The 456,074-nt window shown below is 70.6% G+C and carries 414 protein-coding genes, 4 tRNA genes, 4 pseudogenes and 3 riboswitches (2 of these 425 only partly in view); of the genes and pseudogenes, 267 read left to right on the top strand and 155 right to left on the bottom strand.

Annotated features, from left to right (window positions below; all coding sequences use genetic code 11):
- A protein-coding gene (locus CRP49_RS09735) for a MaoC/PaaZ C-terminal domain-containing protein (protein WP_097253017.1) crosses the window boundary here: on the bottom strand, positions 1-801 show its 5' portion. The gene continues 93 nt to the left of window position 1, outside the view; only the first 801 of its 894 coding nucleotides appear in the window; the start codon lies at positions 799-801; its stop codon lies off the left edge, out of view.
- Positions 802-1,072: 271 nt separating this feature from the next.
- Between CRP49_RS09735 and CRP49_RS09730 the strand changes: the two genes are divergently transcribed.
- From CRP49_RS09730 to CRP49_RS09710, 5 genes are all read left to right on the top strand, one after another.
- Entirely contained in the window at positions 1,073-3,031 is a 1,959-nt protein-coding gene (locus CRP49_RS09730) for a long-chain fatty acid--CoA ligase (protein ID WP_097253016.1), read from the top strand.
- 169 nt (positions 3,032-3,200) lie between these two features.
- On the top strand, positions 3,201-4,121 hold the full coding sequence (locus CRP49_RS09725) for a LysR family transcriptional regulator (RefSeq protein WP_179851559.1): 921 nt from the start codon (positions 3,201-3,203) through the stop codon (positions 4,119-4,121).
- A gap of 231 nt (positions 4,122-4,352) precedes the next feature.
- Positions 4,353-5,171, top strand: coding sequence for a hypothetical protein (locus CRP49_RS09720; protein ID WP_097253015.1), 819 nt, complete (start codon positions 4,353-4,355; stop codon positions 5,169-5,171).
- A 112-nt stretch (positions 5,172-5,283) separates the two neighbouring features.
- Complete coding sequence (locus tag CRP49_RS09715; protein ID WP_097253014.1) at positions 5,284-6,078, top strand: AfsR/SARP family transcriptional regulator; 795 nt, start codon at positions 5,284-5,286, stop codon at positions 6,076-6,078.
- Positions 6,079-6,250: 172 nt separating this feature from the next.
- Positions 6,251-9,268 (top strand): BTAD domain-containing putative transcriptional regulator, encoded by a 3,018-nt coding sequence (locus CRP49_RS09710; RefSeq protein ID WP_097253013.1) that lies wholly within the window; start codon positions 6,251-6,253, stop codon positions 9,266-9,268.
- 116 nt (positions 9,269-9,384) lie between these two features.
- Here CRP49_RS09710 and CRP49_RS09705 read toward each other — a convergent pair whose 3' ends face one another.
- The 4 genes from CRP49_RS09705 to CRP49_RS09690 all read right to left on the bottom strand — a co-directional run bounded on the left by CRP49_RS09705 (position 9,385) and on the right by CRP49_RS09690 (position 11,487).
- A complete protein-coding gene (locus CRP49_RS09705) occupies positions 9,385-9,588 on the bottom strand; it encodes a hypothetical protein (RefSeq protein WP_143669975.1) in 204 nt (67 codons plus the stop codon).
- A 175-nt stretch (positions 9,589-9,763) separates the two neighbouring features.
- Positions 9,764-10,414 carry a class I SAM-dependent methyltransferase gene (locus CRP49_RS09700; protein ID WP_097253011.1) on the bottom strand — a complete coding sequence of 217 codons (651 nt, stop codon included), beginning with the start codon at positions 10,412-10,414 and terminating at the stop codon, positions 9,764-9,766.
- A 39-nt stretch (positions 10,415-10,453) separates the two neighbouring features.
- Positions 10,454-10,768 (bottom strand): AzlD domain-containing protein, encoded by a 315-nt coding sequence (locus CRP49_RS09695; protein ID WP_094215610.1) that lies wholly within the window; start codon positions 10,766-10,768, stop codon positions 10,454-10,456.
- A complete protein-coding gene (locus tag CRP49_RS09690) occupies positions 10,765-11,487 on the bottom strand; it encodes an AzlC family ABC transporter permease (protein ID WP_097253010.1) in 723 nt (240 codons plus the stop codon). The genes CRP49_RS09695 and CRP49_RS09690 overlap by 4 nt, the downstream gene beginning before the upstream one ends.
- Positions 11,488-11,555: 68 nt before the next feature.
- Here CRP49_RS09690 and CRP49_RS09685 point away from each other — a divergent pair, with 68 nt between their 5' ends.
- Positions 11,556-12,131 carry a helix-turn-helix domain-containing protein gene (locus CRP49_RS09685; protein ID WP_097253009.1) on the top strand — a complete coding sequence of 192 codons (576 nt, stop codon included), beginning with the start codon at positions 11,556-11,558 and terminating at the stop codon, positions 12,129-12,131.
- 92 nt (positions 12,132-12,223) lie between these two features.
- On the opposite strand, the gene CRP49_RS09680 is transcribed toward CRP49_RS09685, so the two are convergent.
- Entirely contained in the window at positions 12,224-12,427 is a 204-nt protein-coding gene (locus CRP49_RS09680) for a cold-shock protein (protein WP_003974443.1), read from the bottom strand.
- A 287-nt stretch (positions 12,428-12,714) separates the two neighbouring features.
- On the opposite strand from CRP49_RS09680, the gene CRP49_RS09675 reads away from it, so the two are divergent.
- The 6 genes from CRP49_RS09675 to CRP49_RS09650 all read left to right on the top strand — a co-directional run bounded on the left by CRP49_RS09675 (position 12,715) and on the right by CRP49_RS09650 (position 18,713).
- Entirely contained in the window at positions 12,715-13,563 is an 849-nt protein-coding gene (locus CRP49_RS09675) for a menaquinone biosynthetic enzyme MqnA/MqnD family protein (protein ID WP_094215607.1), read from the top strand.
- 165 nt (positions 13,564-13,728) lie between these two features.
- Positions 13,729-14,337: an SUKH-4 family immunity protein gene (locus tag CRP49_RS09670; RefSeq protein ID WP_097253008.1), complete on the top strand. Its 609-nt coding sequence runs from the start codon at positions 13,729-13,731 to the stop codon at positions 14,335-14,337.
- A gap of 70 nt (positions 14,338-14,407) precedes the next feature.
- A complete protein-coding gene (locus CRP49_RS09665) occupies positions 14,408-16,096 on the top strand; it encodes a serine/threonine-protein kinase (protein WP_097253007.1) in 1,689 nt (562 codons plus the stop codon).
- A 13-nt stretch (positions 16,097-16,109) separates the two neighbouring features.
- Positions 16,110-16,835: an A24 family peptidase gene (locus CRP49_RS09660; RefSeq protein WP_097253006.1), complete on the top strand. Its 726-nt coding sequence runs from the start codon at positions 16,110-16,112 to the stop codon at positions 16,833-16,835.
- Positions 16,836-16,906: 71 nt separating this feature from the next.
- Positions 16,907-18,106 (top strand): cyclic dehypoxanthinyl futalosine synthase, encoded by a 1,200-nt coding sequence (gene mqnC / locus CRP49_RS09655; protein WP_094215604.1) that lies wholly within the window; start codon positions 16,907-16,909, stop codon positions 18,104-18,106.
- 7 nt (positions 18,107-18,113) lie between these two features.
- The gene (locus CRP49_RS09650; RefSeq protein WP_097253005.1) at positions 18,114-18,713 is read left to right on the top strand and encodes a hypothetical protein; all 600 of its coding nucleotides are present in this window, start codon (positions 18,114-18,116) and stop codon (positions 18,711-18,713) included.
- 6 nt (positions 18,714-18,719) lie between these two features.
- Here CRP49_RS09650 and CRP49_RS09645 read toward each other — a convergent pair whose 3' ends face one another.
- Complete coding sequence (locus CRP49_RS09645) at positions 18,720-19,703, bottom strand: chitinase (protein ID WP_097253004.1); 984 nt, start codon at positions 19,701-19,703, stop codon at positions 18,720-18,722.
- A 277-nt stretch (positions 19,704-19,980) separates the two neighbouring features.
- Between CRP49_RS09645 and CRP49_RS09640 the strand changes: the two genes are divergently transcribed.
- From CRP49_RS09640 to CRP49_RS09625, 4 genes are read left to right on the top strand one after another with little or no spacing between them, the layout of a single operon-like run.
- Positions 19,981-20,295 (top strand): hypothetical protein, encoded by a 315-nt coding sequence (locus tag CRP49_RS09640; RefSeq protein ID WP_097253003.1) that lies wholly within the window; start codon positions 19,981-19,983, stop codon positions 20,293-20,295.
- A gap of 19 nt (positions 20,296-20,314) precedes the next feature.
- Positions 20,315-22,633: a bifunctional polysaccharide deacetylase/glycosyltransferase family 2 protein gene (locus CRP49_RS09635; RefSeq protein WP_097253002.1), complete on the top strand. Its 2,319-nt coding sequence runs from the start codon at positions 20,315-20,317 to the stop codon at positions 22,631-22,633.
- A 58-nt stretch (positions 22,634-22,691) separates the two neighbouring features.
- Positions 22,692-23,879: an acyltransferase gene (locus CRP49_RS09630; protein WP_097257271.1), complete on the top strand. Its 1,188-nt coding sequence runs from the start codon at positions 22,692-22,694 to the stop codon at positions 23,877-23,879.
- Entirely contained in the window at positions 23,876-24,571 is a 696-nt protein-coding gene (locus tag CRP49_RS09625) for a demethylmenaquinone methyltransferase (RefSeq protein WP_094215598.1), read from the top strand. The genes CRP49_RS09630 and CRP49_RS09625 overlap by 4 nt, the downstream gene beginning before the upstream one ends.
- 25 nt (positions 24,572-24,596) lie before the next feature.
- Here the strand turns inward: CRP49_RS09625 and CRP49_RS09620 are convergent, their stop codons facing one another.
- The gene (locus tag CRP49_RS09620) at positions 24,597-24,905 is read right to left on the bottom strand and encodes a PASTA domain-containing protein (protein ID WP_097253001.1); all 309 of its coding nucleotides are present in this window, start codon (positions 24,903-24,905) and stop codon (positions 24,597-24,599) included.
- Positions 24,906-25,024: 119 nt separating this feature from the next.
- Complete coding sequence (locus tag CRP49_RS09615) at positions 25,025-25,531, bottom strand: GNAT family N-acetyltransferase (RefSeq protein WP_257033347.1); 507 nt, start codon at positions 25,529-25,531, stop codon at positions 25,025-25,027.
- A 47-nt stretch (positions 25,532-25,578) separates the two neighbouring features.
- Between CRP49_RS09615 and CRP49_RS09610 the strand changes: the two genes are divergently transcribed.
- On the top strand, positions 25,579-26,913 hold the full coding sequence (locus tag CRP49_RS09610; RefSeq protein WP_097252999.1) for a geranylgeranyl reductase family protein: 1,335 nt from the start codon (positions 25,579-25,581) through the stop codon (positions 26,911-26,913).
- Positions 26,914-26,941: 28 nt separating this feature from the next.
- Here the strand turns inward: CRP49_RS09610 and def are convergent, their stop codons facing one another.
- Entirely contained in the window at positions 26,942-27,565 is a 624-nt protein-coding gene (gene def / locus CRP49_RS09605) for a peptide deformylase (RefSeq protein WP_097252998.1), read from the bottom strand.
- Between the two features lie 90 nt (positions 27,566-27,655).
- Between def and CRP49_RS09600 the strand changes: the two genes are divergently transcribed.
- The gene (locus CRP49_RS09600) at positions 27,656-29,491 is read left to right on the top strand and encodes an FAD-dependent oxidoreductase (RefSeq protein WP_097252997.1); all 1,836 of its coding nucleotides are present in this window, start codon (positions 27,656-27,658) and stop codon (positions 29,489-29,491) included.
- A 145-nt stretch (positions 29,492-29,636) separates the two neighbouring features.
- On the opposite strand, the gene CRP49_RS09595 is transcribed toward CRP49_RS09600, so the two are convergent.
- Positions 29,637-30,440 (bottom strand): C40 family peptidase, encoded by an 804-nt coding sequence (locus tag CRP49_RS09595; protein ID WP_097252996.1) that lies wholly within the window; start codon positions 30,438-30,440, stop codon positions 29,637-29,639.
- A 745-nt stretch (positions 30,441-31,185) separates the two neighbouring features.
- Here CRP49_RS09595 and CRP49_RS09590 point away from each other — a divergent pair.
- The 14 genes from CRP49_RS09590 to nuoN are packed head-to-tail and all read left to right on the top strand — an operon-like array spanning position 31,186 to position 47,088.
- Entirely contained in the window at positions 31,186-31,545 is a 360-nt protein-coding gene (locus tag CRP49_RS09590) for an NADH-quinone oxidoreductase subunit A (RefSeq protein ID WP_007383963.1), read from the top strand.
- Between the two features lie 15 nt (positions 31,546-31,560).
- The gene (locus CRP49_RS09585; RefSeq protein ID WP_023547484.1) at positions 31,561-32,115 is read left to right on the top strand and encodes an NADH-quinone oxidoreductase subunit B family protein; all 555 of its coding nucleotides are present in this window, start codon (positions 31,561-31,563) and stop codon (positions 32,113-32,115) included.
- A complete protein-coding gene (locus CRP49_RS09580) occupies positions 32,112-32,876 on the top strand; it encodes an NADH-quinone oxidoreductase subunit C (protein WP_097252995.1) in 765 nt (254 codons plus the stop codon). Before CRP49_RS09585 ends, CRP49_RS09580 begins: the two co-directional genes overlap by 4 nt.
- Positions 32,873-34,213, top strand: a complete 1,341-nt coding sequence (locus CRP49_RS09575; RefSeq protein ID WP_097252994.1) for an NADH-quinone oxidoreductase subunit D — start codon at positions 32,873-32,875, stop codon at positions 34,211-34,213. Before CRP49_RS09580 ends, CRP49_RS09575 begins: the two co-directional genes overlap by 4 nt.
- Positions 34,210-34,992 carry an NADH-quinone oxidoreductase subunit NuoE gene (gene nuoE, locus CRP49_RS09570; protein WP_097252993.1) on the top strand — a complete coding sequence of 261 codons (783 nt, stop codon included), beginning with the start codon at positions 34,210-34,212 and terminating at the stop codon, positions 34,990-34,992. The genes CRP49_RS09575 and nuoE overlap by 4 nt, the downstream gene beginning before the upstream one ends.
- Positions 34,992-36,335: an NADH-quinone oxidoreductase subunit NuoF gene (nuoF, locus tag CRP49_RS09565; protein WP_094215587.1), complete on the top strand. Its 1,344-nt coding sequence runs from the start codon at positions 34,992-34,994 to the stop codon at positions 36,333-36,335. The genes nuoE and nuoF overlap by 1 nt, the downstream gene beginning before the upstream one ends.
- Positions 36,332-38,836: an NADH-quinone oxidoreductase subunit G gene (locus CRP49_RS09560; protein WP_097252992.1), complete on the top strand. Its 2,505-nt coding sequence runs from the start codon at positions 36,332-36,334 to the stop codon at positions 38,834-38,836. The genes nuoF and CRP49_RS09560 overlap by 4 nt, the downstream gene beginning before the upstream one ends.
- The gene (nuoH, locus tag CRP49_RS09555) at positions 38,833-40,197 is read left to right on the top strand and encodes an NADH-quinone oxidoreductase subunit NuoH (protein ID WP_097252991.1); all 1,365 of its coding nucleotides are present in this window, start codon (positions 38,833-38,835) and stop codon (positions 40,195-40,197) included. Before CRP49_RS09560 ends, nuoH begins: the two co-directional genes overlap by 4 nt.
- Positions 40,190-40,819: an NADH-quinone oxidoreductase subunit NuoI gene (gene nuoI / locus CRP49_RS09550; RefSeq protein ID WP_097252990.1), complete on the top strand. Its 630-nt coding sequence runs from the start codon at positions 40,190-40,192 to the stop codon at positions 40,817-40,819. The genes nuoH and nuoI overlap by 8 nt, the downstream gene beginning before the upstream one ends.
- Positions 40,816-41,658 carry an NADH-quinone oxidoreductase subunit J gene (locus CRP49_RS09545; RefSeq protein ID WP_097252989.1) on the top strand — a complete coding sequence of 281 codons (843 nt, stop codon included), beginning with the start codon at positions 40,816-40,818 and terminating at the stop codon, positions 41,656-41,658. Before nuoI ends, CRP49_RS09545 begins: the two co-directional genes overlap by 4 nt.
- The gene (gene nuoK / locus CRP49_RS09540) at positions 41,655-41,954 is read left to right on the top strand and encodes an NADH-quinone oxidoreductase subunit NuoK (protein WP_073901863.1); all 300 of its coding nucleotides are present in this window, start codon (positions 41,655-41,657) and stop codon (positions 41,952-41,954) included. The genes CRP49_RS09545 and nuoK (CRP49_RS09540) overlap by 4 nt, the downstream gene beginning before the upstream one ends.
- A 15-nt stretch (positions 41,955-41,969) precedes the next feature.
- Positions 41,970-43,865, top strand: a complete 1,896-nt coding sequence (gene nuoL, locus CRP49_RS09535; protein WP_094215582.1) for an NADH-quinone oxidoreductase subunit L — start codon at positions 41,970-41,972, stop codon at positions 43,863-43,865.
- Between the two features lie 5 nt (positions 43,866-43,870).
- Positions 43,871-45,442, top strand: coding sequence for an NADH-quinone oxidoreductase subunit M (locus tag CRP49_RS09530; RefSeq protein WP_097252988.1), 1,572 nt, complete (start codon positions 43,871-43,873; stop codon positions 45,440-45,442).
- Positions 45,439-47,088 carry an NADH-quinone oxidoreductase subunit NuoN gene (nuoN, locus tag CRP49_RS09525; RefSeq protein WP_097252987.1) on the top strand — a complete coding sequence of 550 codons (1,650 nt, stop codon included), beginning with the start codon at positions 45,439-45,441 and terminating at the stop codon, positions 47,086-47,088. The genes CRP49_RS09530 and nuoN overlap by 4 nt, the downstream gene beginning before the upstream one ends.
- Positions 47,089-47,149: 61 nt before the next feature.
- Here nuoN and CRP49_RS09520 read toward each other — a convergent pair whose 3' ends face one another.
- Positions 47,150-47,704, bottom strand: coding sequence for a hypothetical protein (locus tag CRP49_RS09520; RefSeq protein ID WP_097252986.1), 555 nt, complete (start codon positions 47,702-47,704; stop codon positions 47,150-47,152).
- A 388-nt stretch (positions 47,705-48,092) separates the two neighbouring features.
- Here CRP49_RS09520 and recQ point away from each other — a divergent pair, with 388 nt between their 5' ends.
- Positions 48,093-50,114, top strand: a complete 2,022-nt coding sequence (gene recQ, locus CRP49_RS09515) for a DNA helicase RecQ (protein WP_097252985.1) — start codon at positions 48,093-48,095, stop codon at positions 50,112-50,114.
- 87 nt (positions 50,115-50,201) lie between these two features.
- Here recQ and CRP49_RS09510 read toward each other — a convergent pair whose 3' ends face one another.
- The 10 genes from CRP49_RS09510 to fahA all read right to left on the bottom strand — a co-directional run bounded on the left by CRP49_RS09510 (position 50,202) and on the right by fahA (position 60,958).
- Entirely contained in the window at positions 50,202-52,985 is a 2,784-nt protein-coding gene (locus CRP49_RS09510; RefSeq protein ID WP_097252984.1) for a fumarate reductase/succinate dehydrogenase flavoprotein subunit, read from the bottom strand.
- Between the two features lie 11 nt (positions 52,986-52,996).
- Positions 52,997-53,794 carry an ABC transporter ATP-binding protein gene (locus CRP49_RS09505; protein WP_097252983.1) on the bottom strand — a complete coding sequence of 266 codons (798 nt, stop codon included), beginning with the start codon at positions 53,792-53,794 and terminating at the stop codon, positions 52,997-52,999.
- Positions 53,778-54,704 carry an ABC transporter permease gene (locus CRP49_RS09500; RefSeq protein WP_257033345.1) on the bottom strand — a complete coding sequence of 309 codons (927 nt, stop codon included), beginning with the start codon at positions 54,702-54,704 and terminating at the stop codon, positions 53,778-53,780. The genes CRP49_RS09505 and CRP49_RS09500 overlap by 17 nt, the downstream gene beginning before the upstream one ends.
- On the bottom strand, positions 54,701-56,044 hold the full coding sequence (locus CRP49_RS09495; RefSeq protein WP_097252982.1) for an ABC transporter substrate-binding protein: 1,344 nt from the start codon (positions 56,042-56,044) through the stop codon (positions 54,701-54,703). Before CRP49_RS09495 ends, CRP49_RS09500 begins: the two co-directional genes overlap by 4 nt.
- 36 nt (positions 56,045-56,080) lie before the next feature.
- Positions 56,081-56,308, bottom strand: a complete 228-nt coding sequence (locus CRP49_RS09490; RefSeq protein ID WP_030347217.1) for a ferredoxin family protein — start codon at positions 56,306-56,308, stop codon at positions 56,081-56,083.
- A gap of 33 nt (positions 56,309-56,341) precedes the next feature.
- Positions 56,342-57,133: a GntR family transcriptional regulator gene (locus CRP49_RS09485; RefSeq protein ID WP_097252981.1), complete on the bottom strand. Its 792-nt coding sequence runs from the start codon at positions 57,131-57,133 to the stop codon at positions 56,342-56,344.
- Between the two features lie 167 nt (positions 57,134-57,300).
- Positions 57,301-58,239 carry a M56 family metallopeptidase gene (locus tag CRP49_RS09480; RefSeq protein ID WP_097252980.1) on the bottom strand — a complete coding sequence of 313 codons (939 nt, stop codon included), beginning with the start codon at positions 58,237-58,239 and terminating at the stop codon, positions 57,301-57,303.
- 194 nt (positions 58,240-58,433) lie between these two features.
- On the bottom strand, positions 58,434-58,811 hold the full coding sequence (locus tag CRP49_RS09475; RefSeq protein WP_097252979.1) for a GntR family transcriptional regulator: 378 nt from the start codon (positions 58,809-58,811) through the stop codon (positions 58,434-58,436).
- Entirely contained in the window at positions 58,808-59,632 is an 825-nt protein-coding gene (locus tag CRP49_RS09470) for a hypothetical protein (protein ID WP_179851556.1), read from the bottom strand. Before CRP49_RS09470 ends, CRP49_RS09475 begins: the two co-directional genes overlap by 4 nt.
- 108 nt (positions 59,633-59,740) lie before the next feature.
- A complete protein-coding gene (gene fahA, locus CRP49_RS09465; protein WP_097252978.1) occupies positions 59,741-60,958 on the bottom strand; it encodes a fumarylacetoacetase in 1,218 nt (405 codons plus the stop codon).
- A gap of 295 nt (positions 60,959-61,253) precedes the next feature.
- Here fahA and CRP49_RS09460 point away from each other — a divergent pair, with 295 nt between their 5' ends.
- The 3 genes from CRP49_RS09460 (at position 61,254) to CRP49_RS09445 (ending at position 65,075) form a co-directional block, all read left to right on the top strand.
- On the top strand, positions 61,254-62,504 hold the full coding sequence (locus CRP49_RS09460; protein ID WP_097252977.1) for an ATP-grasp domain-containing protein: 1,251 nt from the start codon (positions 61,254-61,256) through the stop codon (positions 62,502-62,504).
- A gap of 44 nt (positions 62,505-62,548) precedes the next feature.
- Complete coding sequence (locus CRP49_RS09455) at positions 62,549-63,751, top strand: FAD-dependent oxidoreductase (RefSeq protein ID WP_097257270.1); 1,203 nt, start codon at positions 62,549-62,551, stop codon at positions 63,749-63,751.
- A 511-nt stretch (positions 63,752-64,262) separates the two neighbouring features.
- Positions 64,263-65,075 (top strand): HAD family hydrolase, encoded by an 813-nt coding sequence (locus CRP49_RS09445; RefSeq protein ID WP_097252976.1) that lies wholly within the window; start codon positions 64,263-64,265, stop codon positions 65,073-65,075.
- 34 nt (positions 65,076-65,109) lie between these two features.
- Here the strand turns inward: CRP49_RS09445 and CRP49_RS09440 are convergent, their stop codons facing one another.
- A complete protein-coding gene (locus CRP49_RS09440) occupies positions 65,110-65,598 on the bottom strand; it encodes a transglycosylase SLT domain-containing protein (protein ID WP_097252975.1) in 489 nt (162 codons plus the stop codon).
- 5 nt (positions 65,599-65,603) lie between these two features.
- A riboswitch (cyclic di-AMP (ydaO/yuaA leader) is annotated at positions 65,604-65,817 on the bottom strand.
- A gap of 498 nt (positions 65,818-66,315) precedes the next feature.
- On the opposite strand from CRP49_RS09440, the gene CRP49_RS09435 reads away from it, so the two are divergent.
- From CRP49_RS09435 to CRP49_RS09420, 4 genes are all read left to right on the top strand, one after another.
- Positions 66,316-67,326, top strand: coding sequence for a polyprenyl synthetase family protein (locus CRP49_RS09435; RefSeq protein WP_097252974.1), 1,011 nt, complete (start codon positions 66,316-66,318; stop codon positions 67,324-67,326).
- A gap of 247 nt (positions 67,327-67,573) precedes the next feature.
- Complete coding sequence (locus CRP49_RS09430; protein WP_097252973.1) at positions 67,574-68,770, top strand: outer membrane lipoprotein carrier protein LolA; 1,197 nt, start codon at positions 67,574-67,576, stop codon at positions 68,768-68,770.
- A gap of 75 nt (positions 68,771-68,845) precedes the next feature.
- The gene (locus tag CRP49_RS09425; protein ID WP_097252972.1) at positions 68,846-69,820 is read left to right on the top strand and encodes an ABC transporter ATP-binding protein; all 975 of its coding nucleotides are present in this window, start codon (positions 68,846-68,848) and stop codon (positions 69,818-69,820) included.
- A complete protein-coding gene (locus CRP49_RS09420; RefSeq protein ID WP_097252971.1) occupies positions 69,807-70,721 on the top strand; it encodes an ABC transporter permease in 915 nt (304 codons plus the stop codon). The genes CRP49_RS09425 and CRP49_RS09420 overlap by 14 nt, the downstream gene beginning before the upstream one ends.
- A gap of 9 nt (positions 70,722-70,730) precedes the next feature.
- Here the strand turns inward: CRP49_RS09420 and CRP49_RS09415 are convergent, their stop codons facing one another.
- Complete coding sequence (locus tag CRP49_RS09415) at positions 70,731-71,324, bottom strand: flavodoxin family protein (protein WP_097252970.1); 594 nt, start codon at positions 71,322-71,324, stop codon at positions 70,731-70,733.
- 224 nt (positions 71,325-71,548) lie between these two features.
- On the opposite strand from CRP49_RS09415, the gene CRP49_RS09410 reads away from it, so the two are divergent.
- Positions 71,549-72,673 (top strand): hypothetical protein, encoded by a 1,125-nt coding sequence (locus CRP49_RS09410; protein WP_257033344.1) that lies wholly within the window; start codon positions 71,549-71,551, stop codon positions 72,671-72,673.
- Between the two features lie 23 nt (positions 72,674-72,696).
- Here the strand turns inward: CRP49_RS09410 and CRP49_RS09405 are convergent, their stop codons facing one another.
- From CRP49_RS09405 to CRP49_RS09395, 3 genes are all read right to left on the bottom strand, one after another.
- Positions 72,697-73,164 carry a VOC family protein gene (locus tag CRP49_RS09405; RefSeq protein ID WP_097252969.1) on the bottom strand — a complete coding sequence of 156 codons (468 nt, stop codon included), beginning with the start codon at positions 73,162-73,164 and terminating at the stop codon, positions 72,697-72,699.
- Positions 73,165-73,289: 125 nt separating this feature from the next.
- Positions 73,290-74,240 (bottom strand): EamA family transporter RarD, encoded by a 951-nt coding sequence (gene rarD / locus CRP49_RS09400; RefSeq protein ID WP_097252968.1) that lies wholly within the window; start codon positions 74,238-74,240, stop codon positions 73,290-73,292.
- A 156-nt stretch (positions 74,241-74,396) separates the two neighbouring features.
- Positions 74,397-75,251, bottom strand: a complete 855-nt coding sequence (locus CRP49_RS09395) for an SDR family oxidoreductase (RefSeq protein ID WP_097252967.1) — start codon at positions 75,249-75,251, stop codon at positions 74,397-74,399.
- A 91-nt stretch (positions 75,252-75,342) separates the two neighbouring features.
- On the opposite strand from CRP49_RS09395, the gene CRP49_RS09390 reads away from it, so the two are divergent.
- Positions 75,343-75,753, top strand: a complete 411-nt coding sequence (locus tag CRP49_RS09390) for a helix-turn-helix domain-containing protein (protein WP_094215559.1) — start codon at positions 75,343-75,345, stop codon at positions 75,751-75,753.
- 16 nt (positions 75,754-75,769) lie between these two features.
- Here the strand turns inward: CRP49_RS09390 and CRP49_RS09385 are convergent, their stop codons facing one another.
- From CRP49_RS09385 to CRP49_RS09365, 5 genes are all read right to left on the bottom strand, one after another.
- On the bottom strand, positions 75,770-76,831 hold the full coding sequence (locus tag CRP49_RS09385; RefSeq protein WP_094215558.1) for a 2-oxoacid:ferredoxin oxidoreductase subunit beta: 1,062 nt from the start codon (positions 76,829-76,831) through the stop codon (positions 75,770-75,772).
- The gene (locus tag CRP49_RS09380; RefSeq protein WP_097252966.1) at positions 76,824-78,752 is read right to left on the bottom strand and encodes a 2-oxoacid:acceptor oxidoreductase subunit alpha; all 1,929 of its coding nucleotides are present in this window, start codon (positions 78,750-78,752) and stop codon (positions 76,824-76,826) included. The genes CRP49_RS09385 and CRP49_RS09380 overlap by 8 nt, the downstream gene beginning before the upstream one ends.
- A 291-nt stretch (positions 78,753-79,043) precedes the next feature.
- Positions 79,044-79,703 (bottom strand): response regulator transcription factor, encoded by a 660-nt coding sequence (locus tag CRP49_RS09375; RefSeq protein WP_306459773.1) that lies wholly within the window; start codon positions 79,701-79,703, stop codon positions 79,044-79,046.
- 153 nt (positions 79,704-79,856) lie between these two features.
- A complete protein-coding gene (locus CRP49_RS09370; protein ID WP_097252965.1) occupies positions 79,857-81,185 on the bottom strand; it encodes a sensor histidine kinase in 1,329 nt (442 codons plus the stop codon).
- A gap of 160 nt (positions 81,186-81,345) precedes the next feature.
- The gene (locus tag CRP49_RS09365; protein WP_179851555.1) at positions 81,346-82,533 is read right to left on the bottom strand and encodes a sensor histidine kinase; all 1,188 of its coding nucleotides are present in this window, start codon (positions 82,531-82,533) and stop codon (positions 81,346-81,348) included.
- A 220-nt stretch (positions 82,534-82,753) separates the two neighbouring features.
- Here CRP49_RS09365 and CRP49_RS09360 point away from each other — a divergent pair, with 220 nt between their 5' ends.
- From CRP49_RS09360 to CRP49_RS09305, 12 genes are all read left to right on the top strand, one after another.
- Positions 82,754-83,170 (top strand): NADH-quinone oxidoreductase subunit A, encoded by a 417-nt coding sequence (locus CRP49_RS09360; protein ID WP_097252963.1) that lies wholly within the window; start codon positions 82,754-82,756, stop codon positions 83,168-83,170.
- On the top strand, positions 83,161-83,784 hold the full coding sequence (locus tag CRP49_RS09355; protein WP_097252962.1) for an NADH-quinone oxidoreductase subunit B: 624 nt from the start codon (positions 83,161-83,163) through the stop codon (positions 83,782-83,784). The genes CRP49_RS09360 and CRP49_RS09355 overlap by 10 nt, the downstream gene beginning before the upstream one ends.
- Complete coding sequence (locus CRP49_RS09350; RefSeq protein WP_097252961.1) at positions 83,781-84,875, top strand: NADH-quinone oxidoreductase subunit C; 1,095 nt, start codon at positions 83,781-83,783, stop codon at positions 84,873-84,875. The genes CRP49_RS09355 and CRP49_RS09350 overlap by 4 nt, the downstream gene beginning before the upstream one ends.
- Positions 84,872-85,840 (top strand): complex I subunit 1 family protein, encoded by a 969-nt coding sequence (locus CRP49_RS09345; protein ID WP_097252960.1) that lies wholly within the window; start codon positions 84,872-84,874, stop codon positions 85,838-85,840. Before CRP49_RS09350 ends, CRP49_RS09345 begins: the two co-directional genes overlap by 4 nt.
- Positions 85,840-86,391, top strand: coding sequence for an NADH-quinone oxidoreductase subunit I (locus tag CRP49_RS09340; protein ID WP_097252959.1), 552 nt, complete (start codon positions 85,840-85,842; stop codon positions 86,389-86,391). The genes CRP49_RS09345 and CRP49_RS09340 overlap by 1 nt, the downstream gene beginning before the upstream one ends.
- Positions 86,388-87,011, top strand: coding sequence for an NADH-quinone oxidoreductase subunit J (locus CRP49_RS09335; RefSeq protein WP_097252958.1), 624 nt, complete (start codon positions 86,388-86,390; stop codon positions 87,009-87,011). Before CRP49_RS09340 ends, CRP49_RS09335 begins: the two co-directional genes overlap by 4 nt.
- On the top strand, positions 87,011-87,385 hold the full coding sequence (gene nuoK / locus CRP49_RS09330) for an NADH-quinone oxidoreductase subunit NuoK (protein ID WP_097252957.1): 375 nt from the start codon (positions 87,011-87,013) through the stop codon (positions 87,383-87,385). Before CRP49_RS09335 ends, nuoK (CRP49_RS09330) begins: the two co-directional genes overlap by 1 nt.
- Positions 87,382-89,403 carry an NADH-quinone oxidoreductase subunit L gene (locus CRP49_RS09325; protein ID WP_097252956.1) on the top strand — a complete coding sequence of 674 codons (2,022 nt, stop codon included), beginning with the start codon at positions 87,382-87,384 and terminating at the stop codon, positions 89,401-89,403. The genes nuoK (CRP49_RS09330) and CRP49_RS09325 overlap by 4 nt, the downstream gene beginning before the upstream one ends.
- A gap of 6 nt (positions 89,404-89,409) precedes the next feature.
- Complete coding sequence (locus CRP49_RS09320) at positions 89,410-90,984, top strand: NADH-quinone oxidoreductase subunit M (RefSeq protein ID WP_097252955.1); 1,575 nt, start codon at positions 89,410-89,412, stop codon at positions 90,982-90,984.
- On the top strand, positions 90,981-92,507 hold the full coding sequence (locus CRP49_RS09315; protein ID WP_097252954.1) for an NADH-quinone oxidoreductase subunit N: 1,527 nt from the start codon (positions 90,981-90,983) through the stop codon (positions 92,505-92,507). The genes CRP49_RS09320 and CRP49_RS09315 overlap by 4 nt, the downstream gene beginning before the upstream one ends.
- Positions 92,508-92,721: 214 nt before the next feature.
- Complete coding sequence (gene htpX, locus CRP49_RS09310; RefSeq protein WP_097252953.1) at positions 92,722-93,585, top strand: zinc metalloprotease HtpX; 864 nt, start codon at positions 92,722-92,724, stop codon at positions 93,583-93,585.
- The gene (locus tag CRP49_RS09305) at positions 93,582-93,974 is read left to right on the top strand and encodes a YccF domain-containing protein (RefSeq protein ID WP_097252952.1); all 393 of its coding nucleotides are present in this window, start codon (positions 93,582-93,584) and stop codon (positions 93,972-93,974) included. The genes htpX and CRP49_RS09305 overlap by 4 nt, the downstream gene beginning before the upstream one ends.
- Before the next feature lie 32 nt (positions 93,975-94,006).
- Here the strand turns inward: CRP49_RS09305 and CRP49_RS09300 are convergent, their stop codons facing one another.
- Positions 94,007-95,251: an APC family permease gene (locus CRP49_RS09300; protein ID WP_097252951.1), complete on the bottom strand. Its 1,245-nt coding sequence runs from the start codon at positions 95,249-95,251 to the stop codon at positions 94,007-94,009.
- 155 nt (positions 95,252-95,406) lie between these two features.
- Here CRP49_RS09300 and CRP49_RS09295 point away from each other — a divergent pair, with 155 nt between their 5' ends.
- Entirely contained in the window at positions 95,407-95,673 is a 267-nt protein-coding gene (locus CRP49_RS09295) for a GlsB/YeaQ/YmgE family stress response membrane protein (RefSeq protein WP_094215541.1), read from the top strand.
- 83 nt (positions 95,674-95,756) lie between these two features.
- Here the strand turns inward: CRP49_RS09295 and CRP49_RS09290 are convergent, their stop codons facing one another.
- The gene (locus tag CRP49_RS09290) at positions 95,757-96,245 is read right to left on the bottom strand and encodes a YajQ family cyclic di-GMP-binding protein (protein WP_097252950.1); all 489 of its coding nucleotides are present in this window, start codon (positions 96,243-96,245) and stop codon (positions 95,757-95,759) included.
- 213 nt (positions 96,246-96,458) lie between these two features.
- Here CRP49_RS09290 and CRP49_RS09285 point away from each other — a divergent pair.
- Positions 96,459-96,540 (top strand) — tRNA-Tyr (locus CRP49_RS09285).
- A 78-nt stretch (positions 96,541-96,618) separates the two neighbouring features.
- Entirely contained in the window at positions 96,619-96,831 is a 213-nt protein-coding gene (locus CRP49_RS09280; protein WP_097252949.1) for a hypothetical protein, read from the top strand.
- Positions 96,832-96,855: 24 nt separating this feature from the next.
- Here CRP49_RS09280 and CRP49_RS09275 read toward each other — a convergent pair whose 3' ends face one another.
- Positions 96,856-97,512, bottom strand: coding sequence for an SDR family oxidoreductase (locus CRP49_RS09275; protein WP_097257267.1), 657 nt, complete (start codon positions 97,510-97,512; stop codon positions 96,856-96,858).
- A gap of 350 nt (positions 97,513-97,862) precedes the next feature.
- Positions 97,863-99,131 (bottom strand): amidohydrolase family protein, encoded by a 1,269-nt coding sequence (locus CRP49_RS09270; protein WP_097252948.1) that lies wholly within the window; start codon positions 99,129-99,131, stop codon positions 97,863-97,865.
- Between the two features lie 292 nt (positions 99,132-99,423).
- Between CRP49_RS09270 and CRP49_RS09265 the strand changes: the two genes are divergently transcribed.
- From CRP49_RS09265 to CRP49_RS09240, 6 genes are all read left to right on the top strand, one after another.
- Positions 99,424-99,496 (top strand) — tRNA-Thr (locus CRP49_RS09265).
- Between the two features lie 46 nt (positions 99,497-99,542).
- Positions 99,543-99,615 (top strand) — tRNA-Met (locus tag CRP49_RS09260).
- 90 nt (positions 99,616-99,705) lie between these two features.
- A complete protein-coding gene (gene rpmG, locus CRP49_RS09255; protein WP_003948671.1) occupies positions 99,706-99,870 on the top strand; it encodes a 50S ribosomal protein L33 in 165 nt (54 codons plus the stop codon).
- A gap of 88 nt (positions 99,871-99,958) precedes the next feature.
- The gene (locus CRP49_RS09250) at positions 99,959-100,411 is read left to right on the top strand and encodes a MaoC family dehydratase N-terminal domain-containing protein (RefSeq protein WP_097252947.1); all 453 of its coding nucleotides are present in this window, start codon (positions 99,959-99,961) and stop codon (positions 100,409-100,411) included.
- A gap of 7 nt (positions 100,412-100,418) precedes the next feature.
- Positions 100,419-100,847 (top strand): MaoC family dehydratase, encoded by a 429-nt coding sequence (locus CRP49_RS09245; RefSeq protein WP_094215535.1) that lies wholly within the window; start codon positions 100,419-100,421, stop codon positions 100,845-100,847.
- 152 nt (positions 100,848-100,999) lie between these two features.
- Complete coding sequence (locus CRP49_RS09240; protein ID WP_097252946.1) at positions 101,000-102,055, top strand: UDP-N-acetylmuramate dehydrogenase; 1,056 nt, start codon at positions 101,000-101,002, stop codon at positions 102,053-102,055.
- Between the two features lie 46 nt (positions 102,056-102,101).
- Here CRP49_RS09240 and CRP49_RS09235 read toward each other — a convergent pair whose 3' ends face one another.
- Positions 102,102-102,734 (bottom strand): NAD(P)-dependent oxidoreductase, encoded by a 633-nt coding sequence (locus tag CRP49_RS09235; RefSeq protein ID WP_097252945.1) that lies wholly within the window; start codon positions 102,732-102,734, stop codon positions 102,102-102,104.
- A gap of 103 nt (positions 102,735-102,837) precedes the next feature.
- Here CRP49_RS09235 and CRP49_RS09230 point away from each other — a divergent pair, with 103 nt between their 5' ends.
- Together CRP49_RS09230 and CRP49_RS09225 are read left to right on the top strand one after the other, a co-directional pair.
- Positions 102,838-103,473, top strand: coding sequence for a TetR/AcrR family transcriptional regulator (locus CRP49_RS09230; protein WP_097252944.1), 636 nt, complete (start codon positions 102,838-102,840; stop codon positions 103,471-103,473).
- Between the two features lie 66 nt (positions 103,474-103,539).
- Positions 103,540-104,118 (top strand): hypothetical protein, encoded by a 579-nt coding sequence (locus CRP49_RS09225; protein ID WP_143669974.1) that lies wholly within the window; start codon positions 103,540-103,542, stop codon positions 104,116-104,118.
- Here CRP49_RS09225 and CRP49_RS09220 read toward each other — a convergent pair.
- Together CRP49_RS09220 and CRP49_RS09215 are read right to left on the bottom strand one after the other, a co-directional pair.
- The gene (locus CRP49_RS09220) at positions 104,063-105,103 is read right to left on the bottom strand and encodes an adenosine deaminase (protein WP_097252942.1); all 1,041 of its coding nucleotides are present in this window, start codon (positions 105,101-105,103) and stop codon (positions 104,063-104,065) included. The genes CRP49_RS09225 and CRP49_RS09220 overlap by 56 nt on opposite strands.
- Positions 105,104-105,233: 130 nt before the next feature.
- Complete coding sequence (locus CRP49_RS09215) at positions 105,234-106,460, bottom strand: pyridoxal phosphate-dependent aminotransferase (protein ID WP_094215529.1); 1,227 nt, start codon at positions 106,458-106,460, stop codon at positions 105,234-105,236.
- Between the two features lie 261 nt (positions 106,461-106,721).
- Between CRP49_RS09215 and CRP49_RS09210 the strand changes: the two genes are divergently transcribed.
- The 19 genes from CRP49_RS09210 to CRP49_RS09120 all read left to right on the top strand — a co-directional run bounded on the left by CRP49_RS09210 (position 106,722) and on the right by CRP49_RS09120 (position 131,558).
- Positions 106,722-106,794, top strand: a tRNA-Trp gene (locus tag CRP49_RS09210).
- Between the two features lie 105 nt (positions 106,795-106,899).
- The gene (secE, locus tag CRP49_RS09205; RefSeq protein WP_097252941.1) at positions 106,900-107,187 is read left to right on the top strand and encodes a preprotein translocase subunit SecE; all 288 of its coding nucleotides are present in this window, start codon (positions 106,900-106,902) and stop codon (positions 107,185-107,187) included.
- An 80-nt stretch (positions 107,188-107,267) separates the two neighbouring features.
- Entirely contained in the window at positions 107,268-108,110 is an 843-nt protein-coding gene (gene nusG / locus CRP49_RS09200; RefSeq protein ID WP_097252940.1) for a transcription termination/antitermination protein NusG, read from the top strand.
- 199 nt (positions 108,111-108,309) lie between these two features.
- Positions 108,310-108,744 (top strand): 50S ribosomal protein L11, encoded by a 435-nt coding sequence (gene rplK / locus CRP49_RS09195; RefSeq protein ID WP_031167035.1) that lies wholly within the window; start codon positions 108,310-108,312, stop codon positions 108,742-108,744.
- Between the two features lie 81 nt (positions 108,745-108,825).
- Positions 108,826-109,551, top strand: a complete 726-nt coding sequence (gene rplA / locus CRP49_RS09190; protein ID WP_097252939.1) for a 50S ribosomal protein L1 — start codon at positions 108,826-108,828, stop codon at positions 109,549-109,551.
- Positions 109,552-109,715: 164 nt separating this feature from the next.
- Positions 109,716-110,633 carry a hypothetical protein gene (locus CRP49_RS09185; protein ID WP_097252938.1) on the top strand — a complete coding sequence of 306 codons (918 nt, stop codon included), beginning with the start codon at positions 109,716-109,718 and terminating at the stop codon, positions 110,631-110,633.
- Between the two features lie 314 nt (positions 110,634-110,947).
- Entirely contained in the window at positions 110,948-111,478 is a 531-nt protein-coding gene (gene rplJ / locus CRP49_RS09180) for a 50S ribosomal protein L10 (protein ID WP_097252937.1), read from the top strand.
- A 116-nt stretch (positions 111,479-111,594) separates the two neighbouring features.
- A complete protein-coding gene (gene rplL / locus CRP49_RS09175; RefSeq protein ID WP_097252936.1) occupies positions 111,595-111,978 on the top strand; it encodes a 50S ribosomal protein L7/L12 in 384 nt (127 codons plus the stop codon).
- 570 nt (positions 111,979-112,548) lie between these two features.
- Positions 112,549-116,034 carry a DNA-directed RNA polymerase subunit beta gene (rpoB, locus tag CRP49_RS09165; protein WP_097252935.1) on the top strand — a complete coding sequence of 1,162 codons (3,486 nt, stop codon included), beginning with the start codon at positions 112,549-112,551 and terminating at the stop codon, positions 116,032-116,034.
- Between the two features lie 97 nt (positions 116,035-116,131).
- The gene (locus CRP49_RS09160; protein ID WP_097252934.1) at positions 116,132-120,031 is read left to right on the top strand and encodes a DNA-directed RNA polymerase subunit beta'; all 3,900 of its coding nucleotides are present in this window, start codon (positions 116,132-116,134) and stop codon (positions 120,029-120,031) included.
- 464 nt (positions 120,032-120,495) lie between these two features.
- Entirely contained in the window at positions 120,496-120,867 is a 372-nt protein-coding gene (rpsL, locus tag CRP49_RS09155) for a 30S ribosomal protein S12 (RefSeq protein ID WP_003948652.1), read from the top strand.
- Between the two features lie 2 nt (positions 120,868-120,869).
- Complete coding sequence (rpsG, locus tag CRP49_RS09150) at positions 120,870-121,340, top strand: 30S ribosomal protein S7 (protein ID WP_003992340.1); 471 nt, start codon at positions 120,870-120,872, stop codon at positions 121,338-121,340.
- A 39-nt stretch (positions 121,341-121,379) separates the two neighbouring features.
- Positions 121,380-123,506: an elongation factor G gene (gene fusA, locus CRP49_RS09145; protein WP_094215520.1), complete on the top strand. Its 2,127-nt coding sequence runs from the start codon at positions 121,380-121,382 to the stop codon at positions 123,504-123,506.
- Positions 123,507-123,662: 156 nt separating this feature from the next.
- A complete protein-coding gene (gene tuf, locus CRP49_RS09140) occupies positions 123,663-124,856 on the top strand; it encodes an elongation factor Tu (RefSeq protein ID WP_094215519.1) in 1,194 nt (397 codons plus the stop codon).
- Positions 124,857-125,037: 181 nt separating this feature from the next.
- The gene (locus CRP49_RS09135; protein ID WP_097252933.1) at positions 125,038-128,067 is read left to right on the top strand and encodes a glycosyl hydrolase 115 family protein; all 3,030 of its coding nucleotides are present in this window, start codon (positions 125,038-125,040) and stop codon (positions 128,065-128,067) included.
- 25 nt (positions 128,068-128,092) lie between these two features.
- Positions 128,093-128,452 carry a hypothetical protein gene (locus CRP49_RS09130; RefSeq protein ID WP_097252932.1) on the top strand — a complete coding sequence of 120 codons (360 nt, stop codon included), beginning with the start codon at positions 128,093-128,095 and terminating at the stop codon, positions 128,450-128,452.
- 37 nt (positions 128,453-128,489) lie between these two features.
- The gene (locus CRP49_RS09125; RefSeq protein ID WP_257033343.1) at positions 128,490-130,505 is read left to right on the top strand and encodes a hypothetical protein; all 2,016 of its coding nucleotides are present in this window, start codon (positions 128,490-128,492) and stop codon (positions 130,503-130,505) included.
- 76 nt (positions 130,506-130,581) lie between these two features.
- Positions 130,582-131,034: a hypothetical protein gene (locus CRP49_RS46430; RefSeq protein ID WP_143669973.1), complete on the top strand. Its 453-nt coding sequence runs from the start codon at positions 130,582-130,584 to the stop codon at positions 131,032-131,034.
- Entirely contained in the window at positions 131,034-131,558 is a 525-nt protein-coding gene (locus CRP49_RS09120; RefSeq protein ID WP_097252931.1) for a hypothetical protein, read from the top strand. Before CRP49_RS46430 ends, CRP49_RS09120 begins: the two co-directional genes overlap by 1 nt.
- Here CRP49_RS09120 and CRP49_RS09115 read toward each other — a convergent pair.
- The 3 genes from CRP49_RS09115 to CRP49_RS09105 are packed head-to-tail and all read right to left on the bottom strand — an operon-like array spanning position 131,544 to position 136,784.
- On the bottom strand, positions 131,544-133,661 hold the full coding sequence (locus CRP49_RS09115) for a serine/threonine-protein kinase (protein ID WP_097252930.1): 2,118 nt from the start codon (positions 133,659-133,661) through the stop codon (positions 131,544-131,546). The genes CRP49_RS09120 and CRP49_RS09115 overlap by 15 nt on opposite strands.
- A 34-nt stretch (positions 133,662-133,695) precedes the next feature.
- Entirely contained in the window at positions 133,696-135,888 is a 2,193-nt protein-coding gene (locus tag CRP49_RS09110) for a protein kinase (RefSeq protein WP_097252929.1), read from the bottom strand.
- Positions 135,888-136,784, bottom strand: coding sequence for a serine/threonine protein kinase (locus tag CRP49_RS09105; RefSeq protein ID WP_097252928.1), 897 nt, complete (start codon positions 136,782-136,784; stop codon positions 135,888-135,890). The genes CRP49_RS09110 and CRP49_RS09105 overlap by 1 nt, the downstream gene beginning before the upstream one ends.
- A gap of 515 nt (positions 136,785-137,299) precedes the next feature.
- Here CRP49_RS09105 and rpsJ point away from each other — a divergent pair.
- The 31 genes from rpsJ to truA all read left to right on the top strand — a co-directional run bounded on the left by rpsJ (position 137,300) and on the right by truA (position 154,486).
- On the top strand, positions 137,300-137,608 hold the full coding sequence (gene rpsJ, locus CRP49_RS09100) for a 30S ribosomal protein S10 (RefSeq protein WP_003948644.1): 309 nt from the start codon (positions 137,300-137,302) through the stop codon (positions 137,606-137,608).
- A gap of 17 nt (positions 137,609-137,625) precedes the next feature.
- Entirely contained in the window at positions 137,626-138,270 is a 645-nt protein-coding gene (gene rplC / locus CRP49_RS09095) for a 50S ribosomal protein L3 (protein WP_020135811.1), read from the top strand.
- Positions 138,271-138,278: 8 nt separating this feature from the next.
- Positions 138,279-138,935 (top strand): 50S ribosomal protein L4, encoded by a 657-nt coding sequence (rplD, locus tag CRP49_RS09090; protein ID WP_094215515.1) that lies wholly within the window; start codon positions 138,279-138,281, stop codon positions 138,933-138,935.
- Positions 138,935-139,354 (top strand): 50S ribosomal protein L23, encoded by a 420-nt coding sequence (gene rplW / locus CRP49_RS09085; RefSeq protein WP_097252927.1) that lies wholly within the window; start codon positions 138,935-138,937, stop codon positions 139,352-139,354. The genes rplD and rplW overlap by 1 nt, the downstream gene beginning before the upstream one ends.
- 40 nt (positions 139,355-139,394) lie before the next feature.
- Complete coding sequence (rplB, locus tag CRP49_RS09080; RefSeq protein WP_094215513.1) at positions 139,395-140,231, top strand: 50S ribosomal protein L2; 837 nt, start codon at positions 139,395-139,397, stop codon at positions 140,229-140,231.
- A 12-nt stretch (positions 140,232-140,243) separates the two neighbouring features.
- Positions 140,244-140,525 carry a 30S ribosomal protein S19 gene (gene rpsS, locus CRP49_RS09075; protein ID WP_023547380.1) on the top strand — a complete coding sequence of 94 codons (282 nt, stop codon included), beginning with the start codon at positions 140,244-140,246 and terminating at the stop codon, positions 140,523-140,525.
- A 45-nt stretch (positions 140,526-140,570) separates the two neighbouring features.
- A complete protein-coding gene (gene rplV / locus CRP49_RS09070; RefSeq protein WP_009327087.1) occupies positions 140,571-140,918 on the top strand; it encodes a 50S ribosomal protein L22 in 348 nt (115 codons plus the stop codon).
- The gene (gene rpsC / locus CRP49_RS09065) at positions 140,918-141,739 is read left to right on the top strand and encodes a 30S ribosomal protein S3 (protein ID WP_003998826.1); all 822 of its coding nucleotides are present in this window, start codon (positions 140,918-140,920) and stop codon (positions 141,737-141,739) included. The genes rplV and rpsC overlap by 1 nt, the downstream gene beginning before the upstream one ends.
- Before the next feature lie 5 nt (positions 141,740-141,744).
- The gene (gene rplP, locus CRP49_RS09060; RefSeq protein ID WP_030967307.1) at positions 141,745-142,164 is read left to right on the top strand and encodes a 50S ribosomal protein L16; all 420 of its coding nucleotides are present in this window, start codon (positions 141,745-141,747) and stop codon (positions 142,162-142,164) included.
- On the top strand, positions 142,164-142,388 hold the full coding sequence (rpmC, locus tag CRP49_RS09055) for a 50S ribosomal protein L29 (RefSeq protein WP_018564811.1): 225 nt from the start codon (positions 142,164-142,166) through the stop codon (positions 142,386-142,388). The genes rplP and rpmC overlap by 1 nt, the downstream gene beginning before the upstream one ends.
- The gene (rpsQ, locus tag CRP49_RS09050) at positions 142,388-142,672 is read left to right on the top strand and encodes a 30S ribosomal protein S17 (RefSeq protein WP_018543912.1); all 285 of its coding nucleotides are present in this window, start codon (positions 142,388-142,390) and stop codon (positions 142,670-142,672) included. The genes rpmC and rpsQ overlap by 1 nt, the downstream gene beginning before the upstream one ends.
- Before the next feature lie 98 nt (positions 142,673-142,770).
- Positions 142,771-143,139 carry a 50S ribosomal protein L14 gene (gene rplN / locus CRP49_RS09045; RefSeq protein ID WP_003998823.1) on the top strand — a complete coding sequence of 123 codons (369 nt, stop codon included), beginning with the start codon at positions 142,771-142,773 and terminating at the stop codon, positions 143,137-143,139.
- Positions 143,140-143,141: 2 nt separating this feature from the next.
- Positions 143,142-143,465 (top strand): 50S ribosomal protein L24, encoded by a 324-nt coding sequence (gene rplX / locus CRP49_RS09040; protein ID WP_030930498.1) that lies wholly within the window; start codon positions 143,142-143,144, stop codon positions 143,463-143,465.
- Positions 143,465-144,022 carry a 50S ribosomal protein L5 gene (gene rplE / locus CRP49_RS09035; RefSeq protein ID WP_097252926.1) on the top strand — a complete coding sequence of 186 codons (558 nt, stop codon included), beginning with the start codon at positions 143,465-143,467 and terminating at the stop codon, positions 144,020-144,022. The genes rplX and rplE overlap by 1 nt, the downstream gene beginning before the upstream one ends.
- A gap of 5 nt (positions 144,023-144,027) precedes the next feature.
- Entirely contained in the window at positions 144,028-144,213 is a 186-nt protein-coding gene (locus tag CRP49_RS09030) for a type Z 30S ribosomal protein S14 (RefSeq protein WP_003948630.1), read from the top strand.
- Positions 144,214-144,426: 213 nt separating this feature from the next.
- Positions 144,427-144,825 carry a 30S ribosomal protein S8 gene (gene rpsH / locus CRP49_RS09020; RefSeq protein ID WP_030046382.1) on the top strand — a complete coding sequence of 133 codons (399 nt, stop codon included), beginning with the start codon at positions 144,427-144,429 and terminating at the stop codon, positions 144,823-144,825.
- 24 nt (positions 144,826-144,849) lie between these two features.
- Positions 144,850-145,389 (top strand): 50S ribosomal protein L6, encoded by a 540-nt coding sequence (gene rplF / locus CRP49_RS09015; protein ID WP_097252925.1) that lies wholly within the window; start codon positions 144,850-144,852, stop codon positions 145,387-145,389.
- A 3-nt stretch (positions 145,390-145,392) separates the two neighbouring features.
- Positions 145,393-145,776, top strand: a complete 384-nt coding sequence (gene rplR, locus CRP49_RS09010; protein ID WP_071373345.1) for a 50S ribosomal protein L18 — start codon at positions 145,393-145,395, stop codon at positions 145,774-145,776.
- A 39-nt stretch (positions 145,777-145,815) separates the two neighbouring features.
- A complete protein-coding gene (gene rpsE / locus CRP49_RS09005) occupies positions 145,816-146,421 on the top strand; it encodes a 30S ribosomal protein S5 (RefSeq protein WP_015658456.1) in 606 nt (201 codons plus the stop codon).
- Positions 146,421-146,603 carry a 50S ribosomal protein L30 gene (gene rpmD, locus CRP49_RS09000; protein WP_003974250.1) on the top strand — a complete coding sequence of 61 codons (183 nt, stop codon included), beginning with the start codon at positions 146,421-146,423 and terminating at the stop codon, positions 146,601-146,603. Before rpsE ends, rpmD begins: the two co-directional genes overlap by 1 nt.
- 2 nt (positions 146,604-146,605) lie before the next feature.
- Complete coding sequence (rplO, locus tag CRP49_RS08995) at positions 146,606-147,061, top strand: 50S ribosomal protein L15 (protein ID WP_094215509.1); 456 nt, start codon at positions 146,606-146,608, stop codon at positions 147,059-147,061.
- 177 nt (positions 147,062-147,238) lie between these two features.
- Positions 147,239-148,552, top strand: a complete 1,314-nt coding sequence (secY, locus tag CRP49_RS08990; RefSeq protein WP_097252924.1) for a preprotein translocase subunit SecY — start codon at positions 147,239-147,241, stop codon at positions 148,550-148,552.
- Positions 148,552-149,217, top strand: coding sequence for an adenylate kinase (locus CRP49_RS08985; protein ID WP_094215507.1), 666 nt, complete (start codon positions 148,552-148,554; stop codon positions 149,215-149,217). The genes secY and CRP49_RS08985 overlap by 1 nt, the downstream gene beginning before the upstream one ends.
- A gap of 100 nt (positions 149,218-149,317) precedes the next feature.
- Entirely contained in the window at positions 149,318-150,154 is an 837-nt protein-coding gene (gene map, locus CRP49_RS08980; protein WP_097252923.1) for a type I methionyl aminopeptidase, read from the top strand.
- A 163-nt stretch (positions 150,155-150,317) separates the two neighbouring features.
- On the top strand, positions 150,318-150,539 hold the full coding sequence (infA, locus tag CRP49_RS08975; RefSeq protein ID WP_003948620.1) for a translation initiation factor IF-1: 222 nt from the start codon (positions 150,318-150,320) through the stop codon (positions 150,537-150,539).
- Positions 150,540-150,598: 59 nt separating this feature from the next.
- Positions 150,599-150,712, top strand: a complete 114-nt coding sequence (rpmJ, locus tag CRP49_RS08970; protein ID WP_003998809.1) for a 50S ribosomal protein L36 — start codon at positions 150,599-150,601, stop codon at positions 150,710-150,712.
- 190 nt (positions 150,713-150,902) lie between these two features.
- On the top strand, positions 150,903-151,283 hold the full coding sequence (gene rpsM, locus CRP49_RS08965; protein ID WP_031167100.1) for a 30S ribosomal protein S13: 381 nt from the start codon (positions 150,903-150,905) through the stop codon (positions 151,281-151,283).
- Between the two features lie 65 nt (positions 151,284-151,348).
- Entirely contained in the window at positions 151,349-151,753 is a 405-nt protein-coding gene (gene rpsK, locus CRP49_RS08960) for a 30S ribosomal protein S11 (protein WP_003956432.1), read from the top strand.
- Between the two features lie 154 nt (positions 151,754-151,907).
- Positions 151,908-152,930 (top strand): DNA-directed RNA polymerase subunit alpha, encoded by a 1,023-nt coding sequence (locus CRP49_RS08955; protein ID WP_003966937.1) that lies wholly within the window; start codon positions 151,908-151,910, stop codon positions 152,928-152,930.
- Positions 152,931-153,047: 117 nt separating this feature from the next.
- The gene (gene rplQ, locus CRP49_RS08950) at positions 153,048-153,542 is read left to right on the top strand and encodes a 50S ribosomal protein L17 (RefSeq protein ID WP_097252922.1); all 495 of its coding nucleotides are present in this window, start codon (positions 153,048-153,050) and stop codon (positions 153,540-153,542) included.
- Between the two features lie 89 nt (positions 153,543-153,631).
- Entirely contained in the window at positions 153,632-154,486 is an 855-nt protein-coding gene (gene truA / locus CRP49_RS08945; RefSeq protein WP_097252921.1) for a tRNA pseudouridine(38-40) synthase TruA, read from the top strand.
- 3 nt (positions 154,487-154,489) lie between these two features.
- On the opposite strand, the gene CRP49_RS08940 is transcribed toward truA, so the two are convergent.
- Positions 154,490-155,368: a hypothetical protein gene (locus CRP49_RS08940; protein ID WP_097252920.1), complete on the bottom strand. Its 879-nt coding sequence runs from the start codon at positions 155,366-155,368 to the stop codon at positions 154,490-154,492.
- Positions 155,369-155,666: 298 nt separating this feature from the next.
- On the opposite strand from CRP49_RS08940, the gene rplM reads away from it, so the two are divergent.
- From rplM to glmM, 3 genes are all read left to right on the top strand, one after another.
- Positions 155,667-156,110 (top strand): 50S ribosomal protein L13, encoded by a 444-nt coding sequence (rplM, locus tag CRP49_RS08935; RefSeq protein ID WP_037680366.1) that lies wholly within the window; start codon positions 155,667-155,669, stop codon positions 156,108-156,110.
- A 42-nt stretch (positions 156,111-156,152) separates the two neighbouring features.
- Positions 156,153-156,674 carry a 30S ribosomal protein S9 gene (rpsI, locus tag CRP49_RS08930; RefSeq protein WP_066995736.1) on the top strand — a complete coding sequence of 174 codons (522 nt, stop codon included), beginning with the start codon at positions 156,153-156,155 and terminating at the stop codon, positions 156,672-156,674.
- Between the two features lie 179 nt (positions 156,675-156,853).
- Positions 156,854-158,212 carry a phosphoglucosamine mutase gene (gene glmM, locus CRP49_RS08925; protein ID WP_097252919.1) on the top strand — a complete coding sequence of 453 codons (1,359 nt, stop codon included), beginning with the start codon at positions 156,854-156,856 and terminating at the stop codon, positions 158,210-158,212.
- Here glmM and CRP49_RS08920 read toward each other — a convergent pair.
- From CRP49_RS08920 to CRP49_RS49080, 5 genes are all read right to left on the bottom strand, one after another.
- The gene (locus tag CRP49_RS08920) at positions 158,209-159,147 is read right to left on the bottom strand and encodes a DUF389 domain-containing protein (RefSeq protein ID WP_097252918.1); all 939 of its coding nucleotides are present in this window, start codon (positions 159,145-159,147) and stop codon (positions 158,209-158,211) included. The two genes, glmM and CRP49_RS08920, sit on opposite strands and share 4 nt — an antisense overlap.
- Before the next feature lie 22 nt (positions 159,148-159,169).
- On the bottom strand, positions 159,170-160,138 hold the full coding sequence (gene coaA, locus CRP49_RS08915; protein ID WP_179851883.1) for a type I pantothenate kinase: 969 nt from the start codon (positions 160,136-160,138) through the stop codon (positions 159,170-159,172).
- Between the two features lie 181 nt (positions 160,139-160,319).
- The gene (locus CRP49_RS08910) at positions 160,320-160,586 is read right to left on the bottom strand and encodes a hypothetical protein (RefSeq protein WP_097252916.1); all 267 of its coding nucleotides are present in this window, start codon (positions 160,584-160,586) and stop codon (positions 160,320-160,322) included.
- Positions 160,587-160,696: 110 nt separating this feature from the next.
- A complete protein-coding gene (locus CRP49_RS08905) occupies positions 160,697-162,079 on the bottom strand; it encodes a polymorphic toxin-type HINT domain-containing protein (protein ID WP_097252915.1) in 1,383 nt (460 codons plus the stop codon).
- Positions 162,080-162,516: 437 nt separating this feature from the next.
- The gene (locus tag CRP49_RS49080; RefSeq protein ID WP_373560336.1) at positions 162,517-162,828 is read right to left on the bottom strand and encodes a hypothetical protein; all 312 of its coding nucleotides are present in this window, start codon (positions 162,826-162,828) and stop codon (positions 162,517-162,519) included.
- Between CRP49_RS49080 and CRP49_RS08890 the strand changes: the two are divergent.
- A pseudogene (locus tag CRP49_RS08890) lies at positions 162,799-163,205 on the top strand (glycine betaine ABC transporter substrate-binding protein); the annotation flags it as partial. The gene CRP49_RS49080 and the pseudogene CRP49_RS08890 sit on opposite strands and share 30 nt — an antisense overlap.
- 76 nt (positions 163,206-163,281) lie before the next feature.
- On the opposite strand, the gene CRP49_RS08885 reads toward CRP49_RS08890, so the two are convergent.
- From CRP49_RS08885 to CRP49_RS08875, 3 genes are all read right to left on the bottom strand, one after another.
- Complete coding sequence (locus CRP49_RS08885) at positions 163,282-163,524, bottom strand: hypothetical protein (RefSeq protein WP_097252913.1); 243 nt, start codon at positions 163,522-163,524, stop codon at positions 163,282-163,284.
- A gap of 14 nt (positions 163,525-163,538) precedes the next feature.
- A complete protein-coding gene (locus CRP49_RS08880; RefSeq protein WP_257033342.1) occupies positions 163,539-168,341 on the bottom strand; it encodes an RICIN domain-containing protein in 4,803 nt (1,600 codons plus the stop codon).
- A 372-nt stretch (positions 168,342-168,713) separates the two neighbouring features.
- Complete coding sequence (locus CRP49_RS08875; RefSeq protein WP_097252911.1) at positions 168,714-169,088, bottom strand: DoxX family protein; 375 nt, start codon at positions 169,086-169,088, stop codon at positions 168,714-168,716.
- Positions 169,089-169,237: 149 nt separating this feature from the next.
- On the opposite strand from CRP49_RS08875, the gene sigJ reads away from it, so the two are divergent.
- Complete coding sequence (gene sigJ, locus CRP49_RS08870; RefSeq protein WP_097252910.1) at positions 169,238-170,191, top strand: RNA polymerase sigma factor SigJ; 954 nt, start codon at positions 169,238-169,240, stop codon at positions 170,189-170,191.
- Here the strand turns inward: sigJ and CRP49_RS08865 are convergent.
- Both CRP49_RS08865 and CRP49_RS08860 read right to left on the bottom strand, forming a co-directional pair.
- Complete coding sequence (locus CRP49_RS08865; RefSeq protein ID WP_097252909.1) at positions 170,181-171,047, bottom strand: RNA polymerase sigma-70 factor; 867 nt, start codon at positions 171,045-171,047, stop codon at positions 170,181-170,183. The genes sigJ and CRP49_RS08865 overlap by 11 nt on opposite strands.
- Positions 171,044-171,622 carry a carboxymuconolactone decarboxylase family protein gene (locus CRP49_RS08860; protein ID WP_097252908.1) on the bottom strand — a complete coding sequence of 193 codons (579 nt, stop codon included), beginning with the start codon at positions 171,620-171,622 and terminating at the stop codon, positions 171,044-171,046. The genes CRP49_RS08865 and CRP49_RS08860 overlap by 4 nt, the downstream gene beginning before the upstream one ends.
- 184 nt (positions 171,623-171,806) lie before the next feature.
- Here CRP49_RS08860 and glmS point away from each other — a divergent pair, with 184 nt between their 5' ends.
- Positions 171,807-173,654, top strand: a complete 1,848-nt coding sequence (glmS, locus tag CRP49_RS08855; RefSeq protein ID WP_097252907.1) for a glutamine--fructose-6-phosphate transaminase (isomerizing) — start codon at positions 171,807-171,809, stop codon at positions 173,652-173,654.
- On the opposite strand, the gene CRP49_RS08850 is transcribed toward glmS, so the two are convergent.
- Together CRP49_RS08850 and CRP49_RS08845 are read right to left on the bottom strand one after the other, a co-directional pair.
- Positions 173,615-173,824 carry a DUF397 domain-containing protein gene (locus tag CRP49_RS08850; protein ID WP_097252906.1) on the bottom strand — a complete coding sequence of 70 codons (210 nt, stop codon included), beginning with the start codon at positions 173,822-173,824 and terminating at the stop codon, positions 173,615-173,617. The two genes, glmS and CRP49_RS08850, sit on opposite strands and share 40 nt — an antisense overlap.
- An 8-nt stretch (positions 173,825-173,832) precedes the next feature.
- Positions 173,833-174,465 (bottom strand): annotated as a pseudogene (locus CRP49_RS08845) (Scr1 family TA system antitoxin-like transcriptional regulator); the annotation flags it as partial.
- On the opposite strand from CRP49_RS08845, the gene CRP49_RS08840 reads away from it, so the two are divergent.
- The 3 genes from CRP49_RS08840 to CRP49_RS08830 are packed head-to-tail and all read left to right on the top strand — an operon-like array spanning position 174,409 to position 176,731.
- Positions 174,409-174,837 carry an ATP-binding protein gene (locus CRP49_RS08840; RefSeq protein ID WP_373560388.1) on the top strand — a complete coding sequence of 143 codons (429 nt, stop codon included), beginning with the start codon at positions 174,409-174,411 and terminating at the stop codon, positions 174,835-174,837. The pseudogene CRP49_RS08845 and the gene CRP49_RS08840 sit on opposite strands and share 57 nt — an antisense overlap.
- 43 nt (positions 174,838-174,880) lie before the next feature.
- Complete coding sequence (locus tag CRP49_RS08835; protein WP_094215750.1) at positions 174,881-175,252, top strand: holo-ACP synthase; 372 nt, start codon at positions 174,881-174,883, stop codon at positions 175,250-175,252.
- Positions 175,253-175,297: 45 nt separating this feature from the next.
- On the top strand, positions 175,298-176,731 hold the full coding sequence (locus CRP49_RS08830; RefSeq protein ID WP_179851554.1) for an NAD(P)H-hydrate dehydratase: 1,434 nt from the start codon (positions 175,298-175,300) through the stop codon (positions 176,729-176,731).
- 180 nt (positions 176,732-176,911) lie between these two features.
- Here the strand turns inward: CRP49_RS08830 and CRP49_RS08825 are convergent, their stop codons facing one another.
- Genes CRP49_RS08825 through CRP49_RS08815 form a run of 3 tightly spaced genes read right to left on the bottom strand, consistent with a single transcriptional unit; the run spans position 176,912 to position 179,554 of the window.
- Positions 176,912-177,556 carry a response regulator transcription factor gene (locus CRP49_RS08825; protein WP_097252905.1) on the bottom strand — a complete coding sequence of 215 codons (645 nt, stop codon included), beginning with the start codon at positions 177,554-177,556 and terminating at the stop codon, positions 176,912-176,914.
- Positions 177,508-178,731 (bottom strand): sensor histidine kinase, encoded by a 1,224-nt coding sequence (locus CRP49_RS08820; RefSeq protein ID WP_097252904.1) that lies wholly within the window; start codon positions 178,729-178,731, stop codon positions 177,508-177,510. Before CRP49_RS08820 ends, CRP49_RS08825 begins: the two co-directional genes overlap by 49 nt.
- A gap of 58 nt (positions 178,732-178,789) precedes the next feature.
- A complete protein-coding gene (locus CRP49_RS08815; protein WP_097252903.1) occupies positions 178,790-179,554 on the bottom strand; it encodes a CPBP family intramembrane glutamic endopeptidase in 765 nt (254 codons plus the stop codon).
- A gap of 183 nt (positions 179,555-179,737) precedes the next feature.
- Here CRP49_RS08815 and alr point away from each other — a divergent pair, with 183 nt between their 5' ends.
- The 4 genes from alr (at position 179,738) to CRP49_RS08795 (ending at position 183,089) form a co-directional block, all read left to right on the top strand.
- The gene (gene alr, locus CRP49_RS08810) at positions 179,738-180,904 is read left to right on the top strand and encodes an alanine racemase (protein ID WP_097252902.1); all 1,167 of its coding nucleotides are present in this window, start codon (positions 179,738-179,740) and stop codon (positions 180,902-180,904) included.
- Between the two features lie 140 nt (positions 180,905-181,044).
- On the top strand, positions 181,045-182,304 hold the full coding sequence (locus CRP49_RS08805) for an alpha/beta fold hydrolase (RefSeq protein ID WP_097252901.1): 1,260 nt from the start codon (positions 181,045-181,047) through the stop codon (positions 182,302-182,304).
- Positions 182,270-182,782: a tRNA (adenosine(37)-N6)-threonylcarbamoyltransferase complex ATPase subunit type 1 TsaE gene (tsaE, locus tag CRP49_RS08800; RefSeq protein ID WP_097252900.1), complete on the top strand. Its 513-nt coding sequence runs from the start codon at positions 182,270-182,272 to the stop codon at positions 182,780-182,782. The genes CRP49_RS08805 and tsaE overlap by 35 nt, the downstream gene beginning before the upstream one ends.
- 127 nt (positions 182,783-182,909) lie before the next feature.
- Positions 182,910-183,089 (top strand): hypothetical protein, encoded by a 180-nt coding sequence (locus CRP49_RS08795; protein ID WP_097252899.1) that lies wholly within the window; start codon positions 182,910-182,912, stop codon positions 183,087-183,089.
- A gap of 6 nt (positions 183,090-183,095) precedes the next feature.
- Here CRP49_RS08795 and CRP49_RS08790 read toward each other — a convergent pair whose 3' ends face one another.
- Positions 183,096-183,653 (bottom strand): hypothetical protein, encoded by a 558-nt coding sequence (locus tag CRP49_RS08790; protein ID WP_097252898.1) that lies wholly within the window; start codon positions 183,651-183,653, stop codon positions 183,096-183,098.
- A gap of 113 nt (positions 183,654-183,766) precedes the next feature.
- On the opposite strand from CRP49_RS08790, the gene tsaB reads away from it, so the two are divergent.
- From tsaB to CRP49_RS08770, 4 genes are read left to right on the top strand one after another with little or no spacing between them, the layout of a single operon-like run.
- Positions 183,767-184,423, top strand: coding sequence for a tRNA (adenosine(37)-N6)-threonylcarbamoyltransferase complex dimerization subunit type 1 TsaB (gene tsaB, locus CRP49_RS08785; RefSeq protein ID WP_094215481.1), 657 nt, complete (start codon positions 183,767-183,769; stop codon positions 184,421-184,423).
- A 17-nt stretch (positions 184,424-184,440) separates the two neighbouring features.
- Positions 184,441-184,938 (top strand): ribosomal protein S18-alanine N-acetyltransferase, encoded by a 498-nt coding sequence (gene rimI / locus CRP49_RS08780; protein WP_097257262.1) that lies wholly within the window; start codon positions 184,441-184,443, stop codon positions 184,936-184,938.
- Positions 184,931-186,016 carry a tRNA (adenosine(37)-N6)-threonylcarbamoyltransferase complex transferase subunit TsaD gene (gene tsaD / locus CRP49_RS08775; RefSeq protein WP_097252897.1) on the top strand — a complete coding sequence of 362 codons (1,086 nt, stop codon included), beginning with the start codon at positions 184,931-184,933 and terminating at the stop codon, positions 186,014-186,016. Before rimI ends, tsaD begins: the two co-directional genes overlap by 8 nt.
- Positions 186,013-186,264, top strand: coding sequence for a hypothetical protein (locus CRP49_RS08770; protein ID WP_094215479.1), 252 nt, complete (start codon positions 186,013-186,015; stop codon positions 186,262-186,264). The genes tsaD and CRP49_RS08770 overlap by 4 nt, the downstream gene beginning before the upstream one ends.
- A gap of 184 nt (positions 186,265-186,448) precedes the next feature.
- Here CRP49_RS08770 and CRP49_RS08765 read toward each other — a convergent pair whose 3' ends face one another.
- Both CRP49_RS08765 and CRP49_RS08760 read right to left on the bottom strand, forming a co-directional pair.
- Complete coding sequence (locus CRP49_RS08765; protein WP_218892956.1) at positions 186,449-187,318, bottom strand: hypothetical protein; 870 nt, start codon at positions 187,316-187,318, stop codon at positions 186,449-186,451.
- Between the two features lie 154 nt (positions 187,319-187,472).
- Complete coding sequence (locus tag CRP49_RS08760) at positions 187,473-189,785, bottom strand: glycoside hydrolase family 3 N-terminal domain-containing protein (RefSeq protein WP_097252895.1); 2,313 nt, start codon at positions 189,783-189,785, stop codon at positions 187,473-187,475.
- A gap of 144 nt (positions 189,786-189,929) precedes the next feature.
- Here CRP49_RS08760 and CRP49_RS08755 point away from each other — a divergent pair, with 144 nt between their 5' ends.
- The 6 genes from CRP49_RS08755 (at position 189,930) to CRP49_RS08730 (ending at position 196,779) form a co-directional block, all read left to right on the top strand.
- On the top strand, positions 189,930-190,961 hold the full coding sequence (locus CRP49_RS08755) for a LacI family DNA-binding transcriptional regulator (protein ID WP_097252894.1): 1,032 nt from the start codon (positions 189,930-189,932) through the stop codon (positions 190,959-190,961).
- An 89-nt stretch (positions 190,962-191,050) separates the two neighbouring features.
- On the top strand, positions 191,051-192,397 hold the full coding sequence (locus CRP49_RS08750; RefSeq protein ID WP_097252893.1) for an endo-1,4-beta-xylanase: 1,347 nt from the start codon (positions 191,051-191,053) through the stop codon (positions 192,395-192,397).
- Between the two features lie 74 nt (positions 192,398-192,471).
- Positions 192,472-193,527, top strand: a complete 1,056-nt coding sequence (locus CRP49_RS08745) for an LCP family protein (RefSeq protein WP_179851553.1) — start codon at positions 192,472-192,474, stop codon at positions 193,525-193,527.
- 84 nt (positions 193,528-193,611) lie between these two features.
- Positions 193,612-194,973, top strand: coding sequence for an FG-GAP-like repeat-containing protein (locus tag CRP49_RS08740; RefSeq protein WP_097252892.1), 1,362 nt, complete (start codon positions 193,612-193,614; stop codon positions 194,971-194,973).
- Positions 194,974-195,102: 129 nt separating this feature from the next.
- Positions 195,103-195,459 carry a YciI family protein gene (locus CRP49_RS08735; protein WP_097252891.1) on the top strand — a complete coding sequence of 119 codons (357 nt, stop codon included), beginning with the start codon at positions 195,103-195,105 and terminating at the stop codon, positions 195,457-195,459.
- Positions 195,460-195,504: 45 nt separating this feature from the next.
- Positions 195,505-196,779, top strand: a complete 1,275-nt coding sequence (locus CRP49_RS08730; protein WP_097252890.1) for an RNA polymerase sigma factor — start codon at positions 195,505-195,507, stop codon at positions 196,777-196,779.
- 4 nt (positions 196,780-196,783) lie between these two features.
- On the opposite strand, the gene CRP49_RS08725 is transcribed toward CRP49_RS08730, so the two are convergent.
- Complete coding sequence (locus tag CRP49_RS08725; RefSeq protein WP_097252889.1) at positions 196,784-197,956, bottom strand: methyltransferase domain-containing protein; 1,173 nt, start codon at positions 197,954-197,956, stop codon at positions 196,784-196,786.
- A gap of 91 nt (positions 197,957-198,047) precedes the next feature.
- Between CRP49_RS08725 and CRP49_RS08720 the strand changes: the two genes are divergently transcribed.
- From CRP49_RS08720 to groL, 4 genes are all read left to right on the top strand, one after another.
- Complete coding sequence (locus CRP49_RS08720) at positions 198,048-198,977, top strand: polysaccharide deacetylase family protein (protein ID WP_179851552.1); 930 nt, start codon at positions 198,048-198,050, stop codon at positions 198,975-198,977.
- The gene (locus tag CRP49_RS08715; protein ID WP_373560335.1) at positions 198,974-199,819 is read left to right on the top strand and encodes a polysaccharide deacetylase family protein; all 846 of its coding nucleotides are present in this window, start codon (positions 198,974-198,976) and stop codon (positions 199,817-199,819) included. The genes CRP49_RS08720 and CRP49_RS08715 overlap by 4 nt, the downstream gene beginning before the upstream one ends.
- A gap of 268 nt (positions 199,820-200,087) precedes the next feature.
- Entirely contained in the window at positions 200,088-200,396 is a 309-nt protein-coding gene (gene groES / locus CRP49_RS08710) for a co-chaperone GroES (RefSeq protein ID WP_055493212.1), read from the top strand.
- A 120-nt stretch (positions 200,397-200,516) separates the two neighbouring features.
- Positions 200,517-202,145, top strand: a complete 1,629-nt coding sequence (groL, locus tag CRP49_RS08705) for a chaperonin GroEL (RefSeq protein WP_097252888.1) — start codon at positions 200,517-200,519, stop codon at positions 202,143-202,145.
- A 58-nt stretch (positions 202,146-202,203) separates the two neighbouring features.
- Here groL and CRP49_RS08700 read toward each other — a convergent pair whose 3' ends face one another.
- The 3 genes from CRP49_RS08700 to CRP49_RS08690 form a co-directional block, all read right to left on the bottom strand.
- Positions 202,204-202,911, bottom strand: a complete 708-nt coding sequence (locus CRP49_RS08700; protein ID WP_094215469.1) for an ester cyclase — start codon at positions 202,909-202,911, stop codon at positions 202,204-202,206.
- A 74-nt stretch (positions 202,912-202,985) separates the two neighbouring features.
- Positions 202,986-203,759, bottom strand: a complete 774-nt coding sequence (locus tag CRP49_RS08695; RefSeq protein ID WP_097252887.1) for an SDR family oxidoreductase — start codon at positions 203,757-203,759, stop codon at positions 202,986-202,988.
- Positions 203,760-203,811: 52 nt separating this feature from the next.
- Complete coding sequence (locus CRP49_RS08690; protein WP_097252886.1) at positions 203,812-204,480, bottom strand: MOSC domain-containing protein; 669 nt, start codon at positions 204,478-204,480, stop codon at positions 203,812-203,814.
- An 80-nt stretch (positions 204,481-204,560) separates the two neighbouring features.
- Between CRP49_RS08690 and CRP49_RS08685 the strand changes: the two genes are divergently transcribed.
- Entirely contained in the window at positions 204,561-205,460 is a 900-nt protein-coding gene (locus tag CRP49_RS08685) for a LysR family transcriptional regulator (RefSeq protein ID WP_094215466.1), read from the top strand.
- 103 nt (positions 205,461-205,563) lie between these two features.
- Here CRP49_RS08685 and CRP49_RS08680 read toward each other — a convergent pair whose 3' ends face one another.
- The gene (locus CRP49_RS08680; RefSeq protein WP_094215465.1) at positions 205,564-205,893 is read right to left on the bottom strand and encodes a WhiB family transcriptional regulator; all 330 of its coding nucleotides are present in this window, start codon (positions 205,891-205,893) and stop codon (positions 205,564-205,566) included.
- A gap of 381 nt (positions 205,894-206,274) precedes the next feature.
- Here CRP49_RS08680 and CRP49_RS08675 point away from each other — a divergent pair, with 381 nt between their 5' ends.
- The 4 genes from CRP49_RS08675 to CRP49_RS08660 all read left to right on the top strand — a co-directional run bounded on the left by CRP49_RS08675 (position 206,275) and on the right by CRP49_RS08660 (position 210,781).
- A complete protein-coding gene (locus tag CRP49_RS08675) occupies positions 206,275-206,886 on the top strand; it encodes a response regulator transcription factor (RefSeq protein ID WP_003948568.1) in 612 nt (203 codons plus the stop codon).
- Positions 206,887-207,273: 387 nt separating this feature from the next.
- On the top strand, positions 207,274-207,861 hold the full coding sequence (locus CRP49_RS08670) for a sigma-70 family RNA polymerase sigma factor (protein WP_094215743.1): 588 nt from the start codon (positions 207,274-207,276) through the stop codon (positions 207,859-207,861).
- 164 nt (positions 207,862-208,025) lie between these two features.
- Entirely contained in the window at positions 208,026-209,531 is a 1,506-nt protein-coding gene (gene guaB / locus CRP49_RS08665) for an IMP dehydrogenase (RefSeq protein ID WP_097252885.1), read from the top strand.
- Between the two features lie 125 nt (positions 209,532-209,656).
- Positions 209,657-210,781: a GuaB3 family IMP dehydrogenase-related protein gene (locus tag CRP49_RS08660; protein ID WP_094215463.1), complete on the top strand. Its 1,125-nt coding sequence runs from the start codon at positions 209,657-209,659 to the stop codon at positions 210,779-210,781.
- A gap of 158 nt (positions 210,782-210,939) precedes the next feature.
- Here CRP49_RS08660 and CRP49_RS08655 read toward each other — a convergent pair whose 3' ends face one another.
- Complete coding sequence (locus tag CRP49_RS08655; RefSeq protein ID WP_097252884.1) at positions 210,940-212,148, bottom strand: nucleotide sugar dehydrogenase; 1,209 nt, start codon at positions 212,146-212,148, stop codon at positions 210,940-210,942.
- A 282-nt stretch (positions 212,149-212,430) separates the two neighbouring features.
- Between CRP49_RS08655 and CRP49_RS08650 the strand changes: the two genes are divergently transcribed.
- Positions 212,431-214,140: a glycerol-3-phosphate dehydrogenase/oxidase gene (locus CRP49_RS08650; protein ID WP_097252883.1), complete on the top strand. Its 1,710-nt coding sequence runs from the start codon at positions 212,431-212,433 to the stop codon at positions 214,138-214,140.
- A 71-nt stretch (positions 214,141-214,211) separates the two neighbouring features.
- Here CRP49_RS08650 and CRP49_RS08645 read toward each other — a convergent pair.
- Positions 214,212-214,478 (bottom strand): annotated as a pseudogene (locus tag CRP49_RS08645) (serine hydrolase); the annotation flags it as partial.
- Between the two features lie 271 nt (positions 214,479-214,749).
- Between CRP49_RS08645 and CRP49_RS08640 the strand changes: the two are divergent.
- The 5 genes from CRP49_RS08640 (at position 214,750) to CRP49_RS08620 (ending at position 225,096) form a co-directional block, all read left to right on the top strand.
- The gene (locus CRP49_RS08640; protein ID WP_097252882.1) at positions 214,750-216,756 is read left to right on the top strand and encodes a serine/threonine-protein kinase; all 2,007 of its coding nucleotides are present in this window, start codon (positions 214,750-214,752) and stop codon (positions 216,754-216,756) included.
- A gap of 165 nt (positions 216,757-216,921) precedes the next feature.
- Positions 216,922-219,726, top strand: coding sequence for a protein kinase (locus CRP49_RS08635; RefSeq protein WP_097257258.1), 2,805 nt, complete (start codon positions 216,922-216,924; stop codon positions 219,724-219,726).
- Between the two features lie 162 nt (positions 219,727-219,888).
- On the top strand, positions 219,889-221,706 hold the full coding sequence (locus tag CRP49_RS08630; protein WP_097252881.1) for a protein kinase: 1,818 nt from the start codon (positions 219,889-219,891) through the stop codon (positions 221,704-221,706).
- Between the two features lie 64 nt (positions 221,707-221,770).
- Entirely contained in the window at positions 221,771-223,450 is a 1,680-nt protein-coding gene (locus CRP49_RS08625) for a serine/threonine-protein kinase (protein WP_097252880.1), read from the top strand.
- 53 nt (positions 223,451-223,503) lie between these two features.
- A complete protein-coding gene (locus CRP49_RS08620; RefSeq protein WP_097252879.1) occupies positions 223,504-225,096 on the top strand; it encodes a serine/threonine-protein kinase in 1,593 nt (530 codons plus the stop codon).
- Here the strand turns inward: CRP49_RS08620 and CRP49_RS08615 are convergent.
- Positions 225,083-226,018: an AraC family transcriptional regulator gene (locus CRP49_RS08615; RefSeq protein WP_097252878.1), complete on the bottom strand. Its 936-nt coding sequence runs from the start codon at positions 226,016-226,018 to the stop codon at positions 225,083-225,085. The genes CRP49_RS08620 and CRP49_RS08615 overlap by 14 nt on opposite strands.
- Positions 226,019-226,089: 71 nt before the next feature.
- Between CRP49_RS08615 and CRP49_RS08610 the strand changes: the two genes are divergently transcribed.
- From CRP49_RS08610 to CRP49_RS08595, 4 genes are all read left to right on the top strand, one after another.
- Positions 226,090-226,992, top strand: a complete 903-nt coding sequence (locus CRP49_RS08610; RefSeq protein ID WP_097252877.1) for an MBL fold metallo-hydrolase — start codon at positions 226,090-226,092, stop codon at positions 226,990-226,992.
- Between the two features lie 45 nt (positions 226,993-227,037).
- Positions 227,038-227,961: a serine/threonine-protein kinase gene (locus CRP49_RS08605; RefSeq protein ID WP_097252876.1), complete on the top strand. Its 924-nt coding sequence runs from the start codon at positions 227,038-227,040 to the stop codon at positions 227,959-227,961.
- A 126-nt stretch (positions 227,962-228,087) separates the two neighbouring features.
- Entirely contained in the window at positions 228,088-229,701 is a 1,614-nt protein-coding gene (locus CRP49_RS08600) for a succinic semialdehyde dehydrogenase (RefSeq protein ID WP_097252875.1), read from the top strand.
- A 28-nt stretch (positions 229,702-229,729) separates the two neighbouring features.
- Entirely contained in the window at positions 229,730-231,535 is a 1,806-nt protein-coding gene (locus tag CRP49_RS08595; RefSeq protein WP_097252874.1) for a GMC family oxidoreductase N-terminal domain-containing protein, read from the top strand.
- Between the two features lie 681 nt (positions 231,536-232,216).
- On the opposite strand, the gene CRP49_RS08590 is transcribed toward CRP49_RS08595, so the two are convergent.
- Positions 232,217-232,474 (bottom strand): chorismate mutase, encoded by a 258-nt coding sequence (locus CRP49_RS08590; RefSeq protein ID WP_097252873.1) that lies wholly within the window; start codon positions 232,472-232,474, stop codon positions 232,217-232,219.
- A 284-nt stretch (positions 232,475-232,758) separates the two neighbouring features.
- On the opposite strand from CRP49_RS08590, the gene guaA reads away from it, so the two are divergent.
- Positions 232,759-234,339 carry a glutamine-hydrolyzing GMP synthase gene (gene guaA, locus CRP49_RS08585; RefSeq protein WP_097252872.1) on the top strand — a complete coding sequence of 527 codons (1,581 nt, stop codon included), beginning with the start codon at positions 232,759-232,761 and terminating at the stop codon, positions 234,337-234,339.
- 3 nt (positions 234,340-234,342) lie between these two features.
- Here guaA and CRP49_RS08580 read toward each other — a convergent pair whose 3' ends face one another.
- Positions 234,343-234,804, bottom strand: a complete 462-nt coding sequence (locus CRP49_RS08580) for a pyridoxamine 5'-phosphate oxidase family protein (protein WP_097252871.1) — start codon at positions 234,802-234,804, stop codon at positions 234,343-234,345.
- A gap of 155 nt (positions 234,805-234,959) precedes the next feature.
- Here CRP49_RS08580 and CRP49_RS08575 point away from each other — a divergent pair, with 155 nt between their 5' ends.
- On the top strand, positions 234,960-235,754 hold the full coding sequence (locus CRP49_RS08575; protein WP_097252870.1) for a class II aldolase/adducin family protein: 795 nt from the start codon (positions 234,960-234,962) through the stop codon (positions 235,752-235,754).
- Here CRP49_RS08575 and CRP49_RS08570 read toward each other — a convergent pair.
- Positions 235,747-236,661 carry a DUF4429 domain-containing protein gene (locus CRP49_RS08570; RefSeq protein WP_097252869.1) on the bottom strand — a complete coding sequence of 305 codons (915 nt, stop codon included), beginning with the start codon at positions 236,659-236,661 and terminating at the stop codon, positions 235,747-235,749. The two genes, CRP49_RS08575 and CRP49_RS08570, sit on opposite strands and share 8 nt — an antisense overlap.
- A gap of 190 nt (positions 236,662-236,851) precedes the next feature.
- On the opposite strand from CRP49_RS08570, the gene CRP49_RS08565 reads away from it, so the two are divergent.
- Together CRP49_RS08565 and CRP49_RS08560 are read left to right on the top strand one after the other, a co-directional pair.
- The gene (locus CRP49_RS08565) at positions 236,852-238,138 is read left to right on the top strand and encodes a hypothetical protein (protein ID WP_097252868.1); all 1,287 of its coding nucleotides are present in this window, start codon (positions 236,852-236,854) and stop codon (positions 238,136-238,138) included.
- 155 nt (positions 238,139-238,293) lie between these two features.
- Positions 238,294-238,824 carry a TQO small subunit DoxD gene (locus CRP49_RS08560; RefSeq protein ID WP_097252867.1) on the top strand — a complete coding sequence of 177 codons (531 nt, stop codon included), beginning with the start codon at positions 238,294-238,296 and terminating at the stop codon, positions 238,822-238,824.
- 44 nt (positions 238,825-238,868) lie between these two features.
- On the opposite strand, the gene CRP49_RS08555 is transcribed toward CRP49_RS08560, so the two are convergent.
- Positions 238,869-239,078, bottom strand: coding sequence for a hypothetical protein (locus CRP49_RS08555; protein WP_097252866.1), 210 nt, complete (start codon positions 239,076-239,078; stop codon positions 238,869-238,871).
- The gene (locus CRP49_RS08550; protein WP_097252865.1) at positions 239,065-240,519 is read right to left on the bottom strand and encodes a PspC domain-containing protein; all 1,455 of its coding nucleotides are present in this window, start codon (positions 240,517-240,519) and stop codon (positions 239,065-239,067) included. Before CRP49_RS08550 ends, CRP49_RS08555 begins: the two co-directional genes overlap by 14 nt.
- A 207-nt stretch (positions 240,520-240,726) precedes the next feature.
- On the opposite strand from CRP49_RS08550, the gene CRP49_RS08545 reads away from it, so the two are divergent.
- Complete coding sequence (locus CRP49_RS08545) at positions 240,727-242,019, top strand: ATP-binding protein (protein WP_097257257.1); 1,293 nt, start codon at positions 240,727-240,729, stop codon at positions 242,017-242,019.
- Complete coding sequence (locus tag CRP49_RS08540; RefSeq protein WP_097252864.1) at positions 242,016-242,747, top strand: response regulator transcription factor; 732 nt, start codon at positions 242,016-242,018, stop codon at positions 242,745-242,747. The genes CRP49_RS08545 and CRP49_RS08540 overlap by 4 nt, the downstream gene beginning before the upstream one ends.
- 20 nt (positions 242,748-242,767) lie before the next feature.
- Here CRP49_RS08540 and CRP49_RS08535 read toward each other — a convergent pair whose 3' ends face one another.
- Complete coding sequence (locus CRP49_RS08535) at positions 242,768-243,832, bottom strand: C40 family peptidase (protein ID WP_179851551.1); 1,065 nt, start codon at positions 243,830-243,832, stop codon at positions 242,768-242,770.
- A gap of 417 nt (positions 243,833-244,249) precedes the next feature.
- Between CRP49_RS08535 and CRP49_RS08530 the strand changes: the two genes are divergently transcribed.
- On the top strand, positions 244,250-244,603 hold the full coding sequence (locus tag CRP49_RS08530; RefSeq protein WP_097252862.1) for a hypothetical protein: 354 nt from the start codon (positions 244,250-244,252) through the stop codon (positions 244,601-244,603).
- A 3-nt stretch (positions 244,604-244,606) separates the two neighbouring features.
- Here CRP49_RS08530 and CRP49_RS08525 read toward each other — a convergent pair whose 3' ends face one another.
- Positions 244,607-245,575, bottom strand: a complete 969-nt coding sequence (locus CRP49_RS08525) for a tellurite resistance/C4-dicarboxylate transporter family protein (RefSeq protein WP_097252861.1) — start codon at positions 245,573-245,575, stop codon at positions 244,607-244,609.
- Positions 245,576-245,702: 127 nt separating this feature from the next.
- Positions 245,703-246,854 carry a C40 family peptidase gene (locus tag CRP49_RS08520; RefSeq protein ID WP_097252860.1) on the bottom strand — a complete coding sequence of 384 codons (1,152 nt, stop codon included), beginning with the start codon at positions 246,852-246,854 and terminating at the stop codon, positions 245,703-245,705.
- A gap of 8 nt (positions 246,855-246,862) precedes the next feature.
- Positions 246,863-247,031, bottom strand: a riboswitch (cyclic di-AMP (ydaO/yuaA leader).
- A 263-nt stretch (positions 247,032-247,294) separates the two neighbouring features.
- Here CRP49_RS08520 and pcrA point away from each other — a divergent pair.
- Complete coding sequence (pcrA, locus tag CRP49_RS08515; RefSeq protein ID WP_097252859.1) at positions 247,295-249,784, top strand: DNA helicase PcrA; 2,490 nt, start codon at positions 247,295-247,297, stop codon at positions 249,782-249,784.
- A gap of 48 nt (positions 249,785-249,832) precedes the next feature.
- On the opposite strand, the gene CRP49_RS08510 is transcribed toward pcrA, so the two are convergent.
- Positions 249,833-251,365, bottom strand: coding sequence for a M23 family metallopeptidase (locus CRP49_RS08510; protein ID WP_097252858.1), 1,533 nt, complete (start codon positions 251,363-251,365; stop codon positions 249,833-249,835).
- Between the two features lie 220 nt (positions 251,366-251,585).
- On the bottom strand, positions 251,586-252,446 hold the full coding sequence (locus tag CRP49_RS08505; protein WP_097252857.1) for a triacylglycerol lipase: 861 nt from the start codon (positions 252,444-252,446) through the stop codon (positions 251,586-251,588).
- A gap of 225 nt (positions 252,447-252,671) precedes the next feature.
- Here CRP49_RS08505 and CRP49_RS08500 point away from each other — a divergent pair, with 225 nt between their 5' ends.
- Positions 252,672-253,094: a cobalamin B12-binding domain-containing protein gene (locus CRP49_RS08500; RefSeq protein WP_097252856.1), complete on the top strand. Its 423-nt coding sequence runs from the start codon at positions 252,672-252,674 to the stop codon at positions 253,092-253,094.
- Here the strand turns inward: CRP49_RS08500 and CRP49_RS08495 are convergent.
- Entirely contained in the window at positions 253,070-254,746 is a 1,677-nt protein-coding gene (locus CRP49_RS08495) for a DUF5691 domain-containing protein (protein ID WP_097252855.1), read from the bottom strand. The two genes, CRP49_RS08500 and CRP49_RS08495, sit on opposite strands and share 25 nt — an antisense overlap.
- 40 nt (positions 254,747-254,786) lie before the next feature.
- On the bottom strand, positions 254,787-256,148 hold the full coding sequence (locus CRP49_RS08490; protein WP_097252854.1) for an SWIM zinc finger domain-containing protein: 1,362 nt from the start codon (positions 256,146-256,148) through the stop codon (positions 254,787-254,789).
- A gap of 131 nt (positions 256,149-256,279) precedes the next feature.
- Between CRP49_RS08490 and CRP49_RS08485 the strand changes: the two genes are divergently transcribed.
- The 7 genes from CRP49_RS08485 to sucD all read left to right on the top strand — a co-directional run bounded on the left by CRP49_RS08485 (position 256,280) and on the right by sucD (position 266,858).
- Positions 256,280-257,410: an AAA family ATPase gene (locus tag CRP49_RS08485; protein ID WP_097252853.1), complete on the top strand. Its 1,131-nt coding sequence runs from the start codon at positions 256,280-256,282 to the stop codon at positions 257,408-257,410.
- Positions 257,407-259,821 carry a DUF5682 family protein gene (locus tag CRP49_RS08480; RefSeq protein WP_097252852.1) on the top strand — a complete coding sequence of 805 codons (2,415 nt, stop codon included), beginning with the start codon at positions 257,407-257,409 and terminating at the stop codon, positions 259,819-259,821. The genes CRP49_RS08485 and CRP49_RS08480 overlap by 4 nt, the downstream gene beginning before the upstream one ends.
- Positions 259,818-260,996, top strand: coding sequence for a VWA domain-containing protein (locus CRP49_RS08475; RefSeq protein WP_097252851.1), 1,179 nt, complete (start codon positions 259,818-259,820; stop codon positions 260,994-260,996). Before CRP49_RS08480 ends, CRP49_RS08475 begins: the two co-directional genes overlap by 4 nt.
- 161 nt (positions 260,997-261,157) lie before the next feature.
- On the top strand, positions 261,158-261,949 hold the full coding sequence (locus tag CRP49_RS08470; protein WP_179851550.1) for a hypothetical protein: 792 nt from the start codon (positions 261,158-261,160) through the stop codon (positions 261,947-261,949).
- A 135-nt stretch (positions 261,950-262,084) separates the two neighbouring features.
- Positions 262,085-264,343: a hypothetical protein gene (locus tag CRP49_RS46765; RefSeq protein WP_179851549.1), complete on the top strand. Its 2,259-nt coding sequence runs from the start codon at positions 262,085-262,087 to the stop codon at positions 264,341-264,343.
- A gap of 425 nt (positions 264,344-264,768) precedes the next feature.
- Entirely contained in the window at positions 264,769-265,947 is a 1,179-nt protein-coding gene (gene sucC / locus CRP49_RS08460) for an ADP-forming succinate--CoA ligase subunit beta (protein WP_094215426.1), read from the top strand.
- 26 nt (positions 265,948-265,973) lie between these two features.
- The gene (gene sucD / locus CRP49_RS08455) at positions 265,974-266,858 is read left to right on the top strand and encodes a succinate--CoA ligase subunit alpha (protein ID WP_097252849.1); all 885 of its coding nucleotides are present in this window, start codon (positions 265,974-265,976) and stop codon (positions 266,856-266,858) included.
- A 91-nt stretch (positions 266,859-266,949) separates the two neighbouring features.
- Here sucD and CRP49_RS08450 read toward each other — a convergent pair whose 3' ends face one another.
- Entirely contained in the window at positions 266,950-267,831 is an 882-nt protein-coding gene (locus tag CRP49_RS08450) for a sigma factor-like helix-turn-helix DNA-binding protein (protein WP_097252848.1), read from the bottom strand.
- 45 nt (positions 267,832-267,876) lie between these two features.
- On the opposite strand from CRP49_RS08450, the gene CRP49_RS08445 reads away from it, so the two are divergent.
- Positions 267,877-269,826 (top strand): DUF6350 family protein, encoded by a 1,950-nt coding sequence (locus CRP49_RS08445; RefSeq protein WP_257033340.1) that lies wholly within the window; start codon positions 267,877-267,879, stop codon positions 269,824-269,826.
- 13 nt (positions 269,827-269,839) lie between these two features.
- Here CRP49_RS08445 and CRP49_RS08440 read toward each other — a convergent pair whose 3' ends face one another.
- Entirely contained in the window at positions 269,840-270,604 is a 765-nt protein-coding gene (locus CRP49_RS08440; RefSeq protein WP_097252847.1) for a hypothetical protein, read from the bottom strand.
- A gap of 282 nt (positions 270,605-270,886) precedes the next feature.
- On the opposite strand from CRP49_RS08440, the gene purN reads away from it, so the two are divergent.
- Together purN and purH are read left to right on the top strand one after the other, a co-directional pair.
- Positions 270,887-271,525: a phosphoribosylglycinamide formyltransferase gene (gene purN / locus CRP49_RS08435; protein WP_097252846.1), complete on the top strand. Its 639-nt coding sequence runs from the start codon at positions 270,887-270,889 to the stop codon at positions 271,523-271,525.
- On the top strand, positions 271,522-273,093 hold the full coding sequence (gene purH / locus CRP49_RS08430; RefSeq protein WP_097252845.1) for a bifunctional phosphoribosylaminoimidazolecarboxamide formyltransferase/IMP cyclohydrolase: 1,572 nt from the start codon (positions 271,522-271,524) through the stop codon (positions 273,091-273,093). Before purN ends, purH begins: the two co-directional genes overlap by 4 nt.
- A gap of 85 nt (positions 273,094-273,178) precedes the next feature.
- Here the strand turns inward: purH and CRP49_RS08425 are convergent, their stop codons facing one another.
- Positions 273,179-273,757 carry an RDD family protein gene (locus tag CRP49_RS08425; RefSeq protein ID WP_094215420.1) on the bottom strand — a complete coding sequence of 193 codons (579 nt, stop codon included), beginning with the start codon at positions 273,755-273,757 and terminating at the stop codon, positions 273,179-273,181.
- A 253-nt stretch (positions 273,758-274,010) separates the two neighbouring features.
- Here CRP49_RS08425 and CRP49_RS08420 point away from each other — a divergent pair, with 253 nt between their 5' ends.
- The 5 genes from CRP49_RS08420 (at position 274,011) to CRP49_RS08400 (ending at position 279,592) form a co-directional block, all read left to right on the top strand.
- On the top strand, positions 274,011-274,865 hold the full coding sequence (locus tag CRP49_RS08420; RefSeq protein ID WP_094215419.1) for a bifunctional methylenetetrahydrofolate dehydrogenase/methenyltetrahydrofolate cyclohydrolase: 855 nt from the start codon (positions 274,011-274,013) through the stop codon (positions 274,863-274,865).
- Positions 274,855-275,313 carry a DUF3017 domain-containing protein gene (locus CRP49_RS08415; protein ID WP_097252844.1) on the top strand — a complete coding sequence of 153 codons (459 nt, stop codon included), beginning with the start codon at positions 274,855-274,857 and terminating at the stop codon, positions 275,311-275,313. The genes CRP49_RS08420 and CRP49_RS08415 overlap by 11 nt, the downstream gene beginning before the upstream one ends.
- Positions 275,314-275,829: 516 nt before the next feature.
- Positions 275,830-277,077: an XRE family transcriptional regulator gene (locus CRP49_RS08410; protein ID WP_097252843.1), complete on the top strand. Its 1,248-nt coding sequence runs from the start codon at positions 275,830-275,832 to the stop codon at positions 277,075-277,077.
- A 345-nt stretch (positions 277,078-277,422) separates the two neighbouring features.
- Positions 277,423-278,412 (top strand): malate dehydrogenase, encoded by a 990-nt coding sequence (locus CRP49_RS08405; protein WP_094215416.1) that lies wholly within the window; start codon positions 277,423-277,425, stop codon positions 278,410-278,412.
- Between the two features lie 139 nt (positions 278,413-278,551).
- On the top strand, positions 278,552-279,592 hold the full coding sequence (locus CRP49_RS08400) for a hypothetical protein (RefSeq protein ID WP_179851548.1): 1,041 nt from the start codon (positions 278,552-278,554) through the stop codon (positions 279,590-279,592).
- 24 nt (positions 279,593-279,616) lie between these two features.
- On the opposite strand, the gene CRP49_RS08395 is transcribed toward CRP49_RS08400, so the two are convergent.
- Positions 279,617-280,306 (bottom strand): siderophore-interacting protein, encoded by a 690-nt coding sequence (locus CRP49_RS08395; protein WP_097252842.1) that lies wholly within the window; start codon positions 280,304-280,306, stop codon positions 279,617-279,619.
- 68 nt (positions 280,307-280,374) lie between these two features.
- A complete protein-coding gene (locus CRP49_RS08390; RefSeq protein ID WP_097252841.1) occupies positions 280,375-281,778 on the bottom strand; it encodes an MFS transporter in 1,404 nt (467 codons plus the stop codon).
- A 101-nt stretch (positions 281,779-281,879) separates the two neighbouring features.
- Here CRP49_RS08390 and CRP49_RS08385 point away from each other — a divergent pair, with 101 nt between their 5' ends.
- Positions 281,880-282,926: a LysR family transcriptional regulator gene (locus CRP49_RS08385; protein WP_097252840.1), complete on the top strand. Its 1,047-nt coding sequence runs from the start codon at positions 281,880-281,882 to the stop codon at positions 282,924-282,926.
- On the opposite strand, the gene CRP49_RS08380 is transcribed toward CRP49_RS08385, so the two are convergent.
- Positions 282,842-283,594, bottom strand: a complete 753-nt coding sequence (locus CRP49_RS08380; protein ID WP_097252839.1) for a hypothetical protein — start codon at positions 283,592-283,594, stop codon at positions 282,842-282,844. The genes CRP49_RS08385 and CRP49_RS08380 overlap by 85 nt on opposite strands.
- Positions 283,595-283,794: 200 nt before the next feature.
- Between CRP49_RS08380 and CRP49_RS08375 the strand changes: the two genes are divergently transcribed.
- Genes CRP49_RS08375 through CRP49_RS08355 form a run of 5 tightly spaced genes read left to right on the top strand, consistent with a single transcriptional unit; the run spans position 283,795 to position 290,946 of the window.
- Complete coding sequence (locus tag CRP49_RS08375; RefSeq protein WP_097252838.1) at positions 283,795-285,315, top strand: aldehyde dehydrogenase family protein; 1,521 nt, start codon at positions 283,795-283,797, stop codon at positions 285,313-285,315.
- Positions 285,316-285,361: 46 nt separating this feature from the next.
- Entirely contained in the window at positions 285,362-286,891 is a 1,530-nt protein-coding gene (locus tag CRP49_RS08370) for a GMC family oxidoreductase (RefSeq protein WP_097252837.1), read from the top strand.
- The gene (locus CRP49_RS08365) at positions 286,891-288,048 is read left to right on the top strand and encodes a glycine betaine/L-proline ABC transporter ATP-binding protein (protein WP_097252836.1); all 1,158 of its coding nucleotides are present in this window, start codon (positions 286,891-286,893) and stop codon (positions 288,046-288,048) included. Before CRP49_RS08370 ends, CRP49_RS08365 begins: the two co-directional genes overlap by 1 nt.
- The gene (locus CRP49_RS08360) at positions 288,048-289,985 is read left to right on the top strand and encodes a proline/glycine betaine ABC transporter permease (protein ID WP_179851547.1); all 1,938 of its coding nucleotides are present in this window, start codon (positions 288,048-288,050) and stop codon (positions 289,983-289,985) included. The genes CRP49_RS08365 and CRP49_RS08360 overlap by 1 nt, the downstream gene beginning before the upstream one ends.
- A gap of 1 nt (position 289,986) precedes the next feature.
- Complete coding sequence (locus CRP49_RS08355; RefSeq protein WP_097252835.1) at positions 289,987-290,946, top strand: ABC transporter substrate-binding protein; 960 nt, start codon at positions 289,987-289,989, stop codon at positions 290,944-290,946.
- A gap of 6 nt (positions 290,947-290,952) precedes the next feature.
- Here the strand turns inward: CRP49_RS08355 and CRP49_RS08350 are convergent, their stop codons facing one another.
- Complete coding sequence (locus tag CRP49_RS08350; protein WP_097257255.1) at positions 290,953-291,675, bottom strand: isocitrate lyase/phosphoenolpyruvate mutase family protein; 723 nt, start codon at positions 291,673-291,675, stop codon at positions 290,953-290,955.
- 8 nt (positions 291,676-291,683) lie between these two features.
- The gene (locus CRP49_RS08345) at positions 291,684-292,184 is read right to left on the bottom strand and encodes a carboxymuconolactone decarboxylase family protein (RefSeq protein ID WP_097252834.1); all 501 of its coding nucleotides are present in this window, start codon (positions 292,182-292,184) and stop codon (positions 291,684-291,686) included.
- A 47-nt stretch (positions 292,185-292,231) separates the two neighbouring features.
- Between CRP49_RS08345 and CRP49_RS08340 the strand changes: the two genes are divergently transcribed.
- Entirely contained in the window at positions 292,232-293,656 is a 1,425-nt protein-coding gene (locus CRP49_RS08340) for a PLP-dependent aminotransferase family protein (RefSeq protein ID WP_097252833.1), read from the top strand.
- An 11-nt stretch (positions 293,657-293,667) separates the two neighbouring features.
- Here the strand turns inward: CRP49_RS08340 and CRP49_RS08335 are convergent, their stop codons facing one another.
- Positions 293,668-294,492 carry a DMT family transporter gene (locus tag CRP49_RS08335; protein WP_097252832.1) on the bottom strand — a complete coding sequence of 275 codons (825 nt, stop codon included), beginning with the start codon at positions 294,490-294,492 and terminating at the stop codon, positions 293,668-293,670.
- A 124-nt stretch (positions 294,493-294,616) separates the two neighbouring features.
- Here CRP49_RS08335 and CRP49_RS08330 point away from each other — a divergent pair, with 124 nt between their 5' ends.
- Both CRP49_RS08330 and CRP49_RS08325 read left to right on the top strand, forming a co-directional pair.
- Positions 294,617-294,961 carry a hypothetical protein gene (locus tag CRP49_RS08330; protein ID WP_094215400.1) on the top strand — a complete coding sequence of 115 codons (345 nt, stop codon included), beginning with the start codon at positions 294,617-294,619 and terminating at the stop codon, positions 294,959-294,961.
- 47 nt (positions 294,962-295,008) lie between these two features.
- Entirely contained in the window at positions 295,009-296,193 is a 1,185-nt protein-coding gene (locus tag CRP49_RS08325; protein ID WP_097252831.1) for a glutathionylspermidine synthase family protein, read from the top strand.
- On the opposite strand, the gene rocD is transcribed toward CRP49_RS08325, so the two are convergent.
- Positions 296,190-297,395 (bottom strand): ornithine--oxo-acid transaminase, encoded by a 1,206-nt coding sequence (gene rocD, locus CRP49_RS08320; protein ID WP_097252830.1) that lies wholly within the window; start codon positions 297,393-297,395, stop codon positions 296,190-296,192. The genes CRP49_RS08325 and rocD overlap by 4 nt on opposite strands.
- Positions 297,396-297,497: 102 nt before the next feature.
- Positions 297,498-297,589, top strand: a riboswitch (ZMP/ZTP riboswitch).
- 32 nt (positions 297,590-297,621) lie between these two features.
- On the opposite strand from rocD, the gene CRP49_RS08315 reads away from it, so the two are divergent.
- The 3 genes from CRP49_RS08315 to CRP49_RS08305 all read left to right on the top strand — a co-directional run bounded on the left by CRP49_RS08315 (position 297,622) and on the right by CRP49_RS08305 (position 300,982).
- Positions 297,622-299,070 (top strand): glycine hydroxymethyltransferase, encoded by a 1,449-nt coding sequence (locus CRP49_RS08315; RefSeq protein WP_097252829.1) that lies wholly within the window; start codon positions 297,622-297,624, stop codon positions 299,068-299,070.
- 140 nt (positions 299,071-299,210) lie between these two features.
- Entirely contained in the window at positions 299,211-300,227 is a 1,017-nt protein-coding gene (gene trpS / locus CRP49_RS08310) for a tryptophan--tRNA ligase (RefSeq protein WP_097257254.1), read from the top strand.
- Between the two features lie 170 nt (positions 300,228-300,397).
- A complete protein-coding gene (locus tag CRP49_RS08305) occupies positions 300,398-300,982 on the top strand; it encodes a 2'-5' RNA ligase family protein (RefSeq protein ID WP_097252828.1) in 585 nt (194 codons plus the stop codon).
- A 20-nt stretch (positions 300,983-301,002) separates the two neighbouring features.
- Here the strand turns inward: CRP49_RS08305 and CRP49_RS08300 are convergent, their stop codons facing one another.
- Positions 301,003-301,758, bottom strand: coding sequence for a decaprenylphospho-beta-D-erythro-pentofuranosid-2-ulose 2-reductase (locus tag CRP49_RS08300; RefSeq protein WP_097252827.1), 756 nt, complete (start codon positions 301,756-301,758; stop codon positions 301,003-301,005).
- An 85-nt stretch (positions 301,759-301,843) separates the two neighbouring features.
- Here CRP49_RS08300 and CRP49_RS08295 point away from each other — a divergent pair, with 85 nt between their 5' ends.
- Positions 301,844-302,764: a YihY/virulence factor BrkB family protein gene (locus tag CRP49_RS08295; protein WP_097252826.1), complete on the top strand. Its 921-nt coding sequence runs from the start codon at positions 301,844-301,846 to the stop codon at positions 302,762-302,764.
- Here the strand turns inward: CRP49_RS08295 and CRP49_RS08290 are convergent.
- Positions 302,712-303,947, bottom strand: a complete 1,236-nt coding sequence (locus tag CRP49_RS08290) for a D-alanyl-D-alanine carboxypeptidase family protein (RefSeq protein ID WP_097252825.1) — start codon at positions 303,945-303,947, stop codon at positions 302,712-302,714. The two genes, CRP49_RS08295 and CRP49_RS08290, sit on opposite strands and share 53 nt — an antisense overlap.
- Positions 303,948-304,038: 91 nt before the next feature.
- Between CRP49_RS08290 and CRP49_RS08285 the strand changes: the two genes are divergently transcribed.
- From CRP49_RS08285 to CRP49_RS08275, 3 genes are all read left to right on the top strand, one after another.
- A complete protein-coding gene (locus tag CRP49_RS08285) occupies positions 304,039-304,278 on the top strand; it encodes an SCO4848 family membrane protein (protein WP_094215392.1) in 240 nt (79 codons plus the stop codon).
- A gap of 16 nt (positions 304,279-304,294) precedes the next feature.
- The gene (locus CRP49_RS08280; RefSeq protein ID WP_097252824.1) at positions 304,295-305,554 is read left to right on the top strand and encodes a metallophosphoesterase; all 1,260 of its coding nucleotides are present in this window, start codon (positions 304,295-304,297) and stop codon (positions 305,552-305,554) included.
- 212 nt (positions 305,555-305,766) lie between these two features.
- A complete protein-coding gene (locus CRP49_RS08275) occupies positions 305,767-307,311 on the top strand; it encodes an ABC transporter substrate-binding protein (RefSeq protein ID WP_097252823.1) in 1,545 nt (514 codons plus the stop codon).
- On the opposite strand, the gene CRP49_RS08270 is transcribed toward CRP49_RS08275, so the two are convergent.
- The 10 genes from CRP49_RS08270 to CRP49_RS08225 all read right to left on the bottom strand — a co-directional run bounded on the left by CRP49_RS08270 (position 307,312) and on the right by CRP49_RS08225 (position 314,474).
- Positions 307,312-308,058, bottom strand: coding sequence for a TetR/AcrR family transcriptional regulator (locus CRP49_RS08270; RefSeq protein WP_097252822.1), 747 nt, complete (start codon positions 308,056-308,058; stop codon positions 307,312-307,314). It abuts the gene before it with no gap.
- A 9-nt stretch (positions 308,059-308,067) separates the two neighbouring features.
- Positions 308,068-308,562 (bottom strand): thiol-disulfide oxidoreductase DCC family protein, encoded by a 495-nt coding sequence (locus CRP49_RS08265; RefSeq protein WP_097252821.1) that lies wholly within the window; start codon positions 308,560-308,562, stop codon positions 308,068-308,070.
- The gene (locus CRP49_RS08260) at positions 308,559-308,966 is read right to left on the bottom strand and encodes a hypothetical protein (RefSeq protein ID WP_097252820.1); all 408 of its coding nucleotides are present in this window, start codon (positions 308,964-308,966) and stop codon (positions 308,559-308,561) included. The genes CRP49_RS08265 and CRP49_RS08260 overlap by 4 nt, the downstream gene beginning before the upstream one ends.
- Positions 308,967-309,060: 94 nt before the next feature.
- Positions 309,061-309,471 (bottom strand): VOC family protein, encoded by a 411-nt coding sequence (locus tag CRP49_RS08255; protein ID WP_097252819.1) that lies wholly within the window; start codon positions 309,469-309,471, stop codon positions 309,061-309,063.
- 93 nt (positions 309,472-309,564) lie between these two features.
- Positions 309,565-310,164: a Uma2 family endonuclease gene (locus CRP49_RS08250; protein WP_097252818.1), complete on the bottom strand. Its 600-nt coding sequence runs from the start codon at positions 310,162-310,164 to the stop codon at positions 309,565-309,567.
- A gap of 165 nt (positions 310,165-310,329) precedes the next feature.
- Positions 310,330-311,091 (bottom strand): succinate dehydrogenase iron-sulfur subunit, encoded by a 762-nt coding sequence (locus CRP49_RS08245; RefSeq protein WP_097252817.1) that lies wholly within the window; start codon positions 311,089-311,091, stop codon positions 310,330-310,332.
- Complete coding sequence (gene sdhA / locus CRP49_RS08240) at positions 311,091-312,845, bottom strand: succinate dehydrogenase flavoprotein subunit (RefSeq protein ID WP_097252816.1); 1,755 nt, start codon at positions 312,843-312,845, stop codon at positions 311,091-311,093. Before sdhA ends, CRP49_RS08245 begins: the two co-directional genes overlap by 1 nt.
- Positions 312,846-312,864: 19 nt before the next feature.
- On the bottom strand, positions 312,865-313,347 hold the full coding sequence (locus CRP49_RS08235) for a succinate dehydrogenase hydrophobic membrane anchor subunit (protein ID WP_097252815.1): 483 nt from the start codon (positions 313,345-313,347) through the stop codon (positions 312,865-312,867).
- 5 nt (positions 313,348-313,352) lie between these two features.
- A complete protein-coding gene (gene sdhC, locus CRP49_RS08230) occupies positions 313,353-313,733 on the bottom strand; it encodes a succinate dehydrogenase, cytochrome b556 subunit (RefSeq protein WP_094215381.1) in 381 nt (126 codons plus the stop codon).
- Between the two features lie 192 nt (positions 313,734-313,925).
- Positions 313,926-314,474 carry a 2-oxo-4-hydroxy-4-carboxy-5-ureidoimidazoline decarboxylase gene (locus tag CRP49_RS08225; RefSeq protein ID WP_097252814.1) on the bottom strand — a complete coding sequence of 183 codons (549 nt, stop codon included), beginning with the start codon at positions 314,472-314,474 and terminating at the stop codon, positions 313,926-313,928.
- 154 nt (positions 314,475-314,628) lie between these two features.
- Here CRP49_RS08225 and CRP49_RS08220 point away from each other — a divergent pair, with 154 nt between their 5' ends.
- From CRP49_RS08220 to CRP49_RS08205, 4 genes are all read left to right on the top strand, one after another.
- A complete protein-coding gene (locus CRP49_RS08220; RefSeq protein ID WP_097252813.1) occupies positions 314,629-316,287 on the top strand; it encodes a glycoside hydrolase family 20 protein in 1,659 nt (552 codons plus the stop codon).
- A gap of 84 nt (positions 316,288-316,371) precedes the next feature.
- Complete coding sequence (locus tag CRP49_RS08215; RefSeq protein ID WP_097252812.1) at positions 316,372-317,046, top strand: DUF4328 domain-containing protein; 675 nt, start codon at positions 316,372-316,374, stop codon at positions 317,044-317,046.
- A 91-nt stretch (positions 317,047-317,137) separates the two neighbouring features.
- Positions 317,138-317,698 carry a hypothetical protein gene (locus tag CRP49_RS08210; protein WP_097252811.1) on the top strand — a complete coding sequence of 187 codons (561 nt, stop codon included), beginning with the start codon at positions 317,138-317,140 and terminating at the stop codon, positions 317,696-317,698.
- A gap of 146 nt (positions 317,699-317,844) precedes the next feature.
- A complete protein-coding gene (locus tag CRP49_RS08205) occupies positions 317,845-318,228 on the top strand; it encodes a hypothetical protein (RefSeq protein ID WP_179851545.1) in 384 nt (127 codons plus the stop codon).
- A gap of 58 nt (positions 318,229-318,286) precedes the next feature.
- Here the strand turns inward: CRP49_RS08205 and CRP49_RS08200 are convergent, their stop codons facing one another.
- Together CRP49_RS08200 and CRP49_RS08195 are read right to left on the bottom strand one after the other, a co-directional pair.
- Positions 318,287-320,890 carry an FG-GAP-like repeat-containing protein gene (locus CRP49_RS08200; RefSeq protein ID WP_257033339.1) on the bottom strand — a complete coding sequence of 868 codons (2,604 nt, stop codon included), beginning with the start codon at positions 320,888-320,890 and terminating at the stop codon, positions 318,287-318,289.
- 205 nt (positions 320,891-321,095) lie between these two features.
- Positions 321,096-321,617, bottom strand: coding sequence for a hypothetical protein (locus CRP49_RS08195; protein ID WP_257033338.1), 522 nt, complete (start codon positions 321,615-321,617; stop codon positions 321,096-321,098).
- 1,288 nt (positions 321,618-322,905) lie between these two features.
- Here CRP49_RS08195 and CRP49_RS08190 point away from each other — a divergent pair.
- The 12 genes from CRP49_RS08190 (at position 322,906) to CRP49_RS08140 (ending at position 339,075) form a co-directional block, all read left to right on the top strand.
- Positions 322,906-330,561 carry a DNRLRE domain-containing protein gene (locus CRP49_RS08190; protein WP_257033654.1) on the top strand — a complete coding sequence of 2,552 codons (7,656 nt, stop codon included), beginning with the start codon at positions 322,906-322,908 and terminating at the stop codon, positions 330,559-330,561.
- 128 nt (positions 330,562-330,689) lie between these two features.
- Positions 330,690-331,187, top strand: a complete 498-nt coding sequence (locus CRP49_RS47770) for a hypothetical protein (protein WP_257033337.1) — start codon at positions 330,690-330,692, stop codon at positions 331,185-331,187.
- Positions 331,188-331,282: 95 nt separating this feature from the next.
- Positions 331,283-331,573, top strand: coding sequence for a hypothetical protein (locus tag CRP49_RS46425; protein WP_101374354.1), 291 nt, complete (start codon positions 331,283-331,285; stop codon positions 331,571-331,573).
- Positions 331,574-332,061: 488 nt separating this feature from the next.
- Positions 332,062-332,244, top strand: coding sequence for a hypothetical protein (locus tag CRP49_RS08180; RefSeq protein WP_097252806.1), 183 nt, complete (start codon positions 332,062-332,064; stop codon positions 332,242-332,244).
- A 186-nt stretch (positions 332,245-332,430) separates the two neighbouring features.
- The gene (locus CRP49_RS47765; protein WP_257033336.1) at positions 332,431-332,973 is read left to right on the top strand and encodes an SMI1/KNR4 family protein; all 543 of its coding nucleotides are present in this window, start codon (positions 332,431-332,433) and stop codon (positions 332,971-332,973) included.
- A 423-nt stretch (positions 332,974-333,396) separates the two neighbouring features.
- A complete protein-coding gene (locus tag CRP49_RS08170; RefSeq protein ID WP_116129182.1) occupies positions 333,397-333,648 on the top strand; it encodes a hypothetical protein in 252 nt (83 codons plus the stop codon).
- A gap of 164 nt (positions 333,649-333,812) precedes the next feature.
- The gene (locus CRP49_RS08165) at positions 333,813-334,256 is read left to right on the top strand and encodes a hypothetical protein (RefSeq protein ID WP_097252804.1); all 444 of its coding nucleotides are present in this window, start codon (positions 333,813-333,815) and stop codon (positions 334,254-334,256) included.
- 138 nt (positions 334,257-334,394) lie between these two features.
- Positions 334,395-335,348, top strand: coding sequence for a L,D-transpeptidase (locus CRP49_RS08160; RefSeq protein WP_373560334.1), 954 nt, complete (start codon positions 334,395-334,397; stop codon positions 335,346-335,348).
- A 185-nt stretch (positions 335,349-335,533) separates the two neighbouring features.
- Positions 335,534-336,166 carry an RNA polymerase sigma factor gene (locus tag CRP49_RS08155; protein ID WP_097252803.1) on the top strand — a complete coding sequence of 211 codons (633 nt, stop codon included), beginning with the start codon at positions 335,534-335,536 and terminating at the stop codon, positions 336,164-336,166.
- A 108-nt stretch (positions 336,167-336,274) separates the two neighbouring features.
- Complete coding sequence (locus CRP49_RS08150) at positions 336,275-337,069, top strand: hypothetical protein (protein ID WP_097252802.1); 795 nt, start codon at positions 336,275-336,277, stop codon at positions 337,067-337,069.
- 246 nt (positions 337,070-337,315) lie between these two features.
- Entirely contained in the window at positions 337,316-337,978 is a 663-nt protein-coding gene (locus CRP49_RS08145) for an RNA polymerase sigma factor (protein ID WP_094215366.1), read from the top strand.
- Complete coding sequence (locus CRP49_RS08140) at positions 337,978-339,075, top strand: hypothetical protein (protein WP_097252801.1); 1,098 nt, start codon at positions 337,978-337,980, stop codon at positions 339,073-339,075. Before CRP49_RS08145 ends, CRP49_RS08140 begins: the two co-directional genes overlap by 1 nt.
- A gap of 227 nt (positions 339,076-339,302) precedes the next feature.
- Here CRP49_RS08140 and CRP49_RS08135 read toward each other — a convergent pair whose 3' ends face one another.
- The gene (locus CRP49_RS08135; RefSeq protein WP_097252800.1) at positions 339,303-340,133 is read right to left on the bottom strand and encodes a L,D-transpeptidase family protein; all 831 of its coding nucleotides are present in this window, start codon (positions 340,131-340,133) and stop codon (positions 339,303-339,305) included.
- Positions 340,134-340,235: 102 nt separating this feature from the next.
- Between CRP49_RS08135 and CRP49_RS08130 the strand changes: the two genes are divergently transcribed.
- Complete coding sequence (locus tag CRP49_RS08130; RefSeq protein ID WP_097252799.1) at positions 340,236-341,816, top strand: methylmalonyl-CoA mutase; 1,581 nt, start codon at positions 340,236-340,238, stop codon at positions 341,814-341,816.
- A gap of 86 nt (positions 341,817-341,902) precedes the next feature.
- Positions 341,903-342,553, top strand: coding sequence for a leucine efflux protein LeuE (gene leuE / locus CRP49_RS08125; protein ID WP_097257250.1), 651 nt, complete (start codon positions 341,903-341,905; stop codon positions 342,551-342,553).
- Positions 342,554-342,556: 3 nt separating this feature from the next.
- On the opposite strand, the gene CRP49_RS08120 is transcribed toward leuE, so the two are convergent.
- The gene (locus tag CRP49_RS08120; protein WP_097252798.1) at positions 342,557-343,930 is read right to left on the bottom strand and encodes an FAD-dependent monooxygenase; all 1,374 of its coding nucleotides are present in this window, start codon (positions 343,928-343,930) and stop codon (positions 342,557-342,559) included.
- Positions 343,931-344,001: 71 nt separating this feature from the next.
- Here CRP49_RS08120 and CRP49_RS08115 point away from each other — a divergent pair, with 71 nt between their 5' ends.
- Positions 344,002-344,652 (top strand): TetR/AcrR family transcriptional regulator C-terminal domain-containing protein, encoded by a 651-nt coding sequence (locus CRP49_RS08115; protein WP_097252797.1) that lies wholly within the window; start codon positions 344,002-344,004, stop codon positions 344,650-344,652.
- A gap of 8 nt (positions 344,653-344,660) precedes the next feature.
- Here CRP49_RS08115 and CRP49_RS08110 read toward each other — a convergent pair whose 3' ends face one another.
- Both CRP49_RS08110 and CRP49_RS08105 read right to left on the bottom strand, forming a co-directional pair.
- Complete coding sequence (locus CRP49_RS08110) at positions 344,661-345,623, bottom strand: class I SAM-dependent methyltransferase (RefSeq protein ID WP_097252796.1); 963 nt, start codon at positions 345,621-345,623, stop codon at positions 344,661-344,663.
- Positions 345,624-345,723: 100 nt separating this feature from the next.
- Complete coding sequence (locus tag CRP49_RS08105) at positions 345,724-346,884, bottom strand: acyltransferase (RefSeq protein ID WP_179851544.1); 1,161 nt, start codon at positions 346,882-346,884, stop codon at positions 345,724-345,726.
- Between the two features lie 262 nt (positions 346,885-347,146).
- Between CRP49_RS08105 and CRP49_RS08100 the strand changes: the two genes are divergently transcribed.
- Positions 347,147-348,610, top strand: a complete 1,464-nt coding sequence (locus CRP49_RS08100) for a glycosyltransferase family 29 protein (RefSeq protein WP_097252795.1) — start codon at positions 347,147-347,149, stop codon at positions 348,608-348,610.
- Positions 348,607-350,919, top strand: a complete 2,313-nt coding sequence (locus CRP49_RS08095; protein WP_097252794.1) for a glycosyltransferase — start codon at positions 348,607-348,609, stop codon at positions 350,917-350,919. The genes CRP49_RS08100 and CRP49_RS08095 overlap by 4 nt, the downstream gene beginning before the upstream one ends.
- A gap of 64 nt (positions 350,920-350,983) precedes the next feature.
- Here CRP49_RS08095 and CRP49_RS08090 read toward each other — a convergent pair whose 3' ends face one another.
- Positions 350,984-352,318, bottom strand: a complete 1,335-nt coding sequence (locus CRP49_RS08090; RefSeq protein WP_097252793.1) for an alpha-2,8-polysialyltransferase family protein — start codon at positions 352,316-352,318, stop codon at positions 350,984-350,986.
- Complete coding sequence (locus tag CRP49_RS08085) at positions 352,315-353,292, bottom strand: glycosyltransferase family 2 protein (RefSeq protein WP_097252792.1); 978 nt, start codon at positions 353,290-353,292, stop codon at positions 352,315-352,317. The genes CRP49_RS08090 and CRP49_RS08085 overlap by 4 nt, the downstream gene beginning before the upstream one ends.
- Positions 353,293-353,490: 198 nt before the next feature.
- Here CRP49_RS08085 and CRP49_RS08080 point away from each other — a divergent pair, with 198 nt between their 5' ends.
- The 4 genes from CRP49_RS08080 to CRP49_RS08065 all read left to right on the top strand — a co-directional run bounded on the left by CRP49_RS08080 (position 353,491) and on the right by CRP49_RS08065 (position 358,205).
- On the top strand, positions 353,491-354,801 hold the full coding sequence (locus CRP49_RS08080; protein ID WP_097252791.1) for a DUF6716 putative glycosyltransferase: 1,311 nt from the start codon (positions 353,491-353,493) through the stop codon (positions 354,799-354,801).
- 20 nt (positions 354,802-354,821) lie between these two features.
- The gene (locus tag CRP49_RS08075) at positions 354,822-356,039 is read left to right on the top strand and encodes an N-acylneuraminate cytidylyltransferase (protein WP_097252790.1); all 1,218 of its coding nucleotides are present in this window, start codon (positions 354,822-354,824) and stop codon (positions 356,037-356,039) included.
- A gap of 14 nt (positions 356,040-356,053) precedes the next feature.
- Entirely contained in the window at positions 356,054-356,992 is a 939-nt protein-coding gene (locus CRP49_RS08070; protein WP_097252789.1) for an N-acetylneuraminate synthase family protein, read from the top strand.
- Between the two features lie 64 nt (positions 356,993-357,056).
- Positions 357,057-358,205 (top strand): hypothetical protein, encoded by a 1,149-nt coding sequence (locus CRP49_RS08065; protein WP_097252788.1) that lies wholly within the window; start codon positions 357,057-357,059, stop codon positions 358,203-358,205.
- Here the strand turns inward: CRP49_RS08065 and CRP49_RS08060 are convergent.
- Both CRP49_RS08060 and CRP49_RS08055 read right to left on the bottom strand, forming a co-directional pair.
- Positions 358,202-358,399 carry a DUF397 domain-containing protein gene (locus tag CRP49_RS08060; protein ID WP_257033335.1) on the bottom strand — a complete coding sequence of 66 codons (198 nt, stop codon included), beginning with the start codon at positions 358,397-358,399 and terminating at the stop codon, positions 358,202-358,204. The genes CRP49_RS08065 and CRP49_RS08060 overlap by 4 nt on opposite strands.
- Positions 358,396-359,262: a helix-turn-helix transcriptional regulator gene (locus CRP49_RS08055; protein ID WP_097252787.1), complete on the bottom strand. Its 867-nt coding sequence runs from the start codon at positions 359,260-359,262 to the stop codon at positions 358,396-358,398. The genes CRP49_RS08060 and CRP49_RS08055 overlap by 4 nt, the downstream gene beginning before the upstream one ends.
- 200 nt (positions 359,263-359,462) lie before the next feature.
- Here CRP49_RS08055 and CRP49_RS08050 point away from each other — a divergent pair, with 200 nt between their 5' ends.
- Positions 359,463-359,867: an ATP-binding protein gene (locus CRP49_RS08050; protein WP_097252786.1), complete on the top strand. Its 405-nt coding sequence runs from the start codon at positions 359,463-359,465 to the stop codon at positions 359,865-359,867.
- A gap of 102 nt (positions 359,868-359,969) precedes the next feature.
- On the opposite strand, the gene CRP49_RS48825 is transcribed toward CRP49_RS08050, so the two are convergent.
- The gene (locus CRP49_RS48825) at positions 359,970-363,176 is read right to left on the bottom strand and encodes an FG-GAP-like repeat-containing protein (protein WP_097252785.1); all 3,207 of its coding nucleotides are present in this window, start codon (positions 363,174-363,176) and stop codon (positions 359,970-359,972) included.
- A 592-nt stretch (positions 363,177-363,768) separates the two neighbouring features.
- Here CRP49_RS48825 and CRP49_RS08040 point away from each other — a divergent pair.
- From CRP49_RS08040 to CRP49_RS47755, 4 genes are all read left to right on the top strand, one after another.
- Positions 363,769-370,713 carry an RHS repeat-associated core domain-containing protein gene (locus CRP49_RS08040; RefSeq protein WP_143669971.1) on the top strand — a complete coding sequence of 2,315 codons (6,945 nt, stop codon included), beginning with the start codon at positions 363,769-363,771 and terminating at the stop codon, positions 370,711-370,713.
- Positions 370,710-370,976: a hypothetical protein gene (locus CRP49_RS46420; protein WP_143669970.1), complete on the top strand. Its 267-nt coding sequence runs from the start codon at positions 370,710-370,712 to the stop codon at positions 370,974-370,976. The genes CRP49_RS08040 and CRP49_RS46420 overlap by 4 nt, the downstream gene beginning before the upstream one ends.
- 76 nt (positions 370,977-371,052) lie before the next feature.
- Positions 371,053-371,421: a hypothetical protein gene (locus tag CRP49_RS08035; protein WP_097252783.1), complete on the top strand. Its 369-nt coding sequence runs from the start codon at positions 371,053-371,055 to the stop codon at positions 371,419-371,421.
- A 168-nt stretch (positions 371,422-371,589) separates the two neighbouring features.
- Positions 371,590-371,718, top strand: coding sequence for a hypothetical protein (locus tag CRP49_RS47755; RefSeq protein WP_257033334.1), 129 nt, complete (start codon positions 371,590-371,592; stop codon positions 371,716-371,718).
- On the opposite strand, the gene CRP49_RS08030 is transcribed toward CRP49_RS47755, so the two are convergent.
- Positions 371,715-372,368, bottom strand: a complete 654-nt coding sequence (locus CRP49_RS08030) for a class I SAM-dependent methyltransferase (protein ID WP_097252782.1) — start codon at positions 372,366-372,368, stop codon at positions 371,715-371,717. The genes CRP49_RS47755 and CRP49_RS08030 overlap by 4 nt on opposite strands.
- Before the next feature lie 226 nt (positions 372,369-372,594).
- On the opposite strand from CRP49_RS08030, the gene CRP49_RS08025 reads away from it, so the two are divergent.
- From CRP49_RS08025 to CRP49_RS07985, 9 genes are all read left to right on the top strand, one after another.
- Positions 372,595-373,836: an amidohydrolase gene (locus tag CRP49_RS08025; RefSeq protein WP_097252781.1), complete on the top strand. Its 1,242-nt coding sequence runs from the start codon at positions 372,595-372,597 to the stop codon at positions 373,834-373,836.
- 290 nt (positions 373,837-374,126) lie between these two features.
- Positions 374,127-375,155: a BMP family protein gene (locus tag CRP49_RS08020; protein WP_097252780.1), complete on the top strand. Its 1,029-nt coding sequence runs from the start codon at positions 374,127-374,129 to the stop codon at positions 375,153-375,155.
- Positions 375,156-375,370: 215 nt separating this feature from the next.
- Entirely contained in the window at positions 375,371-376,423 is a 1,053-nt protein-coding gene (locus CRP49_RS08015; protein WP_097252779.1) for a BMP family protein, read from the top strand.
- 231 nt (positions 376,424-376,654) lie between these two features.
- On the top strand, positions 376,655-378,328 hold the full coding sequence (locus tag CRP49_RS08010) for an ABC transporter ATP-binding protein (RefSeq protein WP_097252778.1): 1,674 nt from the start codon (positions 376,655-376,657) through the stop codon (positions 378,326-378,328).
- Complete coding sequence (locus CRP49_RS08005) at positions 378,325-379,446, top strand: ABC transporter permease (RefSeq protein WP_094215343.1); 1,122 nt, start codon at positions 378,325-378,327, stop codon at positions 379,444-379,446. The genes CRP49_RS08010 and CRP49_RS08005 overlap by 4 nt, the downstream gene beginning before the upstream one ends.
- Positions 379,446-380,708 (top strand): ABC transporter permease, encoded by a 1,263-nt coding sequence (locus tag CRP49_RS08000; RefSeq protein ID WP_097252777.1) that lies wholly within the window; start codon positions 379,446-379,448, stop codon positions 380,706-380,708. Before CRP49_RS08005 ends, CRP49_RS08000 begins: the two co-directional genes overlap by 1 nt.
- Positions 380,705-381,109 (top strand): cytidine deaminase, encoded by a 405-nt coding sequence (locus CRP49_RS07995; protein WP_094215341.1) that lies wholly within the window; start codon positions 380,705-380,707, stop codon positions 381,107-381,109. The genes CRP49_RS08000 and CRP49_RS07995 overlap by 4 nt, the downstream gene beginning before the upstream one ends.
- A gap of 65 nt (positions 381,110-381,174) precedes the next feature.
- The gene (locus tag CRP49_RS07990) at positions 381,175-382,458 is read left to right on the top strand and encodes a thymidine phosphorylase (protein ID WP_097252776.1); all 1,284 of its coding nucleotides are present in this window, start codon (positions 381,175-381,177) and stop codon (positions 382,456-382,458) included.
- Positions 382,459-382,553: 95 nt separating this feature from the next.
- Positions 382,554-383,138 (top strand): Uma2 family endonuclease, encoded by a 585-nt coding sequence (locus CRP49_RS07985; protein WP_097252775.1) that lies wholly within the window; start codon positions 382,554-382,556, stop codon positions 383,136-383,138.
- 3 nt (positions 383,139-383,141) lie between these two features.
- On the opposite strand, the gene CRP49_RS07980 is transcribed toward CRP49_RS07985, so the two are convergent.
- Positions 383,142-384,062 carry an AEC family transporter gene (locus CRP49_RS07980; protein WP_097257247.1) on the bottom strand — a complete coding sequence of 307 codons (921 nt, stop codon included), beginning with the start codon at positions 384,060-384,062 and terminating at the stop codon, positions 383,142-383,144.
- A 69-nt stretch (positions 384,063-384,131) separates the two neighbouring features.
- Between CRP49_RS07980 and CRP49_RS07975 the strand changes: the two genes are divergently transcribed.
- The gene (locus CRP49_RS07975) at positions 384,132-384,518 is read left to right on the top strand and encodes an STAS domain-containing protein (RefSeq protein WP_116130572.1); all 387 of its coding nucleotides are present in this window, start codon (positions 384,132-384,134) and stop codon (positions 384,516-384,518) included.
- Here the strand turns inward: CRP49_RS07975 and CRP49_RS07970 are convergent.
- The 3 genes from CRP49_RS07970 to CRP49_RS07960 all read right to left on the bottom strand — a co-directional run bounded on the left by CRP49_RS07970 (position 384,402) and on the right by CRP49_RS07960 (position 388,030).
- On the bottom strand, positions 384,402-385,415 hold the full coding sequence (locus CRP49_RS07970) for a sigma-70 family RNA polymerase sigma factor (protein WP_097252774.1): 1,014 nt from the start codon (positions 385,413-385,415) through the stop codon (positions 384,402-384,404). The two genes, CRP49_RS07975 and CRP49_RS07970, sit on opposite strands and share 117 nt — an antisense overlap.
- 106 nt (positions 385,416-385,521) lie before the next feature.
- Complete coding sequence (gene dnaN / locus CRP49_RS07965) at positions 385,522-386,640, bottom strand: DNA polymerase III subunit beta (RefSeq protein WP_097252773.1); 1,119 nt, start codon at positions 386,638-386,640, stop codon at positions 385,522-385,524.
- Positions 386,641-386,737: 97 nt separating this feature from the next.
- Complete coding sequence (locus tag CRP49_RS07960; protein ID WP_097252772.1) at positions 386,738-388,030, bottom strand: MFS transporter; 1,293 nt, start codon at positions 388,028-388,030, stop codon at positions 386,738-386,740.
- A 63-nt stretch (positions 388,031-388,093) separates the two neighbouring features.
- On the opposite strand from CRP49_RS07960, the gene CRP49_RS07955 reads away from it, so the two are divergent.
- The gene (locus CRP49_RS07955; protein WP_097252771.1) at positions 388,094-389,047 is read left to right on the top strand and encodes a LysR family transcriptional regulator; all 954 of its coding nucleotides are present in this window, start codon (positions 388,094-388,096) and stop codon (positions 389,045-389,047) included.
- Positions 389,048-389,117: 70 nt separating this feature from the next.
- Here the strand turns inward: CRP49_RS07955 and CRP49_RS07950 are convergent, their stop codons facing one another.
- The gene (locus CRP49_RS07950) at positions 389,118-389,879 is read right to left on the bottom strand and encodes an alpha/beta hydrolase (protein ID WP_097252770.1); all 762 of its coding nucleotides are present in this window, start codon (positions 389,877-389,879) and stop codon (positions 389,118-389,120) included.
- Positions 389,880-390,000: 121 nt separating this feature from the next.
- On the opposite strand from CRP49_RS07950, the gene CRP49_RS07945 reads away from it, so the two are divergent.
- Both CRP49_RS07945 and CRP49_RS07940 read left to right on the top strand, forming a co-directional pair.
- Positions 390,001-391,176 carry an adenosine deaminase gene (locus CRP49_RS07945; RefSeq protein ID WP_097252769.1) on the top strand — a complete coding sequence of 392 codons (1,176 nt, stop codon included), beginning with the start codon at positions 390,001-390,003 and terminating at the stop codon, positions 391,174-391,176.
- A gap of 151 nt (positions 391,177-391,327) precedes the next feature.
- A complete protein-coding gene (locus CRP49_RS07940; protein WP_097252768.1) occupies positions 391,328-391,681 on the top strand; it encodes an ATP-binding protein in 354 nt (117 codons plus the stop codon).
- A gap of 76 nt (positions 391,682-391,757) precedes the next feature.
- Here CRP49_RS07940 and CRP49_RS07935 read toward each other — a convergent pair whose 3' ends face one another.
- The 5 genes from CRP49_RS07935 to afsQ1 form a co-directional block, all read right to left on the bottom strand.
- The gene (locus CRP49_RS07935) at positions 391,758-391,961 is read right to left on the bottom strand and encodes a PspC domain-containing protein (RefSeq protein ID WP_094215332.1); all 204 of its coding nucleotides are present in this window, start codon (positions 391,959-391,961) and stop codon (positions 391,758-391,760) included.
- A gap of 93 nt (positions 391,962-392,054) precedes the next feature.
- Entirely contained in the window at positions 392,055-392,612 is a 558-nt protein-coding gene (locus CRP49_RS07930; protein ID WP_097252767.1) for a VanZ family protein, read from the bottom strand.
- A gap of 93 nt (positions 392,613-392,705) precedes the next feature.
- Entirely contained in the window at positions 392,706-393,317 is a 612-nt protein-coding gene (locus CRP49_RS07925) for a hypothetical protein (RefSeq protein WP_097252766.1), read from the bottom strand.
- Positions 393,314-394,897: a HAMP domain-containing sensor histidine kinase gene (locus CRP49_RS07920; RefSeq protein ID WP_097252765.1), complete on the bottom strand. Its 1,584-nt coding sequence runs from the start codon at positions 394,895-394,897 to the stop codon at positions 393,314-393,316. The genes CRP49_RS07925 and CRP49_RS07920 overlap by 4 nt, the downstream gene beginning before the upstream one ends.
- Positions 394,894-395,571, bottom strand: a complete 678-nt coding sequence (afsQ1, locus tag CRP49_RS07915; RefSeq protein ID WP_179851543.1) for a two-component system response regulator AfsQ1 — start codon at positions 395,569-395,571, stop codon at positions 394,894-394,896. Before afsQ1 ends, CRP49_RS07920 begins: the two co-directional genes overlap by 4 nt.
- A 229-nt stretch (positions 395,572-395,800) precedes the next feature.
- Here afsQ1 and CRP49_RS07910 point away from each other — a divergent pair, with 229 nt between their 5' ends.
- Positions 395,801-396,538 (top strand): SigE family RNA polymerase sigma factor, encoded by a 738-nt coding sequence (locus CRP49_RS07910; protein WP_097252763.1) that lies wholly within the window; start codon positions 395,801-395,803, stop codon positions 396,536-396,538.
- 148 nt (positions 396,539-396,686) lie between these two features.
- Here CRP49_RS07910 and CRP49_RS07905 read toward each other — a convergent pair whose 3' ends face one another.
- Positions 396,687-397,322 carry a uridine kinase gene (locus CRP49_RS07905; protein ID WP_257033333.1) on the bottom strand — a complete coding sequence of 212 codons (636 nt, stop codon included), beginning with the start codon at positions 397,320-397,322 and terminating at the stop codon, positions 396,687-396,689.
- A gap of 127 nt (positions 397,323-397,449) precedes the next feature.
- Here CRP49_RS07905 and CRP49_RS07900 point away from each other — a divergent pair, with 127 nt between their 5' ends.
- Entirely contained in the window at positions 397,450-397,872 is a 423-nt protein-coding gene (locus CRP49_RS07900; protein WP_097252761.1) for a hypothetical protein, read from the top strand.
- A gap of 91 nt (positions 397,873-397,963) precedes the next feature.
- Here the strand turns inward: CRP49_RS07900 and CRP49_RS07895 are convergent, their stop codons facing one another.
- Genes CRP49_RS07895 through deoC form a run of 3 tightly spaced genes read right to left on the bottom strand, consistent with a single transcriptional unit; the run spans position 397,964 to position 401,278 of the window.
- A complete protein-coding gene (locus CRP49_RS07895) occupies positions 397,964-398,884 on the bottom strand; it encodes an aldehyde dehydrogenase family protein (RefSeq protein WP_097252760.1) in 921 nt (306 codons plus the stop codon).
- A complete protein-coding gene (locus tag CRP49_RS07890) occupies positions 398,877-400,313 on the bottom strand; it encodes an aldehyde dehydrogenase family protein (protein ID WP_097252759.1) in 1,437 nt (478 codons plus the stop codon). Before CRP49_RS07890 ends, CRP49_RS07895 begins: the two co-directional genes overlap by 8 nt.
- 5 nt (positions 400,314-400,318) lie before the next feature.
- Positions 400,319-401,278 (bottom strand): deoxyribose-phosphate aldolase, encoded by a 960-nt coding sequence (gene deoC, locus CRP49_RS07885; protein ID WP_097252758.1) that lies wholly within the window; start codon positions 401,276-401,278, stop codon positions 400,319-400,321.
- A gap of 136 nt (positions 401,279-401,414) precedes the next feature.
- Here deoC and CRP49_RS07880 point away from each other — a divergent pair, with 136 nt between their 5' ends.
- Positions 401,415-402,077: a PH domain-containing protein gene (locus tag CRP49_RS07880; protein ID WP_097252757.1), complete on the top strand. Its 663-nt coding sequence runs from the start codon at positions 401,415-401,417 to the stop codon at positions 402,075-402,077.
- A 408-nt stretch (positions 402,078-402,485) separates the two neighbouring features.
- Here CRP49_RS07880 and CRP49_RS07870 read toward each other — a convergent pair whose 3' ends face one another.
- The 4 genes from CRP49_RS07870 to CRP49_RS07855 form a co-directional block, all read right to left on the bottom strand.
- Positions 402,486-404,117 carry a phospho-sugar mutase gene (locus tag CRP49_RS07870; RefSeq protein WP_097252756.1) on the bottom strand — a complete coding sequence of 544 codons (1,632 nt, stop codon included), beginning with the start codon at positions 404,115-404,117 and terminating at the stop codon, positions 402,486-402,488.
- A gap of 138 nt (positions 404,118-404,255) precedes the next feature.
- Positions 404,256-405,080: a purine-nucleoside phosphorylase gene (locus tag CRP49_RS07865; RefSeq protein ID WP_097252755.1), complete on the bottom strand. Its 825-nt coding sequence runs from the start codon at positions 405,078-405,080 to the stop codon at positions 404,256-404,258.
- Between the two features lie 110 nt (positions 405,081-405,190).
- The gene (locus CRP49_RS07860; protein WP_097252754.1) at positions 405,191-405,469 is read right to left on the bottom strand and encodes a type II toxin-antitoxin system RelE/ParE family toxin; all 279 of its coding nucleotides are present in this window, start codon (positions 405,467-405,469) and stop codon (positions 405,191-405,193) included.
- A 51-nt stretch (positions 405,470-405,520) separates the two neighbouring features.
- The gene (locus tag CRP49_RS07855) at positions 405,521-405,958 is read right to left on the bottom strand and encodes a gamma-glutamylcyclotransferase (RefSeq protein WP_097252753.1); all 438 of its coding nucleotides are present in this window, start codon (positions 405,956-405,958) and stop codon (positions 405,521-405,523) included.
- A 97-nt stretch (positions 405,959-406,055) separates the two neighbouring features.
- On the opposite strand from CRP49_RS07855, the gene CRP49_RS07850 reads away from it, so the two are divergent.
- Positions 406,056-407,504, top strand: a complete 1,449-nt coding sequence (locus CRP49_RS07850) for an NAD(P)H-quinone dehydrogenase (RefSeq protein WP_094215315.1) — start codon at positions 406,056-406,058, stop codon at positions 407,502-407,504.
- 167 nt (positions 407,505-407,671) lie between these two features.
- Positions 407,672-408,610 (top strand): DeoR/GlpR family DNA-binding transcription regulator, encoded by a 939-nt coding sequence (locus CRP49_RS07845; RefSeq protein ID WP_097252752.1) that lies wholly within the window; start codon positions 407,672-407,674, stop codon positions 408,608-408,610.
- An 84-nt stretch (positions 408,611-408,694) separates the two neighbouring features.
- Here CRP49_RS07845 and CRP49_RS07840 read toward each other — a convergent pair whose 3' ends face one another.
- On the bottom strand, positions 408,695-410,467 hold the full coding sequence (locus tag CRP49_RS07840; RefSeq protein ID WP_097252751.1) for a biotin carboxylase N-terminal domain-containing protein: 1,773 nt from the start codon (positions 410,465-410,467) through the stop codon (positions 408,695-408,697).
- A 402-nt stretch (positions 410,468-410,869) separates the two neighbouring features.
- On the opposite strand from CRP49_RS07840, the gene CRP49_RS07835 reads away from it, so the two are divergent.
- Positions 410,870-411,427 (top strand): hypothetical protein, encoded by a 558-nt coding sequence (locus CRP49_RS07835; protein ID WP_097257246.1) that lies wholly within the window; start codon positions 410,870-410,872, stop codon positions 411,425-411,427.
- On the opposite strand, the gene CRP49_RS07830 is transcribed toward CRP49_RS07835, so the two are convergent.
- From CRP49_RS07830 to CRP49_RS07815, 4 genes are all read right to left on the bottom strand, one after another.
- On the bottom strand, positions 411,399-412,016 hold the full coding sequence (locus tag CRP49_RS07830; RefSeq protein ID WP_094215312.1) for a nucleoside triphosphate pyrophosphatase: 618 nt from the start codon (positions 412,014-412,016) through the stop codon (positions 411,399-411,401). The two genes, CRP49_RS07835 and CRP49_RS07830, sit on opposite strands and share 29 nt — an antisense overlap.
- Positions 412,017-412,042: 26 nt before the next feature.
- Complete coding sequence (gene mmpB, locus CRP49_RS47745; protein ID WP_094215311.1) at positions 412,043-412,171, bottom strand: morphogenic membrane protein MmpB; 129 nt, start codon at positions 412,169-412,171, stop codon at positions 412,043-412,045.
- A 111-nt stretch (positions 412,172-412,282) separates the two neighbouring features.
- A complete protein-coding gene (locus CRP49_RS07820) occupies positions 412,283-412,492 on the bottom strand; it encodes an acyl-CoA carboxylase epsilon subunit (RefSeq protein ID WP_097252750.1) in 210 nt (69 codons plus the stop codon).
- Between the two features lie 24 nt (positions 412,493-412,516).
- Positions 412,517-414,112, bottom strand: coding sequence for an acyl-CoA carboxylase subunit beta (locus CRP49_RS07815; protein WP_094215309.1), 1,596 nt, complete (start codon positions 414,110-414,112; stop codon positions 412,517-412,519).
- A gap of 111 nt (positions 414,113-414,223) precedes the next feature.
- On the opposite strand from CRP49_RS07815, the gene CRP49_RS07810 reads away from it, so the two are divergent.
- Positions 414,224-415,084, top strand: coding sequence for a biotin--[acetyl-CoA-carboxylase] ligase (locus tag CRP49_RS07810; protein WP_097252749.1), 861 nt, complete (start codon positions 414,224-414,226; stop codon positions 415,082-415,084).
- Positions 415,085-415,625: 541 nt separating this feature from the next.
- A pseudogene (locus CRP49_RS07805) lies at positions 415,626-416,731 on the top strand (adenylate/guanylate cyclase domain-containing protein).
- On the opposite strand, the gene CRP49_RS07800 reads toward CRP49_RS07805, so the two are convergent.
- A complete protein-coding gene (locus CRP49_RS07800) occupies positions 416,722-417,375 on the bottom strand; it encodes a hypothetical protein (RefSeq protein WP_257033331.1) in 654 nt (217 codons plus the stop codon). The pseudogene CRP49_RS07805 and the gene CRP49_RS07800 sit on opposite strands and share 10 nt — an antisense overlap.
- A 202-nt stretch (positions 417,376-417,577) precedes the next feature.
- Between CRP49_RS07800 and CRP49_RS07795 the strand changes: the two genes are divergently transcribed.
- The 3 genes from CRP49_RS07795 (at position 417,578) to hutH (ending at position 421,326) form a co-directional block, all read left to right on the top strand.
- Positions 417,578-418,372: an enoyl-CoA hydratase/isomerase family protein gene (locus CRP49_RS07795; RefSeq protein ID WP_097252748.1), complete on the top strand. Its 795-nt coding sequence runs from the start codon at positions 417,578-417,580 to the stop codon at positions 418,370-418,372.
- A 163-nt stretch (positions 418,373-418,535) separates the two neighbouring features.
- Entirely contained in the window at positions 418,536-419,723 is a 1,188-nt protein-coding gene (locus tag CRP49_RS07790; RefSeq protein ID WP_097252747.1) for a GGDEF domain-containing protein, read from the top strand.
- Between the two features lie 64 nt (positions 419,724-419,787).
- Positions 419,788-421,326 carry a histidine ammonia-lyase gene (gene hutH, locus CRP49_RS07785; RefSeq protein WP_094215304.1) on the top strand — a complete coding sequence of 513 codons (1,539 nt, stop codon included), beginning with the start codon at positions 419,788-419,790 and terminating at the stop codon, positions 421,324-421,326.
- 57 nt (positions 421,327-421,383) lie between these two features.
- On the opposite strand, the gene CRP49_RS07780 is transcribed toward hutH, so the two are convergent.
- Positions 421,384-422,157, bottom strand: coding sequence for a hypothetical protein (locus CRP49_RS07780; RefSeq protein ID WP_257033330.1), 774 nt, complete (start codon positions 422,155-422,157; stop codon positions 421,384-421,386).
- Between the two features lie 42 nt (positions 422,158-422,199).
- Positions 422,200-422,526 carry an LAETG motif-containing sortase-dependent surface protein gene (locus CRP49_RS07775; protein ID WP_097252745.1) on the bottom strand — a complete coding sequence of 109 codons (327 nt, stop codon included), beginning with the start codon at positions 422,524-422,526 and terminating at the stop codon, positions 422,200-422,202.
- 111 nt (positions 422,527-422,637) lie between these two features.
- Between CRP49_RS07775 and CRP49_RS07770 the strand changes: the two genes are divergently transcribed.
- The 6 genes from CRP49_RS07770 (at position 422,638) to CRP49_RS07740 (ending at position 431,281) form a co-directional block, all read left to right on the top strand.
- Positions 422,638-422,982: a hypothetical protein gene (locus CRP49_RS07770; protein WP_097252744.1), complete on the top strand. Its 345-nt coding sequence runs from the start codon at positions 422,638-422,640 to the stop codon at positions 422,980-422,982.
- A 219-nt stretch (positions 422,983-423,201) separates the two neighbouring features.
- Entirely contained in the window at positions 423,202-424,449 is a 1,248-nt protein-coding gene (locus CRP49_RS07765; RefSeq protein WP_257033329.1) for an Ig-like domain-containing protein, read from the top strand.
- 165 nt (positions 424,450-424,614) lie between these two features.
- Positions 424,615-426,072 (top strand): ABC transporter permease, encoded by a 1,458-nt coding sequence (locus CRP49_RS07760; RefSeq protein ID WP_097252743.1) that lies wholly within the window; start codon positions 424,615-424,617, stop codon positions 426,070-426,072.
- Between the two features lie 125 nt (positions 426,073-426,197).
- On the top strand, positions 426,198-426,881 hold the full coding sequence (locus CRP49_RS07755; protein ID WP_097252742.1) for an ABC transporter ATP-binding protein: 684 nt from the start codon (positions 426,198-426,200) through the stop codon (positions 426,879-426,881).
- 244 nt (positions 426,882-427,125) lie between these two features.
- The gene (locus CRP49_RS07745; RefSeq protein WP_179851881.1) at positions 427,126-430,428 is read left to right on the top strand and encodes a S8 family peptidase; all 3,303 of its coding nucleotides are present in this window, start codon (positions 427,126-427,128) and stop codon (positions 430,426-430,428) included.
- A gap of 82 nt (positions 430,429-430,510) precedes the next feature.
- The gene (locus CRP49_RS07740; protein ID WP_097252740.1) at positions 430,511-431,281 is read left to right on the top strand and encodes a group II truncated hemoglobin; all 771 of its coding nucleotides are present in this window, start codon (positions 430,511-430,513) and stop codon (positions 431,279-431,281) included.
- 50 nt (positions 431,282-431,331) lie between these two features.
- Here the strand turns inward: CRP49_RS07740 and CRP49_RS07735 are convergent, their stop codons facing one another.
- Positions 431,332-432,228, bottom strand: a complete 897-nt coding sequence (locus CRP49_RS07735) for a helix-turn-helix domain-containing protein (protein ID WP_097252739.1) — start codon at positions 432,226-432,228, stop codon at positions 431,332-431,334.
- A gap of 179 nt (positions 432,229-432,407) precedes the next feature.
- Between CRP49_RS07735 and CRP49_RS07730 the strand changes: the two genes are divergently transcribed.
- Positions 432,408-433,448 (top strand): NAD(P)-dependent alcohol dehydrogenase, encoded by a 1,041-nt coding sequence (locus CRP49_RS07730; RefSeq protein WP_097252738.1) that lies wholly within the window; start codon positions 432,408-432,410, stop codon positions 433,446-433,448.
- Between the two features lie 139 nt (positions 433,449-433,587).
- Here CRP49_RS07730 and CRP49_RS07725 read toward each other — a convergent pair whose 3' ends face one another.
- Positions 433,588-434,322, bottom strand: coding sequence for a Type 1 glutamine amidotransferase-like domain-containing protein (locus tag CRP49_RS07725; protein WP_097252737.1), 735 nt, complete (start codon positions 434,320-434,322; stop codon positions 433,588-433,590).
- Between the two features lie 179 nt (positions 434,323-434,501).
- On the opposite strand from CRP49_RS07725, the gene CRP49_RS07720 reads away from it, so the two are divergent.
- From CRP49_RS07720 to CRP49_RS07710, 3 genes are all read left to right on the top strand, one after another.
- The gene (locus tag CRP49_RS07720; protein ID WP_143669969.1) at positions 434,502-435,782 is read left to right on the top strand and encodes a hypothetical protein; all 1,281 of its coding nucleotides are present in this window, start codon (positions 434,502-434,504) and stop codon (positions 435,780-435,782) included.
- Positions 435,692-436,582, top strand: a complete 891-nt coding sequence (locus tag CRP49_RS07715) for an endonuclease/exonuclease/phosphatase family protein (RefSeq protein ID WP_097252735.1) — start codon at positions 435,692-435,694, stop codon at positions 436,580-436,582. The genes CRP49_RS07720 and CRP49_RS07715 overlap by 91 nt, the downstream gene beginning before the upstream one ends.
- Before the next feature lie 113 nt (positions 436,583-436,695).
- Complete coding sequence (locus CRP49_RS07710) at positions 436,696-437,343, top strand: hypothetical protein (protein ID WP_306459716.1); 648 nt, start codon at positions 436,696-436,698, stop codon at positions 437,341-437,343.
- Between the two features lie 39 nt (positions 437,344-437,382).
- Here the strand turns inward: CRP49_RS07710 and CRP49_RS07705 are convergent, their stop codons facing one another.
- The 5 genes from CRP49_RS07705 to CRP49_RS07685 all read right to left on the bottom strand — a co-directional run bounded on the left by CRP49_RS07705 (position 437,383) and on the right by CRP49_RS07685 (position 444,723).
- Positions 437,383-439,803, bottom strand: a complete 2,421-nt coding sequence (locus tag CRP49_RS07705) for a SpoIIE family protein phosphatase (RefSeq protein ID WP_257033328.1) — start codon at positions 439,801-439,803, stop codon at positions 437,383-437,385.
- A gap of 72 nt (positions 439,804-439,875) precedes the next feature.
- Positions 439,876-440,541 (bottom strand): peptide-methionine (S)-S-oxide reductase MsrA, encoded by a 666-nt coding sequence (msrA, locus tag CRP49_RS07700; protein WP_097252732.1) that lies wholly within the window; start codon positions 440,539-440,541, stop codon positions 439,876-439,878.
- A 78-nt stretch (positions 440,542-440,619) separates the two neighbouring features.
- On the bottom strand, positions 440,620-441,711 hold the full coding sequence (locus tag CRP49_RS07695) for a hypothetical protein (RefSeq protein ID WP_097252731.1): 1,092 nt from the start codon (positions 441,709-441,711) through the stop codon (positions 440,620-440,622).
- Between the two features lie 58 nt (positions 441,712-441,769).
- Complete coding sequence (locus tag CRP49_RS07690) at positions 441,770-443,410, bottom strand: M48 family metallopeptidase (protein WP_097252730.1); 1,641 nt, start codon at positions 443,408-443,410, stop codon at positions 441,770-441,772.
- Positions 443,411-443,604: 194 nt separating this feature from the next.
- On the bottom strand, positions 443,605-444,723 hold the full coding sequence (locus CRP49_RS07685) for a hypothetical protein (protein WP_097252729.1): 1,119 nt from the start codon (positions 444,721-444,723) through the stop codon (positions 443,605-443,607).
- Positions 444,724-444,843: 120 nt separating this feature from the next.
- Between CRP49_RS07685 and CRP49_RS07680 the strand changes: the two genes are divergently transcribed.
- Entirely contained in the window at positions 444,844-445,998 is a 1,155-nt protein-coding gene (locus CRP49_RS07680) for a cystathionine gamma-synthase (RefSeq protein ID WP_143669968.1), read from the top strand.
- Between the two features lie 7 nt (positions 445,999-446,005).
- Here the strand turns inward: CRP49_RS07680 and CRP49_RS07675 are convergent, their stop codons facing one another.
- The 3 genes from CRP49_RS07675 to CRP49_RS07665 all read right to left on the bottom strand — a co-directional run bounded on the left by CRP49_RS07675 (position 446,006) and on the right by CRP49_RS07665 (position 447,429).
- Positions 446,006-446,254: a hypothetical protein gene (locus tag CRP49_RS07675; protein ID WP_097252727.1), complete on the bottom strand. Its 249-nt coding sequence runs from the start codon at positions 446,252-446,254 to the stop codon at positions 446,006-446,008.
- Entirely contained in the window at positions 446,251-446,784 is a 534-nt protein-coding gene (locus CRP49_RS07670) for a sigma factor-like helix-turn-helix DNA-binding protein (protein WP_094215284.1), read from the bottom strand. Before CRP49_RS07670 ends, CRP49_RS07675 begins: the two co-directional genes overlap by 4 nt.
- 141 nt (positions 446,785-446,925) lie before the next feature.
- Positions 446,926-447,429 (bottom strand): MarR family winged helix-turn-helix transcriptional regulator, encoded by a 504-nt coding sequence (locus CRP49_RS07665; protein ID WP_179851880.1) that lies wholly within the window; start codon positions 447,427-447,429, stop codon positions 446,926-446,928.
- Between the two features lie 162 nt (positions 447,430-447,591).
- On the opposite strand from CRP49_RS07665, the gene ilvA reads away from it, so the two are divergent.
- The 3 genes from ilvA (at position 447,592) to CRP49_RS07650 (ending at position 450,898) form a co-directional block, all read left to right on the top strand.
- Entirely contained in the window at positions 447,592-448,821 is a 1,230-nt protein-coding gene (ilvA, locus tag CRP49_RS07660) for a threonine ammonia-lyase (protein WP_097252726.1), read from the top strand.
- A gap of 242 nt (positions 448,822-449,063) precedes the next feature.
- Positions 449,064-450,050, top strand: a complete 987-nt coding sequence (locus tag CRP49_RS07655) for an ATP-binding cassette domain-containing protein (RefSeq protein ID WP_097252725.1) — start codon at positions 449,064-449,066, stop codon at positions 450,048-450,050.
- Positions 450,047-450,898, top strand: a complete 852-nt coding sequence (locus CRP49_RS07650; protein WP_097252724.1) for an ABC transporter permease — start codon at positions 450,047-450,049, stop codon at positions 450,896-450,898. Before CRP49_RS07655 ends, CRP49_RS07650 begins: the two co-directional genes overlap by 4 nt.
- Before the next feature lie 44 nt (positions 450,899-450,942).
- Here CRP49_RS07650 and CRP49_RS07645 read toward each other — a convergent pair whose 3' ends face one another.
- The 3 genes from CRP49_RS07645 to CRP49_RS07635 form a co-directional block, all read right to left on the bottom strand.
- Positions 450,943-452,106: a serine hydrolase gene (locus CRP49_RS07645; RefSeq protein WP_257033327.1), complete on the bottom strand. Its 1,164-nt coding sequence runs from the start codon at positions 452,104-452,106 to the stop codon at positions 450,943-450,945.
- 189 nt (positions 452,107-452,295) lie between these two features.
- On the bottom strand, positions 452,296-452,796 hold the full coding sequence (gene greA / locus CRP49_RS07640; protein WP_094215280.1) for a transcription elongation factor GreA: 501 nt from the start codon (positions 452,794-452,796) through the stop codon (positions 452,296-452,298).
- Positions 452,797-452,966: 170 nt separating this feature from the next.
- On the bottom strand, positions 452,967-453,365 hold the full coding sequence (locus CRP49_RS07635; RefSeq protein WP_097252723.1) for a DUF4307 domain-containing protein: 399 nt from the start codon (positions 453,363-453,365) through the stop codon (positions 452,967-452,969).
- A 104-nt stretch (positions 453,366-453,469) separates the two neighbouring features.
- Between CRP49_RS07635 and mca the strand changes: the two genes are divergently transcribed.
- Together mca and CRP49_RS07625 are read left to right on the top strand one after the other, a co-directional pair.
- Positions 453,470-454,351 (top strand): mycothiol conjugate amidase Mca, encoded by an 882-nt coding sequence (mca, locus tag CRP49_RS07630; protein ID WP_094215278.1) that lies wholly within the window; start codon positions 453,470-453,472, stop codon positions 454,349-454,351.
- Entirely contained in the window at positions 454,344-454,577 is a 234-nt protein-coding gene (locus CRP49_RS07625) for a hypothetical protein (protein ID WP_179851540.1), read from the top strand. Before mca ends, CRP49_RS07625 begins: the two co-directional genes overlap by 8 nt.
- Before the next feature lie 4 nt (positions 454,578-454,581).
- Here CRP49_RS07625 and CRP49_RS07620 read toward each other — a convergent pair whose 3' ends face one another.
- On the bottom strand, positions 454,582-456,074 hold the 3' end of the coding sequence (locus CRP49_RS07620; protein WP_097252721.1) for a tetratricopeptide repeat protein. It continues 1,711 nt past the right edge of the window; the window shows 1,493 of its 3,204 coding nt (coding positions 1,712-3,204); its start codon lies off the right edge, out of view — the gene reads right to left on this strand; its stop codon occupies positions 454,582-454,584.

Below are 456,074 nucleotides of genomic sequence, written 5' to 3'. Positions count from 1 at the left end.
CACCGTCCCCGGCAGCAGTACCGGCGCCCTGAACCGCGCCCGGACCACAGTCGCCTCAGGAACGCCGTGGGCGGCCAGACAGCGGGCCACCGTCCACATGCCGTGTGCGATGGCGCGCGGGAAGCCGAAGAGGCGGGCGGCGAAAGGGTGCAGGTGGATGGGGTTGCGGTCGCCGGAGGCGGCGCCGTAGCGGCGGCCGACGTTCTCGGCGAGCCGCCACTCGGCCAGCACGGGCAGCGGCTGCGAAGGCTCCTCCCGGGGCTCACCGGTCCCGTCGGTCCGGTGCCGGGCGAGGTAGGTGCTCCGCGACTCCCATACGCCATCCCCGCCGGCCCGTAGCTCGGTGACCACCGTGGCCTCGGTGCCGCGCCGGTGCGGGGCCAATCCCTCGATGTGGACGGCGAGTTCGTACTCCCCGGTGGCCGGCAGGCCGGTGCGGCGGACGATCTCGATCGAGGTGTGGACCAGGCCGAGCAGCGGCAGCGGGAAGTCCCGGCCGCTCATCAGGCGCATGGCCAGCGGGAAGCCGAGGACGTGCGGGTAGGTGACGGGCAGTGCGTCCGTGCCGTCGGCCGAGCCGGTGGCGAAGCCGCACACCCGCTCGTAGGCGGCCAGCCGGGCCAGGTCGACGCGCAGGCCGGGCAGCACCAGGCGGGTGCGCGGGAAGTCCGCTTCCGGGGACGGGCGCTTGAAGGGGGAGCGCAGGGCACCCCGGGCCAGCAGCGGGGCCAGCGCGAGGGCGGCGGCCAGGGTGAAGCGGCCCGGTGTCGTGCCGGTGAAGCTCAGGTGGCGGTCGGCCATGTCCAACTCCCGCGCGACTCGGTACGAAGTTCTTACTCTGGAGTAAGGTTACCGGAGGTAAGGCCTTGTCGTGGCGCAACCGATCAGGCGGGTGGGCCAGGAAGTTGAAACCCCCTCACATAACCCCCGAGGCTGCACACCCCCGGCTCCGTACCACCCCCGAACCCGCACAAGCCCCCCACAGCGGCCTCGTACGATCACCTGCCTAACCGGCGGTAACCCGTGCTTAAGGCCCGCCGGTGAACACCTCGCCGCACGAGGTACGTACGTCATGCAGCAAGCAGTTCGCCGCTGCACGCCCCAGGAGCCGCCCGTGTCAACTGATCACGTAGTCCAAGCCACCGACTACGACGGCCTCCCGGTCCTCGTGGAGCCCGAGACCCGCCGGCTCGACGGTGCCGTGCGGGAGGCGTACGTCCCCCCGTTCGCGCCGCCGGTCAAGCACGGCTCGCTCGCGGACCTGCCGTTCGACAACGCCGAGACGGCTCCCGCCGCGGTCGTGCTCAGCCGCAGGCTCGCCGACGGCCGCTGGACGGACGTGACCGCGGTGGACTTCGCCGGGCAGGTGCTCGCGGTGGCGAAGGGGCTGATCGCGGAGGGGCTGGTGCCGGGCGACCGTATCGCCGTGATGGCCCGGACCGCGTACGAGTGGACGCTGCTCGACTTCGCCGCCTGGGCGGCCGGCCTGGTCACCGTCCCGATCTACCCCACCTCCTCCGTCTTCCAGACCCGCTGGATCCTGCACGACTCCGGCGCGGTGGCCCTGGTCACGGAGACCCCGGGTCAGGCCGCGGCCATCGGTCCCGAGCTGGAGCGCATGCCGGACCTCAGGCACCTGTGGGTGATGGAGAAGGGGCATGTGGAGCGGTTGGCGGAGCTGGGCGCCCAGGTGCCGGACGGGGAGGTCGGTGTCCGCAGGGGCATGCTGGGGCCCGACACCCTCGCCACGCTCATCTACACGTCCGGCACCACCGGCCGGCCCAAGGGCTGCGCCCTCTCGCACGGCAACTTCTTCGCCGAGGTCGACAACGCGATCGAACTCCTCTACCCGATCTTCAAGGCGAATTCGGGGGAGGACGTGTCGGTGCTCCTGTTCCTGCCGATGTCCCATGTCTTCGGGCGGATGGTGGCGATCGCCTGCGTCCGGGCCCGGGTACGGCTCGGGCACGCGCCCAGCCTGAAGGCGGAGGACCTGCTGCCGGACCTGGCCGCCTTCCGGCCGACCTGTCTGCTGACCATCCCGTACATGCTGGAGAAGGTCTACAACTCCGCGCGGGCCAAGGCGGAGACGGGCGGCCGGGTGGCCGTCTTCGACCGCGCGTCCGCGGTGGCCGTGCGCTACGGAGAGGCGCTGGAGGCCCGCCAGACCGGCACCGGAGGCGGCCCCAACCGGGCCCTGAAGACGGCCCGTTCCTTCTACGACCCGCTGGTCTACCGGCGGATCCGCAACGCCATGGGCGGCAAGGTCAAGTACGCCATCTGCGGCGGCTCACCGCTGGGCCGCCGCCTGGCCGCCTTCTACGCCGGCGCCGGCATCGAGATCTTCGAGGGCTACGGCCTCACGGAGACCACCGGTGCCTCGACGGTGACCCCGCCGCTCAAGCCCCGCCTGGGCACGGTCGGCTGGCCGCTGCCCGGCACCCGGGTGCGGATCGCGGCGGACGGCGAGATCCTGATCGCGGGCGACCACGTCCTGCGCGGCTACTGGGACCCGCAGGCCGGCGGAGTCGTCCCCGCGACCCGGGACGGCTGGCTGCCCACCGGCGACCTGGGCGAGCTGGACGACGAGGGCTATCTGACCATCACCGGCCGCAAGAAGGAGCTGCTGATCACGGCCGGCGGCAAGTCGGTGGCACCGGCGCCGCTGGAGAACTGGCTGCGCCAGCACCCGCTGATCTCCCAGTGCATGCTCGTCGGCGACGGGCGCCCCTACGTCGCCGCCCTCATCACCCTCGACCCGGACGGCATCACCCACTGGCGCCAGATGAACGGCAAGCACCCGGTGCCACCGGAACTCCTGGTCGGCGACCCGGAGTTGGATGCGGTCCTGCAGCGGGCGCTGGACGAGGCCAACAAGCTGGTGTCCCGGCCGGAGTCGATCCGCCGGTTCGCCGTGCTGCCCGTGGACTTCACCGAGACGGCGGGCCATCTGACCCCTTCGATGAAGCTGCGGCGGCAGCACATCATGCAGGACTTCGCGGCCGAGGTGGAGAGCCTCTACACACGCTGAAACGGTCGGCACCCGCTCCCGCCGGCCCCGCCTCGGTCCGGACTCGGCGAGGAGCGTGGAGCGGGTTGCCGCCTGGGTCGGTCGCGGCCCGCCCTCGATCCTCGTACGGCCGCCGGAGCCAGTCAATCCTAAGGTTTCCTCCGTAAACCCCAGTGATAGCTTGGGTGTTGTGACCCTCGACGACCTCCGTGTGTTCGTGGCCGTGTGCCGGGCAGGGAGCCTCAGTTCCGTCGCGCGGGAGCTGGGCTGCACCCAGTCCGCCGTCAGCCAGCACGTCAGGCGGCTGGAGCGGGAGACCGGCGTGGCCCTGCTGGAGCGGCAGCCGCGCGGGGTCGTGCCCACCCGGGCCGGCCGGATCCTCGAAGCCGCGGCGGCCGAGGGGATCTCGGGCCTCGATCTGGCCGTACGGCAGTTGCGCGATCTCCTCGACGGGCACAGCGGACACGTCCGCGTGGCCACCGGTGCCACCACCGTCCGGCACTTCATGTCCGACGCCGTCGTCACCTTCCGGCGCCGCCACCCGCGGGTCAACCTCGAGTTCCGGACGGTCAGTTCCGGCCGTGGCAGTTTCGACGCGCTCACCGACGGCACCCTGGACCTCGCCTGGATCACCCTCGGTCCTCCGGTGCGCGGCATCGAGCAGCGCGCCGTGGTCGAGCTGCCCTGGGTGCTCGCCGTCCCCGCCGACGACCCGCTGGCCACGCGCACCCGACTGGATCCGGCCGATCTCGCCGACGTACGGCTCATCCGGCTGCCGCCGAACTCCGCCTCCGCCGCCCAGCTCGACGCCGCCTGCGCCGAGTGGGGCGTCCGGCTCGGTCACGACACCAGCGTCGCCGACTGGGACACCGCGCTGCTGCTGGCCGAGCTGGGGGTGGGGCGGGCCGTCGTCCCCGCCGTTCCGGGGCTGCCCGTGCCCCGTGAGGGCGCGCTCCGGCTCGTACCGCTGCCGGAGCTGCGGCCCCTGCCGGTCGGCTGGGCGGTCCGCCGCTGGGACGCGCTCAGCCCGCCCGCGAGGGCCTTCGCGGACACGGTCGCCGAACGCTGCGGCCCGCCACCGGTGCGCCGAAACGCCCGCACAGCGCGGTAAACCGGATGTTCTGTTTTTGCCGTGAATCCGCCCCCGGCAAGTGCCGAGGAACGGGTAGCGTAGGAGGGATGCACCCGTATCCATGGTGTGTCGTCAACTGGTCAACCACACAGAAGAAGTGAGCGTCTTGGGCCCACGCACCACCTCGGGAACCGGCCGGGATCGGATCGGTAACGCCCGCTCGTAGCCTGCCTTTCCACCCTCGCCGACTCCGTCACCACGAGCAGAGGCATGAAAGAAGACAACGACGTCCGCCGGATCTTCCTGCTGAACCCTGACCAGCGCCTCGTCCGCGAGGCCGCGCACGCCGGTGTCCAGGTGCGCTCGATCCGGGTCGACGCAACGGACGAGGCGGCCCTGCGCGCGCCGCTCGCGGAGGCCGCCGAGGCCGGGCTGTTCGTCAACCCGGCCCGCGCCCTCAGGGTGCTCTCGGACCCGGCTGCCGTACAGCGCCTGGTCCGCGACAACCGGCTCTCGCCCGGCGGCACCGAGGTCGCGCCCGGCGATCTGCGGCTGACCGTGGAGACGCTGAGCGTGCACGGTATGCACCAGGCCGTCGGGATCACCGCCCGCACCCCCTACGGCCTGCTCCACCCCGCCCCGCTCACCGACGACACCGCCGCCGAGGTGCGCGCGGTGGTGACCGCGCTGCTGGATCTGACCGGATACCAGTACGGGCCGGCCCACATCAGTGTCGCCCTAACCGCGCGCGGGCCGGTGATCACCGGCTGCCGGGCGGGACTCGGGGACGACCCGGTGCCCGAACTGGTCAAGGTGGCCGGCGGGTTCGACCTGGCGGCCGGGGCCATCGAGGTGCTGGCCGGGCGGCTGGTCGACGCGGTGCGGCCGAACCGGTTCGCGGCCGCGGCCCTGCTGAGCCCGCCGTGGCGGCTGGAGACCACCGAGGTGGGGATACTGCCGCACGTCCGGCATGTCTCGCCGCCCGAGGCGCTGCGCCCCGGACACCTCGTCGTGCACGCCGACTCGCCCGAGCTGGCGGCCCGGCGGGTGGCCTCCCTCGCCGCCCTGGTCGTCGGCGACGGCGGCTGACCGGAGACCGGGAACGGATCGGGAACGATCCGGTACAGGGGCACCGCACTGTTGATACGTCGCCGGAAGAAGGACGACGACGCCAGCGACATCAACGGGAGGCGGAGTCAGGATGCTGAAGTTCTCGATCCTCGGGGCGCTGCAGATCCGTACCGTGTCCGGCCCGGCGGAGATCTCCGGCGACCTGCAGCGGACCCTGGTGCAGACCCTGCTGATCAGCGAGGGCCAGCCGGTGTCCGGGGAGAGCCTGGTCGAGGAGATGTGGGGGGACGCCGTCCCCGACAACCAGGCCAACGCGCTCCAGGCCCATGTCAGCCGGCTGCGCCGCAAGCTGCGCGGCCTCGAACCGGGCCGGGCCGGGTCCCGGGTGACCATGCACCCCTCCGGCTACCGGCTCCTGGTGACCGAGGGCGAGCTGGACGCCGCCGAGTTCGTGCGGGCCGTACGGCAGGCCGAGTCGGCCTCCCCGCAGGACGCGGAGCGCACCGCTCGGCTGCTCGGTGGCGCCCTGGCGCAGTGGCGCGGCCCCGTCTTCGGCGGCTTCACCGGCGGGACGCTGTGCCAGCTGGCCGGCGCCCGCTACGAGGAGTACCGGATGCGGGCCATGGAGCTGCGCTTCGACGCCGAGCTGCGGCTCGGCCGGCACGCGGCGGTCCTCGCGGAGCTGACCGAGGCGCACACCAACCACCCGCTGCGGGAGCGCTTCTGCGAGCAGTTGATGATCGCCCTGTACGGCTCGGGACGGCAGGCCGACGCCCTGGACGTCTTCCGCCGGATGCGCCGCCACCTCGACGACGAGCTCGGCATCCAGCCATCCCCGGCCCTGCGTCAGGTGGAGAGCGCGATTCTCTGCCATGACCCGGCTTTGGCCGGTGATGTTCGATCCTCTCTCCTTCAACTTGCGTAAAGGGTTAGCTTTTGACTGGGGCCAAGACGCGCCGCACGGTAACGTGAAGTCGCCTTCCAGCGTGGCCTGTTCGGGTACAACCTAGGATTGTCCCGAACATCTGGGGCTGGTGCGTACGCGATGGGGCGGGGGGGACGGGTTCGTGGAGTCGGCGGCATCCGCTCGGCCTGTCGTGCGTTTCAACATCCTCGGCTCGTTGGAAGGCTGGCACGGCCAGCGCCGGCTGAGACTCGGCAGCCCCACCCAGGAGCGGGTTCTCGTCACTCTCTTACTTGAGCCGGGGCGCATGGTGCCGGTGCCCCGGCTGGTGGCCGCCGCCTGGGACGACGAGCCGCCGCAGACCGCCGGCCACCAGATCCGCAAGGCCGTCGCGGCGCTGCGCACCCGCATCCCCGGCGGCGCCGGGCTGATCGTCACCGACGGCGCCGGATACCGGGCCGTCCTCGGTGAGGACCAGCTCGACCTGCACGAGTTCGGCCGGCGTTCGGCCGAGGCCCGGCAGGCGGTGGCCGCCGGGCAGCCCGCCGAGGCCGTCGGGCATCTGCGGGCCTGTCTGGACCTGTGGCGCGGCCCGGTCATGGCCGGAGCGGGCGGTTCGGTGATCTCCGCGGCCTCCGCCGCCCTCGAGGAACGGCACATGGCCGTCGCCGAGCAGTACTTCGAGCTACAGCTGGAACTCGGCCAGTCCACCGAACTCGTCGGACCTCTACGCGAGTTGGTCACCGCGCACCCGCTGCGGGAGACCCTGCGCGGGCGGCTGATGCTCGCCCTGTACCGAGGGGGCCGGCAGGCGGAGGCGCTGGAGGAGTTCGGCCGGGTGCGCGAGCTGCTCGTCGAGGAGCTGGGCATCGACCCGGGCGCCGAACTGACCCGGCTGTACGAGGCCATCCTGCGCGACAGCCCCGAGGTGGCGCCCCGGGTACCGCAGTCCGTGGCCGACCGTGCCGCCCTCCTGGTCCCGGCCCCCCTCGACCGGCCGTCCGAGACCGACCCGGCGCCCTGCACCCTGCCCTACGACCTGCCGGACTTCACCGGCCGGGACGAGGAGCTGGCCCGGCTGCTGGAGGTGGGCCGGGCCCCGGCCTGCGGATGCGGCCGGATCGTCGGCGTGGACGGCATGGGCGGCAGCGGCAAGACCACCCTGGCCGTGCACGCCGCCCACCTGCTCGCGCCGGACTACCCCGACGGGCAGCTCTTCGTCGACCTGCGCGGATTCAGCCCCGGCGAGAAGGCGCAGGAGCCGGGTGCGGTCCTGCACTCCCTGCTGCGCACCGTCGGCATCCCGGACGACCGGATACCGGACGACCTGGAGCGGCGCACCACCCTGTGGCGAACCGTTTCCGCCCAGCGGAAGCTCCTGCTCCTCCTCGACAACGCCGCCGACGCCGCCCAGGTACGGCCGCTGCTGCCCACCTCCGAGGACTGCCTGGCCATCCTCACCGGCCGGGTACGCATGCTCGAACTCGACGGCGCCGAGTGGCTTCCCCTCGGCCTGCTCTCGGCCGACGACAGCACCACCCTGCTCACCCGGATGCTCGGCGCCGACCGCACCGCCGCCGAACCCCAGGCCGTCGACGACCTCGCCCGGCTGTGCTGCGGCCTGCCCCTCGCCCTGCGCATCACCACCGCCCGGCTGCGCAACCGCCCCCGCTGGACCATCCAGTACCTGGTCGACCGGCTCGCCGACGAGACCCGGCGGCTGCGGGAGATGAGCGCCGGGGAACGCAGCGTCGAGGCCACGCTCCGGCTGTCGTACCAGGGGATGGAGGAGGACCGGCGCGTCGCGTTCCGGCTGCTCGGCCTCCACCCCGGCAGCGCCATCGACGTCCACTCGGCCGCCGCGCTGCTCGGCACCGACGTCCATGACGCCGAGGACGTCCTGGAGCACCTGCTCGACGCGCATCTGCTGGAGCAGCATGAGGCGGGGCTCTACGGGTTCCACGATCTGGTGCGGACGTATGCGATGAGTGTGCGGGAGGCGGAGGACGACGAGGGGAGCGCGGTCGAGCGGCTGGTGTCGTACTACACGCTGGCCACGGACCGGGCCTGCGAGGTGCTCTTCCCCGGCCGCGAGCGCTTCGTCGAGCCGCCCGAGCGGGACCCGTCCGAACTGCCCCGGCTGGACGGGGACGAGCGGGCGCTGCGCTGGTTCGACAGGGAACACGAGGCGCTGCTCGCGCTCGTCGCGCAGGCCGGCGCCCAGGGCCTGCACCGCTCCGCCGCGCTGCTCGCCCGCAACGTGCTCTTCTACCTGGACCTGCGGGGCCACTACGAGGAGTTCCGGGTGGTCGGTCGCATCGGCGTCGATGCCTGCCGACAGCTCGGTGACCCGACGCTGCTCGGCGTCTGCCTGGGCAATCTGGCCGTGGCCCACTGGTGGTTCGGCGACTTTCAGGATGGGATCACCACCGCCCAGGAGGCCCTGGAGTTGGCCGCCATCGACGATCGCCGAGGCGAGGCGATGTGCATCGACGTGCTCGGCATGCTGCACGGTGCGATAGGCAACTTCGACGATGCGCGCATGTACCTGATCCAAGGCATTGCTCTGCACCGGGAGTTGGGCTCGCCTCGGGCCGAGGCCGTGGCGCTGGCCAACCTCAGCACCGTGGAGACCTGGGCGGGCCGGTATGCCGAGGCGGCCCGGTGCGCGGCCCAGGCCACCGAGCTGAACCGGCGCCTCGGCGAGCGCAGCAACGAGATCTCCTCACTGACCTGGCTGGCGCTGGCCCACCTGGGCACCGGCGAGGACGAGCGGGCGAGGGCCTGCCTCGCCCAGGCTCTCGAACTGTGCGACGAGTCCCGGAAACCCGCGAACGTAGCCGTCGTCCTCGCCCAGTGGGCGCGGGTCTGTCAGCGCCTCGGCGACATGCGCTCGGCCGCTGAACACGCCGAGCGCGCCCTGGACCTGGTCTCCGCCGAGGGCACGGCCCTGCGCCAGGCGACCGTGGCGAACGTGGTGGGCCTGGTCCACCTGCGCAGCGGCGCACCCGAGCAGGCGATGGAACTGCATCGTCACGCCCACGATCTGGCCTCCCGTCTGGGCTACCGTTTCGAAACCGCCCGCGCCCTGCACGGCATGGCGGAGGCGGCGCAGGCGCTGGGCGACGAACCGATGGCACGTCGGTATCGGGTCGCGGCGGAGGAGCTGTACGACGCGATGCGAGTGACGGAGGAGGGGCGGCGTCTCTAGGCAACGGCCTTGTGGACGGCGGAACTCACCGGGGCGGCTCGCACGAAGAACGGCACCGACGGGGCGTGAGCCCGGCCGGTGCCGTCGATGCTGCAGTGCGCGGATCGTCAACGCCGTCAGTAGTGGACGAGGCCGGGCGGGCGCTCGTCCGCCAGGGCCGGCGCGGACTGCGCCTGGTGCCCCGAAAGGTCGGAGACGACATGCGCCAGGGCGTCCTGCACACCAGTCGCCGGAACGGCCGCCGCAATGCCGAGCGTCAGTACCCCTGCGCCGGTGAGCGCGGTCAGAACCGTCTTCGTACGCAGTGCGATGGAGCGCATAGGTCTATCCCCCAGGAAGAGACGGATCGTCATCCGGTCGCCGGGCCTCTCCCCGACGCCGCAACCGATGCTCGTGGCGAGCGATCCTGATGCCGTCCCCGCCGGTTCCCGGCACGGGGCGGGCTCCCGGTACTCCCGCTTTCAACGGCCCTCGGGGCTCCTGGGGCCAGGGGCTCTACGCGGGCTTCCGGGCGAACAGGAAGGCCTGCGGGACCGATTCGCCGAGGTCGGTGTCGGGTTCGCGCACCGTGCGGGAGCCGAGCGCGAAACCGGCGGCCGTGAGCAGCTCCGCCAGGTGCTCGGGGCGGCGCCGGTGGAAGTCCAGCGCCACCGGGTGGCCCCAGGGGCGGTCGAGGCGGAGGGGTTGCTCCCCGGCCTGGAAGGCGAGCAGGAGGTGGCCGCCGGGGGACAGGACCCGGTGGAACTCGGCGAACAGCGCGGGCAGTTCGTCCACCGGGGTGTGGATGGTCGAGTACCAGGCGACGACACCGGCCAGCGCGCCGTCCGCGACGGGGAGGTCCAGCATGGAGCCCTGCTCGAAGCGCAGCCCGGGGTTCTCGCGGCGGGCGATCGTGAGCATGGACTCGGACAGGTCGAGCCCGAAGACGTCCAGGCCGAGGGCGGCGAGGTGCGCGGTGATCGGCCCGGGTCCGCAGCCGAGGTCGGCCACCGGCCCGCCGACGCCCACGAGTTCGACGTACGTGGCGAGCAGGGCCCGCTCCAGGGGCTTGGCCGTGTGCATGCCCCGGAAGTGCTCGGCGTAGTCGTCGGCGATGGTGTCGTAGAAGGTGCGGGTGACGGCGAGGAAGTCGCGGCTGTCGGTCATGGGGAGGCACCGTAGCCGGGGCCACTGACAGCCTTCGGGCTACGCCACCCCCGCCAGCCGCAGCACCGCCGTGGTCGCCGCCGCGCCGAGGACCACCACCGCGAACGGCGCCCGGCGCCAGGCCAGGACGCCGCCGACCAGCACCCCGGCCGGGCGGGCCCAGCCCGCGAAGCCGCCGCCCTCGGTCAGGGCGCCCGTGGCCAGCAGGGCGACGAGCAGGACGATCGCGCCCGCCGACGCCAGCTCCTGCACCCGGGCCGGGACCGTCACCCGGCCGTGCAGCAGCGGGCCCACCAGACGGAAGGCGTACGTGCCGACGGCCAGGGCCAGGATCATGGCGACCGTGGCGTTCATACGGCGGCCCCGGCGGGGCGGCGGTGCAGGAACAGCCCGGCCGGCGCGAGCAGCACCGGCACCCCGGCGGGTACGGCGGGCGTCACGGCCAGGGCCAGGGCGGCGCCGAGCAGGGCGCAGCGCCGTACCGCCGCGTCGGCGCGCAGGGTCGGCAGGACCAGGGCCACCAGGACGGCGGGGAAGGCCGCGTCCAGGCCGTAGCGGGCGGTGTCGCCCAGGGCGCGGCCGGCGAGGGCCCCGGCCAGCACGCCGATGTTCCACACGAGGAACAGGCCGATCCCGGAGATCCAGAACGCCCTGCGCCGCCGCCGCGGATCGGGCTGGGCGAGGGCGAAGGCCACCGTCTCGTCGGTGACCAGATGCGCACCGAGGAAACGGGTCGCGCGACCGGTACCGATGGTCTCGGCCACGGCCAGACCGAAGGCCGCCGTACGCGTGTTGAGCAGCAGACCGGTGGCCGCCGCGGCCAGCGGGCCGCCCCCGGCGAGGAGCACCGCGACCGCGCTGAACTGGGCCGATCCCGCGTACACCACCAGCGACATCAGCACCGGCACCCACACCGGCAGCCCGCCCGCGACGGAGATCGCGCCGAAGGAGACACCGACGATGCCGCTGGCCAGCCAGACGAGGGAGCTGTCCCGGACCAGCGAACCGGCCTCGGGCCCACGGAGGAGCCCGCTGCCTCGGAGAGGTGAGCTTGTTCGGAGTAGCGAACGCATGTTTTCTACAATGAACAGCGAACGCCCAGTCCGTCAAGGCGAACGATCGTACCGATGGAGCGAACGACATGTCCGAGGCACCGTCCGGGCCGCCCGCCCGGCTCCCGCTGGAGTGGATCGCCGCGTCCCTCAGGCGTGAGCGCACCCGCACCGGGCTGTCCCTGTCCGAGCTGGCCAAGCGGGCCGGGATCGCGAAGTCCACGCTGTCCCAACTGGAGGCGGCGAGCGGGAATCCGAGCATGGAGACGATCTGGGCCCTGGCGGTGGCCCTCGGGGTGCCCTTCAGCGCCCTCGTGGAGCCGCCCACACCCGCGATCCAGGTGATCCGGGCCGGCGCGGGGCCCACCGTGCACTCGGAGCGGTCCAGCTATCTGGCGACGCTGCTGTCGGCGAGTCCGCCGGGCGCGCGCAGGGATATCTATTACGTCTGGCTGGAACCCGGGACCGTACGGGATTCCGATTCGCACATTCCGGGGACCACGGAGCACATCGTGGTCAGCGAGGGGAGAGTCAAGGCCGGGCCGCGCGGAGAAGCGGTCGAACTGGCGCCCGGGGACTACATGTCGTACCGCGGGGACGTGCCGCACTCCTACGAAGCGCTCGCGGCCCGAACCAAGTTCGTACTGATCATGCAGCACATGTGAACCGGAAATGAACGGGAAAAGGCAGGAGCCCCGTCGCCGGAAGGCGCGGGGCTCCTTGGGTACTGCACTCAGGTTCTGCGGTCAGGCAGAGCTCAGACGGGGGTGACGTTCTCCGCCTGCGGACCCTTCGGGCCCTGGGTCACGTCGAAGGAGACCTGCTGGTTCTCCTCCAGGGAACGGAAACCCTGGGCGTTGATCGCGGAGTAGTGGACGAAGACGTCCGGGCCGCCGCCCTCCTGGGCGATGAAGCCAAAGCCCTTTTCGGCGTTGAACCACTTGACGGTTCCGGTAGCCATAAGCCCTCCTTGGGCTCAAAAGGGTTGCCCTGCTCCAGAACCTGCACGTGCGAAACGGTGCTGCACAACTGCATTCGTCTGAAAACGACGAGAGCCCGCGGTTACATGCTCCGCAGGCTCTGTACTGCAAGGGAAACCAAACTGCAACTTGCGGCGAGCCTAGCACGCGGGCAGCCGAAAGCAATAGAGGTCAAGATCACGTCACCCGAATGTTTGAACCGCCGGACGGGTGTGTTGACGGTGGGGCCGGTCTCAGCACGGTACAGCACGGGGTCTAGTCTCGCGATGTGGACAATTCTCGCACCCGGCCGCGCGTCGGCCACATCCAGTTCCTGAACTGCCTGCCCCTCTACTGGGGGCTCGCGAGAACCGGCACGCTCCTCGACTTCGAGCTGACCAAGGACACCCCGGAGAAGCTCAGCGAGCAGCTCGTGCGCGGCGACCTCGACATCGGGCCCGTCACCCTGGTCGAGTTCCTGCGCAACGCCGACGATCTGGTCGCCTTCCCGGACATCGCCGTCGGCTGCGACGGCCCGGTGATGTCCTGCGTGATCGTCTCGCAGGTTCCGCTCGACCGGCTGGACGGCGCCCGGGTCGCCCTCGGCTCGACCTCCCGCACCTCGGTCCGCCTCGCCCAGCTCCTGCTGGCCGAGCGGTACGGCGTGCGGCCCGACTACTACACCTGCCCGCCCGACCTCGGCCTGATGATGCAGGAGGCGGACGCCGCCGTCCTCATCGGCGACGCGGCCCTGCGCGCCAACCTGCACTACGGGCCCAAGCTCGGCCTGGACGTGTACGACCTCGGGGCGATGTGGAAGGAGTGGACCGGCCTGCCGTTCGTCTTCGCGGTCTGGGCGGCCCGGCGCGACTACCTGGAGCGGGAGCCTGCCCTCACCCGCCAGGTCCACGAGGCCTTCCTCGCCTCCCGCAACCTCTCCCTGGAGGAGGTCGGCAAGGTCGCCGAACAGGCCTCGCGCTGGGAGGCCTTCGACGAGGCGACCCTGGAGCAGTACTTCACCACCCTCGACTTCAGCTTCGGCGAGTCGCAGCTGGCGGCGGTCGCCGAGTTCGCCCGCCGGGTGGGCCCGACGACCGGCTTCCCGGCGGACGTGAAGGTGGACCTGCTGCAGCCGTGATCGCCACGGCACCAAGCCCTTTGTTCCGTAGGAGGGCGGGTGAGCGGGCGGGGCGGAACCGGAGTCGCCGGAAGCGCCTCGATCCGCAACGCTGTTGTTGAGACCGCTTCCGTCCACTGAGAGTCCCACGGCGCCCGAGCCGCCGCGGAGTTCGGAGTTCCGGCAGTGCTTTTCGACGTCACGCGCGGCGAACTCGGCGACATCTTCGGCGAGGACCGGCTCGCGACCCTGCCCGCCACCGCCTTCCCGCCCTCCACCGCAGACACCGAGGGCGCCCGCCTTCTGCAGACCGTCGGCGTCCCCACCGGGACGCTCTGGCTGCGTGAGCCCGACGAGGACACCGGTCGGCTGCACCTCGTCCAGGACGTCGTCGACGCCGAGGACGCCCCGGAGGGCGCGGGCGAATGGCCCGTCATCGGCTGGTTGCTCAACGCCCACCTCGCCCTCGACCCCGGATCCGGCAAGGTGCACGCCTTCGACGCCGACGAGGAGACCGTGCAGGAACTCCACACGGACGTCTCCTCCCTCGTCCAGGTCACCCTCCGGTTCCAGCGCCTGCTCGAGGAGTTCACCTTCAGCGGCGACGACGGCGACGAGGAAGCCGACTTCGAGCGCCTGGACCGCGAGGTCGAGCGCATCTGTCAGGAGACGAGCAGGATTGACCCGCTTCCCTTCCAGGACGACGAGACCGTCTGGTCGGTGGTCGGATGGGAGATAGCCGCGGGCCAGCGCTTCAAGGGCAACAGCCCGGGAGCCCGCTCGCTCTACGGGTGAGACGCTGCTCCACTGGACGACAGGGCCTAGGCTGCGGGCAGTGAGGCGTTGCGGGGGAGAGGTGGACGCCATGGAGCCGCTCGGAGCCGACGAACCGGCCGCCGTCGGGCCCTACCGGCTGCTCGGCCGGCTCGGCTCCGGCGGCATGGGCCGGGTCTACCTGGGCCGCAGCGCGGGCGGCCGTACGGTCGCCGTGAAGATCGTGCATCCGCACTTCGCGCTGGACGAGGAGTTCCGGGCCCGCTTCCGGCGCGAGGTGGAGGCCGCCCGCCGGGTCGGCGGCGCCTGGACCGCGCCCGTCCTCGACGCGGACCCGGAGGCCGCCGTGCCCTGGGTCGCCACCGCCTACGCGGCCGGCCCCTCCCTCGCCGCGGCCGTCCGGGACGGCGGCGCGCTGCCCCCGCACACCGTACGGGCCCTGGGCGCGGGCCTCGCCGAGGCGCTGACGGCGGTGCACGAACTGGGCCTCGTCCACCGGGACGTGAAGCCCTCCAACGTCCTGCTGACCCTGGACGGCCCGCTGCTGATCGACTTCGGCATCGCGCGCGCCACGGACGGTACGGCGTCCCTGACGTCGACCGGCGTCTCCGTCGGCTCGCCCGGCTACATGTCCCCCGAGCAGATCCTCGGCAAGGGGGTCACGGGCGCGGCGGACGTCTTCTCCCTCGGCGCGGTACTGGCGTACGCGGCGACCGGTGAGCCGCCCTTCCCCGGCGACTCCTCGGCCGCGCTGCTCTACAAGGTCGTCCACGAGGAACCGGAACTCGGGGACCTCACCGGTGAGTTGCGGGAGGCCGCCGCCGCCTGCCTGGCGAAGGACCCGACCGCCCGCCCGACCCCGGCCGAACTGGCCCGCAGGCTCGCCCCCGAGGGCGCCGCCCGCCTGGTCACCGGAGGCTGGCTGCCGGGCACGCTGGTGGAACAGGTCAGCCGCAGCGCCGTACACCTCCTGAACCTGGAGACGACAGAGTCGGCGCCGTCGGGTCCGGTGCGGTTCAGCAGCCCCTCGGTGGGCGGGGAATCCGGGGTGGTCGCGGGCGAGCCGGCGTCGGCCGCGGGGGAGTTCGGTCCGGCTCCGGTGATGACTCCTCCGGTGCCGTCCGAGGCTCCGGCCGTGCCCTCGCCGACTCCACCGCAGGACGCGGTGCCGGCTCCCGGGAAGGTCAGCGTCAGCGTGGCGGCGGACTCCGGGCCGGGAGAGAGCGGGCGCGGGCGGCGGGTGAGCTGCACCGTCGCGCTGGCCGTGGCGGGGGCGCTGGCCGCGACGGCCGTCGGGCTCGGGGCGCTGCTGCGGCCGTGGGCCGGCGGGGACAACGACACGGCGGGCAGTGCACCCGCCACCTCCGACTCCTCCTCAACGTCGGCCCCCGCCAACGGCTACTCACAGGAGCCGAGCGCAGCCCCGGGCGCGATCCCGGCCCGCTACCTCGGCACCTGGGAGGGCCGGGCCACCGGACTCGGCGGCAGCCTGGACATGGGCACCTTCCGGATCACCGTCCACCAGGCGGCCGTCGGCAAGGAGTTGGGGCGGCTCAAGCAGACCGACGCGATCGGCGCCGTCTGTACCGACATCCTCACCCTGAAGCAGGTCACGAAGACCCGGATCGTGGCGACCTCGGTGGGCGCCACGGGCAACCACGTCGGCTGCGATCCGGCACCGCACCCGGTGGAGTTGATGCCGGTCGGCGACGACCTCCAGTACTCCGCGGACAGCGCGGCCGAGGGCGACCCGGTGTCCCGGATGTCGAAGGTCGGCTAGGAGGTTCTCCCCCATGAGCATGGGCGCCTTGGTCCTTGCCGCCGCGCTGTGGGGCGTGGTGGCGGGCGCGCTGCTGCCCCGGGCCGCCTACCGCTTCGCCGTCCCGGACGAGGAGCCGTGGCGGGAGCGGTGTCCGGGCGGGCATCCGATCCGCGGGTGGCTCGGACGGGCGCGGTGCGGGGAGTGCGCGCAGCCGTCGTACCAGGCGTCCGCCGCCCTCACCACCGCCACCGCTCTCACCTGCGCCGCCCTCGCCGCCGCCACCGGCACCCGGCCCGAGCTGGCCGTCTGGCTGCTGCTGGCGCCGGTGTGGGTGCTGCTGGCCGCCGTCGACCTGCGGGTGCGGCGGCTGCCCGACCCGCTGACCCTGCCGCTCGCGGCCGCCGGGCTCGCCCTGCTCGGCCTCGTCGCGCTGCTGCCCGAGCACGCCGGCCACTGGCTCACCGCGCTGTACGGCGCCCTCGCGCTCGGCGGCGGCTACTACGCGCTGTGGCTCATCAACCCGGCCGGCATGGGCTTCGGCGACGTCAAACTGGCCCTCGGCATGGGCGCCGTACTCGGCTGGTACGGCTGGCCGACGGTCCTGCTCGGCGCCTTCGCCGGCTTCCTGCTCGGGGCGCTCTACGGCGGCGCACTCGTCGTCGCGCGCCGAGCGGGCCGCAAGACGGCGATCCCGTTCGGGCCCTTCCTCATCGCCGGAGCCTGCGCCGGGCTGCTGATCGGCGCGTACGCAGCCTGAACGCGGGCTGCGCAAACGCCTGGCGTAGGCTGGTTCGGTCCGTCCGCAACCCTTGACGAAAGGGACTTCTGGTGACCGAGAAGGCCGACCTCCAGTCTGTCCTCGACCGTGCCGCTGCCGGTGGGCGGATCACCCCGGAAGAGGCGCTCGTCCTCTACCGCGACGCCCCGCTGCACGCGCTGGGCGCCGCCGCCGACGCCGTACGCCGCCGCAAGTACGCGGGCATCGAGCACATCGCGACGTACATCATCGAGCGCAACATCAACTACACGAACGTGTGTGTCACGGCGTGCAAGTTCTGCGCCTTCTACGCGGCCCCCAAGGACACCGCCAAGGGCTGGACCCGCGACCTCGACGACATCCTGCGCCGGTGCGCGGAGACCGTGGAGCTGGGCGGCACCCAGATCATGTTCCAGGGCGGCCACCACCCGGACTACGGCGTCGAGTACTACGAGAAGCACTTCAAGGCCATCAAGGACGCCTTCCCGCAGCTGGTGATCCACTCGCTGGGCGCCTCCGAGGTCGAGCACATGGCCCGGATCTCGGGTGTGTCGGTGGAAGAGGCCATCACCCGCATCCACGAGGCGGGTCTGGACTCCTTCGCGGGCGCCGGCGCCGAACTCCTCCCCGAGCGCCCCCGCAAGGCCATCGCGCCCCTCAAGGAGAGCGGCGAGCGCTGGCTGGAGATCATGGAGACCGCGCACAAGCTGGGCGTGGAGTCCACCTCCACCATGCTCATGGGCACGGGCGAGACGAACGCCGAGCGCATCGAGCACCTGCGCATGATCCGGGACGTGCAGGACCGCACGGGCGGCTTCCGCGCCTTCATCCCGTACACCTACCAGCCCGAGAACAACCACCTGAAGGGCCGTACGCAGGCGACCCTGTTCGAGTACCTGCGGATGATCGCGATCGCCCGCCTGTTCATGGACAACATCCAGCACATCCAGGGGTCCTGGCTCACGACCGGCAAGGAGGTCGGTCAGCTGTCCCTGCACTACGGCGCGGACGACCTCGGCTCGATCATGCTGGAGGAGAACGTGGTCTCCTCGGCCGGCGCCAAGCACCGCTCCAACCGGCTCGAGATCATCGACCTCATCCGCAAGGCGGGCCGCGTCCCGGCCCAGCGCGCCACGACCTACGAGCACCTCGTCGTGCACGACGACCCGGCGAACGACCCCGTCGACGAGCGGGTGATGTCGCACATCTCGTCGACGGCGATCGAGGGCGGCACGGCGCACCCCGAGCTGAAGCTGCTGGCGTCCAACTGACCCTGCTGTGCTGACACTCCACCTCGCCGAGCGGTCTCCGGAGGCCGCTGTGCTGGTCGACGGGGCGTCCATCGCCGCCGTCGGCCCGTACGAGGAACTGGCCGCCGCCGAGCCCCGGGCGCGGGTCCGGCGCTGGCCCGGCATCCTCACCCCGGGACTGCTGAACCCGTACGGCCCGGAGCTGCTGGAGGCCACCTACCACCCCGACCCGCGCGAGGCCGATGTGCTCGGCACCGAGCCCATCGGCGGGGCGAGGGCGCGGGAGATCTTCCGCGCCGACCCCGCACGCCTCGGCGCGAGCGCGCGGCGCGGGGTGCAGCGGATGCTGGCGCACGGCACGGTGGCGGTCGCCGGGGAGCTGCGGTCGCGGGCCGCGGTCGACGCGGTGCGCAGGGCCGGGCTCGCGATGGGACAGCGGCCGGACCGACTGCCGGGCCCGGCGGCCCTGTCCCCGACCCCGCTGATCCTGCTGCCGAGGCTGGTGCCGGACGGTCCCGCCCGGTTCGCCGTGTTCGACGTCGCGGACCGGGCCGAACTGGTCCGACGCGGCGCCGGGACCTGCGTGGCGACCGTGATCGGCGGGCGGCTGGTGTACCGCGGCCGCTGACCGGGCTCAACCGGAGAACCGCTTCCCGAACGCCCCCGAACTCTGGCTCACCCCACTGCAGTCGGTCGCCGCGTCGTCCTGATCCGAATCTCCGTCCGCGCACTGCCGGTCGCGGAAGCTCGACCACATCGACACCCAGGCGATCTCCTTCTCCTCGGCGAACTTCCGCACCTGCGCGGCGTCGGAGAGCGTGAACGTCTCCCCGTCCACGTCGTTGACGCCGATCATCGAGGTGAGCGCCATGCCCCGCCAGGCCCCCGCGTCGGAGAGCCCGAACACCTTCTTCAGCTGCGCATGCGCGGCCTTGGCCGAGGTGAGGGCGTAGTCGCCCATGTCGCCGGTGTACGACTCGCCGTAGTTCATCGTCATGAGGTTGACGGTGGAGACCTGGACGTCGTACGTGTTCGCGGACTCCAGCAGCGCGAGGCCGTCCGCGTCGAGCCCGGAGGGCATCACCGGGAGGGTGAAGGAGACCTCCACGTCGGGCCGCTCCCGCTGCAGTCGGGCTATCGCCTTCGAGCGCAGGGCGACCGAGCCGGAGTCGGTCAGCTCGTCGCCCTCGATGTCGAAGTCGGCCTGCGTGGAGCCGGCCGCGTCCAGCGCCTTTGCGTAGGCGGCGGCCAGTGCGGAGGCGCTGTCGCAGGTGGCGGCCAGTTCCTTGCCGGAGGCACCGCCGAAGGAGACGCGGACCGTGGCGCCGTCCCGCTTCAGCCGTGAGATCCGGGACTTCACGGCGGAGTCGCCGATCGCCTCGGTGCCGTTCCACTTCGGTGTGCAGGCGCTGCCGCCCGAGATCACGAAGGCGAGGTTGTACGTCGCCGGGGATCCGGCGGAGTCGGTGGCAGAGGTCTCGGTGGCACTGACGTAGGGGGCGTAGTCGGGGGCATAGGAGGCGTGGGCGGACGTGCTTGCGGTCTGAGCCGAGCACCCGGTCACAGCGACTGCAAACATGCAGGTGAACCCGGTGATCCACGTCAGAGAACTCCTCATCGCACACATACCCGCTCTCGTGATTTCTGTCTCAAGATGGAAACAGAATTGGTTTCCCGGAGGAGAATGTCTCACATCTCTATGCGGTCCACCTGGGCATTCTCAGGAAAAATACAGCTTGGCAGGTCTTTCATGGCTGGCTCACAAGAATCCACGAGAAAGACCCACATAAAGGCCTCCTAATATCCGGGGAATGCATTCCGAACCCGCCATCGAAAGTCGCGCCGCCAGGCGTGGTCGCCGTCGCAAACATGGCAACGGGTCCGTCGAGGGGCCCGTGTTCGTTGACTCCAGTGGACGCCGCTCGAAGGTGCTGCGCCGGATCGGCCTGCTCATCGGCGTCGTCTGCCTCACGTACGCGGGCGTGCTCGGCGCCGCCTTCATGGGCTGGGGCACCTCCCTCAGCCCGTCCTCGCTGCTTCCCTTCGGTGACGCCCAGGGCGGCCAGGGGCCGGGCGGCATCCGCCCGCGGGGCGGGATCGGCCGCCAGGCGGGCCTCCCGTCCCCCTCTGCATCCGTATCCGTGTCCCCGCCGGTATCTGTGTCCCCGTCCGTATCCGTATCCGCGTCCGTGTCCGCGGCCGGCAACTGACGGGGCGCAGGCGGCAGTCATGACCACTCCCACTCCCACGCCCTCACCCCGCGGCCGCAGGCGCGCCCCGACCCGTATCGAGCGGGCGGCAGGAAAGGCGGCGGCGCTGCAGCGCCCGCGCGTCATCCTCGCCCTGCTGCTCCTGCTGGCACTGACCTGCGTGATGCTGCTCGACGGCTATCTGCGCGCCGAGGTCGGCGGCGACCAGCGTGTGCGCACCGGCGCGAGCTCCAGCAAGGTCCCCGACAAGGTCCTGAACGGCGGCCCGATCCTGACCTTCCGGGGCGGCCAGGCCACCACGGTCTCCGTCCCGTCCAAGACCATCGCGCTCACCTTCGACGACGGCCCGAACCCGACCTGGACCCCGCAGGTCCTCGCGATCCTGCGCAAGTACGACGTCCCCGGCACGTTCTTCCTGGTCGGCTCGATGGTGTCGCGCTACCCGGGCATCGTGAAGACGATGGTCCAGCAGGGCAACGAGGTCGGCATCCACACCTTCACGCACGTCGACCTGTCGTACCAGAGTGATGCCCGCGTCAGCCGCGAGATGGAGCAGACACAGCTCGCCCTCGCCGGGGCGGCGGGCATCACCACGACCCTGTTCCGCGCGCCCTACTCCTCAGAGACGGACGCCATCGACAACTACAGCTGGCCCGTCTACAAGAAGCTCGGACAGGACGGCTACACCAGCGTGTTCGTCGACACCGACAGCGACGACTGGAAGAAGCCGGGCGTCTCGAAGATCGTCAAGTGGGCCACGCCCAAGGGCACCAAGGGCGCCTCCGTCCTCTTCCACGACGCGGGCGGCGAACGCTCGCAGACGATCAAGGCACTTCCGCAGTACATCGAGATGATGAAGGCGAAGGGCTACACCTTCACCACCGTCAGCGGGGTCATCGAGAAGCAGCGGGCGACGGAGCGGAAACAGACCGAACGGGAACAGGCCCAGCAGGAACAGGCCCAGCGGGAACAGACCGGGAACGCGGCCGCCGGCCTCCGGGGCACCACCGACGGCAACGGCATCGACCGGCTCCAGGCCGCCCACCGCAAGGCCACCGGCATGACCCTGTACGAGGGCAAGGCCCTCATCGCGGCCGTCGCCGTCGCCGAGTGGACCGTACCCGCGCTCTCGGTCGGGCTGGTCGTCGTGGGCGTGGCCGTCATGGGCCGCTTCGGGATGATGCTGATCCTGGCCCGCCGCCACTTCCGGCAGCGCAACAGGCGCAGGTTCGCCTGGGGGCCGCCGGTCACCGGGCCGGTGAGCGTGATCGTCCCGGCGTACAACGAGAAGGAGTGCATCGCCAACACCCTCGAGTCGCTGGCACGGAGCACCCATCCGATCGAGATCATCGTGGTCGACGACGGCTCGACGGACGGTACGTCCGAGATCGCGCGCAGTGCGGCCGAGTCGCTCGGCATGTCGAACGTCCGGGTCATCCGCCAGGAGAACGCGGGCAAGCCGGCCGCCCTCAACAACGGCGTCCGCAGCGCCAGTCACGACATCGTCGTGATGATGGACGGCGACACGGTTTTCGAGCCGGACACCGTACGGCAGCTCGTGCAGCCCTTCGCCGACCCCGAGGTCGGCGCGGTCGCCGGCAACGCCAAGGTCGGCAACAAGGACACGCTCATCGGCGCCTGGCAGCACATCGAGTACGTGATGGGCTTCAATCTCGACCGGCGCATGTACGACCTGCTGCGCTGCATGCCGACGATCCCGGGCGCGATCGGCGCGTTCCGCCGCGAAGCCGTCCTCCAGGTCGGCGGCATGAGCGAGGACACCCTCGCCGAGGACACCGACATCACCATCGCCCTGCACCGCGCGGGCTGGCGGGTCGTCTACCAGGAGCACGCGCGCGCGTGGACCGAGGCGCCGGGCTCCCTGAAGCAGCTCTGGTCCCAGCGCTACCGCTGGTCGTACGGCACGATGCAGGCCCTGTGGAAACACCGCAAGTCGCTGACCGACAGGGGCCCTTCGGGCCGCTTCGGCCGGGTCGGCATGCCCCTGGTGGTGATCTTCCAGATCGTCACACCGCTCTTCGCCCCGCTCATCGACGTCTTCACCGCTTACTCGATGATCTTCGTCGACTTCCGGGCGGCCCTGTACGCCTGGCTCGCGGTGCTGGGCATCCAGCTCCTCTGCGCGGCCTACGCCTTCCACCTCGACCGCGAGAAGTACCGCTACCTGCTGATGATGCCCCTGCAACAACTCGCCTACCGCCAGATGATGTACCTCGTCCTCATCCACTCCTGCATCACAGCCCTCACCGGGGGCCGCCTGCGCTGGCAGAAACTGAAGCGGACCGGCGAGGTCGGGACACCGGCGGGGGTGAGCTGAGGTGGGCTCCCATCGCAGGGCCACCGCGGCGTGCAGCCGATCCGCCACCGCCACCGCTGTGGGCGGTCGTTCCGCAGGGCGATGGGGGTCCCCCAGCTCGAGCGAAGCCGAGAGTGGGGGAGGGTGGGCACAGCCCTCGACGCCGGACGCCGTCCCGGACACCGCCCAGCCGTCCCAAGCCGATGCACCTCGACGCGACCGCTACTTCGACACCCTCCGAGCAGCGGCCCTCATCCGCGTGGTCACGTACCACACCTTCGGCTGGCCCTGGTGCGGCATGGTCTTCCCCTCGATGGGCATCATGTTCGCCCTCGCCGGCACCCTCATGGCGAAGTCCCTGGAACGCCCAGCTGCCAAGGTCCTGAAGAGCCGCCTGCGCCGCCTCCTGCCCCCCTTCTGGTTCTGGGGCTTCTTCGTAGTCCTCGCCATGCTGATCCACGGCTGGATGCCCGGCTGGCAGATCGTCTACTGGATCGTGCCGCTCGGCGACCCCCCGGGCAACGCATGGGGCGAGCAGGCCTGGGACATCCTCTGGTACCTGCGCACCTACCTCTGGTTCGTCCTGCTCTCCCCCCTGCTGCTGCGGATCTTCCGGCTCGCCCCGCTCCCGGTCCTGCTGCTGTCCCTCACCCCGATCCTGGTGCTGAACTTCCTCTGGTCGGGCCCGGACAACCGCTTCGGCAGCGCCCTGTGGGACCTGTCGACGTACCTCTTCTGCTGGATCCTCGGCTTCGCCCACCGCGACGGCGTGCTCCAGCGGATGAAGCCGGCTCTCGTGGCCGTCCTCGCGCCCGCCGCGCTCGGGTACGGCGGCTGGTACGCCTTCTCGCACCAGGCGGACTTCGGCACGTACGACCTCGACGAGAACCCGCTCGCGCAGGCCTTCTGGTCGGCCGGCTTCGTGCTGCTGCTGATGTGGGCCAAGGCGTACTTCCGGATCGACTTCACCTGGCTCACCCGCTTCCGCCGCCTCGACCGGACGGTCACCGTCTTCAACGCGCGCGCGGTGACGATCTACCTCTGGCACGAGATCGCGCTGATCCTGGCCGTGCCCCTGATCGACCAGTTCTGGAACGTGCCCGCCTTCGAGAAGTACCTGCCTCTCGACAGCCAGTGGTTCATGTTCGGCATCGGCTGGGTCCTGATCGCCGTCTTCGTCCTGGCGTGCGGCTGGGTGGAGGACGTGGCCGCGAAGCAGAAGCCGCGACTGATCCCGGGAGGCCGTGCTGCAAGAATGGGCGGGTGACCCGCGCTTCCCTGAACAAGCAGCCGCACGAAGTCGCCTCGATGTTCGACGACGTGGCGGAACGGTACGACCTGACGAACGACGTGCTGTCGCTCGGCCAGGACCGGCGCTGGCGCAAGGAGGTGGCGAAGGCGGTCGACGCGCGCCCCGCGCAGAAGATCCTCGACCTCGCGGCCGGTACGGCGACCTCCTCGCTGCCCTTCGCGCAGGCGGGCGCGTACGTGGTCCCCTGCGACTTCTCCCTGGGGATGCTCCAGGTCGGCAAGAAGAAGCACACCTGGCTGCCGTTCACGGCGGGCGACGCGACGCGGCTGCCGTTCAAGGACGACACCTTCGACGCCGTCACGATCTCCTTCGGGCTGCGCAACGTGCAGGACTTCGACGCGGCCCTGCGCGAGATGTACCGGGTGACCCGGCCCGGCGGCCGGGTGGTGATCTGCGAGTTCTCGCACCCGACGTGGGCGCCGTTCCGGACCGTCTACACCGAGTACCTGATGCGGGCCCTGCCGCCGGTCGCGCGCGCGGTGTCCTCGAACCCGGACGCGTACGTCTACCTCGCCGAGTCCATCCGCGCCTGGCCCGACCAGCCCGCCCTCGCCGAGCGGCTGCGCAAGGCGGGCTGGTCGAAGGTGGCCTGGCGCAACCTGACCGGAGGCGTGGTCGCGCTGCACCGCGGCTTCAAGGAGAGCTGAGTTCCTCAAGGCCGGGGCCGGCGTCTCACCGGTTGATCACCTCGAAGGCGTCACCGGGCTCGCCCAGTTCCCGTTGCATTCCGCCCCTGGGCGGTCGTGGGATGCGTGGCTCGCGCACGCCCCCGCCGCCCTCACCCTCACCGAAGTCGAACCACACGTACACCATGGAGTCCGGCGGCACCTCGGCACCGGGCTGCGGATACTGGCGTACGACGTACTCGACGACGGTGTGGTGGAAGTCCGGGCGGTCCGGCGCATTGAGAAACAGACCCCGCGCCCGGGCCGTTTCGCGCGCGTCCATGGCCATGAGGCCGACCAGACGAGGAACGCGCACTTCGGGTGTTTTGGGTGTTATAGGCACAGATGTCACCCCCAGCGGTACTGGCAGGGTAACCCGGTCGCGTGCCGCCCGGAAGCGTCATGTGGCTTTCTGTAACACTTGGTTACTTTGAGTCACAGATCAAGGCGGTAGCAGCGGCCCTCGCGCTCCGAGGACGGGGTCACGAACGTCTCCGCGAGCCGCATGCCGAGCCGCCGGGTGACCGCGATGGAGCGTTCGTTGCGCGCGTCGACCATCGCGACCACATGCGGCACCCCCACCGCCCGCAGGCGCTCCAGGGTGGCCTCGGCGGCCGCTGTGGCGTATCCCCGGCCCCAGTGCGCCCGGCCCAGCCGCCAGCCGATCTCGATCTCGCCCGACGGCCCCCACTCGTGTGGCCACGGCTGGGCCCCGGTGAAACCGACGACGTCACCGGAGTCGTCCAGCACCGACCACAGGCAGAATCCCCGCTCCGCGTCGTGCCGGCGCTGGCGTGCGGTCAGCTCCTCGTAGACCGAGAGTTCGGCGGACCTGCCGCCGTGGAACTCCATGACCTCGGGGTCGGCGAAGACCCGGTGCCAGGCGAACGCGTCCTCGTCGGTGGGCACGCGCAGACTTACTGCGGGGAGAGCCTTGTTCACAGGGCAGCCCTTCAGCCGGGTGATCAATTCTGCTGAATAGACTGCCCATGTCCAGTGCCGGTCGGCACGCAGATTTCGAACTCTGGGGAGATCCCGCCGTGACCGAGCCCCTCTCCGACAACACCGCCGATGTGATCGTCGTGGGCGCGGGGCCAGCCGGCTCCACCACCGCGTACCACCTCGCCAAGGCCGGACTCGACGTCCTCCTGCTGGAGAAGACCGAGTTCCCCCGGGAGAAGGTCTGCGGCGACGGCCTCACCCCGCGCGCGGTCAAGCAGCTCGTGGCGATGGGCGTCGACATCTCCGAAGAGGCGGGCTGGCTGCGCAACAAGGGCCTGCGCATCATCGGCGGCGGCTCCCGCCTCCAGCTCGACTGGCCCGATCTCGCCTCCTTCCCCGACTACGGCCTCGTCCGCAAGCGCGACGACTTCGACGAGCAACTCGCCCGCCAGGCCCAGAAGGCGGGAGCGCGGCTGTACGAGCACTGCAACGTCAGCGGCCCCGTCATCGACGACCGCACCGGCCGCATCACGGGCGTGACCGCCAAGCTCGGCGAGGAGAAGCGCGAGGTCACCTTCCACGCCCCGCTCGTCGTCGCCGCCGACGGCAACTCCACCCGCCTGTCCCTGGCGATGGGCCTGCACCGCCGCGAGGACCGCCCGATGGGCGTCGCGGTGCGCACGTACTTCACCTCGCCCCGCCACGAGGACGACTACCTGGAGTCCTGGCTGGAGCTGTGGGACCGGCGCGGCCCCCAGGACCGCCTGCTGCCCGGCTACGGCTGGATCTTCGGTATGGGCGACGGCACCTCCAACGTGGGCCTCGGCGTGCTCAACACCTCGGCCGCCTTCAAGGAGCTGGACTGGCGCGAGATCCTCAAGGCCTGGTGCGCCTCCATGCCCGAGGACTGGGGCTACACCCCCGAGAACATGACCGGCCCGATCCGCGGCGCCGCCCTCCCCATGGCCTTCAACCGCCAGCCGCACTACACCAAGGGCCTGCTGCTCGTCGGCGACGCCGGCGGCCTGGTGAACCCCTTCAACGGCGAGGGCATCGCCTACGCCATGGAGTCCGGCCAGATCGCCGCCGACGTCATCGTCCAGGCCCACGCGCGGGCCACGCCCGCCCAGCGCGAGATCGCCCTGCGGCGCTACCCGCAGGTCCTCAAGGACACCTACGGCGGCTACTACACCCTCGGCCGCGCCTTCGTGAAGCTCATCGGCAACCCGAAAGTCATGCAGATCGCCGCCCAGCGCGGCCTCACCCACCCGGTGCTGATGAAGTTCACCCTCAAGCTCCTCGCGAACCTCACCGACCCCACGGGCGGCGACGCGATGGACCGCATCATCAACGGCCTGAGCAAGGTGGCCCCGAAGGCGTGATCACGCGCGCGTGATGAGCCGCGCCTGATCAGGCGCCGAGAGCCGCAGCATTGGCGGACCGGCGGGCGAACACCTCGTCCCGCCGGTCCGCCATCTGCCGCAGCGCGTCCTTCTTCTCCCGCTTGGAGAGCCGGTCCAGGTAGATGTACCCGTTGGTGTGGTCCGTCTCGTGGGCGAGGCAGCGCGCGAAGTACCCCGTGCCCTCGACGACCAGGGGATGGCCGTCCTTGTCCTGCCCGCGCACGACGGCACGCTCGGGCCGCGCTACGGCCATCACGGCACCCGGCACCGACAGGCACCCCTCGCCCTCGTCGATCAGCCGCCGTCCGACCGGGGCGGACTCCAGCACCGGATTGACGATGTGCCCGACATGGCGGACTCCGTCGTCATCGGGGCAGTCGTACACGAACAGGCGCAGATCGACCCCGACCTGATTCGCCGCCAGCCCCGCCCCCTCGGCGACATACATCGTGAGGAACATGTCGTCGATGAGCGCGGCGAGATCGGGCCCGAACTCCGTGACATCCCGGCACGGCTTGTGCAGGACCTCCTCGCCCACCTCGGTGATACGGCGCACCGCACCGCGCCCGGCCTCGGGGGCGAAACGCGGGTAGTGGTCGGCGGGACTGCCCTGGACGAACACACGTGGCATCGCTGTGTCTCCCTGTGTTTGTGAGGATGCTGTGGGTGACAGGGCCGCGGGCTTCCGGCTTCCGGAGCCCCTCCCTACCCTCCGGTACTCATGACAACAGAACACGCGCAGCAGTCACAGGGGCACGCCACGCCCTCCCGGAGGCGCTTCCTGACGGCGGCGGGAGGGGCGGTCGCCGGGAGTGTCACCGGTGCCGCCGGCTTAGCGGCGGCCCCGACGGCGGCCGCGGCGCCCCGGGCGGCCGGAAAGCGCGTCGCCGTCCTCGGCGGCGGGGTCTCCGGCCTCAGCGCCGCCCACGAACTCGCCGAACGCGGCTACGCCGTCACCGTCTACGAGTACTACGACCACCTCGGCGGCAAGGCCCGCTCGATGGACGTCCCCGGTACCGGCATCGCAGGCCGCAAACCGCTCCCCGGCGAACACGGCTTCCGGTTCTTCCCCGGCTTCTACCGGAACCTGCCGGACACGATGCGCCGCATCCCCGTCCCCGGCAACGCGAACGGCGTCCACGACAACCTCCGCAGCGGCACGGAGGCGCTGTTCGCCCGCGACTCCGGCCGCCCCGACCTGCACTTCCCCCTGCGGCGGGCCACCACCCCGCCCGCACCCGGGGACATCACCCCGACCTGGCTCCGCGACCAGATCCTGTCCGTACTGGACCTCGGCACCCGCCTGCCGGCCCACGAGGCCGCCTACTTCGCCGACCGCCTCCTGGTCCACCTCACCAGCTGCGACGCCCGCCGCGAGGACCAGTGGGAGAAGACGGCCTGGTGGGACTTCATCCGGGCCGGCGAGATGAGCAGGGAGTACCAGGTCGTCCTCGGTATCGGCCAGACCCGCAACCTGGTGGCCACCCGCGCCGAGATCGCCTCCACCCGCACCGTCGGCCGGGTCATCATCGAGGCCCTGCTCCTGTGGGGTCTGCTCGGCCGCGGCATGGACGGCGACGCCGACATCGACCGTGTCCTCAACGCCCCCACCAGCGAGGCCTGGATCGACCCCTGGGAGAGGCACCTGCGCTCCCTCGGCGTCGAGTTCGTGCTCGGCACCCAGGTGCGTGAGGTGGTCCACGAGGGCGGCCGGGTGACCGGCGTCCGCGTCTCGGACCGGGACGGCGGACAGGAGCGCACGGTCACCGCCGACCACTACGTCTCCGCCCTGCCCGTCGAACACGCCCGCGCGACCTGGGGCCGGTCCCTGCGCGCCGCCGACCCGCAGCTCGGCCGCTGCGACGCGCTGAAGACCGACTGGATGACCGGCGTCCAGTTCTATCTGCGCACGCCCATACCCGTCGTCCACGGGCACATCAACTGCCTCGACTCGCCCTGGGCGGTGACGGGCATCGGCCAGGCCCAGTTCTGGGACGTACGGGACTTCTCGCGCGACTACGGGGACGGACAGGCCCACGACTGCCTGTCGGCGATCATCTCCGAGTGGGACAAGCCAGGCATTCTGTACGGCAAGACGGCCCGTGCCTGCACCAAGGAGGAGATCGTCGCCGAGCTGTGGGCCCAGCTGAAGGACGGGGTGAACGACTCCGGCAAGACGACGCTCAGGGACGAGGACCGGCTCGGCTGGTTCATGGACCCCGCGGTGACCGGCCTGGGCGGCCCCGACCCGCAGAACCGGGAACAGCTCCTGATCCACCCCACGGGCACGCTCTACAACCGTCCGTCGGCCAGGACGGCGGTGCCCAACTTCTTCCTCGCCGGCGACTACGTCCGCACGGATGTCGACCTCGCGACGATGGAGGGCGCCAACGAGTCCGCGCGACGGGCCGTCAACGCGCTCCTGGACGCGGACGACTCGGGCAGCGAGCGCTGCCGGATCTGGGAGCTGTTCAGCCCGCCCGAGATGGAGCCCCTCAAACGCGTCGACGAGCTGCGCTACCGGCTGGGGCTGCCCAACACCTTCGACCTGGGATGAGCCCAATGAGCCCAATAGGGCTAACTTGCCCGGATCGACCCGGAAATGAGGTCGAGATGAACTCGGGATGAGTTCGGGATGAGCCCGAAGGGCCGCTGCCCCCGAGCGGCTGCGGCCCTGCGCGCGTGTGTGGCGTGCTGAGTGCTCAGAGCACCCGCACGGCGCCGGTCGGCGGGTCGTACGACAGCGGGTGCTCCCCGACTCCGCTGGACGGGTTCTGCGCGCCGACGAACATGCCGTCGCCCACGTACACCGCGACGTGGTACGCGCTGCCCGCGCTGCCCCAGTACAGGATGTCGCCCGGCTGCAGGTTGCTCAGCGACACCTGGGTGCCGGCCGTCGACTGGTCCTGGGAGACGCGCGGCAGGCTGATGCCCACCTGCTTGAAGGCCGTCTGCACCAGACCGGAGCAGTCGTAGGCGGACGGGCCGGTGGCGCCGGAGACGTACGCCTTGCCGATCTGCGCCTTCACGAAGGCGACGACGGCCGCGGCCGAACCGGTGGCCGTGCCGGTGGAGGTGTCGGTGCTCGCCGTGGTGGAGAGCGTCGTCCGCTCCGCGTTGCGCGAGGCACGCTCGGCGGCGGCCTTGCGGGCGGCCTCCTGAGCCTTCTTCTTGGCCTCCGCGGCCTTCTGCTTGGCGTCCGCGAGGTCCGCCTTGGCCTGCTTCGCGGCGTTTGCGGCGGCCTGGTCACGCTCTGCCTGCAGCTGGTAGTTCGCGGCGGTCTGCTGCGTGGCGTCCGCGGACTGGGCGACCTGAGCGGCCAGGTCGGCCGTCAGGGTGGGCAGTTCGAGGGTCTGCGTCACCGGCTCGGCAGCGTTCGCCGAACCGGACGCCCCGGCGACTGCCAGGGTGCTGAGGACGCCACCGGCAACTCCGGCCCGCACGGCGATGGTCGACGCGCTGCGGCGGGGCTTCCGGTGGCTGCGTATGTGAGCGGTGTGGGGCATGGGAATAACGGGTACCAGGGGCTCCTTCATATCTTCAAGAAACGTGTGCTGCGCCACAGTTGTTCAATCGAGACCTCGAAGCCCGGGCGTGTCGCTCTTTATTGACGCCGTAACGGACATTGCGGACGTCCGTGATCAAGCCCTTGATCACGGTCTTTGATCATTACGTCCGAATTGCCCCGCACCTACCACTGGTTCGGGTGGATGGCCAAGCCCGGTTCTCAGACCGCTCTCATGGATGTGGCGGAGGTCACGGAACGGTTACCGGAAGGGCGGCGTCACGCGCGGGCGGGACTTCGTGAACGTGTGCACGCATTCGCCGCGCGTCCACATCTCGCCTCGACGCTCCCTCTGATGTGTGAACGCGGTCCTCTATCAGGACGCCTCGTCCAGCACCAATTTGCATGCAGCGGAACTCTCTTGATATGGAGACGCCCTTCGTGGCCTGCGGTGACGAGCGAAAATGTCACTTCTGGTGATCACCTGAACGCTTCGCGTACGAAGATCACCCATCATCCGACTTCATGATCCTTCGTCAGGTGGTGGAGATCACAAAGCTTGTGTAATACCCCGTGTCGCAGATCACAGAGTGGCGGGCATAAGATGCGAGGCAGTTGGGCTTGTGACCTGCTTCACATGTTCTCGATCTTCGCCCGGGACGAGCGGGGCTCGTGGGACCGGTGAGGCGGGTGTGAGCCCAGTGCAACCGCCACCAGTCAGTGCCGACTGAGAGGAGCGAGGAGCGGTGAACGCGTATGCGCCCATCCTCGTACTGGGAGCCCTCGGGGCAGGCTTTGCGATCTTCTCCGTGGTCATGGCCACGCTGATCGGTCCGAAGCGGTACAACCGCGCCAAGCTCGAGGCCTACGAGTGCGGTATCGAGCCGACCCCCACGCCGGCCGGCGGCGGGCGCTTCCCCATCAAGTACTACCTGACGGCGATGCTCTTCATCGTCTTCGACATCGAGATCGTCTTCCTCTACCCCTGGGCCGTCACCTTCGACGCCCTGGGTGTTTTCGGGCTCGTGGAGATGCTGCTCTTCGTGCTCACCGTCTTCGTCGCGTACGCGTACGTATGGCGGCGCGGCGGCCTGGAATGGGACTGAGGGGCCTTTAGAGACATGGGACTCGAAGAAAAGCTGCCGAGCGGCTTCCTGCTGACCACCGTCGAGCAGGCCGCGGGCTGGGTGCGCAAGGCGTCCGTCTTCCCGGCCACCTTCGGCCTGGCCTGCTGCGCCATCGAGATGATGACCACCGGCGCCGGCCGCTACGACCTCGCGCGCTTCGGCATGGAGGTCTTCCGCGGCTCGCCACGCCAGGCGGACCTGATGATCGTCGCCGGCCGGGTCAGCCAGAAGATGGCGCCGGTGCTCAGGCAGGTCTACGACCAGATGCCCAACCCGAAGTGGGTGATCTCCATGGGTGTCTGCGCCTCCTCGGGCGGCATGTTCAACAACTACGCGATCGTCCAGGGCGTCGACCACATCGTCCCCGTCGACATCTATCTCCCCGGCTGCCCGCCCCGGCCGGAGATGCTGATGGACGCGATCCTCAAGCTCCACCACAAGATCCAGACCTCCAAGCTCGGCGTGAACGCCGAGGAGGCGGCCCGCGAGGCGGAGGAGGCGGCGCTCAAGGCCCTGCCCACGATCGAGATGAAGGGGCTGCTGCGGTGAGTGACGCGAACGGCACCCACGGCGCGAACGGGTCCGCGAACGGGGTGAACCCCGAGAAGGACCTCGCCGCCTCCAACCTCCCCGGCCAGCGCGGCCAGGGTGGCGAGGAGATCCGCGTCCAGCGCGGCATGTTCGGCGCCACCAACGGCGGCGACACCTCCGGCTACGGCGGCCTGGTCCGCTCGGTCCGACTCCCGGGGCCGGCGAACCGGCCCTACGGCGGCTGGTTCGACGAGGTCGCCGACGAGCTGGAGGGCGCCCTGGAGGAACAGGGACTCCTCCCCGAGAACGCCATCGAGAAGACCGTCGTCGACCGGGGCGAGCTGACCTTCCACATCGAGCGCGAGCACCTGGTCCGCGTCGCCCGCACGCTGCGCGACGACCCGGCCCTGCGCTTCGAGCTGTGCACCGGCGTCAGCGGTGTCCACTACCCGAACGACCAGGGCCGCGAGCTGCACGCCGTCTACCACCTGCGTTCGATCACCCACAACCGGCTCGTCCGCCTCGAGGTCAGCGCCCCCGACAGCGACCGGCACATCCCGTCCCTGGTCTCCGTCTATCCGACCAACGACTGGCACGAGCGCGAGACCTACGACTTCTTCGGGATCGTCTTCGACGGTCACCCGGCCCTGACGCGGATCATGATGCCGGACGACTGGCAGGGCCATCCGCAGCGCAAGGACTACCCCCTCGGCGGCATCCCCGTCGAGTACAAGGGCGCCCAGATCCCGGCTCCGGACCAGCGGAGGTCGTACTCGTGAGCACGCAGTCAGCATCCGCGGACTCCGCCGCTTCGGCGCGCGAGACCACTGAGGGCACCGTATATACGGTCACCGGTGGCGACTGGGACGAGGTCGTCCAGTCCGCGGCCCGTGCCGACGACGAGCGCATCGTCGTCAACATGGGCCCCCAGCACCCCTCCACCCACGGGGTGCTCCGCCTGATCCTGGAGATCGAGGGCGAGACGGTCACCGAGGCCCGCTGCGGCATCGGCTACCTCCACACGGGCATCGAGAAGAACCTCGAATACCGCACGTGGACGCAGGGCACCACGTTCGTGACGCGCATGGACTACCTGACGTCCTTCTTCAACGAGACCGCCTACTGCCTGGCCGTCGAGAAGCTCCTCGGCATCGAGGACCAGATCACCGAGCGCGCCAAGATCATCCGGGTGCTCCTGATGGAGCTGAACCGGATGTCCTCCCACCTGGTGTGCATCGCCACCGGCGGCATGGAGCTGGGCGCCACCACGATCATGATCTACGGATTCCGTGATCGTGAAATGATTCTCGACATCTACGAGCTCATCACGGGCCTGCGCATGAACCACGCGTACATCCGGCCCGGCGGACTCGCCCAGGACCTGCCGCCCGGCGCGGTGGACCAGATCCGCGAGTTCGTGAAGAAGATGAAGAAGAACCTCCCGGAGTACGACAAGCTCGCCACCGGGAACCCCATCTTCAAGGCCCGTATGCAGGACATCGGCTACCTCGACCTGGCGGGCTGCATGTCCCTCGGCGCCACCGGTCCGATCCTGCGCTCCGCCGGCCTGCCGCACGACCTGCGCAAGGCGCAGCCGTACTGCGACTACGAGACGTACGACTTCGACGTCCCGACCGCCGACAGCTGCGACGCCTACGGCCGCTTCCTGGTCCGCCTGGAGGAGATGCGCCAGTCGCTCAGGATCGTCGAGCAGTGCCTGGACCGGCTCCAGCCCGGCCCGGTCATGGTCGCCGACAAGAAGATCGCCTGGCCCGCTCAGCTCGCCCTGGGACCGGACGGACTGGGCAACTCCCTCGACCACATCAAGAAGATCATGGGCACCTCCATGGAGGCCCTGATCCACCACTTCAAGCTGGTCACCGAGGGTTTCCGCGTTCCGCCGGGACAGGCGTACGCGGCCGTCGAGTCGCCCAAGGGCGAACTCGGGGTGCACGCCGTCTCCGACGGCGGCACCCGCCCCTACCGGGTCCACTTCCGGGACCCGTCCTTCACCAACCTGCAGGCCATGGCGGCGATGTGCGAGGGCGGCCAGGTCGCCGACGTCATCGTCGCCGTCGCGTCCATCGACCCCGTGATGGGAGGCGTCGACCGGTGACCACAAGTTCCTCGGAGCGGGGCGTCAGCCTGGGCATGCCCGAACTGCCCGCACCCGCGTACCCGGACGACGTCCGGGCCCGGCTGGAGGCGGACGCGCGTGAGCTGATCGCGCGCTACCCGGACTCCCGGTCGGCCCTGCTGCCGCTGCTCCACCTCGTGCAGTCGGAGGAGGGCCATGTCACGCGCACCGGGATGCAGTTCTGCGCGGACATGCTGGACCTGACCACGGCCGAGGTCACCGCCGTCGCCACCTTCTACACCATGTACCGGCGCAAGCCGTCCGGTGACTACCAGGTGGGCGTGTGCACCAACACGCTGTGCGCGGTGATGGGCGGCGACGCGATCTTCGAGACCCTCCAGGAGCACCTGGGCGTCGGCAACGGTGAGACCACCGACGACGGCAAGGTCACCCTGGAGCACATCGAGTGCAACGCGGCCTGCGACTTCGCGCCGGTCGTGATGGTCAACTGGGAGTTCTTCGACAACCAGACCCCCGGCAGCGCCAAGCGTCTGGTCGACGACCTGCGTGCGGGACGGCCCGTGCAGCCCACGCGCGGGGCGCGGCTGTGCACCTTCAAGGAGACGGCCCGGATCCTGGCGGGCTTCCCCGACGAGCGGCCAGGGGCCGTCGAGGAGAGCGGCAGCGCGGGACCCGCTTCGCTGGTGGGCCTTCGCCTGGCAAGGGGAGAGGCCGCACCCGCGCGCGTGGTCCATCCGCGTGCCCAGGAGTCCCAGGGCGCTCCGTCCGCGAGCCAGGCCGAGGAGGAGGGGGAGTGATGACCGTGACCGAACTCAAGGACACCAGCCCCGAGAAGCTGCTCGCACCCGTGCTGTCGGCCTTCTGGGACGAGGACCGGTCCTGGACTCTGGACGTCTACCGGAGGCACGAGGGGTACGAGGGGCTTCGCAAGGCGCTCGCCATGTCGCCGGACGACCTGATCGCGTACGTCAAGGACTCAGGTCTGCGCGGGCGTGGCGGCGCGGGATTCCCGACCGGAATGAAGTGGCAGTTCATTCCCCAGGGTGATGGAAAACCGCACTATCTAGTTGTCAACGCCGACGAATCGGAGCCCGGGACCTGCAAGGACATCCCGCTCCTCTTCGCGAACCCACATAGCCTCATCGAGGGCATTGTGATCGCGTGCTATGCCATCAGGTCGTCGCATGCCTTCATCTATCTGCGTGGTGAAGTCGTCCCCGTTCTGCGGCGGCTGCACGAGGCCGTGCGCGAGGCCTACGCGGCGGGCTACCTCGGCGAGAACATCCTGGGCAGCGGACTCGACCTCGAACTCACCGTGCACGCCGGCGCCGGCGCGTACATCTGCGGTGAGGAGACCGCACTGCTCGACTCGCTCGAAGGCCGCCGTGGTCAACCGCGGCTCCGTCCCCCCTTCCCTGCGGTGGAAGGCCTTTACGCCTGTCCGACTGTGGTGAATAACGTCGAATCGATCGCGTCAGTTCCCGCCATCCTGAAAAATGGAAAAGACTGGTTCAGGTCGATGGGCAGCGAGAAGTCGCCCGGCTTCACGCTCTACTCGCTCAGCGGCCACGTCGCGAGCCCCGGCCAGTACGAGGCGCCGCTCGGCATCACGCTCCGCCAGCTCCTCGACATGAGCGGCGGCATGCGGCCGGGGCATCGCCTCAAGTTCTGGACGCCGGGCGGATCCTCGACGCCGATGTTCACCGACGAGCACCTCGACGTCCCTCTCGACTACGAAGGGGTGGGCGCCGCGGGTTCCATGCTCGGCACGAAGGCCCTGCAGTGCTTCGACGAGACGACCTGCGTGGTGCGGGCGGTGACCCGCTGGACCGAGTTCTACGCCCACGAGTCCTGCGGCAAGTGCACACCGTGCCGTGAAGGGACCTACTGGCTGGTCCAGTTGCTGCGGGACATCGAGGCCGGCAAGGGCGTCATGTCCGACCTCGACAAGCTGAACGACATCGCCGACAACATCAACGGCAAGTCCTTCTGCGCTCTCGGCGACGGCGCGGCCTCACCGATCTTCTCCTCGCTGAAGTACTTCCGCGAGGAGTACGAGCAGCACATCACGGGCCGGGGCTGCCCCTTCGACCCGGCCAAGTCGACGGCCTGGGCGGACCGCCCGGAGGTGAACGCATGACCGTGACCACCAGTGCTCCCTCCGGAGGGGGGCAGGCGGCGGTCCCGCCGGAGGACCTCGTCACGCTGACGATCGACGGCGTGGAGATCAGCGTGCCCAAGGGCACCCTGGTCATCCGCGCCGCCGAGCAGCTCGGCATCGAGATCCCCCGCTTCTGCGACCACCCCCTCCTGGACCCGGCCGGCGCCTGCCGCCAGTGCATCGTCGAGGTCGAGGGCCAGCGCAAGCCGATGGCGTCCTGCACGATCACGTGCACGGACGGGATGGTGGTGAAGACGCACCTCACGTCCCCGGTCGCCGAGAAGGCCCAGCACGGTGTGATGGAGCTGCTGCTCATCAACCATCCGCTGGACTGCCCGGTCTGCGACAAGGGCGGCGAGTGCCCGCTGCAGAACCAGGCCATGTCGCACGGCAACGCGGAGTCCCGCTTCGAAGGCCGCAAGCGGACGTACGAGAAGCCCGTCCCGATCTCCACCCAGGTGCTGCTCGACCGCGAGCGGTGCGTGCTGTGCGCCCGCTGCACCCGCTTCTCCAACCAGATCGCGGGCGATCCCATGATCGAGCTGCTGGAGCGGGGCGCGCTCCAGCAGGTCGGCACCGGCGAGGGCGACCCCTTCGAGTCGTACTTCTCCGGCAACACCATCCAGATCTGCCCGGTCGGCGCGCTCACCTCCGCGGCCTATCGTTTCCGCTCCCGCCCCTTCGACCTCGTCTCCTCGCCGTCGGTGTGCGAGCACTGCTCCGGCGGCTGCGCCACCCGCACCGACCACCGGCGCGGCAAGGTCATGCGGCGGCTCGCCGCCAACGACCCCGAGGTCAACGAGGAGTGGATCTGCGACAAGGGACGCTTCGCGTTCCGGTACGCGCAGCTCAAGGACCGCCTCGACACCCCGCTCGTGCGCAACGCCGAGGGCGTCCTGGAGCCCGCCTCCTGGCCGGAGGCACTGGAAGCGGCCGCGCGCGGGCTGGCCGCCGCCCGCTCCCGGGCCGGTGTCCTCACCGGCGGCCGACTGACCGTCGAGGACGCCTACGCGTACAGCAAGTTCGCGCGTGTGGCGCTCGACACGAACGACATCGACTTCCGCGCGCGCGTGCACAGCGGCGAGGAGGCCGACTTCCTGGCGGCCCAGGTGGCCGGCCGCGGCCGTGACCTCGACGGTACGGGCGTCACGTACAGCTCCCTGGAGAAGGCGCAGGCCGTTCTCCTCGTCGGGTTCGAGTCCGAGGAGGAGGCGCCCGGCGTCTTCCTGCGGCTCCGCAAGGCCTGGCGGCAGCACAAGCAGCAGGTGTTCGCGCTGGCCACACACGCCACCCGCGGCCTGGAGAAGGCGGGCGGCACGCTGTTGCCGGCCGCTCCCGGCACCGAGACCGAGTGGCTGGACGCCCTCGCGAGCGGTGTCGGCCTGGAGGAGCCCGGCACGAAGGCCGCCGAGGCCCTGCGCACCGAGGGCGCGGTGATCGTCGTAGGAGAGCGGCTCGCCGCGGTGGCCGGCGGACTCACCGCCGCCGTACGCGCGTCCGCCGCCACCGGCGCCCAGCTGGTGTGGATCCCGCGCCGCGCGGGCGAGCGCGGCGCCGTCGAGGCGGGCGCGCTGCCGTCGCTGCTGCCGGGCGGCCGCCCGGCGACCGACCCGCGCGCGCGGGAGGAGGTAGCCGCCGCCTGGGGGCTCGCCGAACTGCCCCTGCGCTACGGCCGCGACACCCACCAGATCATCGAGGCCGCCGCCACCGGCGAACTGTCGGCCCTGGTGGTCGCCGGAGTCGAGGCCGCCGACCTGCCCGACCCGGCACGCGCGCGCGAGGCACTCGACAGCGTCGGCTTCCTGGTGTCGCTGGAGCTGCGGCCCAGCGAGGTCACCGAGCGCGCCGACGTCGTCCTGCCGGTCGCCGCGGTCGCGGAGAAGGCGGGCACCTTCCTCAACTGGGAAGGCAGGGTCCGCTTCTTCGAGGCGGCCCTCAAGCCCGACCAGATGACCCGCCGCCTCGCCCCGACCGACGCGCGCGTGCTGCAGATGCTGGCCGACGCCATGGACGTCCACCTGGGCCTGCCGGACCTGCGCACCGCGCGCGCGGAGATCGACCGGCTCGGCGCATGGGACGGCCCGCGCGCCTCCGCGCCCATGGAGACCGCGGGCGCGCTGCCCCGCCCTGCCGTGGGCGAGGCCGTGCTCGCCGGACACCGGCTGCTGCTCGACCATGGTGTCCTGCAGGAGGGCGACGAGGCGCTCGCCGGCACCCGGCACGCCGCACGCGCGCGCGTGTCGGCCGCGACGGCCGCCGAGGCCGGCGTCAAGAACGGCGAACTCCTCGCCGTCACCGGGTCGGCCGGCACGGTCGAACTGCCCCTCCAGGTCACCGAGATGCCCGACCGGGTGGTCTGGCTCCCGCTGAACTCCGTCGGCTCGGGCGTCGCCTCCGACACCGGCGCGCAGCCCGGCTCCCTCGTCCGCATCGGCCCGACGGCACTCGCCGACAAGGCCCCCAAGGAGGTGGAGGCATGAGCCCGTACCTCGCCGCTGAAGACCTCTCGATGTTCGGCCGCGACCCCTGGTGGCTGGTCGTCATCAAGGCGGTGTTCTGCTTCGCCTTCCTGATGGTGACCGTGCTGTTCTCCATCGTCTGGGAGCGCAAGGTCGTCGCCTGGATGCAGCTGCGCATCGGCCCCAACCGGCACGGCCCCTGGGGCATGCTCCAGTCGCTCGCCGACGGCATCAAGCTGATGCTCAAGGAAGACGTCATCGTCAAGCGCGCGGACAAGGTGGTCTACGTCCTCGCGCCGATCGTCGCGGCCATCCCGGCGTTCATGGCGATCGCGGTGATCCCCTTCGGCCCGGCCGACGACGAGATCTCGATCTTCGGTACGCGCACCACGATGCAGCTCACCGACCTGCCGATCGCGATGCTCTACATCCTCGCGGTCGCCTCCGTCGGCATCTACGGCATCGTCCTCGCGGGTTGGAGTTCCGGATCCACCTACCCACTCCTCGGCGGCCTGCGCTCCTGCGCGCAGATGATCTCCTACGAGATCGCCATGGGCGCCGCGTTCGCCTCCGTGTTCCTCTACTCGGGGTCGATGTCGACGTCGACGATCGTCGAGCAGCAGCACGACCGCTGGTACATCCTGCTGCTGCCGGTCTCCTTCATCCTCTACATCGTCACGATGGTCGGCGAGACCAACCGCGCCCCCTTCGACATGCCGGAGTCCGAGGGCGACCTGGTCGGCGGCTTCAACACCGAGTACTCCTCGATCAAGTTCGCGATGTTCATGCTCGCCGAGTACGTGAACATGGTGACGGTCTCGGCCGTGTCGGCCACCCTGTTCCTCGGCGGCTGGCGCGCCCCGTGGCCGATCAGCGGCTTCTGGGAGGGCGCGAACCACGGCTGGTGGCCGCTGCTCTGGTTCGTCATCAAGGTCCAGCTGCTGCTGTTCTTCTTCATCTGGCTGCGCGGCACGCTCCCGCGCGTCCGCTACGACCAGCTGATGAAGCTCGGCTGGAAGGTCCTCATCCCGGTCTCGGTGACCTGGCTGATGCTCGTCGCGACCGTGCGGGCCCTGCGCAACGAGAACTACGACTTCGCCGACATCGCCCTCTACGTCGGCGGCGGGGTCCTCGCCCTGCTGCTGATCTCCTTCGTCGCCGACATGTTCCGCGAGAAGGCGAAGACGGCCGAGCAGCCCGCTGCCCAGCAGCCCGGATTCGACCCGATGGCGGGCGGATTCCCCGTACCGCCGCTGCCCGGTCAGGAGCTGCCGCCGGTGCCGAGGCGCCGCCCGCGCCGCGACCGGGAGCTGATTGTCAGTGGCGGGTCGGACACTCTCAGTGACGGATCTTCGGATGGAAAGGAGGCGTCCGATGGCTGAGGAGCCCAAGGAGACCAAGCCCGGTTTCCAGAACCCCGTGGCCGGCTTCGGCGTGACCTTCAAGGCCATGTTCAAGAAGCGGCTGACGGAGCAGTACCCGGAGCAGAAGAAGACCACGGCTCCGCGGTTCCACGGACGGCACCAGCTCAACCGCCATCCGGACGGCCTGGAGAAGTGCATCGGCTGCGAGCTGTGCGCCTGGGCCTGCCCCGCCGACGCCATCTACGTGGAGGGCGCCGACAACACCGACGAGGAGCGCTACTCCCCGGGCGAGCGCTACGGCCGCGTCTACCAGATCAACTACGCCCGCTGCATCCTGTGCGGGCTGTGCATCGAAGCGTGCCCCACGCGCGCGTTGACGATGACCAACGAGTTCGAACTGGCCGACTCCAGCCGCGCCAACCTCATCTACACCAAGGAGCAGCTGCTCGCCGGCCTCGAAGAGGGCATGGTCGACACGCCCCACTCGATCTTCCCCGGGACCGACGAGCAGGACTACTACCGGGGCCTGGTGACGGAGGCCGCGCCGGGGACCGTACGGCAGGTGGCCGTCTCCAAGGGTGAACAGCCTCAATCGGCAGGCCCTTCGGGCGCGGCCGAGGATCAGGAGGTGGACGCATGAGCCCGCAGCTCGCGGCCTACACGACCTCCACCGGTGAGGCCTTCCAGTTCTGGGTCCTCGGCACCGTCGCGGTGATCGGCGCCCTGTGCACCGTCTTCATGAAGAAGGCCGTGCACAGCGCGCTCTGCCTCGCCGGGACCATGATCATCCTGGCGATCTTCTACCTCGCCAACGGCGCCTACTTCCTCGGGATCGTGCAGATCGTCGTCTACACCGGCGCGATCATGATGCTGTTCCTCTTCGTGGTGATGCTCGTCGGCGTCACGGCCGCGGACTCGCTGAAGGAGACCATCAAGGGCCAGCGCTGGCTGGCCCTTCTGTGCGGGGTCGGCTTCGGCGTCCTGCTGTTCGCCGGCATCGGGAACGCCTCCCTGAAGGAGTTCGACGGCACCGGCCAGGCGAACGCGAACGGCAACGTGGAGGGCCTCGCCTCCCTCATCTTCACCAAGTACGTCTTCGCCTTCGAAATCACCGGCGCTCTGCTGATCACGGCCGCCGTCGGCGCCATGGTGCTCACCCACCGCGAGCGCACCGAGCGCGCCAGGACCCAGCGCGAGCTGGCCGAGCAGCGCGTCCGCGAGGGCAAGCACGTACCGCCGCTGCCGGCCCCCGGTGTCTACGCCCGGCACAACGCCGTGGACATCGCGGGCCTGCTGCCCGACGGCACCCCGTCCGAGCTGACCGTCAACAAGACGCTGCGCGAGCGCGGCCAGATCCGTGACGTGTCGGCCGAGGCGCTGGGTGACCTGCGGGCGCTGGAACAGCGCTCCGAGGAGCGCCTGGAGCGGACCGAGATCGAGCCGACGACGTTCAAGCGGTCCGAGGAGGCGTCGAAGTGAACCCCGTCAACTACCTCTACCTCGCTGCCCTGTTGTTCACCATCGGCGCGACCGGGGTGCTGATCCGGCGCAACGCGATCGTCGTGTTCATGTGCATCGAGCTGATGCTCAACGCCTGCAACCTCGCGTTCGTCGTCTTCTCCCGGATGCACGGCAACCTCGACGGCCAGATCATCGCCTTCTTCACGATGGTCGTCGCCGCCGCGGAGGTCGTGGTGGGCCTCGCGATCATCGTGTCGCTGTTCCGTACCCGCCACTCGGCCTCGGTCGACGACGCCAGCCTGATGAAGCTGTAAGGGGTCGGAAGAATCGTGGAGAACCTGATCGCGCTGCTCATCGCGGCGCCCCTGCTCGGAGCGGCCGTCCTCCTGGTCGGCGGCCGGCGCCTCGACGCCGTCGGCCAATGGATCGGCACGCTCCTGTCGGCCGCCTCCTTCGTGTTCGGCCTGATCCTCTTCGCCGACCTGCTCGGCAAGAACGCCGAGCACCGCACCCTGACCCAGCACCTGTGGACGTGGATCTCGGTCGGCAGCTTCCAGGCGGACGTCACCTTCCGCCTCGACCAGCTGTCCATGACGTTCGTGCTGTTGATCACGGGCGTCGGCTCGCTGATCCACCTGTACTCGGTCGGGTACATGGAGCACGACGAGCGTCGCCGCCGCTTCTTCGGCTACCTGAACCTGTTCCTCGCGGCGATGCTGCTGCTCGTCCTCGCCGACAACTACCTGCTGCTGTACGTCGGCTGGGAGGGCGTCGGCCTCGCGTCCTACCTGCTGATCGGCTTCTGGCAGCACAAGCCCAGCGCGGCCACGGCGGCGAAGAAGGCCTTCCTGGTCAACCGTGTCGGCGACATGGGCCTGTCGATCGCGATCATGCTGATGTTCACCACCTTCGGCAGCTTCGCCTTCGGCCCGGTCTTCAGCCACGCCGGTGACGCCTCCGAGGGCAAACTCACGGCGATCGGCCTGATGCTGCTGCTCGCCGCCTGCGGCAAGTCGGCCCAGGTGCCGCTGCAGTCCTGGCTCGGGGACGCCATGGAGGGCCCGACCCCGGTGTCGGCCCTGATCCACGCCGCGACGATGGTGACCGCGGGTGTGTACCTGATCGTCCGCTCCGCGGCCATCTTCAACCTGGCTCCGGACGCCCAGCTGGCCGTCACCGTCGTCGGCGCGGTCACGCTCCTCTTCGGTGCGATCGTCGGTTGCGCGAAGGACGACATCAAGAAGGCGCTGGCCGGCTCGACCATGTCGCAGATCGGCTACATGATCCTCGCCGCCGGCCTCGGCCCCATCGGCTACGTCTTCGCGATCATGCACCTGGTGACCCACGGCTTCTTCAAGGCCGGGCTCTTCCTCGGCGCCGGTTCCGTCATGCACGGCATGAACGACGAGGTCGACATGCGCAGGTACGGCGGCCTCAGGAAGTACATGCCGGTCACCTTCATCACCTTCGGTCTCGGCTACCTCGCCATCATCGGCTTCCCGTTCCTGTCGGGCTTCTTCTCCAAGGACGCGATCATCGAGGCGGCCTTCGCCAAGGGTGGCACCCAGGGCTGGATCCTCGGCGGCGCAGCCCTGCTGGGCGCAGCCATCACCGCCTTCTACATGACGCGCGTGATGCTGATGACGTTCTTCGGCGAGAAGCGCTGGCAGCCGGACGAGAACGGCAACGAGCCGCACCCGCACGAGTCGCCCAAGGTCATGACGATCCCGATGGTCCTGCTCGCGTTCGGGTCGGTCTTCGCCGGTGGGCTGTTCAGCATCGGTGACCGCTTCCTGAACTGGCTGGAGCCGGTCACCGGCCACAGCGAGGGCCACTCGCCGATCAGCGCGGCCACGGTCACCGGCGCGACCATGGTGTGCCTGGTCATCGGCGTCGGCATCGCCTGGGCCCAGTACGGCCGCAAGCCCGTCCCGGCCGTCGCCCCGCGCGGATCGCTGCTCACCCGGGCCGCCCGGCGCGACCTGCTCCAGGACGACTTCAACCACGTCGTCCTGGTGCGCGGCGGAGAGCACCTCACGCGCTCCCTGGTGTACGTCGACCACACCCTGGTCGACGGCGTCGTCAACGGCACGGCGGCCGGCTTCGGCGGCCTGTCGGGCCGGCTGCGGCGGGTCCAGAACGGCTTCGCCCGCTCCTACGCGGTCTCGATGTTCGGCGGTGCGGCACTCCTGGTCGCCGCGACCCTGCTGATGAGGGCGGTCTGATACCGATGTCCTTTCCTCTACTGACAGCGACGGCGGCGCTCCCGGCCATCGGGGCCGTCGCCACGGCCGCCGTACCGGCCGCGCGCCGCACCGCCGCCAAGTGGCTGGCGCTGGGCGTCTCGCTCGCCACGCTCGCCCTGGCGATCACCGTCCTGGTCCGCTTCGACCCGGACGGCGCCCGCTACCAGCTCACCGAATCGCACGCCTGGATCAAGGACTTCGGCGTCCGCTACGAACTGGGCGTCGACGGCATCGCGGTGGCGCTCCTCGCGCTGACCGCCGTACTGATCCCGTTCGTGATCCTCGCCGGCTGGCACGACGCCGACCCGCTGGAGACCGGCAGCCGCCGCTGGCGGCCCACCCAGGGCTTCTTCGCGCTGATCCTGGCGGTCGAGGCGATGGTGATCATCTCCTTCGAGGCCACCGACGTCTTCCTCTTCTACATCTTCTTCGAAGCCATGCTCATCCCGATGTACTTCCTCATCGGCGGCTTCGGGGACCGTGCCCACGAGCACGGCGAGGAGGCGGCCTCCACGCAGCGGTCGTACGCGGCGGTGAAGTTCCTGCTCTACAACCTGGTCGGCGGCCTGATCATGCTGGCCGCCGTGATCGGCGTCTACGTGGTCGCGGGGAACTTCTCGCTCACGGAGATCGCGCAGGCGCGCGCGAACGGCTCGCTGCACATGGCGACGAACACCGAACGCTGGCTGTTCCTCGGCTTCTTCTTCGCCTTCGCGGTGAAGGCGCCGCTGTGGCCGCTGCACACCTGGCTGCCCAACGCCATGCAGGAGGCCACCGCTCCGGTCGCCGTCCTCATCACCGCGGTCGTCGACAAGGTGGGCACGTTCGCGATGCTCCGCTTCTGCCTCCAGCTGTTCCCGGAGGCCAGCAAGTGGGCGACGCCGGTCATCCTCGTACTGGCACTCATCAGCATCGTCTACGGCGCCCTGCTCGCCGTCGGCCAGCGGGACATCAAGCGGCTGGTCGCCTACGCGTCGATCTCGCACTTCGGCTTCATCATCATGGGCATCTTCGCGATGACCAGCCAGGGCCAGTCCGGCGCCACGCTCTACATGGTCAACCACGGCATCTCCACGGCCGCGCTGATGCTGGTCGCCGGCTTCCTGATCTCCCGGCGCGGCTCGCGCCTCATCGCCGACTACGGCGGTGTGCAGAAGGTCGCCCCGGTGCTCGCCGGCACCTTCCTGATCGGCGGCCTCGCCACCCTCTCGCTCCCCGGACTCGCGCCGTTCGTGAGTGAGTTCCTGGTCCTGGTCGGCACGTTCGCGCGCTACCCGGCGATCGGCATCATCGCCACCTTCGGCATCGTGCTCGCCGCGCTCTACACCCTCGTGCTGTACCAGCGCACGATGACGGGCCCGGTCAAGCCCGAGGTCTCGGCGATGCCCGACCTCCGCGCGCGCGAGCTGGTGGTGGTCGCCCCGCTGATCGTGCTGCTGATCGTCCTGGGCGTCTACCCGAAGCCCGTCACGGACATCGTCAACCCGGCGGTCAAGCAGACCATGTCCGACGTACACAAGACCGATCCCAAGCCCTCGGTGGAGGCGGCCAAGTGAGCGCAACAGCCGTCCACAGCCTGTGGACAACCGCAGCCGAGCCGATCTCGAAGATCCCCGCTCCGAAGATCGAGTACGGGCAATTGTCGCCGACCTTGATCGTCGTCGGCGCGGCGTTGGTCGGGGTGCTGGTCGAGGCGTTCGTCCCGCGCCGGTCCCGCTACTACGCGCAGGTGTTCGTGTCCGTCGTAGCCCTCTGCGCCGCGTTCGCCGCGGTGGTCGCGCTGGCGGCCGACGGGTACGGCACCACGAAGGCGCACATCGCGGCCATGGGAGCGATCGCGGTCGACGGGCCGTCCCTGTTCCTGCAGGGCACGATCCTGCTGGCCGGTCTGGTCGGCCTGTTCACCTTCGCCGAACGGCGCCTGGACCCCGCGGCGCACGGCAACCGGGTCGACTCGTTCGCGGCGCAGGCCGCGTCCGTGCCGGGCAGCGACAGCGAGAAGGCCGCCGTGAAGGCGGGGTTCACCACCACCGAGGTCTTCCCGCTGCTGCTCTTCGCGATCGCCGGCATGCTGATCTTCCCCTCGGCCAACGACCTGCTGACGCTGTTCGTGGCCCTGGAGGTCTTCTCCCTGCCGCTGTACCTGCTGTGCGCGCTGGCCCGCCGCAAGCGGCTGATGTCGCAGGAGGCCGCGGTCAAGTACTTCCTGCTCGGCGCGTTCGCCTCCGCGTTCACGCTGTTCGGCATCGCCCTGCTGTACGGCTACGCGGGCTCGGTGTCGTACGCGCGCATCGCGCAGGTCGTCGACGGCACGGTCACCAACGTCGACCCGGCGCTGGCCAACACCATGGGCAACGACGCGCTGCTGCTGCTCGGCAGCGCCCTGATCGTGATGGGCCTGCTCTTCAAGGTGGGCGCGGTGCCGTTCCACATGTGGACGCCCGACGTCTACCAGGGCGCGCCGACCCCGGTGACCGGCTTCATGGCGTCGGCGACGAAGGTGGCGGCGTTCGGCGCGCTGCTGCGTCTGCTGTACGTCGTCCTCCCCGGCATGCGCTGGGACTGGAGGCCGGTCATGTGGGCGGTGGCGATCGTCACCATGCTGGGCGGTGCGATCGTCGCGATCACGCAGACCGACATCAAGCGGCTGCTGGCGTACTCGTCCATCGCGCACGCCGGATTCATCCTCGCGGGTGTCATCGCGACCTCGAAGGACGGCGTGTCGTCCGTCCTGTTCTACCTGGCCGGGTACTCGTTCGTGACGATCGGTGCCTTCGCGGTGGTCACGCTGGTGCGCGACGCGGGCGGTGAGGCGACTCATCTGTCCAAGTGGGCCGGGCTCGGCCGCCGGTCGCCGCTGGTGGCGGCCGTGTTCGCGGTGTTCCTGCTGGCCTTCGCCGGTATCCCGCTGACCTCCGGTTTCGCCGGGAAGTTCGCCGTGTTCAAGGCGGCGGCGGACGGCGGTGCGGCCCCTCTGGTCGTGGTCGGTGTGATCTCCTCGGCGATCGCCGCGTTCTTCTACATCCGTGTGATCGTGCTGATGTTCTTCAGTGAGCCGAGGCCCGAGGGCCCGACCGTGGCCGTGCCGTCGCCGCTGACCATGGCGGCGATCGGGGTGGGCGTGGCGGTCACGCTGGTGCTCGGTGTGGCGCCGCAGTACTTCCTGAACCTGGCGAGCCAGGCGGGAGTGTTCGTGCGCTGAGGCCTGCGCCACGGCCCTGCGGCCCCGGTTCCTCCGAGCGAGGAGCCGGGGCCGTCGCATGTCAATGGCCCGACATGCCTGACATGCCCTGCGTGGCGGGCTTGGTCGAGGCGGGGCACTTCACGTTCGGGTTCCACTGGAAGAAGAGGCCGCGGGGGTTCTTCTTGTAGAGCCACACATGTAGGTCGTAGTGGGTGGGCATGCCCGGGTAGTGGCCGGCCATCGGGCCCTGGAAGTCCTGCCCGAACAGGCGGGGCCGCTTCATGTTCTTGCCGGTGACCGGCACCACCCACTCCACGCCGACAAGCCGGCGCCCGCCGTTGCCGGAGTTCTCGTAGAGCAGGCCGCCCGGCTTCTTCGGGTCGAGGGAGCCGAAACGGGACTCGTTGAAGTAGTGGAAGCCCATGGCGCCCTGGGCGCGGGCCAGACACAGGTGCGGCTCGTAGCCGTCGGCGGTCGCGAGCGGCTCATAGCGGTACTGCGCCGTTGCCACGTACGCCGCGGTCAGCTGTGGGTCGGTGAAAAAGTCCTGGTCGGTGGCGTGGGCGGGCGCGGATGCGGGCACGGCGAGAGCCGAGACGAGGGCGAGGGCGGCTCCGGCGAGACGAGCGATCATGAGGCGGGGCTCCTAGGGGCAGACGCGGATGGATCGGGGTGCGAAGCGTGATCCGGCGGCGTGCGGGCCTCCTCCCGGCCCGCTCCAGCAGCCTGGCCCCGAGCGAGGGAGTCGGCCATCCAGAGGCGCCCAATGGGTTGAGCGGCGGCCCTTCGACAGCACCCGATGGGTTGAGCGCGGGCCATTCGGCCGTACCCGATGGGTTGAGCGGTGACCTTCCGGCAGCACCCGATGGGGTGCGGAGCGGCTGTCCGGAAACAGTCGATGGGTTGATATGACAAGTCACCCGCACCTGTGGACAACTTCCGGCACTGTCGGCGCGGGGACCTATCGTGGACGCAGTGGTCGAGGGACGACGCACGGGGGACCGGACACGGGGGACAGGACGATGGGCGCGACGGGCGGGATCAGCGAGATGCCACAGATGACCGAGGGGCCGGGCGCGGCCGCGAGCGAGGCGCTGGCCACGCTGCACCGGGTCTTTGGCTACGAGGCCTTCCGAGGTGAGCAGGAAGAGATCATCGAGCATGTGGTGGCGGGCGGAGACGCCCTCGTCCTCATGCCGACCGGTGGCGGCAAGTCGCTGTGCTACCAGATCCCGGCCCTGGTCAGACCCGGTACGGGCGTGGTGATCTCGCCGCTGATCGCGCTGATGCAGGACCAGGTGGACGCCCTGCGCGCCCTCGGCGTGCGGGCCGGCTTCATCAACTCCACGCAGGACTTCGACGAGCGGCGCGTGGTCGAGGCCGAGTTCCTCGCCGGCGAGCTGGACCTGCTGTACCTGGCCCCGGAGCGGCTGCGGGTCGAGGCCACGCTCGACCTGCTCTCTCGTGGCAAGATCTCCGTCTTCGCGATCGACGAGGCGCACTGCGTGTCCCAGTGGGGCCACGACTTCCGCCCCGACTACCTGGCCCTCTCCCTGCTCGGCGAACGCTGGCCGGACGTCCCGCGGATCGCCCTCACGGCCACGGCCACGCACGCCACCCACCAGGAGATCACCCAGCGGCTGGACCTGCCGAGGGCCCGCCACTTCGTCGCCAGCTTCGACCGGCCCAACATCCAGTACCGGATCGTGCCCAAGGCCGACCCCAGGAAGCAGCTCCTCGCCTTCCTCCGGGAGGAACACGCGGGTGACGCCGGCATCGTGTACTGCCTCTCCCGAAACTCGGTGGAGCGGACGGCCGAGTTCCTGAGCAGCAACGGCATCGAGGCGGTGCCCTACCACGCGGGCCTGGACGCGGGCACGCGCGCGGCCCACCAGTCCCGGTTCCTGCGCGAGGACGGCCTGGTCGTGGTCGCGACCATCGCCTTCGGCATGGGCATCGACAAGCCGGACGTGCGCTTCGTCGCCCACCTGGACCTGCCCAAGTCGATCGAGGGCTACTACCAGGAGACGGGCCGTGCGGGCCGCGACGGCGTCTCCTCCACCGCCTGGATGGCCTACGGCCTCAACGACGTCATACAGCAGCGCAAGCTGATCCAGTCCGGCGAGGGCGACGAGGCGTTCCGCCGCCGGGCCTCCGCCCACCTCGACGCCATGCTCGCCCTGTGCGAGACCGCCCAGTGCCGGCGCGGCCAGCTGCTGGCGTACTTCGGCCAGGATCCCTCCGCCGCGGGGTGCGGCAACTGCGACACCTGCCTGGCCCCGCCGGAGACCTGGGACGGCACCGTTGCCGCGCAGAAGGTGCTGTCCACGGTGGTACGGCTGCAGCGGGAGCGCGGGCAGAAGTTCGGCGCCGTGCAGATCGTCGACATCCTGCTCGGCAAGCGCACCGGCAAGGTGATCCAGTTCGACCACGACCAGCTGTCCGTGTTCGGCATCGGCCAGGATCTCGTCGAGGCCGAGTGGCGGGGCGTCATCCGGCAGCTGCTGGCCCAGGGGCTGCTCGCGGTCGAGGGGGAGTACGGCACGCTGGTACTCACCGAGGCGAGCGGCTCGGTGCTGCGGCGGGAGCGGGAGGTGCCGCTGCGCAAGGAGCCGAAGAAGCCGGCCGCCTCCCGGTCCGGTGCGGGTTCCTCCTCCGGCCGGGGCGACCGCAAGGCCAAGGCCGCTGCGACCGAGCTGCCCGACACGCTGCTCCCCGCCTTCGAGGCCCTGCGTGCCTGGCGCGCCGAACAGGCCCGGGAGCAGGGCGTCCCGGCGTACGTCATCTTCCACGACGCCACCCTGCGGGAGATCGTCACCCGTTGGCCCGGCTCGGTGCGGGAGCTGGGCACGGTGAGCGGGGTCGGCGAGAAGAAGCTGGCCACGTACGGGGAGGGCGTGCTCGAGGTACTCAACTCCCTGGACGTCCCCGGCGCGGTGGCCACTGCCGCACCGGCAGGCGGTGCCGTGCCCACGCCCGGTGAGTCCCCCGAGGACCTGTGGCCCGAGCCGGGGGACGAGCCGGAGCCGGACGACTGGATATAGGGCGCCACAGGCCCTTGGAGACGCTTCTTCTCCTCGGGCGCTGAGCCTTCTCCTCAGGCACTGTGCCTGAGGAGAAGCGGGGGAGCGTCACAGCCCTCGCGCCGCGTACGCCCTGACGTCCGCGTCCGAGTCGGTCGTGGCCGTGGCCAGGGCCACGCGGGCCTCCTCGGCGGCGTTGTGCCGGGTCAGGGCCAGAACCGCCGCCTTGCGCACGTCCGCGTTCGGGTCGGCCAGGGCCTTGGCGAGTGCGGGGACGGCGGAGTCGGCGGGCGCGACCGACAGCGCGGTGGCGGCCCCGGAGCGGACTTGCCAGGCCGGGTCGGCCAGTGCGGCCACGGCACGGGCGGCGAGCGGCGCCGGGCAGCCGGCGGTGGCCAGCGCACCCAGCGCGGCACCGCGCACCAGCGGGTCGGTGTCCTCGGTGAGCCGGTCCAGGGTGCCGGTGAGCAGCTCCCGGGCCTGCGGGTCCAGGGGCGCCGGGCTGACGGCGGCCAGCGCCTTGGCCACGGTGACGCGGACCTCCCGGGAGGGATCGTTCGCGGCGCCCGCCAGCGGTTCGGCCGCATCGACGGAGACGAGGGCGCGCACGGCCTCGATGCGGACGGAGATGTCGGGGTCGTCCAGTGCGGCGGCGAACACGGCGGCTTCGCCCAGTCTCAGGGCGCGCAGGACGTCGAGGGCGGCGGCGCGGACCAGGGGGTCGGCCTCGGCGAGCGCGCCGGTGAGCGCGGTGGCCAGGGCGGGTTCGGACGGCAGGGTCTCGACGAGTTCGCGCAGTGAGGCCGCGGCGGCCGCGCGGACCTCGGCGTCAGGGTCGGCGAGGGCACCGGCCAGGGCCTGCCCGGTGCCGGGCGGCACGGTCTCGGTGAGGACCGAGACGGCCGTACGGCGGACCGCGGGATCGGGGTCGGACAAGTAGGGCCTCAGGGAAGCGAGTTCGGGTTCCTCCTCGGCCAGCTCCAGCAGCTCCAGGAGCCGGGGCGAGGCGGTACCCGGGGCGCCGCTCGGGTCCACGGGCCCAGCGGCGCGGGTGGACGCCGGTCCGGTGGCGACCGGTGCCACATCGCGCGGGCCGGCCGTGGCGACGTCCTCGGGCCGGACCTCGCCCAGCTGCCGGGACGGACCGCCGGCCGGGGCGAAGCCCTCGACCGGGACCAGATAGGGGGCCACGGGACGGGCCGTGAACTCCATCGCACCAGAGGGGGACTTGTGCAGATCGAGGTGGTGGAACCAGGAGGCGTCGTCGCGCCGGGGGTGGTCGATGCGGTCGTGATAGAGCCCCCAGCGGGACTCGGTACGGGCGAGGGAAGCGCGGGCGGCCATCTCCGCGCAGTCGCGGATGAAGGTGACCTCGGCGCAGCGCATCAGCTCGTGCGGGGTTCGGGCGCCCATCGCGGCGACGTCGGCGCGCATCCGCTCGAAGGCATCCAGGGCGAGGGAGAGACGGGCGCCGGACTTGGGCGGTGCCACGTAGTCGTTCACGAAGCGGCGCAGCTTGTACTCGACCTGGGACTGCGGCGGGCCGTCCGGGTTGCGCAGCGGGCGGTAGATCAGCTCGTGCGCCTCGCGCACCTGGTCCGCGGGCAGCTCTCCCTTGTACGCCGAGTACTGGGCGGCGTCCGCACCCGCGAGGTCACCGAAGACGAAGGCGCCGATCATGTAGTTGTGCGGGACGCAGGCGAGGTCGCCGGCGGCGTACAGGCGGGGGACGGTCGTACGGGCGTGGTCGTCGACGCGGACGCCGGAGGCGGAGTGGCCGCCGCACAGGCCGATCTCGGAGATGTGCATTTCGACGTCGTGGGTGCGGTAGTCGTGCCCGCGGCCGGCGTGGAAGGTGCCGCGGGTGGGCCGCTCGGTGGAGTGCAGGATGGACTCAAGGGCGGAGATCGACTCCTCGGGAAGATGGCTCAGCTTCAGGTAGACCGGGCCGCGGTCGCTGGCGACCTCCGCCGCGAACTCCGCCATCATCTGCCCGGACCAGTAGTCGGAGTCGACGAACCGTTCGCCGTGCCGGTTGACCTGGTAGCCGCCGAAGGGGTTGGCGACGTAGGCGCAGGCCGGACCGTTGTAATCCTTGATCAGCGGGTTGATCTGGAAGCACTCGATACCGGTCAGCTCGGCGCCCGCGTGGTAGGCCATGGCGTAGCCGTCGCCGGCGTTGGTGGGGTTCTCGTAGGTGCCGTAGAGGTAGCCGGAGGCGGGCAGGCCGAGACGGCCGCAGGCGCCGGTGGCGAGGATCACCGCGCCCGCGCGGACGGTGACGAAGGCGCCGGTGCGGGTGTGGAAGCCGACGGCGCCCACGGCCCGCCCGTCGTCCGGCGCGGTCAGCACGCGGACCGGCATCAACCGGTTCTCGATGCGGATCCGCTCCCGCATCTCCCGCCGCCGCAACTGCCGGTACAGGACCTTCTTGACGTCCTTGCCCTCCGGCATCGGCAGCACGTACGAGCCGGAGCGGTGGACCTGACGGACCGCGTAGTCCCCGTGCTCGTCCTTCTCGAACTTGACGCCGTACGACTCCAGCCGCTGGACCATCGCGAAGCCACGGGTGGCGGTCTGGCGGACGGTGGACTGGTCGACGATGCCGTCGTTGGCGCGGGTGATCTCGGCGACGTAGTCGTCGGGCTCGGCGCGCCCGGGGACGACCGCGTTGTTGACGCCGTCCATGCCCATGGCGAGTGCGCCGGAGTGGCGGACGTGGGCCTTCTCCAGGAGCAGGACGTCCGCGCCGCGCTCGGCGGCGGTCAGGGCGGCCATGGTGCCGGCGGTGCCACCGCCGATGACGAGGACGTCGCAGGTCAGCTCCTCGGCGTCGGTGACGGCGGGGATCTCCAGAGGGGTCTGCGCGGGGGCGTTGGCGGGGGTGGTCACCGGGGTGCCTTTCAGGTGCCGAGCGAGGAGAGGACGGCGCGGCGCAGGGCCGCTCGGGCCGGGTCGTCGAGGGCGCCGCGGTCACGCGGACGCGGTACGTCGCGTACGGAGGCCACGCGGCCGGCCCCGAGGAGGGCGACGCGGTCGCCGAGGAAGAGCGCCTCGTCCACGTCGTGCGTGACGAAGACGACAGTCGCGCCCGAGCCGCGCAACACCTCCACCAGCAGGTCCTGCATGCCGGAGCGGGTCTGGGCGTCGAGGGCACCGAAAGGCTCGTCCATGAGGACCGCGCGCGGGCTGTCGGCCAACGCGCGGGCCAACTGGGCGCGCTGGCGCTGCCCGCCGGAGACGCGGTGCGGCAACTGCCCTGCCTGTGCACTGAGTCCGACGCGCCCGAGCCAGGACTCGGCCCGGGAACGCCGTTCGGCGCGCGGTGCGCCACCGATGGCCAGGGGGAGTTCGACGTTTCCGCGCAGGGTGCGCCAGGGCAGCAGCGCGTCCTCCTGGAAGACCAGCGCACGGTCGGCGGACGGCCCGGTCAGCGGGCTGCCGTCCTGCTCCACCGCCCCGGCCAGCGGTGACAGCAGCCCGGCGAGCGTGCGCAGCAGTGTCGACTTGCCGCAGCCGGAGGGGCCGACGACGGTGAGGATCTCGCCGGGCGCGACGTCCAGGTCGACGTCGTGCAGGACCGGGGCGTCCGGCCGGCCCAGGACGGCGGCACGGAAGGTGAGCCGGGTGCCGCGTACGTCCTCCCGTGACGTCGCGGCCGGTGCGGCGACGGTGTCGACCGTCTCAGACGAGGTGCTCATCCCGCGCCTCCTGCTCGGTTTCGTCGTGGCCCTGGTGCTGGGCCTCGGGCTGGTTCTCGGCGTTGCTCTCGGTCTTCACGGCGACCGGGGCGGCGAGTCGGGGCACCGCAGTGCGGGGCCGGCCGCCGGGCACGTACGAGGTGCGGGGCAGCCAGCGGGTCAGACGGCGACCGAGGAGTTCCACGGCTGTGGAGGTGACCCAGCCGAGGACGCCGATCGTGACCATGCCGACGAAGACGCCCGGGTAGTTCACGACCGTGTAGTCCTGCCAGGTGCGGTAACCGACGCCGTACTGACCGGAGATCATCTCGGCGGAGATCACGCAGATCCACGAGACGCCGATGCCGACCGACAGTCCGCCGAAGATGCCGGGCAGCGCGCCCGGCAGCACGACCGAGCCGAGGATCCGCAGCCGGCCGCCGCCCAGGGTGCGCACCGCCTCCTCCCAGACGGGGGTGAGCGCCCGGACCGCGTGCCGGGTGGAGACCAGCACGGGGAAGAAGGCGGCGGTGCAGGTGATGAAGACGATGCCCTGTTCGTTCGAGGGGAAAAGGAGGATGGCGACGGGGACGAGAGCGATGGCCGGGATCGGGCGGACGACTTCCAGGACCGGACCGAGCAGGTCCTCGGCGAGGCGCGAGCGGGCCACGAGCACGCCCGTCGCGACGCCGAGGACGGCCGCCAGCGCGAAGCCGGTGAGGATCCGGGTGAGGCTGTCGGTGAGGTCGGTCCAGTAGTCGGCCCCGGAGAGCCGGTCGGCGAAGGCCCGGGCCACGTCGGTGACCGTCGGGAACTGCGAGAAGCGCAGCCACAGGTCGACGTCCAGGCTGGTCAGCACCTGCCAGAGCCCGAGGGCGGTGGCCAGGGACGCCGCTCGCAGCGCATACTGGGCGAGCGGCCGCTGGGTCATGAGGACCGTCCGAGCGCGTCGGTGTACGAGACGGTACGGGCGCCGCCGTGTGCCGCGATGTACGCATGCGCGGTCGCCGGGGCCACGAAGGGCAGCAGTTGGTCGCCGTCGCTCACCCAGACCGCCTTGTCGGCGAACCAGAGGGTGCCGGTGGTGGCATCGGGGACGTAGGCAGCACGGACGCCGTTCCGGTGCCCGGCCACGTAGGCCAGCAGCTCCTTCGGCGACTTGAACGAGACTGTCTTCTCGCTGCCCTTGGGCCATACCTCGCTCGCGGCCGGTGCCGGCGTGGCGGCGAGCCGCTCGGCGTAGGAGGCGCCGAGCGCCTTCTTCACGTACCGGTCGTCGATGAAGGAGTCCACGTCTATGTCTCCGGTGAGCTTGGCGGCCTTGAGGACGGAGACGTCCTGCTTCAGCGCGGAGACGAGCTGGGGTTTGACGGCCGGGTCGAAGGTGGCGATGCCGTGGGCGCCGTTGTAGAGGTAGACGACCTCGGCGGGCAGACCGGTGGCCTCGGCGACCTTCTCCGCGGCGGTCACCGGGTGGTCGTCGAGATAGTCCGTGGCCTGCGCCTGGGCCTTCAGGAAGGCCTCCAGAACGGCCGGGTGCCGCTTGGCGAAGTCCTCGCGGGCGGTGACGCCGTGGAAGGTGGGGAGGTTCAGTTGCGCGCCGTCGTACAAGGCCTTCGCCTTGCCCTGGTGGGCGAGCAGGCCTGGCCAGGCGACGAACTGCGACAGCGCGTCCACGCTGCCCGCGGAGAGGGCCGAAGCGCCCACGGCAGGCTGCTGGTTGAGCTTCGAGACACCGGTGTTCGGGTCGATACCGGCCCGCTGGAGGGCCCGTACGAGGGTGCCGTCGGCGGCGGAGCCGACGCTCGTGGAGACCTTCTTGCCCTTGAGGTCCTGCAGTGAGGCGAGCTTGGAGTCCGGGGCGGTTACGACGGTGTTGAGGCCGCCGCGCAGGTTGTAGCCGGTGACCGACACCAGGTGGGTGGGACGGCCGAGTTGTTTGCCGCGGGCCGCGTTCAGCAGCAGCGGGAAGTCGCCCATCGACCCGATGTCGATCTTCCCGGCGGTCATCTGGGCGGTGATCGGGGCACCGGTGGCGTAGTCCTGCCAGTCGACCTTGTAGGTGTGGCCGTCGTGCAGGGAGTTCAGCTGCTTCTCGAAGTAGCCCAGGGAGCGGAGCAGGGTTCCTGCGGTGACCGTGTTGATGGTCTTGGACTGGTAGCCGACGGTCACGGTGACCGTGGAGCCGCTGCCCGCCTCGGCGCTGCCGCCGCAGGCGGACAGGGGGAGGAGGAGCGCGGCGGCGGACAGGGCAACTGCCTTGCGGTTCATGGTGGTTCGGCCTCTCGCCGGAGCGGGTCGGAAAGGTCAGCGGAGCAGGTAGGGCATGTTGACCGTGACGGCTCCGGTGGGACAGCGCGCCGCGCACGGGCCGCAGTACCAGCACTCGTCGACATGCATGTACGCCTTGCCGCTGCTCTCGTCGATGGCGAGGGAGTCCAGCGGGCACATGTCCACGCAGAGCGTGCAGCCGTCGATGCATTTCGACTCGTCGATGGTCACGGGCACGTCGGCCCGCTGGGGCGCCAAAGGCATGGCTGTCTCCAGGAAACGGGTCAGGCAGGGTGATTACAGGGACCGGTGGAGCAGGCCGCTCATGGTGATGCGGTCGCCGCGGAAGCGGATGAACTCCAGGTCGATGGGGCGGCCGTCGGCGAGGTGCGTGAGGCGTTCCAGCATCAGTACGGCGGCACCTCGCGGGGCCTGGAGCACGGCGGCGGAGTGGGCGTCCGCGTTCACCGCCTCCAGGGTGATCTCGGCGTGGCCGAGCCGCTGGCCGGTGATGGCTTCCAGCAGGCGGAAGACATCGGTGTTCTCCAGGTCTGCGCCGAGCAGGGCGGTGCCGACGTCGAGCGGGATGTAGGTGAGGTCGAGGGAGAGCGGGAGGCCGTTCAGGCGGCGTAGGCGTTCGATGTAAAGGACGTCGGCGCCGGCCGGGACGTGGAGGCGTTCGGCCACCGGGGCGGGTGCGGGGGCGGGGCCCATGGTGCGGACCTCGTTGGTGACGCGGCCGTGTTCGCGGAGGGTTTCCGCGAGGCCCATCAGACGGTCGAGCCCGTGCGGGTACTTCTGGGCGACGACGACGGTGCCGACACCCGGCAGCCGATCCACCAGGCCTTCCGCCCGGAGCAGGTCCAGGGCCTGGCGGACGGTGTTGCGGGAGGCTCGGTAGTCGGTGGCGAGAGTGGACTCGTGGGGGAGGGTGCCGTCCTCGAAGGCGCCGGTGAGGAGCTGGTGGCGCAGGAGGTCGGCGAGCTGCCGGGCCCGGTCCGCGCGCAGCCGGCGACGCATGCGGTGGGCGGCGACGGTGGTCGCGGCGCCCTGACCGGCGTGGTCTCGGAGGCGGTCGGTGGGTGGCATGGCTGGAACCATACCGACGGGGTAGGGAATGGGGTGTTTCTGGAGTGTTGCGCCAGGTGAGGGGGCGTCGGGTAGGTCGCTGAGCTGGGGTTTTGCTCGAAGGCAGGGAAGATCTGCCACTCGGGTCGGCTGCTCGGTCCACGTAGGGACGTCAGCCCCCAGTGAGATCAGGACAGTGCCGTCAGCCCCGGAGCGAACGTGATCAGCAATGGCAGCAGCGGGACCAGTGCCGCCACCGTCGTCGTCAGTGCCCGGTGCCGGCGGAGCAGGCGCGGTGGGGGCGCCAGGAGGCGGTCCACGCGTTCGCCCAGGAGGCGGCGGCTGGAGGCGCAGGACAGGACGCCGCGGTGCTGGTTCAGTTCGATCAGGGCCAGGGCGGTGGTGAGGTGGCCGCAGCGGCGGGACGCCGTGTCGTCGGCGGCCAGTTCGACCAGCCGGTGCGTCTGGTCGCAGAAGTGGGCGAAGAGCGGGATGCGCGGGAAGCCCGTGGCGAGCGCGGTGGACAGGTGGAGCAGCCAGTCGTGGTGGGCGCGCGCGTGGCCGCGCTCGTGGGTCAGGACCGCGTCCAGCTGGTGGTCGGTGAGGCGGTGCAGCGCCCCGGTGGTCACGACCAGCTGGGACGGGTGGCCCGGCATCCACCAGGCGTCCGGGTACTCGTCCTCCAGCACCAGCATCGGTCCGCGCGCCTCAGGAAGGCCCCCGGGCAGGTCGGGTGCGCGTTCGCGCAGGTGCGCCCGGGTTTGGCCACGGCGGCGGCGGGCCTCGGCGATCTCCCGGGCGAGCATCGCCGTCGTCCAGGCGGCCCCGCAGGCCAGCAGCAGGGTGAGGGCGACGGCCCAGACCGGGGCGGTGGAGAGGTCGTACGCGGCGGTGACGGCTGGCGGCGCGGGGGCGAAGACATGGTCGCGGACGGTGTGGAAGACGGCTGCCGCGCCCAGCACGAGTGCGGTCAGACAGCACAGCAGGACCGTGGCGACCAGGCACTGCCACACCCACAACGCGACCACGGGATCCCGCTCGGGCCAGGCGGCCCGGGTCAGCGCGCGCGGCGCCGGTACGGCGGCCGTCAGGGCGACGACGCTCAGCAGGAGCAGGCAGACGGTCATGCCGGGGCTCCGGTTCCTGGTCGGAGAGGTGTACGGGTGCGGGTGGTGCGGGGCGATACGCCGGGGCGCATCGCGTGCGTATCCCCGCCAGTATGACGGTGAGACGCCGCACGAGGCAGATGTCGACCGCGATCCGGCCGCCCTCCTTCGAGTCCGGCTCCGCTGGGCTCCGGGCTCGGTGGTCCTCCCTCTCTCTACGCCCGCAGTGCCCGCCGCACCGCCTCCAGCACCTCTTCCTCCCCGAACCCCAGAGCCCGCGTCCACGCAACGAAATCCTTGGTCACCTCGGCGAGTTCCGCCGTTTCTCGGCGGCGCGCCCCCGGTGGCAGCGGAGCCACCCGTGTCCCCGCGCCACGCCGGGTCAGGATCAGGGAAGCGGCCTCCAGCTCGCGGTAGGCGCGGGCGACCGTGCCGGCTGCCAGGCCCAGGTCGGCCGCCAGCTGCCGTACGGTCGGCAGGCGTTCGCCCTCCGGCAGGCGGCCGGTCGTGATCAAGGCGGCGAGTTGGGCGCGGATCTGTTCGTACGGCGGGACGGGGCTCGTCGTGTCGACCCGTACGGCCGCCCCGCTCACCCGCGCACCCCCGGCGTCGTCCGGATCGCCGCGGCTGCCTGCACCTGGCGATCCTGCCGGTTCGCCGGGTGCTGCCACACCGCCCGGGGCGAGCAGATGGTGAAGAGCATCCATGGCCCGGTCACCAGCGAGACCAGGGCCAGTGGCAACAGCACCACGGCCCCCGCAGTCCCCACGGTCCCGTCGCACGACAAGCTCAGCAGCGAGGCCGACGCAGTCGTGGCCGCGCCCAGCAGGGAGATCGAGACGACGAGCCCCCATGCCGCGACGATCGCCAGGGTGCGGTCGCGGCGGGACTGTTCGTCGCCGGGCCGGGTGGCGATCCGCCGTAGTGACCAGCCGCAGGCGATCGTGGCGACAGCGACGGAGGCCAGCATCGGCAGGCCGTAGTACAGCCCCGGCCAGGGGCCGTGCGACTGGGTCATGCCGTGGCAGCTCAGGGTGAGCGAGCGGCCCGCCCGGCCCAGGTCGTCCGGTGAGGCCACCGCGCCCGCGACCGTCAGCACCACCACCAGCGCGCCTGCGAGGACGAGCAGCAGCCGGGTCATCCGGGGCGGTACGTAGTCGCGGACCCGGCGCGGCGCGAGCCCGGCCGTGCGGACGGCACCCCGGGCCGGCGGGGTCAGCGCGTCGCCCACCAGGACGCCGGCCACCGCGCACAGGCCGAACGCCGGGATGGCGTACAGCACCCCTTCCCCGTGGCCGAGCGTGGACAGCGGCCACGCCGCGAGCACGCCCGCTGCCAGCCCCGTCCAGCGGGCACAGCGGTCGACCGGCGCCCGGGACGCGGTGGCTGCTGTGGTCGTGTCGACATCAGTCATGGAAGTCCCCCGTGACAGCGTGACTTGTACTCACCGCTTGTATCAAGCGGTGAGTACAAGATGCTGCCCGCGAGGGACTTGTGTCAACTCCTTGCTACAAGAGGTATCTCACCCCGACACGACGCGCCCGCTGACCTCTCCCAGCCCGACCCGGCCCCCGTCCGCCCCCGGAGCCCACGCCGACAGCGTCACGACGTCGCCGTCCTCCAGGAACGTCCGCTTGCCGTCCGGGAGTTCGAGCGGGTCGCGGCCGTTCCAGGTCAGCTCCAGCAGCGAGCCGCGCTGGTTCTCCGCGGGGCCGCTCACCGTGCCCGAGCCGTACAGGTCGCCGGTGCGCAGGGAAGCCCCGTTCACCGTCATGTGGGCGAGTTGCTGGGCCGCGGTCCAGTACATGCTGGAGAACGGCGGCTCGGACACCACATGGCCGTTGATCGCGACGGAGATCCGCAGGTCGTAGCCGCCGGGCTCGATCTCCGGCGCCGAGTCGTCCAGGTACGGCAGCAGCGGGTGCGTGCGCTCCGGCGGCGCCACGCGCGCGTGCTCCAGCGCCTCCAGTGGGGTGATCCACGCCGACACCGAGGTCGCGAAGGACTTGCCGAGGAACGGGCCGAGCGGGACGTACTCCCAGGCCTGGATGTCCCGCGCCGACCAGTCGTTCAGCAGGCACAGCCCGAAGACGTGCTCCCGGAAGTCGCCGAGCGCGACCGGTGTGCCCTGCTCGGAGGGCGCGCCCACCACGAAGCCGACCTCGGCCTCGATGTCCAGCCGGATCGAGGGGCCGAAGACCGGTGCCGGGTCGCCGGGGCCCTTGCGCTGCCCGGACGGCCGTACGACCTCCGTGCCCGACACCACCACCGTGCCGGAGCGGCCGTGGTACCCGATCGGCAGGTGCTTCCAGTTGGGGGTCAGGGAGTCCTCGGCGTCCGGGCGGAAGATCTGGCCGACGTTCCCGGCGTGGTTCTCGGAGGCGTAGAAGTCGACGTAGTCCGCGACCTCGAAGGGCAGATGGAGGGTCACCGACGACAGGGGGTGGAACAGCGGTTCGATCGCCGTCCGGTGCGAGGGCACCGTCACCCACGCCGTCAGCGCGCGCCGCACGTCCGACCAGGCCGTGCGCCCGGCGGCCAGCAGGGGGGTGAGGGTGGGCTGCGCGAGCAGGGAGACGTACGGCGAGCCGAGGGCGGCGGCCGCGGCGCCCGCGTCGAGGACGTGGTCACCGAGCCGGACGCCGACCCTCCGCTCCGTGCTGCCGGAGGGCGAGAACACGCCATAGGGAAGGTTGTGCGGACCGAAGGGGTCGCCCTCGGGGACGTCGAAGGGGGGCATGGGGTACTGCCTCGCTCTCATCCGGGCCGTGCATGGCGGTGTGTTCCATGTGGTCGCGGCACACGTTACGGCCGAGTTGCGTGTCTTGGGCAGGGCACCCAAGGGGTGCCCGGAAGGTTGCTTGAAAGGTCGCTCGAAAGGTTGCTCGGACAGTGTCTAAAGAGTTCGCAATGTCCGAATAGCCCTTGTGGGAGGCGGCAATTCCGGCTTAGCGTCCTTTGGGGGACACGGACGGGGTGGGTCCGGTCCGTAGGGGGGACACGTGGGGGGACCCGTGGCCGGAGACGCCGTCAGCATGCCCGTCGAGGCGGACTGTGACGTGCCGGGCCTGATCGTCAAGTTCGGCGACTATCCGCTGCACCACGGCGGTGTCGGCGCGATCCGCAGTCTGGGCCGCCTCGGCGTCCCCATGTATGCGATCACGGAGGATCCCTACACACCCGCGGCCGCCTCCCGTTATCTCAAACGGGCGTTCGTGTGGCCGACGACCGGCGCCGAGGAGCCGGGCCATCTGGTCGAGGGCCTGCTGCGCATCGGCCGCCGGATCGGCCGTCCGACCGTCCTGATCCCCACGGACGAGGAAGCCGCCGTCCTGATCGCCGAGCACCAGGACGACCTGGCCGGTCCCTTTCTCTTCCCGCGCGTCGATCCGGCGCTGCCGCGCCGGCTGGCCAGCAAGCAGGGCCTGCACGAGCTGTGCGTGGAACACGGCGTCGCGAGCCCGTCGGCCGCGTTCCCGGAGTCGTACGACGAGATCGTCGCCTTCGCCGACACGGCCCGCTTCCCGGTGGTGGCCAAGAACCGCGAGGCGTTCGTACGGCGCAGCCGGCCCGCCGTCAACGGCACCACGAGGATCGCCACCCGCGAGGGCCTGCTCACCCTCGCCCGGGACTGGGGCGAGCAACCCGGAGTGATCCTCCAGGAGTACCTGCCGAGGGAGGAGGCCGAGGACTGGATCGTGCACGCCTGCTTCGACGCCGACTCCCACCCGCTCGCGCTCTTCACGGGCGTCAAGGTCCGCTCCTGGCCACCGCACGCGGGCATGACCGCGAACGCGTACGTCGTCGACAACCCGGAACTCGCCGACCTCGCCGCACGTTTCATCAAACAGCTCGGCTTCACCGGCATCATCGACCTCGACCTGCGCTTCGACCGGCGCGACGGACAGTACAAACTCCTCGACTTCAACCCGCGCATGGGCGCCCAGTTCCGGCTCTTCGAGAACGAGTCGGGCGTGGACGTCGTACGTGCGATGCACCTGAATCTGACCGGCCGTGCCGTACCGGAGGGGGAACAGCGCGCCGGTCACCGTTTCATCGTGGAGAACATCGACCTGCCCGCCCTCCTCGCCTACCGCCGCAGCGGCTATACGACGCCGCACGCGCCGGTGAAGGCGAGCGGGACGGAGCTGGCCTGGCTCGCGGGTGACGACCCGATGCCGTTCCTCACGATGCTCGCCCGCTTCGTGCGCCCGGGCGCGAAGCACCTCTATCAGCTGTGGCGCACCAACCGCCGCGGCAGCATCACCACTCCCGCCACGAAGTAGGCAAGGCCACGAAGGTGGCGTACCGCGTCCTGGGGAGGGACTTCGTGATTCGACCGGTTGCAGTCATCGGGGCCGGGCCGTACGGCCTGTCCACCGCCGCCCATCTGCGGGCGCGCGGCATCCCCGTCCGCGTCTTCGGCGACCCCATGGTCAGCTGGCGCGACCACATGCCCGAGGGCATGCTCCTCAAGTCGACCCCCGCCGCCTCCAACCTCGACTGCCCGCAGCCCGGCCACACCCTCGCCGACTACTGCGACGCCGCAGGCATCCGCCGGCTGGTGACCGACGAGGACATCATCCCGGTGGAGACCTTCATCGCCTACGGGGAGTGGTTCCAGGAGAGGCTGCTGCCCGACCTGGAGCAGGTCCGGGTCGTCTCCGTGGACCGCGACAAGAGCGGCGGGTTCGAGCTCAAGCTGGACTCGGGTGAGTTGTTCACCGCGCGCGCGGTCGTGGTCGCCACCGGCCTGTCCGGGCTCGCGCACCTCCCGGCCGAGCTGGCGGCAGAGGCGGCCGACGGTCCGACGCCCGCGGGTCCGGTCTCCCACAGCTCCCAGCACCACGACCTCGCCCGCTTCGCCGGCAAGGAGCTGATCGTCGTCGGCGCCGGCCAGTCCGCGCTGGAGACGGCCGCCCTCGCGGCCGAGGCCGGCGCCCAGGTGCGCGTGGTCTCGCGCGGCCGCGGCCGGGTCGCCTTCGGCGCCCCGCCCTGGGACCAGCCGAGGCTGCGCCCCGAGTCCCCCTTCGGCCGTGCCTGGTCCCTGTGGGCGCTCAGCTACTACCCCCAGCCGTACCGCTTCCTGCCCGCCCGGACCCGCCACTACCTGGTCCGCCGGGTTCTCGGCCCGCTCGGCGCCTGGTGGCTGCGCGACCGCTTCGAGGGCAAGGTCCAGGTCCACGAGGTCGAGCGGGTGGTGGGCGCCGAGGCCCCGGACGGCAGCCCGGTCCTCACCGTCAGCACCCACGGCGCACGCACCGAGCGGCTCCTGGCCGACCACGTCATCGCGGCCACCGGCTACCGCGTGAACATCGCCGCGATGGACTTCCTCGGCCATGAACTGCGCACCCGGCTGGCGGTGAGCCGGGGCACGCCCAGGCTCGGACCCGGGTACGTCTCCTCCGTCCCCGGCCTGTACTTCACCGGCCTTCCGGCGGCGTCCTCGTACGGCCCGGTGATGCGCTTCGTCTGCGGCACGGAGTTCGCCTCGCCGCGCCTGGCCAGGCACCTGGCGGCGGCACACGGCTGAGCTGCCCGGACGCTCCTTGCGCCTCCTCGGCTGCCCCCCTGCCTGAAGGAACTCCTCGGACGGGTCGGCGGCCGCGCGTGTGTGCATGCAGCCGGCGGGCCGGCCCCACGCACACACGCGCGGAGTGCTCCCACAGCAGCGGACGCGCCGAAAAATCCAGCGCCCGTGCGCACACCCACACGGTGAATCTGCGCAAGGCGGGCGCGAGAGAGGAGCGGATCGCCGCCGTCGGCACCTGGCGTGACGCGCCCTTCTGCGGCGACGCCGAGCGCATGACGAGGCTCGCCGACCGCTCCGAGGAGTCCGTGCCGGACGCGCTGCGGGACGGTGGCCGACCACTTCGACGGGAAGCAGCTCTCCGCACTGCTCCTCAGCATCTCGCGCACCAACATGTTCAACCGCGTGAACACCACCATCAGGGAGTCCGTAGGCACCACTTGGGGCTGAGGAGCACACAAGTCCAGGAACATCAGGGTGAGTCGGCGGGGCGCGCTGTCCGTATTCTCTGATCATGGCCGCACCCCCCGCATATTCACTGATCGCCACCGACCTGGACGGGACGTTGCTGCGCGACGACGACACCGTCTCCGACCGGTCGCGCGCCGCACTCGAGCGGGCGGCGCGGGCCGGCGCCCGGCACCTGGTGGTGACGGGCCGCCCGGCCCCCCGGGTACGGCCGCTCCTGGAGGGCCTCGGCAGCACGGGGCTCGCGGTGTGCGGGCAGGGCGCGCAGGTCTACGACGCCGGCGCCGACCGTCTGCTGTGGTCGGTCCGGCTGGACCGGGAACTGGCCGAGACCGCGCTCGGCAAGATCGAGGCCGAGGTGGGGCAGGTCTACGCGGCCGTCGACCAGGACGGCGTCGACGGGCTCACCCTGATCGAGCCGGGGTATCTGATGCCGCACCCGACCCTGCCCGCGGTGCGGGTCGGGCGGCGCGACGATCTGTGGTGCGAGCCCATCAGCAAGGTGCTGCTGCGCCACCACGCGCTGTCCGACGACGAGTTGGCCGCGATCGCGCGCTCGGTGGTGGGCTCGCTTGCGACGGTCACGATGTCGGGGCCGGGGACCGTGGAGCTGCAGCCGTGCGGCATCACCAAGGCGACGGGGCTGGCGCTGGCCGCCGAGCACCTGGGGATCGCCGCCGACCGGGCCCTCGCGTTCGGCGACATGCCCAACGACATCCCCATGTTCGACTGGGCCGCGCGCGGTGTCGCCATGGCCAACGCCCACCCCGAACTCAAGGCCGTCGCAGATGAGATCACCACGTCGAACGAGGACGACGGCATCGCCGTCGTCCTCGAAAGACTGTTCCCGACCGACTGACCGGGATATCAGTAGGGCCTGCCGCCGGCGCCGGTCAGTAGGCGCCGAAGACGTTGTCGATCGACCCGTAGCGCGCGGCCGCGTAGTTGCAGGCGGCCGTGATGTTCGCGACCGGGTCGTAGATGTCGTAGGACGTTCCGGCCACGTGGTACGCGTTGAACGTCGGGTCGATGACCTGGAGGAGGCCCTTGGACGGGATGCCCTTGGCCGCGTTGGAGTCCCAGAGGTTGATGGCCGCCGGGTTGCCCGAAGACTCGCGGATGACGTTGCGGTAGATGCCGTTGTACGTCCCCGGGATGCCCTTCTGGGCCATGATCGCGAGCGACTCGCGGATCCAGCCGTCGAGGGTGTTCGGGTACCCGGCGAGCGTGGTGGACGGCGTGGCGGCCGTGGGCGTGGCCGCGGAGGCGCTGGCCGCGCCGATGAGCGGGAGGGCGAGCACGGCGGCGCCGGTGCCGATGACGGCGAGCTTGCGGACGAGGCGGTTGGTGCGGGTGCGGCGGGGCTGAGCGGCAGCAAGCATGGGGACGTTCCTCTCCGTCGCCTGCGAGGTGAGCTGTCGGGTTCGGGCGGGGAGGTGCCCGGCCGTACCTCTGGGGGGAGGCACGACTTCACCCCTAGCCGTCCCGGCGCGACATGTGTCGTCCGGTCCGGCGGCTTACCTGGGTCCCCCGCTCCTGCCGTACGAATGAGTTCGTCGATGGGTGGTGTCAGACGCGGCAGGATTCGGCGTTCGTCTGACTGGCCCGGAAGCTATGCGACCGCACATGTCAGGAACAAGTACTGGATTCACCCAAAGAGGCAGTTGACCTTGATCTGTTCCGAATGGGGTACTTGATCCTTTGCGGTTGCCAACGCTCAACTGGCCGATGGGGCAAGGGGAGAACGGGGGTGGCGCCGATTGGCCGATTCGCGGCCCGCGTGACCCAATTCACGAAATGGCAAAGAGTACCAAATCAGACATGGGGGATTCGGGAGATTCGCCGGGCGTGGTGCAAAAGGAGTACTCCGCCCGCCGTGCGGTTCGCGACAAATCGGGCGAGATCCTGTTAAGTCATTGTGTACCCACACTTATCAGATGATCAAAAACATACCGGCCGTGATCCGATACCGCCCGGGCTGGACCGGTGGGCGCTATCGGTGATCGAAACAGGACCGGATACGCTGACTTGAGTGATGGCAACGACCTATCGACAAACCGTGTAATCGCCAGCAGACACCAGCAGACAGGAGACCCCTCGTGACCGTCGTCGGGCCGTTCGGGCTGAGCGTGCGGGACCAGGCTCTGGAAGCCGATGTCCAGGCCGGATTGGCGGCTGTCGAGGAAGGCTTGCTCGAAGCCACCAAGAGCGAGGTCCCGTTCATCACGGAGGCCGCGCAGCACCTCGTACGGGCCGGTGGGAAGCGGTTCAGGCCGCTGCTCGTGATGCTCGCGGCGCAGTTCGGCGACCCGTACGCGCCGGGCGTCGTGCCGTCGGCCGTCGTCGTGGAGCTGACCCACCTGGCCACGCTGTACCACGACGACGTCATGGACGAGGCGTCCGTGCGGCGTGGTGTGGACAGCGCCAACACCCGCTGGGGCAACTCGGTCGCGGTCCTCACCGGCGACTTCCTCTTCGCCCGCGCCTCCCAGATCCTCGCCGACCTCGGCCCCGAGGCGGTCCGGGTGCAGGCCCTCGCGTTCGAGCGGCTGGTCACCGGGCAGATCCTGGAGACCGCGGGCCCCTCGGACGGCCGCGACCCGGTCGACCACTACCTGGACGTGCTCGGCGGCAAGACGGGCTCCCTGGTGGCCGTGTCGTGCCGGTTCGGCGCGATGATGTCCGGCGCCGACGAGACGGTCGTCGACGTGCTCACCCAGTACGGCGAACGGCTCGGGGTCGCCTTCCAGCTCGCGGACGACGTCCTGGACATCGCCTCCGACTCGCACGAGTCCGGGAAGACCCCCGGGACCGACCTGCGCGAGGGCATCCCGACGCTGCCCGTGCTCCGGCTGCGCGAGCGGGCCGCCCGCCTCGGTCTGGCCGAGGACGTCGCGCTGTGCGAGCTGCTGGACACCGACCTCAGCGACGACGCCCGACACGCCGAGGCGCTGACCGCGCTGCGCGCGCACCCCGCGCTGGAGCAGGCCCGCCGGGACACCGTCCGGTACGCGGAGGAGGCGCGGGCGGCGCTGGCCCCGCTGCCGGAGTGCGACGCCAAGGCGGCGCTGCTCGAGCTGTGCGACGCGGTGGTGCACCGGGCCGGCTAGTCGCCCGCACACCTGCCTCGAGGGCGGTGTCACCCGCACGACCCCTACGGGTCGGGGGAGGCGCCGCCCTCGCGTGTCATACCCCAGGCGTACACGGAGTTGGCTCCGTGGTCTGACGCTTCCTCACGGCCGATTTGGTCAGATGGAAACCACGGAAATCACCACTCCTCACCGATTCGGGTGAGAATGGCGGCTCAGGTGGACCAGTGTGGGGACAGCCGCCGCCGACGACGGAGGTAAGGCACAGATGGCACCGTACGAATCCGACGAGGCAACGGGCGCCGGGCAGGACGAGGACCTGCACTCCGGACGCCGCAAGGCCGCCCGGTACGTGGTCCCGGTCGCGGTGGTGGGGGTGGCGGCGGCCACGATCGGGCTGGTCCCGGCGCTCGCCGATTCCGGTTCCCCCGATCTGCCGAAGATCAGCGCACAGCAGCTCATCGAGAAGATCGCCAAGTCGGACGTGCAGCAGCTGTCCGGCACGGTGAAGGTCAGCACCGACCTCGGCCTGCCGGACCTCGGCGGCCTGGAGAGCAGCCTGGCGTCCGGGGCGGCCCAGGGCGGCGACGGCTCCTCCGCCGACCCGACGTCCAAGCTCACCGAGCTGGTCTCCGGCACGCACACCCTGCGCGTGGCGACCGACGGCCCGGACCGGCAGAAGCTGTCGTTGCTGGAGAGCGGCGCCGAGTACAGCCTCATCCACGACGGCAAGAACGTCTGGGGCTACGACAGCAAGAGCAACGAGGTCTTCCACGGCACCGCCGCCGACTCCGGCAAGAAGCACCGGGCCGAGCCGCCGGCCACGCCCAAGGACTTCGCCGACGAGGCCCTGAAGTCGGTCGACGACACCACGTCCGTGACCGTAGACGGCACCGCCCAGGTCGCCGGACGCGACGCCTACAAACTGCTGATCAAGCCCAAGCAGTCCGGTACCACGGTCGGCGCCATCAGCATCGCCGTGGACGCGAAGACCGGCATGCCGCTCAAGTTCACGCTCACTCCGAAGAGCGGCGGCGCCGCCGTGCTCGACGCGGGCTTCACCCAGGTCTCCTTCGCCAAGCCGGCCGCCTCCACCTTCGACTTCACCCCGCCCAAGGGCGCGAAGGTCACCGAGGAGAAGGACGGGTCCCGGGCGCGCGAGCACGCCCCGAAGTCCGGTGAGGACTTCGCCCAGGGCCTGGAAGGGGCCAATGTGCTCGGCAAGGGCTGGACGTCCATCGCCACCTTCGACACCGGCGCCAAGGGCGGCCTGCCGTCCGGCTCCGAGGGCGGCGCCTTCAGCGGCTTCCTCGGCTCGCTCGGCGACCACGTCTCCGGGAAGTTCGGCAAGGGCACGGTCTTCTCCACCCGCCTGGTCAACGCCCTCATCACCGACGACGGCAAGGTGTACGCCGGAGCGGTCACCAAGGACACGCTGGTGAAGGCGGCGAACGAAGGGAAGTAACCCTTCCTGGGCCCGGGACGCTTCCTGGGCCCGGGTCGCTTCCTGGGCCCGGGACACGACGAATCGAGGGAGCCGATGGACGAACCGTCCGCCACGGAGCAGGACTCCGGGGACGCGCCGGCGCACGTCATCGCCACGCGCGGCCTCACCAAGCGCTACCGCGGCGGACAGCTCGCCGTCGACGGTCTCGACCTGACCGTCCCGGCGGGCAGCGTCTTCGGCTTCCTCGGCCCGAACGGCTCGGGCAAGACCACCACCATCCGCATGCTGATGGGCCTGATCGAGCCGACCTCGGGCACGGCCCGCGTCCTGGGCCGCCCCATGCCCCGGGCCACCCGCGCCGTCCTCCCACAGGTCGGCGCGCTGATCGAGGGCCCCGCCCTGTACGGCTTCCTCTCCGGCCGGGACAACCTGCTGCGCTACGACGCCGCCGACCCGACCGCCGACCCGCGCACCCGGCGTGCCCGCGTCGCGGCCGCCCTGGACCGGGTGGGCCTCACGGCCGCCGCCGGCAAGAAGGCCAGGGCGTACTCGCTCGGCATGAAGCAGCGCCTGGGCCTGGCCGCGGCCCTGCTCCAGCCGCGCAGACTGCTCGTGCTGGACGAGCCCACCAACGGCCTCGACCCGCAGGGCATGCGGGAAATCCGCTCCCTGATCCGGGAGTTGGCCTCCGACGGCACGACCGTCTTCCTCTCCTCCCACCTCCTCGACGAGATCGAGCAGGTGTGCACACACGCGGCGGTGATGGCGCAGGGCCGCCTGATCACCCAGGGCGCGGTGGCCGACCTGGCGGCCGGTGCGCGCGGCCGGCTGGTGGTGACCACCCCGGATGCGGGCGAGGCGGCCCGGGTGCTGAAGGAACAGGGCGTCGGGGACGTCACGGTGGACGGCGACCGGGTGACCGGCGAGCCGCCCGCCCAGGACCTCGCCGAGGTGAACGCGGCATTGGTCACCGCCGGCGTCCGGGTCCGGGGCTTCACGCTCGAACGGGCCTCCCTGGAGGACGCGTTCGTGGCACTGACGGGGGAGGGATTCGATGTCGCGGGCTGAGGCACTCCAGGCACCGGCCGCACCGGCCGCACCGAACGCAGCGGCCGGCTCCGGCCGTCCGAACCCCCTGTGGACCTTCGGGCTGCTGCGCAGCGAGCTGGTCACCACCGTCCGCCGCTGGCGCACGCTCGCGCTGCTCGGGGTGCTGGCGGCGGTGCCGGTGCTGGTCGGGATCGCGGTGAAGATCGAGACGCGGGGCGGTTCGACGGCGGGCCCGAGCGGCGGCGACGGGCCGGCGTTCATCGCGCAGATCACCAACAACGGCCTGTTCCTGGTGTTCACGGCACTGGCGGCGACCCTGCCGTTCTTCCTGCCGATGGCGGTCGGCGTGGTCGCGGGCGACGCGATCGCCGGCGAGGCGGGCGCCGGCACCCTGCGCTATCTGCTGGTCGCCCCGGCCGGCCGCACCCGCCTGCTGCTCACCAAGTACACGACGGTCATGGCCTTCTGCGTGCTGGCCACCCTGGTCGTGGCCGTCTCCGCACTGATCGTCGGCGCGCTGCTGTTCCCGCTCGGCGACCTCACCACCATCTCCGGCACCCGGATCAGCTTCGCCGAGGGCCTGGGCCGGGCGCTGCTGATCGCGCTGGTCGTCGCCGCCTCACTGGTCGGCATCGCGGCCCTCGGCCTGTTCGTGTCGACGCTGACCAACAGCGGCATCGCGGCGATGGCGACCACCGTGGGCCTGCTCATCACCGTCCAGATCCTCGACCAGATACCCCAGCTGCACGCGCTGCAGCCGTACTTCTTCTCCCACTACTGGCTGTCCTTCGCCGACCTGATGCGCGCCCCCGTCTACTGGGACGACCTGGTCAGGAACCTCGGCCTCCAGGCGCTGTACGCGGCCGTGTTCGGCTCGGCGGCCTGGGCGCGGTTCACGACGAAGGACATCAGCGCGTAGCGGACGCCGTCAGCCGGCCTCGACCTCGTGCGGGAAGCGGGCGAGCGGCGCCTCCTGCGCGAAGAACGTCTTGGCGCGCGCGAGCGCCTCGGTGTCCTTCCGTACGTCCCCGGGCGCGCTGCCGTTGCCCAGCAGCACCCCGCCGAAGCGCATCCCCATGTAGGCGGCCGAGTTGTTGAGGGTGCCGACGAGCGGGTCGGCGACCGACGGCTCCCGGTCCGCGTGCGCCGCGACACCCCACAGCGTGCGTCCGGCCAGGGTGGCCTTGAAGTCGAGGCCGGGGGTGCGCAGCCAGCCCGACCAGTAGTCCAGGTAGCGCTTGGTGAGGCCGGACACCGAGTACCAGTACAGCGGCGAGGCGATCACGATGTCCGTGGCCGCGAGCGTGGCGTCCAGCAGCAGGCCGGTCTCGGTGTCCGAGGGCGCCCGTACGTGGTCGCTGTCGTGCCGCAGGTCCACGAAGTCGGGCAGCGGATGTTCGGCGAGGCGGATCCACTGCTGCTCGACGTCACCGGACAGCTGCGCGGCGGCCTCGCGGGCCAGCAGTTCGGTGTTGCCGTCGAGGCGGGCACTGCCCAGGACGAACAGGAAGCGGCGGCTCATGGGTCCCCCAGAGTGAGCGATGTCATTCACGCCATTTCGTGAATACCGGCGTCTGCATTTTATGCACACGCAAGCAGTGTGTTTCAAGGGGTCGCAAGTCGCCTCCAGGGTGCGGCTGGTGCGAGGCTGTGACGTCGTGGTGACGCGGGAGCCTTGCTGAGCCGACAGACTGGTTTGTAGGACGCGTACGACCGGATCGTGACGCCGGGGGAGTGAGGGAACCGATGTCTCGACTCAGCTTCGAGAAGAAGCGGGTGCAGCAGTCCGTGGCACACCCTGCGGTGGTGCAGGTGCGGGTGTCCGGCGCGGGCAGTGCCTCGGTGGGCGGGGCGGCGGTCGTCGCGGCACCGGGCGAGGAGATCCAGCAGGCTGTGCTGAACCACCTCCAGCGCCTGGCCATCAGCCTGGGCGCCCCCATACGGGCGACGATCCACGACGACCGTGCCGGCTGCGTGGTCCCTCTCGAAGTCTCCGCGGACGGTTCCAGCAGGGTGGCGGGAGACCCTGTACGGGTCGCTCCACGGGGCGCGCGGCCGGTTTCCCCGGTCACGCCAGGCATGGTGCAGGCGCCCACCGGGCAGTTCGGCCCGCCACCCGTCATGGACGCGCCCCCGGCTCGGACTGCCGTACCGGAGGCCGCGGACATGCGCCCGGCTCAGGCTGCCGTACCGGAGGCCGTGGACGAGCGCCCCGCCTCCGCCGCCGTACCCGAGCCCGAGCCCGCCCCGAAGCCCGACCCCGCACCCGCACTCGCCCCCGAGCCCGCCCCCCTGTTCGACCCCGAGCCCGCCCCGGCCTCGTCCCCCACTCCCACCCCCGCGCGCGGTTTCGACGCCGTGGCCGAAGAGGTGCTCGGGGACGAGCCCGTGACCGAGACGGCGGAGGGGGCCGAGTTGCTGACCGAGCCGATGGCGCGGATCAACGAGGCTGTCCGGGACGGTCGTATCGACGCCGCGGCGGAACTCGCCGAACGCACGGTCGTCGAGGCCACCGGGGTGCTGGGCCCCCACCATGCCGAGGTGCTGCACCTGCGCGAACTGACTTCCTACATCGCCTACCTGGCGGGTGACCCGGTCCGCTCCTTCCACCTCTCCCTGGACCTCGCCCGGCTGCGCCGGCAGGCCGCGGACGCGGAGGCTGCCTACGGCAACGTACGGAGCGCGGCCACCGCCTGGCGGGCGGTGCGCGATCCGGAGGAGGGCCTGCGCATGGGCCGCGACCTGATCGACCTGTGGACGGACCTCATGGCGGAGCCGGGACCCGCGGCCGAGGACCCGCAGCCCCTGGAGTCGGCCCGCGCCCGCATGGTCCGCCTGACCGACCGCGCGGCCAAGGCAGCTCAGGCGTAACCGGCCCGCACGCCCCCGCCGGGCTACTGCACGCAGAACTCGTTGCCCTCCGGGTCCGCCATCACCGTCCACTCGCCGGCGGGCTCCTTCACCTCGCGCAGGACCCGCGCGCCGAGGGCCTCCAGTCGCGCCACCTCGTCCGCGCGCCGTCCGGCGCCGGGGTGCAGGTCGAGGTGGAGCCGGTTCTTGACGGTCTTCGCCTCCGGGACGCGCTGGAACAGCAGCCGCCGCCCCAGCCCGGTGCCGGAGTCCGGGTCGTAGGGGTCGTCGGGGTGCCGTACGGCGATCAGGTCACGGAAGGCGGGGCGGCCGTGGTGCTCGAGGGTGGCCTCTTCGGGCAGCGCGCCGAGCGACAGCAGCCGTTCGACGAGCGCGCTGTTGTCCTCGGCCGTGTAGTGCAGCGCGGCGGCCCAGAAGTCGGCCTGTGCGTGCGGGTCGGCCGCGTCGATGACGAGCTTCCAGTGCAGTGGTGCGGGCGTCTGTGTCGACATGGGTACCACTTATAGCGCCCGCCACTGACATCCGGCCCTCGGTCATGCGGCCCGCCACTGACACCCGACCCTCCGTCAGGCGGCCCACCTCGTCAGGCGTCCATTCCGTCAGGCGTCCAGCCCCGTCAGGCGTCCACCGGAGCGGAGCTGGCCGTCTCGGCGCGGGGCGGTACGACCATCGCCCTCGGCCTCCGCGCGGCGCGCAGCGCGTCCGAGGTGAGCAGGACCAGCGCCAGCCAGACCAGCCCGAAGCCGGCCCAGCGCGCGGCGGGCATGGCCTCGTGGAAGTAGAGGACGCCGAGCAGGAACTGGAAGACGGGGGCCAGGTACTGCAGCAGTCCCAGCGTGGACAGGGGCACGCGGATCGCGGCCGCGCCGAAGCAGACCAGTGGCAGCGCGGTGACGATGCCGGTCGAGGCGAGCAGGGCCGTGTGCCCCGCTCCCTCGCTCGCGAAGGTGGAGCCGCCGTGAGCGGTGAGCCAGAGCAGGTAGCCGAGCGCGGGCAGGAACTGGATCGCGGTCTCGGCGGCCAGCGACTCGATGCCGCCGAGGGCGACCTTCTTCTTCACCAGCCCGTAGGTGGCGAACGAGAAGGCGAGACAGAGAGAGATCCACGGCGGACGGCCGTAACCGACGGCCAGCACGACCACGGCGGCGACGCCGACCCCGACCGCCGCCCACTGCACGGGCCGCAGCCGTTCCTTCAGGATCAGCACACCCATCGCGATGGTCACCAGCGGGTTGATGAAGTACCCGAGGGACGTCTCGACCACGTGACCGGCGTTCACGGCCCAGATGTAGACGCCCCAGTTCACGGTGATGAAGGCCGCCGCGAGCGCTATGAGGCCGAGCCGCCGCGGCTGCCGCAGCAGTTCCCCGGCCCAGGCCCAGCGCCGTAGGACGAGCAGGGCGACGGCCACGAAGAGGAGGGACCACACCATGCGGTGGGCCAGGATCTCCAGGGCTTCGGCGGGCTTCAGCAGCGGCCAGAACAGGGGGACCAGCCCCCACATGCCGTACGCGGCGAAGCCGTTCAGCAGGCCTGCCCGGTGCTCTCCCTTGGTCGTCCCGGCCACGGGCCCCTCCTTCTCGCCTCACTCACGCACGCGAGAACGAAGGTAGCGCCGAGCACCCCCGCCTGTCATGCCCGTATCGGCATACGGTCATGACATGCGGGGGTGGGGGGTCAAGCGCTTGAGTTGCCGGCCCTTGAACTGCCGGCCCTCGAACTGTCAGCCCTTGAGCGCGGCGGCGACGGCCTCGGCCAGCGGCGTGGTCGGCCGGCCGGCCAGGCGGGACAGGTCGCCGGAGGTGACGACCAGCTCGCCCTTCTCGATCGACGCGTCCACGCCGACGAAGATCTCGACGAGGGGCGCGGGCAGCCCGGCGCCCGCCAGAATGCCCTTCAGGATCTCGTCGGTGACGGCGTTGTAGGCGATCTCCTTGCCGGTCTGCCGGCTCAGCTCGGCCGCGTACTCGGCGAAGCTCCACGCCACGTCGCCGCCCAGCTCGTACGTGGTGTTCTCGTGGCCCTCGCCGGTCAGCACGGCGACCGCGGCGGCCGCGTAGTCGGCGCGGGAGGCCGAGGAGACCCGGCCCTCGCCGGCCGCCGCGACGACCGCGTCGTGCTCCAGCACCGGGGCCAGGTTCTCGGTGTAGTTCTCGTGGTACCAGCCGTTGCGCAGCAGGCTGTAGGGCAGACCGGAGGCGAGCAGCGCCTCCTCGGTGGCCCGGTGGTCGTCGGCGAGCGCGGCCTTGAGGCTGCCCGGGGCGCTGGTGTACGCGAGCAGCGCCACGCCGGCCGCCTTGGCGGCGTCGATGACGACCTGGTGCTGCTGCACCCGGCCCTTGTCGAACTCGTTGCCGGAGATCAGCAGGACCTTGTCACCGGCCGCGAACAGGCCGTCGAAGGTCTCGGGCGTGTTGTAGTCGGCGACCGCGAGCTTCACCCCGCGGGCCGCGAAGTCGGCGGCCTTCGCCTCGTCGCGCACGACGGCGGTGATCTGTTCGGCCGGAACCTTCTCCAGCAGCTGCTCCACGACGTGACGGCCGAGGTGTCCGGTGGCTCCGGTGACGACGATGCTCATGGTTCAGAACTCCTTGTGGGGTGCCTATGGCACTCACCCTAGGAGGTGCACTAACCAAGCGAAAGTACCCACTTTGAAGTAAGGTACTGGCATGGCAGTAAGTAATGCGCGTGCGCGCACCGGAGCCGAAGCCGAGGCCATGTGCCCCTACCGGCTCGTCCTGGAGCACGTCACCAGCCGCTGGGGCGTGCTCGTCCTGATCGAGCTGATGGAGGGCTCGCGGCGGTTCAGCGAACTGCGGCGTGCGATCGACCAGGTGGGCCGTATCAGCGAGAAGATGCTCACCCAGACCCTCCAGACACTGGAGCGCGACGGCCTGGTCCACCGGGACGCCAAGCCGGTCATCCCGCCCCGCGTCGACTACTCGCTCACCGACCTCGGCCGTGAGGCGGCGCAGCAGGTGCGGTCCCTGGCGCAGTGGACGCACGACCGCATGGGCGAGGTGGAGAAGGCCCGCCAGGCCTACGACGAGGCCCGGGAACTCCGCTCCCGGGCCTCGTGATCGAAAAGCGGCTGAATCAGCCGACGACCGTCCAGGTGTCCCCGCCGGCCAGCAGCGTGGCCAGGTCGCCCTTGCCGTGCTGCTCGATGGCCGTGTCCATCTGCTCGGACATCTGCACGTCGTAGACCGGCCGCTCGACCGAGCGGAACACACCGATGGGGGTGTGGTGCAGCGTGTCGGGGTCGGCCAGCCGGGAGAGGGCGAAGGCGGTGGTGGGGGACGCGGACTTCGCGTCGTGCACCAGGATGTCCGCCTCGTTCTCCGGGGTCACCGTCACCACCTTCAGATCGCCGGTCTGCCGGTCCCGTACGACACCGTGCGCGCCGTCGGCGCCGAACCGGATCGGCTGCCCGTGCTCCAGGCGGATCAACGCCTCCTCGGCCTGCTGCTTGTCCTTGAGGGCGTCGAAGGCGCCGTCGTTGAAGATGTTGCAGTTCTGGTAGATCTCGATCAGCGCCGTGCCCGGGTGGTCGGCGGCCGCGCGCAGCACCTCGGTCAGGTGCTTGCGGTCGGAGTCGATCGTGCGCGCGACGAAGGACGCCTCCGCGCCGATCGCCAGCGACACCGGGTTGAACGGCGCGTCCAGCGAGCCCATCGGCGTCGACTTGGTGATCTTGCCGACCTCGGAGGTCGGGCTGTACTGGCCCTTGGTCAGGCCGTAGATCCGGTTGTTGAACAGCAGGATCTTGAGGTTGACGTTGCGGCGCAGGGCGTGGATCAGGTGGTTGCCGCCGATGGACAGGGCGTCGCCGTCGCCGGTGACCACCCACACGCTCAGGTCCCGGCGGGAGGACGCCAGGCCGGTGGCGATCGCGGGGGCGCGGCCGTGGATGGAGTGCATCCCGTAGGTGTTCATGTAGTACGGGAAACGGGAGGAGCAGCCGATGCCCGAGACGAAGACGATGTTCTCCTTCGCCAGGCCCAGTTCCGGCATGAAGCCCTGGACGGCGGCCAGGATCGCGTAGTCACCGCAGCCCGGGCACCAGCGCACCTCCTGGTCGGACTTGAAGTCCTTCATCGACTGCTTGGCCTCGGCCTTGGGGACCAGCTGCAGCAGCCCGTTGCTGGCGTCAGTCATCGATGGCCTCCTTCAGCGCGGCGGCGAGCTGTTCCGCCTTGAACGGCATGCCGTTGACCTGGTTGTACGAGTGGGCGTCGACCAGGTACCTCGACCGGATCAGGGTGGCGAGCTGCCCGAGGTTCATCTCGGGGATCACCACCTTGTCGTACGACGTGACCACCGCTTCGAGATTGCGCGGGAACGGGTTGAGGTGGCGCAGATGGGCCTGCGCGATCGACTCGCCGGCCTTGCGCAGCCGCCGTACCGCGGCCGTGATCGGCCCGTACGTCGAGCCCCAGCCCAGCACCAGCGTCTTCGCCCCGTGCGGGTCGTCGACCTCGATGTCCGGGACGTCGATGCCGTCGATCTTGGCCTGGCGGGTGCGGACCATGAACTCGTGGTTGGCCGGGTCGTAGGAGATGTTGCCCGTGCCGTCCTGCTTCTCGATGCCGCCGATGCGGTGCTCCAGGCCCGGCGTGCCCGGAACGGCCCACGGGCGGGCCAGCGTCTGCGGGTCCCGCTTGTACGGCCAGAAGACCTCGGTGCCGTCCTCCAGCGTGTGGTTCGGGCCGGACGCGAACTGCACGCCCAGGTCCGGCAGCTCGTCCAGGTCCGGGATCCGCCACGGCTCGGAGCCGTTGGCCAGATAACCGTCGGAGAGCAGGAAGACCGGGGTGCGGTAGGCCAGCGCGATCCGGGCGGCCTCCAGGGCCGCGTCGAAGCAGTCGCCCGGCGTCCTCGGGGCGATGATCGGGACCGGGGCCTCGCCGTTGCGGCCGAACATCGCCTGCAGCAGGTCCGCCTGCTCGGTCTTGGTCGGCAGACCGGTCGAGGGGCCGCCGCGCTGGATGTCCACGATCAGCAGCGGCAGCTCCAGGGAGACCGCCAGACCGATCGTCTCGCTCTTGAGCGACACACCCGGCCCCGACGTCGTCGTCACCGCGAGCGAACCGCCGAAGGCCGCCCCCAGCGCCGCCCCGATCCCCGCGATCTCGTCCTCCGCCTGGAAGGTGCGCACACCGAAGTTCTTGTGCCGGCTCAGCTCGTGCAGGATGTCCGAGGCCGGCGTGATCGGGTACGAGCCCAAAAACAGCGGCAGATCCGCCTGCCTGGACGCCGTGATCAGCCCGTAGGCGAGGGCGAGGTTGCCGGTGATGTTGCGGTAGGTCCCCACCGGGAAGGTCTCGGTCGCCGGGGCGACCTCGTAGGAGACCGCGAAGTCCTCGGTCGTCTCACCGAAGTTCACCCCCGCCCGGAACGCGGCGATGTTGGCGGCCGCGATCTCGGGCTTCTTCGCGAACTTGGTCCGCAGGAACTTCTCGGTGCCCTCCGTGGGCCGGTGATACATCCAGCTCAGCAGGCCGAGGGCGAACATGTTCTTACTGCGCTCGGCCTCCTTGCGGGAGAGATCGAACTCCTTCAGCGCCTCGACGGTGAGCGTGGTCAGCGGCACCGGATGCAGGTTGTAGCCGTCCAGCGAGCCGTCCTCCAGCGGGGAGGCGGTGTAGCCGACCTTCTGCAGGGCACGCTTGGTGAACTCGTCCGTGTTCACGATGATCTCGGCGCCGCGCGGCAGGTCGCCGATGTTGGCCTTCAACGCGGCCGGGTTCATCGCCACCAGCACGTTCGGCGCATCGCCCGGGGTGAGGATGTCGTGATCGGCGAAATGCAACTGGAACGAGGAGACGCCGGGCAGGGTGCCGGCGGGCGCACGGATCTCCGCGGGAAAGTTCGGCAGGGTCGAAAGGTCGTTACCGAAAGACGCGGTCTCCGAGGTGAAACGGTCACCGGTGAGCTGCATACCGTCACCCGAGTCCCCCGCGAACCGGATGATCACCCGATCCAGGCGCCGCACGTCCTTGGCTCCGCCCGGTTTGCGCTGCTCTCCCACGACGGTTCCGTCGGTCTGCTCCGCTGGGCTGCTGACCTGGCTGGTCACTGAACTGGACCTCCTTCGAGGCGGCTGTCCGGGGATGGTCGTCCCAGGGACCATCCCGGTATCAACCCTACGTCGGTTAGGGTCGCCTTCCCGTGGCCATCCGCGGACGGGTGGCTTTTCGAGACGGCTGGTCGCGCTGACTTCTCATGCTTTCCCGCATCGCTGGAGCATCGATCAAGACGCTTCCCGCGCGTTCCTCGGTTCTCTCCCGCTCTCTCCTGCGGCCTCCCGGATGTCCGGCATCCACAGAAGCCGGACGGACTGACACGCTGCTGACACAGTGTCGGCCCGTTACGAGTTCAGGTAGGTCAGAACGGCCAGAACACGCCGGTGGTCGCCGTCGCTCTGGGACAGCCCGAGCTTCAGGAAGATGTTGCTGACGTGCTTCTCCACGGCCCCGTCGCTGACCACCAGCTGCCGGGCGATGGCCGAGTTCGTCCGCCCCTCCGCCATCAGCCCCAGCACCTCGCGCTCACGAGGGGTGAGCCCGGCCAGCACGTCCTGCTTGCGGCTGCGCCCGAGCAGCTGCGCGACCACCTCCGGGTCCAGCGCCGTACCGCCGTCGGCCACCCGCACCACCGCGTCCACGAACTCCCGCACCTCGGCGACCCGGTCCTTGAGCAGATAGCCCACGCCCCGGCTGGAACCGGCCAGCAGTTCGGTGGCGTAGCGCTCCTCCACGTACTGCGACAGCACCAGCACCCCGAGCCCCGGGTGCGCCTTGCGCAGCCGTACGGCCGCCCGCACGCCCTCGTCGGTGTGCGTCGGCGGCATCCGTACGTCCGCCACCACCACGTCCGGCAGTGTGCCCTGCGCGTCCAGGTCGGCGATGGTCTTGATCAGCGCCTCAGCGTTCCCGACGCCTGCCACGACATCGTGCCCGCGGTCGGTCAGCAACCGGGTCAGGCCCTCCCGAAGCAGCACCGAGTCCTCGGCGATGACCACCCGCACCCTGTCCTCCACGATCTCCCGGCCCCCCACAGCCCGACCTTCCGACGACGTCCTTTGCGGAGGTCCAGCATTCCAGCATTCGGGCCGTCGTGCGCGGGAGCTGGGGAATCACAGGGGTGGCGTAGGGGGCCGTACCTCGGTGGACGTGTGCCCTCAGGACCGCCAGGGCAGCTCGGCGATCACCCGGGTGGGGCCGCCCGTCGGCGAGTCCACCACCAGGACTCCGTCCACCGCGCCCAGGCGGCCGGCCAGGCCCGCCAGGCCCGAGCCCCGGGAGGCGTCCGCGCCGCCGACCCCGTCGTCCATGACCTGGAGCATCAGCCGGTCCTCCGCCTGCCACACGTCGACCGAGGCGGAGCGCGCCCGGCTGTGCTTGCTGATGTTCTGCAGCAGCTCGGAGACGGTGAAGTAGGCGATGCCCTCGATGGCCGCGGCCGGCCGGGCCGGCAGGTCGACCTCCACCCGCACCGGGACCGTGCAGCGGGAGGCGACCGAGGAGAGGGCCGCGTCCAGGCCGCGGTCGGTCAGCACGGCCGGATGGATCCCGCGCGCGAGGTCGCGCAGCTCCTGCAGGGCGGTCTTCACCTCGCCGTGGGCCTCGTCCACCATCCGGGCCGCCGCCTGCGGATCCTCCCGCAGCTTCTCCTTGGCCAGGCCCAGGTCCATGGCCAGGCTCACCAGCCGGGCCTGCGCCCCGTCGTGCAGGTCCCGCTCGATACGGCGCAGATCGGCGGCCGCCGTGTCCACCACGATCCCGCGGTCCGACTCCAGCTCCACGACCCGCGCCGACAGCCGCGACGGCCCGAGCAGCCCTCGCACCAGCATCCCGTCCACTGTGGTCAGCCCCCGTACGATCCACGGCGTGGCCAGCGTGAACAGCAGACCGACCAGCGCGGTCACGGTGATCTCGAACGGGTTGTCGAGGTACACGCTGTGGTGCTCGTCGCCGTACAGCTGAAGGCCCCCCTGGCCGGCGTACATCGGGAACACCCAGAACCACAGCGGGTACGTCAGCAGCGCCCAGCCGTACGCCCAGAAGTTCACCGACACGACGAACGAGAACAGCGCCCAGGGGAACTGCAGCAGCGCGTACAGCAGATGCCGCCACGACGTGCCGCTCTTCAGCACCGCGCCCATCCACGCGAACCCGCCCGGCCGGCGCATCCGCAGCGGTTCCGGGTCGGCCACCTCCAGGCGCAGCAGCGCACGCGCGCGCGTGCGCTCCAGCGCGCCGAAGCCCCGGCAGCTCGCGAGCGCCGCCGCCAGCACCGGGATGCCGAGGAAGGTCACCAGCAGGCCCGCGCCGAGCGCCACCATGGTGACCGTCCAGCTGAACAGCACGACCGCGATCGGCAGGCTCAGCAGCACGTAGCCGAACTCGCGCCAGCTGCGCGCCTCGAACGGTGCCCGCAGCGCGGCGGGCAGCCGGTGGCGCCGCTCGCTGTGCGAGACGTACCCCTGTCGTCCGTACTCCGTGGCCATCGGTGTCGTCCCGTTCTCCTCGTCCTGGCGGCGTGCTGCCGTGTCTCCCAGCCTGGTGCGCCGCGACTTCGCGGGCCATGGAGGCCGTCGGCCTCTTGGGGCGGGGGTTTTCCCCACCCCCGTGGGTGTGCAAAGGGTCCGGAGGGCGTGTGGGGCCCGGCTACTCCTGGCGGTCACGCCAGGGCAGCTCCGCCGTGACCACCGTCGGGCCACCGGCCGGTGAGTCGACCACGAACAGGCCGTCCACCGCGCCCAGCCGCTCCGCCAGGCCCCGCATCCCGCTGCCGCCCTCCAGGCTGGCGCCGCCGCGGCCGTCGTCCCGGACCTGGATGAGCAGCCGGTCGTCCGAGCGCCACACGTCCACCGAGGCCGAGCGCGCCCCGCTGTGCTTGCTGATGTTCTGCAGCAGCTCGGAGACGGTGAAGTAGGCGATGCCCTCGATGGCCGCCGCCGGCCGGGCCGGCAGGTCCGCCGTCACCTTCACCGGGACCGTGCAGCGGGAGGCGACCGAGGAGAGGGCCGCGTCCAGGCCCCGGTCGGTCAGCACGGCCGGATGGATCCCGCGCGCGAGGTCACGCAGCTCCTGCAGCGCGAGCTTCACCTCGCCGTGCGCCTCCGCGACCATCGCGGCGACGTATTCGTCGGCCTGGCCCTCCCGCAGCTTCTCCTTGGCCAGGCCGAGCCCCATGGCCAGGTTCACCAGCCGGGCCTGCGCCCCGTCGTGCAGGTCCCGCTCGATACGGCGCAGGTCGGCGGCCGCCGTGTCGACCACGATCCCGCGGTCCGACTCCAGCTCGGCGATACGGCGTTCCAACTCGTCGGAGGGCGACAGCAGCCCGCGCACCATCGCCCGGTCCACGTTGGCCAGGCCCCGCGTGATGAACGGCAGCACGGGCCACAGCACGAACAGCGAGGTCAGCACCAGGGCGAAGGTGAGGATCCCCCAGGGCAGCCGGACGAGGTCGTACAGCAGCGTCCGCCAGCCCACCGGGTCCTTCAGCGTCAGCCACAGCCGCTGCATCGGCCCGCCGCCCCTGGCGATCGGCAGCGGCGTCGGCTCCTCGACCCGCACCCCGAGCAGCGCCCGGGACCGGATCCGCTCCAGCTTGCCCAGTTGCCGGGCGCCCAGCAGGCAGACGGCCAGCAGCGGAAGCCCGATCACCGTGAGGGTGAGGACCCCGCTGACGAACACCACGGTGAACACGTAGGCGAAGCCGAGCAGCGACACCGGCAGGTTCAGCAGGAGATGCGCGATCTCCTTCCAGGTGTGCGCGTCGAGGGCGAACCGGGCCGGAGGCAGACGGTCGGGGCCGTCGGCACGGTCGGCGGCGGTGGTGGGAGCGGTCATACCGGTCAGCCTGCCGTGCCCGGCACCCCTTGCGCCATGCGGTCCACCGCCCCTGTGCCCGGGGGAAAACCCCACCCTCCGCACCCTCCCCATGTCTCATGGTGTGACGGGCTGCTTACCCTGTCTTTATCAGGGCCTAGACTCCCGTGCGTACAGATCCTCGAATCACGATGCATCACAGGGTTCACCAAGTCACGAGGTCAGGGAGCGAGGGCGGACGGTGCGGGAGACGTTGGGGAACTCGACGATCGCCGCGGCGGACGTCGCGGCAAGCTACTTCCAGTCCTACTCGGTCGTGGGACTGCTCGCCCTCATCGGCGTGCTCTTCGTCGCGGTCGCGTTCGGCGCCGGCCGGCTGCTGCGCCCGGTCGTGCCCACCCCCGAGAAACTCCTGACCTACGAGTGCGGCGTCGACCCGGTGGGCGAGGGCTGGGCCCACACCCAGGTCCGGTACTACGTCTACGCCTTCCTCTACGTGATCTTCGCGGTCGACTCGATCTTCCTGTTCCCGTGGGCGACGGTCTTCGCCGCCCCCGGCTACGGCGCGACAACCCTGGTGGAGATGTTCATCTTCCTCGGCTTCCTCGCCGTGGGCCTGCTGTACGCCTACAAGAAGGGGGTTCTGACATGGGCGTGAACCCGTCCGGTGACGTGAACCCGTCCGGTGCGGAGCCTCTCCCGCTTCCCGAGCCGAAGCGGCTGGGCGCGCTCGCCCGGCTCGCCCCCGAGCCCATGAAGGTGGTCCTGAACTGGGGCCGCCGCTACTCGCTGTGGGTCTTCAACTTCGGCCTCGCCTGCTGCGCGATCGAGTTCATCGCCGCGTCGATGGCCCGGCACGACTTCATCCGGCTGGGCGTGATCCCGTTCGCGCCCGGGCCGCGCCAGGCCGACCTGATGGTGGTGTCGGGCACGGTCACGGACAAGATGGCCCCGGCCGTGAAGCGCCTGTACGAGCAGATGCCGGAGCCCAAGTACGTCATCTCCTTCGGCGCCTGCTCCAACTGCGGCGGCCCGTACTGGGACTCCTACTCCGTCACCAAGGGCGTCGACCAGATCATCCCGGTCGACGTGTACGTGCCCGGCTGCCCGCCGCGCCCCGAGGCGCTGCTCCAGGGCATCCTCAAGCTCCAGGAGAAGATCGCCCGCGAGTCGCTGGAGGAGCGGTACGGGACTGCCCGGCCGTCCGCCGCCGCCCTGCAGAGCGGTCTGGTGAAGCCCCCGGCGCCCGCCCTGGAAGGGGACGCGCGATGAGCACGGCCGGCTGGCTGCCCGCCCCCGCCGAGGAACTCTTCGGTACGGAGGCCACGGCCGAGGAGTCGTACGAGGTCCTGACGGTGGACGTCCCGCCGTCCTCCTGGCTCACCGCCCTGGAGACGGCCCGTACGACCCTGTCCTGCACCTACTTCGACTGGCTGAGCGCCGTCGACGAACCGGGCACGGGCTTCCGCGTCTGTGCCCACGTCGTCGCCCTCGCGCCGGTCCGCCGCCTGATCCTGCGAACGACGGTCCCGCACGAGGCGCCGTCCCTGCCGTCCGCCGTCGGCGTCTACGCGGGCTCGGCCTGGCACGAGCGCGAGACCCACGAGATGTTCGGGGTCGACTTCGAGGGCCACCCGGGCCTGGAGCACCTCCTCCTCCCGGAGACCTTCGAGGGCCACCCCCTGCGCAAGGACTTCGTCCTCGCCGCCCGCGTGGCCAAGGCCTGGCCCGGCGCCAAGGAGCCGGGCGAGTCCGAGCACGGCGGCCCCAAGCGCCGCCAGATGCTGCCACCGGGCGTCCCGGACCCGAACGAATGGGGCCCGCTGAAGGGCCAGCTGCCGCCTGCCCCGGCACGTCCGGCCCGCGCGGCGGGGGAGCGGCCGGTACGTGCTGCCGGTGATCGCGCCGCGGCCGGCGAGCGTCCGGTACGACGGACTCGTACGGCGGCGGAGGGCTCGGCGAGCCAGGCCGCCGGGCAGGCTGCCGGGGAGGCCGCCGCCGAGGCTGCTGCCCGGCCGCCGCGTCGGACGCGGAGCGCGAGCGAGGGTTCGGTGAGCCAGGCGGCGGCGGAGACCGCTGCCGAAGCCCCGTCGGCACCCGAGCCCGGCTCGGCACCGGCAGGTACGCGCCGCGCCCGCAGCGCCTCGGAGGGTTCGGCCTCGCAGCGCCCTCCGCGCGGCTCGGACGCCCCGTGGCACCACGCCCGCCCGGCGTTCGACGAGCAGCAGACACCGGAGCAGGCACGGGAGCCCGAGCAGGCACCGGAGGAGACCCAAGCTGCCGAGCCGCAGTTGGAAGCCCCCGAGGCAACCGAAGGCAAGGACAACACCATCCCCGACGACTCCACAGGAGGCCCGCAGTGAACGACGCGCTGGACGTCGCCCTGCGGCTCGTGGCCGTGTTCGTCGTCTTCCTCACCTTCCCCCTCATCGTGGGTCAGACCGAGCACAAGGTGATGGCCCACATGCAGGGCCGGCTCGGCCCGATGTACGCGGGCGGGTTCCACGGCTGGGCCCAGCTCATCGCCGACGGCGTGAAGTTCGCGCAGAAGGAGGACGTGGTCCCGGCGGGAGCCGACCGCCGTGTCTTCCAGCTGGCCCCCGCCGTGGCCCTGCTGCCGTACCTGCTCGTGCTGGTCGCCATCCCGATCGGGCCGAGCGAGGGAGCCGTCGGCCAGGTCCTGGACGCGGGCGTCTTCTTCGTGCTCGCGGTGATGGGCGTGGGCGTCCTCGGCTCGCTCATGGCCGGCTGGGCCAGCGCGAACAAGTTCTCCCTGCTCGGCGGCCTGCGCACGGCCGCCCAGCTGCTCGCCTACGAACTCCCGATGCTGCTCGCCGCGGCCTCTGTCGCCATGGCGGCCGGAACCGTCTCCCTGCCGGGCATCCTGCACGCCTTCCACTGGTGGTGGCTGCCCTGGCAGATCGTGGGCGCGGTCGTGTTCTTCGTGGCCGGCCTCGCCGAACTGCAGCGCCCGCCCTTCGACATGCCCGTCGCCGACTCGGAGATCATCTTCGGCGCGTACACCGAGTACACCGGCCTGCGCTTCGCGCTGTTCCTGCTCGCCGAGTACGCCGGAATCATCGTCCTGTGCGGTCTGACCACCGTCCTCTTCCTGGGCGGCTGGCACGGCCCCTGGGGCGCCGACGGCCTGGGCTGGCTGTGGACCCTGCTGAAGACCGCGATCCTCGCCTTCGTCGTCATCTGGCTCCGCGTGACCTACCCCCGCCTGCGCGAGGACCAGCTCCAGAAGCTCTCCTGGACCCTCCTCGTCCCCCTCTCCCTCGCCCAGATCGCCCTCACCGGCATCGTCAAGGTGGTGATCTCGTAATGGCCCCCATTCCTGGCTCCGGCCTAGCCAAGGGCCTGGCCGTCACCCTCCGCACGATGACGCGGAAGCACGTCACCGAGCAGTACCCGGACACCCAGCCCGAGCTGCCGCCCCGCACCCGCGGTGTGATCGGTCTGTTCGAGGAGAACTGCACGGTCTGCATGCTGTGCGCCCGCGAGTGCCCCGACTGGTGCATCTACATCGACTCCCACAAGGAGACGGTCCCGCCGGCCGCCCCCGGCGGGCGGGAGCGCAGCCGCAACGTCCTCGACCGGTTCGCCATCGACTTCTCCCTGTGCATGTACTGCGGTATCTGCATCGAGGTCTGTCCTTTCGACGCCCTGTTCTGGTCCCCGGAGTTCGAGTACGCCGAGACCGACATCCGCGAACTCACCCACGAGCGCGACAAGCTCCGCGAGTGGATGTGGACCGTCCCGGCCCCGCCCGCCCTGGACGCCGGCGCGGAGGAGCCGAAGGAGCTGGCGGCCGCCCGCAAGACCGCCGAGAAACTGGCCGCCGCACAGGCCGAACCTCAGGAGGGGGAGTCGTGAGCCTCGCCGCAGCCCCGCACGGCTTCCTGTCCCCGACCGGTGTCGAGATCGCCTTCCTGCTCGTCGGCCTGGTCACCTTCGGCGCGGCCCTGGTCACCGTCACCACCCGGCAGCTGGTGCACGCCGCCCTATGGCTGGTGGTCACGCTCGGCGGCCTCGCCGTCGAGTACCTCCTGCTCACCGCCGAGTTCATCGCCTGGGTGCAGGTCCTCATCTACGTCGGTTCCGTCGTCGTCCTCCTCCTGTTCGGTCTGATGCTCACCAGGGCCCCCATCGGCCGCTCCCCGGACGCCGACTCCGGCAACCGCTGGGTCGCCCTCGGCGTGGCCCTGGCCGCCGCCGTCGCCCTGGTGTGGGTGGTCGTCGACGCGTTCCGCACGACCTGGATCGACCTGAGCGGCCCGGCCGCCGGCAGCACCCGCGTCACCGGCGAGAGCCTCTTCCAGAACTGGGTGCTGCCCTTCGAGGCCCTCTCCGTCCTCCTCCTCGCGGCCCTGGTCGGTGCGATCGTCCTGTCCCGCAGGGCGAAGGCGGAGGAGGCCTCCGGCACCCTGGGCACGGCCTCGGGCACCCCGGCCACCCCCGTGGCCGCCACCGGCGAGAAGGAAGGCGCCCGCTGATGCACCTCGCCTATCCCGCCGTCCTCTCCGCCCTCCTCTTCTGCACGGGCCTGTACGGCGTCCTCGCCCGCCGCAACGCGATCCTGGTCCTGATGTCGGTCGAGCTGATGCTCAACGCCGTCAACCTCAACCTGGTCGCCTTCGACGTCTGGCTCAGCCGCGCCGCCGAGGAGACCCTGCATTCCGGGCAGGCGCTGACCCTGTTCACCATCGCCATCGCCGCCGCCGAGATCGGCATCGGCCTGGCGATCGTGCTCGCCGTGTACCGCAACCGCGGCACCTCCGACATCGACAAGCTCCGCGACACCGCCGAGGGCCCCGCGACCGAAGGCCCTGACACCTCCGCGGCCGAGAAGGCTGAGGCCACCGCGTGACCACCACCTCCCTCGCCGTCCTCGTCCCCCTCCTGCCGTTCCTGGGCGCCGCGGCCGGCCTGCTGCTGGGCCGCACCGCCCCCGGTTTCGTCCGCCCGCTCGCCGTACTGCCGGCCCTGGCCGCGCTGGTGCTGGCCGCGCTGGTCGCCGTACGACAGGGCGGCGGCCCGCCCATCGTGGCCCACACCGAGCTGACCCCGACCGGTTCGGTGCCGATCGAGCTGGCCCTGGACATCGACGGCTTCGCCGCGCTCGTCGCCGTCCTGGTCGCCTTCGTCGCCGGCTGCGTGCAGATCTACTCGACGGGCTACCTGCGCGACGACCCGCGCTACCCCTCCTACGCGGCTCTCGTCTCCCTGTTCACCTCCGCGATGCTCCTGGTCGTCTACTCCGGCGACCTGATCGTGCTGCTGGTCGGCTGGGAAGTCATGGGCATCTGCTCCTACTTCCTGGTCGGCCACTACTGGGAGACCCCCGAGGCCCGCGCCGCCTCCCTGAAGGCCTTCCTGGTCACCAAGCTCGGTGACGTGCCGTTCCTCATCGGCCTGTTCGCCCTGGGCACGGATGCCGGCTCGTTCCAGATCACCCGCGTCCTGGGTGCCGCGGCGAGCGGCGGCATCGACCACCCGACCCTGATCGCCCTGCTGCTGCTCGCGGGCGTGGCCGGCAAGTCGGCGCAGTTCCCGCTGCACACCTGGCTCCCCGACGCGATGGCGGGCCCGACGCCCGTCTCGGCGCTGATCCACGCCGCGACGATGGTCGCCGCCGGTGTCTACTTCATCGCCCGTCTCCTTCCGGTGTTCGAGGCGTCCCAGGCCGCGATGGTGGTCCTCGCCGTGATGGCCGCCGTCACGATGACCGGCTCCGGCCTCGCCGCGCTCGCCCAGGACGACATCAAGCGCGTCCTCGCCTACTCGACGATCGGCCAGCTCGGCTACATGACCGGCGCCCTCGCCGTCGGCGACCGCGGTGCCGCCGTCTTCCACCTCCTGTCCCACGGCGCCTTCAAAGCGCTGCTGTTCCTCGCGGCCGGCGTGATCATCCACGCCGCCGGCACCAACTCGCTGGCCGCCATGTCCCGCATGAGCCACCTGCGCGACCGCGTCCCGGACGCCTACTGGACGATGACCGTGGCACTCCTCGCGCTCGCCGCGATCCCTCCCTTCAGCGGCTTCTTCTCCAAGGAGTCCGTCCTCGGCGCCGCCGAGCATGTGGCCACCGGCCACACCGACCACGCCCCCGGCGCGGCGGGCTGGATCGTCCTCGTCGCCGGTCTGCTGGCGGCCTTGCTGACCGCCGTCTACGCCACCCGCCTGTGGCTGCTGGTCTTCCGCGGCAAGGGCGCCGAAGCCCCCGACCACGGCCGCCAGCCGCTCACGATGACCGTCGTGCTGTGGGTCCTCGCCGTGCCGTCCCTCGCCTTCGGCGGGCTCGCCTACCGCTCGCTGCCCGCCTGGTTCGACGGCCGAGACCTGACCCCGACGCTCCTCACCTCCGTCCTCGGCACCGGCCTCGCCCTGGTCGGCGGGCTTCTCACCTACGGCGCCTGGCAGCGCACCAGCGCCCTCGCCGCCCGCGTCCCGGCAGCGCCCGCACCCTCCTTCGAGTGGGAACACCTCCAGGGCGAGGCAGCCGCGCACCCGGAGGGCGACGCGAGCCTGGTCGAGGCCCACGCTCTCGCCGACCACGAGCCCGCCTACCGCGACCTCGCCCACGCGCCCGACCCCGGACGGCTGCTGCTCGGCCCGCTGTACCGGCACGCGGCCGTCGGCTTCCACCTGGACGCCGTGTACTACGCGCTGTTCGTCCGCCCGGTCCAGGCCGGAGCGAGCCTCGTGCGGTTCCTCGACCGCGAGGTCGTCGAGACCTACGTGGCCGGCGCGGCCGCGCTGCCCCGGCTGCTCGGGGCCGCCGTGCGGCGCGCGCAGACCGGCAATGTGCAGACCTATGTGAGCGCGCTGCTCGCCGGTGCCGTCGTCCTGACGGTGACCGTCCTCCTCGTCGCCACGGGAGCGTGAGCAGGCGTGATCGATATCAACGAGTCCGTGATGCAGTTCCTTCTGGCATTCGTCGTCGTCGGCCCGCTCCTAGGTGCCGTCGCCGCTCTGCTGCCGGCCCCGCCCGGGTTGAAGGGGAAGTCGCCCGAGCAGGCCGTGCTGCGGCACGGCGTGACCGTGACCGGCGCGATCCTCATCGCCGCGATCGTCCTCGCGCTCGGCTTCGACCACGACCAACCGTCGAAGATGCAGGCCACGACCGACATCAGCTGGATCCCCGCACTCGACGTGCGGATCCACCTCGGCATCGACGGCATCTCCCTCCCCCTTCTGGTCCTGACCGCGCTGCTGACCTTCCTCTGCGCGCTCTACTCGTACTTCAAGATGCCCTCGGGCCCGTCCCCGAAGGCGTTCGTCGCGCTGCTGCTCCTCCTCGAGTCCGGCACCCTCGCGACCTTCGCCGTCCTCGACCTGCTGCTGTTCTTCCTCGCGTTCGAGATGGTGCTCATCCCGATGTACTTCCTCATCGCCCGCTGGGGCGGCGAGGGCCGGACCCGGGCCGCGTGGAAGTTCATCCTGTTCACGCTGCTCGGCTCCGTCGTCATGCTGCTCGGCCTGCTCCTGATCGGAATCAAGGCGGGCACGTTCGACATGGTGGCACTCGCCACTGACAACGGCCGGTCGCTCACCACATCCGTGCAGGTCATCGCCGTTCTGGCGATCGGGATCGGGCTCGCGGTCAAGACGCCGATGTGGCCGCTGCACAGCTGGCTGCCCGACGCCCACACCTCCGCCCCGACCGTCGGCTCGGTCCTGCTGGCCGGCGTCCTGCTGAAGATGGGTACGTACGGGTTCGTCCGGATCCTGCTGCCGATCGCACCGGACGGCTTCCGCACCTTCGCGCCCTACCTCGCCGCGTTCGCCGTGGTCGGGATCATCTACGGGTCCCTGGCCTGCCTGGCCCTCGCCAAGCAGGGCGCGAAGGGCGACCTGAAGCGACTGATCGCCTACTCCTCCGTCGGCCACATGGGCTTCGTCCTGCTGGGCATCGCCACCATGACCCCGACCGGCGTGAACGGCGCCCTCTTCGCCAACATCGCCCACGGCCTCATCACCGGCCTGCTGTTCTTCCTGGTCGGCGCGCTGAAGGACCGCACCGGCAGCACCGACCTCGACACCCTCGCCGAGGAGACCGGCGCAGCCCTGTACGGCAAGGCCCCGCGCCTCGGCGGACTGCTCGCCTTCGGCGCCGTGGCCTCGCTCGGCCTGCCCGGACTAGCCGGGTTCTGGGGCGAGATGCTGGCTCTGTTCGGAGCGTTCAATCCGGCCGCCGACCTGAGCCGGCCCGCGTTCCTCACCTTCATGGCGATCGGCGCGTTCGGCACCCTGCTGACGGCCGCGTACATGCTGATCGTGGTCCGCCGGGTCTGCATGGGCGCCACACCGCAGGACATGCCGAAGCTCGCGGACGTCCACGGCTACGAGTTCGCGGCCTGGACCCCGCTCGTCGCCCTCACCGTCGTCGCCGGACTGTGGCCGAGGGCCCTGCTCGGCCTGACCGACCCGGCCGTGCAGCAGCTCCTGGCAGGAGGCACCCGATGAGCGCCCTGGCCATCCAGCCGCTGGCCCAGTCCGCGGTCCAGTCCGTCGACTGGCTCGCGATCGCGCCGCCCACCATCGCCGCGGTGGTCGGGCTCGCCGTCCTCGTCGCCGACCTGTTCGTCCCCGAGACGCGCAAGCCCCTCCTCGGCTGGGCCTCCGTCGCGGGCCTCGGCGCCGCCACGCTGATGCTGCTGCCGCTGCTGGACGGCGACCGCAGCACCTTCTGCCTGACCGGCCACGCGCGCGTGTGCAGCTACACCGCGGACCACTTCACCCTCGTCATCCAGTTCCTCGCCCTCGGCGGCGCCCTGCTGGCCGCCCTGATGTCGGTGACGAACCTCAAGGACGAGCAGCGGCGCATCCCGGCGGGGGAGTTCTGGTTCCTCCTGCTGTCCTCCGCGGCCGGCGCCGCCCTGCTGCCCGCCTCCCGTGACCTGGCCACGCTGATCGTCGCCCTGGAGGTCGCCTCCCTGCCCGCCTTCGCCCTCGTCGGCATCCGGCACGGCGACAAGCGGTCCTCCGAGGCGGCCCTGAAGTTCTTCCTGTCCTCGGTCACCGCCACCGCGGTCAGCCTGATGGGCATCAGCTTCGTCTACGCCTCCACCGGCACCCTCTACCTCACCCAGATCGCCCAGCGGATCCAGCACGTCGACGGGCAGCTCCACACCCTCGCCCAGACCGGCGTCGTCCTCACCCTCGTCGGCTTCGCCTTCAAGACGGCCGCCGTCCCGTTCCACTTCTGGGTGCCCGACACCTATGTGGGCGCGCCGCTGCCCGTCGCCGCCTATCTGTCGGTCGTCGGCAAGGCGGTCGGCTTCTCCGGCCTGATCCTCGTCACCGTCGTCGCCCTCCCGTCGTACGCCGACGTCTGGGGGCCCGCGCTCGCCGCGCTGGCCGCCCTCACCATGACCGTCGGCAACGTCGGCGCCCTGCGCCAGCAGGCCACGCGCGCGTACAGCGCCGTACGACTGCTCGCCTGGTCCTCGGTCGGCCAGGCCGGCTACCTCCTGGTGCCGATCGCCGCCGCCGGGTACGTCAAGGACGGCCAGAAGGCGATCGGCTCCACCGTCGCGTACGCCCTGATGTACGCCGCCGTGAACCTCGGCGCCTTCGCGGTGGCCGCACTGGTGGGCCGTACGAAGTCCCTGAACCGGATCAGCGACTACCGGGGCCTGTACGCGTCCAACCCGGCCGCCGCCCTTCTCCTGGCGTTCTTCCTGCTGTGCCTCGCCGGGCTGCCGCCGGGCGTCATCGGCCTGTTCGCCAAGGTCACCGTGTTCTCGGCGGCCGTCGACGCGGGTCTGGGCTGGCTGGCCGTGGTCATGGCCGTCAACGTGGTGATTGCCCTCTTCTACTACCTCCAGTGGACGGCCCTGCTGTTCCGCGCCCCCGAGGGCGCCCCCGCCCGGCACCGGGTCCCGGCCCCCCTCACCGCCGCGCTCGCCCTCACCGGAGTCCTCGGCGTGGTCCTCTCCGGCGCACCCCAGCTGGTCCTGCGCTTCGCGGCCACCGGACTGTTCTGAGGACGCGCGCCACGCGGGTGTGGGGCACCAGTGCTCCCACGCGCGCGGAGGAGCGCAAGAGGCGTGCGGAGGTACGTAAGAGCACGTCACCCGTACGGCCGAGGCGCGCCGACGCACGCACAAGGGAACTCGGGGGCGCCGCCTGGCGTTGACCAGAGCGGGAGGGTCCACTGGACCAAAGGGTTCCCCTGCTGCACGACTTGGAGGGCGTACCGTGCACCGCCGGCACAACGGGCTAAGGACGGCAGTACTCCTCGGGGGACTGTCCGCACTCATCATCGTCATCGGCAGCTTCTTCGGCCGTACGGGCCTGATCGTGGCGGTCCTGGTCGCGCTGGGCACCAACGCCTACGCGTACTGGAACAGCGACAAGCTGGCGCTCCGCGCGATGCGCGCCCGCCCGGTGAGCGAGTTCGAGGCCCCCGCGCTGTACCGGATGGTCCGCGAGCTGTCCACGCAGGCCCGCCAGCCCATGCCCCGCCTGTACATCTCCCCGACGGAGGCACCCAACGCCTTCGCGACGGGCCGCAACCCGCGCAACGCGGCCGTGTGCTGCACCGAGGGCATCCTGCGCCTGCTCGACGAGCGCGAGCTGCGCGGCGTCATCGGCCACGAGCTGAGCCACGTCTACAACCGCGACATCCTGATCTCCTCCGTGGCCGGCGCCCTCGCCTCGGTGATCATGTTCCTGGTCAACTTCGCCTGGCTGATCCCGGTCGGCCGCTCGGACGACGACGACGGCCCGGGCCTGCTCGGCCTGCTGCTGATCATGATCCTGGGCCCCATCGCCGCCAGCATCATCCAGCTCGCCATCAGCCGCTCCAGGGAGTACGAGGCGGACGCCTCGGGCGCCCAGCTCACCGGCGACCCGCTGGCCCTCGCCAGCGCCCTGCGCAAGCTGGAGACCGGCACCCAGCAGCTTCCGCTGCCCCCCGAGCCCCGGATCGAGACCGCGAGCCACATGATGATCGCGAACCCCTTCCGCGCGGGACAGGGACTGTCCAAGATGTTCTCCACGCACCCGCCGATGGCGGAGCGCATCGCCCGGCTCGAGAAGATGGCAGGTCGCAACCGGTGAAGACCATCCTGAACGTCATTTGGCTCGTCCTGAGCGGCTTCTGGCTGTTCCTCGGCTACCTGCTCGCAGGTGTGATCCTCTGCATCACGATCATCGGCATCCCGTTCGGTATCGCCGCCTTCCGCATCGGCGTCTACGCCCTGTGGCCCTTCGGGTACACCACGGTCGAGCGCCGGGACGCGGGCGCGCCCTCGTGCATCGGCAACGTGCTGTGGCTGATCCTGGCCGGCTGGTGGCTGACCCTCGCCCACATCACCACCGGCATCGCCCTGTGCCTGACGATCATCGGCATCCCGTTCGGCATCGCCAACTTCAAGATGATCCCGGTTTCCCTGCTGCCGCTGGGCCGTGAGATCGTCCGCACGGACCAGCCGTTCGCGGCCCGCTGACCCAGGGCCTGCCGGAGCCTGCCGGAAAGGCCCTACCGCCCCGCCCCCCACCGTCGTACGCCGTAGGCCACCACGCCCACGGCCAGCACACCTGCCCCTACGGCGACCGAGACCGCCGGGAGTGCGAACGCCAGCGTCGCGCAGCCCAGCAGCCCCACGGCCGGTACGACCCGTGCCGGCAGGGCCGGGCTCAGCGTCCAGGCGGAGGCGTTGGCCACGGCGTAGTACGCCAGCACGCCGAACGAGGAGAAGCCGATCGCGCCGCGCACGTCCACCGTCGCGGCCAGCACGGCGACCACCGCACCCACGGCCAGCTCCGCCCGGTGCGGGACCTGGAACCGCGGATGCACGGCGGCCAGCGCGCCGGGCAGATGGTGGTCGCGGGCCATGGCGAGCGTCGTGCGGGACACCCCGAGGATCAGCGCGAGCAGCGACCCCAGCGCGGCCACGGCGGCCCCCACCCGCACCACGGGCGCCAGACCGGGCACCCCGGCCACCCGCACCGCTTCGGCCAGCGGAGCCGCCGCGTGCCCCAGCCGGTCCGCACCGAGGACGGTGAGCACGGCCACCGCCACGCCCACGTACACGACCAGCGCGATCCCGAGCGCCAGCGGGATGGCGCGCGGAATGGTGCGCGCGGGATCCCGCACCTCCTCGCCCAGGGTCGCGATCCGCGCGTACCCGGCGAACGCGAAGAACAGCAGACCGGCCGCCTGCAGCACCCCGCCCACACCCGACGACACCCCGATGCCGAGGCGCCCGGCGTCAGCCTCCTCGGAGGTCAGGCACACGACCACCACACACACAAGGACCGCCAGCACCACGGCCACGATCACCCGCGTCAGCCACGCCGACTTCTGTATGCCCCCGTAGGTCACCGCGGTCAGGGCCACCACGGCCGCCACTGCCACCGCGTGTGCCTGCCCCGGCCACACATACGACCCCACGGTGAGCGCCATGGCCGCGCAGGAGGCCGTCTTGCCGACCACGAACGCCCAGCCGGCGAGATACCCCCAGAACGGGCCCAGCCGCTCCCTGCCGTACACGTACGTCCCGCCCGACGCCGGATAGCGGGCGGCCAGGCGGGCCGAGGACATGGCGTTGCAGTAGGCCACCACGGCCGCCACGGCCAGCCCGAGCAGCAGCCCCGGTCCGGCGGCGCGCGCGGCCGGGCCCAGGGCGGAGAAGACGCCGGCCCCGACCATCGAGCCGAGGCCGACGACCACGGCGTCCCGCACGCCCAGGGTGCGGCGCAGGCCGGTGCCGGAAGGTGTCATGCGCCGCACCCTACTGATCGCCGCAACCGGGTGGTGGACCCGTGACGTCCTCTTCATCGACACGGCACGAACACGCGCGCGACGCACAGCCGATCCTCACCGGATTCTCAAGGACCGGACAGTGCGGGCACAGCGCGGAAGGGCAGGTTCACGGCATGAGCATCATCGGTTGGATCATCCTGGGGCTTCTGGCCGGAGCCATCGCCAAGTTCCTGCTGCCGGGCCGCGACCCGGGCGGCTTCATCGGTACGACCCTCATCGGCATCGCGGGCGCCTTCATCGGCGGCTGGATCTCGGCCCGCTGGCTGGACCACCCGATCAGCAAGCACTTCTACGACGGCGCGACCTGGGCCGCCGCGATAGGCGGCTCGCTCGTCCTGCTGATCCTCTACCGCGTCCTGTTCGGCAACTCGCGCGACTGACGCGACCGAGGGGCGTGCACCGCACGCGCAGGAAGGGGGGCACCGGCCGGTGCCCCCCTTCCTGCTGATCTCCTGCCCGCGTCCTACCGGTAGTTCACGAACTGCAGCGCGAAGTCGAAGTCCTTGCCCTTCAGCAGCGCGATCACGGTCTGCAGGTCGTCGCGGCTCTTGGAGGTGACCCGCAGCTCCTCGCCCTGGACCTGGGCCTTCACGCCCTTCGGGCCCTCGTCGCGGATGATCTTCGCCACCTTCTTCGCGTTCTCCTGGGAGATGCCCTCCTGGATCGACGCGAAGATCTTGTACTCCTTGCCGGAGAGCTGGGGCTCGCCCGCGTCCAGCGCCTTGAGCGAGATGCCGCGCTTGATCAGCTTGGACTGGAAGACGTCGAGGACAGCGTTGACCCGGTCCTCGGAGTTCGCCTCCATGAGGATCTTGTCACCGGACCACGAGATCGAGGCACCCACGCCCTTGAAGTCGTAGCGCTGCGAGATCTCCTTGGCGGCCTGGTTGAGGGCGTTGTCGACCTCCTGCCGCTCGACCTTCGAGACGATGTCGAAACTGGAGTCGGCCATGTCCTGTGGCTCCTTGTATCGGGGTGCGTATCGGGTGCGTGGCGGCGGCCGCCGAGCCCGGTGCGGCACCGGGCCGCATCCGCACCAGCCTAGCCACCCCGCGACCTGAGGGACGCAGATCAACTGGGTGGCGAAGCACCCCTCTGCATCGGGTATTGTTTACGTCGTTGCCAGGGAGCACCGCCGAAAAGCGGTTCGAACGGCAGCAACCCCGGCGGTGTGCCCGAGCGGCCAAAGGGAGCAGACTGTAAATCTGCCGGCTCAGCCTTCCCAGGTTCGAATCCTGGCGCCGCCACACTGGGGATGACCCCCTCCAACTGCGGAAACGCAGAGTGGAGGGGGTCTCTTCGTTTGCAACGGGCACACTGGCGGCATGGCCTCCCGTCGCAGAACCTGTCCTGTGTGCCGTCGCGAGATCGCCGTCGTCGCGGGGCGCTTCGCGCGGCACGATCCGCCCGGGGCGCGGGAGGGCGGGGAACTCGTCTCGTGCTCCGGGTCCCGGCAGCAGGCCCAACTCGGGGCGGTCCAGCAGGCGTTGGACGGGTACGCCGTGCCGGACTTTCCCGGGCAGCTGCCTCTCTTCTGACGGGTGAACGGCCGACGGCCGGCCTCAGTTCCCCGCGACCGACTTCACCGCCACCGACACCGGCGTCGACCCACCGATCAGCTCCAGCGTCAGGCCGGCCGTCGCCGAGGTGTCCACCAACTCCGCCAGCACGGCAGCCACGTCGTCCCGGGGGATCGCGCCGCGCCCGGTCTGGGCCTCCAGGCGGACCAGTCCGGTGCCCGCGTCGTTCGTCAGCGCGCCAGGGCGCAGGATCGTCCAGTCGAGGGCGTCCTGACGCGTGACGTACGCGTCGGCCGCGCCCTTGGCGCGCAGGTACACGTCGAAGACGTCGTCGCCCTCGTGCGCGGGGTCCGCGCCCATCGAGGAGACCACCACGAAACGGCGTACGCCCGCACGTACGGCCGCGTCCGCGAACAGCACCGCGGCACCCTTGTCCACCGTGTCCTTGCGGGCCGTACCGCTGCCCGGGCCCGCGCCCGCCGCGAAGACCGCCGCGTCCGCGCCCTGCAGATGGGCCGCGACCTCCTCGACCGAGGCTGACTCCAGGTCGAGCAGGACCGGTTCGGCGCCGGCCGCCCGCAGATCGTCGCCCTGCTCCGCGTTGCGGATGATCCCCGCGACCTCGTCCCCGCGCGCGGAGAGCAGTTGCTCCAGCCGCAGCGCGATCTGACCATGACCACCAGCGATGACAATGCGCATGACTCCGACCGTACGCCCGAAGAGGCGCGTCCGCCGCACGGGTTCATGCCGGGGCGCGCCGTGGCTCAGGGGCGCCTCGGCGCATGGTCAGAGGCGCGCAGCGGCTGGAGGGCGCCTGGGCGCACGGTCCCGGCGTGAAGCCCGGAACGCCCGCCCCCCGACGCGAACGCCAGCCGCCAAACGCGAAGGCCGGCTCCTGGCGGGAAGGCCGGCCCCTGACGCGAACGCGAGCCCCTTAGGGCGAACGCCGGCCCCTGACGCGGCGAGCCCGTTAAGGCGAACGACAGGCCCCTGAACGCGAACACGCGCCCCGAACGCGAACGAGCGCGCCGGAAGCGACAAGCACCCCCTCACGACAACTCCGTCCGCCCCTGCCGCGGCAGCCCCAGTTCCGCCGCTGCCGCCGAGGAGTTGCAGTACTCGCGCACCGCGCTCGTGCGTGCCACCACCCGCCCCCGGTGCACCACGATCCGGCTGTAGGCGAGGGAGAGGACGCCGGAGAGGCGGTCGCCGCGTACCGCGAGGAGTTCGGCGGGGAAGCCGGCCTCGACGCGGACCTCGGGCAGGCCCAGGACCGCGCGAGCCGAGGCGCTCACCGCGTCGTAGGCGTCCTCGGGGCGCAGGCCGTGGGCGGAGGCGAGGAGGTAGGCGGCCTCCAGGGGGTCGCCGCGGCCGACGGGGTTCGAGACGTCCCGCAGGGCGCCGCTGCCGGCCGCCACCCGCACCCCGGCCGCGCGCAGCAGCCGTACCGGGGCCGTGCCCCGCCGGTCCGCGCCCCCGCAGCCACCCTGGGGCAGGCACACCACCGTCACACCGGCCGCCGCGAGCTGGTCCGCGAGCCGGGAGGCGGCCTCGGTGTTCAGGCGCGCGAGACCGGCGCACGGGCCGATCGTCACGCCGGGGCGCAGACCACCCGCCATGGCCGCGAGCCGGGACAGCCGGGCCGGGTCGGCCGCGTCCGTGTGCAGATCCACCGGGCAGCCGTGCTCCGAGGCCACCTCCAGCACGGCCTCCACGTAACCCGTGGGATCCGGGTCCAGGTCCGGGCAGCCGCCCACCACCGAGGCGCCCATCTTCAGCGCGTCCCGCAGCATCGCGAGCCCGTCGGCCCCTCCCACCCCGGTCAGCAGACGCGGCATCGCCACCGTGGTCAGTTCCGCGAGCCCCCGCAGCGAGCGCCGTGCCTGCAGTACGGCGCCGAGTGAGCCCAGGCCCTGGACGTCGCCCACGCGCACGTGCGCGCGTACCGCCGTCGCCCCGTGGCCGAGTTGGAGCAGTGCCGCCTCCGTGGCCCGGCGCTGGACGTCCTCGGGGGCGTACGAGACCGGGCCCGGCTGCTCGGCGGAGAGCGCGGTGTCGCTGTGGGCGTGCGGTTCGGCCGGGGCCGCGAGGAGCAGGTAGCCGCCGAGGTCCACGCGCGCGGCGCCCTTCCGGCCCGGCCCCGGCGTCAGGCTGCCGGCCGTGCCGACCGCCTCGATGCGCCCGCCGCCCAGCCGTACGTCCACGGTCCGGCCGTCGGTGAGCCGCGCCCCGCACAGCAACAGGGCGGCCGGGTCGGGCTGTCCGGAGGACCCGGACGGGTTCGACGACGAGGGCGGCTGCGGCTGACTGTCGGGCATCGGACTCCAGGGGTGGACCGGGGGCTCGGGGCAGGGCCGCGTGAGGGCTCAAGGCCGCGACGGACCCCGGGGACCCAAGATCACGCAGAGTGAGTCGAGCCTAGGGTGGCGAGCGGTGCGGGGCGCGGAGGAGCGCAATAGTCGTACCGGTGTGGCCCGCCTCTCAGGGTCGTCGCAAGGGGACTTGTGAGGCTTCCGGGGCTCCGGGAACGGCCCGCGTACGGGCCTGTGGCGGGCGGCCGGATACGGATTTGGGTGAACGGCGGCGGACCGTGTAATGTCTTCATCGCTCGCCCCAATAGCTCAGTCGGCAGAGCGTCTCCATGGTAAGGAGAAGGTCAACGGTTCGATTCCGTTTTGGGGCTCTGGTGTGAGAGGTTCCTGCCGCGAGGCGGGGGCCGATCTCATCAAAGCGGTGTAGCTCAGTCGGTAGAGCAAGCGGCTCATAATCGCTGTGTCACCGGTTCAAGTCCGGTCACCGCTACTGACAGTAGCCGATTGTGGGGTCGGTCCTTCGATCGGCTACTCTTTCTTGCGTTAATTCATTCCCATCCGTTCGTCAAGGAGCACTCACGTGGCTGCCACCGACGTCCGCCCGAAGATCACGCTGGCCTGCGTGGAGTGCAAGGAGCGGAACTACATCACCAAGAAGAACCGGCGTAACAACCCGGACCGTCTTGAGATGAAGAAGCACTGCCCGCGTTGCAACGCGCACACCGCGCACCGCGAGACGCGATAAATCAGGCTCGTACGTAAGGCCGCCCCCACTAGCAGGGGGGCGGCCTTACGTCGTTTCACACGCTGCCGAGACCAGGAGGTGCCGGGCCATGGCGCTCGACCAGTCCTTCGTGGGGCGGACCTATCCGCCCACCAAGCCCTACGAGGTGGGCCGGGAGAAGATCCGTGAGTTCGCCGAGGCGGTCGGGGAGGCCAACCCCGTGTACACGGACCCGGAGGCCGCCAAGGCGTTCGGTCACCCCGATGTGATCGCCCCGCCGACCTTCGTGTTCGCGATCACCTACCGGGCCGCCGGGGAGGTCGTCGAGGACCCGCAGCTCGGTCTCGACTTCAGCCGCGTGGTGCACGGCAGCCAGAAGTTCGCCTACACCCGCCCGGTGCGCGTCGGTGACCGGCTCTCGGTCACCTCCACCATCGAGGGGATCAAGTCCCTCGCGGGCAACGACGTGCTGGACATCCGTGGCGAGGTGCACGACGAGGCGGGCGAGCACGTGGTGACCGCCTGGACCAAGCTCGTGGCCCGTGCGGCCGAGGAGGCGTGAGGCAGCGATGACGGCGAAGATCGCGTACGACGACGTCGAGGTCGGCACCGAACTGCCGGCGCAGACCTTCTCTGTGGACCGCGCCACACTGGTGCGGTACGCGGGTGCCTCCGGGGACTTCAACCCGATCCACTGGAACGAGAAGTTCGCCAAGGAGGTGGGCCTGCCGGACGTCATCGCGCACGGCATGTTCACCATGGCCGAGGCGATCCGCGTGGTCACCGACTGGACCGGCGACCCGGGCGCGGTCGTGGAGTACGGCGTCCGCTTCACCAAGCCGGTCGTCGTGCCGAACGACGACAAGGGCGCGGTGATCGAGGTCAGCGGCAAGGTCGCGGCCAAGCTCGACGACAACACGGTGCGCGTGGACCTGACCGCGACGAGCGAGGGCGAGAAGGTGCTGGGCATGTCCCGGGCGGTCGTACGACTGGCCTGACGGCCCGCACGAAATGCTGAGCCGAGAAGTGCTGAGGTAAGGGGCGTCCGCCACTGCGGGGCGCCCCTTACTCGTGCCTCCGCTTCGGAACTCGTGCCTCCGCTCGGAAGACCCTCGCAGTGCTGTCCGTGCCGTCTCGTACTCTTGGGCGCGTGCAGGAACTCCACGACGCCCCCCTCGCCCCGCTGACCACCTTCCGGCTGGGCGGCCCCGCCACCCGACTGGTCACCGCGACGACCGACGCCGAGGTGATCGCCGCCGTCCGTGACGCCGACGACACCGGGACACCGCTGCTGGTCATCGGCGGCGGATCCAACCTGGTCATCGGCGACAAGGGCTTCGACGGCACCGCCCTGCGCATCGCCACGACCGGTGTCGAACTGCGTGGCACCACGCTGGAGCTGGCGGCCGGCGAGATCTGGACCGACGCCGTCGCCCGCACCGTCGAGGCCGGGCTCGCCGGGATCGAGTGCCTGGCCGGGATCCCGGGCTCCGCGGGCGCCACCCCGATCCAGAACGTGGGCGCCTACGGCCAGGAGGTGTCCTCGACGATCACCGAGGTGATCGCGTACGACCGCCGGGCGGGCCAGACCGTCACGCTGACGAACGAGGAGTGCGCCTTCTCGTACCGGCACAGCCGCTTCAAGGCCGACCCCGAGCGCTATGTGGTGCTGCGCGTCCGCTTCGAGCTGGAGGACGCGGACGGGCTGTCGGCGCCGGTCAAGTACGCCGAGGCGGCCCGGGCGCTCGGTGTGGAGCCGGGGGAGAGGGTGCCGCTCGCCGCGGCCCGCGAGACCGTGCTGAAACTGCGTGCCGGCAAGGGCATGGTCCTCGACCCCGAGGACCACGACACCTGGTCCGCCGGGTCCTTCTTCACCAACCCGATCCTCACCGAGGCGCAGTTCGCCGCGTTCCACGCGCGCGTGCGGGAGCGGCTGGGCGAGGGTGTCGAGCCGCCCGCCTACCCGTCCGGGGAGGGTCGTACCAAGACCTCGGCCGCCTGGCTGATCGACAAGGCGGGCTTCACCAAGGGCTACGGCAGCGGACCCGCCCGTATCTCCACCAAGCACACGCTCGCCCTCACCAACCGGGGCGGCGCCACCACCGAGGACCTGCTGGCCCTGGCCCGCGAGGTCGTCACCGGGGTCCGCGAGGCCTTCGGGATCACGCTGGTCAACGAGCCGGTGACCGTCGGCGTGAGCCTCTAGGCAGAGAAGCCGAAGAAGCCGAAGAGGCGGAAGCAGCCGGAGAGGCTCAGTACGCCACCCCCACCCCCTGCTTCACCGTCCCCATGTCGTCGATCATCGACAGCATCGCGTGGGCGACGTCCGCGCGCGCGATGAAGCGGCCCTTGGGCGGGAAGCCGCCGACGACGGTGCGGTAGCGGCCGGTGAGCGGCTTGTCCTGCAGGCGCGGCGGCCGTACCGACGTCCAGTCCGTGCCGCTGCGCGCCAGTTCGGCCTCCATCTCGCGCAGGTCGGCGTAGACGTCATTCAGGACCGCCGAGACCAGCCCCCGCATCCCGCGGTCCAGGAAGCCGTCGTTCTCCGGCTCCGGTCCGACCGGGCCGGCGCTGACCACCAGCAGCCGCCGTACCCCCTCGGCCTCCATGGCCCCGAGCACCGCACGGGTGAGCCGGGCTGCCACCCCCGCGTCCCTGCGGCTGCGTGCGCCGAGGCCCGACAGGACCGCGTCCCGGCCGGCGACGGCGGCGCCCAGCTCCTGCGGGTCGGTGAGGTCCGCGCGGAACACCTCCAGGGCGTTCCCCGTGATGTCCAGCCGGGTCGGGTCGCGGACGACGGCGGTCACCTGGTGGCCTGCGCCGAGCGCCTGGCGGACGATCTCGCGGCCGATCCCGCCGGTGGCGCCGAAAACGGTGAGCTTCATGGGGACTCCCGTACTCCCGTGAGGTGGGTGAGCGTTCACTCACCCAGGTTTCTTCTAGAGTGAGTAAGCACTCACCCATCCGTCAAGCCCGATTGGACGTCCCATGGAGACGAAGCCGGCGCGCGTCCGCATCCTCGACGCCGCTCACGAGCTGATGCTCACCGTCGGACTCGCCCGCGCCACCACCAAGGAGATCGCCAGGGCGGCCGGCTGCTCCGAGGCGGCGCTCTACAAGTACTTCGACACCAAGGAAGAGCTGTTCGTCCGCGTGCTGGCCGAGCGCCTGCCCCGGCTCACCCCGCTGCTGAGCGGCCTCGTGGCCGAACCGGGCCAGGGCGCCCTGGAGGAGAACCTCACCGAGATCGCCCGCCAGGCGGCCCTCTTCTACGAGCAGAGCTTCCCGATCGCCGCCTCCCTGTACGCCGAGACGCAGCTCAAGCAGCGGCACTACGAGGCGCTGCGGAAGATCGGCTCCGGGCCGCACACGCCGATCGAGAGCCTGGACGCCTATCTGCGCGCCGAGCAGGCCGCCGGCCGCGTCCGCGCCGAGGCCGACACCTTCGCGGCCGCATCGCTCCTCCTCGGCGCCTGCGCCCAGCGTGCCTTCGCCTACGACGCCACGGAGAGCGGCGAACCACCGTCCGTGGACGCGTTCGCCACCCGGATCGCCCGGACCCTGCTGGGCGGCGTGGCCGCGGAAAACCCCGTTGCGGAGGACGGCAGCCGGCCGCGACCCTGATGCCATTTCAGCCGCATGTGCGATGCGTCATACCGTCGGGTTCGCTCATGCCGTCGGGTTCGGTCAGTGGCGCAGGGGCTGCCAAGGGCTGGACCACGCGGTGTTCGTGCGGCCCCGCACACCGTCGTCCACGTCCCGCTGCGCGACACCGTCACCGCGCACCACGGAGGCTGCGGCGACCTGGTCGACATGGTCCTGGTCCACCACACCTACGGGCTGCGGCCCAGCCAGTGGCCCGAGCTGCGCCGCAGCCTGGGCGGAGGCCCCCCGCTCACCGTACGCACCGACGAGGCGCGCACCGCGCGGGACGCGGCCGCCTGGGAGCGACGCCGCCACGACACCGGCTTCCGGGACGAGCTGCGTCACACCACACGCGCGCGGACGTTCTTCCTCATCGGCAGCCGTGACGTCTTCGCCGACACGGCCATGTCATGCGCGTCCGCGGCCGGCTGGGGCCCGCGCCAGAAGCGGATCGTGAAGGGCGGCTCCGCCCTCATGGGCTGCGTCCGCGGCCTGGAGTCCGAGGCGGACCCGTGGCGGAGCCCCGAGGTGATGATCTGCTTCCAGGCGTATCCGCCCTACGCCCACTTCAGACGGCCGGGCGAGCCAGCCAGTCGTCCACGCCGGCCAGCAGCCGTGCTTTGACGTCCTCCGGCGCCGCGGAGCCCCGCACCGACTGCCGGGCCAGCTCCGCCAGCTCCGCGTCCGTGAAACCATGGTGCTGGCGGGCGATCTCGTACTGGGCGGCCAGCCGGGAGCCGAAGAGCAGCGGGTCGTCGGCGCCGAGGGCCATCGGGACGCCCGCCTCGAAGAGCGTGCGCAGCGGCACGTCCTCCGGTTTCTCGTAGACACCGAGCGCCACGTTCGAGGCCGGGCACACCTCGCAGGTCACCTCCCGGTCGGCCAGCCGCTTCAGCAGCCGCGGGTCCTCCGCCGCGCGCACGCCGTGCCCGATCCGCGAGGCATGCAGGTCGTCCAGGCAGTCGCGCACCGACGCCGGGCCGGTCAGCTCGCCGCCGTGCGGAGCCGACAGCAGGCCGCCCTCGCGTGCGATGGCGAACGCGCGGTCGAAGTCCCGCGCCATGCCCCGCCGCTCGTCGTTCGACAGCCCGAAGCCGACCACACCCCGGTCGGCGTACCGCACCGCGAGCCGGGCCAGCGTGCGGGCGTCCAGGGGGTGCTTCATACGGTTCGCGGCCACCAGGACCCGCATCCCGAGCCCGGTCTCCCGCACCGTCGTGTCCACCGCGTCCAGGATGACTTCCAGGGCCGGGAGCAGACCGCCCAGCCGGGGCGCGTACGACGTCGGGTCCACCTGGATCTCCAGCCAGCCCGAGCCGTCCCTCAGGTCCTCCTCGGCGGCCTCCCGGACCAGCCGCTGGATGTCCTCCGGTTCCCGGAGGCAGGAGCGCGCCGCGTCGTACAGCCGCTGGAAGCGGAACCATCCGCGCTCGTCCGTGGCGCGCAGCTTCGGCGGCTCGCCGCTGGTCAGTGCCTCGGTCAGCGTCTCGGGCAGGCGCACACCGTACTTGTCGGCCAGCTCCAGGACGGTCCCCGGCCGCATCGAGCCGGTGAAGTGCAGGTGCAGATGGGCTTTCGGCAGCTCAGAGAGATCACGTACACGCTCCATCCCAGGATCCTGCCGTACGTCCCGGTCGCGCCGGTAGCTCTTTCCCCGAACGTGGTCTTGCTCGCACATGCGAACGGGCCGCCTCCCCGAAGGGAAACGGCCCGCACGCGCGCGTGAGGCGCAGAGGACCTCAGTCCCGCGCCTCCGCCAGCAGCTTCTGCATCCGGCTCACGCCCTCGACGAGGTCCTCGTCACCGAGCGCGTACGACAGCCGCAGGTAGCCCGGCGTGCCGAAGGCCTCGCCCGGGACGACCGCGACCTCGGCCTCCTCCAGGATCAGCGCGGCCAGCTCGACGCTGTCCTGCGGGCGCTTGCCGCGGATCTCCTTGCCGAGCAGGCCCTTGACCGACGGGTAGGCGTAGAACGCGCCCTCGGGCTCGGGGCAGAGCACGCCGTCGATCTCGTTGAGCATCCGCACGATGGTCTTGCGGCGCCGGTCGAAGGCCTCGCGCATCTTCGCCACGGCCTCCAGGTCACCGGAGACGGCGGCCAGGGCGGCCACCTGGGCCACGTTGGAGACGTTCGAGGTGGCGTGCGACTGCAGGTTCGTCGCGGCCTTGACGACGTCCTTCGGGCCGATGACCCAGCCCACCCGCCAGCCGGTCATGGCGTACGTCTTGGCCACACCGTTGACCACGATGCACTTGTCGCGCAGCTCGGGCAGGAGCGCCGGCAGCGAGGTGAACTTCGCGTCGCCGTAGACGAGGTGCTCGTAGATCTCGTCGGTGAGGACCCACAGGCCGTGCTCGACGGCCCAGCGGCCGATCGCCTCGGCCTCCTCCTGGCTGTAGACCGCGCCGGTCGGGTTCGACGGGGAGACGAAGAGCACCACCTTCGTCTTCTCCGTGCGGGCCGCCTCCAGCTGCTCCACGCTCACCCGGTAACCGGTGGTCTCGTCGGCGACGACCTCCACCGGGACACCGCCGGCCAGGCGGATCGACTCCGGGTACGTCGTCCAGTACGGCGCCGGGACGATGACCTCGTCGCCCGGGTCGAGGATCGCGGCGAAGGCCTCGTAGATGGCCTGCTTGCCGCCGTTGGTGACCAGGATCTGGGCCGGGTCGACCTCGTAGCCCGAGTCGCGCAGCGTCTTCGCGGCGATCGCGGCCTTCAGCTCGGGCAGGCCGCCGGCCGGGGTGTAGCGGTGGTACTTCGGGTTCTTGCAGGCCTCGATCGCGGCTTCGACGATGTAGTCCGGGGTCGGGAAGTCGGGCTCACCGGCGCCGAAGCCGATCACCGGACGCCCGGCGGCCTTCAGGGCCTTGGCCTTGGCGTCCACGGCGAGGGTGGCGGACTCGGAGATCGCGCCGACTCGGGCGGAGACCCGGCGCTCGGTGGGAGGGATTGCAGCGCTCATGGGGCCCATCGTTTCAGACCGGAAACACCCCCGGCACGCGGGTTTCACGGACTGAACAGCAAGGGGTCGAGACGTGAACAGGGATCCGAATCCGGCCCCCGGCCAGGACGATCTTCGGTCCCGTGACTCCGGACAGGCACTTTCTGTTCGACGCCGGGCCGCGGACCACGTACACTCTCACCTCGTTGGCCTTCAGCAGCCGCTCCACAACCGGTGCACACCGAGCACACGGCCGGATGCGGTACGTTGGGGGACACGCAAAGGGTCGTAGCTCAATTGGTAGAGCACCGGTCTCCAAAACCGGCGGTTGGGGGTTCAAGTCCCTCCGGCCCTGCTACACACACCGCCAGGATGTGTGCACATGTACGTACAGCGATGCACCGCCGTGCGGCTCAGACCGGGCGCGGCACGGCCACGACCCGGAATCAGGTGAGGACGAATGACGGACGCCGTGGGCTCCATCGACACGCCTGATGCTCAGGACGAAGCGCTGGAGACCAAGAAGAAGGCCCGCAAGGGCGGCAAGCGCGCCAAGAAGGGCCCGCTGAAGCGCCTCGCCATCTTCTACCGCCAGGTCGTCGCGGAGCTCCGCAAGGTCGTCTGGCCGACGCGCAACCAGCTGACGTCGTACACCACCGTGGTGATCTTCTTCGTCGCAATCATGATCGCCCTGGTGACCGTGATTGACTATGGGCTCAACCACGCGGCCAAGTACGTCTTCGGCTGAGCCAAGAGCGAAGGGCGCCGTGGTACCGGCGCCCGTTTTCGCATGTTCCACCCCTATGTATCCAGGAAGAAGCAGCCATCGTGTCTGACCCGAACCTGAACGACGCCATCGAGCCGGACGAGACGGTGGACGACGAGCTCGACATCGTCGAGGGCGCGGACGAGCAGGACGAGTTCGAGGCTGCCGAGGCCGAGGCCGGCGAGCCGGCCGAGGAGGCCGCGCTGCACGTCGAGGACGAGGCCGAGGAAGCGGCCGAGACCGAAGAAGAGATCGAGGAAGAGGTCGAGGCGGAGGCCGCCGCCCCGGTCGACCCCGTCGAGGCTCTGCGCGAGGAGCTGCGGTCCCTGCCCGGCGAGTGGTACGTCATCCACACGTACGCCGGCTACGAGAACCGCGTGAAGACGAACCTGGAGCAGCGTGCCGTCTCGCTGAACGTCGAGGACTACATCTTCCAGGCCGAGGTGCCGCAGGAAGAGGTCGTCCAGATCAAGAACGGCGACCGCAAGACGATCAAGCAGAACAAGCTGCCGGGTTACGTCCTGGTCCGCATGGACCTGACCAACGAGTCCTGGGGCGTCGTCCGCAACACCCCCGGCGTCACCGGCTTCGTGGGCAACGCCTACGACCCCTACCCGCTGACCCTGGACGAGATCGTCAAGATGCTCGCCCCGGAGGCGGAGGAGAAGGCCGCCCGTGAGGCCGCCGAGGCCGAGGGCAAGCCCGCCCCGCAGCGCAAGGTCGAGGTCCAGGTGCTGGACTTCGAGGTCGGCGACTCGGTCACCGTCACCGACGGTCCGTTCGCCACGCTCCAGGCGACCATCAACGAGATCAACCCCGACTCGAAGAAGGTCAAGGGCCTGGTGGAGATCTTCGGCCGCGAGACGCCGGTCGAGCTCTCCTTCGACCAGATCCAGAAGAACTAGTTCATCAGGAAGCGGGTTCCCAAGAACCAGCTCCTTCTGGACGAACCGCTTCCGCGCAGGTCAGGCGGGCTGCCACAGCCGGTCTGACCTGCTCGGTTTTTGGCCGCGCATCCATACCCGTTATCGTTGTGCGGTATGCCTACGTCCGGGTGGTCCCCGCGCGCGGGCATGGACCCGAATTGAAAGGACCCGGAGAGCTATGCCTCCCAAGAAGAAGAAGGTCACGGGGCTCATCAAGCTCCAGATCAACGCCGGTGCGGCGAACCCGGCCCCGCCGGTCGGCCCCGCGCTCGGCCAGCACGGCGTCAACATCATGGAGTTCTGCAAGGCCTACAACGCCGCGACCGAGTCGCAGCGTGGCTGGGTCATCCCGGTGGAGATCACGGTCTACGAGGACCGTTCCTTCACCTTCGTCACCAAGACGCCGCCGGCCGCGAAGATGATCCTCAAGGCCGCGGGTGTCGAGAAGGGCTCCGGCGAGCCGCACAAGACCAAGGTCGCCAAGATCACCGAGGCGCAGGTCCGCGAGATCGCCCAGACCAAGATGCCCGACCTCAACGCCAACGACCTGGACGCCGCGTCGAAGATCATCGCCGGCACCGCCCGTTCCATGGGCATCACGGTCGAGGGCTGACCCCCACCTTCGTAGAACCACCGTGGTAGGGCCTGCTCGGCCCGTACACCACGACTCCTCTCAGAACACACAGGAGCAGTTGTGAGCAAGCGCAGCAAGGCTCTCCGCGCTGCGGACGCCAAGATCGACCGGGAGAAGCTGTACGCCCCGCTCGAGGCCGTCCGTCTCGCCAAGGAGACCTCCACGACCAAGTTCGACGGCACCGTCGAGGTCGCCTTCCGTCTGGGTGTCGACCCGCGCAAGGCCGACCAGATGGTCCGTGGCACCGTGAACCTTCCGCACGGCACCGGTAAGACCGCCCGGGTCCTGGTCTTCGCGACCGGTGACCGTGCCGAGGCCGCGCGTGCCGCGGGCGCCGACATCGTCGGCGCCGACGAGCTGATCGACGAGGTGTCGAAGGGTCGTCTGGACTTCGACGCCGTCGTCGCCACCCCGGACCTCATGGGCAAGGTCGGCCGCCTCGGCCGCGTGCTCGGTCCGCGTGGTCTGATGCCGAACCCGAAGACCGGCACCGTCACCCCCGACGTGGTCAAGGCCGTCAACGACATCAAGGGCGGCAAGATCGAGTTCCGCGTCGACAAGCACTCGAACCTGCACTTCATCATCGGCAAGGCGTCCTTCGACGACGCCAAGCTGGTGGAGAACTACGGCGCCGCGCTGGAGGAGATCCTCCGTCTGAAGCCGTCCGCCGCCAAGGGTCGTTACATCAAGAAGGCCGCCATCACCACCACGATGGGCCCCGGCATCCCGGTCGACCCGAACCGCACCCGCAACCTCCTCGTCGAGGAGGACCCGGCCGCCGTCTGAGCCCCGCGCTCACCTAGGTAGCCGCGTCAGGTACGCGTAAGCAGAGGGCGGGCCCTGGAACCTACGAGGTTCGGGGCCCGTCCTTTCTTTGTGCGACTTTTCGTACGACTGTCAGTGGCCTGGGTTACGTTGCAGGCACAGGACTCGCATAGGGGTGGGACTACATGAAGAGCACGACCGTACGCTGGGTGACCCTTTCCGTCGCGGTGGTGACCGCGCTGGCCGGTGTGGCCGCCTGCGGCTCCGAATCCGGGAAGGGCGACAAGTCGGTCGGCAAGAGCGTGACGCATGTCAGCCCCCTCGCCGCCCTGCGCTCCGCCGAGAAGTCCACGGACAAGGCCGAGTCGGCCAAGGTGCGCTCCAGCACGACCCTCGGCGACACCATGTCGATGACCGCCAACGGCGCCCTCACCTGGGGCGACGGCCTCAAGGGCAACCTCACCATCACGTACACCGGCGGCAAGATGGCCGACGCGATGCGCAAGGCCGGCACCACGTCGATGGAGGCCCGCTATCTGCCGGACGCCTACTACGCGAAGATGAGCGAGAAGTTCGCCGCGCAGTTCGGCGGCAAGCACTGGATCAAGTACGCGTACGACGACCTCGCCAAGCTCGGCGGCAGCTCCGGCGCGTACCTCAAGGACCAGATGCAGAACACCACGCCGAACCAGTCGGTGAAGCTGCTGCTGGCCTCCGGTGACGTGAAGAAGGTCGGCCAGGAGAAGGTCTCCGGCGTCGACGCCACGCACTACTCGGGCACGGTCAACGTCGCCGACCTCGCCGACAAGAACAGCAACCTCACCGCCGACCAGCTGGCCGGCCTGAAGAAGCAGCTCAGCCAGGCGGGCGTCACCACGGAGACCATCGACATCTGGGTCGACGGCCAGGACCTGCTGGTCAAGAAGGTCGAGAAGGCGAACATGGCGACCGGCACCATGACCAGCACGGCCTACTACAGCGACTACGGCGTGAAGGTCGCCGCCGAGGCGCCCCCGGCCTCCGACACCAAGGACTTCACGGAGCTGATGAAGGCCGGCGGGCCCGGGACCGTCTCGGGCAGCAGCACCACCAGCGCCTCCTGAGTCCAGTACGCAGAGGGACCGGGGCGGCCCTGTAGAGCCCGATTTGCTCGACAGCGCCCCGGTCCCGTACTCTCCTACAGAAGCCAAAGACCGCTGGTCGTTGCCGCGCGCTCGAACGAGGGTGCGGTGGCCGAAGGATCCGCTGCAAAGTGGACGACCCGCGCAGGTGACTGTGGAAGTACTCCCGGGGCACGCGTTCACTCGTGTGCGGCCGGTCGAGTCCGCCCCGAGCGCCTGCGCCGGGGCGTTTCGTTTTCCCCAGTCCTCCTTCGGGTCCGCGCGGTCAGAATCACCCGGAAGGAGGCCGAGGCTCTATGGCGAGGCCCGACAAGGCTGCCGCGGTTGCCGAGCTGACGGACAAGTTCCGCAGCTCCAACGCCGCTGTGCTGACCGAGTACCGCGGTCTCACCGTGGCGCAGCTCAAGACGCTGCGCCGGTCGCTCGGTGAGAACGCCCAGTACGCCGTGGTGAAGAACACGCTGACCAAGATTGCGGCCAACGAGGCCGGGATCACGCTGGACGACCAGCTCTTCGCTGGTCCGACGGCCGTCGCCTTCGTCACCGGTGACCCGGTGGAGTCGGCGAAGGGTCTCCGTGACTTCGCCAAGGACAACCCGAATCTCGTCATCAAGGGCGGTGTCCTTGACGGCAAGGCGCTGTCCGCCGACGAGATCAAGAAGCTTGCGGACCTCGAGTCCCGCGAGGTTCTGCTCTCCAAGCTGGCGGGTGCCTTCAAGGGCAAGCAGTCCCAGACTGCTCAGCTCTTCCAGGCGCTTCCCTCGAAGCTCGTCCGCACCGTGGACGCTCTTCGCGCCAAGCGGGACGAGCAGGGCGGTGCCGAGTAATTCGGCTCGCTTTCTGACCTTGGCCGCCTAGGCGGCACGGGTCGCAGCGGGCCGACGTACGCCCGCCTTACCCAGTACACCCGGCACCAGCCGAATTAGTGGAAGGATCGCCCATCATGGCGAAGCTCAGCCAGGAAGACCTGCTCGCGCAGTTCGAGGAGATGACCCTCATCGAGCTCTCCGAGTTCGTGAAGGCCTTCGAGGAGAAGTTCGACGTCACCGCCGCCGCCGCGGTCGCCGTTGCCGGCCCCGCCGTCCCCGGCGCCCCGGTCGAGGCTGCTGAGGAGAAGGACGAGTTCGACGTCATCCTCACCGGCGCCGGCGAGAAGAAGATCCAGGTCATCAAGGTCGTGCGCGAGCTCACCTCCCTGGGCCTCAAGGAGGCCAAGGACCTGGTCGACGGCACCCCGAAGCCGGTCCTCGAGAAGGTCAACAAGGAGGCCGCGGACAAGGCTGCCGAGTCCCTCAAGGCCGCCGGCGCCTCCGTCGAGGTCAAGTAAGACCTCTCGGAGTCTCCGCGACTCTCTCCGCGCGCTGAGTACGGCCTCCTAGGGCTGTAACGCGAACGCACCGAAGAGCGATCATCCATCCGGGTGGTCGCTCTTCGGCGTATCCGGAGGTGCGACCGCGGTTGCCTTGCACTCGTGACGGCGAGGGGTATGGTGATCTTCGTCGTGTCTCCGGACGGTCCCGTTTGGGCTGGGGGGCCTTGACGAACCGCACGCAGCGCGCAATTCTCAGGACGCGTCGTCACAAGGATCCGAATCCGAGGCATGGATCGACGACGAAGAGGGCAGTATCAACGTGCGTTGAGGGCAGACATGCCGAGGGCGTTGACGAGGGTGTTGAGAACAACGAGGGTCTCGCAGAACCCGCACTGGACATCAGTGTGCCAAGTGGCTACACTGACCCTTTGCGCTGCCTGTTAGCTGTCCCCTGCCCGTCACCAGGGGTCTGACCTCACTCGAACGCCGATGACCGAAGCCCCCCGACCTGGGGTTTCCGTCTCTGTGTGTGGGAGAGGGGCCGGCACGCGCGTAGTGAGTCCGAGCCCTCGGAAGGACCCCCTCTTGGCCGCCTCGCGCAACGCCTCGACCGCGAATACGAACAACGGCGCCAGCACCGCCCCGCTGCGCATCTCTTTTGCAAAGATCAAGGAGCCTCTCGAGGTTCCGAACCTGCTCGCGCTGCAGACCGAGAGCTTCGACTGGCTGCTCGGCAACACCGCCTGGCAGAGTCGGGTCGAGGAGGCTCTTGAGAACGGTCAGGACGTCCCCACCAAGTCCGGTCTGGAGGAGATCTTCGAGGAGATCTCCCCGATCGAGGACTTCTCCGGGTCGATGTCCCTGACGTTCCGGGACCACCGCTTCGAGCCGCCGAAGAACTCCATCGACGAGTGCAAGGAGCGCGACTTCACGTACGCGGCTCCGCTCTTCGTCACCGCGGAGTTCACCAACAACGAGACCGGTGAGATCAAGTCCCAGACCGTCTTCATGGGCGACTTCCCGCTCATGACGAACAAGGGCACTTTCGTCATCAACGGCACCGAGCGTGTCGTAGTGTCGCAGCTGGTCCGTTCCCCCGGTGTCTACTTCGACTCCTCCATCGACAAGACGTCCGACAAGGACATCTTCTCGGCCAAGATCATCCCGTCCCGGGGTGCCTGGCTGGAGATGGAGATCGACAAGCGCGACATGGTCGGTGTCCGTATCGACCGCAAGCGCAAGCAGTCCGTGACCGTCCTCCTGAAGGCGCTCGGCTGGACCACCGAGCAGATCCTCGAGGAGTTCGGCGAGTACGAGTCCATGCGCGCCACCCTGGAGAAGGACCACACCCAGGGCCAGGACGACGCGCTGCTCGACATCTACCGCAAGCTGCGTCCGGGCGAGCCCCCCACGCGTGAGGCCGCGCAGACGCTTCTGGAGAACCTGTACTTCAACCCGAAGCGCTACGACCTGGCCAAGGTCGGCCGCTACAAGGTCAACAAGAAGCTGGGTGCGGACGCTCCGCTCGACGCGGGTGTCCTGACCGTCGAGGACGTCATCTCGACGATCAAGTACCTGGTGCAGCTGCACGCCGGCGAGACCGAGACGACTCTCGAGAACGGCCAGACGATCGTTGTCGAGACGGACGACATCGACCACTTCGGCAACCGTCGCCTGCGCAGCGTCGGCGAGCTGATCCAGAACCAGGTCCGTACGGGTCTCGCCCGTATGGAGCGTGTCGTGCGCGAGCGCATGACCACCCAGGACGTCGAGGCGATCACGCCGCAGACCCTGATCAACATCCGGCCGGTCGTCGCCTCCATCAAGGAGTTCTTCGGCACCAGCCAGCTGTCCCAGTTCATGGACCAGAACAACCCGCTGTCGGGTCTCACCCACAAGCGCCGTCTGTCGGCTCTTGGCCCGGGTGGTCTCTCCCGTGAGCGGGCCGGCTTCGAGGTCCGTGACGTGCACCCGTCGCACTACGGCCGCATGTGCCCGATCGAGACCCCTGAAGGCCCGAACATCGGTCTGATCGGCTCGCTCGCCTCCTACGGCCGGGTCAACGCGTTCGGTTTCGTCGAGACCCCGTACCGCAAGGTGAACGACGGCCAGGTCACCGACGAGGTCGACTACCTGACCGCCGACGAGGAGGACCGCTTCGTCATCGCGCAGGCCAACGCCACGCTCAACGACGAACTCCGGTTCGCCGAGGCGCGTGTCCTGGTCCGCCGTCGTGGCGGTGAGGTCGACTACGTCAGCCCCGAGGACGTCGACTACATGGACGTCTCGCCGCGCCAGATGGTGTCGGTCGCGACGGCCATGATCCCCTTCCTCGAGCACGACGACGCCAACCGTGCCCTCATGGGCGCGAACATGATGCGTCAGGCCGTTCCGCTGATTAAGTCGGAGGCCCCGCTCGTCGGCACCGGCATGGAGTACCGCTCCGCCGTCGACGCCGGCGACGTGGTCAAGGCCGAGAAGGCGGGTGTGGTCCAGGAGGTCTCCGCGGACTACATCACCACGGCCAACGACGACGGCACGTACATCACGTACCGCCTGGCCAAGTTCGCCCGGTCCAACCAGGGCACCTCGGTCAACCAGAAGGTCGTCGTCAACGAGGGCGACCGGATCATCGAGGGCCAGGTCCTCGCCGACGGTCCGGCCACCGAGAACGGTGAGATGGCCCTCGGCAAGAACCTGCTCGTGGCGTTCATGCCGTGGGAGGGTCACAACTACGAGGACGCGATCATCCTGTCGCAGCGCCTCGTGCAGGACGACGTCCTCTCCTCGATCCACATCGAGGAGCACGAGGTCGACGCCCGTGACACCAAGCTCGGCCCCGAGGAGATCACCCGGGACATCCCGAACGTCTCCGAGGAGGTCCTCGCCGACCTCGACGAGCGCGGCATCATCCGCATCGGTGCCGAGGTCATCGCCGGCGACATCCTCGTCGGCAAGGTGACCCCGAAGGGTGAGACCGAGCTGACCCCCGAGGAGCGCCTGCTGCGCGCGATCTTCGGTGAGAAGGCCCGTGAGGTCCGTGACACCTCGCTGAAGGTGCCGCACGGCGAGACCGGCAAGGTCATCGGCGTGCGCGTCTTCGACCGCGAGGAGGGCGACGAGCTTCCCCCCGGTGTGAACCAGCTGGTGCGCGTGTACGTGGCGCAGAAGCGCAAGATCACCGACGGTGACAAGCTCGCCGGCCGTCACGGCAACAAGGGTGTCATCTCGAAGATCCTGCCCATCGAGGACATGCCGTTCCTCGAGGACGGAACTCCGGTCGACATCATCCTCAACCCGCTCGGTGTCCCGTCCCGAATGAACCCGGGACAGGTCCTGGAGATCCACCTCGGCTGGCTCGCCAGCCGCGGCTGGGACGTCTCCGGCCTCGCGGACGAGTGGGCCCAGCGCCTGCAGGCCATCGGCGCCGACCAGGTCGCCCCCGGCACCAACGTCGCCACCCCGGTGTTCGACGGTGCGCGCGAGGACGAGCTGGCGGGTCTGCTGCAGCACACCATCCCGAACCGCGACGGCGAGCGCATGGTGCTCCCGACCGGTAAGGCGCGGCTGTTCGACGGCCGTAGCGGTGAGCCGTTCCCGGACCCGATCTCGGTCGGCTACATGTACATCCTGAAGCTGCACCACCTGGTCGACGACAAGCTGCACGCCCGCTCGACCGGTCCGTACTCGATGATCACCCAGCAGCCGCTGGGTGGTAAGGCGCAGTTCGGTGGCCAGCGCTTCGGTGAGATGGAGGTGTGGGCCCTCGAGGCCTACGGCGCCGCGTACGCCCTCCAGGAGCTGCTGACCATCAAGTCCGACGACGTCACCGGCCGCGTGAAGGTCTACGAGGCCATCGTCAAGGGCGAGAACATCCCCGAGCCCGGCATCCCCGAGTCCTTCAAGGTGCTCATCAAGGAGATGCAGTCGCTCTGCCTGAACGTGGAGGTGCTGTCCAGCGACGGTATGTCCATCGAGATGCGTGACACCGACGAGGATGTCTTCCGCGCTGCGGAGGAGCTCGGTATCGACCTGTCCCGGCGCGAGCCGAGCAGCGTCGAAGAGGTCTGACGGGAGTCCGGCGGGGCCCTCACCCACAGGGCCCCGCCGACCCCCAGGCCCCCGTTTCAGACCACAGACTTACGACCCTGAGAGGGATTGACGCATAGTGCTCGACGTCAACTTCTTCGACGAGCTCCGGATCGGCCTGGCCACCGCTGACGACATCCGTCAGTGGAGCCACGGTGAGGTCAAGAAGCCCGAGACCATCAACTACCGCACCCTCAAGCCCGAGAAGGACGGACTCTTCTGCGAGAAGATCTTCGGTCCGACCCGGGACTGGGAGTGCTACTGCGGCAAGTACAAGCGCGTCCGCTTCAAGGGCATCATCTGTGAGCGCTGTGGCGTCGAGGTCACGCGCGCCAAGGTGCGCCGTGAGCGGATGGGCCACATCGAGCTGGCCGCGCCCGTCACGCACATCTGGTACTTCAAGGGTGTTCCCTCGCGCCTCGGCTACCTGCTGGACCTGGCGCCGAAGGACCTCGAGAAGGTCATCTACTTCGCGGCGTACATGATCACGTACGTCGACGAGGAGCGTCGTACCCGTGACCTGCCCTCCCTGGAGGCGCACGTCTCGGTCGAGCGCCAGCAGATCGAGAACCGTCGCGACGCCGACCTGGAGGCCCGCGCCAAGAAGCTCGAGGCCGACCTGGGCGAGCTGGAGGCCGAGGGTGCCAAGGCCGACGTGCGCCGCAAGGTGCGCGAGGGTGCCGAGCGTGAGATGAAGCAGCTGCGCGACCGTGCGCAGCGCGAGATCGACCGCCTCGACGAGGTGTGGAACCGGTTCAAGAACCTCAAGGTCCAGGACCTCGAGGGCGACGAGCTGCTCTACCGCGAGCTGCGTGACCGCTTCGGCACGTACTTCGACGGCTCGATGGGTGCCGCGGCGCTGCAGAAGCGCCTGGAGTCCTTCGACCTCGAGGAGGAGGCCGAGCGTCTCCGCGAGATCATCCGCACCGGCAAGGGCCAGAAGAAGACCCGTGCCCTCAAGCGGCTGAAGGTCGTCTCCGCGTTCCTGCAGACGTCCAACAGCCCCAAGGGCATGGTCCTGGACTGCGTCCCGGTCATCCCGCCGGACCTGCGTCCGATGGTGCAGCTGGACGGTGGCCGCTTCGCGACCTCCGACCTGAACGACCTGTACCGCCGTGTCATCAACCGCAACAACCGCCTGAAGCGCCTTCTCGACCTCGGTGCGCCCGAGATCATCGTGAACAACGAGAAGCGCATGCTCCAGGAGGCCGTCGACGCGCTCTTCGACAACGGCCGTCGTGGTCGCCCGGTCACGGGCCCCGGCAACCGTCCGCTGAAGTCGCTGTCCGACATGCTCAAGGGCAAGCAGGGTCGCTTCCGTCAGAACCTGCTCGGCAAGCGAGTCGACTACTCGGCGCGTTCCGTCATCGTCGTCGGCCCGCAGCTGAAGCTGCACCAGTGCGGTCTGCCCAAGGCCATGGCGCTGGAGCTCTTCAAGCCGTTCGTGATGAAGCGCCTGGTCGACCTGAACCACGCGCAGAACATCAAGAGCGCCAAGCGCATGGTGGAGCGCGGCCGCACCGTCGTGTACGACGTCCTCGAAGAGGTCATCGCCGAGCACCCGGTGCTGCTGAACCGTGCTCCCACCCTGCACCGCCTCGGCATCCAGGCCTTCGAGCCGCAGCTGGTCGAGGGCAAGGCCATCCAGATCCACCCGCTCGTCTGCACCGCGTTCAACGCGGACTTCGACGGTGACCAGATGGCCGTGCACCTGCCGCTGTCCGCGGAGGCGCAGGCCGAGGCCCGCATCCTGATGCTGTCCTCGAACAACATCCTCAAGCCGGCCGACGGCCGTCCGGTGACGATGCCGACCCAGGACATGGTCCTCGGTCTGTTCTTCCTCACCACCGACGGCGAGCTGCGTGACACCAAGGGCGAGGGCCGGTCCTTCGGCTCCACGGCCGAGGCGATCATGGCGTTCGACGCCGGCGAGCTGGCGCTGCAGTCGGCCGTGGACATCCGCTTCCCGGTGGGCACCATCCCGCCGCGCGGCTGGACCCCGCCGGCGCGCGAGGAGGGCGAGCCCGAGTGGCAGCAGGGTGACACCTTCCGCCTGCGGACGACCCTGGGCCGTGCGCTCTTCAACGAGCTGCTGCCCGAGGACTACCCGTTCGTCGACTACTCGGTGGGCAAGAAGCAGCTCTCCGAGATCGTCAACGACCTCGCCGAGCGCTACCCCAAGGTCATCGTGGCGGCGACGCTCGACAACCTGAAGGCGGCCGGCTTCTACTGGGCGACCCGTTCCGGTGTCACCGTGGCCATCTCCGACGTCGTCGTTCCCGAGGCGAAGAAGGAGATCGTCCGCGGCTACGAGGCGCAGGACGAGAAGGTCCAGAAGCAGTACGAGCGCGGTCTGATCACCAAGGAAGAGCGCACTCAGGAGCTCATCGCGATCTGGACCAAGGCGACCAACGAGGTCGCCGAGGCGATGAACGAGAACTTCCCCAAGACGAACCCCATCTTCATGATGGTTGACTCGGGTGCCCGAGGAAACATGATGCAGATGCGGCAGATCGCCGGTATGCGTGGTCTGGTGTCGAACGCGAAGAACGAGACCATCCCGCGTCCGATCAAGGCGTCGTTCCGTGAGGGTCTGTCCGTGCTGGAGTACTTCATCTCCACGCACGGTGCCCGTAAGGGTCTGGCGGACACCGCCCTGCGTACCGCCGACTCGGGTTACCTGACCCGTCGTCTGGTGGACGTCTCGCAGGACGTCATCATCCGCGAGGAGGACTGCGGCACCGAGCGCGGTCTGAAGCTGCGGATCGCCTCGCGCGGCGCCGACGGCGTGCTGCGCAAGGCGGACGACGTCGAGACCAGCGTCTACGCCCGCATGCTCGCCGAGGACGTCGTCATCGACGGCAAGGTGATCGCGCCGGCCAACGTGGACCTGGGCGACGTGCTCATCGACCAGCTGGTGCACCACGGCATCGAGGAGGTCAAGACCCGCTCGATCCTGACCTGCGAGTCGCACGTCGGCACCTGCGCGATGTGCTACGGCCGTTCGCTTGCCACCGGCAAGCTGGTCGACATCGGTGAGGCGGTCGGCATCATCGCCGCCCAGTCCATCGGTGAGCCCGGTACCCAGCTGACGATGCGTACCTTCCACACCGGTGGTGTGGCCGGTGACGACATCACCCAGGGTCTGCCCCGTGTCGTCGAGCTCTTCGAGGCCCGTACCCCGAAGGGTGTCGCCCCGATCTCCGAGGCCAACGGCCGCATCCGGATCGAGGAGACCGAGAAGACCAAGAAGATCGTCGTCACCCCGGACGACGGCAGCGACGAGACGGCGTTCCCGATCTCGAAGCGTGCCAAGGTCCTGGTCCGCGAGGGCGACCACGTCGAGGTGGGCCAGCAGCTCACCGTGGGTGCCACCAACCCGCACGACGTGCTGCGCATCCTGGGTCAGCGTGCCGTCCAGGTCCACCTGGTCGGCGAGGTCCAGAAGGTGTACAACTCGCAGGGTGTGTCGATCCACGACAAGCACATCGAGATCATCATCCGGCAGATGCTCCGCCGCGTGACGATCATCGAGTCCGGCGACGCCGAGCTGCTGCCCGGCGAGCTGGTCGAGCGCTCGAAGTTCGAGACCGAGAACCGTCGTGTGGTCCAGGAGGGCGGTCACCCGGCCTCCGGTCGTCCGCAGCTGATGGGTATCACCAAGGCCTCGCTGGCGACGGAGTCCTGGCTGTCGGCCGCCTCCTTCCAGGAGACGACCCGAGTCCTGACGGACGCGGCGATCAACGCCAAGTCCGACAGCCTCATCGGCCTCAAGGAGAACGTCATCATCGGTAAGCTCATCCCGGCCGGTACGGGTCTGTCCCGCTACCGCAACATCCGGGTCGAGCCGACCGAGGAGGCCAAGGCCGCGATGTACTCGGCCGTCGGCTACGACGACATCGACTACTCGCCGTTCGGCACCGGCTCCGGCCAGGCCGTTCCGCTGGAGGACTACGACTACGGTCCGTACAACCAGTAAGCGAGCAGCATGAAGGGCGGCCACTCCGTTTCGGGGTGGCCGCCCTTCGGCGTTGCGGCAGGCGAGAAGCGGGTCGAGGGGGGCTACGGCGCGCGTACAGCGGGGGAACGCAGTCCTGGAGGCGCCGGCCGTTCCGGGGCCCGTGCGGCCGTTGTGGGCATCCCGGTCGTCGATTCGAAGATCACGTAGCGTACAGCGGCTTGACATCTTCCGCAGCGCGAGGCCGTCGGGTTCCATTTGTTTTGACCGCAGCGAATGAGGTAGGTACGCTCAGACCTTGTGCCTGGGGTGTGCCCTGGCTCTCGTGCGTGCCTTCAACCGCATGGCGAGCCGACACCGGCCACCGTAATCTGCGCCCTTTTCGCCTTGCGGCAAAGGTCCGCGAGATTCGACACACCCGACCGCGTGGGTCGGCGATGTTCCAGGTTAGCTGTACCTATCGGCACACAGAAACCGGAGAAGTAGTGCCTACGATCCAGCAGCTGGTCCGCAAGGGCCGGCAGGACAAGGTCGAGAAGAACAAGACGCCCGCACTCGAGGGTTCCCCTCAGCGTCGTGGCGTCTGCACGCGTGTGTTCACGACCACCCCGAAGAAGCCGAACTCGGCCCTGCGTAAGGTCGCGCGTGTGCGTCTGACCAGCGGCATCGAGGTCACCGCTTACATTCCGGGTGAGGGACACAACCTGCAGGAGCACTCCATCGTGCTCGTGCGCGGCGGCCGTGTGAAGGACCTGCCGGGTGTTCGCTACAAGATCATCCGTGGCTCCCTCGACACCCAGGGTGTCAAGAACCGCAAGCAGGCCCGTTCCCGCTACGGCGCCAAGAAGGAGAAGTAAGAATGCCTCGTAAGGGCCCCGCCCCGAAGCGCCCGGTCATCATCGACCCGGTCTACGGTTCTCCTCTGGTCACGTCGCTCATCAACAAGGTGCTGCTGAACGGCAAGCGCTCCACCGCCGAGCGCATCGTCTACGGCGCCATGGAGGGCCTGCGTGAGAAGACGGGCAACGACCCGATCATCACGCTGAAGCGCGCGCTGGAGAACATCAAGCCGACCCTCGAGGTCAAGTCCCGCCGCGTCGGTGGTGCGACGTACCAGGTTCCGATCGAGGTCAAGCCCGGTCGTGCCAACACGCTCGCGCTGCGCTGGCTGGTCGGTTACTCCCGCGCCCGTCGCGAGAAGACCATGACCGAGCGTCTGCTCAACGAGCTTCTCGACGCTTCGAACGGCCTCGGTGCGGCCGTCAAGAAGCGCGAGGACACGCACAAGATGGCCGAGTCCAACAAGGCCTTCGCGCACTACCGCTGGTAGTCGCTACCCACATCGAGACCGAGAGAAGACTGAAGCCTTATGGCTACCACTTCACTTGACCTGGCCAAGGTCCGCAACATCGGGATCATGGCCCACATCGACGCGGGCAAGACGACCACCACCGAGCGGATCCTGTTCTACACCGGTGTGTCTTACAAGATCGGTGAGGTCCACGACGGCGCTGCCACCATGGACTGGATGGAGCAGGAGCAGGAGCGTGGCATCACGATCACCTCTGCTGCCACCACCTGCCACTGGCCGCTGGAAGACGTCGACCACACCATCAACATCATCGACACCCCGGGCCACGTCGACTTCACCGTCGAGGTGGAGCGCTCCCTGCGCGTGCTCGACGGTGCCGTGACGGTGTTCGACGGCGTCGCCGGCGTTGAGCCCCAGTCCGAGACGGTGTGGCGTCAGGCGGACCGCTACGGCGTTCCGCGTATCTGCTTCGTCAACAAGCTCGACCGCACGGGCGCCGAGTTCCACCGCTGCGTGGACATGATCTCGGACCGCCTGGGCGCTCAGCCGATCGTCATGCAGCTCCCGATCGGTGCCGAGGCCGACTTCAAGGGCGTCGTCGACCTCGTGACGATGAAGGCCCTGGTCTGGTCCGCCGAGGCCACCAAGGGTGAGATGTACGACGTCGTCGACATCCCGGCCACGCACACCGAGGCTGCCGAGGAGTACCGCGGCAAGCTGATCGAGGCCGTCGCCGAGAACGACGAAGAGATCATGGAGCTGTACCTGGAGGGCGAAGAGCCTTCCGTGGAGCAGCTGTACGCCGCGATCCGTCGTATCACCATCGCGTCCGGCAAGTCCAAGGACACCACGGTCACCCCGGTGTTCTGCGGTACCGCGTTCAAGAACAAGGGCGTTCAGCCCCTGCTCGACGCGGTCGTGCGCTACCTGCCTTCCCCGGTTGACATCGAGGCCATCGAGGGTCACGACGTCAAGGACCCGGAGACGGTCGTCAAGCGCAAGCCGTCCGACGACGAGCCGCTGTCGGCGCTGGCGTTCAAGATCATGAGCGACCCGCACCTCGGCAAGCTCACCTTCGTCCGGGTTTACTCGGGCCGCCTGGAGTCCGGCTCTTCGGTGCTGAACTCCGTCAAGGGCAAGAAGGAGCGCATCGGCAAGATCTACCGCATGCACGCCAACAAGCGTGAGGAGATCGAGTCGGTGGGCGCCGGCGACATCGTCGCCGTCATGGGCCTGAAGCAGACCACCACCGGTGAGACGCTGTCCGACGACAAGAACCCGGTCATCCTGGAGTCCATGGACTTCCCGGCGCCGGTCATCCAGGTCGCCATCGAGCCCAAGTCGAAGGGCGACCAGGAGAAGCTGGGCGTCGCGATCCAGCGCCTGGCCGAGGAGGACCCGTCCTTCCAGGTCCACTCGGACGAGGAGACCGGCCAGACCATCATCGGTGGTATGGGCGAGCTGCACCTCGAGGTGCTGGTCGACCGTATGCGCCGTGAGTTCAAGGTCGAGGCCAACGTCGGCAAGCCGCAGGTCGCGTACCGCGAGACGATCCGCAAGGCCGTCGAGCGCGTCGACTACACCCACAAGAAGCAGACCGGTGGTACCGGTCAGTTCGCCAAGGTGCAGATCGCGATCGAGCCGATCGAGGGCGGCGACGCCTCGTACGAGTTCGTGAACAAGGTGACCGGTGGCCGTATCCCGAAGGAGTACATCCCTTCGGTGGACGCCGGTGCGCAGGAGGCCATGCAGTTCGGCATCCTCGCCGGTTACGAGATGACCGGCGTGCGCGTCATCCTCATCGACGGTGGCTACCACGAGGTGGACTCCTCCGAGCTCGCCTTCAAGATCGCCGGTTCGCAGGCCTTCAAGGAGGCCGCGCGCAAGGCCAGCCCCGTGCTGCTCGAGCCGATGATGGCCGTCGAGGTCACCACGCCCGAGGACTACATGGGTGAGGTCATCGGCGACATCAACTCCCGCCGTGGCCAGATCCAGGCCATGGAGGAGCGGGCCGGTGCCCGCGTCGTGAAGGGTCTCGTGCCCCTCTCGGAGATGTTCGGTTACGTCGGCGACCTGCGCAGCAAGACGTCCGGCCGTGCGAGCTACTCCATGCAGTTCGACTCCTACGCCGAGGTTCCGCGGAACGTCGCCGAGGAGATCATCGCGAAGGCCAAGGGCGAGTAACGCTCAGCGTTCCCACGCCTTAGGCTTGACTCCGGAGCCTCACGGGGCAAACAGCCGTAAACACGGATGTTTGCCCCGGGTTCCGGGCCTTTACAGCAAAGATCACCTGGCGCCGATGAAGTAAGGCGTACAGAACCACTCCACAGGAGGACCCCAGTGGCGAAGGCGAAGTTCGAGCGGACTAAGCCGCACGTCAACATCGGCACCATCGGTCACATCGACCACGGTAAGACGACCCTCACGGCCGCCATTACCAAGGTGCTGCACGACGCGTACCCGGACCTGAACGAGGCCACCCCGTTCGACAACATCGACAAGGCGCCCGAAGAGCGTCAGCGCGGTATCACCATCTCCATCGCGCACGTCGAGTACCAGACCGAGGCGCGTCACTACGCCCACGTCGACTGCCCGGGTCACGCGGACTACATCAAGAACATGATCACCGGTGCCGCGCAGATGGACGGCGCGATCCTCGTGGTCGCCGCCACCGACGGCCCGATGCCGCAGACCAAGGAGCACGTGCTCCTGGCCCGCCAGGTCGGCGTTCCGTACATCGTCGTCGCCCTGAACAAGGCCGACATGGTGGACGACGAGGAGATCCTGGAGCTCGTCGAGCTCGAGGTTCGTGAGCTCCTCTCCGAGTACGAGTTCCCGGGCGACGACCTGCCGGTCGTCAAGGTCTCGGCGCTCAAGGCCCTCGAGGGTGACCCGGAGTACGTCCAGACCGTCCTCGACCTGATGAAGGCCGTCGACGAGTCCATCCCGGAGCCCGAGCGTGACGTCGACAAGCCGTTCCTGATGCCGATCGAGGACGTCTTCACGATCACCGGTCGTGGCACCGTCGTCACCGGTCGTATCGAGCGCGGTATCCTCAAGGTCAACGAGACCGTCGACATCATCGGCATCAAGACCGAGAAGACCACCACCACGGTCACCGGTATCGAGATGTTCCGCAAGCTGCTCGACGAGGGCCAGGCCGGTGAGAACGTCGGTCTGCTGCTCCGCGGCATCAAGCGCGAGGACGTCGAGCGCGGCCAGGTCATCATCAAGCCGGGCTCGGTCACCCCGCACACCGAGTTCGAGGCGCAGGCCTACATCCTCTCCAAGGACGAGGGTGGCCGCCACACGCCGTTCTTCAACAACTACCGTCCGCAGTTCTACTTCCGTACGACGGACGTGACCGGCGTGGTGACCCTCCCCGAGGGCACCGAGATGGTCATGCCGGGTGACAACACCGAGATGTCGGTGCAGCTCATCCAGCCCATCGCCATGGAAGAGGGCCTGAAGTTCGCCATCCGTGAGGGTGGCCGGACCGTGGGCGCCGGCCAGGTCACCAAGATCACCAAGTGATCTGAACTGACCAGGACCGGGTCTTCGACCTGGTAGCTGTCGGAGGGGCCCGTACGACTTCGGTCGTACGGGCCCTTCTGCTGTTCGAAACTATTCGGCGCCGACGACCGGTTCCGCACGTGCGTCGACCCCCTCCAGTATTTGTCATGCCGCTGATCAAATTCGGGTGGAGGGGTGGGGCATGTCTGTCCGTCGCAGGACTGTGCTGGGTGCAGGGCTCACCGTCGTACCGGCGCTGACGTCGGGAGTCGCATGGGCCGGGGGCGAGGGCGACGACCTGCGGGTGACGGACCCGGGGGCGTACGTCTCCTTCACGGGCGGCGCGTTCTCGCTGGTGGGCGCCCCCGTGGTCGTGAGCGCCGGGGATCACCCCGGAGTCGTACGGGTGGCAGGGGACCTCAGGGACGACATCGAGCGGGTGACGGGCGTACGGCCCGGCTCGGCCGTCGCCCGCTTCCCGGTGCTCGTCGGCACGATCGGCCGCAGTCCGCTGATCGACGGGTTGATCGACAGCGGCAAGCTGGACGTGACCGGGGTGCGGGGCCGCTGGGAGACCTCGCTGCAGACGGTCGTGGACCACCCGATGCCCGGGGTGGAGCGGGCCTTCGTCATCGCGGGCAGCGACCCGCGGGGCACGATCTTCGGGGCGTACGACGTCTCGTACGGCATCGGTGTCTCGCCCTGGTACTGGTGGGACGACGTACCGCCGGTGCACCGCGACGAGGTGTGGGTGCGCGCGGGCCGGTTCACCCAGGGCACCCCGGCGGTGAGGTACCGGGGCATCTTCATCAACGACGAGAACCCGGCGCTGGGGACGTGGGCGCCGGCGCACTTCGGGCCAGGGAAGGCGGCGGGATACCCGGGCGGCTTCAACGCGGACTTCTACGCACGGGTCTTCGAGGTCCTGCTGCGTCTGAAGGGGAACTACCTGTGGCCGGCGGTGTGGGGCCGGGCCTTCGCGGAGGACGATCCGGAGAACCACCGGCGCGCCTCCGAGTACGGCGTTGTCATGGGCACGTCTCATGAGGCGCCGATGATGAGGGGGATCGAGGAGTGGAACCGGCATGCGACGGCCGGTCGCGACCCCTACGGGGGCACGGGGGAGTGGTCGTACCGCCGTAACGCGCAGGCGATCCGCGCGTACTGGCGGGCCGGGATCCAGCGGATGGTGGACCAGGGCTTCGAGGGCGTGGTGACCCTCGGCATGCGGGGGAACGGCGACACCAGCCTCCCCGACGGCGACGGCATCGAGCTGATGCAGGAGATCATCGCGGCGCAGCGGCAGATCATCGAGGAGGTCACGGGGAAGCCGGCCGCCGCGACCCCGCAGGTGTGGACGCTGTACAAGGAGGTGCAGCGGTACTGGGACCGGGGGCTGAGAGCGCCGGACGACGTGACGGTGGTCCTGACGGACGACAACTGGGGGAACATCCGCAAACACCCGGCCGAGGCCCGGCCCGGCGGTTACGGCCTGTACTACCACTTCGACTACGTGGGCGTCGGCCGCAACTACAAGTGGGTCGACACGGCCAACCTGCGCAACGTCTGGGACCAGCTCCACCAGGCGCACGCGTACGGCAACCACGGGCTGTGGGTGGCGAACGTGGGGGACCTGAAGGGGAACGAGGCCCCCACGGAGTTCTTCCTGAACTACGCCTGGAACCCGTCGGGTTGGCCGCTGGAGCGCCTGAAGGAGTGGGAGCGGAGATACGCGCGCCAGAACTTCGGACCGGAACCGGGACAGGCGGCGGAGATCGCCTCGATCCTGGCGGCCTACGGGAGTCTGCAGGCCCGCCGCAAGCCGGAGCTGCTGAACCGCCGGATCACACTGGCCGACGGCAAGGTGGTGTACGACGACCAGCAGTCCCCGTACTACTTCGGGCACCGGGAACTGGAGCGGGTGACGCGGGAGTGGCAGGAGCTGGGCCGGCGGGCGGACCGCCTCGCGCGGCGGCTGCCGGCCCCGGTGCGGGACGCGTGGTTCGAACTCGTCGGCTACGAGGTGACGGCGACCGCGAACCTGTACGCCCTCCGCGAGGCGGAGTTCACGAACCTCCTCTACGCGAGGCAGGGCAGAGCCGCGACGAACGACCGCGCGGCCGAGGCCGAGGCCGCTCTCGCGAAGGACTTCGCACTCGCGGACCGCTTCAACTCCACGGTGGCGAACGGCAAATGGCGGGGCTTCCAGACGCAGCCGCACATCGACTACGGGGATGTGGACAGGTACGGCCCCAACGCGGGCTGGCAGCAGCCGGAGCAGGACAACGTGGCACTGCCGGACGTGCTCTTCCCGGCGGTGCGGCGCATCGAGGTGCCGGAGGCGGCGGAGCTGGGGGTGTCCGTCGACGGCTCGGAGGACGCGGGGGAGTGGTGGCCCGGGGATGGTGCGGTTCGTGAGGCATCGCTCGCTGAGTTCAGCCCGTACCAGACGCGCCCGCAGCAGTACGTGGAGATCTTCAACCGGGGCCGTACGCCCTTCGAGTACCGGGTGGAGTGCTCGGTGCCCTGGCTGCTGGTGGACCGTCCGCGGGGCCGGGTGGAACAGCAGGTCCGGCTGGAGGTCCGGGTGGACTGGTCGCGGGCACCGGCCGGCCGCTCGGAAGGGGCGCTGACGGTGAGCGGGGCGGGGACGTCGGTGCGGGTGGGATGCACGGCGGTGAACCCGCCCCGGCGGGGCCTGCGGGGGTTCGTGGAGGCGGGCGGGTATGTGGCGATCGACGCGGAGCACCCTGACCGGGCGGTGGGGGAGTGGCGCCGGATCGACGGGATCGGGCGTACGGGGGCGGGGATGACGCCGTGGCCGGTGACGGGGCCGCGTCGGACGCCTGGGGGCTCGTCGTCGCCTCGGCTGGAGTATGAGGTGAGTCTGCTGACGGGGCCCGGTGAGGTGACGGTGTGGGCGTATGTCTCCCCACGGAACCCGGCACTGCCGACGGGGGGCCTGCGCTACGCGGTGTCGTTCGACGAGGCCGCTCCCCAGGCGGTGGACATCAACGTGGGTGCTGACGACGGGCTGATGAACACGGCCTGGGCGCGGAACACGTCGGACAACGTCAACGCGACGGCCACGAAACACTCCGTGACGAAGATCGGCGTCCACCGGTTGAAGTTCTGGATGGTGGATCCCACGGTGGTGCTGCAGCGACTCGTGATCGACACGGGAGGGCTGCCGGCGTTGTACCTGGGTCCGCTGGAGAGTCGACGGCTGTAGCGGACGTTGTGGCGAAGGGTGGACGGTGGGCGGGCTGTTCGTTGGCCATGGGCCGAGGGGGCTGGCGTCCTCGCCCGCCGAGAAGCGGGCGGCGGGCAAGGCGATCGGGGACCACATCGAGTCGCAGACCCGTCAGGCCGGGGCCTGGGCGGACGAGGAGACCGCTGCGGCGGTCAAGGCGCTCGGTGCGCGGGACGGGGACGGCTGGCTGACCTCGGCGGCGCTGCGCAAGGCCCACGAGACCTGGGGCGACCAGGTGAAGAACCTGCTGGACCGGTTGGGCTCGGAGAAGGAGTCCCTGGCCGGTGCGAACACGGTGCTGACGGCCGCGGACCTGACGGTCGGGTCGCGGGTTCGGCAGCTGTCCCCGCTGGACCGGTACTGACGGGACGCGACCGGGGATGCCGACGTACCACGAGATCATGAGCACCGACCTCTGCGCGCTCACCTCCGCGGCGGAGCGCTGGGAGGGCATGGCGGGCGAGTTCGCCCAGCAGGAGAGGGCGTACCACCGAGACGTGTACGGCATCACGGTGGGGCCCGCCTGGACGGGCATGAGCGCGGAGGCAGCGCACGGACGCTTCGACGTCACGCTCAAGGAGTTCCAGTACGCGCAGACGGAGGCGAAGGCGATCGCCTCCCTGCTGCGGGACGCGCATGCCCAGTTCGTGGAGCTGAAGGGGCGGTTGGTGGCGGCGCGGGGGGAGGCGGTGGCGGCGGGGATGCGGGTCTCGGAGCGGGGCCTGGTCAGCGCGGACGCGGACGGGGAGCACGACGAGTCGGCCGTACGGTCCTGGCAGGACCGCATCGACAAGGCCGTACGTGACGTGACCGACGCGGACGCCGGCGTCCAGCTCGCCCTGACGGCGGCGGTCGTCGACTCGGACCCGCTGGTCGGGGGCCGGGGCTTCAACGGCAGGGCGATGGGGGACGTCGAGAAGTACGAGGCGCTGGAGGCGGAGGGGGCACTGGAGAAACTGACCGCCGGCCGGCCTCTCTCGCCTCGCGAACTGACGGAACTGCAACGGCTGCTCCGCGACAACTCCGACGACGAGGTGTTCTCCCGCACTCTGCTGGACGACCTGGGCGCGGGGGGCACGATCAGGTTGACGAACGAGCTGAACGACCTGATCCATGTGCGGGGCGGGGCGGCAGCCTACTCGACAATCGAGACGGGGCTGGCGGATGCGTTGGCGACGGCGACGCGGGATACGGACTCGTCCTGGTACCAGCACTGGCGCGCGGCGATGCGGCACGCCGGCGTCGAGCACTACGGCACGGACGCGCAGGGGGAGCGGCTGGACAAGGCGGTGGGGTATCAGTCGTTGGTGACGCTGATGGAGCGGGGGCACGGGTATGCGCCGGAGATGCTTGAGGATCTGACCGACGACATGATCGCGGCGGAGCGGAAAGAGCCTGGGATCTGGCGGTTGAAGGCGGAGTACGGCGGTCAGCGTGGCGGCTGGTTCGCCAATGATCCGGTGGACGGGATGCTCGGCATCATGAGCCACGATCCGAAGACGGCGGCGCACTATCTGGGCTCGGACGCGCACATGAAGTACCTCATGAAGGAACGGGACTGGAACGTCGTCCTCCACGAGCACGAGGGTGCCAAGGCCAGCACGTATGCGGCGGGCCTTGACGGAGACGATCGTGCGGGCTTCGGGGCGGCTCTGCAGGCGGCGGCGACGGGGATCGACCCGTCCGATGGGCACGGGCACTATGTCGCGCATACCAAGCAGAATGATGCGATCTTCAGGTCGGCGGTGGGGTACCTGGCCGACAGCGGCGACGAGTTCCCACCGTCCCTGCGACAGCCGATGGCCCACATCCTGGTCAACCATGGCGGCACTGTGCATGCCTCGATGAGCGAGGTCGATATCTCGAGGTCGCCGCTGAAGCAGGACCAACTTTTCGAGGTCGTGAAGCAGGTGTCGAAGGACAGGGACGCTTACGGAACGCTGAACGGCGGCCTGAATCAGGCGATGGTCTCAAGCATCCACGCCGACCACTCCAGGTCGACCGAGTCGTTGAGTCGCGCCGGTCGAACAGTTGGCTTCTTGGAAGAAGCCCGTATCCAGGCTGAGGGCGCCCCGAAGGCAGCAGAATTCGGGGCGAAACCTGTTTTCGACAAGGCGATCAGCTATATCCCTGTGGTGAGCGGTGACGTGCAGGAGGGCTTCGACTATGTCACGGGCAAGTGGTTGGAGGATGAGCAGAAGAGGCTGGATGACAAGCAGGCGGACGAGAACTTCCAGGCTTACTCCAGGAGGAATGGCCAACTGATGGCCCTTGCCGATGAATGGGAAAAGACGCATCGGGCGAGCATACTCCGAATTTTCGCCCGAAGGAGGAGATTAGCGACTTTGCGGAAGATGGAATTAACCATGCCCGTGGTGTGTCCGGAGAGCGGCCGACATGAGTCCAGTTTCTCGTAATACGCTCATGGGGGTGTTGGTGCTAGTGCAGTGCGCCTTCGTAGCCTCCTGTGAAAGATCTGTCGAGATTCCCAGAGTGATCTGTGGTACGCAGGTTGACCCGCAGCTCACCCGTCCGTTCCTAACGTCCACTGATGACCTGTACGAGTTCAGTCGCGTTGATCGGTCCGAGGCGGTAACCGCCCCATGTCTGCTTCTTTCGGAGAATGAAACTGTGCTTGGTTTCCGATTCTCGTGGGATGATGATCCGGCGGACCTCATGTATCTGGCCACGGGCACTGGCGCGGTCTCAGGTGTCAGCAGCCCGCGTCCTATCGATTACCGTTACAAGACAATCGTCGGCACCGACGGAGCAATCTCACAGGCCCCCTGCAAAACCAAAGGCGGCAACTACTTCACCCTCACCCTCCAGCTCCCCCAGATCAAACTAACGGACCAAACCCACCGCAAGGACATCGAGAAGTTCATGCGTGCCTACTTTCCGGCCACTATCAGAACTCTTGGGTGTGCGGGAAGCGGTACCCGTTGATGATGCGCGGTTATCGGTATGTGGGGCCTGCCGAGCTGCGGGTCGCTGTGCGGGTGGGGAGTGGCGCGTGTGCCATCGGGTCGGCCGGTGACTTCGATGTCTGGGTGGCGCAGCAAGCGGCGGCTGAGCTGGCGGAGCCCTTCACCTTCGTGATCGGCATGGATGGCTTGCTGCGCCTCGCCCCCCGACGGAGTGAGCACGTGGCCTGCGCCGCAGGCGAGCCGGTGCTGAGCGCCGGTGAGATCGGGTTCGGCAGGGACGCGGGGCGCTGGGTCGTCCGTGAGGTCAGTAATCAGTCGACCGGATACTGCCCGGACGGCTGCTCCTGGCCTGCCGTTGCCCGGGCCCTCGATCGCATCGGAATCGCGCACCAGGATGAGTTCACCCACGAAGTGGTGTTCCGGCGTTGCCCTGGCTGCCAGGAGCACAACATCGTGCGCGAGGGTGAGTTCGTCTGTGTCTTCTGCGGTGCTGCTCTGCCCCAGGCCTGGAATGTCGACCCCGTTGGTTCAGAAGACGGGTAGTGCCGTGAGCGAAGCCCCGTCCACGATGAACACGCGGTTGGCGTCCGCTGTCATCCAGTAGCGGGTGGGGTTCTTGATGATGCGGAAGGTCCAGGTCGTGTTGCGGGCGGGGGAGTCGACGTCGGTGGTGTAGTCCTCGGCGAGGTAGAGGGCGTTCACGCCGCCCTCCGTGGCGTTTACGGAGATGGACCAGAAGCTTTTGCCCTGGATGACCAGAGGGCTGGGCGGGTCGCAGGTGAAGAGGTTGTGGTAGACCCAGTCGGTCGTCTTTCCGGTGCCGATGTCCAGGCGTACCGGGGCGCCGGAGGCGGCGGCGTAGAGGTACTTTCCGTGGATCACGGACGGGCCCCAGCCGATTTTCCGGCCGTCCAGGGGGGCCGGGCCGCGCCACTGCTCCTTGCCGGTCGCCGCGTTGCGGGCCGTGAGGCGTTCGCCGCTGAGGAAGACGTACCGGCCCGCCGCGCTGACCTTGACTCTGCCGTCGGCCTGGGCGGACAGGGACCAGGCCGTACGGCCGTCGTTCGTGTGCACGGCGAGGACGTCACCGTCCTCGGTGGTGACGAGCAGGACGCCCTGGGCCACCAGGCCGCGCGTTCCGGTCGGTGTGCCGAGGGCGGGGCCTTTCGCCCTGGTCCAGCGGACTCTGCCGTCGGATCGGCCGATGGCGCGCAGCCGGCCGTCGTCGGTCACCACGTACACCGCCTCGTCGTCCGCGGCGAGGACGGAGGCGGCGTCGGCGCGGGCCGTCCACTTCGGTTCACCGGTCGACGCCACGAAGGTCAGCAGGGTGCCGTCGTCGGCCACGGCCGCGATCAGGCGGTCGGAGAGGGAGACGTAGTGGCTGGTGGCCACGGCTTCGGGGGCCGACCAACGGGGCTTGCCGTCGACCACGTTCAGGGCCGAGACGCCTCCCTTCGGGTTGCCGACGATCAGGACGTCGCGTACCGGGAGGGGTGCCGGGGTCTCGGTGCTGAGGGCTGAAGCGCGGTGCCAGATCGGGTCCGGGGTCTGGCCCACCACGTAGTCGCCTTTGGACGCCGAGAGAGGGCGCGCCTGAGGGGTTGGTGCTGCCGGCGGGATGTCGAAGGGGGCGTTGCGGTTGCGGCGCCAGAGCCACCACGTCGTGCCGCCCGCGCCGGCCACCGCGACCGGGGCGCCGATTGTGAGGGCCTTCAGCAGGCGGCGGCGGGGGAGGCCGCCCGGTGCGCTGGTGCCGGGCAGCGTGGTCAGCTCGTGCAGGGCGCGTTCGCGTCGTTGGATGTCCTCGGCGATGGGGCCCTGGCGCCATACGCGGTCCGTGCCGCGCGGCGGGGCGAACGCCTGCGCGATCGCGGTCGGAGTGGGGCGGTGCGCGGGATCCTTGGTCAGGCAGGGGGCGATCAAGGTCTGGAGGACGGGCGGGACGCCGTCCATGCGGGGCGTGCCGTGGACGACCTCGTACTGCACGGCGGCGACGTGCGAACCGTCGTAGGGGCGCCGGCCGCTCGCCGCGTACACCAGCAGGGCGCCCAGAGAGAAGACGTCGGCGGGTGGGCCGACTCGGTGGCCGAGGGCCTGTTCCGGCGCGCCGAACCCCGGAGTGACCGGCACCTGCCCGGTGGTGGTGAGGGTGAGCCCGTGTTCGGGACGGGCGATGCCGAAGTCGATGATGCGTGGGCCCGTCGAGGTGAGCACCACGTTCGCCGGCTTCAGGTCGCGGTGCACCAGGCCCGCCGCGTGGATGTCCCGCAGCGCCCGCGCCAGGGCGGTTGCGAGGGCCCGCACGGCGTTGTCGTCCAGGGGGCCGCGCGCGGTGACGGCTTCCTCCAGGGTCGGGCCGGTGAGGAACTCGGTCGCGATCCAGGGGCGGCCGCCCTCGGTCTCGGTGTCCAGGACGCGGGCCACGCCCGGGCCGGTGACCGCCTGCGCCATCCGGGCCTCGCGGACGAAGCGCTGGACCAGGTGGGGGTCGTCCGCCAGGTGGCGGTGCAGCACCTTCACGGCGGCCATGCGTCCGGCGCGGTCCTGGCCGAAGTAGACCCTGCCCATGCCGCCCTCGCCGAGCACGCCGAGGAGTCGGTAGGGCCCGAGCCGGATCGGGTCCCCGGTGTCCAGTGGCTTCATGTCCGGTACTGCTTTCCGTGGGTCTCGGGGGGGCTCAGAGAAGGGGGTAGCCCGCCGCGTACTGCTCGCCCACGGCGATCAGGCGGCGGGAGGGCTCGTGGGCGAAGTAGCGCGCCGACGCGGACGCTCTGACCAGGTGGGTCGTGGCGCCGTCGGCCAGGTCCACGGCCGCCAGCCGCGACGACGCCGTGCGGTACACGTAGGCGATGCCCACGACCGGAGGAGCCGCGAGGTCGGCAGTGGTGGCACCGCCCGTCTTCTCGGCCCAGCGCGGCTCGCCGCTGCGGGCGTCGACGGCGAGGACTCCGTGGCCCGCCTGCACCGCGTACACCACCCCGTCCCTCACGGCCGGAGGGCTGTACTCGGCTCCGGCGCCGCCCTTGTCGTACTGCCAGGCGACCTTGCCGTCGTCCAGGCCGAGGGCCAGCAGCCGGCCCGCCGACGGATACACGTGCAGGTCGTCGACGGCCAGGTGGGCCCGGCTGAAGGCGGGCTGCCGGCTGTCGAGCGGGCGGCTCCACAGCAGCCGGCCGGTGCGGGTGCTGCGCACGACCAGCTCCGTCGCGCCGTCGGCCGACTGCTGGACGAGGACGAGGCGCTCGCCGGACACCTGGGCCGACAGGAAGTGCAGCCGCTCGGAGCCGTCGGGCCGTGCGGGGAGCGGGACGTCCCACAGTGTGCGCCGGGCGCGGATGTCGAGGGCGAGCAGATGCCAGGCCTGGTCCTTGCGGAAGGCGGTGTTCGCCTCGCGCCACTGGGGGCCCTTGCCGCCGACCGCGTAGACGACGGTGTCCGTGGCGCACAGCAGATGGGTGCCGTAGAGGTCGCCGTTGAGGTCCTCCCGTTCGAGGAGCGGGTCTCCGACCTTTCCGTCGGCCAGGCCGACCGGGCAGACCGTCAGCGGAGCGGCCGCGTCCGCGGCGTAGTCGAGCGTGTGGATCCGCTTGCCGTCGGTGGCCGTACGACGCCCGAACCAGGGTCCGGAGTCGGGCCACAGCGTCTTGCCGTTCCTCGGGTCCAGGCCCTTGACGTCGTACGCGCCGACGGCCACCAGCCCGTCGAGCAGCAGCGGGGTCGGCGGAAGCAGCGGGGGGTCGCCGTAGTCCGCGACCACCTGCCAGCGCAGGTCCCACGCGGGCTTCGCGGAGCGGGTCGGCCCGGGCCGCGCCGAAGTGCCGCCGTCGTCGTGGCCGAGCCAGGCCCAGGCGCCCGCTCCGGCCGCGGCGACGCCGAGGGCCGTGCCTGCGCCGATGCTCAGCAGCCTGCGGCGGGACGGCCGCGCCGGGGTGCTGTCGGGCACGGTCCCGGGAAGGCCCCGGCCGGGCGGGGGCGGGAGTCGGCGTGGCTCGACCCGCCAGACCGCGGTGGCGCGCCGGGCGATGTCGGTGAGGACGGGCTCCGGCAGGCAGCGCGCGAAGTCGCCCTCGCCGTCGTCGAGTTGCGACCGCAGCCAGGCGGTCGTGGGACGCTGCCGCGGGTCCTTGTCGAAGCACGGCCGCAGGACCTGGACGAGGCCGGCCGGGACCCCGGTCAGGTCCGGCTCCGCGTACCGCACCCGGTACAGCAGATCCGCGGCCTGCCCCGCGCCGAAGGGGCCCCTGCCCGTCGAGGCGAAGACCAGCACCCCCGCCAGCGCGAACACGTCCCCGGCCGACGTGTGCTCTCCGCCCGTCGCCTGCTCGGGCGACATGAAGGCGGGCGTGCCCGCGGCGGCTCCGGCGCGGGTCAGGCGGTCGTCCCCGATCGCCCGGGCGATACCGAAGTCGATGACCTTGGGGCCGTCGGCCGTCAGCATGATGTTGGACGGCTTCAGATCGCGGTGGACGACTTCCGACTCGTGCAGTCGGCCCAGCGCCTCGCACAGGCGGGAGCCGAGGGCGCGTACCGCTCGTTCCGGCAGCGGTCCGCCCAGCCGGACGGCGTCGTCGAGGGGCGGCCCGATGACGTACTCGGTGGCCAGCCAGGGCGTCTCGTGGACCGCGTCGGCGTCGAATACCCGCGCGCCGTGGTGACCGCCGATGACCCGGGCGGCGTCGGTCTCCAACCGGAAGCGGGTGTGCAGGACCGGGTCGGCGGCCGTACGGGCGTGCATGGTCTTGACGGCGGCGACGCGGCCGGTGTCCGAGCGGCCGAGGTAGACGGTGCCCATGCCGCCGCTGCCGAGACGGGCGACGAGGTGGTAGGCGCCGAGCTGCTCGGGGTCGTCGTGCGCGAGGGGGGAGAACATCAGGGGAGCCGCACCTCCGCCACGGGCTCGGGCAGTTGTGCCGCGAGGACGTCAGCCGACTGGCGGGCGAGGGCGGCGACGACCGGCGCCGGCAGCGGGAAGAGCGGCCCGCCGTCGAGGACCGTGGGCACCGGTGAGGTCGCGGGCGGCAGCAGCGCGGCCGAGAGGTCGGCCGCCGAGGGCCGTCGGGCCGCGTCCCGGGACAGACAGGCCGTGATGGGGGCGCGCAGTGTCTCCGGGAGTTCGTCCCGCTCGGGGACGGTGTGCCCGGTGCTCGCGTACGACAGCACGGCACCGAGGGCGTGGACATCGCCCAGCGGGCGCGGCCGGCCGCCCTGTGCCTGCTCCGGGGGCAGGCACCCCGGGTCCAGCCCCGGCGCTCCATGGCGCTGCGCACCGTCCGGGCCCACGGCTCGCACCGCCCCGAAGCAGGCCAGCTGCGGCCCGTCGGTGCCGAGCAGTACGGCGGCCGGTGACAGACCGGCGTGGGTCACGTCCTGAGCGTGGGCCACGGCCAGCGCCGAAGCCAGGGCCGCCCCCAGCGCTCGTACGACCGCCTCCGGCAGGGGACCGCCGTGGGCGGCGAGTGCGGCGGGCAGCGGGAGCACGGGGACGTACGGGATCGCGTACCAGGGAGGCGTCGTGGACCCGTCGACCTCCGTCACGGGCGCGAAGCCGGGGAGCGACAGCCGGCGGGCGCTCTCCGCCTCGGCCGCCCAGTGGGCGGGATCCGCGCCGGGCTGCGGGACGCAGGCGATGACCGTGCGCCGGCCGTCGGCGCTGCGGGCTAGGTAGCGGCGGTCGGGCGTCCGCTGCTGCTCGCTTCGGGAGTCGACCCCCGCCAGGACCACGTAGGGCCCGATCCGCGTCGGGTCGTCATGACGCAGGTGCTCCATGCGCGCCAGTCCCCCTGAATGTCGGCACAGGGGTTCGATCTTAGTGGGGGCCATGCCAAGCCCCGTCGGCGCGCCGGGTTTCTGCACCGAACCCGCACGCCGGTTTGACCTGCGTCACTCCCGGGGTATTGTCTCCGGCTCGATTGGCCAGGCCCCCGCCGCATATGGCAGACTGTCCGAGTTGCTCGGTCGAGTGTTGATGCTGCGCGCCTCCCGCCGGGAGGACCGAAAGCGAGTCCCACAGTACTCGTCGCCCTAACTGCCTGCGGGCAGCGCTGGGGCGGACGTACGGGAATCTTTCGGGAAGTGTCAGTGCAGCACCGGCCAGGCGCCCGGTGGGCCTTCCGCCCCTGGCTTGCGGTTCCGGAAGGGCCGTGTGCATTCCCCGCAGGGATGTTCGAACAAGGGGCATCTGTGTCAGCGGGAGCGCGACACGCCCGACCGCGTGGGTCGGAGGACGGGAAGACGGAACACCGGGTTCCAGAGCGTTAGAGAGACAGGACTACGGAGTAGCCATGGCGGGACAGAAGATCCGCATCCGGCTCAAGGCCTACGACCACGAGGTCATCGACTCCTCGGCGAAGAAGATCGTCGAGACGGTGACCCGCACTGGTGCGTCGGTCGCGGGCCCGGTGCCGCTGCCCACTGAGAAGAACGTGTACTGCGTCATCAAGTCGCCGCACAAGTACAAGGACTCGCGCGAGCACTTCGAGATGCGCACGCACAAGCGCCTGATCGACATTCTCGACCCCACCCCCAAGACCGTTGACTCTCTGATGCGACTCGACCTCCCGGCCGGTGTCGACATCGAGATCAAGCTCTGAGGGTCGGTGAGCTGAGAATGGCTAAGCAGATCAAGGGCATCCTGGGCGAGAAGCTCGGCATGACGCAGGTGTGGGACGAGAACAACCGCGTTGTTCCGGTCACCGTCGTCAAGGCCGGCCCCAACGTCGTCACCCAGGTCCGTACGAACGATGTCGACGGCTACGAGTCCGTCCAGATCGCTTTCGGCGAGATCGACCCGCGCAAGGTGAACAAGCCCCTCAAGGGCCACTTCGCCAAGGCCGACGTCACCCCGCGTCGTCACCTCGTCGAGATCCGCACCGCGGACGCCTCCGAGTACACGCTCGGCCAGGAGATCACCGCTGAGGTGTTCGAGGCCGGTATCAAGGTCGACGTCACCGGCAAGAGCAAGGGCAAGGGCTTCGCCGGTGTCATGAAGCGTCACAACTTCAAGGGCCTCGGCGCCGGACACGGCACCCAGCGCAAGCACCGCTCGCCCGGTTCCATCGGTGGCTGCGCCACCCCGGGCCGCGTGTTCAAGGGCCTCCGCATGGCGGGTCGCATGGGCAACGAGCGGGTCACCACCCAGAACCTGACCGTCCACGCCGTTGACGCGGAGAAGGGTCTGCTGCTCATCAAGGGCGCGGTTCCCGGTCCGAACGGCGGCCTCGTCCTGGTCCGCACCGCGGCCAAGGGGGCCTGAGGTAACCGATGAGCACTGTTGACATCCTTTCGCCGGCGGGCGAGAAGGCCGGTTCCGTCGAGCTCCCCGCGGAGATCTTCGACGTGGAGAAGATCAGCATTCCGCTGATCCACCAGGTCGTCGTCGCGCAGCTGGCCGCTGCCCGTCAGGGCACGCACAAGACCAAGACCCGTGGCGAAGTCCGTGGTGGTGGCAAGAAGCCGTACCGCCAGAAGGGCACCGGCCGCGCCCGTCAGGGCTCGACCCGCGCGCCGCAGTTCGCCGGTGGTGGCGTCGTGCACGGTCCCGTGCCGCGTGACTACTCGCAGCGCACCCCGAAGAAGATGAAGGCCGCGGCCCTGCGCCACGCCCTCACCGACCGGGCGCGTCACAACCGCATCCACGTCGTCTCCGGCGTGGTCGAGGGTGCGAACCCGTCCACCAAGGCCGCGAAGAGCCTGTTCGGCAAGATCTCGGAGCGCAAGAACCTGCTCCTGATCGTCGAGCGCGCCGACGAGGCCGCGTGGCTGTCCGCCCGCAACCTGCCCCAGGTCCACATCCTGGAGCCGGGCCAGCTGAACACGTACGACGTTCTCGTCTCGGACGACGTGGTCTTCACCCAGGCCGCTTTCGAGTCCTTCGTGTCTGGCCCCAAGGCCGCTGACACCGAAGGGAGCGAGGCCTGATGGCTACGCGTCACCCGAGCATTGCCTCCAAGGCTGCGAAGGCCGCCAAGGCCGCGCGCGTCGCCAAGGCGCGTCGCCACGCCGCCGAGGGCAAGAACACCGTCGAGACCCCGCTGAGCAAGTCCTTCACGGACCCCCGTGACGTGCTGCTCAAGCCGGTCGTCTCGGAGAAGAGCTACGCGCTCCTCGACGAGAACAAGTACACGTTCGTCGTCGCCCCGGGCGCTAACAAGACCCAGATCAAGCAGGCCGTCCAGGCGGTCTTCGACGTCAAGGTCACCGGGGTCAACACGATCAACCGTCAGGGCAAGCGCAAGCGCACGAAGACCGGCTTCGGTCAGCGTGCGGGCAGCAAGCGCGCGATCGTGACCCTCGCCGAGGGCGACCGTATCGACATCTTCGGCGGTCCGACCGCCTAAGGGCGGTCCGGATCGTCCGATATCGGACGAGGACTGAGAAATGGGAATCCGCAAGTACAAGCCGACTACGCCGGGCCGTCGTGGCGCCAGCGTCGCCGACTTCGTCGAGGTCACGCGGTCCACGCCGGAGAAGTCGCTGGTCCGCCCCCTGCACAGCAAGGGCGGCCGTAACAACGCCGGTCGTGTGACCGTTCGCCACCAGGGTGGCGGACACAAGCGCGCCTACCGAGTGATCGACTTCCGTCGTCACGACAAGGACGGCGTGCCGGCGAAGGTCGCGCACATCGAGTACGACCCCAACCGCACCGCGCGCATCGCGCTGCTGCACTACGCCGACGGCGAGAAGCGCTACATCCTCGCCCCGCGCAACCTGCAGCAGGGTGACCGCATCGAGAACGGTCCCGGGGCCGACATCAAGCCGGGCAACAACCTGGCCCTCCGCAACATCCCGGTCGGTACCACGATCCACGCGATCGAGCTCCGTCCCGGTGGCGGTGCCAAGTTCGCCCGCTCCGCCGGTGCCTCCGTGCAGCTGCTCGCGAAGGAGGGCACCTACGCCCACCTGCGCATGCCGTCCGGCGAGGTCCGCCTGGTCGACGTCCGCTGCCGCGCCACCATCGGTGAGGTCGGCAACGCCGAGCAGAGCAACATCAACTGGGGTAAGGCCGGCCGTAAGCGGTGGCTGGGCGTTCGCCCGACCGTCCGTGGTGTCGTGATGAACCCGGTTGACCACCCGCACGGTGGTGGTGAGGGCCGGACCTCCGGTGGTCGCCACCCTGTGTCCCCGTGGGGCAAGAAGGAAGGCCGTACTCGTTCGCCCAAGAAGGCGTCGAACAAGTACATCGTCCGCCGCCGCAAGACGAACAAGAAGCGCTAAGGACGGGTTGAGATGCCTCGTAGCCTGAAGAAGGGGCCCTTCGTCGACGACCACCTCATCAAGAAGGTGGACGCCCAGAACGAAGCCGGCACCAAGAACGTCATCAAGACCTGGTCCCGCCGCTCGATGATCGTCCCGGCCATGCTCGGCCACACGCTGGCGGTGCACAACGGCAAGACCCACATCCCGGTGTTCGTCACCGAGTCGATGGTCGGCCACAAGCTCGGCGAGTTCTCGCCGACCCGCACCTTCCGGGGCCACGTCAAGGAAGACCGGAAGTCGAAGCGCCGCTAGTAGCGGATCGCATTCAGACACGTAAGTAACTCTGAAGGGACAACCATGGAAGCCAGGGCCCAGGCGCGGTACATCCGCGTCACGCCCATGAAGGCCCGCCGTGTGGTGGACCTCATCCGTGGCATGGACGCCACGGAGGCCCAGGCTGTTCTGCGATTCGCTCCGCAGGCAGCCTCCGTGCCGGTCGGCAAGGTGCTCGACAGCGCCATCGCCAACGCCGCGCACAACTACGACCACACGGACGCCTCCTCGCTGTTCATCAGCGAGGCGTACGTCGACGAGGGCCCGACCCTGAAGCGGTTCCGTCCGCGTGCCCAGGGCCGTGCCTACCGGATCCGCAAGCGGACCAGCCACATCACCGTGGTCGTCAGCAGCAAGGAAGGAACCCGGTAATGGGCCAGAAGGTAAACCCGCACGGGTTCCGGCTCGGTGTCACGACCGACTTCAAGTCGCGTTGGTACGCCGACAAGCTGTACAAGGACTACGTCAAGGAAGACGTCGCCATCCGTCGGATGATGACGTCCGGCATGGAGCGCGCCGGTATCTCGAAGGTTGAGATCGAGCGCACCCGTGACCGCGTGCGGGTGGACATCCACACCGCTCGTCCGGGCATCGTCATCGGCCGCCGTGGCGCCGAGGCCGACCGCATCCGCGGCGACCTCGAGAAGCTCACGGGCAAGCAGGTCCAGCTGAACATCCTCGAGGTCAAGAACCCCGAGACGGACGCTCAGCTGGTTGCTCAGGCCGTTGCCGAGCAGCTCTCCTCCCGCGTCTCCTTCCGCCGCGCCATGCGTAAGAGCATGCAGTCGGCGATGAAGGCCGGCGCCAAGGGCATCAAGATCCAGTGCGGTGGCCGCCTCGGCGGCGCCGAGATGTCCCGCTCGGAGTTCTACCGCGAGGGCCGCGTGCCCCTGCACACGCTCCGTGCGAACGTGGACTACGGCTTCTTCGAGGCCAAGACGACCTTCGGCCGTATCGGTGTGAAGGTCTGGATCTACAAGGGCGACGTCAAGAACATCGCCGAGGTCCGCGCCGAGAACGCTGCGGCCCGTGCGGGTAACCGCCCGGCCCGTGGTGGTGCCGACCGCCCGGCCCGTGGTGGCCGTGGTGGCGAGCGGCGCGGTCGCAAGCCGCAGCAGGCTGCCGGCGCCGAGGCCCCCAAGGCCGAGGCTCCCGCGTCCGCTCCGGCTGAGAGCACCGGAACGGAGGCCTGACCGACATGCTGATCCCCCGTAGGGTCAAGCACCGCAAGCAGCACCACCCGAAGCGCAGCGGCGCTGCCAAGGGTGGCACGACGGTTGCGTTCGGCGAGTACGGCATCCAGGCGCTCACCCCGGCGTACGTGACGAACCGTCAGATCGAGGCCGCTCGTATCGCCATGACGCGTCACATCAAGCGTGGTGGCAAGGTCTGGATCAACATCTACCCGGACCGTCCCCTCACCAAGAAGCCTGCCGAGACCCGCATGGGTTCCGGTAAGGGTTCCCCGGAGTGGTGGATCGCCAACGTCAAGCCCGGACGCGTCATGTTCGAGCTGTCGTACCCCAACGAGAAGATCGCCCGTGAGGCGCTGACCCGTGCGGCCCACAAGCTGCCGATGAAGTGCCGGATCGTCAAGCGCGAGGCAGGTGAAGCGTGATGTCGGCCGGTACCAAGGCGTCCGAGCTGCGCGAGCTGGGCAACGAGGAGCTTCTGGGCAAGCTCCGCGAGGCCAAGGAAGAGCTGTTCAACCTCCGCTTCCAGGCGGCGACGGGTCAGCTCGAGAACCATGGCCGTCTGAAGGCGGTCCGCAAGGACATCGCGCGGATCTACACCCTGATGCGCGAGCGTGAGCTGGGCATCGAAACGGTGGAGAACGCCTGATGAGCGAGAAGAACGTGACTGAGAACGCAGAGGCGCGCGGTTTCCGCAAGACCCGTGAGGGTCTCGTCGTCAGCGACAAGATGGACAAGACCGTCGTCGTCGCTGTCGAGGACCGCGTCAAGCACGCGCTGTACGGCAAGGTCATCCGCCGTACCAACAAGCTCAAGGCGCACGACGAGCAGAACGCTGCGGGTGTCGGCGACCGCGTCCTCCTCATGGAGACCCGGCCGCTGTCCGCGACGAAGCGCTGGCGCGTCGTCGAGATCCTCGAGAAGGCCAAGTAATTTCCTGCGGGCAAACCCGCAGGACAGTTCCGCCAGGCTCCGCAGGGGCTCTCGTATGAGGCCCCTGCGGGGAACCGGCAGACAAACAGGAGATAGACGTGATCCAGCAGGAGTCGCGACTGCGCGTCGCCGACAACACTGGTGCGAAGGAAATCCTTTGCATCCGTGTGCTCGGTGGCTCCGGTCGCCGCTACGCGGGCATCGGTGACGTCATCGTCGCCACCGTCAAGGACGCGATCCCCGGTGGCAACGTGAAGAAGGGTGACGTCGTCAAGGCGGTCATCGTTCGCACCGTCAAGGAGCGCCGCCGTCCGGACGGCTCGTACATCCGCTTCGACGAGAACGCCGCCGTCATTCTGAAGAACGACGGCGACCCTCGCGGCACCCGCATCTTCGGCCCGGTCGGGCGTGAGCTGCGCGAGAAGAAGTTCATGAAGATCATCTCGCTGGCTCCGGAGGTGCTGTAAGCATGAAGATCAAGAAGGGCGACCTGGTCCAGGTCATCACCGGCAAGGACAAGGGCAAGCAGGGCAAGGTCATTGCCGCTTACCCGCGCGAGGAGCGTGTCCTGGTCGAGGGTGTCAACCGGGTCAAGAAGCACACCAAGGCCGGCCCGACCGCCAGCGGTTCGCAGGCCGGCGGCATCGTGACCACCGAGGCCCCCATCCACGTGTCCAACGTTCAGCTGGTCGTGGAGAAGGACGGCAACAAGGTCGTCACGCGTGTCGGTTACCGCTTCGACGACGAGGGCAACAAGATCCGCGTTGCCAAGCGGACGGGTGAGGACATCTGATGGCTACCACCACCACTCCGCGTCTGAAGCAGAAGTACCGCGAGGAGATCGCGGGCAAGCTGCGTGACGAGTTCAAGTACGAGAACGTCATGCAGATCCCCGGCCTCGTCAAGATCGTGGTCAACATGGGTGTGGGCGACGCCGCCCGCGACTCCAAGCTGATCGAGGGCGCCATCCGCGACCTCACCACGATCACCGGCCAGAAGCCGCAGGTCACCAAGGCCCGCAAGTCCATCGCGCAGTTCAAGCTGCGTGAGGGCCAGCCGATCGGTGCCCACGTCACGCTTCGTGGCGACCGCATGTGGGAGTTCCTGGACCGCACCCTGTCGCTCGCGCTCCCGCGCATCCGCGACTTCCGCGGCCTGTCCCCCAAGCAGTTCGACGGCCGTGGCAACTACACCTTCGGTCTCACGGAGCAGGTCATGTTCCACGAGATCGACCAGGACAAGATCGACCGCGTCCGGGGTATGGACATCACCGTGGTCACCACGGCGACCAACGACGCTGAGGGCCGCGCGCTCCTTCGTCACCTCGGCTTCCCGTTCAAGGAGGCGTGAGCGAGATGGCGAAGAAGGCTCTGATCGCTAAGGCTGCTCGCAAGCCCAAGTTCGGTGTGCGTGGCTACACGCGCTGCCAGCGCTGCGGCCGTCCGCACTCCGTGTACCGCAAGTTCGGCCTCTGCCGCGTGTGCCTTCGTGAGATGGCTCACCGTGGCGAGCTGCCGGGCGTGACCAAGAGCTCCTGGTAATCCCCGCTTTTTAGGGATTCCTGAAGCTCTCGGTAAGCATCTGGGTCGGCAGGGGCCCTTCTCCGCATGCCGTAGGCTTGCGGGGTTGGGCGTCTGCCGCGCCCGTACGACTTACTACGCCGTAGGTCCACCGCGCCGCACCCGTCCCGTCTCGGATCGGGGAGAGGGATGGCGCACCAGGAAACCCCGGCGAGAGAGGCCGAAGGCCAATTCATGACCATGACTGATCCGATCGCAGACATGCTTACGCGTCTGCGGAACGCGAACTCGGCATACCACGACTCCGTGACGATGCCGGCATCGAAGATCAAGTCGCACATCGCGGAGATCCTCCAGCAGGAGGGCTTCATCACGGGCTGGCGCGTCGAGGATGCCGAGGTCGGCAAGAACCTCGTCCTCGAGCTGAAGTTCGGCCCGAACCGTGAGCGCTCCATCGCGGGCATCAAGCGGATCTCCAAGCCCGGTCTCCGGGTGTACGCGAAGTCCACCAACCTGCCGAAGGTGCTCGGCGGCCTGGGCGTGGCCATCATCTCCACGTCCCACGGGCTCCTCACCGACAAGCAGGCCGGCAAGAAGGGCGTGGGTGGGGAAGTCCTCGCCTACGTCTGGTAGCGGAAGGGAACGGAGGAAACAGCTATGTCGCGTATTGGCAAGCTCCCCATCACGGTTCCCGCCGGCGTGGACGTCACCATCGACGGCAGCACGGTCGCGGTCAAGGGCCCCAAGGGCGAGCTGACCCACACCATCGTTGCGCCGATCGAGATCGTCAAGAACGAGGACGGCACCCTCCAGGTGACCCGTCCCAACGACGAGCGTCAGAACAAGGCCCTGCACGGCCTGTCCCGCACGCTGGTGGCGAACATGATCACCGGCGTGACCCAGGGTTACGTGAAGAAGCTCGAGATCAGTGGTGTCGGTTACCGCGTGACCGCCAAGGGTTCGAACCTGGAGTTCGCTCTGGGCTACAGCCACCCGATCACCGTCGAGGCCCCCGAGGGCATCACCTTCAAGGTGGAGGCCCCCACCCGGTTCTCGGTCGAGGGCATCGACAAGCAGAAGGTCGGCGAGGTTGCGGCCAACATCCGCAAGCTGCGCAAGCCCGACCCGTACAAGGCCAAGGGCGTCAAGTACGAGGGCGAAGTCATCCGCCGCAAGGTCGGAAAGGCGGGTAAGTAAGCCATGGCATACGGGCAGAAGATCCTGAAGGGCGACGCCTACAAGCGCGCCGCGATCAAGCGCCGTCACATCCGGATCCGCAAGAACCTTTCCGGTACGGCGGAGCGTCCCCGTCTGGTCGTGACCCGCTCCAACCGCCACATCGTGGCGCAGGTGATCGACGACCTGAAGGGCCACACCCTGGCGTCGGCGTCCACGCTGGACACGTCGATCCGCGGTGGCGAGGGCGACAAGTCCGCGCAGGCCAAGCAGGTCGGCGCCCTGGTCGCCGAGCGTGCCAAGGCCGCCGGTGTCGAGGCTGTCGTGTTCGACCGTGGTGGCAACCAGTACGCCGGGCGCATTGCCGCCCTGGCGGACGCCGCCCGCGAAGCCGGGCTCAAGTTCTGAGCCTGCCGTAGCTAGCGGAAACAGAGAGAGGTAATTCCAATGGCTGGACCCCAGCGCCGCGGTGGCGGTGCCGGTGGCGGCGAGCGGCGGGACCGGAAGGGCCGTGACGGCGGCGCTGCTGCCGCCGAGAAGACCGCGTACGTTGAGCGCGTTGTCGCGATCAACCGCGTCGCCAAGGTTGTGAAGGGTGGTCGTCGCTTCAGCTTCACCGCGCTGGTCGTGGTGGGCGACGGTGACGGCACCGTGGGTGTCGGTTACGGCAAGGCCAAGGAGGTGCCGGCCGCCATCGCCAAGGGTGTTGAGGAGGCCAAGAAGCACTTCTTCAAGGTCCCCCGTATCCAGGGCACCATCCCCCACCCCATCCAGGGTGAGAAGGCTGCCGGCGTCGTGCTGCTCAAGCCCGCGTCCCCGGGTACCGGTGTTATCGCCGGTGGTCCGGTGCGTGCCGTGCTCGAGTGCGCCGGTATCCACGACATCCTGTCGAAGTCGCTCGGCTCCGACAACGCGATCAACATCGTGCACGCGACCGTGGAGGCCCTGAAGGGCCTGCAGCGTCCCGAGGAGGTCGCGGCCCGCCGTGGTCTGCCGCTCGAGGACGTCGCTCCCGCGGCTCTGCTGCGTGCGCGTGCCGGGGCGGGTGCGTGATGGCTCAGCTCAAGATCACGCAGGTCAAGTCCTACATCGGCAGCAAGCAGAACCACCGCGACACCCTGCGCTCCCTTGGTCTCAAGGGCATCAACACGCAGGTCGTCAAGGAGGACCGCCCCGAGTTCCGCGGCATGGTGCACACCGTCCGCCACCTCGTGACGGTCGAGGAGGTCGACTGATCATGGCGGAGCAGAACCCGCTCAAGATCCACAACCTCCGTCCCGCCCCGGGCGCCAAGACCGCCAAGACCCGTGTCGGTCGTGGTGAGGCGTCGAAGGGTAAGACGGCCGGTCGTGGTACCAAGGGTACGAAGGCCCGTTACCAGGTTCCGGAGCGCTTCGAGGGTGGCCAGATGCCGCTCCACATGCGCCTCCCGAAGCTGAAGGGCTTCAAGAACCCGTTCAAGACCGAGTACCAGGTCGTGAACCTCGACAAGCTGGCCGCGCTCTACCCTGAGGGTGGAGAGGTCACCGTCGAGGGCCTCGTGGCCAAGGGTGCCGTTCGCAAGAACAGCCTCGTCAAGGTCCTCGGCCAGGGCGAGGTCTCCGTGGCGCTGCAGGTGACGGTCGACGCCGTCTCCGGCTCCGCCAAGGAGAAGATCACCGCCGCAGGCGGTACGGTCACCGAGCTCATCTGAGCTTGAGGACGTAAAGCGATCCCGACCGGGGGTACCTCACACCGAGGTATCCCCGGTCGGTCGTTCCAAGGGGGGCAGTGTCGCCGGTAAGGTGGCCTGCACTGTTCTTTTTCCGTATCCGTCGAACCTCAAGACCGTCACCCTTGACGCAGTTGCGCGGGGGTCGCAGGAGGCACCGTGCTCACCGCGTTCGCCCGGGCGTTCAGGACGCCCGACCTGCGCAAGAAGCTGCTGTTCACGCTGGCCATCATCGTGGTCTATCGGGTCGGTACCCACATCCCGATCCCGGGCGTCAACTACAAGGCCGTCCAGCAGTGCATGGACGAGGCGTCCGCCAACCAGGGCCTCTTCGGACTGGTCAACATGTTCAGCGGTGGCGCACTGCTGCAGATCACGATCTTCGCGCTCGGGATCATGCCGTACATCACGGCGAGCATCATCCTTCAGCTGCTGACCGTGGTCATCCCGCGTCTGGAAGCCCTGAAGAAGGAGGGCCAGGCGGGTACGGCGAAGATCACCCAGTACACCCGGTACCTGACGGTGGCGCTGGCCATCCTGCAGGGCACGGGTCTGGTGGCCACCGCCCGCAGTGGTGCGCTGTTCAACGGCTGCCAGGTCGCCAACTCGATCGTCCCGGACCAGGCGATCTTCACCACCATCACCATGGTCATCTGCATGACCGCCGGTACGGCCGTCGTGATGTGGCTCGGTGAGCTGATCACCGACCGCGGCATCGGCAACGGCATGTCGATCCTGATGTTCATCTCGATCGCCGCCACCTTCCCGTCCGCGCTGTGGGCCATCAAGAAGCAGGGCTCCCTGGCCGGCGGCTGGATCGAGTTCGGCACGGTCATCCTGGTCGGCCTGGTCATGGTGGCGCTCGTCGTCTTCGTGGAGCAGGCCCAGCGCCGCATCCCGGTGCAGTACGCGAAGCGCATGATCGGACGTCGTTCCTACGGTGGTACGTCCACGTACATCCCGCTCAAGGTGAACCAGGCGGGTGTGATTCCCGTCATCTTCGCCTCGTCGCTGCTCTACATCCCGGCGCTGGTCGCGCAGTTCTCGGGGAGCAACTCGAGCTGGAAGCAGTGGATCCAGAACAACCTGACCAAGGGTGACCACCCGATTTACATCACTCTGTACTTCTTGCTCATCGTTTTCTTCGCGTTCTTCTACGTGGCGATCTCCTTCAACCCCGAGGAAGTCGCCGACAACATGAAGAAGTATGGTGGCTTCATCCCGGGCATCCGGGCTGGCCGACCGACCGCTGAGTACCTGAGCTACGTGCTCAACCGGATCACCTGGCCGGGTTCGCTGTATCTGGGTCTGATCGCTCTCGTGCCAACAATGGCGTTGGTCGGGTTCAATGCCTCGAACAACTTCCCCTTCGGCGGTACCAGCATCCTGATCATCGTGGGTGTCGGTCTCGAGACGGTGAAGCAGATCGAGAGCCAGCTCCAGCAGCGCAATTACGAAGGGTTCCTCCGCTGATGCGTATCGTCCTCGTCGGGCCGCCCGGTGCCGGTAAGGGAACGCAAGCCGTCCGGCTCGCAGAGAAGCTGGCCATCCCGCACATCTCCACCGGCGACCTGTTCCGGGCCAACATCAGCCAGCAGACCGAGTTGGGCAAGCTCGCGAAGTCCTACATGGACGCCGGCAACCTCGTACCCGACGAGGTCACCATCGCGATGGCCAAGGACCGGATGGAGCAGCCCGACGCGGAGAACGGCTTCCTGCTGGACGGCTTCCCGCGCAACGTCTCGCAGGCCGAGGCGCTGGACCGGCTGCTGGACGAAGAGAGCATCAAGCTGGACGCCGTCCTGGACCTGGAGGTCCCGGAGGAGGAGGTCGTCAAGCGGATCGCCGGCCGGCGCATCTGCCGCAACGACTCGTCCCACGTCTTCCACGTGACGTACAGCCCGCCGAAGCAGGCCGGCGTGTGCGACGTCTGCGGCGGTGAGCTGTACCAGCGCGACGACGACTCCGAGGAGACCGTCCGCACGCGGCTGGAGGTCTACCACACGCAGACCGAGCCGATCATCGACTACTACAAGGCGCAGGGCCTGGTCGTGACGATCTCCTCCCTGGGTCCGGTGGACGAGATCACGCAGCGGGCGCTGGAGGCGCTCAAGCGCGAGAAGGCCGAGAACAAGTAGATCGCGGTCCTTCCGGCCGCGGTGCCCAGCCCGGGCGCCGCGGCCGTAGTGTTGTGTAGGTAACCCAGTCGACCTGAGTGACGGAGAGCGCAGGCCCCCCATGGTGCAGATCAAGACGCCCGAGCAGATCGCCAAGATGCGTGCGGCGGGCCTGGTCGTCGCCGCGATCCACGCGGCCACCCGGGAGGCGGCGGTGCCGGGCGCGAGCACCAAGGACCTGGACGAGGTCGCCCGCAAGGTGCTCGCCGAGCACGGCGCCAAGTCGAACTTCCTCGGCTACGGCGGCTTCCCCGCGACGATCTGCACCTCGGTCAACGACGTCGTGGTCCACGGCATCCCCTCCGACGAGGTCGTCCTGAAGGACGGCGACGTCATCTCCATCGACTGCGGCGCGATCGTCGACGGCTGGCACGGCGACGCCGCGTACACCGCCTTCGTGGGCTCCGGTCACGCTCCGGAGCTGATCGAACTCTCCCGGGTGACCGAGGAGTCGATGTGGGCCGGCATCGCGGCCATGAAGCAGGGCAACCGCCTGGTCGACGTCTCCCGGGCCATCGAGACGTACATCCGCCGCCAGCCGAAGCCCGGCGGCGGCCGCTACGGCATCATCGAGGACTACGGCGGCCACGGCATCGGCACCGAGATGCACATGGACCCGCACCTGCTGAACTACGTGGACCGCCGCCGCGGCAAGGGCCCCAAGCTGGTGCCCGGCTTCTGCCTCGCGATCGAGCCGATGGTCTCCCTCGGCACCCCGCGCACCGAGGTCCTCGAGGACGACTGGACGGTCATCACCACGGACGGCACGTGGTCGTCCCACTGGGAACACTCGGTCGCACTGACCGCGGAGGGGCCGCTGGTCCTGACCGCTCCCGACGGCGGCAGGGCGAAGCTGGCGGAGTACGGCATCACGGCCGCACCGGACCCCCTTGCATGACGATCTTCCGTGTGGGGCAGGTTCCCTCGATTCGTGTTTCCGGGTGCGCTGACGTAGACTGACTCGTCGGCTCTCGTGCACCCGCATGTCCGCATGCGCTCGCAACTTGTCCCACCGGGCAAGCGAGAGAGTCGATCAAGGTAGTCGATTCGAAGGGCGAAGCGTGGCCAAGAAGCAAGGTGCCATCGAGATCGAGGGCACTGTCGTCGAGTCTCTGCCGAACGCCATGTTCAAGGTCGAGCTCCAGAACGGCCACCAGGTCCTGGCACACATCAGCGGCAAGATGCGTATGCACTACATCCGCATCCTCCCTGACGACCGGGTCGTGGTGGAGCTGTCTCCGTACGACCTGACGCGTGGCCGGATCGTCTACCGCTACAAGTAGATCTTGCCCGCATCCCGTTCCGGCGGGGTGGTGGCACTGACCCGGAGAACCTCAATCCCATGAAGGTCAAGCCGAGCGTCAAGAAGATCTGCGACAAGTGCAGGGTGATCCGCCGTCACGGTCGGGTCATGGTCATCTGCGAGAACCCGCGCCACAAGCAGCGCCAGGGCTGACGCACGACCGATCCCTCTGCATCCATCGCAGAGATTCGCGCGACGCAAGCTGAATATGTTCATACGCAGGTCCCGAGCCCACTGTGGCTCGACACCCCCGGTTCGGAGGCCGGGGACCCAGTTCGTACCTCGTACGGCGGCTGGGAGTCGGTCCTGCGGAAGACCTCCGAAGATCAACTGGAGCCATTGAATGGCACGCGTTTCCGGTGTTGACATCCCGCGCGAAAAGCGCGTGGAGGTCGCCCTCACCTACGTGTTCGGCATTGGCCGGACCCTTTCGCAGCAGACGCTGGCGGAGACGGGCATCGACCCGAACACCCGTGTTCGTGACCTGACCGAAGAGCAGCTCGTCGCGATCCGCGAGTACGTCGACAACAACATCAAGACCGAGGGTGACCTCCGTCGCGAGATCCAGGCCGACATCCGCCGCAAGGTCGAGATCGGCTGCTACCAGGGTCTGCGGCACCGCCGCGGCCTGCCCGTCCGCGGTCAGCGCACCAGCACCAACGCCCGCACCCGCAAGGGCCCGCGTCGCGCCATCGCCGGCAAGAAGAAGCCGGGCAAGAAGTAGTCCGCAGCGGACCTCAGTCCACGGTCTTCGCTGTAGGACCGACCACCTCCCGTAGGAGTTAGTAGATGCCCCCCAAGGGACGTCAGGGCGCTGCCAAGAAGGTGCGCCGCAAGGAAAAGAAGAACGTCGCTCACGGCCACGCGCACATCAAGAGCACGTTCAACAACACGATCGTGTCGATCACGGACCCGTCGGGCAACGTGATCTCCTGGGCCTCCGCCGGCCACGTCGGCTTCAAGGGCTCCCGGAAGTCCACGCCGTTCGCCGCGCAGATGGCCGCCGAGTCGGCTGCCCGCCGCGCCCAGGAGCACGGCATGCGCAAGGTCGACGTGTTCGTCAAGGGCCCGGGCTCCGGTCGTGAGACCGCGATCCGCTCCCTGCAGGCCACGGGCCTCGAGGTCGGCTCCATCCAGGACGTCACCCCGACCCCGCACAACGGCTGCCGCCCGCCGAAGCGCCGCCGCGTCTGACGCACGGCTGCTTCCAGCAGGCTTTGGTTCCGGGCGGTACGGCTCCTTCGGGTCGTACCGCCCGTACCCTTGCAGTACCCGCGCTTTTTCATGGGTGCGGTTTCCGTCGGGCGTCAAATAGCGGGCGTCCACGAAAGAAGGATCTGATCCACACATGCTGATCGCTCAGCGTCCCTCGTTGACCGAAGAGGTCGTCGACGAGTTCCGCTCCCGGTTCGTGATCGAGCCGCTGGAGCCGGGCTTCGGCTACACCCTCGGCAACTCCCTCCGCCGTACCCTCCTGTCGTCGATCCCCGGCGCTGCTGTCACCAGCATCCGCATCGACGGCGTCCTGCACGAGTTCACCACCGTGCCGGGCGTCAAGGAGGACGTCACCGACCTGATCCTCAACATCAAGCAGCTGGTCGTCTCCTCGGAGCACGACGAGCCGGTCGTGATGTACCTGCGCAAGCAGGGTCCGGGTCTGGTCACCGCCGCCGACATCGCGCCCCCGGCCGGTGTCGAGGTGCACAACCCCGACCTCGTCCTCGCCACGCTCAACGGCAAGGGCAAGCTGGAGATGGAGCTGACCGTCGAGCGCGGTCGCGGTTACGTCTCCGCCGTGCAGAACAAGCAGGTGGGCCAGGAGATCGGCCGTATCCCGGTCGACTCCATCTACTCGCCGGTTCTCAAGGTCACGTACAAGGTCGAGGCCACGCGTGTCGAGCAGCGCACCGACTTCGACAAGCTGATCGTCGACGTCGAGACCAAGCAGGCGATGCGTCCCCGTGACGCCATGGCCTCCGCGGGTAAGACCCTGGTCGAGCTGTTCGGTCTCGCCCGCGAGCTGAACATCGACGCCGAGGGCATCGACATGGGCCCGTCCCCCACGGACGCCGCCCTTGCCGCCGACCTGGCGCTGCCGATCGAGGAGCTCGAGCTCACCGTTCGGTCCTACAACTGCCTCAAGCGTGAGGGCATCCACTCCGTGGGTGAGCTGGTCGCGCGCTCCGAGGCCGACCTCCTGGACATCCGCAACTTCGGTGCGAAGTCCATCGACGAGGTCAAGGCGAAGCTGGCCGGCATGGGCCTGGCCCTCAAGGACAGCCCGCCCGGATTCGACCCCACGGCCGCTGCCGACGCCTTCGGCGCCGACGACGACGCGGACGCGGGCTTCGTGGAGACCGAGCAGTACTGATCTCCACCACCTCCGGGGTTCGCGCAAGCGGACCCCGGATCTCCGACAGGCAACCGCCTGCTCGGATACTGACCCCGGTACCTGACACGGCCGGGGCAGACACACAGGAGAAGAACAATGCCGAAGCCCACCAAGGGTGCCCGTCTGGGCGGCAGCGCCGCGCACGAGAAGCTGCTCCTCGCGAACCTGGCGAAGAGCCTCTTCGAGCACGGCCGTATCACCACCACCGAGGCGAAGGCCCGCCGCCTGCGCCCGTACGCCGAGCGTCTGGTCACCAAGGCGAAGAAGGGCGACCTTCACAACCGCCGTCAGGTGCTCCAGGTCATCACGGACAAGAGCGTCGTCCACACGCTCTTCACCGAGATCGCCCCGCGCTACGAGAACCGTCCGGGTGGTTACACCCGCATCACCAAGATCGGTAACCGCCGTGGCGACAACGCGCCCATGGCCGTCATCGAGCTGGTCGAGGCGCTGACGGTTGCGCAGCAGGCGACCGGTGAGGCCGAGGCCGCCACCAAGCGTGCGGTCAAGGAGGCCGAGGAGGCCAAGGCTGCCGAGACCACCGAGGCTCCGGCCGAGGAGGCCGCTGCCGAGGAGTCCAAGGACGCCTGAGGCTCTGCCTGACGTGAAGCGGGCTCGCCCTTCGGGGCGAGCCCGCTTTCACGTTTTTTGAATGGGTGCTGCCTTGAGAGGATTCCTACGTGAGTGACGAAGTACAGCCCGGGTACGTCCGTGTCCGCCTCGACATCTCCTACGACGGCACCGACTTCCACGGCTGGGCCAAGCAGGCCGGCGGCAAGCGGACCGTGCAGGGGGAGATCGAGGACGCCCTGCGGACGGTGACGCGGTCGCGGGAGACGTACGAGTTGACCGTGGCCGGGCGGACCGATGCCGGGGTGCACGCGCGCGGGCAGGTGGCGCACGTGGACCTGCCCGAGGAGGTCTGGCGGGAGCACAACCAGAAGCTGCTCAAGCGGCTCGCCGGGCGGTTGCCGAAGGACGTGCGGGTGTGGGCCCTCAGGCCGGCGCCGAGCGGCTTCAACGCCCGTTTCTCCGCCGTCTGGCGCCGGTACGCCTACCGGGTCACCGACAACCCCGGTGGTGTCGACCCCATCCTCCGCAACCACGTCCTCTGGCACGACTGGCCGCTCGACGTGGACGCCATGAACGAGGCCGCGCGGGCACTGCTCGGCGAGCACGACTTCGCCGCGTACTGCAAGCGGCGTGAGGGTGCGACCACGATCCGTACGCTCCAGGAGCTGAGCCTGGCCAAGGGGGCGGACGGGATCATCACCGCGACCGTGCGGGCCGACGCGTTCTGCCACAACATGGTGCGCTCGCTGATCGGCGCGCTGCTGTTCGTCGGGGACGGCCACCGCGGCCCGGAGTGGCCCGGGAAGGTGCTGGCCGCGGGTGTCAGGGACTCCGCCGTGCACGTCGTACGACCGCACGGGCTGACCCTGGAGGAGGTCGGTTACCCCGCCGACGAGCTGCTGGCCGCGCGGAACAAGGAGGCCAGGAACAAGCGCTCGCTTCCGTCGGCGGGGTGCTGCTGAGACCTACCGGTTCGCTGCGGCGGAGGCCTGGGCCTCGCCGCGGCGGTAGATCTGCCGGAAGGTGAACTCCTGCAGGTCGTCGCTGACGGAGAAGGCCTGGGTGTCCTTCTTGGTGACGTTCTTGCCGTTGGTGAAGCCGGTGATCGTGAAGTAGGCGTAGCGGCCGACGGTGTTGCGGGTCGAGAAGCAGACCGCGCCGTCGCAGAAGGGCTTGACGCCCTTGCCGGCCAGCGAGCGCACGATGCTCCGGTCGTCGGTCTGGGCCTTGGCCTTCGCGGCCTGGGCCTGGGTGTCGAAGACGGCGACGCCGACGGTGATCGCGATGCCCGGCTTGGTGTAGCTGGTGCGTATCAGGCGGGTGCAGCCGTTCGCGGTGAGGATCTTGGGCAGGGTCGCGTCGGCGGCGGAGGCGCAGTTCGTCGTGTCGGCGGTCGCGCCCTTCTTGTACACCGTGCTGCCCATGGTCAGCTGCGTCCCCGGGAACAGCGTCTCGGGGCTCAGCGGCGCGGTGTCCTTCTTCACACTGGATATGAAGTCCTTCGGGTCCAGCGGCGGCGGGGCGCTGGTGGGGGCGAAGGACGGCGCCGTCGCCGAGCCGCTGGGCAGGGAGGCGCTGGCGGGCAGGTTGGTGGGGTTGCCCGAGGCGTCGTTGTCCCCGTTCGCGGACACGACGGCCATCGCGACGGCGGTGCCGACCGCGATCGTCGCGAGCGCGCCGCCGCCGATGAACAGCACTCTGCGGCGCTTGTTCCGCGTCTCCGAGGCCTCGGCGAGCGCGGCCCAGTCCGGAGTCCCGTCGTCACCGCCGCTGCTCCAGGGCTGCTGGGAATTCGGTTTCCAGGGATCCCACTGAGACTGGGGTCCCCCCTGCCCGTAACTCATGGGGCGCATCTTAGACGGGGGCCGGGGGGTGCTGGAGCGCGTCGGTCGGCATGCCTCGTTTGTCCGTCGACATGAGGGGGAAGAGCCTCGTTTTGACCCTGCCGGGGGCGCCCAGGTATTCTGCTTCTTCGTTGTGTATTGGCTTGCTCATTCTCACGGGACGGGCCCTTACACCGGTCCACCGGGCCGATGACCAGCGATCAGCACGCGGTTTGCGTCACCGCGGTGCGGTCAGGGCTGTCGTGATCGTTTCGGTGACCTGTTCAGGACCATTCACTCGAAGCGAAGGCTACGAACCGTGCGTACGTACAGCCCCAAGCCCGGCGATGTGACGCGCCAGTGGCACGTCATCGACGCTCAGGACGTTGTCCTGGGCCGTCTCGCCAGCACCGCCGCCTCCATCCTGCGGGGCAAGCACAAGCCGATCTACGCGCCCCACGTCGACACCGGTGACTTCGTCATCATCATCAACGCCGACAAGGTGCACCTGTCCGGCAACAAGCGGACCCAGAAGATGGCGTACCGCCACTCCGGCTACCCGGGTGGTCTGCGCTCCGTCCGCTACGACGAGCTGCTCGACAAGAACCCCGAGAAGGCCATCGAGAAGGCCGTCAAGGGCATGCTCCCCAAGAACACGCTGGGCCGTCAGATGCTCTCGAAGCTGAAGGTCTACAAGGGTGACCAGCACCCGCACGCTGCCCAGCAGCCGGTGCCGTTCGAGATCACCCAGGTCGCGCAGTAAGTCCGGCCACCCCCTAAGACTGAAGAGAATCTGAGGAGAATCGTGGCCGAGACCACTGCCGAGCAGCCGCTCGAAGAGACCGAGCTCGTCGACATCGACAGCTACACCACCGAGTCCGAGGTCCCCGTCGAGGGTGAGTACACCTCGGAGTCCCTTGCCTCCCGCTTCGGCGAGCCCCAGCCGGCCGCCGGCCTGGGCCGTCGCAAGAACGCCATCGCCCGCGTCCGGATCGTTCCGGGCACCGGCAAGTGGAAGATCAACGGTCGCACCCTCGAGGACTACTTCCCGAACAAGGTGCACCAGCAGGAAGTCAACGAGCCCTTCAAGGTGCTCGAGCTCGACGGCCGTTACGACGTCATCGCCCGCATCGCGGGTGGCGGTGTCTCCGGTCAGGCCGGTGCGCTCCGTCTCGGTGTCGCCCGTGCGCTGAACGAGGCCGACGTCGACAACAACCGCGGCCCGCTCAAGAAGGCCGGCTTCCTCAAGCGCGACGACCGTGCGGTCGAGCGCAAGAAGGCCGGTCTGAAGAAGGCCCGCAAGGCCCCGCAGTACAGCAAGCGCTAATCAGCAGCTGCCTGCTCGTACTCCGAACGCCCCGGCGGCACGCCACATGTGCCGTCGGGGCGTTCGTTTATCCCAGCCCAGGGCGTATAACGACACAAGACGCTCAAAGGCTGGTGTGATCGGATGTTCAGCCGCCTGCCATCATTCCCGGCAGCAATGACGCTTCCTCTGGAGGACAAGTGGGACGACTCTTCGGCACGGACGGCGTGCGCGGTGTCGCCAACGCGGACCTGACGGCCGAGATGGCGCTCGGCCTGTCCGTGGCGGCGGCGCATGTGCTGGCCGAGGCGGGCACCTTCGAGGGCCACAGGCCGACGGCGGTGGTCGGACGGGACCCGCGTGCGTCCGGGGAGTTCCTGCAGGCGGCCGTGGTCGCGGGCCTGGCCAGCGCGGGCGTGGACGTGCTGACCGTGGGCGTCCTGCCGACGCCGGCGGTGGCGTACCTGACCGGCGCGCTCGGCGCCGACCTGGGCGTGATGCTCTCCGCCAGCCACAACGCCATGCCGGACAACGGCATCAAGTTCTTCGCCCGCGGCGGCCACAAACTCGCCGACGAGCTCGAGGACAAGATCGAGGCCGTGTACGAGTCCCACCGGCACGGCGAGCCCTGGGAGCGGCCCACCGGTGCCGGGGTCGGGCGCGTGCGGTCGTACGACGAGGGCTTCGAGCGGTACATCGCCCATCTGCTGGCGGCGCTGCCGAACCGTCTCGACGGGCTGAAGATCGTCCTGGACGAGGCGCACGGCGCGGCCGCGGGGGTCTCGCCGGAGGTGTTCGCGCGGGCCGGCGCCCAGGTCGTCACGATCGGTGCCGAGCCGGACGGGCTCAACATCAACGACGGCTGCGGCTCCACCCACCTGGACAAGCTGAAGGCCGCCGTGATCGAGCACGGTGCGGCCTTCGGCATCGCGCACGACGGCGACGCCGACCGCTGCCTGGCCGTGGACCACACCGGCGAGGAGGTGGACGGCGACCAGATCCTGTCCGTGCTCGCGCTGGCACTGCGGGAGCGCTCCGAGCTGCGCTCCGACACCGTGGTCGCGACCGTGATGTCCAACCTGGGCTTCAAGCTGGCGATGGAGCGGGCGGGGATCCGGCTGGTGCAGACCGCCGTGGGCGACCGGTACGTGCTGGAGGAGATGAAGCAGCACGGGTACGCCCTGGGCGGTGAGCAGTCCGGGCACGTGATCATCCTCGACCACGCGACCACCGGTGACGGCACGCTGACCGGGCTGCTGCTGGCGGCGCGGGTGGCGGAGACGGGTCGTTCGCTGCGGGAGCTGGCCGCGGTCATGGAGCGGCTGCCGCAGGTCCTCGTCAACGTGCCGGACGTGGACAAGTCCCGGGTGAAGACGTCCGCCGACCTGGCCGCCGCCGTCACCGAGGCGGAGCGGGAGCTGGGGTCGACCGGGCGGGTGCTGTTGCGTCCCTCGGGGACGGAGCCGCTGGTCCGCGTGATGGTTGAGGCGGCGGACATCGACCAGGCCCGGTCGGTGGCCGGGAGGCTGGCCGACGCTGTGAAGTCCGCCCTCGGTTAGAGCACCGCCTTCTGTTCCCTGTGTCTGGCCCAGAACCACTTCTGGGCCAGCAGGGTGAGGGTGCCCGCGAGGACGATGCCCAGCAGGTTCAGCAGGAGCTGGACCGTCGAGCCGGCCGTCTGTTCCGTGTCGCCGTAGGCGAGGGCGACGGCCGCGTTGGCGGCGGCCGGGACCGTCGTCACCGAGATGGCCACGCCCACCAGCGCGCCCGACTTGGCGGAGGTCAGGGACAGGGTGCCGGCGATGCCGGCCAGGACCGCGACGATGAACGAGAAGGCGTCGGGGGCGTACACGAACGCCGTGTTGGGGCGCTTGCCCTCCAGGTCGGACCGGTGGAACAGCCCGAGGGCGTCCATGAACAGGCTGAAGCCGACCGTCACCGCCATCGCCACCGCGAAGCCCACGAGCAGCGCGGTCAGGGAGCGCAGCGCGAGGCGTGGGTGGCGCTGCACCAGGGCCGTGGAGACGCCGGCCAGCGGACCGAACTCCGGCCCCACCGCCATCGCGCCCACGATCAGGATCGCGTTGTCCAGCACCACACCGCAGGCGGCGATCATCGTGGCCAGCGTGATGAAGGCGACGTAGGTGTACGACAGGGTCGACTCCTCGTGGGTCGCGTCGGCCAGCCCCTCCCACAGGACCGCGTCCGCGCCCTCGCCCGGCGCCTCGTCCTCCGCCTTGTCGGCCCGCCGGGACAGCGAGAGGTCGATGTTCTCCACGGCGATCGAACCCGTCTCGTCCAGGCCCAGCCGCCGCAGCCCGGCGATGAGTTCGTCCCCCGCCTCGCGTGCGACGTCGCACATCACGACGTCCCCGGCGGGGTTGCGGGCAGCGCCCGGGACCACGACGAGGTGTGCGGTGCCGACCGTCTTCTCGATCAGCCGCACCACCTCGTCGGTCGTCCCGGCCGGGGTGATCAGGCGCAGATGCAGCATGGCGCCTTTTTAACAGGCCTCCCTACAGCTTGCGGAGGCGGAGGCGTTGCACCTTGTGGTCCGGGCCCTTGCGCACCACCAGGGTGGCGCGGCCGCGGGTGGGGGCGATGTTCTCCACCAGGTTGGGCTTGTTGATCGTCCGCCACTGGGTGCGCGCGTAGTCGAGGGCCTCCTCCTCGGAGACCTGGGTGTACTTGCGGAAGTACGAGGACGGGTCCTGGAAGGCCGTCTGGCGCAGCTTCTTGAAGCGGTTGAGGTACCAGCTCTCGACGTCGTCGGCGTTCGCGTCGACGTACACGCTGAAGTCGAAGTAGTCGGCGAGGCCGACGCGGGTGCGGCCGTCCTTGCCGGGGAGGGCGGGCTGCAGGACGTTCAGGCCCTCGACGATCAGGATGTCGGGCCGGCGTACGACGAGCTTCTCGCCCGGGACGATGTCGTAGATGAGGTGGGAGTAGACGGGGGCGGTGACCTCGTCCTTGCCCGCCTTGATGTCGGCGACGAACCGGGTCAGCGCCCGGCGGTCGTACGACTCGGGGAATCCCTTCCGCGACATCAGACCGCGGGCCCGGAGCTCCTCGGTCGGCAGCAGGAAGCCGTCGGTCGTGACCCGCTCCACGCGCGGGTGCTCGGGCCAGCGGGACAGGAGGGCCTGGAGCAGACGGGCCACGGTCGACTTGCCGCACGCCACGGATCCGGCGATCCCTATCACGAAGGGCGTGCCGGACTGGGAGCCCCCCTCGCCCAGGAACGTGTTCAGGGCGCTTCTGAGCCCGTCCGTGGCGCCGACGTAGAGGTTGAGGAGGCGGGAGAGCGGGAGGTAGATGTCCCGCACCTCGTCGAGGTCGATGACATCGCCGAGGCCGCGCAGTCTCTCGACCTCTTCAGCGGTGAGCGGCAGCGGAGTCTTGTCGCGCAGCGCGCTCCACTCGGAACGGGTGAGGTCGACGTAGGGAGTCGCCTCCGGCTTGGGCCGGTGGGCGCTCCGGGGCATCGAGGAGACCGGTGAGATCACAGTCCATTGTTAACGGAGTTTGAACGGGGGTGCGGGGTGGGGTGCGTCACGTGTGGGCGCGGCCCGGGACATGCCGCAGGGGCGGGCGGCTTCCCCGCCCGCCCCTGCGGCACGACGTCAGTCGGTCCGGTCGATGCGTCCTTCGGGTCCCGAGGGCTCCTCACGCATGGTTGAGCCATGGTGAGAGGAGGCTCGTGAACTCCTCGTCGGAAATGTGGACGCTCCCGAAGCCGAACCTCTCCCATGCCTGCGCCCGCTGCAGAACGGGAAGCGGTATGTCAAAAGCGAGACGGAAGGAGGCGATGAAAGGGACGGCGCGGAACCCTGCACCCAGCTTGTCCCTGGCGAGCAATGCGAGTTCTATCGCGTCCTTTCCATCGGCGTGTGCCGCCTTCAGCTCGCCGACAAGAATCTCCATCTCATTCATCTCGTGCCCGACTTTCCGATCTTTCGCGCGACGGCGTTGGGGCGGGGATGCGGCTCGCGATACCCGCCCCAACACGTGTCCTTCAGCTGTGGATGCCGTGGACAGGTGACCTAACGGAAGATCGCGCCCACGTTTGTATAGTGCCCCGGCATGCCTCTGAGTTCAGTTATCTCCACCTTCGAGAAACCTGCTCGCGCGGCCATTTTTCCCGTGAACGTTTTTGTCAGTGCAGCTTCCTCGAGCGATGCACCGGCCCGTACGGCCTCGTTGAAGGAGTTCAGATTATCGCTGAGCGAACCTCCGTCCTGCCAGTACCCCTTGATACCCTTCACTGCGTCGCCGAAATGCGCGAGTGCGGCGTTGAACATCTCGCAGCCTCTGGGCTCTTCGTTCTTGACCGCCTCGATGGCGAGCCCGAAGAGACCGTCCTTGTCGACGTCTGCGACGATCGAGGCCCCACTGGGGTATGCCGCAAAGTAGACGGGGCAGTCGACGTTGTGGACCAGTACGGGAGTCCGGCCCGCGAGCACGTAGAAGGTGTGGAGGTCGGCGATGCTCAGGTCCCACACCTGCTGTGGTGCGGCCACGGGGCGGATACCGGCCACCGTGTGCAGGGCACCGGTCGGAGTCCGGAGCGAGTCTGCCCTGTGCAGGCTGGAGGCGTGCACCCAGCCACGGCCCGGAACATACATCCGGTGCCCCGGCGTGGTCAGTATCCGTCCGCCGTCGGCGAAGGAGATCTGCAGGAGCCGGTCTGCTGAGTGAGAGAACGTCGACGTGACCGGTTCGGGGCCGGTCGTACCGGCGTCCGGGTCAGTGGCGAGCAGTCGATCGCCGACCTTGACCGCGTCGATGCGCTTGACCGAGCCATCGGCGAGCAGTACGGGTGTCGCAGCGGGGAAGCTGTCCTTCAGGCAGAGTCCACGCAATCTCTGGCCGAGTTTCCTGAAGATGCCGACGATGGCATCTTCCGGCAGTTTGAGGGCGCGCAGTGCCTTCCACGCGTCCGTGAAACCGACCCCGGTCCGGGCGGCCGCGTCTGCTGCTTTGACCGCGTTGCTGATCTCGCTGAGTGCGCCTTCCACCGGGACGTAGGTCGCGTAGGCCCAGGCGCAGCCGCTGGCGCTGCCGTGGAGGCAGTCCATCATGTCTTCGGCGAAGAAGGAGAACAGGATCGATCCGGCCACGTCGCCGAAGAGGCTCTGCCATCCGGCGCGGACGATGTCCTTGCCGGAGAAGTGGTGCTGCCAGTTCTCGATCTTGACGTTCTTCAGCGTCGTCCGCTGAAGGAACTGCCACGCCGACTTCGGGCAGCCGTCCGCGGTGGCCTGCGCATTCTGATCCGTGCACAGGTAGAAGTCGGCCTCGTAGGTGACGACCAGGTCGTATGCAGCGTCGCAGCCCTTGATGGCTGCTTCCGGCATTCCAGGGCATGTGCCGATCTGCTTGGAGCTGACGATCTGGACGGTGGACTCGTCCGGGACGGCGAACACACCGGGAATGCCCGTACCGGACCCCTTGGAGGCCTCCTTGTTGGCCTCCGCCCTTTCGGCCCTGTCGGCGGCGTCCTGGGCTTCCTTGGCGTACTTGGCGGCGTCCTTGGCGGCCTGTTCGGCCTGGTCGGCGGCGGAGCGGGCGGTGGAGGCATTGAGTTCGGCGGCGTCGGCGCTGTCGCGGGCGTCCTTGGCGTAGCCCTCGGCGTTGCCGGCGGCCTTGTCGGCGGCTGCGGCGTCGTCGGCGGCCTGGTTGTCGTAGTCGATGGTGCGGGCCAGTGATGCCTGGGCCGCTGCCGCTCGTCCTCGCCGCCGGCTCCCTGGATGCCGTGGTACGGGCGGTCCTCGTACGCCATGCCGTGTCCCCTCCCGTTGATCGTCTTGGTAGACGTTCCCACCCTGCCGGAGTCGGGCGCTGGCCGACAGGGCGTGGCCGGTCAGCCCTTGGGCGTGAACCGTTCGAGAAGGCGTTCGCGCTGCTGGATACCCAGGCCACGCACCCGGCGGCTGTCGGAGATCTCCTTCTCGGCGAGGAGCTTCTGTGCCTTCGGGCCGTTGAACAGCAGGTTTACGGGGCTTACACGGTCTCCTCCGTGGTGAGGACGCGGGCCGGGCGGGGGCCGGGGATGTCGTCGGCCTGGAGGGCCGCGAAGTCGGCGTGCGCGGCCTCGACGGCGTCGGGGTACGCCTGCCGTTTGGCGTGCTCGGCGAGCGCCCGGTACGTGCCGACGTACCTCGCCGAGCAGCACCCCGACATCACGGACTGGCAGAACCTGAACAAGTACGCCTCGCTCTTCCGCACCGCGGAGAGCGGCGGCAAGGGCCAGCTGATGGACGGCTCCCCGTCCTACGTCACCAACGACAAGGCGCTGGTGACCAACCTCAAGCTGGACTACCAGGTGGTGTTCGCCAGCTCCGAGGGGGCCCAGATCACCCAGATCCGCCAGTTCGCCAAGGAGAAGAAGCCCTTCTTCACCTACTGGTACGCCCCCCAGTGGCTGTTCAAGAAGGTCCCGATGACCGAGGTGAAGCTGCCCCCGTACAAGGACGGATGATCGCCGACCAGAAGATGAGTCCGCAGGAGGCGGCGAAGAAGTGGGTGGACAGCCACCCGTCGGAAGGAAAAAGGCCCTCGCCCGCCGGACCCCTGTGGGGCCGGCGGGCGAGGGCCTTTTCGCATTCGGTGGAGCCTCGCTGTTACGTCAGGCGACTTCCTCCAGCCATCCCCAGTCGCCGGGGCGGCTTCGCAGACGACTGACCGCCTGCTCAAGGCAATCGTCAAGGCTGGAGGACTCGGCCCGGATGAAGCCCTGGTCTCCGAGGACCTTTCCGGACATGACTACCGTCCACGGCTCCCCGCCATCCGCCATCCTCTCGTCGTCCACTTTGAGGATCACGGTGACACCCGAGCGGCCGAGGCTCTCCATGAGTTGACTGATGTTCATTTCCCGAGCTCCTGTCAGAAGCCCCTCAGGGCTGCCGCGATGTCGTCAACGTCGTGCAGCTCGCCCTTTCCGACCCTGTCGATGACGCTGCGTAGGTCCTGGGACGTGGGCCCGCTGATCACCCCGTTGCGCTCCATCAGCTGTTCCACGACCGCTTGCGCGGTCCGCTTGTTCCCGTTATTGAACATGTGGCTTCCCGCGATGTCGCGGATCACGACCGCGGACTTCTCCCAGAAGCTGTTGTAGCGACTCGCGTTGACCAGCATGTTCTCGGGGGACCCGCTCAAAAGCGTTTCGCCGCCGAACCAACGGTTGATCTCGGCGATCTCATCGGCGGTAACGCCGACCTTGAAGCCGCCCAGACCACAGGCAGGGCCGGTGTTGTGCACAAGCACCGGCGTGGAACCAGCGAGTACATAGTACGTGTGGAGCTGGTCGACGGTGAGGTTGTAAGCCGAGTGAAGCCGGTGGTAGCGGTGGACGCCGACCACGGTGACGGCCTTGCCGCTGCTGGTGCGCAGGGTCTGGCCGGGCTTGAGGTCGCCTGCGTCGATCCAGCGGTGGGCGCTGGGCGACCAGAAGGGGTGGTGCTGGGTGGCGGTGATCAGTGCGTCGCCGGCGTCGATCGTGATGTCGGCGAACTCGGTGTCGTCCGGTGTGTAGATGGTGCGGGCGACGGTGTGGCCTTCGGTGCGGCCGCTTTCGGGATCGGTGGCGAGAACGGCGTCGTAGACCCGGACGTCCTCGATCTGCTTGGTCGTTCCGTCGGCCATCAGCACGCGTGTGGTGCCGGGGAAGCTGTTGCGCTCGCACGCCTTGGTAAGCGCCTTGCTGACTTTTGCCGTGATCCCGGCCATGGCCTCCTCGGACAGGGGGAGGGCGTGCAGCGCCTTCCAGGCGTCCAGGTAACCGATTCCGGTCCTGGCGGAGGCGTCGAGTGCCTTGACGGCACGCGCGATCGGGCCGAGCACGCCTTCGACCGGGACGTACGTGGCGATGCTCCAGGCGCAGGCCTTCTTGTCGCCGTGCCAGCAGTCCATCAGGTCTGCGGCGAAGACGTGGAACAGGATCGCTCCGGCTGTATCACCGAAGAGGCTCTGCCATCCGGCTTGGACGATGTCCTTGCCGGAGAACTTGTGGGTCCAGCCGTCGATCTTGACGTTCTTCAGCGTCGACCGCTGAAGGAACTGCCACGCCGACTTCGGGCAGCCGTCCGCGGTGGCCTGGGCCTGGTCGTCGGTGCAGAGGTAGAAGTCGGCCTCGTAGGTGACGACCAGGTCGTACTCCGCGTCGCAGCCGCTGAAGGCCGCTTGCGGCATCGGCGGGCAGGTGCCGATCTGCTTGGAGCTGACGATCTCGACGGTGGACTCGTCCGGGACGGCGAACACACCGGGAATGCCCGTACCGGATCCCTTGGATGCCTCCTTGTTGGCCTCCGCCCTTTCCGCCCTGTCGGCGGCGTCCTGGGCTTCCTTGGCGTACTTGGCGGCGTCCTTGGCCGCCTGTTCGGCTTCGGTGGCGGCTGCGTCGGCGCGGTCGGCTGCCGCTCGGGCGTCCTTGGCGTCCTGTTCGGCCTGGGAGGCTGCCGAGCGGGCCGCGGCCGCGTCGAGTTCCGCCGCGTCCGCCGAGTCGCGGGCGTCCTTGGCGTAGCCCTCGGCGTTCCCGGCCGCCTTGTCGGCGGCTGCCGCGTCCTCGGTGGCCTGCTGGTCGTAGTCGATGGTGCGGGCCAGGGACGCTGAGGCTGCCGCTGCGGCCTTGGCGGCGTCGGCGGCGTAGCCGAGGGCGTCCTTGGAGTAGGCGCGGGCGTCGGCGGCGTACTGGGCGGCGTTGGCCGCGTGCTGGTAGGCCTCCTTGGCGTCGCCCTTGGCCTGGTCGGCGAGGTTCTTCGCCGCGTCGGCCTCGGCGGCGGCGTTCTTGGCGTGCGCGTCGGCGACGGCCTGCTGCTGTTCGGCGATCGTCTTGGAGTTCTGCCCGGTCAGGACGACGAGGCCGGCGGCCGAGTCGGTGTCGACATACGGGGAGCCGAGCTGGATCGCGTCGTTGGCAGGGTTGGCGACCTGCTTGGCCGCTTCACCGGCGTCCACGGCCGCCTGGGCGGTGACGTGGGCGTAGCCGGCGGCCTTCGCGGCGGCCGTGAGGGCGTTGCCGGCTTCCTTGTTCGCGGCGTCGGCCTGGGTCTTGGCGTCCTTGGCGTGCGCTTCGGCCTCGTCGGCGAGCTTGACCGCCGTCTTGGCCTCGGCGGAGGCGTCCTGGGAGGCCTTGATGGCGTCGGCGACGGCGCTGGTCGCGGTCTTCACCGCGGCGTCGGCCTTGAGCTTGTCGGCCTGGGCTGCGTCGGCGTCGGAGCGGGCACGTTTGGCGGCGGCCTCGGCGCGGGTGGCGGCGGCGTCCGCGTCGGCGGCCGCCTGGGTGGCGGCGTCGGCCTCGGAGCGGGCCCGGCCGGCCGCGGCCTCGGCGTCGTCGGCGTGCTTGTCGGCGTCGTTGGCGGCGGCGCGAGCGGCGTCGGCGGCGTCCCCGGAGTCCAGGGAGTCGGCGTAGGCGTCCTTGGCGTCGGCCTTGGCGCGTGCGGCGTCGGCCTTCTGCTCGGCGTCCCACGCGTCGTCACGCATGTCCTTGGCGTGGTCCTTGGCCGCGACGGCGTCGTCGCGCCGGTCCTCGGCGGTCTTCTCGGCCGCCTCGGCCTTGTCCTTGGCGTCCTTCGCCTTCGTCGCCTCGGACTCGGCGTTCCTGCGGTGCTCGGCGGCCTCGGCCCGGCTGGCGGCGGCGTTCTCCTTCTCCGCCTTGGCCGTCTTCTCCTCGGCCTCCGCCGCGAGCCGCTTGGCGTGCGCGTCGGCGGCGGCCGCCTTCGCGTCGCCCTCGGCCTTCAGCGCGTCGGCGAGCTTCGCCTCCGCGGTCTCCTTGTCCTTCTTGGCGTTGTCCCGGTGCACCTTGGCCGCGTCCGCCGCGGCCTTGGCCTGCAACTCCGCTGCCTCGGCAGCCTTCTTGCGGAACTCCGCCTTCGACTGGGCGGCCTGGGCGAGGGCGCGCTGCGCGATCGTCGCGCTGTCCCCGGCCGCGGCACGGGTCGCGGCCTCGGCGGTCTCACCGGCCTTCTCCAGGGCCTGAAGTGCGGCAGCCGCACCCTTGGTGACCTGGTCCTTCTGCAGACCGACCAGCAGACCACGACCCCGCGGCGCACCGGCCGCGTCGGCGATGCCATAGGCGGCCTGGAGCGCGGTGTCCGACGTGGTCGCGGCCTTCTGCCCGGCCGCCAGCTGCGCCTTGAGTACGGTCAGCTGGCTCTTCGCGGCGCTCTGGGCGGCCGTGAGACCGGACTTGGCCTTGGTGAACTGGGCCTTGTCCGGGTAGTTCGTGCTGTCGTCGCCGGTGTGCCCCTCGGGGACGAGGCGGAACTTCTGCGCGGCGGAGCCGTTGCAGGTCGACAGCACGGCGTCTTTGCTGTTGTCGAACGTCGGCAGGTGCAGGCACTTGCCGGTGGCCGCATTGCGCAGCTCCCCCGCCGAGCGGACGTCGAACTTCCACTGCTGGGCCTTGGCGTTGCCACAGTCCCGGATCTGGATCTTCGTGCCGTCGGCGCTGTTGCCGTTCAGCACCTCCAGACACTTGCCCGAGTTGATGTTGCGCAGGGTGTAGCCGCCGTCGTAGAAGCCCCACAGCTGCCACTTCTGGGCATTGCCGCCGTTGCAGGTGTAGACCTGGACCGGGGTGCCGTTGGTCTTGCCGGCGCCCTGGACGTCGAGGCACTTGCCGGCAGCGCCCGGCACCTGGATGACCAGCGGAGCGTCACCGATGTAACCGATGCCGCCGGCGGACCAGTAGTCCTGCCAGCGGGTGATGTGGTCGGCGACCCAGGACTGCCCCAGCATGTCGGAGAGGGCCTTCGCACCCTTGGCCAGGGCGTCGGTTGCGTCCTTGTTCGCGTTGACGATTTGGTTGCGCTGCGTGGCCTGCGAGGAGATCTCCTGCTGCCACTCGCCGGCCGCGGTCGCCGTGACGTCGTCGAGAACCCGGTCCGGGTCGAGCGGGTCACGCCACGCACACGAGGCGAAGCGGGTCTTCAGGTCCTCGACCGCGATGCGGTACTCCGGCGTGCCCGGCTGCGGGGCGGTGCGCGGGAAGCCACCCGAGGACAGGAAGATACGGGCGTCGTCGGCGCCCATGTTGGCGTTGCTGAAGCCGTGCATCCACTCGAAGGCGTCGTGCTCGTCGAGCGCCCGGTTCCAGTCGGGCTGTTGCGGGTCCGGGTGCTGTGCGTACAGCGGGTTGCCGAGATCGTCGACGGCCTTGACGGTCTTGGCGTCGGCCTTGGGGGTGGAGTCCTTGTAGAAGTCGTCGTCGTTCTTCCAGAACCGGTCCGCGACCCAGGTGGACAGACCCGTCTGCTCGTAGAAGGTCTGTTTGCCGTCGCCCGGCGACCCGGGCGGCCAGTGGAAGTCCGCGTCCGTGAAGCCGACCGGGGTGTTCAGGCCCGACAGGGGCTTCTGCCATCCGTCCCGGGCGGCGGCGAGGTCGTCCAACTGCTTGCCTGCGGCGTCGCGGTCGCTCTTGTAGGCGTTGGCCAGCGGCGTCTGCTCCCAGTGGTTGCGGTTGGCGAGGACGTGGAGTTTGTCCGCCGGCTGGTTCAGTCCGTCCTGCGCGGTTGCGGCCATCGACGGGCCGCCCAGTCGCAGGACGTCGCTCATCAGGCACTGGTCCTGCCGCAGTTGCTCGGCGGCCGTGTCCTCGTACCACGGGTCCGAGTCGCTCACGGGCTCGGCGTTCAGCCGGATCGAGCCGGGCTGGACGGCCAGACCGGCCAGCACGGAGAGCACGGCCACCGAGGTGACGGCGGATGCCAGTTTTCGTGGCTTTCGGGTTCCGCGCAGGCGGAACCAGGGTCTGGGGTGCAAGGAGGCATCCCTTTCTGCGTTCAGTCGGGGGTGCGGGCCGGAAGGCAGGCCGAGGAGCAGGCAGCAGGGATGTGGTCCTGAGGTGCGCTCAGGAATTCACGGTCCCAAGAGACTTGCGGGTGCGTACGGCCGGTATGGCGGCATGGCGATGCGACCCCTCCCCGTGAGCGACGGCGTTCCCCCGGTCGCTGGTTGGTGTGCGTGAAGGCGGAATGGTCAGGTTCCGTCTCTGCGCGGCGACAGCATAGGCATGTACACGCCGAATCGCACAAGATTTCGCTCCGGTCGTACCGAACCGGGTCAGAAGGAATGGGGGCCGAAGCGGCCCCACGCCACGAAGGCGGCCAGGGCGAGCAGGACCAGGTTCACCGCGATGGCCTGGGCCTCCTGGCGGCGGAGGTGCGTGATCATCGCGCCGATCATCAGCAGCCCCCAGCCGACGGCGGCCAGCGGCACCAGAACCGGCGCGACGTGGAGCAATGCGGGCAGGATCAGGCCCACCGCGGCCATGACCTTGAGGCCGCCGATGGCCTTGACGGTGCCGGCGCCGAAGTCCTCGACCCACGCCCAGCCGGAGCTGGCCAGCCTTTCCTTGGGCTGGATCAGCAGCATGGCGCCGCCGGCCAGGGAGCCCACGGCCAGCAGCCCCGCAGTGATCCACAGGGCGATGTTCATGAGGGTTCTCCTTTTGGAGTGGATGTGATCGTCTCAGCGGTACGACGACACGGCCCCTCGGGATGTGAGGTGCCGCGCCGACATCACAGTCCGGTGCGCTGTCCCGTCGTACTGATGAGTGCGGATACGACCAAGGGAGTCGGCGACACATGACCACGCAGTCCGGGCCTGCAGACGGCCCGCTCGATCCGGGCCTGAGCGCGATCACCAGCGAGCGGCGGCAGCTGATCAATCTCGGGTACCGACTCCTCGGCTCCCTGGCCGACGCCGAGGATGTCGTGCAGGAGACGTACGCCCGCTGGTACGCCATGTCCCCGGCGCAGCGGGACGCCATCGACTCCCCGGGCGCCTGGCTGACGAAGGTCGCCGGTCGCATCTGCCTGGACCTGCTGCGCTCGGCACGGGTCCGGCGGGAGCGCTATGTGGGCGCGTGGATCCCGGAGCCGCTGCCCGACCGGACGGAGTGGATCAGCGGGCGGTCGGGTGGCACCGCCGTCGACCCGGCCGACCGCGTCACCCTCGACGAGTCGGTCAACATGGCCTTCCTCGTCGTGCTCGAAGCGATGACCCCGGCCGAGCGCGTCGCGTTCATCCTGCACGACGTCTTCCGCTATCCCTTCGCCGAAGTGGCTGAGATCGTCGGCCGTACCCCGGCGGCATGTCGCCAGCTGGCCACGTCGGCCCGCCGTCGCATGCGTGCCTCGCACGCTCCCGCGACTCCCGCGGCCCGGCGCGCCGACGTCGTCAGGGACTTCAAGCGGGCCTGGGAAGCCCAGGACATCGACACGCTCATCGGCCTCCTCGACCCCGACGCCACGGCGATCGCCGACGGCGGCGGCCTCGCCCAGGCTGCGCTGCGCCCCGTCGACGGCGGCGAGCAGGTCGCGCGCTACCTCGTCGATCTCTCCGCCCGGGCAGTCGGCATGACGCTCCTGGAGCGCATGGTCAACGGCCAGCCCGGAGTGGTCGTCCAGCAGGACGGTGTCACCGCGGCGGTGCTGGCCCTCGACGTCGTGGGCGACCGGATCCACCGCATCTGGGCCGTACGGAACCCTGAGAAGCTCCGGCCCTGGACGGCGCGCGGCAGCGGGCCTACCTGGTGAGCTGGGACGGTTCGTCCAGCCGGGTCAGCTTCCGCGGGTTGCGCACCACGTAGATCCGGGTGATCCGCCCGTTCTCCACCGTGAGGCTCACCGTGGACGGCTCGCCGTCGAACTCGAGCCGGCCCGCGGGAGCGCCGTTGAGCCACACGGCCGTCGTCTCGAACGCGGCCACCTTCCGGTGCGCGCCCGCGAGCACCTGCGCCACGAGTTCGACCCCGTGGAGCGGGGTCAGCGCGGCGGCCACCAGCCCGCCCCCATCGGCGATCATGACCACGTCCGGCGCCATGACCTCCATCAGCTCCTGGAGCTGTCCGGTGCGCAGCGCGGCCAGGAACCGCTCCACCACCGCCTGCTGTTCCGACCGGCTCACCTCCACCCGCGGCCGCCGGGCCGCCACGTGCTCGCGGGCCCGGCGCGCGATCTGCCGCACCGCGGCCGCGGACTTCCCGACGGCCGCGGCGATCTCGCCGTACGACAGCTCGAAGACCTCGCGGAGCACGAAGACCGCCCGCTCGGTCGGCGCGAGCGTCTCCAGCACGGTGAGCATCGCGATCGAGACGCTCTCCGCGAGTTCGACGTCCTCGGCGACATCGGGGCTGGTCAGCAGCGGTTCCGGCAGCCACTCGCCGACGTAGTCCTCGCGGCTGCGCGACAACGTGCGCAGCCGGTTGAGCGCCTGCCGGGTGACGGTCCGGACGAGGTACGACCGCGGGTCACGCACCTGCGTGTGGTCGATGTCGGCCCACCGTAGCCAGGACTCCTGCAGCACGTCCTCCGCGTCGGCGGCCGACCCGAGCATCTCGTAGGCGACGGTGAACAGCAGGCCGCGATGGGCGACGAACGGGTCCTCGGTCATGCGCCGGACGCCGCGCCGGAGTTCGCGGAGCGCGCGGCCAGGGGAATCTCGCACGCGTCGGAGTAGCCCTGCGAGGTGATCCCGTGCGCCGTGTTGGTCCTGGTCGCCAGGTTGGCGAAGGCGATGAACACGGTCAGCTCGACCAGCGCCGCCGGGCCCAGCCGGTCGAGCAGGCTCGCCGCCAGCTCGTCGGTGACGGTCGTCGGCGTGTTCGTCATGGCCTCGGCGTACTCCATCACGTCCCGCTCCAGCGGCGTGAACACCTCCGACTCCCGCCAGCGCGGCACCTGGCTCGCCTTGGCCAGGTCCAGGTGCTGGTTCTGCGCCTGGAAGTAGCCGATGTCGAGGCACCAGCTGCAGCCGACCTGCGCCGCGACCGCCATGTGCGCGAACGACTTGAGGCTCGCGTCGGCCGCGTCCCACTCGGCCACCCTGGCCCCGAACTCCAGGTTGGCCAGGGCGACGGCGGGGTTGTTGAACCCGACCTCGACGGGCTCGGGGACGGTACCGAGCTGCTTGATCATGTTCTCCTTCAGCTCGGCGGGAAGCTCGGCCTTCGGAATACGCGGTGTCATGGGGTTCTCCTTGTCCGGTGGCCTGTCGGCCTGTCTGGCATGAAGACACCGCCGGGCCCGCGTGTGTGACACCCGCCGAGTTGATGATCCGGATCGCCGTAGAGCTTCGTACCCCGGTGGGAAATTCCGAATTCGGGCAAGCTGAGGGCGGTTTCGGAGGGCGTTGGATCGTAGGCTGCCGCTCATGTGCGGAATCGTGGGATACGTGGGGTCGCAGTCGGCGCTCGAGGTCGTGATGGCCGGGCTGAAGCGGCTGGAGTACCGGGGTTACGACTCGGCGGGCGTCGCCGTGCTGGCGGACGGCGGGCTGGCCGCGGCGAAGAAGGCCGGGAAACTGGTCAACCTGGAGAAGGAACTGGTCGAACGGCCGCTGCCGGCGGGCTCGACCGGTATCGGCCACACGCGCTGGGCCACCCACGGCGGCCCGACGGACGCGAACGCGCATCCGCACCTCGACAACGCCGGCCGGGTGGCGGTCGTCCACAACGGCATCATCGAGAACTTCGCGGTGCTGCGGGCGGAACTGGCCGAGCGCGGTCACGAGTTGTCGTCCGAGACGGACACCGAGGTGGTCGCGCACCTGCTGGCGGAGGAGTTCTCGTCCTGCGCCGATCTCGCCGAGTCCATGCGGCTGGTCTGCCGCCGCCTGGAGGGCGCGTTCACCCTGGTCGCGGTGCACGCGGACGAGCCCGACGTGGTCGTGGGCGCGCGCCGGAACTCCCCGCTCGTGGTGGGCGTCGGCGAGGGCGAGGCGTTCCTCGCCTCCGACGTCGCCGCGTTCATCGCCCACACCCGCTCGGCGATCGAGCTGGGCCAGGACCAGGTGGTCGAGCTGCGCCGGGACGGCGTGACGGTGACCGGCTTCGACGGCCGCGAGGCGGACGTGCGCTCCTACCACGTCGACTGGGACGCCTCGGCCGCCGAGAAGGGCGGCTACGACTACTTCATGCTCAAGGAGATCGCCGAGCAGCCCAAGGCTGTCGCCGACACGCTTCTCGGCCGCATCGACGCAGCCGGCTCCCTGACCCTGGACGAGGTCCGGATCTCGCCGTCCGAGCTGCGCGAGGTGGACAAGGTCGTCATCGTCGCCTGCGGTACGGCCTTCCACGCCGGCCTGATCGCCAAGTACGCCATCGAGCACTGGACGCGGATCCCGTGCGAGGTGGAGTTGGCGAGCGAGTTCCGCTACCGCGACCCGATCCTCGACGGCCGCTCCCTGGTGATCGCCATCTCCCAGTCCGGCGAGACCATGGACACCCTCATGGCGCTACGGCACGCGCGCGAACAGGGCTCGAAGGTCCTGGCCATCTGCAACACCAACGGCTCGACGATTCCGCGCGAGTCGGATGCGGTGCTGTACACGCATGCGGGGCCTGAGGTGGCGGTTGCCTCCACGAAGGCCTTCCTGACGCAGCTGGTGGCGTGTTACCTGGTGGCTCTGTACCTGGGTCAGGTGCGGGGCACCAAGTGGGGTGACGAGATCCGTGCGGTGATCCGGGACCTGTCGCAGATCTCGGGTGAGGTCGAGCGGGTCCTGGACACGATGGAGCCGGTACGGGCGCTCGCCCGGTCCCTGGCCGACAAGAACACGGTGCTGTTCCTGGGGCGGCACGTGGGGTATCCGGTCGCGCTGGAAGGAGCCCTCAAGCTCAAGGAACTCGCCTACATGCACGCCGAGGGCTTCGCGGCCGGCGAGCTGAAGCACGGTCCCATCGCGCTGATCGAGGAGGACGTGCCGGTGGTCGTGGTCGTGCCGTCGCCCCGCGGCCGGTCCGTCCTCCACGACAAGATCGTCTCCAACATCCAGGAGATCCGGGCACGGGGGGCGCGGACGATCGTGATCGCGGAGGAGGGGGATGAGGCGGTGGTTCCTTACGCGGATCACCTGATCTGGATCCCGGCCACTCCGACGTTGCTGCAGCCGATGGTGGCGACGGTGCCGTTGCAGGTCTTTGCGTGTGAGTTGGCTACCGCCCGGGGCAACGAGGTGGATCAGCCGCGGAATCTGGCGAAGTCGGTGACGGTGGAGTAGTTCTTCAGGCCGTCGAGGAAGGTGGAGAAGGCCCCGGTGGGGAAGGTGAGGGTTGCCCTGGCCGGGGCCTTTGTGTCGCGGACGGCTGTGTGGGTGGGGGAGTTGGCTATCTCGACGCAGGCGTTGCCGTCGTCGGGGCCTGAGTAGGACGACTTCCGCCAGTTGTCCATGGGGTGCCTCACAGCTCTTTCGCCAGCCGGTTGATGAAGTCACGCGACCGTTCGGGGGCGAGCGATACGGCTTCCACTTTACGGAAGCGCGTTCGAAAGACGCTGAGCTGCGCTTGGTGTTGGCCGCTCTGCCGAAGTCATCCAGGTCGAACGGGATGACGCGCACGGTGATGTTGTCGGATTCGGAGAGTTCCACGAGTTTGGTGAGTTGAGCCCGGGAGGCGGTGCGGTCTGATCTGCTGGCGTCTCATTCTGTGACGCAAGCGCAACTCGAGTTCCTCTTTGGTGAGTTCGGGCACTCTGGCGGAGAAGACGCCGCGGGCGTAGTCCTCCGTCTGCAGCAGGCCCGGTACGTAGAGGATCGCTACCTCGCGCTGGAACGTGGCGTGGTGCTCCAGCTCGGCCAGGTCCAGGAATGACGTGGGCAGTTGGCCCCGGTACTCCTCCCACCAGCCGCGCGTCCGATCCGTGGCCATCGCGACCAGGGCGTCGATGAACTCCTCGTCCGTGCAGGCATAGTGCGATGCGAGGCGGCGGAGTCGCTTCTCGCTTACGCCCGCGAGAGCGGACTCGATGTGAGTGATCTGGGCGGGGCTCACTCCGAGCAGTGCTGCCGCCTGGCGGGCGTTGAGGCCTGCCGCTACATCCCCAACGACCTCAGAGCCGTCACCGTCAGCCGCACCCTGCGCCTGATCCTCACCCTCCACGGCCTGATCGGACTCGTGGACACAGCGGAGCTGCTCGCCACCGAGCTGGTCTCCAACGCCGTACGCCACACCAAGGGGCCCGCTGCCCTCAGGGTCCGCCGCTCCCCGGAGGGGGTGGTCTGGATCGGGGCCTGGGACACGGATCCCGCGCCGCCGGAACCGCCACGGCCGTTGACGCAGGTGGGTGAGGTGGAGGAGGGGCGAGGGTTGGGCCTGGTCAGGGCCTGTGCGGACTACCGGGGCTGGCAGCCGTCGGCGCGCTTCGGGAACCGGGGCAAGTACGTGTGGTGTGAGCTGGGAGCGTGAGCCGTTCTACGCCGGACACGGTGACCCTCGTAGGGTGCTCACCATGAGCATCATCGGGGTCGGTATCGACGTCGCCGAGATCGATCGGTTCCGGGCGTCGCTGGATCGCACGCCTGGGCTGGCCGATCGGCTGTTCGTCGAGCGTGAGTTGTTGCTGCCCAGCGGGGAACGCAGGGGAATCGCGTCGCTCGCGGCGCGGTTCGCGGCCAAGGAGGCGCTGGCCAAGGCGCTGGGTGCGCCGCCCGGGCTGCACTGGACCGATGCCGAGGTGTTCGTCGAGGACAGCGGGCAGCCTCGGCTGCGGGTGAAGGGGACCGTGGCCGCGCGGGCGGCGGAACTCGGGGTGCGGTCCTGGCATGTGTCGCTCAGCCATGACGCGGGGATCGCGTCGGCGGTGGTGGTCGCCGAGGGGTGACGCCCCGGGTGTGGCAGCCGGGGTTTCCGGGGGAGACTCGATGCCATGCGTACTGCGTACAGCGTGGAGACGGTGAGGGCGGCCGAGCGGGAGTTGATGGCGCGGCTTCCGGAGGGTGCGCTGATGCAGCGGGCCGCCGCGGGGCTGGCCGCTGCCTGCGCGGACCTGCTCGGGCGGGTGTACGGCAGCCGGGTGGTGCTGCTCGTCGGGAGCGGGGACAACGGCGGCGACGCCCTGTACGCGGGGGCGCGGCTGGCGCGACGCGGGGCCGGGGTCACGGCCGTACTGCTGGCGAAGCCCGAGCGGACCCATTCCGAGGGGCTCGCGGCGCTGCTCCGGGCGGGTGGGCGCGTCGCGGCCGACGGTGCGGCTGAAGAGGCCGTCGAGCGGGCCGACCTCGTCGTGGACGGCATCGTCGGGATCGGGGGCACGGGCGGGCTGCGGCCGGACGCGGAGGCGCTGGCCGGTGTCGTCGAGCGGTCGCGGGCGGCCGTGGTCGCTGTGGATCTGCCGAGTGGGGTCGAGGCGGACACGGGGGAAGTGCGGGGTGCGGCGCTGCGGGCCGACCTCACCGTCACCTTCGGGACGCACAAGCCGGGGTTGTTGATCGACCCCGCGCGCGAGTACGCCGGGTCGGTGCGGCTGGTCGACATCGGGCTCGACCTGCCGCCGGACGCCGAGCTGGAGGCGTTGCAGCACGCGGATGTGGCGCGGCTGTTGCCGGTGCCCGCGGCGGAGAGCGACAAGTACCGGCGGGGGGTGGTCGGGATCGCCGCGGGGTCCGCGCGGTATCCGGGGGCCGCGGTGCTCGCCGTTTCCGGGGCGCTGCGGGGTGGGGCGGGGGCCGTACGGTACGTCGGTCCTGCGGCGGAGGCGGTCATCGCTCGCTTCCCGGAGACGCTCGTGTCCGACCAGGGGCCTGCCAAGGCCGGGCGGGTGCAGGCCTGGGTGGCCGGGCCGGGGGCCGGGGACGATGCGGCGACCGTGGGGGAGGTGCTGACCGCCGATGTGCCGGTGCTGCTCGACGCGGACGGGCTGCGGCTGGCCGAGCGGCACACCGTGGCTGGGCGTACGGCGCCGACGCTGATGACTCCGCATGCCGGGGAGGCGGCGGCGTTGCTCGGGGTGCCGCGGGAGGAGGTCGAGGGGGCTCGGCTGGCTGCGGTGCGGGAGTTGGCGGCGGTGTATCGGGCGACCGTGCTTTTGAAGGGGTCGACGACGTTGGTGGCGGACTCCGGGGGTGGGGCTGTGCGGGTGAATGCCACGGGGACGGGGTGGCTGGCTACGGCCGGGAGCGGGGACGTGTTGTCGGGGCTGGCCGGGTCGTTGCTGGCGGCGGGGTTGTCCGCGTTGGACGCGGGGAGTGTGGCGGCGTATCTGCATGGGCTGGCGGGGCGGTTTGCGGCTGACGGGGCGCCGGTCGGGGCGCATGATGTCGCGGCGCGCATCCCGGAGGCATGGCGGGACGTACGGGGTTGACCCGTTGCCCGGAGCGCGGGCTGAGCGGGGGTGGGTCGCGCAGCCCGGCGCTTGCGGGGTGCCGCTGCGCCCACCCGTGCCGCCCCAAGCGGCACGACTGCCCGCAGTTACGAGCGCTCCAAAGAGGCGCGGGGAACTGCGCGACCAGCCCCCACTCACCCGCAGCTATCCACGGCAGCCTCAGCCCTTCAGGTAGGCCAACACCGCCAACACCCGCCGATTGGCCTCAGGCGACTGCTCTATCCCCAGCTTGGTGAAGATCGACGCGATGTGTTTCGCCACCGCGCTCTCGCTGATGTGGAGGGCGTCGGCGATGGCCGTGTTGGAGCGGCCCTCGGCCATGCGGGTGAGGACCTCGTGCTCGCGGGGGGTCAGCGAGTCCGTGCGGCCCCGCTTCTCGCTGCGGGTCAGGAGCTTGGCGATGACCTGGGGGTCCATCACCGTGCCGCCGGCGGCGACCGTGTGCAGGGCGTCGATGAACTGGGCGGTGTGGGTGACGCGGTCCTTGAGGAGGTAGCCGACCGCGCCCTCTCCGGAGGCGAGGAGTTCATGGGCGTAGAGCTGGTCGACGTACTGGGAGAGGATCAGGACCGGCAGCCGGGGGCGGGTGCGGCGGGCCTCCAGGGCCGCCTGCAGGCCCTCGTCCGTGTGCGTCGGCGGCAGGCGGATGTCGATCACCGCGACGTCGAGGTCCGTCTCGCGCAGGGCCCGTACCAGCGCGGGGCCGTTGTCCACCGAGGCCACGACCTCGCAGCCGTGCTCGCGCAGGGTGCGGGTCAGGCCGTCGCGGAGGAGGAAGAGGTCTTCGGCGAGGACGACGCGCACGGGATCTCCAGGGTCGCGGTGGTCGGTCCGCCCGGCGGGCTGTGCAGGGCGAGGCTGCCGTCGAAGGTATCCAACCGGCGTCGTATGCCCGGCAGTCCGGTCCCGGAGGACGGGTCTGCTCCGCCGTGGCCGTCGTCTGTCACGCTCACCCGTAGGTGCGTGGCGTTGTGGGTGAGGGTGATGTCGACCCGGGTCGCCCGCGCGTGCTTCGTCGCGTTCGTGAGGAGTTCGGACACCGCGAAGTAGGCCGCCGATTCGACGGGTGCGGGGAGGCGGGCCGGGGGAAGGTCCACGGTCACCTCGACGTCCAGGTGGCTGTCCAGGGCCAGGGAGCGGACCGCGTCGGCGAGGCCCCGGTCCGTCAGGATCGGCGGGTGGATGCCGTGGACCAGGTCGCGCAGGTCCTGCAACGCCCGTGCGGAGGTGGCGCGGACGTCCAGGAGGAGGGTGCGGGCGGCCTCGGGGTCGGTGTCCAGCAGGCGGGTCGCCTCGTCCAGGGTGAGGCCCAGGGCCACCAGCCGTGCCTGGGCGCCGTCGTGCAGGTCCCGTTCGATACGGGTCAGTTCGGCCGCGTGCACGTCCAGCGCGGTGGCCCGAGTGTCCGCCAGCCGGGCCACGCGGCGGGCCAGTTCGGTGGTGCGCGGGGCGGAGAGCAGGCGGTGGGTGAGGCGGGCGTGCAGGGTCGCCATGACCGGCGCCAGGCGCAGGCCCGCGGCGATGAGGACCAGGCCGAGGAGCAGGGCCGTGACCATGCCGGCCGTGGAGGTGACCGGTACGAACGCGTACCAGTTGCCGTCGCCCAGCCGGCGCCAGACGAAGGGCTGGACCAGCGCGCCGAACGTCCCGTACTCGACCAGCGCGAGCGGAACCGCCGCCAGCACCCCGCCCGTCCACGGCTCCAGCCAGGCCCAGCGCAGGTCGTGCCAGAAGCCGTCGTCCCCGAGGATCGCGGCACTGCTGCGGCGGGCCGACGTACCGCGGGGGAGCGGGTCGGGCGGGCTGAGGGGGCGGCCGGTCCAGCGGGCCGCGCGGGCCCGGTACCGGTCGGACACCCGGCGCAGCAGCCCGGCGGCCGCGGGCAGCACTCTGAAGCCGATCCCGAGCGGCAGCAGCGTCAACGCCCCGCCGGCCAACAGCCCGGCCCCGACCACCAGAAACCCGGCCAGCCCGACCAGCTGACACCGCCCGAGCGCGACCCAGTCCGCGCGCCGGAAACCCCCACTCCATGCCCCCTCACCCCACGGCCGCCGGGATCGTAACCCCGCGCCTGAGCCCCACCCACGCCACCGCCGTCACCGCGCAGGCCAGCCCGAACAGGACCATCGGCACCGCCCTGCCCGTCTCCTCGTCCATGAACAGCAGCATTCCGAGGTTGACCAGGGCGTGGAAGCCGCCCGCGAGCAGCAGGCGCAGGCGTCCCCCGACCTCCTCCAGGGCCAGGCCCAGGACGACGGACATCGCGATCGTGGCGAGCAGGAAGCCCGCCGCGTAGGCCGGGCTCTGGGCCAGCACCTGGACGTGCCACAGGCCCCACACCGCCCCGACCGCCGCCGACGCGGTGAGCGGTCCGAACCGGGTGCGCAGCAGGGGCTGCAGGAAGCAGCGCCAGCCGATCTCCTCGCCGCAGGCGCCGACCAGTTGGGCGAGGGCGATGAGGAGGAAGGGGTGGTGCAGGCCGCGGGGGTCGGTGGCGTGGGCGGTGTGGGTGAGGAGGGCGTACGGGCCTGCGGAGAGGAGGATGATCAACGGGGGTGTGGCGAGCAGTCGCCGCCAGGGGGCGGGCCGGTGCCCCGGGGAACCGGCGAGCAGCCCGCGCGTCCGGGACGGCCACAGCAGCGCCGCCACGGCCACGCCCAACGCCGGTCCGAACTGGGTCAGTTGGACGACCTCCGTGGGTATCCCGGTGGCCGGCTGCACGGCTCCCAGCGCTCCGGCGGCCAGGAAGGCGACCACCAGATAGACCCCTGCCTGTGCTTTCCACCACTGTCTCGTCCGCATGGCCTCGACGATGCCGGGGCGGCGGCGCGCGCGGACTGCACCTGCCTGCCGAATCGGGCTGTACCCAGGTCCACCCCCCGGGTGACCCGTCCGCGCGGCATCCGGGTGGCCTTCCGTCGTGGCGGCCCGGGACCTGGCACTGCACCTGGGGCCCGCGCGGTCCTCTGAGACACTGGGGGCGCCATGAGTGAGACTGCAGCTGTGCCGACCGCGCCCCTGCGCGCCCGGGCCGAGATCGATCTGGCCGCCCTGCGCGCCAATGTGCGGGCCCTGCGTGCCCGGGCGAAGGGCGCCGCCCTGATGGCCGTCGTCAAGTCCGACGCCTACGGCCACGGAGCCGTGCCGTGCGCCCGCGCGGCCGTCGAGGCGGGGGCCACCTGGCTCGGCACGGCCACGCCCGAGGAGGCCCTCGCGCTGCGCGCCGCCGGTCTGGACACCCGCGTCCTGTGCTGGCTGTGGGTGCCGGGCGGGCCCTGGCGCGAGGCCATCGAGGCGGACATCGACGTGGCGCTCAGCGGGATGTGGGCGCTGCGCGAGGTGACGGAGGCCGCCCGGCAGGCGGGGCGGCCCGCACGGGTGCAGCTGAAGGCCGACACCGGGCTCGGCCGCAACGGCTGCCAGCCCGCCGACTGGCCCGAGCTGGTCGCCGAGTCCCTGCGCGCCGAGCGCGAGGGGCTGGTCCGGGTCACCGGTCTGTGGTCCCACTTCGCGTGCGCCGACGAACCCGGGCACCCGTCCATCGCCGCCCAGCTCACCCGGTTCCGGGAGATGGTGGCGTACGCCGAGGAACAGGGCGTACGCCCCGAGGTGCGGCACCTCGCCAACTCCCCGGCCACGCTGACCCTCCCCGAGACCCACTTCGACCTGGTCCGTCCGGGTATCGCCATGTACGGCGTCTCGCCCAGCCCGGAGATCGGCACCCCGGCCGACTTCGGCCTGCGGCCGGTGATGACGCTGAGCGCGTCGCTGGCGCTGGTCAAGCACGTGCCCGGCGGACACGGCGTCAGTTACGGCCACCACTACGTCACTCCCGGCGAGACCACCCTCGGCCTCGTCCCCGTCGGCTACGCGGACGGCATCCCCCGGCACGCCTCCGGCACCGGCCCGGTGCTGGTCGACGGCAAGTGGCGGACCGTCGCCGGACGGGTCGCGATGGACCAGTTCGTGGTCGACCTCGGCGGGGACGAGCCCCCGGTGGGCGCGGAGGCCGTGCTGTTCGGGCCCGGCGACCGGGGCGAGCCGACCGCCGAGGACTGGGCGCAGGCCTGCGGCACGATCGCGTACGAAATCGTCACCCGGATCGGAACGCGCGTTCCACGCGTCTATGTGAACGGGGAAGAAGAGGGGTAACCCCTTCGGAGACGGGCGCACACGCCCGGTTACCCCCGTCTTGCCCCGCACCACGCACCACCCGTGCACCACTCCAGCCCCACCGGCACCACCTGTTTCATCCACCCAGCGAACTGCAGTACGGCGAAGAGGAGCGGTACGTGAGCGAGAGCAGTGCGGAGGCCGTGGCGGACGTCGTCGCCGCGGCGGCCGCCGCCTCCGCCGCGGAGGCGGCCGGCAGCTGGCGCAGGGCGACCGGCATCGCCGGTGCCGCGATAGGCGTGCTCGCCGCGGGCGCGGCCGCCGGTGTGGCCATCGAGCGGATGACCGTCGGCCGCGGGATGCGCCGCAAGGCCCGGCTCGCGCTGGACTCGGCGGGCCCCTACGGCACCCTGCGCGGCACCCCCGGCAAGGCGCACGCCGACGACGGCACCGAGCTGTACTACGAGGTCGACGACGTCGAACCCGACCCCGGCCCGAACGTCTCCCCGCGCCGCCGCCGGCTCTTCGGCCGCAAGGCACCCGCCCCGGTCACCGTCGTCTTCAGCCACGGCTACTGCCTCAACCAGGACTCCTGGCACTTCCAGCGCGCCGCCCTGCGCGGGGTCGTCCGGACCGTCCACTGGGACCAGCGCAGCCACGGGCGGTCCGGGCGGGGCGTGGCCCAGACCCAGGACGGCGTGCCCGTCACCATCGACCAGCTCGGCCGTGATCTGAAGGCGGTCCTCGACGCGGCCGTACCGGACGGGCCGATCGTGCTGGTCGGCCACTCCATGGGCGGGATGACGATGATGGCGCTGGCCGCCCAGTACCCGGAGCTGATCCGGGACCGGGTGGTCGCCACCGCCTTCGTCGGCACGTCGTCCGGACGGCTCGGCGAGGTCAACTTCGGGCTGCCGCTCGCCGGCGTCAACGCGGTGCGCCGGATCCTCCCCGGAGTGCTGAAGGCGCTCGGGCAGCAGGCGGAACTGGTCGAGAAGGGCCGGCGGGCCACCGCCGATCTGTTCGCCGGGATCATCAAGCGGTACTCGTTCGCGACCCGGGACGTCGACCCGGCCGTCGAGCGGTTCGCCGAGCGGATGATCGAGTCCACGCCGATCGACGTGGTCGCCGAGTTCTACCCGGCCTTCACCGACCACGACAAGACCGAGGCACTCGCCTGCTTCCGGGACTTCCCGGTGCTCGTGCTGGCCGGGGTGCAGGACCTGGTCACGCCCAGCGAGCACAGCGAGGTCATCGCCGACCTGCTCCCGGACGCCGAGCTGGTGCTGGTGCCGGACGCGGGGCACCTGGTCATGCTGGAACACCCGGAAGTGGTCACCGACCGGCTCGCCGACCTGCTCACCCGCGCGGGTGCCGTGCCCGCAGGGGCTACCGTAAGTGGCTATGGAAGCACCAGCAGCACCGCACAACCCCGCTGAGACCCGGCTGACCGTCACCTCTCCCGAGCAGATGCGGGAGCTGGGCCGCCGACTGGCCAAGCTGCTGCGCGCGGGCGACCTGGTGATGCTCACCGGGGAGCTGGGCGCGGGCAAGACGACGCTGACCCGCGGGCTCGGCGAGGGCATGGGCGTCCGTGGCGCGGTCACTTCGCCGACCTTCGTGATCGCCCGGGTGCACCCCTCCCTCGGCGACGGCCCCCCGCTCGTCCATGTCGACGCCTACCGGCTCGGCGGCGGCCTCGACGAGATGGAGGACCTGGACCTCGACGTCTCCCTGACCGACTCGGTGATCGTCGTGGAGTGGGGCGAGGGCAAGGTCGAGGAGCTGACCGAGGACCGGTTGCAGGTCGTCATCCACCGCGCCGTCGGCGACACCACGGACGAGGTACGGCACGTCACGGTGACCGGGCTCGGAGAGCGGTGGGCCGAGGCCGGCCTGGACACGCTGGGCGCCTGATCCGCCGTACTTTCCGACAAGCCGTCGGCAACATGTTGCGCCGGGCGTCCCGGGCGTGGTCACATGGTATCCAGCCAGTGGTTAGGTGTGCCTAACTACGCCCGCCCCCGCACGTCAGGAGGCGTCCATGCCCGCTTCTCGACCCACGGCGCAACCGGCCGGGCCGCTCGTGGTCTCCGGGGTGTCCATGCATGACCTGCTGGCGTCGTGCGCGGCCGCGGCCACCATCTCCCGACCACCACGGCAGCCGGAGCCCGAGAAGACCGAGCAGGCCGGGCGGGAGCAGGGGCACCGCCGGGCCGCGTAGCCGCGGCTAGCGGATGACGACGACCGGTACGCCGATCGTCGCGAACTTCCACATCGCGTCGCCGTCCTCGCGCCGCTCCCGGATGCCGCCCGTCTTCACGCCCTCGGTGGTCATGCCCGCGCCGCTGCCCACCGCCGCGCTGAAGCCGATCACCACCCCGTCCACGCTGGTGAAGCGCACCACGTGCTCGATGGGAACGCCGTCCGTCCCGGTGACCGCGTTGGAGCGGGACGTGACCCAGTACCGGCCCACGGGCGGGTCGAGCGCGCCGGGGCGCACCCCGAAGCTGCGCTGCACCAGGTTCCTCTCGTCGACCAGCCAGACCCGGTCGTCGTCCACCGAGTACACGACCCGTTCACCCGTACCGGAGTCGCCCGGCAGGGCGCCCGGGTTGCGCAGATCGCGCGGCGCCTTGCTGGCGCTCGCCGAGGGCGACGCCCCCGCGCCGGCCCCGCCGACCAGGCTCGCCGGTACGGTCGCCTGTGCCTGGTAGGCGAGGAAGCCGACGGCTCCGAGGGCCGCCGCGGTGAGGCCGGCCACGATCCCCGAGCTGGTCCCTGCCACGTCCGTCCACCTCTGCCTCGCGCCATATGTCGTACTTCGTACAGACCGTAGCAGTCAGTCACCGTCTGCCCCGGACGGCGATGCGGGCGGCGCGGGCGCCGTAGGCTGTTCGCGTGCTCTTGCTCGCTCTGGATACCGCCACCCCCGCCGTCACCGTCGCACTGCACGACGGGACGGACGTCATCGCCTCGTCGAGTCAGGTGGACGCGCGCCGGCACGGGGAGCTGCTGCTGCCGGCCGTCGACCGTGTGCTCGCCGAGGCGGGGCTCAAGCTGGAGGCCGTCACCGGGGTCGTCGTCGGCACCGGCCCCGGCCCCTACACCGGCCTGCGCGTCGGCCTGATGACCGCCGACACCTTCGGCCTCGCGCTCGGCGTCCCCGTGTACGGCCTGTGCACGCTGGACGGGCTCGCCTACGCAGCCGACATCGAGAAGGGCCCCTTCGTCGTGGCGACCGACGCCCGGCGCAAGGAGGTCTACTGGGCGACGTACGCCGACTCCCGCACCCGCCTGACCGGCCCGGCCGTCGACCGCCCCGCCGACATCGCCGAGCAGGTCGCCGGGCTCCCCGCGGTCGGCGCGGGCGCGCTGCTCTACCCGGACACGTTCCCGAGCGCCCACGAGCCCGAGCACGTGTCCGCCGCCGCCCTCGCCGCGCTGGCCGCCGAGAAGCTGGCCGCGGGCGAGGAGCTTCCGGCCCCGCGTCCGCTGTACCTGCGCCGTCCCGACGCCCAGGTCCCCAAGAACTACAAGGTGGTCACCCCCAAGTGACCGGACAGTTGCGCGAGATGCGCTGGTGGGACATCGACCCCGTCCTCGAGCTGGAGAAGGACCTCTTCCCCGAGGACGCGTGGTCCCGCGGCATGTTCTGGTCCGAGCTGGCCCACTCCCGGGGCTCCGAGGCGACCCGGCGCTACCTCGTGGCCGAGGACGCCGGCCGCATCGTCGGCTACGCGGGCCTGGCCTCCTCCGGCGAGCTGGCCGACGTCCAGACCATCGCCGTGGCCCGGGACCAGCAGGGCACCGGCCTCGGCGCCCTGCTGCTCGCCGAGCTGCTGAAGGCCGCCACCGCCTTCGAGTGCTCCGAGGTCATGCTGGAGTGCCGGGTCGACAACGTCCGCGCCCAGAAGCTCTACGAGCGCTTCGGCTTCGAGCCCATCGGCTTCAGACGCGGCTACTACCAGCCGGGCAACGTGGACGCCCTGGTGATGCGCCTGACCACGGAACCCAACAGCGGCTCCGCCGCGGGTTCATCCTCCGTACAAGGAACCGAGACCAATGACTGACGAACCTCTCGTCCTCGGCATCGAGACCTCCTGCGACGAGACCGGCGTCGGCATCGTCCGCGGCACCACCCTGCTGGCCGACGCGGTCGCCTCCAGCGTCGACGAGCACGCCCGCTTCGGCGGTGTCGTACCCGAGGTGGCGTCCCGGGCCCACCTGGAGGCGATGGTCCCGACCATCGACCGCGCGCTCAAGGAGGCGGGCGTCTCCGCGAAGGACCTGGACGGCATCGCGGTCACCGCGGGCCCCGGCCTCGCCGGCGCCCTGCTGGTCGGCGTCTCGGCCGCGAAGGCGTACGCCTACGCGCTCGGCAAGCCCCTCTACGGCGTCAACCACCTCGCCTCCCACATCTGCGTGGACCAGCTGGAGCACGGCCCGCTGCCCGAGCCGACCATGGCCCTGCTGGTGTCCGGCGGCCACTCCTCCCTGCTGCTGTCCGAGGACATCACCTCCGACGTCCGCCCGATGGGCTCCACCATCGACGACGCGGCCGGCGAGGCCTTCGACAAGATCGCCCGCGTGCTGAACCTGGGCTTCCCCGGCGGCCCGGTCATCGACCGCTACGCCCGCGAGGGCGACCCGGAGGCGATCACCTTCCCGCGCGGCCTGACCGGCCCGCGCGACGCGGCGTACGACTTCTCCTTCTCCGGTCTGAAGACGGCCGTGGCCCGCTGGATCGAGGCCAAGCGCGCCGCCGGCGAGGAGGTCCCGGTCCGTGACGTGGCCGCCTCCTTCCAGGAGGCCGTGGTGGACGTCCTCACCCGCAAGGCCGTCCGCGCCTGCAAGGACGAGGGCGTCGACCATCTGATGATCGGCGGCGGCGTCGCCGCCAACTCCCGTCTGCGCGCCCTCGCCCTGGAGCGCTGCGAGGCCGCCGGCATCCGGCTGCGCGTCCCGCGCCCCAAGCTGTGCACGGACAACGGCGCGATGGTCGCGGCGCTCGGCGCCGAGATGGTCTCCCGCAACCGGGCCGCCTCCAGCTGGGACCTGTCCGCCGACTCCTCCCTGCCGGTGACGGACCCGCACGTCCCGGGCCACGACCATGTGCACGAGGTCAGCAAGGAGAACCTGTACTCGTGACGGTCGCCCTGATGTGGGAGGCCCGGGCCGCCGAGGGCCGGGGCGGGGAACTCCTCGCCTGGGTGCGGGCACAGGGGCTCGCCCGGGAGCCGGTGCGGCGGGAGACCTTCCGCGCCCCGCAGGACCGGGTGCTCGTCATCACCTGGTGGGACGCGCCGTACGACGCCTCGCTGCCCGAACTTCCCGAGCCGGACGCCGAGTTGGTGACCCGGGCCGTGCACCGCTGGCGGTTCGAGCAGCTGAGTTGACGTACCGGCCCGCACATCGGCTATGATCATCACACAGCGAACGGCCGGAACTTCGGTACGAACGCAGTGCGTTGGTGGTCCAAGGAAAGACGCCCCGCTTCCTGCGGGGAAATGCAGGTGCAAGGCCTGCCCGGCGCTCCATGAACACCCCGCCCCCGGTTCTCCGGGGGCGGGGTGTTTTCCGTTACCGGCGGCCGGCCTTCTCGAGGCTGACCGCGCCCGCCTCCGGGCCTTCGAGCGCGGCCGTCCCGGCCTTCCGCTCCTGCAGATGCGCGTACGCCATCAGGCCGAACAGGACCGCGAGCAGCACCGCCGACGAACCGGCCGTACCGAGGTCCAGGCCGCCCTTGGCGACCGGCTTGGTGAGGAGGTCGCCCGCCGTGGCGCCCAGCGGGCGGGTCAGGACGAAGGCGATCCAGAAGAGCAGGACGTTCGGGACGGCCGGCACCTTCATCAGCGCGAGCAGCACGAGCAGCAGGCCGGTCACCAGGGCCGCGCCGCCCAGGTAGCCGAGGCCCGAGCTGTCGGAGAGGAAGTCGCCCATCGAGGTGCCGAGCGTGTTGGAGACCAGGATGGCCGACCAGAACAGGGCCTCGCCCTTGAAGGAGACGATCTCGGTGATCTGGAAGGTCATCCCGCTCAGCTTCCAGCCGAGGAAGATCAGCAGCAGGATCGAGACCAGGATCGCCGCGCCCTCCGGGTAGCCGAGGCCGAGGCCCTGCGGGCCCCAGCCCAGCTTCGTGGCGCCGCCCGAGAGGTACTTGGCGCTGGCGTCCCGGTTCATGAAGTCGGACATCGTGGTGCCGGCCATGGAGGTCGACAGGATCACGGTCCAGTAGAAGAACGGGTTGTAGTGGGACGAGCGCAGCTGGATCACCAGCGTCACCACGAAGACCAGGAACAGGGCGATGGTGGTGAGGAAATAGCCGAGCTTGAGCGTCTGCGCGAACAGATCGCCCGCCGTCTCGCCCAGGGTCGTCGCGGCGATCTTCATGATCCAGAACGCCAGCGTGACCTCGGGCAGCTTCTTCATGACGGACTTCGTCGTAGTCAAAGGTGCTCCTGTCGGGGTGGGGGGTGATCAACTTCGGCCCGACCCTGCCAGGCGCAACCGGAACCCATCCTGAACGCCCGTGTCAGAGGTCTTGCGGAACCGGTTTCCTTGTGATCCCGCTGTGGCTCACATACGTCCCCTCGGCCCCTTCTGCTCAATCAGTTCCCTCGGACACCTCCACCTCGCAGCGCAGCCGCCGATCCGCCCCGACCACCCGTACCGGCCCCGTCAGCCGCAGCCGCGCCGTGTGCCGTACCTCGGCGCTCGACGGGCCCAGGCGCAGCTCCAGCGCCCCCGGCTCCACCACCCGCGCGCCCGTGCGGCCAGTGAAGGACGACAGGTCCGGGTGGAAGCGGAAGGTCACCCGGCGGGCCTCGCCCGGGGCCAGTTCCACCCGCTGGTAGCCGATGAGCCGGACGTCCGGGCGGGTCACCGACGCCACCGGATCGTGCAGGTACAGCTGGACGACCTCCGCGCCCGCGCGCTCGCCCGTGTTGCGGACGGTCAGCGAGAGGTCGTACGAGCCGTCCGTGCCGATCTCGGTGACATCGTTGCCCGTGTGGTCCTGCCAGGTGAACGACGTGTACGAGCGGCCGTGGCCGAAGGGGTACAGCGGGGTCGGGTCCAGGCTGCTGACCTCGCCGGCCAGGCCCAGCGGGGGCTGGAGATAGGTCCAGGGCTGTCCGCCGGGCACGCGCGGGACGCTCACCGGGAGGCGGCCGGAGGGGTTCACGCGGCCGGACAGGACCCCGGCGAGCGCCGGGCCGCCCTCCTCGCCGGGGAAGAAGGCCTGCACGACCGCGCCGAGCCGGCCGTGCCAGCGGCCCAGGGCGTAGGGGCGGCCGGTCAGGAGGACCAGGATCACCGGGACGCCCGTGGTGAGCAGTGCGTCCAGCAGCTCCGCCTGTACGCCTGGCAGTCGGAGGTCCGCCACGTCGCAGCCCTCGCCCGAGGTGCCCCGGCCGAACAGGCCCGCGCGGTCGCCGAGGACCGCCACGCACACGTCCGCCTCGGCCGCCCGGGCGACCGCCTCCGCGAAGCCGGCGGTGTCCGGGTCCGAGACCCCGCAGCCCTCGGCGAACGTGACCTTGGCGTCCGGGAGTTCGGCGCGCAGGGAGTCCAGGACGGTCGGGATGGAGAGGCCGAGGGGGACCTCGGGGTGGTGGGTGAGGACGTGGGACGGGAAGGAGTAGCAGCCGAGCATCGCGAGCGCGTCCGCCGCGCGGGGGCCCACGACCGCGACCCGGGTGTCGGGGGCCAGGGGGAGCAGCCCGTCGGGGTTGTCCAGCAGGACCACCGACTCCTCCGCCAGCCGGCGGGCCAGCGCCCGGTTGTCCGCCGAGTCGAGGTCGACGGGGCCCTCCGGCTCCGGCCGCCAGTCCTCGTCCAGCAGGCCCAGTTCGCACTTCTGGAGCAGGACGCGGCGGGCCGCCCGGTCCACCAGGGACTCCGGGACACGGCCCGCTCGTACGGCGGTCACCAGCGGGGTGCCGTAGCACTTGAGGGTCGGCAGCTCGACGTCGATGCCCGCCGCGAGGGCCAGGTGCGCCGCGCCCGCCTCGTCCCCGGCGACCCGGTGCTGGGTCTGCAGGAAGCCGATGCCGAAGTAGTCGGCGACCACCGTGCCGGTGAAGCCCCACTCCTCGCGCAACAGGTGGCTCAGCAGGCCCGGGTCGGCGGAGACCGGCACGCCGTCGGTCTCGGTGTACGCGGCCATCACCGAGCGCGCCCCGCCCTCGCGCAGCGCCATCTCGAACGGCGGCAGGGTCACGTCCGCGAACTCGCGCACCCCCGCCCGGACGGGGGCGAGGTTGCGGGCGCCGGCCGAGGACGCGTACCCGGCGAAGTGCTTGAGCGTGGCGACGATCCCGGCCGACTCCAGGCCGCGCACATAGGCCGCGCCGACCGTGCCGACCAGGTACGGGTCCTCGCCGATCGTCTCCTCCACCCGGCCCCAGCGCGGGTCGCGGACCACGTCCAGGACGGGGGCGAGGCCCTGGTGGACACCGACCGAGCGCAGATCGCGCCCGATGTGCCGGCCCAGCTGCTCGACGAGTGCCGGGTCGAAGGACGCGCCCCAGGCCAGCGGCACCGGGTAGGCCGTCGCGCCCCAGGCCGTGAAGCCCGCCAGGCACTCCTCGTGGGCGAGGGCCGGAATGCCGAAGCGGCCCGCCGCCGCGATCCGCCGCTGGGCGCGGGCCAGGGCCCGGGCGCCGAGCGCCGGGTCCACGGGGGCGGTGCCGAAGGAGCGGGTCAGCTGGCCGAGCCCCCGGGTGATCAGCTCGTCCCAGTCGTACTCGGCGGTCATCTCGCGCTGCAGCGGGGCGACTCCGTCGCCGTCCGTGGCGGCGCCCACCCACACGCCGTACAGCTGGGCGGTCTTCTCCTCCAGGGTCATCCGGGAGAGCAGGTCGTCGACGCGGTCGGCGGCGGGCAGGGCGGGGTCGCGCCAAGGAGCGGTGGTCATGGAACTCCCGTCGGATGGGTCGGGATGCTCGTCAGAGGGGCTCGTCGATGCTGCGAATGTTTCGGACAATACATCGAATGTTCCGGGAACCTATGGCGCGCGAAGGCCTTCGTCAAGAGGGTCCGCAGGGATACGATCGCGGGCATGAAGCCTTCGAAGCCCGTAGAAACGCAGACGGCGACCCTCGCCGAAATCGCCCGGGAAGCGGGGGTGTCCGCTCCGACTGTTTCGAAGGTCCTCAACGGCCGCGCCGACGTCGCCCCGGCGACCCGCACCCGGGTCGAGGAGCTGCTGCGCGCCTACGGCTACCGGCGCCGCCGCGCCGAGGCCTCCCGTTCGCCCCTGATCGACCTGGTCTTCCACGAGCTGGAGAGCGCCTGGGCGATGGAGGTCATCCGGGGCGTGGAGAACGTGGCCCGGGACGCGGGCCTGAGTGTCGTGCTGTCCGAGTCCGCCGGGCGGCTCACCCCGGGCCGGACCTGGGCCGACCAGGTCGCCGCCCGCCGCCCGCACGGGGTGATCCTCGTGCTGTCCGGCCTGGACGAGTCCCAGCGGGCGCTGCTGACCAGCCGTTCCATCCCGTTCGTGGTGATGGACCCGGCCGGCGACCCCGGCCCGGACGTCCCCTCCATCGGCGCCACCAACTGGCAGGGCGGCCTCGCCGCCACCCGGCATCTGGTGGAGCTGGGCCACACCCGGATCGGCGCGATCAGCGGCCCCTCCCGGATGATGTGCAGCCGCGCCCGCCTCGACGGCTACCGCGCCGCCCTGGAGACCGCCGGGCTCCCGGTCGACCCGCGCCTGGTCCGGACCGGCGACTTCCACCACGACTCCGGCTACCGCCTGGGCCTGGAGCTGCTGCGCGGCCCCGACCGGCCCACCGCCGTCTTCGCAGGCAACGACCTGCAGGCGCTGGGGCTGTACGAGGCCGCGCGCGAACTGGGGCTGCGCATCCCGGAGGACCTGAGCGTGGTCGGCTTCGACGATCTGCCGGTGGCCCGCTGGGTGGGCCCGCCGCTGACGACCGTACGGCAGCCGCTGACGGAGATGGCCGAGGCCGCCGCCCGGCTGGTGCTGGACCTGGGCCGCGCGGAGGACGAGCGGGCGGCGACCCGGGTGGAGCTGGCGACCAGCCTGGTGGTGCGGTCCAGCACGGGAGTGCCTCCGGCGGTTTAGCGGTTCGTGTATTGACGGGTGTCGAGGGCCACTCCACACTGCTCCGAAGCCAGTCGGTTATTCAGCCGAAACTTTCGGAGGCACCCGCGATGAGATCTCTGAGAACAGGCTTATCCCTCGCGTCCCTCGTGACCGGTGTCATGCTCGCGCTCACGGCGCCCGCGGCGCACGCCGCCGACACCCCCTTGCGCGACCTCGCGGCCGCGAAGGGCAAGGTCATCGGCACGGCGGTCACCGGCTCCAAGCTCACCGGGACGTACGGCGACGTCGCCGGGGCCCAGTTCAACTCGCTGACCCCGGGCAACGCCATGAAGTGGGGCACGGTCGAGCCCACCCAGGGCAGCTTCAACTGGAGCGAGGCCGACCAGATCGTGGCCTTCGCCCAGGCCCATGACCAGCAGGTGCGCGGCCACACCCTGGTCTGGCACAGCCAGAACCCGAGCTGGCTCACCAATGGCAGCTGGACCTCCGCCCAGCTCAGCAGCCTGCTGCAGAACCACATCAGCACCGAGGTCGGCCGCTACAAGGGCAAGATCGCCGCCTGGGACGTGGTCAACGAGCCGTTCAACGAGGACGGCAGCTACCGCTCCACCCTCTGGTACAACGGCCTCGGCTCCGGCTATGTCGCCAGCGCCCTGACCTGGGCCCACGCGGCCGACCCGGACGCCAAGCTGTACATCAACGACTACAACGTCGAGGGCGTGAACGCGAAGTCCATCGCCCTGTACAACCTGGTCAAGTCCCTCAAGCAGCAGGGCGTCCCGATCGACGGCGTCGGCCTGCAGGCCCATCTGATCCTCGGCCAGGTGCCGGCCACGCTCCAGCAGAACATCCAGCGCTTCGCCGACCTCGGCGTGGACGTGGCCATCACCGAGCTGGACGTACGGATGGCGCTGCCCGTCGACAGCACGAAACTCGCCCAGCAGGCGGCCGACTTCAAGTCCGTGGTGGCCGCCTGCGCGGCCGTGACCCGCTGCGTCAACGTCACCGTGTGGGGCTTCACCGACTCCGACTCCTGGGTGCCGAGCACGTTCCCCGGGTACGGGGCGGCGACGCCGTACGACGAGAACTACGCGCCGAAACCGGCCTACCACGGCATCGCCGAGGCCCTCGGCGGCTCCACCACCACCCCGCCCCCGGCCGGCGCCTGCACCGCGGCCTACAGCGTGACCAGCCAGTGGAACACCGGCTTCACCGGCCAGGTCACGATCTCCTGCTCCGGGGCCTCGCTGTCCTCGTGGAAGGCGAACTGGACGTTCGGCGCGGGCCAGCAGATCACGCAGGCCTGGAACGCCACGTGCACCCGGTCGGGCGCGGCGGTGTCCTGCGCGAACGCCTCGTACAACGGGTCCGTGCCGGACGGCGGTTCGGTGACGTTCGGTTTCAACGCGTCGTGGAGCGGGAGCAACCCGCTGCCCACGGTGACGTTGGGATGAGAATTTCCCAAGAAAACGGGTTCTCACGGCTTCCGCTAACAGTCCCCTAATAATTCGGACTTACGTTCCTGCCCGTGACGCGACAAGAGGAGCAGGGCGACGCGGGCAGACGGGCGGGCCGGCGGTCGAGAGCGCTGAAGGCCGCCGGCCTCACCCTGGCGGGATTCCTGGTGCTGGGCGTGGCCACGGCCGGCTACGCGTACTGGCACCTCAACAACAACATCAAGAGTGTCGACATCAACAGCGCGCTCGGCGACAACCGCCCGGCGAAGGCGGTGACCACCCCGGCCGCGACCGCCTCGGCCGACGCCTCCCCGCTGCCCACCGGCGCCCTGAACATCCTGGTCCTCGGCTCCGACTCGCGCAGCGGCAAGGCCAACCAGGAGCTGGGCGGCGGCGACAGCTCCGGCGCCCGCTCCGACACCGCGATGGTGGTGCACATCGACGCCGGCCGGACGAAGGCGACCGTCGTCAGCATCCCGCGCGACACCCTCGTCACCCGCCCGTCCTGCCCGCTGTCCTCCGGCGGCTCCACGGCGGTGGCGTACGGCGCGATGTTCAACAGCGCCTACTCGGTGGGCGGTCCGGTGTGCGCGGTCAAGACCGTCGAGTCGATCACCGGCGTCCGCATGGACCACTACCTGGAGATCGACTTCGCCGGCTTCGCCAAGCTGGTCGACGCGCTCGGCGGGGTCACGGTCACCACCGACCAGGACATCGACGACGACCGGAGCCATCTGCACCTCAAGGCCGGCACCCACCACCTGGACGGCACCCAGGCCCTGGCCCTCGCCCGCACCCGGCACGGCATAGGCGACGGCAGCGACCTCGGCCGCATAGGCCTCCAGCAGAAGCTGGTGAAGGCCCTGCTGGAGCAGATGGCCGACACCGACCTCCTCACCGACCCGACCAAGCTCTACCAGGTCGCCGACGCGGTGACCGCCAGCCTCACCACCGACACCGGCCTGGACTCCCTCGGCGAGCTGATGAAGCTCGGCCAGAGCCTGAAGGGCCTCACGGCCGACCGGGTGAAGACGGTGATGATGCCGGTCGTCACGGCACCCTCCGACGCCAATCGGGTGGTGGCGAAGGAACCGGCGGCGAGCGAACTGTGGGCGTCGCTGCGCTGAGCGGCACAACCGGCAGTACAACCATAGGGGTGACCGGTGAGTCTCCTGCGGTGACCAAGTCGCCGTACATCTGGGGGTTTTCCGGTGTTCTCGTTGCGTTCGCACGCCCGTTGGGCGCTTCCGCTGGCCCTGGGCCTCACCGCCCTCGGGGCCGCCGTACCGCAGGCGTCCGCGACGAAGGCGGCCGCGCCCGTCCGCGACGACTTCAACGGCGACGGCTACCCCGACCTCGCCGTCGGCGCCCCGCAGGCCACGATCGGGGGCAAGGCCAGGGCGGGCTACGTGACCGTGATGTACGGCGGCCCGCGCGGCCTGTCCACCAGCCACCGCACGATCATCAGCCGCGCCACGTCCGGCATCCCCGGCAGCCCGGCCAAGGGCGGGGTCTTCGGCTTCCAGCTGTCCAAGGGCGACCTGGACGGCGACGGGTACGCGGACCTGGTCGTCGGCTCCACGTCCGGTGACGCGGTCGTGGTGTGGGGCGGGCCGCGCGGACTGTCCGGCGGTACGTCGGTCCCCGCCGCCGACACCCAGACCGGCGACTTCGACGGCGACGGGCGGCTGGACCTGGCCCTGTTCCGCACGGCCTTCTCCGGCGGCGACGACCCGGCCGGCACCACCGCCACCCTCTGGAAGGGCCCGCTCAAGCGCACCGGCACCCCGGCCACCAAGACCCCCCTGGACCCCGACCACCTCCAGTACATCGACATCCAGGACGGCGCCACCGGCGACCTCAACGGCGACGGCCGCGACGACCTCGCGCTCACCGCGTACTGCGGCGACGGAAGCCACTGCACCGACGTGTACCTCAGCACCCCCTCGGGCTTCGCCCCGTCCGTCGCCTTCCCCGGGGACCGCGCGGCGGCCATCGGGGACGTCAACGGCGACGGCGTCGACGACCTCGTCACCGGCCGCGCCGAGGACGAGGAGATCTGGGTGGCGTACGGCTCGGCCGCGGGCCTGGGCGCCCCGGACACCTGGAAGTCGTACACGCAGAACACCCCCGGCGTCCCGGGCGCCCTGGAGGAGAACGACATGTTCGGCCGCTCGGTCGCCGTCGGCGACATCACCGGCGACGGCATCGACGACGTGGCGGTCGGCGTGCCCGGCGAGAACCAGTACGAGGGCGTGGTCGACGTGCTGCGCGGCAGCCGCTCCGGCCTGACCGGCACCGGCGCGCAGGCCTTCACCCAGAACACCAAGGGCGTCCCCGGCACCGCCGAGGTCAACGACGCCTTCGGCTACACGGTCGGCCTGGTCGACATCAACGGCAACGGACACGCCGACCTGGCCGCCTCCGCGCCGAACGAGGACGCGGGCAACGGCGCGGTCTGGGTCCTGCGCGGCCGCCCCACGGGCGTGGTCACGGACGCGGCCCTCGCCTTCGGCGGCAAGGCGGTCGGAGCGCCGTACACGAAGGCGGGATTCGGGTCCGAGCTGAAGTAGCGGCGCCGCACGGTCCCGGAAAAAATTTCTTCGAGGAAATCCCGGGACCGTGTCGATCCGGGTGTCTCCCGATCGACGCATGGGTGAGCGGCGGGGACGGACCCCGCCGCACCGACCGAAGGAGTCACCATGCCCCGCTATCTGTCGCTCGTGCGCATCGACGAGGCCTCCGCCCCCGCCGAGGGCCCCAGCGAGGAGCTGATGCAGCGGATGGGCCGGCTGATCGAGGAGGTCACCAAGGCCGGGGTCATGCTCGACACCGCCGGCCTGACCCCCTCCGCCCAGGGCACCACCGTGCGCTGGGAGGGCGGGAAGATCTCCGTCACCGACGGGCCCTTCACCGAGTCCAAGGAGGTCGTCGGCGGCTACGCGATCATGCAGTGCAAGGACATGGCCGAGGCCCTGGAGTGGACCAAGCGGTTCCTCCAGGTCCACGAGGAGTTCTGGACGGTCACCTGCGAGGTGCGGGAGATCGCCGAGGGCTGAGCGGTCCTTGGCCCCGGGCCGTCCGGGGGTGTTGCATGGTGGGCTGTGGAAGCACAGCCCACCGCGGCACAGCCCACCGCGGCGCACACGATCGAGACCGTCTTCCGGCTGGAGTCCCCCCGGGTCGTCGCCGGTGTCGCCCGGATCGTGCGGGACGTCGGCATCGCCGAGGAGTTGGCGCAGGACGCGCTGGTCGCGGCGCTGGAGCGATGGCCCAGGGACGGCGTGCCCGACAACCCCGGCGCCTGGCTCATGGCCACCGCCCGGCACCGTGCCGTCGACCTGGTCCGGCGCCGCGAGACCTACGCCCGCAAGCTCGCCGAGATCGGCCGGGACCTGGAGACCACGGCCCCGGCGTCGTACGACGAGCCCGCCGACCCGGACGACATCGACGACGACCTGCTGCGGCTGGTCTTCACCACCTGCCATCCGGTGCTGTCCCCGGAGGCCCGCACCGCGCTCACCCTGCGCCTGCTCGGCGGCCTGACCACGGCCGAGATCGCCCGGGCCTACCTCGTTCCGGAGCCGACGATCGCCCAGCGCATCGTCCGGGCGAAAAAGACGCTCGCCACGAAGAACGTCGCCTTCGAGGTGCCGTACGGCCCCGACCGCGAGGCCCGCCTCGGCTCCGTCCTGGACGTCATCTACCTGATCTTCAACGAGGGATACGCGGCCACCGCCGGGGACGACCTGCTGCGTCCCGGCCTGTGCGAGGACGCCCTGCGCCTGGCCCGCGTGCTCTCGGCCCTGATGTCCAAGGAGCCCGAGGTGCACGCCCTGACCTCGCTCCTGGAGTTCCAGGCCTCCCGCACCGCCGCCCGCACCGGCCCCGACGGCACACCGGTGCTCCTGAAGGACCAGAACCGCCGCCGCTGGAACCGCATGCTCATCGCCCGCGGCATCCGGGCCCTCGGCCGCGCCGAGGCCACCGGCGCCCCCGGCCGCTACGCCCTCCAGGCCGCCATCGCCGCCTGCCACGCGCACGCGTACTCCTACGAGGAGACCGACTGGCGGACCATCGCCACCCTGTACGGCCTGCTCGCCTCCCGCGCCCCGTCCCCGGTCGTCGAGCTGAACCGCGCCGTCGCCGTGTCGATGGCCGAGGGCCCGGCCGAGGGGCTGAAGCTCGTCGACGCCCTGACCGCCGAACCCGCCCTGCGCGACTACCACCTGCTGCCCAGCGTGCGCGGCGACCTGCTGGCGCGGCTGGGGCGCACCGCCGAGGCGCGCGAGGAGTTCGTACGGGCGGCGGGGCTGGCGCGCAACGAGAGCGAGCGCCGGCTGTTGCGGGCGAAACTGCGTTCCCTTCCTGGTCAGTGAGGGTTTACAGCGGCTGTGCGGGGGCGCCGATCAGCATGGTCGGGGCCCCTGCGACCCGGGTCAGGAACACGGTCGCCGCGTTGGGTCCCTGCGGCTTGACCTTCCGGCGCAGTTCCTCCGGCTCCACCGCCGACCCCCGCTTCTTCACGGTCAGCGTGCCGACCTCCCGCTCCCGCAGCAGGGCCTTCAACTTCTTGACGTTGAAGGGGAGTCGGTCGGTGATCTCGTAGGCCGAGGCGTACGGCGTCGGACGCAGTTCGTCGGCCGTGACGTACGCGATGGTCTCGTCGACCAGGCCGCCGCCGACCTCCTCGGCCACCTCCGCGACCAGATGGGCGCGGATGACGGCGCCGTCGGGCTCGTACAAGTACCGGCCGACCGGGCGTACCCGGGGATCGGGCAGTCCCCGGCCGAGCAGCGTGCGCGGGCCGGGCAGCAGCGTGGCCCGCACGCTTCCCGGCTTTCCGGCCCCGAACCACAGCACCGCCTCCTTCACGTCCCCGCCGTCCGAGATCCACTCGGCCTCGGCCTCGGCGGGAATCGCCTCGTGCGGGATGCCGGGGGCGATCTTCAGGGCGGCCCGGGGAGCGCCGAGGGCCGTGGCGACCGCCCAGGACAGGGGCGGTGAGTAGGCCTCCGGGTCGAAGATCCGGCCCCGCCCGCCCCGGCGCGCCGGGTCCACGAACACGGCGTCGTAGCCCGCCGTGTCCACCTCCGTGACGTCCGCCTCCCGCACCTCGATCAGCCCCGCGAGCCCCAGCGCCTCGGCGTTCGCCCGGGCCGCGGCCGCCGTCAGCGGATCCCGGTCCACGGCCAGCACCCGGATCCCGGCCCGGGCCAGCGCGATCGCGTCGCCGCCGATCCCGCAGCACAGGTCGGCGACCGAGGTCACGCCCAGCTCCCGCATACGGCCCGCCCGGTACGCCGCCACGCTCGCCCGGGTCGACTGCTCGACCCCGTTCGGCGTGAAGTACATCCGCCGCGCGTCCTCGGCCCCGAACTTCGCCACCGCCCGCTGCCGCAGCCGGGCCTGCCCCAGCGCCGCCGACACCAGTTCGGCGGGGTGCTCGCGGCGCAGCCGGGTGGCGACGGCCAGCTCCTGTGCGGGGTCGGTGTCGCGCACCTCGTCGAGGAGGGCGCGGCCTTCGGGGGTGAGGAGAAGGGCGAGGTCGTTCACCGGGTCATTGTGGGCCAGTCGGTGGATGGTGCGCCTCCGGCGGCGGTGTCGGACCGGGTTCGGGGCCCCGGGGCTGGAAGGATCCGACGCCATGCGAGTAGTAGTACAAAATGACAAAAGTCGGGCACGGCTTCCGAAGCTCGCCCTCCGCTGCGCGGTAGCCGCGCTGGCCTCCACCGCCCTTCTCTCCGGCTGTGCCGCCCTCGGCTCGGACTCCGGAGCCCAGGGCGCCCCCGGCCAGGGCGGCCACGGCGGCCACGGCGGGCCGGTGGACCCGCAGGCCCGCCTCGCCGCCGAACACGCCCGCCTGGTCGCCGCCGCCCGGCACTGGAACCTCGACGAGGTCCCGCTGAGACCCCCTGCGCCACCGACCAGGAAGCCGAAGATCACCGCGCGCGACGGCTTCGAGGTGGACGGCCAGGAGGAGGAGAACCTGCCGCCGGTCTTCACCACCGTCCCCACCAGGCAGAAGGTCGTCTTCCTCACCATCGACGACGGCGCCGAGAAGGACCCGGCGTTCCTGCGCATGATGAGCGACCTGAAGATCCCCTACACGGCCTTCCTCAGCAACTACCTGGTCAAGGACGACTACGGCTACTTCCGCCGGATGCAGTCCGAGGGTCACACCCTCAACAACCACACCCTCACCCACCCCTACCTGCCCGGACTGTCCTACGAGGAGCAGAAGGACGAGATCTGCGGCATGCAGGCCGTCATGAAGCGGCAGTTCGGCAAGGCGCCGACCGTCTTCCGCCCGCCCTACGGCAACTACAACGGCGACACCCTGCGCGCCGCCAAGGTCTGCGGGATCAAGTACGCGCCGATCTGGGACGAGGAGGTCTTCGTCGACCACTGGGAGTACCGCGAGGACGACAAGAACCTGCACCCCGGCGACATCGTGCTCACCCACTTCCGCGGCCGCGACGACTGGGACGGCACGATGGTCGACGACATGCGCCGCTTCCTGAACAAGGTCACGCGCGAGGGGTACGCCGTGGCGCGCCTGGAGGACTACCTGTGAGGCGCCGGGGGCGACCGGGGCGCGGTCCGGGAGGGGTACCGGCCGGGCTGGCCGCCGTACTCGCCTCGGCCCTCCTCCTCACCGGCTGCGCCCAGTCGGTCGACCCCATCGAACGCCTCGGCAAACGCGCGGCCCAAGGCGTACGGCAACCGAGCCCGTCCGGCAGCCAGGCCTACCGCCGCTGGGGCCTGGCCGCCCCGCTCGCCGCCCCGCCCCGCCACCTGGCCCGCCTTCCCACGGCCCACCGGGCGGGCGCCTTCCCGCCCCGGGTCGTGGACCACGTCGCCACCACCGACAAGGTCGTCTTCCTCACCTACGACGACGGCGCCGAGCGCGACCCGCGCTTCGTCGACATGGTCCGCGACCTCGGGCTGCCGGTCAGCTTCTTCCTCACCGACAGCGTCGTAGGCCCCGGCTACGGCCACTTCGCCCGCCTGCGCGCCGTCGGCGCCGACATCGAGAACCACACCCTCGACCACCCGGCGATGCCCGGACTGCCGTACGCCGGCCAGCGCGCCGAGATCTGCGGCCAGCAGGACAAACTCAGGTCCCGCTTCGGCATCCGCCCCCGCCTCTTCCGCCCGCCCTACGGCACGTACGACACCACCACCCTGCGCGCGGCCGCCGACTGCGGCATCTCCGCACTCGTCCTGTGGCGCGCCGCCATGACCTCCGACGGCATCGCCTACGCCCACGGAGAGCGCCACCTGCGCCCGGGCGACATCGTCCTGGTCGGCCCCGACGAGGCCACGGGCCCCACCCTCAAGGAACGCACGGCGCGCCTGCTGCGCCGCGTCCAGGCAAGGGGACTGACGGTGGGGCGCCTTGAGGATTACCTGTAACGGTTCTTTTCAGCGCCGTCCGCATCAACCAGCCCGTCCGGCGTTTGAGGACGAGGCCGTTCAGGCCGGTAACCTGCCGACGCGCCGCACGGCATTGGCACTCCGCTTGACCGAGTGCTAATCGCGGTCATAGTCTCGGCTCTGGCACTCGGCAGATGAGAGTGCCAACAAACGCGACGGGCAGGTCCGGCACCCGCGACGACGGATCGACCTGGTCGCCACCTCAGACAGTTAACCCCGTGAGATCTCCGAAGGGGGAGGTCGGATCGTGACGACCGCCAGCTCCAAGGTTGCCATCAAGCCGCTCGAGGACCGCATCGTGGTCCAGCCGCTGGACGCCGAGCAGACCACGGCCTCTGGCCTGGTCATCCCGGACACCGCCAAGGAGAAGCCCCAGGAGGGCGTCGTCCTGGCCGTGGGCCCGGGCCGCTTCGAGAACGGCGAGCGCCTTCCGCTCGACGTCAAGACCGGCGACATCGTGCTGTACAGCAAGTACGGCGGCACCGAGGTGAAGTACAACGGCGAGGAGTACCTCGTCCTCTCGGCTCGCGACGTCCTCGCGATCATCGAGAAGTAATCACCTCGAGCACTCAGTTGCTTCCAGCTGCGCCCCTGGCCCCCGCGACCACCTAAGAAGCCGGGCGCCAGGGCGCAGTTCTTTTTTCACCCACAGATTTCCGAGAGGGCTCCCGCTGTCATGGCGAAGATCCTGAAGTTCGACGAGGACGCCCGTCGCGCCCTCGAGCGCGGCGTCAACAAGCTGGCCGACACGGTGAAGGTGACGATCGGCCCCAAGGGTCGCAACGTCGTCATCGACAAGAAGTTCGGCGCCCCCACCATCACCAACGACGGTGTCACGATCGCCCGTGAGATCGAGGTCGAGGACCCGTACGAGAACCTCGGCGCCCAGCTGGTGAAGGAGGTGGCGACCAAGACCAACGACATCGCTGGTGACGGCACCACCACCGCCACCGTGCTCGCCCAGGCGCTGGTTCGCGAGGGCCTGAAGAACGTCGCCGCCGGCGCCTCCCCGGCCTCCCTGAAGAAGGGCATCGACGCGGCCGTCGCCGCCGTCTCCGAGGACCTCCTCGCCTCGGCCCGCCCGATCGAGGAGAAGTCCGACATCGCCGCCGTCGCCGCGCTGTCCGCCCAGGACCAGCAGGTCGGCGAGCTGATCGCCGAGGCGATGGACAAGGTCGGCAAGGACGGTGTCATCACCGTCGAGGAGTCCAACACCTTCGGTCTGGAGCTGGACTTCACCGAGGGCATGGCCTTCGACAAGGGCTACCTGTCGCCGTACTTCGTGACGGACCAGGAGCGCATGGAGGCCGTCCTGGAGGACCCCTACATCCTCATCAACCAGGGCAAGATCTCCTCCATCCAGGACCTGCTGCCGCTGCTGGAGAAGGTCATCCAGTCGGGTGCCTCCAAGCCGCTGCTGATCATCGCCGAGGACCTCGAGGGCGAGGCCCTGTCGACCCTGGTCGTCAACAAGATCCGTGGCACCTTCAACGCCGTCGCGGTGAAGGCCCCCGGCTTCGGCGACCGCCGCAAGGCGATGCTGCAGGACATGGCCGTCCTCACCGGCGCCACCGTCATCTCCGAGGAGGTCGGCCTCAAGCTCGATCAGGCCGGCCTGGACGTGCTGGGCTCCGCCCGCCGCGTGACGGTCACCAAGGACGACACGACCATCGTCGACGGCGCCGGCAACTCCGAGGACGTCGTGGGCCGCGTCAACCAGATCAAGGCCGAGATCGAGAACACCGACTCCGACTGGGACCGCGAGAAGCTCCAGGAGCGCCTCGCGAAGCTGGCCGGCGGCGTGTGCGTCATCAAGGTCGGCGCCGCCACCGAGGTGGAGCTGAAGGAGAAGAAGCACCGTCTGGAGGACGCCATCTCCGCGACCCGCGCCGCGGTCGAGGAGGGCATCGTCTCCGGTGGTGGCTCCGCGCTGGTCCACGCCGTCAAGGTCCTGGAGGGCAACCTCGGCAAGACCGGCGACGAGGCCACGGGTGTCTCGGTCGTCCGCCGCGCCGCCGTCGAGCCGCTGCGCTGGATCGCCGAGAACGCCGGCCTCGAGGGCTACGTCATCGTCTCCAAGGTGGCCGAGCTGGAGAAGGGCAACGGCTACAACGCCGCCACCGGCGAGTACGGCGACCTGGTCAAGGCCGGCGTCATCGACCCGGTCAAGGTCACCCGCTCCGCCCTGGAGAACGCCGCCTCCATCGCCTCCCTGCTGCTCACGACCGAGACCCTGGTCGTCGAGAAGAAGGAAGAGGAGCCGGCCGAGGCGGGCCACGGCCACGGTCACGGCCACTCCCACTGAGGCACCTCAGCACTGAGGCCCGGCACCCCCTCGGGGTGCCGGGCCTTCGCGTTTCCTCCTAGGTCTCCAGCGCGTCCAGCGCGCCCAACTGCCCCAGCAGCCCGAGCCGGTCGTACTGCCACCAGCCCTCGAGGATCTTGCCGTCGCGGTCGAACCGGAAGACGGTCGTCCCGGTCATCGACACCTGGCGGCCGGTGTTGGGCAGGCCCATGAACTCGTCCTTCTGGATGCCGTTCCAGCTCCAGCGGGTGCAGACCCGGTCCACCTGGGTGATCTGGTCCTCGATGGTGAACGTGAAGTCGAAGGCGCGCCGCCACATCTCGATCTCACGCCGCATGTTGTCCAGCCCGAGCGTGTCCTGCTCGTTGGCCGGATCGTGGTCGTGGTAGTGCTCCGCGATCAGGTCGTTCAGCGCGGGCAACGGCCCCTGGAGCGCGACGGTGTCGAAGAACCGGCGCGCCTGGGCCGCGTACAACGGCTCGTCGCGCACCACGTCCAGGTCCGTGAACGTCGGCATCTCGTCGCACAGGGCGACCAGCTCCCGGTAGATCCGGTCGGTCTCCGGCAGGTTCGAGTTCCGCATCGCCTCCTCGTACGACGGGAACTCCACGATCTCGATGACGTGCGACGCGTCCGATCGGTCCTTGCCGACCACCGCGTGCGTCGCGGTCCGCTTCCCCTTGGTCTGTTCGACCCACTGGTCCATCAGCCGGTTCATCTCGTCGAGCCGGCTGGTCCTGCAGTCGATGAGCTGTACGAACGTCATGGCGCCGCCTCCCGGCCCCCTGGGTCCGGATCCGTCAGGCCCATTTTCCCACCGGAACGCGGACGCCACCCGTCCTACTGGGGCCCGTACTTGCGGCCCGTCTTCGAGCTGATGCCGCCCATCAGCCCGCGCGGGGCGACCTTCACCAGTCCCATCAGCGCCTTGTACCGGGGGTCCGGGATGGACAGCGTCTTCCCGCGCGCGAGGTCGGCCAGGGCCGCCGCGACCAGCTTGTCCGCGTCCAGCCACATCCAGCCCGGGATGTTGTCCGTGCCCATCCCGGCCCGCTCGTGGAACTCGGTGCGCACGAAGCCGGGGCACAGCGCCATCAGCCGCACGCCGCTGCCCGCCAGGTCCTTCGCCGCGCCCTGCGTGAACTGCACGACCCAGGCCTTCGAGGCGCCGTAGGTGCCCCGGGGCACGAAGGCCGCCACCGAGGCGACGTTCACCACCCCGCCGCGCCCGCGCTCCCGCATCGCCTCGGACGCCGCCGACGTCAGCCGCAGCACCGCCTCGCAGTGCACCTTGAGCATCCGCAGCTCGTCGGCCATGGACACTTCGAGATAGCGGCCCTTGTTGCCGAAGCCGGCGTTGTTGATCAGCAGGTCGACCGGGTTCTTCCGGTCGCTGAGCCGGTCGGCCACCGCCTCGATGCCCTTGTCCTCGGCGAGGTCGGCGCTCAGCACCTCCGCCTCGATGCCGTGCCGGTCGTGCAGCTCGGTCGCCTGCTCGCGCAGCCGTCTGCCGTCCCGGGCCACCAGGACGAGGTCATGCCCGTCAGCCGCCAGCCGCCGCGCGAACGCGGCACCGATTCCCGCGGTCGATCCCGTAATCAGAGCCGTTGTCATGGCCCAAGGGTAGTGACCCGGACCGACAGCGTCCGGTGACGGTGACGGCCCTTCAGCGGTCCTGTCCGGCGACGTACTTGCGGGCCGCGGCCAGTGTCTCGGAGTGCAGCGCCTCGCCCGCCACGAGCAGCTGCGGCAGCAGCTCCCGCTCGGTGGTGACCGCGCGGAACTGCATCGCCACCGTCACCGTGTGGTCCGGCCGGTGCACGATGTCGATCGGATCGCCCGCCCGGATCTCACCCGGTTCGATCACTCGCAGGTAGGCACCCGTCACGCCCTTCTGGGTGAACCTCTTCACCCAGCCCCGCTCGCCCAAATGGCCCTGGAACGTACGGCACGGGATCCGCCCCGACGTCACCTCCAGCACCACCTCGGGCCCGATCCGCCAGCGCTCGCCGATCAGCGCCCCGGACACGTCCAGACCCTCCGTCGTGAGGTTCTCGCCGAAGCAGCCATTGGCCAACGATCTGTCCAGCTCCCGCTCCCAGTCGTCGAGGTCCTCGCGCGCGAAGGCGTACACCGCCTGGTCGTAGCCGCCGTGGTGGCGCAACTCGCACACCGTGTCCCCGGCCAGCCCGCTCCCGCCGACCCCCTTGGGCCCCGGAGCCGCCACCCGCACCGGTCCGTCGGTCGGCCGCTTGTCGATGGCGGTCACACCCTCCGCCTGGTCCGTGTACGGCACCGGCTGCGGGCGGCCCAGATTGACCGAGAGAAGCTTCATGCTCCGACGGTACGGGACCGCACCCCAAAGCGTCGACGCAATATGCGGCGCCATGTCCAAGTCAGGCTTATGCTCGGGGGGTGATCGAGGCCCGTCATCTCCGCGTCCTGCGCGCCGTCGCCACCACCGGATCCTTCTCGGCGGCCGGGCGCGAGCTGGGCTGCACCCAGCCCGCCGTCAGTCAGCAGATGAAGGCCCTCGAAACCTCGGTCGGCACCCCGCTGCTGGTCCGCAGCGGCCGCGAGATGCGTCTGACCCAGGCCGGTGAGGCCCTGGTCCGGCACGCCTCCGGGATCCTCGCCGGGCTCACCGCGGCCGAGGAGGAGGTCGCCGCCATCGCGGGCCTGAGGGCCGGCCGGGTCCGGCTGGTCTCCTTCCCCAGCGGCAGCTCCACCCTGGTCCCCACCGCCCTGGCCGCCCTGCGCGCCGCCCACCCCGGCACCCGCGTCTCCCTGGAGGAGGCCGAGCCCCCGAAGTCCGTCGAACTGCTGCGCGAGGGCGACTGCGACCTGGCGCTCGCCTTCCGCTACGAGGGAGCCGCGGTCGCCGAGGAGTGGGACGACCTCGTCGTACGGCCCCTGCTGACCGACCGTCTGGTCGCCCTGGTGCCCGAACGGCACCGGCTCGCGCGCGCGGAGTCCGTCGCCATCGGGGAGTTGGCCCGGGAGCCCTGGATCGCGGGCTGCCCGCGCTGCCGCGGCCAGCTGGTGCAGGTGTGCGAGAGCGCCGGCTTCACGCCCCGCATCGACTTCGCCACCGACGACTATCCGGCGGTGGTCGGCCTGGTCGGCGCGGGCCTCGGCGTCGCGGTGCTGCCGCAGCTCGCGGTGGAGTCGGTACGGCCCCGGGGAGTGCGCACGGTGGCGCTGGAACCCGCGGTACGACGGCAGATCGTCGCTCTCACCCTGCCCGACCTGGCCCAGGTGCCGGCCGTGGCGGCGACGCTGGAGCAACTGGCCCGGGCGGCCGGGCGGCAGTAGCGCCGGTGACGGAGTCCTCTCAACGATCACGGGCAATGATCACGGGCACGCGTTGCGCGTGCCCGGGTGCGCAGGTGTTCACAGTTACTGCAGAAACGTTCCTTCAGGCGTGCGGTGCGGTGCCCCCGCTGGTGGTCGATGCCGACACCAGGCGGTTGCGCGCCCGCCCCATCAACTCTTCGCGCTCGTCCTCGGTCAGGCCGCCCCAGACGCCGTACGGCTCGCGCACCGCCAGCGCGTGCGCCGCGCACTCCGCACGGACCGGGCACCTCATGCAGACCTCCTTGGCCGAGTTCTCGCGAGCGCTCCGAGCCGCCCCGCGCTCGCCCTCCGGGTGGAAGAAGAGCGAGCTGTCCACCCCGCGGCAGGCAGCGAGCAACTGCCAGTCCCACAGGTCCGCGTTCGGTCCGGGAAGGCGGGAGAAATCTGCCATTACGTGACCCCTTGTAGCCGTGCTGGGCGGATACGGTGCCATCGACCGTACATCTCCGGTCTAAGGAGATGAAAATATGACTCATTGCGAATCTAGCTCCAGACACTGAGAAACGGGAGCAAAAACGGCTAAATGGGGCATAGGTTGTGATGAAAAGTTGAGGGTCCGTTGGGCATGTCTGCACCGTGTCGGCGCCCTCACGTAGAGTGCCGAAGACGGCACGCAGCCCCGTAACTCTTTCGAGTGACCGTCGTTGAGAGTGCGGAGGCGGTTGAAAACACAAGCGCTCGGGCAGGCGTCCGAGACGGTCGACCGCACAGGTGACGATTCCGTACCAGCCTGGAGGCTCAAGGTGACGCGCATCAGCTGCGGAGGGCGGTCATGACATCCGTCCTCGTCTGCGACGACTCCCCGCTTGCCCGAGAGGCGCTCCGCCGCGCGGTCGCGACCGTGCCCGGCGTCGAGCGCGTGACGACGGCGGCCAACGGCGAGGAAGTCCTCCGCCGCTGGGGCGCCGACCGCTCCGATCTCATCCTGATGGACGTGCGCATGCCCGGCCTGGGCGGCGTCGAGACCGTGCGCCGGCTGCTGTCCGCCGACCCGGGCGCGCGCATCATCATGCTCACCGTCGCCGAGGACCTGGACGGCGTGGCCCTCGCGGTCGCCGCCGGCGCCCGCGGCTACCTGCACAAGGACGCCTCGCGCGCGGAGCTGCGGGCCACGGTCACGCAGGCCCTCGCCGACCCGACCTGGCGTCTCGCCCCCCGCCGCCTCCGCTCGGCCGAGATGGGCGCCGCGCCCACCCTCACCGCGCGCGAGATCCAGGTGCTGGAGGGCATGAGCCACGGCCGCTCCAACGCCGAGATCGGCCGCGAGCTGTTCCTCTCCGAGGACACGGTCAAGACCCACGCCCGCCGCCTCTTCAAGAAGCTCGGCGCCTCGGACCGCGCCCACGCGGTGGCCCTGGGCTTCCGCTGGGGCCTGGTCCGCTAGCACCCGGCACTGGGGGAGCCGGCCGCGGGCACGCAGCCTCCGGCCCGGCTCACCAGTGGTGGCTGCCCATGGGTGGGTCGGGGTGGGGTGAGTGGTGGATCCGTCCCGCCCGGAATCCTGGGTCGCCTGTCTGACCTGCTGCTTTGCTCTGCACCCGCTGGGACGGATCCACCACTCGTCCTCCTGCGGGGGGTCACCGGAGTGCGCGCGGTGCTCGTTTCGGCGCGGATGCCGCATCCTTGAGATGTGGAGTCTCTCGGGGACAAGTCGGTCGAGCGGAAGGGGAGGGCGCAGGGGATGAGTGCCGGCGCACCTGCTCATAACGCTTCGGTGCACAACCACGAGCACGATGCGACGGACCGGACGGCCGCAGTGCACCATGGACCGATGCGCGACGACGAGGCGGGCACGGCCCCAGGGGCGATCGGTGCGCTCGTGCATCGTGCCGTCGACGGGGACGAGCAGGCCACGCACGATCTGCTCGCCCATGTGCACCCCTTGGCGCTGCGCTACTGCCGCACCCGGCTGTCCCGGCTCCCCGGCGACGCGCGCCACTTCGTGGAGGACCTCGCCCAGGAGGTCTGCGTCGCCGTCCTCCTCGCCCTGCCGCGCTACCGCGACACCGGCCGCCCGTTCGAGGCCTTCGTCTTCGCCATCGCCTCGCACAAGGTCGCAGACCTCCAGCGCGCCGCGATGCGCCACCCGGGCTCCACGGCCGTCCCCTCGGACGAGATGCCGGAGCGGCCCGACGACTCCCTCGGCCCCGAGGAGCGCGCCCTGCTCAGCAGCGACGCCGAGTGGGCCAAGAAGCTGCTGGCCAATCTCCCGGAGAACCAGCGCGAGCTGCTCCTGCTGCGTATCGCCGTGGGCTTGACCGCAGAGGAGACCGGGCAGATGTTGGGAATGTCACCCGGCGCCGTACGGGTGGCCCAGCATCGGGCGCTGAGCCGCCTGCGCGCACTCGCCGAGCAGTAACTGCCCTGGGCGGAGCCTCGGTAGCTCCCTTTCTTGAACAGGCACGCGTTCATTTCCGTACGAACATACGAAGCCTGAAGTCACTCCGTACCGTGGAATTTGCTAGCCGTGCTTCCCGTTAGCATGGACATCCGCACCGATCAAGGCCATTTGGGGAAGGTGTCATGACTGCAAACGTCGACGGAGTGCCCGGAAAATTCGCGACACTCGGGCTGACCTACGACGACGTGCTGCTGCTGCCGGGCGCATCCGAGGTGCTCCCCAACGCGGTCGACACCTCGTCCCGCATCTCCCGCAATGTTCGGGTCAACATCCCGCTGCTGTCGGCGGCGATGGACAAGGTGACCGAGTCCCGCATGGCGATCGCGATGGCCCGGCTGGGCGGCGTCGGCGTGCTGCACCGCAACCTCTCCGTCGAGGACCAGGTCAACCAGGTCGACCTGGTGAAGCGGTCCGAGTCCGGCATGGTCACCGACCCGATCACGGTGCACCCGGAGGCCACGCTCGCCGAGGCGGACGCCCTGTGCGCCAAGTTCCGCATCAGCGGTGTCCCGGTCACCGACCCGGCCGGCAAGCTACTGGGCATCGTCACCAACCGCGACATGGCCTTCGAGAGCGACCGCACGCGCCAGGTGCGCGAGGTCATGACCCCGATGCCGCTGGTCACCGGCAAGGTCGGCATCTCCGGGCCCGAGGCCATGGAGCTGCTGCGCAAGCACAAGATCGAGAAGCTTCCGCTGGTCGACGACGCGGGCGTCCTCAAGGGCCTGATCACGGTCAAGGACTTCGTCAAGGCCGAGAAGTACCCCAACGCCGCCAAGGACGCCGAGGGCCGCCTGCTCGTCGGTGCCGCCGTCGGCGCCAGCCCCGAGGCGCTGGAGCGCGCCCAGGCGCTCGCCGAGGCCGGTGTGGACTTCCTGGTCGTCGACACCTCGCACGGCCACAACAGCAACGCGCTCAGCTGGATGTCGAAGATCAAGTCCAGCGTGAACGTCGACGTGATCGGCGGCAACGTCGCCACCCGCGACGGCGCCCAGGCGCTCATCGACGCCGGTGTCGACGGCATCAAGGTGGGCGTCGGCCCGGGTTCGATCTGTACCACCCGCGTGGTCGCCGGCATCGGCGTCCCGCAGGTCACCGCCATCTACGAGGCCTCCCTCGCCGCCCGTCCGGCGGGCATCCCGCTGATCGGCGACGGTGGTCTGCAGTACTCCGGCGACATCGGCAAGGCGCTCGCCGCCGGTGCGGACACGGTCATGCTGGGCAGCCTCCTCGCCGGCTGCGAGGAGTCGCCGGGCGAGCTGCTGTTCATCAACGGCAAGCAGTTCAAGTCGTACCGCGGCATGGGCTCGCTGGGCGCCATGCAGTCCCGCGGCCAGGGCAAGTCGTACTCGAAGGACCGCTACTTCCAGGCCGAGGTGGCGTCCGACGACAAGCTCGTGCCCGAGGGCGTCGAGGGCCAGGTGCCCTACCGCGGCCCGCTGTCCAACGTGCTGCACCAGCTCGTCGGCGGCCTGCGCCAGACCATGGGCTACGTGGGCGCCGCGACCATCGAGGAGATGGAGTCCAAGGGCCGCTTCGTGCGGATCACCTCGGCGGGCCTGAAGGAGAGCCACCCGCACGACATCCAGATGACGGTCGAGGCGCCGAACTACAGCAGGCAGAAGTGACGCACGCGCGCGCGTGAGGGCCGTACAGGCCGTGCAAGGGCGGTTCCGGAGCATCCGGGGCCGCCCTTGTCGTACCTGTCGGCGATACTGGAAGACGCTGCAATGCATCAGGGAAAGGCCAAGACGTGACTGAGATCGAGATCGGGCGCGGCAAGCGCGGCCGCCGGGCGTACGCCTTCGACGACATCGCCGTCGTCCCCAGCCGCCGTACGCGGGACCCGAAGGAGGTCTCGATCGCCTGGCAGATCGACGCCTACCGCTTCGAGCTGCCCTTCCTGGCCGCCCCCATGGACTCGGTCGTCTCCCCGGCCACCGCGATCCGTATCGGCGAGCTGGGCGGCCTCGGCGTGCTGAACCTCGAGGGCCTGTGGACGCGGTACGAGGACCCGCAGCCGCTGCTCGACGAGATCACCGAGCTGCCGTCCGAAGCGGCCACCCGGCGCCTCCAGGAGATCTACTCCGCCCCCATCAAGGAGGAGCTGATCGGCGCCCGCATCAAGGAGGTGCGCGACTCCGGCGTGGTCACGGCGGCCGCGCTCTCCCCGCAGCGCACCGCCCAGTTCTCCAAGGCGGTCGTGGACGCGGGCGTGGACATCTTCGTCATCCGCGGTACGACGGTCTCGGCGGAGCACGTCTCCGGTTCGCACGAGCCGCTGAACCTGAAGCAGTTCATCTACGAGCTGGACGTCCCGGTGATCGTCGGCGGCTGTGCCACCTACACCGCGGCCCTGCACCTGATGCGCACCGGCGCGGCCGGTGTCCTGGTCGGCTTCGGCGGCGGCGCCGCGCACACCACGCGCAACGTGCTCGGCATCCAGGTCCCGATGGCCACCGCGGTCGCCGACGTGGCCGCGGCCCGCCGCGACTACATGGACGAGTCCGGCGGCCGGTACGTGCACGTGATCGCGGACGGCGGTGTCGGCTGGTCCGGCGACCTCCCGAAGGCCATCGCCTGCGGCGCCGACTCGGTGATGATGGGCTCCCCGCTGGCCCGCGCCACGGACGCCCCCGGCAAGGGCCACCACTGGGGCATGGAGGCGGTCAACGAGGAGCTGCCCCGCGGCAAGAAGGTCGACCTGGGCACGGTCGGCACGATCGAGGAGATCCTCACGGGCCCGTCCCACACCCCCGACGGCTCCATGAACTTCTTCGGCGCCCTGCGACGGGCCATGGCCACGACCGGCTACAGCGAGCTGAAGGAGTTCCAGCGGGTCGAGGTGACGGTGGCGGACTCGCAGCACCGGCGGTAGTCCGTACGACGAGCAAGGGGCCGGTCACCCGGGTGGGGTGACCGGCCCTTTTGCATGCCTGGGGTGGGCCCGTGAGGCTCCACCTGTTTCCGTAAGGTACCCGCGCTGCGTGCCCCGTGCCACCAGCCCTGGAGCCCGGCCCGCCCACGCGCCCCCCTTCACAACCGATGCGCCGCCCCCGTAGGCGTAGCCCCCCGCGTGTCCAGCAGCAGCTGGGCCTTCACCGACAGCCCCTGCAGGTCGTACGTCCGGTGCTGCTGGAGCAGGATCGTGAGGTCGGCGTCGGCTGCCGCTTCGTAGAGGGAGTCCGCGCGGGGGACGGGGCGATCCAGGACGCTCCATGAGGGCACGTACGGGTCGTGGTAGCTGACCGAGGCGCCCAGCCCCAGGAGGCGGACGGCGATCTCCTCGGCGGGTGTGCCCTGGAGGTCGGCGAGGTCGGGCTTGTAGGTGACGCCGAGCAGGAGCACGCGGGCGCCGCGCGCGGACTTGCCGTGCTCGTTGAGGAGCGTGGCGGCGCGCTGGATGACGTACCGGGGCATGCGGTGGTTGACCTGCTGGGCCAGCTCCACCATGCGCAGTGTGCGGCTCGCGTGGCCGGTGAGGTCCTGCGGAACGCCGTGCCCGCCGACGCCGGGGCCCGGCCGGAACGCCTGGAAGCCGAACGGCTTGGTCTCCGCGCAGCGGATGACGTCCCACAGGTCGACGCCCAGCTCGTGGCAGAGGACGGCCATCTCGTTGACGAGCGCGATGTTGACGTGCCGGTAGTTGGTCTCCAGCAGCTGCACGGCCTCCGCCTCGCGCAGCCCGCGCGCGCGTACCACCTTGTCGGTGAGCCGGCTGTAGAAGGCCGCGGCCGACTCGGTGCAGGCGGGGGTGAGGCCCCCGATGACCTTGGGTGTGCCGGCGGGGGTGTGGTCGCGGTTGCCGGGGTCGACGCGGCTCGGCGAGTAGGCGAGGTGGAAGTCGCGGCCGGCGCGCAACCCGGAGCCGTCCTCCAGCAGGGGGCGCAGGAACTGCTCGGTGGTCCCGGGGAGGACGGGCGACTCCAGGATGACCGTGGTGTGCGGGCGCAGCCGCTCGGCCAGGGTGCGGGCGGCCGCCTCCACCTGGCCGAGGTCGACCCCGCCGTCGGCGCCGCGCGGGGTGGGCGCGCAGATCACGGCGGTGCGCACCCGGCCGAGCTGGGCCGGGTCGGTGCCGGGCCGGAAGCCCGCCGCGTGCATCCGCCGCAGCTCGGCCGGGCTGAGTGAACCCGCCTCGGGGCCGGTGGCGTACCCGATGGTCGGGATGCCTGAGGCGACGGCGGCCTGGGCGAGCGGCAGGCCGTAGGGACCGAGTCCGATGACGGCGAGATCTGCGGGCATGGCGTGGCCCGTCCTTCCCAGTAACCGAAGCGGGACAGATGCGCAACCGCTGTGGACAGCCAGAACGAGCGCACTGTCACACTAGGAGTAAATATGACCGTTATGTGGGATTGTGTTCGTGTGTCTTCCGGGGGTTGCGTTCGTGTTGTCCACAGGTTGGGAGCCTGTGGTGGCTGAAGTCGGGCAAGCCGGTCAGAATTTGGGCATGAGGAGGGGATGAACCGGGCTTCGCCCTCCGGGTGCGGCCGACGCGAGCGAGTTGTGCGACAGCGGGAGGCAGCGGTGAGGACAGCGACACTGGGTCCGGCGCAGCGCGCCGAGGCACTGGCGGCGATGGCGGAGCGCGAGCTGGACGTGCTGGTGGTCGGCGGTGGAGTGGTCGGCGCCGGCACCGCACTGGACGCCGTGACCCGCGGCCTGTCCACCGGCCTGGTCGAGGCCCGCGACTGGGCCTCCGGCACCTCCAGCAGATCCAGCAAGCTCATCCACGGCGGCCTGCGCTATCTGGAGATGCTCGACTTCGCCCTGGTCCGCGAGGCCCTGAAGGAACGCGGCCTGCTCCTGGAGCGGCTCGCCCCGCACCTGGTCAAACCGGTGCCCTTCCTCTACCCGCTGCAGCACAAGGGCTGGGAGCGCCTGTACGCGGGCTCGGGCGTGGCCCTGTACGACGGGATGTCCATGGCCCGCGGGCACGGCCGGGGCCTGCCCCTGCACCGCCACCTGACCCGCCGTCACGCCCTGCGCGTCGCCCCGTGCCTGAAGAAGGACGCCCTGGTCGGCGCCCTGCAGTACTACGACGCCCAGATGGACGACGCCCGATACGTGGCGACCCTGGTGCGCACGGCGGCGTCGTACGGCGCGAAGGTGGCCAACCGCGCGCGCGTGACGGGGTTCCTGCGCGAGGGCGAGCGGGTCGTCGGCGCCCGGGTGCAGGACGTCGAGGGCGGTGGGGAGTACGAGATCCGCGCCCAGCAGATCGTCAACGCCACCGGTGTGTGGACCGACGACACGCAGGCCATGGTGGGGGAGCGCGGCCAGTTCCACGTCCGCGCCTCCAAGGGCATCCACCTGGTCGTGCCCAAGGACCGCATCCACTCCACCACCGGTCTGATCCTGCGCACCGAGAAGTCGGTCCTGTTCGTCATCCCCTGGGGCCGGCACTGGATCGTCGGCACCACCGACACCGGCTGGGACCTCGACAAGGCCCACCCGGCGGCCTCCAGCGCCGACATCGACTACCTGCTGGAGCACGTCAACTCGGTGCTCGCCGTCCCGCTCAGCCGTGACGACGTGCAGGGGGTGTACGCGGGCCTGCGTCCGCTGCTGGCCGGCGAGTCCGACGCCACCAGCAAGCTGTCCCGCGAGCACACCGTGGCGCATCCGGCGCCGGGCCTCGTGGTCGTGGCGGGCGGCAAGTACACGACGTACCGGGTGATGGCGAAGGACGCCGTCGACGAGGCGGTGCACGGCCTCGACATGCGCGTCGCCGACTGCGTCACCGAGGAGATCCCGCTGCTGGGAGCCGAGGGCTACCGGGCGATGTGGAACGCGCGGGCACGGATCGCGGCTCGCACCGGACTGCACGTGGTCCGGGTGGAACACCTGCTGAACCGGTACGGCTCGATGGCCGAGGAGATCCTGGACCTCATCGCCGCCGACCCCGCCCTGGGCGAGCCGCTGCAGGCCGCCGACGACTATCTGCGCGCCGAGGTCGTGTACGCCGCCTCGCACGAGGGCGCCCGGCACCTGGACGACGTGCTCACCCGCCGCACCCGCATCTCGATCGAGACCTTCGACCGGGGCACCCGCAGCGCCCGCGAGGCCGCCGAACTGATGGCGCCCGTGCTCGGCTGGGACAAGGACCAGATCGAGCGCGAGGTGGAGCACTACGAGAAGCGGGTCGAGGCCGAGCGGGAGTCCCAGCTCCAGCCGGACGACCAGACGGCGGACGCGGCGCGGCTGGGGGCACCGGACATCGTGCCGCTGAGCTGAGGCGGGCTCGTCTCGGGCTTTCACTCGAACGAGTGTCGTGAACCGGGATCTTCGTTCGGAACCGGTGCGTTCTACCAGGTGCGAGGGCAGAACTCGGCGGCGAGCAAGGCCGGTTCGAGGCGGGGATCTGCGATCGCGTCCGTGTTCACGCGGAAGGTGAGGACACGTCGGCCGTCGACGGTGGCTGCGGTGCGCACGCAGCTCCCGGATATCCGGCCGCTGTGCCCCCACACCGTGATGCCGCACGGGAGTTTTGCCGGAAAGATCCCCATGCCGTACGAGCCATGCGCGGCACGGGTGTTGAGCATCTCGCGCAGCCAGTGCGAGGGCAGCAGCCGAGCGGCAGCGGAAGCGGCCGCGGAGTCGGCCCTGGAGGTGGTCGGGGCGAGCAGCAGGGCCAGGAGCAGCGTTATGGACAGGACTGTCCGAAGCGTCGGCATCCGGGCTCCTTTCTTCCCGGGTCCATCATCCCGCTATGCGGAACTCTGGCTTCAGCGGGTCTTCCTGTGCGCGGAGCCCGGGGCGGGGTCAGGGGCACCCTGGGCGTCGGCCGCTTGTCGGGTGAGGGACAATGGAGGCTCTGTCAGGGCGGGTTGCATGAGGGGACGCATGTCGGAGGCGGAGCGGGCGGGCACATCTCGTCAGGAGACTCGTCAGGACAAGAGCGAGCGTCGTCTCCTCGCTGGGCGGTACCGGCTGGGAGACGTGCTGGGCCGCGGCGGCATGGGCACGGTGTGGCGCGCCGAGGACGAGACCCTGGGCCGGACGGTCGCCGTCAAGGAGCTGCGGTTCCCGTCGAACATCGACGAGGAGGAGAAGCGGCGCCTGATCACGCGCACCCTGCGCGAGGCCAAGGCGATCGCCCGGATCCGCAACAACAGCGCGGTGACGGTCTTCGACGTGGTCGAAGAGGACGACCGGCCGTGGATCGTCATGGAGTTGGTCGAGGGCAAGTCCCTCGCCGAGGTCATCCGCGAGGACGGCCTGCTGGAGCCCAGGCGCGCCGCCGAGGTCGGGCTGGCCATCCTCGACGTGCTGCGCTCCGCGCACCGCGAGGGCATCCTGCACCGTGACGTGAAGCCGTCCAACGTGCTCATCGCCGAGGACGGCCGGGTCGTGCTCACCGACTTCGGTATCGCGCAGGTCGAGGGCGACCCGTCCATCACCTCCACCGGCATGCTCGTCGGCGCCCCCTCCTACATCTCCCCGGAGCGCGCCCGCGGGCACAAGCCGGGTCCCGCGGCCGACCTGTGGTCGCTGGGCGGCCTGCTGTACGCGTCGGTCGAGGGGCTGCCGCCGTACGACAAGGGTTCGGCGATCGCCACGCTGACCGCGGTGATGACCGAGCCCCTGGAGGAGCCCAAGAACGCGGGTCCGCTCAGGGACGTCATCTACGGCCTGCTCACCAAGGACCCGGCCCAGCGACTCGACGACGCCGGTGCCCGGGCCATGCTCAACACGGTGATCCATGCGCCGGAGCCGGAGTCGATGGACGCCACGCGGGTGGTTCCGCTGCCGGCGCAGCCCGGTGGGCCCGAGGGCAAGCGGGGCGAGGAGGCCGGGGAGAAGCTGCGCGGGGCGCTGCGTTCGGTCCGCAAGGCGGCCGGGGCGGCCGGCTCGTCGGCATCCGTGCGTCCGAAGAGCGGTGGCGGTACGACGGCGCCGGGTGCGGGTGGCGCGTCGGCCGCGGGGAGCGGTTCGGGTTCCTCCGGGGCGGCGGGCGCCGGGAGGCCCGGGCGGTCGGCCGGTCCGGCCCAGGGTTCCGCCGTCGGGCCGAACTCCAGCGCGAACAAGCCCAGTTCGGGGTGGCCCGTGGTGCCGCCGCCGGACCTGGACCTGCCGCCGCGGCCGGTGCCGAGGGCGCCGCTCACCGACGTGGTGCCCAAGCGCACGCTGGTGATCATCGCGGTGGTGGTCGCGCTCGCGGTGATCGGCACCGTGCTGGCCATCGCGCTCAACGGGGGCGACAGCAAGAGCGACAACGGTGCCAAGGCCCCGGCGAAGGCCAGTGCCTCCACCAAGCAGGACAAGGGCACGGACAGCAAGGAGAACACCGACAGCGGCACTCGGACGGACGGGGACACCTCGGCGTCCGCCACCACCGGTTCGGCGACGGAGGCGAGCGCGAGCCCGTCCGACGGCGACAACTCCGGTTCGTCCGGCTCGAAGAGCGGCGGGAGCGCACCGGTGGAGTCGACCCGTAAGGGTGCCCAGGGGTATGCGATCGGGCTGCCCAAGGGGTGGAAGTACCGGTCCACCGGGGATGCCGGGGACCGCTACACCGGGCCGAACGGGCAGAAGCTGCTCGTCGGCTGGACCAGCGCGCCCAAGGACGACCCGGTGGCGGACTGGAAGAACCAGGAGCGGTACATGATCCGCTCCCAGTACCGGAAGATCCGCATAGAACAGGTGGACTACCGCGGCTGGAACACGGCCGACTGGGAGTTCACCTATGTGGAGGGTGGTACCAAGTACCGGTCGATCGACCGGGGGTTCGTGGTGAACGGCCATCTCGGTTACGGGCTGATGTACACGGCCAAGGCCGCGGAGTGGAACAGCGGGCTGCGCAAGGACACCTGGAAGACGCTGACGACGTCCTTCGAGCCCAAGTCTTGATGTGAACGAGCCCGGTTTGGGGCCGTGAGAATCCGCCATCCCCTCAATGCGGGTTGCCTCCGGCACGTATCGTGAATGGTTGCGGACCGTACGGAGCCGGGTTGTGGATGCGCAACGGGCCGTATGGGAACGGATGTGAACGACCAGGCGGCCGGGGGAGGCAACGTGGACGACTACGCAGGCCGGGTGCTCGCCGACCGCTACCGCCTGCCGCTGCCGCCCTCCGACGAGTACGAGCTGACCGAGACCCGGGCCTTCGACACCTACAGCGGCCAGGAAGTGCTGGTCCGTCAGGTGCCGTTGCCGGAGGTCGTCGAGGCCGAGGTGCTCGACGCGGAGGGGCTGCCCGAGGGGTTCACCGCCCGGGAGCGCGGGGGGCGTCGCACCCCGGCGGCCCGGACCGCCACCCGTCGCCCCTCGGATCCGGCGGTGCGACGCGCCGTCGAGGCTGCGCAGGCGGCGGCGAGCATCCCCGACCATCCGCGGCTGGACCAGGTCTTCGACGTGTTCGCCGAGGGCGGCTCACTGTGGATAGTGAGCGAGTGGGTGGCCGCACGTCCGCTGTCCGCGCTGCTGGCCGAGCAGCCGCTGACGCCGTACCGGGCGGCCGAGGTCGCCTCCGACGTCCTCATGGCGCTGCGTGTCCTGCACGGCCACGGCTGGGTGCACCGCAACATCACCGCCCGCACGGTCCTCGTCTGCGACGACGGCCGCGTGATGCTGACCGGCCTCGCGGTCGGCGCGGCGGAGGAGGCACTGTGCGGGTACGACCCGGTGCCGGTCCAGAACGGGCAGGACGGCCGGGAAGGGCCGGCGGGGGCCATCGGGCCGGGCGGCGCGGCCGGTGACGGCGCCGGCAGGGGCGGGCCGAGCCCGCACGGGCAAGGGCTGGGCGGTCAGGGGCTCGGTGGCTCCGGCGGGCGGGGTGCCGCGGGTGGCGGTGTTCCGGCCGGTGCGGTGAGTGGCCCGGCTGACGGTGCCGGACCCGTGCCGTCCCCCGATGCGGATCCCGAGGCCGCGCGGCGGGCCGCGATCCAGGCGCGGGCGGCCGGTGGGTTGCCGGTGCCGGGCGCGAACGGGGCTTCCGGTGGGGCCACCGTCCCCGGGCCGCCGGGCAGACGGGCCCTGGAGAGCGGCGACGACATCCGTGCCGCGCGGGCCGGGGCCATCGCCGCCTACCGTGCGGGAACCCGGGCCGCGGCCCGGGTGCAGGAAGCCCAGCAGAACGGCCGCGCCGCCCTGCCCGCAGCCCGCCCGCCCGCCGAGGGCGAGGCCGGGGCCAACGGCACCGCGCAGCCGCCGTACTCCTCCGGCCAGGCCGCCTCGCCGCCCGGCCGCATCGCCGACCCCTACGGGGTGCAGGGCACCACCTCCTGGCACGGCGCCTCACCGCGCACCGGTCCCGCGGGCACTCCGGCCTCGCCGACCACACCGGGCCGCGACGCACAGCGACCGGTCCTGCCTCCCGGGGAACGGCGCCCTGGCGCGGCACCCGGCGCGGGCCACCTGCCTGTACCCGGCCAGGCGCCGGCCGGTGTGCCGCGCGGTTCCGGCACTCCCGCTCCCGGCCAGGCACCTGCCCCGGCGACCGGTGCCTCCCGTTGGGACGACCCTGACGGCGGTGCCGTACGCGGTGGCCTCGCCCCCTCCGCAGGCGCGGCCCCCGCCCCGGCCACCGGCGCCTCCCGCTGGGGCGACCCCGACGGCGGTGCCGTGCGGCGTGGTCCCGCCACCGCGCTCGCCGCCGAGCGGGCGCGGCAGGTGCGGATGACCGTGGTGGGGCCGGTGACCGAGCGGTGGGCGCCGGAGCAGGCCGGGCCCGTGCATGAGAACTGGCAGCTGGCGGCGCCGATCGGGGCCGCCACCGACCTGTGGGCTCTCGGGGCGTTGCTGTTCCGGGCCGTGCAGGGGCATGCGCCCTACCCCGAGGAGTCCACGGCCGAGCTGGTGCAGTTGGTGTGCGCGGAGCCGCCCGCCTTCGCCGAGGAGTGCGGGCCGCTGCGCCCGGTCGTGGAGTCGCTGCTGCGCCAGGACCCCACCGACCGGCTGGACTTCGAGGAGCTGAGCGGCTGGCTGCGCTCGCTGGTGCGCTCCGCGCCCGAGCCGGACGCCGGCACCCATGTCGTACCCGTCCCGCCCGCCGACCCGAGCCGGCTGCCGATCGTCCGGCGCCGTGGTGAGCTGGTGCGGCGGCGGCGCGCCGGGATGCCCGCACCCCATCCGCACGGCAGACACAAGCGGGCCCGGCAGGAGGCGGCCCGTTCCCCGCGCAGCCTCGGCCGGACGCTGCTGCTGGTGATACTGCTCCTGCTGGCCGGCGCGGTGGCGTACGCGATGCTGTTCATGCCGAAGCAGGGGGAGAGCGGCGCGGCGGCCAGCGACCGTACCGGCAGCGCCGGGCAGGCGAGTCCGGCGCCCTCCCGCAGCCCGCAACCGTCCTCCGGGCAGTCCGCGGACGGCGGTCCCTCGGCGTCCGCGCCCGCCACCGAGACACAGACCGGCGGCGACCCCTCCGTCGCCGACGGGTTCGCCCTGCGGACCGACCCGGACGGCTTCCAGATCGCCGTCGCCAAGGGCTGGGACCGTACGCCGAAGAACGGCAGCGGCCAGGTGGTCTACTCGCACGGGAACTTCGAACTGCTTGTCGTACCGGGCCGGGACAGTGCCTCGGCCTACGGCAGCGATCCGATGGTCTACCAGCGGGACAAGGAGCGCGAACTGCAGCCGTACCGCGACTCCAGCTGGGCCACGGCCACCGGACTGAGAACCATCGAGGTGGGCGGACGGACCATGGCCGAGGGCCAGTTCACCTGGACCGACGGGCAGGGGCGCGACCTGTACGTGCGCAACATGGCGATCCTGCTGAACGGCCGCTACCACCTCGTCCAGGTCCGGGGTCCGGAGGCCGAGCGGGACGAGGTCACGCGGCTGTACGAGCAAGCTACCGCGACGTACCGCTACACGGGTTGAGCGCCCCGTATACCGGTTGAGCGGCCGAGGATTCGGTTCCCGTTCGCGAGGAGAAGCGACAACCGTCACAGTGCGGTTTCCTTGGCCCCCCGCTTGTTCCCAGAGTGCAGACCGGTCCTTAGTCTGACCCTGTCAAGAGCATTGCGGGGCAACGTGAATCAGATGCAGGGCCTGCTCATAGCGGGCCGCTACCGGCTTGCCGATTCCATCGGCAGCGGCGGCATGGGCCGGGTGTGGCGCGCCCACGACGAGGTGCTGCACCGGACGGTGGCCGTCAAGGAGTTGACCGCCGCGCTCTACGTCTCCGAGAGCGACCAGGCCGTTCTGCTCGCCCGCACCCGGGCCGAGGCCCGCGCCGCCGCGCGCATCAACCACTCCGCCGTCGTCACCGTTCATGACGTGCTCGAACACGACGGCCGCCCGTGGATCGTGATGGAGTTGGTCGAGGGCAGCTCGCTGGCCGACGCGGTCAAGGACCGCGGCCGCCTCGACGCGCGCGAGGCCGCGCGGATCGGCCTGTGGGTGCTGCGGGCGCTGCGCGCCGCGCACGCCGCCGGTGTGCTGCACCGGGACGTCAAGCCCGGCAACGTGCTGCTCGGCCGGGACGGCCGGGTGCTGCTCACCGACTTCGGCATCGCCCAGATCGAGGGCGACACCACCATCACCCGCACCGGAGAGGTCGTCGGCTCGGTCGACTACCTCGCGCCCGAGCGGGTGCGCGGCCACGACCCCGGCCCGTCCTCGGACCTGTGGGCGCTCGGCGCCACGCTGTACACGGCGGTCGAGGGCCGCTCGCCGTTCCGCCGCACCTCGCCGCTGAGCACCATGCAGGCGGTCGTCGAGGAGGCGGCGGAGGAGCCCCGCCACGCGGGTGCGCTCGGCCCCGTCATCACCGCGCTGCTGCGCAAGGAGCCGGCCCAGCGGCCGAGCGCGGAGGAGGCGGAGCAGATGCTCGCCGAGGCGGCGGAGGGCCGCCGCCCGAGCGCCGCGCAGGCGTTCGTGCCGACCCAGGGGCGGGGCATGGACACCGGCGGGTCCTACGCCGGCGGTTCGTACACCAGTGGGTCCCACACCAGCGGGCCGTACGGCGGTGGGTCGTACACCTCCGGGTCGTACACCTCAGGGGCGGGCGCATCAGGGACGGGCGCCTCCGGGTCGTACACCTCCGGGGCAGGCATCCCTGGAGCAGGGACCTCCGGAGCGGGCACCGCGGGCCACGGCTCCGGGCCGGGTGCCGCGGGGCGTTCCGGCACCGGTCCGACGGCGGTGGGCCCGCACGGGATGGGCCCGACCGTGGTGGGGCCCGGCGCACCGGCCCGCCCCCGCCCCCGGCGCCGCCTGCGCACGCTCGCGCTGGTCGTCGCCGTCGCGGCCGTGCTCGGCGGCGGTGCCGCGGTGGGCTTCCAGCAGTGGAGCGCGATGCAGCAGGAGGACACCGACACGGGCGGGGCGACCCCGGCGCCGGCGACCTCGGCCACGAGCAGCCCGGGCCCGGAGGGCGCCGTCCCCGGCAACTGGGTGCGGTACGACGACCCGGTGGGCTTCAGCCTCTACCTGCCCAAGGGCTGGAAGCGCACGGTGTACAGCAACAAGGGCAGCCTCAAGCAGATCGACTACTCGCCCGATCACGGCGTCCACTTCGTGCGCATCGCCATGGACACCGACCCGGACTTCGCCGACGCCTACCAGCATCAGAAGGACCTGGAACAGCAGCTCCAGCGGCTGGTCGACTACAAGCTCGTGACCATGGAGGAGAACACCTACCGCGACCGCAAGGGGTCGGTGTGGGAGTACACGTGGACCGCGCTGAAGAAGGACTGGCCCCACGTGGCCGGACCGCGACGCGCCATCGAGGAGACGTACTACTCGCGCGAGGGCGTCGAGTACGCCCTCTACGTGTCGTCGACCGCCGCCGACTGGCCGACGGCGAGCAAGCAGTTCAGGTGGCTTCTGCAGGGCTGGCAGCCGAACTCCGGCTGAGTGCCCCAGGCTTGGCCGATGACCGCCCCGGAGGGTGTGGGTCCGGTGCGGCATGATGGGGCTCATGGGATCCGAGGGGGACGACTTCCGTGTGATCGCGGGCCGGTACCGCCTTCTGGCGCGGATCGGGCGCGGCGGAATGGGCGTCGTCTGGCGGGCGAGCGACGAGGTGCTGGGCCGCCTGGTGGCGGTCAAGGAGCTGGCCCCGGACGACTCCCTCACGGACGACGACGCCCGTCGCCGCCGGGAGCGCACCTTCCGCGAGGCGCGGGCGGTGGCGCAGTTGCGGCACCCGCACATCATCGTCGTGCACGACGTGTTCGAGCAGGACGAACGGCCGTACATCGTCATGGAGTTGATCGACGGCGGCTCGCTCGCGGACCGCATCGCCACCAGCGGCCCGCTCGACGCAGCGGAGGCCGCCCGGATCGGCATCGACCTGCTGAGCGCGCTGCGCACCGCGCACGCGGCCGGGGTGCTGCACCGGGACATCAAACCGGCGAACGTGCTGGTCGAGTCCAGCACCGACCGGGTGGTGCTCACCGACTTCGGCATCGCCCAGGTCGCGGGCGCGACCACGCTCACCGAGACCGGCTCCTTCGTCGGCTCGCCCGAGTACACCGCGCCCGAACGGATGTCCGGCATCCGTACCGGGCCGGAGTCCGACCTGTGGTCGGTGGGCGCACTGCTGTGCACGGTGCTCAGCGGCGAGTCGCCGTTCCGGCGCGACTCGCTCGGCGGCATCCTGCACGCCGTCGTCGCCGCCGACATCCGGCCACCCGCGCAGGCCGAGCCGCTGCTGCCCGTCGTACTGGGCCTGCTGGAGCGCGACCCCGACCGGCGGCTGGGCGCGGCGGAGGCCGAGCGGATGCTGCGGACGTTCCTGGAGACGGGGCGCACCCCGGCCGCGCCGGGCAGCAGCACACCGCGTTCGGTCCGTACGTCCCGGACCGGCGACTCCAGAAGCCGTACCCCCGCGACCCCCTACACCCCGACCGAACACGACGTGCCGCGTGGGTCGCTCACCCCGCCCGCGCCCACCGACGAACAGCCGCCGGCCACCCGCCAGTCCGCGCGCGGAGCGCTGGTCGCCGCGCTGCTCGTGGCCGCGGTGGCCGGGGCGGGCGTCTCGGCGGCGGCGCTGCTGCTGAAGCAGGGCGGCGACGGAGGCGGCGGCACACCGAGCGGTACGGCGAGCAGCCCGGCGGCGCCGACGAGCAACTCCCCGTCCACCAGCGCCCCGAAGTCCCCGACGCCGACCGCGAGCAGCGCACCGGCGGCCTCCACCACCCACACCGCACCCTCCGGTTACCGCACCGCCCGGGACCCGGCCGGTTTCTCCCTCGCCGTACCGCAGGACTTCACCCGCGAACGCCAGGGCGAGCGGGTCTTCTACCTCTCCCCGGGGCAGACCTTCCGCCTCGGCATCAAGGTCGCCCCGCCCGAAACGGGCGGCCCCGCCGCGGTGATGAGCCGGGCGGCGGCCGACGGGCCCAGCACCAACCCCGGTTACCACGACGGCCGGGTCACCGAGACCACGCACGCCGGACACCCCGCCGCGCTCTGGGAGTTCACCTGGAACGGCTTCAGCGCCGCGGAGGGCCCGCGCCACACCTACGACATGTGCTGGGAGGAGGGCGGCCGGATGTACGACGTGTGGGTGTCGGCGCCGGTCGGGAAGGTCAAGGAGGCCCGGGAGTACTTCGACGTGGCCGTGGACACCTTCTCGGTCACGGCTTCGTGACCGGTTGGCCTTCCCTGTGGCTGGGAACGCACATGGCGCGATATGGATGAACCATGAGCAGCGACGGGGGAGCCGGCCGTACGGCCGACGACACGACGAGTTTTGTTCTGCAACCGCCGAGACCGAACCCGGACCCACAGCCCGCGGTGGTGCCCGCCCAGGGCACCGGGCGGCTGATCGCCGGGCGCTACCGGCTGCTCACCAAGCTCGGCCACGGCGGGATGGGCACCGTGTGGCGGGCCAAGGACGAGATGGTGGACCGCGAGGTCGCCGTCAAGGAGCCCCGGATACCGGACCACCTTCCCGAGCGTGAACAGGCCAACGCCTTCGAGCGGATGCGCCGCGAGGCGCGCGCGGCGGCCCGCCTCGATCACCCCGCCGTGGTGGACGTGTACGACGTCGCGGTCGTCGACGGCCGCCCGTGGATCGTGATGGAGCTGGTGCACGGACGCTCGCTGGGCGGCGCGCTCCAGGAGGGCACGCTGGACGCGCGCGAGGCGGCCCGGATCGGTCTGCAGGTGCTCGGCGCGCTGGAGGCGGCGCACGCGGCGGGCGTCCTGCACCGGGACGTGAAACCGGACAACGTGCTGCTGGGCCGGTACGACCGGGTCGTCCTCACGGACTTCGGCATCGCGCAGATCGAGGGCGAGACGAGCCTGACCGACACCGGCGGCTTCGTCGGCTCCCCCGAGTACATCGCGCCGGAACGCGTACTGGGGCAGCGCCCCGGCCCGGCGAGCGACCTGTGGTCCCTGGGCGTGGTCCTGTACACGGCCACCGAGGGCGTCTCCCCGTTCCGCCGCAGCAACACCCCGGCCACCCTCCAGTCCGTCCTCAACGCCGCCCCGGCCGCGCCCGCCGCCGCGCGGGGCCCGCTGGCCGAGGCCATCAACGGCCTGCTCCAGAAGGACCCCGCGCACCGTCCGACGGCGGCGCAGGTCCGCGCCCTGCTGCAGGCGGCCGCCGACCCGCCGGCGCCGGAACCCACCCAGCACGTGGGGGTCACCGCGCCCGCCACCCGCTCCCCGCGGCTCGGCCGGAAGGTCTGGCTGGGCGTGGGCGCCGCCGTGGTCGCGGCCGCGGTGGCCGGATACCTCGTCCTCGCCGACCCCTTCGCCGGCCCGCTGCCCGACGGCTGGGCGAAGCGGACGGACGCCAAGCTGGGGGTCACCCTCGCCGTCCCCGCGACCTACCAGGTGGGCCGCCCGGACAAGGACGCCACCGACAAGACATGGGTGTCGTACACGGACTGGAGCGGCGGCATCTCGATCGTCCTGGACCTGACCCGGAAGTCGGACGACTCCCTGAACGAGATCAAGAGCAACGCGGTGGCCCAGATGCGGGCCGACGACGAGAAGTTCAAGAACGAGGGCGACTACGACCTCGACATGGCCAAGGGCGCGCGGACGCACCCGGACGACGACGCCACGTACCGGGGCAGGCAGGCGGCCACGAACACCGTCGCCTACACGACCGACGACAGCCAGGACCCGCGCCCCCGGGAGATCCAGATCTTCTACTACCGCACCAAGGCCGGCGACCTGTACCGGCTCACCGTCGGCTACCCGGGCAAGGGCGACTTCACCGCCCGGGGCCGGGAGGTGGCGAAGGCGGCGATCGCGAACCTGGACCTCACGAGGCCGTGAGGGCGGGCTCGCCGGCCCGGACCCGCTCCCGGTACCGCCCCGGTGTGGTCCCGAACTCCCGGCTGAACGCGTGCGAGAGGGCGTACGGGCTGCCGTAGCCGGTCTCCCGGGCCACCGTCGCCAGGGGCACGTCCGAGTCGCGCAGGCGGGTCGCCGCCAGGGTCAGCCGCCACCAGGTGAGGTACGCCATCGGCGGGCGGCCGACCAGGGAGGTGAAGCGGCGGGACAGGGTGGCGCGGGAGACGCCCGCCTCCGAGGCCAGCCGGTCGGCCGTCCAGGCGGCAGCCGGATCGGAGTGCAGGGCCCGCAGCGCGGCCGTCGCCACCGGGTCGTTCAGCACCGCCGGCCACGCGCCCGTCTCCGCCTGGGACATCCAGGCGCGGACCATGTAGATCAGCAGAAGGTCCAGCAGACTCGGCAGGGCCAGGCAGGCGCCCGGCCGGCGCTCGTCCAGCTCCCGCGCCAACAGGTCTACGGCGGTGCGCAGTTCGGGATGGTCGCCGACCCGGTGCGGCAGGTGCACCACCTGCGGCAGCTCCGCCAGCAGCGGGTGTGTGCGACTGCGGTCGAGACGGTACTTGCCGCACAGCAGCTCGACGCCGGGGCCGGACCCGGGAAGCCGTACGTCCGTGTCCCGCACCTCCTCGAACGGCACCGCCCGCCGCATCTCGGCGGCTCCCGCCGCCCGGTCCGCCAGCACGTGTCCCGCCCCGTGCGGCAGCAGCACCACGTCCCCCGTGCCCAGGGGCACCGGGTCGCCGCCCCCGTCCGGCACGAGCCGGCACGCGCCGCTCAGGACGACATGGAAGCCCGCCCCCTCGTACGGCGCGAGCCGGACGCTCCAGCTGCCGTGCACCCGCAGCCGGTTCGAGGACGGCCGGCCGGCCCGGACCGCCGAGATCGCATCGCTCACCACATCCATGAGACGACAGCGTATTGGACAGAGCCGAACGAGCATTGGGACGTTCAATCCTGACTCCTAGGGTCATCGGTATGGCTGATGACAATGTGCAGAGCTTCAGGGTCGGCGACGTCGAGGTGCTCCGTATCGTCGAGTGGCGGGGGCCGTACGTGCCCGTCGGAGCCCTCGTCCCGGACTGCGGCCCCGAGGTGTGGAGCGCCCACGAGGAGGAACTCGTCCCCGACCACCGGGAGCCCGGTGGCGACCGTGCCGTGGTGGCGCTCCAGACCTGGGTGGTGCGCTCCGGCGGGCGCACGGTGCTGGTCGACACCGGTGTCGGCAACGGCCGCGAGCGTCCCGGCAATCCGCTCTTCCACCAACGGCAGGGGGACTTCCTGGACCGCCTGGAGCGGGCCGGGATCCGTCCGCAGGACGTCGACGTCGTCGTCAACACGCATCTGCACGGCGACCATGTCGGCTGGAACACCCGCGACGCCGACGGTGTGTGGGTACCGTCCTTCCCCGGCGCCCGGTACCTCCTGCCGGCCGCCGACGACCACCACTTCGGGCCCGAGGGCGGCTACGCGGGCGGCGTGCGCGTGGACGACCGGCTCGTCTACGAGGACAGCGTCGCGCCCGTGCACCGGGCCGGGCAGGCCGTGGTGTGGGACGGCGAGTACCGCATCGACGAGCATCTCGTCCTGGAGGCCGCCCCCGGTCACACCCCGGGATCCTCCGTGCTGCGCCTCGCCTCGCGCGGCGAGCGGGCCGTGTTCGTCGGCGACCTGCTGCACAGCCCCGTGCAGATCCTGAACCCCGAGTGCAGCAGCTGCTTCTGCCTCGACCCCCGGCAGGCGGCCGCGACCCGGATCCGGGTGCTCGAACGCGCTGCCGACGAACGGTCCTTGGTCGTTCCCGCGCACTTCGGCGGCGGTGGCGCGGTCGAAGTGCGCAAGGAGCACGGGAGGTTCACCCTGCACCGATGGGCCGCCTGACCGCCCGCTTCGACAAGGGCATGGTGCGCACGGTACTCATGTGACATGACTGGAGACGGCGAACGCTCGCCCGACGAACAGTTGATCGGTGGGCGCTACCGGCTCCTGGAGCGCCTCGGCGCCGGACCGTCCGGGACCGTCTGGCGGGCGCGCGACGAGCAGGAGCAGCGGGACGTCGCCGTCAAGGAGCCCGTCCTGCCCGGGGATCCGGCGGACGACGAGGAGAGCCGGCGGCTCGCACACCGCCTCTGCACGGAGGCGCGGGCCGCCGCCCGGGTACGGCACCCCTCGGCCGTCACTCTGTACGACGTCGTCACCGAGGACGGACTCCCCTGGATCGTCATGGAGTTGGTCCAGGGCGAGTCGCTGCGGGAGGCCTTCCGGCGCGGGCCTCTTGAGCCCGCCGAGGCCGCCCGGGTCGGGCTCGCCGTCCTCGGGGCGCTCCGGGCGGCGCACGCCGTCGGGATCGTGCACCGGGACATCAAGCCTGCCAACGTCCTGATCGAGTCCGGCACCGGACGGGTCGTCGTCACCGACTTCGGCATCGGGGACGGGCATGTCGCGGAAGCCCCCGCCGAGTTCGTCGCGCCGGAGCGGGCGTCGGGACGCGGTGCCGGCCCCGCCTCCGACCTGTGGTCCCTCGGGTCGCTGCTCGCCACGGCCGTCGAGGGCGGGGACGCCGGCCCGCTCGGCCCGCTGCTGACCCGGCTGCACGCGCCGGAGCCGGAGGCGCGACCGGGGGCGGAGGCGGTGGCGGCGGTGCTGGAGGTGTGTGGGGGTGTGGTGCCTGTGGCGTCCGGGGCACCGGTGGGGGAGACGACACCCGAGCCCGAGCCCGAGCCGGAACCCCGGCCTGCGCCTCTCGCTCCCGCTCCGGCCCCCACCCCTGTCCCCACCCCCGACCCCCGTCGCCGTACCCCCCTCGCCGCCCTCGGTCTCCTCCTCGCGAAAAAACCCGGAGCCGAGTGATCGTCATCCGACAACGCCCTGATCAGCGCATTCGCTGCCAGTGATCACTGGCGTTGTGTGTGCAGTCAGTGAATCCCCGTTACCGACGGGTACCCAAAGCCTCCACCGCGGCATACCCTGCGCCTCATGACGGACTCGCAGGCCCCGGACATCACCGGTACCAACCCCCTCGCGCCCGCCCCCGAAGGCGCCCGCACCGCCGCCGACGTGGTCACCCCGGAGCTGGTGGCCCAGCTGACCAAGGGCGTGGCCGGCTCCGGCCGTACCGCCAACCACACCCCGTTCACCGGCGAGAAGCTGGCCGACCTGCCCGAGTCCACGCCCGAGGACGTGCTCAAGGCCTTCCAGGCCGCCCGCGCCGCACAGGCGGTGTGGGAGAGGACACCGGTGCGGCAGCGGGCCGCCGTGCTGCTCCGCTTCCACGACCTGGTGCTGGAACGGCAGGCGGAGGTCCTCGACCTGATCCAGCTGGAGACCGGCAAGGCCCGCCTGCACGCCCACGAGGAGGTCCAGGCCGTCGCGGTGGCCGCCCGTCACTACGGCCGCAAGGCCCCCGCCTACCTGCGGCCCAAGCGGCACGCCGGCGCGATGCCGACCCTGACGAAGGTCACCGAACTCCGCCACCCGCGCGGGGTCGTCGGCCAGATCGCCCCCTGGAACTACCCCCTGGAGCTGTCGGTCGGCGACGCGCTGCCCGCCTTCGTAGCGGGCAACGCGGTCGTGATGAAGCCCGACACCGAGACCTGCCTCACCGCCCTGTGGGCCCGTGACCTGCTCATCGAGGCCGGACTGCCCGCCAACGTCTTCCAGGTCGTGCTCGGCGAGGGCCCGGTCGTCGGCCCGGAGGTCGTCCGGCACGCCGACTACGTCTCCTTCACCGGCTCCACCCGCACCGGCCGCGAGGTCGCCCAGGGCGCCGCCGCCCGCCTGGTCGGCGTCTCCCTCGAACTCGGCGGCAAGAACGCCATGCTGGTGCTCGACGACGCCGACATCGAGAAGGCGGCCGCCGGTGCCGTACGCGCCTGCTTCTCCTCGGCCGGGCAACTCTGCATCTCCATCGAGCGGTTGTACGTCCACGAGTCGGTCGCCGACGCTTTCCTCGATCGCTTCGCCGCCCGCACCAGGGCCATGCGGCTCGGCAACTCCCTCGCCTACGGTGCCGACATGGGCTCGCTGGTCGGGGAACGGCAGCTGAAGACCGTCGAGCACCATGTGGAGGAGGCCGTCGCCAAGGGCGCCAAGGTGGTCGCGGGCGGTGTGGCCCGCCCGGACATCGGCCCGTACTTCTTCGAGCCGACCATCCTCGACGACGTCGAGGACTCCATGGCCGTGTGCGAGGAGGAGACCTTCGGTCCCGTCGTCTCCATCTACCGCTTCAAGACCGACGACGAGGCGGTCGAGCGCGCCAACTCCACGCCGTACGGCCTGAACGCGTCCGTGTGGACCAGGAGCGCCCGCCGCGGCCAGGACATCGCCTCCCGGCTGCGCACCGGCACCGTCAACGTCAACGAGGGCTACGCGCCCGCCTACGGCAGCGTCCAGTCCCCGATGGGCGGCATGAAGGACTCCGGCCTCGGCCGCCGCCACGGCTCCGAGGGCATCCTCAAGTACACGGAGGCCCAGACGGTGGCCGAGCAGCGGCTGCTGCCGATGGCGCCGTCGCTGGGCATGGACGACGAGAAGTACGCCGCCTTCATGAGCCGCAGTCTCAAGCTGATGAAGGCATTCCGTTTCCGCTAGACAACCCCGTTCTCAACGAGGAGAGCACGTGTCGCAGGAGAAGTCTGTCCAGACCCGGGACGAGGACGGGTACGACTACGACGTCATCGTGATCGGTTCGGGGTTCGGCGGCTCGGTGTCCGCCCTGCGCCTCACCGAGAAGGGATACAAGGTAGGCGTCCTGGAAGCCGGCCGCCGCTTCGCCCGCGACACGCTCCCGAAGAACTCCTGGGACCTGAAGAACTACCTCTGGGCCCCCAAGCTCGGCATGTACGGCATCCAGCGCATCCACCTGCTGGGCAACGTCATGGTGCTGGCCGGCGCAGGCGTCGGCGGCGGCTCGCTCAACTACGCCAACACCCTCTACGTACCGCCGAAGGCCTTCTTCGACGACCCGCAGTGGAAGGACATCACCGACTGGCAGGAGGAGCTGAAGCCGTACTACGACCAGGCGCAGCGCATGCTCGGCGTCCGGCTCAACCCCACCATGACCCCCTCCGACGTGCACCTGAAGGCGGCGGCACAGCGGATGGGCGTCGGCGACACCTTCCACCTCGCGCCGGTCGGCGTGTTCTTCGGCGACGGCAAGGACGCCGACGGGACGGCGAAGGCGCAGCCGGGCGGGCAGGTGGCCGACCCGTACTTCGGCGGGGCCGGCCCGTCCCGCAAGGCCTGTACCGAGTGCGGTGAGTGCATGACCGGCTGCCGGCACGGCGCGAAGAACACCCTGAACGAGAACTACCTGTACCTCGCCGAGAAGGCGGGCGCGGTGGTGCACCCCATGACGACGGTCGTGTCCGTCACGGACGACTCGCGGGGCGGTTACGCGGTGGCGACGCTGCCGACGGACGACAAGAAGAAGGCCAAGGGGCGGATCCTCACCGCGCGGAGGGTCGTGATCGCGGCTGGTACGTACGGCACCCAGACCCTGCTGCACCGCATGAAGGCCGGCGGCCAGCTGCCCCACCTCTCCGCCCGCCTCGGCGATCTGACCCGCACCAACTCCGAGGCGCTGGTCGGCGCGCAGACGGACAACCGCCGCTACCGCAAGGCCACCGGCGAACCGAAGGCCGACTTCACGCGCGGTGTCGCCATCACGTCCTCCGTCCACCCCGACGAGAACACCCACATCGAGCCCGTCCGCTACGGCAAGGGCTCCAACTCGATGGGCGGCCTGTCGATCCTCCAGGTCCCCTACGCCGAGGGCTCCTCGCGCGCCCTGGCCTGGCTGGCGAACGCGGCCCGCCACCCCCTGCTGGTCGCCCGCTCCCTGTCCAACCGGCGCTGGTCGGAGCGGACCATCATCGGCCTGGTGATGCAGTCCCTGGACAACTCGCTGACGACGTACCTGAAGCCCGGCGGCGTCGGCAAGGGCCTGCTCACCGCCCGGCAGGGCCACGGCGCACCGAACCCCAAGCAGATCAAGGCCGCCTCGGAGGCCGCCTCGGCCCTCGCCGCCGAGATCAACGGCTTCGCGGGCAGCAACGTCGGCGAGCTGATGGGCACCCCGCTGACCGCCCACTTCCTGGGCGGCTGCCCCATCGGCGACCCCGCGGAGACCGGCGTGATCGACCCGTACCACCGGCTCTACGGCCACCCCGGCATCTCGGTCGTGGACGGCGCCGCGGTCTCCGCGAACCTGGGCGTGAACCCGTCGCTGACGATCACCGCGCAGGCCGAGCGGGCCATGTCGTACTGGCCGAACAAGGGTGAGGAGGATCCGCGTCCGGCGCCGGGAGCGGCGTACGAACGCCTGAAGCCGGTGGAGCCCCGGCAGCCGGCGGTCCCGGCGGACGCCTTCGGCGCGCTGAAGCTGCCGTTCCTGGGGATCCCGGCGGTGCCGCCGAAGAAGTAGCCGGACCGGAGAAGCAGTCGTAGCGAAGAAGTGCCGAGGGACCTGCATCCCCCTCCGAACGCAGGTCCCTCGCTTCTTACCGTCTTCTTGATCCGGCAGCAGGTTTGATCAGCGAGGGGCCTGAACGGTTGCGTCGCTTCACGCGATTTATATGTGACGTGAGTCACGCGTGATGGGCATGATGAAGGGCCCCGGGGGACTGGGTCCGCGGGGCCCTTCATTCGTCAGCACCGACGTCAGGGCAGAGCCGGTGCCTGGAGGCGGCGCCGGGGGGTTGCGCCGCCTGTTGTGTGATGTGGTCTCGACCTCCGGCGGACAAGCCGGGTAGGACAATGCCGTTGTCTGCGAGGGGACTTGGGGCTTTCTACGCATCGTGCTGGATGAGCGAGGCATCCGCAACCGTTTGACCCGGCACTGGTGCATTTTTGCAATTTTCCGCCGGTCGGCCCCGGGCGTCCCCGGAGCCGACCGTTCTCTTGGGTGACCGGGCTGCTGTCCCCTGCCGTCCGGTCACTTCCCTGGAGCGAGGTCCCACGGCGCACGGCACGACCCGTACGCCTCATCGCTCCAGCGAGCCACGCGTGGTTCTGTCGGGCCCGCCCCTGGCTGGCACGGACATCGGGATCAACGAAGCGGTCCGCGGGCCGGTCACGCACCGTACGGGTGAGAGCGGGACCGAACTCAGATGCGACCCCGGCACAGCTCCAGCAGGGTCATCGCGAGGGCGGTGCCCGGCTTGCCGAGGGTCTCGCGGTAGCGGCCGAGGATCTCCATCTCGCGGGAGAGGTTCACCCGCCGGCCGCCGGAGGCGATCCGGGTCTCCTGGACGACGGTGGACACGGCCATCCGCTCCTGGATGAGCCCGATGATGCGGTCGTCGAGCGCGTCGATGCGCTCACGGGCGTCGGTGATGGTCTGTTCCGCGGTGACGGTGGTCATGTCGGGGCTCCTGGTGAGGTGGAGGCCCCGGAACGACAGAACCCGGAAAACGACAGGCGCCCCGGGCCTTGTCGGCCCGGGGCGCCTGGGAAGTCGCTTGGCGGTTTGCTCAAGCAGCACGACCATGGCAGCCGGCGGGCCGGGTGCCATAGGTAAAGAGGAAGGTCGTCTGCGTGAGCACGGGGTCAGTATGCCACGGGCCACGCCTGTGCCGGTCGGGCCTCCATGCCCACCCCGTTAGAATCGGAAGCACAGACCCCCGCCCGACCACCAGAAGGCACCCCGTGTCACCAGCGACTCAGTCTGCCGCCACCCCCGACACCGTCCTGGTCGTCGACTTCGGCGCGCAGTACGCCCAGCTCATCGCCCGTCGCGTCCGCGAGGCGCGGGTCTACAGCGAGATCGTGCCGAGCACCATGCCGGTCCAGGAGATGCTCGCCAAGGACCCCGCGGCGATCATCCTCTCCGGCGGCCCCTCGTCCGTGTACGAGGAGGGCGCCCCCCGCCTCGGCCGCGAGCTGTTCGAGGCCGGCGTCCCCGTCTTCGGCATGTGCTACGGCTTCCAGCTGATGGCGCAGGTCCTCGGCGGCACCGTCGACAACACCGGCTCCCGTGAGTACGGCCGTACCGACCTGCACGTCTCCCGGACGTCCTCCACCCTCTTCGAGGGCACCCCGGCCGAGCAGCACGTGTGGATGTCGCACGGCGACGCCTGCTCCGCCGCCCCCGAGGGCTTCACCGTCACCGCGTCCACGGACGTCGTCCCGGTCGCCGCCTTCGAGAACGACGAGAAGAAGCTCTACGGCGTCCAGTACCACCCCGAGGTCATGCACTCCACGCACGGCCAGCAGGTGCTGGAGCACTTCCTGTACCGCGGCGCGGGCCTGACCCCGTCCTGGACCACGGGCAACGTGATCGAGGAGCAGGTCGCCGCGATCCGCGAGCAGGTCGGCGACAAGCGCGCGATCTGCGGTCTGTCCGGCGGCGTGGACTCCGCCGTCGCCGCCGCCCTCGTCGCGCGGGCCATCGGCGACCAGCTGACCTGCGTGTACGTCGACCACGGCCTGATGCGCAAGGGCGAGACCGAGCAGGTCGAGAAGGACTTCGTGGCCGCGACCGGCGTCAAGCTGGTCGTCGTGGACGCCGAGGAGCGCTTCCTGACCGCGCTCAAGGGCGTCAGCGAGCCCGAGGAGAAGCGGAAGATCATCGGCCGCGAGTTCATCCGCGTCTTCGAGCAGGCGCAGGCCGAGATCATCGCCGACGCGGGCCCGGCGGTCGAGTTCCTGGTCCAGGGCACCCTGTACCCGGACGTCGTGGAGTCCGGCGGCGGCACCGGCACGGCGAACATCAAGTCGCACCACAACGTCGGCGGCCTCCCCGAGGACCTCGAGTTCCAGCTCATCGAGCCGCTGCGCAAGCTGTTCAAGGACGAGGTCCGGATGGTCGGCCAGGAGCTGGGCCTGCCGGAGGAGATCGTCCAGCGCCAGCCGTTCCCGGGCCCGGGTCTCGGCATCCGCATCGTCGGCGAGGTGACGAAGGAGCGTCTGGACCTGCTCCGCGAAGCCGACGCGATCGCCCGCGAGGAGCTGACCGCGGCCGGCCTCGACCGGGACATCTGGCAGTGCCCGGTGGTCCTGCTCGCGGACGTCCGCTCGGTCGGCGTCCAGGGCGACGGCCGCACCTACGGCCACCCGATCGTCCTGCGTCCGGTCTCCTCCGAGGACGCCATGACCGCCGACTGGTCGCGACTGCCGTACGACGTTCTCGCCCGCATCTCGACCCGGATCACCAACGAGGTCCGGGACGTCAACCGGGTCGTCCTCGACGTGACCTCGAAGCCGCCGGGCACCATCGAGTGGGAGTAGTCCCTACCGTCGCCTGAGAGTGCGCACCGGCTCTCCGGGCTTCCAGACCTGGGCGACCAGGTACGTCTCGTCCTCGATGTAGGTCCGCACGACCTCCGTCAGCTCGGTGCGGAAGAGGTGGAACGGCTGCGGCGGTTCCACCTCTTCGACGTATGCCGCCCTGGCCGCGCCGTCCTCGACCTCGAACGCCCGGCCGCTGATCCGCACGTCCCCGCTGCCCATGTCGGCGCCCGGATTCGCCTGGAGCGCGAAGCGCGGATCGCGCAGCAGGTCGAGGGCCTTCAGGGAGTTCGGCATCATGCCGAGCCACAGCTCTCCGCCCAGGAAACGGACCTCCAGGCCGGACGTGCGGGGGGACCCGTCCCGGCGCAGGGTCGCCAGGACGTGGTGCCGGTGGGCGCCGAAACGCTCCTCGGAGAGCGGTGCCAGTTCGGGTGCCGCGGTGGTGAAGGCTGCCCAGTTCATACGTGCCAGATCCATACGCGCCAGCCTCACCGGTAAACCGGACATCCTCTGTCGTGTATTCGCTGCGTACGTCATCTTTACAAAACAGCTCTGCCCTTTTGCACTGACCGGCGGTAACTTCCGGCCCGTACAGCAATTCCCACGCTGGAGGACCTATGCACGGGCCCACCCCGCCCCTGCCGCTGCCCACCGACCAGCTGCAGTTCGCCATGCCGCCGATGCACGACTCGGTCGAGGACGAACGCCGGCACCGCAAGGAGCGGCTGGCGGGCGCCCTGCGGATCTTCGGGCGCGCCGGATTCGAGGACGGAGTGTCGGGGCACATCACCGCGCGCGACCCCGAGTTCAGCGACTGCTTCTGGGTCAACCCGTTCGGGATGCCGTTCAAGCACGTCACCGTCAGCGACCTGGTCCTCGCCAACCAGGACGGACAGGTCGTCGAGGGCCGCTACCACGTCAACCAGGCCGCGTTCACCGTGCACGCCCAGGTCCACGCCACCCGCCCCGACGTCGTCGCCGTCGCCCACTGCCACTCCGTGCACGGCCGGGCCGTCGCCGCGCTCGGCGACCTCATCGACCCGATCACCCAGGAGAGCTGCGCCTTCTACGAGGACGTGGCGCTCTACGACGCCTACACCGGCGTCACCGTCGACGCCGAGGAAGGCCGCCGTATCGCCGCCGCCCTCGGCTCCCGCAAGGCCCTCGTGATGCGCAACCACGGGCTGCTGACCGTCGGGGACTCGGTGGACGCGGCGGCCTGGTGGTTCATGTCGCTGGAGCGGTCGTGCCAGGTGCAGCTGATGGCGAAAGCGGCCGGCCGGCCGGTCCTCATCGACCACAAACAGGCCGTCGCGACCCGGGAACAGCTCGGCGGCGACCTGGTGGCCTGGATCAACTACCAGCCGCTGTGGCAGGACATCAGCCGCAGCGAACCGGACCTGCTCAGCTAGGAGCCCCGCAGGACGGCGGCTGGAAGCCCCGCAGGACGGCGGCCTTCGTCCGCGCGAACTCCTCGTCCGTGAGCACCCCGTCGCGGTGCAGCTCGCCCAGCTCCCGCAGCCGGCGCAGCAGTACGTCGTGGTGGTGGTCGGCCTGCGCCGGCACGGCGGCCGGCGGCCGGCCCCGGTCCGTGGGCGCGCCGCCGGTGCGGGTGGAGGGATGCGGCAGCCGCGCGGTGACGGCCGCCGCGACCAGCGCGGTCAGCAGGTCGCGCCGGACGCTGCCCCAGAGGTCGAGGGTGTAAGGGTCCCGCTCGGGCGGCAGCTTGGAGAACGCCGTCTCCCGGGTCACGAACCTGAGGAAGCCGTCCTCGTAGCCGGAGTTGGGCAGCCACTCGACCTGGACCAGGTCGCCGAGGCCGATGATCCGCGGGCCGGTCGCGCGCTTGACCCGGTCGGAGGTGTCGGCCCAGTCGATGCGCACCTGCGTGCCGTCGAAGGAGACCGTGCCGTCGGAGGAGCGCACCGAGACCGGCACCGGCGGCCCCGACAGCAGATAGGCCGCCGTGGGCTCCTTGGGGACCTGGTCGAGCAGCAGCGCGTGCCGGATCTCCTCGGCGACGAACTCGGCCACCCCGCCGCGATCCGCGTCCACCGTGAGCCGGTAGGGGTCGGCCGCCTCCGGCAGCCGCCCGCCCGTGGCCTGCAGCAGCGGATCGGCGCCCTCGCGCAGCCGCATCCGGAGCCGGCCCCGCTTGCGCTGGGGTTCGTAGCCGACGCCGGACACCGCTTCCAGCGGTACGGCGATCTCCCCGTACGTCTGCCGGAACAGCGGTACGGAACGGTGGAGCCCGGGGGTGATCCGGATCGTACTGCCGTCGAACGCCCAGGTGCCGTCCCGCTGGATGATCTCGGCCATGGGGAGATTCTCGCAGCCGGGTCAACACGGCGGCCCGAACTTCACCCGTCGGGACCCGGACCGGCGGGCCCCGACGGCCCTGCGTAGGGCACAATTCGCTCTCGACACTGGGGAGTTGCACGGCGGCGGAACGGCCCACAGAGGGGCCCGTCGGCCGTGTCTCGGGCCGAGGGGAAGGCGGGCGTCGGGCGTGGCGGTGCAGGAGGCGAGACAGGGCGCGGCAACGGGTGCCGTCGGGGCGCACGCAGGCGGCTGCACCTGCGGGGACTGTCCGCACGGGGCCCGTGAGGGACACCGGCGGGCGGTCGCCGCGTTCCTGCGCGCGCGGGACGAGTTCGCGGCCGGGCAGGGCCTGCCAGCGGGCGTGGCGCACTCGGCCTCCGCCTCCCGCCAGTGGGTCTCCGCGGAGCTGACCCAGCAGGCGGGGGCCGTCGCCGAACGGGGCCGGGCGGAGGGTGAGGCCTGGCTCGCCCGGCTGTGGCTGCGCATGGCGTGCGTGGTGTGGGGCGGGGTCGTCGCCCTGCTGCTCGCCGAGTCGCTCACCGCGGTCGGCGCGGGCTGGACCAGCGCGCGGACCGCCGCACTGCTCGCCGCGCTCGTCGTCGCGGCGGCGCTGACCGCCGCCTCCTGGTTCCACCGGGCGCGTGGCGGGGCGCTGGCCCCGGTGATCGGCGAGGACAACCGGATGTCCACCTCCCGCACGGTGGCCGCCTGTTGGGTGCTGTTCGTCGCCTACGCGGTGCTGCTGCTGGCGGGCCGCCTGGCCGCCGCCTCCGACCACGCCGAACGCGACGCGCTGATCGCCGGCCTCGACCTCGCGCGCGGGGCGGGCGTGGTGACCGTCCTCGCCGTGGTGTGCGGCATCGCCGTGCTGGTCCGGCGGGTGGTCGGCCTGCGCATCCTCGGTCTGCGGCTGCAGAAGGTACCGGCCCACCGGCCGCGCGCCGCCGACCTGTTGACCGACGACTCCGGCCGGGGCGCCTTCGCCGACATCCAGTACGTCGTCATCAGCGCCGTCGCCCTGTCGTTCGCCGCGGTACGGCTGGCCCGCCGCCCCGACCAGCTGCCCGACCTGCCCTGGGGCCTCGCGGTCGTGGTGCTGATCTCGGCCGCGACCTACCTGGCCGGCAAGTACGCCGAGGGCGGCCGTCCGGTGATCCTCTCCGTCGTCCGTGCCCGTGAGCCCGGCGACCTGGACGGACCGATCCGCACCGGCGACGACATCGAGATCCGCGGCACCGGCTTCGTCCCGCCCGGCGCCCAGGGCGCCGACCGCCTCTCCCGGATGGTCGTGCGCATCGGCGCGGTCGACGTCCACGTCCCGCTGGTCCCCGTCAGCGGCGGCTTCCGCAACCCCACGGACACCGTCCTGACCGTCCCGGTACCGGCCGAGGTGGAGCCCGGCTCGGTGGAGGTGCAGGTGGTCACCGCGGCGGGGGTGGCGACCAACCGGTGCATAGTCCAGGTGACGGACTGAGCCGGACTCCGAGCCGCCGTCCGCTCTCCCGCCCCTCCCCCGCACGCGGACCCGAAATCCGGAAAAACGTCCGGGAGAGGATTGAACCGGACCCGTTTGTCGTACGTATCGTCGAGTGAGGGGTCGGCCCGGCGGGTGAGAGGCGGCTAACAGCGATGACTCACGGCATGCGGACGGACACAGATACGTCCTACCTGAACCGCGGCGGCGACTGGCGGGACACCGCCACCCGCTATGCCCTCCTTCCGCTCCGTATCTTCCTCGGCGTCACCTTCATCTACGCCGGCCTGGACAAACTCACCGACAGCGCCTTCCTGAAGTCCGGCGGCGCCGGCTCGGTCGGCGACACGATGCGCGCCGCCCGCGACTCCGCCGCCATCCCCGCCCTGATCGACATGGCCCTGAAGAACCCGGTCGGCTTCGGCTACGGCATCGCCTTCGGCGAGCTGGCCGTCGGTATCGGCACCCTGCTCGGCCTGCTGGGCCGGCTGGCCGCCCTCGGCGGCGCGCTGATCTCGCTCAGCCTGTGGCTGACCGTCAGCTGGGCCACGTCGCCCTACTACTACGGCAACGACCTCGCCTACCTGATGGCCTGGCTGCCCCTCGTCCTCGCCGGAGCGCCCTACCTCTCCTTGGACGCGGTCTGGCGCAGCCGCCGACGGCAACGCACGGGCGGCTACCGCTAAGGCGTGCCAGGCCCGCGTCGCCGGCATGACCCGGGAGACACCTCCTAGCCGCTCTCGGTGCCGCGCCGTCTGCGTATGCCCCGGGTCACGGCCGCCGTGACACCGGCCAGGCAGAGGCCGCCCGTCACCAGCGGCATGGCCGCGAACCAGGGGATGTTCCACAGGCCGGCCGCGTCACCGGCGTAGACGGCGCCTGCGGCGGTGAGGAAGAGACCGGCGACCAGCTTCCCGGGCTGGAACTCATGACGCAGCACGGCTGACCTCCACCTCTCCGACACCCACCCGCAGACCGAGCCGCAGCGTCCCGGCGCCCTTGCCGCCCTTGACCGGCGACAGTGTCACGTCCTTGTGTCTGCCGGGCTCCACGTCCACGTCCTTGCTGTTCTGGCCGGGCAACCGGATGTCGCCCACCCCCACGTCGATGCTCAGCTTCACGGTCGCGTCCGCCGGCACGATCACCTTCAGCTGCCCCGCTCCCACCTCGGCGTCCGTGGCCACCGTCTGCCCCTTCGCCGGGTGCACGCGGGTCAGGTCCAGGGTGCCGACGCCGGTGCCGAGGTCGTACGCCGACCGCACGTCCGCCGTCGCGGCCGGCTTCCAGGACGTTTCTTTCCAGTGGGTCGTGATGTCCTTGGGCAGGGCCGTGGCCCCCGCGAGCAGCGCCGCCGTGACGATCGCCAGGAACACCGACCCGGCCCCCGTCCGCCCCAGGAAGGCGCTGAGCGTGATGCCCAGGCCGAAGACCACGAGCGCACAGGCCAGGCCGGCCTGCAGGCTGGTGCCCAGCGGGTGCGTGTCCCAGGTCAGCCCCGTGCCCAGGCCCCCGGCCAGCAGGGCGAGCAGGAATATCCAGCCGCCGGTCCAGCGCGGGCCGCGTGGTCTCTCGGGCACGGTGCGCGGCGGGTGGGTCGAGCCGTGGTGGGTCCAGGGGGTGGCGATGCCGACGTCCACGGACGGGACGAGGTCCCGGTCGCGGGCGTCCCCGGGGCCCCACAGATAGCCGGTGCCGCCGACATGGGTGCCGTCCTTGACGATCGGGTCCCGCCACCAGGACGGGTAGGTGGTGACGACCGGCGGCGCCTGGGCCTCCGGCGGGGCGTCGGCGGCGGCCTGCGCGGCGAGCGGGTCGGGGTCGGCGGCACCACGCCGCCGCGACCAGTACCCGGCGCCGGCCAGCAGGAGGGAGAGGACCACGGCGAAGGTCAGCACCCCGCCGTTCTTCAGCATGGTCAGGAAGATCCCGCAGCCGACCAGGGCGAACAGCACGGCGGCCAGCGCCTGGCCGTCGACCCGGCCCGTCAGCAGCTTGCGGACCTCGTTCTCCTCTTCCTCCTCGTACGGCACCAGCAGCCAGGCGAAGCCGTAGAAGATGAGGCCGATGCCGCCGGTCGCGGCCAGCACGGCCAGGGTGATCCGGAAGATCACCGGGTCCATGTCCGTCTTCCGCCCGAGCCCGGCACACACCCCGGCGATCATCTTGTGCCGGCGGTCGCGCCGGAACCGGAGGACACCGTCGGTGATCCCCTGCTCCCCGGTGGTCTCCTGCTCCCGCGTCGCTCCTGTCCCCTCCCTCTCTCCTGCCGTTCCCGTCTGTCCCGTCGCGGCGGGCGCGGCATCCGTCGGTCCGTTGCCCGGGGCCGGGCTCGGGCCGGGGCCGGGTCCCGGACCCGTCGCGGCGTGCTCGTGATCCGTCATGCGTCCATGGTGACGGCCCGGCCACCGCCACGGCAGTCGGGATGACCCTGGGCGAACCCTGAGATCGGCCCTGAGACGCGGCGGGGAGGCGTTCGATGCCCGGTCGGGGCCGGTCGGGGCCGTTTCGAACGGCCGGCTCGAAGATCAGGGGAGTCTAGGGGGTGGACCCTGATGCCCCGCACCCGCGGCCATGTGACCATCGATGGCATGCCGGAAGCCGCAGCCTCGCCCCTCGACGACCCGCGGCCGCCGCGCAAGCTCTACCGCAGCAGCGACGGCCGCTGGCTCGGCGGAGTGGCGCGGGGCCTCGCGGGGCACCTCGGGCTGCCCGTGATCTGGGTCCGGCTCGCCTTCGTCGGCCTGTTCATGGCGAACGGACTCGGCGCGCTGCTGTACGCCGCGTTCTGGTTCTTCGTGCCGCTCGGCGTGGGCGGCGTCGGCGACCAGAAGCCGCAGCCGCTGGTGGGCACCGCGACCGCACCGGACGGCCGCCGCAGACTGCTGGCCCGCAAGCCGGACAAGGGCCAGATCGTCGCCCTGCTCCTCATGGTCATCGTGTCCATGGTCTTCCTGGGCAGCATCAACCTGACCAGCGCGGCCAAGGCGTATCTGCTGCCCTCCGTCCTGGTCGCGGCCGGTGTCGCCCTCGTCTGGCGCCAGGCGGACAACGCCCGCCGCGCCCGCTGGGTCGAGGTCGGCAGCCGCCGCCGCACCCTCACCCTGCTGCGCGCGGGTGCCGGCGTCCTGCTGGTCACCGCCGGCGTCTCCGCCGTCTTCGTCATGCAGGGCTCGGCCGCCCATCTCGGCGCGGTGCTCCAGGCCGCGCTCGTCGTCCTCGTCGGTATCACGCTGCTGGCCGGCCCCTATCTGGTCCGCATGACCCAGGACCTGTCCGAGGAACGCCTGATGCGCATCCGCGCCCAGGAGCGCGCCGAGGTCGCGGCCCACGTCCACGACTCCGTGCTGCACACCCTCACCCTGATCCAGCGCAACGCCGACAACGCCGGCGAGGTCCGTCGCCTGGCCCGCGCCCAGGAGCGGGACCTGCGCACCTGGCTGTACAAGCCGGAGGGCACCGGCAAGGACGAGGCCGACGAGCCGGACACGGTCGCCGAGGCGGTGCGGCGCAACGCGGCCGAGGTAGAGGACAAGCACGGCGTGCCCATAGAGGTGGTCGTGGTCGGCGACTGCCCGCTGGACGAGAGGACCGGCGCACAGATGCAGGCCGCGCGCGAGGCGATGGTCAACGCCGCCAAGTACGGTGGCGAGGGCGGTGCCGTACAGGTCTATGCCGAAGTCGAGGGAAGGACGGTCTTCGTGTCCGTCCGCGACCGCGGCCCGGGCTTCGACCTCGACTCGATACCCGCCGACCGCATGGGCGTTAGAGAATCGATCATCGGCCGCATGGAGCGCCACGGCGGCACGGCCCGGCTGCGGGCGGTGCCGGGCGGCGGCACGGAGGTCGAGCTGGAGATGGAGAGGGCGGAGAAGACGTCATGAGCGACGCGACCGAGGCGAACGGTACGGCGGGAGCGGCGGAGCCGGCCGGGTCCGGCCCCGCCGGGAAGCGGCATGTGCGCGTGGTGCTCGTCGACGACCACCGCATGTTCCGCACCGGCGTGCAGGCCGAGATCGGGCAGACCGCCGAGACCGGTGTGGAGGTGGTCGGCGAGTCGGCGGACGTCGACCAGGCGGTCACGGTCATCACCGCGACCCGGCCCGAGGTGGTGCTCCTCGACGTCCACCTGCCGGGCGGCGGCGGGGTCGAAGTGCTGCGCCGGTGCGCCGCGTTGATGGCGGACGCCGAGCAGCCGGTGCGCTTCCTCGCGCTGTCCGTGTCGGACGCGGCGGAGGACGTGATCGGTGTGATCCGCGGCGGCGCCCGCGGCTATGTCACCAAGACCATCACCGGCACCGACCTGGTCGACTCGATCTTCCGGGTCCAGGAGGGCGACGCCGTCTTCTCCCCGCGCCTGGCCGGGTTCGTCCTGGACGCCTTCGCCTCCACCGACGCCCCGCCGGTCGACGAGGACCTGGACCGCCTCACCCAGCGCGAGCGGGAGGTGCTGCGCCTGATCGCCCGGGGCTACGCCTACAAGGAGATCGCCAAGCAGCTGTTCATCTCGGTGAAGACGGTCGAGTCCCATGTCTCGGCGGTCCTGCGCAAGCTCCAGCTGTCCAACCGCCACGAGCTGACCCGCTGGGCCACGGCGCGACGACTGGTCTGACCCCTGCCGGGCAGCCGCCCTCACGCCACCCGCGTGGCCCCCGCGAACGGCATCTGGTCGATGGGGGCCAGACGGACCGGTGCCGAGGGGTTTGGGGCGTGGATCATCCGGCCGTTGCCGACGTAGATGCCCACGTGGCTGATGCCGGAGTAGAAGAACACCAGGTCGCCGGGCTGGAGTTCCGAGCGGGAGACCCGCCGGCCCGCGTTGATCTGGGTGTAGGTGGTGCGGGGCAGGGAGACGCCGGCGGAGCGGTAGGCGGCCTGGACCAGGCCCGAGCAGTCGAAGGCGTCCGGGCCGGTCGCGCCCCACACATAGGGGCTGCCGAGCTTCTGGTAGGCGTAGGCGACGGCCGCCGCCGCGCGGGAGCCGGGGGCGGCCGTGGAGCCCGCCTGCTCCAGGTCAGCCCGGGCGTCCGAGGCCGAGCGTGAGGCGCGCCCCGGCGCGGTGCCGTCGCCGGTGGCCTGCGCCCGCTGCGCCGGAGTGAGCCGCGCCAGCAGGCTGCGCGCCTCGGCCAGCTTCCCGGTGATGGTCTTCTTCTGCCGCTTCAGCTCCGCCTGCCGAGACCGCAGCGACTTCAGCTCGATGCGGGCGGCGCCGCGCAACTGCTCGATCTCCCGCAGCTGTTGACGTACCCGAGTCACCGCCCCGGCCTGCCGCTCGCCGGCCCGCTCGGCGAACGTGGCCCCGTCCAGGTACTTGTCGGGGTCGCTGGACAGGGCGAGCTGCCAGGCGGGGTCGATGCCGCCCTCGCGGTACTGCGCCGCCGCGTACGAACCCAGCGCCTCCCGGGCCGAGTTCAGCTTGTCCTGCTTGCGGGCGGTCTCGTCCCGCAGCGAGTTCAGCCGCCGCTGGGTCGTATCCGCCTGCTCCTTCGCGCCGTTGTACTTCTCGGTGGCGGCCTCGGCCTCCTGGTACAGCTTGTCCACCTTGGCCTTCACCTGGGTCGGTGTCAGCTGCGGCTCGGCGTTGCCGGTCCCGTCGAAGGCCGTCGCGGTGGCCGCGCCCGCCAGAGCGAGGGTGGCGGCCGTGCGGGCCGTGTTTCCGCCGAGCGAGCGCTGTCGGGGCTTTCGGTGCGCTGCCACCTGGACCGTCACGTCCTTCCGTAGGACTCCTGCGACCGAGCGAGCGGTGTGCCCGGCGGCGGCCCGCACAGGGGAAGCGGGCCGTCGCCGGACCTTTCTCGGCGGTGGTGGCCGACTGCCGCCCCTGGCCCGGGCGGCGGTGGGGAGCCGGTCACCTGGGGGAGGACGCTAAACCCGAGTGTGACGGCTTGGTAACGCGGAGTACGGAACTGGCTTCGAGCGATCGCCGCGTGACCGTATGTGACCGCATTGCCGGGCTGGAGACGTCGTCTTCACGCAGCGTGGTGACCGATGCGCGGAATGCGGGGCACACAGGAGTCATGGGGTGCTATAGGGCGCATATATGCAAGATCCACGGATGCTCCGGGTGGGCCCGGTGACAGAGGGCTGTGGAGCCCCTGATTAGGCTCCGGGCTCATGGACGTACTCATCCATCTCTTCGTCGGCCTGCACATCATCGGCATCGCCGCGCTGCTCGGCGGTTTCCTCACCCAGATGAAGGCGATGGGCCAGGGCACGGCCCGCTTCGTCCCCGGGATGCTGCACGGCGCGTTCACCATGCTGGTCACCGGTGTGGCCCTGGTCGGTCTCAACCAGGCCGACGGCCACCACGTGAACACCTTCAAGATCGGCGTGAAGCTGGCCCTGCTGATCGTGATCCTCGGGCTGGTGTACGTGAAGCGCGACGAGGAGAAGGTGGACAAGAGCCTGTTCGGGCTGGTCGGCGCGCTGACCGTCGCGAACATCTTCATCGCCGTGCTGTGGACGTGACGCTCAGCGCCGTCCGGTGATCCCGGCGCGGGCCGTGAGGGCCGCGCCGGCCGCGACCGCGAGCCACGCCGCCACCGTCACCCACACCAGCGCCCGTCCCGGCCCCTTCAGCCACCCGATGCCCACGGCGGCCGCGACCGACAGCGTGGCCGCCCCGGTCATCCCCATGGGGAACACTGTCGCCCACCGCCGCATGTCGTAGCGCAGCCGGGGCCGGGCCACCTCGGCGGCCAGGAGGACCACGTACCAGGCCAGATCCAGGACGAGCAGCGCCACCGTCACGTTCCGCAGCACGCCCCGGTCGTCGTCGTTCCACAGGTACAGCCGCGCACTGTCGGCGGAGAGCAGCTCCGACCCGGCCAGCGCCGAGATGGCGAGCGCCCCGCCCGCGATCCACTGGTCCCCGGCCCCCTCGAGGACCTGCCGTGGATCGAAGTGCCGCAGGGCGAGGCCGTAGAACACCAGGCCCAGCCAGAACAGCACCAGAGCGGCGTGCGCGAGCCATGCCGCCGTCTGGACCGCGGCCAGTGTGGCCGCCAGCACTGCCGGCGCCTGTGTGGCCACACAACACAGGAACACCGCTCCCGGCAGGCGCCGCTTCCAGTGCCGCATGACGAGGTACAGCAGCGGCGGCCAGAGCACCACAGCCAGTGCCAGCGCTGCCTCGGCCAGGGTCTGCCGGCCGAGCGCCGAGAACCGGGTGCCGAGCACGGCCGTGGCGGCGACCGCGGTGAGCGCGCCCGGGCTCCGCGCCTCGGCCATCCAGCGCTCCCGCTGTGCCACAAGCCGTACGACGAAGTCGGCGGCCAGCGCCAGCCAGGCGACGCAGGCCAGCCACAGGAAGACCCGGGACACCGTCTCGTCGCCCGTCAGATGCAGGCCCACCGACACGACGCCGGTCGCCATGACGGCGGCCCCCGCCGCCGGCGGATGCCCCGCCCACCACGCACGCAGAGCTGAGATGCCGGGCACGCGCCCGATGCTAGGCAGCCGCGCGGGCGCGGCACGGTGGGCACGCGCGCGCGTGGGGCTCGAAAACCTCGAAAAGGGGACGAACGGGCTGCGGAAAGGGGGCGGTCAGGCCGGAAGAACGGGACGCTCAGGCGGGTCGGACCACGCTGTGGATGATCGATTCGCCGGCGTAGTAGATCGACTCCTCGCGGACGTACGCGCCGGGCTTGGGGGCGTGGATCATCATGCCGTTGCCTATGTAGATGCCGACGTGGCTGATGTCGTCGTAGAAGAAGATCAGGTCGCCGGGCTTCGCGTCGGCGAGGGAGACCGTGGTTCCCACGTCGACCTGGTCGTAGGTGGTGCGCGGGAGCGTGACGCCGGCGGCCTTCCAGGCGGCCTGGGTGAGGCCGGAGCAGTCGTACGATCCGGGTCCGGTGGCGCCCCACACGTACGGCTTTCCGATCTGGGCGCGCGCGAAGGAGATCGCCTTCTCGGCCTTGGTGGCGTACGTCCCGGAGGACGTCGACGAGCCGCCGGACGCGGACGAGCCGCCCGACGACGAACCGCTGTCCTGCTGGGCCTGCGCCTCTGCCGCCTGCTGCTTCGCCAGCTCCGCGGCCTTCCGCGCGGCCTCCTCCTGCTTCTGCCGCTCGATCGCCGCAAGCCGGGCCTTCTCCTCGGCCGTCAGCTGGGACAGCAGTGTGCGCGCGGAGGCGAGCTTCTTCTGGACGGTGGCCTTGGCGGTCTGCAGTTCGTTCTGCGACTCGGACAGCGTCTGGAGGCTCTTGGCGGCCTCCTGCCGCTTCTTCATGGTCGCGGCCTGCTCGGTGACGTAGTCGTCGACGGCGCTCTTCTGCCGCGAGGTCAGCCGGTTCATCAGCTGGCTCTCGTCGAAGTAGTCCTGGGGACTGTCCGCGAGCAGGAAGGTGGCGGTGTCGGGTGTGCCGGCCCCGGTGCGGTACTGGGCGGCGGCGAACGAGCCCAGCTCCTCGCGGGCCTTGTTCAGCCGCGCGGTCCGCCGGGCGACCTCCTCGCGCAGGGAGTCGATGTGGTTGCGCTGCTTGCCGGTCTGCTCCTTGGCGGCGTTGTACTTCTCGGTCGCCGACTCCGCCTGGCGGTAGAGGTCGTCGACCTTCTTCTCGACCTCCTCCAGGCTCGGCTTCCCATCGGCCGGGGGAGCGGCGTCGGCCGTCTGGGACAGCACGGCCACGGAGGTGAGGGCGGCGGTGGCGAGGACGGGGGTGCGGAGACCTGCTCCACGTGTGCCCGCGGGGCGCGGCTTGCGGTGCGACGCCAAGGGAGGCGACTCCTTCCATGTGCCGCCTACCGGGTTAGCTGTCGGGTTCGGGCGGTCGGAAGGTTTGCCCTACGGCTCTCGTCCCGGGCGGGACGTGTGCCGATTCACCCCAAGGTTCGGTGGGTCCCCGGCTCCGGGCGCCGTGCAGGGGCGCGCCGGACTCGGCGGAGGCCGCGCGGCTCGGCGACGTTCGCCGGAAGGGGGCGTGCGGCCCGACCGGCAACCTAGCCAACTGGTGTGACTCGTGTGAAGGTTGGTGCACTATATGTCCGATACATTTTCGTGACCTGGGGGTGGGACCGCTCCCGTGTCACGGGGTGATTCCGCTGCGTGAGGGGCTGTTGGCGTCCGGGCCGCGCACGTCCGCCCCTCCCGGAAACCGGCCATGGTTTCCGGGACGGCGACCGGTTGTCGGTGCGGCACCCTAGACTCGGAGAGCGATGAGCAGCCTCTTTGACGACAGCTTCCTGGCGGACCTCCAGACCCCTCGCGGGCACGAGGAGGAGCCCCCGCCGCCGCCCGAGGACGATCACGCTCCGGAGCCGCTTCCGGACGATCTGTTCGGCGGGAAGTTCGACGCGCCGCCGGACCGGGACGCGTACTACCGCGACGGCGCCCCGCGCCCGGCGCTCGACGCGGCCGCGCTCCTGGAGGGGCTGAACGACAACCAGCGCGCCGCGGTCGCCCACGCCGGCTCCCCACTGCTCATCGTCGCCGGCGCCGGCTCCGGCAAGACCCGCGTGCTCACCCACCGCATCGCCCACCTGCTCGCCGAGCGGCATGTGCACCCGGGCCAGATCCTCGCGATCACCTTCACCAACAAGGCCGCGGGCGAGATGAAGGAGCGCGTCGAGCAGCTCGTCGGCCCGCGCGCGAACGCGATGTGGGTCATGACCTTCCACAGCGCGTGCGTACGGATCCTGCGCCGCGAGTCGAAGAGGCTCGGCTTCACATCGAGCTTCTCCATCTACGACGCCGCCGACAGCAAGCGCCTGATGGCCCTGGTCTGCCGCGACCTGGACCTCGACCCCAAGCGCTTCCCGCCCAAGTCCTTCAGCGCCAAGATCAGCAACCTCAAGAACGAGCTGATCGACGAGGAGGACTTCGCCGCCCAGGCCACCGACGGCTTCGAGAAGACCCTCGCCCAGGCCTACGCGCTCTACCAGTCGCGGCTGCGCGAGGCCAACGCGCTCGACTTCGACGACCTGATCATGACGACGGTCAACCTGCTGCGCGCCTTCCCGGACGTCGCCGAGCACTACCGCCGCCGCTTCCGGCACGTCCTGGTCGACGAGTACCAGGACACCAACCACGCCCAGTACGCCCTGGTGCGCGAGCTGGTCGGCACCGGCGCACGCGCCGACGAATCCGACGTACCGCCCGGCGAGGCCGACCTCCCGCCCGCCGAACTGTGCGTCGTGGGTGACGCGGACCAGTCGATCTACGCCTTCCGCGGCGCGACCATCCGCAACATCCTCCAGTTCGAGGAGGACTACCCGAACGCGACGACGATCCTGCTGGAGCAGAACTACCGCTCCACGCAGACGATCCTGTCCGCCGCCAACGCGGTCATCGAGCGCAACGAGTCCCGCCGCCCGAAGAACCTGTGGACCAACGCCGGTCAGGGCGCCCGGATCACCGGCTACGTCGCCGACACCGAGCACGACGAGGCCCAGTTCGTCGCCGACGAGATAGACCGCCTCACCGACGCGGGCGAGGCGAAGGCCGGGGACGTCGCCGTCTTCTACCGCACCAACGCGCAGTCCCGTGTCTTCGAAGAGGTCTTCATCCGCGTCGGCCTGCCCTACAAGGTCGTCGGCGGCGTCCGCTTCTACGAGCGCAAGGAGGTCAGGGACGTCCTGGCCTACCTGCGTGTCCTCGCCAACCCCGAGGACTCGGTGCCGCTGCGCCGCATCCTCAACGTCCCCAAGCGGGGCATCGGCGAGCGCGCCGAGGCGATGATCGACGCGCTCTCCCAGCGCGAGAAGATCAGCTTCCCGCAGGCGCTGAAGCGCGTGGACGAGGCATACGGCATGGCCGCGCGGTCGACGAACGCCGTCAAGCGGTTCAACGTGCTGATGGAGGACCTCCGCACGATCGTCGAGTCCGGCGCCGGACCGGCCACGGTCCTGGAGGCCATACTCGAACGCACCGGGTACCTGGCCGAGTTGCAGGCCTCGACCGACCCGCAGGACGAGACCCGCATCGAGAACCTCCAGGAACTCGCGGCCGTGGCCCTGGAGTTCGAGCAGGAACGCGCCGAAGGCGAGGCCGGCACACTCGCCGACTTCCTGGAGCAGGTCGCGCTGGTCGCCGACTCCGACCAGATCCCCGACGAGGACGAGGCAGGCTCCGGCGTCATCACTCTGATGACCCTGCACACCGCCAAGGGCCTGGAGTTCCCGGTCGTGTTCCTGACCGGAATGGAGGACGGCGTCTTCCCGCACATGCGCGCCCTCGGCCAGGCCAAGGAGCTGGAGGAGGAGCGGCGCCTGGCGTACGTCGGCATCACACGCGCGCGGGAGCGGCTCTACCTCACGCGGTCGTCGCTGCGCAGCGCCTGGGGCCAGCCGTCGTACAACCCGCCCTCCCGCTTCCTGGAGGAGATCCCGGCCGCCCATGTGGAGTGGAAGCGGAAGGGGGCTGCCGCGCCGGTGTCCTCCGGGCCGGCCTCCGGGATCGCGGCCTCGCTCTCCTCGTCCCGCTCCCGCTCGTCGGCGGCGGGTGCGTCCGGGTTCGCCACCCGGCGGGCCTCCGAGAAGCCGGTGGCATCCCTGGCCGTCGGCGACCGGGTCACCCACGACCAGTTCGGGCTCGGCACGGTCGTCGCGGTGTCGGGCGTGGAGGACAAGGCCCAGGCGACGATCGACTTCGGGGACGGGAAGCCGAAGCGGCTGCTGCTGCGGTACGCGCCGGTGGAGAAGCTGTAGCCGGACGAACGAAGCCCCGCCGATCCGGCGGGGCTCATTTCGTGGGGCTCAGGTCGGGTCCAGTCCGTGGCTGCGCAACCACGGCAGCGGGTCTATGGCCGCGCCGCCCGCCGGCCGTACCTCGAAGTGCAGGTGCGGGCCGGTGGAGTTGCCCGAGTTGCCGGAGTAGGCGATCGGCTGGCCGGCCTTGACGGCCGTACCGGAGGCGACGCGGTAGCTGGAGAGGTGGCAGTACCAGGTCTCCGTGCCGTCCTTCGCCGTCACGATCATCATGTTGCCGTAGGCGCTGTTCCACTTGGTGGAGACGACGCCGTCGGTGGCGGCCATCACCGTGGTGCCGTAGGAGACCGGGAAGTCGATGCCCGTGTGCACGGACATCCAGTTCACACCGGCCTGGCCGAAGTAGGCGCTGAGCCCCCGCTGCATGACCGGCAGCGCGAACTTGGGACGCAGCCGCTCCTTGAGCGCTGCCTCCGCGGCGGCCTTCTTCTGCTGCAACTCCTGCTGCGCCTTGAGGTCGATGCGCTCCTGCGTCCGGCTGGCCCGGTCGGCGAAGTCGTCGGCGCCGGCGGAGAGGGTCCGCAGCTGGGAGTCCAGCTTGCTGTTGGCGACGGACGGCTTCACCGCGTGCGCGTCCGAGGCGGAGGCGGTGGTGTCCTTGCCGCCGTCGCTCAGGCCGCCGACGGAGGCGGCGGCGATCCCCGCGACCCCCATCACACAGGCCGAGGGCACGGCGACGGTCAGCAGCGCGGAGCGCTTGGGGGGCGTACGGCGCCGGGAACGCGCCGCACTGCGGGAGCCCGCGCGGGGCGCCGGGACCGGGGCGGCCTCTTCCTGGTCGTCGAGCAGGGACGGTACGGCGGGCAGCTCGCCCGTGGCGCCCAACTCGCCGTTCACGTCGGGTGTTTCGGTGAAATCGCCGATTTCACCGTGCTCGCCCGGTTCGCCGTAGGGGGTGTCCTCGTACGACAGCTGCTCGAAGGCGCCGGTCGCCTGCACGTCGCCGACCTGCTCGAACGTGGCCGTGGCCTGCTGGTCGAACGGTTCGGCAAGCTGCTCGTGCGGCACGGCCGCGCCGTCGGAGTTCCACTGTGTGGCGTCGTACGCGCCCGTGTCGAACGCCTGGGTGCCCCACTCCCACTGCTGGGTGGGGTCGGCGCCGGCGGACTGGTCGGGCTGGAGCCAGGCGCTCGCGTCCCACTGGCCGCTGATGTCGTTCCCGGTGGGCTGCGCGGGGACCGACCAGGCGGTGGTGTCGTACACGCCCGAGTCGTAGGCGGCGTGGTGCTGGGCCGCGTACGGGTCCTGGTTCAGGGGCTGGTGGGTGCCGGTCTGCCACTGCGTGGTGTCGTACGCGCCGGTGTGCTGCTCGTTGCCCGGGAGGCTGCCGAAGAGCGGGTCGGTGGCGAAGGCTCCGGTGCCGGTGGTGCCGCCCGCAAAACCGGTGGCGTCGTAGCCGCCGTAGGTGGTGAGGTCGTCGTACTGGGCTTCCTGGGCCCCGTAGTGCGCGTAGTGCGCGGCGGAGGCGTCGGAAGCCGGGGCCGGGGTGGTCATGATCCCCGACGGGTGACGGTCGTTCACCAACTTCTCTTTCGCCTCGACAACAGGGGCTGCCAGAGCAGTGCGGCGACTGTACCCGGCGGTACGCGGGCGCGACAATCTTCAGCTGGTTTCGCGTTGGCCGGAAACGGGCAATCGGCCGTGTTTTGGCGGACGACGGACACGAGTTTGGCCTTGTGTTCGAAGAGTGTTCGATGTCAGGTGACCGTGCGTCACCTGTGGACCGGCTGTCGGGCCGCCGTCAGGCCACTGTCAGGCCGTCGCTGAGCGGTTCCTCGGGGAGGGTGTTGTCGAGGGCCTCGCGTATCCCGGCCGCCACCGCGGGGTGCACCGGCAGTGCCAGATGCCCGATCCCGGTCACCCGGACGTTCAGGGCGTCCAGGTCGGGGTGGTCGATGCAGGCCGTCTCCGGCGGATCCATCACGGAGTCGAGGTCGCTCCAGAAGCTGACGAACCGCGTCCGGCAGCCCGGCGCGGGCCGGGTCAGCTCCTCGATCACCTCGGAGCCGGGCCGCATCTGCCGCACGATCGGATGGGCGCTGGCCAGCGGTACGGCCCTGGTGCCGGAGTGCGGGGTGCCCAGGGTGACCAGCGTGCGCACCCGCAGGTCGCCGCCCAGGCGCTGGACGTAATAGCGGGCGATCAGCCCGCCGAGGCTGTGCCCCACGATGTCGACCTGGCCGCTCCCGGTGCGCTCACAGATCTCCTCGATGTGCCGCCCCAGCAGCTCGGCCGCAATGCGTATGTCGCAGGTCAACGGAGAGTAGTTGAGCGATTCGACGCGCTGCCTGCCGTTCCGGGCGAGGTTGCGGCGCAGCAGGACGAAGACCGAGCGGTTGTCGATGAAGCCGTGCAACAGGACGACCGGCGGTCCGGGCCGGCCGGGCAGCCGGGTGGCGCCGTCCTGGGCGGGGAGTGCGGGGGAGCGGTGCTCCTGGGTGAGGCCGGTCGGATACAGCAGCAGGTGACCGGCCAGGATCGCGGCCTCGAGCGCGGTCGCCTTGAGGAGAGTCACGGACAGCTCGGCCAGATCGACCAGTCTGCCGGGCCACAGGCGCCGGCAGAGCGGGAGGAAGAGTGGCAGTACCCCGGTGACCTTCATGGGCCGACCTCCTGTCGGCGCACGGGGAGGCGGCTCGATCCCCCGTGCGCCCTCATGTCCCACCGTGTGATTTCCCCCTCGCTCCGCACCGTAAAACCGCCGGTTGCGGGATGCTGGAGATAACGTTCGTTCACTTCCCGACGGGTGGCGGAACGTGCCAGATATGCGGTACTTGTCGGTACGGACGGAAGCGGTCGCTTCCGCGGTCGCTTGATGGAGGCAGTGATGGGTGTGGCAGCCGGTCCGATCCGCGTGGTGGTCGCCAAGCCGGGGCTCGACGGCCACGATCGCGGTGCCAAGGTCATCGCGCGGGCGCTGCGCGATGCCGGTATGGAGGTCATCTACACCGGCCTTCACCAGACGCCGGAACAGATCGTCGACACCGCCATCCAGGAGGACGCCGACGCGATCGGCCTGTCCATCCTCTCGGGCGCCCACAACACCCTCTTCGCCGCCGTCATCGACCTCCTCAAGGAGCGCGACGCCGAGGACATCCTCGTCTTCGGCGGCGGCATCATCCCGGAGGAGGACATTCCGCCGCTGAAGGAGAAGGGCGTCGCGGCCATCTTCACGCCGGGCGCGACCACCACGGCGATCGTGGAGTGGGTACGGGAGAACGCGGGTCAGCCGGCTGCCTCCGGGGGCTGAGTCCCCACGCCGGACGGGCTGGTCCCGCTCAACTCCGTGGCCATCGCCGTCCGCAACCGCAACGTGCTCACCAGGCGCTGGAACGCCTCCGCCCAGTAGCCCCCGGCCCCGGGCGACGCGTCCTCGCGCTCGTCCGGTATCGCCAGCAGGCCGTCCAGGCGGGCCGCCTCGGCCGGGTCCAGGCAGCGCTCGGCCAGGCCCATCACCCCGCTGAAGCTCCAGGGGTAACTGCCCGCGTCCCGGGCGATGTTGAGGGCATCGACCACGGCCCGGCCGAGCGGGGCGGCCCAGGGGATCCCGCACACCCCGAGCAGCTGGAACGCCTCCGACAGGCCGTGGGTCGCGATGAATCCCGCCACCCACTCGGCCCGTTCCCCATCCTCCAGCGCGGCCAGCAGCTTCGCCCGCTCCGCGAGCGACACCGCCCCGGGCCCGCCGGCCTCCGGCGCCGAGGGGGTGCCGAGCAGCGCCCTCGACCACGCGGCGTCCCGCTGCCGCACCGCCGCCCGGCACCAGGCCGCGTGCAGTTCGCCCTGCCAGCCATCGGCCACCGGCAGCGCCACGATCTGCTCCGGGGTACGTCCGCCCAGCCGCCCCGGCCACGTGCCGAGCGGTGCCGCCTCCACCAACTGGCCCAGCCACCAGGACCGTTCGCCTCTGCCCGCGGGAGGTCTGGCCGCCACCCCGTCCCGCTCCATGCCCCGGTCGCACTCCGGGGGCGCCTCCACGACGATCGTGGGCGAGTCCCCCGTGCGGTCGACGGCCACGCAGGCCGTGGCCCGCACCGCCATCCGCGCGGCGAGCGCCGAGCCCGGCAGCGCGGACAGCAGCTCCGCCGCCGTCGCCCGGACGTTGCGGCTGCGGTCGCCCAGGGCCTGCTCCAGGAACGGCTCGTCCTCGGCGGACAGGCCCGTGCGCAGCGCGTCGAGGAACATCAGCCGGTCCTCGGCCCGTTCCGTCGCCCAGGTCGCGGTCAGCAGCTCCCGGGCGGGGGCCGGCGTACGGGCGCGCAGGGCGGACAGCAGGGCGACCCGCTCGGCGAACAGGCCCTCCTGCCAGAGCCGTTGCACCGCCTCGCCGTCCTCGGAGTCGGGCAGCGCCGCTCCGCCGCCCGGTGCCGAGCGCAGGGCGAACCGCCAGTCCGAGTTGAGCCGGGCCAGCCACAGCGCCCGCGGCCCCGCGAACTCCAGCGCCGCCGGCCGCAGGTCCGTACGGCCCCGGGCGGCGTCCAGCAGCGCGGGCAGCGCCTGCGGGGGCGCCGCGTACCCGTGGGCGTTGGCCGCCGCGAGCCACTGCGGGAGCAGCTCCATGAGGTCCGGTGAGCTGCCCCGCCGGCCACCGCTTCCCCCGCCGGAACGGTCGGCCAGCAGCAGCGCCAGCCTGCGCGCGGCGGCGGCGGGCAGCGCCGGACGCGTGTCCTCGGGAGCGGGTTCCGGCCGCCGTGCGGCCGACGCGGGCCGCAGCCCCGCCCGCCGTCGCAGGGTGACCACGGCGGCGGCGTCCAGCAGGGCCACGGGTGCTTCCCGCCCGGGCACGGCCGCCGCCGGGGGGCGCCGGTCGGTGCCGAGGAGGGCGCTGGTGACGAGGTCTTCCCAGGAGGGTGGGGCCGGGGCCAGGGCCTGGCCGGTCGGCTCGGTCGAGGATCCGTTCATCACGTTCCCTTCTCTTCGTGTCCCCCGGTGGTCGGGCCGCTCAGCACAGCGTCACCGGGGCGCCCGGGCCCTCGGGCCATGCCGTCAGCGGGGTGAAACCGCGGTGGCCGCACTCGCCGAAGACCTTGACGGGGGCGCCGCCGGAGAGGGCGACCAGGCGCCACAGGCCCGGGCGGGAGCGGGCGGACGGGGTGAGCGGGAGTGCCGAGTCCGCTTCGGCGTCGGCCAGTTGCCAGGCGCCCGGTTCCGAGTCCGGCGTCGGTATGACGCGGTCCAGCGTGACCGGGACCGAGTCCAGCCAGGGGTCCTCGCGCAGGGCGTCGCCGTAGCGGGCCGCCGCCTGGGCCGTGGTCACGCCCGGCGGGCGCAGTGCGGCGGGTGCGGGCGGGGCGTGCTGCTCGCCCAGGGCCGCTCGTACCTGGCCGGCCCCGGGGAACACGGACAGCTCGGCCTCCAGTGCCAGGCCGACCGGCAGTGACAGCTCCGGTGCCCGGCCGGCCGCGCCGTAGGAGAGGAGCAGCCGGGTGTGGCCCGACTCGGCGCCGTGCAGCCAGATCCGGCGCGTCGTCAGTTTCGGGTCGACCGTGTCGTACTGGGCGAGGACCAGCCAGCGGTCGCGCACCGGCGGACCGTCCGCCGCGGCGGGCAGGCCGAGCCGGGAGCGGACCGTGGCCGCGAGGGTGTCCGGCAGCCGGTCACGGCGCAGCCAGCCCTGGTCGAGGAGGTGCAGCAGGGCGCACTCCTCCAGCAGGCGGGCCGGCCAGCCCGGGCCGGAGGCGGGTATCGCCCCCAACTCCCGTACCCGAGCCGCCAGTCCGGGGGCCTGTGCGTCGACCATGCGGGCCGCTGTCTCGTCCCACAGCCCGTACCCCGCCTGTTCGGCCGAGGCCAGGCCGCCGCGCAGCAGGTCCGCGAGGCGCTGCTCCAGCTCCGTCGCGCCCGCCGTGACCCGCTCGGCCCGGCGCTCCGCCCGGCGCCGCGCCGCCTCCGGATCAGCGGAGCCGGGTGCGGAACTCCCGCCGCCCTCCACCCGTTTGCTCTCCGCACGCTCGCGTCTGCCCGAGAGCCACTGCTCGGCCCACTCCGGCGGCTCGGCCACGGCAGGCACCGAGCCGTCCCCCTCCGCCCACAGCAGCAGCAGTCCGAGCGCGTGCTTGCACGGAAACTTCCGGCTCGGGCAACTGCACTTGTACGCGGGCCCGGACGCGTCCGCGAGGTCCACCACCGTCTGGTACGGCCTGCTGCCACTGCCCTTGCACAGCCCCCACACCGTCCCCTCTCCGCTGCCCGACTCGGACCATGGCCCGGCCGTGCCCAGCTTGCTTCCCGCTTTGCGTGACGCGGCGTCAGGCGCCAGTGCCAGCACCTGCTCCGCGGTCCAGCGCACCCCCTGCTCAGTCATGCCACCGACGGTAGATCCCACCACTGACAATCGGCCCTGCGAGCGCATTTGTGCAGGTCAGAGCGATTGTCAGTGGCGTGGTGCACGGTGGATGCCAGACCGAACCGGCCGAGCTGGAGGGGGCCTCAGCCATGACTGTGTCCGTGGAACCGACGTCCGTCGAAGCGAGCGGGAGCAAGGATCCGCAGGCGTTGCGACCGCACGCCGAGCACGCCTTCGCCGCCGAACTGACCGCGCTGGCCGCCCAGGACGACCGCCCGCGCCCGGCCCGCTGGAAACTGTCGCCGTGGGCGGTGGCGACCTATCTGCTCGGCGGCACCCTGCCGGACGGCACGGTGATCACACCGAAGTACGTGGGCCCGCGCCGTATCGTCGAGGTCGCCGTCACCACCCTCGCCACCGACCGCGCCCTGCTGCTGCTCGGCGTGCCCGGCACGGCCAAGACCTGGGTGTCGGAGCACCTGGCGGCCGCCGTCAGCGGCGACTCGACGCTGCTGGTGCAGGGCACGGCCGGCACGCCGGAGGAGGCGATCCGCTACGGCTGGAACTACGCGCAGCTACTCGCGCACGGCCCCAGCCGCGACGCCCTCGTGCCCAGCCCCGTCATGCGGGCCATGTCCGAGGGCATGACGGCCCGGGTGGAGGAGCTGACCCGCATCCCGGCCGACGTGCAGGACACGCTGATCACGATCCTGTCCGAGAAAACCCTGCCGATACCGGAGCTGGGCCAGGAGGTGCAGGCGGTCCGCGGCTTCAACCTCATCGCCACCGCCAACGACCGCGACCGCGGCGTCAACGACCTCTCCAGCGCGCTGCGCCGCCGCTTCAACACCGTGGTGCTGCCGCTGCCGGAGAGCGCCGACGCCGAGGTCGACATCGTCTCGCGCCGCGTCGAGCAGATCGGCCGCTCTCTCGACCTGCCCGCCGTGCCCGACGGCGTCGAGGAGATCCACCGGGTCGTGACGGTCTTCCGCGAACTGCGCGACGGGATCACCGCCGACGGCCGGACGAAGCTGAAGTCGCCGAGCGGCACGCTGTCCACCGCCGAGGCGATCTCCGTCGTCACCAACGGCCTCGCTCTGGCAGCCCACTTCGGTGACGGCGTGCTGCGCCCGGGCGACGTCGCCGCCGGCATCCTCGGTGCCGTCGTCCGCGACCCGGCGGCCGACCGTGTCATCTGGCAGGAGTACCTGGAGACGGTCGTCCGCGAGCGTGACGGCTGGAAGGACTTCTACCGGGCCTGCCGGGAGGTGAGCGTATGAGCGACGACACCACATGGGGCAAGGTCCATGCCTCAGGGCCCCTGCTGCTCGGCGTGCGGCACCACGGGCCCGGCTCCGCGCGCGCGGTGCGCGCCGCCCTGGAGGCCGCCCGGCCCGGCGTCGTACTGATCGAGGGGCCGCCCGAGGCCGACGCGCTGATCCCGCTCGCCGCCGACCCGGACATGCGGCCCCCGGTCGCCCTGCTCGGCCACGCCGTGGACGAGCCCGGCCGCTCGGCGTTCTGGCCGCTGGCCGAGTTCAGCCCCGAGTGGGTGGCGGTCCGCTGGGCCCTCGAACAGGGCGTCCCGGCCCGCTTCATCGACCTGCCCGCCACACACACGCTGGCGTGGGACACCGAGCCGGAAGCGCCGTCCGACGAGGACGGCGAGGACGGCGCGGACGACGTGGACGCCCCGGACACCGAGGGCGAGCCGGGCGCTGTGCGGGACCTGCGCGTCGACCCCCTCGCCGTGCTCGCCGAGACCGCCGGGTACGACGATCCCGAGCGCTGGTGGGAGGACGTCGTCGAGCACCGTGGCCCGGGGCGGCGGGACCCGTTCGCGCCGTTCGCCGCGCTGGAGGAGGCCATGACGGCGCTGCGGGAGCGGTACGGCGTCGGCGGCCGGCCCCGCGACCTGGTGCGGGAGGCCCACATGAGGCTCCAGGTGCGGGCCGCCCGCAAGGAGTTCGGGGACGCGGTGGCCGTGGTGTGCGGGGCGTGGCACGTGCCCGCACTGCGGGAGAAGGCCGCCGTCACGGCGGACCGGGCGCTGCTGAAGGGGCTGCCCAAGGTCAAGGCGGACCTCACCTGGGTGCCGTGGACGCACCGCAGGCTGGCCCGGTCGAGCGGGTACGGCGCCGGGATCGACTCGCCGGGCTGGTACGGGCATCTGTTCCGGGCGCCGGACCGGCCGGTCGAGCGGTGGCTGACCAAGGTGGCGGGGCTGCTGCGCGAGGAGGACCGGATCGTCTCCTCCGCGCACGTCATCGAGGCGGTGCGGCTCGCCGAGACCCTCGCGGCCATGCGCGGCCGTCCGCTGCCCGGTCTGAGCGAGACCACCGACGCCGTGCGCGCGGTGATGTGCGACGGCTCGGACGTGCCGCTGGCGCTGGTGCACGACCGGCTGGTGGTCGGGGACGTGCTGGGGGAGGTGCCGGAGGCGGCGCCCGCGGTGCCGTTGCAGCGCGACCTGGCCCGGGAGCAGCGCCGGTTGCGGCTCAAACCGGAGGCGCTGGAGCGCGAGCTGGAACTGGACCTGCGCAAGGAGACCGACGCCGGCCGCAGCAGGCTGCTGCACCGGTTGCGGCTGCTCGGCGTCGGCTGGGGCGAGCCGGCCGTGTCGCGGGGGAGTACGGGCACCTTCCGGGAGACCTGGCGGCTGCGCTGGGAGCCGGAGTTGTCGGTGCGGGTCGCCGAGGCGGGCGTGTGGGGGACGACCGTGCTCGCCGCGGCCACGGCCAGGGCCGAGGCGGACGCGACCGGGGCGAGTGCCCTCGCCGACGTCACCGCGCTCGCCGAACAGTGCCTGCTCGCCGGGCTGCCGGACGCGCTGCCCCTGGTGATGCGGGTGCTCGCCGACCGGGCGGCCCTCGACACGGACGTCGGCCACCTCGCCCAGGCGCTGCCCGCGCTGGTCCGCTCCCTGCGCTACGGCGATGTGCGCGGCACCGACACCGGCGCGCTGGCCGGTGTCGCGGCGGGCCTCGCCGAGCGGGTCTTCGTCGGCCTCCCGCCGGCCTGCGCCGCCCTGGACGCGGACGCGGCGGAGGAGATGCGCGGCCATGTCGACGCCGTGCACGGTGCCGTGGGACTCCTGGCGGAGACCCTGACCGGCACGCCGGACACCGGCCAGGGGGACCTGCGCGGCCGCTGGCGCTCCGTGCTGCGGACCCTGGCCCTGCGGGACACCGTGCCCGGCGCCATACGGGGGCGTGCCGTACGGCTGCTGCTGGACGACGGCGAGCTGGGGCCCGAGGAGGCGGCCCGGCTGATGGGGCTGGTGCTCTCGCCGGGGACACCGCCCGCCGACGCGGCCGCCTGGATCGAAGGCTTTGTCAGCGGCGGGGGCGGCATGCTGCTGGTGCACGACGAGCGGCTGCTCGGGCTGGTCGACACCTGGCTGACCGGGGTGCCCGCGGAGGCCTTCACGGACGTACTGCCGCTGCTGCGGCGCACGTTCTCGGCGTACGAGCCGGGCGTGCGCAGAACCCTCGGCGAACTGGTGCGGCGCGGGCCCGGAAAGAACGCCGGCCCGACGACCCCGGCGGCCGGGCTGCCCGGCTTCGCCGCAGAACCGGACACCGAGCGCGCCGACGCCGTGCTGCCGGTGGTGCGGCTGCTGCTCGGCCTGGACGAGGTGCGGGAGCACGGGGCGACTCACGACAACAGCCTTGGGGGGGTGGGCACATGACGACCGAGACGACACCTGCCGAGACCGGCGACGCCGCGCACGAGCGGCTGCGGCGCTGGCGGCTGGTGCTCGGCGGTGACCAGGCCGACGGCACCGGATGCGCCCTGTCCGGCCGGGACGCGGCGATGGACGGAACACTCACCGCGCTGTACGGCAAGGGGGACAGACCGCAGACCGGGCGGGACCGTTCGGCGGGGCTCGGTGCCTCGGCGCCGTCCGTGGCGCGCTGGCTCGGGGACATCCGCACCTACTTCCCGTCCTCCGTCGTCCAGGTCATGCAGCGCGACGCCATCGACCGGCTCGGGCTGGCCGCGCTGCTGCTGGAGCCGGAGATGCTGGAGGCGGTGGAGGCCGACGTGCACCTGGTCGGCACGCTGCTCTCGCTCAACAAGGCGATGCCGGAGACGACGAAGGAGACGGCGCGGGCGGTCGTGCGCAAGGTGGTCGAGGACCTGGAGAAGCGGCTCGCCACCCGCACCCGGGCCACCCTCACCGGCGCCCTGGACCGCAGCGCGCGCATCAGCCGGCCGCGCCACCACGACATCGACTGGAACCGCACCATCGCGGCCAACCTCAAGCACTACCTGCCCGAATACCGCACGATCGTGCCGGAGCGGCTCATCGGGTACGGGCGGGCCGCGCAGTCCGTGAAGAAGGAGGTCATCCTCTGCATCGACCAGTCCGGGTCGATGGCGGCGTCCGTGGTCTACGCGTCCGTCTTCGGGGCGGTGCTCGCCTCCATGCGGTCGATCAGCACCCGGCTGGTCGTCTTCGACACGGCGGTCGTGGACCTCACCGACCAGCTCGACGACCCGGTCGACGTCCTCTTCGGCACCCAGCTCGGCGGCGGCACGGACATCAACCGGGCGCTGGCCTACTGCCAGTCGCAGATCACCCGGCCCGCCGAGACGGTGGTCGTGCTGATCAGCGACCTCTACGAGGGCGGCATCCGCAACGAGATGCTCAAGCGGGTCGCGGCCATGAAGGCGTCCGGGGTGCAGTTCGTGGCCCTGCTCGCGCTGTCGGACGAGGGGGCGCCCGCCTACGACCGTGAGCACGCGGCCGCGCTCGGGGCGCTCGGCGCACCGGCCTTCGCCTGCACGCCCGACCTGTTCCCGGAGGTGATGGCGGCGGCGATCGAGAAGCGCCCGCTGCCCATACCGGACACCGCGTGACGCCGGGCGAGAAAAGGGACATGACTACCCATCGGTAATAGGGGGGTTGCGCCACCTCGGGCCGATCGTGCGAGGATCGATGCCGCCGCCTCCCCCGCCGTGCCGACCGGAAGCCTCTCCTCTTGACCTTGCCAGCCGCTGTGTTCGGTACCGCTGTGCGCGTGCTGCGTACGGCGGCCGGGCGGCGTGCGCTGCAACTGGCGATGCTGGTCGGCGGGTTGTTCCTGCTCGGGTTCCTCTGCGGGGAGCAGGCCCACGCGGCCGAAGGGACGCCGGTGGCCCCGGTGACCTCGGTGACCTCGGTGCGCCCGGTGGCCGGGCAGCACGAGGACGCGGTACGAACCGTCACCGAACGGGTCGTCACGGACCGGGTTGTCACTCCCGTACGGAAGGTCGCGCAGACGGCCTCCCAAGCCCTTGCGGAGACGCGGACCGAGGCGCCCGCGCTGCCCACCAAGCCCTCCGTGCCTTCCGTGCCGCTGCCGAAGCTGCCGAAGCTCCCGGAGGTCTCCGAGGAGCTGCCGGTGCATCCGCTGCCCGCGCCGGTCACCCCGGAACCCGGGGCGGACCGGCCCGGCAGCACGGCACCGGCGGCGGACCAGGGCGACCGAGCCCGCGCCGAGGCCCGTACCGCCGTTTCCGCACGGCCGCCGGCCGCCGGGTACGGGCCGGACTTCGCGCCCCTCGCCCACGCTCCCCAGGTTCCGGCGCACCTTCCCGTGCACCGCGCCGCATCAGCCGTCGACGCCCCCGCCCAGCCCGCGCCCGCCGGGGACCCGGACGGCGTGCTCGGCAAGCAGGCGGCCGACGGCGCCGCATCCCGCCACGGTGACGCGCATGCCGTCACCCTCGACGGCCGGGCGCCCCTGCGGCTGCTGCCCGGCACCGCCGCGCGCGTCGACGCGCCCGGGACCCGGGAACGGCACCGGGACATCCCGGTCTTCCCCGGCTAGGCCAAGGGCCGACCTCCCCGCCACGGACCTGTCGCGCGGGGGCGGAACAGGTCTGCCCGCTCCGCCGGACCCGCCGGTCTCCCCGGCGCCTCCGGACGGAATCCCCTAGCCGTTTCCGAAGGACTTGACGCACGCATGAACAAGAACATCCGCCGCTCGATCGTGATAGCCGCCGGAGTCACTGGCGCCTGGGCCCTCGGCTCGGCCGTGGCCAGCGCCGACGAACTGTCCACCCCGGCGGTGTCCGTACCCGACACCGACAGCACCACCGGCACCCTCACCGACACCGTCGACGGCGTCCTCACCGGCGTCCACGACACCGTCTCCGACGTGACCGGCACGGCCACCGCGGCCGTCTCCGGTACGGCGGCCCACGCGCAGCAGCAGACCCGGACCGTCACCGGCACCGCCACCAGTACCGCCGACCAGGCCCGCCGGTACGTCGACGCGAAGGTCCCGGCCGCGAAGATCAGGGGCGGCCAGGCCATCAACGGCGCCCGGTCCGCCCGCGCCGCCCAGGCGCAGACCGAGGCGCACGCGCAGGCAGCGGGCGCCCAGGTCACCGACCGGGCCACCGCCGAGGCCGCGACGGCGACCCACACGGCCACCCATCTGTCCGCGCCCTCCGCGCCCTCTGCTCCGTCCACTCCCTCCCCGCAGGACGCGATCGACTACCTCTTCGGCCCCCTCTCCTCCTTCGCCCCCGAGCTGGAGCAGGCCCTGGCGGCCGCCCAGACCAAGCTGCAGGCCACCCAGGCCGCCGCGCGCCTGCGGGCCGCGGGGGTCGAGGGCGCCGTACGGACGACGGCACAGCAGACCGTGGCCGGGGCGCAGGGCCGTACCGGCGGTGCGGCCGTCCTCGCGGGCGGCGAGGCGGCTCGGGCGACCGGCGCCGCCGAGGCGAGCGTCGCCGCCGTGCCCGCGCACGTCACCGGCACGGTCTCCGGTGTCGAGCAGCGGGTCGTCGGCACGGTGCGGGCCGTGCCGGGCACCGTCGCACCCGTCGTGGACGAGACGACCGCCGCCGCCGTCCCGCCGGTGGCCTCCGCCGCCGTGGCCGGGGTGCGGCCGGTCGCCGACCAGGCGGTGGCGGGTGTCCTGCCGACCGCGGGGCACGCGGTCACCGGTGTCCACGGCACGGCCTCGGGCGCGGTGACGGGCGTCCAGGGGACCGCCACCGGCGCGGTGACGGGCGTCCTGCCCACGGCGGGGTACGCGGTGGCGGGCGTGCAGGGCACGGCCTCGGGCGCGGTGACGGGCGTCCTGCCCACGGCTGGGTACACCGTCGCGGGCGTGCAGGGCACCGCCTCGGGTGCCGTGGCGGGCGTCCTGCCCACGGCCGGGTACGCGGCCGCAGGTGTGCAGGGCACCGCCACGAGCGCCGCGACGGGAGCGCAGGCAACCGCCACCAGCGCCGTCGCGGGCGTGCAGCGCACCGTCACAGACGCCGTGGCCCAGGTGCACGGACTCGCGACGGGCGCCGTGGGCGACGTGTACGGGGTCGGCACGGGCGCCGTGGGCGACGTGCACGGTGTCGCGACGGGCGCAGCAGGCAACGTGTACGGCTTTGCCACGGGTGCCGTGGGTGACGTGGACGGCGTCGCGACGGGCGCCGTTGGTGACGTGTACGGGGTCGGCACGGGCGCGGGAGCCGACGTACACGGCGTCGCCATGGGCGCGGGAGCCGACGTGCACGGGGTCGGCACGGGCGCGGTCGCCGGTGTGCACGGTGTTGCCACCGGTGCGCTCGCCGACGGGCTGCCCCTCGCCGGCGGGGTCCTCGGGGACGTGCCGCCGTACGCCACCGGGCTGGCCGGCCAGGTGGCCCACGACGCCGTGGACGCCGTGCTGCCGCCCGTCGCCGGGACCGCCGTGCACGGGGTCGTGCCGGTCGCCGGGCAGGCCGTGGCGGACGCGGGGACGCTCGCGTACGGCGTGGTGGGCGACGTGCAGCCCTTCGCCGGCGGTGTCGCGGGCGCCGTACCGCCGCTCGCCCACGGGGTCACCGGGCAGACCGGTGCCTTCGCGGAGGGGGTGACCGGGCAGGTGCCGCCGTTCGCGGCCGGAGTCACCGGGGCCGTCCAGCCCCTCGTGGACACGGTCACCGGGACCGTGTCGCCGGTCGTGGACGGTGTCGGCGGCAGCGCCAGCGGGCTGGCGTACGGCGTGGCGGGCGAGGCCGGTCCCTACGCGGGCGGTGTCGTCGGCGCGACCGCGCCCCTCACGCAGCAGGTCGGGCCGTTCGCGCAGGATCTCGCCGGGACCGCGCAGGCCACCGGCGGTCCGCTGGCCGGGCACGCGGTCGCCGGGGCCGAGGGCGTCGCCCAGTCCGTCGCCCCGGGGTACGCCCAGGGTTACGTCCAGGGTCTGGCGTACACCCACGGCGTGCAGTAGGGCTGAGCGCCCGAACAGCTCCGCGGGGGCCGGCGGACCCGGACGGCCGAACGCCGACGGCCCGTCCGGCCGCACCCCGCGGTATGGGGCGGGTGGTCCCCATTGGGGTGGGGATCAACCGCCCCGGGCCTTTCGGGGCCCGTCCAGAGGCCTCACCGGGTCAACCCCAGCCCGGTGAGGCCTCGCACATCACCCCGATCGCGGCACGCCGTGTCAGGAATCCCGGCATCATGTGACAGGTATCACCGCTCAGGTGTGACCCTCGATTTAGGGAGCCCCCGCAAGCGGCGATAACCTGCGAGACGGACATGCCGCGCGCTCGGACACCGTGTGCGCTTCCCTAGTGACAGCGGACGTCACGTTGCCCTTCGCGGCACGCCCACGCATCCAACGAACCGCGAGATCACTGATAGGGACGGAAGCGCGTGGACCTGTTCGAGTACCAGGCGAGGGACCTCTTCGCCAAGCACGATGTACCGGTGCTGGCCGGTGAAGTCATCGACACGCCTGAGGCGGCGCGCGAGATCACCGAGCGGCTGGGCGGCAAGTCGGTCGTCAAGGCGCAGGTGAAGGTCGGTGGTCGCGGCAAGGCCGGTGGCGTCAAGCTGGCCGCCTCCGCGGACGAGGCCGTCGCCCGTGCGACGGACATCCTCGGCATGGACATCAAGGGCCACACGGTCCACAAGGTGATGATCGCCGAGACCGCTCCGGAGATCCTCGAGGAGTACTACGTCTCCTTCCTCCTCGACCGTGCCAACCGGACCTTCCTCTCCATCGCCTCCGTCGAGGGTGGCATGGAGATCGAGGAGGTGGCGGCCACCCGTCCGGAGGCCGTCGCCCAGACGCCGATCAACCCGATCGACGGCGTGGACGAGGCCAAGGCCCGCGAGATCGTCGCGGCCGCCAAGTTCCCGGCCGAGGTCGCGGACAAGGTCGCCAACGTCCTCGTGAAGCTGTGGGACACCTTCATCAAGTCGGACGCCCTCCTCGTCGAGGTCAACCCGCTCGCGAAGGTCGCCTCCGGTGAGGTCATCGCCCTCGACGGCAAGGTGTCGCTCGACGAGAACGCCGAGTTCCGCCACCCCGAGTACGAGGAGCTCCACGACAAGGACGCCGCCAACCCGCTCGAGGCGGCCGCCAAGGCGAAGGGCCTCAACTACGTCAAGCTGGACGGCGAGGTCGGCATCATCGGCAACGGCGCGGGTCTCGTCATGAGCACCCTGGACGTCGTCGCGTACGCCGGTGAGAACCACGGTGGCGTCAAGCCCGCCAACTTCCTGGACATCGGCGGTGGCGCCTCCGCCCAGGTCATGGCGAACGGCCTGGAGATCATCCTGGGCGACCCGGACGTCAAGTCCGTGTTCGTCAACGTCTTCGGTGGCATCACCGCGTGTGACGAGGTCGCCAACGGCATCGTGCAGGCCCTGAAGCTCCTCGAGGACCGCGGCGAGAAGGTCGAGAAGCCGCTCGTCGTCCGCCTCGACGGCAACAACGCCGAGCTGGGCCGCAAGATCCTCACCGACGCCAACCACCCGCTGGTGCAGCGCGTCGACACCATGGACGGCGCGGCCGACAAGGCCGCCGAGCTGGCCGCCGCCAAGTAAGCACAAGGACGAGGACTCACACCACCATGGCTATCTGGCTCAACAAGGACAGCAAGGTCATCGTCCAGGGCATGACCGGCGCCACGGGCATGAAGCACACCAAGCTCATGCTGGGTGACGGCACCCACGTCGTCGGCGGCGTGAACCCGCGCAAGGCGGGTCAGACCGTGGACTTCGACGGCACCGAGGTACCCGTGTTCGGCACGGTCGCCGAGGCCATCGAGAAGACCGGCGCCAACGTCTCCGTCATCTTCGTGCCGGAGAAGTTCACCAAGGACGCGGTCGTCGAGGCCATCGACGCCGAGATCCCGCTGGCCGTCGTGATCACCGAGGGCATCGCCGTGCACGACACGGCCGCCTTCTGGGCGTACGCCGGCAAGAAGGGCAACAAGACCCGCATCATCGGCCCGAACTGCCCCGGCATCATCACCCCGGGTCAGTCGAACGTCGGCATCATCCCGGGCGACATCACCAAGCCGGGCCGCATCGGCCTGGTCTCGAAGTCCGGCACGCTGACGTACCAGATGATGTACGAGCTGCGTGACATCGGCTTCTCGACGGCCGTGGGCATCGGCGGTGACCCGATCATCGGCACCACCCACATCGACGCCCTGGCCGCCTTCCAGGACGACCCCGACACCGACCTGATCGTCATGATCGGTGAGATCGGTGGCGACGCCGAGGAGCGCGCGGCCGCGTTCATCAAGGAGAACGTGACCAAGCCGGTCGTCGGCTACGTCGCGGGCTTCACCGCGCCCGAGGGCAAGACGATGGGCCACGCCGGTGCCATCGTCTCCGGTTCGTCCGGCACCGCCCAGGCGAAGAAGGAGGCCCTCGAGGCCGCGGGCGTCAAGGTCGGCAAGACCCCGACCGAGACGGCGAAGCTCGCCCGGGAGATCCTGAGCGCCTGAGCTTCTTAGCCGAACGTCGGTAGGCCCGTCCCGTTGCCCGGGGCGGGCCTACCGACGTTTCGCCTGCTCGGCCCCGCGGCGAGTCAGCGCCTCAGCGTGCCGCCGGCACCAACCGTTCCGGGCCGCTCGACGTCTCGCCGTGCAGCTTGGCGCGCAGGACCAGTTCCTCCCGGGACAGCGGACCCATGACCCCCGCCGGCGGAACCCCGCGCACCGCCTGCGCCGGAGCGATCGGCGGCTCGTAGTGCGTGGGGGCCGTCCGCAGCGTCAGCGTCGTCGCGCTGATGATCGTGACCGTGAAGGCGATGGCCGCCCGTGTCCAGAACACGTTCCGGCGTTCGCCGACCGTCCGCACCGTGGGCGGCTTCGCGGCGCGCAGATGCTCCTTGGAGGCCAGTTCCAGCAGCCGCCGGTGCAGTGCGGCGGGGTCGGCCAGTTCCGGGAGCAGCGCGGCCACCTCCGCCCGGGCGCGGGTCAGCCGGCCGGCGGTGGCCGGGGTGCTCGCCTCCGTCTCCGCCGCCGTCTCCGGCAGGTCGAGGCCGACGCCGTCGTACAGGATGAGCGTGCGCCGGTACGACGGCGGGAGCTTCAGCAGGGCGGACAGCAGCGTGCGGTCGGCCGGGTCGGCGGGCGGGGGCTCGGGGTGCCGGTAGCGTGGGCGGAAGGAGTGCCAGGGGGAGAGGGCGTACTCGTAGGCCATCGCCCGGACCCAGCCGCCCGGGTCCCGGTCCTGGGCCACCTCCGGCCAGCGCTGCCAGGCGAGTTGGAAGGCCCGCTCCACGGCCTCCCGGGCCAGCTCCCGGCGTCCGGTGAGCAGGTACGTCTGGCGTACGAGTGCGGGGGCGCAGAACGCGTAGAGCGCGTCGAAGGTCTGAGCGGGCGTCAGGGCGGTTGGCTGCTCGCTGATCTGGCTCTTCGTCACAGGACACCCTTTCGTACGAAAAAGCACATAAGCATATATTGAGCGACACATCGGTGGTTCGCCCGTTACGACGGAAAAGCGCGTGTCGTTGGGAGCATGGCGGGCGTGACCCTCATGACCGCTCGCCGACCGTCGCTGTCGCTCCTGCTGAACGGGATGCGCGACCGATCGCCCGGGCTGGGCGCGAGCCTGCTGGGCGGTGCGGTCGCCGCCGGGCTCGGGCTCGGCTCGCTCGCCGTGCTCGTCCTGGGGCTGTGGATCAGCTCGCCGTACCCCGACAGCGGGCCGGGCGGCGCGCTGCGCATCGCCGCCGCGCTGTGGCTGCTGGCGCACGGCGTCGAACTGGTCCGCACCGACACGCTCTCCGGTGCTCCCCTGCCGGTGGGAGTGACCCCGTTGCTGCTGCTCGCGCTGCCGGTGTGGCTGCTGTACCGGGCGGCGCGGGACGCGACGGACGCGTCCGCCGAACCCGACGCCCCGCCACCGGTCCCGGCGCACACGGCGTGGACGGGGGTGGTCCTCGGCTACCTCGGCGTCGGCGCCGCGGCCGCGCTGTACTGCTCCGGCGGCGAACTGCGGCCCGTGTGGGGCTGGGTGACGGCATGTCTGCCGCTCGTCGCGGCGAGCGCGGCGGGGGCCGGGGTGTGGTCGGCGCACGGCCGCCCGCGCGAGCCTGTGCTCGGCCTGCTGCTGACGCTGCCGGGGCCGGTGCGGCGGCTGCTGTTCGGGTCGGACGCGCGGGCGCGGGTGGGTACGGCCGTACGGGCCGCCGGGGCCGGGACGGCGGTGCTCTTCGGGGGCGGGTCGCTGCTGCTCGGCGTCTCGCTGGTCCTGCACGGCGCGGCCGCGCGGGCGTCCTTCCTGCAGCTGACGGAGGGCTGGACCGGCCGGTTCGCCGTCCTGCTCCTCGGTATCGCGCTGATCCCCAACGCGGCGGTGTGGTCGGCGTCCTACGCCCTCGGTCCCGGCTTCGCCCTCGGCGCCGGGCACCTGGTGCACCCCCTCGCCTCCGACCCCGCCCCGCTGCTGCCCCCGTTCCCACTGCTCGCCGCGGTGCCGGACGCGGGCGCCGGTACGACGCTGAACTGGACGGCGGGACTGGTGCCGGTGGCGGCCGGGGTGACGGTCGCCTGGTTCGTGGCGCGGGGGGCCGCGGGGCGCGTGGCGCAGGAGGCGCAGGAGGAGCCGCGGGCGCCCTGGTCGGCCGGGCGGACTCTCGGGGTGCTCGTGCTGGCCGCGCTCCTCTGTGCGGCGGTCCTCGCCCTGCTCGCCGCGCTGTCCGGCGGCCCGCTGGGCGTGTCCGCACTGGCCCGCTTCGGCCCGCTGTGGTGGCAGAGCGGGGGAGCGGCCGCGCTCTGGCTCACGGTGGTCGGAATGCCGGTGACGCTGACGGCACGGGCATGGCGGCTGCGGGGCCGGCGGGCCCGGGGCGCGGTGCCGGCACAGGGGACGGAACCGGGGAGCAAGCGGCCGGCGGAGGCGGGGAAGGGGGCGGCGGTGAAGAAGACGGCGGTGGAAGCGGCGAAGGTGGCGACCGGGGAGGTCGCGGGGGAAGCGGCGAAGGGGGCGACCAAGGAGGCCACGAAGCCGATGGCCAAGGAGGCCGCGAAGGACTCCCCGAAGGCCGCCGCGAAGGATCAGGCGAAGGAAGCGCAGGCCAAGGCAGCCAAGGCGGCGAAAACCCCAACCCGCCGCGAAGAACCCCCGGCCAAGCCCACAGCCAACCCCCCGACCGCCCTCACCGCCCCCGACGAGGACGAGCGCTACGAGGTCCTGCCCGCCCCCGACCCGTTCCCCTCCGCCTGGCACGACGACGTCGCCCGAGCCACCCGCTGGGCAGCCCTGCGAGCAGCATCGACGCCCCTGGACTCACCCGGCTCATCCATCATCGACGAGCCCGCCGCACCCCGCTGGCCGCCCCTGCGCGAGCCCTCGCCCCCGCCGGCCGACCACTCACCCGTACCGGAGCCCTCGCCCCTCACGGACGCCCTGCACCAGCCCACCGAACCCTCGCGAACCGATCCCCCCGGCTCGGAAGCCCCCTGAGCACCCGGAGGCCCTAGCTGTTCCCGACCCCCAGCACCCCCCGCAGCTCCTGCGGCAGAAGCTGCTGGCAGGACTGCTTGGCCTCATGGGTGAGGGCGTCGTCCACGCAGGTGTAGTAGTCGCGGTAGACCAGCTGCACCGCGAAGGTCGTGGCTACCAGGGCGAGGGCCAGGGAGGCCGTGACCAGGCCGCCGATCGCCGCCGTGGTCTGCGGACGGGGGCCCGGGGCGGGCGCGGGGGTGTCCGGGTCGGGCGTGCGGGGCTTGGCGCGCAGGGCGCTGATGCCCCAGTACAGGGCCAGCACGCCCAGCAGCAGGGCCACGTACGGCCAGCTGAAGAGGGCGAAGAAGACGGCCCACATGCCGGACAGGAGTGCGTAGCGCGCGCGGCGCTGGGCCGGGTCCGTCGGGTCCCAGCGCGTGTTGGGGCCGGTCGGGCCGCCCGGGCCCTCGGGGCCGCCGCCGGGCCGCTCACCGAAGCCGCCGGGGGAGCGGCCGGGCTGCCGGTCGCTCCACTGGGTGCCCCAGGAGGAACCGCCCCCGGAGCCCGAGGACCCCTCGGGGCGACGCGGCTGCCACGGCCGGTCCGGGGAGCCCTCCGGCGGCGGCGCGAACGGGTTGTCGTCCTGCTGCTCACCGCCGCGCCCGTCGCCGTCCCGCCCGCCCTGGGGCGCCTGGGGCGGCGAGGCCGGCCGCTCCCGCAGCAGCACGGCATCACGCTCGCCTCCCTGGGCCGGGCGCGGGGGGAGCGTGAGGAGTCGCAGGCTGCGATCGGGCATCAAAAGAGCGTCTTCCCCTAGGCGAATACGGCAGTCCGACGTGAGCTTCCACCTGGTGAACGCACCGCACGGCGACCGCGTTCCCGAGGCTGCTCCTTCGTGATTCCTCCCGAACGCTACCTTCCGGCCACGCACCCGTCCCGAGGGGGCCTTCCCGAGTGCCGGTATCGTTGCTGACGGTCGGCCGCTTCGTAGACTTCCCCGTATCCGGGGGCGCGAAGCATTCGTACGACTGTACAAACGCCGGCCGGACACAACGCTTCCCCGAGAAAGGGCCCCACCGTGGCCGCCACCTCCGCTGGCCAAGCGGTCAAGCGCCTCGTCGTGCTGGTCTCCGGATCCGGCACCAACCTGCAGGCGCTCCTGGACGAGATCGAGCGCGCCGGAGCCGAGTCGTACGGCGCGCGGATCGTCGCCGTCGGGGCCGACCGCGGCGGCATCGAGGGGCTCGCCCGCGCCGAGCGGGCCGGGCTGCCGACCTTCGTGTGCCGGGTGAAGGACTTCGGGACGCGGGAGGAGTGGGACGCCGCCCTGGCCGAGGCCGTGGCCGCGCACGAACCCGACCTCGTGGTCTCGGCCGGGTTCATGAAGATCGTCGGGAAGGAATTCCTCGCGCGGTTCGGCGGGCGGTTCGTCAACACGCACCCCGCCCTGCTGCCCAGTTTTCCCGGGGCCCACGGCGCGCGGGACGCGCTCGCGTACGGCGTCAAGGTCACCGGCTGCACCGTCCACTTCGTCGACGACGGCGTCGACACCGGGCCGATCATCGCTCAGGGCGTGGTCGAGGTCCGGGACGAGGACGACGAGAGCGCGCTGCACGAGCGCATCAAGGAAGTCGAGCGAAGGCTGCTCGTCGAGGTCGTGGGGCGGCTCGCCCGCCACGGCTATCGCATTGAGGGACGAAAGGTAGTTATCCAGTGACCGCCACCGCCGAGAGCACCAAGCGGCCCATTCGCCGGGCGCTCGTCAGCGTCTACGACAAGACCGGGCTCGAAGACCTCGCGCGCGGGCTGCACGAGGCCGGTGTCGAGCTCGTCTCCACCGGGTCCACGGCCGGCCGTATCGCCGCCGCCGGTGTCCCCGTGACCAAGGTCGAGGAGCTGACCGGCTTCCCCGAGTGCCTGGACGGCCGGGTCAAGACCCTGCACCCCCGGGTGCACGCGGGCATCCTCGCCGACCTGCGTCTGGACAGCCACCGCGAGCAGCTCGCCGAGCTGGGCGTCGAGCCGTTCGACCTGGTCGTGGTCAACCTCTACCCGTTCCGGGAGACCGTCGCCTCCGGCGCCTCGCCCGACGAGTGCGTGGAGCAGATCGACATCGGCGGCCCGTCGATGGTCCGCGCCGCCGCCAAGAACCACCCCTCCGTCGCCGTGGTCACCAGCCCGGAGCGGTACGCCGACGTCCTCGGCGCCGTCGCGGCCGGCGGCTTCGACCTCGCCACCCGCAAGCGGCTGGCCGCCGAGGCCTTCCAGCACACGGCCTCCTACGACGTGGCCGTGGCCTCCTGGTTCGCGTCCGCGTACGCGCCCGTCGACGACTCCCCGTTCCCGGACTTCCTGGGCGCCACCTGGGAGCGCGAGAACACCCTGCGCTACGGCGAGAACCCGCACCAGCCCGCCGCCCTGTACGTCGACGCCGCCGGCGCCGGTCTCGCCCAGGCCGAGCAGCTGCACGGCAAGGAGATGTCGTACAACAACTACACGGACACGGACGCCGCCCGCCGTGCCGCGTACGACCACGACGAGCCGTGCGTCGCGATCATCAAGCACGCCAACCCCTGCGGCATCGCGGTCGGCGCGGATGTCGCCGAGGCGCACCGCAAGGCGCACGCCTGTGACCCGCTGTCCGCATTCGGCGGCGTCATCGCCGTGAACCGCCCGGTCAGCAAGGAGATGGCCGAGCAGGTCGCGGAGATCTTCACCGAGGTCATCGTCGCGCCGGACTACGAGGAGGGGGCCCTGGAGGCCCTCGCCAAGAAGAAGAACATCCGGGTCCTGAAGGCCCCGAACGGCCCGGCCGACCCGGTCGAGGTCAAGGCGATCGACGGCGGCGTGCTGCTGCAGGAGACCGACCGGCTCCAGGCCGACGGCGACGACCCGGCCAACTGGACCCTGGCCAGCGGCGAGCCGCTCGGCGAGCAGGAGCTGGCCGAGCTGTCCTTCGCCTGGAAGGCGTGCCGCGCGGTGAAGTCCAACGCGATCCTGCTCGCCAAGGACGGCGCCTCGGTCGGCGTCGGCATGGGCCAGGTCAACCGCGTCGACTCCTGCAAGCTGGCGGTCGAGCGGGCGGGCGAGGAGCGGGCCCGTGGCTCCTACGCGGCCTCCGACGCCTTCTTCCCCTTCCCCGACGGCCCCGAGATCCTCATCAACGCAGGCGTCCGGGCGATCGTCCAGCCGGGCGGCTCGATCCGTGACGAACTCGTCGTGGAGGCCGCCAAGGCGGCGGGCGTGACCATGTACTTCACGGGCACGCGCCACTTCTTCCACTGAGTCCGCGGGGCGACAGGACAACGAGAAGCGGCCTCCGGCTCCCCTCGCAGGGGGCCGGAGGCCGCTTTGCGTTCAGGCGCTCAGCTCAGTTGGAGCGGATGACGATCGAGCCGCACACCTTGTCGGCGAACGTCTGGCGCTTGGCGTCCCAGGCCGGCCACAGGTAGCCGAGGTAGCAGGGCAGGCCGTCCAGGATGTGGGCCAGCTGGCGCACGAACGCCATGCCGCCGCCGAGCGGCTGCCCGGTCTCCTCCTTGAGCGTGCGGATGCCGAGCGCCTTCTTGCCGACGGTCTGACCGGTCTTGCCCTCCATGATGATCTGCCACACGAACAGGCCGATCAGGGCCAGGAAGCCGATGATCGCGAGGATCGGGGCGTTCTTGGCGCCCGCGACGGCGATGCCGTAGGGCACCGCGTACAGCAGGCTGTCGAGGAGCCGGGCGAGGAAGCGCTGGCCCCAGTTCGCGTACGTCGGCTGCATGCCGTAGCCGGGCTGCTGCGGGTAGCCGGGGTATCCGCCCTGCGGCGCCTGCGGGTAGCCGTAGCCCTGCTGCGGCGGGACGCCCTGTGGGGCCTGCGGGTATCCGGGCTGCTGCGGGTAGCCGTAGCCCTGCTGGGGATCCTGCGGCTGACCGTAAGGGTTGTTGGGCGAGCCGAAACTCATGGCGGATTTCCTCCGTTGACACTGCGGGGACGACGCGGAAGGAACGGAGGAACGTCAGGATCTGAGCGGCTTGCCCCCCAACCGGACCGCGATACTGCGCCGCTCATGCTCGTAGGAAAGGCCGATTGTTGTCCAGCCGGATTCGCAAGGTGTTGTGCAAGTGCAACATCATCGATCAAGGACGGGGCGCGGGGGACCGCCCCGGGCGGACCCGGATTGGAACCGGGAGCCGGTCATCCGCGAGGATGGTGTCATGACCGCCCAGATTCTCGATGGCAAGGCCACCGCAGCCGCGATCAAGTCCGATCTGACCGCCCGCGTGGCGGCGCTGAAGGAGAAGGGCGTCACGCCCGGCCTCGGCACGATCCTGGTCGGGGACGACCCCGGCAGTCAGAAGTACGTCGCCGGCAAGCACCGCGACTGCGCCCAGGTCGGCATCGCCTCCATCCAGCGCGAGCTGCCGGCCACGGCCACCCAGGAGGAGATCGAGGCGGTCGTCCGCGAGCTGAACGAGGACCCGGCCTGCACCGGCTACATCGTGCAACTCCCGCTGCCCAAGGGCATCGACGAGAACCGCATCCTGGAGATGATGGACCCGGCCAAGGACGCGGACGGCCTGCACCCGATGAACCTCGGCCGCCTCGTGCTGAACGAGCCGGCGCCGCTGCCCTGCACCCCCAACGGCATCCTGACCCTGCTGCGCCGCCACGGCGTCGAGATCAAGGGTGCCGAGGTCGTGGTCGTCGGCCGGGGCGTGACCATCGGCCGCCCGATGCCGCTGCTGCTCACCCGGCGCAGCGAGAACGCCACCGTGACCCAGTGCCACACCGGCACCCGTGACCTGTCCGCCCACCTCAAGCGGGCCGACATCATCATCGCCGCGGCCGGCTTCCCGCACCTGATCCGCGCCGAGGACGTCAAGCCGGGCGCGGCCGTCCTGGACGTCGGCGTCTCCCGGAACGCCGAGGGCAAGATCGTCGGTGACGTCCACCCGGACGTGGCCGAGGTGGCCGCCTGGATCTCCCCGAACCCGGGCGGCGTGGGCCCCATGACCCGTGCGGAGCTGCTGGTCAACGTGGTCGAGGCGGCGGAGCGCAGTGCCGGCTGAGGACACCCGCCCCGGCGCCGGGCCGGCCGCCCCCGACACCGGCGGGCAGCCGCAGCGGCCCACGCGCCGCTTCCCGCGGTTCACCAAGGACACCGCGCGCCCCGAGGGCGGCGGCCGGGCCGCCCGGGGCGACGCCCCGGCGCCCGCCCGGCAGTGGCCCATGCTCGTCATGCTGTCCACGGTCGCGCTCGGCCTGCTGCTGTGCGCGCTCGACCTGTTCCGTGTGGGCACCCTGCTGATCGGGGCCGCCCTGCTGGCCGGCGCGGTCCTGCGCTGGATACTGCCCAGTGTCGGCATGCTCGCCGTCCGCTCGCGCTTCACGGACATCGTGACCTACGGGATATTGGGCCTCGCGATCGTCCTGCTCGCGATGATGGCCCAGCCCGATCCGTGGCTGCAGATCCCGTTCCTGAAGGACACGCTGCACTTCACGCTGACCACCAAGTAGCGCCGCCCGCGCGGCGGATGATCTCGGGGCCTGTCCAACAGGCCGACAGCCCCGGGAACGGCGGCCCGCCCCCTCCCCCGAGCAAGGACGAGCCGCCGTCCGGATCCAGCCTTCCCCCCATGAACTGCCTGTTCAACGGCTGTCCGTGTGCTGTGGCACGGAGGTGACCGTTCCGCTACGGTGTCCGCGCACTGCCACATGTGTGCCTGCCGTGTCGATGTGTTGACAGTTCGGGGATACCTTTCGAAGGTGCCGTAGAACCGGGCTAACGTGTCCAAGGTGTCCAATCGGGACGGTCCGGTGGACTGTGGGGCGGTCGGCGTGCGACGGTGCACAACCGGCGGGGGCGATGCTCCCGTGCGCCCCCACTCCGGGAACTGGGATCCTTAGTCAGCGCATCCCTGTGGGTAGCCAGAGGGGGCCGCGCCGGGGGGACCGGACCGGCGCGAGGGTCACGTGCGGGGAACGGCGCGGGGAACCAACAGCACCAACCGGGGGGAAAAGAGGGGGGAAGCAATGCCTCGTTGGAAAGCCTTGCCGGACGAGCTGGATCCGCAGATCAAGGAGTTCACGAGCCAGGTGCGGCGACTCGTGGACCGCAGCGGCCTGAGCATCGCGGCGCTGGCCGACCGGACCGGCTACAGCAAGACGTCCTGGGAGCGTTACCTGGGCGGCCGGCTGCTCGCGCCCAAGGGCGCGATCGTCGCGCTCGCCGAGGTCACCGGCACCAACCCGGTCCATCTCACCACCATGTGGGAGCTGGCCGAACGCGCCTGGAGCCGGGCGGAGATGCGGCACGACCGGACCATGGAGCAGATTCGTATCGCCCAGGCGCGCGCCGCGCTAGGGGAGTTCGGGGCGGCCGAGGCCGAGGCCGCCGAGGGCGCGAGCGGCACCAAGACGGCCCGCAGAGGCGCCGGCACCACCGCGATCCCGGGCATCGCCGGCCCGGCGGGCGTCTCACCGACAATCCCGCCACAGCCGACGGCGTCCGACGCCGACGGGCGGGAGAACGCGGACCGCGGCGCGGCGTCCGACGTCAACTCCTGGGGGCTGGCGGGCTATGAGGGCCCGTCGAAGACGAGCCGCCGTCCCGCTGCCGGTGCCGGTGCCGGTGCCGCTGCCGGTGTTGGCGCTGGTGCCGGTGCGCGGCCTGAGTCCCCGGCGGACGGTCCGGGGTGGACCCCGGACACCCCGAACCCGTACGACGGGCAGCCGCAGGCGGCACGGCCCGCGGGCGGCACCTCCGCCAAGGGGCGCAAGGGGGCCGGGCGCAAGGGGCGGCTGACGATGTTCCTCGCGGGCCTCGTCGGTGTCCTCGTCGTCGTCGCGGCCGTCTACTTCTTCACCAACCTGGGCGGTGGCACCAAGCACGAGGGCGCCGCCAAGTCGCCGTCCCCGACCGCCAGCAGCAACCCCAGCCTGCCCGTCGGGGTCAAGTGCAGCGGCGCCGCCTGCAACGGCAAGGACGCCGAGGCGATGGGCTGCAGCGGCGACCTGGTGACCACCGCCAAGACCGCCACCGTCGGCACCACCATCCTGGAGGTCCGCTACAGCAAGACCTGCGGCACCGCCTGGGGACGGATCACCGGTGCCGCCCAGGGCGACCGGGTCCAGCTCTCCGCGGGCAAGCTCCGCCAGACGGGGGACATCACCGCCACCGGGGACACCATCGCCTACACGCCGATGGTCGCCGTGAAGGACGCGGCCGAGGCCAAGGCCTGCGCGACCCTCGCGTCCGGGCGGACGGGGTGCACGAAGTAGGGCGCCAGGGGCCGTCCGGCGGTCCTCGGGCGAGGGGGGGAACCAATTCGGGTGGAATTCCGGGGACGGAGGCATGGCTCGCCGGATCCTGGGCACGCGAACGGTACCCCCACGGGAGTCCGGTCAGCCGGTACCCCCCAACGGCGGCCGTCCTCCCTCCTCTCCCGGACGGGCGGCCGCCACTTCTTGAATCACGAGTCCGACTTGTGGGCTGAGCCACATGACCCCGGACGTCTCGCATGCCGGATGCGCGATAGCCTGACCGCTGGATTCTCTTGACGCCAAGAGATCGATCATCCGCAGGGGCGGTGACGCCCCACCGCCAGCTGTCATACGGAGAACGCCATGACCCGCACTCCCGTGAACGTCACCGTCACCGGCGCGGCCGGCCAGATCGGTTACGCCCTGCTCTTCCGCATCGCCTCCGGCCAGCTGCTCGGCGCGGACGTGCCGGTCAAGCTGCGCCTCCTGGAGATCACCCCGGCGCTGAAGGCCGCCGAGGGCACGGCCATGGAGCTGGACGACTGCGCGTTCCCGCTCCTGCAGGGCATCGACATCACGGACGACCCGAACGTCGCCTTCGACGGCACCAACGTAGCCCTCCTCGTCGGCGCCCGCCCCCGCACCAAGGGCATGGAGCGCGGCGACCTGCTCTCCGCCAACGGTGGCATCTTCAAGCCGCAGGGCAAGGCCATCAACGACAACGCCGCGGACGACATCAAGGTCCTCGTCGTCGGCAACCCGGCCAACACCAACGCGCTCATCGCGCAGGCCGCCGCGCCGGACGTCCCGGCCGAGCGCTTCACCGCGATGACCCGCCTGGACCACAACCGCGCGCTGACCCAGCTCGCGAAGAAGACGGGCTCGACGGTCGCCGACATCAAGCGCCTGACCATCTGGGGCAACCACTCCGCCACCCAGTACCCGGACATCTTCCACGCCACGGTCGCCGGCAAGAACGCCGCCGAGGTCGTGAGCGACGAGAAGTGGCTGGCCGAGGACTTCATCCCGACCGTCGCCAAGCGCGGTGCCGCGATCATCGAGGCCCGTGGCGCCTCGTCGGCCGCCTCCGCCGCCAACGCCGCCATCGACCACGTCTACACCTGGGTCAACGGCACCGCCGAGGGCGACTGGACCTCCATGGGCATCCCGTCGGACGGCTCCTACGGCGTCCCGGAGGGCCTGATCTCCTCCTTCCCGGTCACCACCAAGGACGGCAAGTACGAGATCGTCCAGGGCCTGGACATCAACGAGTTCTCCCGCGCCCGCATCGACGCCTCCGTCAAGGAGCTGGAGGAGGAGCGCGACGCGGTCCGCTCCCTGGGTCTCATCTGAGGTCGCACCCGGCTGCCTCCGGCGATTCGCCGCGAGCCTGTGCGGGCCCTGTTCCGGTTTCGTCCGGAGCGGGGCCCGCGCCCGTTTTCGCCGCTACTGTCAAAAGCAGTACAGGGAAAGGTGATTCGGGGGGTTCGTGATGAGCGGCTGGAACGGATCGAACGGCTGGAACGGCCCGGAGGGTCACGGCGCGGAGGGTTCCGGTCCGGACCACGGGCCCGGGGCCGAGCGCGCACCCGGCGAGGAGAGAGGCCGGGCGGCCTGGACCGCCGACCAGCCGCCCACCCCGCCGCCGTGGGCTTCGGCCCAGACCCAGTCGGCCCCGCTCCCGCCGCCTCCGCCCTGGGCGTCCGCGGAGACCAGCACGGGCCCGGTCCCGCCGCCGCCCGGTGGTGCCGACGGCCGCCCCGCGGACATCCCGCCTCCGCCACAGCCCTGGCCTGCCACCCCCACCCACGCCGACGGCCCGGTCCCTTCGCCGTCGTACGCCCCCGCGCCGCGCCGCGTCCACGGCGGCCGTCTGCTCGCCCTGGTCCTCGCCATGGCCCTGGTCGGCGCCGGCGCCGGCTTCGGCGTCTGGTACCTCGGCCGGGACCGCGCCGGCAGCGGCACCCCGTCGGCATCCGCTCCGGCCACCGGGGTCACGGTCTCCGCCTCGAAGGCCTCGACACCTGCCGCGCCCGAGGTGCCCGGCTCGACGCCCCCGTCCGCATCGACGGAGCCCCCCGCCGGCTACCGCCTCGCCCACGACCCCGTCGGCTACACCCTCGCCGTCCCCGAGGGCTGGACCCGGCGGCAGAAGCAGGGCGAGAAGGCGACCGTGGTGTTCTACGACTCCCCGTCCGACGGCCGTCAGTTGCAGCTCTTCGAGCTGGCCGAGTCCACCGTGACCGAGTCCCTGGACCTCGCCGAGAACGACCCGGGCTACGGCTACTCCCACCAGCCCGGCTACCGGGCCCTCGCCCGCCGCTCCGGAGACACCTGGGCCGAGCTGTCGTACCGCTACGACGACCCGGACAAGGGCCCCCGCCGGGTCGTCGACCACCGCTTCCGCGCGACCGACGGCACGCTGTACGCGATCCGCGCCAGCGGCCCGGAGGGCCTGTCCGACGGCCTGGTCCGCGGGCCGCTCACGACGGCGCTGGCATCCTTCTGCCCGACGGGCGGGTCTTGCGCGTAGGGCCGACAGGGGCCTGGGGTGCGGTCACTCCATTCCGCGCTTGCCCGGCGCCCAGAACGGCTTGGTGAGGACCGACCGCCGGTCCCATCCCGCCTCCCGGACGAGCACCCGCCGCACCTCCTGCACGGTCCGCGCCTCCCCGGCGACGTACGCGATGCCACCCGGCTCGGGGGCGAGCCGTCGTACCGCCTCCGGGAGCGAGGTGCCGCCGCGCAGCGACCAGTTCAGGCGCCCGGCGTGGCGCAGCGGCAGGCGGTCCGCCGCCGTCTCCGTCTCGACGCACCCCGAGATACGCGCCTGTTCGGGCAGCGCCGCGAGCATGGCCCCGAAGGCGACGGACGCCGTCTCCTCGCCGACGAAGACATGGTGCGCGGCGTCGGCACGCAGCACGAACGATCCCTCCGGTCTGCCCAGCCGCACCTCGTCGCCCACCCCGGCGGTCCGTCCCCAGCGGGCGCCGAGCCCTGCTTCCGGATGGTCCAGGACGCACAACTCGACGGCACCGGCGGGCTCGTAGTGCCACACCGAGTAGGTGCGCCGGGTCAGCCCGGAGTCGACCAGGACCCGCACCTGCCGGCCCGGCCGCACCTCCAGCCCGGCCAGCGCGTCGCCCTCGATGCGCAGGCGTCGCATGCGCGCGGCGATCGGTTCGGTCTCGGTGACGGTGCCCCGGAACATCAGCAGGCCGAGGACGGGGTTCAGCAGGGCCGGCACGGACGGCTCCTCGGTGTCGTGGCGAACGGGAGACGGGGCAACCCGGTTGTCTGCGGCGGGCGTTGGAGTCAGGGGCGCGCCGATCGCGACAGTACGCGTTCCGCGCCGGACGCGATAGTGCGTGACTCGGTCCGGCCGCCGTAACCGACGACCACCAGCGCCGTCGCCGCCAGCACCACCAGGGCGACCGTGCGCAGGGCCGGGCCCATGCCGTGGACGAGGTCGGGGTGGGCGGACAGGACGGTGCCGGTGACGGCGACGCCCAGGGCCGCGCCGGTCTCGCGTGCGGTGGTGCCCAGGCCCGAGCCGAGGCCCGCCTGGTGGGCGGGGAGCGAGGTGACGACGCCGAGGGTCAGGACGGGCATGGACAGACCGGTGCCCGCCGAGACGACCAGCAGCCAGCCGGCGTACGCCCAGTAGGGGGTGTGCGCGTCGGCCGTGGAGACGCCGAGCAGGCCCAGGCCGATCAGGGCGAGGCCGGTGCCGATGACCGCGCGCGGGTGGCCGGCCCAGCGGTTGGCCAGCCGCTGGGCGGCCGCCATCCCGACGGGCAGCGGCAGGATCGCGACACCGGTGAGGGCCGCCCCGAAGCCCTTCACGTCCTGCAGGTACTGCGAGTTGACGAAGAAGAGGGCGAACAGGCCGAAGAAGCCGGTGGCCGTGCCGAGGGAGGCCGCGCGCAGGCGGGAGGAGGCGAAGACGCGCGGGTCGAACAGCGGGGCCGGCGAGCGGAGGGCGTGCAGGGTGAACGTGGCGATCAGCAGGGCGCCCGCGGCGAAGGAGCCGAGGATGCGGGCGGAGGTCCAGCCGTAGGCCGGGCCCTCGATGATGCCGAACAGGACCGCGACCAGGCCCGCGGTGAGCAGCAGGGTGCCGAGCGGGTCGGGGTTGCTGCCGGTGGAGCGTTCGGTGCGCGGGGTGGTGACGGCGACGGCGGCGGCGAGCACCGCGGCGAGCGGGACCATGGCTCCGAACAGGGCACGCCAGGACAGGAACTGGCCGGCCAGGCCGCCGCCCAGGTTGCCCGCCGCGCCGCCCAGGCCGATCGACAGGGTCCAGGCGGCCATCGAGCGGGCCCGGTGCTCGGGCGCGGACAGCTGCATCAGGATCGACAGGGTGGCCGGGGTGATCAGGGCCGCTCCGGCGCCGGACAGACCCCGCCCCGCGATCAGCACGGCCGGGCCGGTCGCCAGCGCGCTGGTGGCGGCGCCCGCCGCGAACAGGCCGAGCCCGGCGAGCAGCGCGCCCTTGCGCCCGTGCCGGTCACCGAGCGCGCCGGCCGGGACGAGGAGCCCGGCGAAGACGATGACGTACGCGTCGACCGTCCACAGGATCTCGCTGTGCGAGGGATGCAGGGCGGACGAACTCAGCTGCGGGATCAGCAGGTTGATGGCGGCGACCATGCTCTGCGCGACCAGGACGCAGGCGCACAGCGCGAGCAGGGTGGGGCGTTTCAGGGCGTGCGAAGGCACGGCTCCTCCCGGGAGCTAGGGCGGGTGGTGGGGATGCCCTGTCACCGTAGGCTCGCCCTTGACCTGCTTTCCAGTGCAACCTTTGCAAGGGGCACTTGCGCATGACGCAATCCACGGACCTGGACCTGAACCTGCTGGTCGCGCTGGACGTTCTGCTGGAGGAGCAGAGCGTGCAGGGCGCCGCCCGCCGGCTGCACCTGTCCGAACCGGCGATGAGCCGCACCCTCGGCCGGATCCGCAAGGCCCTCGGTGATCCGGTCCTCGTCCGGGCCGGGCGCCGGATGGTGCCGACGCCGCACGCGCTGGCCGTGCGGGCCGAGGTGAGTGCGGTGGTGGAGCGGGCCCGCGCGCTGTTCCGGCCCGGCCGGGACACCGACCTGCGCACCGTCACCCGCACCTTCACGATCATCGGCCACGACGCGATCGCCGCCGCCCACGGTGCCACCCTGTTCGCCCGTGCCGCCGAGGAGGCCCCCGGCATCCGCCTCCGCTTCCTGTCCGAGAGCCATCTGGACGCCCCGGTCCTGCGCCAGGGCACCGCCGATCTGGAGGTCGGCGTGATCGACACGGCCGCGCCCGAGGTGCTTGTCGAGACGGTGTACGAAGACCGCATGCTGGGTGTCGTACGGGCCGGACACCCGCTGCTCACCGGCGAGTTGACGCCCGAGCGGTTCGCCACCGAGGCCGACCACCTCAACGTCTCCCGGCGCGGCAGGCTGCACGGGCCGGTCGACGAGGCGCTGGCCGAACTCGGCCTGGAGCGCCGGGTGGTGGGCAGCGTCGGCACCTTCCCGGCCTCGCTCTTCGTGCTGCGCGAGACCGACCTGGTCGGGCTGGTCAGCTCCTGGGGGTGTCCGCCGGCCGCCGCCCTCGGCCTGGTCACCTTCGAGGTGCCGCTCCCGCTCCCGCCGCTCCCGGTGGGGCTGGCCTGGCACCCCCGCCACGACGCCGACCCGGCGCACGCCTGGCTGCGCGACTGTGTACGGGAGTTGATGCGACGGTCGGCCGGTGACCAGCCGACGGTCAGCCGTTCACCAGCCGCTGCTGTGGCTTCCGCGGCCGCTCAGGTGCTCCGCAGATCCCCCAGCTGGGACACGTCCACCGACTCCTTCGCGGAGGGGGTGGCGGACGGTACGGGCTCGCCGTAGTCCGAGAACGTGATCGTCAGGTCGGTGCCGTCGCCCTTCTGGGTGCCCTCGACCAGCAGGTGCGGTGAGTCCGCCGTGACGTAGAGGGTGACCGGCTTGCCGTCCTCCTCGCCCTTCAGCGGGATCACCGGTATGCCGTCGACCGTAGTCCTGTCGCCGCGCGTCAGCGGCTTCTCGGGGGACGAGTCGGGGGTCAGCTCCTTCTGGAAGGCCTTCAGGTCGCAGGCGTCGGCCCAGTCCTTGAGCACGCTGTCGTGGGTGGTGCCGTGGATGTAGCGGTCCTTGAGGAGTTCGGCCGCCGCGGTGCCCTGGACGCCCGGAAGCTCGGCCTTCCAGTACGTGCTGTCGCCCTTCAGCCACACCTCGTCACCCTGTTTGATGATCGCGAGGCTGCCGCCGTGCGCGCCCATCCGCACGGTGCCGACGCAGTTGCCGTCCCGGTCGAGGGACAGGTCCATCGAGGCCAGCTCCCCCTTCTTCGCGGCCGCGGTCCGGTCCGTCCACGTCATGTGGAGGGACTGGGTGTGGAGCAGATGGTCCTCCGCCTCCCGGGCGAGTTCACGGGCGCTCGGATCGCCGGTGCCGTCCGCGCCGGCCGCTGTCACGAGGGCGGGGGACAGGAGCAAGGTCACGCTTGCCGCCGCACAGATCAGTGGTCGTCCGGCCATCGCGGCACCTCCGTGATCGCCGCAAGCTCCCTTCCCCAGCCTACTTTTGTCCCTTTTCACCCGCATTTTCAGTGACGCGGCACACTATCGGACATCGATTGCGCATGCGATCGGGGGTGCGGGGCAGGCGGTGACGGTCCCTGACTGTGACACGACTGTGACACAGGGGCACTGAACAGGAACGGAAGGCAATACCGATCATGGCGGACATAACGGAACGACAGGCCCGGGCGACCATCCACGCGGGCGGCCAGTGGCTGGAAGCCGGCTCCGGCGCGACGCGCGAGATCCTCGACCCCGCGGACGCCCGGACGTTCGCCGTGGTCGCGGAGGGCGACGAGAAGGACGCGGAGCGCGCGGTGACCGCCGCCCGGCAGGCGTTCGACCACGGCCCCTGGCCGGGCACCCCCGTCGCCGAGCGCGCGGCCCTGCTGCGCCGCGTCGCCGACCTCCTCGTACGCGATCGCGAAGAACTCGGCCTGCTGGAGAGCCGGGACGCGGGCAAGACCGCCGAGGAAGGCCGCATCGACATCGACTGTGTCGCCGACGCCTTCCGCTACTTCGCCGACCTGGTCGCCGCCGAGGCCCCCGGCCGGGTGGTCGACGCGGGCTCGCCCGACATCCACAGCGTGGTCGTGCACGAGCCCGTCGGCGTGTGCGCGCTGATCACGCCCTGGAACTATCCCCTTCTCCAGGCCAGTTGGAAGATCGCCCCGGCGCTTGCCGCCGGCAACACCTTCGTGATCAAACCCAGCGAGATCACCCCGATGACGACCATCGCGCTGATCGAGCTGCTCGCCGAGGCCGGCCTGCCCGCCGGAGTCGCCAACCTGGTCACCGGACCCGGCCACACCGTCGGCGCCCACCTCGCCGAGCACCCCGACGTCGACCTGGTCTCCTTCACCGGCGGCCTGGTCAGCGGAACCAAGGTCGCCCAGGCCGCGGCGCCCACCGTGAAGAAGGTCGCCCTCGAACTCGGCGGCAAGAACCCCAACGTGGTCTTCGCCGACGCCTGCGCCACCGAGGAGGGCTTCGACACCGCCGTCGACCAGGCCCTCAACGCCGCCTTCATCCACAGCGGCCAGGTCTGCTCGGCCGGCGCCCGCCTCATCGTCGAGGAGTCCGTCCGGGACCGCTTCGTCGCCGAACTCGCCCGCCGCGCCGGGAAGATCAGGCTCGGCCGCGGCACCGAGGACGGCGTCGAGTGCGGCCCGCTCGTCTCCGCCCAGCAGCGCGCCAAGGTCGAGGCGTACGTCGCCTCCGCCCTGGCCGAGGGCGCGGTGCTGCGCTCGGGCGGCAAGCGGCCCTCGCCCGCTCCCGAACGCCCCGAGTCCGGCTACTTCTACGAGCCCACCGTCCTCGACCACTGCCACCGCGAGATGAGGGTCGTACGCGAGGAGGTCTTCGGCCCGGTCCTCACCGTCGAGACCTTCCGCACGGAGGAGGAGGCGGTGTCCCTCGCCAACGACACCGAGTACGGCCTCGCGGGCGCCGTCTGGACCGCCGACGCCGGCCGGGCCCGCCGGGTCGCGGGCCGGCTGCGCCACGGCACGGTCTGGATCAACGACTTCCACCCCTACCTGCCGCAGGCGGAGTGGGGCGGCTTCGGCAGGAGCGGCACGGGCCGCGAGCTGGGGCCGGCCGGTCTCGCCGAGTACCGCGAGACCAAGCACGTGTACCAGAACCTCGCGCCGAAGCCGGTGCGCTGGTTCGCCGGCTGAGCCCCAGACCCACGTAAGCCGTTCCCCCACCTGGAGTACCACCCCCATGTCCCACACCCCCCACCTCTACGACTACGTCGTCATCGGCGGCGGCACCGCGGGCTCCGTCATCGCCTCCCGCCTCACCGAGAACCCCGACGTCACCGTCGCCGTCATCGAGGGCGGCCCCAGCGACGTCGGCCGCGACGACGTGCTGACCCTGCGCCGCTGGATGGGCCTGCTCGGCGGCGACCTCGACTACGACTACCCGACCACCGAACAGCCCCGCGGCAACTCCCACATCCGGCACAGCCGGGCCCGCGTCCTCGGCGGCTGCTCCTCCCACAACACCCTGATCTCCTTCAAGCCGCTCCCCTCGGACTGGGACGAGTGGGAGGCGGCCGGCGCCAAGGGCTGGGGTGCCGTCCCCATGGAGGCCTACTTCGCCCGCCTCCTCAACAACATCGTCTCCGTGGACGAGAAGGACCGGAACGCCATCGCCCGCGACTTCGTGGACGCCGCCCAGAAGGCGCTCGGGGTCCCCCGCGTCGAGGGCTTCAACCGCAAGCCGTTCACCGAGGGCGCCGGCTTCTTCGACCTCGCCTACCACCCCGAGAACAACAAGCGCTCCTCCGCCTCCGTGGCCTACCTGCACCCGGTGATGGACGAGCGCCCCAACCTCCACCTCTTCCTGGAGACCTGGGCGCACAGGCTGGAGCTGCACGGCACCCGCGCCGAGGGTGTCCACGTGCGCACCAAGGACGGCGAGGAGCTGCTGATCCGGGCCCGCAGCGAGGTCCTGCTGTGCGCGGGCGCCGTCGACTCGCCCCGCCTGCTCCTGCACTCGGGCATCGGCCCCCGCGAGGACCTGGAGGCGCTCGGCATCCCTGTCGTGCAGGACCTGCCGGGCGTCGGCGAGAACCTGCTCGACCACCCCGAGTCGGTCATCGTCTGGGAGACCCACGGACCGATCCCGGAGAACTCCGCGATGGACTCCGACGCGGGCCTGTTCGTGCGCCGGGACCCCGAACACGCGGGCCCGGACCTGATGTTCCACTTCTACCAGATCCCGTTCACGGACAATCCGGAGCGCCTCGGCTACGAACGCCCGTCGTACGGCGTCTCGATGACCCCCAACATCCCCAAGCCGAAGAGCCGCGGCCGCCTGTACCTGACCAGCGCCGACCCGTCGGTGAAGCCCGCCCTGGACTTCCGGTACTTCACCGACGAGGACGACTACGACGCCCGGACCCTGGTCGACGGCATCCGCATCGCCCGCGAGATCGCCAAGGCCGAGCCGCTGGCGGGCTGGCTGAAGCGGGAGGTGTGCCCCGGCCCCGGCGTCACCGGCGACGAGGAGCTGAGCGAGTACGCCCGCAAGGTCGCCCACACCGTGTACCACCCGGCGGGCACCTGCAAGATGGGCGCCGCCGACGACCAACTCGCCGTGGTGGACCCGGAGTTGAAGATTCGCGGTCTCGACGGCATTCGCATAGCCGACGCCTCCGTCTTCCCGACCATGACCGCCGTGAACCCGATGATCGGGGTGCTCATGGTCGGGGAGAAGGCCGTCGACCTGATCGGAGGTGGTGCGTGATGAGCACGACTACGACTACGACACCGAACACGCCGGTGTTCTCGGTGGACGGCCTGTGGAAGGTCTTCGGCCCGAAGGCGGACCGGATCCCGGCCGACGCCGAACTCGCCGCGCTGGACCCCGCCGACCTGCGCTCCCGCACCGGCTGCACGGCCGCCGTCCGGGATGTCTCCTTCGACGTCCGCAAGGGCGAGGTCTTCGTGGTGATGGGCCTCTCCGGCTCCGGCAAGTCCACCCTCGTCCGCTGCCTGACCCGGCTGATCGAGCCGACGGCGGGCACGATCTCCATCGACGGCGAGGACGTCCGCGCCATGGACAAGGCCCGCCTGCGCGAACTGCGCCGGCACCGCGCCGCGATGGTCTTCCAGCACTTCGGCCTGCTCCCGCACCGCACGGTCCTCGACAACGTGGCCTACGGCCTGGAGATCCAGGGCGTCGGCAAGTCCGAACGGCGCGAGCGGGCCGCCGAGTTCGTCACCAAGGTCGGCCTGGAGGGCATGGAGAAGCGCCGCCCCGGCCAGCTCTCCGGCGGTCAGCGCCAGCGCGTCGGACTCGCCCGCGCACTCGCCGTCGACCCCGAGGTGCTGCTGTTCGACGAGCCCTTCAGCGCCCTGGACCCCCTCATCCGCCGCGACATGCAGGACGAGGTGGCCCGGCTGCACCGCGAGGAGGGCCGCACGATGGTCTTCATCACCCACGACCTCAGCGAGGCGCTGAAGCTCGGCGACCGCATCGCCCTGATGCGCGACGGCCGCGTGGTCCAGCTCGGCACCCCGGAGGAGATCGTCTCCTCCCCGGCCGACGACTACGTCCGCGAGTTCGTCCGCGACGTCCCCCGCGAACAGGTCGTCACCTGCCGCACCGCCATGCGCCCCGCGTCCCCGCAGGACCCGGCCAACGGCCCCGCGGTCCGCCCGGACGCCCCGGTGGCAGAGGCGATCGAGGCAGTGGCCCGAGCGGGCGCTCCGGCCCGGGTGATGGACGAGGGGAAGTGCGTGGGGGTGGTCGACCACGCGCAGCTGCTCGACGTGGTCGCAGGCGCCGTAGCTGCGGGCAGTCGTGCCGCTGGGGCGGCGCCCGGCCCAAAGCAAGGCGCACCCGGCCAGCGCCGGCAAGCGACCCCACCCCCGCCCCGCACCAGCCCGGAGGAGGTCTGATGGCAACGCTGACCGTCCCCACCTCCCGCACAGCGATCCCCGGCATCCTGAGAAACCGAGCCGCAGCCAAGCTCCTCGCGCTGGCCGCGTTCGCCGCGATCCTCGTACCCCTGGCCAACAGCCACTGGGGCAGCAACACCTGGCCCCACACCCTCACCATCGACCTCTCCCACCCCCTCGCCACCGCCAGCAACTGGGTCATCGACAACAGGGACACCCACCCCCTGTTCCTCTACGGCTTCGGCTACGTCAGCAACGCCGTCGTACTGGCCGTACGCGCCGTCTACCTCACCCTCCTCGCCGCGGGCTGGACCGGCGTCACCGCCTTCGGCGCCCTGGTCGCCTGGCGGGTCGCCGGTGTCCGCCTGGCCGCCGGCACGGCGCTCGCGTTCCTGACCTGCGGAGCCCTCGGCATGTGGGTGCCCACCATGCAGACCCTCGCGCTCATGGTCGTGGCGGTCCTCACCTCCGTGGCCGTAGGAGCGCTCCTCGGCCTGGCCGCCGGTCTCTCCGACCGCCTGGACCGCGCCCTGCGCCCGGTCCTGGACACCATGCAGGTGCTCCCCGCGTTCGCATACCTCCTCCCCGTCGTCCTGGTCTTCGGCATCGGCGTCCCCGCGGCCGTCCTCGCCACCGTCGTCTACGCCGCCCCGCCGATGGCCCGCCTCACCGCGCTGGGCCTGCGTGGCGCCGACCCCGAAGTCCTGGAGGCCGTGGAGTCGCTCGGCGCCACCGCCCGCCAGCGGCTGCTGACCGCCCGCATCCCGCTGGCCCGCAAGGAACTCCTGCTCGGCCTGAACCAGACGATCATGATGGCGCTGTCCATGGCCGTCATCGCCTCCGTCATCGGCGCCGGCGGCCTCGGTGACCGCGTCTACCAGGCCCTCGCCTCCGTCGACGTGGGCGCGGCCCTCGCGGCCGGCATCCCGATCGTGCTGCTGGCGGTGGTCCTGGACCGCGTCACCGCAGCCGCAGGAGAAGGCGGCGCTCGGCCTCGTACCATCGGCTGGCCGTACGCCCTCGCCGTCACCGTGGCCGTCGCCCTGGCCACCCGCCTCTTCGGCAAGCTCGACTGGCCCTCCGGCTGGACCCTGCACATCGCCGAACCGGTCAACCGCGCCGTCGACTGGATGACCGCCCACCTCTACTCCGGTGTCCCGGTCGTCGGCGGCACCGCCGACTGGGCGGGCCACTTCACCACCTGGATCCTGGACCCCGTCCGCGGCGGCCTGCAGTGGCTGCCCTGGTGGTCGGTGCTGCTCCTCGTCGCCGGCCTGGCCTGGCTGATCGGCACCTGGCGCACCGCGCTCACCGCCGTCCTCGCCATGGCCGCGATCGGCGTGCTCGGGGTCTGGGAGCCGTCGCTCGACACGCTCTCCCAGGTCCTCGCGGCGGTCGCCGTCACCCTCGTCCTCGGCTTCGCGACCGGTGTCGCGGCCGCCCGCAGCGACCGCGTCGAACGGGCGCTGCGCCCGGTCCTGGACGTCTTCCAGACCATGCCGCAGTTCGTGTACCTGATCCCGGTCGTCGCCCTGTTCGGCGTCGGCCGCGCGCCCGCCGTCGCCGCGGCCGTCGTGTACGCCCTCCCGGCCGTCGTCCGGATCACCGCGCAGGGCCTGCGCCAGGTCGACCCGGCCGCGCTGGAGTCGGCGCGCTCGCTCGGCGCGACCGGCCGCCAGCAGCTGTGGCAGATCCAACTCCCGCTCGCCCGGCGGTCGTTGCTGCTCGCTGCCAACCAGGGCGTGGTCCTGGTCCTCGCCGTCGTCATCATCGGCGGTCTGGTCGGCGGCGGCGCCCTCGGCTACGACGTCGCCTTCGGCCTCGCCCAGGGCGACCTGGCGACCGGCCTGGTCGCCGGTGCGGCCATCGTCTGCCTGGGCCTGATGCTCGACCGGGTGACCCAGCCGACGGAGCGCCGCGCGAGGAAGGGAGCCTGACATGCGCGTTCGTACGACCTTCACGGTGGCCGCCGGTGTGTCCGCGCTGGCGCTGCTGACCGGCTGCGGCGCCGCCGACATGACCAAGCAGGCCTCGCCGTTCGCGAACGCCCAGGGCGCGAAGACGGTCACCCTGTCCGTGCAGTCCTGGGTGGGCGCGCAGTCCAACGTGGCCGTCGCCCAGTACCTTCTCGAACACAAGCTGGGCTACCGCGTCGACACCGTCCAGGTGGACGAGGTGCCCGCGTGGGACGCGCTCAGCCAGGGCCGGGTCGACGCCATCCTGGAGGACTGGGGCCACCCGGACCAGGAGAAGCGGTACGTCACCGACAAGAAGACGATCGCCCGCGCCGGCGGCCTCGGGGTGACCGGACACATCGGCTGGTTCGTCCCGGCGTACCTCGCCCAGCAGCACCCGGACATCACCGACTGGCGGAACCTGAACAAGTACGCCTCGCTGTTCCGCACCGCGGAGAGCGGCGGCAAGGGCCAGCTGATGGACGGCTCCCCGTCCTACGTCACCAACGACAAGGCCCTGGTGAAGAACCTGAAGCTGGACTACCAGGTCGTCTTCGCCGGTTCCGAGGCGGCCCAGATCACCCAGATGAAACAGTTCGCCAAGGAGAAGAAGCCCTTCCTGACCTACTGGTACTCACCCCAGTGGCTGTTCAAGAAGGTCCCGATGACGGAGGTGAAGCTGCCGCCGTACAAGGAGGGCTGCGACGCCGACGCGGCCAAGATCGCCTGCGCCTACCCGCACACCCCGCTGCAGAAGTACCTCAACGCCGACTTCGCGAAGTCCGGCGGCGAGGCGGCGGCCTTCCTGAAGAAGTTCAAGTGGACGACCGAGGACCAGAACGAGGTCTCCCTGATGATCGCCGACCAGAAGCTGTCGCCCGAGGAGGCGGCGAAGAAGTGGGTGGACAGCCACCCCTCCGAGTGGAAGAAGTGGCTGCCCTGAACCGCCCTACTTCGTCAGGCTGTCGGCGATCTCCCGCAGCGCGGCCACGGCCCGCCGCTGGAGCCCCGGCCCGAACGTGACGCGGGTGGCCCCGAGTTCGCCGAGCACGGCGGGCGAGGGGCCCTCGCCGTCCAGCCGGGCCACCATGTTCAGCGGGCCCTGGATCCCGGCCCGCAGCAGGGGCAGTACGTCCACCGGAGCGAGGATCGGATACACGCAGTCCGCGCCCGCGGCCACGTACAACGCGGCCCGCTCGATGGCCCGTTCGGGATCGCCGTCGCCATGCAGGAACGTGTCCACGCGGGCGTTGACGAAGAGCCGGTCGGCGGCGGCCGAGCGGACCTCGGCGAGGAACTCGGCGTGCTCGCGCGGGTCCTTGAGGACACCCCCGTTGGAGTCCTCAAGGTTGCACCCCACGACACCCGCCTCCAGCAGCCGCTCCACCAGCTCCTTCGGCGCGAGCCCGTACCCGCCCTCGACGTCCGCCGAGACCGGCACGTCCACCGCCCGCACGATCCGGGCCACCGCCGCGAACATCTCGTCGGCCGGGGTCGCCCCGTCCTCGTACCCGAGGGAGGCGGCCACCCCCGCACTCGGCGTGGCCAGCGCCGGGAACCCGGCCTCGGCACAGACCCGGGCGCTCGCCGCGTCCCAGGGCCCGGGCAGGACCAGCGGATCACCCTGGGCGCGCTTGCGGTGCAAGGCGCGGAACACATCCACCTTGCTCACGTGGTCGCTCACCTGGTCTGCCCCGGCCGGTAGTGGCCCGGGGGCATCCGGGTGGTCACGCCGAACCGGTTCCACGCGTTGATCACCGTGATCGCGGCGATCAACTGGGCCAGCTCCGCCTCCTCGAAGTGCTGGGCGGCCCGGTCGTACACCTCGTCCGGCACGAAGCCGTCGGTCAGCACGGTGACCGCCTCGGTCAGCTCGATCGCCGCCAGCTCCTTCTCGGTGTAGAAGTGCCGCGACTCCTCCCACGCGCCGAGCTGCACGATCCGCTCCACGCTCTCGCCGGCCGCGAGCGCGTCCTTGGTGTGCATGTCGAGGCAGAACGCGCAGTGGTTGATCTGCGAGGCGCGGATCTTCACCAGCTCGTACAGCGTGGGGTCCAGGCCCTGCTTGGCGGCCGAGTCCAGGCGGACCATCGCCTTGTAGACCTCGGGCGAGTGCTTGGCCCACTGCATCCTGGGGGCGTGTTCGGTGGCGTACTCGACGGTTTCCTCTGCGGTGCTCATGGCTTCGACCCTAGGAGCGAGGAAGCCCAGGAGTATGGTCCATTTCCATGGCGAAACCTTGGGCCACTCTGGGCGTCGACCTGCACCTCGAACCCGCCGGATCGAGCGGGCTGCGCCGCGGCCTGACCGACGCGCTCCGGGACGCGGTCCGCACCGGCCGCCTCGCCCCCGGCACCCGGCTGCCCTCCTCCCGCACCCTCGCCGCCGACCTGGGCATCGCCCGCAACACCGTCGCCGAGGCCTACGCCGACCTGGTCGCCGAGGGCTGGCTCACCGCGCGACAGGGCTCCGGCACCAGCGTCGCGATGGGGGTACCTCCCACGCCTTTCGGGCAGTGGGGGAGGGCCGTCGTCCCGCCGGCGGACACCGCACATCCCCGGCGCCGCGAACCCGGCCGCCCCGCCTACAGCCTCATCCCCGGCACCCCCGACCTCGCCGCCTTCCCGCGCACCGAGTGGCTCAAGGCCGCCCGCCGCGCACTGGCCACCGCCCCCTTCGACGCGCTCGGCTACGGCGACCCCCTCGGCCGCCCCGAACTCCGCACCGCCCTCGCCACCTACCTCGCCCGCGCCCGCGGCGTCCGCGCCACCCCCGACACGGTCATGATCACCGCAGGCATCTCACACGCCCTGCGCATCCTCGGGTCGCTGCTGCGCACGCGCGGGGTGCGCACCGTCGCGGTGGAGTCGTACGGCCTCGCCGTCCACTGGGACCTCCTGCGCACCGCGGGCCTGGCGACCCCCGCCCTCCCCTACGACGAACTCGGCACGGACACGGCCGGGTTGGGTGACGGCGGAGCGGTCCTCCTCACCCCCGCCCACCAGTTCCCGATGGGCATACCCCTGCACCCCGACCGGCGCACCGCCGTCGTGGAGTGGGCGCGGCGCACCGGCGGGCTGGTCCTGGAGGACGACTACGACGGCGAGTTCCGCTACGACCGCCAGCCCGTCGGCGCCCTCCAGGGCCTCGACCCCGACCGCGTCGTCTACCTCGGCACCGCCAGCAAGTCCCTCGCCCCCGGCCTCCGCCTCGGCTGGATGGTGCTGCCACCGTCCCTGGTGGAGGAGGCGGCCGCCGCCAAGGGCCGCATCGACACCTGCGGAGTGCTGGACCAGCTGACCCTGGCCGAGTTCATGGTGTCCGGCGCCTACGACCGCCACGTACGCTCCGCCCGCCTGCGCTACCGCCGCCGCCGCGACGCCCTCGCCACCGCCGTCACCCACCGCGCCCCCGAGGTCCGCGTCACCGGCATCGCGGCCGGCCTCCACGCGGTCCTGCGCCTGCCACCCGGCACCGAACAGTCGGTGATCCAGGCGGCGACCTGGCAGGGCCTGGCCCTGCACGGGCTCTCCTTCCACCGGCACGAGCAGGCGCTCGCCGAGCCGCTGGACGCGCTGGTGGTGGGGTACGGGACGCCGCCGGAGAGTGCTTGGGCGGGGGCGTTGGAGGCGTTGTGCAGGGTGTTGCCGTAGGACAGGCTCCTTCAGGCCTCCTCAGCCACCGGCGCCTCCCCGAACCGCGCCAGCGCCAACGCCCCCGCCACAGCCACCGCGAACCCGAGTGCGGCCAGCCAGGTCAGCCCCTCCCGCGTCCGGTCGCCGAGCCAGATCACGCCGATGGCCGCCGGGCCGATCGTCTCGCCGATCACCATGCCGGCCGTCGCCGTCGTCACCGAGCCGCGCTGGAGGGCGGAGGTCAGCAGGATGAAGGCGGCGGCGCCGCCGATGAGGAGGGCGTAGGCCGCCGGGTTGGTGAGCAGGTCGGCCGGGTGTAGCGAGTCGATCAGGCGGACCGACACCTCGACCACGCCGAAGCCGAAACCCGCCCCGAGCCCCAGCACCAGCGCCCGCATGCGCCCGGACAGCCGTCCGCCCAGCAGCGCGAGTACCAGCATGGCGAGCGCCGTCGCGAGCATGGCCCACTTCAGGGTCTCCGACCCGGCCACCTCCCCCTCCGGCCCGGCCGCCAGGCCCAGCATCGCGAGCCCGGCGCACACCACGCCCACCGCGCCCCACTCCGTGCCGCTCAGCCGTACCCGCAGCAGGCGCGCCGCGACCACCGCCGTCACCGCCAGACTCGACGCCAGTGCCGCGCTCACCGCGTAGATCGGGATCGAGCGCAGCGCCGCGATCTGGAACAGGAAGCCAAGTCCGTCCAGCGCGAGTCCGGCCAGGTACCGCCACTGCCTGAGGGCCCGCAGCAGCAGCGCGGCCTCGCCGCCTCCGCCCTCGCCGGCGTCCCGTGCGGCGACCGCCTGCAGCACTGTCGCCGTACCGAAGCAGACCGCGGCGGCCAGGGCACACACCATTCCAAAGAGCACGAAGTGACTCTAGGGGAGGGGAGAACCGGCGACCCGCCTTGGTGCCCGTTCTCACCAGTCTCTAGGCTGACCGCCGAAAACAGGCCAGCCAGCCAACGGGGGAGACCGCAGCATGGACACCGTACGCCGACGCCTTCGCTCCGGGACCGTCCTGCTCGGTGGCATGGGCCTGCTCGCCACCGCCCTGACGGCCTGCTCCTCCGCCCCGGACAAGCGCTGCGTCGACCGCGACAGCTACCGGCTCGCCAAGGGCTACAAGGTCGTCTCCGACAAGAACTGCAAGGCCACCAAGGTCTCCGTGAACGGCGCCTGGTACTACGGCGGCAAGAAGAAGGGCTCCTGGGTCGACGGGGGATCCTTCACCAAGCCCAGCAAGGGCTCGGGCTCGGGTGGCTCCTCGCACAGCGGTGTGCACCGCGGCGGCTTCGGCGGCGGCCACGGCAGCTCCGGCGGCTGACCGGAAGACCCGGAAGACCCAGAAGACCCAGAAGACGCGGACGTCGCATGGAACGCCGTACCACCACCCCCCGTCCCGGCTGGCAGCAGACCGTCGAGGAGCAGGGGCTCGTCTACCCGCTCACCCGCCACCCCGACGGCTCGCTGCGCCCCTACTGGGACGAGAGCGCCTACTACGTCTTCAGCCTGGAGGAGGTCGAGGCGCTGGAGGAGACCGTCGAGGAACTGCAGGCCATGTGCCTGGCCGCCGCCGAGCACATCGTGGCCGAGGGCCGCCTCGCCGACCTCGGCATCACCGACCCGCGCGTCGCCGCCGCCGTCACCGAGGCCTGGCAGCGCCGCGCCGAACTCCCCTCCGTCTACGGCCGCTTCGACCTCCGCTACGACGGCACCGGACCGGCGAAGCTCCTGGAGTACAACGCCGACACCCCGACCTCACTGGTCGAGGCCGCCTCACCCCAGTGGTTCTGGATGGAGGAACGCTTCCCCGGCGCCGACCAGTGGAACTCCCTGCACGAGCGCCTGGTCGACGCCTGGCGCAGGCAGGCCGCGCTGCTCCCGCCGGGCAGCCCCCTGCACTTCGCGCACTCCTCCGCCGACGAACTCGGCGAGGACCTGATGACGGTGGCCTACCTGAAGGAGACCGCCGAACAGGCCGGCCTCGCCACCGACTGGATCTCCATGGAGGAGATCGGCTGGGACACCCTCTCCGGCCGCTTCGTGGACAACGGGCTCCGGTTCATCCGCAGCATCTTCAAGCTCTACCCGTGGGAATGGCTCACCACCGACGCCTTCGCCGGGCACGTCCTCGACACCCTCGACAACGGCGGCGGCACCGGCACCACCCTGTGGATCGAACCCGCCTGGAAGATGCTCCTGAGCAACAAGGCCCTCCTGGCGATCCTCTGGGAGCTGTACCCCGGCCACCCGAACCTCCTGCCCGCCTACCTGGACGGCCCGCGCGAGCTGGCCACCCACCAGGGCTACGTCGCCAAGCCGCTACTCGGCCGGGAGGGCGAGGGCGTCACCGTGCACGAGCCCGGCACGCCCGCCGCCCCGCGCGAAGAGCCGTGCTGCTACCAGCAGTTGGCCCCGCTGCCCGCCTTCGACGGCAACCACGTCGTGCTCGGCGCCTGGGTCGTCCAGGACGAACCGGCGGGCCTCGGCATCCGCGAGTCCTCGGGCCTGATCACCGACGGGTACGCCCGCTTCCTGCCGCACGTGATCCTCTAGCCCTCCAGCACGGCCGAGAGCTGGGCGAGACCCCAGTCCAGGTCCTCCTTGCTGATCACCAGCGGTGGCGCGATCCGGATCGTCACACCGTGGGTGTCCTTCACCAGGACACCCCGGTCCATCAGCCGCTCGGACACCTGCCGGCCCGTCCCGACCCTCGGCGCGATGTCGACCCCGGCCCACAGCCCGCGCCCGCGCACCGCCGTCACCTTGCCGGTGCCGAGCAGGGCGGCCAGCTCCCGGTGCAGGTGATCGCCCAGCTCGGCGGCCCGCGCCTGGTACTCGCCCGTCCGCAGCATCCTGATCACCTCCAGCGCCACCGCACAGGCCAGGGGGTTCCCGCCGAACGTCGATCCGTGCTCACCCGGCCGGAACACCCCGAGCACCTCGGTGCTCGACACCACCGCCGACACCGGCACGATCCCGCCGCCCAGCGCCTTCCCCAGCACGTACACATCCGGTGCGACCCCCTCGTGCTCGCACGCGAAGGTCCGCCCGGTCCGGCCCAGCCCCGACTGGATCTCGTCGGCGATGAACAGCACGTCCCGCTGCCGGGTCAGCTCCCGCACCGCCGGCAGATAACCGGCCGGCGGGACGATCACCCCCGACTCGCCCTGGATCGGTTCGAGCAGTACCGCGACCGTGTTCTCGGTGAGCGCCTCCCGCATCGCGGTCAGGTCGCCGTACGGCACGATCTGGAAGCCCGGCGTGTACGGCCCGAAGTCCGCCCGTGCCTCGGGGTCGGTGGAGAAGCTGATGACCGTCGTCGTACGGCCGTGGAAGTTGCCGCTCGCGACCACGATCTTCGCCATCTCGGCGGGCACCCCCTTGATCCGGTACCCCCACTTCCGGGCCGTCTTCACCGCGGTCTCCACCGCCTCGACACCGGTGTTCATCGGCAGCACCATCTGCATGCCGCACAGCGCGGCCAGCTCGGTGCAGAACGCGGCGAACCGGTCGTGGTGGAACGCCCGCGAGGTCAGCGTCACCCGCTCCAGCTGCGCCTTGGCCGCCTCCACGAGCCGCCGGTGGCCGTGCCCGAAGTTCAGCGCCGAGTACCCGGCCAGCAGGTCGAGGTAGCGCCGCCCCTCGACATCCGTCATCCAGGCCCCGTCCGCGGTGGCCACGACCACCGGCAGCGGGTGGTAGTTGTGCGCACTGTGGGCGTCGGCGGCGGCGATGAGCGTCTCCGTAGCGTTCACGGGAACTCCAGAGGGCCAGAGAGTCGGGATGCATCCCCCTTCTTATCCTCGCTCGCATGGTGGACGCGGGACCTGCGCGATCCGACGCGCCCGGTAGGCTGATCAGCGGGCCGTGACTGGCGCGCTAGGGATGGGACCGACCATCGGGGAGCGGCCCGAGCGGTAAAACAGTGCCGTGCGCCTGGGCCGAACGTGAACGCTGTACACACGCCGTCCGGAGGTCCCCATGCCAGAGCAGCCCCTGTCGACCGAGTCCACCGCCTTCCGCGCCGCCCTCGACGTCATCCGTGCCGTCGAGCCGCGCGTCGCCGACGCCATCGGCCAGGAGGTCCACGACCAGCGCGAGATGCTCAAGCTGATCGCCTCCGAGAACTACGCCTCCCCGGCCACCCTGCTGGCGATGGGCAACTGGTTCAGCGACAAGTACGCCGAGGGCACCATCGGCCGCCGCTTCTACGCCGGCTGCCGCAACGTCGACACGGTGGAGTCCCTGGCCGCCGAGCACGCCAAGGCGCTCTTCGGTGCCCGGCACGCCTACGTCCAGCCGCACTCCGGCATCGACGCCAACCTCGTCGCCTTCTGGGCCGTGCTCGCGGACCGCGTCGAGGTCCCGTTCCTGGAGAAGACCGGCGCCCGCCAGGTCAACGACCTCTCCGAGGCCGACTGGGCCGAGCTGCGCCAGGCCTTCGGCAACCAGCGCATGCTCGGCATGTCCCTGGACGCAGGCGGCCACCTCACCCACGGCTTCCGCCCGAACATCTCCGGCAAGATGTTCGACCAGCGCTCCTACGGCACCGACCCGGCCACGGGCCTGATCGACTACGAGGCCCTGCGCGCCCAGGCCCGCGAGTTCAAGCCGCTGATCCTCGTCGCCGGCTACTCGGCGTACCCCCGTCTGGTGAACTTCCGCATCATGCGCGAGATCGCCGACGAGGTCGGCGCGACCCTCATGGTCGACATGGCCCACTTCGCGGGCCTGGTCGCCGGCAAGGTCCTGACCGGCGACTTCGACCCGGTCCCGCACGCCCAGATCGTCACCACGACGACCCACAAGTCGCTGCGCGGCCCGCGCGGCGGCATGGTCCTGTGCGACGACTCCCTGAAGGACCAGGTCGACCGCGGCTGCCCGATGGTGCTCGGCGGCCCGCTCCCGCACGTCATGGCCGCGAAGGCCGTCGCCCTGGCCGAGGCCCGTCAGCCCTCCTTCCAGGACTACGCCCAGCGCATCGTCGACAACTCCCGCGCTCTCGCCGAGGGCCTGATGAAGCGCGGCGCCACCCTGGTCACCGGCGGCACGGACAACCACCTCAACCTGATCGACGTGGCCACCTCCTACGGCCTCACCGGCCGCCAGGCCGAGGCCGCCCTGCTCGAGTCCGGCATCGTCACCAACCGCAACGCGATCCCGGCCGACCCGAACGGCGCCTGGTACACCTCCGGCATCCGCATCGGCACCCCCGCCCTGACCACCCGTGGCCTCGGCACGGCGGAGATGGACGAGGTGGCGGGCCTGATCGACCGCGTCCTGACGACGACGGAGCAGGGCACCACCAAGTCGGGCGCCCCGTCCAAGGCCGCCCACGTCCTGGACGAGAAGATCGCGGAGGAGATCGCCCAGCGGGCGACGGACCTGGTCGCGGGCTTCCCGCTGTACCCGGAAGTCGACCTGGGCTGATCAACGCCCTCAGGGGCAGCCAACCCAAGGGGCGCGGGGAACTGCGCGACCAGCTACGACGGTCCGCAGTCCCCCACGCACCGAACCACCCCCCACCTCAGGGGCCGATCCCCCGCTCAGCCTCTGAGAGAATGGGCAACATGGCTACCGCTGACCAACCTCGCGTGCTCTCCGGCATCCAGCCCACCGCCGGCTCGTTCCACCTCGGCAACTACCTCGGCGCCGTCCGCCAGTGGGTAGCCCTGCAGGAGTCCCACGACGCCTTCTACATGGTCGTCGACCTGCACGCGATCACGGTCCCGCAGGACCCGAAGGACCTGCGCGCCAACACGCGCCTGGCCGCCGCCCAGCTGCTGGCCGCGGGCCTGGACCCGGACCGCTGCACCCTCTTCGTGCAGAGCCACGTCCCGGAGCACGCCCAGCTCGCCTGGATCATGAACTGCCTCACCGGCTTCGGCGAGGCCAGCCGGATGACCCAGTTCAAGGACAAGTCGGCCAAGCAGGGCGCCGAGCGGGCCTCCGTCGGCCTGTTCACGTACCCGATCCTGCAGGTCGCCGACATCCTCCTCTACCAGGCCAACGAGGTGCCGGTGGGCGAGGACCAGCGCCAGCACATCGAGCTGACCCGCGACCTCGCCGAGCGTTTCAACGGCCGGTTCGGCGACACGTTCACGATCCCGTCGCCGTACATCCTCAAGGAGACGGCGAAGATCTACGACCTTCAGGACCCGTCGATCAAGATGAGCAAGTCGGCGTCCACGCCGAAGGGTCTGATCAACCTGCTCGACGAGCCGAAGGCGACCGCCAAGAAGGTCAAGAGCGCCGTCACCGACACCGACACCGTGATCCGCTACGACGCGGAGAGCAAGCCGGGCGTGTCGAACCTCCTCACCATCTACTCCACGCTCACCGGCAGGTCGATCGCCGAGCTGGAGCAGGACTACGAGGGCAAGATGTACGGCGCGCTCAAGACGGACCTCGCCGATGTCATGGTCGAGTTCGTGACGCCGTTCCGGGAGCGCACGCAGCAGTACCTGGACGACTCCGAGACGCTCGACTCGATCCTCGCCAAGGGCGCGGAGAAGGCGCGCGCCGTCGCCGCCGAGACGCTTGCGCAGGCGTACGACCGGGTGGGCTTCCTGCCGGCGAAGCACTGAGAAGCACGGACCGGCGCTGCGGCGCACGACCGTACACACGTCCCACCGGGCAGAGCGCTGCACATCACTTCCGCTGCGCCTGCCCACAGCACATCCATGGCCGTACAGTCGATAGCCGACGGCCCGGACGGGGACGGCCGAGACGACATCACGCGACGACAGGAGACGACGTGGGGACCGTAACGATCGGCGTGTCGATCGCGGTCCCGGAGCCTCACGGCAGCCTGCTCCAGGAGCTGCGCGCGGGCTTCGGCGACGCCGCGGCTCACGGCATCCCCACCCATGTCACCCTGCTGCCGCCGACCGAGCTGGACGCGACCGACCTGCCGGCGGTCGAGGCGCACCTCACGCAGGTCGCGGCGGCCGCCCGGCCGTTCCCGATGCGGCTGTGCGGGACCGGCACCTTCCGTCCCCTGTCTCCGGTCGTCTATGTGCGGGTCGTACAGGGCGCCGAGACCTGCGCCTGGCTGCAGCAGCGGCTGCGCGACGCCTCGGGGCCGGTGGCGCGCGAGCTGCAGTTCCCGTACCACCCGCATGTCACGGTCGCGCACGGCATCGACGAGGCGGCGATGGACCGCGCCTTCGCCGAGCTGGCCGGCTTCGAGGCCGAGTGGCCGTGCACCGGGTTCGCGCTGTACGAGCAGGGCGCCGACGACGTGTGGCGCAAGCTGCGGGAGTACACGTTCGGGGGATCGGTGGTGCCGTCGCAGGGGGGCCACGCGGACGTCGAGCGCGGGACGATCGCCAGCCGGTAGCCCACGGCACCCGAAGCACGTCAGATCGGCAGCCTCCGGAACAGCGCGCGCGGCGCGTGCCGCAGGGCCGACATCACCAGGCGCAGCGCGCCCGGCACCCACACCGTCTCCGAGCGTCGGCGCAGACCCAGTTCGATGGCCGTGGCGACCGCCTCGGGGGTGGTGGTGAGCGGGGTCTCGGGCAGGCCGGTGGTCATCCTCGTGCGGACGAATCCGGGCCGTACGACCATGACGTGCACGCCGGTGCCGTGGAGCGCGTCGCCGAGGCCCTGGGCGAAGGCGTCGAGGCCGGCCTTGCTGGAGCCGTAGATGAAGTCGGCGCGGCGGGCCCGTTCGCCGGCGGCGGAGGAGAGGACCACCAGGGAGCCGCGGCCCTGGGTCTGGAGGGCGCGGGCGGCGACCAGGCCGGCCGACACGGCTCCGGTGTAGTTGGTCTGGGCGACCCGGACCGCGCGCAGCGGGTCGCGCTCGTCGTGGGCCTGGTCGCCGAGGATGCCGAAGGCGAGCAGCACCAGGTCGATGTGGCCCTCGGCGAAGACCTTGCCGAGGGCCGTCTCGTGGGACTCGGGGGCGAGGGCGTCGAAGGCGACGGTGCGGACGTCGGCGCCCAGGGCGCGCAGGTGCGCGGCCGCCTGGTCCAGGGCGGGGGAGGGGCGGCCGGCCAGCCAGACGGTGCGGGTGCGGCGGGCGATCAGGCGGCGGACCGTGGCCAGCGCGATCTCGGACGTGCCGCCGAGGACGAGCAGGGACTGGGGCAGATCGGTGGCGTCCTTCATGACAGCCGACCGTATCGCCCGTATATGGCCGTTCTGGTGAAGAAACGCGGTGTTGACGTCCACTCGGAGCGGGCACAGTCCGATCATGGACTGGCTGAAGAAGCTCCCCGGGATCGGGCCGATCATCACCTGGCTGATGACCACGCACGCGTGGCGGTCGTACGAGCGGCTGGACCGGGTGAAGTGGACCCGGCTGGCCGCCGCGATGACCTTCATCAGCTTCGTCGCGCTGTTCCCGCTGCTGACGCTGATCGCCGCGATCGCCGCCGCCACGCTCAGCGAGTCGCAGCAGAAGGACCTCCAGCACAAGATCGCCGACCAGGTCCCCGGCATCGCCGACCAGCTGGACATCAACTCCCTGGTGCAGAACGCCGGTACGGTCGGCGTGATCGCCGGTGCCGTGCTGCTGTTCATCGGCATGGGCTGGGTCGGCCAGATGCGGGAGTGTCTGCGCGTGGTGTGGGAGCTGCCCGACAAGGAGGGGAACCCGGTCCTGGCCAAGGTCAAGGACGCGGGCATCCTGGTCGGTCTCGGCGGAGCGCTCCTCGCCACGCTCGCCATCTCCACCGTCGCCTCGGCGCTGGTGGGCTGGACCACCGACCAGCTCGGCATCGAGCGGGCGGGCTGGGGCGCGATCCTGCTGCGGATCGCCGCCTTCACCGTCGCGGTGCTCGCCGACTTCGTGGTCCTGCTCTACGTCCTGACCCTGCTGCCCGGTGTCGAGCCGCCGCGCCGCCGCCTGCTGGTGGCCGCGCTCATCGGCGCGGTCGGCTTCGAACTGCTGAAGGTGCTGCTCAGCGGCTACATCCAGGGAGTCGCAGCGAAGAGCATGTACGGCGCGTTCGGCGTCCCCGTGGCCCTGCTGCTGTGGATCAACTTCACCGCGAAACTCCTCCTGTTCTGTGCCGCCTGGACGGCGACGCAGAGCGGGGAGAACGAACGCGAGGGCGTCGTCAGGAACGCGTCCGACGGCGCATCAGGTCCGGCAGCGGCCAACGGCGGTTGACCAGGAACGCCCCGCCGCCGAGCAGCACCAGCAGCCCGCCGGCCACGCCCAGGGCGATCCCGACGCCGCTGGAGCCGCCCCCGGCGGTGGCGCTCGCCACCGGCTTCGAGCCGGACCCGCCGGTCTTCTCCGCCGCCCCGCCGGAGGCGGTCGCGCCGGGCGTGGCGGTGGACTGCGCGGCGCTCTTCGGCGGGACCAGCTCGCCCACCGGCTGGACCTTGCCGGCCGCCTGGAAGCCCCAGTCGAACAGCTTCGCGGTCTCCTTGTAGACCTCGTTGTGCTCGTGCTTCTCCGGGTTCATCACCGTGACCAGCAGCACCCTGCCGCCCCGCTCGGCGACACCGGTGAAGGTGGCGCCCGCGTTGGTGGTGTTGCCGTTCTTCACCCCGGCGATGCCCTGGTAGACGGGCACGTCGGTGTCGCCGCTCAGCAGCCGGTTGGTGTTCCGGATCTCGCCGGAGCCGAACTTCGCGCTCACCGTCGAGCAGTAGTCGCGGAAGTCCTTCTTCTGCAGCCCGGAGCGGGCGAACAGCGTCAGGTCGTACGCCGACGACACCTGCCCCGGCGCGTCGTAGCCGTCCGGGCTGACCACGTGCGTGTCCAGGGCCTGCAGCTCGTCGGCGTGGTCCTGCATGTCCTTGACGGTCTGCGCGACGCCGCCGTTCATCGCGGACAGCACGTGCACGGCGTCGTTGCCCGAGCGCAGGAAGACGCCGAGCCACAGGTCGTGGACGGTGTAGGTGCGGCCCTCCTTTATCCCGACCACGCTGGAGCCGACGCCCATGCCGGCCAGGTCGTTCGGCACCACCTTGTGCTGGGTCGTCTTCGGGAACCTCGGCAGCACGGTGTCGGCGAACAGCATCTTCAGGGTGCTCGCCGGGGGCAGCCGCCAGTGCGCGTTGTGCGCGGCGAGGATGTCGCCGGACTCGGCGTCGGAGACGATCCAGGAGCGGGCGGTGAGGTCCTTGGGGAGCACGGGCACGCCGTCGGCGAGGTTCACCTGCGTCCCGGGCTGCCCGAGCCGGGCTCCGCCGACCAGCGACATCTGCGCCGGCGGCGTGGCCGTCGGGCTCGTCGAGGGGGTCGGGGCCGCGAGCGCGGCGGGCGCGGTGACGGACAGGGACAGCAGCGTGGCGGTGGTGACCAGCAGGGATCGCCTGACGGTCTTCTTCGGTGCGGGCACGGTCGGAAACGTACCTGGCACAGGCCGCGAAGTCCCGCCTCGCACCCCACCCCGGACACGGAGCCGGACACCGAACGGCGATACTGATGTCATGAAGCTCAGCCGCCCCATCTCCTGGTTCCTGCTCGCCTTCGGGGTGTGGAGCTGGGTCATCTGGGTCACTTTCGTCAAGAACCTGGTCAAGGACAGCAGCGGACTCGCCTTCGACGACGGCCACCCGACCGCGTACTTCTGGGTGCACCTGCTGCTGGCGGTCGTTTCCTTCGTATTGGGGACGGTCATCGGGGTCATCGGGTTGCGCGGACTGCGCGCACTGCGCCGTTCGTCATAGCGGGGGATACGGCAGCGTGGTCCTCGTCCTCGTCCTCGTCCTTGTCGCGCTGATCGTCCTGGCCGTCCTGGCGCTGGGGCATTGGTACGTGTGGCGCCGCCTGGTCCGCGACACGACCAGCGGCCCGGGCCTCGCCCGCCGCGCCGGTACGGCGGTCTTCGTCGCCGGCCCGCTCCTGATGATCGCGGCCCTGGTCGCCGAACGCTCCGGCGCCCCCTTCTGGCTCCAGCGCACCCTCGCCTGGCCCGGCTTCCTGTGGATGGCACTGGCGCTGTACCTGCTGCTGGCGGTGGCGGCGGGAGAGGTCGTACGCCCACTGCTGAACAGGCTCAGCCGAAACCCCGTGCGGCAACCTCTCGAGCTACCGAGTCGGGTGGCGGGTGGGCGTAGGCCGGGGGTCCAGGGGGCGGAGCCCCCTGGTACGCCCACCGAGGCACCGGGCACCCAGGAACCCACCCGGCGCCTCTTCGTGAGCCGCGTCGTCGCCGGCGCCGCAGCCACCGCCGCCGTGGGGACCGTAGGCACCGGAACCTACGGAGTACTCCGCGGCCCACAGGTGAAGCGGATCACCGTCCCGCTCGCCAAACTGCCGCGCGCCGCGCACGGCTTCCGGATCGCCGTCGTCAGCGACATCCACCTGGGCCCCGTCCTGGGCCGGAGCTTCGCGCAGCGGGTCGTCGACACCGTCAACGCGACCCAGCCCGATCTGATCGCGGTCGTCGGCGATCTGGTGGACGGCAGCGTCAAGGACCTCGGCCCGGCCGCCGCACCCCTCGCCCAGCTCAGCGCCCGGCACGGGGCCTACTTCGTCACGGGCAACCACGAGTACTTCTCCGGCGCCGAACAGTGGGTCGCCGAGGTGCGCACCCTCGGCCTGCACCCGCTGGAGAACGCCCGCACCGAGCTGCCGTACTTCGATCTGGCCGGGGTGAACGACCTCCAGGGCGAGAGCGAGGGCCAGGGCCCGGACTTCCGGAAGGCGCTCGGGGACCGGGACCCGGCACGCGCGTGCGTGCTCCTCGCTCACCAGCCGGCGCAGATCCACGAGGCCGTCCGGCACGGCGTCGACCTCCAGCTCTCCGGCCACACCCACGGCGGCCAGCTCTGGCCCGGCAACCTCATCGCGGCCGCGGCCAACCCGACCGTGGCCGGTCTCGACCGGTACGGCGACACCCAGCTGTACGTCAGCCGGGGCGCGGGCGCCTGGGGACCGCCCACGCGCGTGGGGGCGCCGTCGGACGTGACGGTGATCGAACTGGCCGCCACGCGCGCGTGACCAAAACTCCTCCCAGGCCTGTGAAGACGCTGTGAAACCCGGCGGAAACAACGCCTCGGTAAGTTCTTGTACATCTGGTCAGAAAGCCCTTCCCCCGGGTGAAAGTCCTGTGATTAGGTGAGCCCCGCCGCTTAGGGGAGTGGCGAAATTGTGCTGGCCAGGGGTAGGGCCCTGGAGGGCCTGGGGAGGGCACCACCATGCGATCTGTTCGCATGCGCATTCTCGTGACGCTGCTCGTACTCGCCGTCGTGGGAATCGGCGGATGGCAGTTGCTGCCATCGCAGACGGACCAGAACAAGACGATCACGGTCGGCACGACCGACGCCGTCACTTCACTGGACCCGGCCGGCGCGTACGACGCCGGTTCCTGGGCCTTGTTCAGCAACGTCTTCCAGACACTGCTCACCTTCGAGCCGGGCGGTGTCCAGCCGGTCCCGGACGCGGCCCGGAGCTGCGACTTCGAGGGCACCGGACTGAAGACGTACCAGTGCAAGCTGCGCGACGACATCACGTTCCCCAGCGGGCGCAAGATGACCGCCGAGGACGTGAAGTACTCCTTCGAGCGGGTCAAGAAGATCAACGCGCCCGTCGGCCCGGCGTCGCTGTTCTCCACCCTCGGCTCGGTGTCCGCCGACAACGCGACGACGGTCACCTTCCATCTGTCGTCCGCGGACGCCACCTTCCCGCTGAAGGTCGCCACGGGTGCCGGTTCGATCGTCGACAAGGACAAGTACCCGGCCACCGCCCTGCGCACCGACACCGGCGTCGACGGCACCGGCCCGTACACGCTGGCCTCGTACACGAAGGACAAGAAGGCCGTCCTCGACCCGTACGGGAGCTACCAGGGCTACCTCAGCGGCACCGGCCGCCCCATCGAGCTGCGCTACTACACCGACTCCGCGCAGCTCAACAGCGCCTACCAGGACAAGCAGCTCGACGTCGCCACCCGGACCCTGCCGCCGAGCGTGCTCTCCCGGCTGAACCCGAGCGACCCGAACCAGCGCGTCAACGAGTCCGACAGCTCCGAGACCCACAACCTCTACCTCAACACCCGCGCCGGCTCCCCGCTGCACGACGTGCGCGTACGCCGCGCCATGGCCTGGCTGGTCAACCGCGAGCGGCTGGCCGCCACGGTGTACGAGGGCACGGTCGACCCCCTCTACTCGCTGATCCCGACCGGCATCACCGGTCACACCACGTCCTTCTTCGACGACTACCCGACGCAGAGCACCCAGAAGGCCCGGCAGCTGCTCACCGAGGCCGGGGTGACCCTGCCGGTGCACTTCACCTTCGGCTACGGCAAGAACCGGGGCGCGGGCGAGCAGGAGGCCGCGGAGCTGAAGAAGGAGCTGGAGGCGAGCGGCCTGTTCAAGGTGGACGTCCAGGGATACGAGTGGACCGACTTCCAGAAGCGCTGGGCCGCCGGGAAGATGGACGCGTGGGCGGTCGGCTGGGTGGCCGACTACCCCGACCCGGACACCTTCGGCTCCCCGCTCGTCGGCACCGGTTCCACCATGAGCACCGGCTACAGCAACAAGGTCGTCGACCACCTCATCCTGGACAGCCAGCAGTACGCCGACCGCGCGCGGGCGGCCAACGACTTCCGTGACATCCAGAAGGACGTGGCGACCGACGTGCCGCTGATCCCGCTGTGGCAGCGCAAGGAGTACGTGGTCAGCACCGAGGACGTCGGCGGCAGCCAGTACCTAGACGACGGCACGGGCGTGTTCCGCCTGTGGCGTCTGCAGTGGATCTGATCAGCCCGTCTCGTCGCGTCGCGCCCTGGCCCCCGGGTCCGGCAGTGCCTTCGTCATCCCCGGCAGGAAGTCCGTGAACAGTTCGTGGACCTCCAGCACCAGGGGACGCAGCACCCGGAAGCGGGCCAGGGCGACCCCGCGGGCGGTCAGCCGTGCGCCGCGGCGCGCCAGCCGGTAGCTGCGCTCACGTCCCTCGGTGCGGTCGAACACCCAGTACAGGACCAGGCCCATCTGGGAGAGCCACATCAACTCCGGGAGCACGTCCCGGAGTTCGGGGGCCACCTTGGACTTGGAGCCGGCCAGCACCTCGCGGTGGACGCTGATGGCCTGCTCGCGGGCGTGCTCGCTCTCCGGCGAGAAGGGGCTGAGCGGGCTGTCGGGGTCGGCGGCGTTCTTGAAGAACTGCACCGCGAACTCGTGGTACGGCTTGGCGATGTCCAGCCATGCGGTCAGCACGCCCGCGAGCCGTGCCTCGAGATCGGTCTCCCGGTCCAGGACCTCCCGGACCGCCACCTGGTGCTCGGCGGCGATCCGGTCGTAGAAGCCCTGGATCAGGTGCTCCTTGCCCGCGAAGTAGTAGTAGGCGTTGCCGACGGAGACCCCGGCCTCCTTGGCGATGGCCCGCATGGTCGTCTTGTCGTAGCCGAGCTCCTGGAACATCCGCATCGCGGTCTCCAGGATCAGGGCGCGGGTCTGCTCGGACTTGCTCTGGGGGCCGGCCTCGGGGCCGTCGTTCTTCGCGGGCACGGGACGAGCCTAACCAGTCGCGCAGGCACCGTCGGAACAGGACGGCCCCTGGTAACTCCAGCCGGTACGGGGGTGGTAGGCCCACCCGTCCGTCCGCCGGTTGCTCTGCCCGCCCCACAGCGCACCCCGCCACTTCGCGGCCGCCAGCGCCGCGCCCCGGGCAAGCTTGGCCCCGGCCGGGGTGCTCAGCTTGTGGGCGAGCGGGCGGTGTTCGCGCAGGGCCCACAGGACGACGATCCAGGCCCGGGAGGCCTGGTAGACCTGCCCGCTGTCGCCGATCACGGTGATCTCGTCCAGGGTGGCGGCGTGATCGAGCCCCGGGTAGCGCCTGCGCGCCTCGGCCGACCCGGCCGGCACCAGCTCCAGCGGCACCAGCTGCGACTGTCGTACGAGCCAGTCCCGGAGGTGGGTGCAGAGGGCGCACTGGGCGTCGTACAGGACGGTGAGCCCGCGGACCGGGACGCCCGTGGCGCCCCGGTCCCCCGTGACGGTCACGGTGGTCACGCCCCGACCGTCGGAGCGATCCAGCCCTGCGGGTTCACCGGGGGCTGCTGCTCGCGCTCCATGATCCCCCGCCGCCGGATCTTGTTGAGCACGTACACGTTGCCCAGGTGCATCGCGCCGAGCACCAGCAGCACCACGCCGAGCTTGACCGACAGGACCTCGAAGATCGCCCGGGTGTCGCTGACGTCGCTGTTGTCGGTCAGGAACAGGGCCACGAAGCCGAGGTTGACGAGGTAGAAGCCGACCACCAGCAGGTGGTTGACGGCTTCGGCGAGCTTCTCGTTGCCGTGCAGCACGTCGGCGAGGAAGATCCGGCCGTTGCTGCTGAGCGTGCGTGCCACCCAGACGGTCAGCGCGATGCTGACGACCAGGTAGATGACATAGGCGATGACGATGCGGTCCATGCGCCCCACCCCTTCTTGAACGCGTTCAAAACGCTGACAGGTATGACTGTAGACCTGCTTTTGAACATGTTCAACTCAATAGGGGGGTGGGATCTCAGCCTCTGCGGCCCAGCGTCGGCCGCTTGGTGTAGTCGGTGAAACCGAGGACGTTTCCCCAGGGGTCGGCGATCTCGACGGTCCAGCCGGTGGCCACCGAGAACACCTCGTCCAGCGGCGGGATCCCGGCGGCGGCCAGCTCGCGCGCCGCGGCCCGCGCGTCCGGCACCTCCAGCCACAGGCGCGGCGAGGGCCAGGGCGGCGGCCGGTGGCCCAGCCCGTCCTCGACGCGCAGCAGGATCCCGGGCGTCTCACCGCCGACCTTCAGCAGCGCGATCCCGCCCTCGTCGAACCGGAACCCGACGGCGAACCCGGCCCGCTCGTAGAACCCGACGGCCTCACCGAGGTCCCCGACGGGCAGCAGTACGTTGTCGAACCCGAGCAGCTCGTACGACTCATCGTCAGACATGTCGTCAGATTAGGGGGGAATCCCGACAAGATGCGAGGAGCCCCACCGAAGCGGATTCGGTGAGGCTCCTCAGAGGGTCGGTGGGCTGCTTGCTCAGGTACGCCGGGAACGGCCCGCTTCGATGATCGCAGTCACATCCAGGGCGACCTTGGCGCCGATGGAGTCGGGAAGGGTGACGGACTCGCCGGGAGAGTAGACACGATGGTTGCCGTAGTCGCCCTCGGCGGGATCGGTGAGGACGTGGAGGCGCTGGTGCTTGCGGTCGACGACGACGTAAACGGGAACGTTGGCCTGGGCGTAGGCGCCGACCTTGGTCTTCAGGTCGTCCTTCCAGTTGCTGGACGTGACCTCCAGGACGAGGCGGAAGCAGACCGGGTCGTACGCGTTGTTCTCGACGAAGTGGTCGTCGATGTCTGCGTCCACTACGACGAGGTCGGGGATGGCGTAGTCCTCGTCGCCGGTGGGGAGCCAGACCGCGAAGTTCTGGAGCACCTCGGTTTCGCCGTCGTCCAGTCCGGCAGCGATGAAGGGGCGCATCAGTTTGGTCAGGGCGCGGGCGTGCGGGGCATCCGGCGATGGGGTCGCGAGGAGGTGGCCTCCGATGATCTCGACACGGTAGCCCGGATGGCGCTCCATGATTTCGTCGGCGATGGCCGTCAGTGAGAACGGCTGCTCGATGGATGCAGCGGACATCGCATGCCTCCTAAGGGCTGGTCGAGAACATCATCGTAGGCCGGACCGTACCCCTTCGTCCTTCACGATCACCTTCACTCGAACGTGTGCCGCAATGCCCGAGGGCCCCGTTCCCAGCGGAAACGGGGCCCTCGGTGACGTACGGAGGACGTACGGCAGACGACCTCAGAAGCGACGCGTGATCAGCGCGCGCTTGACCTCCTGGATCGCCTTCGTGACCTCGATACCGCGCGGGCAGGCGTCCGTGCAGTTGAAGGTCGTGCGGCAACGCCACACGCCGTCCTTGTCGTTGAGGATCTCCAGGCGCTGCTCGCCCGCCTCGTCACGGCTGTCGAAGATGAAGCGGTGGGCGTTCACGATCGCGGCCGGACCGAAGTACTGGCCGTCGTTCCAGAACACCGGGCAGGAGGACGTGCAGGCCGCGCAGAGGATGCACTTCGTCGTGTCGTCGAAGCGCTCGCGGTCCTCGGCGGACTGCAGCCGCTCGCGCGTCGGCTCGTTCGTGTCCTTGGTGACCAGGAACGGCATGACGTCCCGGTACGCCTGGAAGAACGGCTCCATGTCCACGACCAGGTCCTTCAGGACCGTCAGGCCCTTGATGGGCTCGACCGTGATCGGCTTCTCGGGGTTGATGTCCTTGATCAGCGTCTTGCACGCCAGGCGGTTCTTGCCGTTGATCCGCATGGCGTCCGAGCCGCAGATGCCGTGCGCGCAGGAGCGGCGGAAGGTCAGGGTGCCGTCGACGTCCCACTTGATCTTGTGGAGACCGTCGAGGACACGCTCCTTCGGGTCGATTTCCAGCTGGAAGTCTTCCCACGTCGCCTCGGCCGAGACCTCCGGGTTGAAGCGGCGGACCCGGAAGGTGACGGTGATGTAGGGAGAGGCCGCGGCCTCCGCCTCCACCTTGTCCAGAACAGGAGTTGCCATCAGTACTTACGCTCCATCGGCTGGTAGCGGGTCTGGACGACCGGCTTGTAGTCGAGACGGACGGACTCGGTGCCGTCGTCGCCCACCTCGCGGTACGCCATGGTGTGGCGCATGAAGTTGACGTCGTCGCGGTTCGGGTAGTCCTCGCGGTAGTGACCGCCGCGGGACTCCTTGCGGGCGAGCGCGGAGACCGCCATGACCTCGGCCAGCTCCAGCAGGTTGCCCAGCTCGATGGCCTCCAGCAGATCGGTGTTGAACCGCTTGCCCTTGTCCTGGATCGCCACGTTGTTGTAGCGCTCGCGCAGCTCGGCGATCTTCTCGACGGCCGTCTTGATCGTCTGCTCCGTGCGGAACACCATGACGTTGGCGTCCATGGTCTCCTGCAGCTCGCGACGGATCTGCGCGACCCGCTCGTTGCCGGTGGAGTTGCGCAGCCGCTCGATCTGCTCGACGACGAAGGACTCCGGGTTCTCCGGCAGCTCGACGTACTCGGCCTTCGCCGAGTACTCGGCGGCGGCGATGCCCGCGCGGCGGCCGAAGACGTTGATGTCCAGCAGCGAGTTGGTGCCGAGGCGGTTGGCGCCGTGCACGGACACACAGGCGACCTCGCCGGCCGCGTACAGACCCGGGACGACGGTGGTGTTGTCCGACAGGACCTCACCCTCGACGTTCGTCGGGATGCCGCCCATCGCGTAGTGCGCGGTGGGCTGGATCGGGATCGGGTCCGTGTAGGGCTCGATGCCGAGGTAGGTGCGCGCGAACTCCGTGATGTCCGGGAGCTTGGCGTCCAGCTGCTCCGGCGGAAGGTGCGTCAGGTCCAGGTAGACGTGGTCGCCCTCGGGACCGCAGCCGCGGCCCTCGCGGATCTCCGTGTAGATGGAGCGGGAGACGACGTCACGGGACGCGAGGTCCTTCATGACCGGCGCGTACTTCTCCATGAAGCGCTCGCCGTCCTTGTTGCGGAGGATGCCGCCCTCACCACGGGCGCCCTCCGTCAGCAGGATGCCCATGCGCCAGATGCCGGTCGGGTGGAACTGGAAGAACTCCATGTCCTCCAGCGGCAGACCGCGGCGGTAGACGGCGGCCTGGCCGTCACCGGTCAGGGTGTGCGCGTTGGACGTCACCTTGAAGAACTTGCCGGTGCCGCCGGAGGCGTAGATGACCGCCTTCGCCTGGAAGATGTGGATCTCGCCGGTGGCCAGCTCGTACGCCACCACACCGGCGGACTTCTTGACGCCGTCGACCTCGGTGATCAGCTGGTCCAGGACGTAGAACTCGTTGAAGAACTCCACGCCCTCCTTGACGCAGTTCTGGTACAGCGTCTGGAGGATCATGTGGCCGGTACGGTCGGCCGCGTAGCAGGAGCGGCGGACCGGGGCCTCGCCGTGGTTGCGGGAGTGACCGCCGAACCGGCGCTGGTCGATCGTCCCGTCGGGCGTCCGGTTGAACGGCAGGCCCATCTTCTCCAGGTCGAGGACGGCGTCGATGGCCTCCTTCGCCAGGATCTCGGCGGCGTCCTGGTCGACCAGGTAGTCACCGCCCTTGACCGTGTCGAAGGTGTGCCACTCCCAGTTGTCCTCCTCCACGTTGGCGAGCGCGGCGGCCATACCGCCCTGCGCGGCGCCCGTGTGGGAGCGGGTGGGGTAGAGCTTGGTCAGCACGGCGGTGCGGCTGCGCTTCGTCGACTCGATGGCGGCGCGCATACCGGCGCCGCCGGCGCCGACGATGACGGTGTCGTACTTGTGGATCTTCATGATTCTCGCAGCCCCGTGCCTAGCGGATGTTCGGGTCGAAGGTGAAGATCACCAGCGTGCCCAGCAGGATGGTGAACACCGTGGCGGTGTAGAGCAGGCCCTTCAGCCACAGCCGGGTGCTCGCGCGCTCCGCGTAGTCGTTGATGACCGTGCGCAGGCCGTTGGCGCCGTGCAGCATCGCCAGCCACAGCATCAGCAGGTCCCAGACCTGCCAGAACGGGGACGCCCAGCGGCCGGCCACGAAGGCGAAGCCGATCTTGGAGACGCCGCCGTCCAGCACCAGCTGGATCAGCAGGTGGCCGAGGACGAGGACGACCAGCACGATGCCGGACAGGCGCATGAACAGCCAGGCCGCCATCTCGAAGTTGCCCCGCGTGGACTTGGGGGTCTTCTTGGTCCGCTTGCGCGGCGCCTCGATGAGCGGGGCCGGGTTGTCGACGGTGTAGACGGGGGCGCCCTCGACGGGGCCGACGCCGGCTGCGGTGGTTTCAGTGGTCGACATCTGCGTCAGCTCCCGAACAGAACACGAGCGGCGTGGCCGAGGACCGGGTAGATCGCCCCGGCCATCAGGACGACCCAGATGCCGACGACGCTCCAGAGCATCTGCTTCTGGTAGCGCGGGCCCTTCGACCAGAAGTCGACGGCGATGACGCGCAGGCCGTTGAGCGCGTGGAAGAGGATGGCGGCGACGAGGCCGTACTCCAGCAGCGCGACGATCGGCGTCTTGTACGTGGCTACGACCTTGTCGTAGTCCTCGGGGGAGACACGCACAAGTGCGGTGTCCAGGACGTGAACGAACAGGAAGAAGAAGATGAGGACGCCGGTGACTCGGTGAGCCACCCAGGACCACATTCCTTCCCGGCCGCGGTACAGCGTTCCAGCCGGCACGGAAGAACCCTCCGGGAGCGGGGACTAGGGCCGCGCCGGCTTCGGTGTCGGTCGGGCCCGGCCGGGTACGGTCCACCGGCCCCCAGCATCGTAGCGAGGCGCTGCCGCTGGGCTTACGGGGGGCCTACCTGTGTGATCAAACTGGCATCGGATGGGCTAGCGGGTGTGCGGCTACTGGGGTGGCCTGTCCGGTTATTTGCCGGGTGCGGGTGCGTTGTGGCTGGTCGCGCAGTTCCCCGCGCCCCTGAGGAGTTGTGCCAACCGCTCCTTTGCCAGGCGCCGGAGTTCCTCCGCTGCCACGATCCGCTCTTCCTCGGGATCGTTTGCCAATCGTGATCGGATGCCCTCGAGGATGCGATCGAGGGCTTCTTCACGGGGGCAATCACCCAGATAGATGACGAACGCGTGTCCGAATCGGGCCTCGTAGGCCGCACGAGCCGCGCTCAGCGCCGTGTGGGCAGCGGAGTATGTGGCCTCCGGCAGCTCCGGAAGCGACTCGCTCGCCAATGCCTCGGCCAGATCCCCCGGCGACAGGTCGTACGCCGCCTCGTCCGCCGCTGCCAGGAGGGAGTCCAGGTCGGGGTAGGGGCGGTGGTCGGTCAGTCGGCGGGACCAGGGCAGGCTGCGGAGGCAGTGGAGGAGCAGGGCGCGGGCCTCGTCAGCCGGAGCGGCGTTGAAGGCGTCCAGCGGTTTGGGGAGATACGGGAGACGGTGCGCAGGCAGCGTGGGTCCTCGCGTCACATGTGGTGTGGCAGGGGATGCCGTGAAAGGTGTGTCGTCACGTTATCGAGAGTGGTCACTCTGTGTCCGACGGATGCCCGAATTTCACTCGAACGGGAGAGTTTCAGAACGTCTCGGTGACGAATGAACCGCCGATCGGCCGTACGTTGGCTGAGTGAGCCAGCACAGGCGCCGGGCCTCGGCGCAGCAGGTGAGGCGGAAGCGAGCGGTGATAGCCACCGCGTTCGTGGGGACCGTCGCGCTCGGCGTGGGCGTCGGCGTGTGGGCCTCGGCGGACGGCGGCAGCGGGAAACCGGCCGGGAGTGCGGTGCGGGCGCCGTCGGAACGGGCCTCCAGCGCCGCGTCCAGTCGCGCCGCCACGCCGAGCAGTCCCACGCCCAGCCGGTCCTATCCGCTCTCCCAGGCGCCGCGCACCATACCCGCGGTGCGCTCCCACACCCCGGCGCGCGGTCCCGGCTGGCGGCCGCAGCGGGGCGAGCGGGTGGTGGTGAGCGATCCGGAGCTGGCCGACGAGGGGCGGCTGATAGCCGGTGAGCTGGGACTGGCGTACGCGGGGGAGAAGGACGACGTACGGGCCGGGGATCTGCGGCTGGCCCTGGGCAGCGGGGGCGGCAACCCGGAGTCGTACACCATGACCGTGCGCGGCGGGCGGGTCGACATCAGCGGGCCGGGCGACGCGGGCGTCTTCTACGGCACCCGCACCCTCAAGCAGGAGGTCCACGGCGGCGGTACGGCGCCGGAGGGTGTCGTACGGGACGAGCCCGCGAAGCCGGCGCGCGGCTTCATGCTGGACATCGCGCGCAAGCCGTACACCGCGTCCTGGATCGAGGACCGGATACGCGAGCTGGGGGACCTGAAGTTCAACGAGCTGGGGCTGCACTTCTCCGACGACCAGGGCTTCCGGATCGAGTCCAGCAGCCACCCCGAGATCGTCTCCAAGGACCATCTGACCAAGGCGCAGGTCAAGCAGATCGTCGACCTGGCGGCCGCCCGGCACATCACCGTGGTGCCCGAGATCGACTCGCCCGGGCATCTGGGCGCGGTCATCGCCGCCCACCCCGACCTGCAGCTGCGCAACGTGAACGGGGCCGCCACCCGGGGCGCGATCGACATCTCCAAGGCCGCCTCCGCGAAGATCGTCGACGATCTGCTCAACGAGTACGCCGGGCTCTTCACCGGCAACCAGTGGCACCTCGGCGGCGACGAGTACCAGGCGCTGACCGTGGCGAACCCGCAGGCGTCGTATCCGCAGCTGGCGGCCGCCGCGCAGCAGAAGTTCGGCTCCGGCGCGACCGTCGCCGACCTCGCCACCGGCTGGCTGAACGACCGGGCCGCCACCGTGCGCGCCCACGACCGGACCATGCGGGCCTGGAACGACGGCTTCTTCCGCAACACCTCGGTGCAGCCCGCCAAGGACCTCCAGGTCGCCTACTGGACCGGCAAGGAGATCGGCGCCCGGCAGCCGGTGGAGTACCTGAGCGCGGGCCGCAAGGTGCTCAACTACAACGACGAGTTCCTGTACTACGTCCTCGGGCAGCCGCAGACCTTCGTCTATCCGACCGGGCAGCGCATCTACGAGCAGTGGAACCCGCGGGTGCTGCGCGGCACGACCGCCGTACCGGCGAGCTACGACGGGCAGATACTTGGCGGGTCCTTCGCGGTGTGGTCCGACTTCCCCAACGCCCAGACCGAGGCACAGGTCGCCGCCGGGATACGGATGCCGCTCAGGGCCACCGTGCAGAAACTGTGGGACCCGGGTGCGCCCGCTCTGTCCTGGGCGCAGTTCAGGCAGCTGGCGGACCGGCTGGGCTGACCCGTTCGGGTGGACGTACGGGGCCGATGAACCGTATCTTCCGCGTGCTGAAGCACATACAGGGGGACACGGGGGTCTCGGTTCATGTCTGTTCCACGCTTGCGTTCGCCGCTCGGGCTCGGCCGGGCCACCGTCGTGCTGCTCGGCCTGGTCGCCCTGACCGATCTGCTCGCCATCGGGGCGGGTTTCGGCGTGTACCGGGTGGCGGACGACCTCGCGCGGGGTTCCGGTGCCTTCGGCGCGGCCCTGACCGGGCGCGCCCACCACGCGGACACCCTGTACACGGCGTCCGGGGTGGCGCAGACGGCGATGTGGCTGGTCTGCGCTGTCGTGTTCCTCGTCTGGCTCTACCGGGTGCGGGTGAACGCCGAGGTGTTCCGCCCGGACGGCCACAGCAAGGCGCGCGCCTGGGTGATCGCCGGCTGGGTCGTGCCGCTGGCGAACTTCTGGTACCCGCGCCGGGTCGTCCTGGACGTCTGGGACGCCAGCGGCCCCGCGGGTGCTCGCCCGCGGCACGGGCTGGTCAACCTCTGGTGGGCGCTGTGGCTCGTGACCAGCCAGGTGGGCTGGCTCATGCAGAGGGCCTACGGCTCGGCGCACACCGCGGCCGACTTCCGGGAAGCGGCGCTGGAGGTGATGATCTCGGACGCCGTCGACATCGTGGCCGCCGGGCTCGCCGTCCTCGTCGTACTGCGGCTGACCCGCATGCAGCACCAGAAGGCCCTCGCCGGCCCGATGCTCGTCCCGGCTCTTGGCTGAAAACCCACTGATGTGACACTCTCTCGCCGTCGCACGCAGTAAGGGGAAGTGCGGGCTCCGTAAAGGCGGCGCCCTGGCGAGGGAGGCTTTCATGAGCCTGGTGGAACTGATCGCTCAGGCCGACGAACGCGGACTGGCTGCCAGTGGGCTGGCTTGTTTGGATCGGTGCGTGCCGCTGCTCGGGGGTGACGACGAGGTGCTGCGCCCGATGTGGGCGAGCATCGCCGACGGCTCCGAGTGGACCGCCGGCCTGGAGAAGGCGCGCGGCGCGCTCGGTCCGGCGCAGGCCGGCGAGGACGAGGCCGAGCATCTCGCCCACCGCATGCTGGACGCGGCCCCGGCCGAGCGCACCGCCGAGGCGATACGGGCCTGGGCCGACGCCTGCTCCGTCGCCTCCCTGCGCATCCACCGGCTCCTCGACCCGGCCGCGGGCGACGGCTCGTCGGCCGACGGCCTGGAGGCCGGGCGCGCGGGCGGCGTCGCCGCGGACGTGTCCCCGCTGGTCGCCGCCGAGCTGCGCCGCCAGGTCGTCGTCCTGGAACTCCTCGCCGAGCACGGCACGAACGGCCTGCGCCGCGCCCTCGACGTCTCGGTCGAGGGGCGCCGGGTGCTGCAGGCGGTGGTGTCCCGCCGGGCCCGCAGCCGGGGCTGACCGGATTTCAAACCCCGCTTCTGGGGGAGTCCTGTGCCCGTCGTGCGGTGGCCGTGGGGCGGTCCTGCACCGGTTGCGGAAACGGCTCCGATCCGCGTGACGGATGCCCGGCCCGGCCCGCTTCTTCCTATGTGACAGCGCAGTACGTGACAGCACAGGAGACCCGGCCGCACGCCGCGGCGAAGCCCGTCCGGTGGGCGGCCGACGCGGTGGCGACCATGCGTGAGGGCGCGCGGGTGCGGCTCGACTACTCGGCACAGAGCCTGTGGCGGGTGGACCGGATGATCGACGAGATACGCCGCGAGGAACCGCCCTACGCGGCGGTCGAGAACGTGCTGCGCGGCTTCGGCGCCTACGCCGGCGAGGTCATCGTCCGCCAGACCGGCGCCGAGTGGTGGGCGACCGGCGGCGACCACTGGATCCGCACGCCCGACGGCAAGCTGTGGGACCCGCTGGAGGAGGCCCGCCGCTGCTTCGCGGGCAACGGCTCGCTGCGCCTGCTGTGCCGGGACGCGACCGCCTCCGGATGAACGCCCGGCCGGGACCCCCTCGCACGAGCGGGTCCCGGCCGGAGGAGTCAAGCCGCCGTCACGGCGTCAGGGTCGTGCCCAGCGCCGCGGCCGTCGGCGTCCCGAGGACCGCCTTGCTCAGCACCGTCGTCTGCGCGTAGCCCAGCCCGGTGCTGTTGCTCGGCAGGTACATCAGGATGCCGTCGCCGCCGTCCTCGCCCGCGACACCCAGCGTCAGATCGGCGCGGCCGTACCCGGACAGGTCGGTCAGCGACACCGACGAACCGAGCTGGTCGCCCGACTCGGTGGCGCCCGGGACACCGGAGGTGTCCTGCGAGACGGCGACCGCGCCGGAGCCGGTCAGGCCCGTGGAGCCGCCCTTGAGGAGGACCGCCGAGCCCGCGTTGGAGCGGTTCACGCCGTCGCGGGTGATGTCCTCGCCGGGGGCGCCCGCGAGCACGTCCGGGTAGCCGTCGCCGTCGTAGTCGCCGACCGAGACGGAGGCGCCGAGCGCGTCGCCGGACTCGTCGGCGCCGGGGACGCCGGAGGTGTCCTGGTGGACCGTGATCAGGCCGGTGGTGGTGAACCCGGTCGCCGAGCCGCGCACCAGGGTGACCTGGCCGCCCGCCTTGCCGCCGGACTCGCTCGCGTACGGCTGCCCGATGACGATGTCGTCGTAGCCGTCGGCGTCCACATCGCCCGCGGCGATCGACCGGCCGCCCTTGACCGAGATGACGCCGGCCTTCGTCAGGCCGGTCGCCGAGCCCGCGAACCGGACCACGCGCCCGATGCCGCCCGCGTCCCGGTAGTTGAGGGCGACGTCGGCGTAGCCGTCCCGGTTGAAGTCGCCGGTCGCCGCGTCCAGCTGGGCCACCGCACCCGTGGCGGTGGTGAGGGTGCCGGACGACGTGGCGCCGCCGGTCAGCCGGACGTTCCAGGTGCCGCCCTTGCCGGTGCCGGCGGAGAGGACGTCCGCCTTGCCGTCGCCGTTGAAGTCGCCGACCGTGACGGTGGAGCCGAGCCCCGCGCCCGCCGCCGTGACCCCGGACGTGGTGTACGAGAAGCCGGTGTTCAGGGCCGGGCCGTACAGGACCGTGACCTGGCCGCGGTCGGCGTTGCCGCTGGTGTCGTCCTCGCCGGGCGCGCCGATCGCGAGGTCGGCGTACCCGTCGCCGTTGACATCGCCCCAGGCGGTCGAGGTGCCGAAGCCGTCACCCGATTCGGAGGTGCCGGGCACACCCGGGCTGTTCTGGGTCAGCGTGACCTTCTTCGCCGTGACCGGCCCGTCGACCCCGCCCGGCACGACCGTCACCGAGTTCGCCTTCGGGGTGCCCGCCACCAGGTCGGGCAGGCCGTCCCGGTCGCGGTCCGAGGTGGGCAGGGCGTGCGAGACACCGGGAGTCCTGGCGAGCGCGGCGATCAGGGACAGCTTCCTGTACAGGTTGTCGCCGGGGCAGGCGGTGGCGTTGGTGTCCCGGTGGCCGAACACCCGCGGCAGCGTGATCGACGTGCCCTTCGCGACCTTGTTGCCGTCGACGCCCGCGTCGCTGCCGGAGGTCAGCGTGACCTTGCCCGTCGGGTCGATGCCGTACATCCCGAACTTCCACGCCACGATCCGCGCGATGGAGTCCAGAGCCGCGCGACTGGGCTGCGCGCTCATATAGTTGCCGATGTAGGAGATGCCGACCGTGTTGGTGTTGAACCCGATGTCGTGCGCGCCGACCACCGGCAGGTCCATGCCGCCGCTGCGGCCCTCGAAGATCTGGCCGCACCGGTCGACGACGAAGTTGTAGCCGATGTCGAAGTAGCCGCGGGAGAAGTGCTCCTGCTGGATGGTGCGCAGCCGGGCCCGCGAGTCGGCGCAGGACAGCTTGTTGTCGCTGTCGACGCCGGTGTGGTGGATGACGGCCGCCTTGATCTCGGTGCCGTAGCTCGGCGTGCCGTCGTAGTCGGTGGAGGCGCCCCACTCGGCCTGCGTGATGACCGGCGGCTTGGCGACCGTGGAGGGGCGCGGGGCCGGGACCGTGCTGGAGGGGGAAGGGGAGGCGGACTCGGACGCCGAGGGGGACGCGGAGTCCGACGCGGACTCGGATGCGGACGCGGATGCTGACGCCGGGTCACTGGGCGCCGGAGAGTCCGTCGGTGACGACGCGTCCGAGGCTGACGACGAGTCGGACGGCGCCGGAGTCGTCGTCTCCGCCGCGAACGCGGCCGGCTGAGTGCTGCCCGCCGGATCCGTGCCGGGGTCGAGCAGCTTGACGTCCAGGCCGGCCGGCAGTCCGGGAGCCGGAGTGCCGTCGGGCTTCACCACCCGGACGGCGATGCCGTCCGCGTCGCCCGTCCACATCGACCCGGTGCCGCCGCGGGCGCGGGCCCGCGTGCCCTCCGTGCCGTCGGCCGAGAACGGGTCGTCGGGCAGCCGCTGCCAGCCCGACCACTCACCGGTCTCCCGCGAGCGGTAGCGGATCTCGGGCGTGCCCTTCAGCCCGGCGTGCTCGTCGTCCCAGGTGAGCAGGGCGGCGCTGAACCGCTCGGTGTCCCGCTTGGCCAGCCCCCGGTGCCCGCCGCCCTGGTCGGCCAGCTTCAGCGTGTGCACGGAGGCGCTGCGGCCCGCACCCTTGCCGTCGTGGTGCGCGCCCGGATCCGCGACCGCGTAGGTGACGACTCCGGCACCGCCCAGCACGACGGCTCCGAGTGTCAGCCACGCCCTCCGCTGGAGGCTGAGCGGTCTGTACGCATGGGTCCTGCGAGGACTCAAAGTGTCCCACCCCTAGAAAATCAACACGGTGACACCACCTGTCACACAGGCGGCAGTTGTAAAGCGCACGGGGTGCCCCGGGCGTCACGCGGGCGGGGCACTCACCCGGCCCGCGTGACAGGCGGGGCACTCACCCCGCGGCCCCCGACAGCTCGGGCGAGGCCAGCTCGGCCTGACAGGTGGCGCGCCCGAACCTGCCGTACGCGGAGGCGGTCTGGACGTGCTCGCCGCGCACGGCGAGCGAGCAGCTGGCCTGTCCGCCCTTCTCGCCGAGCGTGATCGAGACCAGCGGCGGCCTGCCGAGCGGCACCTGAACGGTCTTCTTCCACGGCAGCGCGACGGCACGGTCGACCGTCGCGGTCCCGCCCTCGCTCCGGCCCTGGTAGGCGATGTCGGCGGTGCCCTTCCCGGTGACCTCGTAGGTCACGGCGGCGGTCGGGACCGGGGGCTTGCCCGGCTTGTCGGCGGTGTCGAGCACGCCGTAGAGGACGAGCCCGCCGCAGGCGGCCAGCAGGGCGCCGGCGATGAGGACGCCGGTGCGGTCCGGGCGGGTCGCACGCGCCGTGTCACCGGGTCCGGAATTCCCGCCGGTCTCCCCGGTCTCCCCGGTCTCGGCCGTGTCCACCGCCATTTCCCGCTCTTCAGCGCCCATGAAAAGTCCCTTTTGAATCGGCCGTTCGGAATTCGCGGGCGTGCGCCGGAATTCTTGGATCCGGGCTCTTATACAGGACGGCGGACAAGGCGCGCCACCGGGTGGACAAACCGGGCGCCGATTTCCCGCGATGGGCGAACTGTCGGGATCTGTGAGGTCGATTGACACGCCCTCACCTGCGTGATTACAACCGCGGCGCCGCTACGTGTGGCCTGCCCGTCATGGGGTGAGCCACACGTTTCCGGTCGATGTTTACGACGTCAGACATGAGGAAAGGGTTGCAGTGAAACCCAGATTGGGCAGGCTAATTGCGTGCCTGGTGGTGTCCGCGGTGGCAAGTACCGCGCTGCCACAGGCCGCATATGCGGCGTCCGATTCGGACGACGGTGACGGAAAAGGAATAGTCGATACCGTCAAGGGCTGGCTCGGCGTCGACGACGAGCACCCGCTCGCCAAGCCGCCGTCCCACGACGAGCTGGACGTGGCCGACCGGCAGAAGCTGCCGAAGGGCAGGAAGGCCCCGAAGGCCAAGCGGGTCAAGGAGCTGAAGAGCCGGCGCACCTCGACCGCGCGCTTCTGGCAGCTGTCCGACGGCCGGGTGCAGGCGGATCTGTCGGCCGTGCCGACCTCGTACCGCTCGGGCTCCGGCAAGAAGGCGGCCTGGAAGGCGATCGACACCGCCGTCCACGCGACGGACGCGAAGGGCTTCGACTTCGCCAACACGACGAACGAGGGCCGCAGCTGGTTCGGTTCGGACGCGGACCGACTGGTGCGCTTCCGGTCGCCCGACGGCCGCGCGGTCACGCTGGGCCTGCAGGGCGCGGACGGCTCCCTGAAGCCGGTGGCCAAGGGCTCGACCGTCACCTACAAGGACGCCGTGCACGGCGCGGACCTCGAGTACGGGGTGGGCCCCGGCCGGGTGAAGGAGAACATCACCCTCGCCCAACGCCCCGCCGGTCCGCTGAAGTTCACGTTCACGCTGGACACCGACGGTCTGGTGCCGCGGGCCCGCAAGGACGGCTCGATCGCGCTGTACGGTGCGCTGCCGAACACGCCGGTGATGGTCATCCCGGCGCCGTACATGACGGACGCGAAGAAGGCGGACAAGTCCGTCTTCGGCAAGACCTACAGCACGAAGGTCACCCAGAAGCTCACGAAGGACGGCAGGTCCTGGAAGCTGACCGTGACCCCGGACCCGAAGTGGCTGGCCTCGAAGGACCGCCAGTACCCGGTGGTGATCGACCCGACGATCACGATCGCGCCGTCGCCGACGGACTCGCAGGACACGATGGTCCTGTCGGACCAGCCGACGGCGAACTTCAACACCTCCTGGAAGCTGTCGGTCGGCCGCACGGCCACCGGTACGGCCCGCTCCCTGATCAAGTTCCCGCTGAGCGAGATCCCCTCGGGCACGAAGATCGACTCGGCGCGTCTGGAGATGTACTTCGACAACGCCCACGACGGCGGCGGCACGAAGGTGCCGGTCGAGGTGCACCGGGCGACCGGAACCTGGGACGAGACGACGGCGAACTGGAACAACACCAGCTCGTCCGTCGGTGAGCTGTCCGGCACCAGCTACACGGTGGACGACGGCGACGCGGGCACCACGGCGGCCACCGGCTCCTGGCCGGCGACGACGTCCTCGCTCGCGCAGTACGGCATCGGCGGCGACTACCGCTACAACAAGGACACGGTCGCCGGGGACACCTACACCTGGCAGCCGAACATCAAGGACGCGGGCACGTACCAGGTCGACGTGCACTACGTCGCGGCCACCGACCGTGCCGCCAACGCCCCGTACACGGTGACGTCCAAGACCGGCTCCACCACCTATACGGTGAACCAGCAGTCCGGCACCAACGGTGTCTGGGCCCCGCTGGCGGGCGGCGCGCAGATCGACTTCGCGGCGGGCACGGCGGGCAAGGTCGTCCTCGGCGACGGCCCGGCCTCCGCGTCCACGGCCGTGATCGCGGACGCGGTCCGCCTCACCAACCCGGCGATGATCAACAAGGACATCGGCGAGTACAGCCAGTGGCACAAGTTCCCGGTGACCGACACGGTCCAGCAGTGGCTGGACGGCACCTCGGTCAACAACGGGTTCGTGCTGAAGGCCGCCGACGAGACGACGGCCGGCCCGATGGGCGGTCCGCGCTACGAGGCCGGCGACGGCGACTACGGCGGCGAGACCTCCACGATCCCGCGGCTGACGGTGACGTACGACAAGGTCGGCACCACGCTGAACTCGCCCACCGTGGTCCACGGCACCGGCCCGGAGCTGTCCTGGAAGGCGTACTCGAACACCACCGGTGACCCGAGCAACGACATCGTCGAGTACCAGCTGCACCGCTCCACGCAGCAGGCGTTCACCCCGTCCGCGGCCACGCTCGTCGCCCCGATCGACAAGTCGTCGACGGCGTACACGGACACCACCGCGACCCCGACGCCGGACTCCTCCTCGGTGGAGATCGGGCGGTCGTACTACTACCAGCTCGCGGTGAAGACGAAGGGCGGCCAGCTCCTCGGCTCGCCCACCCGCATCGTCGGTGTGCCCAAGGCGGGCCGCACGATGAGCCTGATCCAGGGCACCGCGGGCAGCGTCACGGACACGACCCTGTCCTCCGCGACGCCGACCACCAACCTGGACACGATCAGCCGGGACGGCGTGGGCCAGAAGTGGCTGAGCGTGGGCAACAACACGCCCACGAACTCCACCGAGAAGACCCGCGCGGTCATGAAGTTCCCGACCAGCGCGATCCCGACGACGGCCACGGTGCTGGAGTCCCGCCTCTTCATGTGGGGCGCGGAGACCACCACCAAGACCAACGGCGCGATCTACGAACTCCACGGCCTGAACAAGGACTTCACCGAGACGCAGGCCACCTGGAACAACGCCGCGACCGGCACGGCGTGGACGACGGCGGGCGGCGACTACTCGGCGACCGTCTCCGACACCGTCGGCACGGTCTCGGACGTCGGCCGCCACTGGTGGGACGCGACCTCCCTCACCCAGGGCTGGACCCGCACCCCGTCCTCCAACCACGGCGCCCTGATCAAGCTGAAGGACGAGACCTCCACGGGTCCGCAGGAGCAGACGATGTTCCTGGCCTCGGAGGCCGCCGACCCGCAGATCGGCCCGCTGCTGCGCGTCATCTACGTCGACTCCACGACGGACGACACGTACTACGCGCCGCAGACTCCGGCCCGTATGACCCCGAACTCGACGTACACGGTGGACTTCACGGTCACCAACACCACGTCGAGCGCGTGGGCGAGCGGTGAGCGGGTCCTGTCGTACACCTGGCAGCTCCCCGACGGCACGGACGCGACGACGGGCGGCAACCAGCTGTCCACGGCGATCCCGTCGCTGTCCCCGGGCCAGTCGACGACGATCCAGGCGCAGGTCAAGACGCCCATCAACGCGGACTCGGGCAGCAAGCGCACCAAGTACGTACTCGGCTGGGACGTCAAGAAGGTCTCCGACGGCAGCTGGCTGTCGGCCGGCACCGGCGGCATTCCACCGCTGAAGCAGAACGTGGCGGTGGAGGACCCGACGTCGAACGCGCTGGGCCTGGAGAAGTTCTACTCGTACACGGGTAAGAACACGGGCGCCGGCTCGACGGTGATGAACAACCTCGCCTCCGGCAACACCGTGTGGTCGTACAACGCGTTCAGCAACCCGGGCCGTGGTCTGACCACGTTCGCGCGGTTCGCGTACAACTCGCTGGACACCGACAACACCACGGGTGGCGCGGGCGCGGGCTGGTCGGCACAGCTGGGCGGGCCGATCCGGCTCGGTGCGGCGCTGGACTTCCACCCCAACCCGGTTCAGAACGCGTCGGAGATCCGTCTGCCCGACGGTGACGGCACCACGCACGTGTTCACCAAGCAGCCGGACGGGAGTTGGAAGGCCCCTGCGGGCGTCCACTACCGCATCACGGCCAAGGCGGGCCTGGACTGCACCCCGGACAAGGACCCGGTGCCGGACGCCTGGACGCTGCTGCGCCCGGACGGTACGCGGTTCTACTTCGGCTGTGACGGCTACCTGACGTCTGTCGTCGACAAGAACGGCAACACGCAGACCTACACCTACGAGCAGCACAAGACCCAGGGCAAGGCGGCGAAGTTCCTCGCCTACGTCACCGACCCGGCGGGCCGGCAGTCCCTGACGCTCGACTACTACAAGAAGGGCGACGCGTCGTACGACTACATCGACGGCACGGGCGCCAAGGTCACCGGCACCAGCCTGACCGACCCGGACATCTACGACCACGTGAAGTCCGTGACGGACATCTCGGGCCGCAAGATCTCCTTCTACTACACGGTCCAGGGCCTGCTCGGTCGGTTCACCGACGGCGACGGCTCCGCCCAGCCGAAGGTCTTCAAGTTCACCTACGACGCCACGCAGGGCAACAAGAACGTCAAGCTGGTGACGGCCACCGACCCGCGTGGCCACGACACCAAGCTGGCGTACTACGCGCCGCAGAACGGTGACGACCCGAAGTACCACTGGTGGACGAAGACGATCACCGACCGTCTGAACGGTGACACCGGCTTCGCCTACGCGGTGGACACCGCGAACACCAAGTTCACCGACACCACGGTCACGGACGCCGAGACGCACGCCACGAAGTACGTCACGGACGACTTCGGCCGCCCGGTCCAGACGACCAACGCCAAGTCCCAGAACACGAAGATGAGCTGGGACGCCGACAACAACGTCACGTACCTGGAGGAGGACAACGGCGCCAAGACCGCGTACTGCTACGACCAGAAGACGGGCTACCCGCTCTGGCAGCGCGACGCGGAGAACAACAAGGCCGGCGTCCCGGACCAGACGGCCACCTGTGTCTCGGACACCACCAAGTGGCCGGCGAACGCGTCCAAGTACGAGTACCAGACGCGCGCGGACGGCTTCTCGGCCGACCTGTTCCGCAAGACCTCCCCGGAGGGGCGGGCCTGGCAGTTCGGCTACGACAGCTTCGGCAACGTGAAGACGGTCACGGACCCGAAGGGTGTCGCGACCACCACGGTGCCGGACGACTACACCACGAAGTACGAGTACGACGCCTACGGTGAGTTGACCAAGGCGACGGACGCCAACGGCAACCCGACGACGTACAGCGGCTTCGGGGCCACCGGTTACCCGGCGACGATCACCGACGCGAAGAGCTTCGCGACGACGTTCGCCTACGACGACCGGGGCCAGGTCACCCAGGTCACCGACGCCGACAACAAGGTGACCACGCAGACGTACGACACGTACGGGCGTCCGCTGGTCAAGACGGTGCCGAAGGAAGCCGGTGCCGTGATCACCACCCCGGCGCCGGTGTACGACGAGAACGACAACGTCACCAGGTCGACGGCACCCAACGGCGCCGTCTCGACAGCGGTGTACGACAACGCGGACCAGGTCACCTCGGCGACCGCCCCGGCGAACAACCAGACGGCCGCGCGTACCACGTCGTACACGTACGACAAGGCCGGCAACCTGAAGACGACGACCGAGCCCAAGGGCACGGCGACGACGACGGATTCGACCGACTACGTCACGACGAACAACTACGACGAGATCTACCAGCTCACGTCCGCGGTCAATGCGAACACCGACAAGGTCTCGTACGAGTACGACAACGTCGGCAACGTCACCAAGGTCATCGACCCGAAGAAGAACGCGACGGCCGACACGACCGACTACACCGCCAAGACCGACTACGACCTGGACCACCGGGCCACGGTCGTCACGGACGCGGCCGGCAAGACCACCAAGAAGGGCTACGACAAGGACGGCCTGGTCATCTCGGCCACGGACGCCGAGAACAACTCCACGCTCATCACCTACGACGAGCGCGGCAAGCAGACCGAGGTCAAGGTCCCGCACGAGGGCACCACGACACGGTCGACCAAGTACGAGTACGACCAGGTCGGCAACACCACCAAGGTGCTCACGCCGCGCGCGACGGCGGCCGGTTCCGCCGACGCCTTCACGGTCCGCACGTCGTACGACGAGCTGAACCGCCCGGCCAAGCAGTACCAGCCCTATGACCCGGCGGACAGCCGCTACAACGACCCGAACGTCTACACGGAGACCGTCTACGACAAGGTCGGCCGGGTGGCGAAGACCTCGCTGCCCCCGTCGGACGGTGAAACCGTCCGCAACGACACCACCTACAGCTACTTCGACAACGGCTGGGTGAGGTCGTCCGCGGACCAGTGGGACATCGTCACGACCTACGACTACAACGAGCTGGGTCAGCAGACCAAGCGGACCCTGACCTCGGCGGGCGGCTCCTCGGACCGCACGATGTCGTGGTCGTACTACCCCGACGGCTCACTGAAGTCCCGGTCGGACGACGGTGTCCCGGCGGGCAAGTCGGTCGTCCTGGCCGACAACTCCGATACCCAGAACACCTCGAAGACCGGCACCTGGACGAAGGGAGACGTCACTGGTCAGCAGGGCTACAACCACGAGACACACGCGGCCGGCACCGGCACGGACGCCTACACGTGGACGCTCAACATCCCCAAGGACGGCACGTACGCCGCGTACGTGAAGTTCCCGAAGGTGACGGGCGCCGCGACGGCGGCGAAGTACACGGTGACGTACGACGGCGGGACGACCGACAAGACGATCGACCAGAACGCCACCGCCAACCAGGGCACCTGGGTCTCGCTGGGCTCCTTCGCCTTCAAGCAGGGCAACGCGGCCAAGCTGCAGCTGTTCCAGAACAGCGGCGGAGTCGTGGTCGCGGACGCGGTCAAGCTGGTCCGTGACACCACCGGCGACCCGGCGGACACGGAGAAGGACAACTTCGCCTACTCCTACGACCTCAACGGCAACCTGACCCAGATCGACGACACCTCGTCGACCGCGAAGATCGACTCGTACGCGATCACCTACACGGGCCTCAACCAGGTCCAGAAGGTGAGCGAGTCGCTGGCCGGGGTGGAGAAGAAGGCGACGTCGTACACGTACGACGCGAACGGCCTGTCGGACACGATCACGCACCCAGATCAGTTCTCCAAGTACACGTACGACCTGCGTGACCTGGTGAAGACGGTCTCGGTCGGCAAGTCCGCCACGGACGCGTCGCCGAAGGTGACGTCGTACACGTACACCGACCGCGGCCAGGAGCTCCAGGAGACCAAGGCCAACGGCAACACCGTCGACTACACGTACTACCTGGACGCAGCTCTCAAGTCGGCGACGGAGAAGAAGCCGGGCGGCACCCTCGTCGACTCGCACACCTACGCCTACGACCCGAACGGCAACAAGTCGCAGGACGTGGCCAGGAAGATGAACGCCGACAACCACTCGGCGTACCTCGACTCCACCACGGACTACACCTACGACCCGTCCGACCGGCTGAAGCAGGCGGTGAAGACCGGCAACGGCGCGGGGACGGAGACATACGTCCACGACAACAACGCCAATGTCATCAGCGAGACGGTCAAGGGCACCACGACCGCGTACGAGTACGACCGCAACCGCCTGCTGAGCGCCACGGTCGGTAGTGCCGTCGCCAAGTACAACTACGACCCGTTCGGTCGCCAGGATTCGGTGACGTCGGCGTCGGACGGGAAGATCATCTCCCGGAGCGTGTACGACGGCTTCGACCACATCGTGGAGTCCCAGAAGACGGACGCCACGGGCGCGCTGAAGTCGACCACGTACACCTTCGACCCGCTCGACCGGACCACCTCGAAGACCGCCAACGGCAAGACGACGGACTACGAGTACCTGGGCCTGTCGAACGAGGTCCTGGACGAGAAGGTCGCCGGCACGCTCACCAAGTCGTACCAGTACAGCCCGTGGGGCGAGCGCCTGTCGCAGATCAAGTACAACAGCGACGGCACGACCGAAGACGGCTACTACGGCTACAACGGCCACACCGACGTCGAGACCCTCACGGACAAGAACGGTGACACGAAGGCAACGTACGGCTACACCGCCTACGGCTCCGACGACACGTCCGAGTTCACCGGCATCGACAAGCCGGACGCGGCCGACCCGACGAAGGAGGCATACAACCCGTACCGGTTCAACGCCAAGCGCTGGGACGCCCAGTCCGGCACCTACGACATGGGCTTCCGCGACTACGACCCGGGCCTGGGCCGCTTCACCACCCGGGACATGTACAACGGCGCCCTTGCCGACATGGACCTGGGAGCAGACCCCTACACCGGCAACCGCTATGCCTTCGCCGGGGGGAACCCCGTTTCGGGTGTCGAGGTCGATGGGCACACGTCGGTCGATGCCATGTGTGAGGGCGTCAGGGGCTGCACAGCCGTCACGATCAACCGTACGCCGAACCCGATCAACAAGAGTGACAAGCCGTGGAAGTACAACGCGTCAAGGCACAACCGGGCGCGGGACGCTGCGGCTTCCGTGATCCGGTTGCAGGGACTTATGCGTACAGGCAATCCCTGGGCCGCGTTTCAGGTGAAAACCGAGTGTGAGATCGGTTCGGCAAGCAAGAAGGGGACAGGGAACCCCGGCCGTGCGGACATCTGCTACCGGGAGGGCAACAAGCTCTTCGTGTGGGAGGTCAAGAGTGCAGGTGTCGCAAACACCGGCAAGGGAGAACTGGCCGGCTACATCGACCGGATGAAGCAGGACCCTGCATACAAGGGCCTCGACATCGTGCCGGGCTTCGATCTGTCGATGCCCGCAGTCGGGTACGTCAAGGAGACGGACGAGACGGTGGTCGCTACGTCACACCCGACGGACAAGGGGGTAATCGTCTACACCGCCGCCAAGGCGACGCCCCCGCCCATCGTTGTTCCGGAACCGATTCAGGAGCCTGTCAAGGAGCCGGGTCCGAGCACGCTGGATAAATTCCGGGACTGGTGGCACAGGAACATCACCAATCACGACTGGTCAAATAATCCGTGGACGCCTACGAGTCCTGTCGGCGGCCCGATATTTGTTCCAGTGTTTCCGTGAATGAGTGATCGGTAAGTCGTGACGGGCCCCTCCTGTCCACTCCATGGCGGGAGGGGCCCGCTCGCTGGACGGCGGTAAGATGTGCATCGCCTCCGGCGCGGTATCTGAACAGTGACACGGGAGAATCGATGGGATATTGGGGATATTTCGCTGTTGCCGAATCTGCCTCCCCCCTTGGTGGCCTGGCCTGTACACGGGCGATCCCAGGACTGACGCTGAATCGGCGCCTGTCGGGAGATTGGCAGGTCTGGGAGCATCCGGCGGAGCCTGACATTGAGGCCGATGACCTGGCCCTTGCTCTTGCCGAGGAAACCGGCAAGCCTGCGCTTGTCGGATTTGTGATGGACAGTGATTGCGTGGTGATCGAGGCCGCCGACTCCACCAATGGGGCTTGGACTGCCTGTCTGAGTCCCAAAGCGATGGCGGGCTATCTGGCTGAAGACGGGCAGCAGCTGGAGGACTGGATGCTGGCACCGGAGCAGGCTGCGGAACACGCCGTCAACTGGGCTCGCTTGACGGGGCGCCAGGTGGCAATGGCCCCGCTGGTCGAGGTCTTCCAAAAGGAGGCCGATCCGTTCGCAGAGGATCTTTTCTTCACCTTGTTGGGGAGCCTGAGTCTCGTGTGACGGTGAAGGCGTTGTTACGGAGAGGTGTACGTGGAGGGATTGGCGTCCCTCCACCGGACCGCTTCACCAACGACCAAATAGAAAGAGGATTGGTCGTGGTTGACCGTATGGACGAGGGCTCCCTTCGCGAGGTCCAAGAGGAGGTCGACGAGGGTGGCGATGAAGCGGCAGGTGTGTACATCACATGGAAATCTCCCGCTTCGGTATCATCAAAAGTTGCGGAGTTGATCCGGTCACAGCAATTGGAGTCCCCCTTTCTGGAGCAGGCTGCGACGTTCTCTTCCAATATGCAAAAATCTCTCTCGGGAGCCTTGCTGCTCAGCGGATTCCAGGTTGAGTTGGAGGATGACCTGCGCCCGTTCGGGATTCGTGTTATTCATGGATGATCCAGCGACCACCCGCAGGTGCTGGGCCTGAGCGCCCGCATCGACTGATCGGCCGCTGAGCCCCAGCCACATGTGAAGAACGGCGCCCCCAGGATTCCCGGGGGCGATCATCGAAGAGGAAGGGATGACCGAGGTGCCCGAATGGGAGAGGCTTCAGCGGCTCATGCCGTCCACGATCGAACCTGATGTATCGGTTGACTGGAAGCGCATGAACCAGTCGTGGCGCAGGGAATTCCCACGCGACTACCGACAGTTCATCGAGGTGTACGGGTCCGGGACGATCCAGAACTATCTGGTGATCCAGGAGCCCGAGCCCAGAGGCGAACAGCCGAAGTCCGAATTCGGGGGCGAACCCCGAGCTGATCGCTTGGGGGGCAGACTCCAGTGCGGACATCCTGTGCTGGGACGCCTGCGGCGAGGAACCCGCGACATGGCCTGTCCTGGTCTACAACAGGGACGACGACCTGTGGAGCCGCTACGACTGCGGGATGGTGGAGTTCGTCTCGCGTCTTCTGCGAGCGGACTTCGACGAATGTCCCCTCGGTGACCTGTCCCTCTGGGGAAGGCAATCCGCAACCTTCCTGACCGAGAGTGAGAAGCAACGCTTGGTCAAGGAAGGTCTGGATCCATGGACGGGTGAGCCGGACCCCTACGCCGGCATGTTCGACTGACCGTTCCTCGGATCAACCCCAGCCACATGTGAACAACGATCGCCCCCGGGAATCCCGGGGGCGATCTTCATCTTGGAGCGTCACGTTTGACATCACCTTCGTTTCGGACTCCATGTGGGAGCTCACCGAAGCTTCACGGTGGAAGAGCTGAAGGCGTCGTAGGACGGACGTGAGCTGAGAGGCGACATGCTGAGAATCGAAGAGCTGGAGGCCGCGCTGCCGTCGATGAGGCAGTGGCGTGTGCCAGGGGGGCGCGCTGTGGACTGGGCTGCCCTTGAGGCGGCCCTCGGGACGGCGCTGCCCTCCGACTTCCGTTCCCTGGCGGAGGCGTATCCGATCCTGGTCGTCGACGACTTCCTGACGGTGTTCCTTCCCCGGCCCGGCGCCGAGGCGTCATGGGCGTCCGGGCGCCGGGAGGACGAGATCCTTCAGGATCTGTACGAGATGGGTGACACCGAGGACTACGTCCCCTACCCGCAGCCGGGAGGCCTGATCTCCTGGGCGGAGTCCAATTCGGGGGACTCCTTCTACTGGAAGACGAGCCCCGCGGACCCGGACGCATGGCCGGTGGTCGTCCGCGGAGCCAACGGCGACTGGTCGGAGTTCCCGGTCGGTGCCGTGGAGTTCCTGGCCGGCGTATACGGGCGCACCATCGACGTGGCGGGCATGCCCAAGAACTGGCCCAGCGACCACCCGGAGGTGCTGGGCCTGGACGACCGCATCGACTGATCGGCCACTGGGTCCCAGCCACATGTGAAAAGCGATCGCCCCCGGGATTCCCGGGGGCGGTCGTCATTCTGGAGCGTCATGCTTGACATCACATTTGTGCCGGATTCCCTGCGGGCGCTCACCGGCAACCAGCTCGCCAAGTTGGGACGGGCCAGTGAGATGGATCCCTGGACGCATCAGCTTCACGGAGAACGATCTGCTGATCCATTTCACCCCCGATGGTGAATCGGTAACCGTGACGAGGTCATGGGATCCGGTGACCGGCCACTGCACGGTCGCCGAATTCCTCGCCGCCACCCACAGGTTCTCCAGCGAGGTGCTGGAGGCAGGAAGACTTGAGCCCTGTTCGCCCCGCTTCGTTCGGCTGCTCGCCCTCCCCTCGCTGCCCGCGACCGTCCCGCGCTCAAGCGGGCGGTGCGCGAAGTGGAGCCCGTGCTGGGGCAGTTGCGCAAGGCGGCGGTGACGGCGACCGACGGTCGGATCACGCTCAAGAGCTTCGTCGAGACGTGGGATCTGGGCGACGGGGCGCAGGGGTACCGGGTCGTGGCACACCGGTACGCGTTCACCTTTCTCGTGCCGTTCCAGGGTGGGGACATAACGGTGAGTCAGGAGGTACGGGCCGACATCCGTGGCGTGTTCGACGGGAACGTGGCCCTCCCGTCCGGTGTGAAGTGACCTGTGCGACGCACGGCAGGGTAAGAAGGTTGTGCATCCGGTGTGAGTTCCCGTGTGGCGATTGACACGTCTGTGACCCGTGATGCGGGAGAGGCGGATTCCGCTTGGTGGACGGGGGAACGGGGTCCTGTTCCCCTGATCCGAGTGAACGGGGGAACGTTGTCATGGGTGGAGTGGACACACGACCGCGCGCGGGTGAGATGCGTGCGTGCGCGGCTGACTTCGTCGCTCGTGCCACCGCCCGCACCCGGCTGCCGCTGGACTACTCCGAGCGCAGTCTGCGGGTCGTGGACTTCCTGGTCGACGGGCTGCGCAAGGGCGGCGCCGACCAGGAGCGGGCGCGGGACGCGCTGTTCGGGCTGGGGGCGTACGTCGGTGAGGTGCTCGTGCGCCGCGCGGGGGCGGTGTGGGTGGACTTCGACGCCGACCAGCGTGCCTACTTCGGGCAGCCGACGGGCGTGCGCATGCCGGACGGGCGGGTGTGGAACCCGCTCGGCAAGGTGCTCAACCGTTTCGAAGCGGGCGGTCCGGAGGACTCGTTGCAGACCTTCTGGCTGAAGCTGCACGGGCGGGCGCGGCGGGAGCAGGCTGACCGTCGTACCGGGTGAGCGGTTCGCGTGGAGAGTCCGGTTCGTCTTCTCGGTCGCCTCCGCGTTCACCGCTGCTGTATAACCGGCCCTCGTTCCGGTCGGCCGCCGTTTTCCGGCCGTTCCTTCACTTCCCGCCGCCCATCGAAGGGTCTCTTCGTGCTGCCCTCTTCGCGTTCCCGTGCCCGTACGTGCTTCGTCGTCGCGCCGGCCGTCGCCGGTGTCCTGCTGGCGGCGTCGGCCTGTGGAGGCCCAGGTGGGGAGGGGGCAGTCGAGCAGCAGGCCGGGAGCGGGTCCGACAGTGTCGCGGTCGGGGGGTCGTCGAGTGCCTCCCCGTCGTCATCGGCATCGTCTTCGTCGTCGTCCTCGCCGTCGAAGTCCGCGTCCGCCTCTGCCTCCGCTTCATCGAAGGCCAAGGACGACGGCGGCAAGGGCAACGCCTCCGCCTCGCCGAGTACGGCCCCGGGTACGGCCGTCACCCAGCGGGCCACCACCGCGCCGCCCGCCGCCTACGCCGCCCCGAACTTCCCCGTCCCCGCCTCCCCGGGCGACGCCACCCAGCTCATCACCGTGAAGGCGAGCGGCTCCTACGCCACCGTCACCGCCTGGGCCAAGGGCACCTCGGGCTGGAAGGCGCAGTTCGGCACGAGTGCCGGCCGGGTCGGCTCCAACGGCGTCACGGACGGGGCGACGCGGCGGCAGGGGACGTACACCACGCCCTCCGGGACGTACACGCTCACCGAGGGCTTCGGGGTCGAGGCGGGCGGGACGAGCATGCCGTACCACGTCGTCAACAGCTCGGACTGGTGGGTGGAGGACCCCCAGTCCAAGTACTACAACTCGATGCACACCGCGGCGGGCGCCGACTTCCCGCTCACCGAGTCCGGCGACCGGGGCAGCGAGCATCTCATCAACTACCCGACCCAGTACGCCAAGGCGCTCGTCGTCAACTTCAACCGGTGGCCCGCCACGCCCGGTCGCGGCGCCGGCATCTTCCTGCACGTCAACGGGAAGGGGGCGACGGCCGGTTGCGTGTCCGTGCCGCGCGCCACGATGGACCGGATCATGGCCTGGATCCGGCCCGGTGCCCATCCCCGCATCGCCATCGGCTGACGACACGGGCACGGGCACGGCACGGGACAGGTGAGGACGACCTGGGAGCGCACCGGGAGCTGTGACACTTCTGTGAGGCCTGACGCTGATGACCTTGTAGGGCGTGGACACGGCCGGAGTGTGCCGCCCGACGGGGGACGCGCCACTCGTGGTGGCTACACACTCGGTACGAACGAGGACAGTCTTTGGGCCAGGGAGGGGAGCCCCGTCGCCTGCAGGCGCAGGACGGGGAGCTGGGCGCGGCTGTCGCACGGGCCCAGGACGGTGACGAGAACGCTTTCGCGGTGGCCTACCGGATCGTGCAGCCGGGCCTGCTCGGCTATCTGCGCGGCCTCGTCGGCGAGGACGCGGAGGACGTGGCCTCCGACGCCTGGCTGGAGATAGCCCGCGACCTCGGCAGGTTCCGCGGCGACGGGGCCGGGTTCCGCGGCTGGAGCGCGACCATCGCCCGCCACCGGGCCCTGGACCACCTGCGCAGGCAGCGGGTACGGCCCCGGGCGGCGGCGCTCGAACAGGACGTACTGGAGCTGCCCGGACCGCACAGCACGCACGACCAGGCTCTGGAGTCCCTCTCCACCGAGCGCGCCCTGGAACTGGTCCGGTCGCTGCCGCGCGACCAGGCCGAGGCCGTGCTGCTGCGGGTGGTCGTCGGCCTCGACGGACCCTCCGTCGCCCGCGTCCTCGGCAAGCGCCCCGGAGCGGTCCGCACGGCCGCGTACCGCGGGCTGAAACGGCTCGCCCGCCAGCTGGGCGTCCGGGACGCGGCGGACTCAGGTGTGACGGATGACGGCCCCCGGACGCTGGGGGAGTCGAAATGAACGCTGACGGCCACCAGCCGTATGGATTCTGCAGAAGCAGTGGGGCGAGGCCTCCGGCGGATCCGAGAGGCTGGGCGGGCCGCACTAGGAACAGGATCGGGAACGGACATGGGTGAACGGCACAGCGGCGACGAGCCCGGCCGCCGGCGCGGGCACCCTGGCGGCACCGTCCTCGGACCGGCACCGGCCGACCGGGCCGACCGGGACGGCCGGGACGCCGCGTTCGAGGCGCGGCTCGCCGCGGCGCTCCGCCCGGGCGCGGCCTCGGGCGGCATCGACCCCGAGGCCGAGCAGCGCGCCGTGGCCGCGTTCCGCGCCGCCCGGGACACGGGGGCGCACGCGTCGCGGACCCGGCGCCGGGACGACTGGCGGCCCCGGGAGGCGCGCGGTGCCCGGCTCTCGCTGAAGGCCACGCTCTCCGTGTTCCTCGCGAGCGTCACGCTGGGCGGTGTCGCCTTCGCCGCGATCGACTCCGTCGGATCCGCGAAGGACGACGACGGACGGCGGACGCGGCCCTCGTCGAGCGCCCCGGAGCAGCCGAGCGCGAAGCCGACCGCTCCCGAGTCCGGAGTCCCTTCGACGCGTCCCGGCCACCCGGCCACCGCGAAGGACACCCTGGCCCACTGCCGCGCCTACGAGCAGATCAAGGACCGGGGCAAGGCCCTGGAGGCGACGGCCTGGCAGCGGCTCGTCACGGCCGCGGGCGGCGAGGAGAACGTCGCCGCCTACTGCTCCGAGCAGATCGCTCTCGCCGATGGTGCGAACAAGGGCAAGAGCGACAAACCGCACAACAGCGGTAATGGGCACGGAAGTAGCGACAGCGCTAAGAGCGGTAACAGCGGCAAGGCGGACTCGAAGGCCGCCAGCTCCACCAACTCCGGTAAGTCCGGCGGGAAGAAGTGACTCCGCTCGCCCGCCGTCGAGCGTCAGGGCAACGGCCGGGGCCGCCACCCCCCACAGGAGAGGCCCCGGCCGTCGCGCTCACGGGCCGCCGTACGGCCCGTACTTCCTTCAGCGTCGAGAGTGCGTTTTCTGTCACACCTGGGCGTGTCACGAGTTAGTTGCATCTTCTACCGACCTGGACGGGGAACGGTTTCACGCCGTAACGTGCCTTTCGCGCCGACCGAAGCCAGGCGTAAAGGGAGTGCGGTGCTGGGGGACGACGCGGAGCTGACCACCGCGGTGCGTGCGGCACAGGACGGGGATGAGACCGCGTTCCGTACGGTGTACCGCGCGGTGCACCCGAGGCTGCTCGGATACGTACGCACACTCGTCGGTGACCCGGACGCCGAGGACGTCACGTCCGAGGCCTGGCTGCAGATAGCCCGGGACCTCGACCGGTTCAGCGGTGACGCGGACCGCTTCCGCGGCTGGGCCGCCCGGATCGCCCGCAACCGCGCCCTGGACCACATACGGATGCGCGGCCGCCGCCCCGCGATAGGCGGCGACGAGACGGAACTGACCGGCCGGGCCGCCGAGTCCGACACGGCCGGCGAGGCCATCGAGGCCCTGGCCACCGACAGCACCCTCTCGCTCATCGCCCGGCTCCCGCAGGACCAGGCCGAGGCGGTCGTGCTGCGCGTGGTGGTCGGCCTGGACGCCAAGTCCGCCGCCGAGACGCTCGGCAAGCGCGCGGGCGCCGTACGCACCGCCGCGCACCGCGGTCTGAAGCGGCTCGCGGAGCTGCTCGGCGACGATCCGGAATCGGCGGGCGTGCTCGACGCGCTCCCTCCCCAGCGAGAACCGCGCGGTCGTGCGGTGTCGTCCGCAACTGTGACGCATACGCGTGCGAGGACGCAGAAGGACATGTGATGGCCGACGAGCACAACAAGTGGCTTACCCGTGATACGGCGGAACGTCTGCTGCGCGGTGAGTCGCTGGAAGCCGTCGACGCCTCCTCCTCTGACCAGGCGGAACGGCTCGCGAAGGCGCTCGGCGCACTCTCCGCCGAGGCGGCTCCCGCGACCGGTGAACTCCCCGGCGAGCAGGCCGCGCTGGCCGCGTTCCGCAAGGTCCGCGAGGCGGCCGAGGCCGAGCGGACCGCCGCCGCGCTCGGCGACGGCACCCCCGGGCGCTCCGGTCTGCCCGCGCGCGGCTCCGACGCCGGCCTGGTCCGCATCGGCGCCCCGACCCGTAGCGGAATCCGCGCCCGCCGTCCGCGCTGGGCCCGCCCGGTGCGCCTCGCGCTCGCCGCGGCGGTGGCCGCGGGCACGCTCGGCGGGGTCGCCATGGCCGCCGGCAGCGGAGTGCTGCCGGTCCCGTTCCACGACGACCGCCCGGACCCCGCCGCCTCCGTCTCCGCCGCCCAGAGCCCGGGACAACCGCACACCTCGCCCACACCGCAGTCCCCGCAGGGCATCCTCCCGAGCACGGACACGCCCGACGGCGGCACCAGTGGGTCCCTCGACCCCTCCGGCGGGGCCACCGCACCCGACCAGGGCACCACGCCCGGCTCGGGCGACGCCTCCGGGAATCCCGGCACCTGGTGGCAGGTCGCCAACGCGGCCTGCCGCGACCTGAAGGATGGCAAGGAGCTGGGCTCCGACCGCAGGCGGGCCCTGGAGGGCCTGGCGGGCGGCTCCTCGCGGGTCACCGCGTACTGCAAGTCCGTTCTCGCGGGCCAGTACGGCTCCGGCGGTACGGGCAAGGGCACCGGCGACGACGAGGGCGGCAAGGGCAACGCGAACGGCGGCGGCGAAGGCAGGGACAAGGGCAAGGGCAAGGACAAGGGCGACGAGAACGGCCAGGGCGGTGACGACGACGGTCACCCGGGCCGGGGTCACGGCCACCGCCACGACCGCCGGGGCCGCGCCGCCAGCCCCGCACCCTCTGCCTTCGCACCCACGGGCGCGGACCGGAAGGCCACGGGTCCGGTGCCCACGCCGAGCCCGTCGTACACCGCGCTCTGAGTTCTGCCCCGCCCCTGCCCCCCCTACCCCGCCTCTGACCTGCGATTTTGTCGGCCGCGAAAATTTTTCCGCCAAGGGTGTGACGTTTCCGGGCCCCGCGACGCAGTAGAGAGTGAGCCGACTGGTCATCGGCCGTAGCACTGAGCCGGGGTTCCCCCCGTACCCGTGGCTCGTGCACCTGGCGCGGGCGGGACACGTTCCCCCGGTCCCGCCCGCGCCCCAAATCCTCACCAGTAGACGACGACCTTGTCGCCGATCCCCACCTGCGCGAACAGCCGCGCGATCGCCGCCTCGTCCCGCACGTTGACGCATCCGTGCGAACCGCCCGCGTACCCGCGCGCCGCGAAGTCGTAGGAGTAGTGCACCGCCTGGCCGCCGCTGAAGAACATCGCGTACGGCATCGGGGAGTGGTAGAGCGTCGACACATGGTGCCGTGACTTCCAGTAGACGTGGAACACACCCTCGCGGGTGGGGGTGTACTGGGTGCCGAAGCGGACGGAGACCGTCTCGACCGTGCGCCCGTCGATCATCCAGCGCAGCGTCCGGCTGGTCTTGCTGATGCACAGCACCCGGCCGGTCAGACAGCGCGGGTCGGGCGCGGCGGCCGGCTGACCGCCCATCAGGTACAGCTCCCACTGGCCCGGCCGATGCGTCATGGCCAGCAGCCGCTGCCAGGTGACGGTGTCCAGCTCACCGGTCCGCGGCAGCCCGCGCTTGCCCTGGAAGCCCCGGACGGCCTGCTCGGTCAGATCGTCGTACGTCCCCGTCGGCCCGTCGAACAGCCAGGCGACCTGGCGGAGCCGGGCCTGCAGCTCACGCACGCCCGGGCCGCTGTCCCCGCGCGACCACAGCACCCGGGGCGCGGGCCGGGCGGGCTGGGCGGCGGGCGTCCGCTCGGCCGTCCGGGTGGGGTCGGGGGCGGGGCTGGAGGGCAGCTGGACCTGCACCGGCGAGTGGTGCTTGCCGTCGGCGTCCGGAGGCTGCACGGTGCAGCCGCAGAGCGCGGCGAGGGCGGCGGCCGAGACGAGTAGAGCGGCTGGTCTCCCCGGGATCCTCATGCCGGGGATGCTTCCCCGCGTGACCGCCGCCGAACTACGGGGCATGGTGAGGGGGGATAAAACCTGGACAAAACGCGGATGAGACGTACTGCGGAGGCATCCATGGCGCGTGAGTCGGAGTCGGGACTGCCGATCGAGCCGGTCTACGGACCGGCGGACCTGACCGGCTGGGACCCGGACACGAAGCTGGGCGAACCGGGGGCGTACCCGTACACCCGCGGGGTGTACCCGACCATGTACACCGGCCGCCCCTGGACCATGCGCCAGTACGCCGGCTTCGGCACGGCGGTGGAGTCCAACGCCCGCTACCGGCAGCTGATCGCGCACGGCACCACCGGTCTGTCCGTCGCCTTCGACCTGCCCACCCAGATGGGCCACGACTCCGACGCGCCCCTCGCGCACGGCGAGGTCGGCAAGGTGGGCGTGGCGATCGACTCGGTCGAGGACATGCGGGTGCTCTTCGACGGCATCCCGCTGGACCAGGTCTCGACGTCCATGACGATCAACGCCCCGGCCGCCCTGCTGCTGCTCCTCTACCAGCTGGTGGCGGAGGAACAGGGCGTCCCGGCGGACCGTCTCACCGGCACCATCCAGAACGACGTCCTGAAGGAGTACATCGCGCGGGGGACGTATATCTTCCCGCCGAAGCCCTCCCTGCGCCTGACCGCCGACATCTTCAAGTACTGCACCGCCGAGATCCCGAAGTGGAACACGATCTCGATCTCCGGCTACCACATGGCGGAGGCGGGCGCCTCCCCCGCGCAGGAGATCGCCTTCACGCTCGCGGACGGCATCGAGTACGTCCGCACGGCGGTCGCGGCCGGCATGGACGTCGACGACTTCGCACCCCGCCTCTCCTTCTTCTTCGTGGCCCGTACGACGCTGCTGGAGGAGGTCGCCAAGTTCCGCGCGGCGCGGCGGATTTGGGCGCGGGTGATGAGGGAGGAGTTCGGGGCGAAGAACCCCAAGTCGCTGATGCTCCGCTTCCACACGCAGACGGCGGGCGTGCAACTGACGGCCCAGCAGCCGGAGGTGAACCTGGTCCGGGTCGCCGTCCAGGCGCTGGCGGCGGTCCTCGGCGGCACCCAGTCCCTCCACACCAACTCCTTCGACGAGGCCATCGCCCTCCCGACGGACAAGGCGGCCCGGCTCGCCCTGCGCACCCAGCAGGTCCTGGCCTACGAGACCGACGTACCGGCGACGGTCGACCCCTTCGCCGGCTCCTACGCGGTCGAGAAGCTGACCGACGACGTCGAGGCGGCCGCGCTGGACCTGATGCGAAGGGTCGAGGACCTCGGCGGTGCGGAGGCGGCGATCGAGCGGGGCTTCCAGAAGGCCGAGATCGAGCGCAACGCGTATCGCATCGCCCAGGAGACGGACTCCGGCGAGCGGGTGGTCGTGGGCGTCAACCGCTTCCAGCTGGACGAGGAGGAGCCGTACGAGCCCCTGCGGGTGGACCCGGCGATCGAGGCACGGCAACGGGAGCGCTTGGCCAGGCTGCGCTCCGAGCGGGATCAGGGGGTGGTCGATTCGGCCCTGGCCGCGCTGAAGAAGGCGGCGGAGGGGGAGGAGAACGTGCTGTATCCGATGCGAGAGGCGTTGCGGGGGCGGGCGACGGTGGGGGAGGTGTGCAACGCGCTGCGGGAGGTTTGGGGGAGTTATGTGCCGACTGATGCGTTCTAGATGACCCCGCCCCCGTCCGCTACAAGCGAGGCCAGACCGTGCTGGTCCCAGACTGGCTGTCGTACCCCCGTGCGACACTCCTTCTCATGTTCGGCGTCATCGATCTCCCCACCTATCTGGCCGGTCTCGTCCTGATCGTCCTGCTCCCCGGCCCCAACTCCCTGTACGTGCTCTCCGTCGCCGCCCGCCGCGGAGTCCGGGCCGGCTACACCGCCGCAGCCGGCGTCTGGTGCGGGGACACCGTGCTGATGACGCTGTCCGCCGCCGGAGTCGCCTCGCTGCTCCAGGGCAACGCCGTGCTGTTCGGGATCGTGAAGTACGCCGGTGCCGGTTATCTGACCTGGCTGGCGATCGGGATGCTGCGGTCCGCGTGGGGGATGTGGCGGACCCGGCGGGAGAAGGCCGTGGAGGAGGTCGCGACGGTGGCCTCGGCCGAGGAGCGGCCCTTCCGGCGGGCCTTCGTCGTCAGCCTCTTCAACCCCAAGGCGATCCTCTTCTTCGTCGCCTTCTTCGTGCAGTTCGTGGACCCGGGGTACGCCTACCCGGCCCTCTCCTTCGTCGTCCTCGGTGCCTTCGCGCAGCTGGCCAGCTTCCTCTACCTCAGCGCGCTGATATTCGGCGGCACCCGCCTGGCCGCAGCCTTCCGCCGCCGCAAGCGCCTGTCGGCCACGGCCACCTCGGCGGCGGGCGCCCTGTTCCTCGGGTTCGCGGTGAAGCTGTCGCTGGCCAGCGCGTAGGCCTTAGCGGCAGCCGACCCGGTCGAGATACGCGGTCAGTCCGTCCGTCGAGTCGCCCGCCCAGCCGACGTACCCGTCCGGGCGGACCAGGAAGACACCGGGGCCGTACGACTCCGGGGCCGCCGGGAGGGCGCGAACCCCGGCAACGGGTGTCGTCGCGCCCAGCAGCGTCCAGTGCGGCCCCTGGAACGCGTCGAAGAGGCGTACGCCGTCCACCGTGCCGTCGGATGCGCGGTCGCCTGCCCGTACCCCGGACGGGACGGCCCGGGTCTCCTCGCTGAGGGACGACTCCGGGTACCCGAGCCCGAGCTGCACCGTCGCCTTCCCCCGCTGCACCTCCCCGCGGTGCACGCCCGTGGACAGGCCCAGCATGGCCGCGGCGTTGGGGCGTCGTTCCTCCTCGTAGGTGTCGAGGAGGGACTCCGGAGCCCCGCCGCGCAGCACCGCGCCCAGCTTCCAGCCCAGGTTGTACGCGTCCTGGACGCTGGTGTTCAGGCCCTGCCCGCCGGCCGGTGAGTGAAGGTGCGCGGCGTCGCCCGCGAGGAACACCCGGCCCACCCGGAACCGGTCCGCCAGCGCGGTCCGCGGCCGGAACTCCGAGGCCCAGCGCAGCTCGGTGACGTCCTCGGCGTCGAGGTGCGTGTACGCGGCGACCAGCCCCCGGATGCCGTCGAGGGACAGGTCGAACTCCGTGCCTTCCGGAAGCCTGCCGGCCAGCTGGAAGTCGTCCGTACCGGCGAGCGGGCACAGCGCCACCCCGGTGCCGTCGGCCGCGGGGAAGGTGTGCCAGTACTCCCGGTCGAGACCCTTCAGCCGCAGGTCCGCGACCAGGAACGGGTTCGGGTCCACCGTCTCCCCGGCCATGCCCACGCCCACCGCACGCCGCACCGCCGAACGCCCGCCGTCGGCCGCGACGACATACCGCGCGCGGACGGTCGTACCGTCGGCGAACCGCACGCTCACGCCGTCCGCGTCCTGCTCCAGGCCCGTCACCTCGCGCCCGAAGCCGACCTCGCCGCCCAGCTCCACCAGCCGCGCGTACAGGATCTCCTGCGTCCGCCACTGCGGAACCATCCACGGCTCGGTGTACGGTGCACCCTCGTCCGCCGCCACGGCCTCGAACATCGGCTGCTCGCCGAGCCGCTCGCCGTCCTTCCAGATCGTCCGCACCGGGTAGGAGCCGCCGGCCGCGCGGATCGCGTCCAGCACGCCGAGGTCCTCGAAGACCTCCTGGGTGCGCGGCTGGATCCCCTTGCCGCGCGAGCCGGGGAAGAGCCCCTCCGCCCGCTCCACGACCAGCGCGTCCACACCGCGCCGGGCGAGGTCGACGCCGAGGGTGAGGCCGGTCGGACCGGCCCCCACGATCAGTACATCCATGACAAATCTCCTTAACGCCGTTAAGTACCGTCGCCCATGAGCGTGCCCTTAACGCTGTTAAGCTGTCAAGCGTGAGTACGGAACGACGCGCGCCCCTGGACCGCACACGGGTCGCGGACACGGCGCTGCGGCTGCTGAACGAGGTCGGCCTCGACGGGCTGACCCTGCGTGCCATCGCCAAGGAGCTGGACGTCAAGGCCCCGGCGCTGTACTGGCACTTCAAGGACAAGCAGGCGCTGCTCGACGAGATGGCGACGGAGATGTACCGGCGGATGGTCGCCGGTACGGCGCTCGATCCCGCCGACAGCTGGCAGGAGCGGCTGCTCAGGACCAGCCGTGGTCTGCGCGCCGCCCTGCTCGGCTACCGCGACGGTGCCAAGGTCTTCAGCGGCTCACGCTTCACGGGCACGGACCACGCCCGCGAGATGGAGGCGCACCTGCGCGTCCTCACGGGCGCCGGCTTCACCCTGGTGCAGGCGGTCAACGCGGCGCGGACCATGAACGTGTTCACCATCGGGTTCGTCACCGAGGAGCAGGGCGTGCAGCCCCTCCCGGGCGAGCGCCGGGAGGGGTACGACATCGAGGAGCGCGCCCGGCGCATGGCCGACTTCCCGCTCGCGGCCGAGGCCGGAAAGGTGCTCTTCGACGACTACGACCAGCAGTTCGAGGAAGGGCTGGCGCTGGTGATCGCGGGCATCGAGGCCCGGTACGGGATCGGCTGAGCGGGCGGTCAGCTCCGGGCCGCGCGCGCCTTGCGTATCGCCCGCGTGACGACCGGCGGCAACAGGTCCACGGCGACCCGGCGGACCCGGCTGCCCCGGCGGGGCGCGGGCCGGGCGGGCGGTGCCGCAGGAGCGGGAGCGGGTGCCGGTGCGGACACCGCTGCCGGCGTCGGCTCCGGCGCCTTCGCTGCCTCCGACGCCTTGGCCGCCACCGCGTGCTTCGAGGGCGGGAACACCGGCGCCGGCATCCCCTTCGACTTCAGGCGGACGATCCGGTGCCCCGCGGCCTCCTGGACGCTCAGGTGGCAGTCGGACCGCTCCCGCGCCATGGCCAGCAGCGCCTCCTGGACCGGCTCGGGATCGCCCCAGGTGCCGTAGAGCTTCTGCGTGCTCAGGCAGATGGGGTGCAGGCCGCGGTTGAGCACGGCCTCCCAGGTGGCTATGGACACGCCGGGCGTGTGCTCGGAGCGGAAGTCGTCGAGGACGACGATGCCGTCGGGCAGCAACAGGTCGTGGGCCGCCCCGATGTCGTCGTGCACATGCTCGTACAGATGCGAGGCGTCGATGTGCACGAACCGGCAGGAGCGGGCCTCGACCTCGGCGGGCACCAGGGAGCTGGGTCCCTGGAGCACCCGGGGCAGTTCGTCGTGGAAGGAGCGGTAGTTCTCCTCGAAGACGCGCCGGGTCAGCGCACTGTAGGACTTGGTCGACTCGGCCCGGTTGGCGTCGTCCGGGGCGTCGCCCTCGAAGAGGTCGCACACGGTGTACCGCTCGCCCGGCTGCTGGTGCCGGCCGATGAAGATCGCGCTCTTGCCCATGTAGACACCGACCTCCAGGAGGTCGCCGCGGGTCCCGCCGGCCTCCTGCCGGTTCAGGAACCACTCGAAGAGCAGCTGGTCGAGGACCGGGAACCAGCCGGGCACGTCGTCGAGTCGGTGGGGCGGTCGCATCGCTTCCTGGATGGTGGCCATGAGGCGGAGGCACTCCCTCGGTACGGCAGTCTGTGGGTTCTCTGCGGAAAGCCTGTGGCGCGGGGGGCGGGGCACTACGGTGCCTGCCCCCGGGGCCGGTTCAAAACCCAAGGCGAGATGAACGGCTGCCCAACTTCCGGCCACGGAGTGTTCGCTTCAGCTTCGGGCCGAGCGGCTTCTCCACGAAGCGGTGCATCAGCCACGCCAGCAGCAGCATGCCGAGCACCGTCGCCCCGAGCGTCGGCCACGCGGGCAGGCCCAGGCCCCGGTGCAGCACCCGGATGACGAACCAGCCCAGGTGCTCGTGGACCAGGTAGAACGGGTACGTCAGCGCGCCCGCCGTGGCCAGCCAGGGCCAGTTCGCCCGGCGGGTCCAGCCCAGCGCCACGGCCGCCACGGCCGCGAAGGCGAGCGTGACGATCAGCAGGATGACGTACGGGCTGCGCACGAAGTCGCCGTGCGCACCCGTGTGCCACAGCCCGCGCGTGGCGTTGCTCTGCCCGAGCAGCCAGGAGGCGGCCACGATCCCCCACAGCAGCAGGTCGCCGCCGAAGCGGTGGATCAGGTAGAGAGCGAGACCGCCGACGAAGAAGGGGGCGTGGTCCGGCATGACCAGCTGGTCCGTCAGCGCGTTGCCCGATGTGCGGCACACCGCAGCCGCCAGCGTCCACACACAGCAGAACAGCACCACCCGGCGGTAGGTGACCCCGCGCGCGACGACGAACAGGGCGAACAGCGCGTAGAAGCGGACCTCGACCCAGAGCGTCCAGCACACGCCCAGTACGCGCGAGGCACCCATGGGCTGTTGCAGCATCGTCAGGTTGACCAGGAACTCGTCCAGGCGGACCGGGTGCACGACGGCCGGCAGGGCGAGGGCCGCTCCGGTGACGAGCACCAGGGCGACCCAGTAGGCGGGATAGAGGCGGGCGACGCGGGAGCGGAAGAAGTCGCCGAGGGTACGGCCCCAGCCGCTCATGCAGATGACGAAACCGCTGATGACGAAGAAGAACTGGACGCCGAGGCAGCCGTACGTGGCCACCTGGGACAGGGTCGGGAAGACGCGGGCCGGTGTCTGGTGCCAGGACGCGGAGACCGTGCCGCCGCGTCCGGCGTAGTGGTAGAGGCAGACCATCAGCGCGGCCACGAGCCGCAGGCCGTCCAGGGCGAGCAGGCGGCCCCGGCGTGGTGGGACGGGGGCCGTTCCGGGCGTGGGGGGAGCGGAGGCGGGAGCGGTGACAAGGGTGGGGGATGAAGCAGCCATGATGCTCGGCGCCTACCCGAAGATGCGTTGATCATCTCGGGTGCTTCTGTGAAAGTCCCCGGCATGAGGGAGCCGTTCCGCCGTCACCTGGGTGAATCACAGGAATGACGTGATTGACCGTCTAACCATTCTCTTACCTGTTCGGATTCGTTAACCCGTTGGTCGCTTTGACTTCCTAGTTTCTCCATCCACCCCCACGCTTTCGCAAACCGACGGCATGTCGCCGTAAACACCGTATTTGCTTGGCAAAATCAGGAGAGCTATGACGAGGGTCCAGAACCGGCGGACACCTGCGCGTGGAGGAGAGCTGGAGGACTGCCTGCGCGCCTGCGCCGTGCACAGCGGCAAACTCGTGGGCAGCCTCGACCGCCGCCGCACGGAACTGGCCGAGCAGCTGCGCAAGTTGCTCGTGGTGTTCAGCACCACCGGCACGTCCGCTCCCGCACCCGCCCCGGCCCAGGGCGCGACCGCTCTGCTCAAGCGCGCCGTCAAGGGAGCCGCCGCCCCCGCCGGCAGCATCCCGGCCGACCTGCTGGACGCCCTGCTCGCCGTCGGCAACAAGGCCCTCGAGTGCGGCTACGACGACGAGCTGAACCTCGCCCTGCAGATCAGCGACACCGTCCTCGCCGAGCGCAAGAACTCCCGCGCCGGCTGGCGGCTGCGCGCCCGCGCCCTGGAGGCGCTCGGCGACGAGCCCGAGGCCGTCCAGGCCTACGAGCGCTACCTGGAACTGACCAGCGAGGACGGATTCGGCGTGGCCGCCCGGATCACGGGGCTGCGCCGCGCCGCCGAACGCGAACGCGAACTGCTCGCCCTGCTGCGGCGCCAGTGCCCGCGCGCCGCCGACTTCGCCCGCGGCCCCGCCACCGACGTGTGGGCCGAGGGCCTGGCCCTGCACGCCCTCGGCGACTGGGACGCGGCCGAGCCCCGGCTGGTCGGCGCCCTGCTCGCGCTGTCCGCCGACGAGGCCCCGGTGGCCGACCGGCAGGAACTGCTCAGCCAGTACCTCGACCTGCGCACCGGGATCGCCGCCGACCCCACCGCCCTCACCGAGGCCGTCGCCCTCTACGCCGAGCAGCGCCGCATCCGGATGCGCGGCCCGGTCGCCGACCCCACCGTCGGCGGGGTGCAGTGGATCAGCCTCGGCGAGTTCCGCAACCGGATCGCCGGCAAGTCGATCTGCCTGATCGCCAACTCCGGCCGGGTGGGCGAGAGTTCGATGGGCACCCAGATCGACGACTACGACCTCGTCGTCCGCTTCAACTCGTACCGCATCGACCCCAGGAACACCGGCAGCCGTACCGACATCCACGCCACCATCCACAAGCACGGCTTCAACTGGGACCGGCCGGTGACCACCCGGCTCGTCTTCGGCGGGGTCTCCGGCGACTGGAAGCACTCGCTGCGCAACCGGCTGGTGCCCGGCGCCCAGCAGTACCTCGGTGACGAGTCGCTGCGCTGGCCCGTCCGGAACATCGGCCGGCTCGGCAACGACGTCTGGTCCGGCATCCCGACCACCGGCTTCAACATGCTGTGGCTGCTGGACTTCCTGGACGTCAGCCCGACCCTGGACCTGATCGGCTTCGACTTCTACGAGAGCGGCGCCTACCGCGTCCAGGAGGCCATGAAGCTCGCCATCACCTCCGTGCACGAATACACCAGCGAGAAGGCATGGGTCATGGAGCGGGCCCAGAGCGTGACCGACATGAGGATATCCCTGCGATGACCACCTTCACCCCGGTAGCACCGGAGACCTCCGCGCACCTCCTCACCGGCAGACGGCGCATCGCCTTCGCGAGCTTCGTCGACGAGAACTACCTGCCCGGCTTCCTCGTCCTGCTGCGCAGCCTCGCCCTGTCCAACCCGGGCGTCTGCGAGGACTTCGTCGTCCTGCACGACGACCTGAAGCCCTCCTCCGTCGCCCGCATCCGCGCCCTGCACCCGCGCATCGTGCTGCGCCGCGTCGACGCCGAGCACTACGACTCCTACGTCAAGGGCGACCAGGACAACTACCTGGTCCGCAAGGCCTACTTCATCCTCGACATCTTCAAGCTGCGCGACTACGACACCGTCATCACCCTGGACACCGACATGGTCGTCCTCGGCGACCTCGGTGAACTCCTCCAGCTGCGCGAGGGATTGGCTGCCGTACCGCAGTTCTTCTACGGGCAGCACAAGCTCAACTCCGGGCTGCTGGTCATCCAGCGCGAGTACCTGTCCGACGCGTTCTGCGCGAAGATCGACCAGGTCGGGCGCAGCGGCTCCTACGAACTCGACAAGCACGACCAGGGCATCCTCAACGCCGTCCTCGACGGGGACTTCGTCCGCCTGGACGCCCGCTACAACTTCGTCAAGCGGCGGCTCTCCGGCGACCTGCCGGTCCCCGACGACACCGCGATCCTGCACTTCACCGGCCGGCACAAGCCCTGGCAGGGCGGTGAGGCCGGGTACGCGCAGGCCGAGGAGCGCTGGCGCGAGTTCGAGCTGGGCGACGCCGAGTTCCACGCGGCCTACCTGTCCAAGGGCAACCTCCACCACGACCTGCTCGTGCACTACGGCACCCCGCACGTACGGCGCACCGGTGACGTGGAGGCCGCCCGCAAGGTCGCCGCCGCCCACATCACCGCCGGTGAGTACCAGGACGCCGTGGACCTCCTCGGCAGCGTCCGCATCCCGCTGGACGAGGCCTGGCCGCACGAGGTGCTCGGGCACGCCCTGATGAGCGTCTCCCGCCACGAGGAGGCGAAGACCCAACTGCTGCTGGCCACCGCCGCCCCCAACCGGGCCGCCACCGCCTACGCCCGCCTCGCCCAGATGGCCTGGGTGCACGGCGACAACGCCGAGGCCCTGAAGTACGCCACCGCCGGCCTCACCGTCGACCCCACCCACCGCTCCAGCCGGCTGTGGGCCCAGCGCGCGGCCGCGGTACCCAGCCAGGAGCAGGGCGCCGCCGAGGACCAGCTCGCGCACGTGGCCTTCTACATGGACCGGCAGGGCAACGCGGGCGACAAGCTGCTGCCCGAGACGGTCCGGCTCGCCTTCGGCCCCGACACCACCTCCCGGCGCTGGCACTCCGTCCACGCCCACCGGCTGTTCGACCCGGCCGCCCTGGAGCGGGTCAACGCCCGGCGCGGCCTGGTCATCGGCGGCGGCGGACTGTTCATCCCGGACACCATGCCCAACGGCAACAGCGCCTGGCAGTGGAACGTCCCGGACGAGCACCTGCGCGCCATCGACGTGCCGATCATGGTCTTCGCGGTCGGCTTCAACGCCTTCGACGGGCAGTCGTACCGGGCCCGGCGGTTCAACGAGAGCCTGCGCCTGCTGGTCGAGAAGGCCGCGTTCTTCGGTCTGCGCAACCACGGCTCCATCGCCAAGGTCCGCTCGCTGCTCCCGCCCGAGCTGCACGACAAGGTCGTCTTCCAGCCCTGCCCGACCACGGTCATGCGTCAGCTGGTCCCCGGCTGGAGCGACCCGCTGCACCGCGAGGACACCGTCCTGCTGAACGCCGCCTACGACCGCGCGGGCCTGCGCTTCGGCCACGACTACGGACACTTCCTCGCCGAGCTGGCGAAGGCCGTCCGCGCGATCGGCGCCCACACCGAGGTGCGGTGCGTCGCCCACTCCCTGGACGACGAGCGCATCGCCTTCGACCTGCGCCGCGAGCACGGGATCTCGCTGCCGGTGATCCCGATGTACGACTTCTCCAACGACGAGATCCGCGCGACGTACGCCAGGACACGCCTGGTCATCGGCATGCGCGGGCACGCCGGAATGATCCCCTTCGGCGTCGGCACGCCCATCGTCAGCCTGATCTCGCACCCGAAGATGGCGTACTTCCTCAGCGACATCGAGCGCCCCGAGTGGGGTGTCTCCGTCCACGAGAAGAACCTGGGCGCACAGCTCACCGAGCGGGCGCTGCACATCCTGGACCACCACAGCCGGACCGTCGCCGACGTGCACGACCGGCAGGAGCTGCTGTGGAAGGTCACGCAGGAGAACGCGGCCCGGATCCGGACGATCCTGGGCCGCTGAGAAAGCAGGAAGGGCGGGCCCGGTGCGGGGCCCGCCCTCACGGGGGGTCAGCCTTACGGTGGGTTCAGCGACGTACGACCCGGCGCAGATTGCGCGCCTTGCGCGCCACCCGGCGGACCGTGGCGTTGCGCGGGATGAACGACAGCTGGGAGGGCACCCCGCCGGGCAGCGCCAGCGAGGTCAGACGCTTGCGCTTGAAGTAGCGCAGGGTCTGCGCGTTCAGGTTCCCCGCGAGGTACCGCTCGGTCTCCGCACGCAGCCTGGGCAGGATCTTCGGCTGCATCGCGAAGCCCACCGCACGCACCAGCGCGCCCAGCGCCTCGACGTCCATGTCCTTGCGCTGCTCGGTGACCGCTTCGCCGTCGGTCAGCTCGGGCAGCAGCGCGTCGACGACGGTGACCGGGATCCGGTTGCTGTTCTCGAACGGCGTCAGCCGCTCCAGCAGCAGGTCCGTGCCGACCCGGGCGACCGGCAGGCCGTACAGCGCGGAGGCGGTGAGCAGCGCGGTGGAGAAGCAGCCGACGACCAGCGCGGGACGCATCCGCTGGTACAGCACCTCGGCGAGGACCGGCGTGTCGAGCACGGTGAGGTCCACCTTGAGCTTCTCCGCCTCCTGCTCCAGGCTGCGGGTGAAGCGGGCCGGAGCGGAGGGGTGCGGCTTGAACACCACCTTGGTGTGGCCGAGCTGGACAGCCCCCTTCAGCATCCGCACATGCAGGTTCTCCTCCTGCTCGGCGGTGAGGATGTCCAGCGCGGAGAGGTACTGGCCGAGCAGCAGCGCGGGCTCCTCGATCTCGGGCAGGTCGTCGCCGAGCGGGGCGAGTTCGGCCAGCACCTTGGTGAAGGCCTGGGTCGGCACGATCTCGCCCGGGACGCCGAACTCGGTGAGCAGCAGCGGCTTCAGGCCCGGCACCAGGTCGAGGTGGAGCACCCGGTCCACGCGGGTGCCGACCAGCGGGTCGATCTTGTTGCGGGTCGGGCCGTAGCTCATCAGGCCGTCGGCGTAGACGGTGACCAGGGCGCCGGTGAAGATCTGGGCGAGCGCCAGCGACGGATTGACCTGGATCGACTCGACGGCCAGTTCCACGTCGTCGTCGCCCAGGTGCCACTCGTGGCGCAGATACCGCTCCCACAGCGGCATGTCGTCCACCCGGGGCGCCCAGCCGCCGGGGTGGAACGGGAAGATCGTCTCGTTGTACAAGATCACGTCGTCGAAGCGCTCGCGCAGCCGCTCGAAGCCGGGCATCTCGTCCAGGCCGGGCGTGGTCTCGGGCGTCGCCGCGTTGTTGCAGACCAGCAGGATGCGCCGGCCGGCCGGGCCGAAACAGCCCGAGTCCAGGGCGGCGGCGAGCGTCGCCGTGCCGTACAGGGTCGACGCCTGGAAGATCTGGGTGGTCACGCGGCGACCCCCGTCGAGGCGGGACGGCGGCGCAGCCGGCGCAGCTTGGTGGCGCGCTGCAGGTCCATGGAGTCCAGCGCCTCGTCCAGCACGTCCTGCGGCATGCGCTGCAGCGCCCCGGCGCTCAGGGATTTCAGTTTCTTCGCCACCGCGGGCTCGAACCTTTCGATGGATCCCAGGTGATGGGAAATGATGGCGCAATACGTGCGTACGGCCTTCGGCAGGAGCGCGTCGGCTTCCGGGTCGGCGGCTGTTTCCGCGATCACCTGATCGAACGCGCGAATGAAATCGAGCTGCCGGACATCGCCGATCTGGGTGAGTGACGAGGCGACTCCGCGCCGGTAGAACACACCGAGCATGCTCACCGCGGCGAAGGATTCCGCCTCCCGGTGCAGCTTCCAGATCCACGGCCGGTCCTCGGCCGTGCGCAGCCCGTCGGTGAAGTGCAGCAGACCCCTGTCCACCAGCCGGCGGTGGTAGATGCCCGCCCAGGCGAAGGCGTAGTCCACGGAGGTGGACCGGTCGGCGGGCAGGATCGCCTCGCGCGGGTTCAGCACCACGTTCCGCCGGCCGACCGGCACCCGGTGCACGGTGCGCGACCGCGCCGTGCACTGCACATGATCGGTGCGCAGGAAGTCGCAGCCAAGATCGTCCATGGCGCTGACCAGCTTCGGGAAGTAGCCGGGGGCGAGCCAGTCGTCGCCGTCCAGGAAGGTCAGGTACTCGCCGCGCGCCCGGTCGATACCGGTGTTGCGGGCGGTCGCCAGCCCTCCGTTCTGCTCGTGCCGGACGAGGACCGCGCCTGGCAGCTCGCGCTCCGCGCGCGCGAGAATCTCTGGTGTCCCGTCGCGGGAACAGTCGTCGACGAGAATGAATTCGAAGTCCTCACGCGCGTTCGCACTGAGGCTCCTCAGGGTGTCGGGCGCGTATTGCTGCACGTTGTAGAACGGCACGATGACGGAGAGCTTGACCACGTCACGGACGTTAGGGCGAAGCCCGTCATGTGTCTTGACCGTTGCCTTGATGCCAGGTGAACGACGCGTGGCGAAGCTGTGAACCGGGCTATTTTCCGGCCCGATCACGGCCTGATTCGCCATTCGGCGATGTGCTGTTAACCGTTTGTTGCATTCGGGTTGGGCGGAACCTCGGAATGCCTTCCTAGCGTCTTCGGCGTGCCAGCAAGTGCAACGAAGTCCCTGCGGGTCGCCGTCCTCGCGGATTCCGACACCCGATGGAAGTGGGGCGCGCTCACCGCGCAGCGCGTCACCCCCACGGGCGCCGAGATCCGGCTCGACGGCTACCTCCTGCGCGGACGAGCCACCCCCACCCCCCGCCAGCTCGAAGAGGTCGGCGTCCACGCGGACTCCCTCCGCGAGGTGACCGGCGTCGAGTTCCTGCGCGCGATGAGCGAGCAGTCGTACGACGTCCTCGTCGTCGCCCTCGTCGGCGGCGGTGTGCAGGCGATGCTGCACGGGCTGCGCAACGCCTGGGGCTCCGGGAAGCGTCCCGTCGTCGTCACCGGCTATGTCGGCGTCGTCTACGAGAAGCTCGCCGACGGGCTGCTGCTGCGGCACGGCGCGGACCTCGTCCTCGCCAACTCCCGCCACGACGCGGACCGTTTCCGCGCCGTGTACGAGGGGGTCGGCGCCGACGCCTCCGCGGTGACCGAGGTCGCGCTGCCGTTCCTCGGCGGAGAGCCGTACACCGGTGAACACGAGCCCTACACGGTCGTGTTCGCGGCCCAGCCCTCCGTCCCGGACAGCCGCAAGGACCGTACGTACCTGCTCAACCGGCTGATCGGGCACGCCCGGAAGCACCCCGAGCGGGAGGTGCTGCTGAAGCTGCGCTCCAAGCCCGGCGAACACACCACCCACATCGAGGAGCTGCCGTACCAGAAGCTGGTCCAGGGCAAGGACCTGCCCGCCAACTTCCGCCTGGTGTACGGCCACATGGGCGAGGTACTCGACCGCACCGACCTGCTGGTCACGGTCAGCTCCACGGCCGCCCTGGAAGCCCTGCACCGCCGCATCCCGACGGTCGTCCTGACCGACCTGGGCGTGCGCGAGGTGCTCGGCAACCACCACTTCACCGGCTCCGGGTGCCTCGCCTCCTGGGACCAGCTGGACGCCGGACACCGCCCGGCGCCGAACGAGGAATGGGTCGCCCGGCAGGGTGTCGCCGCCGACGGCTCCTACGCCACCGCCTTCGACACGGCCCGCGAGCGCATCGCCAAGCTGCTGGACCGCCCAGGGGGGCTGCCGCCCCTCACCCCCTACTACACACCCGAGACCGCGCCCGGCTACCTGCCCGGCATCCTCGCCCGCCACCACCTCGGCCCCGACGGCGCCCCGCTGCCCGGCGCGCCCGCCGCCGACAAGGAGCCGGGACCCGTCCGCCAGATCGTGCGCCGGGCCGCGCGCGGTGCCTACCGCCACGGCGTGCAGCGCGTGGCCCCCGTGATCCGACGGATGGGGGAGCTGTGACCCTTCAAGGAGTAAATCCCGTGTCCGACAAAGCAGTTGTGGTGCGCCGTGTCCTGGCGGTGATCCCCGCGCGTGGTGGCTCCAAGGGAGTGCCCGCCAAGAACCTCGCCCCCATCGGCGGCGTCCCGCTGGTCGCCCGGGCGGTCCGCGAGTGCCTGGCCACCCGGCTCGTCACGGACGTGGTGGTCTCCACCGACGACCAGGCCATCGCGGCCGCGGCGCGTGAGGCGGGCGCCGAGGTCGTGCTGCGCCCGGCCGCCATCGCCGGCGACACCGCCACCTCCGAGGCGGCCGTCCTGCACGCGATGGACGCCCACGAGGCCCTGCACGGAGCCCCCGTCGACGTCGTCCTGCTCGTGCAGTGCACCAGCCCCTTCCTGGTCCGCGAGGACGTCGACGGCGTCGCCGGCGCGGTGGCCGAGCAGGGCGCGGACACCGCCGTGACCGTCGCCCCCTTCCACGGCTTCGTCTGGCGCCACTCCGACGAGGCGGGCGAGGGCGGCTTCGGCGTCAACCACGACAAGTCCTTCCGCCCGCGCCGCCAGGACCGCCCCCAGGACTTCCTGGAGACCGGCGCCGCCTATGCGATGGACGCGGCCGGCTTCCGCAAGCACCAGCACCGCTTCTTCGGCCGTACGGAACTCGTCCGCACCGACCCCGCGCGCGTGCTGGAGATCGACGACCCGCACGACCTGGCCCGCGCCCGCGCGCTGGCCCCCCTCTTCGACGCGGACCGCCCCGGTTCGCTCCCCACCTACGACGACATCGACGCCGTAGTCCTCGACTTCGACGGCACCCAGACCGACGACCGGGTGCTGATCGACTCCGACGGACGGGAGTTCGTCTCCGTGCACCGCGGAGACGGACTCGGCATCGCCGCCCTGCGCAAGAGCGGGCTGCGGATGCTGATCCTGTCCTCGGAACAGAACCCGGTGGTCGCCGCCCGCGCCCGGAAGCTGAAGCTCCCGGTGCTGCACGGCATCGACCGCAAGGACCTCGCACTGAAGCAGTGGTGCGAGGAGCAGGGCATCGCGCCGGAGCGCGTGCTCTACGTCGGCAACGACGTCAACGACCTCCCGTGCTTCGCCCTCGTGGGCTGGCCCGTGGCGGTCGCGAGCGCCCACGACGTCGTACGCGGCGCCGCACGCGCGATCACCACCGTCCCCGGCGGTGACGGCGCGATCCGAGAGATCGCCAGCTGGATCCTCGGCCCCTCTCTCGATTCCCTCCCCAAGTAAGGACATCCCCTGTCATGAGCACCAACTCCCGCATCCGCACCTTCGGTACGCGTGAGGCCGGCCCGGGCCGCCCCGTCTACATCTGCGGCGAGATCGGCATCAACCACAACGGTGAGCTGGAGAACGCGTTCAAGCTGATCGACGTGGCCGCCGAGGCCGGCTGTGACGCCGTGAAGTTCCAGAAGCGCACGCCGGAGATCTGCACCCCGCGCGACCAGTGGGACATCGAGCGCGACACCCCCTGGGGCCGGATGACCTACATCGACTACCGCCACCGCGTGGAGTTCGGCGAGGACGAGTACCGCCAGATCGACGAGTACTGCAAGGAGAAGGGGATCGACTGGTTCGCCTCCCCGTGGGACACCGAGGCCGTCGCCTTCCTGGAGAAGTTCGACGTCCCGGCCCACAAGGTGGCCTCCGCCTCCCTCACGGACGACGAGCTGCTCCGCGCCCTGCGCGCGACCGGCCGCACGATCATCCTGTCCTCGGGCATGTCGACCCCGAAGCAGATCCGCCACGCGGTCGAGGTCCTGGGCTCGGACAACATCCTGCTCTGCCACGCGACTTCGACCTACCCGGCCAAGGCCGAGGAGCTGAACCTCCGCGTGATCAACACCCTGCAGGAGGAGTACCCGAACGTCCCGATCGGCTACTCCGGCCACGAGACCGGCCTGCAGACCACGCTGGCCGCCGTCGCCCTCGGCGCCACCTTCGTCGAGCGTCACATCACCCTCGACCGCGCCATGTGGGGCTCGGACCAGGCCGCCTCCGTGGAGCCGCAGGGCCTCACGCGCCTCGTCCGCGACATCCGCACCATCGAGGCCTCCCTCGGTGACGGCGTCAAGAAGGTCTACGACTCCGAGCTGGGCCCGATGAAGAAGCTGCGTCGCGTCGCCGGCGTCGTCGCCGAGGCGGAGATCGCGGCGGCGGCGGGCGAGCCGGTCGCGGTCTGAGCGTCCTGACCCCTTACTCGCCTCACCTGCCTTACGTGCCCTACGACGGGACGGTCGTACGACGATGAGCCCCCGCGCCGGCCAGGCCGGCCACCCCGCCCACACGCTCGCCTTCGTGGAGAGCCCGGTACAGCTGCTGAACGTACTGGAGTGGGCTCACCTCCACGGCCTGCGCGGCGCCCCCGAGCCGGCCCGGCTGTCCGTGCCCGCGCAGGCACGGCGGTCGCCGGCCAGTGCCGTACCGCCGGCCGACGCGGAGCTCACCGTCGTCGTACTGTCCCCGACCGACCCCATGACCCGGGGCCAGCTTCGCCGCATGGCGGACCTGGCCCGGGACGAGGGGTACCGGGTGCGCTGGGAGGAGGCGCGGGGCGGTACGACCGCGCCCTTCCACACGATCGGTGGCCTGGCGGGTGCGTTGCGCCGGGCCGACCGCATCGTCATGGGAGACCCGTTCTCCCGCTACGTGCAGTTGCTGTTGACGATCACCCGGGCCCGTGACCTGGTCGTGGTCGACGACGGCACGGCGACGATGGAGTTCGTCGCCCAGCTCGCCCGGGGCGAGCGCCTGGTCCGCTGGCACCGCAAGGGCGGCCGCCCGGGGGCCAGGGACCTGCTCTTCGCCCCGGTCTCCTCCTCGGCCCGCCGCCGGCTCACGCCCAGCGACCGCCGTCGCGTCGAGGTCTTCTCCTCCATGCCGGTGACGGAGACCCCCGAGGGCGTCACGGTCACCGCCAACGACTTCGCCTGGACCCGCGCCCGCTTCGGCCCGCCGCGCATCACCAAGGGCGCCGACATGGTCGGCACGTCACTGGTGGAGACCGGCGTGGTGGACGGCGACCGCTACCTGGAGGCCGTCCGCTCCCTCGCCAGGGCCCACGGCGCCACCCGCTACTTCGCGCACCGCCGCGAGAACACGGAGAAGCTGCACCGGCTGGCCACGTCGACGGGGCTGGAGATAGTCCGCCCGGACCTGCCGCTGGAGCTGATCGCCCGCCGGGGCCCCATCGGCCGGACCATCCTCAGCTTCCCGTCCACGGTCGTCCACACCCTCCCGCTCGCCCTGGCCGGTACGGGCGTGCGGGTGGCCGTCTGCGACATCGACCCCAGCTGGCTGACGGAGAACGCCTCGCCTCGGGCGCAGGGGTTCCTGTCGGGAGTGACGGGGACGGCGAAGGATGTGCATCGGCTGGCGGCGGTGGGGTTGGCCTAGCTTGATGCCTTCAGGCCCTCGATGAAGGGGGTGAAGGCTTCGGTCGGGAAGGTGAGGGTGCCGAGGGCCGGGTCTTTGGAGTCGCGGATGGATATGTGGGTGGGGCGGTTGGCGATCTCTACGCAGTTGTTGCCGTCGCCGCCGCCTGAGTAGGACGACTTCCGCCAGATGTCGGGGGTCACGGTGGGTTTCACAGCTCCTTGGCCACTCTGTGGATGAAGTCACGCGTACGAGTGGGGTCGAGTGATACAGCCTCTACCCTACGGAAGAGCGTTCGAAAGACGCTGAGTTGAGCCTCGGAGTCGATGAAGCCGGTGCCGTGAGGTGCGTCGCGAACGGCCGTGTCCAGCTTGGGCACCGCACCGCCCGCCAGCATCACGGGGCTCCAGGCTCCGCCGAAGCCGTCCAGGTCGAAAGGGATGACACGCACGGTGACGTGGTCAGCCTCGGAGAGTTCCAAGACGCGGAAGAGTTGGGCCCGTGCATTGGCTCGGTCGCTGAGTCTGATGTGTAGTGCCGCCTCGTGGATGACCGCCTCGTAGGGAGCGGGATCGGGCCGCACCAGGATCGCTTTGCGTTGCATGCGATGCCGGACACGCAGTTCGAGTTCTTCCTCAGGGAGTTCGGGAATCCTGGAGGAGAACGCGGCGCGGGCGTACTCGGGTGTCTGAAGCAGGCCGGGAACGAACAGGAACTCCACATCGCGTCGGTATGTGGAGTGTCGGTATGTGGAGTGGTGTTCCAACTCGGCGAGATCCAGGAACGGTGTGGGCAGATGTTCCCGGTACTCCTCCCACCAGCCCCGCGTTCGGTCGGTCGCCATGGCCGCCAGAGCGTCGATCAACTCGTCGTCCGAGCAGGAGTAGTTGGCGGCGAGACGGCGTAGCCGCTTCTCGCTAACGCCCGTGAGGCCGGTCTCGATCTGACTGATCTGCGCCGAACTCACTCCGAGCAGTGCCGCTGCCTCGCGGGCTGGGAGGCCTGCGGCGTCGCGGAGCCTGCGCAACTCAACCGCCAACCGCATCTGACGTGCAGTCGGCTCGCTCCTCAGTGCCATGCCCTTCTCCTCCCAACACGCCGGTAGGCGCGACTCGTTCAGGGGTCAGGTTACGCGGCCAGCTTGCAAAACTTAAAAATCTAGGTCTACCGTCAGTGACGCGATGCACACGCAGCGGAAGTGCACCGTGCCGTCCGGCCATGACGGCTGCGACAAAGCCACCGCGCGTGAAATCCCCACCACCGAACCGGAGCTGACGCATGTCCGAAACCTGGGACTACACCCTCTATATCCCTAACGACTTCAGAGCCGTCACCGTCTGCCGCCGCACCCTGCGCCTGATCCTGACCCTGCACGGACTGATCGGGCTCGTCGACACCGCCGAACTCCTTGCGACGGAGCTGGTCTCCAACGCCGTACGCCACACGAAGGGGCCGGCTGCGCTAAGGGTGCGTCGGTCGGCGGAGGGGGTGGTGTGGATCGGGGCGTGGGACACGGACCCTGAGCCGCCGGATCCGCCGCGTCCGTTGGAACAGGTGGGTGAGGTGGAGGAGGGGCGGGGGCTGGGCCTGGTCAGGGCCTGCGCGGACTACTGGGGCTGGCAGCCCTCGGCCCGGTTCGGGGACCGGGGAAAGTACGTGTGGTGCGAACTGGGGGCGGCGTGAGCGGCTGAGATCGCCAGCGAGAACAGGGCCTGGCTCTCTCTGCGAGGAGAGGTAAGCCAGGCCCGCCTCATGGCGCTTGTTGATCCAGACTGTTGGCGTGGGCTATGCGATGTTGGTGATGGTCTTCCAGAGCGAGCCGGCGCTTGCGATGTGGTGGGCGCCGAGCCGGTAGCCGCTGGCGTCGGGGGCTGTGCCCATGTTGGCCCACAGTTCCTTGTCACCGGTGATGGTGTAGAGGTCGGCGATGCCGTCCCCGTTGGCATCGCCGGGGGAGGTCATGAGGGGCCGGTCGGTGGAGGTGAAGGCGCCGTTCGTGATGGCGGTGCCGATGCCGAGGCTGTCGGTGCCGAAGGGGAAGTCGTAGATGACGCCCGTGTTCTTGTTCCGGGCCCAGAGGTTGGGGTGGCCGTCGTTGTTGGTGTCCCCGGGCGAGGTGATGGTGTAGCCGTTCCATGCGGCGGTGCCGATCTCATGGGCTTCACCGAGTTGCCCGGTTGCGGTGGACCCGAGGAAGAGCCAGAGGTGGTCGTTCTCGACGGTGACCAGGTCCGGGTGACCGTCGCCGTTCACATCGCCGGGCGCGGTGACCTGGCTGACTGCCGACCAGTCGGGCGTGTAGGCGGAGCAGTTTCCCTTGGTGCAGTTGGGCCTGGCGACCGCGACGCGGTGATCGCGGGTGAAGTAACGGTTGCCGTTGCCGACCAGGCCGCCGTTGTTGTTGAGGTTGTTCGTGTAGAGCCACAGGTGGCTGTTCTTGTAGGCCCACAGGTCGTCGACCCGGTTGCCGCTGGAGCTGTGGTCGTTGCTGGAGCGGTGGGCGAGGAGTGTGTTGGCCCAGGTGGTGGAGCCGTCGGCGGCTGAGGGAGCGTCGTCGGGGCCGGAGGCGATGACGGGGGCGGGCTGGCCGTTGCTCGTGGGGATGTCGGTGTTGGTGGGGATGAGGTCGAGGTTGCCTGTGGCGGAGTCGGCGGCGACGAGGTCGGGAACGTGGTCGTTGTCGATGTCTCCTGGCTCGACGGTGGCGTTCACGTCGTCGGGGACGTAGAAGGTGATGTGGACGGGCTGGGACTGGTTGCCCGCGTTGTCGACGGCGGCGACCCAGAGGGTGGTGCTTCCCCAGGCGGTGGGTGTGTAGGTCAGGGAGGCGGTGCCGTCGGCGGCTGCTGTGATGGAGGTGCCTCCATCGTTGTCGAGGGCGGCCGAGGAGGTGGCGGACCAAATGAAGTGGTCCAGGCCGCTGGCCGTGGCGCCGGTGGGCTTGGGGTCGGTGGCCGAAAGGGTGAAGTGGACGGTGTCGCCGGTATGCAGGTCGGAGGTGTCGTCCTGCGGCTTGATGGCGAGGTGGCTGGGGGCGGTGGCGTCGTACCAGAAGTAGCAGTTGTCCGCTTCGCCGGAGGTGTCGATGCTGTCGTCGGTTCGTACGTGCCAGCCGTAGAGGTGGCCGTCCTTGAGCGGGTGGTCCTTGGGGTCGACGGTGATCTGGACGGTGCCGCCGCTGCCGGGGACGGTGCTGGAGTTGCCGTCGGAGTCGCCGGTGGAGATCAGATCGACGGCGCCGGCGGTACCTGATCCGCCCTTGTCCCAGAAGGCGAACTGACCGCGGATGTTCTGTTTGTCTCCGTCGGGGTCGGAGACGTGTGCGTACAGCTTCACTCCGCCGGAGGCATCGGCGTTGGGGATCCAGCCGTAGGAAGTGCCGCTGCAGCCGTAGGTTGCGGGGCTGGCGGGCTTGGGGCTGGAGGTGGTGCTGGTGGGAGTGCGGGGCGGGGTGTTGTAGGTGATGGCGAGAGTGGCCTTGGTGGAGAAGCGCTTGAAGGCGGTCTCGTTTGATTCGCTGCCGGTCAGACGATAGGTGACGGTGCCGTCCCCGTCATTGCTGACGGAGCTGGTGACGTCGAAGCCGCCCGCGTCGCCTCCCGGGCAGTCTTTGTTGTTGGCGCCGGTGAAGTCGTAGGTGTCGGACTGGGAGTACGCATCGGGTTGGTTGTTCCACGTGGTGGAGCTGCTGATGTGGGCGACGTTGGTCTCGGTGACCCGGTATTTGGTGCAGCCCCAGTCGGCGGAGTAGGTCTCGTTGACGTCGAGTTCGGCATAGTGGATGTGCTTGTCGCCCATGCTGGTACCGATGTTGAACTGGTAGTACGTGCGCTCGGCGCCGGTGGGTGAGGTGTAGCCCTGGTAGCCGACTCCGAGTTTGGCGTCGCTGTCGTTGAAGTGGCTGGTTCCGGGGTAGGCGTGCTGGACGTAGGTGAAGCCTTTCTCCTGTCCCTTGACCGATATCCAGGTGGGGTCGATGTAGAGGGGGAAGCTGGCGGTCTTGAGCAGGCTGGGATCGGGCGTGAGCTGCAGGTGGCCGTCAGAGGTGACGTCGGTGTGGACAGGAGCCTGTTGCGAAGTGGGGCTGGGTCCGCCGCTCAAGTCGGTCTGGGTATTGCCGCCATCATCGGCTCGAGTTTCGGCCGGCTTGACGAAGGCGGCAGTGCGTGCGGCCGCTGTCCGAAGGCTGCTTCCGGGCAGTGAGGCTGAATCGGTGTTTCGTGCAGGCTGGGCGCTTGCGCTGGAACCAGCGGAGTCCCACATCAGGGGTGCAGGGGCGTGGAAGACGGGAACGCCTGTGCCGGGTTCGGCGACGGTGAGGTTGCCGCCGGGATCTGTAGTCAGCTTCAGGCCGTGCGTGTCCGTGGCCAGAGTGAGCGTGGCCAGGCGAGGATCGGCGGCTGCCTGTGCGGTCTTGACGATGAGGACTTCCGAGAAGCCGCCCTGCTCGTCGGCGGTGACCTTCAAGTCGACACCGGGCAGCACGTCGCAGTACAGGGCGCTGCCCTCATGGACGGTCGGCGCCGGCAGAGCGGTCGGCCAGGACAGCGACATCTGCTTGCCGTTGTTGTCGAGGGTTGCCAGTGATCCGCTGCCGCCGCCGGAGAGGGTGAGACCGCTGCTGGAAGCGGCCGGGGAGTAGCTTCCGTCACCGTTGCGCTGGAGGGTGGCATCCAACGGGACCCACTGCCCGTCGCGTTGCAGACGTTCCGGCTGGGCGCTGATGCGCTGGGTGAAGGTGCCGTCCGGCTGGGCTGTCAGAGTGCTGTCGGCAGTGGTGGCCTGGTCCACGGGGACTGGATTGCCTGTGGTGGTGGCTTGGGCCGAGGCGGCTGTCTCGGCTTGCTCCAGGGTGGTTGCCGGATCCGTCGCGGACGTGTCGGCGTGCGCGATCACCGTGGCGGGGCCGAGAGCCAACGCGAGCACGGCGGCGCTCGTGACCAGGGTGAGGGAGGGTCTGCGCCGTCGGCGGGTCGTTCCTGCGCGGATCATGCGGCCTCGTCTCTGTCTGCTTCTGTCTGTGATGCCCGCTTCAGGGCATAGTCGCTTCGCACGTTAGTGCGATCCACTGGGTGCGGCCGGGTAAAGAACAACTCTTTGCGTGCCCATGGGTGGCCCCTGTGCCTCTCGCTGTGCTGATCGACCTGCCAGGGCTGGGGAATCTGGATCCGATCTCGATTCGGATGCATATGGAGGCTTTGCGTCCACCCTGTGCATCTTGACGTGATCATGGCGATAGCTTGACTTGCTGGACTCAACGCGCCGATAAATTACCGAAGTTGTAAAAAACCTGTGAGAACTGTGGTGGGGGATCGGCGTGTTGGGGCGAGAACGGTTTCGGGGGCCGGGAGCGCGACTCGGAGTGGTGGCACTGGCCTCGGCGGCCCTGTTGGCCGGTTCTTTGACGGACGCCAGCGTCGCCGATGCGGCGAAGAAGCCGAAACTGTGGTCGCCCTTCTCACTGTCCTCAATGCGGTCGGTGGATGTCAGGACGGCAAGCGCCAGGCCGAACAGCCTCCGGTCCACGCCGATGAAGCCGTTCCGGTCAGTGAGTCCGAAGTGGCCTAGAGCCACGTCAGCGACTGTGAACCTGCCGACCGGGACCGCGCCGGATGCCAAGACCGCGGATGCGGCGCTCAAGTCGAAGAGCGCGAAGAAGCCCTCGCTCAGCGTCAATGTCACCGGTACGCCCGTGGCCGTTGGCCAACCTGGAGTCCTCGACCGCGGCCTGCTGCCCCCGGGGGCAGCCAAGAAGCGCGCGTCCGCACGGAGTGCGGCAGGCAGGGCTACCACGGGCCGGGTGAACGTCACGGTGGCGGGCCACCGCGCGGCACAGAAGGCCGGCGTCGACGGTCTTGCCGTAACCCTGCGCCGTACCGGACCCGGCGCCGACGAGGGCCGCGTGTCGGTGGCCCTCGACTACGGCACGATCCAGGACGCGTTCGGCGGTGACTTCAGCACGCGCCTGCGCCTGGTCGAGTTGCCCACCTGCGCTCTGGCCACTCCGGAGAAGGAGGCCTGCCGGACTCAGAAGCCCGTTGCCGCGTCGGCGAACGACTACGCCAAGCACCGCTTGGTCGCCGACATCACCCTGCCCGCCGCCCCGGCGAACACCGCCGGCAAGGCGAAGCCGGGTGCCCCGGCGGTCTCGGCACCATCGGCTGTTGTGCTCGCCGCCACCGCGACCGCCGCCGGTACCTCGGGTACGTACTCAGCGACCTCGCTGGCGCCCTCCGGGAAGTGGGGAACCTCCGGCAACACCGGCGCCTTCACCTACTCGTATCCGATCTCGGTGCCGCCGTCAGTCGGCGGTGACACTCCGGACGTCGGGCTGTCCTACAACTCCGCGTCGATCGACGGACGGACCTCGGCGACGAACAACCAGGCCTCCTGGATCGGTGACGGCTGGGACTACGCACCCGGCTTCGTCGAGCGCTCCTACAGGTCCTGCGCGGATGACGGCCATTCCGGTGACTACGACCAGTGCTGGGCCGGGGACAACGCGACGATCTCCGTGGCCGGGCACTCGGGCGAGCTGGTGCCAACTGGCAAGAAGAACGCCGACGGAAACCCGGTATGGCGGCTGTCCGATGATGACGGATCGGTGGTCGAGGAAGTCTCGGGTGCCTCCAACGGCCTGCAGGACGGAACGTACTGGCGGCTGACGGACAACGACGGTACGCAGTACTACTTCGGCGCGGACCACCTGCCGAGCAGCGCGGGCGGCGACGGCAAGGACACCAGTACCAACGCCGCCTGGGGCGCCCCCGTCTACGGAGACGACTCCGGCGAGCCATGCCACGGATCCACCTTCACGGCCTCGGAATGCACCCAGGGTTGGCGGTGGAACCTGGACTTCGTCGTAGACACGCACCAGAACATCACCACCTACGCCTACAAGACCGAGACGAACTACTACGGCCGTGGCTCCGCCCACACCCTGACCTCCTATGTGCGAGGCGGCTACCCGTCCACGATCTCCTACGGCCAGCAGGTCGCCGACTACGTCGCCAAGAACACTCCTGCCGCGCAGGTGGTGTTCACCGTGGCGCAGCGCTGCGACGGCAAGAACAGCGTGGACTGCACGAAGGCGCCGACCACGTCGACTGCCTCGCACTGGCCTGACACCCCGTTCGACCAGAACTGTGCCTCCACCGGCACGTGCACCAACTACTCGCCGACGTTCTGGTCCACGATGCGCCTCGCGACCATCACCACGAAGGTCTGGGACGAGTCGCTGTCCACCCCGGCCTGGTCCACGGTCGACACCTACACCCTCGGTCAGAGTTACCCCGACCCGGGGGACGGCACCAAGCCCGCCATGTGGCTGTCCTCGGTGAAGCACACCGGGTCCGACACACGCGGCGGAGGCACCGCCCAGACGCTGCCGACGCTGACCACGCAAGGCAAGGCGACCGTGCCCAACCGCGTGGACGGCCTGGAGGAACCGCAGAACGTCCCGCCGATCAACCGCTACCGCCTCCAGTCGCTGAAGACGGAAGCCGGCTCGGTCATCACCGTCTCCTACAAGACCAGTTCCTGCTCACGGACCAGCCCTCCCAAGGAAGACGCCGACACCCAGGCCTGCTACCCCGTGCGCTGGACCCCGCCCGGCTACACCGCCCCGATCCTGGACTGGTTCTACACCTACCCCGTCGCCGAGATCGACGAGAGCGACGCCACCACCGCCAAGTCGACACCCCACGTGACCACGTACGAATACAAGGGCGGCGCGGCCTGGCACCACAACGACAGCGAGACGACTGTCGACAAGTACCGCACCTGGGACCAGTTCCGCGGCTACGCACAGGTCATCACGCGCACGGGTGCAGGCTCCGATCCGGTCACCGAGGAAGTCACCGACTACCTGCGCGGCATGGACGGCAACGCCACTTCCAGCGGCGGCACCACGTCCGTGAAGGTCACCGACGCGGTCGGCGACACGATCACCGACGACGACGCCCTGTCCGGATACGGCTACCAGACCACCGTCTATGACAAGGACGGCGGCAGCCCTCAGTCCCAGACGGTCAACCACCCCTGGATGTCACCGGTCACGGCCACGCACACCCGTGGCGGCAAGCTGCCCGACCTGACGGCTCGCTTCACCGACACCGACCGGGTGGACGTACGCGCGCTGAAGGCCGATGGCGCGTGGCGTACCTCCGAAACCACCACCACGCTCGACAACGCCACAGGTCTGCCCACCCAGGTCGATGACAAGGGCGAGGTCGGCACCGACGGCAAGCCAGTCTCCGGCACCACCACCCCGGAGAGCTGCACCACCACCTCCTACGCCACAGACGCGTCCCGGAACATGTACGCCTTCCCGGCAGAGGTGATCACAGAGGCCGGCGGGTGCGTGACCAAGGCCGACGCCCACACGCTGTCGGACACCCGTACGTGGTACGACAAGTCCACGACCTTGGGCAGCCTGCCCTCTACCGGTGCGGGAGACGCCACCAGCACCCAGAAGGCGAAGAGCGTCGACGACCAGGGCAACGTGACCTGGGCCAAGGCCGCCGGCACGGAGTACGACACCTGCGGCCGCGTGACCAAGGCCACCGACCCGATGGGCCGCTGGACCACCACCGCCTACACCGACAACAGCAGCACCAAGGCCACCAAGGCCAAGTACCTGCCCGTCACCACGGTGTCGTCGAACAGCAAGGGCTGGTCGACGACCACGACCATCGACCCGGGCCGTCAGCTCCCGCTCACCGTCACCGACCCCAGCAAGCGGGTGACCACCGAGACCTACGACGGCCTCGGCCGCCTCACGAACGTGTGGCTGTCCGACCACACCAAGGCCGACAACCCCTCCACGCCCAACGACAAGTTCACCTACTCCGTGAGCCAGTCGGCCCCGAGCTACGTCGAGTCGCAGAAGTACACCGACGGCGGCGACTACACCGCCTCGTACCAGATCTACGACGGCATGCTGCAGCTGCGGCAGACCCAGGCCACGCCGCTCAACGGCGGCACCGGCCGGCTGATCACTGACGCCGCCTACGACTCCCACGGCTGGACAACCGCCGCCAACGCCGCCTACTTCAACAAGGACACGTCCACCCCGACCGGCACCCTGGTCACCCCGGTGGACGCCCAGGTGCCCTCCACCACCCGCACCACCTACGACGGTCAGGGCCGCGCCATCGCCGGCACCCTGTACTCGCTGGGCCAGCAGCAGTGGCAGAGCACCACCGCATACCCGGGCGCCGACGAGACCGACGCCACCCCGCCCACCGGCGGCACCCCCACCGCGACCATCACCGATGCCCGCGGCAAGACCACCGAACTGCGCCAGTTCCACGGCAGCAAGCCCACCGGCGCCTACGACAAGACCGTCTACAGCTACGACGCCGCGGGAGAAATGCTGCGGACCGTCGGCCCGCTCGCCGCGGATGCCGCAACGAACGACGACGCGGCCAAGAAGGTCACCTGGACCAGCACCTACGACCTCCTCGGACACGTCACAGCCAGGACCGATCCCGACACGGGCACCAGCCGCATCAGCTACAACGACGACGGCGAGGCGACCGAGAGCTCCACGGACGGCCTGGACGAGACCGGCCACCTCTTCACCACCTATGACAGCCTGGGCCGCGTCACCGACACCTGGGGCTGGGACGCCAAGACGTCGCAGAAGGTCAAGCTCAGCCACCACGACTACTACGACGCCGCCACCGACACGGCGCTGGGCCAGCCGAAGTCCGTCACCGTCTACGAAGGCGGCAAGACCGTCTACACCAGCACGGTCACGGGCTACAGCACCGCCTATCAGCCGACCGGCACCAGCACCACCATCCCGGCCGGCGCCTACGGCAACACCAGCGCGGTCACCTACAGCACCACCAACAAGTACACGTCTGTCCAGGACCTGCCCGACACGGTTCAGATCGCCACCACCGGAACCGGCGGCCTGATCGCGGACGAGAAGGTCGGCTACTCCTACAACGGCGTCGGCCTGCCCGTCTCCAACGGCGGCACCGACACCTACACCGCCTACATCGACTACAGCCCGCTCGGCCAGACCACCCGCACCACCATGGGCGTCATGCCCCGCCAGGTGGTCACCACCGACGCCTGGGAACAGGCCACCGGACGGCTCCTGACCCACACGGTGAACAAGGAGGACGGCACCAGCCCCGTCGACCAGGTCAACTACACCTACAACCAGGCCGGACAGATCACCTCTGCCAGCGACGTCCAGGACGCCGGCGGCACCGCGAACACCGACACGCAGTGCTACCGCTACGACTACCTCAACCGTCTCACCGACGCCTGGACCGACACCGGGGGCACCCACACCGAGGACTCGCCCACCATCAACGGCATCGGCGGGTGCACGAACACCACGCCCGACGCCGGCAAACTCGGTGGCCCCGCACCGTACTGGCAAAGCTACGCCTACGACCTCACCGGCAACCGCACCACCAAGACCGACCACGACCTCTCCGGCGACGCGTCCAAGGACGTCACCACCGGCGAGCACTTCGACCTCGGCGACCACACCCACGCCGTCCACACCGCGACCACCGGCGACACCACCCACACCTACAGCTACGACCAGGCCGGCAACCCCACCGCCGCCACCGCCACGACCGACGGCGACGACCAGCCGGACCAGGCCCAGGCCTACACCTGGAACTCGTTCGGCAAGCTCGACACCCTCACCACCGGTCCCACAGCGTCACCGAAGCACCGCAGCGGCTACCACTACGACGACGCCGGCAATCTGATCGCCCGTACCGACGACGGCAAGACCACCCTCTACCTCGGCGGCGACCAGCTCTCCCTCACCGACGGCACCGTCACCTCCGCCACCCGCTATTACAGCCTCGCCGGCGCCCCCACGGCAGTCCGCACCGCCACTGCGGGCACCAGCGGAACGAAGCTGAGCTACCAGACCGGTGACCCGAACGGCACGGCCACCGACGACATCACGGCCGACACCCTCACCGTCACCCGCCGCCCCGTGACCCCCTTCGGCGAAGCACGAGGAAAGGCCCCCACCAGCTGGCCCGGTGACCACGGCTTCGTCGGCGGCACCATCGATGCGACCACCGGCCTCACCAACATCGGCGCCCGCGAGTACGACCCCGCCCTGGGCCGCTTCATCAGCCCCGACGCGCTCCTCAACACCGCGGACCCGCAGTCCTTCAACGGCTACGCCTACGCCGGCAACAACCCCGTCACCGGCAGCGACCCCACCGGCCTGTTCTGCGACGGATGCAGCGTCGACAACCCTGACACCGCCTGGAAGCCGAGCCACGGCCCGGGATGCACCACCGAGGGCTGCTACGGAAAGCGCCACGGCAAGTACGTCCCGATCTCCGGCCCGGCGGCCGGCTACCACCCGACCAAGAGCGGCCGGACGTACCCCCGCACGATCGCGCGGCGCAATGTCCCGACCCGCCGGGACTTCGCGGCCCGCGGAATGACCGGCAGCTACGAACACGAACTGCACATGTGGGCGACAGGGATCTGCCAGTCGGAACCCTCCAGCGCCTTCTGCGCGGAGGCCAACTGGTACGGACTCCTCGACGACGAACACCCCACGGCCACCAAGATCCTCGGCGGGGTCGTAGGGGGTCTCACGTGCCTGGCCACCATCGAGGTCTGCGGGCCGGCTGCCCTCGACGCCGCAGCGGGCGAAGCAGAGGTGGCGGCCGGTGGATCCCTGCGGATCGCCGGAAGCCTGGGGGCACTTGGTAAAGAACTGTTCGGCGAGGGGGAGGGGGCAGCTGTTGGATGCAGCTTCACCCCGGACACGCCGGTTCTCATGGCCCACGGCAAGACCAAGGCCATCGGCAAGATCGAAACCGGCGACAAGGTCGAAGCCGCCGATCCCGCCACTGGCAAACACAAGGGCAGCCGCACCGTCCAGCACGTCTGGATCAACCACGACTACGACTTGGTCGACCTCCAGATCCGGCTGACCGACGGCACCACCGCAACCCTCCACACCACGTCCAAGCATCCCTTCTGGGACGACACCCGCCACGCCTGGGTCCCGGCCGGCAAACTCACCCCCGGCCACGCCCTCAACACCGCCACGAACGGGCACGTACACATTGCCGCAGTTACCTCTCGCCGGGGCGACCGCGACATGTACAACCTGACGGTTGACCAACTGCACACGTACTATGTGCTGGCGGGCAACACGCCGGTTCTGGTGCATAACTCTGGGGACCCTGCCTGCAGGTTTCCGAACATCGCCGACGTTGAATACCTCTGGCATGAGGTGCGCACCCCTAAAGGGGTGGTTGGAATAGGTGGCAACGTGGAAATCGATGGCACGCATGTAACTATTTCCAATATTGCCGTTTACGGGGAAGAAGGTCTTGAGCGTGGAAGCCTTGGAGTGGGGCCAGTCCTTTCCGAACTTCGAGGCAACATAGCTCCGGCTCTTGCAAGGCAGGGGTACGAGACGCTTAGGATCGAAGGGGAGAGGGAGAGCGGCCCTGTCGGGCACAAGGTTGACTTCACCATCGACCTGACCAAATATTCTGGAGGATCCAGTTGATCGGACAGGTGCAGTACGAGAAGACGCTGCAGGAGCTTCGGCCCAAGTTGAGAGAGGGAATGGAGGTCGAAGCCGTGCTTGAATTTCTCAAAGGGCGCGGATTCTCGCAAATCGCCTGCATTCGTGCAGTGGGCGACCTCGGAATTTGCCCGGCTACCGAGGCAAAGAGACTGGTTCATCACAGCCGTGCTTGGTCATCGATGCGTGCACAGAATGAAGCTCTGCAAGAGGGACTTGCAAAAGAGTTGCGCAAGGACATCTGACTGCGGTGGGTGCGCTTGAAGCGCTGTCAGGTTTGTCCTGACGGGGCTTCTGAACAGGACGTAAGGTGCCGCTGAAGTGTCAGAGGATCTGCCGCTGCTCTTTGGCCACGTCTTTCAGGTGTGGTCGTACAGCAAGTCCCACCGAAAGCTCGTCCTGCGAGGCCGTCCCGGTCAGGAATATGACGAGTTCGTGGACGTGGTCTTCAACGATGTGCTCGGTATGAAGATTGCGTCCAGCTATCCGCAGCTTTCCGTCGCCATCGCCGCCGATGTCAGTGAGATGGATGAATTCTTGGACATGCCTGAACGCTACGATCGCGGGTTTGTGAACCTCGAGGTCTCGGACGGAACCCGTAGGGGGTTCGTCGTGTGCAAGAGCGTCGTGGTCCACCGCGGCACCGGCTGGTACGGGCAGGAGAACTCTTCCGGCGACCCGTGTTCCTGAATCGCGGTGGCCCCACAGGTTTCGTTCCGGTAGGGCCGCCGCCTGTTTGACGGTCCGCGGCCCGCTCAGTCAGTTCACAATGCCGCGCTCCTTGTGCTCCGTGGGGATCTTGGCGCAGTCCATCGAGTAGCGCATGTCGCCAGGTTCTCCAAGGGCAGGTCGCTGTGCGTGACCACCGACGGCGGCATCGTCGCCCTCGCGACCTTCCAGGGCCAGTCGCCCAGCACCAGCGCCAGCCGCTGCGTCACCCTGGACATCACCGTCCGGCGCGACGCCGTACCTGCGACGGACAGCTAGGGCCTCCGGGCCAGCAGGAACGCCCGCGCGCGGGTCTCCTCCCCGTCCGGCTCCCGGAGCACCGTCGCCACCACCTCCAGGCCCGCCCCCGTGAGCAGCGCCGTGACCTGCTCCGGGGTGCGCCAGTAGTAGTCCAGGTCGATCTGATGGCCGAAGCGTTCCGCCAGATGGAGGTGGCCGGATTCCGGGCCGGACTGGAAGCCGAGCAGGACCGGCCCGCCGGGGGCCAGGGTGCGGTGGAACTCGGCGAAGGCGGTCGGGAGGTGATCGTCGGGGACGTGGATGGTGGAGTAGAGGGCGAGGATGCCGCCCAGGGTCGCGTCGGGCAGGTCGAGGGACGTCATCGAGCCCACGTGGAAGCGGAGTTGGGGGTGTGCCTCGCGGGCCAGGGTCACCATGGCGGGGGAGACGTCCACCCCGAACGCGGGGACGCCCAGGTCGTGCAGTCGGGCGGTGACGTAGCCGGGGCCGCTGCCGAGGTCGGCCACGGGGGCCGGGCCGTTCGCCGTGACCAGCTCGGCGAAGGCGGTGACCAGCTGGCGGTCCAGGGGGTGGAACAGGCCGTCCGGGAAGCGGGACGCGTAGTCCTTGGCGATCGTGTCGTAGGAGGAGCGGGTGTTCCGCAGGAAGGGTGCCGTCGAGTCGCTCACGGGGGCGGAGCCTACCGGCCGGGTGAGGGTCCGTTCCGTGGACTTGTAGAGCGGGACCAGGGCGCGGCGTGGTATCCGTGGAAGGAGGAAACAGAGGTCTTACCCACCAGAGTCCGCCGCCATGCGTCCGCCGGTCTGATTTTCTTCACCTAACGGGCTGAACTTTTGTTGATCGAGGGTCAGTTGACCGGTTGGGCGTCCTACCCTTCAGAGGGTGAACCAATTGATGTCCCTAGAGTCCGAGACCGATCTCCCCGGGGATGTTCTCCCGGGCGCACTCAGCGAGTCCCTGCACGCCGAACTCGTAGAGTTCCGCCGCGACTTGCACATGCACCCGGAGCTGGGCAACCAGGAGTTCCGTACGACCGCCGCGATCAAGGAGCGGCTGGAGCGGGCCGGGCTGCGCCCCCGTGTGCTCGCCACCGGAACCGGGCTCATCTGTGACATCGGGCTCCCGGAGGGACATCAGCTCGCCGAGGGAGAGCGGCCCGCCATCCCGCTGCTCGCCCTGCGGGCCGACATCGACGCCCTGCCCATCCCGGACACCAAGGCCGACTGCCCGTACCGGTCCACGGTGCCCGACCGCGCCCACGCCTGCGGCCACGACGTGCACACCTCGGTCGTGCTCGGCGCCGGGCTCGTCCTCGCCGACCTGCACGCGAAGGGGCTGCTGCCGCGCCCGGTGCGGCTGCTCTTCCAGCCCGCCGAGGAGGTCATGCCCGGCGGCGCCCTCGGCGCCATCGCGGACGGGGTGCTCGACGGGGTCGGCCGGATCCTCGCCGTGCACTGCGACCCCAAGGTCGACGTCGGCCGGATCGGGCTCCGGCACGGGGCCATCACCAGCGCCTGCGACCGGCTGGAGGTCGCCCTGAACGGGCCTGGCGGGCACACCGCCCGCCCCCACCTGACCACCGACCTGGTCACCGCCGCCGCCCGCGTGGCCATCGACGTGCCCGCGCTGATCGCCCGGCGCGTCGACACCCGCAGCGGCCTCGCCCTGACCTGGGGCCGGATCGAGTCGGGCCACGCCCCGAACGTCATCCCGCAGCACGCCGAGCTGTCCGGCACCGTCCGCTGCCTGGACCTGGACGCCTGGCGCGACGCACCCGACGTCGTGCACGCGGCCATCGACGAGGTCGCCACCCTGCACCGCGCCAAGTCGGAGATCACCTACGTGCGGGGCGTGCCGCCGGTCGTCAACGACCGGGAGTCCACCGAGCTGCTGCGCAGGGCCATGGTCGCCCGGCGCGGCCTGCGGTCCGTCGAGAGCACCGAGCAGAGCCTCGGCGGCGAGGACTTCTCCTGGTACCTGGAGCAGGTGCCCGGCGCCCTGGCCCGTCTCGGCGTCCGCACCCCGGGCGACCGCGTCTCCCGTGACCTGCACCAGGGCGACTTCGACGCCGACGAGCGCGCCATCACGGTCGGCGTGGAGATGTTCACGGCCGCCGTGCTGCTCGAGGGCCTGTAGGCCACCCGGAGGAGGGAGGGGCACCCGATCGGTGCCTCTTCGTCCTCTTGTGTCACCCCGGCGTAACCGGCGGCGCACGGCTGTAACCCGGAGTCGGCACGAATCGATAACGGCCGGGAGAAACCCCGTTCCCCTCCCCTTCTACGCGCGTTACTGTGCGCCGAAATCGCCACCACTGGCGGCACATTGGGGACAGCGGCCCGTGACGGCGCCGTGGGGATGAAGGAGTGCTTGCTGTGCGTCTGCTCTCTCGGAAGTTCTCCCGGAGAACGAGGTTCTCCCAAGCTGCGGTGACCGTCGCGGTCGTCGCCCTCGCGGCTGCCGGATGCGGCAAGTCCAGCACCGAGTCCACCGACACGACCTCCAAGGACGGCAAGTACTCCGCCAAGGGCATCGGCCTCGCCTACGACATCGGCGGCAAGGGCGACCAGTCCTTCAACGACGCCGCCTACGCCGGCTTCAAGAAGGCCCAGGACGATTTCAAGATCGGCGGCCGGGACATCGAGCCGCAGGCCAACGAGTCCGACGCGGACAAGGTGCAGCGTCTGGAGACCCTGGCCAAGGCGGGCTACAACCCGGTCATCGGCGTCGGCTTCGCCTACGCGCCGGCCGTGAAGCAGGTCGCCACGAAGTTCCCGAAGGTCACCTTCGGCATCATCGACGACAACACCATCCAGGCGAAGAACGTCGCCGACATGGTCTTCCACGAGGAGCAGTCCTCGTACCTCGCCGGTGTCGCGGCCGCCAAGGCCACCAAGAAGAACCACATCGGCTTCATCGGTGGCGTGGACATTCCGCTGATCCACAAGTTCGAGGCCGGCTTCGACCAGGGCGCCAAGTCCGTCAACCCGAAGATCAAGATCGAGTCGCAGTACCTGACCCAGACGGCTCAGGAGGGCGGGTTCTCCAGCCCCGACAAGGGCGAGAACGCGGCCAACGGCCAGATCGACGCCGGCGCCGACGTCATCTACCACGCGGCCGGTCTCTCCGGTCAGGGCGTGATCAAGTCCGCGGCCGAGCACAAGGTGTGGGCCATCGGCGTGGACTCCGACCAGTACACGCAGAGCGCGCTCGCCAAGTACAAGGACTACATCCTCGGCTCGGCCCTGAAGAACGTCGGCGGCGCGGTCTACGACCTCGCCAAGTCGGTCTACGAGGGCAAGCCGCTGTCCGGCGACGTCCGCGGCGACCTGAAGTCCGGCGGCGTCGGCTTCGCCGACTCCAACCCGAAGTACAAGGCGCTGAAGGACGTGGTCGCGGCCGTGGACAAGGCCAAGCAGGACATCATCGACGGCAAGATCACGGTCGACACCAAGTGATCTGACCGCCGCTCCGGCGCCCGCCCGAGCGCCGTCGCGCCCGTACGCCCCTTGCCTCCCGCAAGGGGCGTACTGCTGTCCGTAACCTTGACAGTGACAGTGGCCACAGCTCGATAACGGACCGGACATTGGGGGTTTTCCGTCTGGTCTACGCGCGTTACGCTGCGGCGGAACCAGCGCCTGGTTTGGGCGCTTGCACAAAGGAGTCACGTTCCATGCGCCGGGTGTCCCGTATCACGATTGCAGGCGTTGCGACCGCAGCGCTCGCCGTCACCGTCTCTGCTTGTGGCAGCTCTTCGACCTCCTCCTCTTCCTCCTCCGAGGGCAAGTCCAAGGGCATCGGCCTGGCGTACGACGTCGGCGGCAAGGGTGACCAGTCCTTCAACGACGCCGCCTACGCGGGCTTCGAGAAGGCGCAGAAGGACTTCGGCGTCGGCGGCCGGGACGTCGAGCCGACGGACAACGAGTCGGACGCGGACAAGACCCAGCGCCTGATCACCCTGGCCAAGGCGGGCTACAACCCGGTCATCGGTGTCGGCTTCGCCTACGCGGGTGCCGTCAAGGAGGCCGCGCAGAAGTTCCCGAAGGTCACCTTCGGCATCATCGACGACAACCAGACCCAGGCGAACAACGTCGCCGACATGGTCTTCCACGAGGAGCAGTCCTCGTACCTCGCCGGTGTCGCGGCCGCCAAGGCGACCAAGAAGAACCACATCGGCTTCATCGGTGGCGTGGACGTCCCGCTGATCCACAAGTTCGAGGCGGGTTACGAGCAGGGCGCCAAGTCCGTCAACCCGAAGATCAAGATCGAGTCGCAGTACCTGACCCAGACGGCTCAGGAGGGTGGCTTCTCCAGCCCCGACAAGGGCGAGAACGCGGCCAACGGCCAGATCGACGCGGGCGCCGACGTGGTCTACGCGGCCGCCGGCCTCTCCGGCCAGGGCGTGATCAAGTCCGCCGCCGAGCACAAGGTGTGGGCCATCGGCGTCGACTCCGACCAGTACAAGCAGCAGGCGCTGGCCAAGTACAAGGCCTACATCCTGACCTCGGCCCTGAAGAACGTCGAGGGCGCGGTCTACGACCTCTCCAAGTCCGTGATCAAGGACAAGAAGCCGCTCTCGGGTGAGATCCGCGGCTCGCTGGACAACGGTGGTGTCGGCCTGTCCGACTCCAACCCGACCTTCAAGAACAACGCCGACATGCAGGCCGCGATCAAGAAGGCCGAGCAGGGCATCAAGGACGGCACCATCAAGGTGAAGACCTCCTGACGATCTAGGTCAGAAGCCTTGGCCAACAGAACGCTGTAATGGCAGCGTTACGGCCACGGAACGGGGTGCGGAGAGGATGACCTGCCCGCACCCCGTTCGCGCGGCAGAATGCTCGGAACGGATCGGGTTCTTGATCGGACAATTTTCGATCAAGGCCGATCAGGTCCGGGCACTATTTAAAGCAGGGGCGCTACGCGCGTAGAGCGACCCCTTTCCCGAGGAGAGTGCGCCATCGACGCGTCCAGCAGCCCTCCGCTCACCGCTCAGTCGACAGTCGCGGTAGAGCTCGCGGGCATCACCAAGCGATTTCCGGGTGTCGTGGCCAACCACGACATCCACCTGACGGTCCGCAAGGGCACCGTCCACGCGCTCGTCGGCGAGAACGGCGCCGGCAAGTCGACGCTGATGAAGATCCTCTACGGCATGCAGAAGCCGGACGAGGGCACCATCCAGATCGACGGCGAGCAGGTGAGCTTCTCCAGCCCCGCCGACGCCATCGCCCGCGGCATCGGCATGGTCCACCAGCACTTCATGCTGGCCGACAACCTGACCGTGCTGGAGAACGTGGTGCTCGGCAGCGAGAAGCTGCACGGCATCGGCGGTGGCGCCCGCAAGAAGATCAAGGAGATCTCCGACCGCTACGGCCTGGGCATCCGCCCGGACGTGCTGGTCGAGGACCTCGGTGTGGCCGACCGTCAGCGCGTGGAGATCCTCAAGGTCCTCTTCCGCGGCGCCCGCACCCTGATCCTCGACGAGCCGACCGCGGTGCTCGTCCCGCAGGAGGTCGACGCACTCTTCGACAACCTGCGCGAGCTGAAGTCCGAGGGCCTGTCGGTCATCTTCATCTCCCACAAGCTGGGCGAGGTGCTCTCCGTCGCCGACGACATCACCGTCATCCGGCGCGGTACGACGGTCGGGACCGCGATCCCCTCCCAGACCACCCCGCGCCAGCTGGCCGAGCTGATGGTCGGCAGCGAGCTGCCCACCCCGGAGACCGCCGAGTCCACCGTGACCGACCGGTCCGTGCTGGAGGTCAGGAACCTCACCGTCTACGCCCGCGGCGCCGTCTCCATGGGAACGGAGGAGGAGCCCTCCGCCGAGGGCCTCACCGAGTTCGCGCCCGCCGGCGCGGTCAAGAAGGTCCTCGACGACGTCTCCTTCACCATCCACGCCGGCGAGGTCATGGGCATCGCCGGTGTCGAGGGCAACGGTCAGACAGAGCTGATCGACGCGCTGATCGGCACCAAGCACGCCGACTCCGGCTCGATCGTCTTCCTGGGCGAGGACATCACCCCCTGGCCCACCCGCAAGCGCCGTGAGTCCGGCGTCGGATACATCCCCGAGGACCGCCACCGCCAGGGCCTGCTGCTGGAGTCCCCGCTCTGGGAGAACCGCATCCTCGGCCACGTCACCGAGAAGCCCAACGCCAAGGGCTTCTGGCTCAACCCCAAGGGCGCCCAGGCCGACACCCGCCGGATCGTCGAGGAGTACGACGTCCGCACCCCCGGCATCGACGTCACCGCGGCCTCCCTGTCCGGCGGCAACCAGCAGAAGCTGATCGTCGGCCGCGAGATGAGCCATGACCCCAAGTTCCTGATCGCCGCCCACCCGACCCGTGGTGTGGACGTCGGTGCCCAGGCGCAGATCTGGGACCGCATCCGCGAGGCCCGCCGCGAGGGCCTGGCCGTGCTGCTGATCTCCGCCGACCTGGACGAGCTGATCGGCCTCTCCGACACCCTGCGCGTCATCTACGACGGCAGGCTGGTCGCCGACGCCGACCCGGCCTCCATCACGCCGGAGGAGCTGGGCTCCGCCATGACGGGTGCCGCGTCCGGTCACCTGGAGCACGAAGAGACCGCCCCCGAGGGCGACGACAACGCCGGTCCGGAGGACGAGGCCCGATGAAGAAGTTCGACAAGGAGCGGGTGCTCGTCGCGGTGGCCGGCCCGGTCATCGCGCTCGTCCTGGCGATCGTGCTGACCTCCGTGGTCCTGCTCGCCTCGGGCAAGAACCCGATCGAGCCGTACACCCTGATGCTCCAGCAGCTGCCGTACTCGGACATCCAGGTGCTGATCATCAACCAGGCGTCGCTGTACTACATCGCCGCCATCGCGGTCGCCCTCGGCTTCCGTATGAACCTGTTCAACATCGGCGTCGACGGCCAGTACCGCCTCGCCGCGGTGATGACCGCCGTCGTCGGCGCGCACGTGGCCCTGCCCAGCGTGCTGCAGGTCCCGCTGCTGCTGATCGTCGCCATGGCCACCGGCGCCTTCTGGGCCGGTATCGCCGGTGTCCTCAAGGTCACCCGGGGCGTCAGCGAGGTCGTCGCGACGATCATGCTGAACTCGATCGCCACCGCCGTCATCGGCTACGTCACCCTCACCGACGTGTGGGGCGTGCAGGTCGGCGACAACGTGACGACCGGTGTCATGAAGAAGTCCGGCTGGTTCCCGGGCATCAACCTCGGCTCGGACGTCGGCGAGATCTACGGCCTGGTCTTCCTCGCCGTCCTCCTTGGCATCGGCTACTGGGTCGTCCTCAACCGCACCCGCTTCGGCTTCGACCTGCGCGCCACCGGCGCCTCGGAGACCGCCGCCGCGGCCTCCGGCGTCGACGCCAAGCGCATGGTGCTGACCGCGATGCTGATCTCCGGCGCCATCGCCGGCCTGTCCGGTCTGCCGCTGCTGCTCGGCGACACCCACACCTACAGCCTGAGCTTCCCGGCCGGCCTCGGCTTCACCGCCATCGGCATCGCCCTGCTCGGCCGCAACAACCCCGGCGGCATCGCGCTCGCCGCCCTGCTGTGGGCCTTCCTCGACAAGGCCTCGCCCGCCCTCGACTACGCGACCCCCGTGGCGTACGACAAGGAGATCGCCACGATCATGCAGGGCCTGATCGTCTTCGCGGTCGTCATCTCGTACGCGGCCGTACAGCAGTGGGCCCTGCGCCGCCAGCAGCGCCGGGTCGGCGCCGAGCTGGCCGCGGCCGCCGCCCAGAACACCAACAAGGAGGTGGCTGCCTGATGTCCACCGCGACCATCGCCAAGCCGCAGGCCAAGCAGCCCGGCAAGGGCGGCCGCCGTATGTCGCTCCCGGTACTCCTGCTGGTCATCGCGGGTGTGCTGGTGCTGACCTCGATCGTCCGCATCATCACCGGCGCGGACGGCATCACCTCGGTCGGGCAGATGTCCACCGCGCTGCAGCTCGCGGTGCCGATCGGCCTCGCGGGCCTCGGCGGCTTGTGGGCCGAGCGCGCGGGCGTCGTCAACATCGGCCTCGAGGGCATGATGATCCTCGGCACCTGGTTCGGTGCCTGGGCCGGCTACCAGTGGGGCCCGTGGACCGGTGTCGTCTTCGGCATCATCGGCGGCGCGCTCGGCGCCGTCCTGCACGCCATCGCCACGGTCACGTTCAACGTCAACCACATCGTCTCCGGTGTGGCGCTGAACATCCTGGCCCTCGGCACCACCCGCTACCTCTCGAAGTTCACCTTCGCCAACGCCCCGCAGGGCTCCACCAAGCAGTCCCCGCCGATCGACTCCCTCGGCGAGTTCAGCATCCCGGGCCTGTCGGACTGGCTGAACACGCTCAACGAGAAGCACTGGTTCCTGGTCTCCGACATCGCCGGCCTGCTCGGCGGTCTGGTCACCGACCTGTCGCCGCTGACCGTGATCGCGGTCGCCATGGTCCCGCTGACCTGGTGGGTGCTGTGGCGGACCTCCTTCGGTCTGCGCCTGCGCTCCTGCGGTGAGAACCCGGTGGCGGCCGAGTCCCTCGGCGTCAACGTGTACAAGTACAAGTACATCGCCGTGATCATCTCCGGCGGCTTCGCCGGCCTCGGCGGCGCGTTCCTGTCCATCGTCGCCTCGAACGTGTACCTCGACGGCCAGACGGCCGGCCGCGGCTACATCGGTCTCGCCGCGATGATCTTCGGCAACTGGATGCCGGGCGGCCTGGCCCTCGGCGCCGGCCTGTTCGGCTACACCGACAGCCTCAACCTGCGCGGCGGCACGGTGAACGTCCACGCGCTGATCCTGCTGCTGGCGATCCTGCTGGTGTTCGGCGCCGCCTACCAGGCGTGGAAGAAGAAGTACGTCCCCGCCGTCATCACGGCCGTCATCGCGGCCCTGATGTTCCTCTGGTACGTCTCCACCAACGAGGTCCCGCGCCAGCTGGTGACGGCGACCCCGTACATCGTCACGCTGCTCGTCCTCTCGCTGTCCGCGCAGAAGCTGCGCATGCCGAAGGCGGACGGCCTGCCGTACCGGAAGGGACAGGGCAAGTGACCAGCCCCGTCACCGAGTTCGACTGGGAGGCCCTGCGGGCCGAGGCGCGGGAGGCCATGTCCCACGCCTACGCCCCCTACTCGGGCTTCCCGGTCGGCGTGGCGGCGCTGGTCGACGACGGGCGCACGGTCACCGGCTGCAACGTCGAGAACGCCTCGTACGGCCTCGGCCTGTGCGCCGAGTGCGGTCTGGTCTCGCAGCTGCAGCGCACCGGGGGCGGCCGCCTCACGCACTTCACCTGCGTGGACGGCACGGGCGGGCTGCTCGTCCCGTGCGGCCGCTGCCGTCAGCTGCTCTACGAGTTCGGCGGCCCCGACCTGCTCCTGGACACCCCCGCGGGCATCCTCCCGCTCTCCGAGATGCTGCCCCAGGCCTTCGGCCCGGACCATCTCACCAAGTAACTCCCGTACGGCCCCCCTGACCTGCGCAGGGGGGCCGTGCACTTCGCACCTCCGGAAGGAAAGCCATGGCCATGGACGCCATCTCCGTCATCCGCACCAAGCGGGACCGCGGCGAGCTGACCGACGAGCAGATCGACTGGGTCATCGACGCGTACACCCGCGGCGAGGTCGCCGACTACCAGATGGCCGCCCTCAACATGGCGATCCTGCTCAACGGCATGAACCGCCGTGAGATCTCCCGCTGGACCGCGGCCATGATCGCCTCCGGCGAGCGCATGGACTTCTCCTCGCTGTCCCGCCCGACGGCGGACAAGCACTCCACGGGCGGCGTCGGCGACAAGATCACGCTCCCGCTCGCGCCCCTCGTCGCGGCCTGCGGAGCGGCCGTCCCCCAGCTCTCGGGCCGCGGCCTCGGCCACACCGGCGGCACCCTGGACAAGCTGGAGTCGATCCCGGGCTGGCGCGCACTGCTCTCCAACGAGGAGATGCTGCACGTCCTCGACACCACCGGCGCGGTCATCTGCGCGGCGGGCGACGGCCTGGCCCCCGCCGACAAGAAGCTGTACGCCCTGCGTGACGTCACCGGCACGGTCGAGGCGATCCCCCTGATCGCCTCGTCCATCATGTCGAAGAAGATCGCCGAAGGCACCGGTTCTCTGGTCCTGGACGTGAAGGTCGGCTCGGGCGCCTTCATGAAGACGATCGAGGACGCGCGGGAGCTGGCGTCCACCATGGTGGGCCTCGGCACCGACCACGGCGTGAAGACCGTCGCCCTCCTGACCGACATGTCCACCCCCCTCGGCCTCACCGCGGGCAACGCCCTGGAGGTCCGCGAGTCGGTCGAGGTCCTGGCGGGCGGCGGCCCGGCGGACGTCGTGGAGCTGACGATCGCCCTGGCCCGGGAGATGCTGGACGCCGCCGGCGTGAAGGACGCGGACCCGGCCAAGGCCCTGGCCGACGGCTCGGCGATGGACGTCTGGCGCCGCATGATCGCGGCCCAGGGCGGCGACCCGGACGCTGCGCTCCCCACGTCGAAGGAACAGCACGTCATCAAGGCGCCGTCGTCCGGCGTCCTGACCCGCCTCGACGCCTACGACATCGGCGTCGGCGCCTGGCGACTGGGCGCGGGCCGCGCCCGCAAGGAGGACCCGGTGCAGGCGGGGGCGGGCATCGAGATGCACGCCAAGCCGGGCGACACGGTGACCGAGGGCCAGCCCCTGCTGACCCTGCACACGGACACCCCGGAGCGCTTCGAGTACGCGCTGCAGGCGGTCGAGGGCTCGTACGACATCGCGGCGGAGGGGAAGGACTTCACGGCGTCGCCCGTCGTGCTGGAACGTATCGCCTGACCAGGGGATCTATCTTTCGGGTGAACGGGATCGGTGGACCTCCGCCGGTCCCGTTCGGCATGCTGGGATCGGTGACGCACCGATAGGAGACCGCCATGAGCGCACTCACCGTGAGCCAGGACCCCGACCAGAACTGGGACGACCTCGTCCGGTACTGGGAGGAGATGGAATGGCCCGAGGGCAGCAAGGTGGAGATCATCGAGGGGATCATCACCGTGTCACCTTCTCCCGCGTTCCGCCACAACGTCATCGCGGAACGCATCCAGCGTCGCCTCTACTCCGTGATCCCCGATGACTGGGGGATCTTCCAGACGCTGTCGATCGCCGTACCGTCACGCCTGGGCATGCTCATCCCGGACCTGCTGGTGACGCCGGTGCAGGAGCGCCCGGAGACGGACTCCTACATCCCCGCAGCCCTCGCCGAACTCGTCGTCGAGGTGACGTCCAAGTCCAACGCCCGACACGACCGGGTCAGCAAGGCCGCCGCCTACGCGACCGCGGGCATTCCGCTCTACCTTCTCGTCGACTCCTGGGCGCCCGGCGGCCCCACCGCGACCCTCTACGGAGAGCCGAAGGGCGAGGTCTACCGGACCCTGAGCGCCGTGAAGTTCGGCGATCCCATCAAGCTGCCGGAGCCGTTCGACGTCACGATCGACACCGGCGAGTTCCCCGTCGACTGACCCTCACCCCAGAACCGCCGCCACCCCCACCAACACCGGCACCGAAACCACCGTCGACAGCAGGATCGACTCCCGGGCCAGGGCCTCGGCCACCCGATAGCGGCTGGCGTACGTGAACAGGTTCTGCGCGGCCGGAAGGGCCGAGGTCACCACCACGTCCAGCAGCGGCGCGCCATGCAGCCCGAAGACGCCACTCGCCACCACCCACGCCACCGCCGGTTGCCCCACCGACTTCAACGCCACCGACAGCAGGACCAGTTGACGGTCCCGCCCCCGGCCAGGGGCCGCGCTGCCGTGCAGGGACATGCCGAAGGCCAGCAGGGCCGCCGGGACGGACATGTTGCCGATCAGGGTGAGGGGATCCATGACCGGGCCGGGGATCGTCCAGCCCGCCGCCGAGACCAGGACACCCGACAACGAGCCGACCGCTATCGGGTTGCGCAACGGGGTCAGCAGGCGGCGCCACACCGTGCCCTTCTCGCCCATGCCCGACAGGTCCAGGATCGTCAGCGCGACCGGGGTCACCAGCACGACCTGGAACAGCAGCACCGGTGCCACCAGGGACGCGTCGCCCAGGACGTACGCCGCGATCGGGATGCCGAGGTTGCCCGAGTTGACGTAGCCGGAGCACAGGGCGCCGATGGTGGTGCGGCCCACGCCCCAGCGGCGTAGCGCGCCGACCGCCACGAAGACCCCGGAGACCGCGGCTGTGCTCAGGGCCGTCACCAGGAGCCGGGCCGAGAACAGCACCGACAGGTCGGCCCTGGCCAAGGTCGTGAAGAGGAGCGCCGGGCCCGCCACGCTGAAGGCCAGCCGCGTCAGCACCTCGCCGCCCCGCTCGCCGAGCGAGCCGCGCCGCCCGAGCACATAGCCCACCCCGATGACGACCGCGATCACCGCGAACCCGCTCAGCACCCCCTGCACGGAGCCCACCCTCCGGCGGAGCGGGGGAGCGGGTCAATGTGATCTACGCCCGGGGTGCGGGCTACCGCGATGAGTTACGGCCGCCCCGCAGGTCTACCGCACGTGGACGCGAAGACACCCGCTGTGCTCGTGCTGGCCGGCCCCGTCACCAGGGACGAGGTGCCGGGGCTGTGTGACGACGTGCGCGAGCTGCTGGAGGCCACCGGGGCCGCAGTCGTCGTGTGTGACGTGGGTGGGCTCGGGCCTCCGGGGCTCGGGACCGTCGAGCTGCTGGCGCGGCTGGAGCTGGCCGCCCGCCGGGCGGGCGGGCGGATACGGCTGCGCGACCCCGACCCCGCGCTACACGCCCTCCTCGATCTGGTCGGGCTCCGCTTCCAGATGGAGGGGCAGGCCGAAGAGAGGGAACCACCGCTGGGTGTCGAGGAAGAAGTGGAACCCGGTCAGCCGGCCGTCTGAAATCTCCAGGACCTGGATCGACCACGGGGTGAAGCCGCCCGCCTCCGGGTCCGGCTTGTACTGGGCGAAGCCGGGCAGCCCGTTGACCTGCACGGGCAGCAGACGGGAGCCGGCGCAGGCGGCGCCCAGGGTGGTCATGAAGCCGGTGATGTCGTCGTGGCCGGTCAGCCACAGGTCGAACGGCGGCATCGTCATGACGGCGTCCTCGTGCAGCAACGCCGTGAGCGCCGTCATGTCGTAGCCCTCGAAGGCCTTCACATAGCGCTCCAGGAGCTTCTGCTGCTCCTCGTCGAGCGGGTCGGAGACCGCCGCGTCGGCGCCCGCCTGCTCCCGCTCGGCGAGCGTCGCCCTGGCCCGCTGCAGCGCGCTGTTGACCGAGGCGACCGAGGTGTCCAGCAGCTCGGCGACCTCGCTCGCCTTCCAGGCCAGCACCTCGCGCAGGATCAGCACCGCCCGCTGCTTGGGCGGCAGCTGCTGCAGGGCCGCCATGAACGCCAGTCGGATCGACTCCTTGGCGACGGCCGCCTCCGCCGGGTCCTCGACCGTCGGCAGCACGCGCGCGTCCGGCACCGGCTCCAGCCAGGTGTTGTCCGGACGAGGGGCGAGGGCCGCCTGCGCGAGGGGCGTCGAGTCGGTGAGGTCCATGGGGCGGGCCCGCTTGTTCCCGGCCGTCAGCATGTCCAGGCACACGTTCGTCGCGATCCGGTACAGCCACGAGCGCAGACTCGAACGGCCCTCGAACTTGTCGTAGCTCCGCCAGGCCCGCACCAGGGTGTCCTGCACCGCGTCCTCGGCCTCGAAGGAGGAGCCGAGCATGCGGTAGCAGTACCCGGTCAGCTCGGTCCGGTGCTTCTCCAGTGCGACGTCCAGGTCCACCGTCGCCGTGCTGTCGCCCATCGTCCACCCACCCCTGTGGCTTCTGTTCACGCGCCTTCGCGCCCCAGCACTCCGGAAGCTACCGCAGCCCACTGACAATGGCCCCCCGAGCGCGCAAAGGCCCAGCTCAGACCAGTTGCTTCACGGACATGAGCAGATGCTGATGCCCACCGTCGCCCAACAGCACCCGCTGACCCGACCCCAGCAGCTCCAGCCGCAGCGCGGGCCCCTCGAAGGAGTTCAGCGCGTCGACCAGGTACGCCGGGTTGAAGGCCACGGCGACCTCCCCGGCTCCGCGCAGCACGGCCGGCAGCCGCTGCGCCGCCACGTCGTCCCCGAAACCGGCCCGCACCATCACGGACCCGTCCTCGCCGGAGAACTCCAGCCGCACCGGACTGTTCGCCTCCGCCACCACCGCCACCCTCCGCACCGCCTCCGCCAGCGCCCCGCACTCCACCTCGGCGACCGCCGCCCCCGCCAGCTCGAACAGCGAGCCGTACCCCGGCAGCCGCCCTTCAAGCCGCCGCAGGACCGTCCGCGTCCGCCCGCCCTCGAACCCGACCACGCCCCCGCCGGCCCCCTCGGCCGGATCGAGCCCGATGCTCACGGTCCCGCAGCGGGCCAGCGACCGTGCCAGCTCCAGCAGCCGCCGCGCGGGCAGCAGCGCCTCCGCCGCCGCCCAGGCCGGTCCCGCCTCCGGCTTCCACTCCAGCCGCCGCACGGCATACCGGTACCGGTCGGACGCCGACAGGACCATCTCCTCGCCGTCGAGCCGCAGTTGGATCCCGGTGAGCACCGGCAGCGTGTCGTCCCGGCCCGCCGCCACGGCCACCTGTCCGACGGCCGTCGCGAACGCGGCCGCGTCCACACCGCCGTACACCGGGGGCGCCTCGGGAAGCGCCGGATACTCCTCGTAGGGCAGTGTCGACAGCCCGAACCGGGCGCCGCCCGCCTCCACTGTGAACCGCGAGCCCTCCAGCACACAGCTCACCGGCCCCTCCGGCAACACCCGGCAGATGTCCAGCAGCCTGCGCCCCAGGACCAGCACCCGCCCCTCGGTCACCGTTTCGGCGTCCGTCTCGACCCGCGCGGCCGTCTCGAAGTCGAACCCCGACACCGCCAGTCGCCCCGCCCCGGCCGTCAGCGACAGGCCGCCCAGCACCGGTACGGGTGTCCGCGCCGGCAACGCCCGTGCCGCCCACGAGACCGCCTCGTTGAGATCCGCGCGTGCGATCCGGAACTCCATACGGCAATCCCCCTGCTCATCCGTCCAGTTGACCCGCGGAAGGTATCCGCGGCCACTGACAACGGGCTGTGAGCAGGGGGAATGCGAGGACCGAAGGTCAGTGCGCCGCCGCCACCGGCGTCCGCCGGGCCGCCACCCGGGCCGCCCGGGAGCCGAGGACCGTGATCGTCACGACGCCCAGGACCGCGAGGATGCCCACGGTGACCGTGCCGCCCCAGCCGCCCGCGTGGAAGGCCATCGCGCCGATCGTGCTGCCGGCGCTGGAGCCGACGTAGTACGCGGACTGGTAGAGGGCCGAGGCCTGGGCGCGGCCGTGGGTGGCCGTCTTGCTGACCGCCGAGGAGGCGACCGCGTGGCCCGCGAAGAAGCCCGCGGTGATCAGGACCAGGCCCAGCAGGACCAGGGGGAGGGAGTCGGCCAGGGAGAGGAGCAGGCCCGTCGCCGTCGTACCGCCCGCCAGGTACAGCGCGCCCCGGCGGCCGAGGCGGCCCACCAGGCGGCCCGCGGTCGACGCCGACACCGTACCCACCAGGTACACCAGGAAGATCGAGCCGACGATGCCCTGGGGGAGGGAGAAGGGGGCCTCGGTCAGGCGGTAGCCGATCACCGTGTACACACCGCCGAACACTGTCATGAACAGCGCGCCGATCGCGTACAGGCGGCGCAGCAGCGGGTCGGAGAGGTGGTCGCGGACCGTGCCGAGCAGGACGCGGGGGCGCAGCGAGCCGGCCTTGAAGTGCCGCGGCGCCGGCAGCAGCAGCCGGAACGCCACCGCGCAGGCCACCGCGATCGCGCCGATCACCCCGACGGCCACCCGCCAGCCCCACTCCTGCGCGACCCAGCCGGTGATCACCCGGCCGCTCATTCCGCCGACGCTGTTGCCCGCCACGAACAGCCCGATCGCCGTGACCAGCGCCTTCGGCCGGACCTCCTCGGCGAGGTACGCCGTCGCCGAGGCCGGAAGACCTGCCAGCGCCGCGCCCTGCACCGCCCGCAGCACCACCAGGGCCCCGATGGAGGGCGCGAAGGGCACCAGCAGACCAACGCCCACCGCGACCGCCAGCGAGGCCGTCATCACCGTACGGCGGCCGAAGCGCTCCGACAGGGCGCTCATCGGCAGCACGAACAGCGCCAGACCGCCGGTCGCGGCCGCCACCGTCCAGCTCGCCTCGCTCGCCGCGACCCCGAACTCCCCGGAGATCAGCGGCAGCAGGGCCTGCGTGGAGTAGAGGAGGGCGAAGGTGGCGACTCCGGCGAGGAAGAGGGCGAAGCTCATCCGGCGGTAGCCGGGGCCGCCCGGCGCCATGCGGGAGTCGGACGCGGAGTCGGAGGAACGGACGGGCTGGGCGGCGTCCACGCTGGTGGACGCCCCGGTACTGGCGGGAGACATGCCTCGAAGCTACGTACGAGCCCGCTCATCCGTCCAATGCATGGATTGGCCATAATCGTTCCCATGGCGCATCAGCAAAGCTCACAGGCTCGTCTGTCACCGTCCAGTGACACAGAAGACATGGCGCTGTTGCTGGCGCCCCGCCTCGCGTACTTCGCCGGCGTCGCCCGCACCGAGCACGTCACCCGGGCCGCCCACGAGATGAACGTCCCCCAGTCGACCCTCTCGCGCGCGATGGCCCGCCTGGAGCAGGACCTGGGCGTCGACCTGTTCGCCCGCCACGGCCGTACGGTCTCCCTCACCACCGCCGGCCGCACCTTCCTCGCCTCCGTCGAACGTGCCCTCGCCGAGGTCGAGCGCGCCGCCGAGGAGGTCCGCGCCGACGCCGACCCGGCCACCGGCAAGGTCGCCTTCGGCTTCCTGCACACCATGGGCGCCGAGACCGTACCCGGCCTGCTGCACGCCTTCCGCGCCGACCACCCGCGCATCCGGTTCAGTCTCGTCCAGAACTACGGCGAGGCCATGCTGGAGCGGCTGCGCGCGGGAGAGCTGGACCTCTGCCTCACCTCTCCGGTCCCCGACGCCCCCGACCTCGTGGCCCGCCGCCTGGACGAACAGAAGCTGCGTCTCGTCGTCCCGGCCGACCACCGCCTGGCCGCCCGCCGCCGCATCCGCCTGGCCGAGGCCGCCGACGAAACCTTCGTCACCCTGGAACCGGGTTACGGCCTGCGCCGCATCACCGACGACCTGTGCACCCAGGCGGGCTTCCGCCCCAGGGTGGCCTTCGAGGGCGAGGAGGCGGAAACCCTGCGGGGCCTGGTGGCGGCGGGCCTGGGCGTCGCCCTCCTGCCTCCCCCGACCGTCCCGAGACCGGGCGTCGTGGAACTGACGGTGACGGCCCCCAAGGCGGCCCGCGAAATCGGCGTCGCCTGGCTGGCCGACCGCCCGGACACACCCCCCGTGGCCGCCTTCAAGAAGTTCTTGCTTTCCAGAAGAGGGAATCTGCTTCCCACCTAAGGGGCGCGGGGAACTGCGCGACGAGCCACAACGCACCGGCACCCCGACAACCACCGACACCCCTACGGCGCTACCGCCTCAACGACCTACCGAACCCCGCAGCCAACGGCATCCTCAAACCGATAGGCGGCGGAGCAGCAAGCGCATCCTCCACGGGCCGAGACACCGAACACCCGAACAACGCCCCCATCACGAAGTCCACCGCAAGCGACAGCACTTCATCCCGGTGCTGATGCAACCCATGACCGTCGGAGTGCACTTCGAACCGGCACACGTCCCGGTTCACCTTCTTCGCCCGAGCCGCCAGCCGGAACGACAGCTCGGGATCGGTCCGTTCGTCGTTCGTGCCGTGCACGATCAGCACCTGCCGCCCCACCAGCTGCTTCACCGGCTCGGCGGCCGCGGCCACGTCCTCCTCCGGCAGCCAGGGGGCAAGCGCGATCACCGAGTTCACCGCCTCGTGCCCGCCCGCCCGCAGCGCAGCCCGCCCGCCCATGTCGAGTCCGACCAGACACACGGGAACGTCCCCGTACCGCCGTACGACCTCATCCGCGGCCCACTCCGCGTCCCCCGCGAGATGCGCCTCGCTGCCGTTCCAGCCCCGGTAGCGGTAGTGGACGGTATGGACAGCCAGCCCCTCCGTGCGGCCCGCGCGGGCGAACCTGCGGCCGAGGGAGCGGACGAAGGCCGTCGCCTGGATGAGCGACGGCCTGCGGGCGGAGACCTCCTCGCCCCCGGGGAGCAGCAGCACCGCTCCGCTCACTGTCGTCGGCTCCGGGCCGACTGCCTTTGCCAGCCTGGCCGTTCGGACCGGCGTCGCTTGCTGTCCCATGACAGAACAGTGTCAGAAGGCTCGGTGTACGAAACCCGTCCGTGCGGTCACCGTTAAATATCGACGGAAAAGTACATGCCGTACAGCGGCTCTCTACGCGCGTAGGCGTTACAGTGCGGCAATGACGAGCCAGACTGCACCGACTGGGACCGTCCCGACGCACGTCCCGACGCCGGACCAGATCCGCCGGGCCCCCAAGGTTCTGCTGCACGATCATCTCGACGGCGGGCTCCGCCCCGGAACCGTCGTCGAACTCGCCCAGGAGGCGGGCTACTCCCAGCTCCCCGAGACCGACCCCGACAAGCTGGGCATCTGGTTCCGCGAAGCGGCCGATTCCGGCTCGTTGGAACGGTATCTGGAGACCTTCTCGCACACCGTCGGTGTGATGCAGACCCGGGAGGCGCTTGTCCGCGTCGCCCGGGAGTGCGCCGAGGACCTCGCCGAGGACGGGGTCGTCTACGCGGAGGTGCGGTACGCGCCCGAGCAGCACCTTGAGGGCGGGCTGACCCTCGAAGAGGTCGTCGAGGCGGTCAACGAGGGCTTCCGGCAGGGCGAGCGGCTCGCCCGGCAGAACGGCCACCGCATCCGGGTCGGCGCCCTGCTGACCGCCATGCGGCACGCGGCCCGCGCCCTGGAGATCGCCGAACTCGCCAACCGCTACCGGGATCTGGGTGTGGTCGGCTTCGACATCGCCGGCGCCGAGGCCGGCTACCCGCCCACCCGGCACCTGGACGCGTTCGAGTACCTCAAGCGCGAGAACAACCACTTCACCATCCACGCCGGTGAGGCCTTCGGGCTGCCGTCCATCTGGCAGGCGCTGCAGTGGTGCGGTGCCGACCGGCTCGGGCACGGGGTGCGGATCATCGACGACATCGAGGTCCGCGAGGACGGCTCGGTGCGGCTCGGGCGGCTGGCGTCGTACGTCCGTGACAAGCGCATCCCGCTGGAGATGTGCCCCAGCTCCAACCTGCAGACCGGGGCGGCCTCTTCCTATGCCGAGCACCCGATCGGGCTGCTGCGGCGGCTGCACTTCCGGGCGACGGTCAACACCGACAACCGGCTGATGTCGCACACCAGCATGAGCCGGGAATTCGAGCATCTCGTCGAGGCGTTCGGTTATACGCTCGACGACCTGGCATGGTTCTCCGTCAATGCGATGAAATCAGCGTTCATTCCTTTCGATGAACGACTCGCGATGATCAATGACGTGGTCAAGCCTGGATATGCAGAGCTGAAGTCCGAGTGGTTGTTCCAGCAGACCGCCTCCATCAGGGGTTCTTCCGGATCCGAGGGGTAGCGGCGGGGCGACCGGCGGCTCGGAATGCGGACGGGCTTTCACAAGCCGTCCGCATTTCGGTGTTTGCGGCGGGCGGTCCGGCATGTTTACGGTCGTGGACCGCTCAGATCGTTTGTGATCTCCCGTCTCCGCATTCAAGGACGCATTCACCATGAAGCAGTCTGCTGCCAAGACCCTCGGTGTCGCCGCCCTCGGTGCCGCTTTCGCCGCCGTCGGCGCGGGCGCCGCCAACGCGGCCCCGGCCGTCCCGGACGCGACGCAGGCCCTGGACACCGTCACCAAGACGCTGCCCGCCGAGAACGTCGGCAAGGCGCTGCCGGGCGCCGGTGAGGCGCTCGCTCAGGGGCAGGGTGCCCTCGGTGCCGGCCTGGCCGCCGCGCAGCCGACCGTCGAGAGGGTCCTCGCCGACGGGCCCACCGCGCCGGTCGCCGGGCTGCTCGGCGGACTGCCGGTGCAGGGCCTGCCCACGCACGGCGTGCCGGTGAACGGCATCCCGCTCGGCTGACACCGCCACGCGTACGACGCCGCTGGGGCGCCCCGGAGCAGTCCGGAGCGCCCCAGTGGCGTTCGCGTGCCCGGACTCACCAGGCGGTGGCCTTGGCCTTGTCCTCCGCCGGCAGCAGGATCCACAGCGCTATGTAGAGCAGGAACTGGGGGCCGGGGAGCAGACAGGACAGCAGGAAGATCACCCGCATCGTCGTCGCGGAGGTGCCGAAGCGCCGTGCCAGCGCGGCACACACTCCGCCGATCATGCGGCCGTGGGTGGGACGGGCGAGGCTGGACATCTGCGGCTCCTCGGTGAGCGTCGGGTGAGGCTCTCCGGTCGATCGCCTCAACTGTCTTCCACACTACGGAGACGAACGGGACGAAGAGTCGCTCTACGGGGCGATCCCGACCCTGGGAATCGTCGGGGTCCGACCCTGAGGGACGTCCTCCTGGACGGTGACCTGCTCCGCCTCGCGGGGTCCGCGCTCGCCCCGGCGCCGCAGCCAGGCCCGGCCCGCGGGCACCACCGCCAGGTGGGCCAGGATCACTCCCACGGTGTTCAGCAGCAGCGAGTCGACGTCCACGACCCTGCCGGGCACCCCCGTCTGCAGCAGGGCGATGCCCAGCGAGATCAGGGCGCCCGTGGCCGTCGTACGGACCAGGGAGGTGAGCGGGGAGACGCCGAGGCGGCCGGCCATCGGCAGCAGCACGCCCAGCGGCGCGAGCAGGGCCAGCCCCTCGCCGAGGGGTCTGGCGGCCTCGGGCCAGCCCAGCGCCAGGTCGGCCCGGATGCCGGCCAGCGGGCGCAGGTTGGCGGGCATCACCCAGGGGACGTCCAGGGGACGCAGCATCAGCCAGGCGACGAGCCCGAGGTGTGCGACGAGGAGGACACCCCCTGTCACACGGATGCGGATCGCGGCGCTGCCGCCGATGGAGCCTTGACGCTGCACGACCCCCTAGACGCACCCCTGTGCACGATCGGTTCCGCATCCGTCACGCGGATGTACATGAGGCGTCCGCCACACCCGTCCGCCCGCGGCCGCTCAGCCCGCCGTGACCTCGCCGGACGGCGGCTCGGTCGTACCCGGGCGGTTGCGGACGTCGTCGGTGCACTCGTAGCGGCGCAGCGGGGCGGTGCCCGGGCCGCCAAGGATGACCGAGCCGTCGCCCTCGGTCGCCGCCGAGTCGGAGAGCGTGCACACGAGCTGGGCGAGGGCGTAGGAGGTGAGCTGCTCCGGTGCGGTGCTCAGCCGGAGCGCGTCCTCCGGGTCCTTGCGGCCGGGCCCGGTCACGCTCAGGCCGCCCGGCACGTACGTCGTGTAGCCCGCGGCCTTCTGCCCGGCCGACGGGGACGCGGCGAGCTGGTCCAGCAGGCCCTGCGCCACGATCACCCGGCGCCGCTCGTCCGGCGTGCCCGCCGGGACCCTGACGGTCCGGTCGACGGCGGCCAGGGACGAGCCGCACAGCAGGAAGACCTGCACGGGCACCCCCTGCGAGGACTGCGTCGACACGCCGGGCCCGGACGGTGTGCACGGCACCCGGGAGGGCGCCCCGCCGAAGTCCGTCGGCACCTCGGTGGGCCGGATCCCGCACCCGCTGAGCAGCGCGGCGAGGAGGGGCGCCGCCAGCAGGCCGCGTACGGTCCCTGGTCTCATGACCCCTCCTTCCCTGAGTTCCCGACCTCGTCGTTCTTGGTGCCCTCGCCGTTCTCCTCCGTCAGTTGTGAGGCGTCCCGCGGCAGCCGCAGCGTGAACACCGCACCCCCGTCGGGGGAGTTGGCGGCGGTGATCTCACCGCCGTGGATGTGGGCGTTCTCCAGGGCGATGGACAGGCCCAGGCCGCTGCCCTCCGAGCGCGGCCGGGAGGCGCTGGCCTTGTAGAAGCGGTCGAAGACGTGCGGCAGGACGTCCTCGGGGATGCCGGGCCCGTGGTCACGCACCGCGATGACCAGGTCCTCCCCGTCGATGCGCACCGACACCCGCACCGGAGACCCGCCATGTTTGAGCGCGTTGCCGATCAGGTTGGCCAGGATGACGTCCAGGCGGCGCGGGTCGAGGCGGGCGTGGGTCCCGCGCTCGGCGTCCAGTTCCACGGCGTCCAGCCAGGCGCGGGCGTCGATGCAGGCGGTGATCTGGTCGGTGATGTCGACGTAGTCCAGGACCAGACGGGCGGTGCCCGCGTCGAAGCGGGTGACCTCCATCAGGTTCTCGACCAGGTCGTTCAGCCGCCGGGTCTCGCTGACCACCAGCCGTACGGCCGGTTCGACCATCGGGTCGATGCCCCCGGCCTCGGACTCCAGCTCCTCCTCCAGCACCTCCGTGACGGCGGTGATGGCGGTCAGCGGCGTCCGCAGCTCATGGGACATGTCGGCCACGAAGCGCCGGGACGCGTCGTCGCGCGCGGCCATGTCGGCCACCCGCTTCTCCAGCGCCTCGGCCGCGTTGTTGAACGTCCGGGACAGATCGGCGAGTTCGTCCGTGCCCGTCACCCGCAGCCTGGTGTCCAGCTTGCCCTCGCCGAGGCTCCGGGCGGCCACACCGAGACGCTGCACCGGCTTCAGTACGGTCGTGGCGGCGGCCTGCGCGAGCAGCGCCGAGCCGATCAGGGCGAGGCCCGTCGCGATCCCCAGCGACCAGGCCAGCGAGTTGAGGTCCTTGGCCTCCGGCTCCAGCGACTTCGCCATGTAGCCCGTAGGGCCGCCGCCGATCAGCCGGGTACCGGCGACCAGGTACGGCGTGCCGTGCTCGTCGACCCGCTGCCAGTACAGGTGGTACGGCGACTTGTTGGCGTCGGTCACCTTCTGCTGCCTGTTCACCGCGGCCCGCAGCGACTTGGGCACGTCCTCCAGGGCGAAGCCGTTGATGCCGCCCGAGTTGCCGTACACCGTCTTGCCGCTCGGGTCCTGGGCGATCAGCAGCACGCTGAACCGCTGGCTGCTGCCGGCCATCTGGCCCGCCGCGTGCTGCAGTTCGTCCTGTGAGGGGTGCACCGGCAGCGCCCCCGCCCGGTTCTGCATCTCCTGCTGGAAGTCGCGCAGCACCGCGTCCTGGGCGCGGGTGAGCACGGCCTCCCGGTTCAGCCAGTACGCGATGCCCGACGCGGACACCGCGGCGGTGAGCGCGACCAGACCGAAGACGACGACCAGTCGCAGCCTGAGGCTGGTGAACCGCAGCCGCGACAGATTTCCCTTACGCCCCGCGGTCCAGCCGCGCAGCCCCCCTTGCGTGTCGGTCACTGAGGAGCGTCCAGGCGGTAGCCGACACCACGGACGGTACGGATCAGGGTCGGGGACGAGGGCACGTCCTCCACCTTGGCACGCAGCCGCTGCACACACGCGTCCACCAGGCGCGAGTCGCCCAGGTAGTCGTGCTCCCACACCAGCCGCAGCAGCTGCTGCCGGGACAGCGCCTGACCGGGCCGCCGGCTCAGCTCCAGGAGCAGTCTCAGCTCGGTCGGCGTCAGCTGCAGGTCCTCGCCGTTCTTGGTCACGGTCATCGCGGAGCGGTCGATGACCAGGCTGCCGAAGGCCGCCGAGTCGCTGGACTCGCGCTCGCCGCGGCGCAGCACGGCCCGGATCCGGGCGTCCAGCACCCGGCCCTGCACCGGCTTCACGACATAGTCGTCGGCCCCGGACTCCAGCCCCACGACCACGTCGATGTCGTCGTTGCGGGCGGTCAGCAGGATGATCGGCAGCTGGTCGGTGCGCCGGATGCGCCGGCACACCTCGAATCCGTCGATGCCGGGCAGCATCACATCCAGCACGATCAGATCCGGCCGCTGCTCGCGCAGCAGCTTCAGACCGTCCTCACCGCTGGCAGCGGTGGCCACCCGGTGACCCTGGCGCGTCAGGGAGAGCTCCAGGGCCGTGCGGATGGCGTCGTCGTCCTCGATCAGCAACAGGGAAGGCACGGGCTCATTCTGGCCCATGGACGGGCTCTCGTACGACCTACCGACACCATGCCCTCCCTACCGCCATCACCTGTGCGCGCTCTGTGACGGCCCTGGGCCGGACCCCTGTGACAGGTCTGTGACAGTCGGCGGACACGGCCATGAAGGTCCCTCGGCAAGCTTTTCGGCACAGGCAAGGAAGCAACGCCGAGCAAGTCGAACACCGGAAGTCCACGACGGGGAGCGCGAGATGAACACGCTGCACAGCATCAGCACCAGCGCAGTTGTCACGCGTCTGCACGACGTGAACCGGGGTTCCGAGAAGTCCGGCGCCGTGAGCGGGCGGGGGTGCGCTCGCGGCGCCGGGCGTCAGCACACCGGTTACATGACGGTGGTTGACGCGTACACGGGGGAAACGCACGGGGGATCCGCGTACAGGGAGGACTCGGGGGAGCGCCGTTCGCTGACCGAGGCGGAGTTCACCGCCTACGTCCAGGAGCGCCGCGCCTCCCTGTACGCCACCGCCTACCACCTGACCGGTGACCGCTTCGAGGCCGAGGACCTGCTGCAGAGCGCGCTGTTCTCGACGTACAAGGCGTGGGACCGGATCAGCGACAAGGCGGCGGTCGGCGGCTATCTGCGCCGCACCATGACCAACCTGCACATCAGCGCCTGGCGGCGCCGCAAGCTCAACGAGTACCCGACCGAGGAACTGCCGGAGACGCCCGGCGAGACGGACGCGATGCGCGGCACCGAGCTGCGCGCGGTCCTGTGGCAGGCGCTGGCCCGGCTGCCCGAACTCCAGCGCACCATGCTGGTCCTGCGCTACTACGAGGGCCGCACGGACCCGGAGATCGCGGAGATCCTCGACATCAGCGTCGGCACGGTGAAGTCCAGCATCTGGCGGTCGCTCCGCCGGCTGCGCGAGGACGAGGTCCTCAGCTTCGGCCGTGACGAGGAGGACGCCTTCGGCGAGTTGGTCGCCTGAAGGTCAGGGGTCACTGGGGGGTGACCTCGGGGGAGCAACGGGGGACCACTGGGGGGTGGGCCCACGGGGGAACACGGGGGAGCACAGAGGAACGGGACTGGTGGGCCGGGGGGTCTGACCAGTCCCGTTTCGCGTTTCCGTACGGCCCTCAGGCCGCGGTTGTGCTGCCGTGCCCGACGGCCCACTCCGCTGCCGTCAGCCGCCCCAGGGCCTCGTCCCGGTCGCACGGATACGCACCGAGGGACACCTGGCGGGCCACGATCGACCGCTCCGCGCGCATCAGCCGCCAGCCGCGCCGCACCAGGAACGGCACCGACTTGCGGCCCTCCTTCAGATCGCGCAGGAAACGCCGGCGGAAGGTGGTGACCGGGCCGCGGGTCAGGCACAGCGCGTCCGCCAGCAGACCCAGTTCACGGCAGCGCTCCACGATCTCCGCGGCGAAGATGCCCTCCGCGATGAACAGCGGGGTGCGCCCGATGTGCAGCGTCTCCTCGCCGGTACGGGCGCTCAGCGCGATGTCGTACACCGGAACGGGCGTCGAGCCCGAGGCGCACAGCCGGGAGATGGCCTCGATCGCGACGTCCGCGTCCCAGGACTCCGGATGGTCCCAGTCGATGTCCGAACTCCCGTCCACCAGTGGCAGCGTCGGGTCGTCGCCCTCCTTGTAGAAGTCGTCGAGGCGCAGGACGGGGAGCCCGGAACGGGCGGCGACGAGTGACTTGCCCGAGCCCGAAGGGCCGCACAGCAGCACGACGCGGGCGGGGGACGGGTGATGAATGCTCACGGAACACCAGTTTGACGCATGGTGGGCCGCCTGCCGACCCCGCGGGTCGGCTTTTGAGCGTGAGCCTCACCTCAACTACCCTACGTACTGACCTCATTACCCTGCGCACCAGAAGGTGGCACCAGCGATGGCCCGACACGCTTCCTCCCAGCACCCCACCGCGCAGCGCGCCCTGATCGCCCTCGCCACCGCCGGAGCGGCCCTGGGGGCGGGCGCGGCGACGGCGCACGCGGCCGCCGCCCCGGTCGTCGACGTGCCGTGGCGTCCCACCTCGCTCGGCAACATCGACCCCAAGGCGGGCCTGACGGTCCTCACCGGCACGGTCGGCTACGTCACCGGCCCGGTCGCCGGCCTCAAGCCCAACCCGCTGGCCGGCACCGGCGTCGACCCGCTCGACAACGGCGTGGGCACCCAGCTCGCCGACTTCAAGCCGGTCGGCTCGCAGATGCTGACGGGCCCGGTCGCGGAGGCGCAGTCGCTCGGCGCGGTGCCGGGGGTGGGACTGGTGACCGGTCTGCTGGGCGGCGGCACGGGCGCGCCGCTGGGCTGAACCCCGGCGGACACGAGGAGAGCCGCGCCGCCCCCGGACGGAGGGGTGGCGCGGCTCTCCGGCTCTACGGGGCCGTCAGGCCGTCAGGCCGTCAGTACGAGGCACCCGACGCGCCCAGCGACCCCGTCGGGTGCCAGACCGTCTTGGTCTCCAGGAACGCCGTCATGCGGTCGATGCCGGGAGTCGCCGACCAGTCGTCCACAGGCTGTGGACGAAGGACGCGCTTCAGGTTGTCGGCCGCGGCGATCTCCAGCTCCTTGGCCAGCACGTCGTCGGCGCCGGCCAGGTCGATCGCGTTGACGTCCTGGTGCGCGGCCAGCGGCGCCGCGATCTCCGCCGTACGGCCGGAGAGGACGTTGACCACGCCGCCGGGCAGGTCCGAGGTGGCCAGCACCTCGCCCAGCGACAGGGCGGGGAGCGGGGACTTCTCGCTCGCGATCACGATCGCCGTGTTGCCGGTCGCGATCACCGGGGCGATCACGGACACCAGGCCCAGGAAGGAGGACTCCTGGGGGGCGAGGACGGCCACGACGCCCGTCGGTTCCGGCGAGGAGAGGTTGAAGAACGGGCCCGCCACCGGGTTCCCGCCGCCCACGACCTGGGCGATCTTGTCGGTCCAGCCCGCGTACCAGACCCAGCGGTCGATCGCGGCGTCCACCTGGGCGGCGGCCTTCGACTTGGACAGGCCCTCCGCCTCGGCCACCTCGCGGACGAACTGCTCGCGACGGCCCTCCAGCATCTCCGCGACGCGGTAGAGGATCTGGCCGCGGTTGTAGGCCGTGGCCCCCGACCAGCCGCCGACCGCCTTGCGGGCGGCCACGACCGCGTCACGGGCGTCCTTGCGGGAGGACTGGGGAGCGTTGGCCAGCCAGTTGCCCTTCGAGTCGGTCACCTCGTACACCCGGCCGCTCTCGGAACGCGGGAACTTCCCGCCGACGTACAGCTTGTAGGTCTTGAAAACGCTGAGCCGCTGCTGCTCGGACTTATCGGTCTTCTCGGACTTCTCAGACATCGAGGTACGCCTCCAGGCCGTGGCGGCCGCCCTCGCGGCCGAAGCCCGACTCCTTGTATCCGCCGAACGGCGAGGTCGGGTCGAACTTGTTGAACGTGTTGGACCAGACGACGCCGGCGCGCAGCTTGTTCGCGACGGCCAGGATCCGGGAGCCCTTCTCGGTCCAGATGCCGGCGGAGAGGCCGTACTGGGTGTTGTTGGCCTTGGCGACGGCCTCGTCGGGGGTGCGGAAGGTGAGGACCGACAGCACCGGGCCGAAGATCTCGTCGCGGGCGATGGTGTGCGCCTGGGTGACGTTCGTGAACAGCGTCGGGGCGAACCAGTAGCCGGACGAGGGCAGTTCGCAGGCCGGGGACCAGCGCTCGGCGCCCTCGGCCTCGCCCTGCTCGACGAGCGAGGTGATACGGGAGAGCTGCTCGGCGGAGTTGATCGCGCCGATGTCGGTGTTCTTGTCCAGCGGGTCGCCGAGGCGCAGGGTCTGCAGGCGGCGCTTGAGGGAGTCCAGCAGCTCGTCCTGGATCGACTCCTGGACCAGGAGGCGGCTGCCCGCGCAGCAGACCTGGCCCTGGTTGAAGAAGATGCCGGTCACGATGCCCTCGACGGCCTGGTCGATCGGGGCGTCGTCGAAGACGATGTTGGCGCCCTTGCCGCCCAGTTCGAGGGTGAGCTTCTTGCGGGTGCCGGCGACGGTCCGAGCGATCTCCTTGCCGACGGCCGTGGAGCCGGTGAAGGCGACCTTGTTCACGTCCGGGTGCGAGACGAGGGCGGCGCCCGTGTCGCCGTAGCCCGGAAGGATGTTGACGACACCCTTGGGCAGGCCCGCCTGGCGGCAGATGTCCGCGAAGAAGAGCGCGGAGAGGGGGGTGGTCTCGGCGGGCTTCAGCACGACCGTGTTGCCGGTGGCCAGGGCCGGGGCGATCTTCCACGCCAGCATCAGGAGCGGGAAGTTCCAGGGGATGACCTGGCCCGCGACACCCAGCGGGCGCGGGTTCGCGCCGAAGCCGGCGTGGTCGAGCTTGTCCGCCCAGCCCGCGTAGTAGAAGAAGTGCGCGGCGACCAGCGGGAGGTCCGCGTCGCGGGTCTCCTTGATCGGCTTGCCGTTGTCCAGCGTCTCCAGGACGGCCAGCTCGCGGCTGCGCTCCTGGATGATGCGGGCGATGCGGAACAGGTACTTGGCGCGCTCGGAGCCCGGCAGCGCCGACCACTTCTCGAACGCCTTGCGGGCGGCCTTCACCGCGCGGTCGACGTCCGCCTCGCCCGCCTGGGCGACCTCGGAGAGGACCTCCTCGGTGGACGGGCTGACCGTCTTGAAGACCTTGCCGTCGGCCGCCTCGGTGAACTCGCCGTCGATGAAGAGGCCGTAGGAGGGGGCGATGTCGACGACGGAGCGGGACTCGGGCGCCGGTGCGTACTCGAATGCGGATGCCATGGTGATCAGTCCACCGTCACGTAGTCGGGGCCGGAGTAGCGGCCGGTGGCCAGCTTCTGACGCTGCATCAGCAGGTCGTTCAGGAGCGAGGAGGCGCCGAAGCGGAACCAGTGGTTGTCCAGCCAGTCCTCGCCCGCGGTCTCGTTGACCAGGACCAGGAACTTGATGGCGTCCTTGGTGGTGCGGATGCCGCCCGCGGGCTTCACGCCGACCTGGATGCCGGTCTGGGCGCGGAAGTCGCGCACCGCCTCCAGCATGAGGAGGGTGTTGGCGGGGGTCGCGTTGACAGCGACCTTGCCGGTCGACGTCTTGATGAAGTCCGCGCCCGCCAGCATGCCCAGCCAGCTCGCCCGGCGGATGTTGTCGTACGTCGACAGCTCACCGGTCTCGAAGATGACCTTCAGCCGGGCGCTGGTCCCGCAGGCCTCCTTCACGGCGACGATCTCGTCGTACACCTTGAGGTACTTGCCCGCGAGGAACGCGCCCCGGTCGATGACCATGTCGATCTCGTCGGCGCCGGCGGCGACGGCGTCACGCACGTCGGCGAGCTTCACGTCGAGCGCGGCACGGCCGGCCGGGAAGGCGGTGGCCACCGAGGCGACCTTCACGCCGGAGCCGGCGACGGCCTCCTTGGCGACGGCCACCATGTCGGGGTAGACGCAGACGGCCGCCGTGGCCGGGGTCGTCCGGTCCGTCGGGTCGGGGTGGACCGCCTTGGCGCCGAGCGCCCGGACCTTGCCCGGGGTGTCCGCGCCTTCCAGCGTCGTCAGGTCGACCATCGAGATGGCGAGGTCGATGGCGTACGCCTTCGCGGTGGTCTTGATGGAACGGGTGCCGAGAGACGCGGCGCGCGCCTCCAGGCCGACCGCGTCGACGCCGGGCAGCCCGTGGAGGAAGCGGCGCAGCGTGCTGTCGGACGCGGTGACGTCAGCGAGAGCGAGTGCTGTGGGTGCAGTGGTGGGCATGGTCACCAGACGAGCATATCTACGCGCGTAGCGGCTGTATAGCCCCGGGTGCTCATTGCCCGGTTGTCGATCACGGATGAGCGCAGGGCGGGGGCGCATAGCGGCGGCTGCGTCGGCGTCGTGCAGAATCGGGACCATGACGACCCCGGACCACCAGTCGGCCACCGCCAAGGACCTGATCTACCGCTCACCCATGGCGCTCGTGGCGGGTGTGCTGCTGCTCGTGCTGGCCGGGTGGCTGGGCTTCGACGCGCTGGTCCACGGAAACGGGCGCACCCCCTGGCTCGCGCTGGCCGGGCTGATCCTGGTCGTCCCGCTGGTGATCGCCTTCACCCTGCGTCCGGCGGTCTTCTCCGGCGAGGACCGGCTGCGGGTGCGCAACCCGTTCCGGGTGATCAGCCTGCCCTGGGGGGAGGTCGCCTCCCTGCGCTCCGGCTACACCAACGAGGTCATCGCCAACTCCGGCACCAAGTACCAGCTGTGGGCCATCCCCGTCTCGCTGCGCGCCCGCAAGAAGGCCGCGCGCCAGCAGAGCCGGGCGAAGGCGGCGGGCAAGGGCGAGGGGCAGCCCTTCGGCTCGGGGGCCGGCGGCTTCGGCCTCTTCGGCGGCCTGGGCGGCCACGACGGCCCGACTCGCGCCGAGAGCGACAAGATCATGGACGACCTGCGGACCGTCCTGGAGCGGCGGGGGCAGGCCAAGTCGGCGCAGGGCGAGGTGACCGTGCGCTGGGCGTACGAGGTGATCGCGCCCGTGGTCGCCGGGGCGGTCCTGCTGGCGGTGCTGCTGGCCATCGGGTGAGGGCAGCCGCCGGGCCTGACCCCCAGCTCACGGTCGTACGGGTCATCACCGGCTGCCGCTTCGCGCAACCGCCGGGACCGCAACCGGTTGTGCCGTCCGACAGTCTGGAAGTCCATGAAGAGGGTCCGCCCGAGTACGACGCGCGTACCGTCTCCGTCTGGACCGTGGACGGGCGGATGAAGGGGATCCGGTTCGCCTGCTCGCCCGACCAGCTCAAGACGCTCGTCGCGCACCGTCGGGGCGAGAGCGACCTCGTCCAGCGCGGCGGGAAGTGGTTCCTGATCGCCACCTGCGACCTTCCGAATCCTGAGACATACGAGCCAATCGACTGGATCGCCTCCCGCCGGCCCGCCCGGGTACGACGAAGGGGTGCCCCTGGCTGCAGGGGCACCCCTCGGCGTCGGTGACTCAGATGCCGGCGGCCGCGGACAGGTCCCGCTTGATGGCCGTGAGCAGGTCGGTCGCGCGGGCGTGGGCGGCTGGGAGGCCGGCGTGGGCGGCGACCGGTACGACGACCTCCAGGTAGCACTTGAGCTTGGGCTCGGTGCCGCTGGGGCGGACGATGACGCGGGCGCCGTCGAGGGTGTAGCGCAGGCCGTCGGTGGGCGGGAGCTTGTCCGTGCCCTGGGTGAGGTCCTCGGCGCGGACGACGGCCAGGCCCGCCAGCTCGGTCGGGGGCTGCTCGCGCAGACGGCGCATCGCGTCCGAGATGACCGAGAGGTCCTCGACACGGACCGACAGCTGGTCGGTGGCGTGCAGACCGTGCTCCACGGCCAGGTCGTCGAGGAGGTCGAGGAGGGTGCGGCCCCCCTCCTTGAGGACCGAGGCCAGCTCGGTGATCAGGAGCGCGGCGGTGATGCCGTCCTTGTCCCGTACGCCCTGCGGGTCCACGCAGTAGCCGAGGGCCTCCTCGTAGCCGTAGCGCAGGCCGTCCACGCGGGCGATCCACTTGAAGCCGGTGAGGGTCTCCTCGTAGGGGAGGTTCGCCTTCTCGGCGATGCGGCCGAGGAGGGAGGAGGAGACGATCGACTCCGCGAAGGTGCCGGTGGCGCCGCGGCTCACCAGGTGGGCGGCGAGCAGCGCGCCCACCTCGTCGCCGCGCAGCATGCGCCAGTCGGACCCGTGCTTCACGGCCACGGCACAGCGGTCGGCGTCGGGGTCGTTGGCGATGACGAGGTCCGGGTCGGTCGCGCGGGCCTGCGCGAACGCCAGATCCATCGCGCCCGGCTCCTCCGGGTTGGGGAAGGCGACCGTCGAGAAGTCCGGGTCCGGGTCGGCCTGCTCGACGACCAGCACCGGCTCGGGGAAGCCGGCGCGGGCGAAGGCGGCCAGCAGGACGTCCTTGCCGACGCCGTGCATCGCCGTGTAGACGGTGCGGGCGGTGCGCGGGGAGCCTTCGGCGAGCACGGCGTCCGTACGGGCCAGATAGGCGTCCAGGACCGCGTCGTCCAGGGTCTCCCAACCGCTGTCCGGGCGGGGTACGTCGTTCAGCGAGACGATCGCGTCGATCTCGGCGGCGATCTCCGCGTCCGCCGGCGGGACGATCTGGGAGCCGTCGCCGAGGTAGACCTTGTAGCCGTTGTCCCGGGGCGGGTTGTGGCTGGCGGTGACCTCGACGCCCGCGACCGCGCCCAGGTGCCTTATCGCGAAGGCCAGGACGGGGGTGGGGAGGGGGCGGGGGAGGACGGCCGCGCGCAGGCCGGCGCCGGTCATGACGGCGGCGGTGTCGCGGGCGAAGTCGGCGGACTTGTGACGGGCGTCGTAGCCGATGACGACGAGGCCGTCGGTCTGGCCCTGGTTCTTCAGGTAGGCGGCGAGGCCGGCGGCTGCGCGGATCACGACGCTGCGGTTCATGCGCATCGGGCCGGCGCCGAGTTCGCCTCGGAGGCCTGCGGTGCCGAACTGGAGGGTGCCACTGAACCGGGCCGACAGTTCCGTTACGTCACCGGCGTCGATCAGCTTGGCGAGTTCCTCACGGGTCTCCGCGTCGGGGTCCTCGGCGAGCCATGCCTGGGCCTTGGCGATGAGATCGTCGTGCACGTCGTGGTCAACCTCTCGTTGTTCGTGGTGCGGGTAACTGGGGGCTCCGCCCCCAGACCCCCGTTCGCCCACCCCCCACGCTCGGCTGCGCTCGCGCGGGGGGACCCCCATCCTGACTCGGTGGGCTGGAAAGCTCGCTTAAAGCCGGCCCAGCACCTGGCCCAGCAGCTGACCCATGCGCGCCGCCGAGTCGCGGCCCGCCTGGAGGACCTCCTCGTGGTTCAGGGGCTCGCCGGTCATGCCCGCAGCGAGGTTGGTGACCAGGGAGATGCCCAGCACCTCGGCGCCCGCCTCACGGGCGGCGATGGCCTCCAGGACCGTGGACATGCCGACCAGGTCCGCGCCGATCACGCGGGCCATGCGGATCTCGGCCGGGGTCTCGTAGTGCGGGCCGGGGAACTGCGCGTAGACGCCCTCCTCCAGGGAGGGGTCGATCTCCTTGCACAGGGCGCGCAGGCGGGGGGAGTACAGGTCCGTCAGGTCGACGAAGTTGGCGCCGACGATCGGGGAGGTGGCCGTCAGGTTGATGTGGTCGCTGATCAGGACCGGCTGGCCGGGGCGCATGCCCTCGCGCAGGCCGCCGCAGCCGTTGGTCAGCACGATCGTCTTGCAGCCGGCGGCCACCGCGGTGCGCACGCCGTGGGCGACGGCGGCGACGCCACGGCCCTCGTAGTAGTGGGTGCGGCCCAGGAAGACCAGGGCGCGCTTGTCACCGAAGGAGTACGAGCGGATCTTGCCGCCGTGCCCCTCGACGGCCGGCGGCGGGAAGCCGGGCAGCTCGGTGACCTGGAACTCGGCGTCGGGTGCGCCCAGGGCGTCGACGGCCGGAGCCCAGCCGGAGCCCATCACGAGGGCGACGTCGTGGGTCTCGGCGCCGGTCAGTTCGCGCAGGCGCGCGGCGGCGGCGTCGGCGGCGGCGTAGGGGTCGCCCTGGATGTCGTCCGGAAGAAGAGATGCGTTCACGCGATGAGGGTAGCCGGTCTTCGCCTACGCGCGTAGATGACAGACCTCACGGGAATGCTTTCGTTGTCTTGTCGTTTCCGACGAAGAGGGCGATGCCGACGTCGGGACGATCATTCGTCCCGGATGAGAACGTCCTTGTCGTTGAAGACCTCGACGATGAAGACCAGCAGGCGGCCACGGCTGACCGTGTACTCCACGAGGATGTTCTGGGTGAGGCGGATCGTGCGGTCGTCGCCGGTGGAGCTTATGGGCCGTGACACCGAGAGGAACGGGTCGCGGGCGAGCAGGGCGATGCCCTTGTCGAACGCGGCGCGCTGACGGTCGTCGAGCCGGTCGCGGGCCTCGGCGGCCTGCACCGTGTAGTAGACGTCATACGTGGTGGGGGCCATGCGTTCTCCCGTTGGTGCGCCGGTTTCCTCAGTCTAAGGAGCCGACACCGGTCAGCACGGCCTCTTGCGCAGCTCCATCACGTAATCGTGTGGCGCCCCGGCCGACTCGGCCGCGTCCGCGACCTCCCCGAGGTACCGCGCCGACGGCAGGCCGCCCTCGTAGGCGTTGAGGGCGTACGTCCACGCCGACTCCTCGCCGTCCAGGGTGTGTACCCGGATGCGGACCCGGCGGTAGATGCCGAGGCCGACGCCCTCCCAGCGGTCGAGGGACTCCTCGTCCATGGGCGCGATGTCGTACAGGCCGACGAAGACCTGGGCGCCGGGCTCCTCGACGATCGTCGCGAGCGCGCCCTCCCAGCCCAGCTGCTCGCCGCCGAAGGTCAGCCGCCAGCCGTTCAGCCAGCCGATGGCGCGCAGCGGGGAGTGCGGGGCGCGGCGGGACATCAGGCGCGCTTCGAGGTTGCCGGCGTACGCGGCATAGAGCGACATGGAGAGAGGGTACGGCAGCGGAAACTCTCGTCTCTCCCGTACCGGAGGCGGCCGCCCGGCGCCCCCGGGGCAGTAGCACCTTGAAGCGTGCGGGACAATGGGGTACGTGACTCGGATCGTGATCATCGGTGGCGGACCCGGCGGATACGAAGCGGCGCTGGTCGCCGCTCAGCTCGGTGCGGAGGTGACCGTCGTCGACTGCGACGGTCTGGGCGGGGCGTCGGTGCTGACCGACTGCGTGCCGTCGAAGACCCTTATCGCTACGGCCGAGGTGATGACCACCTTCGACTCCTCCTACGAGGAGCTGGGGATCATCGTCGCCGACGACACCCCGCCGCTGGAACAGGCGGCCCGGGTGGTGGGCGTGGACCTGGGGAAGGTGAACCGCCGTGTGAAGCGGCTCGCGCTCGCCCAGTCGCACGACATCACCGCGTCCGTCACGCGCGCCGGCGCCCGGGTCATGCGCGGCCGCGGCCGGCTGGACGGCATGCAGGGCCTCGACGGTTCCCGCAAGGTCGTCGTCACCGCCGCCGACGGCTCCGAGGAGACCCTCACCGCCGACGCCGTCCTCATCGCCACCGGCGGTCACCCGCGCGAACTGCCCGACGCCCAGCCCGACGGCGAGCGCATCCTCAACTGGACCCAGGTCTACGACCTCACCGAGCTGCCGGAAGAGCTGATCGTGGTCGGGTCGGGTGTCACCGGTGCCGAGTTCGCGGGTGCCTATCAGGCGCTGGGGTCGAAGGTCACGCTCGTCTCGTCCCGGGACCGGGTGCTTCCCGGTGAGGACCCGGACGCCGCCGCCGTCCTGGAGGACGTCTTCCGGCGCCGCGGCATGAACGTCATGGCCCGCTCCCGCGCGCAGTCCGCCAAGCGCGTCGGCGACCGGGTCGAGGTGACGCTGGCCGACGGGCGCGTCATCACCGGCTCGCACTGCCTCATGGCCGTCGGCGCCATCCCGAACAGCGCGGGTCTCGGGCTGGAGGAGGCGGGCGTGAAGCTGCGCGACTCCGGTCACATCTGGACCGACAAGGTCTCGCGTACGACCGCTCCAGGCGTCTACGCGGCCGGTGACGTGACCGGCGTCTTCGCGCTCGCGTCCGTCGCCGCCATGCAGGGCCGTATCGCCATGTACCACTTCCTCGGCGACGCGGTGGCCCCGCTGAACCTCAAGACGGTCTCCTCGAACGTCTTCACCGACCCCGAGATCGCCACCGTCGGCTACAGCCAGGCGGACGTGGACGCGGGCAAGATCGACGCCCGGGTCGTGAAGCTGCCGCTGCTGCGCAACCCGCGCGCCAAGATGCAGGGCATCCGGGACGGCTTCGTCAAGATCTTCTGCCGGCCGGGCACCGGAATCGTCGTCGGCGGTGTCGTCGTGGCGCCGCGCGCCTCGGAACTCATCCACCCCATCTCGATCGCCGTCGACAACAATCTGACGGTCGAACAGATCGCGAACGCATTCACGGTGTACCCCTCCCTTTCGGGGTCGATCGCGGAGGTGGCACGGCAGCTGCACACGCGCAAGGCGGGCGGCGAAGCCTGACCGAGGGCGCCCGACTTCCCGCTGGTCACGGGGAGTTGTCGAGCATGCGTACGGCATAGGCGGGAAGATTAGGCCCTATACCACTTCCCGTCCTGCCGTGCGAACAACTTCTGTTATTCGGCGCAAACTGCTGAAAGCAGACGGTCGTTGGGGTTACTGTCAGTTTCGTGTTCGCTGCAGAACGTCGCCAATTGATCCTCGAAATGGTGCGAGCGAACGGGGCCGTGTCGCTCCGTGAACTCGCCCGCGTCGTCCAGACCTCCGAAGTGACCGTACGGCGGGACGTGCGCGCACTGGAGGCAGAAGGACTCCTCGACCGCCGGCACGGCGGTGCGGTACTGCCGGGCGGGTTCACGCGAGAGTCCGGCTTTCCGCAGAAGTCCCATCTCGCGACCGCCGAGAAGACGGCCATCGCCGATCTCGCCGCGGGACTCGTCGAAGAGGGCGAGGCCATCGTGGTCGGCGCGGGTACGACCACGCAGGAGCTGGCCCGCCGGCTCGCGCGGGTGCCCGGGCTGACCGTCGTCACCAACTCCCTTCTGGTGGCACAGGCGTTGGCCCACGCCAACCGGGTGGAGGTCGTGATGACCGGCGGCACCCTGCGCGGCTCCAACTACGCCCTCGTCGGCTCCGGAGCGGAGCAGTCCCTGCAGGGGCTTCGGGTGTCCAAGGCCTTCCTGTCCGGGAGTGGGCTCACCGCCGAGCGCGGGCTGTCCACGTCCAACATGCTCTCGGCGTCCGTCGACCGTGCGCTGGTGCAGGCCGCGGCGGAGGTCGTGGTCCTCGCCGACCACACCAAGCTGGGCACGGACACGATGTTCCAGACGGTGCCGACCGATGTCATCACCCGCCTGGTCACCGACGAACCGCCCCCGCACGACGATCGCGCTGCCACGGAGCTGCAGGCTCTCGCCGATCAGGGGGTGCAGATCGCTGTCGCGGGGGCGAGTAGCCCTCCGGGGGGTGAGCAGTTGCCCGCGGCGCGTCAGCGGGGTCTGCCTGGGCCTCGGCGGGGGCAGGTGCCCGGGGGTGGGTTGCGGGGGATGCTCGGGGAGCAGTCGGGAGGGACTGAACGAGGTCGGGTGGCTGACCTTCGTAGGCGTTGAGGGTGCCTGGTCAGTTGCCCTGCTCCTCAAAAGGGAACGCCCGGCAGACGTGCTGTCCACCGGGCGTCACTTGGATCCCTGCTGTCAGTCCTTGATCTCGCAGATCGCCGCGCCGGACGTGACCGACGCGCCGACCTCGAAGTTCAGGCCCTTGATGGTGCCCGCCTTGTGGGCGTTGAGGGGCTGTTCCATCTTCATGGCTTCCAGGACGACGACCAGGTCGCCTTCCTGGACCTCCTGGCCCTCCTCGACCGCGACCTTCACGATCGTGCCCTGCATCGGGGAGGCGAGGGTGTCGCCGGAGGCCACCGGGCCGGACTTCTTGGCCGCGCGGCGCTTCGGCTTGGCGCCCGCCGCGAGGCCGGTGCGGGCCAGGGACATGCCCAGAGAGGCCGGGAGGGAGACCTCCAGGCGCTTGCCGCCGACCTCGACGACGACCGTCTCGCGGCCCGTCTCCTCCTCCGCCTCGGCCTCAGCCGGGGTGGCGAACGGCTTGATCTCGTTGACGAACTCGGTCTCGATCCAGCGGGTGTGGACCGTGAAGGGCTCGGCGGAGCCGGTCAGCTCCGGGGCGAACGCCGGGTCCCTGACCACCGCGCGGTGGAACGGGATTGCCGTCGCCATGCCCTCGACCTGGAACTCCTCCAGGGCGCGGGCGGCCCGCTCCAGGGCCTCCTCGCGGGTGCGGCCGGTGACGATCAGCTTGGCGAGCAGCGAGTCCCAGGCCGGGCCGATGACCGAGCCGGACTCCACGCCCGCGTCCAGACGGACGCCGGGGCCGGACGGCGGGGCGAACCTGGTGACCGTGCCGGGGGCCGGCAGGAAGTTGCGGCCCGGGTCCTCGCCGTTGATCCGGAACTCGAACGAGTGCCCGCGCAGCGCCGGGTCGTCATAGCCCAGCTCCTCGCCGTCGGCGATCCGGAACATCTCGCGGACCAGGTCGATGCCGGCGACCTCCTCGGTGACCGGGTGCTCCACCTGAAGACGCGTGTTCACCTCCAGGAAGGAGATGGTGCCGTCCTGGCCGACCAGGAACTCACAGGTGCCGGCGCCCTCGTAGGAGGCCTCCTTCAAGATGGCCTTCGAGGCGCGGTACAGCTCGGCGACCTGCTCGTCGGAGAGGAACGGCGCCGGGGCCTCCTCGACCAGCTTCTGATGGCGGCGCTGCAGCGAGCAGTCACGGGTGGAGACCACGACCACGTTGCCGTGCTTGTCGGCCAGGCACTGGGTCTCCACATGGCGCGGACGGTCCAGATAGCGCTCGACGAAGCACTCACCGCGGCCGAAGGCGGCGACCGCCTCACGGACCGCCGACTCGTACAGCTCCGGGACCTCCTCGAGGGTGCGGGCGACCTTCAGGCCGCGGCCGCCACCGCCGAAGGCGGCCTTGATGGCGATGGGCAGACCGTGCTGCTCGGCGAACGCCACGACCTCCTCCGCACCGCTCACCGGGTCCGGGGTACCGGCCACCAGAGGCGCGCCGGCACGCTGGGCGATGTGGCGGGCGGCGACCTTGTCACCCAGGTCCCGGATGGCCTGCGGGGGCGGCCCGATCCAGACCAGACCGGCGTCCAGGACCGCCTGCGCGAACTCGGCGTTCTCCGAGAGGAAGCCGTAGCCCGGGTGGACGGCGTCCGCGCCGGACTCGCGCGCGGCGTTCAGGACCTTCTCGATGTCCAGATAGCTGGTGGCGGGGGTGTCACCACCCAGGGCGAACGCCTCATCCGCGGCGCGGACATGCAGAGCGTCCCGGTCCGGGTCGGCGTACACGGCCACGCTCGCGATCCCGGCGTCCCGGCAGGCCCGGGCAACGCGGACAGCGATTTCGCCACGGTTGGCGATGAGCACCTTGCGCACGATTGAGGCTCCCTCCTTGAAACAAGCCGAGTTTAGGGACTGCCGACACGGCACTTCGACCCGTCCCCAATGGTGAGCTTGCCCACACGGAGCGTGATACGAGGCTCGCTCGACCCGCGAAATCCCTTGTCGCACCTCGGTAGGCAGGACTCCTCCGGAAAACCCTAGCCCCGTCATGTGGTCAAGGTCTCTGTGAGAGCGTGCTGCGGCCCACTCGGTTTCTTTGTCGAGTCCCTACGAATGGCCCAATGATTCTTTGCCGGTGCCCGAACCCTTGTCCCCGGGTTTACCCGTTAGTAGCGTTCACGATGACTCGAACGTACTTCAGGTAACAGCAGCTCTGCTCGGGCTGAGGTCGAAGGTGGGTGGGGACCGGTGGTGCGCAGACCGGTGGCATGGGTCGTGGCAGTCGTCCTCTTGGCCGAGGCGTTCTTCATCGGGGCACTGAACTGGTTCCTCGGAGTGGTCGTGGACCGGCAGCGGATGTCGCTGGCCGGCCTCGACCCCGACGTCATGTCGAAGTCCTCGAAGATCGGCGGCGTGGCGTTCGGCCTCTACTTCGTCCTGTGCGCCCTGGTGGCCCTGCTCGTGGCGATACGCAACCGCGCGCCCGCCGGCTTCGGGCGTGTCGTGCTGATCAGCGTGGCGGTGGTGCACGGCCTGCTGGGCGCGTTCACCCTGAGCCTGGTGGGCTGGCCGGCGTTCGTGTTCATGGTCGTGATGCTCGGCCTCCTGGTGCTGCTCCTGGTGTCCTACGACCGTGAGGACGGCCCGGAGCAGAGCGCCTCCGGTGGCGCCCCGGAGGCGGGCGGCGACCCGAAGGCCGAGGGCGAGCCGGCCGGAAACCCGGGCTTCGCGGGCGAGCCGCACAGCCGGACGGGCGAGCCCCAGGACGGGGACGACGAGCCGCAGGACTCCGTCCCCGCCCAGGTCACTCTGCCGGTGCCCACAACTCTGTGATGCTGATGCCCAGTTCGGCCAGCAGTCGCCGTACGAGGGGCAGGCTGATGCCGATCACGTTGCCGTGGTCGCCGTCGATGCCCTCGATGAACGGCGCCGAGAGGCCGTCCAGGGTGAACGCTCCGGCGACGTAGAGGGGTTCGCCCGAGGCGACGTACGCGGCGATCTCCTCGTCCGAGGGCTCGCCGAAGTGGACGATGGTGGAGGCGACCCCGGCGACGTACCGCTTGGCCGTCGTGTCCCAGATGCAGTGCCCCGTCTGGAGAGTCCCGGCCCGCCCGCGCATCGCCTTCCAGCGCGCGGTGGCCTCCTCGGCGTCTGCGGGCTTGCCGAGCGCCTGCCCGTCCAGCTCCAGCACCGAGTCGCAGCCGATCACCAGGGCGCCCTGCACCTCCGGCTTCGCCGCCACGACGGAGGCCTTGGCCTCGGCGAGAGCGAGCGCCAGCTCGGCCGGGGTGGGTGCGGTGACGGCGTCCTCGTCGACCCCGCTCACGATCACCTCGGGGGCGAGGCCTGCCTGGCGCAGCAGGCCCAGGCGGGCGGGGGACTGGGAGGCGAGCACGAGGCGTCTGCGCGGCTTTGCGGTCATGCGGTCAGGTTAGCGGGGGCGCCGTGCTACCTCAGGCCGAGCACGATCATGCCCAGCAGCATGGCCAGGGCCAGGACGAGGCCGAGCCGGCGGAGCATCTCCTGCGTGTCGCGGAGTTCCTTCGGCGGCTCGTCTTCGGGGTCTGACCACAGCATGGTGTCCAGCGTGTGGTTTTTTTGTGCCGGGTGCCTGAGTACAAGTACTCAAGTTGGCACCCGGTACTGCTCTGAGCTGCGCGGTTCCCCGCGCCCCTGAGGGAATCGGCCTCAGCTTGGCCAGTAGGTGCGGCTCCACGATGCCTGGCCCGGCTGCGGGACTCGTTGTGCTGCGATGCGGGACGGGTCGGACCACGCGTCACGGGGGCCCGGTGCGCCGGGCGGCGTTGCTGCTGCCGCCGCGGCGCGGGCGCGGACCACCGCCAGTGCGGCGGCCAGCTCCTCGGGGGTGGGGTTGCCTCGTACGACCTTGATGTTCATGACCGCTCCAAAGGTCAGCGGGGCCTAGAGGGGGATGTTGCCGTGCTTCTTCGGAGGCAGGGATTCCCGCTTCGTGCGCAGCTGACGCAGGCCGCGGACGATGTGGCCGCGGGTGTCCGACGGCATGATCACCGCGTCGACGTAGCCGCGCTCGGCCGCGATGTAGGGGTTGAGGAGGGTGTCCTCGTACTCCTGGATGAGCCGGGCGCGGACCGCCTCGAGGTCCTCGCCGCTCGCCTCCGCCTCGGCGATGGTGCGGCGGTGCAGGATGTTGACGGCGCCCTGGGCGCCCATGACGGCGATCTGGGCGGTCGGCCAGGCGAGGTTGAGGTCGGCGCCCAGGTGCTTGGAGCCCATGACGTCGTAGGCGCCGCCGAAGGCCTTGCGGGTGATGACCGTGATGAGGGGGACGGTGGCCTCGGCGTAGGCGTAGATCAGCTTGGCGCCGCGGCGGATGATGCCGGTGTGCTCCTGGTCGACGCCCGGGAGGAAGCCCGGCACGTCCACGAAGGTGAGCACCGGGAGGTTGAAGGCGTCGCAGGTGCGCACGAAGCGCGCCGCCTTCTCGGACGCGTCGATGTCGAGGCAGCCCGCGAACTGCATGGGCTGGTTGGCGACGATGCCCACCGGGTGGCCCTCGACCCGGCCGAAGCCGGTGACCATGTTCGGTGCGAACAGCGCCTGCGTCTCGAAGAACTCGGCGTCGTCCAGGACGTGTTCGACCACCGTGCGGATGTCGTACGGCTGGTTCGCGCTGTCCGGGACCAGGGTGTCCAGCTCCAGGTCCTCGGCGGTGACGGCGAGGTCCGCCTCCTCCGGGAAGACCGGGGCCTCGCTGAGGTTGTTGGACGGCAGGTACGACAGCAGCTGCTTGACGTACTCGATGGCGTCCTTCTCGTCGCCGGCCATGTGGTGCGCCACGCCGGAGACGGCGTTGTGGGTGCGGGCGCCGCCCAGCTCCTCGAAGCCGACGTCCTCGCCGGTGACGGTCTTGATGACGTCCGGGCCGGTGATGAACATGTGCGAGGTCTGGTCGACCATGACCGTGAAGTCGGTGATCGCGGGGGAGTAGACCGCGCCGCCCGCACAGGGGCCGACGACCAGGCTGATCTGCGGGATCACACCGGAGGCGTGGGTGTTGCGCCGGAAGATCTCGCCGTACGCGCCGAGGGAGGCGACACCTTCCTGGATGCGGGCGCCGCCGGAGTCGTTGATGCCGATGACCGGGCAGCCGGTCTTCAGTGCGAAGTCCATCACCTTGACGATCTTCTGGCCGTAGACCTCGCCCAGGGCGCCGCCGAAGACGGTGAAGTCCTGGGAGAACACGGCGACGGGGCGGCCGTCTACCGTGCCGTAGCCCGTGACGACGCCGTCGCCGTACGGGCGGTTCTTCTCCAGGCCGAAGTTGGTGGAGCGGTGGCGGGCGAACTCGTCCAGCTCGACGAAGGAACCCTCGTCGAGGAGCAGCTCGATGCGCTCACGAGCCGTCAGCTTGCCCTTGCTGTGCTGCTTTTCGACGGCGCGCTCCGAGCCGGCGTGCGTCGCCTCATGGACACGGCGCTGCAGATCCGCGAGCTTGCCCGCGGTCGTGTGAATGTCGATCTCTTCCGGCTCGGACATCGGGATCGCGGCTCCCTGCCTGCTCAAAAGGGGGGACGGTTACTCATCCGTAGCGTAGTGGCGCGCCTTCGTGTCGGCAGTGCGGCGTTTCCCACACCTAGGGTGACTTGCATGACGCCGCACAATGCATCAGACGACAGCCGTTGGTCCGACCTGGACCGTCCGCCCCTGAACGCCGCAGCGCTGCGGCGGGCCCTGGTGCGGGAGGGGGGTCTGTGGTCGGAACTGGACGTGGTCCAGCGCACCGGCTCCACCAACTCCGACCTCGTGGCCCGGGCCGTGGCGGGCAAAGCGGGGGAGGGCGCGGTCCTGGTCGCCGAGGAGCAGACCGCGGGGCGGGGGCGGCTGGAGCGGCAGTGGACCGCGCCGGCCCGCTCGGGCCTGTTCTTCTCGGTCCTCCTGCGGCCCGCGGAGGTCCCGGTGGACCGCTGGGGCTGGCTGCCGCTGCTCACCGGTGTGGCCGTGGCGACCGGCCTGTCCAAGGCGGCCGGGGTGGACACGGCACTCAAGTGGCCCAACGATCTGCTGGTGACCGTCGGCGGCGAGGAGCGCAAGGCCGGCGGCATCCTCGCGGAACGGGCCGGGACCGACGGCGTGGTCATCGGCGTCGGCATCAACGTCACCCTGCGCGAGGCGGAACTGCCCGTACCGCAGGCGGGATCGCTCGCGCTGGCCAACGCGGTGAGCACGGACCGCGACCCCTTGCTCCGTGGGGTCCTGCGCGCCCTGGAGGACTGGTACGGGCGCTGGCGGGCGGCGGGCGGCGATCCGGTCGCGAGCGGCCTGCAGGAGACGTACGCGGCGGGCTGCGCCACGCTGGGCCGCAAGGTACGAGCCGAGCTGCCCGGCGACCGCACGGTCGTGGGAGAGGCCGTGGCGATCGACGGCGACGGCCGCCTGGTCATCGCCACGGAGGCCGGGGTACAGGAGCCGGTCGGGGCGGGAGATGTCGTGCACTTGCGACCGGCGTGAGGTCCGACGTGGGAGTCGAGCGGACCGGGTCGGGCGGGTGGTCTTCGCGCCGGCCGAGTCGGACGGGTGGCTCCGGGCGGACCGGGTCCGGTGGGTGGTTTTCGCCCCGGCCGGGTCGGGCGGGTGGCTTCCGGGCGGGCCGGGTCCGGTGGGTGGTTTTCGCCCCGGCCGGGTCGGGCGGGTGGCTCCAGGCGCCGGCCGGGTCGGGCGGGTGCCTTCCGGGCGGACCGGGTCCGGTGGGTGGTCTTCGCGCCGGCCGAGTCGGGCGGGTGGCTTCCGGGCGGACCGAGTCGGGCGGGTGACTTCTGAGCCCACCGAGTCGTGTGGGGGGTGGGCGAGGACGGGGGGCCGGGGGCGGAGCCCCCGAGGCGGCCACCGCGGCACCGGGCGCCCAACCAGCGAAGCGCCGCGGCACCGCCCGCCCAACCAGCGGAGCGCCAAGGCACTGTCGGCCGAACCCAACGGAGTGAGCTGGCGCACACCTGCCGTAGAGTTGAGGCCGGTCGATATCTGACCGTGACAGATCGGAAGGGCAGCTGGCGTGACCGTCGACGACACGGGCTCCGGAGCGGACCCGCAGGCCGCCGACTCCGGCGAGGACCCGCTCGCGCTGCGTCTCGAACACCTCATCCTGGGTGCGGAGCGCCGTTACACCCCCTTCCAGGCGGCCCGCAGCGCCGGTGTCTCCATGGAGTTGGCCTCCCGCTTCTGGCGGGCCATGGGCTTCGCCGACATCGGCCAGGCGAAGGCGCTGACCGAGGCCGACGTGCTGGCCCTGCGCCGCCTCGCCGGTCTCGTGGAGGCGGGGCTGCTCAGCGAGGCCATGGCCGTCCAGGTGGCCCGGTCCACCGGGCAGACCACCGCCCGACTGGCCGAATGGCAGATGGACTCCTTCCTGGAGGGCCTGACCGAGCCCCCGAGCCGGGCATGACCCGCACCGAGGTGACGTACCCGATCGTCGAGCTGCTCCTGCCCGAGCTGGAGGAGTTCCTGGTCTATGTGTGGCGCCGCCAGCTCGCCGCCTCGGCCGGCCGGGTCGTGCAGACCGGCGACGACGAGGAGATGGTCGACCGGCGGCTGGCCGTCGGCTTCGCCGACCTCGTCGGGTTCACGCGGCTGACCCGGCGGATGGAGGAGGAGGAGCTGGGCGAGCTGGTCGAGGCCTTCGAGACCACCGCCGCGGACCTCGTGGCAGCTCGTGGCGGGCGGCTCATCAAGACCCTCGGTGACGAGGTGCTGTACGCCGCCGACGACGCGGGTACGGCCGCGGACATCGCCCTGCGGCTGGTCGAGACGATGGCCAACGACGAGACGATGCCCGAGCTGCGGGTGGGCATGGCGTTCGGCACGGTGACCACCCGGATGGGTGATGTCTTCGGTACGACCGTCAACCTGGCCTCCCGGCTGACCTCGATAGCCCCGCGCGATGCCGTGCTCGTCGACAGCGCCTTCGCCGAGGAGCTGATCCGCACCGCCGAGGCGCCCGCCTCGGAGGCAGAGGCGGCCGAGGCCGCTGCCGCCGCCGAGAAGGAGGGTGAGGAGCCGCCCCGGTACCGCTTCGGGCTCCAGCCGATGTGGCAGCGGCCGGTGCGCGGGCTCGGCGTGGTCGAGCCGTGGCTGCTCAACCGCCGCGACGGTCAGTCCTGACGTCCTTCAGGTCCTTGAGGTCCTTTGTCCTGCCGGGCGCCCGGTAGGTCCACGCACAGGCTGATCACCGGTACGCACACCCCGCCCGGCTCGGGTGCGGGTGTGCTGTGGCTGGGCGTCGGCGTGGGGGTCCGGGTGGGCGTGGGTGTCGTGGGCGACGGGCGGGGGGCCGTCGTGGACGGGGTGCTCGTCGGCTGCGGGGCGCCGGTCGGGATCGTGGTCGGGATGTCCGTGCCGCCGGGGAGCGTCGTGGGCGTGGCCGACGGGGTGGGCGAGGTCGTGGCTGTGGTCGTGGGGACCGCGCTCACTCCGCCCATGACCGAGGTGGCCGAGGGCAGGGCCGTGGGGGCGGTGTCGTCGGTGGCCGCCGTTTCGGGCGCGTGCTCGGTGGTGCCGCCCGGGTCCAGGCGCGGCTCGGCCTCCGCCGTGCCCGGGGCGCCCACCCCGGACTCCGGGGCCACGCGGACAAGGCTCAGGACTCCGGCGGCCAGGGCCAGGCCGCCCGCGGCCATCAGCACCTTGCGGGGGCGGGGCTTGCGGTGCCGGCCGCGCCGGATGCCGGTCAGGACCGGGTGCGCCGTCTCGGCCGGCTCGGCCTGCTGGTCTGTTTCGGCCGTGCCGGGCTGTGCGGATATCGGTGTCATGAGGTTTCCTCCCCGCCGCGCGCCCCGGGCGCGCCGTGGCGGAGCGCACGCTATGCGCTCCTGTGGGCGGTGTGGGGTGAGACGGGTGGGATGTCACTCGAACGGGCGTAGAACAGCGGCGGGGGCGGCTCTTTCCCGGGGCGGGGTACGGCTGCGATGATCGGGCCGACAGTGAGTTAACCCGCGTTAACCGGAGGGTGTCATGAGCGAGGAGCGGTTCGGGGAGTTCGTGCTGGTGCGGCGGCACGGGCATGTGGCGGAGCTGGTGTTGGACCGGCCCAAGGCCATGAACGCCGTCTCGACGGAGATGGCCCGTTCCATCGCGGCCGCGTGTACGGCGCTGGGTGCCGACCGGGATGCGCGGGTGGTCGTCCTGACCTCGTCCCATGAGCGGGCGTTCTGTGTGGGGGCCGATCTGAAGGAGCGGAACTCGTTCAGTGACGCGGACCTGGTGCGGCAGCGGCCGGTGGCGCGCGGGGCGTACACCGGGGTGCTGGAGCTGCCCATGCCGACGATCGCGGCCGTGCACGGCTTCGCCCTGGGCGGCGGTTTCGAGCTGGCCCTGTCCTGCGACCTGATCGTGGCGGACCGTACGGCGGTGGTGGGGCTGCCGGAGGTGTCCGTGGGGGTGATTCCGGGGGGTGGCGGTACGCAGCTGCTGCCGCGGCGGGTCGGGGCGGCCCGGGCGGCCGAGCTGATCTTCTCGGCGCGGCGGCTGGAGGCGGCGGAGGCCGCCGAGCTGGGGCTGGTGGACCAGTTGGTCGAGGAGGGGCGGGATCGCGAGGAGGCGCTGGCGCTGGGGGCGCGGATCGCCGGGAACTCGCCGGTGGGGCTGCGGGCGGCGAAGCGGGCGCTGCGGCTGGGGCACGGGCTGGATCTGCGGGCCGGTCTGGAGGTCGAGGACGCGGCGTGGCGGTCGGTGGCGTTCTCGGGGGACCGGGCGGAGGGGGTGGCCGCGTTCAACGAGAAGCGGAAGCCGGAGTGGCCGGGGGAGTGAGCGGGGAGTCGTGGTGAGTTTCGCTTACCCGCGCTTGCGGGGTTCCGCTGCGCCCACCCGTGCCGCCCCAGCGGCACGACTGCCCGCAGCTGCGGCGTTCAGCGGCCACCTGATCGCCGCACCAATTTCCCCGTTTGCCGGATTTCATCCCTAACCTGGGGTAATGGGTGACGACAAGCGGTTCGCCGCTGTGGTGGCGCTGGCTCAGGGGATGGCGGCGGCGCACACCCCGCGGGAGTCGTGGCGGGCCGCCGCGCTCGGTGCGTGCCGGGCGCTGGACGGGAGCTTCGGCGCGCTGTCGGTGTGGGAGCGGGAGCTGGGGCGGCTGCGGGTGCTCGTGAACGTGGGGGAGCGCCGCCCGGACGAGGAGGAGTTCCCGGAGGCCGAGTCCTATCCGGTGCACCAGTTCCCGGAGATCACCGAGTTCCTGCACGAGCGCTGGGCGGGCGGGGGTGAGCCGAACGCCTGGGTGGAGACCGCCGAAGGCACGGCGGCCGGCACCCCCGGCTACCACCACCACCGTGTCGCCGCCCTGCGTCGCAGGGGCCGCGGCTGCTGCCTGGTCGCGCCCGTCGTGCTGCACGGCAGGGCCTGGGGCGAGCTGTATGTCGCCCGCGCGGCCGGCGCGCCCGTGTTCGGGCGGGCGGACGCCGACTTCGCCACGGTCCTGGCCGCCGTCGTCGCCGCGGGCATCGCGCAGACCGAGCGGCTGGAGGAGGCCCGCCGGCTCGCGTTCACCGACGCCCTCACCGGCCTCGCCAACCGCCGTGCCGTGGACGTACGCCTGGAGGAGGCCGTAGAGCGGCATCGCACCGACGGCGCGGTCGTCAGCCTCGTCGTCTGCGATCTCAACGGGCTCAAGCGGGTCAACGACACCCTCGGGCACGCGGTCGGGGACCGGCTGCTGGAGCGGTTCGGCTCGGTGCTGTCGCTGTGCGGGGCGATGGTGCCGGACGCGCTCGCGGCGCGGCTCGGCGGAGACGAGTTCTGTCTGCTGGCGGTGGGCCCGCCCGCCGACGAGGTGGTCAAGGCAGCGGACGAACTGTGCCGCAGGGCCGCTGAGTTGGAACTGGGGGAGGGGGTGGCGTGCGGGGTTGCCTCGACCGAGGACGCCATCGGGCCGGTGCCCTCGGCCCGGCGGCTGTTCCGGCTGGCCGACGCCGCCCAGTACCGGGCCAAGGCCATGCGCGCGGACCGGCCGGTGGTCGCGGGCCGGGAGGGGCCGGACGACCCCGTCGTACGCCTCGCCGACGAGCCGACTCCCGAGCGGGCCGAGCGCGGCGAGCGGCGGCGCTTCCGCGGGCGCCGCCCGCCCGGGGCCGACCGTGAGGCGAAGCACACGGATCGGTAAGGGTCACTCCTGTTCCCCACTAGTGACATCAACGCATTCAATGCGTACGCTCCTGAATATGGATATGCACACTGTGGTGGTGGGGACGTCCGGTGTCACCGCGTCCGACGTTCTCGCCGTGGCGCGCGGCGGCGCCCGGATCGAGCTGTCGGCGGAGGCGGTGGCGGCCCTCGCGGCGGCCCGGGAGATCGTGGACGCCCTGGCGGCCAAGCCGGACCCGGTCTACGGCGTCTCCACCGGTTTCGGAGCCCTGGCGACCCGGCACATCAGCCAGGAACTGCGCGCCCAGCTGCAGCGCAACATCGTCCGCTCGCACGCCGCCGGCATGGGCCCGCGGGTCGAGCGTGAGGTCGTACGGGCCCTGATGTTCCTGCGGCTCAAGACCGTCTGCTCGGGACACACGGGTGTGCGGCCCGAGGTCGCGCAGACCATGGCCGACGTGCTGAACGCCGGGATCACCCCGGTCGTGCACGAGTACGGCTCCCTCGGCTGCTCCGGCGACCTGGCCCCGCTCTCCCACTGCGCCCTCACCCTGATGGGCGAAGGGGAGGCCGAGGGTCCCGACGGCAGCGTCCGGCCCGCCGGCGAGCTGCTCGCCGAGCACGGGATCCAGCCCGTCGAGCTGCGCGAGAAGGAGGGCCTCGCCCTCCTCAACGGCACCGACGGCATGCTCGGCATGCTGGTCATGGCCCTCGCCGACCTGGACGCCCTGTACAAGTCCGCCGACATCACCGCCGCCCTCAGCATGGAGGCGCTGCTCGGCACGGACAAGGTCCTCGCGCCCGAGCTGCACGCCATCCGGCCGCACCCGGGGCAGGGCGCGTCCGCCGCCAACATGCTCGCCGTCCTCAAGGGCTCCGGGCTCACCGGGCACCACCAGGACGACGCGCCCCGCGTCCAGGACGCCTACTCGGTGCGCTGCGCCCCGCAGGTCGCGGGCGCCGGCCGGGACACCCTCGCGTACGCCCGTCTGGTCGCCGAGCGGGAACTCGCCTCCGCCGTCGACAACCCCGTCGTGCTGCCCGACGGCCGCGTCGAGTCCAACGGCAACTTCCACGGCGCCCCCGTGGCCTACGTCCTGGACTTCCTCGCCATCGCCGCCGCCGACCTCGGCTCCATCGCCGAGCGCCGCACCGACCGGCTGCTGGACAAGAACCGCAGCCACGGGCTGCCGCCGTTCCTCGCCGACGACGCGGGTGTCGACTCCGGGCTGATGATCGCCCAGTACACGCAGGCCGCCCTGGTCAGCGAGATGAAGCGGCTGGCCGTACCGGCCTCCGCGGACTCCATCCCGTCCTCCGCGATGCAGGAGGACCACGTGTCCATGGGCTGGTCGGCCGCGCGCAAGCTGCGCACCGCCGTCGACAACCTCACCCGGATCATCGCCGTCGAGCTGTACGCCGCCACCCGCGGCATCGAGCTGCGCGAGGGCCTGACCCCGGCGCCCGCCTCGCAGGCCGTGATCGAGGCCGTGCGCGCGGCCGGTGTGCAGGGTCCCGGCCCGGACCGGTTCCTGGCGCCCGACCTGGCCGCCGCCGACGCCTTCGTGCGCGCGGGGCACCTGGTCGCCGCCGCGGAGACGGTCACCGGTCCGCTTCAGTAGGACCAGAGAAAGGAGGGGCCCCGTCTTGCGGACAGGGCCCCTCCTCGTGTCGTTACGTCACTTCAGCTTGGCCGCCTGGGCCTTGATGACCGGGGCCGACACCGTGTAGGCCTTCTTGGACATCATCGCGCCGATGTTGATGGTGGTGTACGTGGCGAGGGTGTTCCCGTGCCGCACGACCTCGGCGTGGAGCGCCAGGGGCCCGTCCTTGCCCGCGTCGTTGGTCGCCGTGAAGGCCACCGACGCGTCGCCCGTGCCCGAGGACTTCTCCTCGGCGACCTTGGTGAAGTCGCCCTGTTTGCTGGAGAAGCCGCCCGAGCAGTCCTTCACCGCGTCGGACACCGACTTCAGGGCCGACTCGGCGCCGTCACCGTCGTACGAGGCCAGGGTGACCACGGTGATGTCCAGGTCCATGGACTCGTTGAGCGCATCCTCGAACTTGCCGTTAGTCAGGTCGTTCAGGGACGTGGCCTTGTCCGTGGGTTCCTTCTTGTCCTCGGTGGCCATGCGGCTGGTGTTCGCCGCCGGCTCGCCGGGCGCGATGCCAATCAGGGCCCGGAGCGCCGGGTTGCACTGGGCGTCGTCCGACTTGACCTTGTTCTTGTTGGGGATGCCCCCCTTGACGGGCCCCACCTTGTAGCCGGGCACCTCGCCCTTGGCGATGATCAACTGCTTCAGCTCCGCCGCGCTCAGCGCCTTCGCGGCGGACTCCCCGCCCTTGCCGTCCCCGGAGTCCTTGGAACCCCCCTCGGAACAGCCGGTGATGAGGGCGAGCGACAGCACGCTCACGGCTGCGGTGGCGCACAGCCGCACGCCCGATGATCTCTTCATGGGCGGACTATGCGTTCTCTGCCAAAGAACAGTCAAGCGCAATTAAAAATCGAGACGTTCCCGGCGTACCGAATACACCACGAACCCGGCGCCCACGGCGAGGAACAGGCTGCCGCCGACGACGTAAGGCGTGGTGTCGAAGCTGCCGGTGTCGGCGAGCTGGGTGCTGTCCGCGGCGTCCGCGGTCGTGGCCTCGGAGATCGCCTTCGCCTGCTGGGTGACCTGCGTCGTCCCGGTCACCTCCGTCACCTCGGTCGTCGCTCTGGCCGGGCCGTCCTGGGACGCGTTGGCGGACGGGACGAACCACAGGGCGCACAGGAGGGTTCCCGCGGCGGTGGCGGTCAGCAGCGGGCGGCGAGCGGATGACACGGAATATCGATCCCCCTTGTGACGCTGGCGAATTGGCCGTGTGGGGGCGATGTTAGTGAAAGTCGCGGGTCACGGGAAAGTCACGGGAGGTTTCAGTCGTACGCTCCCGTCATGAGCACGGAAGAGACATCACGGTTTGTACGGCTTCGGGTGGAGCTGGTTCTTGAGGTGCACGACGAGGACGGGGTGACCAAGGCCGCGCTGCGCCGGCTCGCCGCCGACCCCGAGCTGCCTCCGGAGGAGCGGGCCCATGCCGAGGGCGCTGTGACGGAAGACACCGCGGAGGCCCTCGCCTATCTCGTGGACCCGTTCGACCTGGTCAGCGAGGTGCCCGGGGTCGAGCTCCAGCAGGCCTCCTGGTCCAGCGAGCGGATCGAGTACGACCCGGATTCGCCGGACTGGGAGCTGGACGAGGATGATAGGGGCGACGACGAGGAAGAGGGCGGCATCGGCTGAGCGTCACGGGGAACCCATGACCCCGGACGGCAACCGCCGTCCGGGGTTTCGTCGTTCCAGGGAGCGCACGGACGACTTCCGCACCACTTGTCCTGGCCGGACGTGGTGTGGCCCACACATGCGAGCTGTGTGGAACGGGACGGACCGCCCGTAGCGTTGATGGTTCTCAACGGGGACTCTCGGGATTCCGCGGACTCGGCAACGATGGAGAAGCGTGTGATGACGGACAGTAAGCGGCGCAAGGGCCTGACGGTCGCGTCCGCACTGCTCGGCGGTGTGCTGGTACTCACCGGATGTTCCGGCGGCGGCGATGGCAAGGCAGCCGACAACGGCGACACCTCCCAGGCCAAGGCCGACGAGGCGGCGGCCAAGAAGTCGTCCGAGGCCCAGATCACGATCACGCCCAAGGACGGCTCCAACAACGCCTCCATCAACAACTCGGCCGCCGTCACGGTCGCCAAGGGCACCCTCACCGGTGTGACCATGACCACCGCCGACGGCAAGGCGGTCGCGGGCGCGCTGTCCGCCGACAAGACCAGCTGGAAGCCCACCGCCCAGCTGGAGCGCTCCACCAGCTACCAGGTCGCCGCGGAGGCCAAGGACTCCGCCGGCCTCGTCGCGCACGAGAACGCCACCTTCACCACGGTCTCCCCGGCCAACAGCTTCATAGGCAACTTCACGCCCGAGGACGGCTCCACCGTCGGCGTCGGCATGCCCGTGTCGATCAACTTCGACAAGGCGATCACCAACAAGGCCGCCGTCCAGAAGGGCATCACGGTCACCTCCAGCGGCGGGCAGGAGGTCGTGGGTCACTGGTTCAACGCCAACCGCATCGACTTCCGTCCGGAGACGTACTGGAAGGAGAACTCCACCGTCACGCTGAAGCTGGCGCTCGACGGTGTCGAGGGCGCGAGCGGCGTCTACGGCGTGCAGCAGAAGACGGTCACCTTCCACATCGGCCGCAACCAGATCTCCTACGTCGACGCGCAGACCAAGCAGATGAAGGTCACGCAGGACGGCAAGGTCGTCAAGACCATCCCGATCTCCGCCGGTTCGCCGGAGAACAAGACGTACGAGGGCATCATGGTGATGTCCCAGAAGTTCAAGGAGACGCGCATGAACGGCGCGACCGTGGGCTTCACCGACGACGACGGCAAGGGCGAGTACGACATCAAGGACGTGCCGCACGCCATCCGCCTCACCAACTCCGGCACCTTCCTGCACGGCAACTACTGGGGCGCGAAGTCCATCTTCGGCAGCGTGAACACCAGCCACGGCTGCGTGGGCCTGTCCGACACCAAGGGCGCGAACGACCCGAACACACCGGGCTCGTGGATGTTCAAGAACTCCCTGCTCGGTGACGTGGTCGTCATCCAGCACACCGGTGACAAGACCGTCGCCCCGGACAACGGCCTCAACGGCTGGAACCTGGACTGGGCGCAGTGGAAGGCCGGTTCGGCCGTCTGACAGCCCGCTCACAGCGATTCCGATGCCGCCCCCAGGGGCGGCATCGGTGTTTCCGGGGCTTTTCCGAGGCCTTGCTGGGGCCTTCCTGGGGTCGGCCACAGCCTTCTCATGGTTCTTTTATTTCGAACTTATCGAGTCATCACGGTCTGTCCCTAGCGTGCGGGCATGTTCTTCACCTACCTGAGGCGCGAACTGCGCCGCCGCAGAAAGGCGGCCCTGGTCGTCGCCTCCGGCCTCGCCCTGGGCATCGCACTGGTCATCGTGGTCAACTCCGTGTCCAGCGGCATGGGGAAGGCCCAGGACAAGGTCCTGCAGTCGCTGTACGGACTGGGCACGGACATGACGGTCACCAAGGCGGCGTCGGCGTCCACCGGCGACGCCCAGCGGCCTCGCTTCCAGTTCGACGCGCGGGGCAACGACGACAACTCCACCCAGAGCAGCGACCGCGTCATGGTGCAGGGTTTCCAGACGCTGTCGACCTCGACGGTGACCAAGGTCGGCGCGCAGTCCGGCGTCTCGGACGCGGTCGGCGGGCTGAGCCTGCAGGTCATCAAGATCAACGGCCAGTTCACGCGGGGCCAGTTCCAGCAGAACGGCAACAGCGCCAGCCAGCGCGGCGGCCCCGGCGGAAGCGGCCAGCCGCAGGGCGAAGTCCAGGGCGGCGGCGCCAACTTCGACGTCAACAACTACTCCGTCTACGGCGCCGACGTCACCAGGCCGGCCCTCGGCCCGCTGACCTCCTCGAAGATCACCAGCGGCCGTACGTTCAAGACGACGGAGACGAACGCCAAGGTCGTCGTCGCCGACTCCGCCTACGCCAAGGAGAAGAAGTACAAGGTCGGCTCCACCGTCACCATCAAGAGCGTCAAGTTCAAGGTGATCGGCATCGCCACCGCCGACAGCGGCGACTCGGCCGCCAACCTGTACATCCCGCTCAAGCAGGCGCAGACCCTCAGCGACTCGAAGAACAAGGTCACCACGATCTACGTCAAGGCGACCGACTCGCAGAAGATCGGCAGCGTCAAGTCCGCGATCCAGAAGAACGTCTCGGGTACGACGGTCACCACCTCCGCCGACCTCGCGGACACCGTCTCCGGCTCCCTGTCCACGGCCTCTTCCCTCGCCACCAACGTCGGCAAGTGGCTGTCCATCGCGGTGCTGGTGGCCGCGTTCCTGGTCGCGGGCCTGCTCACCTCGTCCGCCGTCTCCCGGCGCGTCCGCGAGTTCGGCACCCTGAAGGCCCTGGGCTGGAAGTCCGGCCGGGTGACCCGGCAGGTGGTCGGCGAGGCCGTCGTCAACGGCCTGGTGGGCGGCGCCCTCGGCATCGCACTCGGCCTGGCGGGCGCGTACGCCGTCACGGCCATCAGCCCCAGCCTGCAGGCCCAGCTCGGCGGCGGCACGGGCGGCGGCTTCAGCGGCGGCCCCGGCGGCGGCGCCGGCTTCGGAGGCCCCGGCCGACGCACGGCGAAGACCCTGGAGGTGGCCCTCACGGCCCCGGTGAGCGTGACAACGATCCTCCTCGCGGTGGGCCTGGCGGTGGCAGGTGGCCTGATCGCGGGGGCGTTCGGCGGCTGGAGGGCATCAAGGCTGCGCCCGGCGGACGCGCTGCGACGCGTGGAGTAGCTCAGCTTTTCGGCGGGGCTGGCTGGTCCAACCCAGGGGCGCGGGGCCGTATCGATATGCGGCTCCGCCGCGCGGGCGCGACCAGCCCCCACCCACCCGCACCCGAACACCAACCAGGAGCCACCATGTACGAACTGAAGAACGTAACCAAGCGCTACACCAGGGGCAAAGACACCGTCCACGCCCTCGACGGCATAGACCTCACCATCGGCGACGGAGACAGACTCGTCATCCAGGGCCCCACCGGCGGCGGCAAGTCCACCCTCCTCCAGATGCTCGGCGGTCTCGACCGCCCCACGTCCGGCGAAGTAGTCCTGGACGGCACCGACCTGGCCAAGCTCTCCGAGGCCCGCCTGACAAAGGTCCGCAGCGAGAACATCGGCTTCGTCTTCCAGTCCTTCAACCTCATCCCCACTCTCACCGCGCAAGAGAACGTAGAGACCGCTCTCGTACCGCTCGGCATCAAGGTGAAGGAACGCCGCGAACGAGCCGCCGAGGCACTGAAGTCGGTAGGACTCGGAGAACGCCTGAACCACCTGCCCTCCGAAATGTCCGGAGGACAGCAGCAGCGCGTCGCCATCGCCCGAGCCCTGGTCAAACGACCGAAGGTCCTCCTCGCCGACGAGCCGACCGGCAACCTCGACGAGGGCATGCGCGACGAGATCATGGACGTACTCGAACGCCTGTGGAAGGAGCACGGGTTGACCTTCATCATGGTCACCCACGACTCCGCGATCGCGAAGAAGGCCCCGCGCGTGGCCACCATCCGCAAGGGCAGGATCACCGTGAAGGAGAACGCGGGCGCCTGACGGCGTATAACACCGTTCGCACGAACGCGACTTCCCGATTCTGTAACGGTGTCTCCCCCGGCGCGTAACAGTTCCGGTCAGCGCTTTCTTACTGTCCTCTCATCTATTGAGCCGTCTGATCACCCCCCGGCATACTTCGTGATCCGGGGGGTTGACGTGCAGGTGTACGGGACTGCCCCCGGCCGGGTGAATGGGGAATTCACCCCGGTACTCCATCTCCAGGGGGAGAGTCTTGCGCAGACAAGTGAAAAGAGCGGCAGCGGCCACCGTGGCCACCGCCGCAGCTGTCGCCCTCGCCGCGGGCATGACCAGCCCCGCGTCGGCGAAGCCCGAGCAGCGTGTCTCGGCCGCTGCCGCCTCGCTCACCGCCAAGCACCACGTCACCCTGATCACCGGCGACCGCGTCGCCCTTGACGCCAAGGGCCGCGTCGTCGGCCTCCAGCGGGCCAAGGGGCGGGAGCACATACCCGTCCAGGTCCGCAAGGCCGACGGGCACACGCTGGTCATCCCCGCCGACGCGGCCCGCCTGGTCGCCTCCGGCAAGCTGGACCAGCGGCTGTTCGACATCACCGAGCTGAACAAGGCCGCCACCCGCAAGGCCCAGAAGAACGGCCTGAAGGTCATCGTCGGCTACAGCGGTGCCGCCACGGCCGCCAAGCAGGACGTCCGCGACGCCGGCCAGCTGCGCCGCAGCCTCAAGGCGCTGAACGCGGACGCGGTGCAGACCCCGGTCAAGGACACCGCCGAGCTGTGGGACGCCGTCACCAACGGCGACAAGACCGCCTCCGGCATCGCGCACGTCTGGCTCGACGGCGTCCGCAAGGCCGCCCTCGACAAGTCGGTGCCGCAGATCGGCGCCCCGGTCGCGTGGGCCGCCGGCTACACCGGCAAGGGCGTGAAGGTCGCCGTCCTGGACACGGGTGTGGACACCAGCCACCCGGACCTCAAGGACCAGGTGATCGAGTCCAAGAACTTCTCCACCGCGGCCGACGCCAAGGACCACTTCGGTCACGGCACGCACGTCGCCTCCATCGTGGCGGGTACCGGCGCCAAGTCGGGCGGCAAGTACAAGGGTGTCGCTCCCGACGCCAAGCTCCTCAACGGCAAGGTCCTGGACGACAACGGCTCCGGTGACGACTCCGGCATCCTCGCCGGCATGGAGTGGGCGGCCTCGCAGGGCGCCTCGGTCATCAACCTGAGCCTCGGCGGCTACGACACGCCCGAGGTGGACCCGCTCGAGGCCGAGGTCAACAAGCTCTCCGCCGAGAAGGGCATCCTGTTCGCGATCGCCGCGGGCAATGAGGGCCCCCAGTCGATCGGTTCGCCGGGCAGCGCGGACGCCGCGCTCACCGTCGGCGCGGTCGACGGCAACGACAAGCTGGCCGACTTCTCCTCGACCGGCCCGCGCACCGGCGACGGCGCCATCAAGCCCGACGTCACCGCGCCCGGTGTGGACATCACCGCCGCCGCGGCCAAGGGCAGCGTCATCGACCAGGAGGTCGGCGAGAAGCCCGAGGGCTACCTGACCATCTCCGGTACGTCGATGGCCACCCCGCATGTCGCGGGCGCCGCCGCGATCCTGAAGCAGGAGCACCCCGACTGGGGCTACGCCGAGCTGAAGGGCGCGCTCACCGGCTCCGCCAAGGGCGGCAAGTACACGCCGTTCCAGCAGGGTTCGGGCCGGATCGCGGTCGACAAGGCCATCAAGCAGTCCGTGATCGCCGACCCGGTGTCGGTCAGCTTCGGTGTGCAGCAGTGGCCGCACACCGACGACAAGCCGGTCACCAAGCAGGTGTCGTACCGCAACCTCGGCGACAAGGACGTCACCCTCAACCTGACCAGCACCGCCACCAACCCCAAGGGTCAGGCGGCTCCGGCGGGCTTCTTCAAGCTCGGCGCGACCAAGGTGACGGTCCCGGCGCACGGCAAGGCCTCCGTCGACCTGACGGTCAACACCAAGCTGGGCGGCACCGTCGACGGCGCCTACTCCGCGTACGTGACTGCGACCGGCGGTGGGCAGACCGTCCGCACGGCCGCCGCGGTGCAGCGCGAGGTGGAGTCGTACGACGTCACGCTGAAGTTCATCGGCCGTGACGGCAAGCCGGCCCAGTACTTCGACGCCGACCTGACCGGTGTGGCGGGCCTGGCCAACGGCCAGTGGCTGAACCCGTACGACCCGTCGGGCACGGTGAAGGTGCGCGCGCCCAAGGGCACGTACATCCTCAACACGGCCACCTACGTGGACCCGAAGGACGCCAGCAAGGGCATCGACTGGATCGCCCAGCCGAAGCTGACCGTCTCCGGCAAGCAGACGATCACGATCGACGCGCGCAAGGCCAAGCCGGTGGACATCACCGTCCCGGCCACGGGCGCGAAGTCCCAGTTCGCCTCGCCGGAGTGGGACGTCACGATCGGTGACGGCCAGTACGGCTACGGCTGGTTCCTCGACTCGTACGACAACTTCCACACCGCCCACCTGGGCGCGTCGCTGCCCGCCGGCACGCTGTACCAGCAGTGGGACGGGCACTGGTCCAAGGGTGCCACCGAGGAGTACGACGTCACCTCGGGCGGCTCGGTCACCAAGCTCGCCACCGGCTACACCAAGCACTACAAGGCGAGCGACCTGGCCACGGTGAAGGCCCGCCTGGGTGCCGCCGCGAGCGGCAAGAAGGGCTCCGTCAACGCGGTGGGCTGGCTGCCCGGCAGCGGCGGCGCCTCCTCCATCGGCATCCCGCAGACCCTGCCCGGCACCCGCACCCTGCACCTGTCGGCCAAGGGCGGCGTGAAGTGGCAGCTGGAGTTCGAGCAGGACGGCGGGGTGGACCCGGACGGGTTCCCGCTCGCCGACGCGTCCTACTCGGCCGGCGCGCAGTCCTTCACGGCGGGCAAGTCGTACACGAAGACCTTCAACACCGCGGTCTTCGCCCCGCTCGTCAACGCCGACTTCGGTGTCTTCCGGGACGGCAACGAGATCTACGGCTCGCTGCCGCTGTTCGCGGACGGTGCCAAGCACGTCGGTTCGTCGGTGTACACCTCGGCGACCACGACCCTGTACCGCAACGGCGTCAAGGTCGGCTCCAACGACGACCCGATGTTCGGCGAGAAGACCTTCAAGGTCCCCGCCGGTGACGCCGGGTACAAGCTGACCACCTCGGTCAAGCGCTCGGCCAAGGTGTCGGAGGCCTCCACCCGGATCGACGCGGCGTGGACCTTCCGCTCCAAGAAGCCGGCGGGCGGCTCCGCGAAGCTCCCCGTGTCCGCCCTGTACTTCGGTGCCAAGACCGGCCTGGACAGCCGCGTCGAGGCCGGCAAGACGGTCACCTTCCCGGTCACCGTCGAGGGCGCGGCCGCGGGCAGCAACCTGAAGTCCCTGTCGGTGTACGTCTCCTACGACGGCAAGACCTTCAAGAAGGTCGACGTCCGCGGCGGCAAGATCACCGTGAAGAACCCGGCGAAGGACAAGGCCATCTCGTTCCGCGCCAAGATCGCCGACAAGAAGGGCAACACGTCGACGATCACCATCTACAACGCGTACTTCGGCAAGTGAGCCGCCGTACCTGAGTAGGCCGTGAGCGAACGGCCCGCCGGAGCAGCAGCTTCCGGCGGGCCGTTCGTGCTTGTGTGCACGCATGACGGCGAACACAGTCGAGTACATCCGTTACCGCGTTCCCGAACAGCAGGCGGACCAGTTCCTGGCCGCCTACACCCGCGCGGCCGTCCAGCTGGCCGCCGCTCCCCAGTGTGTCGACTACGGACTGACCCGCTGCGAGGAGGAACCCGAGTCCTGGATCCTGCGCATCACCTGGACGTCGACCGCAGACCACATCGAGGGCTTCCGCAGGTCGGAGCTTTTTCCGCCGTTCTTCGCGGAGATCCGGCCGTACGTGGAGAACATCGAGGAGATGCGCCACTACCGGCCGACCGGTGTGCAGGGCGGCGGGGGCGCCGTCCCCACCCTGTACGACTGGGCGGGCGGCGCCGAGGCCTTCTCCCGCCTGACCGAGGTCTTCTACGACAAGGTCCTGAAGGACGACCTGCTGGCGCCCCTCTTCGCGGACCTGGCCCCCGAGCACGCCGCCCACGTCGCCCTCTGGCTCGCGGAGGTCTTCGGCGGCCCGACGGCGTACTCCGACACCCAGGGCGGCCACGGCCACATGGTCGCCAAGCACTTCGGCAAGCACATCACCGAGCCCCAGCGCCGCCGCTGGGTCAACCTCGTCCAGGACGCGGCGGACGACGCGGGCCTCCCGAAGGACGCGGAGTTCCGCTCGGCGTTCCTGGCCTACGTGGAGTGGGGGACGCGGCTGGCCCTGTACTTCTCGGGCCCGGACGCGAAGCCGCCCGCCGAGCAGCCGGTGCCGAAGTGGTCGTGGGGAGCGATGCCGCCCTACCAGGGGTGACAGCCGGCCCGGGCGGCGGACTCAGGAGTCAGGGCTTCAGGGCTCAGGCCTCAGGCCGTCCGTGCCGCCCGGGTCGCGTCCGTGCCCCAGCTGGCCAGCAGGCGCAGGGACTCCGCCGACGGGGTACCCGGTTCCGCGTGGTACGTCACCAGGGACATGTCCGAGTCGTCCGTGAGGCGGAAGCCCTCGAAGTGCAGGGACAGGTCGCCGACCAGGGGGTGGTGCAGGCGCTTGACGCCGTGGCTCTTCTCCTTGACGTCGTGGGTCGCCCACAGGCGGCGGAACTCGTCACTCTTGACGGAGAGTTCGCCCACCAGGGCGGACAGCCGCGGGTCGTCCGGATAGCAGCCGGCGTCCATGCGCAGGGCGCAGACGATGTCGATCGCCTTCTGTTCCCAGTCGACGAAGAGGTCGCGGTAGTCGGGGTGCAGGAAGACGAGACGGGCCCAGTTGCGCTCGGCGGGCGGCAGCTCGGACCAGTCGCCGAAGACCGCGGCCGCCATCCGGTTCCAGGCCAGGATCTCCGCACGGCGCCCGACGATGTACGCCGGCACCCCCTCCATCACGTCCAGCAACTGGCACAGTGCCGCGCGCACCTGCTGCTGCCGTGCCGCCGGCTTCTTCTTGTGCGCCTTCGGCTTGGCCAGGTGGGTGAGGTGGGCGTGCTCGGCGTCCGTCAGCCGCAGGGCGCGGGCGATCGAGTCCAGGACCTCGGCCGAGACGTTGCGCCCGTTGCCCTGTTCCAGCCGTGTGTAGTACGCCACCGACACCCCGGCCAGCTGGGCCAGCTCCTCGCGGCGCAGCCCCGGCACCCGGCGGTGCCTGCCGAAGTCGCGCAGCCCCACGTCCTCCGGCTTCAGCCGGGCCCGCCGGCTGCGCAGGAACTCGCTCAGCTCGGCCCGCCGGTCCAGGGGCCGGCCGGCGGCTGCGTCCTGCTGTTCGTCCATATCGCCAGTATCGGCGGTATCCCGTGGTCGTACGCCCGCGAGCCTGACCCCGCCAGTGGTAGGCACAGCAGTCGTACGAAGATCCGTGGTCTGGGTGAATCGCGGCGTCCACGGCAGGCTGGACGCCGTACCCGGTCGAAAGGCAACCGGGCACGAACCCCCGCTAGGAGAACCCCGGCATGACCACTGTTGCTGCGTACGCCGCGCCCGCCGCGAAGGCCCCGCTGGAGCGGACCACGATCGAGCGGCGCGCGGTCGGTGAGTTCGACGTCCTGATCGACATCGAGTTCGCCGGTATCTGTCACTCCGACATCCACCAGGCCCGCGAGGGCTGGGGCACGGCGATCTTCCCGATGGTCCCCGGCCACGAGATCGCGGGTGTCGTCTCCGAGGTCGGCACCGGCGTCACCAAGTACGCCGTGGGCGACCGGGTGGGCGTCGGCTGCCTGGTCGACTCCTGCCGCGAGTGCGAGAACTGCGTGAAGGGCCTGGAGCAGTACTGCCTGGGCGGCAACGTCGGCACCTACAACGCCGTCGGCAAGGACGGCGAGCCCACCTACGGCGGCTACTCGCAGAAGATCGTCGTGGACGAGAACTTCGTCGTCCGCATCCCGGACGGTCTGTCCCTCGACGTGGCCGCGCCCCTCCTCTGCGCCGGCATCACCACGTACTCCCCGCTGCGGCACTGGAACGCCGGCCCCGGCAAGAAGGTCGCGGTCGTCGGGCTCGGCGGCCTCGGCCACATGGCCGTCAAGATCGCGCACGCGATGGGCGCCGAGGTCACCGTGCTGTCCCAGTCCCTGCGCAAGAAGGACGACGGCCTGAAGCTGGGCGCCGACCACTACCACGCCACCAGCGACCCGAAGACCTTCGAGGAGCTGGCCGGCACCTTCGACCTGATCATCTCGACGGTGTCCGCGCCCCTGGACTTCGGCGCGTTCCTGTCGCTGCTGAAGACCGACGGCGCGCTGGTGAACGTCGGCGCCCCCGAGGAGCCGATCTCCCTCAACCTGTTCTCGGTGATCGCCGGCCGCAAGACCCTCGCCGGCTCCGGCATCGGCGGCATCCGCGAGACCCAGGAGATGCTCGACTTCTGCGCCGAGCACGGCATCGGCGCCGAGATCGAGCTGATCAGCGCCGCCGAGATCAACGAGGCGTACGAGCGGGTGCTGGCGAGCGACGTCCGCTACCGCTTCGTCATCGACACGGCGACGATCTGACCCGTTCGGCCCCGCCGCGTGAGGGCTGGTCGCGCCCACGCGGCGGAGCCGCATATCGATACAGCCCCGCGCCCCCTCGGGGCGCTCGTAGCGGGAGGCAGTCGTGCCGCTGGGGCGGTGGGGAGGGGGCGCACAGGGGCTAGGAGAGACCGAAGACCTCCCCGGCCCCGTACGCCCGCACCACCACACCCCCCTCCCCACCGGGCCGTACGACATGCACGCGGCCGACCCCCGCCACCCGGCACCCCTCGCCGTCCACCTCCACCACGGTGTTCTCGTCGACGGCGACGCCGTACGGCACATCCCCGCGCCGCACCACCGCGACCAGCCGCCCCAGCGTCCCCCACTGCGCGGCATGCACATCCACCGCGAACGGCACGAGGCCCAGCCCCGCCCGCACCGCGACCTCTTCGAGATCCTCCGCGGTGTCCTCCGGGCACACCGGCACCCCGTCCGTCAGCCACCCACCGACCACTGCCCGCCGCGCGGCCACGGCGGCGCCCGCCGAGAATCCCGCGTAGGGCACACCGCGCTCGGCGAGCAACTGCGGCAGCCGGTCCAGGCACTCGACGAACGCCTCCTGATAGGCGGGCGTCAGCCCGCCACACACCAGCAGCCCGTCCACACCGTCCAGCACCCCCTCCGGCTCGAACCGCCCCCCGACCGGCACGAGCAACGGCACAGGCGCACACGGACCGGCCTTCCCCAGCACCGCCGCATACCGCTCGAACTGCGCCGCCCCGTCCCCCTCGTCGACGATCACACACCCGACCCGCGGCACACCCCCACCACGCGCCGCCGCCCGCCGCAGAAACGGCTGGTACACCTCCGGGGCGTCCCACCCACCACCGATCAGAAACACAGAACCGCTCATCCGGAATCCTCCCCTTGTACGACGTACGTGAAGTACGCGAGGGGCGAATGTACGGGCGGGGAGCTGCCGCGGTCGCGCGAATTACCTGGATCCCATTTGTTTGCCAATGGATGGCTGTGGCGCGGCGGGACCGCTATCGTGACATTTCATCGGACGTCCTTGCCGGGGGAGGGGACACGATGACACAGACGAATCGGGCCAGACCCGCGACACCGGCTCCATCGGCTCCTCGCGGCAGGCCCGAAGCGCGGCGGCTCAAGGACGCCCTGGTGTCCCTCGGCCCGTTCACGGCCGCGCTGGTCGCGTACAAGGGCCTTCTCGACTACGCGTTACCCGAGGACTGGTTCAGTGTCTCCTTCCTCAGGTACCTGTTCGCCGGAATCTGCGCCCTCTGTATCGGTCTCGGCCTGCGCCTGATCGGCCAACTGCCCGGGGTGAGAGCGGATACGGCGCAGCTCCCCGCACCGACGCGCAGAACCGGGACACGGTCCGCCCGGCGGGTGATCGACGAGTCCGCGCGCGGGGTGCTGGGTGAGTACCGGGAAATGCGGCACGGTCAGGTGGAGTTGGCCGGGTGGTCGCAGTACCTGAACGACCATCACGTGCCGCCCACCGCGGTCGGCACCTCGTACGGGCTGCGGACGGTCAACGCGTTCGACATCAGGGATCCACGCATCAACCGGCGGCAGGTGCTCGACTCCCTCATCGCCTTGCAGAAGCCGGGCGGGGGCTGGGCGGCGAGCACCCAGCGGGACCGCGGCAGACCCGAGATCACCGCCTGGGTCCTGGCGGCGATGTTCCGCTGCGGCCTCGACGGCACGACGAAGACCGAACTGGTCCGGATCCTCGAAGCCATGCTCGACCCCGGCGAGGATCCGCTCGGTATGGATCGGACCAGCGTGCTGTCCGTCGCGATCTCCAGCCTGTCCGAAGTCGCTCCGACCTCCCCCAAGCTCTCCTGGCTCGCGCGACGCCTCGTCGACGGAGCGCACGCGGACGAGGGCGCCGCGGCGGGCATGGCCTACTGGGGTGAAACGCTGCACAGTTCGGCCAGGTCGGCCGCGCACACGGCGCGTGCCGCCATCGCCCTGCACCGCGCGGCCGGTGTTCTGTCCGACGGAGAGATATTCGACAACGCCGCGCGCTCGGGCGTCAGATGGCTGTGCACCGCGGACCTCGATCTGCGGCTGACCGACGAACAGCTCCGCCGACCGGTCGGCGATGGCACAGTGGACGCATTGATGATCGGTCACTTCACCCCGGCCTGGGTGGCCCGGGCCCTGATGCTCACCATCGCACCGGAGTGTGAGGAGCGGCTGGAAGCGGCCGTGAGTGAGACTCTCGACAACTGCAAGGAGGGTGCCTGGAGATGGCACGACGGCACGAGGCCGATCTGGATGACCTATCAGGGAACCGTGGTCGCGAGGGACTACGCGCTGAGGACGGCCGCATGGGCGTAGCGGGAGCATCCAGTCGCTGTCTCACGGTCGCGAGCTGGAACCTGCACGAAGGGCTACCGAGCGCGGGTGGGGCAGGCCCCTGCTCACCGGCGGCGATGGACGAGGTGGTGGGCCTTCTCACGGACAGGGGCGTCGACATCGCGGCCTTCCAGGAGGTCGGATTCGACGATCGAGGGCGCTCCGAACTCCTGGAGTCCGTACGCCTGTGGACTCCGCTGCGGTACGTCGCGTCCTACCCGCTGCACGACTCGTCCTTCTTCCCCGGCCGTCTCAGCGGTGTGGCCGTGGCAAGCAGGTTCGAGTTGCGCACCCCCCGGCAGTACATGCTTCCCAACCCGCGGCTTCGGACCCGCCTCGACGGCAAGGAGATCCAGAGCCACGACAAAGGTCTGGTCTCCGTCGCCGTCCCTCTGTGGGGCACGACGGTCAACGTGACCTCGCTGCACGCCGTGCCGTTCTATCTGTTCGGACGCGACCCCGACGAAGCCGAGTTCAAGGAGATCTGGGACGTGCTCGCAGGCGAGCTGGGCCGCCGGGCCACCGGCCGTCTGTCGTTGGTGTGCGGCGACTTCAACACGGACAACCGGGGGCTGGTGCTGAGTTCCGACAGCCTGTCCCTGAACAGCTCGCTCGAAGGCCGGCCGACGTACCGGAACAAGTCGATCGACGACATCCTCTACGGACCGGGCTTCACCTTCGACGGGGCTGAACTGATCGACAACTTTTCCGACCACCGGGCATGCGTCGCCACCTTCCGTGTGGCGGCGGACGTTCTCCGGACGTTCTCCGAAGAACCCTGAGGGCGCGCACGCCCGGACTCGAGGACCGTGAGGTGTGTATGGGGGACCGTCTCGTGACCGCACGGCGCATGATGGCCGAGGCTGTGGGAGGTGCTGCGCCCGAGCATCAGTTGATGGAGGCCGCACGAGGCCTGGTCGCCGAGCTGGGCGCCCCGGACTTCCTGCCGGAGCTGATCACGGAGCTGGCTTCGGGAGCCGGCGAGACGGCTGCCTGCGCCAGCCGTTCGTACGGGCACGTGCTCGGCTTCCAGAAGCTGCTGCTGATCGACGACGGGCCGGGGCAGAAGCTGCGTGCCCATGTGTGGCAGCCGATCAGCGATTCCGCAGGCCGCGAACAGGACATTCACAACCACCGGTCACCGATCGCGTCCTGCGTTGTGCGAGGCCGGCTGAGCATGGAACTCTACGAGCCCTCGGCCGACGGCGGGATCGACATAGCCGCGTACCAGGAGTCGCTGTCGGTGCGTGATGCCGACTGGATGCTCGCGCCTCGCGGGCCGGCGCGTCTCCGTCTGGCGCACACGGCGCACTACGCCAGGGGTGCCTCGTACGCGCTCGCGGCGCACACCCTGCACCGGGCGTGGTGCGGCGCGGCGGAGGGAGCCGTCACCCTGCTTCTCGAGACGGGGAGCGAACGGCTCGCCCACACGGACGTGTACAGCCCCTCGACGTCTCACGCCGCGCGGGTGCGCAAGGTGCCGCTCACCGAGGACGAGTACCTGACGGCACTGACCGCCTTGTCCGGCACACTCGGCCCGTAGGGCCCACGCGCGGTCGGCTGCGGTGGTGGGGGGCGTGGTTCATGCCGTCGGCAGAGGCTGCTCCGTCCAGACGGTCTTGCCGTCGCGGGTGTGGCGGGTGCCCCACCGCTCCGTGAGCTGCGCGACCAGGAAGAGCCCGCGTCCGCCCTCGTCCGTGCTGAGGGCTCGTCGGAGGTGGGGGGAGGTGTGGCTGGTGTCGGACACCTCGCAGATCAGGGAGTGCGTACGGATGAGACGCAGGGTGACGGGGCCGGCTGCGTACCGGTAGGTGTTGGTGACGAGCTCGCTGGCGACCAGCTCGGTGGTGAAGGCCAGTTCGGTCAGCCCCCATTCGGTCAGTTTCGCCGTGGTCAGCTCCCTGGCGCGGGCGGCGGAGGTCGCTTCCAGGGGCAGCTGCCACGAGGCGACGTTCTGGGGCCGTAGCGCCCGGGTACGGGCGATGAGCAGCGCGATGTCGTCGCTGGGGAGGTGGTCCTTGGGCAGCAGCGCTTCGACCACGGTGTGGCAGGTCTGCTCCAGCGGCTCCGTGGTGTGGGCGAGACATGCGCCCAGGTGCTCCAGCGCGGCGTCTATGTCGCCGTTGCGTGCCTCCAGGAGGCCGTCCGTGTAGAGCGTGAGCAGGCTGCCCTCGGGGAGGTCCAGATCGTACGTTTCGAAGGGCAGACCGCCCAGGCCCAGCGGTGGACCCGCGGGCAGATCGAGCACGGTCACCTCGCCGTCCGGGGTGGACACCAGCGGTGCCGGGTGGCCGGCGCGTGCCAGGGAGCAGTGCTGGGAGACCGGATCGTAGACGGCGTAGAGGCAGGTGGCCCCGAGCACCTGCTCGAAAGCCGACTGGTTGTCGTCAGCGTTCGCCTCCAGCTCGGTGGCCAGCAGACTGACCAGATCGTCCAGGCCGGTCATCACCTCGTCCGGCTCCAGGTCGAGGCTGGCCAGGGTGCGCGCGGCGGCGCGCAGACGGCCCATCGAGGCCGCGGCGTGGATCCCGTGGCCGACCACGTCGCCCACCACGAGGGCGACCCGGGTCCCCGACAACGGGATCACGTCGAACCAGTCACCGCCGATGCCCGGTTCAACGCCGGCCGGGAGATATCGGCAGGCCACCTCCACGGCCGGCAGGTCGGACGCCGCGCTCGGCAGCAGACTGCGCTGAAGAGTCAGCGCGGCGCTCTGCTGCTGGGTGAAGCGGCGCGCGTTGTCGATGGAGACGGCCGCACGCGAGGAGAGCTCCTGGGCCACCGCGGCATCGCCGTCCTCGAAGGGTTCCGAATTGCGCGACCGCCACAGGCTCACCACGCCCAGTACCAGGCCGCGCGCAAGCAGGGGCACCGCGATCAGCGAATGAACGCCGAGACCCAGGGCGATCTCGATCCTCCGGCGGTCCATGGAGTACCACTCGGGGCGCAGGGACAGCCGCCCGTCGAGAAACGGGCGACGCTCGGCCAGGCACCGCGCCTGCGGGGATTCCGGGAGCAGCGGGACCACGTCGCCCTCCTGGAACGGGACGCGGTGTTCCGGTGGTGACAGGGCGGCCCGGATCAGCGGACCTGCCGTACCGGGACCTGGTTCGTCACCGAGTGTCACGGGCTTGAGGAGGTCCACCGAGCAGTAGTCGGCCAGGCCGTGGACGGCCACCTCGGCCAGTTCCCGAGCGGTCTGTGTCACGTCCAGCGAGGTTCCGATCCGGGCGCTCGCCTCGTTCAGCAGGGCGAGCCTGCGTTGCGCCCGGTGACGGTCGGTCACGTCCTCGATCGTCTCGGCCACGCCGAGGACCCGGCCCGAGGGATCTTCCATCCGGAACGCCGAAACGGACACGATCCGTTCCCGTCCCGGGTTGTGGCGTGCCCGAGCGGACTGCTCGGTGAAGATCAACGGCTCGCCGGTCTCCAGGACGTGCCGGACCCGTTCATCCGCCGGACCCGCGTCCTCGTCGACCATGAATTCGCGGGGGCGGTGGCCCACCGGCGCCTCGGCCGGGACGCCGCTCGCCTTTTCCACCGCACGGTTGACCCGGATCACTCTCCTGTCCGGGCCGTAGGTGACCAGGCCGATCGGGGACCGGCGGTACAGGCCGTCCAGCAGCGCACGGTCCCGCTGCCAGGCAATGACCTCCGCGGCAGGAGCACCGACCAGGAGCCACTCCTGACCGCCCCCCTCCCGTGTGACCGCACGGGCTCGGAAACCCATCTCCACGCGGCGTCCGTCGTGGTGTCGGACGGGCAGGACGCCGAACCATCCCCCCGCCTTCATGGCGTCCACGACGACGGACCGTACGACAGGCAGGTCACGGGCGTCGACCAGGAGGTCCTGCCACGCCCGTCCGATCACTTCCTTGGCCGGATAGCCGAGCAACTCCTGCGCACGTGCGCTCCAGCCGACCACGGTGCCCTGGTCGTCGAGCACGGCCGAGGCACCACGCCCGAGGGCGAAGGGATCCTCCGGACTCTCGCTGAAATGCATCGACGGCGTCCCCATAGCCACCACCTGCCTCCGTGACTCCGATGTTCCTCTCCGCGGAGTCCGACCGCGAGGTCAGCCCCCGGCCTCGGCCACACCGATCGGGCAGGACACGCCTGTGCCGCCCAAGCCGCAGTAACCCGCCGGGTTCTTGTCAAGGTACTGCTGGTGGTACGCCTCGGCCGGGTAGAAGGTGCGGCCCTCGGCCGGGAGGATCTCCGTGGTGATCGTGCCGTGGCCGGAGTAGGTCAGGACCTTCTGGTAGGAGGCGCGGGAGGCCTCGGCCGTGGCGGCCTGCTCGGGGGTGTGGGTGTAGATCGCCGAGCGGTACTGGGTGCCCACGTCGTTGCCCTGGCGAAAGCCCTGGGTCGGGTCGTGGGACTCCCAGAACGTCTTCAGGAGGCGGTCGTAGGAGATCAGCCTGGGGTCGTGGACCACGCGGACGACCTCCGTGTGGCCGGTCAGGCCCGAGCAGACCTCCTCGTACACGGGGTGCTCGGTGTAGCCGCCCTGGTAGCCGACCAGGGTGGTGTACACGCCCGCCGGGAGCTGCCAGAACTTGCGTTCCGCGCCCCAGAAGCAGCCCAGGCCGAAGTCGGCGACCTCCAGGCCCGCGGGGTAGGGGCCGAGGAGCGGGGTGCCCAGGACGGTGTGGCGCTCGGGGACCTGGAAGGCGGGCAGATCACGGCCCTTGAGTGCCTGCTCGGGGGTGGGCAGCTGGGGTGAGCGGCCGAACAGCATGGGGTCTCCCTGTCGGTCTGGAAGGCGGAGGCCGGCCTGGCACGTGGTGCAACGGCCCGGGCCTCCGCCGCATTCCGGTCAGGCCTCCGCCGCCACCGCCCGCACCGTGTCGTTGCGCACCTGGCAGTAGTAGGCGGCCGCCCCGTCGCCGCGGTAGCTCCACGGCAGCGCTTCCACATACCCGTCGACCAGCTTGAACTGCTCCAGCGCCGCCTCGTGCCGGTCCTGCAGGTGGAGGTAGAACGCCAGCAGGTGGCGCAGTTGTGCCAGGCCCGGGTGGGTGGGGTCCGCGGCCGCCGCGTCCGCGAGGCCCGCGTCGACCCTGGCCACCATCTCGGGTGTGTTGTCGGCCGCGGTGTCGGTCGACTCGTCGTGCTCGAAGTGCGCGATGAGCGGCAGCACCGTCAGCAGGCTGCCCAGCGGCGCCTCGGCGGCCGCACGCTCGGCGAAGTCGAACGCCAGCTGCTGCGAGCCCCGCCACTTCGCGCACCAGTACTGGAGGGCCGAGAAGTGGGCCCCGACGTGGTGCGGGTCGCGGGTCGTGATCTCCGCCCAGAGCTTGTCCATCTCGGCGTTCGCGTAGCCGAGACCGAGCGCCACCCAGATCTCCGCGACGTACGGCGTGGGGTCGTCGGGGTTGAGGGCGGCCGCCCGCGCGATCTCCTCGCGGGCGCCCACCAGCGTCCGGTGGAAGCCCTGGAACTGCTCCTGCGTCGTGTACTTGGCCTTCTTCGCACCCCGCAGCTCCCAGGCGAGGTACACCGTGCTCTGCGCCCTGACCACGGCCGCGTCCGGGTCCTCGGCGCGGGCGGCCTCCCAGGCCAGCAGCCACTCGTCGTCCTTGGCCGCGAGCGTGGCGAGGTGGCCGATGACCGTCGTACGGCGGTCCCAGTCGCGGCCGATGGCGCGCAGCAGCTCGGCGGCGGGCTGCCAGTCGCCGCGGCGCACCGCGTCGAGGGCGGCCGCCCAGTCGGCGGGCAGCGGGGCGGGGTGGTCCATGCTCTGCCGCTCGGCGGGCAGCAGCCCGAGCTTCTCGGCGGCCTGCGCGGCCTCGGCGCCGTCGTCGGGGCTCGGGTTGAAGAACTCCTTCAGGAACACCCCGGCGATCCACACCGCGAAGATCAGCGTGGGGACGGCCAGGACGGCCAGGATCCAGAGCAGGACGGTCATGGGAGGGTACGGTCCGTTCGTCGAAGGGGTGGCGTCGAGGAGCCGAAGGGCCTGCCGGTCACGCGGGCTGGGTCGCCGCCGGCGGCAGCAGGGCACGCAGCGGTGCGGTGTCGGGGTGGTCGGCGAGCGCCGCGTCCACCGCCGCGTCGAGCGCGGCCTCGGGGCCGTCGTCCGGCGTGTTCTCCGACGTCCAGCCGGGCAGCCGGACGGCGGCCGCGCGGGACCAGGAGAACTCCCAGTGCAGCAGCGAACGGGCACTGAACTCGGCCAGCACCATCGTCCGCAGCGAGTTGCGCAGCCGGGGCCGTACGAACTCACGGAAGGCCCGGCCCTTCGCCGCGGCCGCCTCCTCGGACAGCGGCAGCCGCTCCGCCAGCCGCCACAGCCGGCCGCCGTCGATGACCGCCAGCAGCGCGGGCAGCGTCGCCGGCTGCCCGGTGTAGTCGGCGAGCGCCTGGTGCAGCGGGGTGCGCACGGAGGACATGCCCTCGGCCATGGAGGCCTCCAGCAGCTCCTGCCACTCGGCGGTGCGCCGGAAGGAGAGGACCTCGTCCGTCAGGACGGCGTCCTCCAGCGCGGCCAGGGTGCGCTGCGGGTCGGTGAGCACGGTGAGGGCCGCGTCGTTGGCCTCCTCGGCGCGCCCGTCGGCGGGCAGTGCCTCGATCCGGCGCACCCGCTCGGCGATCGGCGGATGGGAGTCGTACGGCGAGGCGGGTTCGGTCGGCAGGTCGGCCCGCAGCTCCGTCAGCTCCTGTTCGCGGGCGGTCAGCAGCCGGCCGAAGCCGCCGAAGAACTCGCCGCGCGGCGGCATCAGCCGTACGCGCACGCCCAGGGTGGCGTAGGAGTCGACGTAGAAGTCGTGGGAGGAGGCCAGGACGGGGATCTCGCGCAGCGCCGAGGCGGTCGCGTCGCGCCCGGCGATCCGGGCGGCGGCGAGGTCGGCGGCGTACTCCTGGGCGCGGGCCGTGGAGAGGGAGGCGCGCAGGTAGAGCTTGCCGTACGCGGTGTAGATCTTCGCCATCATCCGGTACGTCGCCCCGGCCCCGCCGGTGTCGACCTGCTTGGCCTTCTTGCCCTTCGCGACCCGCTTGGCGGAGGCCTTCTCCTGGCGGGCGCGTTCGGCGGCCACCTTGCCGTCGGCCTTGGCGTGGAACTGCCCGATGACCCGGGCGATCTGCGCCCGGCCGCGCACCACGAGCGCGGACAGCCGGGTGTCACCGCCAGTGAAGTGGCCGTATTCGTGGGCGAGTACGGCGCGCAGCTGCGCCTCGGTCAGACCGGTCAGCAGCGGTACGCCGAGGTAGAGGCGGCGCGGGCCGGGGAGCAGGCCGAGCAGGCGGGACTCCTCGCTCACGGCCGCGTTGACATCGGCGGTGAGCAGGATCCGGTCGGGGGCTCGCGTGCCGGTCGCCGCGGCGAGTTCCCGGACCAGCGCCCACAGCCGGGGCTCGTCGGCCTCGGTGACCGGGATGCCGGCCGGCTCCTCGCCGCGGGGCGTGCGCAGCATGAACATGCCGCGTACGACGGGGATGGCGAGCACCGCGGTGACGATGAAGAGCTTGACGGCGGCCGGGCCGTGCAGCCCCGAGCCGAACGCGGCGACGTCGACACCGGCCAGCGCCGCGAGCAGCAGCAGGCTCAGCAGATAGAAGCCGCACAGCAGGACGAGGGCGCGCAGCGCGCGCAGAGTTGCGCCCATCGGGCACTTCCCCCCACAGACCCAGAGACATGGACATGGCAAACGCCGGTGCCGAAGGTGCTGCCGGTGAGTGTGGGGGGACGCGGAGCACACCCGGAGCCGACTCAAGGCAAAGCAAGAGCAAACTCGGAGCATGCGGAGTATGCCCTACCGCAGGTCAGCAGGGCAATCCACCAGATCCGAGGCCCGGGGTCTCAGCCGGCCAGGGTCGCCGGGCTGCCGCCGTTCGCCTCGTAGCCCGCCACCGCCAGCGCGCGGAAGACGGCGAACCCGGCGGCCGGGTCGGCGGACAAGGTCCAGGGCAGGGCCCCCACATGGCCGTCGACGTGTATCAGCTGGTCCATGGCCTCCGCCCAGCGCTCGGCGCGCACCAGGAAGAAGAGCAGCAGATGGCGGACGTGCGCGAGCATCGGGTCGTCGGGGCGGGCCGAGTGCACCGCGTGCAGCGCGCCGTGCATCGCCTTGGTGACGACCTCGCTCTGGTAGAAACTCGCGACCAGGTTCACCTCGGGGAGGTGCTCGAAGACCGCGAACAGCGGTAGCGCGGCGAGCAGCGAGCCCTCCGGGGCGCGGGCCGCCGCGGCCTCGGCGAACGCGTACGCCAACTCGCGCGAGCCGTGCCACTTCTCGCACCAGTAGTGCAGCGCCGCCAGATGCGCGCCCATGTGGTGCGGAGCGCGGTCCAGGATGCTCAGCCACAGCTTCTCGAACTCGGGCTGCGGATAGGCGAGGCCGCGGGCGATCGACAGCTCGACGAGGTACGGCACCGGGTCCCCGGGGGCCAGCAGCGCCGCCTGTCCGCAGGCCTGCCTGGCCTCCTCCATGATGATGCGGAAGTCGTCCGTGCCCGGCGTCGACGTCCGCCACGCCTGCTGCACCAGGAACTCGGCGTGCACCGCCGCGCCGCCCGCGTCCTTGGGCTGCTCCGCCCGCCACACCCTGAGCCACTGTCCGCCCGGCGTCTCGTGCACCCCGCCCGGCCGCTGCTGCAGCTCGAGGGCCGCCGCACCGGCGAAGGCCTGCACCCGCTGCCAGCGCTCCTCGCCCTCGGCGTCGGTGCCGGCCAGCAGCTGGGCCGCCGCGCGGTAGTCCTGCGAGCGCTGCACCAGCTCCAGGACGTCCAGCAGGTCCTGGTCGGGGCCGGGCATCCGCACGTCCAGCTCCTCCTGGCGCACGAAGCCGTAGTCCGCCGGGTCGGCGGCGTCCGGGTGGCCCGGGGGCACCAGACCGATCGCCCCGCGCCTGCGCCGGACGATCGGGAGCAGCACGAAGCTCAGCATGACCAGCGCCATGAGCAGCCAGAGAATCGACATGACTCCAGCGAACCAGACGCCACCGACAAAAGGCGAACCCCGCCCGCCGGACCTGTGGAAAACCTCGATGGCCGCAATGCGGACGCCAGCATCCGGTCAGGCGCACTACGCTCGGTGGACATGAGCGACAGGCACATCAGTCAGCACTTCGAGACTCTCGCGATCCACGCGGGCAACACCGCGGATCCCCTCACCGGCGCGGTCGTCCCGCCGATCTACCAGGTCTCGACCTACAAGCAGGACGGCGTCGGCGGCCTGCGCGGTGGCTACGAGTACAGCCGTAGCGCCAACCCGACCAGGACGGCCCTGGAGGAGAACCTCGCCGCGCTGGAGGGCGGCCGCCGCGGCCTCGCGTTCGCGTCCGGCCTGGCGGCCGAGGACACCCTGCTGCGCACGCTGCTCAGCCCCGGCGACCACGTGGTGATCCCGAACGACGCCTACGGCGGAACCTTCCGCCTCTTCGCCAAGGTCGTCAGCCGCTGGGGCGTGGAGTGGTCCGTCGCCGACACCAGCGACCCGGCCTCGGTGCGGGCCGCGATCACCCCGAAGACCAAGGCCGTGTGGGTGGAGACCCCCTCCAACCCGCTGCTCGGCATCACCGACATCGCGATCGTCGCCCAGATCGCCCACGACGCGGGTGCCAGGCTCGTCGTCGACAACACCTTCGCCACGCCCTACCTCCAGCAGCCGCTGTCGCTCGGGGCGGACGTCGTCGTGCACTCCCTGACCAAGTACATGGGCGGCCACTCGGACGTGGTCGGCGGTGCGCTGATCGTCTCCGACCAGGCGCTGGGCGAGGAACTGGCCTACCACCAGAACGCGATGGGCGCCGTCGCCGGCCCCTTCGACTCCTGGCTGGTGCTGCGCGGCACCAAGACCCTCGCGGTACGCATGGACCGGCACAGCGAGAACGCCACGCGCATCGCCGAGATGCTGACCCGGCACCCGCGGGTGACCCGCGTCCTGTACCCGGGCCTGCCCGAGCACCCCGGTCACGAGGTCGCCGCCAAGCAGATGAAGGCGTTCGGCGGCATGGTGTCCTTCCAGGTCGAGGGTGGCGAGGAGGCCGCCGTCGAGGTGTGCAACCGCGCCAAGGTGTTCACCCTCGGCGAGTCCCTCGGCGGTGTCGAGTCGCTGATCGAGCACCCCGGCCGGATGACGCACGCCTCCGCGGCCGGCTCCGCCCTGGAGGTCCCCGCCGACCTGGTGCGCCTGTCCGTCGGCATCGAGAACGTCGACGACCTGCTGGAGGACCTGCAGCAGGCCCTCGGCTAGCCGCAGCTCACCAGCCGGTGATCGGTGGAGTCGTCTGCGAGGGCGGCTCCACCCAGGGGCGGGCCGTCACCGCCCAGACGGTGAACGCCACCGCCGCGGCGCACAGGAGCAGCCACCACAGGCGGCGGGCGAGTTGCCGACGGCGCAGCATGCGGTCGCCGCGGCGGACGGCCTCGCCGTACAGGTCCGGCGGTACGGGTGCCGGGGCCCGCTCCAGGATCCACCGTACGGCGGCCTCGCGCTGGGGACGGTTCACCGGGGCCTCCCGGCCGGCCGGGAGGCCCAGGACGGCACCGCCCTCGTGCCCACCGCGCGCGGGGTGGTCGCGGGCGCCGGATGCAGCACGGTGGCCGTGGCCCGGTCGCAGATCGAGTGCACGCGCTCGACGGGCAGCCCGAGCAGGGCCGCCGCCTGTTCCTCGGCGACTCCCTCGTACATCCGCAGCACCAGGATCAGCCGCTCCTGCGGGCTCAGGGCTGCGAGCGGGCTGCGCGGATCCGGCCGGGCACGGCCGACGGCGCCGTAGTGGTGCCACGCCCCGTGCTGGAACCGGGTGGCGAGGTACTGGCGGGCGCACTCGTAGGGGTCCTCGCCGTGCAGCCGGTCCCAGCCGGCGTAGGTGTGGGCGAGCGCCAGCGTCAGCAGGCGCCGCGCGCGCGGGTTGGCGTCCGGCGCCTCCGCTGTGAGCAGCGTGGCGGTGTGCAGCAGCCGTCCGGCCGCGCCCGCGACGAACGCCTCGAACTCCCGGGCCCGGCGGGCAGCACGGGATGCCTGCCGATCACGCACCGCGCCTCCCCCCTGAGGAGGTCCTGTCCGGTACGGGACAGGCGAACCGCGCACGACGCAGGACCCGGTCTCATATGAGGCCAGCGGCGGCCCAAGGTCAAGACTCGGGACCGCACCAGTGCGCTCGGCCTCAGGCCGGCCTCAGGACGTCGACGGCTGCTCCGAGGACGGCACCTGGATCGCCATCCGCGAGGAGAGCGCGGTGTTGAAGCGCGTGAGGAGCGTGCAGAACTGCTCGCGCTCCTCCGGCGCCCAGTCGTGTGTCAGCTCGGCCATCAACTGACGCCTCGACGACCGGACTTCCTCCAGTCGCGAGGACCCGCGCGGGGACAGCTGGAGCACCACCGCGCGCCCGTCCTCCGGGTGCGAGGTGCGCTTGACGAGCCCGGTGTCGACCAGGGGGGCCACCTGCCGGGTGACCGTGGAGGAGTCGATCCCCATGCTCGCGGCGAGCGCCTTGACGCCCATCGGGCCTTCCTTGTCGAGGCGGTTGAGCAGCAGGTACGCGGCGCGGTCCATGGAGTTGCGCACCTGTCCGACGCCGCCGAGCCGGGTCTGTTCGGCACGGCGGGCGAACACCGCCACCTCGTGCTGGAGGGTGTCGAGAAGACCGGTGTCACCGACGGTCGTCATGTCCATCGACATTTCAGGTGTTGTGGGCATGGCCGGAGGCTCGCTTCATGAAGGGCTGCTGGGTTGGGGGACAGGGTACGCGGCCCGGGGGCGGGCCGTACCAGCGCTGACCAAACCGGTCTCGGAGCTTGGTCACACCCGCCGTGTGCGACCGTGAACTGCGAGACTTGAGTCATGAGCTACGGCCCGACTGACTCCTTGCGCTCCGTCACCCTCGACGATGTGCGCGGAGCCCAGAAGATGCTCTCCGGTGTGGCACGCGTGACGGCGATGGAGGGCAGCAGGCACCTGTCCCAGCTGGTCGGCGCGCCGGTGCACTTCAAGTGCGAGAACCTGCAGCGGACCGGCTCGTTCAAGCTGCGCGGCGCTTATGTCCGGATCGCCGGGCTGCTGCCGGAGGAACGTGCCGCCGGGGTGGTGGCCGCGAGCGCCGGTAACCACGCGCAGGGGGTGGCGCTCGCCTCCGCGCTGCTCGGTGTGCACGCCACCGTGTTCATGCCGAAGGGTGCCCCGCTGCCGAAGATCAGCGCGACCCGGGACTACGGCGCCGAGGTGCGCCTGCACGGCCAGGTGGTCGACGAGACGCTGGCCGCCGCCCAGGAGTACGCGGAGCAGACGGGCGCGGTGTTCATCCACCCCTTCGACCACCCGGACGTCATCGCCGGTCAGGGCACGGTCGGCCTGGAGATCCTGGAACAGTGCCCGGAGGTGCGCACGATCGTCGTCGGCATCGGCGGCGGCGGGCTGGCGGCCGGCATCGCGGTCGCGGTGAAGTCGCTGCGGCCGGACGTGCGGATCGTCGGGGTGCAGGCGGAGGGCGCCGCTGCCTACCCGCCCTCGCTCGCGGCCGGCCGCCCGGTGTCGGTGCGGAACCCGGCGACGATGGCCGACGGCATCAGGGTGGGGCGGCCGGGCCTCGTGCCGTTCGGGATCGTCGAGGAACTGGTGGACGAGGTCCGCACGGTGAGCGAGGACCAGCTGTCGGCCGCGCTGCTGCTGTGCCTGGAGCGGGCCAAGCTGGTCGTGGAACCGGCCGGGGCGAGCCCGGTCGCGGCCCTGCTCGGCGAGCCCGGAGCCTTCCCGGGCCCGGTCGTCGCGGTGCTCTCCGGCGGCAACGTCGACCCGGTGCTGCTGCAGCGGGTGCTGCGCCACGGCATGGCCGCGCAGGGCCGCTACCTGGCCGTTCGGCTGCGGCTGACCGACCGTCCGGGCGCCCTCGCCACGCTCCTCGGGGTGTTGTCAGTGGTCGACGCCAACGTCCTGGACGTGAGCCATGTACGAACCGATCCCCGGCTCGGGCTCACGGAGGCGGAGGTGGAGCTGCACCTCGAGACGAAGGGACCGGCGCACTGCGCCGAGGTCGGCCAGGCCCTGCGCGAGGCGGGCTACACGGTCATCGACTGAGGCCGGCCCGGGCCCGGAGCGACGGTGTCACTCGTTCGGGGAAAACCATTGAGGGACGCGATACATCGCGTTATGGTGTGTCGCGTGGCCGCCGGTACGCCGATCCGTCGGCCTTCTGTCCGCCGGTTCGCGCGCGGAAAGCCCCTGGTGGAAAACAGCAGGCGGCGCCGAGCGGACAAACCTACGCTTTTCCGCAACCCCCCACCTTGTCCCGAACGATCCCCGATGACGTGGAGACTCATATGCCAGGCGCCATCTACGCCGAAGGTCTGGTGAAGACCTTCGGCGACGTAAGGGCACTGGACGGCGTCGACCTCGATGTCCCCGAGGGCACGGTCCTCGGCCTGCTCGGGCCGAACGGCGCCGGCAAGACGACGACGGTCCGGTGTCTGACCACACTGCTGCGCCCCGACAGCGGCCGGGCGGTCGTCGCGGGTGTGGACGTCCTCAAGCACCCTGACACGGTCCGTCGCTCCATCGGCCTGTCCGGCCAGTTCGCGGCGGTCGACGAGTACCTGACCGGCCGGGAGAACCTGCAGATGGTGGGGCAGCTCTACCAGATGAGGGCCAGGGCGGCCCGGCAGCGCGCGGCCGAACTGCTCGAGCAGTTCAACCTCGCGGACGCGGCCGACCGCCCCGCCAAGACGTACTCCGGAGGCATGCGCCGCCGGCTCGACCTGGCTGCCGCCCTCGTGGTCTCACCGCCCGTGATGTTCATGGACGAGCCGACCACCGGCCTCGACCCGCGCAACCGCCAGCAGCTGTGGGAGGTCATCAAACAGCTCGTCTCCGGCGGTACGACCCTGCTGCTGACCACGCAGTACCTGGAAGAGGCCGACCATCTCGCCCACGACATCGCGGTCGTCGACCACGGCCGGGTCATCGCCAAGGGCACCTCCGACCAGCTCAAGGCCCGCACCGGCGGCGAGCGCGTCGAGGTCGTGGTGCACGAGCGCGAGCACATACAGACCGCTGTGGAGATCCTGCGGGGCTTCGGCAAGGGCGAGACCACGGTCGAGGAGCACACCCGCAAGCTCACCGTCCCCGTCACCGGCGGCGCCAAGCTGCTCGCCGAGGTCATCCGGGAGCTGGACACCCGCGGGATCGAGATGGACGACATCGGGCTGCGCCGCCCGACCCTCGACGACGTCTTCCTGTCCCTGACCGGACACATGGCCGAGGCCGCCGACCAGGACCGGGCGAACGGCAAGGAGGCCGTGAAGAAATGAGTGCCGTCACCGACACCGTCCGCATCGCGGCACCCGGCAACCCCATCGGCCGGTCCGTCCGCGACTCGCTGATCGTCGCGAAACGCAACCTGATCCGGATGTCCCGGATCCCCGAAATGGTGATCTTCGGGCTGATCCAGCCGATCATGTTCGTGGTGCTGTTCACCTACGTGTTCGGCGGCTCGATCCAGGTCGGCTCGTCCACCTCCACCCAGGCCTACCGCGAGTTCCTGATGGCCGGCATCTTCGCCCAGACCGTCACGTTCGCCACGGCGGGCGCGGGTGCGGGCATCGCCGACGACATGCACAAGGGCCTCATCGACCGCTTCCGCTCCCTGCCGATGGCGCGTGGTGCGGTGCTGACCGGACGCACCATCGCCGACCTGGTGCAGACGTCGCTCACCCTTGTCGTCCTGGCGGTCGTCGCCCTGGTCGTCGGCTGGCGCACGCACGAGAACTTCGGCAAGGTGCTCGCCGGATTCGGCCTGCTCCTGCTGCTCGGGTACGCGTTCTCGTGGATCGGCGCGCTCATCGGACTGTCCGTGCGCACTCCTGAAGCGGCGACCTCGGGCGGCCTGATCTGGCTGTTTCCGCTGACGTTCATCTCGAACGCGTTCGTGGACGCGAACCAGATGCCGTCCTTCCTGCGGCACATCGCGGAGTGGAACCCGTTCAGCGCCACCGTGCAGGCGAGCCGTGAGCTGTTCGGCAACCTTCCCCCGGGCTTCCAGGCGTCCGACGCCTGGCCCATGCAGCACCCGGTGTGGGCCTCGCTGATCTGGTCGGTCGTGATCATCCTGGTCTTCCGTACGCTGGCGGTCCGCAAGTACCGCCGGGCGGCCGGCTGACGGATCCGCCCTCGCTTGCGGCGACGGCGGATCCCGCACGCGGTTCAGCGGCACAGGGCGGTGTCCACGACACCGTCCATGCGCTCCTTGGTCGCCTGGCTCGGCTGCAGGGTCACGGCGACGTTGACCGCGCGGCCGTCCTCGGTGGCGCCGCCTCGGGTCTCGTATCCCGTCATGCTGCCGCCGTGGCCCCAGTACACACCGCCGCACGACAGCGGTGTGCTGACGAGTCCCAGCCCGTAACGGGCACCGGCGGGAAAGGGGTAACTGGCCGGGACGGTGGTGCGCATCTGGTCGAGCTGGGCCTTCGGGAGAAGGCGGCCGGCCAACAGCGCGGTGAAGAACCGGTTCAGGTCGGAGTCGGTGGACACCATCTGGCCCGCGGCCCAGGCCCAGGAAGGGTCCCATTCCGTGGCGTCGACCAGGGGCGCGCCTGCCGAATCCTGGTAGTAACCCCTGGGATGGCGCTCCCGGATCGTCACCTCGCCCGGGGCGGGGAAGTAGGTGTGGCGCAGGCCGATGCGTCCGATGACGCGCCGGTCGATCTCCCCGGCGAGGGGGCGGCCGGTGACCTTCTGCACGATCAGGCCGGCCACCAGGTAGTTCGTGTTGCTGTAGGCCCACTTCGTGCCGGGCACGAAGTCGGCCTTGTGCTGGAGAGCGAGGTCGAGGAGTTCGCGGGGGTCGTAGGAGCGGATGTCGTCGCTGAGGTACTCGCTGTAGTTGGGAAGTCCGCTGGTGTGCTGGAGCAGTTGGCGGACGGTGATGCCGCGTCCGTCGATCCCGTCCCCGCGGAGGAGGCCGGGCAGATAGGTGTCGACCGGGGCATCGAGGCCGATCCTGCCTTCACCGACCAGTTGCAGCACGACCACCGCCGTGAACGTCTTGGTGTTGCTGCCGATGCGCACCTGACCGTCCCGGGGCACCTTCGCACCGGTGGCCAGGTCGCCGACCCCTGCGGTGTAGGTGCGGGTGCGGCCGTCACGGTCTTGGACGCTCGCCAGCGCGGCGGGCACGCCGTCGGTGCGCACCAGCGCGTTCAGGCCCTTCTGGACGGTGTGCGGCGTGGCGGCGGCAGACGCCGCGGGCGGGGCCAGGGCACCCATCGTCATGACGCCGACGGCCACCGCGGCCGCGGCCGGCACGGCGCTGCGCCGGCCACTCCGCCGCCCGGACGAACGAAACCTCTGCCATGCCTGCTCACGCACGAGCCAACTCCCCCGGAATCATTGGGTAACCACCGGCTGATGGGCCCAGCATCTCCGGAAGCGACCGCGCGGGACGATCGTGCTACCCGCCCAGCTCCAGGTAGGGCTAACCCCCGGCCGCACGACGACATGGCAGCGCCCCCGGTGTCACGCGGACGCCGGGGGCGCGATGCGAACCAGTGGGTGGGATCAGCCCGAGTACGGCTCGGCCTTCAGGATCCGCACCGAGGCCTTCTTGCCGTTCGGCAGCTCGTACGCCGCGTCCTCGCCGACCTTGTGGCCGATGACACCGGCGCCCAGCGGGGACTGCGGCGAGTACGTCTCGATGTCGGCGCTCGCGTACTCGCGGGAGGCGAGCAGGAACGTCATCGTGTCGTCCTCGTCGCCGTCGAAGGCGATCGTGACGACCATGCCCGGCGCGACGGCACCGTCGGCGGAGACCGGGGCCTCGCCGACCTGGGCGCCCTCCAGGAGCTGGGTCAGCTGGCGCACGCGAAGCTCCTGCTTGCCCTGCTCCTCCTTGGCAGCGTGGTACCCGCCGTTCTCGCGCAGGTCGCCCTCCTCGCGCGCGGCCGCGATCTTGGCGGCGATCTCCGTGCGCGCAGGACCAGTAAGGTACTCAAGCTCGTCCTTGAGCTTGTTGTACGCCTCCTGGGTCAGCCAGGTGACGTTCTCGCTGGTCTGGGTCACAGGGTGCTCCTCGTCGGTACTGGGAATACAAAGCATCGCCCTACCCAGAAGAATGTTCCTTCTTGGATGGGCGAAACCACGAGCCTAACAATTCAATGGCTCAAGGGGGAGGACATAAGCCATCAGAATCTCATCAATGCAGGTCAGGGCGATGCATTGCGAGTGAAGGATCAGCCGGCGTGGCAGCCGAGCAGCTCGGCCGTCGTCCCCTTGGCCGTCGTACGGAGCGTGACGACCTTGTCGATGCGCGTGGCCGGACCCGTGAAGCGGAAGTCCGCCCGGCCCACCTCGGCACCGTCCGCCGACTGGGAGCGCAGGGTGCAGTAGCCGGTGGCGCCGGAGTCCTTGTGGACCTCCAGATGCACCTTGACCGCGTCGTCCGAGGCCTGGAAGGTGATCACCTGGGCGCTGATCTCGTTCTGCGCGACGTAGTGGTAGGCGAAGTAGCCGACCAGTGCGAGCAGGAGGGCGCCCAGCACGGAACCGGCGATCTTGAGCTTGCGGTCGGCACGCTCGTCCGAGGAGCGGCCGTAGCGGCCCTCGGGCAGCCGCGTGCTCGCCGTGCTCATGATCGTCCTCTCCGCGGAATTATTCGCCCTCCGATTCGGTCACTATAGAAGCCGCCGAACGCACCCCAAGACGCGGGGGCGCCGACATACGAGGATCGAGTGTCTTGACTGACCAGCTGCGACTGATGGCCGTGCACGCGCACCCCGACGACGAGTCGAGCAAGGGCGCGGCGACCATGGCGAAGTACGTGTCCGAGGGGGTGGACGTGCTGGTGGTGACGTGCACCGGCGGAGAGCGCGGGTCCATTCTCAACCCCAAGCTGCAGGGCGACCAGTACATCGAGGAGCACATCCACGAGGTACGCAAGAAGGAGATGGACGAGGCTCGCGAGATCCTCGGGATCAAGCAGGAGTGGCTCGGCTTCGTCGACTCCGGCCTGCCCGAGGGCGACCCGCTGCCGCCGCTGCCCGAGGGCTGCTTCGCCCTGGAGGACGTCGACAAGGCGGCCGGCGAGCTGGTCCGGAAGATCCGCTCCTTCCGCCCGCAGGTGATCACCACCTACGACGAGAACGGCGGCTACCCGCACCCCGACCACATCATGACCCACAAGATCTCGATGGTGGCGTTCGAGGGCGCGGCGGACACCGAGAAGTACCCCGAGAGCGAGTACGGCCCGGCCTACCAGCCGCTCAAGCTCTACTACAACCAGGGCTTCAACCGCCCCCGTACCGAGGCCCTGCACCAGGCGATGCTCGACCGCGGCCTGGACTCGCCCTACGGGGAGTGGCTCAAGCGCTGGAAGGAGTTCGAGCGCACCGAGCGCACGCTGACCACGCACATCCCGTGCGCGGACTTCTTCGAGATCCGTGACAAGGCGCTGATCGCCCACGCCACGCAGATCGACCCCGACGGCGGCTGGTTCAAGGTGCCGATGGAGCTGCAGAAGGCGGTCTGGCCGACGGAGGAGTACGAGCTGGCGAAGGCGCTCGTCGACACCTCCCTCCCCGAGGACGACCTCTTCGCGGGCATCCGCGACAATGCCTGACATGAGCGCAAGCCTGGCACTGACGCATCTCGTCCCCCTCGCCAAGGAAGTCGACGAGAACAAGGTCACCCCCGGCGTCCTCGGCTTCATCGTCTTCGCGGTGATGGCCCTGGCCGTGTGGGGCCTGATGAAGTCGATGAACAAGCACATGCAGAAGGTCGACTTCAAGGAGTCCCCGGACGCCGGGTCGGAGCAGCCGTCCGACTCCACACCGCAGCGGGGCTGACCGCTCAGCGCCCGGCCGGCACCGCCACCCCCATCACCTCCCGGGCGTGGCGGTCCGGCGTCATGCGCAGCCGCCAGGCCTGCCAGCCCGCCTCCAGGCTCACACCCCGCTCCAGCAGCAGGGCGTAGGCCGGCACCCACTCGTCCAGCTTCTCGTCCCGCAGCGGATGCGTGGCGCGGGCCAGCTGGGCCAGCTCCTCCTGGGCGACGGCCGTACCGACCTCCATGCCGCCCGGCGCCCCGTACGGCAGCAGGGTGCAGCGCAGGAACCGGGCCCAGTCCTCGCCGCGCCGGTCGCCGTAGGACGTGAACAGGGTCACCGCCTCGTCGCACAGGGCCAGCGCCTGCGGGATCCGGGCGTTGCCCGCGTCCACCACCGCCAGCTCCAGGCAGGTCCAGGCCTCGCCGTGGGCGACGCCGATGCGCTGGAAGTCGGCGCGGGCGTCCACGAGCAGCTGGCGGGCGAAGCCCGAGTTGCGCAGCGAGCCGGTCTGCGCGGCCCGCTGGTCCCGGGTGACCCGGGCCGAGTGGTGCCGGGCACAGGCCAGGCCGTAGACGTCGCGCATCCGGGAGAACATCTGCCGGGAGCGCTCCAGGTCCCGGACCGCGTGGTCCAGCTCGCCGGTCTCCTCCAGGGCCTGGCCGAGGTAGTACAGCGTCCAGGCCTCGCCGCGCGCGTCCTCGTTCTCCCGGTGCCGGGCCGCCGCCTGGCGCAGGCCCTCCACCGCGGGGGCGGCGTCGCCGCCGACCAGCCGCGCCCGGGCCAGCTGGGTCAGCGCCCAGGCCTCCCCGCGCGCGTCGCGCGTACGGCCGTACCGCTCCAGGGCCGCCCGCAGCTCCGTCTCCGCGCGCGGTACGTCACCCATCCGCAGGGCCAGCTGGCCGAGCTGGAAGTGGGCCCAGGCCTCGCCGTGCAGGGAGCCGCCCTCGCGGTGCAGGACCAGGGAGCGGGTGAGCAGGTCCAGGGCCTCCGACAGCCGGGCGCGGTCGCGCTGGACCGCCGCCAGCGCGTGCATCGTCCAGGCGCGGTCCGTCGACAGCTCCTCGGCCGCCTGCAGATCCAGGGCCTCCTGGAGCTTGGCGGCCGCCTCGGTGAGGTTGCCCTGGTGGTGCAGGGTGATGCCGAGGGAGCACAGGGCGCGGGCGGCGCCCGCGTCGTGGTGGGCCTCCCGGTAGAGGTCCACCACCGAGGCGAGCGTGGTGCGCGCCTTGTCCAGCTCGCCCAGATGGCGGGCCGCGATACCCGTGCGCCACTGCACGGAACGCACCAGCAGGCCCTGGTCGACGGCCTGGGCCAGCTCGCTGATCTCGCCCAGCCGGTACAGGTCCCCGCGCAGCAGGCAGTAGTCGCACAGGGCACCGAGCAGGTTCAGCACCGCCGCCTGGTTCACGCCCTCCGCGTACCGCAGGGCCGCCGTGATGAAGCTGGACTCGTCGTCCAGCCAGCGCAGCGCCTCGTCCAGCGAGGTGAAGCCGTGCGGGCCGAACCGGTCCGAGC

The sequence above is a fragment of the Streptomyces sp. Ag109_G2-15 genome, from assembly GCF_900215565.1.
In the GTDB taxonomy this organism is placed as follows: domain Bacteria; phylum Actinomycetota; class Actinomycetes; order Streptomycetales; family Streptomycetaceae; genus Streptomyces; species Streptomyces diastatochromogenes.
Note: the sequence above shows the minus strand (reverse complement) of the source record. Positions and strands in the feature narration are given on the sequence as shown.

Excerpts from the sequence above, each read along its gene's own strand:
- CRP49_RS09730 (WP_097253016.1), top strand. The coding sequence starts at position 1,073 with ATGCAGCAAGCAGTTCGCCGCTGCACGCCCCAGGAGCCGCCCGTGTCA.
- CRP49_RS09720 (WP_097253015.1), top strand. The coding sequence starts at position 4,353 with ATGAAAGAAGACAACGACGTCCGCCGGATCTTCCTGCTGAACCCTGAC.
- CRP49_RS09715 (WP_097253014.1), top strand. The coding sequence starts at position 5,284 with ATGCTGAAGTTCTCGATCCTCGGGGCGCTGCAGATCCGTACCGTGTCC.
- CRP49_RS09705 (WP_143669975.1), bottom strand. The coding sequence starts at position 9,588 with ATGCGCTCCATCGCACTGCGTACGAAGACGGTTCTGACCGCGCTCACC.
- CRP49_RS09700 (WP_097253011.1), bottom strand. The coding sequence starts at position 10,414 with ATGACCGACAGCCGCGACTTCCTCGCCGTCACCCGCACCTTCTACGAC.
- CRP49_RS09695 (WP_094215610.1), bottom strand. The coding sequence starts at position 10,768 with ATGAACGCCACGGTCGCCATGATCCTGGCCCTGGCCGTCGGCACGTAC.
- CRP49_RS09690 (WP_097253010.1), bottom strand. The coding sequence starts at position 11,487 with ATGCGTTCGCTACTCCGAACAAGCTCACCTCTCCGAGGCAGCGGGCTC.
- CRP49_RS09685 (WP_097253009.1), top strand. The coding sequence starts at position 11,556 with ATGTCCGAGGCACCGTCCGGGCCGCCCGCCCGGCTCCCGCTGGAGTGG.
- CRP49_RS09680 (WP_003974443.1), bottom strand. The coding sequence starts at position 12,427 with ATGGCTACCGGAACCGTCAAGTGGTTCAACGCCGAAAAGGGCTTTGGC.
- CRP49_RS09665 (WP_097253007.1), top strand. The coding sequence starts at position 14,408 with ATGGAGCCGCTCGGAGCCGACGAACCGGCCGCCGTCGGGCCCTACCGG.
- CRP49_RS09660 (WP_097253006.1), top strand. The coding sequence starts at position 16,110 with ATGAGCATGGGCGCCTTGGTCCTTGCCGCCGCGCTGTGGGGCGTGGTG.
- CRP49_RS09645 (WP_097253004.1), bottom strand. The coding sequence starts at position 19,703 with ATGAGGAGTTCTCTGACGTGGATCACCGGGTTCACCTGCATGTTTGCA.
- CRP49_RS09635 (WP_097253002.1), top strand. The coding sequence starts at position 20,315 with ATGACCACTCCCACTCCCACGCCCTCACCCCGCGGCCGCAGGCGCGCC.
- CRP49_RS09610 (WP_097252999.1), top strand. The coding sequence starts at position 25,579 with ATGTCCAGTGCCGGTCGGCACGCAGATTTCGAACTCTGGGGAGATCCC.
- def (WP_097252998.1), bottom strand. The coding sequence starts at position 27,565 with ATGCCACGTGTGTTCGTCCAGGGCAGTCCCGCCGACCACTACCCGCGT.
- CRP49_RS09600 (WP_097252997.1), top strand. The coding sequence starts at position 27,656 with ATGACAACAGAACACGCGCAGCAGTCACAGGGGCACGCCACGCCCTCC.
- CRP49_RS09595 (WP_097252996.1), bottom strand. The coding sequence starts at position 30,440 with ATGCCCCACACCGCTCACATACGCAGCCACCGGAAGCCCCGCCGCAGC.
- CRP49_RS09585 (WP_023547484.1), top strand. The coding sequence starts at position 31,561 with ATGGGACTCGAAGAAAAGCTGCCGAGCGGCTTCCTGCTGACCACCGTC.
- nuoF (WP_094215587.1), top strand. The coding sequence starts at position 34,992 with ATGACCGTGACCGAACTCAAGGACACCAGCCCCGAGAAGCTGCTCGCA.
- CRP49_RS09560 (WP_097252992.1), top strand. The coding sequence starts at position 36,332 with ATGACCGTGACCACCAGTGCTCCCTCCGGAGGGGGGCAGGCGGCGGTC.
- nuoH (WP_097252991.1), top strand. The coding sequence starts at position 38,833 with ATGAGCCCGTACCTCGCCGCTGAAGACCTCTCGATGTTCGGCCGCGAC.
- nuoI (WP_097252990.1), top strand. The coding sequence starts at position 40,190 with ATGGCTGAGGAGCCCAAGGAGACCAAGCCCGGTTTCCAGAACCCCGTG.
- CRP49_RS09545 (WP_097252989.1), top strand. The coding sequence starts at position 40,816 with ATGAGCCCGCAGCTCGCGGCCTACACGACCTCCACCGGTGAGGCCTTC.
- CRP49_RS09530 (WP_097252988.1), top strand. The coding sequence starts at position 43,871 with ATGTCCTTTCCTCTACTGACAGCGACGGCGGCGCTCCCGGCCATCGGG.
- CRP49_RS09520 (WP_097252986.1), bottom strand. The coding sequence starts at position 47,704 with ATGATCGCTCGTCTCGCCGGAGCCGCCCTCGCCCTCGTCTCGGCTCTC.
- recQ (WP_097252985.1), top strand. The coding sequence starts at position 48,093 with ATGGGCGCGACGGGCGGGATCAGCGAGATGCCACAGATGACCGAGGGG.
- CRP49_RS09505 (WP_097252983.1), bottom strand. The coding sequence starts at position 53,794 with ATGAGCACCTCGTCTGAGACGGTCGACACCGTCGCCGCACCGGCCGCG.
- CRP49_RS09500 (WP_257033345.1), bottom strand. The coding sequence starts at position 54,704 with ATGACCCAGCGGCCGCTCGCCCAGTATGCGCTGCGAGCGGCGTCCCTG.
- CRP49_RS09495 (WP_097252982.1), bottom strand. The coding sequence starts at position 56,044 with ATGAACCGCAAGGCAGTTGCCCTGTCCGCCGCCGCGCTCCTCCTCCCC.
- CRP49_RS09490 (WP_030347217.1), bottom strand. The coding sequence starts at position 56,308 with ATGCCTTTGGCGCCCCAGCGGGCCGACGTGCCCGTGACCATCGACGAG.
- CRP49_RS09485 (WP_097252981.1), bottom strand. The coding sequence starts at position 57,133 with ATGCCACCCACCGACCGCCTCCGAGACCACGCCGGTCAGGGCGCCGCG.
- CRP49_RS09480 (WP_097252980.1), bottom strand. The coding sequence starts at position 58,239 with ATGACCGTCTGCCTGCTCCTGCTGAGCGTCGTCGCCCTGACGGCCGCC.
- CRP49_RS09470 (WP_179851556.1), bottom strand. The coding sequence starts at position 59,632 with ATGACTGATGTCGACACGACCACAGCAGCCACCGCGTCCCGGGCGCCG.
- fahA (WP_097252978.1), bottom strand. The coding sequence starts at position 60,958 with ATGCCCCCCTTCGACGTCCCCGAGGGCGACCCCTTCGGTCCGCACAAC.
- CRP49_RS09460 (WP_097252977.1), top strand. The coding sequence starts at position 61,254 with ATGCCCGTCGAGGCGGACTGTGACGTGCCGGGCCTGATCGTCAAGTTC.
- CRP49_RS09445 (WP_097252976.1), top strand. The coding sequence starts at position 64,263 with ATGGCCGCACCCCCCGCATATTCACTGATCGCCACCGACCTGGACGGG.
- CRP49_RS09440 (WP_097252975.1), bottom strand. The coding sequence starts at position 65,598 with ATGCTTGCTGCCGCTCAGCCCCGCCGCACCCGCACCAACCGCCTCGTC.
- CRP49_RS09430 (WP_097252973.1), top strand. The coding sequence starts at position 67,574 with ATGGCACCGTACGAATCCGACGAGGCAACGGGCGCCGGGCAGGACGAG.
- CRP49_RS09425 (WP_097252972.1), top strand. The coding sequence starts at position 68,846 with ATGGACGAACCGTCCGCCACGGAGCAGGACTCCGGGGACGCGCCGGCG.
- CRP49_RS09420 (WP_097252971.1), top strand. The coding sequence starts at position 69,807 with ATGTCGCGGGCTGAGGCACTCCAGGCACCGGCCGCACCGGCCGCACCG.
- CRP49_RS09415 (WP_097252970.1), bottom strand. The coding sequence starts at position 71,324 with ATGAGCCGCCGCTTCCTGTTCGTCCTGGGCAGTGCCCGCCTCGACGGC.
- CRP49_RS09410 (WP_257033344.1), top strand. The coding sequence starts at position 71,549 with ATGTCTCGACTCAGCTTCGAGAAGAAGCGGGTGCAGCAGTCCGTGGCA.
- CRP49_RS09405 (WP_097252969.1), bottom strand. The coding sequence starts at position 73,164 with ATGTCGACACAGACGCCCGCACCACTGCACTGGAAGCTCGTCATCGAC.
- CRP49_RS09395 (WP_097252967.1), bottom strand. The coding sequence starts at position 75,251 with ATGAGCATCGTCGTCACCGGAGCCACCGGACACCTCGGCCGTCACGTC.
- CRP49_RS09390 (WP_094215559.1), top strand. The coding sequence starts at position 75,343 with ATGGCAGTAAGTAATGCGCGTGCGCGCACCGGAGCCGAAGCCGAGGCC.
- CRP49_RS09385 (WP_094215558.1), bottom strand. The coding sequence starts at position 76,831 with ATGACTGACGCCAGCAACGGGCTGCTGCAGCTGGTCCCCAAGGCCGAG.
- CRP49_RS09370 (WP_097252965.1), bottom strand. The coding sequence starts at position 81,185 with ATGGCCACGGAGTACGGACGACAGGGGTACGTCTCGCACAGCGAGCGG.
- CRP49_RS09365 (WP_179851555.1), bottom strand. The coding sequence starts at position 82,533 with ATGACCGCTCCCACCACCGCCGCCGACCGTGCCGACGGCCCCGACCGT.
- CRP49_RS09355 (WP_097252962.1), top strand. The coding sequence starts at position 83,161 with ATGGGCGTGAACCCGTCCGGTGACGTGAACCCGTCCGGTGCGGAGCCT.
- CRP49_RS09350 (WP_097252961.1), top strand. The coding sequence starts at position 83,781 with ATGAGCACGGCCGGCTGGCTGCCCGCCCCCGCCGAGGAACTCTTCGGT.
- CRP49_RS09340 (WP_097252959.1), top strand. The coding sequence starts at position 85,840 with ATGGCCCCCATTCCTGGCTCCGGCCTAGCCAAGGGCCTGGCCGTCACC.
- nuoK (WP_097252957.1), top strand. The coding sequence starts at position 87,011 with ATGCACCTCGCCTATCCCGCCGTCCTCTCCGCCCTCCTCTTCTGCACG.
- CRP49_RS09315 (WP_097252954.1), top strand. The coding sequence starts at position 90,981 with ATGAGCGCCCTGGCCATCCAGCCGCTGGCCCAGTCCGCGGTCCAGTCC.
- CRP49_RS09300 (WP_097252951.1), bottom strand. The coding sequence starts at position 95,251 with ATGACACCTTCCGGCACCGGCCTGCGCCGCACCCTGGGCGTGCGGGAC.
- CRP49_RS09295 (WP_094215541.1), top strand. The coding sequence starts at position 95,407 with ATGAGCATCATCGGTTGGATCATCCTGGGGCTTCTGGCCGGAGCCATC.
- CRP49_RS09290 (WP_097252950.1), bottom strand. The coding sequence starts at position 96,245 with ATGGCCGACTCCAGTTTCGACATCGTCTCGAAGGTCGAGCGGCAGGAG.
- CRP49_RS09280 (WP_097252949.1), top strand. The coding sequence starts at position 96,619 with ATGGCCTCCCGTCGCAGAACCTGTCCTGTGTGCCGTCGCGAGATCGCC.
- CRP49_RS09275 (WP_097257267.1), bottom strand. The coding sequence starts at position 97,512 with ATGCGCATTGTCATCGCTGGTGGTCATGGTCAGATCGCGCTGCGGCTG.
- CRP49_RS09270 (WP_097252948.1), bottom strand. The coding sequence starts at position 99,131 with ATGCCCGACAGTCAGCCGCAGCCGCCCTCGTCGTCGAACCCGTCCGGG.
- CRP49_RS09250 (WP_097252947.1), top strand. The coding sequence starts at position 99,959 with ATGGCGCTCGACCAGTCCTTCGTGGGGCGGACCTATCCGCCCACCAAG.
- CRP49_RS09245 (WP_094215535.1), top strand. The coding sequence starts at position 100,419 with ATGACGGCGAAGATCGCGTACGACGACGTCGAGGTCGGCACCGAACTG.
- CRP49_RS09235 (WP_097252945.1), bottom strand. The coding sequence starts at position 102,734 with ATGAAGCTCACCGTTTTCGGCGCCACCGGCGGGATCGGCCGCGAGATC.
- CRP49_RS09230 (WP_097252944.1), top strand. The coding sequence starts at position 102,838 with ATGGAGACGAAGCCGGCGCGCGTCCGCATCCTCGACGCCGCTCACGAG.
- CRP49_RS09220 (WP_097252942.1), bottom strand. The coding sequence starts at position 105,103 with ATGGAGCGTGTACGTGATCTCTCTGAGCTGCCGAAAGCCCATCTGCAC.
- CRP49_RS09215 (WP_094215529.1), bottom strand. The coding sequence starts at position 106,460 with ATGAGCGCTGCAATCCCTCCCACCGAGCGCCGGGTCTCCGCCCGAGTC.
- secE (WP_097252941.1), top strand. The coding sequence starts at position 106,900 with ATGACGGACGCCGTGGGCTCCATCGACACGCCTGATGCTCAGGACGAA.
- rplK (WP_031167035.1), top strand. The coding sequence starts at position 108,310 with ATGCCTCCCAAGAAGAAGAAGGTCACGGGGCTCATCAAGCTCCAGATC.
- CRP49_RS09185 (WP_097252938.1), top strand. The coding sequence starts at position 109,716 with ATGAAGAGCACGACCGTACGCTGGGTGACCCTTTCCGTCGCGGTGGTG.
- rplJ (WP_097252937.1), top strand. The coding sequence starts at position 110,948 with ATGGCGAGGCCCGACAAGGCTGCCGCGGTTGCCGAGCTGACGGACAAG.
- rplL (WP_097252936.1), top strand. The coding sequence starts at position 111,595 with ATGGCGAAGCTCAGCCAGGAAGACCTGCTCGCGCAGTTCGAGGAGATG.
- rpsG (WP_003992340.1), top strand. The coding sequence starts at position 120,870 with ATGCCTCGTAAGGGCCCCGCCCCGAAGCGCCCGGTCATCATCGACCCG.
- fusA (WP_094215520.1), top strand. The coding sequence starts at position 121,380 with ATGGCTACCACTTCACTTGACCTGGCCAAGGTCCGCAACATCGGGATC.
- CRP49_RS09135 (WP_097252933.1), top strand. The coding sequence starts at position 125,038 with ATGTCTGTCCGTCGCAGGACTGTGCTGGGTGCAGGGCTCACCGTCGTA.
- CRP49_RS09125 (WP_257033343.1), top strand. The coding sequence starts at position 128,490 with ATGAGCACCGACCTCTGCGCGCTCACCTCCGCGGCGGAGCGCTGGGAG.
- CRP49_RS09120 (WP_097252931.1), top strand. The coding sequence starts at position 131,034 with ATGATGCGCGGTTATCGGTATGTGGGGCCTGCCGAGCTGCGGGTCGCT.
- CRP49_RS09115 (WP_097252930.1), bottom strand. The coding sequence starts at position 133,661 with ATGAAGCCACTGGACACCGGGGACCCGATCCGGCTCGGGCCCTACCGA.
- CRP49_RS09110 (WP_097252929.1), bottom strand. The coding sequence starts at position 135,888 with ATGTTCTCCCCCCTCGCGCACGACGACCCCGAGCAGCTCGGCGCCTAC.
- CRP49_RS09105 (WP_097252928.1), bottom strand. The coding sequence starts at position 136,784 with ATGGAGCACCTGCGTCATGACGACCCGACGCGGATCGGGCCCTACGTG.
- rpsJ (WP_003948644.1), top strand. The coding sequence starts at position 137,300 with ATGGCGGGACAGAAGATCCGCATCCGGCTCAAGGCCTACGACCACGAG.
- rplC (WP_020135811.1), top strand. The coding sequence starts at position 137,626 with ATGGCTAAGCAGATCAAGGGCATCCTGGGCGAGAAGCTCGGCATGACG.
- rplD (WP_094215515.1), top strand. The coding sequence starts at position 138,279 with ATGAGCACTGTTGACATCCTTTCGCCGGCGGGCGAGAAGGCCGGTTCC.
- rplW (WP_097252927.1), top strand. The coding sequence starts at position 138,935 with ATGGCTACGCGTCACCCGAGCATTGCCTCCAAGGCTGCGAAGGCCGCC.
- rplB (WP_094215513.1), top strand. The coding sequence starts at position 139,395 with ATGGGAATCCGCAAGTACAAGCCGACTACGCCGGGCCGTCGTGGCGCC.
- rpsS (WP_023547380.1), top strand. The coding sequence starts at position 140,244 with ATGCCTCGTAGCCTGAAGAAGGGGCCCTTCGTCGACGACCACCTCATC.
- rplV (WP_009327087.1), top strand. The coding sequence starts at position 140,571 with ATGGAAGCCAGGGCCCAGGCGCGGTACATCCGCGTCACGCCCATGAAG.
- rpsC (WP_003998826.1), top strand. The coding sequence starts at position 140,918 with ATGGGCCAGAAGGTAAACCCGCACGGGTTCCGGCTCGGTGTCACGACC.
- rplP (WP_030967307.1), top strand. The coding sequence starts at position 141,745 with ATGCTGATCCCCCGTAGGGTCAAGCACCGCAAGCAGCACCACCCGAAG.
- rpmC (WP_018564811.1), top strand. The coding sequence starts at position 142,164 with ATGTCGGCCGGTACCAAGGCGTCCGAGCTGCGCGAGCTGGGCAACGAG.
- rpsQ (WP_018543912.1), top strand. The coding sequence starts at position 142,388 with ATGAGCGAGAAGAACGTGACTGAGAACGCAGAGGCGCGCGGTTTCCGC.
- rplX (WP_030930498.1), top strand. The coding sequence starts at position 143,142 with ATGAAGATCAAGAAGGGCGACCTGGTCCAGGTCATCACCGGCAAGGAC.
- rplE (WP_097252926.1), top strand. The coding sequence starts at position 143,465 with ATGGCTACCACCACCACTCCGCGTCTGAAGCAGAAGTACCGCGAGGAG.
- CRP49_RS09030 (WP_003948630.1), top strand. The coding sequence starts at position 144,028 with ATGGCGAAGAAGGCTCTGATCGCTAAGGCTGCTCGCAAGCCCAAGTTC.
- rpsH (WP_030046382.1), top strand. The coding sequence starts at position 144,427 with ATGACCATGACTGATCCGATCGCAGACATGCTTACGCGTCTGCGGAAC.
- rplF (WP_097252925.1), top strand. The coding sequence starts at position 144,850 with ATGTCGCGTATTGGCAAGCTCCCCATCACGGTTCCCGCCGGCGTGGAC.
- rplR (WP_071373345.1), top strand. The coding sequence starts at position 145,393 with ATGGCATACGGGCAGAAGATCCTGAAGGGCGACGCCTACAAGCGCGCC.
- rpsE (WP_015658456.1), top strand. The coding sequence starts at position 145,816 with ATGGCTGGACCCCAGCGCCGCGGTGGCGGTGCCGGTGGCGGCGAGCGG.
- rpmD (WP_003974250.1), top strand. The coding sequence starts at position 146,421 with ATGGCTCAGCTCAAGATCACGCAGGTCAAGTCCTACATCGGCAGCAAG.
- rplO (WP_094215509.1), top strand. The coding sequence starts at position 146,606 with ATGGCGGAGCAGAACCCGCTCAAGATCCACAACCTCCGTCCCGCCCCG.
- CRP49_RS08985 (WP_094215507.1), top strand. The coding sequence starts at position 148,552 with ATGCGTATCGTCCTCGTCGGGCCGCCCGGTGCCGGTAAGGGAACGCAA.
- map (WP_097252923.1), top strand. The coding sequence starts at position 149,318 with ATGGTGCAGATCAAGACGCCCGAGCAGATCGCCAAGATGCGTGCGGCG.
- rpmJ (WP_003998809.1), top strand. The coding sequence starts at position 150,599 with ATGAAGGTCAAGCCGAGCGTCAAGAAGATCTGCGACAAGTGCAGGGTG.
- rpsM (WP_031167100.1), top strand. The coding sequence starts at position 150,903 with ATGGCACGCGTTTCCGGTGTTGACATCCCGCGCGAAAAGCGCGTGGAG.
- rpsK (WP_003956432.1), top strand. The coding sequence starts at position 151,349 with ATGCCCCCCAAGGGACGTCAGGGCGCTGCCAAGAAGGTGCGCCGCAAG.
- CRP49_RS08955 (WP_003966937.1), top strand. The coding sequence starts at position 151,908 with ATGCTGATCGCTCAGCGTCCCTCGTTGACCGAAGAGGTCGTCGACGAG.
- rplQ (WP_097252922.1), top strand. The coding sequence starts at position 153,048 with ATGCCGAAGCCCACCAAGGGTGCCCGTCTGGGCGGCAGCGCCGCGCAC.
- CRP49_RS08940 (WP_097252920.1), bottom strand. The coding sequence starts at position 155,368 with ATGAGTTACGGGCAGGGGGGACCCCAGTCTCAGTGGGATCCCTGGAAA.
- CRP49_RS08920 (WP_097252918.1), bottom strand. The coding sequence starts at position 159,147 with ATGCTGCATCTGCGCCTGATCACCCCGGCCGGGACGACCGACGAGGTG.
- coaA (WP_179851883.1), bottom strand. The coding sequence starts at position 160,138 with ATGCCCCGGAGCGCCCACCGGCCCAAGCCGGAGGCGACTCCCTACGTC.
- CRP49_RS08910 (WP_097252916.1), bottom strand. The coding sequence starts at position 160,586 with ATGAATGAGATGGAGATTCTTGTCGGCGAGCTGAAGGCGGCACACGCC.
- CRP49_RS08885 (WP_097252913.1), bottom strand. The coding sequence starts at position 163,524 with ATGAACATCAGTCAACTCATGGAGAGCCTCGGCCGCTCGGGTGTCACC.
- CRP49_RS08875 (WP_097252911.1), bottom strand. The coding sequence starts at position 169,088 with ATGAACATCGCCCTGTGGATCACTGCGGGGCTGCTGGCCGTGGGCTCC.
- sigJ (WP_097252910.1), top strand. The coding sequence starts at position 169,238 with ATGACCACGCAGTCCGGGCCTGCAGACGGCCCGCTCGATCCGGGCCTG.
- CRP49_RS08865 (WP_097252909.1), bottom strand. The coding sequence starts at position 171,047 with ATGACCGAGGACCCGTTCGTCGCCCATCGCGGCCTGCTGTTCACCGTC.
- CRP49_RS08860 (WP_097252908.1), bottom strand. The coding sequence starts at position 171,622 with ATGACACCGCGTATTCCGAAGGCCGAGCTTCCCGCCGAGCTGAAGGAG.
- glmS (WP_097252907.1), top strand. The coding sequence starts at position 171,807 with ATGTGCGGAATCGTGGGATACGTGGGGTCGCAGTCGGCGCTCGAGGTC.
- CRP49_RS08850 (WP_097252906.1), bottom strand. The coding sequence starts at position 173,824 with ATGGACAACTGGCGGAAGTCGTCCTACTCAGGCCCCGACGACGGCAAC.
- CRP49_RS08835 (WP_094215750.1), top strand. The coding sequence starts at position 174,881 with ATGAGCATCATCGGGGTCGGTATCGACGTCGCCGAGATCGATCGGTTC.
- CRP49_RS08830 (WP_179851554.1), top strand. The coding sequence starts at position 175,298 with ATGCGTACTGCGTACAGCGTGGAGACGGTGAGGGCGGCCGAGCGGGAG.
- CRP49_RS08815 (WP_097252903.1), bottom strand. The coding sequence starts at position 179,554 with ATGCGGACGAGACAGTGGTGGAAAGCACAGGCAGGGGTCTATCTGGTG.
- alr (WP_097252902.1), top strand. The coding sequence starts at position 179,738 with ATGAGTGAGACTGCAGCTGTGCCGACCGCGCCCCTGCGCGCCCGGGCC.
- tsaE (WP_097252900.1), top strand. The coding sequence starts at position 182,270 with ATGGAAGCACCAGCAGCACCGCACAACCCCGCTGAGACCCGGCTGACC.
- CRP49_RS08795 (WP_097252899.1), top strand. The coding sequence starts at position 182,910 with ATGCCCGCTTCTCGACCCACGGCGCAACCGGCCGGGCCGCTCGTGGTC.
- rimI (WP_097257262.1), top strand. The coding sequence starts at position 184,441 with ATGCGCTGGTGGGACATCGACCCCGTCCTCGAGCTGGAGAAGGACCTC.
- tsaD (WP_097252897.1), top strand. The coding sequence starts at position 184,931 with ATGACTGACGAACCTCTCGTCCTCGGCATCGAGACCTCCTGCGACGAG.
- CRP49_RS08760 (WP_097252895.1), bottom strand. The coding sequence starts at position 189,785 with ATGACCACCGCTCCTTGGCGCGACCCCGCCCTGCCCGCCGCCGACCGC.
- CRP49_RS08755 (WP_097252894.1), top strand. The coding sequence starts at position 189,930 with ATGAAGCCTTCGAAGCCCGTAGAAACGCAGACGGCGACCCTCGCCGAA.
- CRP49_RS08750 (WP_097252893.1), top strand. The coding sequence starts at position 191,051 with ATGAGATCTCTGAGAACAGGCTTATCCCTCGCGTCCCTCGTGACCGGT.
- CRP49_RS08735 (WP_097252891.1), top strand. The coding sequence starts at position 195,103 with ATGCCCCGCTATCTGTCGCTCGTGCGCATCGACGAGGCCTCCGCCCCC.
- CRP49_RS08720 (WP_179851552.1), top strand. The coding sequence starts at position 198,048 with ATGCGAGTAGTAGTACAAAATGACAAAAGTCGGGCACGGCTTCCGAAG.
- groL (WP_097252888.1), top strand. The coding sequence starts at position 200,517 with ATGGCGAAGATCCTGAAGTTCGACGAGGACGCCCGTCGCGCCCTCGAG.
- CRP49_RS08700 (WP_094215469.1), bottom strand. The coding sequence starts at position 202,911 with ATGACGTTCGTACAGCTCATCGACTGCAGGACCAGCCGGCTCGACGAG.
- CRP49_RS08695 (WP_097252887.1), bottom strand. The coding sequence starts at position 203,759 with ATGACAACGGCTCTGATTACGGGATCGACCGCGGGAATCGGTGCCGCG.
- CRP49_RS08690 (WP_097252886.1), bottom strand. The coding sequence starts at position 204,480 with ATGAAGCTTCTCTCGGTCAATCTGGGCCGCCCGCAGCCGGTGCCGTAC.
- CRP49_RS08680 (WP_094215465.1), bottom strand. The coding sequence starts at position 205,893 with ATGGCAGATTTCTCCCGCCTTCCCGGACCGAACGCGGACCTGTGGGAC.
- CRP49_RS08675 (WP_003948568.1), top strand. The coding sequence starts at position 206,275 with ATGACATCCGTCCTCGTCTGCGACGACTCCCCGCTTGCCCGAGAGGCG.
- CRP49_RS08670 (WP_094215743.1), top strand. The coding sequence starts at position 207,274 with ATGCGCGACGACGAGGCGGGCACGGCCCCAGGGGCGATCGGTGCGCTC.
- guaB (WP_097252885.1), top strand. The coding sequence starts at position 208,026 with ATGACTGCAAACGTCGACGGAGTGCCCGGAAAATTCGCGACACTCGGG.
- CRP49_RS08655 (WP_097252884.1), bottom strand. The coding sequence starts at position 212,148 with ATGCCCGCAGATCTCGCCGTCATCGGACTCGGTCCCTACGGCCTGCCG.
- CRP49_RS08640 (WP_097252882.1), top strand. The coding sequence starts at position 214,750 with ATGTCGGAGGCGGAGCGGGCGGGCACATCTCGTCAGGAGACTCGTCAG.
- CRP49_RS08630 (WP_097252881.1), top strand. The coding sequence starts at position 219,889 with ATGCAGGGCCTGCTCATAGCGGGCCGCTACCGGCTTGCCGATTCCATC.
- CRP49_RS08625 (WP_097252880.1), top strand. The coding sequence starts at position 221,771 with ATGGGATCCGAGGGGGACGACTTCCGTGTGATCGCGGGCCGGTACCGC.
- CRP49_RS08620 (WP_097252879.1), top strand. The coding sequence starts at position 223,504 with ATGAGCAGCGACGGGGGAGCCGGCCGTACGGCCGACGACACGACGAGT.
- CRP49_RS08615 (WP_097252878.1), bottom strand. The coding sequence starts at position 226,018 with ATGGATGTGGTGAGCGATGCGATCTCGGCGGTCCGGGCCGGCCGGCCG.
- CRP49_RS08610 (WP_097252877.1), top strand. The coding sequence starts at position 226,090 with ATGGCTGATGACAATGTGCAGAGCTTCAGGGTCGGCGACGTCGAGGTG.
- CRP49_RS08605 (WP_097252876.1), top strand. The coding sequence starts at position 227,038 with ATGACTGGAGACGGCGAACGCTCGCCCGACGAACAGTTGATCGGTGGG.
- CRP49_RS08600 (WP_097252875.1), top strand. The coding sequence starts at position 228,088 with ATGACGGACTCGCAGGCCCCGGACATCACCGGTACCAACCCCCTCGCG.
- CRP49_RS08590 (WP_097252873.1), bottom strand. The coding sequence starts at position 232,474 with ATGACCACCGTCACCGCGGAACAGACCATCACCGACGCCCGTGAGCGC.
- CRP49_RS08580 (WP_097252871.1), bottom strand. The coding sequence starts at position 234,804 with ATGAACTGGGCAGCCTTCACCACCGCGGCACCCGAACTGGCACCGCTC.
- CRP49_RS08575 (WP_097252870.1), top strand. The coding sequence starts at position 234,960 with ATGCACGGGCCCACCCCGCCCCTGCCGCTGCCCACCGACCAGCTGCAG.
- CRP49_RS08570 (WP_097252869.1), bottom strand. The coding sequence starts at position 236,661 with ATGGCCGAGATCATCCAGCGGGACGGCACCTGGGCGTTCGACGGCAGT.
- CRP49_RS08560 (WP_097252867.1), top strand. The coding sequence starts at position 238,294 with ATGACTCACGGCATGCGGACGGACACAGATACGTCCTACCTGAACCGC.
- CRP49_RS08550 (WP_097252865.1), bottom strand. The coding sequence starts at position 240,519 with ATGACGGATCACGAGCACGCCGCGACGGGTCCGGGACCCGGCCCCGGC.
- CRP49_RS08545 (WP_097257257.1), top strand. The coding sequence starts at position 240,727 with ATGCCGGAAGCCGCAGCCTCGCCCCTCGACGACCCGCGGCCGCCGCGC.
- CRP49_RS08540 (WP_097252864.1), top strand. The coding sequence starts at position 242,016 with ATGAGCGACGCGACCGAGGCGAACGGTACGGCGGGAGCGGCGGAGCCG.
- CRP49_RS08530 (WP_097252862.1), top strand. The coding sequence starts at position 244,250 with ATGGACGTACTCATCCATCTCTTCGTCGGCCTGCACATCATCGGCATC.
- pcrA (WP_097252859.1), top strand. The coding sequence starts at position 247,295 with ATGAGCAGCCTCTTTGACGACAGCTTCCTGGCGGACCTCCAGACCCCT.
- CRP49_RS08505 (WP_097252857.1), bottom strand. The coding sequence starts at position 252,446 with ATGAAGGTCACCGGGGTACTGCCACTCTTCCTCCCGCTCTGCCGGCGC.
- CRP49_RS08500 (WP_097252856.1), top strand. The coding sequence starts at position 252,672 with ATGGGTGTGGCAGCCGGTCCGATCCGCGTGGTGGTCGCCAAGCCGGGG.
- CRP49_RS08495 (WP_097252855.1), bottom strand. The coding sequence starts at position 254,746 with ATGAACGGATCCTCGACCGAGCCGACCGGCCAGGCCCTGGCCCCGGCC.
- CRP49_RS08490 (WP_097252854.1), bottom strand. The coding sequence starts at position 256,148 with ATGACTGAGCAGGGGGTGCGCTGGACCGCGGAGCAGGTGCTGGCACTG.
- CRP49_RS08485 (WP_097252853.1), top strand. The coding sequence starts at position 256,280 with ATGACTGTGTCCGTGGAACCGACGTCCGTCGAAGCGAGCGGGAGCAAG.
- CRP49_RS08480 (WP_097252852.1), top strand. The coding sequence starts at position 257,407 with ATGAGCGACGACACCACATGGGGCAAGGTCCATGCCTCAGGGCCCCTG.
- CRP49_RS08475 (WP_097252851.1), top strand. The coding sequence starts at position 259,818 with ATGACGACCGAGACGACACCTGCCGAGACCGGCGACGCCGCGCACGAG.
- CRP49_RS46765 (WP_179851549.1), top strand. The coding sequence starts at position 262,085 with ATGAACAAGAACATCCGCCGCTCGATCGTGATAGCCGCCGGAGTCACT.
- sucD (WP_097252849.1), top strand. The coding sequence starts at position 265,974 with ATGGCTATCTGGCTCAACAAGGACAGCAAGGTCATCGTCCAGGGCATG.
- CRP49_RS08450 (WP_097252848.1), bottom strand. The coding sequence starts at position 267,831 with ATGTGTCGCTCAATATATGCTTATGTGCTTTTTCGTACGAAAGGGTGT.
- CRP49_RS08445 (WP_257033340.1), top strand. The coding sequence starts at position 267,877 with ATGGCGGGCGTGACCCTCATGACCGCTCGCCGACCGTCGCTGTCGCTC.
- CRP49_RS08440 (WP_097252847.1), bottom strand. The coding sequence starts at position 270,604 with ATGCCCGATCGCAGCCTGCGACTCCTCACGCTCCCCCCGCGCCCGGCC.
- CRP49_RS08425 (WP_094215420.1), bottom strand. The coding sequence starts at position 273,757 with ATGAGTTTCGGCTCGCCCAACAACCCTTACGGTCAGCCGCAGGATCCC.
- CRP49_RS08420 (WP_094215419.1), top strand. The coding sequence starts at position 274,011 with ATGACCGCCCAGATTCTCGATGGCAAGGCCACCGCAGCCGCGATCAAG.
- CRP49_RS08410 (WP_097252843.1), top strand. The coding sequence starts at position 275,830 with ATGCCTCGTTGGAAAGCCTTGCCGGACGAGCTGGATCCGCAGATCAAG.
- CRP49_RS08405 (WP_094215416.1), top strand. The coding sequence starts at position 277,423 with ATGACCCGCACTCCCGTGAACGTCACCGTCACCGGCGCGGCCGGCCAG.
- CRP49_RS08400 (WP_179851548.1), top strand. The coding sequence starts at position 278,552 with ATGAGCGGCTGGAACGGATCGAACGGCTGGAACGGCCCGGAGGGTCAC.
- CRP49_RS08385 (WP_097252840.1), top strand. The coding sequence starts at position 281,880 with ATGACGCAATCCACGGACCTGGACCTGAACCTGCTGGTCGCGCTGGAC.
- CRP49_RS08380 (WP_097252839.1), bottom strand. The coding sequence starts at position 283,594 with ATGGCCGGACGACCACTGATCTGTGCGGCGGCAAGCGTGACCTTGCTC.
- CRP49_RS08375 (WP_097252838.1), top strand. The coding sequence starts at position 283,795 with ATGGCGGACATAACGGAACGACAGGCCCGGGCGACCATCCACGCGGGC.
- CRP49_RS08370 (WP_097252837.1), top strand. The coding sequence starts at position 285,362 with ATGTCCCACACCCCCCACCTCTACGACTACGTCGTCATCGGCGGCGGC.
- CRP49_RS08365 (WP_097252836.1), top strand. The coding sequence starts at position 286,891 with ATGAGCACGACTACGACTACGACACCGAACACGCCGGTGTTCTCGGTG.
- CRP49_RS08360 (WP_179851547.1), top strand. The coding sequence starts at position 288,048 with ATGGCAACGCTGACCGTCCCCACCTCCCGCACAGCGATCCCCGGCATC.
- CRP49_RS08355 (WP_097252835.1), top strand. The coding sequence starts at position 289,987 with ATGCGCGTTCGTACGACCTTCACGGTGGCCGCCGGTGTGTCCGCGCTG.
- CRP49_RS08345 (WP_097252834.1), bottom strand. The coding sequence starts at position 292,184 with ATGAGCACCGCAGAGGAAACCGTCGAGTACGCCACCGAACACGCCCCC.
- CRP49_RS08340 (WP_097252833.1), top strand. The coding sequence starts at position 292,232 with ATGGCGAAACCTTGGGCCACTCTGGGCGTCGACCTGCACCTCGAACCC.
- CRP49_RS08335 (WP_097252832.1), bottom strand. The coding sequence starts at position 294,492 with ATGGTGTGTGCCCTGGCCGCCGCGGTCTGCTTCGGTACGGCGACAGTG.
- CRP49_RS08330 (WP_094215400.1), top strand. The coding sequence starts at position 294,617 with ATGGACACCGTACGCCGACGCCTTCGCTCCGGGACCGTCCTGCTCGGT.
- CRP49_RS08325 (WP_097252831.1), top strand. The coding sequence starts at position 295,009 with ATGGAACGCCGTACCACCACCCCCCGTCCCGGCTGGCAGCAGACCGTC.
- CRP49_RS08315 (WP_097252829.1), top strand. The coding sequence starts at position 297,622 with ATGCCAGAGCAGCCCCTGTCGACCGAGTCCACCGCCTTCCGCGCCGCC.
- trpS (WP_097257254.1), top strand. The coding sequence starts at position 299,211 with ATGGCTACCGCTGACCAACCTCGCGTGCTCTCCGGCATCCAGCCCACC.
- CRP49_RS08300 (WP_097252827.1), bottom strand. The coding sequence starts at position 301,758 with ATGAAGGACGCCACCGATCTGCCCCAGTCCCTGCTCGTCCTCGGCGGC.
- CRP49_RS08295 (WP_097252826.1), top strand. The coding sequence starts at position 301,844 with ATGGACTGGCTGAAGAAGCTCCCCGGGATCGGGCCGATCATCACCTGG.
- CRP49_RS08285 (WP_094215392.1), top strand. The coding sequence starts at position 304,039 with ATGAAGCTCAGCCGCCCCATCTCCTGGTTCCTGCTCGCCTTCGGGGTG.
- CRP49_RS08275 (WP_097252823.1), top strand. The coding sequence starts at position 305,767 with ATGCGCATTCTCGTGACGCTGCTCGTACTCGCCGTCGTGGGAATCGGC.
- CRP49_RS08260 (WP_097252820.1), bottom strand. The coding sequence starts at position 308,966 with ATGGACCGCATCGTCATCGCCTATGTCATCTACCTGGTCGTCAGCATC.
- CRP49_RS08255 (WP_097252819.1), bottom strand. The coding sequence starts at position 309,471 with ATGTCTGACGATGAGTCGTACGAGCTGCTCGGGTTCGACAACGTACTG.
- CRP49_RS08250 (WP_097252818.1), bottom strand. The coding sequence starts at position 310,164 with ATGTCCGCTGCATCCATCGAGCAGCCGTTCTCACTGACGGCCATCGCC.
- CRP49_RS08245 (WP_097252817.1), bottom strand. The coding sequence starts at position 311,091 with ATGGCAACTCCTGTTCTGGACAAGGTGGAGGCGGAGGCCGCGGCCTCT.
- sdhA (WP_097252816.1), bottom strand. The coding sequence starts at position 312,845 with ATGAAGATCCACAAGTACGACACCGTCATCGTCGGCGCCGGCGGCGCC.
- CRP49_RS08235 (WP_097252815.1), bottom strand. The coding sequence starts at position 313,347 with ATGTCGACCACTGAAACCACCGCAGCCGGCGTCGGCCCCGTCGAGGGC.
- CRP49_RS08215 (WP_097252812.1), top strand. The coding sequence starts at position 316,372 with ATGTCTGTTCCACGCTTGCGTTCGCCGCTCGGGCTCGGCCGGGCCACC.
- CRP49_RS08210 (WP_097252811.1), top strand. The coding sequence starts at position 317,138 with ATGAGCCTGGTGGAACTGATCGCTCAGGCCGACGAACGCGGACTGGCT.
- CRP49_RS08195 (WP_257033338.1), bottom strand. The coding sequence starts at position 321,617 with ATGGGCGCTGAAGAGCGGGAAATGGCGGTGGACACGGCCGAGACCGGG.
- CRP49_RS08190 (WP_257033654.1), top strand. The coding sequence starts at position 322,906 with ATGGTCCTGTCGGACCAGCCGACGGCGAACTTCAACACCTCCTGGAAG.
- CRP49_RS47770 (WP_257033337.1), top strand. The coding sequence starts at position 330,690 with ATGGGATATTGGGGATATTTCGCTGTTGCCGAATCTGCCTCCCCCCTT.
- CRP49_RS08180 (WP_097252806.1), top strand. The coding sequence starts at position 332,062 with ATGGTGGAGTTCGTCTCGCGTCTTCTGCGAGCGGACTTCGACGAATGT.
- CRP49_RS47765 (WP_257033336.1), top strand. The coding sequence starts at position 332,431 with ATGCTGAGAATCGAAGAGCTGGAGGCCGCGCTGCCGTCGATGAGGCAG.
- CRP49_RS08165 (WP_097252804.1), top strand. The coding sequence starts at position 333,813 with ATGGGTGGAGTGGACACACGACCGCGCGCGGGTGAGATGCGTGCGTGC.
- CRP49_RS08150 (WP_097252802.1), top strand. The coding sequence starts at position 336,275 with ATGGGTGAACGGCACAGCGGCGACGAGCCCGGCCGCCGGCGCGGGCAC.
- CRP49_RS08140 (WP_097252801.1), top strand. The coding sequence starts at position 337,978 with ATGGCCGACGAGCACAACAAGTGGCTTACCCGTGATACGGCGGAACGT.
- CRP49_RS08135 (WP_097252800.1), bottom strand. The coding sequence starts at position 340,133 with ATGAGGATCCCGGGGAGACCAGCCGCTCTACTCGTCTCGGCCGCCGCC.
- CRP49_RS08130 (WP_097252799.1), top strand. The coding sequence starts at position 340,236 with ATGGCGCGTGAGTCGGAGTCGGGACTGCCGATCGAGCCGGTCTACGGA.
- leuE (WP_097257250.1), top strand. The coding sequence starts at position 341,903 with ATGTTCGGCGTCATCGATCTCCCCACCTATCTGGCCGGTCTCGTCCTG.
- CRP49_RS08120 (WP_097252798.1), bottom strand. The coding sequence starts at position 343,930 with ATGGATGTACTGATCGTGGGGGCCGGTCCGACCGGCCTCACCCTCGGC.
- CRP49_RS08110 (WP_097252796.1), bottom strand. The coding sequence starts at position 345,623 with ATGGCCACCATCCAGGAAGCGATGCGACCGCCCCACCGACTCGACGAC.
- CRP49_RS08105 (WP_179851544.1), bottom strand. The coding sequence starts at position 346,884 with ATGGCTGCTTCATCCCCCACCCTTGTCACCGCTCCCGCCTCCGCTCCC.
- CRP49_RS08100 (WP_097252795.1), top strand. The coding sequence starts at position 347,147 with ATGACGAGGGTCCAGAACCGGCGGACACCTGCGCGTGGAGGAGAGCTG.
- CRP49_RS08095 (WP_097252794.1), top strand. The coding sequence starts at position 348,607 with ATGACCACCTTCACCCCGGTAGCACCGGAGACCTCCGCGCACCTCCTC.
- CRP49_RS08070 (WP_097252789.1), top strand. The coding sequence starts at position 356,054 with ATGAGCACCAACTCCCGCATCCGCACCTTCGGTACGCGTGAGGCCGGC.
- CRP49_RS08065 (WP_097252788.1), top strand. The coding sequence starts at position 357,057 with ATGAGCCCCCGCGCCGGCCAGGCCGGCCACCCCGCCCACACGCTCGCC.
- CRP49_RS08055 (WP_097252787.1), bottom strand. The coding sequence starts at position 359,262 with ATGGCACTGAGGAGCGAGCCGACTGCACGTCAGATGCGGTTGGCGGTT.
- CRP49_RS08050 (WP_097252786.1), top strand. The coding sequence starts at position 359,463 with ATGTCCGAAACCTGGGACTACACCCTCTATATCCCTAACGACTTCAGA.
- CRP49_RS48825 (WP_097252785.1), bottom strand. The coding sequence starts at position 363,176 with ATGATCCGCGCAGGAACGACCCGCCGACGGCGCAGACCCTCCCTCACC.
- CRP49_RS08025 (WP_097252781.1), top strand. The coding sequence starts at position 372,595 with ATGTCCCTAGAGTCCGAGACCGATCTCCCCGGGGATGTTCTCCCGGGC.
- CRP49_RS08015 (WP_097252779.1), top strand. The coding sequence starts at position 375,371 with ATGCGCCGGGTGTCCCGTATCACGATTGCAGGCGTTGCGACCGCAGCG.
- CRP49_RS08005 (WP_094215343.1), top strand. The coding sequence starts at position 378,325 with ATGAAGAAGTTCGACAAGGAGCGGGTGCTCGTCGCGGTGGCCGGCCCG.
- CRP49_RS08000 (WP_097252777.1), top strand. The coding sequence starts at position 379,446 with ATGTCCACCGCGACCATCGCCAAGCCGCAGGCCAAGCAGCCCGGCAAG.
- CRP49_RS07990 (WP_097252776.1), top strand. The coding sequence starts at position 381,175 with ATGGCCATGGACGCCATCTCCGTCATCCGCACCAAGCGGGACCGCGGC.
- CRP49_RS07985 (WP_097252775.1), top strand. The coding sequence starts at position 382,554 with ATGAGCGCACTCACCGTGAGCCAGGACCCCGACCAGAACTGGGACGAC.
- CRP49_RS07975 (WP_116130572.1), top strand. The coding sequence starts at position 384,132 with ATGAGTTACGGCCGCCCCGCAGGTCTACCGCACGTGGACGCGAAGACA.
- CRP49_RS07970 (WP_097252774.1), bottom strand. The coding sequence starts at position 385,415 with ATGGGCGACAGCACGGCGACGGTGGACCTGGACGTCGCACTGGAGAAG.
- dnaN (WP_097252773.1), bottom strand. The coding sequence starts at position 386,640 with ATGGAGTTCCGGATCGCACGCGCGGATCTCAACGAGGCGGTCTCGTGG.
- CRP49_RS07960 (WP_097252772.1), bottom strand. The coding sequence starts at position 388,030 with ATGTCTCCCGCCAGTACCGGGGCGTCCACCAGCGTGGACGCCGCCCAG.
- CRP49_RS07955 (WP_097252771.1), top strand. The coding sequence starts at position 388,094 with ATGGCGCATCAGCAAAGCTCACAGGCTCGTCTGTCACCGTCCAGTGAC.
- CRP49_RS07950 (WP_097252770.1), bottom strand. The coding sequence starts at position 389,879 with ATGGGACAGCAAGCGACGCCGGTCCGAACGGCCAGGCTGGCAAAGGCA.
- CRP49_RS07945 (WP_097252769.1), top strand. The coding sequence starts at position 390,001 with ATGACGAGCCAGACTGCACCGACTGGGACCGTCCCGACGCACGTCCCG.
- CRP49_RS07940 (WP_097252768.1), top strand. The coding sequence starts at position 391,328 with ATGAAGCAGTCTGCTGCCAAGACCCTCGGTGTCGCCGCCCTCGGTGCC.
- CRP49_RS07935 (WP_094215332.1), bottom strand. The coding sequence starts at position 391,961 with ATGTCCAGCCTCGCCCGTCCCACCCACGGCCGCATGATCGGCGGAGTG.
- CRP49_RS07925 (WP_097252766.1), bottom strand. The coding sequence starts at position 393,317 with ATGAGACCAGGGACCGTACGCGGCCTGCTGGCGGCGCCCCTCCTCGCC.
- CRP49_RS07910 (WP_097252763.1), top strand. The coding sequence starts at position 395,801 with ATGAACACGCTGCACAGCATCAGCACCAGCGCAGTTGTCACGCGTCTG.
- CRP49_RS07900 (WP_097252761.1), top strand. The coding sequence starts at position 397,450 with ATGGCCCGACACGCTTCCTCCCAGCACCCCACCGCGCAGCGCGCCCTG.
- CRP49_RS07895 (WP_097252760.1), bottom strand. The coding sequence starts at position 398,884 with ATGTCTGAGAAGTCCGAGAAGACCGATAAGTCCGAGCAGCAGCGGCTC.
- CRP49_RS07890 (WP_097252759.1), bottom strand. The coding sequence starts at position 400,313 with ATGGCATCCGCATTCGAGTACGCACCGGCGCCCGAGTCCCGCTCCGTC.
- deoC (WP_097252758.1), bottom strand. The coding sequence starts at position 401,278 with ATGCCCACCACTGCACCCACAGCACTCGCTCTCGCTGACGTCACCGCG.
- CRP49_RS07880 (WP_097252757.1), top strand. The coding sequence starts at position 401,415 with ATGACGACCCCGGACCACCAGTCGGCCACCGCCAAGGACCTGATCTAC.
- CRP49_RS07860 (WP_097252754.1), bottom strand. The coding sequence starts at position 405,469 with ATGGCCCCCACCACGTATGACGTCTACTACACGGTGCAGGCCGCCGAG.
- CRP49_RS07855 (WP_097252753.1), bottom strand. The coding sequence starts at position 405,958 with ATGTCGCTCTATGCCGCGTACGCCGGCAACCTCGAAGCGCGCCTGATG.
- CRP49_RS07850 (WP_094215315.1), top strand. The coding sequence starts at position 406,056 with ATGGGGTACGTGACTCGGATCGTGATCATCGGTGGCGGACCCGGCGGA.
- CRP49_RS07830 (WP_094215312.1), bottom strand. The coding sequence starts at position 412,016 with ATGACCGCAAAGCCGCGCAGACGCCTCGTGCTCGCCTCCCAGTCCCCC.
- mmpB (WP_094215311.1), bottom strand. The coding sequence starts at position 412,171 with ATGCTGTGGTCAGACCCCGAAGACGAGCCGCCGAAGGAACTCCGCGAC.
- CRP49_RS07820 (WP_097252750.1), bottom strand. The coding sequence starts at position 412,492 with ATGAACATCAAGGTCGTACGAGGCAACCCCACCCCCGAGGAGCTGGCC.
- CRP49_RS07815 (WP_094215309.1), bottom strand. The coding sequence starts at position 414,112 with ATGTCCGAGCCGGAAGAGATCGACATTCACACGACCGCGGGCAAGCTC.
- CRP49_RS07810 (WP_097252749.1), top strand. The coding sequence starts at position 414,224 with ATGACGCCGCACAATGCATCAGACGACAGCCGTTGGTCCGACCTGGAC.
- CRP49_RS07800 (WP_257033331.1), bottom strand. The coding sequence starts at position 417,375 with ATGACACCGATATCCGCACAGCCCGGCACGGCCGAAACAGACCAGCAG.
- CRP49_RS07795 (WP_097252748.1), top strand. The coding sequence starts at position 417,578 with ATGAGCGAGGAGCGGTTCGGGGAGTTCGTGCTGGTGCGGCGGCACGGG.
- CRP49_RS07790 (WP_097252747.1), top strand. The coding sequence starts at position 418,536 with ATGGGTGACGACAAGCGGTTCGCCGCTGTGGTGGCGCTGGCTCAGGGG.
- hutH (WP_094215304.1), top strand. The coding sequence starts at position 419,788 with ATGCACACTGTGGTGGTGGGGACGTCCGGTGTCACCGCGTCCGACGTT.
- CRP49_RS07780 (WP_257033330.1), bottom strand. The coding sequence starts at position 422,157 with ATGAAGAGATCATCGGGCGTGCGGCTGTGCGCCACCGCAGCCGTGAGC.
- CRP49_RS07770 (WP_097252744.1), top strand. The coding sequence starts at position 422,638 with ATGAGCACGGAAGAGACATCACGGTTTGTACGGCTTCGGGTGGAGCTG.
- CRP49_RS07765 (WP_257033329.1), top strand. The coding sequence starts at position 423,202 with ATGACGGACAGTAAGCGGCGCAAGGGCCTGACGGTCGCGTCCGCACTG.
- CRP49_RS07760 (WP_097252743.1), top strand. The coding sequence starts at position 424,615 with ATGTTCTTCACCTACCTGAGGCGCGAACTGCGCCGCCGCAGAAAGGCG.
- CRP49_RS07755 (WP_097252742.1), top strand. The coding sequence starts at position 426,198 with ATGTACGAACTGAAGAACGTAACCAAGCGCTACACCAGGGGCAAAGAC.
- CRP49_RS07740 (WP_097252740.1), top strand. The coding sequence starts at position 430,511 with ATGACGGCGAACACAGTCGAGTACATCCGTTACCGCGTTCCCGAACAG.
- CRP49_RS07735 (WP_097252739.1), bottom strand. The coding sequence starts at position 432,228 with ATGGACGAACAGCAGGACGCAGCCGCCGGCCGGCCCCTGGACCGGCGG.
- CRP49_RS07730 (WP_097252738.1), top strand. The coding sequence starts at position 432,408 with ATGACCACTGTTGCTGCGTACGCCGCGCCCGCCGCGAAGGCCCCGCTG.
- CRP49_RS07725 (WP_097252737.1), bottom strand. The coding sequence starts at position 434,322 with ATGAGCGGTTCTGTGTTTCTGATCGGTGGTGGGTGGGACGCCCCGGAG.
- CRP49_RS07720 (WP_143669969.1), top strand. The coding sequence starts at position 434,502 with ATGACACAGACGAATCGGGCCAGACCCGCGACACCGGCTCCATCGGCT.
- CRP49_RS07715 (WP_097252735.1), top strand. The coding sequence starts at position 435,692 with ATGGCACGACGGCACGAGGCCGATCTGGATGACCTATCAGGGAACCGT.
- CRP49_RS07710 (WP_306459716.1), top strand. The coding sequence starts at position 436,696 with ATGGAGGCCGCACGAGGCCTGGTCGCCGAGCTGGGCGCCCCGGACTTC.
- CRP49_RS07705 (WP_257033328.1), bottom strand. The coding sequence starts at position 439,803 with ATGCATTTCAGCGAGAGTCCGGAGGATCCCTTCGCCCTCGGGCGTGGT.
- msrA (WP_097252732.1), bottom strand. The coding sequence starts at position 440,541 with ATGCTGTTCGGCCGCTCACCCCAGCTGCCCACCCCCGAGCAGGCACTC.
- CRP49_RS07695 (WP_097252731.1), bottom strand. The coding sequence starts at position 441,711 with ATGACCGTCCTGCTCTGGATCCTGGCCGTCCTGGCCGTCCCCACGCTG.
- CRP49_RS07690 (WP_097252730.1), bottom strand. The coding sequence starts at position 443,410 with ATGGGCGCAACTCTGCGCGCGCTGCGCGCCCTCGTCCTGCTGTGCGGC.
- CRP49_RS07685 (WP_097252729.1), bottom strand. The coding sequence starts at position 444,723 with ATGTCGATTCTCTGGCTGCTCATGGCGCTGGTCATGCTGAGCTTCGTG.
- CRP49_RS07680 (WP_143669968.1), top strand. The coding sequence starts at position 444,844 with ATGAGCGACAGGCACATCAGTCAGCACTTCGAGACTCTCGCGATCCAC.
- CRP49_RS07665 (WP_179851880.1), bottom strand. The coding sequence starts at position 447,429 with ATGTCGATGGACATGACGACCGTCGGTGACACCGGTCTTCTCGACACC.
- ilvA (WP_097252726.1), top strand. The coding sequence starts at position 447,592 with ATGAGCTACGGCCCGACTGACTCCTTGCGCTCCGTCACCCTCGACGAT.
- CRP49_RS07655 (WP_097252725.1), top strand. The coding sequence starts at position 449,064 with ATGCCAGGCGCCATCTACGCCGAAGGTCTGGTGAAGACCTTCGGCGAC.
- CRP49_RS07650 (WP_097252724.1), top strand. The coding sequence starts at position 450,047 with ATGAGTGCCGTCACCGACACCGTCCGCATCGCGGCACCCGGCAACCCC.
- CRP49_RS07635 (WP_097252723.1), bottom strand. The coding sequence starts at position 453,365 with ATGAGCACGGCGAGCACGCGGCTGCCCGAGGGCCGCTACGGCCGCTCC.
- CRP49_RS07625 (WP_179851540.1), top strand. The coding sequence starts at position 454,344 with ATGCCTGACATGAGCGCAAGCCTGGCACTGACGCATCTCGTCCCCCTC.